Source organism: Citrobacter sp. UYEF32 (assembly GCF_040546205.1).
In the GTDB taxonomy this organism is placed as follows: Bacteria; Pseudomonadota; Gammaproteobacteria; order Enterobacterales; family Enterobacteriaceae; genus Phytobacter; species Phytobacter diazotrophicus.
This window is the reverse complement of the sequence record NZ_JBEPNI010000005.1, coordinates 284,165-622,209: the sequence shown is the minus strand read 5'-3', so window position 1 is coordinate 622,209 and position 338,045 is coordinate 284,165. Positions and strand designations below refer to the sequence as shown.

At 53.2% G+C, this 338,045-nt stretch carries 306 protein-coding genes, 2 tRNA genes, 3 other RNA genes, 5 pseudogenes and 1 other annotated feature; of the genes and pseudogenes, 174 read left to right on the top strand and 142 right to left on the bottom strand.

What is annotated here, in order from left to right; genetic code table 11:
• On the top strand, window positions 1–192 hold a 192-nt coding region (locus ABIB59_RS17490), incomplete at its 5' end, for a hypothetical protein (RefSeq protein ID WP_354036333.1).
• Here the strand turns inward: ABIB59_RS17490 and ABIB59_RS17485 are convergent.
• Genes ABIB59_RS17485 through ABIB59_RS17475 form a run of 3 tightly spaced genes read right to left on the bottom strand, consistent with a single transcriptional unit; the run spans window position 189 to window position 2,749 of the window.
• Window positions 189–953, bottom strand: coding sequence for an inositol monophosphatase family protein (locus ABIB59_RS17485; RefSeq protein WP_354036331.1), 765 nt, complete (start codon window positions 951–953; stop codon window positions 189–191). The genes ABIB59_RS17490 and ABIB59_RS17485 overlap by 4 nt on opposite strands.
• Window positions 954–962: 9 nt before the next feature.
• Window positions 963–1,982, bottom strand: coding sequence for a LacI family DNA-binding transcriptional regulator (locus tag ABIB59_RS17480; RefSeq protein WP_222555903.1), 1,020 nt, complete (start codon window positions 1,980–1,982; stop codon window positions 963–965).
• Window positions 1,979–2,749 carry an MBL fold metallo-hydrolase gene (locus tag ABIB59_RS17475; protein WP_354036329.1) on the bottom strand — a complete coding sequence of 257 codons (771 nt, stop codon included), beginning with the start codon at window positions 2,747–2,749 and terminating at the stop codon, window positions 1,979–1,981. Before ABIB59_RS17475 ends, ABIB59_RS17480 begins: the two co-directional genes overlap by 4 nt.
• 217 nt (window positions 2,750–2,966) lie before the next feature.
• Here ABIB59_RS17475 and ABIB59_RS17470 point away from each other — a divergent pair, with 217 nt between their 5' ends.
• The 11 genes from ABIB59_RS17470 to pgaD all read left to right on the top strand — a co-directional run bounded on the left by ABIB59_RS17470 (window position 2,967) and on the right by pgaD (window position 17,650).
• Window positions 2,967–4,016, top strand: a complete 1,050-nt coding sequence (locus tag ABIB59_RS17470) for an ABC transporter ATP-binding protein (protein ID WP_354036327.1) — start codon at window positions 2,967–2,969, stop codon at window positions 4,014–4,016.
• Between the two features lie 29 nt (window positions 4,017–4,045).
• A complete protein-coding gene (locus ABIB59_RS17465) occupies window positions 4,046–5,185 on the top strand; it encodes an ABC transporter substrate-binding protein (RefSeq protein ID WP_039079275.1) in 1,140 nt (379 codons plus the stop codon).
• Between the two features lie 191 nt (window positions 5,186–5,376).
• Window positions 5,377–6,207: an ABC transporter permease gene (locus ABIB59_RS17460; RefSeq protein ID WP_071194900.1), complete on the top strand. Its 831-nt coding sequence runs from the start codon at window positions 5,377–5,379 to the stop codon at window positions 6,205–6,207.
• Window positions 6,207–7,067 (top strand): ABC transporter permease, encoded by an 861-nt coding sequence (locus tag ABIB59_RS17455; RefSeq protein ID WP_354036373.1) that lies wholly within the window; start codon window positions 6,207–6,209, stop codon window positions 7,065–7,067. The genes ABIB59_RS17460 and ABIB59_RS17455 overlap by 1 nt, the downstream gene beginning before the upstream one ends.
• A gap of 98 nt (window positions 7,068–7,165) precedes the next feature.
• Complete coding sequence (locus tag ABIB59_RS17450) at window positions 7,166–8,074, top strand: LysR family transcriptional regulator (RefSeq protein WP_071194901.1); 909 nt, start codon at window positions 7,166–7,168, stop codon at window positions 8,072–8,074.
• A gap of 351 nt (window positions 8,075–8,425) precedes the next feature.
• Window positions 8,426–9,172, top strand: a complete 747-nt coding sequence (locus ABIB59_RS17445) for a Slam-dependent surface lipoprotein (protein WP_079496586.1) — start codon at window positions 8,426–8,428, stop codon at window positions 9,170–9,172.
• A gap of 53 nt (window positions 9,173–9,225) precedes the next feature.
• Window positions 9,226–10,641: a surface lipoprotein assembly modifier gene (locus ABIB59_RS17440; protein WP_335202132.1), complete on the top strand. Its 1,416-nt coding sequence runs from the start codon at window positions 9,226–9,228 to the stop codon at window positions 10,639–10,641.
• A gap of 766 nt (window positions 10,642–11,407) precedes the next feature.
• Window positions 11,408–13,870: a poly-beta-1,6 N-acetyl-D-glucosamine export porin PgaA gene (gene pgaA, locus ABIB59_RS17435; protein WP_079496822.1), complete on the top strand. Its 2,463-nt coding sequence runs from the start codon at window positions 11,408–11,410 to the stop codon at window positions 13,868–13,870.
• A gap of 8 nt (window positions 13,871–13,878) precedes the next feature.
• Complete coding sequence (gene pgaB, locus ABIB59_RS17430; RefSeq protein WP_335202133.1) at window positions 13,879–15,894, top strand: poly-beta-1,6-N-acetyl-D-glucosamine N-deacetylase PgaB; 2,016 nt, start codon at window positions 13,879–13,881, stop codon at window positions 15,892–15,894.
• The gene (gene pgaC / locus ABIB59_RS17425; protein ID WP_354036322.1) at window positions 15,891–17,225 is read left to right on the top strand and encodes a poly-beta-1,6-N-acetyl-D-glucosamine synthase; all 1,335 of its coding nucleotides are present in this window, start codon (window positions 15,891–15,893) and stop codon (window positions 17,223–17,225) included. Before pgaB ends, pgaC begins: the two co-directional genes overlap by 4 nt.
• Window positions 17,222–17,650, top strand: a complete 429-nt coding sequence (gene pgaD, locus ABIB59_RS17420) for a poly-beta-1,6-N-acetyl-D-glucosamine biosynthesis protein PgaD (RefSeq protein ID WP_110294899.1) — start codon at window positions 17,222–17,224, stop codon at window positions 17,648–17,650. Before pgaC ends, pgaD begins: the two co-directional genes overlap by 4 nt.
• An 85-nt stretch (window positions 17,651–17,735) precedes the next feature.
• On the opposite strand, the gene ABIB59_RS17415 is transcribed toward pgaD, so the two are convergent.
• Entirely contained in the window at window positions 17,736–18,902 is a 1,167-nt protein-coding gene (locus ABIB59_RS17415; protein ID WP_039079269.1) for an iron-containing alcohol dehydrogenase, read from the bottom strand.
• A 759-nt stretch (window positions 18,903–19,661) separates the two neighbouring features.
• Between ABIB59_RS17415 and ABIB59_RS17410 the strand changes: the two genes are divergently transcribed.
• Complete coding sequence (locus tag ABIB59_RS17410) at window positions 19,662–21,713, top strand: putative bifunctional diguanylate cyclase/phosphodiesterase (protein ID WP_335202137.1); 2,052 nt, start codon at window positions 19,662–19,664, stop codon at window positions 21,711–21,713.
• A gap of 221 nt (window positions 21,714–21,934) precedes the next feature.
• On the opposite strand, the gene ABIB59_RS17405 is transcribed toward ABIB59_RS17410, so the two are convergent.
• The 4 genes from ABIB59_RS17405 to ABIB59_RS17390 form a co-directional block, all read right to left on the bottom strand.
• The gene (locus ABIB59_RS17405; protein WP_165158749.1) at window positions 21,935–23,185 is read right to left on the bottom strand and encodes a flavin-containing monooxygenase; all 1,251 of its coding nucleotides are present in this window, start codon (window positions 23,183–23,185) and stop codon (window positions 21,935–21,937) included.
• Between the two features lie 130 nt (window positions 23,186–23,315).
• Window positions 23,316–24,134, bottom strand: a complete 819-nt coding sequence (locus ABIB59_RS17400; protein WP_103245651.1) for an ABC transporter permease — start codon at window positions 24,132–24,134, stop codon at window positions 23,316–23,318.
• 1 nt (window position 24,135) lies between these two features.
• Entirely contained in the window at window positions 24,136–24,990 is an 855-nt protein-coding gene (locus ABIB59_RS17395; protein ID WP_039079265.1) for an ABC transporter permease, read from the bottom strand.
• Window positions 24,991–25,053: 63 nt separating this feature from the next.
• Window positions 25,054–26,085 (bottom strand): ABC transporter substrate-binding protein, encoded by a 1,032-nt coding sequence (locus tag ABIB59_RS17390; protein WP_079496581.1) that lies wholly within the window; start codon window positions 26,083–26,085, stop codon window positions 25,054–25,056.
• Window positions 26,086–26,427: 342 nt separating this feature from the next.
• Between ABIB59_RS17390 and ABIB59_RS17385 the strand changes: the two genes are divergently transcribed.
• Window positions 26,428–27,390 (top strand): LysR family transcriptional regulator, encoded by a 963-nt coding sequence (locus tag ABIB59_RS17385; RefSeq protein WP_039079263.1) that lies wholly within the window; start codon window positions 26,428–26,430, stop codon window positions 27,388–27,390.
• 19 nt (window positions 27,391–27,409) lie between these two features.
• Here the strand turns inward: ABIB59_RS17385 and ABIB59_RS17380 are convergent, their stop codons facing one another.
• The 9 genes from ABIB59_RS17380 to ABIB59_RS17340 all read right to left on the bottom strand — a co-directional run bounded on the left by ABIB59_RS17380 (window position 27,410) and on the right by ABIB59_RS17340 (window position 35,434).
• Window positions 27,410–28,339 (bottom strand): 2-hydroxyacid dehydrogenase, encoded by a 930-nt coding sequence (locus ABIB59_RS17380; protein WP_071194907.1) that lies wholly within the window; start codon window positions 28,337–28,339, stop codon window positions 27,410–27,412.
• Window positions 28,336–28,785 (bottom strand): type II 3-dehydroquinate dehydratase, encoded by a 450-nt coding sequence (locus tag ABIB59_RS17375; protein WP_039079261.1) that lies wholly within the window; start codon window positions 28,783–28,785, stop codon window positions 28,336–28,338. The genes ABIB59_RS17380 and ABIB59_RS17375 overlap by 4 nt, the downstream gene beginning before the upstream one ends.
• A 12-nt stretch (window positions 28,786–28,797) precedes the next feature.
• The gene (locus ABIB59_RS17370) at window positions 28,798–29,412 is read right to left on the bottom strand and encodes a glutathione S-transferase (protein WP_354036317.1); all 615 of its coding nucleotides are present in this window, start codon (window positions 29,410–29,412) and stop codon (window positions 28,798–28,800) included.
• Window positions 29,409–30,392 carry an NAD(P)H-quinone oxidoreductase gene (locus ABIB59_RS17365; RefSeq protein WP_354036315.1) on the bottom strand — a complete coding sequence of 328 codons (984 nt, stop codon included), beginning with the start codon at window positions 30,390–30,392 and terminating at the stop codon, window positions 29,409–29,411. The genes ABIB59_RS17370 and ABIB59_RS17365 overlap by 4 nt, the downstream gene beginning before the upstream one ends.
• An 8-nt stretch (window positions 30,393–30,400) precedes the next feature.
• Window positions 30,401–31,558: an ABC transporter ATP-binding protein gene (locus ABIB59_RS17360; protein WP_354036313.1), complete on the bottom strand. Its 1,158-nt coding sequence runs from the start codon at window positions 31,556–31,558 to the stop codon at window positions 30,401–30,403.
• Window positions 31,559–31,752: 194 nt separating this feature from the next.
• Window positions 31,753–32,910: an acetylornithine deacetylase gene (gene argE / locus ABIB59_RS17355; RefSeq protein WP_354036311.1), complete on the bottom strand. Its 1,158-nt coding sequence runs from the start codon at window positions 32,908–32,910 to the stop codon at window positions 31,753–31,755.
• Between the two features lie 15 nt (window positions 32,911–32,925).
• Complete coding sequence (locus tag ABIB59_RS17350; protein ID WP_039079256.1) at window positions 32,926–33,600, bottom strand: DUF1028 domain-containing protein; 675 nt, start codon at window positions 33,598–33,600, stop codon at window positions 32,926–32,928.
• 4 nt (window positions 33,601–33,604) lie between these two features.
• Window positions 33,605–34,039, bottom strand: coding sequence for a RidA family protein (locus tag ABIB59_RS17345; RefSeq protein WP_039079255.1), 435 nt, complete (start codon window positions 34,037–34,039; stop codon window positions 33,605–33,607).
• A gap of 147 nt (window positions 34,040–34,186) precedes the next feature.
• Window positions 34,187–35,434 carry an MFS transporter gene (locus tag ABIB59_RS17340; protein ID WP_335255155.1) on the bottom strand — a complete coding sequence of 416 codons (1,248 nt, stop codon included), beginning with the start codon at window positions 35,432–35,434 and terminating at the stop codon, window positions 34,187–34,189.
• A gap of 588 nt (window positions 35,435–36,022) precedes the next feature.
• Between ABIB59_RS17340 and ABIB59_RS17335 the strand changes: the two genes are divergently transcribed.
• Window positions 36,023–37,525 carry a sensor domain-containing diguanylate cyclase gene (locus ABIB59_RS17335; RefSeq protein WP_354036308.1) on the top strand — a complete coding sequence of 501 codons (1,503 nt, stop codon included), beginning with the start codon at window positions 36,023–36,025 and terminating at the stop codon, window positions 37,523–37,525.
• A 75-nt stretch (window positions 37,526–37,600) separates the two neighbouring features.
• Here ABIB59_RS17335 and ABIB59_RS17330 read toward each other — a convergent pair whose 3' ends face one another.
• The 5 genes from ABIB59_RS17330 to cfa all read right to left on the bottom strand — a co-directional run bounded on the left by ABIB59_RS17330 (window position 37,601) and on the right by cfa (window position 42,223).
• Window positions 37,601–37,999: a helix-turn-helix transcriptional regulator gene (locus ABIB59_RS17330; protein ID WP_354036306.1), complete on the bottom strand. Its 399-nt coding sequence runs from the start codon at window positions 37,997–37,999 to the stop codon at window positions 37,601–37,603.
• Window positions 38,000–38,123: 124 nt separating this feature from the next.
• Complete coding sequence (locus ABIB59_RS17325) at window positions 38,124–38,819, bottom strand: LutC/YkgG family protein (RefSeq protein WP_125124787.1); 696 nt, start codon at window positions 38,817–38,819, stop codon at window positions 38,124–38,126.
• A complete protein-coding gene (locus tag ABIB59_RS17320) occupies window positions 38,819–40,252 on the bottom strand; it encodes a LutB/LldF family L-lactate oxidation iron-sulfur protein (RefSeq protein WP_354036304.1) in 1,434 nt (477 codons plus the stop codon). Before ABIB59_RS17320 ends, ABIB59_RS17325 begins: the two co-directional genes overlap by 1 nt.
• A gap of 9 nt (window positions 40,253–40,261) precedes the next feature.
• Window positions 40,262–40,981: a (Fe-S)-binding protein gene (locus ABIB59_RS17315; RefSeq protein WP_071193999.1), complete on the bottom strand. Its 720-nt coding sequence runs from the start codon at window positions 40,979–40,981 to the stop codon at window positions 40,262–40,264.
• Window positions 40,982–41,074: 93 nt separating this feature from the next.
• Window positions 41,075–42,223 (bottom strand): cyclopropane fatty acyl phospholipid synthase, encoded by a 1,149-nt coding sequence (gene cfa, locus ABIB59_RS17310; RefSeq protein WP_354036371.1) that lies wholly within the window; start codon window positions 42,221–42,223, stop codon window positions 41,075–41,077.
• Window positions 42,224–42,433: 210 nt separating this feature from the next.
• Between cfa and ABIB59_RS17305 the strand changes: the two genes are divergently transcribed.
• Entirely contained in the window at window positions 42,434–43,231 is a 798-nt protein-coding gene (locus tag ABIB59_RS17305; RefSeq protein WP_039079249.1) for a helix-turn-helix domain-containing protein, read from the top strand.
• Window positions 43,232–43,319: 88 nt separating this feature from the next.
• Here ABIB59_RS17305 and ABIB59_RS17300 read toward each other — a convergent pair whose 3' ends face one another.
• Window positions 43,320–44,201 carry a LysR substrate-binding domain-containing protein gene (locus ABIB59_RS17300; protein ID WP_039079248.1) on the bottom strand — a complete coding sequence of 294 codons (882 nt, stop codon included), beginning with the start codon at window positions 44,199–44,201 and terminating at the stop codon, window positions 43,320–43,322.
• A 104-nt stretch (window positions 44,202–44,305) separates the two neighbouring features.
• Between ABIB59_RS17300 and budA the strand changes: the two genes are divergently transcribed.
• The 3 genes from budA to ABIB59_RS17285 are packed head-to-tail and all read left to right on the top strand — an operon-like array spanning window position 44,306 to window position 47,569.
• Window positions 44,306–45,085 carry an acetolactate decarboxylase gene (gene budA, locus ABIB59_RS17295; RefSeq protein WP_071194003.1) on the top strand — a complete coding sequence of 260 codons (780 nt, stop codon included), beginning with the start codon at window positions 44,306–44,308 and terminating at the stop codon, window positions 45,083–45,085.
• Between the two features lie 13 nt (window positions 45,086–45,098).
• Window positions 45,099–46,778 carry an acetolactate synthase AlsS gene (alsS, locus tag ABIB59_RS17290; protein WP_039079246.1) on the top strand — a complete coding sequence of 560 codons (1,680 nt, stop codon included), beginning with the start codon at window positions 45,099–45,101 and terminating at the stop codon, window positions 46,776–46,778.
• A gap of 20 nt (window positions 46,779–46,798) precedes the next feature.
• Entirely contained in the window at window positions 46,799–47,569 is a 771-nt protein-coding gene (locus tag ABIB59_RS17285) for a (S)-acetoin forming diacetyl reductase (RefSeq protein WP_039079245.1), read from the top strand.
• Between the two features lie 380 nt (window positions 47,570–47,949).
• On the opposite strand, the gene ABIB59_RS17280 is transcribed toward ABIB59_RS17285, so the two are convergent.
• A complete protein-coding gene (locus ABIB59_RS17280; protein ID WP_335255161.1) occupies window positions 47,950–48,588 on the bottom strand; it encodes a TetR/AcrR family transcriptional regulator in 639 nt (212 codons plus the stop codon).
• Between the two features lie 302 nt (window positions 48,589–48,890).
• Between ABIB59_RS17280 and ABIB59_RS17275 the strand changes: the two genes are divergently transcribed.
• The gene (locus ABIB59_RS17275) at window positions 48,891–49,904 is read left to right on the top strand and encodes an HlyD family secretion protein (protein WP_354036302.1); all 1,014 of its coding nucleotides are present in this window, start codon (window positions 48,891–48,893) and stop codon (window positions 49,902–49,904) included.
• Window positions 49,897–51,429 carry a DHA2 family efflux MFS transporter permease subunit gene (locus tag ABIB59_RS17270; RefSeq protein WP_354036300.1) on the top strand — a complete coding sequence of 511 codons (1,533 nt, stop codon included), beginning with the start codon at window positions 49,897–49,899 and terminating at the stop codon, window positions 51,427–51,429. The genes ABIB59_RS17275 and ABIB59_RS17270 overlap by 8 nt, the downstream gene beginning before the upstream one ends.
• A 232-nt stretch (window positions 51,430–51,661) precedes the next feature.
• Here the strand turns inward: ABIB59_RS17270 and ABIB59_RS17265 are convergent, their stop codons facing one another.
• Complete coding sequence (locus ABIB59_RS17265; protein WP_317078178.1) at window positions 51,662–52,105, bottom strand: MarR family winged helix-turn-helix transcriptional regulator; 444 nt, start codon at window positions 52,103–52,105, stop codon at window positions 51,662–51,664.
• 230 nt (window positions 52,106–52,335) lie between these two features.
• On the opposite strand from ABIB59_RS17265, the gene ABIB59_RS17260 reads away from it, so the two are divergent.
• Window positions 52,336–53,481, top strand: a complete 1,146-nt coding sequence (locus tag ABIB59_RS17260; protein WP_354036297.1) for an FAD-dependent oxidoreductase — start codon at window positions 52,336–52,338, stop codon at window positions 53,479–53,481.
• A gap of 401 nt (window positions 53,482–53,882) precedes the next feature.
• Window positions 53,883–54,659, top strand: a complete 777-nt coding sequence (locus ABIB59_RS17255; RefSeq protein WP_335256186.1) for a BPL-N domain-containing protein — start codon at window positions 53,883–53,885, stop codon at window positions 54,657–54,659.
• A 26-nt stretch (window positions 54,660–54,685) separates the two neighbouring features.
• Here the strand turns inward: ABIB59_RS17255 and ABIB59_RS17250 are convergent, their stop codons facing one another.
• Together ABIB59_RS17250 and ABIB59_RS17245 are read right to left on the bottom strand one after the other, a co-directional pair.
• Window positions 54,686–55,273, bottom strand: coding sequence for a TetR/AcrR family transcriptional regulator (locus ABIB59_RS17250; protein ID WP_071194008.1), 588 nt, complete (start codon window positions 55,271–55,273; stop codon window positions 54,686–54,688).
• Window positions 55,274–55,441: 168 nt separating this feature from the next.
• Window positions 55,442–56,134 (bottom strand): helix-turn-helix transcriptional regulator, encoded by a 693-nt coding sequence (locus tag ABIB59_RS17245; RefSeq protein WP_079496563.1) that lies wholly within the window; start codon window positions 56,132–56,134, stop codon window positions 55,442–55,444.
• Between the two features lie 89 nt (window positions 56,135–56,223).
• Here ABIB59_RS17245 and ABIB59_RS17240 point away from each other — a divergent pair, with 89 nt between their 5' ends.
• Window positions 56,224–56,622 (top strand): VOC family protein, encoded by a 399-nt coding sequence (locus ABIB59_RS17240; RefSeq protein WP_110294919.1) that lies wholly within the window; start codon window positions 56,224–56,226, stop codon window positions 56,620–56,622.
• A 264-nt stretch (window positions 56,623–56,886) separates the two neighbouring features.
• Window positions 56,887–57,198 (top strand): annotated as a pseudogene (locus ABIB59_RS17235) (ABC transporter ATP-binding protein); the annotation flags it as partial.
• Between the two features lie 274 nt (window positions 57,199–57,472).
• On the opposite strand, the gene ABIB59_RS17225 reads toward ABIB59_RS17235, so the two are convergent.
• From ABIB59_RS17225 to pth, 7 genes are all read right to left on the bottom strand, one after another.
• Entirely contained in the window at window positions 57,473–58,450 is a 978-nt protein-coding gene (locus ABIB59_RS17225) for an ABC transporter ATP-binding protein (RefSeq protein WP_193795951.1), read from the bottom strand.
• Entirely contained in the window at window positions 58,447–59,427 is a 981-nt protein-coding gene (locus ABIB59_RS17220; RefSeq protein ID WP_354036294.1) for an ABC transporter ATP-binding protein, read from the bottom strand. The genes ABIB59_RS17225 and ABIB59_RS17220 overlap by 4 nt, the downstream gene beginning before the upstream one ends.
• The gene (gene opp4C / locus ABIB59_RS17215; RefSeq protein ID WP_354036292.1) at window positions 59,424–60,371 is read right to left on the bottom strand and encodes an oligopeptide ABC transporter permease; all 948 of its coding nucleotides are present in this window, start codon (window positions 60,369–60,371) and stop codon (window positions 59,424–59,426) included. The genes ABIB59_RS17220 and opp4C overlap by 4 nt, the downstream gene beginning before the upstream one ends.
• Window positions 60,371–61,330 (bottom strand): ABC transporter permease, encoded by a 960-nt coding sequence (locus ABIB59_RS17210; RefSeq protein WP_071194014.1) that lies wholly within the window; start codon window positions 61,328–61,330, stop codon window positions 60,371–60,373. Before ABIB59_RS17210 ends, opp4C begins: the two co-directional genes overlap by 1 nt.
• A gap of 45 nt (window positions 61,331–61,375) precedes the next feature.
• Window positions 61,376–63,079 (bottom strand): ABC transporter substrate-binding protein, encoded by a 1,704-nt coding sequence (locus ABIB59_RS17205; RefSeq protein WP_071194015.1) that lies wholly within the window; start codon window positions 63,077–63,079, stop codon window positions 61,376–61,378.
• Window positions 63,080–63,385: 306 nt separating this feature from the next.
• Window positions 63,386–64,480: a redox-regulated ATPase YchF gene (gene ychF / locus ABIB59_RS17200; RefSeq protein WP_039079207.1), complete on the bottom strand. Its 1,095-nt coding sequence runs from the start codon at window positions 64,478–64,480 to the stop codon at window positions 63,386–63,388.
• Between the two features lie 126 nt (window positions 64,481–64,606).
• Window positions 64,607–65,191 (bottom strand): aminoacyl-tRNA hydrolase, encoded by a 585-nt coding sequence (gene pth, locus ABIB59_RS17195; RefSeq protein ID WP_039079206.1) that lies wholly within the window; start codon window positions 65,189–65,191, stop codon window positions 64,607–64,609.
• Between the two features lie 273 nt (window positions 65,192–65,464).
• Between pth and ychH the strand changes: the two genes are divergently transcribed.
• Together ychH and ABIB59_RS17185 are read left to right on the top strand one after the other, a co-directional pair.
• Window positions 65,465–65,740 (top strand): stress-induced protein YchH, encoded by a 276-nt coding sequence (ychH, locus tag ABIB59_RS17190; RefSeq protein ID WP_039079205.1) that lies wholly within the window; start codon window positions 65,465–65,467, stop codon window positions 65,738–65,740.
• Between the two features lie 117 nt (window positions 65,741–65,857).
• Window positions 65,858–66,907, top strand: coding sequence for a MerR family transcriptional regulator (locus tag ABIB59_RS17185; protein WP_079496558.1), 1,050 nt, complete (start codon window positions 65,858–65,860; stop codon window positions 66,905–66,907).
• Here the strand turns inward: ABIB59_RS17185 and dauA are convergent.
• The 4 genes from dauA to lolB form a co-directional block, all read right to left on the bottom strand.
• Window positions 66,902–68,581, bottom strand: a complete 1,680-nt coding sequence (dauA, locus tag ABIB59_RS17180; protein ID WP_317078794.1) for a C4-dicarboxylic acid transporter DauA — start codon at window positions 68,579–68,581, stop codon at window positions 66,902–66,904. The genes ABIB59_RS17185 and dauA overlap by 6 nt on opposite strands.
• A 122-nt stretch (window positions 68,582–68,703) precedes the next feature.
• A complete protein-coding gene (gene prs, locus ABIB59_RS17175) occupies window positions 68,704–69,651 on the bottom strand; it encodes a ribose-phosphate diphosphokinase (protein ID WP_090085106.1) in 948 nt (315 codons plus the stop codon).
• A gap of 124 nt (window positions 69,652–69,775) precedes the next feature.
• Window positions 69,776–70,642, bottom strand: a complete 867-nt coding sequence (gene ispE / locus ABIB59_RS17170) for a 4-(cytidine 5'-diphospho)-2-C-methyl-D-erythritol kinase (RefSeq protein WP_354036369.1) — start codon at window positions 70,640–70,642, stop codon at window positions 69,776–69,778.
• Window positions 70,642–71,265: a lipoprotein insertase outer membrane protein LolB gene (gene lolB, locus ABIB59_RS17165; RefSeq protein ID WP_354036287.1), complete on the bottom strand. Its 624-nt coding sequence runs from the start codon at window positions 71,263–71,265 to the stop codon at window positions 70,642–70,644. The genes ispE and lolB overlap by 1 nt, the downstream gene beginning before the upstream one ends.
• A 201-nt stretch (window positions 71,266–71,466) precedes the next feature.
• On the opposite strand from lolB, the gene hemA reads away from it, so the two are divergent.
• From hemA to ABIB59_RS17115, 10 genes are all read left to right on the top strand, one after another.
• Window positions 71,467–72,723, top strand: a complete 1,257-nt coding sequence (gene hemA / locus ABIB59_RS17160) for a glutamyl-tRNA reductase (RefSeq protein WP_039079200.1) — start codon at window positions 71,467–71,469, stop codon at window positions 72,721–72,723.
• Between the two features lie 36 nt (window positions 72,724–72,759).
• Complete coding sequence (gene prfA, locus ABIB59_RS17155; RefSeq protein WP_039079199.1) at window positions 72,760–73,842, top strand: peptide chain release factor 1; 1,083 nt, start codon at window positions 72,760–72,762, stop codon at window positions 73,840–73,842.
• A complete protein-coding gene (gene prmC, locus ABIB59_RS17150; protein ID WP_071194052.1) occupies window positions 73,842–74,681 on the top strand; it encodes a peptide chain release factor N(5)-glutamine methyltransferase in 840 nt (279 codons plus the stop codon). The genes prfA and prmC overlap by 1 nt, the downstream gene beginning before the upstream one ends.
• A 6-nt stretch (window positions 74,682–74,687) precedes the next feature.
• Window positions 74,688–75,080, top strand: a complete 393-nt coding sequence (gene sirB2, locus ABIB59_RS17145; protein ID WP_039079197.1) for an invasion regulator SirB2 — start codon at window positions 74,688–74,690, stop codon at window positions 75,078–75,080.
• Between the two features lie 3 nt (window positions 75,081–75,083).
• Window positions 75,084–75,893, top strand: coding sequence for an invasion regulator SirB1 (gene sirB1, locus ABIB59_RS17140; RefSeq protein WP_039079196.1), 810 nt, complete (start codon window positions 75,084–75,086; stop codon window positions 75,891–75,893).
• A gap of 37 nt (window positions 75,894–75,930) precedes the next feature.
• Entirely contained in the window at window positions 75,931–76,785 is an 855-nt protein-coding gene (kdsA, locus tag ABIB59_RS17135) for a 3-deoxy-8-phosphooctulonate synthase (protein WP_039079195.1), read from the top strand.
• A 470-nt stretch (window positions 76,786–77,255) separates the two neighbouring features.
• Complete coding sequence (locus tag ABIB59_RS17130; protein ID WP_354036283.1) at window positions 77,256–79,805, top strand: type VI secretion system Vgr family protein; 2,550 nt, start codon at window positions 77,256–77,258, stop codon at window positions 79,803–79,805.
• Window positions 79,802–80,758, top strand: a complete 957-nt coding sequence (locus ABIB59_RS17125) for a CHAP domain-containing protein (protein ID WP_165158733.1) — start codon at window positions 79,802–79,804, stop codon at window positions 80,756–80,758. The genes ABIB59_RS17130 and ABIB59_RS17125 overlap by 4 nt, the downstream gene beginning before the upstream one ends.
• Window positions 80,755–81,372 carry a hypothetical protein gene (locus tag ABIB59_RS17120; protein WP_143348987.1) on the top strand — a complete coding sequence of 206 codons (618 nt, stop codon included), beginning with the start codon at window positions 80,755–80,757 and terminating at the stop codon, window positions 81,370–81,372. Before ABIB59_RS17125 ends, ABIB59_RS17120 begins: the two co-directional genes overlap by 4 nt.
• 818 nt (window positions 81,373–82,190) lie before the next feature.
• Window positions 82,191–82,559 (top strand): hypothetical protein, encoded by a 369-nt coding sequence (locus ABIB59_RS17115; protein WP_354036281.1) that lies wholly within the window; start codon window positions 82,191–82,193, stop codon window positions 82,557–82,559.
• A 128-nt stretch (window positions 82,560–82,687) separates the two neighbouring features.
• On the opposite strand, the gene chaA is transcribed toward ABIB59_RS17115, so the two are convergent.
• The gene (gene chaA, locus ABIB59_RS17110; protein WP_039079191.1) at window positions 82,688–83,788 is read right to left on the bottom strand and encodes a sodium-potassium/proton antiporter ChaA; all 1,101 of its coding nucleotides are present in this window, start codon (window positions 83,786–83,788) and stop codon (window positions 82,688–82,690) included.
• Between the two features lie 269 nt (window positions 83,789–84,057).
• Between chaA and chaB the strand changes: the two genes are divergently transcribed.
• A complete protein-coding gene (chaB, locus tag ABIB59_RS17105; protein ID WP_079498829.1) occupies window positions 84,058–84,288 on the top strand; it encodes a putative cation transport regulator ChaB in 231 nt (76 codons plus the stop codon).
• Window positions 84,289–84,466: 178 nt separating this feature from the next.
• Window positions 84,467–85,162, top strand: a complete 696-nt coding sequence (locus ABIB59_RS17100; RefSeq protein ID WP_039079189.1) for a gamma-glutamylcyclotransferase — start codon at window positions 84,467–84,469, stop codon at window positions 85,160–85,162.
• A gap of 13 nt (window positions 85,163–85,175) precedes the next feature.
• On the opposite strand, the gene ABIB59_RS17095 is transcribed toward ABIB59_RS17100, so the two are convergent.
• The 3 genes from ABIB59_RS17095 to ychN form a co-directional block, all read right to left on the bottom strand.
• On the bottom strand, window positions 85,176–85,418 hold the full coding sequence (locus ABIB59_RS17095) for a DUF1883 domain-containing protein (RefSeq protein ID WP_039079188.1): 243 nt from the start codon (window positions 85,416–85,418) through the stop codon (window positions 85,176–85,178).
• A gap of 215 nt (window positions 85,419–85,633) precedes the next feature.
• The gene (locus tag ABIB59_RS17090) at window positions 85,634–87,418 is read right to left on the bottom strand and encodes a methyl-accepting chemotaxis protein (protein ID WP_071194059.1); all 1,785 of its coding nucleotides are present in this window, start codon (window positions 87,416–87,418) and stop codon (window positions 85,634–85,636) included.
• A gap of 108 nt (window positions 87,419–87,526) precedes the next feature.
• Window positions 87,527–87,880 (bottom strand): DsrE/F sulfur relay family protein YchN, encoded by a 354-nt coding sequence (gene ychN / locus ABIB59_RS17085; protein WP_071194060.1) that lies wholly within the window; start codon window positions 87,878–87,880, stop codon window positions 87,527–87,529.
• A 67-nt stretch (window positions 87,881–87,947) separates the two neighbouring features.
• Here ychN and nasR point away from each other — a divergent pair, with 67 nt between their 5' ends.
• From nasR to ABIB59_RS17055, 6 genes are all read left to right on the top strand, one after another.
• Window positions 87,948–89,141, top strand: coding sequence for a nitrate regulatory protein NasR (nasR, locus tag ABIB59_RS17080; RefSeq protein WP_071194061.1), 1,194 nt, complete (start codon window positions 87,948–87,950; stop codon window positions 89,139–89,141).
• A 232-nt stretch (window positions 89,142–89,373) separates the two neighbouring features.
• Window positions 89,374–90,633, top strand: a complete 1,260-nt coding sequence (locus ABIB59_RS17075) for a CmpA/NrtA family ABC transporter substrate-binding protein (RefSeq protein WP_354036277.1) — start codon at window positions 89,374–89,376, stop codon at window positions 90,631–90,633.
• 1 nt (window position 90,634) lies between these two features.
• Complete coding sequence (ntrB, locus tag ABIB59_RS17070; protein ID WP_107224666.1) at window positions 90,635–91,516, top strand: nitrate ABC transporter permease; 882 nt, start codon at window positions 90,635–90,637, stop codon at window positions 91,514–91,516.
• Between the two features lies 1 nt (window position 91,517).
• A complete protein-coding gene (locus ABIB59_RS17065) occupies window positions 91,518–92,312 on the top strand; it encodes an ABC transporter ATP-binding protein (protein ID WP_039079182.1) in 795 nt (264 codons plus the stop codon).
• A 10-nt stretch (window positions 92,313–92,322) separates the two neighbouring features.
• Window positions 92,323–96,390 (top strand): nitrite reductase large subunit NirB, encoded by a 4,068-nt coding sequence (nirB, locus tag ABIB59_RS17060; protein ID WP_354036266.1) that lies wholly within the window; start codon window positions 92,323–92,325, stop codon window positions 96,388–96,390.
• Complete coding sequence (locus ABIB59_RS17055; RefSeq protein WP_502910517.1) at window positions 96,387–98,963, top strand: nitrate reductase; 2,577 nt, start codon at window positions 96,387–96,389, stop codon at window positions 98,961–98,963. Before nirB ends, ABIB59_RS17055 begins: the two co-directional genes overlap by 4 nt.
• Here ABIB59_RS17055 and ABIB59_RS17050 read toward each other — a convergent pair.
• The gene (locus tag ABIB59_RS17050; protein WP_354036265.1) at window positions 98,940–99,491 is read right to left on the bottom strand and encodes a YbhB/YbcL family Raf kinase inhibitor-like protein; all 552 of its coding nucleotides are present in this window, start codon (window positions 99,489–99,491) and stop codon (window positions 98,940–98,942) included. The two genes, ABIB59_RS17055 and ABIB59_RS17050, sit on opposite strands and share 24 nt — an antisense overlap.
• A 164-nt stretch (window positions 99,492–99,655) precedes the next feature.
• Between ABIB59_RS17050 and ABIB59_RS17045 the strand changes: the two genes are divergently transcribed.
• Window positions 99,656–101,077 carry a YchO/YchP family invasin gene (locus ABIB59_RS17045; RefSeq protein WP_169039437.1) on the top strand — a complete coding sequence of 474 codons (1,422 nt, stop codon included), beginning with the start codon at window positions 99,656–99,658 and terminating at the stop codon, window positions 101,075–101,077.
• On the opposite strand, the gene narL is transcribed toward ABIB59_RS17045, so the two are convergent.
• Together narL and narX are read right to left on the bottom strand one after the other, a co-directional pair.
• Window positions 101,074–101,724, bottom strand: a complete 651-nt coding sequence (gene narL, locus ABIB59_RS17040; protein ID WP_039079179.1) for a two-component system response regulator NarL — start codon at window positions 101,722–101,724, stop codon at window positions 101,074–101,076. The two genes, ABIB59_RS17045 and narL, sit on opposite strands and share 4 nt — an antisense overlap.
• Window positions 101,717–103,516, bottom strand: coding sequence for a nitrate/nitrite two-component system sensor histidine kinase NarX (gene narX / locus ABIB59_RS17035; RefSeq protein ID WP_039079430.1), 1,800 nt, complete (start codon window positions 103,514–103,516; stop codon window positions 101,717–101,719). Before narX ends, narL begins: the two co-directional genes overlap by 8 nt.
• A gap of 306 nt (window positions 103,517–103,822) precedes the next feature.
• Between narX and ABIB59_RS17030 the strand changes: the two genes are divergently transcribed.
• The 5 genes from ABIB59_RS17030 to narI all read left to right on the top strand — a co-directional run bounded on the left by ABIB59_RS17030 (window position 103,823) and on the right by narI (window position 112,272).
• Window positions 103,823–105,217, top strand: coding sequence for a NarK family nitrate/nitrite MFS transporter (locus ABIB59_RS17030; RefSeq protein ID WP_039079178.1), 1,395 nt, complete (start codon window positions 103,823–103,825; stop codon window positions 105,215–105,217).
• Window positions 105,218–105,609: 392 nt separating this feature from the next.
• Entirely contained in the window at window positions 105,610–109,353 is a 3,744-nt protein-coding gene (locus ABIB59_RS17025; protein WP_071194066.1) for a nitrate reductase subunit alpha, read from the top strand.
• The gene (narH, locus tag ABIB59_RS17020; protein ID WP_354036261.1) at window positions 109,350–110,888 is read left to right on the top strand and encodes a nitrate reductase subunit beta; all 1,539 of its coding nucleotides are present in this window, start codon (window positions 109,350–109,352) and stop codon (window positions 110,886–110,888) included. The genes ABIB59_RS17025 and narH overlap by 4 nt, the downstream gene beginning before the upstream one ends.
• Entirely contained in the window at window positions 110,885–111,595 is a 711-nt protein-coding gene (gene narJ, locus ABIB59_RS17015) for a nitrate reductase molybdenum cofactor assembly chaperone (protein WP_354036259.1), read from the top strand. Before narH ends, narJ begins: the two co-directional genes overlap by 4 nt.
• Complete coding sequence (gene narI, locus ABIB59_RS17010) at window positions 111,595–112,272, top strand: respiratory nitrate reductase subunit gamma (RefSeq protein ID WP_071194067.1); 678 nt, start codon at window positions 111,595–111,597, stop codon at window positions 112,270–112,272. The genes narJ and narI overlap by 1 nt, the downstream gene beginning before the upstream one ends.
• On the opposite strand, the gene ABIB59_RS17005 is transcribed toward narI, so the two are convergent.
• Complete coding sequence (locus ABIB59_RS17005; RefSeq protein ID WP_354036257.1) at window positions 112,269–113,168, bottom strand: DMT family transporter; 900 nt, start codon at window positions 113,166–113,168, stop codon at window positions 112,269–112,271. The two genes, narI and ABIB59_RS17005, sit on opposite strands and share 4 nt — an antisense overlap.
• A 108-nt stretch (window positions 113,169–113,276) precedes the next feature.
• Here ABIB59_RS17005 and ABIB59_RS17000 point away from each other — a divergent pair, with 108 nt between their 5' ends.
• Window positions 113,277–113,720: an Lrp/AsnC family transcriptional regulator gene (locus ABIB59_RS17000; RefSeq protein WP_165158727.1), complete on the top strand. Its 444-nt coding sequence runs from the start codon at window positions 113,277–113,279 to the stop codon at window positions 113,718–113,720.
• 158 nt (window positions 113,721–113,878) lie between these two features.
• On the opposite strand, the gene ABIB59_RS16995 is transcribed toward ABIB59_RS17000, so the two are convergent.
• From ABIB59_RS16995 to ABIB59_RS16965, 7 genes are all read right to left on the bottom strand, one after another.
• A non-coding RNA gene (locus ABIB59_RS16995) (RtT sRNA) lies at window positions 113,879–114,010 on the bottom strand.
• Between the two features lie 45 nt (window positions 114,011–114,055).
• A non-coding RNA gene (locus ABIB59_RS16990) (RtT sRNA) lies at window positions 114,056–114,187 on the bottom strand.
• 45 nt (window positions 114,188–114,232) lie between these two features.
• Window positions 114,233–114,317 (bottom strand) — tRNA-Tyr (locus ABIB59_RS16985).
• A 36-nt stretch (window positions 114,318–114,353) separates the two neighbouring features.
• A non-coding RNA gene (locus tag ABIB59_RS16980) (RtT sRNA) lies at window positions 114,354–114,485 on the bottom strand.
• 43 nt (window positions 114,486–114,528) lie between these two features.
• A tRNA-Tyr gene (locus ABIB59_RS16975) sits at window positions 114,529–114,613 on the bottom strand.
• Window positions 114,614–114,771: 158 nt separating this feature from the next.
• Window positions 114,772–115,614: a formyltetrahydrofolate deformylase gene (purU, locus tag ABIB59_RS16970; protein WP_039079171.1), complete on the bottom strand. Its 843-nt coding sequence runs from the start codon at window positions 115,612–115,614 to the stop codon at window positions 114,772–114,774.
• 36 nt (window positions 115,615–115,650) lie between these two features.
• A complete protein-coding gene (locus tag ABIB59_RS16965; protein WP_072039740.1) occupies window positions 115,651–116,121 on the bottom strand; it encodes a YchJ family protein in 471 nt (156 codons plus the stop codon).
• 111 nt (window positions 116,122–116,232) lie between these two features.
• Here ABIB59_RS16965 and rssA point away from each other — a divergent pair, with 111 nt between their 5' ends.
• From rssA to galU, 3 genes are all read left to right on the top strand, one after another.
• Entirely contained in the window at window positions 116,233–117,144 is a 912-nt protein-coding gene (gene rssA / locus ABIB59_RS16960) for a patatin-like phospholipase RssA (RefSeq protein ID WP_039079169.1), read from the top strand.
• Between the two features lie 93 nt (window positions 117,145–117,237).
• Complete coding sequence (gene rssB, locus ABIB59_RS16955; protein WP_039079168.1) at window positions 117,238–118,251, top strand: two-component system response regulator RssB; 1,014 nt, start codon at window positions 117,238–117,240, stop codon at window positions 118,249–118,251.
• Between the two features lie 197 nt (window positions 118,252–118,448).
• Entirely contained in the window at window positions 118,449–119,360 is a 912-nt protein-coding gene (gene galU / locus ABIB59_RS16950) for a UTP--glucose-1-phosphate uridylyltransferase GalU (RefSeq protein ID WP_039079167.1), read from the top strand.
• Between the two features lie 267 nt (window positions 119,361–119,627).
• Here galU and hns read toward each other — a convergent pair whose 3' ends face one another.
• Window positions 119,628–120,041 carry a histone-like nucleoid-structuring protein H-NS gene (hns, locus tag ABIB59_RS16945; protein WP_039079166.1) on the bottom strand — a complete coding sequence of 138 codons (414 nt, stop codon included), beginning with the start codon at window positions 120,039–120,041 and terminating at the stop codon, window positions 119,628–119,630.
• A gap of 551 nt (window positions 120,042–120,592) precedes the next feature.
• Between hns and tdk the strand changes: the two genes are divergently transcribed.
• Entirely contained in the window at window positions 120,593–121,207 is a 615-nt protein-coding gene (tdk, locus tag ABIB59_RS16940) for a thymidine kinase (protein ID WP_039079165.1), read from the top strand.
• 524 nt (window positions 121,208–121,731) lie between these two features.
• Here tdk and adhE read toward each other — a convergent pair.
• Window positions 121,732–124,413: a bifunctional acetaldehyde-CoA/alcohol dehydrogenase gene (gene adhE, locus ABIB59_RS16935; protein ID WP_039079164.1), complete on the bottom strand. Its 2,682-nt coding sequence runs from the start codon at window positions 124,411–124,413 to the stop codon at window positions 121,732–121,734.
• 473 nt (window positions 124,414–124,886) lie between these two features.
• Between adhE and ABIB59_RS16930 the strand changes: the two genes are divergently transcribed.
• The 6 genes from ABIB59_RS16930 to oppF all read left to right on the top strand — a co-directional run bounded on the left by ABIB59_RS16930 (window position 124,887) and on the right by oppF (window position 131,901).
• Window positions 124,887–125,534: a YchE family NAAT transporter gene (locus tag ABIB59_RS16930; protein WP_039079163.1), complete on the top strand. Its 648-nt coding sequence runs from the start codon at window positions 124,887–124,889 to the stop codon at window positions 125,532–125,534.
• A 781-nt stretch (window positions 125,535–126,315) separates the two neighbouring features.
• Window positions 126,316–127,947 carry an oligopeptide ABC transporter substrate-binding protein OppA gene (oppA, locus tag ABIB59_RS16925; RefSeq protein ID WP_039079162.1) on the top strand — a complete coding sequence of 544 codons (1,632 nt, stop codon included), beginning with the start codon at window positions 126,316–126,318 and terminating at the stop codon, window positions 127,945–127,947.
• 84 nt (window positions 127,948–128,031) lie between these two features.
• Window positions 128,032–128,952: an oligopeptide ABC transporter permease OppB gene (gene oppB, locus ABIB59_RS16920; protein ID WP_039079161.1), complete on the top strand. Its 921-nt coding sequence runs from the start codon at window positions 128,032–128,034 to the stop codon at window positions 128,950–128,952.
• Window positions 128,953–128,966: 14 nt separating this feature from the next.
• Complete coding sequence (gene oppC / locus ABIB59_RS16915) at window positions 128,967–129,875, top strand: oligopeptide ABC transporter permease OppC (protein WP_039079160.1); 909 nt, start codon at window positions 128,967–128,969, stop codon at window positions 129,873–129,875.
• Between the two features lie 11 nt (window positions 129,876–129,886).
• Window positions 129,887–130,900 carry an ABC transporter ATP-binding protein gene (locus ABIB59_RS16910; RefSeq protein WP_039079159.1) on the top strand — a complete coding sequence of 338 codons (1,014 nt, stop codon included), beginning with the start codon at window positions 129,887–129,889 and terminating at the stop codon, window positions 130,898–130,900.
• Complete coding sequence (gene oppF / locus ABIB59_RS16905; RefSeq protein ID WP_039079158.1) at window positions 130,897–131,901, top strand: murein tripeptide/oligopeptide ABC transporter ATP-binding protein OppF; 1,005 nt, start codon at window positions 130,897–130,899, stop codon at window positions 131,899–131,901. Before ABIB59_RS16910 ends, oppF begins: the two co-directional genes overlap by 4 nt.
• A 37-nt stretch (window positions 131,902–131,938) precedes the next feature.
• Here the strand turns inward: oppF and ABIB59_RS16900 are convergent, their stop codons facing one another.
• A complete protein-coding gene (locus ABIB59_RS16900) occupies window positions 131,939–132,268 on the bottom strand; it encodes an HI1450 family dsDNA-mimic protein (protein ID WP_039076909.1) in 330 nt (109 codons plus the stop codon).
• A gap of 34 nt (window positions 132,269–132,302) precedes the next feature.
• Entirely contained in the window at window positions 132,303–133,763 is a 1,461-nt protein-coding gene (gene cls / locus ABIB59_RS16895; RefSeq protein ID WP_039076985.1) for a cardiolipin synthase, read from the bottom strand.
• Between the two features lie 144 nt (window positions 133,764–133,907).
• Between cls and ABIB59_RS16890 the strand changes: the two genes are divergently transcribed.
• The 6 genes and pseudogenes from ABIB59_RS16890 to ABIB59_RS16870 all read left to right on the top strand — a co-directional run bounded on the left by ABIB59_RS16890 (window position 133,908) and on the right by ABIB59_RS16870 (window position 136,307).
• Entirely contained in the window at window positions 133,908–134,081 is a 174-nt protein-coding gene (locus ABIB59_RS16890) for a YciY family protein (protein WP_125124753.1), read from the top strand.
• Between the two features lie 65 nt (window positions 134,082–134,146).
• The gene (locus tag ABIB59_RS16885; RefSeq protein WP_039076986.1) at window positions 134,147–134,764 is read left to right on the top strand and encodes a LysE family translocator; all 618 of its coding nucleotides are present in this window, start codon (window positions 134,147–134,149) and stop codon (window positions 134,762–134,764) included.
• Window positions 134,765–134,781: 17 nt separating this feature from the next.
• Entirely contained in the window at window positions 134,782–135,120 is a 339-nt protein-coding gene (locus tag ABIB59_RS16880; RefSeq protein WP_039076910.1) for a DMT family transporter, read from the top strand.
• A gap of 257 nt (window positions 135,121–135,377) precedes the next feature.
• A pseudogene (locus ABIB59_RS26425) lies at window positions 135,378–135,479 on the top strand (Arm DNA-binding domain-containing protein); the annotation flags it as partial.
• Window positions 135,480–135,531: 52 nt separating this feature from the next.
• Window positions 135,532–135,804, top strand: a pseudogene (locus tag ABIB59_RS16875) (IS3 family transposase); the annotation flags it as partial.
• Between the two features lie 173 nt (window positions 135,805–135,977).
• On the top strand, window positions 135,978–136,307 hold the full coding sequence (locus ABIB59_RS16870; RefSeq protein ID WP_110294964.1) for a hypothetical protein: 330 nt from the start codon (window positions 135,978–135,980) through the stop codon (window positions 136,305–136,307).
• 208 nt (window positions 136,308–136,515) lie between these two features.
• On the opposite strand, the gene ABIB59_RS16865 is transcribed toward ABIB59_RS16870, so the two are convergent.
• Entirely contained in the window at window positions 136,516–136,959 is a 444-nt protein-coding gene (locus ABIB59_RS16865) for a lysozyme inhibitor LprI family protein (protein ID WP_354036249.1), read from the bottom strand.
• Complete coding sequence (locus tag ABIB59_RS16860; protein ID WP_354036247.1) at window positions 136,959–137,975, bottom strand: DUF8812 domain-containing protein; 1,017 nt, start codon at window positions 137,973–137,975, stop codon at window positions 136,959–136,961. The genes ABIB59_RS16865 and ABIB59_RS16860 overlap by 1 nt, the downstream gene beginning before the upstream one ends.
• Before the next feature lie 93 nt (window positions 137,976–138,068).
• Between ABIB59_RS16860 and ABIB59_RS16855 the strand changes: the two are divergent.
• Window positions 138,069–138,383, top strand: a pseudogene (locus tag ABIB59_RS16855) (hypothetical protein); the annotation flags it as partial.
• 220 nt (window positions 138,384–138,603) lie between these two features.
• Here ABIB59_RS16855 and ABIB59_RS16850 read toward each other — a convergent pair.
• Window positions 138,604–138,900: a YciI family protein gene (locus tag ABIB59_RS16850; RefSeq protein WP_039076911.1), complete on the bottom strand. Its 297-nt coding sequence runs from the start codon at window positions 138,898–138,900 to the stop codon at window positions 138,604–138,606.
• 219 nt (window positions 138,901–139,119) lie between these two features.
• Between ABIB59_RS16850 and tonB the strand changes: the two genes are divergently transcribed.
• On the top strand, window positions 139,120–139,842 hold the full coding sequence (gene tonB / locus ABIB59_RS16845; RefSeq protein ID WP_082027048.1) for a TonB system transport protein TonB: 723 nt from the start codon (window positions 139,120–139,122) through the stop codon (window positions 139,840–139,842).
• Window positions 139,843–139,871: 29 nt separating this feature from the next.
• On the opposite strand, the gene yciA is transcribed toward tonB, so the two are convergent.
• The 4 genes from yciA to ABIB59_RS16825 all read right to left on the bottom strand — a co-directional run bounded on the left by yciA (window position 139,872) and on the right by ABIB59_RS16825 (window position 142,153).
• Window positions 139,872–140,273, bottom strand: a complete 402-nt coding sequence (gene yciA, locus ABIB59_RS16840) for an acyl-CoA thioester hydrolase YciA (protein WP_079497530.1) — start codon at window positions 140,271–140,273, stop codon at window positions 139,872–139,874.
• Between the two features lie 126 nt (window positions 140,274–140,399).
• Window positions 140,400–140,939, bottom strand: a complete 540-nt coding sequence (locus tag ABIB59_RS16835; protein ID WP_039076913.1) for a septation protein A — start codon at window positions 140,937–140,939, stop codon at window positions 140,400–140,402.
• Window positions 140,940–140,980: 41 nt separating this feature from the next.
• On the bottom strand, window positions 140,981–141,724 hold the full coding sequence (locus ABIB59_RS16830) for a YciC family protein (RefSeq protein ID WP_039076914.1): 744 nt from the start codon (window positions 141,722–141,724) through the stop codon (window positions 140,981–140,983).
• A gap of 33 nt (window positions 141,725–141,757) precedes the next feature.
• A complete protein-coding gene (locus tag ABIB59_RS16825) occupies window positions 141,758–142,153 on the bottom strand; it encodes a YkgJ family cysteine cluster protein (RefSeq protein WP_039076915.1) in 396 nt (131 codons plus the stop codon).
• A 281-nt stretch (window positions 142,154–142,434) separates the two neighbouring features.
• Here ABIB59_RS16825 and ompW point away from each other — a divergent pair, with 281 nt between their 5' ends.
• Entirely contained in the window at window positions 142,435–143,070 is a 636-nt protein-coding gene (gene ompW, locus ABIB59_RS16820; protein ID WP_039076916.1) for an outer membrane protein OmpW, read from the top strand.
• A gap of 56 nt (window positions 143,071–143,126) precedes the next feature.
• Here ompW and ABIB59_RS16815 read toward each other — a convergent pair whose 3' ends face one another.
• The 6 genes from ABIB59_RS16815 to ABIB59_RS16790 form a co-directional block, all read right to left on the bottom strand.
• Window positions 143,127–143,312: a hypothetical protein gene (locus tag ABIB59_RS16815; protein WP_071194076.1), complete on the bottom strand. Its 186-nt coding sequence runs from the start codon at window positions 143,310–143,312 to the stop codon at window positions 143,127–143,129.
• Window positions 143,313–143,660: 348 nt separating this feature from the next.
• Complete coding sequence (trpA, locus tag ABIB59_RS16810) at window positions 143,661–144,467, bottom strand: tryptophan synthase subunit alpha (protein WP_354036242.1); 807 nt, start codon at window positions 144,465–144,467, stop codon at window positions 143,661–143,663.
• Entirely contained in the window at window positions 144,467–145,660 is a 1,194-nt protein-coding gene (gene trpB, locus ABIB59_RS16805) for a tryptophan synthase subunit beta (RefSeq protein WP_079497527.1), read from the bottom strand. The genes trpA and trpB overlap by 1 nt, the downstream gene beginning before the upstream one ends.
• Before the next feature lie 11 nt (window positions 145,661–145,671).
• Window positions 145,672–147,030: a bifunctional indole-3-glycerol-phosphate synthase TrpC/phosphoribosylanthranilate isomerase TrpF gene (trpCF, locus tag ABIB59_RS16800; RefSeq protein ID WP_354036240.1), complete on the bottom strand. Its 1,359-nt coding sequence runs from the start codon at window positions 147,028–147,030 to the stop codon at window positions 145,672–145,674.
• 3 nt (window positions 147,031–147,033) lie between these two features.
• Window positions 147,034–148,629 (bottom strand): bifunctional anthranilate synthase glutamate amidotransferase component TrpG/anthranilate phosphoribosyltransferase TrpD, encoded by a 1,596-nt coding sequence (gene trpD, locus ABIB59_RS16795; RefSeq protein ID WP_079497526.1) that lies wholly within the window; start codon window positions 148,627–148,629, stop codon window positions 147,034–147,036.
• Entirely contained in the window at window positions 148,629–150,191 is a 1,563-nt protein-coding gene (locus tag ABIB59_RS16790; protein WP_107224632.1) for an anthranilate synthase component 1, read from the bottom strand. The genes trpD and ABIB59_RS16790 overlap by 1 nt, the downstream gene beginning before the upstream one ends.
• Before the next feature lie 22 nt (window positions 150,192–150,213).
• Window positions 150,214–150,308, bottom strand: a sequence feature (Trp leader region).
• Window positions 150,309–150,466: 158 nt separating this feature from the next.
• Between ABIB59_RS16790 and rnm the strand changes: the two genes are divergently transcribed.
• The 3 genes from rnm to rluB all read left to right on the top strand — a co-directional run bounded on the left by rnm (window position 150,467) and on the right by rluB (window position 152,956).
• On the top strand, window positions 150,467–151,348 hold the full coding sequence (gene rnm, locus ABIB59_RS16785; RefSeq protein WP_039076923.1) for an RNase RNM: 882 nt from the start codon (window positions 150,467–150,469) through the stop codon (window positions 151,346–151,348).
• Window positions 151,345–151,965, top strand: a complete 621-nt coding sequence (locus ABIB59_RS16780) for an L-threonylcarbamoyladenylate synthase (protein WP_039076924.1) — start codon at window positions 151,345–151,347, stop codon at window positions 151,963–151,965. Before rnm ends, ABIB59_RS16780 begins: the two co-directional genes overlap by 4 nt.
• 97 nt (window positions 151,966–152,062) lie before the next feature.
• A complete protein-coding gene (gene rluB, locus ABIB59_RS16775) occupies window positions 152,063–152,956 on the top strand; it encodes a 23S rRNA pseudouridine(2605) synthase RluB (RefSeq protein WP_039076925.1) in 894 nt (297 codons plus the stop codon).
• A gap of 177 nt (window positions 152,957–153,133) precedes the next feature.
• Here rluB and cobO read toward each other — a convergent pair whose 3' ends face one another.
• Window positions 153,134–153,724 (bottom strand): cob(I)yrinic acid a,c-diamide adenosyltransferase, encoded by a 591-nt coding sequence (gene cobO / locus ABIB59_RS16770; protein ID WP_071194082.1) that lies wholly within the window; start codon window positions 153,722–153,724, stop codon window positions 153,134–153,136.
• Window positions 153,721–154,479 (bottom strand): YciK family oxidoreductase, encoded by a 759-nt coding sequence (locus ABIB59_RS16765; RefSeq protein ID WP_039076927.1) that lies wholly within the window; start codon window positions 154,477–154,479, stop codon window positions 153,721–153,723. The genes cobO and ABIB59_RS16765 overlap by 4 nt, the downstream gene beginning before the upstream one ends.
• 229 nt (window positions 154,480–154,708) lie before the next feature.
• On the opposite strand from ABIB59_RS16765, the gene sohB reads away from it, so the two are divergent.
• A complete protein-coding gene (gene sohB, locus ABIB59_RS16760; RefSeq protein ID WP_039076928.1) occupies window positions 154,709–155,755 on the top strand; it encodes a protease SohB in 1,047 nt (348 codons plus the stop codon).
• A gap of 45 nt (window positions 155,756–155,800) precedes the next feature.
• On the opposite strand, the gene ABIB59_RS16755 is transcribed toward sohB, so the two are convergent.
• On the bottom strand, window positions 155,801–156,052 hold the full coding sequence (locus ABIB59_RS16755; protein WP_039076929.1) for a YciN family protein: 252 nt from the start codon (window positions 156,050–156,052) through the stop codon (window positions 155,801–155,803).
• 398 nt (window positions 156,053–156,450) lie between these two features.
• Between ABIB59_RS16755 and topA the strand changes: the two genes are divergently transcribed.
• The 6 genes from topA to acnA all read left to right on the top strand — a co-directional run bounded on the left by topA (window position 156,451) and on the right by acnA (window position 163,952).
• Window positions 156,451–159,048 (top strand): type I DNA topoisomerase, encoded by a 2,598-nt coding sequence (gene topA / locus ABIB59_RS16750; RefSeq protein ID WP_039076930.1) that lies wholly within the window; start codon window positions 156,451–156,453, stop codon window positions 159,046–159,048.
• A gap of 186 nt (window positions 159,049–159,234) precedes the next feature.
• Window positions 159,235–160,209, top strand: a complete 975-nt coding sequence (gene cysB / locus ABIB59_RS16745; protein ID WP_039076931.1) for an HTH-type transcriptional regulator CysB — start codon at window positions 159,235–159,237, stop codon at window positions 160,207–160,209.
• Between the two features lie 316 nt (window positions 160,210–160,525).
• Complete coding sequence (locus ABIB59_RS16740; RefSeq protein WP_075203587.1) at window positions 160,526–160,687, top strand: YmiA family putative membrane protein; 162 nt, start codon at window positions 160,526–160,528, stop codon at window positions 160,685–160,687.
• A 1-nt stretch (window position 160,688) separates the two neighbouring features.
• Window positions 160,689–160,859: a YciX family protein gene (locus ABIB59_RS16735; protein WP_165158723.1), complete on the top strand. Its 171-nt coding sequence runs from the start codon at window positions 160,689–160,691 to the stop codon at window positions 160,857–160,859.
• 138 nt (window positions 160,860–160,997) lie between these two features.
• Window positions 160,998–161,096, top strand: a complete 99-nt coding sequence (ymiC, locus tag ABIB59_RS16730) for a small membrane protein YmiC (protein WP_334312449.1) — start codon at window positions 160,998–161,000, stop codon at window positions 161,094–161,096.
• Window positions 161,097–161,276: 180 nt separating this feature from the next.
• On the top strand, window positions 161,277–163,952 hold the full coding sequence (gene acnA / locus ABIB59_RS16725) for an aconitate hydratase AcnA (protein ID WP_354036235.1): 2,676 nt from the start codon (window positions 161,277–161,279) through the stop codon (window positions 163,950–163,952).
• Between the two features lie 50 nt (window positions 163,953–164,002).
• Here the strand turns inward: acnA and ribA are convergent, their stop codons facing one another.
• Window positions 164,003–164,593, bottom strand: a complete 591-nt coding sequence (gene ribA / locus ABIB59_RS16720; protein WP_039076933.1) for a GTP cyclohydrolase II — start codon at window positions 164,591–164,593, stop codon at window positions 164,003–164,005.
• A gap of 187 nt (window positions 164,594–164,780) precedes the next feature.
• On the opposite strand from ribA, the gene pgpB reads away from it, so the two are divergent.
• The 5 genes from pgpB to yciH all read left to right on the top strand — a co-directional run bounded on the left by pgpB (window position 164,781) and on the right by yciH (window position 168,422).
• Window positions 164,781–165,545 (top strand): phosphatidylglycerophosphatase B, encoded by a 765-nt coding sequence (gene pgpB / locus ABIB59_RS16715; RefSeq protein ID WP_334748552.1) that lies wholly within the window; start codon window positions 164,781–164,783, stop codon window positions 165,543–165,545.
• A gap of 141 nt (window positions 165,546–165,686) precedes the next feature.
• Entirely contained in the window at window positions 165,687–165,995 is a 309-nt protein-coding gene (locus ABIB59_RS16710; protein ID WP_039076935.1) for a LapA family protein, read from the top strand.
• A 6-nt stretch (window positions 165,996–166,001) separates the two neighbouring features.
• On the top strand, window positions 166,002–167,171 hold the full coding sequence (gene lapB, locus ABIB59_RS16705; protein ID WP_354036232.1) for a lipopolysaccharide assembly protein LapB: 1,170 nt from the start codon (window positions 166,002–166,004) through the stop codon (window positions 167,169–167,171).
• Window positions 167,172–167,358: 187 nt separating this feature from the next.
• Complete coding sequence (gene pyrF, locus ABIB59_RS16700) at window positions 167,359–168,096, top strand: orotidine-5'-phosphate decarboxylase (protein WP_317077632.1); 738 nt, start codon at window positions 167,359–167,361, stop codon at window positions 168,094–168,096.
• Window positions 168,096–168,422 (top strand): stress response translation initiation inhibitor YciH, encoded by a 327-nt coding sequence (yciH, locus tag ABIB59_RS16695; protein WP_071194088.1) that lies wholly within the window; start codon window positions 168,096–168,098, stop codon window positions 168,420–168,422. The genes pyrF and yciH overlap by 1 nt, the downstream gene beginning before the upstream one ends.
• A 112-nt stretch (window positions 168,423–168,534) precedes the next feature.
• Here yciH and osmB read toward each other — a convergent pair whose 3' ends face one another.
• The 3 genes from osmB to yciZ all read right to left on the bottom strand — a co-directional run bounded on the left by osmB (window position 168,535) and on the right by yciZ (window position 170,042).
• Window positions 168,535–168,753, bottom strand: a complete 219-nt coding sequence (gene osmB / locus ABIB59_RS16690) for an osmotically-inducible lipoprotein OsmB (protein ID WP_039076988.1) — start codon at window positions 168,751–168,753, stop codon at window positions 168,535–168,537.
• Window positions 168,754–169,011: 258 nt separating this feature from the next.
• On the bottom strand, window positions 169,012–169,770 hold the full coding sequence (gene yciT, locus ABIB59_RS16685) for a DNA-binding transcriptional regulator YciT (RefSeq protein ID WP_039076939.1): 759 nt from the start codon (window positions 169,768–169,770) through the stop codon (window positions 169,012–169,014).
• 89 nt (window positions 169,771–169,859) lie between these two features.
• A complete protein-coding gene (gene yciZ, locus ABIB59_RS16680) occupies window positions 169,860–170,042 on the bottom strand; it encodes a protein YciZ/DeoL (RefSeq protein WP_039076940.1) in 183 nt (60 codons plus the stop codon).
• A gap of 194 nt (window positions 170,043–170,236) precedes the next feature.
• On the opposite strand from yciZ, the gene ABIB59_RS16675 reads away from it, so the two are divergent.
• On the top strand, window positions 170,237–171,106 hold the full coding sequence (locus ABIB59_RS16675) for a crotonase/enoyl-CoA hydratase family protein (protein WP_354036229.1): 870 nt from the start codon (window positions 170,237–170,239) through the stop codon (window positions 171,104–171,106).
• On the opposite strand, the gene pdeR is transcribed toward ABIB59_RS16675, so the two are convergent.
• From pdeR to pspF, 10 genes are all read right to left on the bottom strand, one after another.
• A complete protein-coding gene (gene pdeR, locus ABIB59_RS16670) occupies window positions 171,103–173,094 on the bottom strand; it encodes a cyclic di-GMP phosphodiesterase (protein WP_039076942.1) in 1,992 nt (663 codons plus the stop codon). The two genes, ABIB59_RS16675 and pdeR, sit on opposite strands and share 4 nt — an antisense overlap.
• A 310-nt stretch (window positions 173,095–173,404) precedes the next feature.
• Window positions 173,405–175,339: an exoribonuclease II gene (locus ABIB59_RS16665; RefSeq protein ID WP_108701375.1), complete on the bottom strand. Its 1,935-nt coding sequence runs from the start codon at window positions 175,337–175,339 to the stop codon at window positions 173,405–173,407.
• Between the two features lie 139 nt (window positions 175,340–175,478).
• Window positions 175,479–176,636, bottom strand: a complete 1,158-nt coding sequence (locus ABIB59_RS16660; protein ID WP_107223051.1) for a carboxymuconolactone decarboxylase family protein — start codon at window positions 176,634–176,636, stop codon at window positions 175,479–175,481.
• Window positions 176,637–176,878: 242 nt separating this feature from the next.
• Window positions 176,879–177,667: an enoyl-ACP reductase FabI gene (gene fabI / locus ABIB59_RS16655; protein ID WP_039076945.1), complete on the bottom strand. Its 789-nt coding sequence runs from the start codon at window positions 177,665–177,667 to the stop codon at window positions 176,879–176,881.
• Between the two features lie 658 nt (window positions 177,668–178,325).
• The gene (gene sapF, locus ABIB59_RS16650) at window positions 178,326–179,132 is read right to left on the bottom strand and encodes a putrescine export ABC transporter ATP-binding protein SapF (protein ID WP_039076947.1); all 807 of its coding nucleotides are present in this window, start codon (window positions 179,130–179,132) and stop codon (window positions 178,326–178,328) included.
• Window position 179,133: 1 nt separating this feature from the next.
• On the bottom strand, window positions 179,134–180,126 hold the full coding sequence (gene sapD, locus ABIB59_RS16645) for a putrescine export ABC transporter ATP-binding protein SapD (protein ID WP_039076948.1): 993 nt from the start codon (window positions 180,124–180,126) through the stop codon (window positions 179,134–179,136).
• Window positions 180,126–181,016 carry a putrescine export ABC transporter permease SapC gene (gene sapC, locus ABIB59_RS16640; protein ID WP_039076949.1) on the bottom strand — a complete coding sequence of 297 codons (891 nt, stop codon included), beginning with the start codon at window positions 181,014–181,016 and terminating at the stop codon, window positions 180,126–180,128. The genes sapD and sapC overlap by 1 nt, the downstream gene beginning before the upstream one ends.
• A complete protein-coding gene (gene sapB, locus ABIB59_RS16635; protein WP_071194092.1) occupies window positions 181,003–181,968 on the bottom strand; it encodes a putrescine export ABC transporter permease SapB in 966 nt (321 codons plus the stop codon). Before sapB ends, sapC begins: the two co-directional genes overlap by 14 nt.
• Window positions 181,965–183,608, bottom strand: a complete 1,644-nt coding sequence (sapA, locus tag ABIB59_RS16630; protein ID WP_039076951.1) for an ABC transporter substrate-binding protein SapA — start codon at window positions 183,606–183,608, stop codon at window positions 181,965–181,967. The genes sapB and sapA overlap by 4 nt, the downstream gene beginning before the upstream one ends.
• Window positions 183,609–183,706: 98 nt before the next feature.
• Window positions 183,707–184,687, bottom strand: coding sequence for a phage shock protein operon transcriptional activator (gene pspF, locus ABIB59_RS16625; protein ID WP_039076952.1), 981 nt, complete (start codon window positions 184,685–184,687; stop codon window positions 183,707–183,709).
• Between the two features lie 166 nt (window positions 184,688–184,853).
• Here pspF and pspA point away from each other — a divergent pair, with 166 nt between their 5' ends.
• The 10 genes and pseudogenes from pspA to tyrR all read left to right on the top strand — a co-directional run bounded on the left by pspA (window position 184,854) and on the right by tyrR (window position 191,831).
• On the top strand, window positions 184,854–185,522 hold the full coding sequence (gene pspA, locus ABIB59_RS16620; RefSeq protein WP_039076953.1) for a phage shock protein PspA: 669 nt from the start codon (window positions 184,854–184,856) through the stop codon (window positions 185,520–185,522).
• Between the two features lie 67 nt (window positions 185,523–185,589).
• Complete coding sequence (gene pspB / locus ABIB59_RS16615) at window positions 185,590–185,814, top strand: envelope stress response membrane protein PspB (protein WP_039076954.1); 225 nt, start codon at window positions 185,590–185,592, stop codon at window positions 185,812–185,814.
• Window positions 185,814–186,173, top strand: a complete 360-nt coding sequence (pspC, locus tag ABIB59_RS16610) for an envelope stress response membrane protein PspC (RefSeq protein ID WP_071194094.1) — start codon at window positions 185,814–185,816, stop codon at window positions 186,171–186,173. Before pspB ends, pspC begins: the two co-directional genes overlap by 1 nt.
• Window positions 186,174–186,190: 17 nt before the next feature.
• A complete protein-coding gene (pspD, locus tag ABIB59_RS16605) occupies window positions 186,191–186,409 on the top strand; it encodes a phage shock protein PspD (RefSeq protein WP_039076956.1) in 219 nt (72 codons plus the stop codon).
• A 91-nt stretch (window positions 186,410–186,500) separates the two neighbouring features.
• Complete coding sequence (gene pspE / locus ABIB59_RS16600) at window positions 186,501–186,815, top strand: thiosulfate sulfurtransferase PspE (RefSeq protein ID WP_079497516.1); 315 nt, start codon at window positions 186,501–186,503, stop codon at window positions 186,813–186,815.
• Window positions 186,816–186,927: 112 nt separating this feature from the next.
• A complete protein-coding gene (locus ABIB59_RS16595) occupies window positions 186,928–188,325 on the top strand; it encodes a YcjX family GTP-binding protein (protein WP_354036363.1) in 1,398 nt (465 codons plus the stop codon).
• Window positions 188,322–189,383 (top strand): YcjF family protein, encoded by a 1,062-nt coding sequence (locus ABIB59_RS16590; protein ID WP_222556112.1) that lies wholly within the window; start codon window positions 188,322–188,324, stop codon window positions 189,381–189,383. Before ABIB59_RS16595 ends, ABIB59_RS16590 begins: the two co-directional genes overlap by 4 nt.
• A 96-nt stretch (window positions 189,384–189,479) precedes the next feature.
• Window positions 189,480–189,783, top strand: a pseudogene (locus ABIB59_RS16585) (type II toxin-antitoxin system HigB family toxin).
• A gap of 5 nt (window positions 189,784–189,788) precedes the next feature.
• Complete coding sequence (locus ABIB59_RS16580) at window positions 189,789–190,148, top strand: helix-turn-helix domain-containing protein (protein WP_079497513.1); 360 nt, start codon at window positions 189,789–189,791, stop codon at window positions 190,146–190,148.
• A gap of 141 nt (window positions 190,149–190,289) precedes the next feature.
• Window positions 190,290–191,831 carry a transcriptional regulator TyrR gene (gene tyrR / locus ABIB59_RS16575; protein WP_039076990.1) on the top strand — a complete coding sequence of 514 codons (1,542 nt, stop codon included), beginning with the start codon at window positions 190,290–190,292 and terminating at the stop codon, window positions 191,829–191,831.
• Window positions 191,832–191,873: 42 nt separating this feature from the next.
• Here tyrR and tpx read toward each other — a convergent pair whose 3' ends face one another.
• Window positions 191,874–192,380 (bottom strand): thiol peroxidase, encoded by a 507-nt coding sequence (tpx, locus tag ABIB59_RS16570; RefSeq protein WP_039076959.1) that lies wholly within the window; start codon window positions 192,378–192,380, stop codon window positions 191,874–191,876.
• A 117-nt stretch (window positions 192,381–192,497) separates the two neighbouring features.
• On the opposite strand from tpx, the gene ycjG reads away from it, so the two are divergent.
• A complete protein-coding gene (gene ycjG, locus ABIB59_RS16565; RefSeq protein ID WP_107223057.1) occupies window positions 192,498–193,472 on the top strand; it encodes an L-Ala-D/L-Glu epimerase in 975 nt (324 codons plus the stop codon).
• On the opposite strand, the gene mpaA is transcribed toward ycjG, so the two are convergent.
• Window positions 193,454–194,167 (bottom strand): murein tripeptide amidase MpaA, encoded by a 714-nt coding sequence (gene mpaA, locus ABIB59_RS16560; RefSeq protein WP_039076961.1) that lies wholly within the window; start codon window positions 194,165–194,167, stop codon window positions 193,454–193,456. The genes ycjG and mpaA overlap by 19 nt on opposite strands.
• A 187-nt stretch (window positions 194,168–194,354) precedes the next feature.
• On the opposite strand from mpaA, the gene ABIB59_RS16555 reads away from it, so the two are divergent.
• Window positions 194,355–195,971 (top strand): peptide ABC transporter substrate-binding protein, encoded by a 1,617-nt coding sequence (locus ABIB59_RS16555; protein ID WP_039076962.1) that lies wholly within the window; start codon window positions 194,355–194,357, stop codon window positions 195,969–195,971.
• 204 nt (window positions 195,972–196,175) lie between these two features.
• Window positions 196,176–196,364, top strand: a complete 189-nt coding sequence (locus ABIB59_RS16550; protein WP_071194313.1) for a YdiH family protein — start codon at window positions 196,176–196,178, stop codon at window positions 196,362–196,364.
• A 55-nt stretch (window positions 196,365–196,419) separates the two neighbouring features.
• Here the strand turns inward: ABIB59_RS16550 and ABIB59_RS16545 are convergent, their stop codons facing one another.
• The gene (locus ABIB59_RS16545) at window positions 196,420–197,640 is read right to left on the bottom strand and encodes a GGDEF domain-containing protein (protein WP_354036221.1); all 1,221 of its coding nucleotides are present in this window, start codon (window positions 197,638–197,640) and stop codon (window positions 196,420–196,422) included.
• Between the two features lie 143 nt (window positions 197,641–197,783).
• Window positions 197,784–199,151 (bottom strand): MHYT domain-containing protein, encoded by a 1,368-nt coding sequence (locus tag ABIB59_RS16540; protein ID WP_354036219.1) that lies wholly within the window; start codon window positions 199,149–199,151, stop codon window positions 197,784–197,786.
• A gap of 457 nt (window positions 199,152–199,608) precedes the next feature.
• On the opposite strand from ABIB59_RS16540, the gene ABIB59_RS16535 reads away from it, so the two are divergent.
• The 3 genes from ABIB59_RS16535 (at window position 199,609) to ynaL (ending at window position 202,350) form a co-directional block, all read left to right on the top strand.
• Window positions 199,609–200,805 (top strand): methyl-accepting chemotaxis protein, encoded by a 1,197-nt coding sequence (locus ABIB59_RS16535; protein ID WP_039076964.1) that lies wholly within the window; start codon window positions 199,609–199,611, stop codon window positions 200,803–200,805.
• Between the two features lie 134 nt (window positions 200,806–200,939).
• Window positions 200,940–201,923 (top strand): zinc transporter ZntB, encoded by a 984-nt coding sequence (gene zntB, locus ABIB59_RS16530; RefSeq protein WP_039076965.1) that lies wholly within the window; start codon window positions 200,940–200,942, stop codon window positions 201,921–201,923.
• 277 nt (window positions 201,924–202,200) lie between these two features.
• Window positions 202,201–202,350, top strand: a complete 150-nt coding sequence (ynaL, locus tag ABIB59_RS26420) for a proline-rich small protein YnaL (protein ID WP_463366365.1) — start codon at window positions 202,201–202,203, stop codon at window positions 202,348–202,350.
• Between the two features lie 32 nt (window positions 202,351–202,382).
• On the opposite strand, the gene ttcA is transcribed toward ynaL, so the two are convergent.
• The 4 genes from ttcA to nifJ all read right to left on the bottom strand — a co-directional run bounded on the left by ttcA (window position 202,383) and on the right by nifJ (window position 207,901).
• Window positions 202,383–203,318, bottom strand: coding sequence for a tRNA 2-thiocytidine(32) synthetase TtcA (gene ttcA / locus ABIB59_RS16525; protein WP_039076966.1), 936 nt, complete (start codon window positions 203,316–203,318; stop codon window positions 202,383–202,385).
• 144 nt (window positions 203,319–203,462) lie between these two features.
• Entirely contained in the window at window positions 203,463–203,558 is a 96-nt protein-coding gene (locus tag ABIB59_RS16520; RefSeq protein ID WP_139153700.1) for a YoaK family small membrane protein, read from the bottom strand.
• 482 nt (window positions 203,559–204,040) lie between these two features.
• Complete coding sequence (locus ABIB59_RS16515; RefSeq protein WP_039076967.1) at window positions 204,041–204,253, bottom strand: KTSC domain-containing protein; 213 nt, start codon at window positions 204,251–204,253, stop codon at window positions 204,041–204,043.
• A gap of 123 nt (window positions 204,254–204,376) precedes the next feature.
• The gene (nifJ, locus tag ABIB59_RS16510) at window positions 204,377–207,901 is read right to left on the bottom strand and encodes a pyruvate:ferredoxin (flavodoxin) oxidoreductase (RefSeq protein WP_354036216.1); all 3,525 of its coding nucleotides are present in this window, start codon (window positions 207,899–207,901) and stop codon (window positions 204,377–204,379) included.
• A gap of 558 nt (window positions 207,902–208,459) precedes the next feature.
• On the opposite strand from nifJ, the gene ABIB59_RS16505 reads away from it, so the two are divergent.
• The 3 genes from ABIB59_RS16505 to ABIB59_RS16495 all read left to right on the top strand — a co-directional run bounded on the left by ABIB59_RS16505 (window position 208,460) and on the right by ABIB59_RS16495 (window position 209,922).
• Window positions 208,460–208,930, top strand: a complete 471-nt coding sequence (locus tag ABIB59_RS16505) for an Hsp20 family protein (protein WP_039076969.1) — start codon at window positions 208,460–208,462, stop codon at window positions 208,928–208,930.
• A 224-nt stretch (window positions 208,931–209,154) separates the two neighbouring features.
• Entirely contained in the window at window positions 209,155–209,361 is a 207-nt protein-coding gene (locus ABIB59_RS16500; protein ID WP_039076970.1) for a hypothetical protein, read from the top strand.
• A gap of 294 nt (window positions 209,362–209,655) precedes the next feature.
• A complete protein-coding gene (locus ABIB59_RS16495) occupies window positions 209,656–209,922 on the top strand; it encodes a putative hemolysin (protein ID WP_072039689.1) in 267 nt (88 codons plus the stop codon).
• On the opposite strand, the gene hslJ is transcribed toward ABIB59_RS16495, so the two are convergent.
• Window positions 209,916–210,344, bottom strand: a complete 429-nt coding sequence (gene hslJ, locus ABIB59_RS16490; RefSeq protein WP_169039306.1) for a heat shock protein HslJ — start codon at window positions 210,342–210,344, stop codon at window positions 209,916–209,918. The two genes, ABIB59_RS16495 and hslJ, sit on opposite strands and share 7 nt — an antisense overlap.
• Window positions 210,345–210,456: 112 nt before the next feature.
• Entirely contained in the window at window positions 210,457–211,446 is a 990-nt protein-coding gene (locus ABIB59_RS16485) for a 2-hydroxyacid dehydrogenase (protein WP_079497506.1), read from the bottom strand.
• Between the two features lie 208 nt (window positions 211,447–211,654).
• On the opposite strand from ABIB59_RS16485, the gene ABIB59_RS16480 reads away from it, so the two are divergent.
• Together ABIB59_RS16480 and ABIB59_RS16475 are read left to right on the top strand one after the other, a co-directional pair.
• Window positions 211,655–214,297, top strand: a complete 2,643-nt coding sequence (locus ABIB59_RS16480) for a YdbH family protein (protein ID WP_354036213.1) — start codon at window positions 211,655–211,657, stop codon at window positions 214,295–214,297.
• Complete coding sequence (locus ABIB59_RS16475; protein WP_039076974.1) at window positions 214,294–214,488, top strand: YnbE family lipoprotein; 195 nt, start codon at window positions 214,294–214,296, stop codon at window positions 214,486–214,488. Before ABIB59_RS16480 ends, ABIB59_RS16475 begins: the two co-directional genes overlap by 4 nt.
• Before the next feature lie 6 nt (window positions 214,489–214,494).
• Here the strand turns inward: ABIB59_RS16475 and azoR are convergent, their stop codons facing one another.
• Entirely contained in the window at window positions 214,495–215,100 is a 606-nt protein-coding gene (gene azoR, locus ABIB59_RS16470) for an FMN-dependent NADH-azoreductase (protein ID WP_039076975.1), read from the bottom strand.
• Window positions 215,101–215,302: 202 nt separating this feature from the next.
• Between azoR and hrpA the strand changes: the two genes are divergently transcribed.
• The gene (gene hrpA, locus ABIB59_RS16465; RefSeq protein WP_354036211.1) at window positions 215,303–219,205 is read left to right on the top strand and encodes an ATP-dependent RNA helicase HrpA; all 3,903 of its coding nucleotides are present in this window, start codon (window positions 215,303–215,305) and stop codon (window positions 219,203–219,205) included.
• A gap of 155 nt (window positions 219,206–219,360) precedes the next feature.
• Here hrpA and ABIB59_RS16460 read toward each other — a convergent pair whose 3' ends face one another.
• Genes ABIB59_RS16460 through ABIB59_RS16440 form a run of 5 tightly spaced genes read right to left on the bottom strand, consistent with a single transcriptional unit; the run spans window position 219,361 to window position 224,615 of the window.
• Complete coding sequence (locus ABIB59_RS16460; protein WP_039076977.1) at window positions 219,361–220,020, bottom strand: O-methyltransferase; 660 nt, start codon at window positions 220,018–220,020, stop codon at window positions 219,361–219,363.
• A gap of 15 nt (window positions 220,021–220,035) precedes the next feature.
• On the bottom strand, window positions 220,036–221,424 hold the full coding sequence (locus ABIB59_RS16455; protein ID WP_354036209.1) for an efflux transporter outer membrane subunit: 1,389 nt from the start codon (window positions 221,422–221,424) through the stop codon (window positions 220,036–220,038).
• A complete protein-coding gene (locus tag ABIB59_RS16450) occupies window positions 221,421–222,503 on the bottom strand; it encodes an HlyD family secretion protein (protein WP_039076979.1) in 1,083 nt (360 codons plus the stop codon). The genes ABIB59_RS16455 and ABIB59_RS16450 overlap by 4 nt, the downstream gene beginning before the upstream one ends.
• Before the next feature lie 25 nt (window positions 222,504–222,528).
• Complete coding sequence (locus ABIB59_RS16445; protein ID WP_039076980.1) at window positions 222,529–224,184, bottom strand: MFS transporter; 1,656 nt, start codon at window positions 224,182–224,184, stop codon at window positions 222,529–222,531.
• Window positions 224,184–224,615 carry a MarR family winged helix-turn-helix transcriptional regulator gene (locus ABIB59_RS16440; protein ID WP_039076981.1) on the bottom strand — a complete coding sequence of 144 codons (432 nt, stop codon included), beginning with the start codon at window positions 224,613–224,615 and terminating at the stop codon, window positions 224,184–224,186. Before ABIB59_RS16440 ends, ABIB59_RS16445 begins: the two co-directional genes overlap by 1 nt.
• Window positions 224,616–224,830: 215 nt before the next feature.
• Between ABIB59_RS16440 and ABIB59_RS16435 the strand changes: the two genes are divergently transcribed.
• Window positions 224,831–225,628 carry a YdcF family protein gene (locus ABIB59_RS16435; protein WP_317085646.1) on the top strand — a complete coding sequence of 266 codons (798 nt, stop codon included), beginning with the start codon at window positions 224,831–224,833 and terminating at the stop codon, window positions 225,626–225,628.
• Window positions 225,629–225,826: 198 nt separating this feature from the next.
• Window positions 225,827–227,266, top strand: coding sequence for an aldehyde dehydrogenase (gene aldA, locus ABIB59_RS16430; protein ID WP_039076983.1), 1,440 nt, complete (start codon window positions 225,827–225,829; stop codon window positions 227,264–227,266).
• A 135-nt stretch (window positions 227,267–227,401) separates the two neighbouring features.
• On the opposite strand, the gene ABIB59_RS16425 is transcribed toward aldA, so the two are convergent.
• Entirely contained in the window at window positions 227,402–228,292 is an 891-nt protein-coding gene (locus tag ABIB59_RS16425) for an alpha/beta hydrolase (protein WP_502910518.1), read from the bottom strand.
• A gap of 139 nt (window positions 228,293–228,431) precedes the next feature.
• Window positions 228,432–229,433: a type I glyceraldehyde-3-phosphate dehydrogenase gene (gene gap / locus ABIB59_RS16420; protein ID WP_039079140.1), complete on the bottom strand. Its 1,002-nt coding sequence runs from the start codon at window positions 229,431–229,433 to the stop codon at window positions 228,432–228,434.
• A 182-nt stretch (window positions 229,434–229,615) separates the two neighbouring features.
• Here gap and cybB point away from each other — a divergent pair, with 182 nt between their 5' ends.
• From cybB to ABIB59_RS16405, 3 genes are all read left to right on the top strand, one after another.
• Window positions 229,616–230,146, top strand: a complete 531-nt coding sequence (gene cybB / locus ABIB59_RS16415; RefSeq protein ID WP_354036203.1) for a cytochrome b561 — start codon at window positions 229,616–229,618, stop codon at window positions 230,144–230,146.
• A 216-nt stretch (window positions 230,147–230,362) separates the two neighbouring features.
• Window positions 230,363–231,688 (top strand): MFS transporter, encoded by a 1,326-nt coding sequence (locus tag ABIB59_RS16410; RefSeq protein WP_039079138.1) that lies wholly within the window; start codon window positions 230,363–230,365, stop codon window positions 231,686–231,688.
• Between the two features lie 365 nt (window positions 231,689–232,053).
• Window positions 232,054–232,290: a DUF1272 domain-containing protein gene (locus ABIB59_RS16405; protein ID WP_039079137.1), complete on the top strand. Its 237-nt coding sequence runs from the start codon at window positions 232,054–232,056 to the stop codon at window positions 232,288–232,290.
• A 4-nt stretch (window positions 232,291–232,294) separates the two neighbouring features.
• On the opposite strand, the gene ABIB59_RS16400 is transcribed toward ABIB59_RS16405, so the two are convergent.
• Window positions 232,295–232,774, bottom strand: coding sequence for a tetratricopeptide repeat protein (locus ABIB59_RS16400; protein ID WP_354036201.1), 480 nt, complete (start codon window positions 232,772–232,774; stop codon window positions 232,295–232,297).
• A gap of 180 nt (window positions 232,775–232,954) precedes the next feature.
• Between ABIB59_RS16400 and ABIB59_RS16395 the strand changes: the two genes are divergently transcribed.
• Window positions 232,955–233,611 carry an MgtC/SapB family protein gene (locus ABIB59_RS16395; protein WP_039079135.1) on the top strand — a complete coding sequence of 219 codons (657 nt, stop codon included), beginning with the start codon at window positions 232,955–232,957 and terminating at the stop codon, window positions 233,609–233,611.
• 61 nt (window positions 233,612–233,672) lie between these two features.
• Here the strand turns inward: ABIB59_RS16395 and ABIB59_RS16390 are convergent, their stop codons facing one another.
• The gene (locus ABIB59_RS16390; protein ID WP_039079134.1) at window positions 233,673–235,223 is read right to left on the bottom strand and encodes a methyl-accepting chemotaxis protein; all 1,551 of its coding nucleotides are present in this window, start codon (window positions 235,221–235,223) and stop codon (window positions 233,673–233,675) included.
• Window positions 235,224–235,848: 625 nt separating this feature from the next.
• Between ABIB59_RS16390 and ABIB59_RS16385 the strand changes: the two genes are divergently transcribed.
• From ABIB59_RS16385 to ABIB59_RS16365, 5 genes are all read left to right on the top strand, one after another.
• On the top strand, window positions 235,849–236,124 hold the full coding sequence (locus ABIB59_RS16385; protein WP_039079133.1) for a metal/formaldehyde-sensitive transcriptional repressor: 276 nt from the start codon (window positions 235,849–235,851) through the stop codon (window positions 236,122–236,124).
• A gap of 32 nt (window positions 236,125–236,156) precedes the next feature.
• Window positions 236,157–237,275 carry an S-(hydroxymethyl)glutathione dehydrogenase/class III alcohol dehydrogenase gene (locus tag ABIB59_RS16380; RefSeq protein WP_354036198.1) on the top strand — a complete coding sequence of 373 codons (1,119 nt, stop codon included), beginning with the start codon at window positions 236,157–236,159 and terminating at the stop codon, window positions 237,273–237,275.
• 154 nt (window positions 237,276–237,429) lie between these two features.
• Entirely contained in the window at window positions 237,430–239,127 is a 1,698-nt protein-coding gene (locus ABIB59_RS16375) for a methyl-accepting chemotaxis protein (protein ID WP_039079131.1), read from the top strand.
• Between the two features lie 154 nt (window positions 239,128–239,281).
• The gene (locus ABIB59_RS16370) at window positions 239,282–239,464 is read left to right on the top strand and encodes a type II toxin-antitoxin system HicA family toxin (protein WP_039079130.1); all 183 of its coding nucleotides are present in this window, start codon (window positions 239,282–239,284) and stop codon (window positions 239,462–239,464) included.
• A gap of 11 nt (window positions 239,465–239,475) precedes the next feature.
• Window positions 239,476–239,904 (top strand): type II toxin-antitoxin system HicB family antitoxin, encoded by a 429-nt coding sequence (locus tag ABIB59_RS16365; RefSeq protein WP_039079129.1) that lies wholly within the window; start codon window positions 239,476–239,478, stop codon window positions 239,902–239,904.
• A 40-nt stretch (window positions 239,905–239,944) separates the two neighbouring features.
• Here the strand turns inward: ABIB59_RS16365 and ABIB59_RS16360 are convergent, their stop codons facing one another.
• From ABIB59_RS16360 to ABIB59_RS16350, 3 genes are all read right to left on the bottom strand, one after another.
• Window positions 239,945–242,326 (bottom strand): glucose/quinate/shikimate family membrane-bound PQQ-dependent dehydrogenase, encoded by a 2,382-nt coding sequence (locus ABIB59_RS16360; protein ID WP_039079128.1) that lies wholly within the window; start codon window positions 242,324–242,326, stop codon window positions 239,945–239,947.
• Window positions 242,327–242,583: 257 nt separating this feature from the next.
• Complete coding sequence (locus ABIB59_RS16355; RefSeq protein ID WP_079497492.1) at window positions 242,584–244,881, bottom strand: FdhF/YdeP family oxidoreductase; 2,298 nt, start codon at window positions 244,879–244,881, stop codon at window positions 242,584–242,586.
• Between the two features lie 141 nt (window positions 244,882–245,022).
• Window positions 245,023–245,946 (bottom strand): LysR substrate-binding domain-containing protein, encoded by a 924-nt coding sequence (locus ABIB59_RS16350; RefSeq protein ID WP_039079126.1) that lies wholly within the window; start codon window positions 245,944–245,946, stop codon window positions 245,023–245,025.
• Window positions 245,947–246,238: 292 nt separating this feature from the next.
• Here ABIB59_RS16350 and hglS point away from each other — a divergent pair, with 292 nt between their 5' ends.
• Window positions 246,239–247,582, top strand: a complete 1,344-nt coding sequence (hglS, locus tag ABIB59_RS16345; RefSeq protein WP_354036195.1) for a 2-oxoadipate dioxygenase/decarboxylase HglS — start codon at window positions 246,239–246,241, stop codon at window positions 247,580–247,582.
• Window positions 247,583–247,624: 42 nt separating this feature from the next.
• Window positions 247,625–249,133: a carboxylesterase/lipase family protein gene (locus tag ABIB59_RS16340; RefSeq protein ID WP_317078709.1), complete on the top strand. Its 1,509-nt coding sequence runs from the start codon at window positions 247,625–247,627 to the stop codon at window positions 249,131–249,133.
• On the opposite strand, the gene ABIB59_RS16335 is transcribed toward ABIB59_RS16340, so the two are convergent.
• Complete coding sequence (locus ABIB59_RS16335; protein WP_071194126.1) at window positions 249,130–249,972, bottom strand: LysR family transcriptional regulator; 843 nt, start codon at window positions 249,970–249,972, stop codon at window positions 249,130–249,132. The two genes, ABIB59_RS16340 and ABIB59_RS16335, sit on opposite strands and share 4 nt — an antisense overlap.
• Before the next feature lie 111 nt (window positions 249,973–250,083).
• Between ABIB59_RS16335 and ABIB59_RS16330 the strand changes: the two genes are divergently transcribed.
• From ABIB59_RS16330 to rimL, 4 genes are all read left to right on the top strand, one after another.
• Entirely contained in the window at window positions 250,084–251,253 is a 1,170-nt protein-coding gene (locus ABIB59_RS16330) for a pyridoxal phosphate-dependent aminotransferase (RefSeq protein ID WP_039079122.1), read from the top strand.
• 12 nt (window positions 251,254–251,265) lie between these two features.
• A complete protein-coding gene (locus tag ABIB59_RS16325; protein WP_039079121.1) occupies window positions 251,266–252,045 on the top strand; it encodes a transporter substrate-binding domain-containing protein in 780 nt (259 codons plus the stop codon).
• 401 nt (window positions 252,046–252,446) lie between these two features.
• Window positions 252,447–254,102: a glucan biosynthesis protein D gene (locus tag ABIB59_RS16320; protein ID WP_039079120.1), complete on the top strand. Its 1,656-nt coding sequence runs from the start codon at window positions 252,447–252,449 to the stop codon at window positions 254,100–254,102.
• A 47-nt stretch (window positions 254,103–254,149) separates the two neighbouring features.
• Window positions 254,150–254,701, top strand: a complete 552-nt coding sequence (rimL, locus tag ABIB59_RS16315) for a 50S ribosomal protein L7/L12-serine acetyltransferase (protein ID WP_039079119.1) — start codon at window positions 254,150–254,152, stop codon at window positions 254,699–254,701.
• Here rimL and ydcK read toward each other — a convergent pair.
• The gene (gene ydcK, locus ABIB59_RS16310; RefSeq protein WP_335255390.1) at window positions 254,696–255,676 is read right to left on the bottom strand and encodes a YdcK family protein; all 981 of its coding nucleotides are present in this window, start codon (window positions 255,674–255,676) and stop codon (window positions 254,696–254,698) included. The genes rimL and ydcK overlap by 6 nt on opposite strands.
• Window positions 255,677–255,813: 137 nt before the next feature.
• Here ydcK and tehB point away from each other — a divergent pair, with 137 nt between their 5' ends.
• On the top strand, window positions 255,814–256,407 hold the full coding sequence (tehB, locus tag ABIB59_RS16305) for a tellurite resistance methyltransferase TehB (RefSeq protein ID WP_107223070.1): 594 nt from the start codon (window positions 255,814–255,816) through the stop codon (window positions 256,405–256,407).
• Here tehB and pepT read toward each other — a convergent pair.
• Window positions 256,404–257,633, bottom strand: a complete 1,230-nt coding sequence (pepT, locus tag ABIB59_RS16300; protein ID WP_354036191.1) for a peptidase T — start codon at window positions 257,631–257,633, stop codon at window positions 256,404–256,406. The two genes, tehB and pepT, sit on opposite strands and share 4 nt — an antisense overlap.
• Window positions 257,634–257,750: 117 nt before the next feature.
• Between pepT and ABIB59_RS16295 the strand changes: the two genes are divergently transcribed.
• Together ABIB59_RS16295 and ABIB59_RS16290 are read left to right on the top strand one after the other, a co-directional pair.
• Window positions 257,751–259,346 (top strand): ABC transporter substrate-binding protein, encoded by a 1,596-nt coding sequence (locus tag ABIB59_RS16295; RefSeq protein WP_354036190.1) that lies wholly within the window; start codon window positions 257,751–257,753, stop codon window positions 259,344–259,346.
• Between the two features lie 160 nt (window positions 259,347–259,506).
• A complete protein-coding gene (locus ABIB59_RS16290) occupies window positions 259,507–260,169 on the top strand; it encodes a DUF3313 domain-containing protein (RefSeq protein ID WP_039079114.1) in 663 nt (220 codons plus the stop codon).
• 36 nt (window positions 260,170–260,205) lie between these two features.
• Here the strand turns inward: ABIB59_RS16290 and ABIB59_RS16285 are convergent, their stop codons facing one another.
• Together ABIB59_RS16285 and ABIB59_RS16280 are read right to left on the bottom strand one after the other, a co-directional pair.
• Window positions 260,206–261,102: a DMT family transporter gene (locus ABIB59_RS16285; RefSeq protein ID WP_039079113.1), complete on the bottom strand. Its 897-nt coding sequence runs from the start codon at window positions 261,100–261,102 to the stop codon at window positions 260,206–260,208.
• 11 nt (window positions 261,103–261,113) lie between these two features.
• On the bottom strand, window positions 261,114–261,275 hold the full coding sequence (locus ABIB59_RS16280; protein ID WP_158276520.1) for a hypothetical protein: 162 nt from the start codon (window positions 261,273–261,275) through the stop codon (window positions 261,114–261,116).
• Between ABIB59_RS16280 and ABIB59_RS16275 the strand changes: the two genes are divergently transcribed.
• Entirely contained in the window at window positions 261,274–262,143 is an 870-nt protein-coding gene (locus ABIB59_RS16275; RefSeq protein WP_296416893.1) for an AraC family transcriptional regulator, read from the top strand. The two genes, ABIB59_RS16280 and ABIB59_RS16275, sit on opposite strands and share 2 nt — an antisense overlap.
• Here ABIB59_RS16275 and ABIB59_RS16270 read toward each other — a convergent pair.
• Entirely contained in the window at window positions 262,123–263,289 is a 1,167-nt protein-coding gene (locus ABIB59_RS16270; protein ID WP_354036188.1) for a benzoate/H(+) symporter BenE family transporter, read from the bottom strand. The genes ABIB59_RS16275 and ABIB59_RS16270 overlap by 21 nt on opposite strands.
• 90 nt (window positions 263,290–263,379) lie before the next feature.
• Between ABIB59_RS16270 and ABIB59_RS16265 the strand changes: the two genes are divergently transcribed.
• Window positions 263,380–263,952: a helix-turn-helix domain-containing protein gene (locus ABIB59_RS16265; RefSeq protein ID WP_079497484.1), complete on the top strand. Its 573-nt coding sequence runs from the start codon at window positions 263,380–263,382 to the stop codon at window positions 263,950–263,952.
• A 308-nt stretch (window positions 263,953–264,260) separates the two neighbouring features.
• Complete coding sequence (locus ABIB59_RS16260; RefSeq protein ID WP_354036361.1) at window positions 264,261–266,225, top strand: peptidase U32 family protein; 1,965 nt, start codon at window positions 264,261–264,263, stop codon at window positions 266,223–266,225.
• Between the two features lie 55 nt (window positions 266,226–266,280).
• Here ABIB59_RS16260 and ABIB59_RS16255 read toward each other — a convergent pair whose 3' ends face one another.
• Complete coding sequence (locus ABIB59_RS16255; RefSeq protein ID WP_110296424.1) at window positions 266,281–266,574, bottom strand: hypothetical protein; 294 nt, start codon at window positions 266,572–266,574, stop codon at window positions 266,281–266,283.
• A gap of 457 nt (window positions 266,575–267,031) precedes the next feature.
• On the opposite strand from ABIB59_RS16255, the gene ABIB59_RS16250 reads away from it, so the two are divergent.
• A complete protein-coding gene (locus ABIB59_RS16250; RefSeq protein ID WP_071194132.1) occupies window positions 267,032–268,999 on the top strand; it encodes a methyl-accepting chemotaxis protein in 1,968 nt (655 codons plus the stop codon).
• Window positions 269,000–269,069: 70 nt separating this feature from the next.
• Here the strand turns inward: ABIB59_RS16250 and ABIB59_RS16245 are convergent, their stop codons facing one another.
• The 3 genes from ABIB59_RS16245 to ABIB59_RS16235 are packed head-to-tail and all read right to left on the bottom strand — an operon-like array spanning window position 269,070 to window position 271,614.
• On the bottom strand, window positions 269,070–269,198 hold the full coding sequence (locus tag ABIB59_RS16245) for a DUF2474 domain-containing protein (protein WP_071194133.1): 129 nt from the start codon (window positions 269,196–269,198) through the stop codon (window positions 269,070–269,072).
• Window positions 269,198–270,208, bottom strand: coding sequence for a cytochrome d ubiquinol oxidase subunit II (gene cydB / locus ABIB59_RS16240; protein ID WP_354036185.1), 1,011 nt, complete (start codon window positions 270,206–270,208; stop codon window positions 269,198–269,200). Before cydB ends, ABIB59_RS16245 begins: the two co-directional genes overlap by 1 nt.
• Window positions 270,208–271,614: a cytochrome ubiquinol oxidase subunit I gene (locus ABIB59_RS16235; protein ID WP_354036183.1), complete on the bottom strand. Its 1,407-nt coding sequence runs from the start codon at window positions 271,612–271,614 to the stop codon at window positions 270,208–270,210. Before ABIB59_RS16235 ends, cydB begins: the two co-directional genes overlap by 1 nt.
• 152 nt (window positions 271,615–271,766) lie before the next feature.
• Here ABIB59_RS16235 and ABIB59_RS16230 point away from each other — a divergent pair, with 152 nt between their 5' ends.
• From ABIB59_RS16230 to ABIB59_RS16200, 7 genes are all read left to right on the top strand, one after another.
• Window positions 271,767–273,176, top strand: a complete 1,410-nt coding sequence (locus tag ABIB59_RS16230) for an aminotransferase-like domain-containing protein (protein ID WP_039079105.1) — start codon at window positions 271,767–271,769, stop codon at window positions 273,174–273,176.
• A 347-nt stretch (window positions 273,177–273,523) separates the two neighbouring features.
• Window positions 273,524–274,666, top strand: a complete 1,143-nt coding sequence (gene ydcS / locus ABIB59_RS16225) for a putative ABC transporter substrate-binding protein YdcS (protein ID WP_071194136.1) — start codon at window positions 273,524–273,526, stop codon at window positions 274,664–274,666.
• Between the two features lie 17 nt (window positions 274,667–274,683).
• Window positions 274,684–275,697 carry an ABC transporter ATP-binding protein gene (locus ABIB59_RS16220; protein ID WP_079497480.1) on the top strand — a complete coding sequence of 338 codons (1,014 nt, stop codon included), beginning with the start codon at window positions 274,684–274,686 and terminating at the stop codon, window positions 275,695–275,697.
• Window positions 275,697–276,638, top strand: a complete 942-nt coding sequence (locus ABIB59_RS16215) for an ABC transporter permease (RefSeq protein ID WP_039079102.1) — start codon at window positions 275,697–275,699, stop codon at window positions 276,636–276,638. Before ABIB59_RS16220 ends, ABIB59_RS16215 begins: the two co-directional genes overlap by 1 nt.
• Window positions 276,628–277,434 carry an ABC transporter permease gene (locus tag ABIB59_RS16210; RefSeq protein ID WP_039079101.1) on the top strand — a complete coding sequence of 269 codons (807 nt, stop codon included), beginning with the start codon at window positions 276,628–276,630 and terminating at the stop codon, window positions 277,432–277,434. The genes ABIB59_RS16215 and ABIB59_RS16210 overlap by 11 nt, the downstream gene beginning before the upstream one ends.
• Before the next feature lie 25 nt (window positions 277,435–277,459).
• Window positions 277,460–278,884 (top strand): aminobutyraldehyde dehydrogenase, encoded by a 1,425-nt coding sequence (gene patD, locus ABIB59_RS16205; RefSeq protein WP_071194138.1) that lies wholly within the window; start codon window positions 277,460–277,462, stop codon window positions 278,882–278,884.
• A 309-nt stretch (window positions 278,885–279,193) separates the two neighbouring features.
• Window positions 279,194–279,421 (top strand): hypothetical protein, encoded by a 228-nt coding sequence (locus ABIB59_RS16200; protein ID WP_052249252.1) that lies wholly within the window; start codon window positions 279,194–279,196, stop codon window positions 279,419–279,421.
• Between the two features lie 196 nt (window positions 279,422–279,617).
• Here ABIB59_RS16200 and ABIB59_RS16195 read toward each other — a convergent pair whose 3' ends face one another.
• Window positions 279,618–280,058 (bottom strand): ECs1072 family phage-associated protein, encoded by a 441-nt coding sequence (locus ABIB59_RS16195; protein WP_039079099.1) that lies wholly within the window; start codon window positions 280,056–280,058, stop codon window positions 279,618–279,620.
• Between the two features lie 307 nt (window positions 280,059–280,365).
• Here ABIB59_RS16195 and ABIB59_RS16190 point away from each other — a divergent pair, with 307 nt between their 5' ends.
• The 5 genes from ABIB59_RS16190 (at window position 280,366) to ABIB59_RS16170 (ending at window position 282,098) form a co-directional block, all read left to right on the top strand.
• Window positions 280,366–280,662 carry a hypothetical protein gene (locus ABIB59_RS16190; protein ID WP_354036179.1) on the top strand — a complete coding sequence of 99 codons (297 nt, stop codon included), beginning with the start codon at window positions 280,366–280,368 and terminating at the stop codon, window positions 280,660–280,662.
• Between the two features lie 130 nt (window positions 280,663–280,792).
• Complete coding sequence (locus ABIB59_RS16185) at window positions 280,793–281,047, top strand: hypothetical protein (protein ID WP_132439302.1); 255 nt, start codon at window positions 280,793–280,795, stop codon at window positions 281,045–281,047.
• A gap of 148 nt (window positions 281,048–281,195) precedes the next feature.
• Window positions 281,196–281,396 (top strand): hypothetical protein, encoded by a 201-nt coding sequence (locus ABIB59_RS16180; RefSeq protein WP_165158686.1) that lies wholly within the window; start codon window positions 281,196–281,198, stop codon window positions 281,394–281,396.
• A gap of 250 nt (window positions 281,397–281,646) precedes the next feature.
• Window positions 281,647–281,820 carry a GhoT/OrtT family toxin gene (locus tag ABIB59_RS16175; protein WP_064572403.1) on the top strand — a complete coding sequence of 58 codons (174 nt, stop codon included), beginning with the start codon at window positions 281,647–281,649 and terminating at the stop codon, window positions 281,818–281,820.
• A gap of 104 nt (window positions 281,821–281,924) precedes the next feature.
• The gene (locus tag ABIB59_RS16170) at window positions 281,925–282,098 is read left to right on the top strand and encodes a GhoT/OrtT family toxin (RefSeq protein WP_064572402.1); all 174 of its coding nucleotides are present in this window, start codon (window positions 281,925–281,927) and stop codon (window positions 282,096–282,098) included.
• 61 nt (window positions 282,099–282,159) lie between these two features.
• Here the strand turns inward: ABIB59_RS16170 and ABIB59_RS16165 are convergent, their stop codons facing one another.
• From ABIB59_RS16165 to ABIB59_RS16155, 3 genes are read right to left on the bottom strand one after another with little or no spacing between them, the layout of a single operon-like run.
• On the bottom strand, window positions 282,160–284,331 hold the full coding sequence (locus ABIB59_RS16165) for a virulence factor SrfC family protein (protein WP_335256900.1): 2,172 nt from the start codon (window positions 284,329–284,331) through the stop codon (window positions 282,160–282,162).
• Window positions 284,328–287,309, bottom strand: a complete 2,982-nt coding sequence (locus tag ABIB59_RS16160) for a virulence factor SrfB (RefSeq protein WP_354036175.1) — start codon at window positions 287,307–287,309, stop codon at window positions 284,328–284,330. The genes ABIB59_RS16165 and ABIB59_RS16160 overlap by 4 nt, the downstream gene beginning before the upstream one ends.
• Before the next feature lie 4 nt (window positions 287,310–287,313).
• A complete protein-coding gene (locus tag ABIB59_RS16155) occupies window positions 287,314–288,690 on the bottom strand; it encodes an SrfA family protein (RefSeq protein WP_354036173.1) in 1,377 nt (458 codons plus the stop codon).
• Window positions 288,691–288,970: 280 nt separating this feature from the next.
• Between ABIB59_RS16155 and ABIB59_RS16150 the strand changes: the two genes are divergently transcribed.
• The gene (locus ABIB59_RS16150; RefSeq protein WP_317085668.1) at window positions 288,971–290,569 is read left to right on the top strand and encodes an ABC transporter substrate-binding protein; all 1,599 of its coding nucleotides are present in this window, start codon (window positions 288,971–288,973) and stop codon (window positions 290,567–290,569) included.
• Window positions 290,570–290,580: 11 nt separating this feature from the next.
• Window positions 290,581–290,814, top strand: a complete 234-nt coding sequence (locus ABIB59_RS16145; RefSeq protein ID WP_039079091.1) for a DUF2526 family protein — start codon at window positions 290,581–290,583, stop codon at window positions 290,812–290,814.
• A gap of 1 nt (window position 290,815) precedes the next feature.
• Here ABIB59_RS16145 and ABIB59_RS16140 read toward each other — a convergent pair whose 3' ends face one another.
• Both ABIB59_RS16140 and ABIB59_RS16135 read right to left on the bottom strand, forming a co-directional pair.
• The gene (locus ABIB59_RS16140) at window positions 290,816–291,265 is read right to left on the bottom strand and encodes a DMT family transporter (RefSeq protein WP_107223082.1); all 450 of its coding nucleotides are present in this window, start codon (window positions 291,263–291,265) and stop codon (window positions 290,816–290,818) included.
• Window positions 291,265–291,780 carry a GNAT family N-acetyltransferase gene (locus tag ABIB59_RS16135; RefSeq protein ID WP_354036171.1) on the bottom strand — a complete coding sequence of 172 codons (516 nt, stop codon included), beginning with the start codon at window positions 291,778–291,780 and terminating at the stop codon, window positions 291,265–291,267. The genes ABIB59_RS16140 and ABIB59_RS16135 overlap by 1 nt, the downstream gene beginning before the upstream one ends.
• A 38-nt stretch (window positions 291,781–291,818) precedes the next feature.
• Here ABIB59_RS16135 and ABIB59_RS16130 point away from each other — a divergent pair, with 38 nt between their 5' ends.
• The 4 genes from ABIB59_RS16130 to ABIB59_RS16115 all read left to right on the top strand — a co-directional run bounded on the left by ABIB59_RS16130 (window position 291,819) and on the right by ABIB59_RS16115 (window position 296,545).
• Window positions 291,819–292,391 (top strand): helix-turn-helix domain-containing protein, encoded by a 573-nt coding sequence (locus ABIB59_RS16130; protein ID WP_354036169.1) that lies wholly within the window; start codon window positions 291,819–291,821, stop codon window positions 292,389–292,391.
• 70 nt (window positions 292,392–292,461) lie between these two features.
• On the top strand, window positions 292,462–293,499 hold the full coding sequence (curA, locus tag ABIB59_RS16125; RefSeq protein ID WP_039079087.1) for an NADPH-dependent curcumin/dihydrocurcumin reductase: 1,038 nt from the start codon (window positions 292,462–292,464) through the stop codon (window positions 293,497–293,499).
• 259 nt (window positions 293,500–293,758) lie between these two features.
• On the top strand, window positions 293,759–294,415 hold the full coding sequence (locus tag ABIB59_RS16120) for a GntR family transcriptional regulator (RefSeq protein WP_039079086.1): 657 nt from the start codon (window positions 293,759–293,761) through the stop codon (window positions 294,413–294,415).
• A gap of 198 nt (window positions 294,416–294,613) precedes the next feature.
• Window positions 294,614–296,545: a methyl-accepting chemotaxis protein gene (locus ABIB59_RS16115; RefSeq protein WP_354036167.1), complete on the top strand. Its 1,932-nt coding sequence runs from the start codon at window positions 294,614–294,616 to the stop codon at window positions 296,543–296,545.
• A 52-nt stretch (window positions 296,546–296,597) separates the two neighbouring features.
• On the opposite strand, the gene pqqU is transcribed toward ABIB59_RS16115, so the two are convergent.
• The gene (gene pqqU / locus ABIB59_RS16110) at window positions 296,598–298,712 is read right to left on the bottom strand and encodes a TonB-dependent receptor PqqU (RefSeq protein WP_165158682.1); all 2,115 of its coding nucleotides are present in this window, start codon (window positions 298,710–298,712) and stop codon (window positions 296,598–296,600) included.
• Between the two features lie 258 nt (window positions 298,713–298,970).
• Here pqqU and yncE point away from each other — a divergent pair, with 258 nt between their 5' ends.
• On the top strand, window positions 298,971–300,032 hold the full coding sequence (gene yncE, locus ABIB59_RS16105; protein WP_354036164.1) for a 7-bladed beta-propeller protein YncE: 1,062 nt from the start codon (window positions 298,971–298,973) through the stop codon (window positions 300,030–300,032).
• Between the two features lie 61 nt (window positions 300,033–300,093).
• Here the strand turns inward: yncE and ansP are convergent, their stop codons facing one another.
• Window positions 300,094–301,590 carry an L-asparagine permease gene (gene ansP, locus ABIB59_RS16100; RefSeq protein WP_039079082.1) on the bottom strand — a complete coding sequence of 499 codons (1,497 nt, stop codon included), beginning with the start codon at window positions 301,588–301,590 and terminating at the stop codon, window positions 300,094–300,096.
• 477 nt (window positions 301,591–302,067) lie between these two features.
• Here ansP and ABIB59_RS16095 point away from each other — a divergent pair, with 477 nt between their 5' ends.
• The 7 genes from ABIB59_RS16095 to ABIB59_RS16070 all read left to right on the top strand — a co-directional run bounded on the left by ABIB59_RS16095 (window position 302,068) and on the right by ABIB59_RS16070 (window position 308,740).
• On the top strand, window positions 302,068–303,087 hold the full coding sequence (locus ABIB59_RS16095) for an LLM class flavin-dependent oxidoreductase (RefSeq protein WP_222556078.1): 1,020 nt from the start codon (window positions 302,068–302,070) through the stop codon (window positions 303,085–303,087).
• The gene (locus ABIB59_RS16090) at window positions 303,084–304,205 is read left to right on the top strand and encodes an amidohydrolase (RefSeq protein WP_107223088.1); all 1,122 of its coding nucleotides are present in this window, start codon (window positions 303,084–303,086) and stop codon (window positions 304,203–304,205) included. Before ABIB59_RS16095 ends, ABIB59_RS16090 begins: the two co-directional genes overlap by 4 nt.
• A 63-nt stretch (window positions 304,206–304,268) precedes the next feature.
• Window positions 304,269–305,585 carry an LLM class flavin-dependent oxidoreductase gene (locus ABIB59_RS26415; RefSeq protein WP_502910516.1) on the top strand — a complete coding sequence of 439 codons (1,317 nt, stop codon included), beginning with the start codon at window positions 304,269–304,271 and terminating at the stop codon, window positions 305,583–305,585.
• Window positions 305,586–305,597: 12 nt separating this feature from the next.
• On the top strand, window positions 305,598–306,530 hold the full coding sequence (locus tag ABIB59_RS26410; protein WP_039079078.1) for an ABC transporter substrate-binding protein: 933 nt from the start codon (window positions 305,598–305,600) through the stop codon (window positions 306,528–306,530).
• A gap of 10 nt (window positions 306,531–306,540) precedes the next feature.
• A complete protein-coding gene (locus ABIB59_RS16080) occupies window positions 306,541–307,050 on the top strand; it encodes a GNAT family N-acetyltransferase (protein ID WP_039079077.1) in 510 nt (169 codons plus the stop codon).
• Between the two features lie 9 nt (window positions 307,051–307,059).
• Window positions 307,060–307,983, top strand: coding sequence for an amino acid ABC transporter permease (locus ABIB59_RS16075; protein ID WP_132439292.1), 924 nt, complete (start codon window positions 307,060–307,062; stop codon window positions 307,981–307,983).
• Window positions 307,967–308,740, top strand: coding sequence for an amino acid ABC transporter ATP-binding protein (locus tag ABIB59_RS16070; RefSeq protein WP_079497463.1), 774 nt, complete (start codon window positions 307,967–307,969; stop codon window positions 308,738–308,740). Before ABIB59_RS16075 ends, ABIB59_RS16070 begins: the two co-directional genes overlap by 17 nt.
• Window positions 308,741–308,788: 48 nt before the next feature.
• Here ABIB59_RS16070 and ABIB59_RS16065 read toward each other — a convergent pair whose 3' ends face one another.
• From ABIB59_RS16065 to ABIB59_RS16055, 3 genes are all read right to left on the bottom strand, one after another.
• A complete protein-coding gene (locus ABIB59_RS16065; RefSeq protein ID WP_071194157.1) occupies window positions 308,789–310,099 on the bottom strand; it encodes an MFS transporter in 1,311 nt (436 codons plus the stop codon).
• A 64-nt stretch (window positions 310,100–310,163) separates the two neighbouring features.
• The gene (locus ABIB59_RS16060; protein WP_267918412.1) at window positions 310,164–310,286 is read right to left on the bottom strand and encodes a hypothetical protein; all 123 of its coding nucleotides are present in this window, start codon (window positions 310,284–310,286) and stop codon (window positions 310,164–310,166) included.
• A 396-nt stretch (window positions 310,287–310,682) separates the two neighbouring features.
• Complete coding sequence (locus ABIB59_RS16055; protein WP_039079073.1) at window positions 310,683–311,879, bottom strand: L-talarate/galactarate dehydratase; 1,197 nt, start codon at window positions 311,877–311,879, stop codon at window positions 310,683–310,685.
• A gap of 316 nt (window positions 311,880–312,195) precedes the next feature.
• On the opposite strand from ABIB59_RS16055, the gene ABIB59_RS16050 reads away from it, so the two are divergent.
• The 4 genes from ABIB59_RS16050 to pptA are packed head-to-tail and all read left to right on the top strand — an operon-like array spanning window position 312,196 to window position 314,680.
• Window positions 312,196–313,209, top strand: a complete 1,014-nt coding sequence (locus ABIB59_RS16050; protein ID WP_039079072.1) for a LacI family DNA-binding transcriptional regulator — start codon at window positions 312,196–312,198, stop codon at window positions 313,207–313,209.
• Window positions 313,210–313,213: 4 nt separating this feature from the next.
• A complete protein-coding gene (locus ABIB59_RS16045; RefSeq protein WP_039079071.1) occupies window positions 313,214–313,744 on the top strand; it encodes an AAA family ATPase in 531 nt (176 codons plus the stop codon).
• A 32-nt stretch (window positions 313,745–313,776) separates the two neighbouring features.
• Window positions 313,777–314,394 (top strand): glutathione S-transferase family protein, encoded by a 618-nt coding sequence (locus ABIB59_RS16040; protein WP_071194158.1) that lies wholly within the window; start codon window positions 313,777–313,779, stop codon window positions 314,392–314,394.
• Window positions 314,395–314,449: 55 nt separating this feature from the next.
• Window positions 314,450–314,680, top strand: coding sequence for a tautomerase PptA (gene pptA / locus ABIB59_RS16035; protein ID WP_039079069.1), 231 nt, complete (start codon window positions 314,450–314,452; stop codon window positions 314,678–314,680).
• Window positions 314,681–314,831: 151 nt separating this feature from the next.
• Here pptA and ABIB59_RS16030 read toward each other — a convergent pair whose 3' ends face one another.
• On the bottom strand, window positions 314,832–315,404 hold the full coding sequence (locus ABIB59_RS16030; protein WP_039079068.1) for a flavin reductase family protein: 573 nt from the start codon (window positions 315,402–315,404) through the stop codon (window positions 314,832–314,834).
• A gap of 194 nt (window positions 315,405–315,598) precedes the next feature.
• Here ABIB59_RS16030 and ABIB59_RS16025 point away from each other — a divergent pair, with 194 nt between their 5' ends.
• Window positions 315,599–316,693, top strand: coding sequence for a malate/lactate/ureidoglycolate dehydrogenase (locus tag ABIB59_RS16025; protein WP_335255335.1), 1,095 nt, complete (start codon window positions 315,599–315,601; stop codon window positions 316,691–316,693).
• A gap of 36 nt (window positions 316,694–316,729) precedes the next feature.
• Here ABIB59_RS16025 and ABIB59_RS16020 read toward each other — a convergent pair whose 3' ends face one another.
• Complete coding sequence (locus tag ABIB59_RS16020; RefSeq protein ID WP_039079066.1) at window positions 316,730–318,529, bottom strand: sensor domain-containing diguanylate cyclase; 1,800 nt, start codon at window positions 318,527–318,529, stop codon at window positions 316,730–316,732.
• 243 nt (window positions 318,530–318,772) lie between these two features.
• Between ABIB59_RS16020 and ABIB59_RS16015 the strand changes: the two genes are divergently transcribed.
• From ABIB59_RS16015 to nhoA, 4 genes are all read left to right on the top strand, one after another.
• Window positions 318,773–319,474 carry an ABC transporter ATP-binding protein gene (locus ABIB59_RS16015; protein WP_071194165.1) on the top strand — a complete coding sequence of 234 codons (702 nt, stop codon included), beginning with the start codon at window positions 318,773–318,775 and terminating at the stop codon, window positions 319,472–319,474.
• Window positions 319,471–320,433, top strand: coding sequence for an ABC transporter substrate-binding protein (locus ABIB59_RS16010; RefSeq protein WP_079497456.1), 963 nt, complete (start codon window positions 319,471–319,473; stop codon window positions 320,431–320,433). The genes ABIB59_RS16015 and ABIB59_RS16010 overlap by 4 nt, the downstream gene beginning before the upstream one ends.
• A gap of 42 nt (window positions 320,434–320,475) precedes the next feature.
• Window positions 320,476–322,131 carry an ABC transporter permease gene (locus tag ABIB59_RS16005; RefSeq protein ID WP_354036158.1) on the top strand — a complete coding sequence of 552 codons (1,656 nt, stop codon included), beginning with the start codon at window positions 320,476–320,478 and terminating at the stop codon, window positions 322,129–322,131.
• 75 nt (window positions 322,132–322,206) lie between these two features.
• Complete coding sequence (nhoA, locus tag ABIB59_RS16000) at window positions 322,207–323,049, top strand: N-hydroxyarylamine O-acetyltransferase (RefSeq protein WP_354036156.1); 843 nt, start codon at window positions 322,207–322,209, stop codon at window positions 323,047–323,049.
• Here the strand turns inward: nhoA and ABIB59_RS15995 are convergent.
• On the bottom strand, window positions 323,031–323,621 hold the full coding sequence (locus tag ABIB59_RS15995; RefSeq protein WP_071194169.1) for a TetR family transcriptional regulator: 591 nt from the start codon (window positions 323,619–323,621) through the stop codon (window positions 323,031–323,033). The genes nhoA and ABIB59_RS15995 overlap by 19 nt on opposite strands.
• 112 nt (window positions 323,622–323,733) lie before the next feature.
• Here ABIB59_RS15995 and ABIB59_RS15990 point away from each other — a divergent pair, with 112 nt between their 5' ends.
• Window positions 323,734–325,236, top strand: a complete 1,503-nt coding sequence (locus ABIB59_RS15990; protein ID WP_108701326.1) for an MFS transporter — start codon at window positions 323,734–323,736, stop codon at window positions 325,234–325,236.
• Here ABIB59_RS15990 and ABIB59_RS15985 read toward each other — a convergent pair.
• From ABIB59_RS15985 to yddG, 3 genes are all read right to left on the bottom strand, one after another.
• Window positions 325,220–325,696 carry an RES family NAD+ phosphorylase gene (locus ABIB59_RS15985; RefSeq protein ID WP_039079059.1) on the bottom strand — a complete coding sequence of 159 codons (477 nt, stop codon included), beginning with the start codon at window positions 325,694–325,696 and terminating at the stop codon, window positions 325,220–325,222. The two genes, ABIB59_RS15990 and ABIB59_RS15985, sit on opposite strands and share 17 nt — an antisense overlap.
• Window positions 325,696–326,142, bottom strand: coding sequence for an Xre family toxin-antitoxin system antitoxin (locus ABIB59_RS15980; RefSeq protein WP_354036153.1), 447 nt, complete (start codon window positions 326,140–326,142; stop codon window positions 325,696–325,698). The genes ABIB59_RS15985 and ABIB59_RS15980 overlap by 1 nt, the downstream gene beginning before the upstream one ends.
• Window positions 326,143–326,207: 65 nt before the next feature.
• Entirely contained in the window at window positions 326,208–327,089 is an 882-nt protein-coding gene (gene yddG, locus ABIB59_RS15975) for an aromatic amino acid DMT transporter YddG (protein WP_354036151.1), read from the bottom strand.
• A 332-nt stretch (window positions 327,090–327,421) separates the two neighbouring features.
• Between yddG and fdnG the strand changes: the two genes are divergently transcribed.
• From fdnG to fdnI, 3 genes are read left to right on the top strand one after another with little or no spacing between them, the layout of a single operon-like run.
• Window positions 327,422–330,469 carry a formate dehydrogenase-N subunit alpha gene (fdnG, locus tag ABIB59_RS15970; protein ID WP_354036149.1) on the top strand — a complete coding sequence of 1,016 codons (3,048 nt, stop codon included), beginning with the start codon at window positions 327,422–327,424 and terminating at the stop codon, window positions 330,467–330,469.
• Between the two features lie 11 nt (window positions 330,470–330,480).
• Window positions 330,481–331,362, top strand: coding sequence for a formate dehydrogenase subunit beta (gene fdxH, locus ABIB59_RS15965; RefSeq protein ID WP_354036147.1), 882 nt, complete (start codon window positions 330,481–330,483; stop codon window positions 331,360–331,362).
• Window positions 331,355–332,011, top strand: coding sequence for a formate dehydrogenase-N subunit gamma (gene fdnI, locus ABIB59_RS15960; protein ID WP_107223105.1), 657 nt, complete (start codon window positions 331,355–331,357; stop codon window positions 332,009–332,011). Before fdxH ends, fdnI begins: the two co-directional genes overlap by 8 nt.
• 83 nt (window positions 332,012–332,094) lie before the next feature.
• Here fdnI and ABIB59_RS15955 read toward each other — a convergent pair whose 3' ends face one another.
• From ABIB59_RS15955 to ppk2, 3 genes are all read right to left on the bottom strand, one after another.
• Window positions 332,095–332,418: a CcdB family protein gene (locus ABIB59_RS15955; RefSeq protein ID WP_071194178.1), complete on the bottom strand. Its 324-nt coding sequence runs from the start codon at window positions 332,416–332,418 to the stop codon at window positions 332,095–332,097.
• A complete protein-coding gene (locus ABIB59_RS15950; protein ID WP_039079051.1) occupies window positions 332,418–332,609 on the bottom strand; it encodes a hypothetical protein in 192 nt (63 codons plus the stop codon). Before ABIB59_RS15950 ends, ABIB59_RS15955 begins: the two co-directional genes overlap by 1 nt.
• Window positions 332,610–332,778: 169 nt before the next feature.
• On the bottom strand, window positions 332,779–333,597 hold the full coding sequence (ppk2, locus tag ABIB59_RS15945) for a polyphosphate kinase 2 (protein ID WP_039079050.1): 819 nt from the start codon (window positions 333,595–333,597) through the stop codon (window positions 332,779–332,781).
• A 245-nt stretch (window positions 333,598–333,842) separates the two neighbouring features.
• On the opposite strand from ppk2, the gene araJ reads away from it, so the two are divergent.
• Window positions 333,843–335,018, top strand: a complete 1,176-nt coding sequence (gene araJ / locus ABIB59_RS15940) for an MFS transporter AraJ (RefSeq protein WP_039079049.1) — start codon at window positions 333,843–333,845, stop codon at window positions 335,016–335,018.
• A gap of 40 nt (window positions 335,019–335,058) precedes the next feature.
• On the opposite strand, the gene ABIB59_RS15935 is transcribed toward araJ, so the two are convergent.
• Window positions 335,059–335,496 (bottom strand): VOC family protein, encoded by a 438-nt coding sequence (locus ABIB59_RS15935; protein ID WP_354036144.1) that lies wholly within the window; start codon window positions 335,494–335,496, stop codon window positions 335,059–335,061.
• 184 nt (window positions 335,497–335,680) lie between these two features.
• On the bottom strand, window positions 335,681–337,396 hold the full coding sequence (locus ABIB59_RS15930; RefSeq protein WP_354036142.1) for an ABC-F family ATP-binding cassette domain-containing protein: 1,716 nt from the start codon (window positions 337,394–337,396) through the stop codon (window positions 335,681–335,683).
• Window positions 337,397–337,719: 323 nt separating this feature from the next.
• Here ABIB59_RS15930 and ABIB59_RS15925 point away from each other — a divergent pair, with 323 nt between their 5' ends.
• Window positions 337,720–338,025 (top strand): type I glutamate--ammonia ligase, encoded by a 306-nt coding sequence (locus tag ABIB59_RS15925; RefSeq protein ID WP_354036140.1) that lies wholly within the window; start codon window positions 337,720–337,722, stop codon window positions 338,023–338,025.
• The last annotated feature ends 20 nt before the right edge of the window (window positions 338,026–338,045 follow it).

Genomic DNA, 338,045 nt, shown 5'->3' with positions numbered 1-338,045 from the left:
CGCCATCCCTGGCGGCCTGACCTTGCCATCGGGTCTTCGTCTCACCGATTTCAGCGGGGACTCAACCCCCTCGCTGCACGCTCTGCGCCAGGGGGTTACAAAGTTGTCGCTGTGGTTGTCATGCGGGAAAACGAGCGAGTAGCCCCGGTAAGCGGCAGCGCCACCGGGGAGTTTCTTGCAGGAAGAGGTTAGTGACCAACCAGCAGAGCGGAAAGACGTGCCTGCACATCGAGGCAACCGGCCAGCACCAGATTGCCATTGATCAGCCCGTTGTCGGCGAGAAACGCATTACTGGTACCGCCTGCTTCAACGATAAGCAACAGTCCCGCCAGCGCATCCCAGCTATTCATATGCTCCTCATAATAGGCGTGCACCTGCCCGGTGGCGACGTGGGCCAGCATCAGCGCCCCGGCGCCAAACCGGCGATACTCCATACCTGCATTGATCACACGGGCAATCGTGCGGGTGTAGTTTTCCACCGGCGCGCGGCTCGAGCGCCCCATCCCAATAATCACCGTATCCGGATCCGGCTCGCGCAACGTCAAACGCTGTTCGTTAAGAAACGCTCCCTTGCCACGGCGGGCAACGAAAAACTCATCACGATCCGGGGCATAGACAATCCCCAGTTCAATCACGTTATGGCGAACATAAGCCAGCGAAATACACCAGTAATCCATCCCCTGAATATAATTGGTGGTCCCGTCGATAGGGTCGAGCACCCAGGTACCTTGCTCACCCCCTTGCAGACCACTCTCTTCTCCGAGGAAACCATCCTGTGGGCAGTGGCTGTTGAGCCAGCTTTTGACCTCCTTTTCGACAAACAGATCCGCATGAGATACAAAATCCTGGCGAGCCTTTTTATCGACCTGTAACCCCGCGTTACGTAATGCCTGCGCCTGTGCGCCCAACTGGCGAATCAATGCACATAATGACTGTTGCTGTTCTTCCGTCATGGCCTGCTCTTATTGAGATAATGGCGACGTGCGCCGATGAATTAATTGCACATCCACCCATGTCGTGCGCGAAGGCTGTTGCGGATCGTCGGCCCGTTCCAGCAGGCGGGTTAAAGCCTGGCGGGAAATTTCCGCAACATCCTGATGCAGGGTGGTCAGTTGATAACTGTATTGCGCCGTTTGTGGCGTATTGTCAAAACCAATGAGCTGAAAATCGTCCGGGGCGTGTCTGCCACGCTGGCGCATCCCGTCAAGAAAACCGCAGGCGAGCTGCGCATTGGCACAGAAGATGCCCTCAAGATTCGCATCTGCGCTTAAAGCCGCCTGAACACCCCCGTCGTACCCCTCCGTAGGGGCGATGAGCGCCTGCAGATCGCGCGTGGTATCCACACCGAGTGCCTGCAACGCCTGATAAAACGCATCGCCACGCATCCGCCCGGCCCAGGTGGAGTGAGACGTATTGAGCCAGCCGAAACGTCGGCAGCCATTGCCGACCAGTTGCCCGGCGGCGAGCGTCGCGCCGCAGACATTGTCGGAACAGACATAATCCACAAACGGGATATCCGGCTGACGGTTGATGCCCACCACCGGGATCTGTTGCGAAACGCACTCGTTGACCAGTGATTCCGGTGGTTGCCCGGAGGTGACGATGACCCCGGAGACGCGAAACTGGGCAAAGCGGCGCAGCGTGCGGGCCAGATCCTGCTCGCTGCGAATTTCACTCACCAGAGCCTGAAAACCGCGACGCTGGATCTCGCCAAGCAGAGCGTCAAGCAAACTACTGCGAAACGGATCGCTGATGCGCGAGACCATGACCCCAATCAGATGACTGCGGCGGCGATTCAGCCCCTGGGCGAGGAAATTGACCTGATAGCCGAGCTCCTCTGCCGCGCGCAATACACGCTCACGGGTGTCGGGAGAGATACTGCCGTTATTGCTGAGCGCGCGGGAGACCACCGCCCGCGAGACGCCCGCCCGGTGGGCGACATCCTGCGCGGTCACGCTCTGTTTGCGAGGCAGGGTGCTCATGCCGGGCGTTCCTCACCGTCACTCTGGGGCGTATCCAGTGGCAACTGGAGGCCGTCGTGACTGACAAACAGGCCATCCCAGGGCTGACAGGCGGTCTTAAGATCATCGAGTATCGCGTCATAGCAGTGGTAGAGCCCAAAAGCCGGGATAGCCAGTTGCCGGAAAAGCGCCAGACAGGAGGGGAAATCGCCGTGTGAGGCATCGTCGCTGAGCGCGGTCAGTGAAGCGCACTCCTGAAAGGCGAGGTCGGCCCCGGCCATTAACGCGATGGACGCCGCCGTCGGGCGACCGTCGCCGCTATAAAACAGCGTCCGCCCGCCAAAGGTAATGCGAATGGCGCGGTTGGTCAGTTCATGCCGGGTTTTGGCGGTGCGAATATGCCAGTCGTGCCAGTGCCATGCGTCGGTGGTGTCGCGCCAGTCGAGATCGAAACTCAGGGTGGTCTGCGGCCAGTTAGCCAGCGCCGCCAGTTGCATCAGTACCGGGCGCTGCTGTGGCTGACAATAGATAACCAGCGGTTTCTGGCGCGAGAAGCTTTTCCAGTAGTTCAGCAGAGCCGTCAGCCCGACGCAGTGATCCGGGTGGACATGGGTGAAATAGATAACGTCGATATCGTTGATATCCCCTCCGCGCTGCCAGAGTGCACGGGGAATCGTGGGGCCGCAGTCAATCAACCATTGCCGGTTCGCCTCGTCAATGACCCGCAGCGCAGAGGTATTTTGTTCACCGGAGAAAGCGCTACCGCAGCCAAGAACATCGATTTTCATTTTTCCCTCACCAAAAATTTTTTAGGCTTCTGAGCACTGCCCTGGGCCAAACGGACAAATAAAATAGCCTGATGACCAGAGTCTTAATTAAATTGTCACAAATACCCGACAAAGTAGGCTCACATAATGTCGAGTCAACATTGCATTTTTTTTACATTCGAATGAACACGTGTTCATCGGCGTGAAAAAATAAGCAGCGATTTTTTGGGTAGCGAATATGAGTTATTTACAGATAAGCGGTCTTAAAATTAGCTATGGCGATAAGGTCGTGCTGCATAATATCGATCTGCAGGTCGAAAAAGGGGAAATGATTGCCCTGCTGGGCCCGTCGGGCTGTGGAAAAACCACACTGTTAAATGCGCTGTGCGGTTTTATTCCGGTACAAAGCGGGGAGATTGCCGTTGCCCATCGCGATATTACCCACAGCGCGCCAGAGCAGCGCAATATCACCATGGTGTTTCAGAGCTACGCATTGTGGCCGCACCTGACGGTGGCGCGCAATATTGGCTACGGGTTAAAGCTGCGCAAATGGCGCCGCGACGACATTGACCGCCGGGTTACGGATCTGCTGAACATTGTCAATCTCACCGGTCTTGCGGATGTGAAGGTGACAGAACTTTCCGGCGGCCAGCGCCAGCGTGTCGCTCTGGCGCGTGCCCTGGCGATCGAACCCGACGTGCTGGTGCTCGATGAACCCCTGTCGAACCTCGATGCCAAAGTCCGCCTCAATGTGCGTCATGAAATTAAGGCGCTGCAAAAACGCCTCGGATTCACCTCATTAATTGTTACTCACGATCAGCAGGAAGCGTTGGTAATGGCCGATCGTATTGCGGTGTTAAATAATGGCCGAATCGAGCAGATAGGCACCCCGGAGGATATTTATCAGCGTCCGGCAACGCCTTTTGTTGCCGATTTTATGGGGGCCGATAATAAAATTCCCGCAAACGAACTCTTTGCCGTGCTGAATATTTCCCTGCGTACCCAGGGGAAATATTCAGCCGACGATTTCCGTGACCGCACTCTTTATTTTCGCAGCGCCGATGCGGCACTCAGTGCATTAAGTACGGGCACCCCAGAAGAGGGGTTAACGCTCAATGGCGTTGTCGAGCAAAGTGCGTTTCTTGGCAATTTATATCGCCACAGCGTGCGCTGCCAGGATCGACTGTTACTGGCGGATTCAACACAGTGCTGGCCCGCGCAGTCAACCGTCCGGCTCCACGTCCCGGCACCCGCGTTACATATTTTTCCATCATCACAAGCAAGTTGACATCATCGTGTTCATTTTGGGGATAGACCATGTTTATTAAAACGAAAGCTGCGGTAGTGACTGCATTGTTTTTGAGCTACGGCGCACAGGCCGACACCATCCTGAACGTTGCCACAGCAGGCGATCAGAATATGGTGGATTACGTAAAAACCTGGCTGGGGCCGAAATTTGAAGCGGCGCATCCTGGCGTCAAAGTCCAGGTGGTGGGCACCGGTCCGGGCGATGCCGGTTCGAACAAAATCATCGAGAAACTGACCGCGCAAAAAGAGAGCGACGCGAAAACCTGGGATATTGATGTGGCGGTCGTTCACCAAAAAGCCGGTGGCGAACTGGTGGAAAAGGGGCTGCTTGCGAAATACCGTCAGCAGATCAGCACCGGCAGCATGGTGAGCGCGGATAACGCGAAAAATGCCCTCGGCGTGAATGTCGACGGTTACGTAATGCCGATGTTTTTAAGCCAGACCGCTATCGCCTGGAACAGTGAAGCGATCAAAACCCCGCCTGCCTCCTACGATGAGCTGGTGAACTGGGCGCAGAAAAACCCGCAGGCCTTTGGCTATAACGGGATCAAGAATGGTATGTCCGGCGTGAGCTTTGTGGTGGGCTGGATGTACGCCTATGGTACGGATGCTCAGCGTCTGTCCGCACTGCCTTACGACAAAGGCGTGGAGAAAAACTGGAGTCAGGCGTTCGAGAAGTTAAAGGCATTCAACAAGAACGTGACCTTCACGCCAGGCAATGCCGGGACGCTCGATATGCTCAGCCGTGGCGAGATCACGATGGGGCCGGTGTGGGTGGATATGTTCTATAGCTGGAAAGATCAGGGCAAACTGCCGCCGTCCATCAAACTGACGCTGCTTTCGCCGGGTATGCCAGGGCAACCGATGTACTACGTCACCCCGGCAAAGGCGGCAAATCCGCAGCTTGCGCGTGAGTTTATCGAGCTGGCAACCAGCCCGGACGTACAGGCGCAAGGCATTGTGAAACAGTTTAACTGGTACCCGGGTATTGATGCCGAACATGTGAAGCCGAAGCTGGATCCGGCGACCTGGCAGAAACTGTTTGCGGAAATTTCGCCGAAAGCGCTGGCGGATTACGGCAAAAGCTTCCCGATTACCCCTTACTTTGACGACATAAAAGAGGGCTATGAAAGCCAGGTCGCCAATTAATCATACCCGTCATACTTCAAGTTGCAGGTGCGTTGGCTACACGCGTTCACCCGAATCACTTACCGACGTAAGCTCATCGGGATTTACTCGTTTGCCGCCTGCCTGCAACTGGAATTATTGAGGGTATACCGTCAATGTTCAGGCGCGACACGACGTCGCCCTGAGCTTTTTTTCTGACACCAGGTTTTGCTATGCGCCGTTCGTTGAAAAATGTGTTACTGGTCGCGCCTGCCGCGCTGATGATCGCCGTACTCTTTTTATATCCGCTGGGGTTCTCGCTGGTTGCCGCGTTTACTGACGATGCCCGAAAGCTAACGCTGGCTCATTTCAGTAAAGTCTACGCGCTCTATTCCAGCGATATTGCCTTTACGCTGGTGATTGTGCTGATTTCAGTCGCGCTGCTGGCGGTGATTTCCATCACCCTCTCGGCGGTGATCACCTTGTCACCCTGTCGGCCCATTGTGCGGATGCTGGGGTTTTTGTACCGCCTGCCGCTGTTTATCCCCTTTATTGTGGCCGCGCAGATGATGCGCACTTTTCTGGCGAAAAACGGCCTGATGAACAATGCACTGGTGGCAACCGATCTCTTTACGCCGCTGGAGACCGTCTCCTGGCTGGGCTGGAAAGGGATCATCATCACCTTTGTCTGGAAACAACTGGCGTTCGCCACGCTGCTTATCTGCGGCGCGATGGCGGCGCTGGAGCAGTCACAGATACTGGCCGCCCGAAATCTTGGGGCCTCGCGTCCACGTATTCTGTTCGACATCATCCTGCCGCAGGTATTACCCGCCATCGGCGTGGCGCTGGTGCTCTCCACCGTGACCATGATGTCGGTGCTGTCCGTGCCGCTGATGATCGGTGTGGGGACGCCAACGATGATGACCGTGGATATGGCGTTTCGCGTTAACTCCTACGGTGACTATGCCGTGGCAAACGCGCTTGGCGTGGTGTCGCTACTGATTTGTGGCGCGCTGTCATGGTTCTATCTGCGCCACAGTCTGCAACAGAAGGGAGGCGAATGATGAAAGAGGCAATAATGACATTACCGGGAACATGGCTTACGAAAGGGCGCAGGAAACTGAGCGCCAGCCTGCCTCTGCAAACGCTGCTGTTACTTTTTATGCTGCTGGCGATGTTTGGCCCGTTATTGAATTTACTTATCTGGACGGTGGCGGAGAGTTGGTTTTTCCCTCATGCGCTGCCCGGTCAGTGGGGGCTGAAATACTGGTATCAGGTGTTCAGCCCCTATAGTGATGTCTCCGGCTCGCTGCTCACCAGCGTGTTTATCGCCGTGTTGTCGGTGGCCGTCTGCCTGCTGATTTCGGTTCCGGCGGGGTATGCGCTCTCACGACGCGGGATGCCGCTGCGGGTGCTGTTTATGCTGCTGTTTTTGATTCCGCAGGCGTTCCCGAACCTGACGGTATATATGAATATCGCCCGGCTGTTCTATCAGTGGGGTCTCAATGGCACGGTAGCCGGCGTGGTGCTGGTGCACAGCGTACACGGCCTGATGTACTCGGTATGGATTTGCGTGGCGGCATTTTCCGCCGTGGATCCGCTGCTGGCGAGGGCGTCACGGAATCTCGGGGCCGGGCCAGTCTACACCTTCTGGCATATCGTGCTGCCGCAGGCCTCGCCGGGCATTATCGCCGCCAGTATTTTTGTCTTCCTCGAATCGCTCGATGAGTTTACCGGCACCTTTTTCGTTGGTGCGCCGGACATCACCACCTTACCGCTGCTGCTGTATAACGCCAGTATGTCGGGGAACTATCAGGTGTCGTCCATTACCGCCCTGATTTTGCTGGTGCCGTCGCTGCTGTTTATGCTGGTCATTCATAAATTTATGCGCCCGGAGATGTTGTCAAAACTGGGGAAAGGGTAAGCCCGAAATGGCAGGGCGGGAAACGGCCCGTGCCATTGCGCCTTCATCAAATAAATCACTACAATGCAAAATTATTATCGACGACAAATTGAGAATTTATGGAGCGCATCAGTGACATTTCGCTTTTCCTGCGGGTGGTGGATTTAGGCTCCATCAGCGCCGCCGCACGCAGTGAAAATCTCTCTCTGGCGGTGGCCAGCAAGCGAATACAACGCCTGGAGGAGAGCCTGGGGGCCAGGCTCCTCAACCGTACAACCCGGCGTCTTTATCCCACCCCGGAAGGGGAATTGCTGGCATCACAGGGGCGGCCGTTGATCGAGGCGTTAAATGCCCTTGGCGAGAGTTTGCATACCAGCCGCTCCGAAGTGACCGGGACTATCAGAGTCACGATGTCAGCGTCCTTCGGGCGTTTATACATTTCGCCGCTGCTGGCGGAATTTCAGTCGTTACATCCGGACGTCAATTTTGTGGCGCACCTCAGTGATGAAGTGGTCGATCTGGTAAAAGGGGGGTACGACCTCGCTATCCGCATTGGCAATCTTAAAGACTCAAGCCTGGTCGCGCGACGGATCGCGCCAAACCGGCGCGTGCTGGTGGCGTCGCCGTCCTATCTGGCGCGACGCGGTGTGCCGCAGCATCCTGCCGAACTCGAAGCGCATGACGGATTACTGATGACGGACGCCGACGGCAAGCGGGATATCTGGACATTGCTCGCCCCTGGCGAGGGAACCTTTCGGGTAAAAATAAACAGTAAGATCGAGAGCAACTTCGGTGAATTGTTACGTGACGCGGCGGTATATGGACGGGGGATCTCACTCCAGTCTGTCTGGCATGTTGCCGATGATCTCAAGGCCGGGCGCTTGCAGATTGTCCTGCCTGATTATCCGGTGCAGGAGAGTTTTATTCACGCCGTCACACCCACACGCCTGATGCAGACGCCGCGCATTAAGGCCTTTATTGATTTTCTGCTGGAGAAGTTTGCCGAGCCTGCCCCCTGGGAGCGATAAGTCGGGAACAGAAACAGAGCCAGGCTGATTTCGGGTAATAACGCGCTAAATTGCCACGTTTGTCTATTTCTCTTTCTGGATAGGGCAGTCATGACCCGTCCAGACACCTTATTATTTTTGTCACCATAAAACCGATAAAAATAAACTGCCGCTCAACATCCCCTTAAGTCAAATTAAAAAACAATGGCGTTAAAACCTACCAAAAATAAGTAAGTCGTTGTTAAGATTAATCTTAGAGTTAATCGTGAAGCGAATCTCTGTTAGAGATGCCATTATTTTTGACGTAAATTTATTCATAAAGATTATGTTACAAATTCTACGAATTTCTTCACAACAAAGGATGTTTGGCTCATGAAGAGTATAAAACCTGGCGTATTACTGACAGCCTTATTTCTGACCGCATGTGGTGGCGGTGGCGGCGGCGGTGGGGGCGATGACAGAGCGCCTGCGCAAACCACGACACCGGTTCAAACCGATAACGGCAATACCAATACCGGCAGTACACCTGAAACCCCTTCCCAGGCTCCCGCGAGTCTTGCAACCGGCGGGACCCTTTCTGGTTATACCTACACCACGCCGCAAGGGTTTGCCTATACCATGCGTGGTACGGGGATCTCCGCAGGCTATGTGCAAACCCAGAGACTTGTACGCACGGACGGTACGCCCGTTTCGGCAACATCCTGGTGCTGTGGTCGTATGAGCTACACTACATTCGGTACCTGGACAAGTTTCGAAACTGGTCAACATGATGTTTTCTACACTGGTGATGCGACCGCGGTCGCCAATGTACCGACACAAGGCACGGCAACGTACGTTGGTAACGGCCTGCGTGAGAGCAATCGTAGCGATGCCACCTTCAATATTGATTTTGGCGCCAAAACCATCAACGGAAACATTGCCGCCAGCGATACCTTCGGCAGTGCAGTGACGATGCAGGGCAACATTGCTAACGGTGGTTTCTCCGGCAATGCGCAATCAGGCGGGCAGAACGGGACGTTTGTTGGTCATTTCAACGGCCCGGCAGCACAGGAATTGGGTGGTCTTGCCCAGTTCGCCGACAGCAGCAAAAACGCCTCCTTTGGTGCAACACGCCAGTAAATATGTTTCCGGCCAGCCCGCCTGGCCGGTGATTTTCTGATGGTAAGTAATTTATGAATGTCTTGCGTATTGGGGCACTGAGTGTGCTTTGCCCATTTGGTGCCGCCTTTGCCGCACCGCCAGAAACGAACGCTATTCCCGCCGCTCCCCATTTTGAACGTCTGACGACACCGGATACCTCCACACCATCCCGTGGAAAGACGCGGCATGTGACAAACGTTCAACTGGCTGAACAGCCCGCGCTGGCGATGGCGTTGCTCGATCAGGCCGTGCGGGACGGGCAATGGCAGGTAGTCAGCGCGATTTTGCCGGTTTACGAGGCGTCGCCAAACCCGGATAACACGCTGATTCACTTCGCAAAAGCGGGGCTTGCCCGCAGTCAGGGCAATTATGCTCAGGCCATTGACCATTACCGTGCCATTCTCAGCCTGCACCCTGAATTTGCCGCGGTGCGGCTCGATCTGGCACGCGCGATGTTTGAAAATCATCAGTATGATGCGGCGGAATATCAATTTCGTCGGGTACTGCAAAGCAGCCCACCGGATAATATTCAACGTGTTATTGCGCAATATCTTGAACGCATTCAGAAAGGCAACGCGCTAACGGGGACGTTGAGTGTCAGCTATCTCAACGACAGTAACGTGAACAATGCGTCTTCAGGCAAAACGATCCGCGTTGGCGACCGTCTGTTTATCCGTAATAAAGACAGCTTCCCGCAACGGGGAGAGGGGCTGTGGTTTAGCGGTGCGATGCAAAAGGATGTGCAGCTTTATGATCAACACGGGCTGCGCTTTCTGGCTACCGTGAACGGGAAAAGCTACTGGAATAACCACAAGTTTGATGACATCACCAGCCGTCTCTATGCCGGATATCAGTGGCGCGATTTCCGCCAGCAGTTTGCGCTGCTGCCCTTTTATGAAAAACGCTGGTACGGCACCGAGAATTACTCCTCTGGTCCGGGCGTGCGTGCAGAGTACAGCTATCTGTTGTCGCCCACCTGGCAGGTGAGTCAGGCGCTTGAGTATCAGAAATTGTCTTACGATGATGATGCTTACCGTTTTCTTCGCGGCTATAACCGTTACACATCAACGACGTTATCCCATGCATTAAGTAGCCGGGTTTCCACCTATGCGGGCATCGATTTTCTCGATCAGCAAACTTTTGTTAAAAGCGAGTCCAGTCACCGGGTGGCCATACGTGGAGGAATACAGGTGGATTTACCCTGGCAGATCTCGTTTTCTGCCGGTTCAGCGTTTGCGCGCCGGGACTACCAGGCCGACAGCGAAATCTTTGCTACCCGCCGTAAAGATAGCGAACAGATCTATAACCTCTCGGTCTGGCATCGCGATCTCTATTTCTTTGGGGTGATGCCGAAACTGAATTTCAGCTATAAGCATGTGGACAGTAATATCGACTTTTATGACTATCGCCAGCGAAATATGACGTTGTCACTTGATAAAAATTTCTGAATATCTGCACGTTAAACGGTAATAGCGGCCACATCATCGATTGCACCGATGTCGCCACAGGTTCTGCAATCGGCTTAATAGGTACATTGTTCTCTCCCCGGTAAGCGCCGGGGAACCGGCCCCGTGTTTTTCACCGTCACGGTGAGAAGGTGAGTGTTACAATACCTGGCCGGTAAAAAATAATGTCGCGCCCATACTGGCAATAACAGCATGCTTTTTATTAGCGATTGGCTAATCCCATAATCTCGAAATTTTGTGATGTATGTCGGTAATACAGAAAATGATTTCCTCCCTATAAAATGATTGCCCCCTGATATGTCGCAACATTCCTATTTCAGTAAAGCGTTAGCAAAGAAGCCCACGATTTCAGGTGCTGAAACGTGTAATTCATGAGTCCCGGAATGAATAATCCTCTGGAGTGCATAGCCACCGGTAATGCCATCATCACCATGACCTGTACAGACTGACTGCATCCCCGGCCTGTCTGGGGTTTGAGGCGGTTGGCGTTATTTCTATTGTGGCGTAATAATATTTTTTTATTTTCTTATGGCAAAATTAAAATAGTGAGGCTAACGTTTGTAAGCATTTTTATTTATTTTATTGCTTGCCATAGTTTGCATTTTAATAAATAAAAATAGGAGAAAAGTATGATATTTTTTTATTTCGTCATGCATTTGTAGGTCTGGTGTATTTATTAATTTTTCGTCATATTGCGGCAATAAATTAATGAAATGCTCACTTTCGATATAAAGGTGCAGGGATGGTTATGGTTACTCTTCATCGGCGTGTTAATTCAGTGAAACGGTTTAAATCAGGAACCTGCTTATTTGCGGTGAGCATGATGTTGCCATTTTTCGCCTATGGCGCGAACCCTGCCTACGATGAGCTGATTATTCAGGCACGAAAAGGGGATCGCCAGCCGCTGCTGACGTATCTCACTGCCCGCGAGCAAACTGCGCCGCTGACGCCAGAGCAAGTTGCCGACTGGCTACAGGTATCCGCTTGGGCAGATAACGATGCACAGACGCTGGAAGTATGGGGCCGCTATCAGGACAAAATGGTCATTCCGGTCCGCGGACAAATCGCCGTGGCACGCGCCCTGCGCAATCTGAAAAAGTGGGATGAATCACTGAATGTCTGGGAGCGCGTTTTACGTGAGGAGCCCGACAACAATGACGCGCGAACCGGATGGATAATGACCCTCGCCGATGCCCGGCGTAACGAAGAGGCCATTACCGCCGCACAGCAGTGGGCAGAGCAGTCTCCTGGGCCGGAACGCGATGCGCTGCTGGCTTATGTTTACAAGGCGCAGGGTAAAAACTGGGATGCGTTACTCGCCGCGACCCGCGTTGATGCGGATTCACCGGCAAGCAAAAATGTGGTGCCGACACTGTTGTCTGCCATGACGGCTAACCGGATAGCCGGCCCCGCGCTGTCGCTTTACGAGCGCAACCCGCAGTCCGATGCGATCACCCGCCAGCTTGAACTCGATGCCGCCGCCCAGACAGTACGCGCGGCGTTTACGCCCGCCCGCAACGAAGAAGAACGTTATCTGGTGGCCGATCAGGCGCTTGCCCGCTATGACGCCTTCATCGCTGCCTGGAAAGATAACCCCGAGGCGCAAAAGGATGTGCGGCGCGCCAGAATCGACAGACTGGGTGCCCTGGTGATTCGCAAACGCAGTGCTGAGGTCATTGCCGAATATGAAGCGCTGGAGGCCGATGGACAACACGTCCCCAATTATGCCCGGCGCTGGGTTGCCTCTGCCTGGCTTGCCGAGCGACAGCCTGATAAAGCGGAATCAATGCTGGAAGCGGTTTTCTACCCGCATGGCCCTGTCGCGGTGATGCCGCTCACCATGGATGACCAGCAAGACCTTTTCTATGCACGTCTCGACAATAATCACTTCGATAAAGCAAAGCAGCAACTGGACACCTACATCAGTAAAAGCCCTTACTTCATCTATTTCGAGGGTTCACCCACACCGCAACCTAACGATAACTGGCTGCTCGGTCAGTCATTGCTTATCGACTATTTCACGGCAACCAATGACTTAGCTGCCGCACAAAAACAAGCGCAAACGCTGGTGAGCAAGGCTGCGGGTAATCAGGATCTGCGTATTGCTTTAGCGTCGGTCTTGCTGGCGCGGGGCCTCCCGCACGCGGCAGAACGCGAACTTAAGCTTGCTGAGGTCATTGAACCCACCAACCTGGCGCTGGAGAGACAGCAGGCCTCGACGGCGCTGGAATTGCAGGAGTGGCGGCAGGCCAATGAACTGACCAGTGATGTGGTCGCACGCAGTCCCGATGATTTCGCCACCCGTCAGCTCGAACGCCTGCTGGCGGTACACAATAAAGCGGAGCTGCGTATCAGCGGCACGCAGGGGATTTCGTCGGACAGCCCCATTAGCGGCAAACATGATTTCACCCTGAACACCACCCTGTACAGCCCGCCCATAAACGATAACTGGCGACTCTTTGCGGGCTATAACTTTGCCAGCGGTGAGTTTGAAGAAGGCAAGGGGATTAACCGCGATATTGGCGCCGGTGCGGAGTGGACCTCACGGGATAACTGGGCCGAACTGGAAGTGTCCGGGCATAACTACGGCGACGGGCAGAAAGTCGGTGGACGCCTGTCTGCCTGGCACGATTTTAATGACAACTGGCGGGTGGGTGGTTCGGCGGAGCGGTTATCGCGTAATACGCCGCTGCGTGCGTTACGCAATGGCGTAAGTTCCAACGGCGGCGACCTTTGGCTGCGTTGGTATCACAATGAACGTCGCGAATACCATTTTTCACTGGCGGGCGCCCATTTTACGGACGGCAATGATCGCCTGGAGTACGGCATCAGCGGCAAAGAGCGGCTGTGGACCCGGCCGCGTTTTACGCTGGATTTCATCCCCGCCATCAACGGTAGCCACAACAGCAAAGACAATGCGCCTTATTACAACCCCAAACGTGACGTTTCAGCCGTTGCGGGCCTGCGCGCGGAGCACGTGATGTATCACCATTACGATACCGTCTGGAAACAGCAGTTTATCGTAGGCGCGGGGGGCTACTGGCAACAAGGACACAATAGCGGTGCCATTACTCAGCTTGGCTACGGGCAGCGCATTCAATGGAATAACGTAGTGGATGCCGGGGTGACGCTCTCCTGGGACAAACGTCCTTACGATGGCAAGCGTGAGCGAAATATCGCCCTCGCTTTTGATCTGAATATCAGATTTTAAGGACACGCATGTTTAAACACTGGCTACGCATCGTCATTGTGATCGCAGGGTGGATACTGGCAAACGTGTGTGCCAGCGCGCCAGCGCCACGCTACCTTTCCCCCTCAGCGCGGGCGCCACTCTACGCGGAACAGCCCTGGCCAAAAAACAGCTTCCTGGTGCTGGCGTACCACGACGTGGAGGATAACGCCGCGGATCAGCGCTATCTTTCTGTGCGCACCAGTGCGCTTAACGATCAGTTTGCCTGGCTGCATGTTAATGGCTACCACCCGATAAGCGTGCAGCAGGTGCTCGATGCTCACGCCGGCAAGAGTGTCCTGCCGCCGAAAGCAGTACTGCTGACCTTTGATGACGGTTACAGCAGCTTTATCAAACGTGTTTTACCGCTGCTCAAATCCTATAAATGGCATGCCTTATGGGCACCTGTCGGCATTTGGGTAGATGCGCCAGCCAATGTTCCGATTGATTTTGGCGGGCTAAAGACGCCACGCGATAAATTTGCGACCTGGCAAATGGTACGCGAAGCCAGCCAGTCGTCGCTGGTGGAGATTGGCGCACACACCTGGGCTTCGCACTATGGGCAACAAGCGAATCCGCAGGGCAGCCGCGAGCCTGCCGCGGCAAATCGCGGATTCAATGACGCCACCGGGCAGTACGAAACGGATAGCCAGTTTGAGCAACGCATGAGCGCTGACCTTGTGCATATCAGCCGGAAAATTACCGAGGTGACGGGACATTCACCGCGCGCGTGGGTCTGGCCGTATGGTGCGGCGAGTGGCACCACGTTGAGGCTGGCGAAGCAGCAGGGTTATCAGATGGCTTTTACCCTCAATCAGGGCCTGGCCAATGCGGCAAAACTGGACGACATACCCCGTATGCTTATCACTGGTAATCCGTCGCTTCGTGAGTTTGCCGACCAGGTCGCGCAGGTCAGAGAGCCTGAGTCTATGAGGGTTATGCACATCGACCTGGATTATGTGTATGACAAAAACCCCGCGCAGCAGCGTAAAAATATCGATGCGCTCATTCAGCGCGTCTTTGATATGCATATCACGCACGTATTTTTGCAGGCCTATGCCGACCCGAAAGGGGATGGCAATGTGCAGGCGCTCTATTTCCCGAACCGCTGGCTGCCGATGCGCGCCGATTTATTCAACTTTGTCGCATGGCAACTCCAGACCCGCGCGGCTGTGAGTGTCTATGCCTGGATGCCGGTGCTGGCTTTCAATCTTGATGCCTCTGTTCCACGTGTGATGGCATGGTCGCCGGGCGCCGGGCGTACAGCGCCTGACAGCAGGCACTATGCGCGGCTTTCACCCTGGAGCCCCGTGGCCCGTAAGCGGATCAACGATATCTACGAAGATTTGGCTCGCCATGCCAGCTTTCAGGGCATTTTGTTCCACGATGATGCGTTTCTGACGGACTATGAAGATGCCTCTCCGGCAGCGCTGGACGCGTATCGCGCAGCCGGGTTTCCTCACGACATTGCGCAAATTCGTGCCAATCCCCAGCTACTTGAGCGCTGGACGCGCTTTAAAAGCCGGGCGCTGATTGATTTCACCGAACAACTCACGCAAACCGTTCGATCCATACGCGGCCCGCAGGTGAAAACGGCGCGCAATATCTACGCGATGCCGGTGCTGGAGCCAAAGAGCGAAACCTGGTTTGCCCAAAATTTGAATGATTTCCTTGGCACCTATGACTGGACGGCACCGATGGCGATGCCGTTGATGGAAGATATTTCGCCGAAAGACGCGAACGACTGGCTGGACAGGCTGGTCGGGCGCGTGGCCCGTTACCCTGGCGCAATGGAGAAAACGGTCTTTGAGTTGCAGGCGCGTAACTGGCGCAAAGGGGCAGGGCAGGACGGCATCAGTGATGAAATGCTTATCGGGTGGATGCAACAACTTCGGTTGAGCGGCGCCAAAAACTACGGCTATTACCCGGATGACTTCATCAACGATCAACCCCGGATGGCGGAGATACGCCCCGCTTTCTCATCATACTGGTATCCACAAAAATGACCGATCGCATCATCGCATTCCTGATCCTTTGCCTGATGTTCAGTTTTCCGCTCGGTGTGGCGGTGGTCTTTACGGGTGAAGTGATTCTGGATTTCGTCTTTTTCTGGCCGCTGTTTATGTCTGCGCTTTGGATGAGCGGTGGCCTCTATTTCTGGTTTCATCGTGAGCGTTACTGGCCATGGGGGGAAGGGTCACCTGCGCCAACGCTTGCGGGAAATCCGCTGATTTCCATCCTTATACCGTGCTTTAACGAAGGGCTGAATGCGCGGGAAACCATCGAAGCCGCCCTGGCCCAGCGTTACGACAATATCGAAGTCATTGCCATTAACGATGGTTCGAAAGACAACACGGGGGCTGTGCTGGATCAATTGGCCGAAGAGTATTCACGGCTGCGGGTCATCCATCTGGCGGAAAACCAGGGCAAAGCGGTAGCGCTTGCGGCCGGAGCCGCCGCAGCACGCAGTGATTTTCTGGTCTGCATTGATGGCGACGCCTTGCTGGATAAAGATGCGGCGGCATATATGGTCGCGCCGTTGTTAAATCATCCGCGCGTGGGGGCGGTGACCGGTAACCCGCGTATTCGCACGCGATCAACGCTTATCGGGCGGGTGCAGGTCGGTGAGTTTTCATCAATCATCGGGTTGATCAAGCGAACCCAACGTGTCTATGGGCAGGTTTTTACTGTTTCCGGCGTCATTGCCGCGTTTCGTCGTCGGGCGCTGGCTGAGGTGGGCTACTGGAGCCCGGATATGATCACCGAAGACATTGATATCAGTTGGAAGTTGCAACTGCGCCACTGGTCCATCTTTTTTGAACCCCGTGCGCTGTGTTGGATCCTGATGCCTGAGACGTTAAAAGGGCTCTGGAAGCAGCGTCTGCGCTGGGCACAGGGCGGTGCCGAAGTCTTTATTGTCAATATGCGTCGCCTGTGGGGCTGGGAATATCGACGCATGTGGCCGTTGTTTATTGAGTTTTGTATGTCCAGCGTGTGGGCATTTGCCTATGCGATGACGATTGTGCTGTTTCTCATCGGGCTTGTCATCCCTATGCCTGATTCACTGCATGTTCAGCATCTCTTTCCACCCGCATTTACTGGCCTGATGCTTGGCGTCGTTTGCCTGCTGCAATTCGCGGTCAGCCTGTTTATTGAACGGCGCTATGAAAAAGGCATTGCGGCGTCGTTGTTCTGGGTTATCTGGTTTCCGGTGGTGTACTGGATGTTGAGCCTGTTCACAACCCTGGTGGCTTTCCCGAAAGTGATGCTGCGGCGCAAACGCAGCAGAGCGCGTTGGGTCAGCCCCGACCGCGGTATCGGGAGAATTAAACCATGATCGAACCGTTAATTTTTACTGAACAGCGTCTGTTTCCGCGCATGCTTGATGTGTTTTTAACGCTTGTTGCCTGGCTGGGATTTTGCTGGCTGATCTATAGCGGGCTGGTGGTGGCGATAAAACACGATCCCTTTATGGGCGTCCGGCCGTTTTATACCACGCTCAGCACCCTGAGCGTCTATCTGCTGGTGGCCTGTATGATCGGTCTGACACTTATCGGCTGGGCTAAATATAACCAGCTACGTTTTCGCGTTGAGCGTCGTCGGCGTCGCCCCGGCCTTGAAGAGCATGAAGTGGCGGCAAGCTTTAATATCACACCTGAACTCGCGCAGGCGATGAGTCGGGCTCAGGTATTTACCCTTGCCCATTATGACACCGGTGCGATTGACCGTGTATGGATGGCAAAAATGCTGGCAGAAAACTAGGGCAGTCTTGTCGGGAGAATAGATCCACGCCGAAGCGTGGATCTTTCTCAGTGGCCGGTGCCGTTATACGCTAAACGGCGCTAAGTCAGAGCGCGCCTTCGCCTTCGTAAGCCTGACGATAAAGCTCGATGACCTGCTCTTTCGTCGCTTTTCGTGGGTTGGTTAACTGGCAAACATCTTTTTTGGCGTTCTCCGCCATAATGGCGAAGTCTTCCGGTTTAACCCCCAGGCTTTTCAGATCGGCAGGAATACCGACCTGTTTGCTCAGGCGACGAATGGCGGCAATCGCCCTCACGGCGGCTTCATCGGTCGACAGACCGGCGACTTTCTCACCCATAGCTTCGGCGATATCACGGAAGCGATTAAGGTTGCCGATAAGGTTAAATGATTCAACATAGGGCAGAAGAATCGCGTTACACACGCCGTGAGGAAGGTTATAGAAGCCGCCTAACTGGTGCGCCATCGCATGAACATAGCCCAGTGACGCGTTGTTAAATGCAATCCCGGCGAGGTACTGGGCATAGGCCATATTGTCCCTTGCCTTCATATATTCACCGTTGGCTACCGCTTTGGGCAGGTATTGCGTGATCATTTTAATGGCTTGCAATGCGGCGGCATCGGTTAACGGATTCGCCATTGTCGACACATAGGCTTCGATAGCATGCGTCAGCGCATCCATACCGGTTGCAGCGGTGAGGGAAGGGGGCATGCCAACCATTAATTCCGGGTCGTTGATGGAAATTTGCGGGGTGACGCGCCAGTCGACAATCGCCATTTTCACCTTGCGTTCCGTATCCGTAATAATACAGAAGCGGGTAATTTCAGAGGCGGTACCAGCCGTGGTATTAATCGCCATCAGCGGGATCATATCGTTGCTGGATTTATCCACCCCTTCGTAATCGCGAATATTCCCGCCGTTTGCCGCAACCAGGCCAATACCTTTGGCGCAGTCATGGGAGGAGCCGCCACCGAGTGAAACAATCCCATTACAGCCATGTTCACGATAGCATTCGATGCCGGCCGCGACGTTTTTATCCGTGGGGTTTGGCTCTGCGCCGCCAAAAATATGTACATCGATACCGGCTTCTTGATAAATCTTCGCAACATTATCAGCCATGCCGCTTTTTGCCAGAAATGCATCCGTGACGATAAGGATTTTTTTCACATTTAACGTTTTTGCCAACGTACCGGCTTCCTGAACACTACCTTCACCAAATACATTGCGTGTTGGTAGAAAATAATATGTCGACATTGATCATCCCCTGTTCATAAATGTGATTGTTAGAGTGTCCATGACTGCTTTTAAACTCCTGGCAACGTATTCCTGCCGCAGAATAACGATACTCTGCTGATGCGAATAAAAGCGCTGACTGAACATGCGCAGGCAATGTTAAGGAAAAGCTGACAGGGAACAGTGAACAACCTCACAAAACACAGGGGTTTTTAACAATAAACATCAAATTTATTTACAGGGAGGGTTTCTAATTATCACTTTATGTTATTAACTTGTTGTAAAAGAACGGGTGAAAATGGCGGGTAGTGGGGCATTTTCTCTTTGTGATCAGAAAGCTTGCAGCTTTTGTTTAACATTGCAGAGAAAAGTTAAACGGGGCGACAAGGCGGTCGGTGTGTCGGGGTGGTGATGCGAAGGTGAGCGTTACACACGCTTCGCTGGCTGCTTTAGTCTGCTGAGCGGATCTTTCGGGTGCTGAATAAAGTGCGCATGGTTGCGTTTAAGCCAGCGTGAAGACGTTTGTTTTAATCGCAAAGCAGTGAAAGGCGCTAATTAAAGCAAATGGCCGCTCTGAAAGAGGAAAGGCATTTCCAAAAAACGCCAAAGAATACATGATGTATACATTGAACGAGATAAATCGATTCTGTTATTTTTCTGCGTTATAAACCTGTTCGCTACCGATTTCCATATTGAGCTTGCTTATTATGGCGTGGGGTTGAAACAGTGATTACGCACTGAGGGAAAATCACCGTTTTTATTGATCGTGGCGGGGGTAATATGAATAAAACTCACTGGGATGAAAGTGGCTTATTTCAGGCAATCCTCGACAAATGTCCCGTCGGAATAGCGGTAATTGATTATGACGGACATTATCTGACTGTTAATCCCGCTTATTGCGATATCTATGGCTATACGCAGCAAGAGATGTTGCATCACTCCTTCACCATGATTTTTCCAGCCGCAGATAAACAGGCTGTTCTGCAACGTCATTATCAATTTATCAAAGAAGGCACCCGCCTTGGCGGAGAGTGGCCTGTCCTGCATCATGATGGTTCGCAAATGACGGTCTTTTCGGAGTCCGTGACCTTTTATCCAGCCCAGGGACTACCGGCCAGGCTGGTCTACGTTCAGAACATCACCGAACGCAAAAAGGCGCAGGAGCAAATGAAAATTGCGGCAGCCGTGTTTGATGCGAGCCAGGAAGCCATTGTCGTGACTGACTGCGACAATAATATTATTAGTATTAACCCGGCTTTCACCATCCTGACGGGATGGTCTTTGGAGGAGGTGAAGGGGCACAATCCTCGGGAATTTAAGTCGGGCCGCCATCCACGTTCTTTTTATACCGAGATGTGGCAGGCATTAAACGACAGCGGACAGTGGATGGGGGAGGTCTGGGACCGGCATAAAGACGGCACTGAATTTCTCAAAGAGCTGAGCATTTCGGTGATAAAAGATCCTGCGGGCAATGTGATTAATTACGTTGGCATGTTTTCCGACATTACCCTACGTAAAAAACAGGAAGAACTCATCTGGCAACAAGCAAATTATGATGCGGTCACCGGTTTGCCCAACCGTCATTTGTTTCAAAGCAAGCTTGAACAGGCGGCCCGCCACGCCTCGCGCACCCACCGTATCATGGCGCTGATGCTCATCGACCTCGATCAATTTAAATCGGTTAATGACAGTATGGGGCACCGGGCGGGTGATGAATTATTAGGCCGCGTGGCTATGCGCTTACTTGAATGTGCCAGTAACGCCGAATGTATCGCGCGCCTGGGTGGCGACGAATTTGCTATCATTATCCCGGACATTAACGATCCGGCTGAATGTACGGATATTGCCCGCAAGATTCTCCGTAAACTGGAAATTCCATTTACGATTAACGGCGAGACCATGTTTGTCTCGGCCAGTATTGGCATTTCTCTTTATCCCACTGATACCGAAAACCTCGAAGATTTATTCAAGAACGCCGACCAGGCGATGTATGCGGTTAAAAACGCGGGGCGAAAGAATTTCCGCTACTACTCCCGCGCCCTGCATGATGCGATTCATGCGCGTCTGCGGATGATGAGAAATTTAAGAAAGGCGCTCGAAGAGAGCCAGTTTGTGGTCTATTACCAGCCGATTGTCTCGCTCACCACGGGGCAGATTACCCGAATGGAAGCACTGGTTCGTTGGCTCCACCCGGTACAGGGGATTATTAGCCCGGATACCTTTATTCCGCTGGCCGAAGATACCGGTCTTATCGTCCCCATGGGCAACTGGATCGCAAAACAGGCTATTACACAACTGGCTTACTGGCGGCAAAAATATGACCCTCAACTCAAAATGGCTATTAATCTGTCACCAATACAGTTACGCAGCCAGGAGTTTGAAGATATCCCCTGGATTCGGGATCTACAAAATCATAACCTTATGGGTGATGCGGTCACCATTGAAATCACCGAAGGGTTGCTGCTTAATTCGGAAACACGCGTCAACCACAATTTAAAAATGATGCATCAGATTGGTATTCAGATTGCCATCGACGATTTCGGCACCGGCTATTCATCACTGGCCTATCTGAGAAAATTTAATATTGATTTTCTCAAAATTGATCGCTCCTTCGTGGAAGATTTACAAGGGGTGGGGTTTGAACTTTGTACGGCCATTATTGCGATGGCGCACAGTCTGGGGCTCGGCGTGATTGCGGAAGGCGTTGAAACAGAGGAGCAGAAAAAATTGCTGATGGAACTGGGGTGCGACGCTATGCAGGGGTATCTGTGTTCGAAACCCTTGCCCGCCGATGAGATCGAAAAGCTACTGGCGCCGTCTAATGTCCGATAACGCTTCTGTTTCATAAGGGGCCGCATTACGCTCACCACCCGCAATGTGAGGAACCCCCACAAAAATGCGAGCACGAACGGTCCCCTCTTCCTTGAGGAAGAGGGCCAGGGTGAGGGGAAAAATGCGGCTCTGATGGTCATTCCGTTCACCTTATGTTCCTTGCTTTTCTGTCGCAAAAGTCTATGTATCACGGCTGATGAACAGCCGCGATACCCTGATCATTATGATTTAACGTAGTCGCTGTAGGCGTTTTGCAAAACAATATGATCGGCAATATATTTCGCGTCATGCCAGACGCCGTAAATAAACGAAGAGGCGCGGTTGACCAGATTCGGCAGGCCAAGGAAATAAATGCCACGTTCTGCTGAAATACCGCGTTTATGGAACGGAAGGCCTTTTTCATCGAAGGCATCCACCTGTAGCCAGCCGAAATCAAATTTAAATCCCGTCGCCCAGATAATGGTGGTAATACCGGCAGCGGCAATATCTAATTGCGCCAGCGGGTTGAGCAGGCATTCCGGGTCCGGCAGTAAGGTCCACGCCTGCGGCTCCGGTGGCAGATCCAGCCCGTTGCGTTCGATATAAGCGTCCGCATCGCGCAGTACATCAAAATAGGCGTTATCGCCCGCAGCGATATTCTCCGCCAGCCCCTCGGCAAAGCGCAGCACACCGTTATCCCAGCTTTGGGTGATGCCCACCAGCGTAATACCGGTATGCGCCAGGCGTCGGAAATCGACGGTTTTGCCCCCTTCATAACCGCTCACGGCAAAGGCAACATGCTCTTTCTTCGGCTTTATTTTCACTTCATCCCACAGACCCAGCGCGCCCAGCCACCAGCAGTAATCACGGTCGCGATAACTGCGCGGTGGACGATAATGTTCACCGACTGACAGATAAACGTCACGCCCTGACTGGCGCAGCTCTTCGGCAATTTGCGTACCGGACGCGCCTGCTCCAACAACCAGTACGCCGCCTGCGGGCAGTTGCTGCGGATTTTTGTAAACCGAGGAGTGGATCTGATGCACCCCGGCGCTTTGCGGGACGATCTGCGGAAACGACGGTTTTTGAAACGGGCCGGTGGCGGCGACCACATTGGCGGCTTCAAATTCTCCGGCAGAGGTCACCACGTTGAATCCGCTGCGTCCTGCCAGGCGAGTCACCTGATGCACGTCAACGCCCGTGCGCACCGGGGCATTAATCATCCTCGCATAGTCTTCAAAATACTGTGCCATGCGCTCTTTGGGTGGGAAAGCTTCCTGGGAGATATTGTCGAATTGCAGCGACGGAAAGCGGTCGTGCCACGCAGGCCCGTTCGCCACCAGCGAATCCCAGCGTTCAGAGCGCCAGCGCTCAGCAATACGGCTGCGCTCCAGCACGACATGGGGCACGCCCATTAATGTCAGATGCTCGCTCATGGCAATACCGGCCTGACCTGCACCGACAATCACAGTATTGATTTTTTCTGTTGGCATAGTGAATCCCTAAATATAAGCGACCCTCGATATTTTTATCGCTACGCGGCATCGGGGCGGTATGAATGATAATCAGGCATTTTTAAATGCAGCGCGGCGCAATAGCCCGCGTGCATTTCTTCACGGTTTATTAATGTCTGGCTTCAACATTTAATATTTTCCCCAGACCTAAAAACCTATTGGCGATAATTAACATCGTGGCGGTGACGGCAATATAGATAACCGACAGGGCAGCGAGTGTTGGATCGGCAAATTCACGCACATAGTTGTACATCGCCACCGGAAGGGTCTGCGTTGCCTGGGTCGTAATAAACAACGATGCGGTAAATTCGTTAAAGGAGAGGATCGCAGCAAACAGCCAGCCGCCAAACAGTCCCGGTAAAATCAGCGGTACGGTGATGGTCCATACCACGCGCAGCGGCGACGCCCCCAAACTTGCCGCCGCCAGTTCAATGCGCTGCTCCAGGTTTTTTAACGACACATACACACTGCGCAACACAAACGGCAGTACCAGGACGATGTGGCAGAAAATCACCAGTGGGTAACCGCGCCCGAGGTTGAGTTGCGACACCAGCATCAACAGCCCCAGGCCAATGGTGAAGTGGGGGATAAAGAGCGGTGACAGCAAAATGCCTTCCAGCACCTGCTTGCACGCAAAGGAATAGCGTTCAATGGCAATCGCCAGCGTGGCGCCGATGATCACCGCCAGCGACGATGCCCATGCGGTGACTATCAGCCCGGAGTAAAAACCGTGGCGGAAATCGTCATAACTCACCGCCCGCTCGAACCAGCGCAGCGACCAGCCTTTTGGCGGGAAAAACAACACGGCAGTGCTGCTGAACGAGGAGATAAACACCACGATGGTCGGCAGCATGACAAAAACCAGAATAGCGGCGACCAGCAGGCGGCCTGCCAGCACTGTCAGTTTGTCGTTAAGTGAACGGGTCATATCAGTGTTCTCCCATCGCGTGCAGGAACCGGGTCATGCGTTTTAGCGCCATCAGCAACAGGATGGTCAGGATTAGACCGGCGATGCTCAGCGCGGCAGCAAACGGAAAGTTCATCGAGGAGAACCCCAGTTGATAGACCATTGTGGCGACGGTGCTGACGCGTCCCCCGCCAATCAGTTGCGGTGTGGCAAAGGCGCTAAACGTCCAGGCAAACGCGGTAGTCAGGCTGGCGACGATGCCGGGGATGGACAGGGGGATCGTTACGGTCAGCAGGGCGCGGATTGGCCCCGCGCCAAGGCTGGTGGCGGCTTTCTCATAATCAGGATTGATGTGCGATAGCGCGGTTGCCAGCATCAGCACCATGATCGGCATGGTGACGTGCACCAACGCCAGAACCACGCCCGTTTGCGTAAACATAAACTGAATGGGTGTGGAGATAACACCCAGTGCCAGCAGCAGGCTATTGAGGAAGCCGCTGTTACCCAGGACGATAATCCATGAGTAGGTGCGCACCACTTCGCCGAGAAACAACGGCGTGATCGCAATAATCAGAATCGTGGATTTGACCCAGATTGTGCGGGTGCGCACCAGGGCAAACGCCAGCGGATAACTCATCAACAGGCCAAAAAAAGCGGTTTTGGCGCTCAGCATAACCGTGTTGATAAACGCATCGGCATAGACGCTTTTGAACAGACCGCTAAAGTTTGCCAGCGTAAATCCGCCCACGTCGAGCGAACCGGGGATATAAGCGCGCACGCTGAACTGCATCACCGCCAACATCGCGATAACCAGCCCGACGGCGGTCAGCGTCGCGGGAATAATGAACCAGGGTAAAAATGTCGGTTTTCTCGTCATAACGTGCTGCCTGAGTAATGTGCTGCCGGTAGAACCTGGGCGACGTGTTCGTCGCCCGGCAAATCAATGAGACATGATGTTTTCAGAGAACCACTGACGCCACTGCGCGGTTTTCTCCGCACGCAGTTGCGGATCGGTATTGATGGTGGCATTCCACTGGGCGGGGGTGGTCAGCATACCCGGCAGTTTTGCCAGTTCAGGATCGATATGGGCGTTGGTTACCGTTGGGCTACCGTGATAAATCTTCGCCACCTGCTCCTGTATTTCGGGCTGTAAGGCAATATTGATAAACTTATAAGCGAGTTCGCTGTGTCGGGTGCCTTTGTTGATCCCGATAGTATCAACGCCCAAAATCGCACCTTCTTTTGGCATTGCCAGTTTGACGTCCACCCCTTCGGCCATCATGTTGTAGGCGTTCATCGAGAGCATCACCTGTACCGGTGTTTCGCCAGTGGAGATCAACTGCTGACTGTTGGCATCATCGGTATAGAAGGATTTGATATTCGGGATCAACGCCTTGAGCTTCGCCTGGCCTTGTTCCCAGTGCGCTGCGTCGCTGCCGGAGAGTTTGGCGGCCACTGCAATGATGTGGCTCGGATCCCAGTCAGGCAGCGCCAGCGTGCCCTTGAGCTCAGGTTTCCACAGATCGTTCCAGCTCTCGAAGGTTTCGCCTTTGGGGACTAAATCCGGACGGTAGCCGATGGTGTAAACGTAACCCCAGACGCCGAGGTGATAGGGGCTGACTTTGGCCTGTTGGACAAGGTTCGCAGCGTTGGGGATTTTGCTCATATCGAGTTTTTCAAACAGGCCGGAATTGGCATACAGATAGCCCACGTGCGCAGTCGTAAAGGTCACGTCAGTTTCCGGTGACCCGCCGGCCAGTTTGGCTTTATTAAGGCGATCGATGGTGCCGCCGGTAACAAACTGCACTTCCACGCCGGTCTCTTTGGTAAAGGCTTTCGCGATGGTTTCATCGATCAAATCTTTGAAGCCGCCGCCCCAGGTGCTGACAATCAGTTTGTCCGCGGCCATCGCATTTCCTGCGCTTAGCACACATGTGGTCAACAACGTTAAGGCACGAATTTTACGCAACATATTCTTATCCCCATCTATGAAATGGCTGTTGTGGCAGTCTGAAACCCGGCGCGCCAGAACGGTGCAAACGGGGTTCCCTAGTGTGAAGGCGATAATGACGTGGTGAACGGATGGCGTAAAACAGCCTTTTCCTCGCCGTTGCATCGGAATTTCTGAGGCTAAAAAACGGGCTGCTTTGCAACGGATTTTCTTAACCAGTGATAAGGATGAAGAGAGGGAAGCCACAACAAAACCAGGGGATTATGCTGTTATTTTTCATTTGGCATGATAACTGCATAAAAATTAGCACTATTAGAATGACTGGCGCGACATGATCGCGTCGGCGATCTCAGGAGAACCTGCATGCTCAGTCGCATTACCCAGCGTCAGTTGGAATATTTTGTCGCCTCCGGGGAGGCGGGCAGCATCATTGGCGCCTCAGAACGTATCCACGTTTCATCACCGTCGATCTCTGCTGCCATCACCCATATCGAATCTGAACTGGGCGTACAGCTCTTTGTGCGCCATCATGCGCAGGGCGTTTCGCTGACTGCCATCGGTCATCAGGTTCTGAAAGAGGCAAAGCTCATTCTGGAGCAGATGATGAATCTTTATACTATCGCCTCGGAGTCCATGAACAATGTGCGCGGCCCGCTGCGGGTAGGCTGCCTGGATACGCTGGCACCGATGCTGACGCCTGAACTGGTATTCGGCTTTGGACGCGCCTTTCCCGGCGTGCGCATTACGCTTGTCGAAGGCAACCATGAACAGTTGCTCAAACAGTTGCGCACCGCCGATATCGACATCGCGCTGACTTACGATTTAGTCCCCGCCAGCGATATTGACTTCACCGCACTGGCCCAATTGCCGCCCTATGTGATGGTGGGGGAACATCATCCGTTTGCGACCCACTCAGCGGTGACCATTGAGGATCTGGCGACCATGCCGATGGTCTTGCTGGATATGCCGTGGAGCCGCGAATATTTCCTGGGGCTGTTCAGCGAAGCGGGCGTTACGCCCAACGTGGTGATGCGCTCCAGCAATATGGAAGTGGTGCGCTCGATGGTGGCAAATGGCGTGGGATTTGGTATCGCCAACGTGCGGCCAAAAGCGCATTTATCCCAGGATGGCAAACGTCTGATTCGCGTGCGACTGGCAGGGGCGAACAGGCCGATGCAACTGGGTTACGCGACCGCAGCCCACACCCAGCACTCAATGGTGGTTAACGCTTTTGCTGAGCGCTGCCGCATTTTTATCTCCGATCAGTATATTCCCGGCATGGCGGCGCCGAGCTATTTCGATCCGCAGGTGGTACGGGTGGCGTGACACCGGGCGTGGCGACAACTTAGTAGCCACGCGCCGGGAAGACCTGGCCGGTCACCGGCTCGCCGCGTGCGGCGCGCTGGATGTTGTCCGCCACCTGTTGTGCGGCGCTGGCCGGTATGGCTACCGAGGCCAGATGGGGCGTGATGAGCACGTTGTCCATGCGCCATAACGGATCGCCCGGCGGCAGCGGCTCACGCTCAAACACATCCAGCGTGGCCTGTGCAATCTGTCCTGAGCGCAATGCCGCTGTCAGTGCTGCCTGGTCGACAATCGCACCGCGCGACACATTGATAAAGGCGGCGCCACAGGGGAGGCGAGAGAGCCGGTCTGCGCTGAGCAGGCCCGCCGTCTGTGGCGTAAGAGGCAGCATCACCACCAGAATGTCGCTCTGGCTGAGAAAATCATTCAGCGAGGCCAGTCCGCTGCGACAGTGAATACCGTCGATGGCTTTAGGTGTCCGCGACCAGCCGCGCACGTCGAACCCCTGGCGTGCCAGTTCCCGTGCCGTATACGCGCCCAGTTCCCCCAATCCCAACACCCCAACGCGAATACCAGAAGGGCTACGCGGGTGGAGGTAATGCCAGCGCTGTTCACGCTGCGCGCGCTCGAATGCCGGGATATCACGCGCGTAACGCAATACCGCAAAAAGCACGTAGCCTGCCATCATGCGCGCCATATCAGGATCGGAGAGACGAACAATCGGAACCGGCGGCAGATCGTCGCGCCCCACCAGTGAATCGACCCCCGCGCCGAGATTGACCAGTAACTTAAGATGGCGGTAGGGCGCAAAGAACCCGTGTGGCGGCTTCCATGCCAGCGCATAGTGCACCTCATCGGGGTTTTGCACTGTTTCGGCGCGGCAAATCGTCACGCCGGGCAAACGTGGCGCAAGAAGGGCCGACCATTCTTCGAAACTATCGAATTCGCTGTAAAACACTAAGGTGCTCATGCGCTGTGTGTCCCCATCAGATTGACCACCGCATCAATGGCCAGCTCGTAGCCCACCGCGCCCAGTCCGGCAATCACACCGGTTGCCGCTTTGGAGACCAGCGAGTGATGGCGAAATGGCTCACGCTTCCAGATGTTGCTCATGTGCGTTTCAATGATCGGGCCATCAAACATCAGCAATGCATCCAGAATGGGGACGGAACTGTAGGTCAACCCCGCGGCGTTGATAATTAACCCTGCGGCGTGCTGACGTGCCTCCTGGATCCAGTCAACCAGCACGCCTTCGTGGTTGCTCTGGCGAAAATGCAAAACCACGCCGTGTGTCCCGGCGCGGCGCTGGCAGCGTTCGCCAAGACTGGCAAAGCTTTCGCTGCCATACGTGCCGTTTTTATCCAGGCCATATAAGTTGGCGTTCGGCCCATTAAGAAAATAGATCTGCTGTGACATGCACACTCCTGATTAAACGTGCGGATGGGTAGCGGTCATCGCCGGATGCGCATCAAAGAGGGCGAACCATGCGGCGGTAAGCGGGTGGCTGGCACGCCAGTTGAGTTCGGCAAAGCGAAAGTCGAGATAACCGAGCGCACAGCCGATGGCAATAAGGCCGATATCGTCGGGTTGATCGCGAAAACTGCTGACCTGGTGTTCAATCTCTGCCAGTGCGGCGGTGACTTTTTTCAATTGGGCGTCGGCCCAGCCCTGCCACTGCTTTTCAGGCGGGCGCGCGGTGAACTCGTAGCGCGCCAGTAATGCGGCATCGATAATGCCGTCGCCCAGCGCCTGGCGTGCCAGACTTTTCCAGCGTGCCTCGGCGTTTTCCGGGTATAAATGGCCCTGCGCACGCGCGTTGAGGTATTCACAAATGACCCGGCTGTCATAGAGACAGAGCCCGTCTTCGGTACGCAGCGCCGGGACTTTTGCCAGGGGGTTAAAGAGGGCGATACGTTCGTCGCGCACCACAGGGTGCGCGGCGGAATCCAGCCGTTCTATCTCCTCAGCAAGCCCCAGTACGGTTGCACATACCATCACTTTGCGAACATAGGCGGAGGTGGTGGCAAAAAAGAGTTGCATCATGACGCCACCTGCAGCAGCACTTTACCAATGTTGGCGTTGGCTTCCAGAATGCGATGGGCCTCTGCGGCCTGGGCTAAAGGCAGGGTTTGATAAATGCGCGGCGCGATTTTCCCGGCGGCGATCAGTGGCAGCAGATGTTTACTGATGCCCTGCGCCAGGCGTGTTTTCTCGGCCAGGCTTTTGGGGCGCAGGGTGGAAGAGGTGAGGCTCAGCCCTTTGCGCATCACCTGTTGCAGGTCCAGTTCAATCTTTGCCCCCTGCATAAATGAGAGACTGACGTGGCGCCCGCCTGGCGCTAACACGCTGAGATTGCGTGCCACGTACTCACCCCCCACGTTATCCAGCACCACATCCACACCACGCTCCCCGGTTGCCGCCAGAATGACGCCGACGAAATCCTCGCCGTGGCGGTCAATGGCGCGCCATACTCCGAGTTGTTGCAGTGCGGCAATTTTTTCCGCGCCGCCTGCGGTTGCTACCACGCGTGCGCCGCACGCCTGTGCACACTGAATAGCAAATGTTCCTACGCCGCTGGCTGCCCCGTGAATCAGCACGGTTTCCCCCGGCTGCAAGCGGCCCAGTTCAAACAGGTTATGCCACACGGTAAAGGCCGCTTCCGGCACGCCTGCTGCCTGCGGGAGAGGCAGATTTTCGGGAACGGATAAACAGAGTTCGGCACGTGCCACACAATAATCCGCATACCCGCCGCCGTTGAGCAAGGCCATGACCGGGGTGCCTGGCGCGGGGGCGTCAACGCCTGCACCCAGCGCGACGACGGTGCCTGAAACCTCCAGCCCCAGCACATCGGTGACACCCGGCGGCAGCGGCAGGCCGTTGCGTTGCAGAATATCGGGGCGATTGACCCCGGCACTGGCAACGCGAATCAGCACTTCTCCAGCGCCCGGTTGCGGCACCGGGCGCTGCACCTGTTCTAAGACCTCCGGACCACCTGGTCGGCCCGCAATTATGGCATTCATCATTTCAGGTATCATGCGCGTTTATCCTGGCCTGCCGCGCTAAATGCGCAGACACCTTCATCATCAACGTTAATACCCACCAGGCTACCGACGGGCCAGCGTGTCAGCGCATGAAGACCGGACTGGCGTGCAAAGAGCGTGGCGCTACCCAGCGCAGGCACATCGAGATGCACATCGACATGATCGCCCTGAAAGACATGGGCAATCACCGTGGCGCTGAGCAGTGACTGCGGGCCCAGGGCGGCCAGTTGAATATTTTCCGGGCGAACAAAGACATCCAGGCGTTCGCCAATCGTGGCATGTACGCGATCCGCTGGCAGGCGAAGCACACTGCCGCCCAGTTCCAGCATCGCCGCGCCATCGCGACCGGTGTAGCGACCCGGCAGAATGTTCACATCACCCACAAACCCTGCAACAAAGGGATCCTGCGGACGACGATAGATCTCATCCGGCGTGCCTATCTGGCGAACATGCCCCGCCGACATCACCACCACGCGATCGCTCATGCTCAGCGCTTCGCCCTGATCGTGCGTCACGAAGACCGTGGTGACGCCAAGCTTGCGCTGAATGGCTTTCAACTCAACCTGCATCGACAGGCGCAGGTTTTTATCCAGCGCGGAGAAAGGTTCATCAAGCAACAGGACTTTGGGGCGGATCACCAGCGCACGCGCCAGCGCCACACGCTGCTGCTGTCCACCCGAAAGCTCGCGTGGTTTGCGATGGCCGTAACCGGCAAGTTTTACCAGCGCCAGTGCCTGTTCAACACGTTCAGCGATTTCGGCTTTGGGCACACCGCGCATGCGCAGACCATAACCCACGTTCTTTTCGACCGTCATATGCGGGAACAGGGCGTAGTTCTGAAACACAATGCCGATTTCACGCTGCCAGGGCGGGGTATCTGTAACCAGATCACCATCAATGAAAATTTCGCCGCCATCCGCCCCGGCGAAACCCGCCATCAGATTCAGCAGCGTGGTTTTGCCGCAGCCGGACGGGCCAAGCAGCGTGATAAATTCCCCTTCTTCAATCATCAGGGAAATTTTGTGTAAGGCGATGGCGTCGCCAAAGCGTTTGAGTACGCCATCGAGCCGTACGGCAACGTGCCTGTTGCTCATGTCGGGTTGCAGCGTTGCATGCTGCGGGAACGGGGTGACTTCTGCACTGACCATGTAATCTCCAGAAAGGGGCTATCAAATGCCTGAAACCAGCATACGGCTTAAACGCTGAAGACGCGGTTAGTGGTTCCCGAAGCTGGTGTTTGGAAAAGGTAAAGCAGAGATAACGCGAAGCAGAGGGAGGCAGGGCGAGCCGGCGCACGCCCTGCAATCAAGGGAACCTCAGAGGGGATGATGCCGCGACAGTATCAGCTTTTTTGACACATCCAGGTCGCAAGACGGCGTAGCAGGGCGTCACAGGCGTTTAGCTGTTCGATGGTGATGAACTCATCCGGCTTATGGCCCTGCGCCATACTGCCTGGCCCGCATATCACGCTGGGAATACCGGACTGATGGAACAACCCGCCTTCGGTCCCGAAGGCGACGGTGCTGAATTTTTCCGATCCGGTGAGATGGGCGACCAGCCGTGCGGCGGCGCTTTGCGCGGCGGTGTACAAACCGGGGTAACTACTGATGGGATAAAAGCGGATCGCGGCGTCACGATTTACCGCGCGCATTGTGGGCAGGAGTTCGCGCTGTGCGTAACTTTCCAGCTCACGGGCCACCTCCTGCGCATCATCCTGCGGCAATGTTCGCACCTCAAAGTCAAAGGCACAGTCGGCGGGCACGATATTCAGCGCCCGGCCACCCTGGATAAGACCCGTTTGCACCGTGGTAAAAGGAGGATCAAAACGCCCATCATGATGCTCCGGCGCGGCCAGCCGCTGGCCGATTAGCGTCAGATGATGGATAAGTTTTGCGGCATATTCGATGGCATTGACACCCTGCGGTGCATAAGCCGAGTGGCAGGCGGCGCCCTGGACTTCACAGCGCACGCCGAGTTTGCCTTTGTGACCAAGAACCGGTTGCAGTTCAGTGGGTTCGCCAATCAGGCAGATAGCGGGCTTGTCCGCACGATGGGAGAGCGCATCCAGCAATGTTCGCACCCCGAGGCACCCGACTTCCTCATCATACGAAATCGCCAGATGCAGCGGTTGCGCCAGCGGCTGCGCAAGAAAGTGGGGGATGGCGGCGAGAATGCAGGCAATAAAGCCTTTCATGTCCGCGGTGCCACGGCCATACAGTTTGCCATCGCGCTCCGTCAGGGCGAAGGGGGGGACGCTCCAGTTCTGCCCGTCAACGGGCACCACATCGCTGTGGCCCGATAGCATAACGCCACCGTGACCCGGTGGGCCAAGCCGCGCATAAAGATTGGCTTTGCTGCCTTCGGCGTTGTGAATCAATTCGTAATCAACGCCGAGCCCGGTTAAATAGCGCCCGACAAATTCGATCAGCGCCAGATTCGATTCGCGGCTGGTGGTGTTAAACGCCACCAGTTGTTCCAGCATTTCACGGCTGGTCATCATCAGATCTCCTTGCCGTTACTCATCGCCGGGTACGCCGTAACCCGGCGCGCTACGGGGATCGAGCGCCCGCGTTAAATAGTCCTGCATCTGGGGTTGATAAGCCTGCCAGAGTTTGCCGAGTTCATCGATGGGAGCGGCGTCAGCCCAGTCGACGCGTAAATCCACTATCGGCCAGACGTGAGAATCCACGATCGACAGCGCCGCCGAATGCAGCGGACCGGCTTCCCCGCCTGCGCGCAGGCCCGCGTGCATGGCGGCAATGAGCCTGTCAGCAAGATGGCCGGATTGCTGTTCGAACGCGTTTATCATCGCGACAATGACATTGGGATCCGCGAGCATATTGCCCGCCGCCACGCAGTTCTCGCCGCTCAGGGCGTTGTTGACCCCCAGGGTTTTTTCGCCGCTGTAGAAGGCGCTTTCACCCCCGGCGGTCAGCACGGTCACCTGCCGGTACAGAGAATAGTCATCCGTGTCCAGGCCGCTTTTCAGCGCGGTTTCGGCACTCTCGCCCTGTTGTAATCTGTCAAGAATACGCGGCCCCAGCGCTGGTAAGGTGATGTTTTGGGTTGAGACCGCGCCAACCTTGCTGCGCAGCCAGGGGCAGCGTGCGCCCACCGCGATACTGGATGAGCTGATGGCAATGCCCAACTGGCCGGTTTGCGCGCAGCGACCAATAATCGATATCGTCATGATCTTATTCTCCCCCAGGGGTTTGCCATTCGTCCGGAATCACCGCGATAACATCGATTTCCATCAGCCACTGCGGCTGACCCAGCGCGGAAATAACCAGCCCGGTTGAGATGGGATAGACCCCCTTTAGCCATTTGCCGACAACCTGGTAAACCGGCTCGCGATAGCGGGGGTCGATGATATAGGTGGTTGTTTTGACGATGTGCGACAGATCGCTGCCCGCCTCTTCCAGTAGCTGTTTTACGTTCTTCATTGCCTGCTCAGCCTGGGCTGCCGGGTCGCCAAGCCCCACCAGATTGCCGTCGAAATCGGTGCCAATCTGGCCGCGCACGTACACGGTATTGCCTGCACGAACGGCCTGGCAAAGATCGTTATCCAGTGACTGATTGGGGTAGGTGTCTTTGGTATTAAATTTGCGAATGCGGGTATGTGTGCTCATCGGTGCCTGCCAGTAAGTGGGTTCCCCGCAAGGTATACCCGCTCAGGCAAAACAAACAAAACAGCATAATCCGAGGCTTTAGTTTAGAAAATGCGAACACCCGTCCAGGCCTTACGTGACGGGTGTCACGAAGACTGTTTTCGTCACTTACTGCCCGCTATACCTGGTTGCGCTTCTGATGGGAATGAGCAAAGGCAGGATGCAAAGCACCAGTAGCGCGACAAGAATTAAGGTTTGTTGTACCCCCATCACATCGCCTGCCATACCGTAGATGACGGGCATCAGGGCGCCACACCCCAGTGACGCGGTATAGAAAATCGCAAACGCGCGGGTTTGCTGTTGCGGGCGGGATAGCTCGGCAACACTGCCATAGAGAATCGAGGAGGTGCCGTTCAGCGCCACACCCAGAGGAATCAACAATAACCAGATAACGTGCAGCGGGGCATATGCCATCCCCAGCACGATAGCGGAGGTGATTATCTCACTGGCCGCGACGCTTTTGATGATTCCAAGCCGGGTCGACAATATTCCGCAAACCAGCTTACCAAATGCTCCGCCAATAAAGATTAAGGTCAGCGCAAAGCCAATTTGCGTCGCCGATGCCCCGCGTGCGGCCATCAAAAAAGGCAGAAACGTCAGCGTGCCCGTGCGCGTTGCGTTATCAATACTGCCGATCACGCATAACGCGGCGAAAGCCCTTCGACGCAAGGGTTCGGGAAGATTTAGCGCCTGTTGATGAGGCTGGCTGTGTGTCTCTTTGGCGGCGAGCGGCTTTGCCTGCGCGGCCTTGCTGCCAACCGGCAATAACAGGTACAGGCCAAGGGTGACGAGGAAGCCAAAGAGGGCAATCCACTGCAGGGCGCTTCCCCAGGAGATGACGAGCAGGCAGGCCGAAAGCGTGCTGGGAATCACCCCTTTGCCGACATCGCCAAAGAAGTTATATGTGCTAAGCGCAATACGGGCCTGCTTCGCGGAATAATATTGCGTAATAAAACTGGACGATAAGGGATGCTGAACGCTGGCGCCCAGCCCACCGATGACAATCAGTACCATGAGCTGTATCAGCGTTGATGAGGTGCCGTAGAGGAGCAGCGCGACGGTCAAAAGCAGGGTGCCAGCCATTAAGACTTTGCGTTCGCCGTACTTTCGACCTAATTCCCCTGCGGGGATCTGAAAGGCTGACATCGCGCCGGAGAACAGCATTTTAAGCAGGCCTATCTGAGCCATGGAAAGCCCGAATTGCTGCTGCCAGATAGCAAAAAGGACGTAGTGCAGGTCGGTGGCGCCGTCATGGAAAAGGTGAGCAAGACTGGTTGCCCCCAGGACTTTGCGGCTTTGTGACTTTTCGACGCTAACCGGATGCGTGTTATCGGGGGAACCGGACGTCAGGCTCATGCATTTGCTCCACGGTACAAAAGAGTATCTTTACATTAAATTTCCCCTGGCGAGAATAATGTTTGAAAGTTTATATGCATAAGCATTCAGGGTTCTGCTCTGTTAGGGTGGTTTTTTATTTTATTGCCGTGTAGTCCGACTCTTTTTTGCAGACATCACAAGGGTTAAGATTCAGAACGGCTAAACAGGTTTGTATTCTGGCTTATTCACTATTTTAAATAGGGTTACTATATCAATTTAAATATTAACCAGTGTGTTACTTGAATTTTCTCGCGATAAGTTAACAGCCGCGATTCACTTATCGCATTTGAAATGTTGCTCACGCAAACTTATTGCACATTCACCGTTTGTTGCGCAACTTGCAAGCGAGATGATTTGCCTGCTTTTTTGATGAAATTGAGAATCGATACAGTATGCGGGTACTTAACCAGGGGCATCAGGCGCCGGTTTCACAGCGCACTCTTGATATTGTTACGATGCATGTTCCTATTTTATTTTGCCTTTTCTGATGACATACTATGCGCAAATGTGATTGGACAGATTTCTGCATGCTCTGGTGTTTTTTAGTTGCAGGTATGGGTAAGCAACATGAAGAAAAAGAAATTATTTATATCACTGGTGGTCACGGTTGCTTTCCTTATCGCTTCAGTTTTATTGACATTCCAGATGTTCTCAGCGCGTACTCAGACTATAAATGAGCTTAATATAAATGTCATAAACTTAAGTCGCACGCTTGATACTTATTCGGAAGGCATTATTCGTCAAGGTGAGATGCTTATTAAAACCATTTCCAGCATGACAGAAATCTATGGGCTAAATCATCAGAATATCTCACGCATTCGAACACTCTTGTCGGAACAAACAATATTTCTTGAACAACTGAATAATATCGTCATTTACGATGAAAATGGAGGAGAGATCCTTGCCATGCGTGATATCCCGAAGGGAAGCAGAAATGGCGCAGACAGGTCCTTCTTTATCTATCATCGTAATAATCCCTCTAAAAATATCTTTATTGGTCCTCCTGTTGTCAGCAGAACAACGGGTAAGTGGGTTATTACCATCAGTAGAAGGCTGGAGGATGCTAATGCCCTGTTCAGAGGTGTGGTCGTTTTAACGCTGAACGTTGAAAATTTTCTGGAAACATATGGCAAATTAGATATTGGAAAAAATGGTTCTATCTCGCTGATTAGCGATTCAGGTACGCTTATGGTCCGCTTTCCGTTCAGTGAGGAATATATTGGAAAGGCGTTCTCTGATTCGCTTCTGTTCACCCATTATCTGAAAGAGAGCGACTCAGGAACGGCAACCGTGATCTCTCGTGTTGACCATATTGAACGTATTTTCGCTTTTCAGAAAAATAAGCGCTATGGGTTAGTCACAACGGTTGCGGTAAGTACAGATGAAGCCTTAAATTCATGGCGGCATCACGCTGAGATTCTGAGTGCGACCATTATATTCCTTGTTGGATGTGCTTGTTTTTCAGGCGGTTATGTTTTTAAAGAAATGAGCAGACGTGTGCAGCTTAATAAAGAACTTACAAATGCAAAAGAGTCATTGATGTCTGCTAATGCACAATTAAAAGAGATGGCTTCGGTTGACAGTTTAACAGGCCTGGCTAATCGCCGGGAGTTTGATGATATTTTCCCTCACACAATTTCGGAATGTGCGAAAAATAAAAAATCGATATCGCTTTTGCTGATCGATGTTGATTTTTTTAAAAATTACAATGATAAGTATGGCCATGTGGCCGGAGACGACTGTTTACGCAGTGTGGCGGCAATAATAAAAGCGAGTTTAACAGAGTTTAATGCTGTGACAGCCCGGTATGGCGGCGAAGAGTTTGTAGTTATCTTACCCGAAGCAGAGCCAGAATTAGCAAAGAGAATTGCCGGGGCGATTACGCGTAATATCATCAGCGAAAGAATAACCCATGAAGCCAGCCCCTTTGGGGTGGTGAGTGTCAGCATAGGTGTCTCACATGCACGCGCGACCGATCTGGACGATGACGGAACGTCACTCATTGAAAGTGCCGATACGGCACTTTATCGTGCGAAGTTTTCTGGCCGCAACCAGATTAGCATGATCTGACAGCTTCTTACTGAACCAGCTCGCTTTCCTGGCTTGTTTTTAAAACCGTTGAATAAATGCTATCGAGCAAAGAGATTAACGGTTCGTGGTCATCACAGGGTTAACCTGACTTCCCCTGTAATGCTTTTCCTTCACCCAAAGACGATACTGCCCGGGCGTGCGATGATAATGTTCGCGAAACGCGCGACAGAATGTTGACTGCTGTCGGTAACCCAGATGCATGGCAATATCGGTGATTGAGTGACGGGTATCGTGGAGTAAATCGCGGGCAATAACCATTTTTCGATAACGTATATATACGCCAGGAGTCATACCCGTTATTTTTTTAAATCCCCGCTGGAAATGCCAGGCAGAATAACCCGATTTTTGCGCCAGCACCTTGAGTGGCAAAGGCGTTGCAATATTGCACTCTATCCAGTCGATAATGTCCTTTATCGTTAATCTCATCAGGCATAATGCGCTTTCCTTTGTCATTTCAATACCCTTTTATTGGCAGCATCAGGGGAACCACCGTCATATAGCAGCGTCCCCCGACAGAAATAATAATCGCTTTCTCCGGGCCGGCTTAGGGTAAATCTTCGCGTGCCCGTTTATTGCATCAGCAGTCTTCGATAATCAAATAGACTGCGTTCAGCGGCCCGTGAACGCCAACGACTTTAATCAGTTCAATATCCGCCGTTGAACTTGGCCCGGCGATGAGATTGATACAGGAGGGCAGTGTTTCGCCTGACTGCACCCGCTGGCGAAGGATCTCCGCCAGTTGCGTGACGCCAGCCAGTAACCGGCTCTTGTAGATAACAAACAATGTCGTCGGAGGAAGCAGGCTGATGGCACGCCCCTGCAAAGGAGAGGAAAAGAGCACGACGCCGCCTGTTTCACAAAGACCGTATTCGGCAAAGACCACACCGATATTTGCCGCAGCGGCGTTACGTAAGTTGTCTTCTCTTCCCGGCGAGGCCCAGCAGTGTGTCGGGAACGTCTTCTGCAAGTGCGCCGTAATGCCCGCGTTTACCAGCCGGGCATCGCCGCTTATCAGTACCGGACCGCCGCCATAATGTTTACAGAGACGTTCGGCAACCTGTGGCAGGGTGGTAAGGGAGGCCCGTTCGCAATGAGCCTGCATGACCTGTGCGGCAAAGGCCATAAAACTGTCGCAAGGTTGCTGTGCTATCTTTTCCGCATAGCGGCTTCTTAGCGGCGCTGCATGCGTCGTGGGCAATGGCTGAGGGATGCGGCGCGGTTCACGGCCAAGCTGTCGGGCAATGTTTAGCATGAAGGCATCACGGTTTTCCATTATGCGTCCTCCCCATTTTTACGTTGCTTTTGATGCGTTTTGAACCAGCTTCGGAAACTTTCTCCATCAGCCTGTGGCAGATCCCGAGCTTCCGTCCATTTGCGGATAGCGGCAATGCTAAAAGGCATCTTCCCGTTGCGAATCATCAGTTGCGCGGCGCGTGCGCCCGCCACCATACCGACCTTCCACAGAGCGTGATGACGGTTAGCGTAATTGAACAGATGGACGGTCTGGCGTTCCATCGCGGGGGTCATTCCGTTTTCAGCCAGCGTCCGGCGGTGCTCAAGAATTAATGAAGACAAGGGGATACGAACCGGACAGACGTCATCGCAGGCCGTACATAACGAGCAGGCATAGGGCAGGTTTTTGAAATCCTTATAGCCACCGAGCAGCGGCGAGAGTACCGCGCCAACAGGGCCAGGATAAATGGAACCGTAGCCATGTCCACCAATATGGCGGTAGGCAGGGCAGGTGTTCATGCAGGCGCCGCAGCGTATACAGCGCAAGATATCCTGAAAAGGCGAGCCCAGTACCTGCGAACGACCATTGTCGACAATCACCAGATGGAACGCCTCAGGCCCGTCGCTTTCTGCGTGACCACCGGGGCCCGTAAGCCAGGTGTTGTAGCCGGTCAGGCGGGCGCCCACGGCGCTGCGAGCCAGCATGGTCAGCATAATGTCCAGTTCTGCAAATGAGGGCACCACGCGCTCCATCCCCATCACGGCAATATGCGTTCGCGGTACGGTGGTGCAGAGCCGGGCATTACCTTCGTTGCTCACCAGGCTCAGCGTCCCGGTTTCCGCGACCGCAAAATTGCATCCGGTAATGCCGATATCGGCGGTGAGGAAATCTTCGCGGATCTTCTGGCGAATAAAGCGTGTCATCGCTTCCGGGGTTTCGGCACCCTCGTAACCCAGTTTCTCCCGCAAGACGCGCTGAATTTGATGGCGGTCTTTATGTATGGCAGGAACAACCACATGGGAGGGGGCGTCGTTGGCCAGTTGCAGGATATACTCGCCCAGGTCGGTTTCGACGACCTCAATGCCTGCCGCTTCCAGCGCGGCATTCATGCCGATCTCTTCGGTCACCATCGACTTCGATTTCACGATTTTGCGGGCCTGTTTCTGCTGCGCAACCTGCAAAATGTAGCGGGTGGCATCCTCGCGCGTATTAGCAAAGAAAACGGTGCCGCCATTCGCGGTGACTTTTTCACTGAGCTGATAGAGATACGCATCCAGATTTTCGAGAACATGGGCGCGAATATCCGCAGCGCGGGAACGCCAGTCGGGCCAGTTCTCAAGTTCGTCGATCATTTTCTGGCGATTAATGCCAATGCGATCCTGCGCGTTCGCGACCGCATGACGCATCACCGGATCGTCGATTTGCTGCTGTACCCGAGCATAAAAGGGCAGGTTACTGGTTTTAAGAAACATAGGGATTCCTTAGCGGCTCATCAGCACATCGGCGATGTGCAGTACACGAACGTTGTGGCCTTCGCGCTGCAAGCGCCCGCCAATATTAATCAGGCAACTGGCATCTGCGCCGATCACATAATCCGGCCTGGCTTCCATAAGATGCGCCACCTTTTCCTTCACCATCTCCCCGGAGATTTCGGCCATCTTGACCGAGAAGGTGCCGCCGAAACCGCAACAGGTTTCCTGAGCGGCAAAAGGGATGATTTCCAGTTCGCGAACGCTACGTAACAGGGCCAGAGGTTCATCGCGTACGCCAAGCTTGCGAAACAGACTGCACGAAGGATGATAGACAGCCCGCCCCGGCAGGCGCGCACCAACGTCCGTGACGCCAAGCTGGTTTACGATAAACGAGGTCAGATCAACCATTCGACTGGCAACTTTCGCCGCACGCATTGCCCAGTCTGGTTCATCCCTCAGCCAGTCCTGATAGTGGCGAATCGCGTTCATACACGACCCGGCGGGTGAAATAATGGGATCGTCGTTGATCTCAAGGGCGGTAATCTGCGCTTTCATACCTGGCAACGCATCGGTAATGTAGCCGCTATTGATAGCCGGTTGACCGCAACATCCCTGATGTTCAGGAAACTGGACACGACAGCCCAGTTGCTCAAGCAACAGAACACTGTTTCGGGCCATCCGTGATTTAAGCGCGTCGCCAATGCAGGTGACAAAGAAATTAACGTTCATATTATTTTGCTTCCGAAAAATGAAATGACTCGCGTCTTTTTTCAATAAGACAGTCAGTGATGGTGTTGTTAGTCACCTTATTAAATTATGTATTTAGCGAGCCACGCGCAGCCCACCAGAGACGCCACGGCTTAGTACCAGTTGCCAGAGTTGAATATTTCTGGCGCGAAATGCGCCCGCACAAGCGGTGAGGTAATAGTTGAACATACGCTGAAATTTCAGGGAGTAGTTTCCTGACAATTGCGGCCAGGCCTTATTGAAGCGACTATGCCATGCCATCAGGGTCTTATCATAATCAGCGCCGAAATTATGTAAGTCTTCTATGACGAAATAAGGTTCACAGGCTTGCGCGACCTGTTTTACGGAGGGCAGACAACCATTAGGGAAGATATATTTATTGATCCAGGCATCAACGTTATATTGGGTTTTATTCGAACCGATGGAATGCAGTAAAAAAAGACCATCGGGTTTCAGGCAACGATCTACCGCCTTAAAATAGGTGGCGTAATTTTTCGGCCCTACGTGCTCGAACATGCCGACAGAAACGATACGATCGTACTGTTTATCCAGATCGCGGTAATCCTGGAGCAGGATGCGCACATCCTTTCCGGCACTGAGGCTCTCGGCGTAGGCTTTTTGCTCTGCGGAAATCGTAATGCCTTCCACACGCACGCCATAGTGGCGCGCCGCATACTCTGCTAAACCGCCCCAGCCGCAGCCAATATCCAGCATTGTCATGCCGGGTTTAAGCTGTAATTTTTCGCAAATCAGCGCCAGCTTGTTTTCCTGGGCGACAAATAACTCATCGGCCTCTTTCCAGTAGCCGCAGGAGTATTGCATGTGGGGATCGAGCATGCGGCTAAAGAGATCATTGCCCAGGTCGTAATGCACTTCGCCGACTTGCCAGGCGCGTTTGCGTGACTGTGGGTTAGCAAGGCGGGCAAACGCGATGCGCAGAAGATCGGATAAACGGGCGGGGCGTTGTTCGTCCAGGTGGGCGCGCAGCAATTTATAAAAAAAGATATCAAGCCGTTTGCAGTCCCACCAGCCTTCCATATAACTTTCGCCAAGACCGAGCGAACCCTGCTGTAAAACGCGTTTAAAAAAACGGGTATCGTGCACCCGGATATCCCAGGGTTCAGCGCCATTAATTTCAATTCCCGCCTGTGATAGCAGTTCTTGCACAATGCGCAGCCAGTGGTTTGGTTTGCTGATCACATCGACGGTACATTCATTAGCCATCATCTCTCCTTTAACGTAGCGTGCAGCCAGCCAGAAAATATCCCTGTCACGCCAGTCAATGTTTGCGAAAAGGCTTATCCCTCAGGCAGATGGCTGGTAAATTATTCATGACGGGTGAACCAGATTTATGACCGCTTCATTATTCAGTAAACCCGCCTTGTCTGCGCTGTGCTATCAAGACAAACTTCATCGAATAGAGGCCAGGTGCTTATGTGCTCTACGTTAGTGTTACCGCCGAGTCAGCCGGTGAACGGCCAGCCCGCCCCGGTGCTGATGGCATTGCCGCGCGCGGTTTACTTTCGCAGCTACCCCCTGATGGGCGATACGGGCGTGGACATGCATGAGCACCCCTTCGCTGAATTCCTCTATGCGCGCAACGGCAGTATGCGTGTGGAAATTGAAGGCAAGACGCTGGTGGTTCCCGTTCTCTATGGCGTGTGGATCCCGGCTCATGTGCCGCATCGTATTCTTGCTACGAGCGACGTGCTGCTTGAAAGTCTCTACGTTGAAGCCGATTTCGCCACCATCGCTTTCAGTGGCAGCAAAGTGGTGGTGGTCAGCGATTTCGTGCGTGAGTTTATTCACTACGCGACACAAAATGTGCCGGAGTTGTATGACGATAAAGGGGAGGATGGGCAACTTGTGCAAGTGCTGATTTCGTTACTCAGACGGTTGCCGGATGCCGGTCTGGCCATATCATGGCCGGGCTCACCTTTACTGATGAAGGTCTGCCGCCAGATCCAAAAAACACCGGGTGACGCGCACAGCATTGAGAAGTGGGCCTGCGATAGCGGCATGTCGGTGCGCACTTTTTCACGTCGCTTCAAAAAAGAGACCGGCGTGGCGTTCAGTGAATGGAAAAAACGCGTGCGCTTGCTGGAATCCGTTGTGATGCTCAAAAACAAGCGTAGCGTTACACAGGTTGCCCTTGATCTGGGCTATTCAAGCCCGGCCGCATTCACCTTTGCTTTTCGCGCCATGTTCGGCGTGCCGCCGACACGGTATTAGGTTGTTTCCTGGGTAAACCGTCTTCATTCAGATTGCCGTTGCCCTTGTGTTTAAGTCCCTCAGAGAGCAGGGCATAACCGCGCAGCGTTTACTTCTCACTCAGCATCGACAAAAAACGTTTCACCGTTCGCGAGCGTTCGAAACGTCGCCAGCACAGCGCGATCTCGGTATAGAGCGTCGGTGAGATAAGCGGATGATGAGTAACATTCGGCGGAGAAATGACCACCATTGACTGCGGCACCAGGGCAAAACCGCTGCCTGCGGACACCATGCTGATGGACGACGAAAGCTGTGAGCACTGTAGCGCGTTTTGCATATCAATCCCGCAACGTGCGCAGCAGGAGTAAACGCGATCATATAAGCACGGGGCAATCTCCTGTGGGAACAAAACCACTGGCGTATCCCGGAGCTGCTCAAGCGACAGCGAACCGCTTGCTGCGAGAGGGTGATCGCGATGCAGTACCACCACCATTGGTTCCCGGTCCAGTATCTTTACTTCGAACGCTTTACTGCTCTCACAAGGCAGCCGGACGAATGCAATGTCCAGTTCCCCCTCCGCCAGCATCGTTGTAAGAGAGGACATGTTGGCTTCCAGTTGATGAATCTTCACCGCCATGTTCTGCAACTGAAAATGGCGAATAAGCGTGAAGATCATCGGATGAAAAGCGTCTGAACTGGTAATCCCGATCGACAGATTACCGTTGAGCCCGCGAGCAATACCCCGAACTTTTTCGACTGCTATGTCGCTCAACGCCAGGATCTCACACGCGTCTTCATAGAAGGCTTTTCCCGCTTCGGTCAGCTCCACGCCACGCGTCAGGCGTCTGAACAGCGGTGTACCCACTTCCTCCTCAAGCCGCTTGATTTGCTGGCTCAGGGGAGGCTGCGAAATTCCCAGCGCTTTAGCCGCCTTAGTGAAATGTCTCTCGTGTGCAACCGTGACGAAATACCGCAGATAACGAAGTTCCATATCTAAAACGTCTCAAACCAGCATGGTTTCTATATTGGAACTCCCGGCTGAATCGGGTCAACATTTATTTAACCTTTCTAAAAAAGTTGAAGAGGACGAGCATAATGATGCATTCATCGGCATGCGACTGTGAGGCCAGCCTGAGCGAGACCGTACGTGGGTTCTCTGCCCGGCACCCTGACAGCGTGATCTATCAAACATCGCTAATGAGCGCCCTGTTAAGCGGCGTATATGAGGGAAACACCACCATCGCCGATTTGCTGGCACAAGGTGATTTTGGTTTGGGCACCTTTAACGAACTGGACGGCGAACTGATTGCCTTTAGCAGCCAGGTGTACCAGTTGCGCGCCGACGGTAGCGCCCGCGCCGCGAAACCAGAGCAGAAAACGCCGTTCGCCGTGATGACCTGGTTCCAGCCGCAGTATCGCAAAACCTTCGATACGCCGGTCAGCCGTCAGCAGATCCACGACGCGATCGACCAGCAGATCCCTTCCGATAACCTGTTCTGCGCGTTGCGTATTGATGGCAACTTCCGCCACGCCCACACTCGCACGGTCCCGCGCCAGAAGCCGCCTTACCGGGCGATGACCGACGTCCTGGACGACCAGCCGGTGTTTCGCTTTAACCAGCGTGAAGGGGTGCTGGTCGGATTTCGCACGCCGCAACATATGCAGGGTATTAACGTGGCCGGTTATCACGAACATTTCATCACCGATGACCGCCAGGGTGGGGGCCACCTGCTCGACTACCAGTTGGAGAATGGCGTGCTCACCTTCGGTGAAATTCACAAACTGATGATTGACCTGCCCGCCGACAGCGCTTTTTTACAGGCCAACCTTCACCCAGGCAATCTGGATGCGGCTATCCGTTCCGTTGAAAACTAACAGGAGAACCATCGTGAACAGTGATAAACAGGTTCGCCAGTGGGCGCACGGCGCCGATATGGTTGTCGGCCAACTGGAAGCGCAGGGCGTTAAACAGGTTTTTGGTATTCCGGGTGCGAAAATCGACAAAGTCTTTGATTCCCTGCTGGACTCCTCCATTGAGATCATCCCCGTACGCCATGAGGCGAACGCGGCGTTTATGGCGGCAGCGGTAGGACGGTTGACGGGCAAAGCCGGGGTAGCGCTGGTCACCTCCGGGCCGGGTTGTTCAAACCTGATCACCGGCATTGCTACCGCCAACAGCGAAGGCGACCCGGTTGTGGCGCTGGGCGGGGCGGTGAAGCGGGCGGATAAAGCGAAACTGGTGCATCAGAGCATGGATACCGTCGCGATGTTCAGCCCGGTCAGCAAATATGCCGTCGAGGTCAGTTCCCCGGACTCGATTGCCGAGGTTATCTCAAACGCGTTTCGTGCCGCCGAGCACGGCAGACCGGGGAGCGCGTTTGTCAGCCTGCCGCAGGATATTGTCGACCAGCCCGCCACTGGCGCCATTTTGCCTGCCAGCGGCCCGGCGATGATGGGCCCGGCACCCGAATCGGTGATTAACGATGTGGTGAAGCTCATCGACAATGCCAAAAATCCGGTCATTCTGCTGGGTCTGATGGCGAGTCAGCCTGCCAATAGCACGGCGCTGCGTAAGCTGTTGGAGAAAAGCCGTATTCCGGTGACCAGCACCTACCAGGCCGCCGGGGCGGTAAACCAGGAACACTTCACCCGCTTCGCCGGGCGCGTCGGCCTCTTTAATAACCAGGCGGGCGACCGGCTACTGCATCTGGCGGATCTGATTATCTGTATTGGCTACAGCCCGGTTGAGTATGAGCCGTCCATGTGGAACAGCGGGGATGCCACGCTGGTGCACATTGATGTGCTGCCCGCGTATGAAGAGCGTAATTATGTGCCCGACATCGAACTGGTGGGGGATATCGCCGCCACGCTGAACCAGCTTGCCAGTCGGATTGACCACAAACTGGAGCTCAGCCAGCGCGCGTCAGAAATTCTGGTCGACCGCCAGCATCAGCGGGATCTGCTCGATCGCCGCGGCGCCTCGCTCAACCAGTTTGCCTTGCATCCGCTGCGTATCGTAAGAGCCATGCAGGACATCGTAAATAACGACGTGACGCTCACCGTGGACATGGGCAGCTTCCACATCTGGATCGCCCGTTATCTCTACAGCTTCCGGGCGCGTCAGTTGATGATCTCCAACGGTCAGCAGACCATGGGCGTCGCGCTGCCATGGGCGATTGGCGCCTGGCTGGTGAATCCGGGGCGCAAGGTGGTTTCCGTCTCCGGTGACGGCGGCTTCCTGCAATCAAGTATGGAGCTGGAAACCGCAGTGCGTCTTAACGCCAACGTGCTGCATATCATCTGGGTGGATAACGCCTACAACATGGTGGCCATTCAGGAAGAGAAAAAATACCAGCGACTTTCGGGCGTGGCGTTCGGCCCGGTGGATTTCAAAGTCTATGCCGACGCTTTTGGCGCCAAAGGCTTTGCCGTGGAGAGCGCCGATGCGCTTGAGCCCACACTTCGTGCGGCGATGGATGTCGATGGCCCGGCCGTGGTGGCCATTCCCGTTGACTATAGCGATAACCCGCTGCTGATGGGTCAGCTCCATCTCAGCCAGATTTTATGACTCACTATAAGGACAGAAAAATGAAAAAAGTTGCTCTTGTAACCGGCGCAGGCCAGGGGATTGGTAAAGCGATAGCGCTTCGTCTGGTAAAAGACGGCTTTGCTGTTGCCATTGCCGACTATAACGATGAGACGGCGAGCGCCGTTGCCGATGAAATCAACCGTAACGGCGGCAGCGCCATCGCCGTGAAGGTGGATGTCTCTGACCGCGATCAGGTGTTCGCGGCGGTCGAGAAAGCCCGCACAGCGCTGGGCGGTTTCCACGTTATCGTCAATAACGCCGGGGTTGCGCCTTCCACGCCCATCGAATCCATCACATCGGAGATTATTGATAAGGTTTATAACATCAACGTGAAAGGGGTGATCTGGGGGATTCAGGCGGCGATTGAGGCGTTTCGCAAAGAGGAGCACGGCGGCAAGATCATTAACGCCTGCTCTCAGGCGGGGCACACCGGTAATCCGGATCTGGCCGTCTACAGTTCCAGTAAGTTCGCGGTTCGCGGTTTAACCCAGACTGCCGCACGGGATCTTGCTCCGCTTGGGATCACCGTTAACGCTTACTGCCCGGGCATCGTTAAAACGCCGATGTGGGCGGAGATTGACCGCCAGGTGTCTGAGGCTGCGGGCAAACCGCTCGGCTACGGTACCGAAACCTTTGCCAAACGCATTACGCTTGGCCGCTTGTCCGAACCGGAAGATGTTGCCGCCTGCGTCTCGTACCTTGCCGGGCCGGATTCCGATTATATGACCGGCCAGTCTCTGCTCATCGATGGTGGGATGGTGTTCAATTAAATTCGACGATACCCGTCATGCTTCACGTTGCCTGTGCGCTCGGCTGGTCACGTACTTACCTACGTTATTCAGACTCGCGGCGTTCATGTAACACGAATTATTAAGATATAAGCTCTGACATGAGTTTTCCCCTGCATCCGTGCAGGGGCTTTTTTTGCAATAAAATAAGGGGGACTGACACAGTGCAGGCGTGGCGTGCATGGTTATTGCGACTAAACCCGCAGCTTTGTCGCCATTAAACGAGGCGCTGTATGCCATATGTGAAATGCAGCACGAGTATGAGGCAGATAATCACCTTCATTCGAATAGCTGGCACGCCCGTGAATGATAAAGTCGTGCTTACGGGCCGCTTTCCAGGCTTTTAAACAGAGCGTAATGGTTTAGAGATATTGGGTCCCCTTCGCTGCGGCTTCCGCAGCACAAAATCCGCGAGCTGTAATGTCAAAAAGAAACTCAATATCCGTTTGCTCAATATTCATCTTTTGACGGAACAACGCCTCAGTGTATGCGACACGCCATGTATTCATAATAATGGTGGCGAGCAGATGCGCCGTAGGGTCCGTCTCTGGTTGCCCGGCATCTGACGCCAACATTTTTCCAAGTTGTTTGCAAATAATATCAAATTGCATAATGCCAAAGGTGCTGAGCGTTGTGCTGTCCGCAACAACCTGCCAAAATTTAACGACATTCTGGTTAATCATAAAAACTTTATGTTTTTGCTCAAGTAATTCCGCCGTCAGCCCCTTTAATTTGGCGAGCGGGGACCGCTCGTTACGGTTCTTAAGGCTTTCCTCCAGTAATTCCGTTATCTCGCCCATGCGGTCAAACAACAGTTCTTCCTTACGCACAAAATAGTTAGACACTGTCATCTTCGATACATTTGCCGCCTGCGCAATATCACTAATGGTTACGTTATCAAAACCATAGCGGATAAAAAGCTGAGTGGCTTCATTGGAAATGTGTTGCCGGGTAAGTCTCTTCTTCTGTTCTCTCAGTCCTTCCGGTTTGTTTGCCTTCATTGTTTTCCTCTCTCACCGATCAGCGGACAAATCCCCCTTGATCTTTTATTTGTTATAAATTTATACTCGATAAAAGTTTATATCAAGTACAAATAATGGTCGAAATCAATTATGGGCACCATCATAAACCCAATTTTTATTGTTAACTCACTGTTTTCTTTCACATCCATTTATCTGGAAAGCCGGGTCGATACACATCGGAGACTACCATGCTATTGATAACATCAGCGATAACGCCTGCCTCTCTAGCCCAGGGGGACGCCAGCACAGGCGGTGTGGGCCGAAAACGGGGCATTCTACGTATGGCCTTTCTTGCCTTTATTGTTTTTGCTGGCATTTGTGCCTGGTGGATAGTCAACGGTTGGTACATCGAAGAAACCGATGACGCTTTTATCAAAGCGGACAGTATCTCCATTTCATCAAAAATCAGCGGATATGTTGAGGAAGTCCTGGTGACGGATAATCAAGGGGTACGAAAAGGGGAGCCACTGCTTCGTCTTGATAGCCGCCATAGCCACGCAGCGATCGATAAAAAAGTAGCTGATATCGCCAGGTTTGAAGCGGACAAAGCACAAGTGCAGGCGCAAATCGCACAACTGGAGGCGCAACTCATCCAGGCCGATGTGCAGCAACAAGCCGCTCGCCTGGCCGCGCAACATGCAGAAAATGAATGGGCCCGCTATCAACCACTGGTAAAGACAGGGGCGACCACACCACAGCAACTTGCCGACAGGGATAACGCCCGTCAACAAGCCTGGGCGCAATTACATGCCCTGGAAGCCGGAGTAAAAGCCGCCCGGGCAAAAATTGTCGAGTGTCACGCCGAAGAACAAGGATACGAGGCCCAGTTGCAGGGCGCCAAAGCCGACCTGCAAAGTAGCAACCTGGATTTAGAAGATACCGTTTTGCAAAGTATGCAGGATGGAACGGTGGGAGATGTGGGGGTCAGAGCAGGCCAGTACATCCAGGCGGGTTCACGTTTAATGTCGATAGTGCCAACCAAAAGCATTTACGTTATTGCCAACTTTAAAGAGACCCAGGTTGGTCGCATGCAGCCCAATCAACCCGTACGTTTACATATAGATGCTTTCCCCGGAAAAACTTTTGCAGGCCATATTGAAAGTCTTGCGCCTGCAACCGGATCGGAATTCGCATTATTGCCACCGGAAAATGCGACCGGCAATTTCACGAAAGTCGTGCAACGGGTTCCGGTTCGAATTCGTTTCGATAATCAAGACATGCCGTCAACGGTGATTGCAGGCCTGTCAGTAAGAGTTGAAGTTGATACACGCCAGGAACCTCAACATCATGGCTGAGCAAATCAAACCCAAAAATAACGCAACACTGACGGACTGGATCGCTGTTGCAGCAGGCGCGGCCGGTGCCCTTATGGCGACACTCGATGTCTCGATTACTAACTCGGCCTTACCGCAAATTCAGGGCGCAGTAGGTGCTACGGGAACAGAAGGAACCTGGATTACCACCGGCTATATGATGTCCGAAATTGTGATGATACCGCTGGTGGCATGGCTGACAAAATGGCTTGGGCTACGTAACTTGCTGGTTATGAATGCAACACTGTTTATTGTTTTCTCTTTTTTGTGTGGCTTTTCATCCAGTTTGCCGTTTTTGATTGCGGCCCGCGTAGGGCAGGGGTTCTGTGGCGGTGCCATGATCCCTACCGCGCAATCGATCGTCCGAACGCGTTTACCGTTACATCAACTTCCGGTCGGGATGACTGCATTTGGCCTGACAGTCATTATGGGGCCCTTGTTAGGGCCCGTTGTCGGGGGCTGGCTTACTGAAAATGCAAACTGGTCATGGTGTTTTTTTATTAATGGGCCAATCTGTCTCGTCATGTTAGTCATGCTACTTTGCGGATTACCTGCAGAGAAAATTAAATCGCATGAGTTTGTTAAAGCGGATTGGTTAGGAATCGCGGGTCTGGCGCTTGGCCTCAGTACATTGATAGCGATTCTGGAAGAAGGACAGCGAGAAAACTGGTTTGAATCAACAATGATTTGCAGGCTCAGCGTGATGTCGGTGACAGGCTTGTTGATGATTATTATGTCGCAAATATATGTTGAAAAACCCGTGTTAAACCTCAGGCTATTTAGAAATAAAAGTTTCTCCTCTGTCATCATCATTATATTCGTTACCGGGATTGTGCTTTATGGCATTGCCTACCTGGTGCCGCAATTCCTTTCACATATCGCAGGGTATAATGCTGAGCAATCCGGTGGCGTATTGTTGCTTGCCGGGATACCCGCATTGTTATTAATGTATATTCTGCCCCGTCTGGTGACGAAGGTGGATATCAGGCTGATCGTTATTCCTGGCCTGGTGCTATTTGCAATAAGTTGTTTTATGGATACGTCACTTAGCATACAAAGTTCAGGGGATAGTTTTGTCATTTCACAACTGGTTCGCGGCACCGCGCAAATGCTCTGTATGATGCCACTAAACCAGGCGGCAATGGCGGCGGTGACAAAAGAAGAGTCGGGTGATGCCGCTGGTTTATATAATATGGCGCGTAACTTAGGTGGGGCGATAGGACTTGCGCTAATAGGGACATTTTTAGACAGAAGAGAAGCATTCCATAATACTGTTCTCAGAGAGTCAGTACATGCCAGTTCTCCGGTGGCTCAGTCTAAGTTCGAGGCGCTTGCAGGATCCTCCGTGGGCGGGGATAGCCATATCATATCGGCGGCTCAACTGGTAAAAATGATCGCGCAGCAGTCGTCTGTATTGGCCTATAATGAAACATACTTAGTGTTGATGGTATCGATTCTGTTGTGCATACCGATGGCGTTTTTGTTAAAACGGCCGCAGAAAAAGTAATCGCCACTCTATTCTCATTATTATCTTATTTTATCGCTTAAGTATGTTTGAGACTATCCTGGCACAAATATTATGTCTGATGTCGTCGGTTGAAACTATAAATTTAACGCCAGGTCTGTGTTTTTTTATTATCCGCGCGCACTATTTCCATGGAAGGAGATAGTTTTCTTTTTTTTGCCAGATAAACCAGCAACCATCAGCCCCGGTAGAGAGTGAGAGTATTTAACTTTTATTATTTCGACGAATTACGCAGAATGTCCGTTATCCGTATCATTGCTTCAAGGTCTTCTTCGCTTAGCCATTTTGCAAAATGTTCATAAATCCCGTTTTGATGCACGGGCTGGGCTACGGAGAGCTGAAGACGACCTTTATCTGTCATGCTGATAAATGAACTATTCCCGGCCTCGCTTTTTTTCTCGATTAATCCTCGCGTTTCCATGCGGGACAATTGATGAGACAAACGCGTCTTATCCCATTCAAGGAAAGTTTGTATATCGCACTGGCGCTGATGGTTACCGCCATTCATGCTGAGTTGCATCAGGATCGTAAAATCAGCGGATGATAATCCCGTTTTTTGTGTTATTTCGCGGCCTATACGAGAGGCAATCACTTCGCCCATTCGGCGAAACCCCCGCCACGCATTCATTTCACTTTGGGTCAGATCTTCTTTTTTCATAGGGTAGCCATCGTTAAGCAAAGTTGACATATCAACTCTGCCACTGTAAAGGTTGATATGTCAACTTAAACCATCACGAAGATGTACCCGGTCACCATAACGTCGAAGGATTTATGGTTCGACCATGCTCACTTTGCCTTGAGTAACGGGAGATCTTGCGTCCGTACAGGACCTTACTCTCGTAATCATTGACTATTTGTCTGATTTTAATGAATAAAGAGGAACACAGTATGACCGAATCGCATGAAATCGCCATTGTCGGTGGGGGCATTGGTGGACTGACACTGGCTCGCATCCTTCAACAAAACGGCTTAGACGCAGTGGTCTTTGAACGGGATACATCACGCTATGCACGTGACCAGGGAGGGACACTGGATATACACGCTGATTCCGGGCAGGTTGCGATAAAAGCGGCGGGTTTAGAAGAAAAGTTTCAAGTCTTTGCAAGGCCGGAAGGGCAGCAAATGCGCATTGTGGATAAAACGGGTCACTGTTTTTGGGAGGAGTCGGTTGCGGAAGATAATTTTGATCGTCCGGAAATAGACCGTAAGCAACTGCGGGATCTGTTGATTGATTCTCTGGAGCCAGACCGCATACGCTGGGATCATCGTCTTGTCAGTACGCAACCTGCGGCAAAGGGTAGCCATTCGCTCTTTTTTGAAAATGGTACGCAGGCCCAGGCAAATATTCTTGTTGGCGCGGATGGCGCAGGTTCGCGGATCCGCCCGTTATTGACCTCTGAGGAGCCTTTTTATTCAGGTGTAAGTTTTATCGAAACAGAAATACTGAATCCAGACAGTGCATTCCCGGTTATTTCTGCAATGGTGGGTAAGGGGAGTTTTATGGCGCTTTCTGACAATAAAGGGCTAATTGCGCAGCGTAATGGCGATAATAAAATCCGTCTGTATATCGCTTTACGATTACCTGAAAATAGCGATCAAAGAAATGTCCAGTCACTCTGCCCGACAGAAACACGTGAGGCGCTGGAGACCCTCTTCGCTGACTGGGCCCCTGCGCTGAGACATTTCATTCAGGCGAGTGAAGGGGCATTTTTACTGCGCCCCATTAATATGCTTCCTGTAGGGATCCAATGGGAAAATAATGCCACTATTACTCTGCTGGGGGATGCTGCACATCTTATGTCACCCTTTGCGGGGGCTGGCGCCAATCTGGCTATGCTCGATGCGTCAGAACTGGCCTGCGAGTTAGTGTCGGGTAACAAGCCTGCTGATGCTATCAAGCGCTATGAGGCAAGAATGTTCGTGCGTGCACGATCCGCAGCACAAGAAAGCGCACGTAATCTTCAACTTAGCATTGCGATGAACGGCGCGGAAAATATGGCAAAATTGATGACTTCATATTTACCCGGTTGCTGAGACACGCCTGGTTTTCTGTGTAGCGGCTTGTTAATCAAATTTATTGTACCGATGAATAACTTATTGCTGCCTCAGGAGACTTATATCCAAAGAGAGGGGCAGCGTCTGTGCTTTTAGGAATGCATCCTGCCGCGATGCCCTGGTGAGACGCAGACCGGCCAACCGCACGCTATCTCTTTTCGCTGGTATATCTATATCTCTTTAAAAAATATAAACAAAATAATTTAGGTTACATTTTTATGGCGAAAGACTTTTTCAATTGATCCCGAAAGCTGTTGACAAACTCAACGGTAAAGATAAATTTGAGCAAATGCTCTAATTTGCCGTAATCCTTTGAGGTAGCGTAAAAGTCATTCTCAGGGATTAATAAAAAACACGCCATGACCAGGGGAGATACCGCTATGTCACATTTTTTCCAGACAACGAAGTTAAAGAAAACAAATAGGTTAATCGTGGCGTTTGCTTTCGCTATTCTCACCGCACCGACCTTAGCAAATGCTGCTACGTCAAAGAGTTATAATGTCGCCGTTTATCGGGGCCAGGCTGGATGTCCGGGGTGTTCCGAAATGGTTGTTAAATCTCTTATCGGCACTGGTTTGCCACTGCATATTTCTTATGTGGGTGAAAAAGAAAAGCTAAAACTCAATGAGCAAACGCTAAAGAAATTTGATATCTATATTCAGCCTGGTGGCGGTCAGGATATTCCTGGTTCTTATGAGGTTATTGGCGATGAAGGTGCTGAGGCTATTCGTCAATTTGTGAAAAATGGCAAAGATTTTATTGGTATTTGCATGGGGGCCTACCTTGCCGATAAAGACTGGATAGGGCTCATTGACGCCCCCCTTGAGTCAGAAGTGGGAAGACCTGATTCACGTGCCAGGGATGAGGGAGATTACACCTTGCAAATCAAATGGAATAATAAGCAAGAAGCTTTTTACTTCCAGGATGGCCCCTATCTCAACAATACCACCTCAGGCAATGGGTTCCAGGCGATCGCGTATTACGAGAATGGAGATATAGCCATCGCCAGTTATAAATATGGCAAAGGAAACGTCATATTATCAGGGCCGCATCCCGAAGCCGATGAGACCTGGATAGACACTGCCGCTGCAGGTAATACCACAGCGGGAAGTAAGATGCAGCGAATTCTTGGCTATTTTGGTATAAAAAAGAACTAATTTCTACAGCACGTTTTCATACGTGCTCAGGAGAATTTTCCAAGGATTTTAAAAGAAAGCTCAGATATTTCATCAAGAAAATTACTTCTCTTGTTCTCTGAATAGTCGAGGATCAGCATACTGGAATATCCATCTATTAATGCGTTTATTTGTCTGGCTGATACAGAGGCGTTTACTGAAAGGAATTCGCCTTCATCAAGGCCATAGCCGATGATGTCTTCAAGAATATTGATCCATTGAAGAGATTGATTATGCACCAGGGTAGCATAATCAGCATCACGCGCAGCCATCGGCCAGAGTTCAAGGTAGAGCAGCCAGTGTGCAGAGGGGGCATCAGGTAATAGCGTACTGATATAGAGCTTAACTCTGTCGGTAGCGCTCATCCCTGGCGAGGCTTTCAGGGTTTCCTTGCACTCTTGTATATCACCGTCAAACATATATTCAACAGTCGCTTTTTTTAACGTTTCCCAGTCGCGGTAATAGTGATAAATGTGGCTTCTGGAAATATTAAGTTTTTGTGTTAAATCACGCGTGGAAACATTGCTGAATCCCTTTTCTCTGAAAAGCTGTAGAGCGGCTATCTTTATCAATTCGGAAAAATTTGCCGTTTTCAAGATTTAACCTTTTTTAACGCATAAAATGAAATTATAACATAAGTGCTATAATCCTGCACGCTTTCAAGCGCTTAACGGCTACGTGCCGCAGCCGGAAGCTGAAATATATTTTATTTGATTGCAATAACGTTTTCTGAAAAACAGCATACATATTATGTAAGGTTAATTTTAAATATCGTAGCCCTGGGAGCTACGCCATTTTTCCCATTTCATCCTGAGGCTTTTTTTATCGATGCCAATTTTTTCGTTGAGCACAACAATATTCAACATGCGGTCAGCACGGAAATGGCGGAAGTCCAGTTTTTCCTCACACCATGCGATGAGCAAGCAATGCGTCAGGTCATATCCTAATATGATCGGCCAAATAATCCTTTTCGATATCGTTCCATCTGCGGCACGGTACTCCAGAAACATTTTCCGGCTATCGCGTATCGCCGCCCGGATCAGGCGAGTGTCTACTTTCTCTATGCCAGAGTTTTCGGGTTTAACGGCAACGGCTGCGTCATTTAAAAAACACATCAACTTGTCAGGAATCACCGAAGCTATTTTAGACAGGACATCATTTGCATTGTTAGCAAGGGTGGCATCCGGCAGGTGTTTTACTAATTCAACCCCCAAAAAGACCGCCTCTAGTTCTTCTGCGGTAAACATTAAAGGGGGCATATCGTAATCTGAGCTCAGTATGTATCCTGTTCCCGCTTCTCCCTCTACAGGAACCCGTTGCCCGGCCAGGTCGGCAATATCCCGATAAATCGTGCGCTTAGACACCTCAAGTTCTTCTGCCAGCCTTGCTGCAGTAACCGGAAGCTTTTTCCTGCGAAGTATTTGGATTATCTGGAAAAGCCTGTCCGCACGTCTCATTTATTTTTTCCTGTTGCCACCACGGTGTCAGTAGATATGAATGATGATACCTCCTGATGCTGTTCCTGCCGCAACCTGGAGAATATTGTATGAAATTAGTTTCTACCCGACTCATTGTGCAAGACATCAATACAGTTGTTGAGTTTTATGAATTCGTTACAGGTTTTAGCGCTGACTGGCTTGCCCCGGTTTTTGCCGAAATTGTAACCCCGGGGGCCGTAATAGCCATTGGAAGCGAAGAAACGGTGGCATTGTTTAAGGAAGGGTGCGCAAAACCAGCCGCGAACCAATCCGCAATCCTTGAGTTTCTGGTAGAAGATGTAGACCATCAATTTAACAGATTAAAAGAATACGGTGTGGCGTTTGTCCATGAGCCAAAGGATATGCCCTGGGGGAACAGGACACTACAATTCCGCGACCCGGAGGGCACTCTCGTGTCATTATTCACACCTGTAACGGATAGCGCCAGACAGCGATTTAGTCGGTAATTGTGCCCATAATCCCCTTAAGGCGCGACAAAAAGAAAATCCACGCGATGGCGTGGATTTTGTTAGAGGATAGTTGGGCCAGGTATGAAGCGGATTTACCCCTTGTTTCGGTGACAGTCGGGCCAGCATAAGGATTAAGTGATGGGTCACCGCAGTCCCTGATTTTCTAAAACTATTAATCATATTGTTATGTTTTTAAATGCTTTTGTTTGTGTTGTTTAATCCATTAGTTTAGAGACTTGTCTCCGAATTAATGAATAACTGGTGGCGATTGCCCGTGGGCTTGCCGCTAAACCAGAGATATTGCTGCTGGATGAACCTTTCGGTGCACTGGACGCCTTAAAACGTCAGCAATTGCAGGACATGCTGGTGACGATTCGCCAGCAAACTTCGTTGAGTATTCTGCTGGTGACCCACGATGTAGAGGAGGCTATTTACCTTGCAGATCGTGTAGTCGTCATGTCGCCGCATCCAGGACGAATTCGTACCACACTGCCCATTACCTTGTCGTGGCCACGCAGCCGCACCGATAGCGCACTGCAACGACAGCGCCAACAGTTATGCGATTTACTGTAACGGGAAGAGCAGGAAACATCTCGCACTGCACATTTAGCGGCGTTGTTACGAGAATAAAGGGGACTCCAGCGATGATACAAGAACACATAAAGCACCCGCTTGAAGAGGATAAAATAGGTAAGCAGTTATCTATCCCTTATCCGGGATGCGCGTTTACGGGTCATAAGGAACGAAGTTTAATGCGAATGTCAGATCGTATGCGCCTGTTAGGGCGCGGCTGGTAACAAAGCCTTATAGGCGCATCTGAAAAACCTCCGCCTATGCCAGAGCATATTTATTGCGCCGACTCCACCCAGTGGCACGCCACCTGATGACCAGGGCGCACTTCGCGCAGTTCCGGAATTTCAATGCGGCAGCGTTCCGTTGCCTGCGGGCAGCGTGAAGAGAAACGGCAACCGGAGGGCGGGCGTGACGGATCGGGTATTTCTCCCTGCACCACCGCCACGGGTTCGCTTTCCGGGTCGAGCGTCGGCACCGCCGCCAGCAGCGCCTGGGTGTAAGGGTGCAGCGGTTGGCTGAACAGCGCATCGCGGCTGGCGGTTTCCACCAGTTTCCCCAGATACATCACCGCCACGTCATCACACAAATGTTCCACGACACCAAGATCGTGAGAGATAAACAGAAAGGTGACGCCGTGCTCATCGCGCAGATCGGAGAACAGATTAATGATTTGCGCCTGGATGGAGACATCCAGAGCCGAGATGGGTTCGTCGGCGATAATAAAATCCGGGTTGAGGATCAGCGCACGGGCAATGCCAATACGCTGGCGCTGGCCGCCGGAGAACTCATGGGGAAAGCGGTTGTAATGCTGCGGCGCCAGGCCACAGATTTTCATCACCTCCAGCACTTTGTCGCGCAGTTCCGCTTTGCTGCACAGCTTGTGTTCCAGCATCGCTTCGCCGATCGCATCGCCAATGCGAATGCGCGGGTTCAGCGAGCTGTAAGGATCCTGAAACACCAGTTGGATTTTCGGGCGCAGCGCACGCATCTGTTTCGGCGTCAAATCCTGCAACTCTTGCCCGCGATACTTCACGCTACCCGCCGTTTTGTCATACAGCCCCAGCAGCGTGCGTCCGACGGTGGTTTTACCGCTGCCGGATTCGCCCACCAGGCCAAAAATGGTGCCGGGTCGAATGTTAAAACTGACGCCATCCACGGCGCGTAGCTGTCCGGTTTCCTGACCAAACAGCCCGTCGCGCAGCGGGAAGTGCTTTTTCAGACCATCTACTTCAATGACATATTGCTGGCTCATGCAACCGGCTCCGCTAACTCAGTGTGAATACATGCGGCTTGCCGCGTTTGCCCGATCAGCGGCGGAATGCCCGCGCGGCACTGCGGCGTAGCGCGTTCGCAGCGATCGTAGAACGCGCAGTACGGCGGCAGTTCGGCCAGATCCGGCACCTGGCCGGGAATCGAATAGAGGCGGCGTCGGCGCTCGCCCGGAACAGGGCGCGACGCGATCAGCCCTTTGGTATAAGGGTGCAGCGGGTTGCGCAGCACGTCGGCGGTCGGACCTTGCTCAACGATGCGCCCGGCGTACATCACTACGACGTGTTCCGCCATCTGCGCGATAACGCCCAAATCATGGGTGATCAGCATCAGCGCCATCTGCTGCGCCCGCGCCTGGTCACGCAGTAAGCGCAGGATTTGCGCCTGCACGGTGACATCCAGCGCCGTGGTTGGTTCGTCGGCAATCAGCAGTTTTGGCTGGCAGCTTAGCGCCATGGCAATCATGATGCGCTGCAACATGCCGCCGGAAAGCTGGTGCGGATAGCTGCTCATCAGGCTCTCCGCCCGCGCCAGCCCGACATCGGCGATCAGTTGCGTGGCATGCGCCCAGGCCGCTTTGGGTGTTTCACCGCGATGGCGAATCAGCGGTTCGCAGAGCTGCTCGCCGATGGTCAGCACCGGGTTGAGCGCCGTCATCGGTTCCTGAAAAATCATCGCTAACTGATTACCACGCAGATCGGCCATTTTCGATGGCTTCAGACGCAGCAGATCGGTGCCCTGAAAGCGGATTTCTCCACCGTCGATACGCGCAACCTGCGGCGGTAACAGCCCCATCAGCGACATGGCGGTAACGCTTTTGCCGCAGCCGGATTCACCCACCACGCCAATGGTTTGCCCGGCCTGAATGGCAAATGAGAAATTCTGCACAGCGCGCACGCGCCCCTGCTCGCTGGCGAAGGAGATGGATAAGTTGTTAAAGGTAATTAGCGGCTCGCTCATTTCAGGCTCCGTTTCATCTTCGGATCCAGCGCATCGCGCAGGCCATCGCCCAGCACGTTAATGGCGATGACGGTCAGAAAAATGGCGATACCCGGCGGCATCCACAGCCACGGGCGACGCTGAAAATCGATCAGGCTGTTGGCCGCATCCATCATATTACCCCACGACGGTGTTGGCGGTACGACGCCAAGGCCGAGATAGCTGAGCGCAGATTCCATCAGAATGGCATTTGCCACCGCCATCGTCGCCATCACCACCAGAATGGGAATGGTGTTCGGTAACAGATGGCCGAACAGGCGGCGGCGCGAAGAGAGGCCCAGTACCTGCGTCGCCAACATAAAATCGCGTTCGCGCAGCGAGAGGATTTGTCCGCGCACCAGCCGCGCCAGCTTTGGCCACTCCAGCAGGCTGAGCATCACCACCACCATGTAGATGCGCGAATCGGGCGAGAAATCGAGCTCTGACAACATCGCCCCGGCGACAATCAGCAGCGGCAGGCTGGGGATCGTCATCACCAGATCCGCAAGGCGCATAATCAGTTTGTCCGTCCAGCCGCCGACATAACCGGAGATCGCGCCCAGCAGGTAGCCCAGCGCCACCGAAAGCAGCATGGTCAACAGGCCAATAATCAGCGAGATACGCCCGGCAAGCAGCAGGCGGGTATAAATATCGCGGCCAAGAAAATCGGTGCCCAGCCAGTGCGCTGCGCCAGGCGGTTTATTAATCATCAGCGCGTCAGTGGCGTCATCTTTCCACGGCGACCACACCGGCCCCAACACGCACCAGATGGTCATGACCACCAGCAGAACCAGACACAACATCGCCAGATGATTGTGGCGCAGCGCTTTCCACGCCTGACGCCACGGAGAGGGCGTGGCCAGCGCCAGCGCCGGAATTTCCGCCTTGCGCAGGCGGCGATTCGTTGAGAAAAGGGAACCGAACATCACGACCTCACGCGAATGCGCGGGTCGGCCCACGCGTACAGCACATCGGCAATCAAGTTACCAACAATGGTTAATACCGCCAGAAACAGGGTGAATCCCATCAGCACCGGGTAATCGCGGGCGGCCAGCGAATCAATATGGATATGCCCCGCGCCCGGCCAGTTAAACACCTTTTCGGTGATGATCGCGCCGGAAAATAGCCCCGGCAGCTCAAAACCGAGCAGGGTGATGATCGGCAGTAGCGCATTGCGCAGCGCGTGTTTGAGGATCACCGTACGTTCGCGCAGCCCTTTGGCGCGCGCGGTGCGGATAAAATCCATCTTCACCACGTCCAGCATGCTGGCGCGGAAGTAGCGCGTCAGGCTGCCCGCCTGCAACATGACCAGCGCCATAACCGGCAACGCCAGATGCGCCGCAACCTGCATCACCCACGCCCAGCCGCTGTCGTCGCTGCCAGTGTTGGTCATGCCGCCCACCGGCAACCAGTGCAGATCGACTGCGAACCACTTAATCAGCAACAGGCAGAGGAAAAAGGTCGGGAATGACATGGCGGCGAACACCACCACGCTCACCAGATGATCGAACAGCGAATTGGGTTTCAGCGCCGAGGCAATGCCCACCGCCAGCCCGATGCCCCAGTAAAACACCAGCGCAACGCTTGCCAGCAGGAACGAGTTCCAGATGTACTGGTTAAGTAGCTGGCTCACCGGGATTTGGTATTGCAGCGAGAACCCCAAATTGCCGCGCAGCAACTGGCCGAGCCAGTGCAGATAACGGCTGAAGAGTGGTTGATCGAGGCCATAAATGGCTTTCAGTTCGGCGGCGCGGGCGGCGGTGAGGGTAATGTTACCGTCGATAAAGTCGCCCGGCGTTTTTGCGAACAGCATAAAAATAATCAGGGATGCGAGCAGCAGCATTGGCAGGGTTTGCAGCAGTCGCCTGAGGATAAAATTTCGCATAGCTTTCTCATGACAACTGCCGGAGATCCCCGGCAGTTGTTAGTATTACTTGACGATTTTCACATCCGGCAGGCTACCGGTCAGTCCGTTGTAGATATCCGGCTTAAAGCCGGTGACGCGGGCGCTGCTGGCCGACAGAATCTCGCGGTTACCCAGCAGAATCGCCGGTGGATCGTCCGCCAGCACTTTATAGAGCTGGTGATAGATCGGTTTGCGTTTTTCCACGTCCAGCACCGCATTGCCTTCATTGATCAGCTTATCAACCTGCGGATTGTTATAGCCGGACTCTTTCGCTTCCGTGCTGTAGTAATCCCACACACCATCATGCGGATCGTTGAGCGTGCTGGTGCTGAACGAGGCCAGGTCATAATTGCCCGCTTTGCGTTGCGCCATCAGAGCGTTGAAATCCACCACCTGCGGTTTCAGCAGTACGCCAATCTGCTGCCAGTTCTCTTTGGCGATGGGGATCAGCGCATCGTTCAGTACTTTCTTGCTGACCAGCAGCGTCAGCTCCAGACGTTTACCGTCCTTCACGCGGATGCCGTCCGGCCCCGGTTTCCAGCCCGCTTCATCTAGCAGTTTCTTCGCCTGCGACGGGTCGAATTTGTACGGGTTCACGCCGTCGGTGTTATACGCCCATGAAATCGGGGCGATAGGTTCAATCGCCACTTTGCCGTAGCCCTGATAAACCACATCAATCAGCTTCTGGCGGTCGAGGCCGTAAATCAGCGCCTGGCGCACTTTCACGTCCTGTAACGCCGGGCGACGCACGTTAAATTCCACTTTGCTGTAGTCACTGGAGCCGAACAGGTTGATATTGGCGAAGCCCAGCATTTTCAGTTGTTCGATATCATCCGGGCGCGAAGTGAACGCGTCATAATCGGTTTCGCCGGTCTGGAACAACTGGAAGTTGGTGGACGGGTTGGTCACGCGGTAGATAAAGCGCGGCGTCGGCGGTGTGCCACGGTAGAAATGGGTGTTGGCGTGGAAACGAATCTCCTGACCCGGAATATATTTTTCATAGACATACGGCCCGTTGCCCAGCGGTTTGCCGTGCAGTGTACGCAGATAATCGAGGTTGCCGCGCTGATACCCTTTACCGTAATACGCTTTTGACAGCACCGGGCCGCCGATTTTCGCAAGCGTTGTCGCGCCTGGCTGCGTGGTGGTGACCTGTAAGGTCAGCGGGTCGATCACTTTCAGGCCGCTGACGCTATCGGCTTTCCCGGCTTTATACTCCGCGCCGCCCGCAATATTGGCGAGGGTGATATCGGTATCGCCATCGTATTTCGGGTCATACAGCACGGTCAGGGTAAACGCCACGTCTTCAGCGGTCAGCGGCGAGCCGTCGCTGAAAGTCAGGTTCGGGCGCAGCTTAATGGTATAGACCTTGTTGTCCGGGCTGACGCTCCAGCTTTCCGCCAGGCCTGGCACCAGATTACCGTGGCTGTCCCAGTCGATCAGGCGTGAGAAAATCACATTGGTGACGTTTTCGTCCCAGCCGTTGACAAAGAAATAGGGGTTAAAAATACCCTGCGGTTCAGAAATGCCTGCCACCACAGTGTCTTTACGCAGCTTTGCCGCCGCCGGGATCTGGCTAGCGTCCGTCGCTGGTGTAATCCCTTCTTTTAAGGCTTCATCGGCAAACGATGCAGAAGAGAAAGCCACCACGCTGCTGAGCAGGGCAATTTTGAGGGCAAGGGTAAAGTGCGTGGGTTTTGTTTTTAAGCGGGTCAGTAAGGTGGACAAAATTGCTCCCTCATCAAGTAATTGCGTAAAATTTACAAATCATGACGAAGATAAGAGCCGTAGTTCCCCCTGTCTAACAATGAAAATGCATGGCTTATAACAAATCATCCTTAGCAAATTAATGTTAAATCAAAGCTTAATTTCAGCTAAAGAAGGTGAGACATCTATGTACTCATTTTAGACTGCGCTTCCATGAGATCACATGAGACAATATGGAATAAAAAAATCCACGCAAGTGCGTGGATTTTAGAGGGTTTTGTGAGCTTCAAGAGATGTTCTGACACCTCATGAGACAACAAAACTTATTTAGACGTTGAACAGGAAGTTCATCACGTCGCCATCTTTCACGATGTAATCTTTACCTTCTGCGCGCATTTTGCCCGCTTCCTTCGCGCCTTGTTCACCTTTGTAGGTGATAAAGTCTTCATACGCGATGGTCTGCGCACGGATAAAGCCTTTTTCGAAGTCTGTATGAATTTTACCTGCCGCCTGCGGGGCAGTTGCGCCAACCGGGATCGTCCATGCGCGCACTTCTTTCACGCCCGCTGTGAAGTAGGTTTGCAGGTTCAGCAACTGATAACCGGCGCGAATAACGCGGTTCAGACCCGGCTCTTCAATGCCCAGTTCGGCCATAAATTCTTCGCGGTCTGCATCGTCGAGTTCAGCGATATCGGACTCAACCGCCGCACACACGGCAACGACAACAGAACCTTCGGCATCGGCGATTTCGCGCACTTTATCGAGGTAGGGGTTATTTTCAAAACCGTCTTCGTTAACGTTCGCGATGTACATGGTCGGCTTGAGCGTCAGGAAGCTCAGGTATTTGATCGCGGCTTTGTCTTCTTCGGTCAGGTTTTTCAGCGCACGCAGCATGCCTGCGTTTTCCAGTTGAGGCAGACATTTTTCCAGCGCCGCCAGCTCTGCTTTCGCGTCTTTATCGCCGCCTTTGGCTTTTTTCTGTACGCGATGAATAGCGCGCTCACAGGTGTCGAGATCAGACAGCGCCAGCTCGGTATTAATAACCTCGATATCATCCGCCGGATCCACTTTATTATTCACGTGAATGATATTGTCGTTCTCAAAGCAGCGTACCACATGACCAATGGCTTCGGTTTCGCGAATGTTGGTCAGGAACTGGTTACCCAGGCCTTCACCTTTGGATGCGCCTTTAACCAGACCGGCGATATCCACAAACTCCATCGTGGTTGGCAGAATACGCTGCGGCTTGACGATCTCCGCCAGCTTGTCCAGACGCGGATCGGGCATCGGTACGACACCGGTGTTCGGCTCAATAGTACAGAAGGGGAAGTTTGCCGCTTCAATACCTGCTTTGGTGAGCGCGTTGAACAGGGTGGATTTACCTACGTTGGGCAGGCCAACGATACCGCATTTGAATCCCATGATGTGATTACCTTAATTTCTGAATAATCAATCCGTTATATAAAACAGATTGCATAAAAGTTAATAACTTTGCCTATTATACACGTAACCGTTGTATCGCGCGGCAAAAATGCCAGAGGGCACGTGTTACTGGGCCTTAAAGGCGTGCAGACGGTTGGTCGCTTTTGTCAGGCCGTCTTTCAGCCAGATTTCCGTGCAACGTGCCGCTTCATCTACCGCTTCGTCAATCAATTTCTGTTCAGAAACAGGCGGTTTACCCAGCACAAAACCGACAACTTTGTTTTTATCGCCCGGATGACCAATTCCCACGCGCAAACGGTGGAAATTGGGGTTATTGCCCAGTTTACTGATAATGTCTTTCAACCCGTTGTGGCCGCCATGACCGCCGCCCAGTTTAAACTTCGCCACGCCCGGCGGTAAGTCCAGTTCATCGTGGGCAACCAGGATTTCGTCCGGGTTGATGCGATAAAAGGTTGCCATTGCGGCAACGGCCTTGCCGCTGAGATTCATAAAAGTCGTGGGGACCAGCAGACGCACATCTTCGCCCGCCAGATTAATCCGTGAGGAATAGCCAAAAAACTTCGGTTCTTCACGTAGCGGGGCGCGGCAACGTTCAGCCAGCAGATCGACGTACCAGGCGCCTGCATTATGGCGTGTCGCGGCATATTCCGCGCCGGGATTTGCCAGCCCGACAATCAGTTTAATCGTCACTTTTTCTTCCTGACCAGGTCAATATCTGGCGCGTAGTTTACGTCGTGCGGCGCGTGATGACAAAGTTCTCAGGACGAAACGGGGAAAAGGGCAATGATTACCTATTTGAACCATTAGAAATACAACTAGTTCAGAGGGTTATTTGTAAATATATGTGGTCTTAATATGTGTAATTGTGATCCTGGGCGCAATCGCCATAACCCCCCCTGTCTATACTTTACCCACAAGCATTGGGGTTATTCCCTTTCAACCCATCGTTCCGGAGGTGACACCATGAAACGCAAAAACGCTTCGTTACTCGGTAATGTGCTTATGGGCCTGGGGTTAGTCGTGATGGTAGTCGGCGTGGGTTACTCTGTTCTGAATCAGTTGCCGCAGCTTAATCTGCCGCAGTTCTTCGCCCACGGCGCCATTCTCAGCATTTTTGTCGGCGCAGTACTCTGGCTTGCAGGCGCGCGTATTGGTGGCCATGAGCAGGTCTGTGATAAGTACTGGTGGGTACGCCATTACGACAAACGCTGCCGCCGTGACGGACACGGTCATAGCTAACGTATAGCAACACAAACAAGCGGTTTCCTCAGGAAGCCGTTTTTTTTGGCTTTTTTCTTGACCCTTACGTAACGTTAGGCCCGAGAGTGGCAGTCAAGGGGAAGAAAAGGAGCCGTTATGTTAATTCAAGCTGGTGAACTGGCACGTCGTGCCGGGATCACTGTCCGTACACTGCACCACTACGAACATATCGGTCTACTTACGCCTTCATCCCGAAGTGCTGCCGGTTACCGTTTATACAATCTCGCTGACGTCAAACGCCTGCATATGATTCAGGTACTGGCGAAGGCGGGTATGGCGCTGGCAGCTATCAAGGATTACCTGGCGCGGGAGACGCGTCCGCTTCACGTTCTGCTCAATGAACAAATCAGCTTGCTTGATGTGCAAATGCGCACGATCCAGACGTTGCGCCAGCAACTGCTGATGTTAAAGCGTGGAATGGAAAGCGGGGCTGAACCTGACCTGGAGTCCTGGCTACTGACACTGGAGTTAACGAATATGTATAACCGTTGGTTTAGTGCTGAGGAATTGCGCGAGCTACCGTTTGCCGCGCATGACGAAGAGCGCAGCCTTGTATGGGCGAACATGGTGGCGGAAGCTAAAGCGCTGATGGCGCAGGGGTGCCCGGTTGATGATGAAAAGGCGATGGATCTGGCAACGCGCTGGATGACGCGCCTGGAGGAGGATACTGCCCGCAGGCCGGAGTTTTTGACCCGGCTCAATGAGATGCACCTGGTTGAGCCGCAAATGCGTGAACAGACCGGAATTGATGATGCGACAATTAATTTCATCACCCGCAGTTTCGGCGAAAGCAAACTGGCTATCTGGCAGCGCTATCTGACGCCAGAAGAGATGGCATTTACCCGCGCGCATTATTTTGACCGGATGATGGAGTGGCCGCCGTTAGTCAGTCGCGTTCGCCAGGCGGCACTCGAGGGGCTTGACCCGCAGTCAGAAGAGGCGCAGGCGCTGGCAAACGCCTGGCTGGAGCTGTTCCAGTCCTATGCCGGAACCGATCCGCAAACCCAACAGAAGTTTCGCCTGTCGATGCAGCAGGAGCCGCATCTCATGAAAGGAACCTGGGTGACGCCAGACCTGCTGCAATGGCTGCAGCAGGCGGTAGATGCCCTGATGCGCAAGCGCTACGGGGCATCGGGTTCATCATAAATCCGCTAACGCGGCGTCACGGTTTGGCCAGAACGACAACCGGCCCGCAATGGGTTTGATACCCGCTCGCGCCATGGTGCGCAGCGGCTGAAACTCCAGATTGCTGACGCGCAACTCGGTGCCTTCCGGCAGGCGATTGACAAAACGCTGGAAGGCATCGAGCCCACCCGCATCAAGCAGCGGTACCGCATCCCACTTGAGTATCACGACCCGTTTGCCTGCAATCCGCGATTCCAGTTCGGTGAACAGACCGTCGGCGGCGGCGAAAAACAGCGGGCCAATCACACGCAACACCAGAATATCGTCCGCCACGTCTACATTGACAGGCGACAGACGGGTCATGCGCGCGATACGGCGCATAAACAGTAGTGATGCCAGAACGATACCCACGCTAATGGCGATAACCATATCGAACAACACGGTCAGCGACATACAAATCAGCATGACGATAATGTCGTCTGTCGGCGCGCGGCGCAGCAGGTTTACCACTTTATGCGCTTCACTCATGTTCCAGGCCACCATCAGCAGCAGCGCGGCCATGGCGGAAAGCGGCAGCCAGGAGAGCAGGGGAGCGAGCACCAGCAGGGCAAGGATCACCAGAACCGCGTGAATAATGGCGGAGACCGGGGACGATGCTCCGGCGCGGACGTTGGCCGCTGAACGGGCAATCGCCGCCGTAGCGGTGATGCCGCCAAAGAAAGGCGCGACAATATTCCCAAGCCCCTGACCTATCAACTCGCTATTGGCTTTATGGCGTGTTCCGGTCATGCCATCAAGCACAACCGCGCAGAGCAGAGACTCAATGGCCCCCAGTAACGCCATCGAGAACGCGGCGGGCAGCAGCGCCTGCAGAGAGGCCCAGCTCAGGGTGAAGCTCGAACCCGGCAAATCCCAGGGCAACACGAGCTGTGGCAGCAATTGTGGAATACCGTTGCCCTGTGAACCGTCTGCCAGTACGTAGTGAAATTGAGAGCCAATGGTGGCGACATGACCACCCATCAGATTAACCACCGCCATCACGGCACAACCGGCAAGCAGTGCCGGTAAATGCCCCGGCAGGCGAATGCGCAGACGAGGCCACAAAATCAGGGTGCCGAGGGTAACGACACCGATGGCCGCATCACCGAGGTTAATACTCGGCAGTGCCATTGCCAGCGCGCCGACTTTTTGCAGGTAATGTTCCGGCATATGGGCAACCTGCAAACCGAGGAAATCTTTTATCTGCATGGTACCGATGGTAATCCCGATACCTGATGTAAAGCCCAGCGTGACGGAAACGGGAATATATTCGATCAGGCGCCCAAAGCGGGCGAGGCCAAACAGAATCAAAAAGACGCCTGACATCAGCGTCGCTACCAGCAGCCCACCGAGACCAAATTGCTGCGATACGGGATAGAGAATGACGACGAAAGCGGCGGTAGGGCCGGAAACACTATAGCGAGAGCCCCCGGTCAGTGCGATGACGATACCGGCGACAGCGGCGGTATAAAGCCCGTACTGCGGCGCAACGCCGCTACCAATGGCCAGGGCCATGGCCAGCGGAATGGCGATGATGCCAACTGTTACCCCGGCAATCAGGTCGCGCGTGAAACGCGCCAGGCTATATTTTTCCTTCCAGCAGGCCTCAATAATGGCGCTGAATGGCATGACGTGTGGAGAAAAGAGTCTTTTCACAGAAGAGTAATCCCTGGTCAAATATCACCAATACAAATTTGTATGCGCGATGTTTATTAGTCATACAAATAAAACACAGGAATAAAAAAACCCGCCGTAGCGGGTCTTTTTGCCGATTCCAATCAATGTTCGAACATTGCGGAAATGGATTCTTCGTTGCTGATGCGACGAATCGCTTCGGCCAGCATGCCAGACAGAGTCAAGGTACGCACGTTTGGCAGCGATTTGATTTCATCCGTCAGCGGGATGGTGTCACAAACGACCACTTCATCGATAACGGAGTTGCGCAGGTTGTTTGCCGCATTGCCAGAGAAGATCGGGTGAGTCGCGTAAGCAAACACGCGTTTAGCACCGCGCTCTTTCAGCGCTTCTGCTGCTTTACACAGCGTACCGCCGGTGTCGATCATGTCGTCAACCAGCACGCAGTCACGGCCTGCGACGTCACCGATGATATGCATAACCTGAGAAACGTTCGCACGCGGGCGACGTTTATCAATAATAGCCATATCGGTATCGTTAAGCAGTTTTGCGATAGCGCGAGCGCGAACAACGCCGCCGATATCCGGAGAAACCACAATCGGGTTATCCAGATTAAGTTGCAGCATGTCTTCCAGCAGAATAGGACTACCGAATACGTTATCAACCGGCACATCAAAGAAGCCCTGGATCTGCTCAGCGTGCAGGTCGACGGTGAGGACGCGGTCAACGCCTACGCTGGAGAGAAAATCCGCGACAACTTTTGCGGTGATAGGTACACGTGCGGAGCGCACGCGGCGGTCCTGACGGGCATAACCAAAATAAGGAATAACGGCGGTGATACGGCCTGCAGAAGCACGGCGCAGGGCATCAACCATAACAACCAATTCCATCAGGTTGTCGTTCGTTGGAGCACAAGTGGACTGGATGATGAAAATATCACCACCGCGTACATTTTCATTAATTTGTACGCTGACTTCGCCGTCGCTAAAGCGACCTACGGCGGCGTCGCCGAGAGAAGTGTACAGGCGGTTGGCAATACGTTGTGCTAGTTCCGGGGTGGCGTTACCAGCAAAAAGCTTCATATCAGGCACGAGAAGAACCTCAGGCATGCGTCCATTGGTGGATAGAATAAGCCATAAATGTGCGGTTCAGACATAATTCTATCCATGCGGTGTATTAAAGAGCGCGATGCAACGTCTGGAACAAGTGACGTTGTCACCGGGACTCAGCTTGCCCGGCGAGGGCGCTGGCGAGAGGCGAGAGGTTTACACCTCGTGCGACAAAACCGCGCAGCCATGCCGGGGCTTGCTCTAACACCTGAAGAGCAGCAGACTCTGTGTCAAATTCAGCAAAAACACAGGCCCCTGTGCCAGTCAGGCGCGACGGCGCGTATTCTAGCAGCCAGGTAAGCGCCTCATCAACCTTACGAAAACGTTTTCTTGCGATAACCTCGCAATCGTTGCTGAATTCACATTTTAGTAACGTTTCTATTGACCGCTTTGGTGTATTTCTCGGCAATTCCGGATCGCGGAAAATGGTCGGGGTGGGGATGCTGACGCCAGGATGGGCGACCAGATACCATTTCTCTTCGGGTTCCACGGGGGTAAGTATCTCGCCGACACCTTCGGCAAACGCCGCGTGGCCCCGGACAAATACTGGTACATCCGCTCCCAGTGCTAATCCCAGTTCTGCCAGTTCATCAACCGATAAACCGCAATGCCACAGATGATTGAGCGCCACCAGCACCGTGGCCGCGTTTGAGGAGCCACCGCCCAGACCGCCGCCCATCGGCAGGCGTTTGTCTATCTGGATATCCGCGCCGCTGCCAGCAGGCAGGCGACCCGTTTTATGCGCCTGCTGCATCAACAAACGGGCTGCGCGCACGATCAGGTTTTCTTCCTCCGGCACCCCTTCAATAGGCGTTAGCAACCGAATAACGCCATCTGTTCGCGGTTCAAAGCTTAAGGTGTCACCGTAATCAAGAAACTGAAACAGGGTTTGCAGCGTGTGATAACCATCAGCCCGTTGCCCGGTGATATACAAAAACAGGTTGAGTTTCGCCGGTGCGGGAAAGCGCGTCATCATTTCGCAATCCAGTTATCCATTTTGAGCTTAATACGCTGTCCGCCATCGCTTAGCTCAAGACTGGAGGGCAGGGCCGGCTTCGTATTGCTGTCATAACCGCCGTACACCACTTTCCAGTTTTTGCCCCCCTGGCTGTAGTTAAGCTCGCTGAGGCGATACTGGTCGTCAAGCTTGTAGCCGGTCGCGTCGCCGGGCAAGCCCAGAATCCACTGACGCAGGCTGTTCAGAGGAATCGGCATACCGGTCAGTTTGCCAATCATCTCTTCCGCATCGGTGGAGGTATAGTGCTTGCCTTTGTTGTCGACCAGCTCTACTGCGCCAGGCTGGGCGTTGAGTTCCAGCTCCGTGCTGCCCAACGGGTTTGTCAGCAGCAGGCGATAGCGATCCTGCCCGGTCTGTTGCCAGAAAAAGCGGGCATAGACTTTCTGCTCATCGGAGATAAAGGCGAAAGCGCCACGTGTCTGAAACTGGTTCAATTTGCTGACGTCTTGCTGATGTTGACGCCACTGAGGGGCATCCGGACTCTGGCCCGGCCCTTTAGGCGCATTGAGGGTACAAGCAGTCAGTACGAGGCTAGCCAGCGGCAGCAAACGAATAAGGCGAAAGTCCGGCAAAGTCATAATGATGACGAATCCTTGAGGTGCGTTGCAGTAAATATTCTTAATGCTAGCGCCGGGCAGTGATAGCGTCTACGTTCAAGTTGTCTTAAATCATTAAATTACCGATTACTCCAAAAGGGGGCGCTCTCTTTTATTGACCTCGCGCATCCTGTATGATGCGCACAGTCTAACCTTATCAACGTTGGTACTATTCCCACTCACATGACTCTTCTGGCGCTCGGCATCAACCACAAAACGGCCCCCGTTTCGTTGCGAGAACGTATTACGTTTTCGCCGGATACGCTTGACCAGGCGTTAGACAGCCTGCTGGCGCAGCCGATGGTGCAGGGTGGTGTGGTGTTGTCAACATGTAACCGTACCGAGCTTTATTTAAGCGTTGAAGAGCAGGAAAACCTCCATGAATCGCTGGTTCGCTGGCTGTGTGATTACCATCAGATCAGCGAAGAAGAGTTGCGTAACAGCCTTTACTGGCACCACGATAACGACGCCGTCAGCCATTTAATGCGTGTGGCGAGCGGGCTGGACTCGCTGGTACTGGGCGAACCGCAGATCCTCGGCCAGGTGAAAAAAGCGTTTGCGGATTCCAACCGCGGTCATCTGAAAGCCAGCGAACTCGAACGCATGTTCCAGAAGTCGTTCTCCGTCGCCAAACGCGTGCGCACGGAAACCGATATCGGCGCGAGCGCGGTTTCTGTCGCCTTTGCTGCCTGTACCCTGGCGCGCCAAATCTTTGAATCACTCTCGTCGGTCAGCGTCATGCTTGTCGGTGCGGGGGAAACTATCGAACTGGTGGCACGTCATTTGCGCGAGCATAAAGTGCAGAAGATGATCATCGCCAACCGTACTCGTGAACGTGCGCAGGTTCTGGCAGATGAAGTAGGGGCGGAAGTGATTTCCCTGAGCGATATCGATTCGCGCCTGAAAGATGCCGATATTGTTATCAGTTCTACCGCCAGCCCATTGCCGATCATTGGTAAAGGCATGGTTGAGCGGGCAATGAAGGCGCGCCGCAACCAGCCAATGCTGCTGGTGGATATTGCCGTTCCGCGCGATGTCGAGCCGGAAGTGGGTAAACTGGCGAACGCCTATCTCTACAGCGTTGACGATCTACAAAGCATTATTCAGCACAACCTCGCGCAGCGTAAAGCGGCGGCGGTGCAGGCTGAAACTATCGTTGAGCAGGAAACGAGCGAATTTATGGCCTGGCTGCGCGCGCAAAGCGCCAGCGAGACAATTCGTGATTACCGCAGCCAATCTGAGCAGATTCGTGATGAATTGACTGCCAAAGCGCTGGCCGCCCTTGAACAGGGTGGCGACGCACAAGCCATTATGCAGGATCTGGCCTGGAAACTGACCAATCGCCTGATCCACGCACCAACCAAATCTCTTCAGCAGGCCGCCCGTGACGGGGATGATGAGCGCCTGCATATTCTGCGCAACAGCCTCGGGCTGGAGTAGCACAACAATCTCTAATAACAGGGTGCATTTACGCCTATGAAGCCTTCTATCGTTGCCAAACTGGAAGCCCTACACGAGCGTCATGAAGAAGTTCAGGCGCTGTTGGGTGACGCGCAAACCATCGCCGATCAGGAGCGATTCCGCGCCTTATCCAGGGAGTATGCGCAACTAAGCGACGTATCGCGCTGTTTTACTGACTGGCAACAGATTCAGGAAGATATCGAAACCGCACAAATGATGCTCGATGACCCGGAAATGCGCGATATGGCGCAGGAAGAGTTACGCGATGCAAAAGAAAAAAGCGAACAACTGGAACAGCACCTGCAAATTCTTTTGCTGCCTAAAGATCCTGACGATGAGCGCAGCGCCTTCCTGGAAGTGCGTGCCGGGACCGGCGGCGATGAAGCGGCGTTATTCGCAGGCGATCTGTTCCGCATGTATACCCGTTATGCCGAGTCGCGTCGCTGGCGTGTAGAGATCATGAGCGCCAATGAGGGCGAGCATGGCGGCTATAAAGAGATCATCGCGAAAGTGAGCGGCGAAGGCGTTTACGGACGTCTGAAATTTGAGTCCGGCGGCCATCGCGTACAGCGTGTTCCGGCAACCGAATCTCAGGGACGTATCCATACCTCTGCCTGTACCGTTGCGGTAATGCCAGAATTGCCGGAAGCCGAACTGCCGGACATCAACCCGGGCGATCTGCGCATTGATACCTTCCGTTCATCCGGCGCGGGTGGGCAGCACGTTAACACCACCGACTCCGCGATTCGTATTACCCACTTGCCGACAGGCATCGTAGTGGAGTGTCAGGACGAACGTTCTCAGCATAAAAACAAAGCCAAAGCACTGGCCGTTCTGGGTTCGCGTATTCGCGCGGCGGAAATTGCCAAACGCCAGCAGGCGGAAGCCTCAACGCGTCGAAATCTGCTGGGTAGCGGCGATCGCAGCGATCGTAACCGCACCTATAACTTCCCGCAGGGGCGTGTGACCGACCACCGTATCAACCTGACAGTCTACCGTCTGGACGAGGTGATGGAAGGCAAGCTGGATATGCTGATTGAGCCGATTGTGCAGGAATATCAGGCCGACCAACTGGCAGCGCTCGCCGGACAGGATTGATGGACTATCAACACTGGTTGCGTCACGCGATAAATCGACTTTCGCACAGCGAAAGCCCGCGACGGGATGCGGAGATTTTGCTGGGCTTTGTGACCGGAAAAGCGCGCACCTTTATTCTTGCCTTCGGCGAAACTGCGCTTTCGGACACTGAGCTCGCGCGGCTTGATGATCTGCTGGCCCGTCGTGAACAGGGTGAGCCGGTCGCGCATCTTGTGGGGGTGCGCGAGTTCTGGTCGTTGCCGCTGTTTGTCTCGCCTGCGACGTTGATTCCGCGCCCGGATACCGAATGTCTGGTTGAGCAGGCGCTGAACCGTCTGCCGGAACAGCCGTGCCGGATCCTCGATCTGGGCACCGGCACCGGCGCTATCGCGCTGGCGCTGGCCAGTGAACGTCCGGATTGCCAGATTACGGCGGTCGACGTCATGCCTGATGCCGTCGCCCTGGCTCTGCGTAACGCGGAACATTTAGGAATAACGAACGTTTCGGTGCTGACCAGCCACTGGTTTAGCGCCCTTGAAGGGCAGCCGTTCGACCTGATTGTCAGCAATCCGCCTTATATTGATGAGCAGGACCCTCATCTTGCCATGGGGGATGTGCGTTTCGAGCCGCGTTCTGCACTGGTTGCGGCACAAGAAGGACTTGCGGATCTGGCGTGGATAATCGCACAATCAAAGCGTTTTTTGCGCCCTGGTGGCTGGCTGCTGCTGGAACACGGCTGGCAGCAGGGTGAAGCGGTACGTGCGCTGTTTGGCGAACAAGGATATGTGCAGGTGGAAACCTGCCGGGATTATGGTGATAACGAGCGTCTGACGCTCGGGCGCCTGCCGCAACAGGAGTAACAGGGAATGAGTGCGTTCACGTTTCTGATAAGCCTGCATTTGACCACGGTGGTTCTGACCATTAGCCTGTTTGTGCTGCGATACTGGTGGCGCTTTACGGGTGATCCTCGCGCACAGGCGCGCTGGGTGCGGGTTGTGCCCCATGCAGTGGACACGCTGTTATTGCTCAGCGGCCTCGGGCTTATCGTTGTAACGCGCTATATCCCATTTACTGCTAATGGCGCATGGCTGACGGAAAAGCTGTTTGGCGTTATCATCTACATCGTTTTGGGTTTCATTGCGCTGGGGCGACATCGTCCGCGCAGCCAGCAAACGGGGTTTATTGCGTTTTTGCTGGGGCTGGTGGTGCTGTACATCATCATTAAACTCGCCGCCACAAAGATACCGATACTGGGGTAAGACATGCGGTCGTTAGCCGATTTCGAATTTAACAAAGCACCATTGTGCGATGGAATGATCCTGATATCTGAATTGATTCGTGATGATTTTCCCTCGCAGTTCGTGCACGACGAACTTGAGCGTCTGATCCGTCTGGCGCGTGAAGAAATAAGTGAGGCTCAACCGCAGGACTTGCAACTGGAGAAACTCCTTGAGCTGTTTTACGGCGAATGGGGTTTTAAAGACACCCGCGGTGTGTACCGTCTGTCGGATGCGTTGTGGCTGGATAAAGTCCTGCAAAACCGTCAGGGTAGCGCGGTGTCACTGGGCGCCATTCTGTTATGGGTTGCCGGGCATCTGGATATTCCGCTGATGCCGGTGATTTTCCCGACGCAGCTCATTCTGCGCGCTGAGTGGCTGGATGGGGAAATGTGGCTGATCAACCCCTTTAATGGCGACACGCTGGACGAGCATACGCTGGACGTCTGGCTTAAGGGTAACATCAGCCCTGTGGCTGAGCTGTTTAATGAGGATCTCGACGAGGCAGATAACGCGGAAGTCATCCGTAAGCTGCTCGATACTTTGAAATCGGCGTTGATGGAAGAGCAACAAATGGAACTGGCTTTGCGTGCCAGTGAAGCTTTGTTGCAGTTTAACCCGGAAGACCCGTATGAGATCCGCGATCGTGGCTTAATTTATGCGCAACTCGAGTGCGATCATGTTGCGCTGCACGATCTGAATTACTTCGTAGAGCAGTGTCCTGAGGATCCCATCAGCGAGATGATCCGTGCGCAAATTAACACCATTTCGCACAAGCAAATTACACTGCACTAAACTGAATTAATAGACTGAATCTTGATAAGGGAATTATATGACACAAAAAGTGGTTAGCATTGGCGATATCAATGTCGCGAACGATCTGCCGTTTGTTCTGTTTGGCGGTATGAACGTGCTGGAGTCCCGCGACCTCGCGATGCGTATTTGTGAGCACTACGTAACTGTTACCCAGAAACTGGGTATTCCGTATGTGTTCAAAGCCTCTTTTGACAAAGCCAACCGTTCCTCCATCAAGTCTTACCGTGGGCCGGGCCTGGAAGAAGGGATGAAAATTTTCCAGGAGCTGAAACAGACGTTCGGCGTGAAAGTGATCACCGATGTTCACGAAGCCAGCCAGGCTCAGCCCGTTGCTGACGTGGTTGACGTGATTCAGTTACCGGCATTTCTGGCGCGTCAGACCGACCTGGTCGAAGCGATGGCGAAAACCGGCGCCGTCATTAACGTGAAAAAACCGCAGTTCGTAAGCCCTGGCCAGATGGGTAATATCGTGGATAAATTCCATGAAGGCGGTAACGACAAAGTTATCCTGTGCGACCGTGGCAGCAACTTCGGTTACGACAACCTGGTTGTCGATATGCTCGGCTTTAGCGTGATGAAAAACGTCTCTGGCAACTCGCCGGTCATTTTCGATGTGACGCACGCATTGCAGTGCCGCGACCCGTTTGGCGCCGCGTCTGGTGGCCGTCGTGCCCAGGTTGCTGAGCTGGCGCGCGCGGGTATGGCGACAGGCCTGGCCGGTCTGTTTATTGAGGCGCACCCGGATCCAGCCAACGCGAAATGCGATGGCCCGTCCGCACTGCCGCTGGATAAACTGGAGCCGTTCCTGAAACAGATCAAAGCGATTGATGATCTGGTGAAAAGCTTCGATGAGCTTGATACCAGCAAGTAATTAATCGAGCCTTGCAAAACACCGTTCACCGTTGTGTGAACGGTGTTTTCACTTTCTGACGCCTTTCCAATGCCTCTTCTGTTTCCTTTCTTTTTACAAAATAACTCTCCGCTGTTTTAAATAATAATTTTCAACGTTTATTAACGTATGCATTTTTAGCGTGAATATCTGAAAATCATGGTGTTTTTCCTAAAAATATAATTAAGTGAGTAGGCTTCCATATTCAGTCGCTTTTGCGCTAAGTGACTTTATTAATGAGGTATTTTTGTCTATATGGAATCGCATTGTTAATTATGTCGTATCCAGGAGCGTGGATTTTCTCTGGCGGTAGCTATGCTTTTTTGCGTGACGCTATTGGGATGGCATAAATAAACCAGCCTGGAAAATGGGAATTCACAGATTGTTGTGCTTGCCCGTCAGCAATAAAGGCAAGAATACATTGCATATTGCAAGGATGCAGGAGACACCGCATGAATGCGCTCAGTTTTGACCACTCCCACCACAAATTAAAAATCCGTGGCCTGAGCAGCCCGCCTGGTGTGCTCTCCTTTGAAGGCCACGAGCATCTGAGCCAGCCGTTCTGTTACGACATTCAGTTCACCAGCCGTGATAAAACCCTGGAGCCGGAAGCGGTGCTGATGCAGGACGGCGCGCTCAGCCTCTGCGCCCCGCCGGTTCAGGGAATGCCGGTACAGGTGCCGCTGCGCACCCTGTATGGCGTCATCACTGGCTTTAAACAGCTTTCCACCTCGCGCGATGAAACACGCTATGAAGTGCGCCTTGAGCCCCGGCTGGCGCTGCTCGCCCGCAGCCATCAGAACGCCATCTACCAGAACCAGAGCGTGCCGCAGATTGTCGAGAAAATCCTGCGTGAGCGCCACGGGATGCTCGGCCAGGACTTCGTATTCACCCTGACGGGGGAATATCCGTCGCGCGAACAGGTGATGCAGTTCGGCGAGGACGACCTGACGTTTATCTCCCGGCTGCTGTCGGAGGTGGGGATCTGGTTCCGGTTCAGTACCGACGTGCGGCTGAAAATCGAAGTCATTGAGTTTTATGACGACCAGAGCGGCTATGAACGCGGCCTGATGCTGCCACTGCGCCACCCTTCTGGGCTGAGCGACAGCGGCACGGAATCTGTCTGGGGACTGAACACGGCATATCATGTGGTGGAAAAAAGCGTCACCACGCGGGACTACAACTACCGTGACGCGACCGCCGATATGACGTCGGCGTTTGATGCGACGGGCGGGGACAGCACCACCTGTGGCGAAGCCTGTCATTACGCGGACAACTTCCTGACGGCAGGCGACCCGGACACACCGGAAAGTGGGGCGTTTTACGCGCGTATCCGCCACGAACGTTACCTTAATGGCCGGGCCATTCTGCAGGGGCTGAGCACCAGCGCCCTGCTGATGCCGGGGCTGGAGATAAAGGTACCGGATGAAGACGCCCCGGCGGTATTCCGCAGGGGCGCATTGATAACCGGGCTGACCGCCGTCGCGGCGCGAGACCGCAGTTATGAACTGACGTTTACCGCCATCCCGTATTCGGAACGTTACAGCTTTCGCCCGTCGCGCATCGCGAAGCCGGTGATGGCCGGAACGCTGCCCGCGCGGGTGACCAGCACAACGGCAAACGATATCTATGCCCATATCGATAAAGACGGGCGCTACCGGGTGAACCTCGATTTTGACCGCGAGACCTGGAAACCGGGTTACGAGAGCCTGTGGGTACGGCAGTCCCGCCCTTATGCGGGAGACACGTACGGCCTGCACCTGCCGCTGCTGGCGGGCACGGAGGTCAGCATCGCGTTTGAGGGAGGCAACCCGGACCGGCCCTATATCGCCGGGGTGAAGCATGATTCCGCCCACCCCGACCACGTGACGATTCAGAACTACAAGCGCAACGTGCTGCGTACCCCGGCAAACAACAAGCTGCGCCTCGATGACGAGCGCGGCAAAGAGCATATCAAAATCAGTACGGAGTACGGCGGCAAGAGCCAGCTCAATCTCGGCCATCTGGTGGATGCGGGAAAACAGCAGCGCGGGGAAGGTTTTGAGCTGCGCACGGACATGTGGGGTGCCATCCGGGCGAAAAAGGGGATATTCATCAGCGCCGACGGTCAGGAGCGGGCGCAGGGGCAGGTGCGGGAGATGGCGGCGGCGATGGGGATACTGAGCGGTGCACAGTCGCAAATGGCGTCTCTGTCGGCGGATGCGGAAACGGCGAATGCTGACCCGGCAGACCTTGCGTCGCAGGTGACGTTGCTGGAGGAGCGTGTAAAAGAACTGACGCAGGCGGTGGTGCTGTTAAGCGGTCCGAAAGGTGTGACCCTGGCCAGCGGTGAACATATGCAACTGGCGGCGGCCAGGAGTCTCGAAATGAACGCTGGCAATAATGCCGATATTGGGGTGATGAAAAACCTGTTTATCGGTGTGGGGCAGGCCCTGAGTGTATTTGTACGCAAAGCGGGGATTAAGCTGTTTGCCAATAAAGGTGCGATCTCACTACAGGCGCAGAACGACCTGATGGAATTACTGGCGAAAAAATCGATAGAGATCACCAGTACGGAAGATGAGATCATTATTACCGCGAAGAAGAAAATCACGATCAACGGTGGCGGAAGTTATATCCGTCTGGATCCCTGCGGAATAGAAGCCGGTACGCAAGGTGAATATAACGTCAAGGCAGGATATTACGGGCGTAAGCCAGGAGCGAAAATTACGCCTGAGGTGATGGCATTTCCGATGATAAAAGAAACATGGGATGGTATACGGATAATTACAACGCGGCAGCGGAATGGTGATTCGTCACCTGTTGGCTTAGATTTTAAAATTAAGAGTGATAATGATTTGACATTATTCAGAGCGAAAACTTCTAATATTGATGGTAAGAGTTGCGTTTTTTCTGATGAGAAATTTGAAAAAATGGATAGTTTATTAATTGGTAAGGAGAGTGATGAGTGGGTGTCTTATTCTTTTGAAGAGGATTTGCAGGGGAATGAAGAGTACTTATGAAATCCAGACTTGTTATTTCATTTAAAAATTCATTAATGGGGCCCTCTTCGGGTTTGAATTATAGGGTGACTGTTAACAATGTTAGTATTGATCAATCTACTGTGAAAGATACGAATTCTCCATTGGTATATGAGTTTGAAGAAATTAGTAGTGGTCGTGTTGTAATATTCAATAGCGAAGGTGTAAATGTCGAGATAAACAGAGGGAATTCATATCAGATTAAAATTGGTGTAATTGATATAAATAGCAATATCGAAAAAGAAGTTGGGGTTGAAACCTTGAATACAGGTAAGCAGCTAACAATGGTTATTGTGTCGCCATGGACAAAAATATCAATTCAGAACATTGGGAGGGACGATTTTTCTGGAGGGTTTTATAATGTTGAATATAAAATAAATAAAACGGGTGAGATCAGGGAGCTAAAAATAGCAATAAAAGATATTCCCAGGAAAATTATAACAACTGCCCTTAAATACCGAGGGGATATTAAATGGGCTGGTACAACCAGTGTTGCATCAAGGCATCCGGAGCTGGGCGATGAGGTAACATTTGGATCAGGTACAAATAAGTGTAATATCTTCGTTAATGATGTTTTGACAGAATCGGGTGTTAAAGTCGCCTGGATTGAGCATGGTAAGTCAACAAATATTCCATTTTATAAACGATTAAGCCCTCCAACAGCAGGGGAATGGGCTAATAGTTCAAAGTTGCTTAATAGCTGGAGCGTGGAAAATACGCCAGAGCCGGGAGATGTTGGTGCCTACTCTTATAATTATAGTGATGCGTCAGGACATGTTGGAATTATTATTGCGGATGGTGTGACTATTTCAGCAGGCTGGAATAAGATCGAATTAAATGATTGTGGGTTTAGAGTTAAGTATAATACTGCCAGTGAACCATCTCAAGAGCATGATTTTACGATTTTTAGACGTTATAAAGGAATGTTAAGGTGATGAAAAAAAATACTAAATTTATACTCGGAGTTGTTCTTTTTTTGTTTGTGTATGGGTGTTTTTTTTATTTAAATGGAGAGGTGTGCTCTGAGAGTATGTATAGGATTTCAGAAAACAAAGAGTATTATAATCTAATCGGTCGGTACGCGGAAAAAAGAACTATAGTAGACAAGTATGGGGGGCGTGTTCTTCATGTTGTATCATGGAAAGATGCAACGAATGTTTATGATATATACTATGATGGTATCGCTCGGGAAATTAATGAGCGTCCAGAGTATTACCTTTATGATGTCTTGAAGGTTTTGTCTGGTGCTAATTATGATCAAAGTCAAAAGCTATACTCCATTCTTTTGATGCAACATCTTTCGATTGGTGATTATATTTGTTTGATGAGTGTTGCTAATGAGTCCTTTGAAAGTGGATATATTGATAAGGAAGTCATGCGGTTTGCTCTTTTCCCTGACCAAAATATAAAGAATGGGACGTCTGTTTATTACTGGTGGCTACCCGCCTGGAGGAGGCAATTTATCAAAAATGCATATAAGGTGGCAGATAAAGAATCTGTTGACGCTGTTTTAAATGGAAGTTGGTCATTTAATCTCATAATGCAGTAAGAGAGAATATCAATATGTTCATTTTGATTGTTGTGAAGTACAGTGCGGTGGTTTGTTCTGGTTAAATATTTTTATAAAAACCCGCTATATAACTTAATAAATTGAAAGTGAAATAAAGATATATGGTTGTTCCGTATGTAAATAACAAATCATTTTATATCGGTAAGAAATTGTATAACAGGATATATAGAATTTTGCGCGGGTGGCTGATTTGTTCAAAATATGCTAATGATATGGCTGTGAACAGTTGAGGTATATGAAACTGGAGGTAGCGAAAATACTGAATGAAAATTTTCCTGTACTGCACTGGCAACTGATAAACAGATTTGAGTGCTCCTCAATTGGGGCCGCCGTCTGGAATGGTACCCGTACTGATAGTGCTGTGGAATATTGGTCAGGTTATCGGGGCAGGCTGCGTACGGCAGGATGTCAAAGGCAAGCTTTACGGCGATGGAATCAAAACTGATGGGCGCCTTTAAAAATCATGTTCAGCAGGAGGCCAAACGATGATGGCATCATTAGATACCGGGGGCGCAGTACGGGCGCAATCAACGATACCGTCGAAGGGCGTTCTGTTACTGACTGGATGGCTGACTATAAATCTGAGGTAAACCAGTACTGGCGGGGGCGACTTACTCCAATATCTATGGCACGGATGCCGCAGAGACGCCGCCTTTGATTTCTATCTTGATATCTATTTTATCTGGCTGGCAAAGCAATATTAACTCTACTGCACCGAGCTTAATCACCTGGGTGAGAAACTGTCGTGAGCGCGTCGTGAAAAGATAAGCGAGTATGGTCCGCTTGCAGGAACAGGGGTGAACCCGAATCGAAAATCTGAAGAGATAAAGGCGCAGATTGCTGAACTTAAATCACTCTGGGGATGGCTGGATGATGTCAAGCGTGTCGCCACCGGATTATCAAATGATTTTAATTACGGGCGACAAATGGATACTCGCATGGACAACCATAAAGAGATTTATTTTCCTGCATCGAGACGGGCTGAGCTGTTCCTCGATTTTTATCATAAGGCATGGAATGGCGAAAAACTCCCCGACATCACATGGCCAGGAATAAATACACTTCATGCTTATTTTGCTCATGATTTGCATACGGTAGAGACAGGGGTTTCTATCAACGAAAGTTTCTTTCTGCGCCGTATGGCTGAATGTCCAAAACCACAATAAAAGAATAATAATAAAAGAATAACAATAAAAGAATATAAGTCACTTGCTATCGCTGACCTGAAAAACCAGGCCAGCATAGCGTGCTAACAAGATCGGCTCATTACTGACTACAGACGCCCTTATTTGCATCAGGCAAAAATCGTCATCAAATAGGCCGCAAACAGTGCCAGATGTGCGGCGCCGTTAAGGACATTGGTGCGACCCGTTGAAAACGAAATATGGCACAGCATCAATGACGCCAGCATCACCACCAGCTCCGGTTTGCCCAGGCCAAACATCAAATCATTCCCGGTCACCCAGGCAATCAGCGTGACAACCGGTACGGTCAACGAAATGGTCGCCAGAACTGAGCCGAAGAACAGATTCATTGCGCGCTGCACCTGATTATTTAATACCGCTTTCAGGGCGCCCAAGCCTTCGGGAGAGAGAATCAACAGTGCAACCAGGAAGCCGGTAAAGGCAACAGGCGCATTCATTTCCGTCAGCAGATTTTCCAGCGGATTGGCATTCATCTTGGTGACCGCAATAACGGCAATCAGATGGACCAGCAGCCAGACGGTGTGCCAGCCGCTGCTATGTGCCGACGGTTTGCCGTGGTGCGGGTCATCATCGTCGCCGTCATCTTCGTGCTCATAAACGAACAGACTCTGATGCGTTTTCGTTTGAATCAGCAGGAATACGCCATACATAGCGGCAGAAATAAGGGCCACCAGTAATGATTGTCCGGTCGTGAAATTGCCGCCTTCTAAGGCCACCGGGAAGACCAGAACAATAATGGCCAGCGGAAAGAGGGCAATCATATATTGCTTGATGCCGAACAGGTTCACATATTGCGTGGCAAATTTCCGCCCACCGAGCAATAACGAGAAGCCAACCAGACCACCGCTAACGATCATAATGATGGAATAAAGTGTGTCGCGCATGAGCGTTGGCGCAGCATCGCCGGTTGCCATTAACGCAGAAATCAGACTCACTTCAAGAATAACGACAGAAAGGCTTAAAATTAATGAGCCATAGGGTTCACCGAGACGGTGAGCAAGAACATCGGCGTGGCGTACGACGCTAAATGCGCTGGCAAGAATCCCCACCAGGGCCAGAGCATTCATTCCGATTATCACTGGCAGCGACTGACTGTTTCCCCAATAAAGCAGGGCTGCCAGTGCCAGAACCGGGAAAATGAGCGAAGTCTCCTTGTGGCGGGTTTTAACCGCCTCGTGCGTTGTTGTCATTGTTGATCTCCAACCAGCAGGTATTTGTAATTATAGAAAGAAATTCAGGGCGCATAAAATAACAAACATTCGCCTTTCATTATCCCTTTTTTACGCTTTTTTACGTCATGCGAATTTTCTGCTTTGAGGTGAATATTTATAAACATTTAATGGAAAATATAGTTAATTAACAATGTAATGCCATTGGGGTTTTGTCGTAAATCAAAATCGGTTGGATAAGACGGGAAGAATAAACCAGACTTAAGTTTTTGCTTAAGGAGGTATATACGATGCCCTATAAAACGAAATCAGACTTACCCGACAGCGTGCAACATGTCCTGCCTGCCCACGCCCAGGAAATCTATAAAGAAGCCTTTAATAGTGCCTGGGAGCAATATAAAGATAGAGACGACCGCCGCGGTGATGCCAGCCGCGAAGAGACCGCGCATCGCGTAGCCTGGGCGGCGGTAAAAAATGATTATGAAAAGGGTGACGATGATAAATGGCATAAAAAGCGATAACCCTCTGAAATAGTGAGCCACATTTTTATATTGTCAACATGATGAATCGCCCTTCGCCTTATGCCCTATAGAGTTCACTTGAAAACGGCCTGTGAATTGCATATCGTCATTGAAAAGCGCCAGGAAGGCAGCAGTAAAGTCGTCGCAAGGAAGCAGGCAGTGGCGGAGGTAGAAAGAGATGTTGACGCGTGATTTCTTGATGAAGGCAGATTGTAAAACGGCGTTTGGAGACATTGAGGAATCGCTGTTATGGTCGGCGGAGCAACGAGCAGCATCGCTTGCAGCGACGCTGGCTTGCCGCCCGGATGACGGCCCGGTATGGATTTTTGGTTACGGTTCGCTGATGTGGAACCCGGCTCTGGAATATGACGAGTCCTGTACCGGTACTCTTCCCGGCTGGCACCGCGCATTTTGTTTACGTCTGACGGCGGGACGCGGCAGCGCATGCCAGCCCGGACGTATGCTTGCACTAAAAGAGGGCGGGCGCACCACCGGCGTGGCCTATCGCCTGGCAGAATCCACCCTACACGAAGAGCTTTCCCTGTTGTGGAAACGCGAGATGATCACCGGCTGCTATTTGCCGAGCTGGCGCAAGCTGGAGCTTGATGACGGGCGTACGGTAAATGCGCTGGTATTCATCATGGACCCGCGTCATCCGCTTTATGAGTCCGATACCCGCGCGCAGACCATTGCGCCGCTTATTGCCTCAGCGAGTGGCCCGCTGGGTACCAACGCGCAATATCTGTTCTCGCTGGAACAAGAGCTGATCAAACTGGGTATGCAGGATGATTGCCTCAACGAACTGGTGGGAAGGGTGCGTCTGCTGCTGGAGGGAGAAAAACCAGGTCCGGAGATGCAACCTGGTTTCGCCTGAGTGTGATGCTAACTTATGCTGGAACGTAACTGATGGAATGTTCCAGCGACTGGCTGTGGCTATCGATCAGCACATTCCAGATGCCGCTGTAAGGAACCGCCAGATACGCACTGGCACGATCCTGAACGCTTAACACATCAGTCTGACTTGCGGCCTGACTCTTTTCGCTCATCAGATGGATATGGCAGCTCTCAGAACAACGTACTACCACTGTATCCCCACCAAATAACTTCAAACTTGTTTTTACCAACGCCATTGTTTTAAACCCCGTATATATCGACAACGCACTCCCTGCGGGAAAATCCCGTGCGTGATTTTGTTCACAATTCACTCATTGCATAACACCAAAGGGAAGGGGTTCAGATGCTGACTTTGATCAAAAAATGGCGTAACGATTAAACAATAATGACAAAATTCGGCGGGGGATTATGTCGGCGCGTTAAATTCGGGGAAAAACGCGCCGACAGAAGATTAAATGCGGAAATGCCCCGCAGTTTCAGCAAGCTCGCCCGCTTGTTCCTGCAACGCGCCTGCGGCGGCGGCTGACTGGATCACCAGTTCGGCGTTTTGCTGCACCATTCGGTCAAGATCGATGACCGCATGGTTAATTTCCTGGATACCTTTCATCTGCTCGTTCGTGGCGACGGTGATTTCACGCATAATGACCGAGACGCTGTCAATGCTGGAGACAATTTCCCCCATACTTTCCCCGGCCAGGCGCACGTAGCGGGAACCCGTTGCCACGCTGTCTGTTGTCGAATCAATCAACGATTTAATCTCTTTCGCCGCCTGCGCGCTGCGACTGGCAAGGTTGCGCACCTCGCCGGCAACAACCGCGAAACCACGCCCTTGCTCGCCTGCACGTGCTGCTTCGACCGAGGCGTTCAGCGCCAGGATATTGGTCTGGAAAGCGATCCCGTCAATCACGCTGGTAATATCACCGATTTTGGCCGACGCCACTTCGATTGTCTGCATGGTTGAAATGGCCTGCGATACCACTTTGCCGCCGCGTGACGCCGCCTCAGAGGCGCTGTGCGCCTGTTCGTTAGCCTGAGCGGCGGAATCGGTTGATTGGGCGACGGAGGCGGTAATCTGCTCGACGGCACTGGCGGTCTCGCGCAGGCTGGAGGCGGCCTGTTCGGTACGCCCTGACAGATCCTGGTTGCCTGTCGCAATCTCTTGTGCCGCCTGCTGAACAGAGTGGCTGGAATCGCGCAGTTTAACCATCACTACGGCGAGTTTATCGCTAAAGGCGTTAAATGCATGGGCGATTTGCGCCACTTCATCGTTACCTTGTTCCGGCAAGCGCTGCGACAGGTCATCTGTGCCGCTGCTAATTGCGTTCATCGCGTCACGAATGGTGATCAGGCGCTTGAGCATAGTGGCGACAATCCAGTGCATCAGGGCACCCGCCAGCACGACCAGTACAATCAGCGAAACGGCTGAGGCTTTTAATTGCGCACGCAGGCCCGCCGTGGCGTCTGCGCTGTCCAGAGCGACAACCAGCAACCAGTTGGTGCCGTTCACTTTGGTGGCAAGAAACGCTTTTTCCGCACCGGCAAAGAGGCCCGTGAGCGGTTTACCCGCTTGCAGATCGGCAAATTTTACTTCCCCGATGGCCTCGCCAAACGGTTTCAGCGTCAGTTTGCCATCGTTGGCGGCAATCACGCTGCCATCACTGTTAAGTAACAGTCCGCTGCTGTTTGGGGTGGGTTTAATACCCTGGACGTTGGCCACCACGCTGTCCATTGACACATCACCTGCGACCACCGCTTTAAGCGTACCGTTTTCTTTGACTGGTACTGCGAAGGTGACCACAAGTTTCCCGCTGCCTGCATCGACATAAGGTGCGGTGACTATCGGAGCATCCGCTTTGGCGGCCTGCTGATACCAGGGACGAATGGTCGGATCATAATCCGCAGGCACGCCGTCCGGGTTTGAGAATTTGGCCGTTTTACTGGCGTACCCCACATAGACGTTGATAAAGCCGGCGGCCTGAGCAATCTGGGTGAACACCGGAACGGGGTCGTCGGTTAGGGCGACTTTCTGGAGAGAGGAGATGGCGGTCGTTTTACTGCTGACCCAGTCGCTGATAGCGAGGCTATGGCTGGAGCTGGTGCTGGTGAGGATGTCTTGCTGAGCGTCCTGATTATGCTGGCTGGTTACCTGGTAGTTAATAACGGTGTTAAGAAGAAGAGCAATAGCGAGACAGCCCGCCGTCGCCGCAATGATACGAGCGCGAATTGACCTGAACATATTTATGAGTACCTGCTGTGTTGTCTTTAATGCCTATCGGCAGCACAGCAGGCAAACTTGATGCCAGAGAGGCACCCATAAGAAAAAAGTATTAAAGAATGATGAATATTAGAAGGTCAGCACTTTATCTGCCGACAGCGTCCACTGCGCCAGTTCGACCAGGGTGCCAATCGCCACGCCATCCACTAAGGGCAACGTCGTGATACCGCGCCCGTCGGTGCAGGTCTTACACAATTTCACCGGTACATTTTGCGCAGTAAGGATTTCCAGCATTTGCTGAATATTGTACCCCTCGGCGGGTTTTTGCCCACGCAGCCCGGCGGTCACCGCATCGGACATTAAAAACAGGCGTAAATCGAGGTCGGCTTCTTGCTCGCGCAGGGCGATGGCCAGACGCAGACTGTTAAATAAGGATTCACTACCGTACGCCGCGCCGTTGGCGACAATCACGATCTTTTGCATCTTCACTCCTTCGATAGGGCATGGTTATTGCTTATTACTCTCCAGCAGACAGCCACGGAGAGTAAGCATGAATAATTATACTGATGCGACACCCGACGCCACCGACTGGTTTCGCTATGCGCGTCAGGTCCAGAAACAACAGCTTTACCAGCTCACCCAGCTTGGCGTGCTGGCGGGAAAAATCAGCCATCTGACCCATATGTTGCAGTGCGAACGCGGCGCATCGAATATCTGGCTGTGTTCAAAAGGGCAGCTTTACGCGCTGGAATGTCGTGCCAGCAGCGCCCTTGCCGATGAGAACATCACCCCGTTTTTACCGTTACTCGCCACGCTCAGGCCACTTGCCAGTAGCGCATTATGCCACCGTATTGCCGCCGCTGTTGGGTGTCTGGAACAACTTCCACAGTTACGCGAACAAATAAAAACCCAGCGTATTACGGCAGAACAGGCGATGGCGCAGTTCAGCCGTACCATTAGCCATCTGCTGAGCATTATTCCGCAGCTTAACGACAGCGTTGATGATCCCAGAATCGTTAAACATCTGGTGGCCCTCTACAGTTTTATGCAGGGAAAAGAGCTGGTAGGGCAAGAGCGCGCGCTGGGGGCGATTGGGTTTACCCAGGCGGCATTTAGCGATGCATTGCGCCAGTCGCTGGTGGACCGCATTGATGGTCAGCAACCCTGTTTTGAGGCCTTCCTGTCGCTTGCGGCGCCTGATGTCAGTGCGATATTTGCCCGCGAATGTACCGCCGGGCTGGAGATTGAACAGCTCCGTCGCCAGGCCTGCACCCGCGTGCCCCCCGCAGACGGCGGCGAAGGGGCGCTACGCTGGTTCGCACTGCAAACCCAGAGGCTGGAACATCTGCGTGCGCTGGAAGAATTGCTGATCAATGAACTGATGCACACGACAGCGACCATGCTGGAGGAAGACGACGACGTTAATGTCAGTAGCTGGATTGAGGAAACGACGAGCGACCGCCTTTCCGCGCGGCTCGACAAACAGCTCTTACCCCTGGTGCGCCAGCAAGCCCGTGAACTGGAGCAGCTTAGTGCGCAACTGGCCTCATTACAGGATTCCATGGAGGAACGCACGCTGATTGATAAAGCGAAAAATATCCTGATGAATCACCAGAACATGAGCGAAGAGCAGGCCTGGCAATGTCTGCGCAAAATGGCTATGGACAAGAATCAGCGCATGGTTGAAATCGCCCGCGCGCTGCTCACTGTACGGGCATTATGGCCTCTAACACCTAAGGAGTAGTTGCACATTCTGCGGGCATTCCCTGCACATGTGCAGTGCGAAAACATCCTGAAAACAGGTGAAAAGCACGAAAAACAGCGGCTTGTAACCTGGCATAGTGGTTGCATTGTTAAGTGTGTAAATGAATACATTTGTGGCGGGGAACCAACGGCGGTTCACTGACCATACGGATAAAGGCGTCCATTGGTGCGAAAGCATCGACGGGCGCTTTTTTTTTGCTTCGGGAGTGGGTATGGGCGATTCATCGGTTTCACTAACGCGCAGGCGTTTTCTACAGGCAGGAGCAGCACTGGGCGGTGCGATGCTGATGCCCGGCCTGATGCAGTCCGCGTGGGCGGCAGGTTCCGACAAACCGGAACTGACTACTGTTCGTGTCGGGTTTATTCCGCTGACCGATTGCGCGCCGCTGGTCATTGCTGCCCTGAAAGGGTTCGATAAAAAGTACGGCATCACCCTGGTGCCAACCAAAGAGGCCAGTTGGGCGGCGGTGCGCGACAAACTGGTCTCCGGCGAACTGGACGCCGCGCACGTGCTTTATGGCTTGCTGTACGGGCTGGAACTCGGGATCGCCGGGAAAACCCAGTCGATGGCCAACCTGATGACCCTTAACCAGAACGGTCAGGGGATAACCCTTTCCAGCGACCTGCTGGATAAAGGCGTCACCGATGGCGAGAGCCTGAAAAAACTGATTGGGCAGAGCGCCCCCGGAACATACACCTTTGCCCATACCTTCCCGACCGGCACTCACGCCATGTGGCTCTATTACTGGCTGGCGAGCGCGGGCATCAACCCCTTTACCGACATTCGCACGGTGGTCGTGCCGCCGCCGCAAATGGTGATGAACATGCGGATCGGCAACATGGTTGGTTTTTGCGTGGGTGAACCGTGGAACGCCCGCGCCATTAATGACCGCATCGGATTTACCGCTGCGACCAGCCAGTCCGTGTGGCCGGATCATCCGGAAAAAATTCTCGGCACGCGCAGCGCCTGGGTCGAACAAAACCCACACACCGCCCGTGCGCTGGTCTGTGCGGTGATGGAGGCATCCCGCTGGATTGATGCTTCCGATGATAACCGCCGGGAAACCGCCCGCATCCTCGCGCGTCGGGCGTGGCTTAACACCAAAGAGCAGTATCTGACCGGGCGCATGCTCGGTGAATACGACAACGGTGCGGGCAAGCGCTGGCAGGACGCGCACGCTATCCGCTTTTTCAATGACGGCCAGGTGAGCTACCCATGGCACTCCGACGGCATGTGGTTTTTAACCCAGTTCCGCCGCTGGGGGCTGCTGAAAAGCGAACCGGATTATGCCGCCATCGCCGGGCGCATTAACCGTATCGATATCTGGAAAGATGCCGCCACGGCTATCGGGGGCATTACGCCGCCTGCGCAGACCATGCGAACCAGCGCACTGATGGATGGCACGCGCTGGGACGGTACCGACCCGGAGCAATACGCCAGACGCTTCGACATTCAACGAACAGGGGCCTGATATGAAACATCAACAGAACACACAGCGCGTTACGCCGCCGTCCATAGCTGGCGAAGTGATTACGCTGCCTCCGGTAAAAGTCCGCACCCGTAAGCCGGCCTTGTCGCGTAAAACTCGCGCGGTAGCCGAACGTGTTGTTCCCGCGCTGCTGGGACTTGGGCTGTTGCTTATCGCCTGGGAACTGGCGGCAATCAACAGCAAAGGCTTTCCCACCCCGCTCAGCACGCTGGATTCGGCAATGACGCTATTTGCCGACCCGTTCTATCGGGATGGGCCGAATGACATGGGGATCGGCTGGAACGTACTGGCTTCATTGCAGCGCGTCGCCATCGGTTTTGGTCTGGCGGCGCTGGTGGGGATCCCGCTGGGTTTTATGATTGGCCGCTTTATCTTTCTGGCGCGGATGTTCAACCCGCTGATTGCACTGCTGCGCCCGGTCAGCCCACTGGCATGGTTACCGATTGGCCTGCTGCTTTTCCAGAAAGCGGAACCGGCATCAAGCTGGACCATTTTCATCTGTTCTATCTGGCCGATGGTGATTAATACCGCCGAAGGGGTGCGCCGCATTCCGCAAGATTACCTCAACGTGGCCCGCGTTCTGCAGTTGTCCGAATGGACGGTCATGCGCCGCATTTTGTTCCCGGCGGTGTTGCCCGCCGTGCTCACCGGCGTCCGCTTGTCGATCGGCATCGCCTGGCTGGTGATTGTCGCCGCGGAAATGCTCACCGGCGGCCTGGGGATCGGTTTTTGGATCTGGAACGAATGGAACAACCTCAATGTGGAAAACATTTTAATCGCCATTGTCATCATCGGTGTGGTCGGTCTGCTGCTGGAGCAGGGGCTGATGCTGGTGGCACGTCGCTTTAGCTGGCAGGAGAAATAAGATGAGCAAAAAACCGATTATCCAGGTGCAGGCGGTGAGCCAGCGCTTTTCGACCGCGGGCGGTGAGTTTGTGGCGTTGCAAAATGTCTCATTCGATATTCATGAAGGGGAAACGGTCAGCCTGATTGGTCATTCGGGCTGTGGAAAATCGACTTTACTGAATTTGATTGCCGGTATCACGCTCCCAACCGAAGGCGGTTTGCTGTGCGATAACCGGGAGATAGCGGGGCCTGGCCCCGAGCGCGCGGTCGTGTTCCAGAACCACTCTTTATTGCCGTGGCTGACCTGTTTTGACAACGTGGCGCTGGCGGTGGATCAGGTGTTCCGTCGCACCATGCACAAAGCGGAGCGCCGCGAGTGGATTGAGCACAATCTGGAGCGGGTACAAATGGGCCACGCGCTGCACAAACGTCCGGGGGAGATCTCAGGCGGGATGAAGCAACGTGTCGGCATTGCCCGTGCTCTTGCCATGAAACCCAAAGTGCTGCTGATGGATGAACCTTTTGGCGCGCTCGATGCGTTAACCCGCGCCCACCTGCAGGATGCGGTCATGCAGATCCAGCAGTCGCTGAACACCACCATCGTGCTGATCACCCATGATGTGGACGAGGCGGTGCTGCTTTCTGACCGGGTACTGATGATGACCAACGGCCCGGCGGCAACCGTCGGTGAAATCCTTGACGTCAATCTGCCGCGTCCGCGTAACCGGGTGCAACTGGCTGATGACAGCCGTTATCACCACCTGCGCCAGCAGATCCTCCATTTCCTCTATGAAAAACAGCCGAAAGCGGCCTGAGGTGAGTGAGATGACCCTGCGACTGTTAATCATTGGCAACGGCATGGCGGCCACCCGCCTTGTCGAAAAACTCAGCGAATCGGCTGCCGACCGCTATGCCATCACGATGATTGGCGACGAGCCGGGCCATGCCTATAACCGCATCCAGTTATCACCGGTGCTGGGTGCAGAAAAAGCGTTCAGCGACACCGTCCTGCATGACGCGCAGTGGTACAAAGCGCGCGGCATCAGAGTACTGACGGGGGAGACGGTCACCCAGGTTGATGTGTCGGCGCGTCGGGTCATTACCACCCAACGCGAGTTGACCTGGGATGAACTGGTATTTGCCACCGGATCGACGCCCTTTACCCCGCCCGTACCGGGCCACGACTTACCGCATGTCCATGGCTTTCGCCGTATCAGCGATGTGCAGGCCATTCTGGCAGGCAGTGGGCCGGTGGTTGTCCTCGGCGGTGGCGTACTGGGGGTTGAAGCGGCTGCGGCGCTGCGCCGTCACGGTGACAACGTCACGTTGGTGAACCGCGGCGAATGGCTTATGGAGCAGCAGCTTGACGCACAGGCCGGGGGGCTGCTGGCAGCGTATCTGCGTGAGCGCGGCATTGACTGCGAACTCTCTGCCAGCATCCGCTGTATTACACCCGATAGCGTCACGCTGACCAACGGCCGCGTTTTGTCGGCAGGCCGCGTGGTAATGACCACCGGCGTGCGCCCGGCGATAACCCTTGCCCAGGCCAGTGGTATTCCCTGTGCCCGTGGCATCGTGGTAGACGGGCAGTTGCGCAGTGCGGTCGCCGGGGTGAGCGCCCTCGGTGAATGCTGTGAAATTGCCGGACAAACCTGGGGGCTGGTGGCCCCTTGTTTGCAGCAGGCGGAGATTCTCGCTGCGCGTCTGCTCGGCACGCCTGAGGCAGACTTTCACTGGCAGGCGGGCGGGCTGCGACTGAAAGTGACCGGCATCGACCTGTTCAGTGCCGGGGACGTGCAGGCGCGTGATGGCGATGACATCTGGACCAGCCTCGATCCCCTCAGCGGCCATTACCGTCGCCTGCTGGTGCGGGAAAACAGACTGTGCGGCGTACTGCTGCTGGGTGATTGTGCCAGTGCGGCTGCACTCACCGAACGATTAAATACGCCGGAACCGCCGCAGGCGGGCTGGCTTTTTGACAGCTTTACAGCGCAGCCAGCGGCTGCCGGGATCCCAAAGATGACAAAACCTACTCTGGTTGTGGTTGGACACGGTATGGTCGGCCACCATTTTTTAGAACAGTGCGTGAGCCGCAACTTGCATCAGGCCTATCACATTGTGGTATTCGGCGCGGAGCGTTATGCCGCCTACGATCGCGTGCATTTATCCGAGTACTTTGCCGGACGCAGCGCGCAGTCGCTCTCCATGGTCGAGGGGGATTTTTTCGACCAGCACGGCATTGAGCTGCGTCTCAACCAGACCATTACCGATATCGACCGCGCGTTACAGGTGGTGCGGGATGGCCAGGGGCATGAAACGCGCTGGGATAAACTGGTGCTGGCGACCGGTTCATACCCGTTTGTGCCGCCGGTTCCGGGGCATGATGCCCGTGGCTGTTTTGTCTATCGCACCCTGGATGACCTGGATGAGATTGCCGCGCGTGCGAAAAACGCCACCCGTGGCGTCGTGATTGGCGGCGGGCTGCTGGGGCTGGAAGCGGCGAATGCGTTAAAACAACTGGGGCTGGAAACCCACGTGGTGGAGTTCGCCCCGGCGCTGATGGCCGTTCAGTTGGATGAACAGGGCGGCGCTATGCTGCGCAAGAAAATTACCGCGCTGGGGGTGCAGGTTCATACCAGCAAGGCGACCCGGGAAATCGTGGCGAATGGCGACACGCTCACCCTCAACTTTGCCGATGGTGAGAGCCTGACGACCGACATGGTGGTGTTCTCCGCCGGCATTCGCCCACAGGATGCGCTTGCCCGCAGCGGGGCGTTGGACCTGGGGGAACGCGGCGGGATCACCATTAATGAACAGTGCCAGACCTCGGATGAAAACATCTTCGCCATTGGCGAATGTGCGGTGTGGGAGGGCAAAGTCTATGGTCTGGTGGCGCCAGGATATCAGATGGCGCGTGTAGTGGCGGCTCATCTCAGCGGCGAAGCGGCGGCGTTTACCGGTGCGGATATGAGCACAAAGCTGAAATTGCTTGGCGTTGATGTGGCGTCGTTCGGCGATGCCCACGGGCGCACACCCGGCAGCCTGAGTTATCAGTGGACCGACGGCCCGGCGCAAATCTATAAAAAAATCGTGGTCAGTGAAGATGGCAAACAACTGCTCGGTGGCGTACTGGTGGGGGAAGCCAGCGACTATGCGACGCTGCTGCAAACCATGCTCAACGGGCTGGCGCTGCCAGCACAACCGGAAAGCCTGATCCTGCCTGCGCTTGCTGGTAGTGCGCCAAAAGCGCTCGGCGTGGCGGCCTTGCCGGACAGCGCGCAGATTTGCTCCTGTCATAACGTCAGCAAAGGCGATATTTGCCATGCGGTCAGCGCGGGCGCCAGCGACATGGGAGCCATCAAAAGTTGTACCAAAGCGGCCACCGGTTGCGGCGGTTGCAGCGCGCTGGTCAAACAGGTCATGGAACACCAACTGGCGTCGCAGGGCGTGGAAGTGAAAAAAGACATCTGCGAACACTTCCCGTACTCGCGCCAGGAGATCCACCATCTGGTGCGCGTCAACCATATCCGTACTTTCGCACAGTTAATCAGCCGTTATGGTCACGGGCAGGGCTGCGAGGTGTGTAAGCCGCTGGTCGGGTCGATTCTGGCCTCCTGCTGGAATGAGTATCTGCTCAAACCGGTGCACCTGCCGCTGCAGGATACCAATGACCGTTATTTCGCCAACATCCAGAAAGACGGGACCTATTCCATTGTGCCGCGGATGCCTGCCGGAGAGGTCACGCCGGATGGTCTGATTGCCATCGGGCAGATCGCCAAACGCTATCAGCTTTATAGCAAAGTCACCGGCGGCCAGCGTATCGATCTCTTTGGCGCCCGTCTGGAGCAGCTTCCGGCCATCTGGCAGGAGCTGGTCGATGCCGGGTTTGAAACCGGGCACGCCTACGGCAAGTCATTGCGCACGGTGAAATCCTGCGTTGGTTCGACCTGGTGCCGCTATGGTGTGCAGGACTCCACCGGGCTGGCGGTCACCCTGGAGCATCGATACAAAGGGCTGCGTGCGCCGCATAAGATAAAAATGGCGGTGTCCGGCTGTACCCGCGAGTGTGCGGAAGCGCAGGGGAAAGATGTGGGGGTGATCGCCACGGAGAAAGGCTGGAATCTCTATGTGTGCGGTAACGGCGGCATGAAGCCACGTCATGCGGATCTGTTTGCCAGCGATTTGGATGAGGCCACGCTAATCCGCACCGTTGACCGTTTTCTGATGTTTTACATCCGCACGGCTGACCGCCTGCAACGCACCAGCACCTGGCTGGATAACCTGGAGGGCGGCATCGACTATTTGCGCGATGTTATCCTGAACGACAGCCTTGAGATTGCCACTGAGCTGGAAGAAGAGATGGCGCGGGTAGTGGACAGCTATCAGTGCGAGTGGCAGACCACGCTTAACGATCCTGACCGTCTGGCGCTGTTCCGCTCGTTTGTTAACAGCGACGTGCCGGACGAAACCGTTCACCGCGAGGTTGTCCGTGACCAGCCGCAACTGGCGGCGGCACCAGAACAGTCAGAAGGGCAACTGCCGTGGCGGCCATGGCAGGTTATCTGCGACATCGCCGCGATACCTGAACAGGCGGGGATTGGCGCACGACTGGGCGAGCGGCAAATTGCGCTGTTCCGCTTTGGCGAAACCATCTATGCGCTCGATAACCACGAACCGGGTAGCCACGCCCAGGTTCTGTCGCGCGGGATCTTAGGCGACACGAACGGTGAACCGCTGGTGATTTCGCCGCTCTACAAGCAGCGTATTCGTCTGCGTGACGGCTGCTATGCGGAAAGTGGTGAACCGGCGGTCCGCGCCTGGCCGGTCAAAATTGAAGGTGGCAAAGTGTGGGTCGGCAACCAGGTCCTGTTAATGCGCGCGGAGGCATCATGAGTACCCGCACCACCTGCCCGTATTGCGGTGTGGGCTGCGGCGTGGTTGCGACCATTACTGACGATGGGGTGAGCGTGGCGGGTGACCGCGCGCACCCGGCAAACGCCGGTCGGCTGTGCGTGAAAGGGGCGGCGCTGGGGGAAACCACCGGGTTAGCGGGGCGGCTTCTGGCTCCGCAGGTGGATGAGCAGACGGTAAGCTGGCAGGCGGCGCTGGATGCCGCCGGAGAACGCCTGAACGCCATCATCAGCGAATTTGGTCCGCAGGCGGTGGCGTTTTATGCCTCCGGGCAGTTGCTCACCGAAGATTACTATGCCGCCAACAAGCTGATGAAAGGTTTTATCGGCGCGGCAAATATCGACACCAATTCACGGTTGTGCATGTCATCTGCCGTTACAGGCTACAAGCGGGCCTTTGGTGCAGATGTTGTGCCGTGCAGCTATGACGATATCGAAAAGAGCGATCTGCTGGTGCTGGTGGGGTCGAATGCCGCCTGGACCCATCCGGTGCTCTACCAGCGCATTGTGCAGGCAAAGCATGATAACCCGGCGCTAAAAGTGGTGGTCGTTGACCCGCGCGTCACCGCCACCTGTGATATTGCCGACCTCCATCTGCCGCTAGCGCCAGGGAGCGACGCCGGGCTGTTTGTCGGCCTGCTGAATATGATTGCGAAGGAAAATCAAACGCTTGTCGATTTTGATGAGGGCGAGGCCGCACTGGCTGCCGCGCGTACGTGGACACCAGAGGTGGTCGCGTCATTCTGTAATTTGTCGCGTGACGTTGTCACAATGTTTTATGACTGGTTTATTACCGCGCCACGGGCGATGACGCTGTTCACCATGGGAATTAACCAGTCATCGAGCGGCAGCGATAAGTGTAATGCCATCATGAATGTGCATCTGGCCAGCGGCAAATTTGCCCGTCCGGGATGCGGCCCGTTTTCGCTGACCGGACAACCGAATGCCATGGGCGGGCGCGAAGTGGGCGGTCTGGCGACACAACTGGCGGCACACATGAATTTTGAAGCGGCGGACCTTGCCCGGCTGGCACGTTTCTGGGGGACGGAGCGGCTGGCGCAAACGCCGGGACTGATGGCAGTGGATCTGTTTGAGGCCATCGGGCGTGGCGAGGTGAAAGCGGTGTGGATAATGGGCACCAATCCGGCGGTTTCGCTGCCGGACAGCCATGCGGTGTGCCACGCACTGGCGGCCTGTCCGCTGGTGATTGTCTCTGAGGTGGTGGCGCAGACTGACACCAGCCGCTACGCTCATATCCGTTTTCCGGCGCTGGCCTGGGGGGAGAAAAATGGCACAGTGACCAATTCCGAACGACGCATCTCACGCCAGCGGCCCTTTTTACCCCCGCCGGGTGAGGCAAAAGCTGACTGGTGGATAATCTCACAGGTCGCGCAGCACCTCGGCTTTGGCTCTGCGTTTGCCTGGCAGCATCCTCATGAGGTGTTTTCTGAACATGCGGCGCTCTCCGGCTTCGAAAACAACGGTACGCGGGCGTTTGATATCAGTGAACTGGCCGGGTTAACGCGCGAACAGTGGGATAGGCTGGAACCCTACCAGTGGAGCGTTACCCCGGCGGCATTACAACGCGGCTGGCGGCCTTCCGGGCGTTTACGCACCGTACCTGTATCGCCCGCACGCGCAGTGGCGCAACCGACGGCGCGCTATCCACTTTTACTTAACACCGGGCGGATCCGCGATCAGTGGCATACGATGACCCGCACTGGCACCGTTGCGCGGTTGATGCAGCACATTGCCGAACCCGTGGTGGATATTTCCCCGGCGGATGCTGCCCGTTTTGCACTCAGTGAGGGAGACCTCGCACATATAAGCTCTCCTCGCGGCGTTATGGTGGCTCGAGCGCGTATTCAGCACGGTCAGCGGGAAGGTGAACTGTTTACGCCGATGCACTGGAACCACGCCTTTGCGCGTCAGGGGAAGGTTAACGCACTGGTGGCTCCGGTGTGCGACCCGCATTCCGGGCAGCCGGAGAGCAAACAAACGGCGGTGCGCATCGCCGCCTGGCAGCCAGACTGGCAGGGCGAATTCTATGCGCGTGAAATGCCGCCGCTCCCCGCCAATCTCTACTGGGTGCGCAAAGCGACGGATAGCGCCTTGCATTTCACCCTGGCGGGCAATGGCGATGCGTCGGCATGGCTGACGGCATGGTGTCAGACGCAAGATTGGCAGATACAGACTCTTCGTGCCGGTACGGTGAAAAATCTGCTGGCCTGGCATCACGGGCAATTGATGCTGGGGTGGTGGAGTGATACGCGGCTTCCGGTTATTGCACATGATGTCATTGTGCAGGCATTTATCACCGCGCCGGCAACGGCGCAGGCGCGGCATAGCCTGTTAGCCGGGCAGTCACCGTCCAGCTTACCCGTGCCGGGGCGCACGGTCTGTAGCTGTTACAGCGTGGGGGAAAACGCGATTCGCGCCGCGATTGCCACAGGGTGCGACAGCACCGCAGCGCTGGGGAATGTCCTTCGCTGCGGCACAAACTGTGGCTCCTGTCTGCCGGAATTAAAAGCGCTACTGTCCGAAGCGGCCAATTAAACCTGCCGCGCCCAGGGTGTGGCCTTTGAGTTTGGCAAACAGCTCGTCCCGGGTTAATCCTTTGGGGAGATCCGGGGCGATGCTGGTGGCAATCAGGGTAAAGGTGTAGTGGTGTGCGCCGCTACCCGGTGGAGGGCAAGGACCATACCACTGCACGGTGCCGGGGGTATTTTTACCGCCGGTATAGCCTTTGCCGTCACGCAGATCATTTTCGGCAAAACCGGTGCCGGAAGGGGGAATGTTGTAGGCTACCAGATGGGTAACGCCAAGGCCCATCGCCCCTTCAGGGTCATGTACGACCAGGGCGAAACTTTGCGTTTTTGCAGGCGGATTGTTCCACACCAGTGCCGGGGAAATATTCTCTCCCGTGCAGTTAGGATTGCTGGTGGCGTTGCCCGCGAATCTTTTCTCCATCAGCGCGTTATCGCCAAAAGCAGGGGATTGCAGTTGGAAAATGTCGGTGGCGCTGGCCGACACGGCATACAACAAAATGGAACTGCACATGGCCCATCGTAGTGTCTGAGTCATTCGGTTTTTCTCAGTTATCAGCATTCAGTTAACTGTAGTCTGGCGAAACGGGAAGGATTAAGGATTTTCCTGAAATTTGCGCAAAAGCTGAAATTGTCGGGCAAAGCCGCTAACCTGAACGACTGGCGATCATTTCCAGCCCGGAGCGACCCCCTACAAACGTGATGCACTGGTTTTCCTCTTCCCCAATACTGCTTTTATTCTTGCCGCTGGCGGGAAGCGCGGTCAGTGGCGTACAGACCGCCCCGCAATCCTGGTATGTTCAGCAGGCTCAACATCCGTTTGATAATGATGGTGATTCTCTGCCCGATCTCGGAATGACGCCCGACAAAGGCAGCAGTGAAAAACATCTGGCCGAAATGGCGAAAGCCTTTGGTGAAGCCAGCATGACAGACAACGGGCTGGATGCCGGAGCACAGGCGCGCCAGTTCGCCTTTGGTCAGTTGCGCGATGTGGTGAGCGATGAGGTAAACCAGCAGGTAGAGTCCTGGCTGTCGCCCTGGGGCAAAGCGACCATCGATGTCAAAGTTGATGACAAAGGGGGCTTTAACGGCAGCCACGGCGACTGGTTTGTCCCTTTGCAGGATACGTCCCGCTATCTCAGTTGGAGCCAGCTTGGTCTGACCCAGCAGGATGAGGGGCTGGTCGGTAACGTGGGTATCGGGCAGCGCTGGATTTCCGGTGACTGGCTGCTGGGGTATAACACCTTCTACGACAACCTGCTCGATGAAAACCTGGCCCGTACCGGACTGGGGGCTGAGGTGTGGGGACAGTCGCTGCGTTTTTCCGCCAATTACTATCAACCGCTCACCGACTGGACGTATCGTTCGGCAACGCTCCAGCAGCGCATGGCGCGCGGCTATGACATTACCGCTCAGGCGCGTTTACCTTTCTGGCAGCAACTCGATACCAGCGTCAGTCTGGAACAATACTTTGGTGAGAGCGTGGATTTATTCGACTCCGGGACAGGGTATCGTAATCCGCTGGCGGTAAAAGTGGGGCTGGATTACACCCCCGTACCGCTGGTAACGCTCTCGGCGCACCATAAACAGGGAGAGAACGGCGAAAGTCAGAACGATTTAGGCCTGAAACTGAATTATCGGTTTGGTGTTCCTCTCTGGAAACAGCTTTCCGCCAGCCAACTGGGAGAGGAGGCCTCTTTGCGCGGCAGCCGTTACGATAATCCGGTGCGCGATACGGTGCCGGTATACGAATATCGCCAGCGCAAGACACTCTCAGTATTTCTCGCCACACCGCCCTGGGATTTACAGCCTGGCGAAACGGTGGCACTTAAACTGGATATCCGCAGCACGCACGGGATACGCGAGTTACGCTGGCAGGGTGATACCCAGCAGCTTAGCCTGACGCCGCCTGCTCACCCCAGCAGTACGGAAGGCTGGTCGATCATTATGCCGAAGTGGGATAACAGTGAAGGGGCGACCAACGAGTGGCATCTGGCGGTGATTGCCGAAGATGAAAAAGGTCAGCGCGTCTCATCCAATGAGATTGTGCTGACGCTGACGCCACCGCTGGTTGACACCTCTGACGCGACGCCGCGCTGGGAGCTGATGGCGCCTGACAATTAGAAAATGCGTTCCTGATGAACCCAGACCGCTGCTTCCACGCGGGATTTCAGGCGCATTTTTTTCAGCATATGTTTCACGTGCACTTTTACCGTACTCTCGGTGATGTCGAGGCGACGGGCAATCATCTTATTCGGCAGACCCTGCGCGATAAGCTTAAGAATGTCGCGTTCGCGCGGCGTTAACTGGCTGATATCGCGATCCGAGGTTGCACGGTTGGCGCGCAGGCTGGCAGCCAGCACGGGGGTTAGCGCATCGCTCAGAACCATCTCACCCGCTGCGGCCTGCTGGAGGGCTTTGAGTAAATCTTCTGGCTCCATATCTTTAAGCAGATAGCCATCGGCGCCGCGTTTAAGGGCAGTGACAACATCCTCTTCGTGATTCGATACGCTAAAGACCACCACGCGACCCGACAGCGTTTTTTCACGCAGTTTATCGAGCGTTTCAAGGCCGTTCATCCCCGGCATATTCAGATCTAACAGAATCAGGTCCGGGTCCAGATCCTCTGCCAGTTCGATGCCTTGTTCGCCATTGCTGGCCTCGCCGACGACGGTGATTTCAGGCGACATGCTGATAAGTTGCTTGACGCCGGTACGCAACATCGGGTGATCATCGATGAGCAAAATGGTAGCCGGTTCCTGGTTAGTCATAGTTATCTCCTTGCACTGATGAGAGAAGATTTTCGGGAATAAACGTCACGGTCACATCGGTACCGCCGGACTCACGCCGTCGAACCTGGCAATCGCCACGTAAACTTTGCGCACGGTCGCGCATGATAATCAAGCCATAATGGTTTGTTCGCGCTGCGTTTTCCGGCACGCCACAGCCGTTGTCGCGAACTTGCAATATTACCCGTTTTTCCTGCTGGACGACCGAGACGATAACCTCAGTCGCGCCGGAATGTTTCAGCGAATTGCTTAAGGCTTCGCGGGCAATCTGCAATAAATGGATTGCCTGATGTGAGGGCACGAGACGCGCGGGGAGCTGGTAATCCAGCCTGACCTGAAAACCGAAGCGCGCGCTGTATTCCTGACAACTGGACTCCAGGGCCGGGCGCAGTCCAGGCTCTGTTAATTGTAAGCGGAATGTCGTCAACAGCTCACGCAACTGCGCCCATGAGGTATTGAGCTCGTTTCGTATTTGCCCCAGCAACTGCTGGCTACTCTCAGGCAGGTCGCCGCCCTGCATCTGCAAACAACTGACCTGCATCTTCATACAGGAGAGAGACTGGGCGATGGAGTCATGCAGTTCCCGGGCGATGGTGGCACGCTCTTCCATCACCATCATCTGCTGCAGATGTTCCTGATGACGGTCCAGCGCCAGCGTCGCGGTTAACTGCTCGACAAGCGTATCCACCAGTTGTTGCTGATCGTGGCTAAGATGCCTGCCGTGGGGGAGCTGCGCGAGTAGCAAACCATATTGTGTATGGTTGTCCGCCAGACGCCATTTCAGGGTGGAACTGCCGCCAGCGGGAGCAGGCAGGATGCCGCGCGGACATAAATGGCACCCCCGATCATCACAGGTAATATCCGAATGGCAGGTGAATTCTTGGTGGTTTTTCTCATCTTCCATGTCGTAAACGCGCAGCTCAATATCATGCAGCAGCGTCAGGTTTTGCAGCCCGTGAAGCACCGGTGACAAACGTTCGCACAAAGGAATACGCGAATGCAGACGATGGTTGGCCTGCCACAGGAAAGAGAGAATCTGGTTTTTTTGTTCAAGTCCGGCGGTTTTTTCCTGAACGCGCTGTTCAAGGACGGCATAACTTTCCGCCAGCTCTTCCGACATATTATTCAGGGCGGTACCGAGGGTCGCCATCTCATTGCGTCCGCTGATTTGTGCCCGCCGGGTAAAGTTACGCTGGCTGACCGCCTGGGCCATTTTCAGTAACTGTTCCCACGGCTGGAGCAGGCGGGCGCGAAGCCAGACAACGGTAAAGAGCAGCAGTAAGCCCAGCAAGATGGCCATCACCCGATGCAGGATCACCACGCGCGCCATGCGCTGTTCGGTGCTGTGATCGAAGGCGGTAACCAGCGTGTCGATTCGATTTACGTAGGTGGCTATTTTATCGGTGACAGCCTGAGGCTCCTGGGCCTGCTTAAGGGCTGGCGCGACCTCATTGCGCCAGAAATGTTGCAGCGCCTCTAACTGCTCTTGCTGCCCGTCACGTTCGGCGACATCGGCCAGTTCAGAACTGAACGCCGTTTGCTCCATCTCTTTGAGTAATACGTCGTCTGCCGGGCGCAGTGGCACGCTTGCCAGCAACCGATAACTTTGCATACGCAGCGAGCCCGCTTTGTTGATGGCGTGGGCACTGCCCTGAACGCCAAGCACCAGCCAGCCGGAAACCGCCATACCCGCCACACCGATAACCGTCGACAGCAGCATGGTCAGCGCGACCTGGTTAACCAGGGAGAGCGGTGTAAAGAGGCGTTTAAGCATAGAGGGCAAGGCTCCGGCGCACGGAAATAAAGAGTGGTCGATATTGTCCGCCATACCCTGAGGTATACCCATACCTACAAAGAAGTACTCCTTTATCGTTGCCGGTATCCATAAAAGGAGTGGGTCTTTTTCATCGGGCGACAGGGTTGTGAAAAACCACACTTTTTTAAGAAAAACGATCTACTCACTAATGAGCATGGCTATTTTTTGCTCGTCGTTACGCACACTTTTCCTTTGATTTATATCAACTTACCTTGCGCTGTAAAAACTAATGTGGCCTCGTCAAATCAATAACCAGAGGTGTCTATGAGTCACTCTTCTACCCCCCAAAGGGCGTCAGGCCGAATTATTAGCGACTGGCGTCCGGACGATCCGCTTTTCTGGCAACGACAGGGGCACGGCATCGCCAGCCGTAACCTGTGGATTTCGGTTCCGTGTCTGTTGCTGGCGTTCTGTGTGTGGATGTTGTTTAGCGCCGTTGCCGTAAACCTGAATAAAGTTGGCTTTCAATTTTCGACTGATCAACTCTTTATGCTGACTGCTTTACCGTCCGTGTCGGGCGCACTGCTGCGCGTACCGTACTCTTTTATGGTCCCGGTATTCGGTGGCCGCCGCTGGACCGCGTTCAGTACCGGCATTCTGATCATTCCTTGCGTCTGGCTGGGCCTGGCGGTTGAAGATACCTCCACCCCATTTAGCACGTTCATCATCATTGCGCTGTTGTGTGGTTTTGCCGGAGCGAACTTTGCCTCCAGTATGGCGAACATCAGCTTTTTCTTTCCAAAAGAGAAGCAGGGGAGCGCGCTGGGGATTAACGGCGGTTTCGGTAACCTGGGTGTGAGCGTGATGCAGCTTCTGGCACCGCTGGCTATTTCGTTTTCGATGTTTGCTGTGTTTGGCGCAACGGGTGTGGCGCAGCCTGATGGCAGTATGATCTTCCTGGCGAATGCCGCATGGGTATGGGTGCCGTTGCTGGCCGTCTTTACTCTCGCCGCCTGGTTTGGCATGAACGAACTGACCGCCTCGAAAGCGTCACTGAAAGCGCAGTTGCCGGTGTTAAAGCGTAAGCATATGTGGATCATGAGCTTTCTCTATCTGGCAACCTTTGGTTCGTTTATCGGCTTCTCTGCCGGTTTCGCCATGCTGTCGAAGACCCAATTTCCGGACGTGGTCATCATGCATTACGCCTTTTTTGGCCCACTCATCGGCGCGCTCGCCCGTTCTGCGGGTGGGGCGCTGTCGGACCGCCTGGGGGGGACGCGTGTTACCCTGGTGAACTTCATCCTGATGGCTATTTTTAGTGCCTTACTGTTCCTGACGCTGCCAACCAATGGCGTGGGCGGGAATTTTACCGCCTTCTTTGGCGTCTTCCTGATGCTGTTCCTGACGGCCGGGCTGGGCAGTGGCTCTACCTTCCAGATGATTTCAGTCAATTTCCGCAAGATGACGCTGGAACGGGTGAAAAACGCTGGCGGCAGTGAAGCCACGGCGCTGCGTGAGGCGGCAACCGAAACCGCTGCTGCACTGGGCTTTATTTCAGCTATTGGGGCGATTGGCGGCTTCTTTATCCCGAAAGCCTTCGGCACCTCGCTGGCGCTCACCGGTTCCCCGGCGGGCGCAATGAAAGTGTTCCTGGTGTTTTATATCGCCTGTGTGGTGATCACCTGGGCTATCTACGGACGGAATTCTAATAAAAAGTAAGTAAATGTTGATTATCCTTGCGCGGGCCTGGCTCGCGCTTTTTTTTGATCTGACTTAGTTACAACATACTTTAAGAGGGAGTTACCCACGACAGAGAAAAACCCTCGTCTTCAGGGGGCTATACCCCTTAATACCTGCTTAGCGCATTTTTTCTCGCTTGCTGTCATTTTGGTTATTTATTTTCTTTATATATCAATAAATTAAATTTAAAACCATTCTACCCTTTTGGAGGTAGATAGTGATTTCCCTGCCTTTATGAAGCCCTTACAGCTTGATCGCCATCAATTCTTCTCGCCTTTCAGAGCGTTACTTTCGCCGCAAATGCTGTAACCCCTAATTTGTGCAATGTCGATTTATCAGAGAGCCGTCAGGCTCCATACAGGAGAAACCCGATGAGTAAATTCCTGGACCGATTTCGCTACTTCAAGCAGAAGGGCGAAACGTTTGCCGATGGGCACGGCCAGCTTCTCGAAACAAACCGGGACTGGGAGGATGGATACCGCCAACGCTGGCAGCACGATAAAGTCGTGCGTTCTACTCACGGTGTAAACTGCACCGGGTCTTGCAGCTGGAAGATTTACGTCAAAAACGGTCTCGTTACCTGGGAAACCCAGCAGACCGACTACCCACGTACCCGCCCTGATATGCCAAATCATGAGCCACGCGGCTGCCCTCGCGGCGCCAGCTACTCCTGGTATCTTTACAGTGCGAACCGTCTGAAATACCCGCTGATGCGCAAACGCCTGATGAAAATGTGGCGTGAAGCGAAAGTGGCACACCCTGATCCGGTGAACGCCTGGGCCTCGATCATTGAAGATGCTGATAAAGCGAAAAGCTTTAAACAGGCACGTGGACGCGGTGGTTTTGTTCGCTCCTCCTGGCAGGAAGTGAATGAGCTGATTGCGGCCTCTAACGTCTACACCGTGAAAACCTACGGTCCTGACCGCGTGGCAGGCTTCTCGCCGATCCCGGCGATGTCGATGGTCTCCTATGCTTCCGGCGCACGCTACTTGTCGCTGTTAGGCGGTACCTGCCTGAGCTTCTACGACTGGTATTGCGACCTGCCGCCAGCCTCGCCGCAGACCTGGGGTGAGCAGACCGACGTTCCGGAGTCCGCCGACTGGTATAACTCCAGTTATATCATTGCCTGGGGTTCCAACGTACCGCAGACCCGTACCCCGGATGCCCACTTCTTTACCGAAGTCCGCTACAAAGGCACCAAGACCGTTGCCGTAACCCCGGACTATGCCGAAATCGCCAAGCTGTGCGACCTGTGGCTGGCACCGAAGCAGGGCACCGATGCGGCAATGGCGCTGGCGATGGGCCACGTCATGTTGCGTGAATTCCACCTCGATAACCCGAGCCAGTACTTTACCGATTATGTGCGTCGCTATACCGACATGCCGATGCTGGTGATGCTGGAACCGCGTGAAGGATACTACGCCGCGGGCCGTATGCTGCGCGCATCGGATCTTGTGGATGCGCTGGGCCAGGAGAATAACCCGCAGTGGAAAACCGTTGCGCTCGCTGATAACGGCGAAATGGTGGCGCCGAACGGTTCCATCGGTTTCCGCTGGGGCGAGAAGGGCAAATGGAACCTTGAACAGCGTGATGGCACGACCGGCGTTGAGACAGAGCTGCAACTGAGCCTGTTGGGTCGTCAGGATGAGATCGCGGACGTTGGCTTCCCGTACTTTGGCGGCGACAGCACCGCGCACTTTAGTAAGGTTGAACTGGAAAACGTTCTGCTGCATAAACTGCCGGTTAAACGCCTGCAACTGGCCGATGGCAGCAGCGTGCTGGTGACCACCGTTTACGACCTGACCCTGGCGAACTATGGCCTGGAGCGCGGTCTTAATGATGAAAACTGCGCCACAAGCTACGACGATATCAAAGCCTATACGCCGGCCTGGGCTGAAAAAATTACCGGCGTTTCCCGCGCCAATATTATCCGCACCGCCCGTGAATTTGCGGATAACGCCAACAAAACGCATGGCCGCTCGATGATCATCATCGGGGCCGGGATGAACCACTGGTATCACCTCGATATGAACTACCGTGGGATCATCAATATGCTGATCTTCTGCGGCTGTATCGGTCAAAGCGGCGGCGGTTGGGCACACTATGTAGGCCAGGAAAAATTGCGCCCGCAAACGGGCTGGCAACCGCTGGCGTTTGCCCTGGACTGGAACCGTCCGGCGCGCCATATGAATAGCACCTCCTACTTCTATAACCACTCCAGCCAGTGGCGCTATGAAACCGTCACCGCGCAGGAGCTCTTGTCGCCGCTGGCGGATAAATCACGCTACACCGGCAGCCTTATCGATTTCAACGTGCGCGCCGAGCGTATGGGGTGGTTGCCATCTGCACCGCAACTGGGTACCAACCCGTTGCGTATTGCCGAAGCGGCGAAAAAAGCAGGTATGTCGGCGGTGGATTACACCGTGAAATCCCTGAAAGAGGGCACCATGCATTTTGCGGCGGAGCAGCCAGAAAACGGCAAAAACCACCCGCGTAACCTCTTTATCTGGCGTTCAAATCTGCTGGGCTCCTCCGGTAAAGGCCACGAGTACATGCTCAAGTACCTGTTGGGTACGGAAAACGGTATTCAGGGCAAAGATCTCGGCAAGCAGGGCGGCGTGAAGCCGGAAGAGGTGGAGTGGAAAGATAACGGGCTCGACGGCAAGCTGGATCTGGTGGTGACGCTGGACTTCCGTCTGTCGAGCACCTGCCTGTACTCCGACATCGTACTACCGACGGCAACCTGGTATGAGAAAGACGATATGAATACGTCGGATATGCATCCGTTTATTCATCCGCTGTCTGCTGCCGTTGATCCGGCCTGGGAGTCTAAAAGCGACTGGGAGATTTATAAAGCGATTGCCAAAAAATTCTCTGAAGTCTGCGTGGGCCACCTCGGTAAAGAGACCGATCTGGTGACTCTGCCGATTCAGCATGACTCTGCCGCTGAACTGGCGCAGCCGCTGGATGTGAAAGACTGGAAAAAAGGCGAATGCGATCTGATCCCAGGTAAAACCGCACCGCATCTGATTGTGGTTGAGCGTGATTATCCGGCGACTTACGAACGCTTTACCTCCATCGGCCCGTTGATGGAGAAAATCGGTAATGGCGGTAAAGGTATTGCCTGGAACACCCAGAGCGAAATGGACCTGCTGCGTAAGCTCAATTACACCAAAGCGGACGGCCCGGCGAAAGGCCAGCCGATGCTTAACACAGCGATTGATGCCGCAGAAATGATCCTGACGCTGGCGCCGGAAACCAACGGCCACGTGGCGGTCAAAGCCTGGGCAGCGCTCAGCGAATTTACCGGTCGCGACCACACGCATCTGGCAACCAACAAAGAAGAGGAAAAAATCCGCTTCCGCGATATCCAGGCCCAACCGCGCAAAATTATCTCCAGCCCGACCTGGTCCGGCCTTGAAGATGAGCATGTCTCTTATAACGCAGGCTATACCAACGTTCATGAGCTCATTCCATGGCGCACCCTCTCCGGTCGTCAGCAGTTGTATCAGGACCATCAGTGGATGCGTGACTTCGGTGAAAGCCTGCTGGTCTATCGTCCGCCCATCGACACCCACTCAGTGAAAGAGGTGATGGGCGAGAAGTCCAACGGTAACCCGGAAAAAGCGCTCAACTTCCTGACGCCGCACCAGAAATGGGGGATTCACTCCACCTACAGCGACAACCTGTTGATGCTGACCTTAGGCCGCGGTGGTCCGATTGTCTGGATGAGTGAGACGGATGCTAAAGACTTGGGTATCGAAGATAACGACTGGATTGAAGTCTTTAACAGCAACGGTGCCCTGACTGCCCGTGCGGTTGTCAGCCAGCGCGTGCCAGCCGGGATGACCATGATGTACCACGCTCAGGAACGTATCGTGAACATTCCCGGGTCAGAAATCACCGGTCAGCGCGGGGGTATCCATAACTCGGTAACCCGAATTACGCCAAAACCGACCCATATGATCGGCGGCTATGCCCAACTGGCCTATGGCTTTAACTACTACGGAACGGTTGGCTCCAACCGCGATGAGTTTGTGGTGGTACGTAAGATGAAGAACATTAACTGGCTGGATGGCGAAGGTAATGACCAGGTACAGGAGAGCGTAAAATGAAAATTCGTTCACAAGTTGGCATGGTGCTGAACCTCGATAAGTGCATCGGTTGTCATACCTGTTCCGTCACCTGTAAAAACGTCTGGACCAGCCGTGAAGGGATGGAGTACGCGTGGTTTAACAACGTGGAAAGTAAGCCCGGTGTCGGTTTCCCTAATAACTGGGAAGACCAGGAAAAATGGAAGGGCGGCTGGATCCGTAAAGTGAATGGCAAATTGCAGCCGCGGATGGGTAACCGTCCGATGCTGCTGGGTAAAATTTTCGCCAACCCGCATCTGCCGGGCATCGACGATTACTACGAGCCATTTGATTATGACTACCAGACGCTGCACACCGCGCCGGCTGACAGCAAACACCAGCCAATCGCCCTTCCGCGCTCGCTGATCACCGGCCAGCGGATGGATAAAATCACCCGTGGGCCAAACTGGGAAGATGACCTGGGCGGCGAGTTTGAGAAGCTGTCGAAAGACAAAAACTTCGAGAACATGCAGAAGGCGATGTACGGCCAGTTTGAAAACACCTTCATGATGTATTTGCCGCGTCTGTGCGAACACTGTCTTAACCCGGCGTGCGTGGCGACCTGCCCGAGCGGCGCGATCTACAAACGTGAAGAAGATGGCATTGTGCTGATTGATCAGGATAAATGCCGCGGCTGGCGTATGTGCATCACCGGTTGCCCGTACAAGAAAATCTACTTCAACTGGAAGAGCGGTAAATCCGAGAAGTGCATCTTCTGTTATCCGCGTATCGAAGCCGGTCAGCCAACGGTCTGTTCCGAAACCTGCGTGGGCCGTATCCGCTACCTCGGCGTGCTGCTGTATGACGCGGATGCCATTGAGCAGGCGGCAAGTACAGAAAACGAGAAAGATCTCTATCAGCGCCAACTGGATGTGTTCCTTGACCCGAACGACCCGAAGGTTATCGAGCAGGCAATTAAAGACGGCATTCCGCTGAGTGTGATCGACGCCGCCCAGCAGTCGCCTGTGTATAAAATGGCGATGGACTGGAAGCTGGCGCTGCCGCTGCACCCGGAATATCGCACGTTGCCAATGGTCTGGTACGTGCCGCCTTTGTCACCGATTCAGTCTGCAGCGGATGCAGGTGAGTTGAGCAGCAACGGTATTCTGCCGGATGTGGACAGTTTGCGTATCCCGGTACAGTACCTGGCAAACCTGCTGACCGCAGGGGATACCGGGCCGGTACTGCTGGCGCTGAAACGTATGCTGGCAATGCGTCACTACAAACGTGCGGAAACCGTGGACGGCAAAATCGATACCCGTGCGCTGGAAGAAGTGGGTCTGACCGAAGCACAGGCGCAGGAGATGTACCGTTACCTGGCCATCGCCAATTACGAAGATCGTTTTGTGGTCCCGAGCAGCCATCGCGAGCTGGCGCGCGAAGCGTTTCCTGAGAAGAGCGGTTGTGGCTTTACCTTTGGTGATGGCTGCCACGGTTCGGACAGTAAATTCAATCTGTTCAACAGCCGCCGCATCGATGCCATTGATGTTTCAGTGAAAACGGAGCCACACCCATGATTGAGCTGGTCGTTATTTCCCGTCTGCTGGAATACCCGGATGCTGCTCTGTGGCAGCATCAGCAGGAGTTGATCGAGGCGCTGCAATCGTCAACGCACTTCACGGCGTCTCAGTCACAAGGTGTTATCGATTTTTTGCAGCAGTTGACCTCGCAGGATCTGCTGGATGCCCAGGCAAACTACAGCGAACTGTTTGATCGGGGGCGCGCCACCTCATTGCTCCTCTTCGAGCATGTTCATGGCGAGTCCCGCGACCGTGGACAGGCGATGGTCGATCTGCTGGCGCAATACGCCCGGCAAGGTCTGGAGCTGGACAGCCGCGAGTTGCCGGATCACCTGCCGCTCTATCTGGAGTATCTGGCGCAACTGCCGCCGGCGGAAGCGTTGGGCGGATTGCAGGACATTGCGCCGATCCTGGCGCTGCTAAGCGCTCGTCTGCAACAGCGCGACAGTAACTACGCGATGCTGTTTACGCCGCTGATCGAACTGGCGAATACCGCTATCGATCAACAAAAAGTGGCTGAAAAAATCGCTGATGAAGCGCGTGATGATACCCCGCAGGCGCTGGATGCCGTCTGGGAAGAAGAGCAGGTGAAATTCTTTGCCGAACAGGGGTGTGGCGAATCTGACATTACTGCGCATCAACGTCGCTTCGCTGGCGCTGTCGCACCGCAGTACCTGAATATCACAACCGGAGGACAGCAATAATGCACTTCCTGAATATGTTCTTCTTTGATATGTACCCGTACATTGCCGGGACGGTGTTTCTGGTGGGGAGCTGGCTGCGTTATGACTACGGCCAGTACAGTTGGCGTGCCGGTTCCAGCCAGATGCTGGACCGTAAAGGAATGGTGATTTGGTCAAACTTGTTCCATCTGGGGATCCTCGGCATCTTCGCCGGGCACTTCCTGGGGATGCTGACGCCGCACTGGATGTACGAATCCTTCCTGCCCATCGAAGTGAAACAAAAAATGGCGATGATTGGCGGTGGGGCCAGCGGCGTGATGTGCCTGGTGGGCGGTATCATGCTGCTGAAACGCCGACTGTTCAATCCGCGGATCCGCGCGACATCCACGGCGGCCGATATTCTGATCATGACTTTGCTGATGGTGCAGTGTGCGTTGGGGCTGTTAACAATTCCTTTCTCCGCACAGCATATGGATGGCAGCGAAATGATGAAGCTGGTGGGCTGGGCCCAGGCCGTGGTGACGTTCCACGGCGGGGCTTCCGAGCATCTTGACGGGGTAGCGTTTATCTATCGTATGCATCTGGTGCTGGGGATGACGCTGTTTGTGCTGTTCCCGTTCTCGCGGCTGGTGCATATCTGGAGCGCGCCCGTTGAATATCTGACGCGCAAATATCAGATTGTCCGCGCCCGCCGCTAACTGGACCGTGTTTTGATTCCAACCCCGCATTCGCGGGGTTTTTTTTCACCCCAACCCAGGTTATTACCAGCGGCAGCAAACAGTATCAATACGCCGCCCATCAGTTGTGTGGCGTTGAGCGAATGACCAAAGACCAGTTTATCGACCACAATCGCAATCACGGGATAAATAAAGGAGAGCGATCCTGTGATGGGGGTTGGCAGCTTCTGGATCGCGCTATAGAGCAACTGGTACATCACGCCGGTGTGTACGATCCCAAGAGTAAGTAAGATCAGCCACGGATACTCGGCGGAAAACACAGGCCTGCCGGTCAGTGGCAACAAGAGAACGACCCCGGTTAACACCTGGATAAAGGCAATATGCTGCGGCGCTATCCCGCTGAGTTTGCGGGTGATGATTGCAGTCAGCGCATAAAAAAAAGCGGCGCTCAGGGCCAGCACAATACCAGAAAACCACTGTGCGGAGTGGCCGGACGTGAGCTCGCCGGAGAGCAGTATCACCACCCCTGCGAAGGCGAGAAAAAGCCATCCCCATTTGACCAGGCTGACCCGCTCGCCCAGCGCCATCCCCATTAAGACCAGCATGAACGGCTGCGTATTGTAGACCACTGTCGACAGGCCAATTGAGATACGGCTATAGGCGGCGAACAGCAATAACCAGTTGACGACCAGGGCGATACCGCCCGCAATGGCTAATGCCAGCGTGACTTTAGTCAGCGGACTAAAGGGCTGTTTACTGGCGCGGATAAAGATAAACAGTGTGAGTGCGCCGATCAGGCATCGCCAGAAAACCACTTCCGTGACCGGTAATCCCGACAGCAAAACGAATGCGCCAATGGAACCGGAAATCAACATCGCCAGGCTCATCGGCCAGACGCCTTTTTGCCTGTTATTCATAAACCACCTCCTGAATGATGGCCCTTATTGTCGAAAATGGCAGGCCACTTTTACAGAGATGATGTAAGGTGGAATTTGCGTATGACGTTTATTAATTAGGTAAAATCAATGGAAAACCTTATCGATGAGATCGACCGACAAATTCTGGCGTGTCTGGTGGAAGATGCGCGGATGTCGTTAAAAGTATTAAGTGGTCGCGTCGGGCTGTCGTCACCCAGCACGGCAGAAAGGCTCAAACGCCTGGAAGAAAAGGGGGTGATTGAGGGGTACGCGGCGCGGGTGAATCTGACGGCGTTAGGGTATACCTTGCAGGCGCTGGTACGTGTTCGGCCATTGCCGGGGTTATTACAGAAGGTGGATAAGTACATTCAGGCGATGCCCGAATGTATCGAGAGCGATAAGGTCACCGGGGAGGATTGTTTTGTTATCCGGCTGGTGGTGCGCTCCATTGAACAACTGGATACATTGCTGGATGGTTTAGCGGAATACGCACAGTGCAACACCTCGATTGTGAAAAGCTCGCCAGTCAAACGCCGTTTGCCACCCGTGTAATGATTTTGGCATCCCGATGCGCTGCGTTTATTCGACCTGCGGGCGGCTAGCCCTGGTAAGCACAGCGCATCAGGGGAAATGTTGCTTCTCATCCTTCCCGGCATGGGGAGGATATGTGGCATTAAAGATTTGATTTGGCAATGTGCTACATGAAGTGATGGTGGTGGGGGAAGGATTACTCGTCGCTTCGCTCCTCGCCCTTCGGGCCGTTGCCTTCGGCAACGTTGTCTCGCTTTCGCTCGACTCGAACCTTAGTCGAAGGTTCTCACCCTTCCCGGCATGGGGAGGATATGTGGGATTGAGGATGTGGTTTGACGTTGTGCTACATGAAGTGATGGTGGTGGGGGAAGGATTACTCGTCGCGCTGCTCCTCGCCCTTCGGGCCGTTGCCTTCGGCAACGTTGTCTCGCTTTCGCTCGACTCGAACCTTAGTCGAAGGTTCTCACCCTTCCCGGCACGGGGAGGATATATGGCATTAAAGATTTGATTTGGCAGTGTGCTACATGAAGTGATGGTGGTGGGGGAAGGATTCGAACCTTCGAAGTCGATGACGGCAGATTTACAGTCTGCTCCCTTTGGCCGCTCGGGAACCCCACCAGGGGTAATTCATATTGTCGGGAACTGCTTTGAAGATGGTGGTGGGGGAAGGATTATTCGTCGCTTCGCTCCTCACCCTTCGGGCCGTTGCCTGCGGCAACGTTGTCTCGCTTTCGCTCGACTCGAACCTTAATCGAAGGTTCTCACCCTTCCCGATAAGTGCAAACTTCGCAAACTCTCACCGGTGTTACCACATTGCAGTGGTCAATAATGGTGGTGGGGGAAGGATTCGAACCTTCGAAGTCGATGACGGCAGATTTACAGTCTGCTCCCTTTGGCCGCTCGGGAACCCCACCACGGGGTAATGCTCATACTGGCCTGCCTCCGTTTCAGGAAGCGGGGCGCATCATACCAAATGACGCGCCGCTGTAAAGCTTTCCTTCAACGAAACTGAACCGTTTGCGTACTTTTCATCCGTAACGGATTAAAGCTAATCAATTCATTCCGTTAGCGATTAAAGAATAATCGTTCTGTTACCGTAAACGAAGACACGTTGCGCCAGCACCTGATACAGCGCACGGCTCAGGACATTCTTTTCAACATCGCGGCCCGCACGCATCATATCTTCGGCAGTGTAAGTGTGATCGACGTGAATGACGTCCTGCATAATGATTGGACCTTCGTCCAGATTATCGTTTACGTAGTGTGCCGTTGCGCCGATGATTTTTACCCCGCGCTCATAAGCCTGGTGGTAAGGACGCGCGCCGATAAATGCCGGCAGGAACGAATGGTGAATATTGATTATCTTATTCGGAAAACGGGAGACAAAACCCGGCGTCAGTACACGCATGTACTTCGCTAACACCACATAATCCGGTTGATGTGCTTCAATGGCTTGCGCCATCCGCTCATCGTGCTCTTCGCGGGTTAACCCTTCATGGCTGACCAGTTCAAACGGAATATCAAAGCGCTCAACCAGCGAACGCAGCGTTTCATGGTTGCCGATGACCGCTGCAATATCAATATCCAGCCCGCCGTAGTTGGCTTTCATTAATAAGTCGCCAAGACAATGTGCTTCTTTGGTCACCAGAATAACCACGCGACGCTGTCCCGCAGGGTTCAGTTCGCGGACAGAACCTTCCGGCAGCGCGCTGTCCAGGTCGGCCAGCAGGGTAGAGTCGTTAAAAATACCTTCCAGCTCGGTACGCATAAAAAAGCGACCGGTGCGGTGGTCAACAAACTCATTGTTTTGCACGATATTGAGTTCGTGTTTGTAACAAATGTTAGTAATCCGCGCGATGAGACCTTTTTGGTCAGGGCAAATGGTGCGTAATACTTTACGTTGTAATGAATGCATTGCCGGGTAAATCCTGTTGATGGTGTTTGCTATGAGTTATCGCTGGGCGTATTGCCCGCAGCACTTTTTGAATTTCTTACCGGACCCGCATGGGCACGGATCGTTACGGCCAAATTGCGGACGTGTGCCGTCAATATAATACCACCGGCCGTTCTCCTTTAAGAATCTGGAACGTTCAATAATTGCTCCCGCTTTGCCATCCTCATTGAAACGGGCAATAAAACTGACGTAACCTTCTGTGTCGTTTTTCCCGCTGGCATGTTCGAACACCGTCAAACCCAGCCACTGGGTACGGTTGAAACCGGCTTCAATGTCCGGACGAAACGTGGCGGCATGGCAAGTTGGGTGCCAGGTGCTGACCAAATAGTCGGCGTCTTTCATCACAAATGCGCTATAACGGGAGCGCATAAGATGTGATGGATCTGGCGCAACCTGTGAGCCAGACAGATAAGGCTGGCAACATAGGCTATACTCGACTGCGCTACCGCAGGGACAGAGTTGAGACAAAATCGGCTTCCTGTACAAAAATAACGGCACTATAAGCCAGAGTAGCGTTATGTTAACTGAGCTGTAGCTTCGTGGCTACGCCAGTCGTTCCGGGGGACAAAAATCCAGGTAATGAGAACGGTTAAAATTGGGTTGGCGCTGGGATCAGGGGCCGCCAGAGGCTGGTCACACATTGGTGTGATAAACGCATTGCAACACGCAGGGATCAAGATTGACGTCGTGGCGGGGTGCTCTATTGGTTCCCTTGTGGGCGCCGCGTATGCCTGCAATAAACTCCCCAGACTGGAAACGTGGGTACGCTCTTTCAGTTACTGGGACGTCCTCAAACTTATGGATCCGTCGTGGCGACGCGGTGGATTATTACGCGGCGAACGTGTTTTTAACCACTATCGGCAAGTCCTGCCCGAAACGCTGTTCACTGATTGTCAGTTGAAATTCGGTGCTGTAGCAACCAACCTCAGCACCGGGCGAGAGCTATGGTTTACCGAAGGCGATCTTCATCTGGCGGTGCGCGCATCGTGCAGTATGCCGGGTCTTATGTCACCCGTTGCCCATAATGGCTATTGGCTGGTTGATGGCGCGGTGGTGAATCCCGTTCCTGTCTCCCTGACGCGCGCGCTGGGGGCGGATATCGTTATTGCCGTCGACTTGCAGCATGACGCGCATTTGATGCAGCAGGATTTAGTGTCGACGACGTTGATGGAAGAGGCGCAAGAAGGTGTTGAGAGTGATGAGTTGCGCTGGCATGAACGTCTTCGGGACAGGCTAAGTAAAATGAAGGCCCGGCGCACTGTTGTTGCACCTACGGCAATGGAAATCATGACCACTTCCATTCAGGTGCTTGAGAATCGACTTAAGCGCAACCGAATGGCTGGCGATCCCCCCGATATTTTAATACAGCCACTTTGCCCGCAAATTTCGACACTTGATTTTCATCGGGCAGAGGCGGCAATCGCAGCGGGGCAACTTGCCGTTGAAAAGAAAATCGATGAACTACTACCGTTGGTAAGGACAATAGTCTAAGTATGTTTTTTTTATTCGAGTTCAGCAAATTCTGACAGGCGATTATTGATAGATCATGCCACTATTTATTTATCGTCAGGCAGGGGAGATAAGATGACGCAGCCGTTAGCAGGAAAACAGATACTGATCGTTGAAGACGAACCCGTCTTCCGCTCGCTGCTGGATTCCTGGCTCTCCTCTCTGGGAGCGGAAACACTGGTCGCAGATGACGGTGTCTCAGCGCTCGAACAGTTGGACAATGCTTCCCCTGATCTCATGATTTGCGACATTGCCATGCCGAGAATGAATGGCCTTAAGCTTGTCGAACATTTGCGCAATAAAGGCGACCAAATGCCGGTGCTCGTCATTTCTGCAACCGATAACATGGCAGATATTGCGAAGGCGCTGCGTTTAGGGGTACAAGACGTTTTACTTAAGCCGGTTAAAGATCTTAATCGTCTAAAAGAGACCGTATTCGCCTGTCTCTATCCCAATATGTTTAATTCGCGTGTCGAAGAAGAAGAACGTTTGTTCCAGGATTGGGATGCACTGGTTGAAAATCCCCAGGCTGCCGCCAAACTTTTACAGGAATTACAGCCGCCGGTTCAGCAGAAGATGTCGGGTTGCCGGGTTAATTACCGCCAGCTCGTGTCTGCCGATCAACCCGGTCTGGTGCTTGATATTGCGCCAATATCGTCACACGATCTGGCTTTTTATTGCCTTGATGTGACACGCGCAGGCAATAATGGTGTTCTGGCAGCATTATTACTGCGTGCATTGTTCAACGGCTTACTTCAGGAACAATTGTCACACCAGCACCAAAAACTCCCCGAAATGGGCAGCTTGCTTAAGCAGGTAAACCAGTTACTGCGCCAGGCAAATTTGCCCGGACAGTTTCCTCTGCTGGTTGGGTATTATCACAGCGAATTAAAGAACCTTATTTTAGTGTCGGCAGGCCTTAATGCGACATTAAATACTGGCGAACATCAAATTCAAATCAGTAACGGCGTACCGTTGGGTACTTTAGGAAATACGTATCTGAACCAATTGAGTCAACGGTGCGATGCCTGGCAATGTCAGGTTTGGGGGGCCGGTGGCCGTCTGCGTTTAATGTTGTCTGCGGAATGAGCAATCGCAACGTATTACGCAGATAGCTTTACCTCCTTTTTAAAGCGAGTGGTACTATCGCCACAGTTTTGCGTATTAATCCTAATTAAACGTTATAGCGTCCTTTTCAGACCAGGTCATTACGATGGTACTGATATACTCAGATGCGAATTAATTCATGAACATGCTCAAAGCGTGAACAGACCAGGAGATTTTCAATGGCTGCCATAAATTCGAGAGTGACTAAAGCAGTTATCCCGGTTGCGGGATTGGGAACCAGGATGCTGCCTGCGACAAAGGCGATTCCTAAAGAAATGTTACCGTTGGTTGATAAGCCATTAATTCAGTATGTCGTGAATGAGTGTATCGCTGCGGGTATTACCGAAATTGTTCTGGTTACGCATTCGTCGAAAAATTCTATCGAAAACCATTTCGATACCAGCTTTGAGCTTGAGGCCATGCTGGAAAAACGCGTGAAACGTCAGTTGCTGGAAGAAGTTCAGGCTATTTGCCCGCCGCACGTTACCATTATGCAGGTCCGTCAGGGGCTGGCTAAGGGGCTTGGACACGCGGTGCTGTGCGCGCATCCGGTTGTAGGAAATGAACCGGTGGCGGTTATTCTTCCTGACGTTATCCTGGACGAATTCGAATCCGATCTTTCCCAGGATAACCTTGCGGAAATGATCAAGCGTTTCGACGAAACCGGAGCCAGCCAGATTATGGTTGAGCCGGTTGCCGATGTGACTGCATATGGTGTTGTTGACTGCAAAGGCGCTGAACTCAAACCGGGTGACAGCGTACCGATGGTCGGTGTGGTTGAAAAACCGAAAGCGAATGTCGCGCCGTCTAATCTCGCTGTTGTGGGCCGTTACGTTCTCAGCGAAGAGATTTGGCCGCTGCTGGCGAAAACGCCTCCGGGAGCAGGCGATGAGATTCAGCTGACCGACGCTATCGATATGCTTATCGAGAAAGAGACCGTTGAAGCTTATCACATGAAAGGCAAAAGCCATGACTGCGGTAATAAGCTGGGTTATATGCAGGCTTTCGTAGAATATGGTATTCGCCATAACGTACTTGGTGAAGAATTTAAAGCCTGGCTGGAAGACGTTGTCGGTGTCGCTAAAGCGTAACCTGATTTAGTCCCAGGGAATAAAGCCGGATTGATGATTATCACTCCGGCTTTTTTATTGCCTGTAGACACCTTTGGCGTGCCAGACCAGGCGCCAGGAGAAATCTTTGTCCAAAGTGGGAATATCGATAGGGGAACGTTGGTGAGCAAATAGTATCAGCAATGCACGTTTATCTTCATCGTTACAGAATATTGCTCAGCAACAATGGCTAAAAAAATGGTCAAAAAAAATCCCGCCATCGGCGGGATTCTTCATAAAGGCTTAGGATTATTCCTGGATCAGGAAATCTTCCAGTTGTTTACCTTGTTCGTCCATCGCTTTTTTGATTACTGCTGGGGTACGGCCCTGGCCAGTCCAGGTTTTAGTTTCACCGTTTTCGTCAACGTAGCTATATTTAGCCGGACGTGCAGCGCGTTTAGCTTTAGTTCCGGTTTTAGCTGCGACCATGCTGTTCAGCAGTTCATTCGGATCAATACCATCAGCAATCAGCATTTCACGATATTGTTGTAGTTTACGAGTACGTTCTTCGATTTCAGCAGCTGCAGCGCTTTCTTCTTCACGACGCTCGTTAACTACCACTTCTAATTTTTCCAGCATTTCTTCGAGCGTTTCCAGAGTGCATTCTCTTGCCTGCGCACGAAGAGTACGGATGTTGTTCAGAATTTTAAGTGCTTCGCTCATTGTAGTAATCTCAAACTTATATTGGGGTGGTTTGTTGAGCTAATAATAGAGCGTTAATTTGAGTAGTGCAATAGGTGAGAATGTAAGGAATTCAAATTTCCTCTTTATTTACCACATTTTTAAAAACCGCTAACTTAAATTTTTCTTGAAGAACCGCACAAAAAAGCCATATAGAAAGCATTATCACCCGAACGGCTCAGGTGTTTAATCAGCGCTTTTAACTGATTAATCTCATACGAATTATAGTTTCGATGGATAAATATCAACCTTTTTTATTAGGGTTCACAACAGCGTCGTTTTGCATAAAACATTAATAATTTCTTGAGCCTGGCGCTGAAACTTCTTGTTTTTTATACCCAGAAAAGGCGCGGTGCGCTTATTGTCTGTTTCTTTGTCAGCAACAGCTTACGAGAGAAAAATAGCGTGAAGTATATCGCTGAAATCATGTCCGCAATGTAAGTAAAGTGTACGCCCGGCATTCCAGGTGGCATGTTAAAATATGATACAATCCTGCCGAGGAATATCACACTTTGATTGGGGTCTTGCGGGCAATGGCGCAACTTTATTTCTACTACTCAGCGATGAATGCCGGAAAATCCACGGCTTTACTGCAGTCTTCCTACAATTATCAGGAACGTGGCATGCGCACGCTGGTCTATACCGCGGAAATTGATGACCGCTTTGGGGCAGGGAAGGTAAGTTCACGTATTGGCTTATCGTCGCCGGCGCGTCTTTTTAACCAAAATACATCCCTTAAAGATGAAATTAATGCTGAGCACCAGCGCGAACCTATCCACTGCGTTTTAGTTGATGAAAGTCAATTTCTAACCCGCCAGCAAGTATATCAGTTGTCTGACGTTGTCGATGAACTTGATATTCCCGTGCTCTGTTATGGATTAAGAACCGATTTCCGTGGCGAGTTGTTTATCGGTAGCCAATATCTTCTGGCGTGGTCAGATAAACTGGTTGAACTAAAAACGATCTGTTTCTGCGGACGTAAAGCCAGCATGGTGCTACGCCTTGATCAGGCGGGTCGGCCATATAATGAGGGTGAGCAAGTCGTTATTGGCGGTAATGAGCGCTATGTATCCGTTTGCCGTAAACATTATAAAGAGGCCCTCACAGAAGGCTCTCTGTCCGCTATTCAGGCGCGCGTAAGAGGATAGTTCAACTGTAGCTACGTGCGCTGCTGATTGATTACGGGCTCAAAAACAACGCTTAAAAGCCTGAGGATTTGCGCCCGGGACAATAAGAGCGTCGTGTAGGGCATATCACCTTTATGCGGCGCTAACTGCTTCTACAGCGATATCAGGGCACACGGTCTGGTGGTTGGATACTCAGTGTGCCTCTCCGCATTCCCTTCGTTTATCCCCGCCACCTGTCTGCTCAGACGTATCTGTGCGTATGAAAATACTCGCATAGCCAATATCAGCCAGCCAGTGATGTCTGTGGGATGTTTACGCTTACGGCTGTGGACTTAAGTCGATTCGACAGAAATAGTCTGCTGGTAGCAGAAGAATGAGGCGGATTCAGCGCGGTTAGAGATTACATCAAGGTATGTTGAAAATATAAAAAAGCCCCATCAAAGAATTGATAGGGCCTTTGTCGTTTACCTGCCGGAAAGTTCAACCGGTCATCTTGCTTAACTGACAGGTGTTACCCATCAGGCAGGTTATCGTAGCCAGGACAATTAAGCGGTTTTCTTCGCTTTTTTGTCTGCTTTATCCGCTTTTACTGCTTCGGCTTTCACTTCTGCTGGCGCGCCTTCTTTGAACTCACGTCCGTAGTAGGTATCCAGCAGGATTTGTTTCAGCTCAGAGATCAGCGGGTAACGTGGGTTAGCACCGGTACACTGGTCATCGAACGCATCTTCGGACAGTTTGTCAACGTGAGCAAGGAAGTCAGCTTCCTGAACGCCTGCTTCACGGATTGACTTAGGAATGCCCAGTTCAGCTTTGATGGTTTCCAGCCATGCCAGCAGTTTCTCAATTTTCGCAGCAGTACGGTCACCAACAGAAGTCAGACCCAGATGGTCAGCGATTTCTGCGTAACGACGACGAGCCTGCGGACGGTCGTACTGGCTGAATGCAGTCTGTTTAGTCGGGTTGTCATTCGCGTTATAGCGGATAACGTTGGAGATCAACAGAGCGTTCGCCAGACCGTGCGGAATATGGAACTGTGAACCCAGTTTATGCGCCATGGAGTGACACACACCCAGGAAGGCGTTCGCAAACGCGATACCCGCGATGGTAGCAGCACTGTGTACGCGCTCACGTGCAATCGGGTTTTTAGAACCTTCATGGTAAGACGCTGGCAGGTTTTCTTTCAGCAGTTTCAGAGCCTGCAGAGCCTGACCATCGGAGAACTCAGACGCCAGTACAGAAACGTAAGCTTCCAGTGCGTGGGTTACTGCATCCAGACCACCGAATGCACACAGTGATTTCGGCATGTCCATGACCAGGTTTGCGTCAACAACTGCCATATCCGGGGTCAGAGCATAGTCTGCCAGCGGATATTTCTGACCAGTGGCATCGTCAGTTACAACTGCGAACGGCGTCACTTCTGAACCGGTACCGGAAGTGGTGGTGATAGCAACCATTTTCGCTTTCACACCCATTTTCGGGAACTTGTAGATACGTTTACGGATATCCATAAAGCGCAGCGCCAGTTCTTCGAAGTGAGTTTCCGGATGTTCGTACATGACCCACATGATTTTCGCCGCATCCATCGGGGAACCACCACCCAGCGCGATGATCACGTCAGGTTTGAAGGAGTTCGCCAGCTCTGCGCCTTTACGTACGATAGTCAGCGTCGGGTCAGCTTCAACTTCGAAGAAGACTTCTGTTTCTACGCCAGCCGCTTTCAGCACAGAGGTGATCTGGTCTGCATAACCGTTGTTGAACAGGAAGCGGTCAGTCACGATCAGCGCGCGTTTGTGACCATCAGTAATCACTTCATCCAGCGCGATTGGCAGAGAGCCACGGCGGAAGTAGATAGATTTCGGAAGTTTATGCCACAACATGTTTTCAGCTCGCTTAGCAACGGTTTTCTTGTTGATCAGGTGTTTCGGACCAACGTTTTCAGAGATGGAGTTACCACCCCAGGAACCACAACCCAGAGTCAGGGAAGGTGCGAGTTTGAAGTTATAAAGGTCACCGATACCACCCTGAGAAGCCGGGGTGTTGATCAGGATACGTGCGGTTTTCATTTCCGCGCCGAATTTCTGCACGCGAGCCGGCTGGTTATCCTGGTCAGTGTACAGGCAAGAGGTGTGACCGATACCGCCCATGGCAACCAGTTTCTCTGCTTTTACTACCGCATCGTCGAAATCTTTCGCACGGTACATTGCCAGAGTCGGAGACAGTTTTTCGTGAGCGAACGGCTCGCTTTCGTCAACAACAGTCACTTCACCGATCAAAATTTTGGTCGTTGCAGGAACCGTGAAGCCTGCCAGTTCAGCAATTTTGTATGCCGGTTGGCCAACGATGGCGGCATTCAGCGCGCCATTTTTCAGGATAATGTCCTGAACGGCTTTCAACTCTTTACCCTGCAGCAGGTAGCCGCCGTGGGTAGCAAAACGTTCGCGAACAGCATCGTAAACAGAATCAACAACCACTACTGACTGTTCGGAAGCACAGATAACACCGTTGTCGAAGGTTTTAGACATCAGCACAGAAGCGACAGCACGTTTGATATCAGCGGTTTCGTCGATAACAACAGGTGTGTTGCCTGCGCCTACGCCGATAGCCGGTTTACCGGAGCTGTATGCTGCTTTCACCATGCCCGGGCCGCCAGTTGCGAGGATCAGGTTGATGTCAGGGTGATGCATTAATGCGTTAGACAGTTCAACAGAAGGTTGGTCAATCCAGCCAATCAGATCTTTTGGCGCGCCGGCAGCGATAGCCGCCTGCAGAACGATATCAGCCGCTTTGTTTGTTGCATCTTTAGCGCGCGGATGTGGAGAGAAAATGATTGCGTTACGAGTCTTCAGGCTGATCAGCGACTTGAAGATTGCCGTAGAAGTTGGGTTAGTTGTTGGAACGATACCGCAGATGATACCGATAGGTTCAGCGATGGTGATGGTACCAAAAGTGTCATCTTCCTCAAGGACACCGCAGGTCTTCTCATCTTTATAAGCGTTGTAGATATATTCAGAAGCAAAGTGGTTTTTGATCACTTTATCTTCGACGATACCCATGCCGGATTCGGCAACGGCCATTTTAGCGAGAGGGATACGGGCATCAGCGGCAGCCAGGGCGGCGGCGCGGAAGATCTTGTCAACTTGCTCTTGAGTAAAGTTGGCATATTCACGCTGGGCTTTCTTCACGCGTTCAACGAGTGCGTTAAGTTCAGCGACATTAGTAACAGCCATAATGCTCTCCTGATAATGTTAAACTCTTTTAGTAAACCAGCTGTCCGAAACGACAGTATAGACAGACCGGGTGCAGGTTGCGTAAATTACAGAAAAACAAGTAGTTAACGCCTTGCCCAACCTAACTGATTTACTGAAAGAGCCTCAACGAAACATCATTCAAACTGATGGTTCTACTCCCTGACGACGTCTCCAAGAGTACTCACTTCTGAGTACCGATTACGTGATCTAAATCAAGTTACAGCAAAGCTGACACCTTTCAGCAGGCTGTTTTTGGGCATTTGTATCAAATGTTAATGATAAAAGGGCGGCGCCAACTAACATTATCATAATTAGTACAAATGCATAACATGCCGGGATGTAAGGAAGATGACAGGATTTATGGTGAGTTGTGCTGCAAATAATCGTATATTTAGCAGGGTCTTATTGTTTCTATACTTTCTTCTTTGCCTTGCAATGCTGCGGAGCACTCTGTGACTCAAACACTGTTTGACTTTCCTACCTGGTCTAAGTTTTTTATCGGCCTGTTCGCGCTGGTCAATCCTATTGGAATTATTCCTGTCTTTATTAGTATGACCAGCTATCAAACGGCTGGGGCGAGGAACAAAACTAATCTCACCGCGAACCTTTCCGTTGCCATTATTCTCTGGACGTCGCTTTTTCTGGGGGACGGGATTCTTCAGTTATTTGGTATTTCGATTGACTCGTTTCGTATAGCCGGGGGGATCCTGGTAGTCACCATAGCGATGTCGATGATCAGCGGCAAACTGGGTGAGGACAAACAAAACAAGCAAGAGAAATCAGAAACGGCGATCAGAGAGAGTATCGGCGTTGTGCCGCTGGCTTTACCTTTAATGGCAGGGCCCGGTGCTATCAGCTCGACTATTGTCTGGGGCACGCGCTACCACAGCGTGGAGTACCTCGCGGGATTTTCAGTGGCAATAGCTCTTTTTGCTTTTTGTTCCTGGGGCGTGTTCCGCATCGCTCCCTGGCTGGTGCGCCTGCTTGGGCAAACCGGGATTAACGTGATTACCCGTATCATGGGTTTATTGCTGATGGCACTCGGTATTGAATTCATCGTTGCAGGCGTTAAAGGGATATTCCCGGGTTTACTACACTGATTGCTGCCTGGTGAAATAATGCTGCGCAGGGCGTTCGAAACGCAGCATTATCAGCAAATCATATAACTAAAGTCAGAAAAAACCATAAATATAATAAATCAACATGATTTAAATAAGTGCTTTTATTTCAGTGCATTACATTTCATTACATTGCCAGATGGCGAGAAATTAATCCAACGACACTGTTATTTCCCTCACACGATACTCTGGGGCTTGCTGTCAGATAATTGAAATGATATTAGTAATTTCGTCGCTCAGACAGACAAATGTGCTAGATAATAATCGAATGTTGATTTTTCGTGCAAAAAACGCGCAATCGTATTGCGAATGTAACAACACCGATGAATTGCTGTCTATCTGTATGATTTAAAATACTAATTTTTTATTTAAGCATGGTTGCGCGTTCTTGCGACACGGTTGAAAAGCCGAATAAAAGAGAATTAGTTAACAAATTTGCAAATTGTATTGGCGACGTAATGGGCCATTTGGTACTTTCCGGCCCTGTATTTATCTTAAGAATCTACGCAGATGAGAATTATTTTCAAATACAAATCTCATCCTGCAAATGCAAGAGAAACAGGCGTCTCGACAGGGGAGACGTGTAACAAAATCGACGTAAGGGCGCCATCCGAGCGGCTCGTAAGAAATAAAGTCGGTGATAGCAAGCAGTAAAACGATGCCTGACAGCAGCCAAAAGCTCCTGCGCTGTACAGGCCCCCTTTAGGGGACAAAACAGGCTGGCATTAATGTCAGTAATTATAATGAGTGGAGTATCAACACAATGTCCATCATCACAAAAAAAAGTCTCGTAGCGGCGGGCGTTCTCTCCGCGCTAATTGCAGGTAACGTAGCCATGGCGGCGGATGTTCCTGCTGGCGTTCAACTGGCAGAGAAGCAAACGCTGGTTCGTAATAACGGTTCGGAAGTACAGTCTCTTGATCCGCATAAAATTGAAGGCGTGCCGGAATCAAACATCAGCCGCGATCTGTTTGAAGGCCTGTTAGTCACAGATGTTGAAGGCCATCCGAGTGCCGGCGTCGCTGAAAAGTGGGAAAACAAAGATTTCAAAGTCTGGACCTTCCATCTGCGTAAAGACGCGAAATGGTCCGACGGCTCGCCGGTTACGGCACACGACTTCGTTTATAGCTGGCAGCGTCTGGCAGATCCAAAAACTGCATCCCCTTACGCCAGCTACCTGCAATATGGTCACATTGCGAATATCGATGACATCATTGCCGGTAAAAAACCGACCTCAGACCTGGGCGTAAAAGCGCTTGATGACAATACCTTCGAAGTCACGCTGAGCGAACCGGTTCCTTATTTCTACAAACTACTGGTACACGCCTCTGTGTCGCCCGTTCCTAAAGCCGTTGTCGAGAAATTCGGTGATAAATGGACGCAGCCCGCGAATATCGTGACTAACGGTGCGTACAAACTGAAAGATTGGGTTGTCAACGAACGTATCGTGCTTGAGCGTAATACCAATTACTGGGATAACGCGAAAACGGTAATTAACCAGGTAACTTACCTGCCTATTTCCTCAGAAGTGACTGACGTTAACCGCTACCGCAGCGGTGAAATCGACATGACCTATAACAACATGCCGATTGAACTGTTCCAGAAACTGAAACAAGAAATTCCAAAAGAAGTCCACGTCGACCCGTACCTGTGTACTTATTATTACGAAATCAATAACCAGAAAGCGCCGTTTACTGACGTTCGTGTTCGTACCGCGCTGAAACTGGCTCTGGATCGTGACATCATCGTCAATAAAGTGAAGAACCAGGGCGATTTGCCAGCCTACAGCTACACCCCGCCATACACTGACGGTGCGAAACTGGTTGAGCCGGAATGGTTCAAATGGTCACAAGACAAACGTAACGCAGAAGCGAAAAAACTGCTGGCTGAAGCAGGCTACACGGCTGACAAACCGCTGACGTTCAACCTGCTGTACAACACCTCTGACCTGCATAAAAAACTGGCTATCGCGGTTGCTTCTATCTGGAAGAAAAACCTGGGCGTAGACGTCAAGCTGGAGAACCAGGAGTGGAAAACCTTCCTCGACAGCCGCCATCAGGGCACCTTTGACGTGGCGCGTGCAGGCTGGTGTGCGGACTATAACGAACCGACATCCTTCCTGAATACCATGCTGTCTGACAGCTCCAACAACACCGCGCACTATAAGAGCCCGGCCTTTGATAAGCTGATTACCGACACGCTGCAAGTCACCGACGAAGCGCAACGTACGGAGCTTTACACCAAGGCTGAACAGCAGCTCGATAAAGACTCTGCGATTGTCCCGGTGTATTACTACGTGAACGCCCGTCTGGTGAAACCGTGGGTGGGTGGTTATACCGGTAAAGACCCGATGGATAATATCTACGTTAAAAACTTGTATATTATCAAGCATTAATGGCAATGAGTGGGGCAGGGTAATCCTGCCCCACAGTGTCTTATTTCATCGCACTACAAAGGCACAGGCCAGAAGGTACGGGCAATGTTAAAATTTATCCTACGTCGCTGTCTGGAAGCGATTCCGACGCTATTTATTCTTATTACTATCTCATTCTTTATGATGCGTCTTGCGCCGGGTAGTCCTTTTACCGGTGAGCGTACGCTGCCGCCAGAAGTCATGGCGAATATCGAAGCGAAATATCATCTGAACGATCCGATTCTGACCCAGTACGCCAGCTATCTGAAACAGCTCGCGCACGGTGATTTTGGGCCGTCATTTAAATACAAAGATTACACGGTGAATGATCTGGTCGCGGCCAGCTTCCCTGTTTCTGCGAAATTAGGCGCTGCGGCGTTTTTACTGGCGGTGATTTTTGGCGTGAGTGCGGGCGTCATTGCCGCGCTGAAACAAAATACCAGATGGGACTATTCCGTGATGGGGCTGGCGATGACCGGGGTTGTGATACCGAGCTTCGTTGTCGCTCCGCTGCTGGTGATGATTTTCGCCATCACGCTTAAATGGTTACCCGCCGGGGGATGGAATGGCGGCGCGCCAAAATTCATGATCCTGCCGATGGTCGCATTATCTCTGGCCTATATCGCCAGTATTGCGCGTATAACGCGTGGCTCGATGATTGAAGTGCTACATTCAAACTTTATTCGTACCGCACGTGCGAAAGGCTTACCGATGCGCCGCATTATTTTCCGCCATGCGCTGAAACCCGCGTTGTTGCCCGTGCTCTCCTATATGGGGCCCGCCTTCGTCGGTATTATCACCGGCTCAATGGTTATCGAAACGATTTACGGTTTACCCGGTATTGGCCAGTTGTTTGTGAATGGCGCATTGAACCGTGATTACTCGCTGGTATTAAGTTTGACCATACTGGTAGGGACGTTGACTATTGTATTTAACGCGATTGTCGATGTGCTGTATGCCGTTATCGATCCGAAAATTCGTTATTAACACTGGAGTACGCCATGATGTTAAGTAAAAAAAACAGCGAGGCGCTGGAAAACTTCAGTGAAAAACTGGAAGTAGAAGGTCGCAGTCTGTGGCAGGATGCACGACGTCGCTTTATGCACAACCGTGCAGCGGTCGCCAGCCTTGTCGTCTTGTTCTTTATCGCGCTTTTCGTGGCCCTGGCGCCGATGCTATCGCAGTTTAGCTATTTCGATACGGACTGGGGCATGATGTCCAGTGCGCCTGATACAACCTCCGGGCACTATTTCGGGACGGATTCATCCGGCCGTGATCTCCTGGTGCGCGTAGCCATTGGTGGGCGCATTTCGCTTATGGTCGGTATTGCTGCCGCGCTGGTTGCGGTTATCCTGGGAACGCTTTACGGATCACTGTCCGGTTACCTCGGCGGTAAAGTGGACTCTGTGATGATGCGTCTGCTTGAGATCCTCAACTCATTCCCGTTTATGTTCTTCGTTATCCTGCTGGTGACCTTCTTCGGGCAAAACATCCTGCTCATTTTTGTCGCTATCGGTATGGTTTCCTGGCTGGATATGGCGCGTATCGTCCGTGGTCAAACGCTGAGTCTGAAACGCAAAGAGTTTATTGAAGCGGCTCAGGTCGGTGGGGTATCGACGGGCAATATTGTCATTCGTCATATCGTTCCCAACGTGCTGGGTGTCGTAGTGGTGTATGCCTCGCTGTTGGTGCCGAGCATGATTCTGTTCGAATCGTTCCTGAGTTTCCTTGGCTTGGGAACGCAAGAGCCGCTAAGCAGTTGGGGCGCGTTGCTCAGCGATGGCGCGAACTCGATGGAAGTTTCCCCGTGGCTGCTGCTGTTTCCGGCAGGCTTCCTGGTGGTGACGTTATTCTGTTTCAACTTTATCGGCGATGGGCTGCGTGATGCTCTCGACCCGAAAGATCGTTAAGGAGTGCTGTTATGAGCAAGCATGAAACCTCATTGGCGCCACAGGCGCAGCAGCATTCGGGCATTCTTCTGGATGTTAACGATCTGCGTGTGACGTTTAAAACCCCGGACGGTGACGTTACGGCGGTAAACGACCTGAACTTTAGCCTGCGTGCCGGTGAGACTCTCGGCATTGTGGGTGAATCGGGTTCGGGTAAATCTCAGACCGCATTTGCACTGATGGGCCTGCTGGCATCGAACGGGCATATTGGTGGTTCGGCGAAATTCAATGGCAAAGAGATTCTGAACTTGCCTGAGCATGCGCTGAACAAATTGCGTGCCGAGCAGATTTCCATGATCTTCCAGGACCCGATGACCTCACTGAATCCGTATATGCGGGTCGGTGAGCAGTTAATGGAAGTGCTGATGCTACATAAAGGCATGGGTAAGGCTGAAGCATTTGAAGAGTCGGTCAAAATGCTCGACGCCGTGAAAATGCCGGAAGCGCGTAAGCGTATGCGCATGTACCCGCATGAGTTTTCCGGCGGGATGCGCCAGCGCGTAATGATTGCTATGGCATTAATGTGCCGGCCAAAACTGCTCATTGCCGACGAACCGACTACCGCACTGGACGTGACCGTACAGGCGCAGATCATGACGTTGCTCAATGAGCTTAAACGTGAATTCAACACTGCCATTATCATGATCACCCACGATCTCGGCGTGGTAGCGGGCATCTGTGACAAAGTGCTGGTGATGTACGCCGGGCGTACTATGGAATACGGCGTGGCGCGCGATGTGTTCTACCATCCGGCACATCCCTATTCGATCGGTCTGCTCAATGCGGTACCGCGCCTCGACGCCGAAGGTGAAGAGTTGCTGACCATCCCTGGTAACCCGCCGAACCTGCTGCGGTTGCCCAAAGGGTGTCCATTCCAGCCGCGTTGCCCGCATGCGATGGAAATCTGTAACAGTGCTCCGCCGCTGGAGGAGTTTGCCCCAGGACGTTTGCGCGCCTGCTTTAAGCCGGTGGAGGAACTGGTATGAATGCCGTCACAGAAGAAAGAAAAGTACTCCTGGAAATTGCTGACCTGAAAGTCCATTTCGACATAAAAGACGGTAAGCAATGGTTCTGGCAGCCATCCAAAACACTGAAAGCGGTAGACGGCGTTACGCTGCGTCTGTATGAAGGGGAAACCCTCGGCGTGGTGGGCGAATCCGGTTGCGGGAAGTCGACCTTTGCCCGAGCGATTATTGGGCTTGTCAAAGCAACTGACGGCAAAGTGGCCTGGCTGGGCAAAGACTTGCTCGGGATGAAGCCTGATGAATGGCGCGACGTGCGCAGTGACATTCAGATGATTTTCCAGGACCCGCTGGCATCGCTGAACCCGCGTATGACGATTGGTGAAATCATCGCGGAACCGCTGCGTACTTATCATCCGAAAATGCCGCGTCAGGAAGTGCGTGACCGCGTCAAAGCCATGATGATGAAAGTGGGCCTGCTGCCAAACCTGATTAACCGCTACCCGCATGAGTTTTCCGGCGGCCAGTGTCAGCGTATCGGTATTGCCCGTGCGCTGATCCTCGAACCGAAGCTGATTATCTGTGACGAACCGGTTTCTGCACTGGACGTGTCAATCCAGGCGCAGGTGGTCAACTTGCTGCAAAAACTGCAGCGGGAAATGGGGTTGTCGCTGATCTTTATCGCCCACGATCTCGCGGTGGTGAAGCACATCTCCGATCGCGTGCTGGTCATGTATTTGGGACACGCGGTGGAGTTGGGCACCTATGACGAGGTGTACCACAATCCGCAGCACCCTTATACCAAAGCGCTGATGTCTGCTGTGCCAATCCCGGACCCGGATCTGGAAAAGAACAAGCAGATTCAGTTGCTGGAAGGGGATTTGCCTTCACCAATCAACCCGCCGTCGGGCTGCGTGTTCCGTACGCGTTGCCCGATTGCCGGACCCGAATGCGCGCAGACGCGCCCGGTGCTGGAAGGTAGCTTCCGCCATGCGGTCTCGTGCCTGAAGGTTGACCCGCTCTAAATGAAAAAGGCTGACGAAAGTCAGCCTTTTCTTTTTACTACTCGCGCCAGAGAATGTGGCACAACTTATGATCTTTCTCACGACAGAGCAGTACACGGGCAAAGACATCGTTGATTTCGCCACCGTCGCTATCCGCGAGGCCAATCACCACCTCGGCGAAAAAGTCCGGGTTCAGATCGTAATCAACATGCTCTTGCCAGTCTTCGCTGGGATCAAACAATTCCGCACCGCCACGCTCTTCAAACTGAAGATTGAACAGAATGATATCTGCCGGGTCGAGATTATCCGCCGCAAGTTCGAGAAAAATATCGTAAGCCTGCTCCAGCGTTTCGTCTTCGCTCAGGCGGTTGTTCAGATCCATTTCCATAATGACTACCTGTTTAATATCATTTGGGCACGTTTTACAGCAATGGGCTAAAGAAGTAAAACAGTCGTTCTGCAATCCGGTGCCAGAACGGACGTTTAACCCACAGACGTGCGTCCAGCAAGCGAGACCGCGAAATATAATCATCCTGCACGGCCGCCAGATCGCTGCCAAAGCCGGTATCGTCGATAACCAGTGTAATCTCAAAATTAAGCCACAGACTGCGCATATCAAGGTTCACTGTTCCCACCAGGCTTAACTCGCCATCGACCAGCACGCTTTTCGTATGCAGAAGTCCGCCCTCAAACTGATAAATTTTTACCCCCGCAGCCAGCAGTTCGGTGAAAAAGGCCCGGCTGGCCCAGCCAACCAGCACCGAGTCATTCTTACGCGGCAGGATAATGCTGACGTCAACGCCTCGTTGCGCGGCGGTACAAATGGCATGCAGAAGGTCATCGCTGGGGACGAAATAGGGAGTCGTCATAATCAGGTATTCGCGCGAGGCATAAACCGCGGTCAATAATGCCTGGTGAATAAGGTCTTCCGGGAATCCCGGACCAGAGGCGATGGTGTGGATTGTGTGCCCGCTGGCCTGCTCAAACGGCATGATATTGGCATCCGGTGGCGGTGGGAGGATGCGTTTCCCGGTTTCTATCTCCCAGTCGCAGGAGTAGACGATCCCCATCGCGGTAGACACCGGGCCTTCCATCCTTGCCATTAAATCGACCCATTGACCGACGCCCGCATCCTGTTTGAAGAAGCGAGGGTCCACCATGTTCATACTGCCGGTATAGGCGATGTAATTATCGATAAGGATCATCTTGCGGTGCTGGCGCAGGTCCATCCGACGCAGAAACACACGCATCAGATTAACTTTTAACGATTCGACCACTTCTATACCTGAATTGCGCAGCATGCCGGCCCACGGACTGCGGAAAAACGCCACGCTGCCTGCTGAATCAAGCATTAAACGGCAATGCACGCCGCGGCGGGCCGCCGCCATCAAGGATTCGGCAACCTGATCGGCCATTCCTCCTGGCTGCCAGATATAAAACACCATCTCGATGTTATGGCGGGCTAGCTGAATGTCGCGGATCAATGCCTGCATCACGTCATCTGAGGAGGTGAGCAACTGGAGCTGATTACCTTTCACCCCCGCAATGCCCTGACGCCGTTCGCAGAGTTTGAACAGAGAAGTGGCGACACTGCTGTTTTCAGTCGCGAAAATATGGTGATACGTCTTAAGGTCTTTTAACCACTTGGCAGTGGATGGCCACATCGCACGAGCGCGCTCGGCGCGGCGCTTACCAAGATGTAGTTCCCCAACGGACAGATAAGCGATAATCCCCACCAGAGGGAGAATATAAATAATCAGCAGCCATGCCATGGCAGAAGGGACCGCACGGCGCTTCATTAGAATACGCAGCGTCACACCAGCGATGAGCAGCCAGTAGCCCAAAAAGATCAGCCAACTCACAACCGTGTAGAAGGTTGTCATAACAAAAAAATCCTTTTGAAAATCTGATATAAGGAGTTTACGCATAAGGACTCATCTGGCAAACAAAAACGGCGCTGAAAAGGACTGGTCTGGTGACGTCCAGGGTTTATAATGGGGGTTCTTTGTTAGGAAAGAGTCGTAGAAATGAAGCGTAGTAGAACGGAAGTGGGGCGCTGGCGTATGTCCCGGCAGGCCAGTCGTCGCAAGGCGCGCTGGTTGGAAGGGCAGTCTCGTCGCAATATGCGTATCCACGCGATAAGAAAGTGTATTCTTAATCGGCATCGCAACGCGTTAGTTTTTGATTTTTACGGGTTCTGATGGTTCTGGGCACCTTTATGGTGCCCATTGTTTTTTATCTCTTACTCAAAAAGGGTGAATGCTGCATGACTGTTATTGATAGTTTGATTGCTTTTACCCTTGCGGCGACACTGCTGACGCTCACTCCGGGTCTCGATACCGCACTAATTTTACGTACTGCCGCGGTGGAGGGACGGAGTCAGGCATTTAAAGCAGCCTTCGGCATTAACACCGGTTGTCTCATCTGGGGGGCTGCCGTTGCCTTCGGCCTTGGGGCATTAGTTGCGGTGTCGGAACTGGCATACTCTATTCTCAAATATTGTGGCGCTGCCTATTTATGCTGGCTGGGCGTGAATATGCTCATTCGCCCGCGTACCGCTGTTTTCTCTGTTGCGGGTGAAGATAAAAAGCAGAACTGGTTTATTCGTGGCATGTTAGGCAATGTACTGAATCCGAAAATGGGTATTTTCTACGTCTCTTTTTTGCCACAGTTTATTCCGCATGGGCAGCCGCTTATTATTTGGACATTTGGCCTTGTGATGATTCATGTGGTGCTGGGAACCATATGGTCAACAACGTTAATCGCGGCGACGCGCCCACTGTCATCATTTTTACGTAAAGAAGCCGTTATACGCTGGATGGATCGCACAACCGGCGTTGTGTTTTTGCTTTTCGCAACCCGCCTTGCGCTAAGTAAACGTTAATTCGCCTTTGGATAACCATGAATAAAGAAGCCATTATTTTTCTCGCCCTGGCGATTGTCAGTGAAGTCATTGCGACCACTGCGCTTAAAAGTTCCGATAGTTTTACCCGCCTGGTGCCCAGCATCATCAGTATTGTTGGCTATTGTATTGCATTCTGGTGTCTGACCATCCCAATGCGCACTATACCTACCGGAGTGATTTACGCCGTCTGGTCCGGGGTAGGGATTGTATTGATTGGTACAGTGGGCTGGATTATTCACGGACAGAAACTGGATTTTCCGGCGATGCTGGGGATGGGGTTAATTATTGCCGGCGTGGTTATTATTAATTTGTTCTCAAAAACGATTACCCATTAAAAACGGATAATACAAAGGGGTATTATGACGCTTACCCCTTTGTTATTTCTGACAGTCAGAACACTTTCTTAAATTGTCATTCCGCCCGAGTTGATTGGTTTCACCCTAAAACGAACCGTTACCCCGCACCCCCGATTTAACAGTCCTTCCGACTGAAAAACCTAACTTTTTGCTTATCATCGTTACATTGTATGTATCTTTGAGCAACGTATATTGTGTACACTTTTGAGTACCAGAAAATGCCAGGTACACACAGGATGCTTACCGACACCAGACTAAAAAAAAAATTACTCGGGAAAAGAAGGGAAGCGGTAGAGATAGAATCAGATTCTCATGGCCTGAATGCCCGAATCAGCCTGAATTGTCACAGGCTTAACAGACACCTCAGAGTCATTTAAGATGACTTAAGTTAGTCAGTACACAAGCTATGAATGGTAGTCGTTCCTGAAATCGCACGGACTGGAGGCCAGTATGAGTCTTCGCGGTAACCATCATGACAACGCGGTTGCAGAAAGCTTTTTTCTGCTACTGAAGCGTGAACGGATAAAGAAGAAGATTTACGGAACGAGAGACGAAGCCAGACGCGATATTTTTGATTACATCGAAATGTCTTATAACAGTGAGCGTCAGCATGGTTCGAGCGAGCAGATGCCACCGGCTGAATATGAAAACCTATATTATTAACGGCTCAGAAGTGTCCAGATCATCCGTGTCGATTCAAGAAGCTGTTTCAGGGTATCTCCAAAGGAATACCAAGAACTGTGTTGATGCAGATATTTAATGACTATGGTGTAGCAAGTGAGAGGCCCTGGTTATATTGAGATGGTGGAATCCAATAAAAAATAAGGATGTATAGTATGCGGCTGATTATTGTCTTGTTAGTGACGTTATCGCTGGTAGGATGCGCGAAGAGTGAAATGCCCGTTCAGTGTAAAGGTTATGCCACTTTCCAACCTGTACCCAACGATGAGAATGTGAAACCAAAAACTGCAAGCATTAAATTGGATAAGTTACGTCAAAATGCAAACGGTACCTGGGATTTTCATCGAATTAACGGAAAAGGAATGACATCACAATCGGCGTGGATGAAGCCTACGGAATATGATCGCATTGAATGTACTCAGGGACCAGTTGAGCAACTCATGAGTTTAAAAACCCGCAAAGGGCAACCAGTGACAATGCTTTAATTTAATTGCTTTGATTTTCTAAAATCACCTGCTCATAATACCAGTGACAGCCTGAACAACTGACAGCCTGCGCGTCATCATAAGGACCTTATGGCGCAGCTAAACTGATGAGGCTTTCGTTAAGGGGATTCCCCGGCTTAAGTTAATGGCACCTATAAAATCGGACCGGGGAAGGGGAAATTATTGTGGTAACAACGAACTAATTAACTTACTCCAGGCTTGTCATTTTAATCATCTTTATTTCACTAATACGGCGGTTATTCATGTTTATATTGCACCCCGTAGAAGCTGCTCCCAGGAAGTGTGTTCCTTGTGCATCGGTTGTTGCTACATTGCAGTAATTGTCACGGTATTTTAACCATTCGCTCTGGCTCTTCTTGAAAGTATCGATCATACGCTTTTTGCGATCTTCATCGCCCATCCACCATTTGGTGTAATCAAAACCTTCCATTTCTTTAAGCTTTGCGGTGTAAGCTTTGTTAAGTGAATAGTCTGCTTTATCGCTGATTTCTTCCAGACATTCGCTGTTGTTTTCACCGTATTTTTGGATGCAGGCATCTACATCTTTATTCGACGTAATACTATCATCAGCAGAAGCCAGCGAAGCATTAGATGCCAGTAACAGGGAAACTAAAACAAGGAGCTTTTTCATTACTGTAGGTTCCTTACTCTTATGTTTGTTCTTCTAACATCGCTGCTAAGATTACTGTCGTTGCGCAGATAATCGATGATTTTCTGTCTGCTACCACCTTCGGCCATGATTTTAACCATTTGTTGCGCCGTAGCGTTACCCTGATATAGCGTGTCAATAAAGGTATCTCTGATGGCTTGATCTAAGCTGTTCCAATTAAGAGCATTGGTAATGCCCAAGCGCCGCACCTGACGGTTGTAAACACCTTTTCCATATTCAATTTTTTCACGGTATGCTATTTCGAATAATCGTATTTGCTGCTGGTGTGTAATTTCACCTACGAACGGACCATACACTTTTACGAATTGATCTGCTTCTCGGTTCTTAAGCCCGGCAGCTTTTGCACACAGTTGGGCTTTATATTCCTCAATACCCGCCAGCCTGAGCGTCGCCAGAATTTCCCCCGCACTGCGATTACCCATATCGTATCCTCTGCCCAGAGTTACACCTGACCCGCCAACTGGTGGCCAGTGCAGTATTCTGGAAAAATATGGATATGGATTCTGCCTGAATGGTATCACTGCGGTGATATAATCTGTGCCTTCAGCATCAAACGTTGTCTGCCCGATGCTTACCCGAAGAGGGCCACTGATATTTTTGGGCCGCCAGTGGGGTGTGGTTGCTTCTTCCAGTGCCTGCATAAACCAGTTATCAGTAGCATTTATCAGTCCTGATGGTGATAAATTCAGCAATCGTTGATACCAGCGTATTGCTTCGACGGTATCAAGGTTACAACGCCCATCAGGTTGAATATGTCTTCCTGTCGCTACAGAATATCCGGCATCGACAAGCTTCTGCTGGACAATTTTAACTTCTTTCGGATCGTTCGTTCCACAATCGCCTACTGAGGAAGTCAGCCTGAATACCCTGGGGGCATGTTGCTGGCTATGTCTCATTTGACTCTCCTTTTTCACGACATAATTCTGATTTATGCATAATACTTTTTTTGCACATTGCATTGTAACTGGCTTATTCATTGAAATCCCGCAATAGAAATTTTGAATATTAGGTATGTGCTGATTGCATAATGTTTCCCGTTTTGCTTTTCCGTACGCAACGCCACTGCATCAGAAAGTCTTACCGGCACTGACGTTATGGCTGGACTTGGCCTGTCCGGGGCGAAATGCGGATTCGGCTTTGATCTTTATCTGGCGAAAATTGGCATTAGCAGCCTCGAGCGGGCAATGGAGTATCTTTATGAGTCATCCGTCGAAATATCAAGACTCTATAAAGCCATTTCAGAGCTCAATGAAGGTGTGCGCAGGAGAGTTCTAGAAATCATGTGTACTTTCATCTGCAAGGTAAGCCAGGCATTCTTCACGCGTTTGGACCAGGGTAAATCGTACACACATGAACACCTCCGATTGGTCAGGTTTAAAGTATAGGAGATGGAAGAATGCCGAAAGGGCTAAAGCAGGATCGGGATGGTGCGAATTACTTTGGAGGCGCGAAGTGGATTGTTAACCGTGCGGATGAGGACGGTACCCCATTTTGTGAGTAATAAAAAGGACACAAAGAATAATGCGTACTCCAATGTGTCCTTATTTTCCATTCTAAGATTTATAAAAAGTATAATCAATTGATTTATATGGATTAAAAACCAACTTAAAAAACCTTCTTAAACGGCTTAACGATGACGTGCTGATAAACACCCGCCGCGACGTACGGGTCCGCGTCGGCCCAGGACTGCGCCGCTTCCAGAGATTCAAATTCTGCGATAACGGTTGAGCCGGTAAAACCCGCCGCACCCGGATCGTTACTGTCTACGGCTGGCATAGGGCCTGCCGTTAATAAACGACCTTCGTCATGCAGCAATTGCAGACGTGCCAGATGAGCCGGGCGCACGGAAAGGCGTTTTTCGAGGGAATCAGCAACGTCCTGTGAGAAAATTACATAAAGCACGGGTAGGGCTCCTTCATGATGAGAAAACAACTACGTTATGTGAATCCATAAGTGCCTGCAACGCAAAGATGATGACGCGTGAATATCCTCTTTCAGAGTGCGCTTTTTTTAACCGTATGCGCGCAAAATCTGGGTCAGACGCGATGGCTGGTTGAATATGATTGCTATTTGCATTTAGAATCTAGCTTTGCTTTTTCAACTGAAACGATTATGACTTCAATGGCCCTTGATTTACCCCGCCGCTTTCCCTGGCCGACACTGTTGTCCGTCGGTATGCATGGCGCTGTCGTGGCGGCCATCTTGTATGCCTCGGTACATCAGGTTATTGAATTACCGGCACCCGCTGCGCCGATTACGGTGACCATGGTGACACCGGCAGAGCTGGAGCCGCCGCAGGCGGTGCAGCCACCACCAGAACCCGTTGTGGAGCCGGAACCCGAGCCGGAACCCGTTCCCGAGCCGCCAAAAGAAGCGCCGGTGGTGATCCACAAACCTGAACCGAAGCCAAAACCTAAACCGAAGCCGAAACCGGAGAAAAAAGTCGAGCAGCCTAAGCGTGAAGCAAAACCGGCAGAACCCCGCCCGGCGGCACCGGTAGAAAGTAACGCTCCGCCGCGCCCGGCGATGAATAACGCGCCAGCCATCGCCACCAAACCTGTGCCGTCGGTCCCGGCAGGCCCGCGCGTATTAAGCCGCACCCAGCCTCAATATCCGCCGCGTGCACAAGCCTTGCGTATTGAAGGACGTGTTCGCGTGAAATTTGACGTACTACAGGATGGCCGTATCGACAACGTGGAAATTCTTTCAGCACAGCCGGCGAACATGTTTGAGCGTGAGGTGAAAACGGCCATGCGTAAATGGCGTTATGAACCGGGTAAACCGGGCACCGGCATCACGGTTAATATTATCTTCCGTATGGACGGTGGCGCGACAATGGATTAAGCAAGGAAGCCTCCTGATGGAGGCTTTTTTTATGCCTGCACGGGCAGTGGTCGCGGTTTACCTTCGTTATCCACGGCAACATATATAAACAGTGCCTCCGTGGCTTTATAACGTTGACCAATAGGTTCTGAGGCGACCTTTTTAATCCAGACTTCGACGTTGATGGTAACCGACGTATTACCGCGTTTCACACAGCGCGCATAACAACACACCACATCGCCCACGGCGACAGGGCGCAAGAAACTCATGCCATCGACGCGGACAGTGACGACGCGTCCGTGGGCGATCTCTTTAGCAAGGATCGCACCGCCCATATCCATCTGCGACATCAGCCAGCCGCCAAAAATATCACCGTTCGCATTGGTATCTGCCGGCATTGCCAGTGTGCGCAGAACAAGTTCACCCTGCGGTGCATCCTGAGTGTTAGACATGGTTATCTCATCAATAAAGAAGGGGGGATTCTGGCGGGATGCTACTATGGATTTATGGCTGAAAACAATTAGATAAGCTGATATGTAGAAAAAAAACCGGGCCGTGCCCGGTTTTTTATGTGCCACTCAGGGTTTATCGTCCTGCGGCATGTGACGATAGATATAAACACCGCTTAATACGGTAAAGATAAGAGTCAGCGCCGTTAAGCCAAACACTTTGAAATTCACCCAGATATTTTGTGGCAGCCAGAAGGCGATATAAATATTGGCCAGACCACAAAGGATGAAAAACAGCGCCCAGGCAAGGTTGAGGCGCTCCCATACTACCGGTGGCAGGGTGAGCTCTTTACCCAGCATGCGCTGGATAAGTGGTTTTTTCATTACCCACTGGCTAAACAGCAAGGCACCGGCAAACAGGGCGTAGATAACCGTGACTTTCCATTTAATGAATTCGTCATTGTGGAAGAAAATCGTCAGTCCACCGAAAACGGCCACCAGTACAAAAGTAATCAGCGCCATTTTTTCGACTTTACGGTAACGCACCCAGCTATAAATCAGGACAACAGCCGTAGCGATGATCAAAGCTGTTGTTGCTGCATAAATGTCATACAGCTTGTAAAAAGCGAAAAACACCACCAGTGGGAGAAAATCAAGAAACTGCTTCATTCTACGGTTCCGTTAAATTGCCTGCTATCGCAGGCGAAAAATCACTGACGTATCAGCATATACAGGCGAAACAGATAAATGAGCAAAGCGACAGATATCATGTTGCTCACCGTGTTTGCGACCACCGCACCGACTTCCGGCGTAAGAAACGCTAAATTATGTGCAAACATCAGCAGTGCGATTTTTGCCAGCAACCAGCCGATGACCGCAGGCGCGACCAGACGCATATTGTTCCAGCCCAGACGCATACTGCCGCGCATCGCCGAGAAGACGCCCGCGCGATCCTGAACCATCATCACCGGTGCGAACGCCAGCAAAATAGCCAGTAATACGCCGGGTACGAAGATGAACATCATGCCGATTTGCACCATAAAGGTTGTCAACATGAACAGGATAAACAGCGCGGGCAAAACCGGCGCACTGGCACCGATAGCACGAAGCGCGCTAACGCGTTGCCCTGCAGAGATCATCCGGATCATCATCAACGTGCTGCCCGCCAGGATGGCATTCCCAATCAAACCGGAGAAGGTGGCTGCCGCTGATAAGCGTAGCAATACCTGCTGCTGTTCCTGCGTCATATTGCGCACCAGGTCAAACAACCCGGTGCTTTCCGCCAGATAATCACCTTCACCCAGGATCGAAAGCTGGGCGTCACTGGGCGAAAAGACGCGCCCTAACAGCACTGTAATAAATGCACATAGAAGTGCAATCAGTAAAATGGTAACAAACTGATTACGAAAAAAATTCCCCGTGTCACGGTAAACGGATTCTGCCGTGATAGACATGCACTCTCCTTGAGTTCTGCAATGTTAAATTCATCACAATTGTACCCTGAAAGCGTCATCGGTGGCAGCCTCCGTGGATGTATGGAAAAGCATATCTTTGTAAAGCGGTGGTAATCCGTAATACGCACGGGCGCGATCGCAGGCCTCATTGGCCTCGTCATTCTCGCCCGACATCATAAATTCGCGGCAAGGAGATGGTCGTTGCTCATAAATACGGCAACGCGCTGACTCACCCGGAATGCCTTCCAGCGCGACACAATGGCTTCGCTTCTGATTGGTTCCGCGCATACAGCGTAAAAAAGGGGTGACAGGCTCAGTCAGTTGAGCCGGTACGGAACCGCCAGCGTCATCCGCCTCGGCCCAGTAGAAAGAGACACGAAAATAAGCACAACAGGCTCCGCACGACATGCACGGGTTGAGATCACTCATGGCACACCTGCAATAACTACGCATCAATTCAAATTGTGAGTTCATTAAAGTAGACCCACGAACACGCGTCGGCAAGAGGGGGCGATGACGATTTTTTTAGCAAGTTTAAACGGCAAAATTGATGTGAATACAAAAACTAAAAGTGTGAACTGACAGTCAAAATTAACTCAGATCAATAAATGTTAAATTAACGAATGTAATGTGATCCAGATTGGATCACGATGTACTTATTTATAGGTATATTCACGGCGCCTATGAAAAACCACATACATGGAGTGGATATGAATAAATTAGCCGTGGCAGCATTGATCCTCAGCAGTCTTTCCGCAGGTGCGTATGCGCATGAAGCGGGGGAATTTTTCATGCGTGCCGGTTCCGCGACTGTGAGGCCGACGGAGGGATCGGATAATGTGTTAGGGAGTCTGGGAAGTTTTAACGTCGATAATAATACCCAGCTCGGACTGACCATGACGTATATGGCAACGGACAACGTTGGCGTGGAATTGCTGGCAGCGACCCCGTTTCGTCATAAAGTAGGGACCGGCCCAACCGGTAATATCGCAACCGTTCACCACTTGCCCCCAACGCTCATGGCACAGTGGTATTTTGGTGATGCCGCAAGTAAAGTCCGCCCGTATATTGGTGCGGGTATCAACTACACCATGTTCTTTGATGAAAAATTCAACGATACGGGTAAATCGGCTGGACTTTCTGATTTAAGCCTGAAAAATTCCTGGGGCGCGGCAGGACAGGTAGGGGTGGATTATTTAATTAACCGTAACTGGCTGATTAATGCCTCGGTCTGGTACATGGATATTGATACGGACGTTCGTTTTAAAGCGGGAGGCGCTCAGCAAAGCGTGAGTACGCGGCTCGATCCGTGGGTATTTATGTTCGCTGCTGGTTATCGCTTCTGACAGGCACTATAAAAAACTGGCCGCATAAGGGTGGCCAGTTTTTATCAACGAGAAATTCAGGTGAGTTTTTTCAGCACACCGTATGATCCCCAATTGATGACTATTGCGGCAATAACCCCTATAAGCCATGGAATACGTGAACCGGCAAAATAGTAATGGCCAATATAACTGCCAAGGGTGAAACAGGTGAAAATCGTCGCAATTGTAAACCAGCCTCTTATCAATGCGGCTTTATTAAACATATGGACATCCTTCCCATTAAAGACATCAGCGTCTGACGGATGATGAATACGCTACGTTGTTTACTGTCATCCGTGTCCCACATATCCGCGACATTATTAAGCCTTAGCGTTATGCAGGCAACGCAGAATTGACCCGCTATAGCCGTCGCGAGTCAGGATTGTGTTGTAGTTAACAGTCAGCCACCGGGTGAAGAAACGGGAAACGACAGGCCGCTGAAAAACGAATAATAAGACAGATGCATCAGCAAAGAATGAGTGCTATTGGTGAAATGGGGCTGTGCATGGGGGCAGACGCTGTTTCAGTGAGCGGAAAAAAACGCCCGGCGGTGGGCCGGGCGTCAGGAGGCATTACTGACGAGTGCCGGCTTTCATCGCCCGGACAAATGCGCCAAGTTCTTCGAGCATCACGGCAGGTTTATCAAGGTTCTTCTCAATAATTTTGACGATAGCGGAACCTGATATTGCCCCGGCAGCGCCCGCATCAATGGCTGCGGTCACCTGGTCAGGCGCAGAGATACCAAACCCTTGCAATGGCGGTGCAGCATGATACTCGGTCAGTTTTTCGACCAGGTGGTGGAGCGGCAACGCGGCACGGTTTTCCGCCCCGGTAACCCCGGCACGGGAGAGCAGATAGGTATAACCGCGACCGTGCGAGGCGATTTGACGCAGCAACTCGTCATCGGCGTTTGGCGGGCAGATGAAGATCGGCGCGACATTATGCCGCAGCGCGGCCTGACGGAACGGCGCAGACTCCTCCACTGGCACATCGGCGACCAGCACTGAGTCGACACCCGCTTTCTCGCACTGGGCATAGAACTCATCTATACCGCGGCTAAAGACGAGGTTGGCGTACATCAGCAGGCCAATCGGGATCGTCGGATGTTTCTGGCGAATCGCGGCCAGCATTTCAAAACACTGGCTCGGCGTGACGCCTGCGGCAAAGGCGCGCAGCGTGGCGTTTTGAATGGTCGGGCCATCTGCCAGAGGGTCTGAAAACGGGATCCCTAATTCCAGTGCATCGGCGCCAGCTTCAATCAGCGTATCGATGATTTTCAGTGATTGCTCAGGTGAGGGATCGCCCAGCGTGACAAAGGGAACAAATGCACCTTCCTTGCGTTTCTTCAATTGTTTAAAAAGTGTCTCGTAGCGTTCCATCAGATTTCCCCTCGCGCTTTCAAAATATCGTGTACGGTGAAGATATCTTTATCTCCACGGCCAGACAGGTTAACCACCAGCAGTTGCTCTTTTTCCGGGTTCTCACGCATCATTTTCAGCGCATGGGCCAGGGCGTGGGAGGATTCGAGTGCCGGAATAATCCCTTCGTGGCGGCACAGCGTCTTAAAGGCTTCGAGTGCTTCGTCATCGGTAATAGAGACATAATCCGCACGACCGGTGCTGTTCAGATAAGCGTGCTGTGGCCCCACGGACGGGAAATCCAGCCCCGCAGAGATAGAGTACGACTCCTCGATCTGGCCTTCATCGGTCTGCATCATTGGGGATTTCATTCCGAAATAGATCCCCACGCGGCCATGCTTAAGCGGCGCGCCGTGTTCACCGGTTTCGATACCGTGTCCGGCAGGTTCGACCCCAATAAGGCCAACACTGGTCTCTTCAATGAAATCGGCAAACATGCCGATCGCATTGGAGCCGCCGCCCACGCAGGCGATGACGGCATCCGGCAGGCGGCCTTCTTTTTCGAGGATCTGCACTTTGGTCTCTTCACCGATCATCCGCTGGAATTCACGCACAATGGTCGGGAAGGGGTGCGGGCCTGCGGCGGTACCGAGCATGTAGTGCGCGGTATCGTAGCTGCCAGACCAGTCGCGCAGCGCTTCATTACAGGCATCTTTCAGGGTGGCGGAGCCGCTGTGTACCGGGATCACCTCTGCGCCCATTAAGCGCATACGGAAGACGTTTGGCGACTGACGCTCCACATCTTTCGCGCCCATGTAGATGCGGCATTTCAGGCCGAGCAGAGCGCTGGCGAGCGCCGATGCCACACCGTGCTGCCCGGCACCGGTTTCGGCGATGATTTCCGTTTTACCCATCCGTTTGGCCAGCAGCGCCTGTCCTAATACCTGGTTGGTTTTGTGTGCGCCGCCGTGCAGTAAATCCTCACGCTTCAGGTACAGGGTGGTATTGGTCCCTGCGGTAATGTTCTGGCATTTAGTCAGCGCGGTCGGGCGACCGGCGTAGTTTTTCAGTAAATCGGTGAATTGCGCCTGAAATTCAGGATCTTTTTGCGCGCTGACAAAGGCTTCTTCCAGCTGACGCAGTGCAGGCATCAGGATTTGCGGCACATACATGCCACCAAACTCACCAAAATACGGGTTTAATAATGTCGTCATGGTTTTCTTCCTTAATAAGCGCGTAAAGTTCGGAATACCGAGGCCACTTTATCGGCGTCTTTTTTCCCGGGTTCAGACTCTACGCCTGAATTGAAATCGAGTCCGGCACAGCCGGTTTTGGCCGCCTCCACGCAGTTATCTGCGCCAAGTCCGCCTGCCAGCAGTACGTTGTCCAGCGTTTGCCCTGACAGCAGGCTCCAGTCAAAACGCTTACCGCTACCGCCCTGGCCGTTATCAAACACATACTTATCGACATGGTTCAGGTCGCGGGCCGGCAGGGTGTCGCCCACGCTCAGCGCCTTCCAGATTTTTACGCTATCCGGCAACTGCTTACGCAGTGTGTCGATATAGTGCTGGTCTTCACTGCCGTGTAACTGTACGGCGACTAACCCCAGTTGCTCCACGTTGGCCGACACGGTTTCGACCGGCGCATTACGGAACACACCAACATACTGGAGCGGTGCGCCCGCCATAACCGTGCGGGCCTGGGCGACGTTGACGGCACGGGGGGAAGAGGCAACGAAAATCAGACCGCCATAAATCGCTCCCGCTTCATAAGCGACCAGCGCATCTTGCGGACGCGTCAGGCCGCAGACTTTATTTTCGCCAAGCAAAACGCGTTTAACGGCAGCGTCCAGATCGTCATGAGACATCAGCGCGGAGCCAATCAGGAAACCATTGGCGAAATGGCTCAGTTCACGCACCTGGGCGTAAGTATTAATCCCTGATTCGCTGATAACCGTTACCCCTGCGCCCAAGCGCGGAGCCAACTGACGTGTACGATTCAGATCGATGGACAGATCGCGCAGGTCGCGGTTATTGATGCCGACCACTTTTGCCCCAAGCGCGATAGCGCGCTCCAGCTCTTCTTCATTGCTGACTTCGGTCAGTACACCCATGCTCAGGCTGTGGGCGACGGCAGAGAGCTGGCGGTATTGCTCATCATCCAGTACCGAGAGCATCAGCAGGCAGGCATCGGCCTGGTAAAAGCGCGCCAGATAAATCTGGTAAGGGTCGATAATGAAGTCCTTACACAGAATCGGCTGATGCGCGATCTGGCTGACAACAGGCAGGAAATCAAAACTGCCCTGGAAATATTTCTCGTCGGTCAGTACGGAGATGGCCGACGCATGGTGTTTGTAAACCCCGGCGATTCGCGCCGGGTCGAAATCATCGCGAATCACCCCTTTTGACGGGGATGCTTTTTTGCATTCCAGGATAAACGCGGTGCGCGTACCCTGCAGGGCGTCGTAGAAGCGACGAGTGCTCGGCACCACGTCATTCTGAAAACTGGCCAGCGGCTGCTGCTCCTTGCGGGCGGCTACCCAAATCGCCTTATCCGCGACGATTTTTGCTAATACGGTTTGCATTCTTTACCCTCTTGCCGCAAGTGCGGTGACTTTGTCATAGGCGGCGCCGCTGTGCAGCACCTGCAAAACTTTTTGCGCGTTAGCTTGCAAATCCTCTTCACCATGTAAACGCATCAACATGGCGACATTTGCAGCGACGGCGGCCTCATGGGCGGCTTCACCTTTACCTTGTAGTAAGCGTGTCAGAATGTCACGGTTTTCTTCCGGTGTGCCGCCTGCCAGTTGCTCCTGGTGATAGGGCGTCAGACCGAAATCAGCAGCGGTAAGCTGGTAGCTTTTGATCTCGCCGTCACGCAATTCAGCCACTACCGTCGGAGCATGCAGTGACACCTCATCCATCCCACCGCTGTGCACAACGGCCGCACGTTGATAGCCCAGAACACGCAGAGTTTCGGCAATGGGTAACACCAGTTCCGGGCTGTAAACACCGATCAACGCCAGCGGCGGGTGCGCCGGGTTAATCAATGGCCCCAGGACGTTAAACAAGGTGCGCGTTTTAAGCTGCTGGCGCACCGGCATCGCGTGGCGGAACCCGGTGTGATACTTCGGTGCAAATAAGAAACAGACCCCCAGTTCATCCAGCGCAGTGCGGGATTTATCCGCATTCATATCCAGATTAATGCCGAAAGCTGCCAGTAAATCGGATGAGCCGGAACGGCTGGAAACGCTGCGGTTACCGTGTTTGGCAACCTTAAGCCCACAGGCCGCCGCCACAAAAGCGCTGGCGGTGGAAATATTGATACTGTTGCTGCCGTCGCCACCGGTGCCCACGATATCGGCAAACGGATAGTCCGGGCGTGGGAACGGCGCGGCATTTTCCAGTAACGCGGTGGCCGCCCCGGCGATTTCATTGGGGTGCTCACCACGCACTTTCATACTGACCAGCGCTGCGGCCAGTTGTTCAGGCTTCAGCTCGCCGCGCACCACGGCAGAGAAAAGCTGGTGGCTTTCCTGTTGGCTCAGGGTTTGCGCCTGATACAGTTTTTCCAGTACTGGTTGCAGGGTATTGGTCTGCTCCAGTTTCTGCAGCGCCCAGGCCAGGGTTTGTTCCAACAAGCGGGCGCCTTGCGAAGTCAGAATGGATTCCGGATGGAACTGGAAGCCACACACGCGATCCGCATCGTGACGCACGGCCATCACCATGCCATTAAAATGCGCGTTGATGGTTAACCCTGCCGGAATGTTGCTGCCCACCAGTGAATGGTAGCGCGCCACCGGCAGCGGGTTCGCAAGCCCGGCAAACATGGCCTGACCGTCATGTTCAATGCTTGAGGCTTTACCGTGCAGGATTTCGCCTGCCTGACCGACATAGCCGCCATAGGCTTCTACAATTGCCTGATGTCCCAGACAGATGCCGATAATCGGCAGTTTGCCGCGCATGCGGGTCAGCAACTCAGGCATGCAGCCTGCTTCTGACGGCGCCCCTGGCCCTGGCGAGAGCATCAGCACCGGGTTTTTCATGGTCGCCAGGCGGTCAATCAGGGTTTGTGCCGGTACATGGTTACGGTAAATCACCACGTTATGCCCGCTGGCGCGCAACTGATCCGCCAGGTTATAGGTAAATGAGTCGATATTATCGAGCAGCAGAATGTCAGCCATCAGAAGGTCTCCTGAGCGTTATGCGCTTTAGCAATGGCGCGCAGAACCGCGCGGGCTTTATTACGTGTTTCATCGGCTTCTGATTGCGGCACTGAATCCAGTACCACGCCAGCGCCTGCCTGAACGGTGGCGACACCGTCTTCGACCCAGGCAGAACGAATCACGATGCAGGTATCCAGGTCACCGTGGGCGGTGAAATAGCCCACCGCGCCGCCGTAACTGCCACGGCGGGAGCCTTCTGCATCGGCAATAAGCTGCATGGCGCGTACTTTTGGGGCCCCACTGAGCGTGCCCATGTTCATACAAGCGCGATAGGCGTGGAGCACGTCCAGGTCCTGTCGCAGTTCACCGACCACACGCGAAACCAGATGCATTACGAAGGAGTAGCGGTCGACTTTGGTCAGATCTGCCACATAGCGACTGCCTGGAGTACAAATGCGCGCCAGATCGTTACGCGCGAGGTCAACCAGCATCAGATGCTCGGAAAGCTCTTTATGGTCGGTACGCATTTCGAGTTCAATACGGCTGTCCAGGTCACGATCCAGGGAACCGTCGGCGCGACGTCCGCGTGGGCGAGTTCCGGCGATCGGGTAGATTTCAATCTGGCGTGAGGTGGCATCATATTTGAGAGAACTTTCCGGCGAGGCGCCAAACAGGGCGAAGTCATTGTCCTGCATAAAGAACATGTACGGGCTTGGGTTGCTCTTTTTCAGTACTTCATAGGCGGCCAGCGGTGACGGGCACGGCAGGGTGAAACGACGAGACGGCACGACCTGAAAAATCTCACCGGCACGAATCGCTTTTTGCATCTGACGCACAACCGCACCGTACTCTTCATCGCTCTGGTTGCATTCGCAGCGCATATCGCTGACAGATTCAACCGGCAATGGCCCTGGCGGCACATTTAATTGTTCATGCAGGGTTTCAATTCGTTGAGTCAGTCGCGCTTTTTCGTCAGCATCGGCGGAAAACAGGCTCACCTGAATGCGGGTGTGACGCTTCTGATGGTCGATCACCAGTAAGGTTTCTGCCAGATAAAAGCAGTAGTCCGGGCAGCGACGGTCATGGCGCAGCGCGGGTAAATCTTCGAATCCGGCCACCAGGTCGTAGGCAAAGAGGCCGCCGAAGAACATGGCTTCGCGCTCATCGGCAGGGACTTCGACCAGCCCCTGTAACAGACGGAAGGCATCGAAAACAGAGAGTGAACACAGGCGTGCGTCTTCGTCGAGCAGGGTGCTGACGGGCGGAAAACGTAATACGCGAGCATCTGCCCGGACGGTGTTTTCTACACCAGCCGGAAGCGCGGCATCCAGCAGCGGTAACAGAGACGCGCCGTTTTGCGTTAACGCCTCAATAGTGACAGTGTCACCCAGTGCGGTAATGCGCAGCGCGCTATCCACCAGCAGCAGGCTTTTTAAATCGTTTTTGCTGTCGATATCGGCGGATTCCAGCAACAAGGTTGCCGGGCGTGCACCACACAGTTGATGGAATAACGCGGTCGGGTTCTCCCGGTACAGCGCGTTGCTGGTGAGCAATTCGAGTGTCGGTTTTTGCGTTTGCATAGTTGCTCTCATAAATGTGTTCAAAAAAAAGCCCGCTCAGTTGGCGGGCCGGGTATCGGTGTGCTGAATACGCACGTGAAACACTGCCCAATGTCAGGGAGTGCGCCACCAGCGGTTAACGGAAATATGCATATTCATCAGTGATACCTCGTGGAGTGAACTTGCGTACTAGTTAACTGGTTCGAGCGAGGAAAGTCAACCCTCGATTTCAGAAAATCGCCGCAGAACGTTATGATAGGGCACAGTTATTGTTTTATCGGCCACGGGAGCCGCTTTTGAGCGACACGAATTACGCAGTGATTTATGACCTGCACAGCCACACTATTGCCTCCGATGGCGTCCTGACACCACAAGAACTGGTCCACCGTGCGGTTGCAATGCGCGTAGGGACCCTGGCGATTACCGATCACGACACTACCGCCGCCATTCCCGCTGCGCGTGAAGAAATTGAACGTGCCGGGCTGGCACTCAAACTCATTAGCGGTGTGGAGATTTCCACCGTCTGGGAAAACCACGAGATCCACATCGTGGGGCTGAATATGGATATCGAAAACCCGACGCTGTGTACATTTTTACAAGATCAGCATGAACGACGCCAGCAGCGCGGCAGACTGATTGCCGAGCGGCTGGAAAAGGCGCATATTCCGGGCGCATGGGAGGGCGCGCAGCGACTGGCGCAAGGGGCTGCCGTCACGCGTGGCCATTTTGCCCGCTTCCTGGTGGAGTGCGGCAAAGCCACCAATATGGCCGATGTATTCAAAAGGTATCTTGCGCGCGGGAAAACCGGATATGTTCCACCGCAGTGGTGTACAATAGAACAAGCTATTGAAGTGATTCATCATTCTGGCGGAACGGCGGTCCTGGCCCATCCGGGTCGATATGATCTCTCCGCTAAATGGTTGAAAAGACTGCTGGCGCATTTTGCCCAAAGCGGCGGAGAGGCGATGGAAGTTGCCCAATGCCAGCAGGCTCCCAATGAGCGTAAACAACTCGCCGAGTATGCCCGCCAGTTTGGTTTACTGGCCTCGCAGGGATCGGATTTCCATCAGCCATGTCCATGGATTGAGTTGGGGCGCAAGCTTTGGCTACCGGCTGATGTTGAGGGCGTCTGGTGCAAATGGGAGCAGCCGCAAAACAGTGAAGAGAGGGAAGTATGAGTCAGTTTTTTTATATTCATCCGGAAAATCCTCAACCGCGTCTGATTACCCAGGCCGTTGAGATTGTCCGTAAAGGCGGGGTGATTGTTTACCCTACCGATTCCGGCTATGCGTTAGGCTGTAAAATTGAAGACAAAGGGGCGATGGAGCGTATTTGCCGTATCCGTCAATTGCCGGATGGCCACAACTTTACCCTGATGTGCCGCGATTTGTCTGAGCTATCGACCTATGCGTTCGTCGATAATGTGGCTTTTCGTCTGATCAAAAATAACACCCCAGGTAACTACACCTTTATCCTGAAAGGAACGAAAGAGGTGCCGCGTCGCCTGTTACAGGAAAAACGTAAAACCATCGGTCTGCGTGTCCCGGCGAATCCAATTGCGCTGGCGTTACTCGATACCCTTGGCGAGCCGATGCTCTCTACCTCGCTGATGCTACCTGGCAGCGAATTTACCGAGTCCGATCCGGATGAAATTAAAGACCGTCTGGAAAAGCTGGTCGATTTGATTATCCATGGCGGGTATCTGGGGCAACAACCGACAACGGTGGTCGATCTTACCGACGATGCCCCGGTTGTTATTCGTGAAGGCGTCGGCGACGTTAAACCTTTCCTATAATGAAGCAAGCCGCTATACTACGCGGCCATTTCACAGGCGCCGCAGTGGCCTGATGACCTTATTCGACGCCTGTGAAGGCGACACCCGAGGAAGCTCTATGAGCGAAAAGTTACAGAAAGTGCTGGCGCGAGCTGGCCACGGCTCCCGCCGTGAAATCGAAACCATCATCGAAGCAGGCCGCGTCAGCGTAGACGGCAAGATTGCCACGCTGGGCGATCGCGTTGAAGTGACCCAGGCGCTGAAAATTCGCATCGACGGTCATCTTATCTCGATAAAAGAGTCCGCTGAACAAATCTGCCGCGTGCTGGCGTATTACAAACCAGAAGGTGAGCTGTGCACGCGTAACGATCCGGAAGGCCGTCCGACCGTTTTTGATCGTCTGCCAAAACTGCGCGGCGCCCGTTGGATTGCGGTTGGACGTCTTGACGTCAACACCTGTGGTCTGCTGCTGTTCACCACCGACGGTGAACTGGCGAATCGCCTGATGCACCCAAGCCGTGAAGTGGAACGTGAATACGCGGTGCGTGTATTCGGCCAGATTGAAGAGGCCAAGGTGCGTGAACTGTCACGTGGCGTTCAACTGGAAGATGGTCCGGCAGCATTCAAAACCATTAAATTTAGCGGTGGTGAAGGGATCAACCAGTGGTATAACGTGACCCTGACCGAAGGGCGTAACCGCGAGGTGCGTCGCCTGTGGGAAGCGGTTGGCGTGCAGGTTAGCCGTCTTATTCGTGTGCGCTACGGCGACATTCCACTGCCGAAAGGATTGCCGCGCGGTGGTTATACCGAACTGGATCTGGCCCAAACCAACTACCTGCGCGAGCTGGTAGGGTTGCCGCCGGAAACTGCATCAAAAGTGGCGGTCGAAAAAGATCGTCGCCGCATGAAAGCCAATCAGATTCGTCGTGCGGTAAAACGCCACAGTCAGGTGTCAGGCAATCGTCAGGCACCGGGTAGCCGTCGTTCCGGTGGGCGTAACAGCAACGGCTAATTCCCTGACGTTTCCGGTTACCTTGGCGGAAACGTCCTCTCGTTCCCGCATATTATAATTTCCGCCATATTGCGCTGGAAAAGCGTGACACTGTCACATGTGTGGGCGAGTGTGATGGTTGAACAAATAATTGGCATGGCAGCAGTGCCGCATTGCTACGCTGCTGCCAGCGGTGTCTTAATAGTCGATACCAATCTGTGCCTTGACGCCCGCTTCGAAAGCATGTTTTACCGGGCGCAGTTCACTGACCGTATCGGCAATCTCCAGGATATCGCGGTGACAGCCGCGACCGGTGATGATCACCGTCTGGTTTGCCGGGCGCTTTTCCAGCGCATCAAGAACGGTTTCCAGCGGCAGGTAATCGTAAGCCACCATATAGGTCAACTCGTCGAGCACCACCATATCCAGCGATTCGTCCGCCAGCATACGTTGCGCATGTGTCCATACCTCAAGGCAGGCGGCAGTGTCGCTCTCGCGGTTTTGCGTGTCCCAGGTGAACCCGGTTGCCATCACCTGAAATTCGACCCCGTGCGGTTCCAGTAAATTACGTTCACCATTAGGCCAGGTGCCTTTAATAAACTGGATGGCACCGACCTTCTTTCCGTGGCCGACGGCACGTGCGGCGGTGCCAAATGCAGCGGTGGTTTTGCCTTTACCATTGCCGGTAAAAACGATAATGATGCCGCGCTCTTCCTGCGCTGCCGCCACGCGGGCTTCGACCTTGTCTTTCACCCGCTGCTGGCGTTGCTGGTAACGTTCTTCACTCATTGTGATATCCCCGGTTTTCGTCCTGGCTGAGCATCAAAACTCATGCCTGTTTTGCGACGGCTGTCATCGCCCATCAGCCATAGATAGAGCGGCATAATATCGGCTGGCGTTTTTAATTTCTGCGGATCTTCGCTCGGGAAGGCGCTGGCGCGCATCTGCGTCCGGGTACCGCCCGGGTTGATGCAATTGACCCGTAAACGGTTTTGGTACTCCTCAGCCAGCACTTGCATCATGCCTTCGGTGGCAAATTTAGAGGCGGCATAGGCCCCCCAATTTGCACGGCCCTGGCGGCCAACGCTTGACGATGTGAAGACCAGCGAGCCGCTTTCCGCTTTGAGTAATAAAGGAAGGAGCGCCTGGGTCAAATAGAAGGTGGCGTTGACGTTAACCTGCATTACGTTATCCCAGACGGCTGGCTGCTGTTCGCTCATTGGGCAAACATCACCCAGCACGCCAGCGTTATGTAGCACACCGTCCAGTCTCGGGTAGTGTTGCGTTATCTCGTTAGCGAGGCGCTGGCAATCATCGGGTGTACAGGTTGCCATGTCCAGTGTGTAGAGGCTGGCGGCCTGGCCGCCTTCGGACGCTATTTGCCCGGCAACGGCCCGGAGTTTGTCTTCGTTACGCCCCAGTAAGATGACGCGCGCGCCGTAGCGGGCATAAGTCAGCGCCGCCTCTTTGCCGATGCCGTCACTGGCGCCGGTGACCAGAATAATGTGGTTTCGCAACAGGTCGCGTTGTGGCTGGTAATGCACGCTAACTCCTTGGTCTCAACCCGTTTTTAAATCGTGTTGGCTTTATGCCTGAAACAGAAAGCGATTTCAATCAGTCTGGCAGAGAGTCTCCCGTGCGTTGGGATAATGTATAGCGGAATGTGCTGAAACTGGTCGACTGAATATCCGAAAGGGTGGCAATGCGAGACTCGCCAGAAAGGCTCATGTACACTGAATGCGATTGTTAAGTGGCTGAACCAAGGTGGAATGCGTGGAATTACTGTCTGAATATGGTTTGTTTTTAGCCAAAATTGCGACTGTTGTGGTTGCGATTGCGGTGGTCGCAATTCTTATTGTTAATCTGACACAGCGCAAACGTCAGCGGGGGGAATTACGTATTACCCGCATGAGCGAAGACTATAAGGAAATGCAGGAAGAGATGGCTGTGGCGTTGCTGGACAGCCAGCAGCAAAAGCTGTGGCATAAAGCCCAAAAGAAAAAAGCCAAACAGGATGCAAAAGCGGCAAAGGCCAAAGCAAAATCTGGCGACATGGCCTCAGCGGGCAAACCACGCGCCTGGGTGCTGGACTTTAAAGGCAGCATGGATGCCCATGAAGTGGGCGCGCTGCGCGAAGAGGTAACCGCAGTGTTGACGCTGGTGAAGCCAGAAGATCAGGTGGTTCTCCGTCTGGAAAGCCCCGGTGGCGTTGTTCATGGTTACGGGCTGGCTGCGTCGCAGTTGCAGCGTCTGCGCGATAAGCAGGTTCCGCTCACCGTCGCGGTTGATAAAGTCGCCGCCAGCGGCGGTTATATGATGGCCTGCGTGGCGGATAAAATTGTTGCGGCGCCGTTTTCTATTATTGGATCGATTGGCGTTGTGGCGCAGATCCCCAACTTCAACCGCTTCCTGAAAGGTAAAGAGATTGATATCGAACTGCATACCGCCGGGCAGTTCAAACGCACGCTGACTCTGTTGGGTGAAAACACCGAAGAGGGAAGGCAGAAATTCCGCGAGAGCCTCAATGAAACGCATGACCTGTTCAAAGGCTTTGTGCATCAGATGCGCCCGCAATTGGATATAGAACAGGTAGCGACCGGCGAGCACTGGTATGGTTCTCAGGCACTGGAAAAAGGGCTGGTCGATGCGGTCGGTACCAGTGACGAGCTGCTGCTGGGGCTGTTTGAGAGCCATGAGGTCATTGGCTTGCGCTATCAGCAGCGCAAAAAGCTCATCGACCGCTTTACCGGAAGTGCTGCAGAAAGCGCAGACCGGTTGTTGATGCGCTGGTGGCAGCGCGGACAGAAACCGCTGATGTAAGGCGAGTACAAACAAAAACGCGAGGCCATGGCCTCGCGTTTTTGTTTAATCGATCAGATGGTATTTTTCAGACAGTTCATGCGCCAGATATTTGAACATATTGAACACCGCAGTGCTTTTCCCGGTCGGCAGCCCCTGTTCATCCAGAAAATACTCGCCGCTGAACACCAGCACCCCGTTGCGCTGGCTTACGCCGGTTGCTTCAATGCCGGACAGTGTGTCTTCATGATCGCGGATAAGTTGGTTTGCCAGCTCAAGCAGAGACTGACGATCGATAGGTTGCTTAGTCGGCTCCATTTCGCCCCTCCTTAAAAATTTAACAAGTTTACGCCCCACGCGGCCCAGGGGCAAATTTTCCCTGCGCAGGCAAGGGGTTTCCCGTTACGGTAGTGCTGGCGTGATTCGAATTTGCATGCTAATAAAGTTGCGTAACAAATTTTATCAGGTACAGTGTGACCCTTTCGTCAATCTGGCAACAGATTTGCTTGACATTCGACCGTAAAATCGTCGTGCTGTATCGTAGACTAGCGAAAAAGCCTGTTAACTCAATCATCTGCTAGCGATTACTTTCGCTTATGGTCAAGAAAAGGGTTGATATCCATTGTCGCCACCGCAATATCATTGGCTCGTCGCCAGCGGAAGGTGAATCAATGTGCGACGTATTCCTGGAAGAATTTTATTAGGTAAAGGTGAATATGGGTAAAGCTCTCGTCATCGTTGAGTCCCCGGCAAAAGCCAAAACGATCAATAAGTATCTGGGTAATGACTACGTGGTGAAATCCAGCGTAGGTCATATCCGCGATTTGCCGACCAGTGGCTCAGCACCTAAAAAGAGCGCTGACTCTGCCTCCACCAAAACGGCTAAGAAGCCTAAAAAGGATGAACGCGGCGCTCTCGTCAATCGCATGGGCATTGACCCATGGCACAACTGGGATGCGCACTATGAAGTGCTGCCCGGAAAAGAGAAGGTGGTTTCTGAGCTGAAATCGCTCGCTGAAAAAGCCGACCATATCTATCTCGCAACCGACCTTGACCGCGAAGGGGAAGCCATTGCCTGGCACCTGCGGGAAGTGATCGGTGGCGATGAAACGCGCTATAGCCGCGTGGTGTTTAACGAAATCACCAAAAATGCGATTCGCCAGGCGTTCGAAAAGCCGGGCGAGCTGAACATTGATCGTGTGAATGCCCAGCAGGCGCGGCGCTTTATGGACCGCGTAGTGGGTTACATGGTTTCTCCACTGTTGTGGAAGAAGATTGCCCGTGGCCTGTCCGCTGGCCGAGTACAGTCGGTTGCTGTGCGTCTGGTAGTTGAGCGTGAACGCGAAATTAAAGCCTTCGTTCCGGAAGAGTACTGGGAAGTTGACGCTAATGCCGCAACGCCAGGTGGCGATTCTCTGCCACTCCAGGTGACGCACGAAGGGGATAAACCTTTCCGTCCGGTTAACCGCGAACAAACGATGGCGGCAGTTAGCCTGCTCGAAAAAGCCCGTTATACGGTGCTTGAGCGCGAAGACAAGCCGACCAGCAGCAAGCCGGGCGCACCGTTTATTACTTCCACACTGCAGCAGGCGGCAAGTACCCGTCTTGGCTTCGGCGTGAAGAAAACCATGATGATGGCCCAGCGTCTGTACGAAGCGGGTTACATCACTTATATGCGTACTGACTCCACCAACCTGAGTCAGGATGCGGTCAGCATGGTGCGTACCTTTATTGGTGATAAGTACGGCAAAAAATATCTGCCGGAAAATGCCAACCAGTACGCCAGCAAAGAGAACTCCCAGGAAGCGCACGAAGCGATTCGTCCCTCCGATGTTGGGGTTGAGGCTGACGCCCTAAAAGATATGGAAACTGATGCGCAGAAACTGTATCAACTGATCTGGCGCCAGTTTGTCGCCTGTCAGATGACGCCGGCGCAATACGACTCCACCACTATTACCGTGGGCGCGGGTGATTATCGCCTGAAAGCACGCGGTCGCATTTTGCGTTTCGATGGCTGGACGAAGGTGATGCCAGCGCTGCGTAAAGGCGATGAAGACCGTACGCTGCCAGCGGTAAACACGGGTGATGTCCTGTCGCTGATTGATCTGACGCCGGCTCAGCACTTCACCAAACCGCCTGCGCGCTTTAGTGAAGCGTCACTGGTTAAAGAGCTGGAAAAACGTGGTATTGGCCGTCCGTCAACGTATGCGTCGATCATTTCGACCATTCAGGACCGTGGCTATGTGCGCGTGGAAAACCGTCGCTTCTATGCGGAAAAAATGGGTGAAATTGTTACCGACCGTCTGGAAGAAAACTTCCGTGAGTTAATGAATTACGATTTCACCGCGCAGATGGAAGACCGTCTCGACCAGGTGGCAAACCACGAAGCGGAATGGAAGAAGGTGCTGGACAGTTTCTTCGGTGATTTCTCCCGTCAACTTGACCAGGCGGAAAGAGATCCGGATGAAGGCGGCATGCGCCCGAATCAGATGGTGCTTACCAGCATTGATTGCCCGACTTGCGGTCGTAAGATGGGGATCCGTACTGCCAGTACCGGGGTGTTCCTCGGTTGCTCCGGTTATGCACTTTCACCAAAAGAGCGCTGCAAAACCACCATTAACCTGGTGCCGGAAAACGAAGTATTGAACGTGCTGGAAGGCGACGACGCGGAAACCAATGCGTTGCGCGCCAAACGCCGTTGTACAAAGTGCGGTACGGCGATGGACAGCTACCTGATCGATCCGAAACGTAAACTACATGTTTGCGGTAATAACCCGACCTGTGACGGTTATGAAATCGAAGAGGGCGAGTTCCGCATCAAAGGTTATGACGGTCCGGTGGTTGAGTGTGAAAAATGTGGCTCTGAAATGCACCTGAAAATGGGACGTTTCGGTAAGTACATGGCCTGTACCAACGACGACTGCAAAAACACGCGTAAGATCCTGCGTAATGGCGAAGTCGCGCCACCGAAAGAAGATCCGGTTCCGTTGCCGGAACTGCCGTGCGAAAAATCGGACGCGTATTTCGTTCTGCGTGACGGCGCAGCCGGGGTTTTCCTTGCGGCTAACACCTTCCCGAAATCGCGCGAAACGCGTGCACCGTTAGTGGAAGAGTTATATCGCTTCCGCGACCGTTTGCCGGAAAAACTGCGTTATCTGGCGGATGCGCCGCAACAGGATCCGGAAGGGAATAAGACCATTGTCCGTTTTAGTCGTAAAACGAAACAGCAGTATGTTGCGTCGGAAAAAGACGGCAAAGCGACAAACTGGTCGGCGTTTTACGTTGATGGGAAATGGGCGGAAGCCAAAAAATAACGCTGTAAGATTAATAGCTTAAATTGAGGGCCGGTTATCCGGCCCTTTTTTTATAACATGGTTATTATTTTTTGTTCGAATCTATACATAGAAGATATAAATGATATAGTGGTTATAGTTAAATCCTTTTTTATTATGAAATCGTCTTAAGCGATTGCCCGTTTGCGCGAATTTGGATGGTCTTTCATGAAATTACAGCAGCTTCGCTATATCGTTGAAGTGGTGAACCATAATCTCAACGTCTCCTCAACGGCAGAAGGTCTTTATACCTCTCAGCCAGGCATCAGTAAGCAAGTTCGTATGCTTGAAGATGAACTGGGGATACAGATCTTTGCCCGCAGCGGTAAACACCTTACGCAGGTAACGCCAGCCGGACAGGAAATTATCCGTATTGCCCGCGAAGTTCTCTCTAAAGTTGACGCCATTAAATCGGTGGCGGGGGAACATACCTGGCCGGATAAAGGCTCGCTCTATGTTGCGACCACCCATACGCAGGCGCGTTATGCGTTACCGAACGTGATTAAGGGATTTATCGAACGTTATCCCCGGGTCTCGTTACATATGCATCAGGGGTCGCCAACGCAAATTGCGGAAGCTGTCTCCAAAGGTAATGCGGATTTTGCTATCGCTACCGAAGCACTGCATCTCTATGACGACCTGGTGATGCTTCCGTGCTACCACTGGAATCGCTCGATTGTGGTGACCCCGGATCATCCTCTGGCAGGTAAGCCATCGGTGTCGATTGAGGAGCTGGCGCAATATCCGCTGGTGACATACACCTTTGGTTTTACCGGGCGTTCTGAGCTGGATACCGCCTTCAACCGGGCAGGGCTGTCGCCGCGTATTGTCTTTACGGCGACCGATGCGGACGTTATCAAAACCTATGTGCGTCTGGGGCTTGGTGTAGGGGTGATTGCCAGTATGGCCGTCGACCCGATTTCCGACCCGGATCTGGTAAAACTGGATGCGCAGGAAATTTTCAGCCACAGTACGACCAAGATCGGTTTTCGTCGCAGCACGTTCTTGCGCAGCTACATGTATGATTTCATTCAGCGCTTTGCGCCACACCTGACGCGTGATGTGGTTGACGCCGCCGTGGCGTTACGTTCGAACGAAGATATTGAGGCGATGTTTAAGGACATTAAACTTCCGGAAAAATAATGTTAGCGGGGTAGCCTTTTATAGCAAAAGGAGCCCCTTAACCTTCCCTAAGTCGAATTATTGTTATCATCCTCTTATTTCCATCTGATACTTTTGCCTGATTGATTTTCCCTCCTGTTACATAATCTGTCATAAATTTGCGACAAACATAGAAACTAAATTGCCCCTTCGCAAATTTTTCACTTCAATAATTTATTTGCGGTCAAAAGATTAAATATTCTTTGAACAGGATGCGTAAATTCACTAGCTTTTCGACTAAAGTTTCTTTAGGATTTATCTCATCCATGATTAATTGTACCGATTGTTGGTGCCTAAAATGATAAGTGATGTCGATTGTACGAGGTTAGCAATGCCATCAGGAAGCGAAGAACCGCAAAGGGACCCGCAGCTCAAGCGTAAAGCGTGGCTGGCGGTATTTCTGGGTTCTGCCGTCTTTTGGGTCGTGGTAGCGTTAATTATCTGGAAATTCTGGGGTTAAAATGGCTGTGACAGGTCGCTCTGAGCCAGTGAAGCAAGTGTGTCATCCGCATGACAAACCGAAAGCAGCGAAACCGCAAGCTTCAACTACTGTTCCGGCGTCCTGGAAATTGACGCCACAGCAGCAAGCGTTTATTGACATCTTCGCGGAAGACGAAGTGCCAAAACAATAATTGTTATCATTAGAATTAGCGAGGTAATTAACTCATGATTCTGATGTGTACTTGTGTACTGTTAAATAAATACACCACAGCAATAATAAATTGCGTCTCAACGCAGCTTCAATGAATACATTCTTTGGTGTGTATATGATGAATAATCGCCGTTCTGTAAAATACTGGTCATGGATGAGCGCGTTTTCTTTTTCCCTGTTGTTTTGGGGAGAGCTCATCAGGATATGGTTATCCTAATCAATTGAAAAACCTCGCTCAGGCGAGGTTTTTTGCTTTAATCTCCAGCACTTGCCCACCTGACCTCAAGATTTAGCCTTTTGAGTTGTTATGAAAACGTTACGACATGTTTGTGTTATCTTTAATACAGACCCTGATAAGCATCAGGGTTTCGCTATCCCTGTTATTAAGGAGGAGCTTATGTCGTCTACCCTACGCGAAGCCAGTAAGGACACGTTGCAGGCAGAGAATAAAACGTATCACTACTACAGCTTGCCGCTGGCCGCAAAGGAACTTGGGGATATTGCGCGTCTACCCAAGTCGCTAAAAGTATTACTCGAAAATCTCCTGCGCTGGCAGGATGACGATTCTGTCACAGAAGAAGATATCCGTGCCCTTGCGGGATGGCTGAAAACAGCCCATGCCGACCGTGAAATTGCTTACCGTCCCGCCCGCGTTTTGATGCAAGACTTTACCGGCGTCCCGGCGGTGGTCGACCTTGCCGCCATGCGTGAGGCGGTTAAACGTCTCGGTGGCGATACCGCTAAAGTGAATCCGCTTTCCCCCGTAGATCTCGTTATCGACCACTCCGTCACTGTCGATCATTTTGGTGATGACGACGCTTTCGAAGAGAACGTCCGCCTTGAAATGGAACGTAATCACGAGCGCTATGTTTTCCTGCGCTGGGGACAGCAGGCGTTCAGCCGTTTTAGCGTCGTGCCGCCGGGAACCGGAATTTGCCACCAGGTCAATCTGGAATATCTGGGCAAAGCGGTATGGAGCGAATTACAGGACAAAGAGTGGGTGGCGTATCCGGACACCCTGGTGGGAACCGACTCGCATACCACGATGATCAACGGTCTCGGCGTGCTGGGGTGGGGTGTCGGGGGGATTGAAGCGGAAGCGGCTATGCTGGGCCAACCCGTCTCCATGCTGATCCCTGATGTGGTCGGATTCAAACTGAGCGGCAAATTACGCGAAGGGATCACCGCCACAGACCTCGTTTTGACCGTAACCCAGATGCTGCGCAAGCATGGTGTAGTGGGCAAATTCGTTGAGTTTTACGGTGATGGCCTGGACTCGCTTCCTCTGGCTGACCGGGCGACTATCGCCAATATGGCGCCGGAGTATGGCGCGACCTGCGGCTTTTTCCCGATTGATGGCGTAACGCTTGAGTACATGCGTCTTAGCGGACGTAGCGAAGAGCAGGTTAGCCTCGTTGAGGCTTATGCCAAAGCGCAGGGGATGTGGCGTAACCCAGGCGACGAGCCCATCTTTACCAGCACGCTTGAACTGAACATGAATGATGTTGAAGCCAGCCTGGCCGGGCCGAAACGTCCCCAGGACCGTGTGGCCCTGGGAGATGTGCCTAAAGCTTTTGCTGCCAGTACTGAACTGGAACTCAATACCGCCCAGAAGGATCGTAAGCCAGTAGAGTACGTGTTCAAAGGTGAAAAACATGAGCTTCCTGACGGCGCGGTAGTGATCTCTGCGATTACCTCTTGCACTAACACGTCGAATCCAAGTGTCCTGATGGCTGCGGGGTTGCTGGCAAAAAACGCGGTCAAGGCCGGGTTAAAACGTCAGCCATGGGTGAAAGCCTCACTGGCGCCGGGCTCGAAAGTGGTTTCCGATTACCTCGCTCAGGCGAAACTAACGCCGTATCTCGATGAGTTGGGATTCAACCTCGTCGGGTACGGTTGTACTACCTGTATCGGTAACTCGGGGCCGCTGCCAGAACCTATCGAGCAGGCCATCAAGCAGGGGGATCTCACGGTTGGCGCGGTGCTCTCGGGCAACCGCAACTTCGAAGGGCGCATCCATCCTCTGGTGAAAACCAACTGGCTGGCATCACCGCCGCTGGTGGTCGCTTATGCGCTGGCGGGTAATATGAACATCAATCTGGCCACGGATCCGCTGGGTCACGATCGTAAAGGCGATCCGGTCTATCTGAAAGATATCTGGCCATCCAGCCAGGATATCGCCCGCGCGGTCGAGCAAGTCTCCACCGATATGTTCCGTAAAGAATATGCAGAAGTTTTCGAAGGGACAGCGGAATGGAAGGCGATTCAAGTGGAAAGCTCGGACACCTACGACTGGCAGGGTGATTCAACTTATATTCGGCTGTCTCCGTTCTTTGAGGATATGGAAGCGAGTCCGAAACCGGTTGAGGATATTCACGGTGCGCGCATCCTGGCGATGCTCGGCGACTCCGTCACCACCGACCATATCTCACCGGCGGGTAGCATCAAAGCCGATAGCCCCGCAGGTCGTTACCTACAAAGCCACGGCGTCGAGCGGCGGGATTTCAACTCGTATGGCTCGCGTCGCGGTAACCATGAAGTCATGATGCGCGGCACATTTGCTAATATTCGCATTCGTAACGAAATGGTCCCCGGTGTGGAAGGGGGAATGACCCGTTATTTACCGGGTGAAGAAGTGGTTGCTATCTATGATGCCGCGATGCGTTACCAGCAGCAGGGTACGCCGCTTGCGGTTATTGCCGGTAAAGAGTACGGTTCCGGCTCCAGCCGTGACTGGGCGGCGAAAGGGCCGCGCCTGTTGGGCGTGCGGGTGGTGATTGCGGAGTCTTTCGAACGTATCCACCGCTCAAACCTGATTGGGATGGGCATCTTACCGCTGGAGTTCCCGCAGGGCGCAACGCGTAAAACGCTGGGGCTGACCGGGGAAGAGAAACTGGATATCGTCGGGCTGAATCAGCTTACACCCGGTGCGACCATTCCGGTGACGTTAACCCGCCCTGACGGTACGCAAGAGGCGGTGAATTGTCGCTGCCGTATCGATACGTCCACAGAGCTGACCTACTACCAGAATGACGGCATTCTGCATTATGTGATCCGCAATATGCTGCATTAAACGTCCGCTATGCCGGGTGGCTGCGTGACAGTTACCCGGCATATTCAGTGTTATTCGCTTAGCAGATGACCCATCTTCGCGGCTTTGGTATCGAGATAGTGCGCATTTTTCGGGTTACGCCCGACAATCAGCGGCACGCGTTCAACGATATTGATTCCGGCCTCGGTGAGGATCTCGACTTTGAGTGGGTTATTGGTCAACAGACGTACTTCATCCACACCCAGCAGTTTGAACATATCGGCGCACAGGGTGAAGTCGCGTTCGTCGGCGGCAAATCCTAACTGATGGTTTGCTTCCACGGTGTCGTAACCCTGATCCTGCAGCGCATAGGCGCGAATCTTGTTGAGCAGGCCAATATTACGACCTTCCTGGCGGTGGTACAGCAACACGCCCCGGCCTTCCTCGGCAATGTGCGTTAATGCCGCTTCGAGCTGGAAACCGCAATCGCAACGCAAGCTGAACAGCGCGTCGCCCGTCAGGCATTCCGAATGGACTCGTGCCAGAACCGGTAACTGCCCGGAAATATCCCCAAAGACAAGTGCAACATGATCCTGCCCGGTTGCCAGTTCTTCAAAACCCACCATCAGGAAATCGCCCCATGGGGTTGGCAGTTTGGCTTCTGCCACGCGTTTAAGCTGCATGTGATTCTCCAGATTTATGCTGGCCGTCAGACGATTGGCCTTTTGTATAACGTCATTTTGCCACAATGCGCTTTACATCACTAACCACCTCCTGACGCATTGCTGTTAAAACGCACAAATCTGGCACTTTTCCCGAAAATGTTATTTATCAGTTATGATTGTGAAGTTACAGATCAAAGGAGAAGAGATGTTTTCTATTGCAAAGCGCACGACAGTCGGTGCGGGAATACTGTTAATTATGCCGGTTGTTGTATGGATATCAGGCTGGCGCTGGCAGCCTGAGGAAAGCAGTGGATGGCTGCGCGCAATGTACTGGATGACGGAGACCGTGACCCAACCCTGGGGCATTATCACCCATGTAATTCTCTGCGGCTGGTTTTTGTGGTGCCTGCGTTTTCGATTAAAAGCGGCACTCATGCTGTTTGCTATCCTGGGCTGTGCGATCCTTGCGGGCCAGGGGGTGAAATCGTGGGTGAAAGAGCGGGTACAGGAACCCAGGCCATTTGTGGTCTGGCTTGAAAAAACACATAATATTCAATCCGATGAGTTTTACAGCCTGAAACGTAAAGCGCGAAGCCAACTCGTGGAAACACAGTTGATCAACCAGGCGGCTATTCCTGAGTTTTTACGCAAACACTGGCAAAACGAAACGGGGTTTGCCTTCCCCTCAGGCCATACCATGTTTGCTGCAAGTTGGGCGCTCCTTGGTGTCGGTTTGCTTTGGCCTCGTCGTCGTACCTGGACCCTTGTCGTGTTACTGCTGTGGGCTACAAGTGTCATGGGAAGCCGATTACTGCTGGGCATGCACTGGCCTCGCGATCTGGTTGTCGCGACACTCATCTCCTGGATGCTGGTGACAATCGCCACCTGGCTTGCGCAACGCCTGTGTGGACCGTTGACGCCACCCGTCGAAGAGAAGCAGGAAATCGCCGAAAGGGAGCAGGAAAGTTGAAATTCTGCATTTAGACCCTAAATCAGTATGAGGTGTCACGCATTTCCGTTTCCCGCCAGACGCTAAAATGGTAGTTTATAAGGCTGGATGCAGTCAGTTGAACATAACTTATTCGCTCATAACCACATAACGGGAAGTAATGTGAAATATTTACTCATTTTCTTATTGGTGCTGGCGATTTTTGTCGTTTCGGTCACGCTTGGTGCACAAAACGATCAGCAGGTGACCTTCAATTATCTGCTCGCCCAGGGCGAATATCGCATCTCGACATTACTGGCCGTTCTTTTTGCTGCTGGTTTTGTCATTGGTTGGCTGATTTGTGGTCTGTTCTGGCTGCGCGTACGTGTTTCTCTGGCGCGTGCGGAGCGGAAAATTAAACGACTTGAGCATCAACTCGCGCCTGCTACCACGGCTGCTGTGAATCCCGGTACGCCGGTAGTAAAGGAATAATCGTATATGTTGGAGTTGTTGTTTCTGCTGTTACCTGTTGCGGCTGCATACGGCTGGTACATGGGGCGCAGAAATGCTCAACAAACTAAGCAGGACGAAGCAAACCGGCTATCGCGTGATTACGTAGCCGGTATGAACCTGCTTCTGAGCAACCAACAAGATAAGGCGGTGGACCTGTTCCTCGACATGCTCAAAGAGGATACCGGCACTGTCGAAGCCCATCTTACCCTCGGAAACCTGTTCCGCTCGCGCGGCGAAGTCGATCGCGCTATCCGCATTCACCAGACCCTGATGGAAAGCGCGTCGCTCTCTTATGACCAGCGATTGCTTGCCGTTCAGCAACTGGGCCGTGACTACATGGCCGCAGGGATGTATGACCGTGCGGAAGATATGTTCAATCAACTTGTTGATGAGACAGATTTTCGTATCAGCGCGCTCCAGCAGCTCTTGCAAATTTATCAGGCGACCAGCGACTGGCAGAAAGCCATTGATGTTGCGGAGCGGCTGGTTAAGCTTGGTAAAGATAAGCAGCGAGGCGAAATTGCCCATTTTTACTGTGAACTGGCGTTACAGCAAATGGGGAATGACGATATGGATAAGGCGATGGCCTTGCTGAAAAAAGGAGCGGCCGCCGACCGCGATAGCCCGCGCGTGTCGATCATGATGGGACGCGTGTTTATGGCAAAAGGGGAATACGCTAAAGCGGTAGAGAGCCTTCTGCGTGTCATCGACCAGGATAAAGAACTGGTCAGCGAAACGCTGGAAATGCTGCAGGTGTGTTATCAGCATCTGGGCAAACAGGACGAGTGGGCCGCGTTCCTCCAGCGCTGTGTCGAAGAGAACACCGGCGCAACAGCGGAATTGATGCTGGCGGAAATTGTGGAAAACCGCGAAGGGCAGGATCCTGCGCAGATGTACGTCACGCGTCAATTGCAGCGCCACCCAACGATGCGTGTTTTCCATAAATTGATGGATTACCATCTGAACGAAGCGGAAGAAGGGCGCGCAAAAGAGAGTCTGATGGTACTGCGCGACATGGTAGGCGAACAAATTCGCAGCAAACCGCGCTATCGCTGCCATAAATGTGGTTTTACCGCCTTTACGATGTACTGGCATTGCCCGTCCTGCCGTGCCTGGTCGACCGTTAAGCCTATTCGCGGTCTCGACGGGCAGTAGTATTAAAAAAAAGCGTACTTTAGTTACAACATACTAATGGTTTTTTTCACCCGTCAGGTTTAGCACCGCAGTCTCATTGCCTGGCAGTAGGTGAATGGAGCCTGTCAATTCCGCTTTAGCACAGGTAGAATGCTCGCCGTTTATTATTCGCGCCTGAGCGGGTGCCCTCATCAAAGAAGGTCTCATCATGACGTCCACTGCTTCATCTATTTCCCGCGCGTTAACGTCTTCTCCGGTCGTGGTCGCGCTTGACTACGATAACCGTGATAAGGCTCTGGCCTTTGTTGACCGCATCGATCCCCGTGACTGCAGGCTGAAAGTCGGCAAAGAGATGTTCACGCTGTTTGGCCCGCAACTGGTTCGCGACCTGCAACGACGCGGTTTTGACGTGTTTCTGGACTTAAAATTTCATGACATTCCAAACACGGCAGCGCACGCGGTAAAAGCAGCGGCAGATTTAGGTGTGTGGATGGTGAACGTACATGCTTCTGGCGGTGCACGAATGATGACCGCCGCCAAAGAGGCGCTTCTCCCTTTCGGTAACGATGCGCCACTTCTTATTGCAGTAACGGTACTCACCAGTATGGAAGCCAGCGATCTGCAAGGATTAGGTATTACCGCTACCCCTGCTGAATACGCAGAACGTCTGGCGGGCCTGACGCAGCAATGCGGTCTGGACGGTGTCGTCTGCTCAGCGCAAGAAGCGGTGCGCTTTAAAGCGGCTTTTGGTCAACAATTCAAACTGGTGACGCCGGGTATTCGTCCGCAGGGCAGTGAGGTGGGTGATCAGCGTCGCATTATGACCCCGGAGCAGGCGCTGGCAGCCGGTGTAGATTATATGGTGATTGGTCGCCCGGTCACGCAGTCTGCTGATCCTGCTCAGACTCTGCGCGATATTAACGCATCTCTTGGCCTGGAGGCGTAATGAGCGATAACAATAGTCGTCTGGTCTATTCCACCGAAACCGGGCGAATTAATGAAGAAAAAGCGCCCGTTGAGCGCCCGAAAGGCGATGGCGTTGTGCGTATACAGCGTCAGACCAGTGGCCGTAAAGGGAAGGGGGTATGCCTGATCACCGGTGTTGAAGGTGATGACGCCGCGCTTACAACCTTAGCCGCTGAGCTCAAAAAGAAATGTGGCTGCGGCGGCTCAGTAAAAGATGGCGTTATTGAAATTCAGGGCGATAAACGTGATTTGCTTAAATCGTTACTGGAAGCGAAAGGGATGAAAGTTAAACTGGCAGGCGGGTAAGATTTCTGCCTAAGAGAAAGGCCGCGATTTTCATCGCGGCCTTTTTAATACTGCTTATTCAGACCTGAAAGAAAGTATCTTTATTCTGTTTTAAGTGCCGTGATGAAGCGAATTATTTACCAACCTGGTGACCGATAATACCACCAACCGCCGCGCCACCCAGTGTACCCAGCGTGCTACCATCGGTTAAGACAGCACCACCTAAAGCACCCGCGCCGGCACCGATTGCGGTATTACGATCGCGTTTAGACCAGTGACCGCATGCACTCAGAGACATTGCCAGGGTTACAGCCAGCAGAGCGGCTGCCATTTTTTTGCTTGTTAACATCATCATACTTTCTCCTGAATAGTTGATTCACGGAAAGTGTTCTCTTTAAGTATAGTGCCTTTAGCCTGTACTAAAGACTTTCCGTAAAACCTTATGGCGCAGGTGTTACTAAATTCACGCGTGTGATAGTTACGTCCTGTTATATCGCTGAATATAATTTTACGTCTGAACATTTTTACCGGCAGGGTAAATAGTCTTAATTGGCGGGTCAGAATAGTCTCAGATATGAAGGAGATAGCCCGACTGAGCGGGCTGTTTCTATTAAAGCGAAGCGGCTGTATTGACGATATCGACCAGAAGACCAGATTCCTGCAACTGGCGCTGAGCATCTGCGGGGATACCCGCATCGGTGATTACACGATTAAAGCAGTTGCCCACGCCCAACGTGTATGGATGCACCGCGCCAAATTTTGAGCTGTCGGTCAGGACAATGGCTTCGTTGCCTTTTTCCAGCACCGCGTTAACCACGTCAGAGCGCATCATATCTCTGCCGGTAAAACCGGTATCAGGCAACCAGCCATCAATGCCAATAAATGCCTTGCTGAAATGCACTTGCTGAACGTATTGCCGGGTAAGGGGGCCGACGACGCTTTCACTCTTCTTCTGATAAATACCGCCCAGCAGAATAACGTCACACAGGGCATCTTTAAGGAGATGTGCGATATAGCTGCTAACGGTAATGATAGTGATGCCACGTTGCTCACCAAGACGACGGGCCAGCAGCGCGTTGCAGCTACCGTTTTCGATAAATACCGTTTCGCCGTCACTTACCAGCGATGCGGCGTAGTCAGCAAGCTCACGTTTTACGGTGTAGTTATTCATCATGCGCGTTTCGACGTCGTCGCTATCCAGCGGAACGGCAAAACCGTGCGTACGACGCAGGTAACTCTGTTTTTCAAGGGTATTGAGGTCCTGTCGGATGGTCACTTCGGAAACCCCTGTCATTTTTGACAGATCCGAAACGCTCATTCGCCCCTTATCGATTACCGTCTGCAGTATTAATTGTTGTCGGGAATTCATGTCCACTACTTTCAGAGTCGTTACGTCTATTAATAAAAAGCTATAACGGCGCCACCTTCCTGTGGTCCGCTAACGCGAGAGGGTATCAGTCAGACTTCCCAGGGTGTTTTAGGGGTGCCTGCAGGTGCGGATTTATCCGCGTTATCAAGGTGCTGTAATTCAGCCTTCAGAATTTCCAGGTTACGAATGGCGGATTGGTAATCGCCCGCAACCAGAATGTCCAGCACGGTATCGAGCCGTCCGGTCAGTTGCTTTACATCAATGTCGGCCATGTCTTCACCTTTATGTTTGAAAATTAACAAAATGAATGATGCAGAAAACAGTGTAAAAAGAGAAGGGGAAAAGCGAAATCTCAAAATATTATAAGTACTAATTATATATTCATTAAGTTACATACAGCTAAGGTTGCTGCTGGATTAGTCTTGCTCTGCGCACACTGCGCTTTTATTTCCGGAGGAGTAAGTCTATGACAGTTATCAACCAGGCTACGTGTAAACTTTTTACGGATAATGAACGTTTTACGCAACTTTCGGGCTACTACGAAGAAGAACGCCGCACTGTATGGATGATGTTGCGCGCTCAGCCTCGGCCCTGTTTTAACCATGTATTAATCGAAGAGATCATGAACATCTCCTGGCTTGTCCGACAAGCGGGATTTGCCGTCGATTTCTGGGTAACGGGCTCGCTGGTACCCGGCATGTACAACGTGGGGGGCGATCTGAACTTCTTTGTTGAGTGCATCCAAAATGGCCGCCGGGAAGCACTGCGTGCCTATGCCCGTGCTTGCGTCGATTGCGTACATGCGGCGTCTCGCGGGTTCGATACTGGAGCGATTTCGCTGGCCATGGTCGAAGGCAGTGCATTAGGCGGCGGCTTTGAAGCGGCGCTGGCGCACCATTTTGTCCTGGCGCAACGCGATGCTCGCCTCGGATTTCCGGAAATTGCCTTTAACTTGTTCCCGGGCATGGGCGGTTATTCGCTGGTGGCCCGTCGCTCAGGGATGAAACTGGCGGAGGAATTGATCTACAAAGGCGAGTCTCATACAGCGGAGTGGTATGCGCAACAGGGTCTGGTGGATGAGCTTTTTGAGCCCGGACAAAGCTATCTGGCTGTACGTACGTTTATTGATACGCTGCAACCCCGGCTCAATGGTATCCGCGCGATGTTGCGCGCGCGTCAGCGCGTAATGCAGCTTCCTCGCAGTGAGCTCATGGACATTACCGAAGACTGGGTTGATGCCGCCTTCTGCCTGCAACCGAAAGACGTGGCGTATATGGAACGTCTGGTGCAGTTGCAGAACCGGCATTCATCCACCAGTTTAAGTAAAGTGAGCTAGCCCTTTTTCCGCGCCTGATAGCGCTTATACCATCGCTCGAATACGGCAGCGGGCATGGGTTTAGCAAATAAAAATCCCTGCCGTTCGTTGACGCCGTTCTTGGTAAGGAAGGCGTCTTCTTTCGCATTTTCAACCCCTTCGGCTATCACCTGTAAATTCAGCGCCTGTGCGACCGCAACAATCGCCCGCACCAGTGACTGCGAAACAGACTGCTTATGGATATCCTTAACGAAGGATTGATCGAGTTTTATCGCATCTATAGGAAAACGCGCCAGTTGTGAAAGGGAAGAGTAACCGGTACCAAAGTCGTCGAGATGTACCTGAGAGCCCAAATCACTGAACTGCTGAATCACTGACAGCGCAAGATCCGCATTTTCAATCAGACAACTTTCTGTCAGTTCAACGTCTATCGGGCAATATTCAAAATTCAGGTCATGCAAAGCCTGTTTTAAATCGCTGAATATCGACTGGTCTGCTAACTGTCGTGCTGAGACGTTTACCGCCACACGCAAATTGATGCCCTTATCGCGCCACTTCGCAACCTGACGCACGACATCGAGCATAACCCAGCGCCCCAGGGGCACAATCAGCCCTGATTCTTCTGCATAGGCAATAAAATCCTGCGGCGGAATTAACCCACGTTCCGGCGACTGCCAGCGCACCAGGGCTTCCAGGCTGCGCACTTCACCACGCCAGGTGACTTTGGGCTGATAGTGAATCACCAGTTGGTCATTATCGAGTGCTTTACGCAGGTTAGTATCAAGCCATAAATACTCGAAAACCCGCTGATTCATCTCGGGAGTGAAAACACAGAATTTCCCACGTCCGTTTTCTTTTGCGATATACATCGCGGTATCGGCGTTGCGAATAATGCTTTCGCGATCGTTACCATGCTGTGGGGCAAGGGAAATCCCCAACGAACAACCGGTGTAAATCTCGATGAGGCCAATCCGGAAGGGCTGGCGCAGACGGGTGATAATACGCGAAGCCATCGCCTCCAGCGCGCTTTGCGACGAATCTGTCGCCAGGACAATAAACTCATCACCTCCCAGGCGCGCCAGAGTCTGGCCTTCGTCCAGACAGCTTAAAATTGCCAGGGCCACGGCCTGTAAAAGTTGGTCGCCGAACATATGGCCATAGGCATCGTTTACTTTTTTGAAATTATCCAGGTCCAGGTAAACAATACCAATTTGCGTGTCGCCACGATTATCAATCGCGTTGCTGATTAACTCATGAATAGCATTACGATTGGGCAACCCGGTAATGGTGTCGGTATTCGCTAAAACCCGTAAGCGCTCTTGTGCCCGACGTTCTTCGGTAATATCGGTGCCGGAACAAATAAGGAAGATTTCGTTTTTTCCGCTGCCGCTGTGTACGAATTTATTGCGAAATAAGAACAGACGTTGCCCCTTTCGCGTTTTAATCCAGCGTTCGACTTCGTAAGAAGCGCCGTTACGGAAAAATTCAGAGATATTGCGTTTAGAGGCTTCGGCTTCGTTATGGCTCATAAAGAGTTTAAAAACGTTTTGCCCTATAACCTCTTGCTCTTTTAAACCCGTATATTCTTCACAAAGTCGATTAAAGCGCTGGATATTGCCATGGCGATCGAGGATGACGATTACGGAATTGGCTTCGGAAACAACCTGTTCGGCAAAGGAGAGCCCTTGAACCAGATCCCGTGCCACGGATGACGTGTCATTCCACGCTGACGCGGTTCCGGCCCACTCGGTTTTATTGATTTTGCGGCCAACTAAATGAACGGGAACATTATCGCCAAATAAAGATATATGCATAGTCAGGCTGGAAGTAATAACGGTCATTTGTCGTAGCTGTGTTGCCTGCTCATCATTAAGTGTCACAACCTGACTTGACTCAGAGTCTTCATCAGGGGCGAAATGTAATGCGTTGCTGTCAGCGGTCAATCGCCAGAATGGGCTGCTGGAACCCAGGTAACGAAACAGTAGATTCTGTTCCTGATCGTCTCTCATGCTGTCTCCCAACCCACCAAAAAGCGCAACGGTTACTCATCTAATGACGGATTAACCCCCTTTTATTAAGGGGTAATCAGGGATGAAGGTATTGTTTTTATTTACAATCTTATAATAAAACGAGTTCCGTACAAAAGAACATCAGATGCGAAAAAATGGATAGAACGCCGTAAAAATGTGCAAAGTTATTTTATTGTGGTCGCTTTTAATGCTTTTTGTGAGGATTTGAAAAAAAATGAGGGTGGTATCGCTTTCACAAAGAAATTTTTGCTCCCTCTGAATGAAAGAGGGAGCAAAACAACGTGGTTTATCAGGCGGCTGGGCGCGCGATAATACTACGGGTTTCCATACGAACTTCCGCAATGGTGACATCAATAACGTCAGTCACTTTATAAACGGTTTCGCCTTTAATTTGCACGGTCCCGGTTTCCTGGCTGCATACTAATTCATCGCGTACTGCATGCAGGAACGGTGCCGGGATAAACGCAATGGCGCCGTTATCCACAAGACGAACACGCATGCCGCCACGGCTGATATCGATAATCTCGGCACTAAATCGGGTTTCGGTACCGGCTTTATTCTGCAAGAAACGGGCATACAGCCAGTCACCAACATCGCGTTCCGCCATGCGATTAAGACGACGACGCTCAGCCATCTGCACGGTAGCTTCGGCCTGTGGGCGTTCTGCGGTTTCACCTTTGATTACCGCTTTCAGCAGGCGATGGTTGATCATATCGCCATACTTACGAATAGGGGATGTCCAGGTGGCGTAAGCTTCGAGACCCAGACCAAAATGTGGACCTGGATCGATGCTGATTTCCGCAAAGGACTGGAAGCGGCGAATGCGACTGTCGAGGAAACCGGACGGCTGTGCGTCCAGCTCGCGACGCAGCTTACAGAAGCCATCCAGCGTCAGCACTTCTTCCGCATCCACGTGCATTCCGTGGCCTTTCAGTAGCGTGGCAAGCTGTTCACTGTTCGCCGGGTCAAAGCCCAAATGCACGTTATAAATGCCAAAGCCGAGCTTGTCTCGCAGTACGCGAGCCGCGCAGATATTGGCGGCAATCATTGACTCTTCCACAATACGGTTTGCGATTCGACGCGGCTCGGCAACGATATCTAGCACTTCGCCTTTTTCGCCAAGAATAAAGCGATAGTCTGGGCGGTCTTTAAACACCAGCGCATGGGTCTGGCGCCACTGAGAACGAGCCTGACATACGCGCTGCAGCAGACGAATTTGAGTAGCGATAGCCTCGTTTTGTGGCTGCCAGCTACCGCTGTTTTCCAGCCAGTCAGAGACCTCGTCATAAACCAGTTTGGCTTTTGACGTAATCGTCGCGGCGAAGAATTCGATATTGTCTTCGATAGCGCCTTGCGCATCCAGCGTCATGCGGCAGGCCAGTACCGGGCGAACTTCATTAGCGCGCAGTGAACACAAGTCATCAGACAGTTCACGCGGCAGCATCGGAATGTTGAAGCCTGGCAGGTAGTTGGTAAAGGCACGCACTTTGGCGATGTTGTCCAGCTTGCTACCTTCTGCGATCCACGCGGTTGGGTCGGCAATCGCAACGGTCAGTTGCAGTTTGCCTTCGGCGGTCTCTTCAACATACAGCGCATCGTCCATATCTTCGGTGCTGGCACTGTCGATGGTAACAAAATCCAGCGAGGTCAGATCGATACGCTCAAGGCCTTCATCCAACATGGCGGTCGCAACACCATTTGGTGCTTCTTTTTCAAGATTATGACGTGCCAGGGTGACCCACCATGGCACAAAATGGTCGTCACCGAAGGTGATGAATTGCGTCAGCTCAGCATAAAAGCTGCGATCGCCTTTGAGCGGATGACGGCGCATTTCAGCAACCGCCCAGTCACCATCTTTGAAATCGTGCGTCACGCCACGTTCAGCGCGGCAGGGGATAACATCTTTAATTAACGGATGGTCAGGAACAATAGAAAGACGGTCATCTTTCTTCTGCACCCGGCCAACAAAACGGCTCAGGAACGGCTCAACCAGCTCTTCAGGTTCAGCGGATTCGCGTTCCTTTTCGGTGTGGATCACAGCGATAATTCGATCGCCGTGCATCACTTTTTTCATCTGCGGCGGCGGAATAAAGTAGCTTTTTTGCGCATCGACTTCGAGGAAACCAAAGCCTTTTTCCGTGGCTTTAACGACACCTTCCGCACGGGGTGTTTGGGAATGAAGTTGCTGTTTTAGCTGCGCGAGCAGCGGGTTGTCCTGAAACATAATTTTGTATTTTCGTGGCTGAAAGAGCGGCTGACAGTTTTACGCGAATCTGCCTGTTGCAGCAAGCGCTGTTTCAGCAAAATGCCCGTCCCTGACTTAGCAGAAAGCCACATGCCGGGTAAGGGCGCTTGTACCAGAATCAGGCGATGTCACCGAAGGCAATTTTCAGACGGTTTAACCAGCCGCATAACGCGCACCAGATAAGCAATCCAATGGCTGATGCTTCGTTAATGCCATTCTCTTTCAACTGAGCAAAATGCGCCGGGCTAAAACGGTCGGGCGCGCAGGTCAACATCTGAACAGCTTGCACAATGGCACCTTCTTTCTCGCGAGTTTGTCCGAGGCATTTCAGTACCCGATCACCACTCCGCACCGCTTCGGCAAGGTCATCATCACCGTGCCAGCGTTGCCAGGCTTCGCTAAAGCAATTTACGCTGCCATTAATTCGCGCAGTGTAGAGAGTGACCAGTTGTGTAATGTTGTCGTCCACCAGCGCCGGGAGCGCGCCGCTATAAATTTCACCCAGCGCATCCAGTGAGGGGTACTCATGCGCCAGTACGGGCGCGAGAAGCTGAAAAGCAGGCAACGGTTGCCAGTTGGCAAGTGACTCCATCTGACGTGCGCTGGCGGTGCGTAAATCCACCGGCGCAATGCCTGGCGTCCACTGTGCTTGCGTTGCATCAAACAAGGCATGTTCGGCCTCTTGCTGCATTTCCATGCCGGGGATCCAGCGCACAGGCTGTCCCTGTAGCGCCTGAAAAGTGGCGATGGCGCGCGCCTGAAAACCAATAAAACCGATAACCTGGCCCATCAAAATAATGTCGTATTCTGTTAATCCCACGTCATCAAGCTGCTGGCGGGCACGGGCGTCAATAACGCCAGGTGACAGCGCGAGCTGGCGGGCATATTGCGTAATTTGCGCCAGACGTCGATTGCTCTCCCGCGAAGAGTCCGGGCCGGGAAGGGGGGCCAGACGTGCGGCATAGTGATTACACAGGCGCTGCACGCCATATACCTGAGCGACAGTCAGTGCGGTACTCAGGCGGTCGTAGGCGCTGAATGTATGCAGGCGATTGACCGTTACGCGCTGGGGAAACAGGAATTTGTACAGTGTTCGTGCTGGCGTCAGCCAACTGTTGCACGCCTGAATTAATGCATCGGGCAGGGTGAGGTTTAACAGAAACGGGTCGTCAACAGTGGCTGCTTCGGGAACTAAGGGTAGCGCCTGAGCCTGACGGGCGCTCGACTGGGTTTCATGATACCAGTGGCTTTTGCCGGAAACACGGCGTTGTTCCATGGTCGTTCCTTGGTCTAAAAGTGGCGATCCGGACTCGTCGTTATGCTGGTACGCGGATCTTTTTCGCTGTTTTATCCTGGCGTAAGCGGTGGAAGGGATGAAAGAATGTTACGTGATAATAAATATCAGAAAGATATATATAACGTTAAAACACACAGACTGCAGGATGTGGGGGACAAGCGGGAATGCAAAGGGGAAAAGGGGTAATGAAATGCGCCCCCTGTGGCAGGGGGCGAGGGCGATTATTTCAGTTCCAGCTCATTCATTGCAGCGATGTTGAAACCGCCATCAACGTGAACAACTTCACCGGAAATACCTGCGGACAGGTCAGAACACAGGAACGCAGCGGTGTTACCCACATCTTCAATGGTAACGGTGCGGCGAATCGGGGTAACTGCTTCGCAGTGGGAGAGCATTTTACGGAAATCTTTGATGCCAGATGCCGCGAGGGTGCGGATCGGGCCAGCAGAGATACCGTTAACACGAACACCTTCCGGGCCCATCGCGTTCGCCATGTAACGAACGTTCGCTTCCAGAGAGGCTTTTGCCAGACCCATAACGTTGTAGTTAGGAATAGCACGTTCTGCGCCCAGGTAGGACAGAGTCAGCAGTGCGGAGCCTGGGTTCAGCATTTCGCGGCAGGACTTAGCCAGTGCCACAAAGCTGTAGGAGCTGATGTCATGTGCGATTTTGAAGCCATCGCGGGTTACGGCATTTACGTAGTCACCGTCCAACTGGTCGCCCGGCGCAAAACCGATGGAGTGAACGAAACCGTCAAATTTCGGCCATACTTTAACCAGTTCACTGAACAGGGCTTCGATGCTGGCATCTTCCGCAACGTCACACGGCAGTACGATGCTGGAACCCAGTTGAGCGGCAAACTCTTCCACACGGCCTTTCAGTTTGTCGTTCTGATAAGTGAACGCCAGTTCAGCGCCTTCGCGGTGCATAGCTTGCGCGATACCGTAGGCGATGGAAAGTTTGCTGGCAACACCCGTTACCAGAATGCGCTTACCGGTAAGAAAACCCATAGCTTTAATCCTTATAGTCATTGCTTTTATTTACTTTAACAATCAACAGCTTATGATTGCCATTTCAACATAAATCAAAACGAAATCGAATTATCCCAGCAGCCGCCGTCGGTGTCACGTTTTTTCCGTGATGGCAGGATACGCCCAAGGATATGTATAAGACTGACTCATTAACAGTTCGATACCGCAAAAGTATATCACCAGAGTACCATTCCGGGTCATCCAACCAGCGGGAAGTGGGATATGGCGTACAGTTAATCAAACGATGCATTACCAGTCTTAGCATGACCTAATCTTAAGGAAAGGATCATAATTGCGCTCAGGAATAAGTACTGTTGATTGAGAAGAGCTAATATCTTTTCTTGATGAATTATTGTCGTATGTTAATCGCTACAAGGATTAGCTAAGGAGAGCATTATGTGGCGGTTTTTATTTTTAATCATTATATTTAACTCAGTGCAAGCGATAGCGTCCACTGTAAGTTGTGCTATAACGATAAACACTAATAATAAATACAATTTTACGCTACCTACTATTTCAACAGATAAGTTCACGTCCGGATTGTCGGCCAATAATAGTCAGTACAGAAAGCTATATACCTGGGATTATTTTATGGGGATGAGCACAAAAAAGCCGCAGAATTCTGCGGCTTTTTTACTCAGCGATCCTGCCGCCAGGCATCGGCGGTCAGCGCCTCGCCAAAATGTCCGGCAATCAAGCGCTTAGTCAGATCGTGAAGCGGCGAAGCCAGCACGCTCGCGGTACTCCCGCGTTCAACCACTTCACCCTGATGCATCACCAGAACCTGATCGCTGATATGTTTCATCATACCGATATGCTGGGTCACATAAATATACGAAATACCCTGTTTTTCCTGTAATTCCAGCATCAGATTAATCAGTTGCGAGCGCATTGACATATCCAGCGACGCCAGCGCTTCGTCGGCAATAATCACCTTCGGGCGCAATATTAAGGCGCGAGCCAGCCCCAGACGCTGTTTTTGCCCCGGCGCGAACATGTAAGGATAGTAACTGGCGTGATCGGGCAGTAGGCCAACCATGCGCAACGTTTCATAGATGCGTTTTTGCCGCGCCTCCGGCTCCAGGTCTGTGTTCAGACGTAGCGGGAAATCGAGGATCTGCGAGATGCGCTGACGCGGGTTTAGCGAGGTCGACGGGTCCTGGAAAATCATGCGGATACGTTGACTACGAAATGAATAGTCGCCGTAATGCAGAGGATGATCGTCAATCAATAACTCACCGGTGGACGGTTCCACCATGCCTGCCAGCATCTTTGCCAGGGTCGATTTGCCAGAGCCATTCTCGCCGATAATGGCCAGCGTTTGCTTCTCACGCAGGGTAAAACTGAGCGATTTAACCGCTTCCACGGTTTGTGGACGAAACCACCCGGTACGATAGCGGAACGTCTTACTTAGATTGCGCACTTCGAGCAGCGTTTCAACCATCTCACTCTCTCTCCATATTCAACGGGAAATGACAGGCATACAGATGGTTTTTCGCACCACTCAGACGCGGTCTTTCTACACATTTACGCTGGGCATAAGGACAGCGCGGCCCAAGGCGACAGCCGATCGGCAGATGTTCGAGCAACGGAATGGCACCCGGCATGGTGTTCAGGCGGCTTTTATGCGGCATGGCACTGCCAAAATCAGGAATGGCGCGAATCAACGCCTGGGTATAAGGATGATGCGGTGTCGTCACCAGTTCTTCGCTTGGTGCGGTCTCCACGGTTTGCCCACAGTACATGACATTAATGCGGTCGGCCCATTTACTCAGCATCTGTAAGTCATGACTGATCAACAAAATGGTGGTGTTGTTGTTCTGGTTTAGTCGAGTTAACAGACGGAAGATTTGCGCCTGCGTTGTCGGCTCCATGGCGTTTGTCGGTTCATCGGCAATCAGCAGGCGTGGTTGGTTGGCCAGTGCGATAGCGATCATCACTTTCTGGCATTCCCCTTCGGTCAGCTCATAGGGGAAGCTGCGCATCGCGTCTTTATGATCTTTAATGCCCACCCGGTGCAGCAGCTCAATAGCGCGCTGTTTGCGCCAGCCAAAACGACGGAAGAAGCCGCCTTTCCACGTCCAGCCGGGGATATTTTGCATCAACTGTTTGCCAATTCGTTCAGACGGGTCGAGACACGACTGCGGCTCCTGAAAAATCATGGAGACGTTATGGCCAAGCAGCTTGCGCCGCTCGCGCGCGGAAAGCCGCATCAGATCGATATCATCAAAACGCATACGGTCGGCGGTCACCCGCCAGTTCTCTTTCGTCACCCCGCAAATGGCTTTGGCGATAAGGCTCTTACCTGAACCGGATTCACCCACCAGACCGCGGATTTCCCCTTCGGCCAGCGTCAGACTGACCCGGTCAACGGCCTTAACCCAATCGTCACCGGTCTTCACTTCAATGGTCAGATTGCGAATATCCAGCAGTGGCATTATTCCACCCCCGCATTAATCGCGCGGCGAATACCATCGCCCAGCAGATTGACTAACAAAACGCTCAACATAATTGCAGCACCCGGTAGCATTACTGTCCAGGGGGCAACATAAATGAGTTCCAGTGCATCACCGAGCATGGCGCCCCATTCCGGGGAAGGGAGCTGTGCGCCTAAATCGAGGAAGCCCAGCGCCGCGATATCCAGAATGGCCATCGACAGCGAACGGGTAATTTCGGTGACCAGCCCGGCGGTCATGTTTGGCAGCACGGCAAACCACAGAATATTCAGCGTGGATGCGCCATCAAGACGGGCGGCAATAACATACTCCTTTTCCAGTTCATCATGCACCAGGCTGTAAACCGACCTCACCATGCGCGGCAGGAGCGCCAGCCATACGGCAAACATGGCATGAGAAAGGTGCGGCCCGGCGAAGGCCACCACAATGATGGCCAACAGCAGCGACGGAATAGAGAGCAGGGTGTCGAGAATATGGTTTAGTACCGCTGAGCGCAGACCATGGGTCGCCCCGGCGAAGACGCCCAACACCAGCCCAACGAGCGTGGCGGCGAGCGTCACCACAAACGCGCCCCCGACAGTGGGGGCCGCGCCGCTCAGTAAACGGCTTAACACATCGCGCCCCAGGTCATCGGTGCCGAGAAAGAAAGAGACCTCGCCATAGCGTGACCAGGACGGCGGCAACAATTGGTAGCCCAAAAATTGCTGATCAATGCCGTAGGGCGCAAACCAGCCACCGAACACGCATAACACCGCCAGCGCCGCACAGCCGTACAGGCCGATCATTGCCGGCGTGTCGCCATAGAATTTTCGCCACGCGGTGAGCAGGGTGCTGGGCGGGCGCTTTTCGCTATAGACGCTATCGTAAGGCATACCATTCCTTATGTTTCAACGGGTTCGCCAGTGCGCCCAGAATGTCAGAAAGCACGTTCACGATGATAACCAGTGAGCCTATCACCATTACCCCGGCAGAAATTGCCGCATAATCTTGCTGGCGGATTGCGTTGATGACCCAGCGCCCCAGGCCTGGCCAACTGAAGACCATTTCGGTAATCATCGCCAGCGTCAGCATGGTCGAAAACTGCAATCCCAGGCGTGGGATGACCGGCGGCAGGGCATTATGCAGAACGTGGCGGCGCAAAATAGTCAGGCGTGACATACCACGCGTGGCGGCGGCCTTAATATAATTTTTGTCGAAAACGTCAATGGTGCTGATACGCATTAAACGAATGACTTCGGTGGTTGGAGCAACCGCGAGTGTCAGAACCGGCAACACCATATGACGGATGGCGCTGATAATCATCTCGTCACGCCACGGCGAATCAGAAAGCCATGCATCGAGGATAGCGAACCCGGTAACAGACTTCACTTCGTAGAGCAGATCGAAGCGGCCAGAAACCGGCAGCCAGCCCAGAGTCAGCGAGAAGAACAGTGTTAAGAGCAGCGCCAGCCAGAATACAGGAATGGAGAAGCCGAGCAGGGCGATGGCGCTTATCAATTTATCCTGCCACTTATTGCGCATAATGCCTGCCATCATGCCTATGGGAATACCCACCAGCAAGGCAAAGCCAAAGGCGAGGATGCACAGTTCCATGGTTGCCGGGAAAACCTCTTTCAGTTGTTCAGAAATCAACTGACCATTGATGCTCGACACGCCAAAATCCCAGTGCAGTAGCCCGTTAAACCAAAAAACCCAGGCGTTCCACAGCGAGGCGCCCTGCAATGGCGCATGGGGGGTGAAATAGCTCAAACTAAAGCCGATAAAAGTCAGCAGAAAGAGCGTCACCAGCAGGAGCAACAGGCGGCGTAAGGTAAAAATGATCATGGTTTTTTCACCTCTTCTTCTTTTTCCCGCGTCACCCCGGCAAACGAGGCGCTGCCAAACGGGCTCAGCACCAGCCCTTTAATATCGTAGCGATAGGCCTGCAGACGAAGCGATGAGGCGAGCGGCAGTACCGGCAGTTCCTGCGCCAGAATGTTTTGCGCCTCATCGTAGGCATCAATGCGCGAGGCAAGCTGCTGCGACGCCAGCGCTTTTTGCAGGACGCTGTCAAATTCGCGGTTACACCAGTGGGCGAAATTGGTTTGGGAATCGATAGCCGCGCAGCTCAATAACGGACGAAAGAAACTGTCCGGATCATTACTGTCGGTTGCCCAGCCAGAGAGGGTGAGGTCATGGTTCATGTCCATCAGACGCGCCTCCTGGAAACGGCCTTCAACGGGAACAATCACCACCTTCACGCCAACCTGCGCCATATCGGCCTGAATCAGTTCTGCTGTTTTGAGCGGACTGGGGTTCCAGGCCTGCGACGTGGTCGGCACCCATAAATGCAGCGTCAGGTTTTCCAGCCCCAGCTCTTTAAGACGTTTTCGCGCTTTCTCCGGATCGTATTCGGTAACCCTGGCTTCACCGTCATAAGCCCAGGACGCGCGTGGTAAAATCGATGCCGCCGTTTCGGCCGTGCCGTAATAGATGGACTGCATCAGGCGCTGGTTGTTAATCGATAAGGCCAGCGCATGGCGAACTTCCGGGTTATTGAGCGGCGCTTTATCAGTATTAAACGCCAGATAGGCGATATTCATGCCCGGACGCAGGGTCAGGCGCAGGCGCGGGTCGTCACGCAAAATGGTTAACTGACTCGCGGCAGGCCAGGCCAGCACATCGCACTCACCGGTCAATAATTTCGAGAGTCGGCCTGTACCACCGGAACCCAGATCCACCACCACTTGTGGCATCAGCGGTGTGCCACGCCAAAAATGGGCGTGACGTTGTAACCTGACATACTGCCCGGCGCGGTACTCTGCTAACTGGAACGGTCCGGTGCCGACGGGCTGGCGATCAAGAAGTTCCTGACGGTCGGATTTTGCCAGCATTGCCGCATACTCCGCAGACATCACCGAGGCGTAGTGAGTCGCCAGATGCCATAAGAAGGAGGCGTCTGGTTGGCGCAGACGAAACTCGACGGTGTGGCTATCGAGCTTACGCACGCTTTGCACAGAATCAGCGAATTGCAGACTGTCGAAATATGGGAAGTTGGTGCCGTTAACGTTATGCCAGGGGTTGTCGCGATCAAAAATGCGCTGAAAGGTAAAAACGACGTCGTCTGCGTTGAAATTACGTTTGGGCTTGAACCACTGCGTCGTCTGGAAAGCAACGCCATCACGCAGGTGGAAGCGGTAGGTCGCACCGTTATCCATCACTTCCCAGCTTTCCGCCAGTTCGGGCACCAGGCGGTAGGTATAGGGGTCAACGTCCAGCAGGCGGTCATAAAGTTGCGCTGCCAGCGTATCGACAATCAGGCCGCTGCCCGCTTTCTGTGGATTAAATGTGCTCACTTGCCCGTTGACGCAATAAACGAAGCCACTGTCGCGAATATCGGCAGTCGCCGCCTGCGGTGAAGCAGAGTGCGCAATACCGGCCCACAGGCTCGCGGTGATTAGCAGGAAAGGGGAAAGCAGACGCATGTTTTATTCAACGATTTTAGGTTCATGTGCAAAGTGTATCGCACTTGCCATAGCTTCGTACAAATGTCTGATAACGACTGCTGTTATTGTCAGCGATTTCAGCTTATCTGGTGCTTTTTCAGCAGTGCCCGCAACTGGTGATAGGTCAACCCCAACAGCTCCGCCGCCCGTTTCTGATTAAATTTTGCCTGCTGCAAGCTGTTTACCAGTAACTCGCGTTCCTGCTGATGCTGGAACTGGCGGAGGTCGACAGGCAGCGTCGGTAAACCGCCCGACTCAGGCAAAACCGCTTCAACGATTGGCGTCTCGTTGTTAAAGGGGTCAATGATGATCTCATCAAGTGGCGTTTCGCTTGTCCCGTGCCGGTAAACCGAGCGTTCAACGACGTTTTTAAGCTCGCGAATATTCCCCGGCCAGTTATAACGCATCAATGTTTCGCGCGCGCGCTCTGTAAATCCGGCAAACAGCGGCAATTTAAGTTCGCGGCACATTTGGATGGCAAAGTGATCGGCCATCAGCATGATATCGCTCTGGCGCTGGCGTAACGGGGGAAGTTGCACCACATCAAAGGCCAGACGGTCCAGTAAGTCGGCGCGGAAAGTGCCTTTATAAACCATCTCCGGCAGGTTGGCGTTGGTGGCGCACACCAGGCGTACATTCACCTGCAGAGGCTGGCTGCCGCCGACGCGCTCCAGTTCACCGTATTCAATTACGCGCAGCAGTTTTTCCTGAACCAGCATCGGGGCGGTGGCAAGCTCATCAAGAAACAGGGTGCCGCCGTCGGCGCGCTCAAATCGACCTGGATGACGTTTTTGCGCACCGGTGAAGGCGCCCGCTTCATGACCAAACAGCTCGGTATCAAGCAGATTTTCATTAAGGGCAGCGCAATTGAGGGAGATAAACGGCCCTTGCCAGCGGCTCGACAGATAGTGCAGACGGTTGGCGATTAACTCTTTCCCTGTGCCGCGTTCACCGATGATAAGTACCGGTTTATCGAGCGGCGCCAGACGCGAAACCTGTTCCAGCACCTCAATAAAGCTGTTGGACTCGCCCAGCAGATTGTCTCTTTGTTCAGCCATGATGAATTTCGCCACTTGTTAGCGTTATTCACCACTCTAAACTAAAAATGCGCAACGGTAAAATAGAGTGTTTCTTTTAAAATCAATAAATTAAAAAATTGGCACGAAGATTGTAATACTTGATAGCAGGGCAAGGCCCGATTACAGAAATTAAGAGGAACAGATTATGGGTATTTTTTCTCGTTTTGCCGACATCGTGAACGCCAACATCAACTCGCTGCTGGAGCGCGCTGAGGATCCGCAAAAGCTGGTGCGTCTGATGATTCAGGAAATGGAAGACACGCTGGTCGAAGTACGTTCAACCTCAGCCCGTGCGCTGGCAGAGAAAAAACAGCTCGTACGCCGCGTTGAGCAGGCGACCGCGCAACAGGTTGAATGGCAGGAAAAAGCCGAGCTGGCTCTGCGCAAAGATAAAGACGATCTGGCGCGTGCGGCGCTGATCGAGAAGCAGAAAGTGACGGCGCTTATCGATACGCTGGAGCAGGAAGTGGTGCAGGTTGATGAAACTCTCGCCCGGATGAAAAAAGAGATTGGCGAGCTGGAGAGCAAACTCAGCGAAACGCGCGCACGCCAGCAGGCGCTCTCTTTACGCCACCAGGCGGCGAGCTCGTCCCGCGATGTGCGTCGCCAGCTTGATAGCGGCAAGATTGATGAAGCGATGGCCCGTTTTGAGTCTTTCGAACGTCGTATTGACCAGATGGAAGCCGAAGCGGAAAGTCATGGTTTTGGTAAACACAAAACGCTGGATCAGCAGTTCTCTGAACTGAAAGCGGATGACGAAATCAGCGAACAACTGGCGCAACTGAAAGCAAAAATGAAACAAGATAATCAATAACATTTTTGCAAGACATTGCAGGCGGCATCGGGAGATGTCGCCCCATTATCACCTGTAAGGAGTACACATGAGCGCGCTTTTTCTGGCCATTCCCCTGACGTTATTCGTTCTGTTTATTTTGCCGGTCTGGTTATGGCTCCATTACAACAACCGTACCTCACGCGGTGAACTACCGCAAAGTGAGCAGCAACGGCTGGTGCAACTGACCGACGATGCACGGCGAATGCGTGAACGTATTCAGGCGCTGGAAGACATTCTTGATGCAGAGCATCCGAACTGGAGAGATCGCTGATGGCAGGTTTAAACAGCAATAAAAAATTATGGCGTATCCCACAGGAAGGCATGGTGAAAGGGGTGTGCGCCGGCGTTGCGCATTACCTGGATGTACCAGTGAAGTTGATCCGTTTGATAACAGTGCTGGCCATGCTGTTCGGGCTATTTTTCCCGGTTGTGGTGGTCTATATCGTTATGACCTTCGTTCTGGACCCGATGCCGGAGAGCGCAGTGGATGCCGAAAATACACCAACCAGCAGCCAGCTTCTGGATGCCGTGGACGCGGAACTGGAAGCCGGTGAGCGTCGTCTGCGCCAGATGGAGCGTTATGTCACCTCCGACACGTTCTCTCTGCGCAGTCGTTTCCGACAGCTTTAATGAAGAGGTATCAGGCAATGGCAACCTGGCGACAGGCCACACAGAAAGTTAAACCGGGGATGAAAATCGCCGGGAAAGTTGTCCTGCTGGCCGCGTTGCGCTATGGCCCGGCAGGAGTTGCAGGCTGGGCGGTGAAATCGGTGGCGCGCCGCCCGGTAAAAATGTTGTTGGCTTTTGCGCTTGAACCGTTGCTCAATCGCGCGGCGAGCCGATTCTCGAAACGCTTTATGAAGTAACCCGTGCGCAAAATGCGATAACAGCGCTACAACCGGGTTGTGGCCGGGCGTATAGTTGGCGAAGGAATTAACAAAACCAAAGGAAGGAAAGATGTTAAAACAAACGGTTATCGCCGCTGCGCTCGCTGCCAGCACACCCACTTTTGCCGCGGAGCACTGGATCGACGTACGGATCCCGGAGCAGTATCAGCACGAACATATTCAGGGCGCACTGAACATACCGCTCAGTGATATTCAGGCCGGAACCTTCTCGCCACTGGCAAAAGAGGACACCCTGTACCTGTACTGCAATTCCGGGCGTCAGGCGACGCTGGCCCAGGAGGCATTACAGCAAATGGGTTACCAGCATGTCATCAATATGGGCGGTATAGCCGGTCTGAATAAGCCTGTCGTTACCTCCAAATAAACCTTCTGGCGGCGGGGCATTCGCCTCGCTACCGTTGATATCTGCCGAAGTGCACCTCATCTCATATATCCTATGAATAAATTTTCTGATTTCATGGCGGCACGGAATGACGATTGAACGCTGGAAAAATGAACTTAATGCCCTGGTAAACCGGGGAATGGATCGCCATCTGCGGTTAGCCGTTACGGGGCTTAGTCGCAGCGGAAAGACGGCGTTTATCACCGCAATGGTGAATCAATTACTTAACGTTCACGCAGGCGCGCGGCTTCCCTTGTTTAGCGCGGTACGTGAAGAGCGGCTGCTTGGTGTTAAACGCGTTCCTCAACGTGATTTTGGTATTCCGCGTTTTACCTATGACGAAGGGCTTGCGCAGCTTTATGGTACGCCACCCGTCTGGCCAACCCCGACACGCGGTGTCAGCGAGATTCGACTCGCGCTGCGCTTCCGGTCGCAGGAGTCGCTGCTGCGCCATTTTAAAGAGACCTCCACGCTGTATCTGGAAATTGTCGATTATCCAGGGGAATGGCTGCTGGATTTGCCGATGCTGGCTCAGGATTATCTAAGCTGGTCACGACAGATGCGCGGCCTGTTACAGGGACAACGTGGCGAATGGTCGCAGAAGTGGCAGGCCTTGTGTGAAGGGCTGGATCCTTTAGCGCCTGCCGATGAAAACCGTCTGGCAGACATTGCCGCTGCCTGGACAGATTATTTGCATCAGTGCAAACGCGAAGGGCTGCATTTTATTCAGCCGGGGCGTTTTGTTCTGCCCGGTGATATGGCCGGCGCACCTGCATTGCAATTTTTCCCATGGCCCAATGTGGACGAAACGGGGGAAGCCAGACTGGCGCAGGCGGGCAAACACACTAACGCGGGCATGCTGCGCGAGCGGTTTAACTACTATTGCGAACATGTGGTGAAGGATTTTTATAAAAATTACTTCCTGCGTTTTGACCGCCAGATTGTGCTGGTGGATTGCCTGCAACCGCTCAACAGCGGGCCACAAGCCTTTAATGATATGCGTCTGGCGCTGACGCAACTGATGCAAAGCTTTCACTACGGTCAGCGGACGCTGTTTCGCCGTCTGTTCTCGCCGGTTATCGATAAGCTGCTATTTGCCGCCACAAAGGCGGATCATGTCACGCTCGACCAGCATGCCAATATGGTGTCGTTGCTCCAGCAACTGATTCAGGATGCGTGGCAAAACGCCGCGTTTGAAGGGATCAGCATGGACTGCGTTGGTCTGGCCTCTGTCCAGGCGACACAGAGTGGCTTGATTGATGTTAATGGCGAGAAAATTCCCGCCTTACGTGGCCACCGGCTGAGCGATGATTCTCCCCTGACATTTTACCCCGGTGAGGTGCCGGCGCGTCTGCCAGGCCAGGCATTCTGGGAAAAACAAGGGTTTCAGTTTGAGTCCTTCCGCCCTCAGGCGCTGGATGTGGATAAGCCATTGCCGCATATCCGTCTGGACGCTGCGCTGGAATTTTTATTGGGAGATAAATTGCGATGAGTGAACCCCTCAAACCGCGTATCGATTTTGCCGGGCCGCTGGAAGCGGAGACCGTCATGCAGGTCAAGGCCGCGCAAACATTCAGCGACGATCTGGCTGATAACTTCGCGCCAGTCAATCCCGACGAGATCCGCGAAGAAGGCCCGGCAGAAGCCGCAGTAGAAGCGGCGCTGCACCCGAAACGCAGCCTGTGGCGCAAAATGGTGCTCACCGGGATGGCGCTGTTTGGCGCAAGCGTTGTCGGTCAGGGCGTGCAATGGGCGATGAATGCCTGGCAAACTCAGGACTGGGTCGCCATGGGCGGGTGTGCCGCTGGTGCATTGATTGTCGGTGCGGGCGTTGGGTCTGTGGCGACGGAGTGGCGTCGGCTATGGCGATTGCGGCAGCGAGCCCAGGCACGAGACGAGGCGCGGGAACTGCTTCACAGCCACGGTACAGGGAAAGGGCGCGCATTTTGTGAAAATCTGGCGCGCCAGGCCGGGCTAGACCATGCGCATCCTGCACTCCAGCGCTGGTATGCTGCGATTCATGAGACACAAAATGACAGGGAAGTGGTCTCGCTGTATGCCCATATCGTCCAGCCTGTATTGGATAACCAGGCGCGGCGTGAAATCAGTCGCTCCGCGGCTGAGTCAACATTAATGATTGCCGTCAGTCCGCTTGCGCTGGTGGATATGGCGTTTATCGCCTGGCGCAATCTGCGTCTGATTAACCGCATTGCCACGCTTTATGGTATTGAGCTGGGGTATTACAGTCGACTGCGTCTGTTTCGCCTGGTGCTGCTCAATATTGCCTTTGCCGGCGCCAGTGAAATGGTGCGTGAAGTGGGCATGGACTGGATGTCGCAAGACCTTGCCGCACGTCTTTCCGCCCGTGCCGCGCAGGGGATTGGCGCTGGCCTGTTGACTGCCCGATTAGGCATCAAAGCCATGGAACTGTGCCGCCCGTTACCGTGGCTTGGCGATGACAAACCGCGTCTTGGCGATTTTCGTCGTCAGTTGGTGGTGCAGCTCAAAGAGACGGTGCAAAAAGGCAAAGCGTCGAAGCGAGATGGATAGTTCTCTCTTGCCGTTAAGTTTACTGTGGTTGTTTTTACAGAAGTCCCATTTTGGGATAAAATGGATAGGGTCCCACGATGGGACAGGGATAATTCAATGAAGATCATATCCATCAAAGCGCTCAGAGATTTTTGGACGACACATCCGGATGCGGAACAGTCCTTAAAAGCATGGCACGATGAGGTTCAGCAGGCTGAATGGAAAACGCCTGCAGACATTAAATCTCAATACCGTAGTGCAAGCATCCTCAAAAACCGGAGGGTCGTGTTCAACATTAAAGGTAACGACTACCGTTTTAATTGTCTCGATTGCGTATCAACGAGGCTGGGTGTTTGTGAAATTTATAGGCACACATCATGAATATGATGTTGTCGATGCAGACAACGTTGAACGAGGGTAATCTGTATGCAAATCAAGTTAATCAAAACGGAACAGGATTACGAAGCCGCGTTAAAAGCGGTTGCCCCTATGTTCGACAATGAACCTCAAATGAACACACCTGAGGGTGATTACTTTGAGGTGATGTGTTTGCTTATCGAAGAGTATGAAAAAAAACATTATCCAATCGATCCTCCTGATCCGATTGAAGCCATAAAATTCAGGATGGAGCAGCAAGGATTGACCGTCAGCGATCTGGAGTCTGCAATTGGCAAATCGAACCGGGTATACGAAATTCTGAACGGTAAGCGCAATCTGACGTTACCGATGATTCGAAAACTCCACTGTCAGTTTGGCATTCCCCTGGAAAGCCTTGTTGGACTATAAATTGCGCGCTGCGCGTTTAACTTTACGGCACAGCGCCCACTTTTCCGCCATGCTGTCAATATTTCTTGACAGACATCTTCCTGCCAGAGAGGAACTGACATATTATCCCGGCATTCGTTGATTATCTGGGGTGATATTTCCATGCGTCTTGAAGTCTTTTGTGAAGACCGACTCGGTCTGACACGCGAACTGCTGGATTTACTGGTGTTACGCGGCATTGATTTACGCGGAATCGAGATAGACCCTGTCGGGCGCATCTACCTGAATTTTGCTGCTCTGGAGTTCAATACATTCAGCAGCCTGATGGCAGAGATCCGCCGTATCCCTGGCGTAACCGACGTGCGCACCGTGCTGTGGATGCCTTCCGAGCGTGAGCATCGTGCGCTGAGCGCGGTGCTGGAGGCGCTGCCGGAACCCGTTTTATCGCTGGATATGAAAGGGAAGATTGAACTGGCGAACCCGGCGAGTTGCCAGCTATTTGCGCTGGACCAGAGCAAACTGCGCAATCACAACGCGGTACAGCTCATTTCCGGTTTCAATTTCACGCGCTGGCTGGAAAGCAACCCGCACAACTCTCATAGCGAACATGTTGCCATTAATGGGCAAAATTTCCTGATGGAAATCACCCCGGTCCATCTGGAAGGCGAATCCGGCGAACCGGTTCTGACCGGCGCGGTGGTGATGCTGCGTTCCACCGTCCGAATGGGACGTCAGTTACAAAACCTTTCGCAACAGGATCTGGGCGCTTTCAGCCAGATTGTCGCCGTCAGTCCGAAGATGCGCCAGGTGATGGAGCAGGCCCGGAAGCTGGCAACACTTACGGCACCGCTACTGATTACCGGTGACACGGGGACGGGTAAAGATTTGCTGGCCCGAGCCTGTCATATGGCCAGTCCGCGTGCGGCGAAACCCTACCTGGCGCTGAACTGCGCGTCGATTCCGGAAGATGCCGTCGAAAGTGAACTGTTTGGCCATGCCCCGGAAGGGAAAAAGGGTTTTTTTGAACAGGCGAATGGCGGTTCTGTGTTGTTGGATGAAATCGGCGAAATGTCGGCGCGAATGCAGGTTAAACTGCTGCGTTTTCTCAATGACGGGACTTTCCGCCGGGTTGGGGAAGACCATGAGGTACACGTCGATGTGCGGGTGATTTGCGCCACCCAGCGCAACCTGGTGGAGCTGGTGCAAAAGGGGATGTTCCGCGAAGATCTCTATTATCGCCTGAATGTTCTGACGCTGAATCTACCGCCGTTGCGGGAGCGTCCGCAGGATATCATGCCGCTGACCGAACTCTTTGTTGCCCGTTTTGCCGATGAGCAGGGCGTTCCCCGGCCTAAATTGTCGGCCGATCTGGGTAATGTTCTGACCCGTTATGGCTGGCCGGGCAACGTTCGTCAGTTGAAAAACGCGATTTACCGTGCGCTTACCCAACTGGAAGGCTACGAGCTACGCTCACAGGATATTCTGCTGCCGGACTTTGATGCCGCTACCCTGCCTGTCGGCGAAGATGCGATGGAAGGGTCGCTTGATGAGATCACCAGCCGCTTTGAGCGCTCGGTACTGACACAGCTTTATCGCAGTTTCCCCAGCACGCGTAAGCTGGCAAAGCGCCTTGGCGTCTCGCATACGGCGATCGCGAATAAACTACGGGAATATGGTTTGAGCCAGAAGAAGGGTGACGAGTAATACGAATTGCCCGGTAAAAAGCGCGTTACCGGGCAGACTTTATTAGCCTTTCAGCACTTCAAGTGCGGCAGCATAGTCAGGCTCGTTGGTGATTTCATTCACCAGTTGGCTGAAAATGACATTGTCGTTTTCGTCAATGACCACCACAGCTCGTGCCGCCAGACCTTTCAGCGCGCCTTCGGAAATGCCCACACCGTAGTTTTCCAGAAACTCAGCGTTACGCAGCGTGGAGAGGGTGATCACATTGCTCAGACCTTCCGCACCGCAGAAGCGAGACTGGGCGAATGGCAGGTCAGCGGAAATGCACAGAACGACAGTGTCGTTTACGCCTGTTGCCAATTCGTTAAATTTACGCACAGATGCGGCGCATACGCCGGTATCAATGCTCGGGAAAATGTTCAGAACTTTACGTTTTCCTGCAAACTGGCTTAATGCAACGTCAGACAGGTCTTTCGCCACGAGAGAGAACGGTGCGGCTTTGGAACCGACCTGCGGAATCTTACCGGCAACGGAAACTGGATTACCCTGGAAATGGACAAGCTGTGACATATATATCTTCCTGTTTACATATAGTTAACTTCGTCGCTAGTGTATTCTGAAAGCAAGGACCACGGCAAACCTAATTTCACATCTATAATCGTGGAAAAGGCGGCAGAGGAGAAAGGGATGAGAAGCGTTAAGGTTTATGATGAAACCTGGCCGTTACACACGCCATTTGTCATTGCTCGAGGTGCGCGCAGCGAGGCTCGGGTAGTGGTTGTTGAACTGGAAGAAGACGGCGTCAAAGCCGTAGGTGAATGCACGCCATATCCCCGTTATGGCGAGAGCGAGGCTTCGGTGATTGCGCAGATTATGACGATCCTGCCGCAACTGGAAAATCGTTTGACCCGTGAAGAACTCCAGACACTGCTTCCTGCAGGTGCGGCGCGTAACGCCGTCGACTGTGCGCTTTGGGATCTGGAAGCCCGGCGACAGGGAATGACGCTCGGGCAGTATGTGGGAGTGACATTGCCCGCCACAGTCACTACTGCGCAAACCGTGGTCATCGGTACGCCTGAGCAAATGGCCGCCAGTGCCTCGGCGCTGTGGGAGACGGGGGCAAGGTTGCTTAAGGTGAAGCTTGACGATCATTTGATCAGCGAAAGGCTGGTGGCAATACGTGCCGCTGCACCGGAAGCCACGTTGATCGTTGATGCCAATGAGGCCTGGCAAAGTGAAGGTCTTGCTGCCCGTTGCCAGCTTCTGGCCGATCTTGGCGTGGCAATGCTCGAACAGCCTCTTCCGGCAGGCGATGATGCCGCGCTGGATAACTTTATCCATCCTTTGCCCATCTGTGCCGATGAAAGTTGCCACACGCAACGGGATCTCGCCGCGCTGGCGGGGCGCTATGAGATGGTTAATATCAAGCTCGATAAAACCGGCGGGTTGACAGAAGCGCTGGCGTTAGCCCGTGCGGCGCACGAGCAGGGTTTTGGCCTGATGTTGGGCTGCATGATCTGTACTTCACGCGCCATTGCCGCGGCACTACCTTTGGTGGGTGAGGTTCGCTTTGCCGATCTCGACGGCCCTACCTGGCTTGCGGTAGATGTCGAACCGTCGCTGCAATTCACCCCTGGTCAGCTTCATCTCTCCACATCATGACGCAGTAGCGCTGTCATCGCGCTGAGGTATTTCTCGCTGGCTTCATCGGCTGAAACTGGCGGGAATTCCAGTGTGATGCAGTGCAAATTCATATCTGCGCACCAACTACCGAAAGAGCCGGGTGTTTCGTAGCCGACACTGGTGACCAGCGGTAAATTAAACGCCTGCGCCAGCCACTGACCAAAGGCGCTGTTGCGTGGATCTTCCACACAGGCCAGCGGATCGTGAAACGACACCACCCAGGCGGGGCGGACCTGGTGAATCAACTGGCACAATGCTTTAGTTTCGGGTTCGGAGCCGGGGGCATCACCTGTCGATAACACCACATCACGCGCTTCGGCGGCGCTGTTCCAGCGATAAACCGTTTCGCCGGGTTTCCAGTTTGCGGCCGGAAAATTACGATTCAAATCCACGCCGCTGGCATTCGCACGCAGGCCAAGCTGGCAACCATCCGGATTGACGGCCAGCACAACATGGTGTCGACGAAGTTCTGGTTTCAATGTCCGCAAGGCGCAGGAAAGCGTCACAATAGAAGAGTTTTCATCACCATGGGTTCCCGCAATGATAAGCCCGCTGGCATGTGAAGCTTCGGTTGCCGGAAACCAAATGAGCGGGGCACCTAACAGAGAGTGTCCGTAATATTCGCTACCGGAAGGAAAGGCGCCCCGTTCCGGGCGTGGGCGTGAAGCAGGCATAGTCATCCTTATTCTGGTTGGCTTATTGCAAGTGTTGGGCATATTTCTCGCCTGGGCAAATTATTGCTGTATTCAGGCAAAAAGGAATAGCCGTCAACTTTCCATCGACGAAAATTTGCATTCGCTCTTTCTAAAACAAATAATTACCTCATCTTTCGTTTTGCTTCAAAACATAAAAGGGGATCTCATGAAGCATCCTGTCTCGTTGCTCAGTTGTGCGCTTTTACTCTGTGGTTTTTCCTCATCGCCCTGGGCTGCGGATGTTCCGCAGGGCACAGTGCTGGCTCAGAAACAGGAGTTGGTTCGCCATATTAAAGACGAACCCGCATCGCTTGACCCGGCGAAGGCGGTAGGGCTGCCGGAGATTCAGGTCATTCGCGATCTGTACGAAGGCCTGGTCAATCAGAATGAGAAAGGCGACATCATCCCTGGCGTGGCCACCAAATGGCAGACCAGCGATAACCGCGTCTGGACATTCTCCCTGCGTAATGATGCAAAATGGTCCGACGGCACGCCGGTCACCGCACAAGATTTTGTTTATAGCTGGCAGCGCCTGGTCGATCCGAAAACAACGTCACCTTTTGCCTGGTTTGCGGCGCTTGCAGGAATCACCCACGCGCAGGATATCGTTGATGGCAAGGCGACGCCGGATAAACTTGGCGTGACGGCGGTCGATGCCCATACGTTGCGGGTGCAACTCGATAAGCCGTTGCCATGGTTTGCGAACCTTGCTGCGAATTTTGCGTTTTACCCGGTGCAGAAAGCCAATGTTGAAAGCGGCGCTGACTGGACGCGTCCAGGCAACCTGGTCGGCAATGGCGCTTATGTGCTGGAAAACCGGGTGGTGAATGAGAAAATTGAACTCAAACCGAATACCCATTACTGGGATAACCGTAAAACCGTCATTCAGAAAGTGACATTTGTACCGATCAATCAGGAAACGGCGGCGACAAATCGCTATCTTGCCGGGGGAATTGATATCACGGAGTCCTTCCCGAAAAATCAGTACCAGAAATTGCTCAAGGAGATTCCCGGCCAGGTTTATACCCCGCCGCAGCTCGGCACCTATTACTATGCCCTTAATACGCAAAAAGGACCGACAGCCGATCCGCGCGTACGTCTGGCGCTGAGTATGACCGTAGACCGCCGCGTGATGGCTGAGAAGGTGCTGGGAACCGGGGAAAAACCGGCCTGGCGATTCACACCGGACGTTACCGCAGGCTTTAAACCACAGCCTTCGGCGCTGGAAAAGATGAGCCAGGCGGAGCTCAATGCCCAGGCGAAAACCCTGCTCCAGGCCGCGGGCTATGGCCCACAACGTCCGCTGGAATTGACGTTATTGTATAACACCTCCGAAACGCATCAGAAAATCGCGATTGCGGTGGCATCGATGTGGAAAAAGAATCTGGGCATTGATGTCAAACTGCAAAACCAGGAGTGGAAAACGTATATCGATAGCCGTAATACCGGCAACTTTGATGTTATCCGCGCCTCATGGGTGGGGGATTACAATGAACCGTCTACCTTTCTGTCGCTGTTAACATCTACCCATAGTGGCAACATCGCGCGTTTTAACGATCCGGCATATGACAAGGTCATGAATCAGGCTGCGCAGGAGACACAGGCTGAAGCCCGTAATGCGGATTACAATACGGCTGAGAAGATCATCGCGGAAAAAGCACCCATCATTCCTATCTATCAATACACCAATGGTCGCCTGATTAAGCCATGGCTTAAAGGCTATCCCATCACTAACCCGGAAGATGTGGCGTATACACGCACAATGTATTTGATTAAGCACTGAGTTTTCTGACGGGTATAACGTCTTTCGACATCTCCGCTGGCGCTTATGCAGCGCCAGCGCCGCATTTTCCCCGTTTACCCATAGGCCGATGCCTGCCATCGAAGGAATGTGAAGCGTGGAGACGAACGCGCATACGACTTTGGTCAAAAAATGGTCGAAATAATGTGTTATAGTGATTATGTTTTAACCACACATGAGGATTATATGCACACCGAATTAGACCCCACTCAGTTGGCAATTGAATATCTCCGTCGCGATAAAAGCGGATTGACGCCTGCGCAATACCTTAAGAAATTAAAACAACTCAGGCTGGAATTCGCGGATTTGCTGACGCTCTCGCATAGCGAGCTAAAAGAAGAGATCGATTTTGCCTGGCGGATGGGCATCCACTAAATAACGCCCATCGTTGAAAAGCGCCCTCGCAAGGGCGCATTTTTTTGTCACGAATTCAGGCTGCCAGCACTTTATTACGCCCACTGTTTTTTGCACGGTACAGCGCTTCATCCACACGCTTAAACAGATCGTCCAGCGATTCTCCCGCCAGATGGCGAGCCACGCCAATACTTACAGTGCATCCCGGAAGTTGGGGAATATTGATACTGGCGACGGCCTGACGTAACTGTTCAGCGATGCCAACAGCGGTTTCCTCTGTCGTATGGGGCAACAGCAACAGAAACTCTTCGCCGCCCCAGCGGAAAACATAATCTCCGTGACGGCAATGTTGCTCAAGCGTGCGGGAAAGTTGTATCAGGACTTCATCACCTTTCTGATGCCCGTATTGATCATTGATGCGTTTAAAGTGGTCGGTATCGACCAGCAACAGGTTGAAATCGAACGCGGTCGGCATAATCTGTTCAGTCAGATGGTAGAACTGTCGGCGATTGAGTAAACCGGTGAGTAAATCGCGGTGCGCGGCATATTCCAGTTCCTGCTCAAGGCGTTTCTGCTCAGTGATATCGTGAATAATGCATAGCATCAGTCGGTCATTATAGATTTCAACCGGGCCAGCATAGGTCTGAACATGGCGGGTTGAGCCATCAGCCAGCTTATGTACAAAATTGAGCGGCTTATGGCCGCCAGGCAGATGGGCGATTTCAGCCATCACTGGCAAAATACCACGTCCGAGGGTGTTGATCTCCCAGGTGTGTTTTTGGCACATCTCATCGTACGAGTAGCCGTAAAAACGCAGTGCAGCGAGATTGGCATCAACGATCAGGCCATCTCTGGCGGGGTCGATAAGCAGGATAGGTGCGGAGTTGGTATAGAAAAAACGGGCATAAAAGCCCTGTTTGCGATGGCGGTATGTTGTTGAGCGGCTGGCTTTAACTCTGGCGGATGTTCCCGAGGATAATCCTTCAAAAAATATCACTTCACCTATGCCACTGATTTCGCGCAGGGAGGCTTTACAACTTAAACTCACCTCTTCGCCATCCATGTGAACAGTCCAGACTTCGATAATATTGTGTTGATTCCTGAGACCTGGCAGGTACATGGCCAGGCTGTGATGTGCATATGCCGAATATGTACCGGTTCGCAATTCCCGTACTGAACGCTCAGCGGTCAATTTCTTCGCCACTGCGTTGGTGAAGAGCAATTCTTCTGTTTCAGGTGAAATCACCCAAACGGGTGTTGTCAACAGGTTTAGCGCATCCAGGCGATCTGTAAGCATGGATTTATCCCCTTATCGTGCGCGTCGCTTTAGTCTTTGTAACTTATCGAATAATAGCGTTTTCGGCAGTTTTATTATCAGGCTTGAGGAAAATCTAACGCAAAAAAATGTGAATTGATATGTATCGTTGCAATAAGCAAATTTTACTTTTGATTGATTGATATATCAGAGAGGAAAAAAGGAGTGTTTGCCGCATTGTGAGTTATTGCCGGATGCCAGACTTCCCAGCCATTACGCCCATTTTGTTTGACACGATACATCGCGGCGTCCGCTTTAAATTTCAGATCCTGAACGGTGTCACCGTGCAGGGGATAAAAACTGATGCCCACACTTAATGACACGTTTATGACATGCCCTTGTTCGTAAAATGGAAAATGAATAGTGTCTACCAGTCTTTTTGCCAGTATGGTGATTTCCTCATCTATACAATCAGGTACCAGCAAAATAAACTCATCGCCCCCAAGGCGCGCCAGCGTCATTTTTGCATTGACGCAGGTCGAAAGTCTTACGGCGACGGACTTCAATAATAAATCGCCAATGTGGTGTCCAAAGGCATCATTGACCTGCTTAAAACGGTCAAGATCCATAAACAATACGGCAAATCGCTGCCGCTGGGCTGCTGCGCTGGCAAGGCAAGCATCCAGTAAAATATCGAATTGGATCCGATTTGCCAGGTTGGTCAGGGGGTCGAAATGGGCCTGCATCTCCAGTTGATGGTTTAACTGACGCAGGCTCTCTGTGAGTCGCGAGGTGCGGATCTGGGAGTCAATGAGTGAAATAAACAGCATTATTCCCAGTACAATCAGCGTGGAGGTCGAGACCCAAATTGAAAGACCGGCTTCGCTCACGCTGGTATGCGTAGAGTAATAGGCAGTACTGCGAACAATAATTCCAGCGCTGTCTTTACCATTGCTAAACTCAACGGCGCTCATCGCCACATAATGCATGGCGCATATCGTGATACCGAGAACGAGACCAGCGAAAACCCGATAGATAAATGCGCCGTGATGGTTGACCTGGCGAACAAAGGCAAGCCATAGCGAAAAACCGGAGGAAAAAAAAGCAATGGTTACAGAGAGGATGAGACGCGGCGTGTTCCAGTAGAGAGTGACGTAATCGGTGAGGGCGGCCATACCGAGAGCATGCATTCCCACTATGCCCAGACACAATAAACAGGTCGCCAGGATAAGACGTTTAAAGGGCAGTATCTCTTCGCTGACAACAACGTTGATGGCCAGTGTTGCGGCAATTAAGGCAACAACGAATGAAGCAATGGTTAACACCAGGTCGTAATGCATCACGATAGGCATGCGCATCGCCAGCATACCAACAAAATGCATTGACCAGATTCCCATGCCTAGTGTCGCACCGCCACAGAGTCGCCAGAACAGCGCGCCGCGAACGGTGGATGAAAAAATTTTGCTGGCGCTATCCAACGCCACAAATGAGGCAATGAACGCCACAACAAAAGAAATACCGATAAGTATGGGATCCCACGATACATAAAGCATTATGCATTTCACGCCCGCTGAAAAGGAAAGAGTTAATTCTAATTTTTATTCTAGCAGCTAACCTGGCGAATTTATGTTGTTGGAAGTATTTATTATTTATACTGCTATTTAAGTTGAATTAAAAGTAAATTATTATTATCGGCATTCACATAAACAACTTTAGGGTTATGAATCATTTTAGCACGGCTTAAATATAATTTAAGTGGCGTGATGGATTAAATTATAGAGATGTAAAGCTGCTTTTTGTATGGCGGATTACCTCCTGATATGACAAGTTATTTAGATATCTTAACTTTAAAATTTGCTGTATCTCTGGGTTTTTGGATTTTAATGTCGCCCTTAAGTTAAATTTAAGTGAAGGTAAGCTAAACATGTCTTACGATCAAATTCGGGGTGAAAAAGTTATTTTCGAATGCTATAAGAATATTATCCCTCGCGAAGTATTGTTGGTGCCCCCATGCTTAAAAATATTAGTGTAAGAAGCTTTATATTATCATTCCTGATTGTCTCTTTTTTCATCATCGACCTTTTAGTAATCGCCATCTCAAAAAACATGGCCTTATTTACAGCAATTAGCGTGGTTTCGGTAGCAACATTGAGTTTGCTTTGGCTGTATATGACGTATTATTTAGTCACGCCAATTAATACGGTGAAGAAAAGTATCGAAGAGGTGACCGCTGGCAACCTGTCGATTACGATTCCCGAATTTGGCAACAATTGTGCCGGGCGCTTAATTCCAGGCATTAATAGCCTTTCTGCAAGTATCGCAACGCTGGTTAATGAAATTCGTCTCTCTTCACAGAACGCAATGGATCTCTCCGATCAACTGGCATCTCGAAGCGGCGAGCTGTCGGTTAAAACTGAAGAGCAATCTGCGGCACTGGTGCAGACAGCGGCCAGTATGGAACAGATAGCCAGTAGTACCCAAAATAATGCCGAAAACACGCGGCTTGCCAGTACCCGGGCGAACGATGCCAGTGCGAATGCGCGAAAAGGCGGCGACTTGATGGGGCAGGTGGCGAAAAATATGCAGTCCATTACTGACTGTGCGGGCCAAATGGCAGATATCATCTCCCTTATTGATGGCATTGCTTTTCAGACAAATATTCTCGCGCTGAACGCTGCTGTGGAAGCGGCAAGAGCGGGGGATCACGGTAAAGGCTTCTCTGTGGTAGCAGGAGAAGTCAGAGGCCTGGCGCACCGCAGCGCCGAAGCGGCCAAAAATATTAAGTCGCTGATTGCCGTCACCACGGAAAACGTCACGCAAGGGGCGACAGTCGTCAACCAGGCCGAACAAAATATGCATGAAATTGTCTCCGGTGCGAGTGTGGTCAGCAAGTTAATGGGTGAAATTGCTGTATCGACCCTGGAGCAAGAAAAAGGCATTTCGCAGATTACACTGGCACTGTCTGAGCTGGAAAAAGTGACGCAGAGTAATGTCACTATGGTAGAAGAACTGGCGGGTTCTTCTGACATTCTGAAAAACCGGGTTATCGAACTGCAGGCTCGTACCTCTAAGTTCCGTCTGGCGGACAACCAGGTAACAGACACTGGTCCCGTTACGACACCCTCAAGCGTTCCTTCCGAAAATCGTAGAAATCGTCAGGCAAGCCCTGCTATCGGTAACCAGGAAAATTACTGGCATTCGTTCTAATTTTCAGGTCATCCCGCCTCTGGCCCGCTCATGCGGGCTTTTTTTTAATATTTATAACGAATTCAGCATGATGGTTGCTTAACGGGCGCAGAGAGCTAGACTGACAACAGCACTTATGTTGATTGGGAGGCGCTGTGGAAGCGATCAAAGGAACGGATGTTGATATTCCGGATGCGGTTTTCGCCTGGCGTCTGGATGGAAAGGGCGGAGTCAAACCGCTGGAACCGGATGATGTGATTGATGCACAGCATCCTTGCTGGCTGCACCTGAATTATACCAATCAGGAGAGCGCGCAATGGCTCGCATCAACGCCGCAGTTACCTAATAGCGTGCGTAACGCGCTTGCCGGTGAAAGCCTGCGTCCACGTGTCAGTCGCGTAGGGGAAGGTACGCTTATCACGCTGCGCTGCATTAACGGCAGCACAGACGAGCGCCCGGACCAGTTAGTGGCCGTGCGTGTTTATATGGATGAACGGATGATTATCTCAACGCGTCAGCGTAAGGTGCTGGCGCTGGATGATGTCGTGAGCGACCTGGAGGAAGGGACCGGGCCGACGGACTGCGGCGGCTGGCTGGTGGATGTTTGTGATGCATTGACCGACCATGCCAGCGAGTTTATTGAAGAGCTACACGATAAGATTATCGACCTTGAAGACAATTTGCTTGATCAGGAGATTCCCCCCAGAGGTTTCCTTGCATTACTGCGTAAACAGTTGATCGTGATGCGTCGCTATATGGCGCCACAGCGCGATGTTTTTGCCCGTCTGGCCAGCGAGCGGCTGCCGTGGATGACCGACGATCAGCGTCGTCGTATGCAAGATATTGCAGACCGACTGGGGCGGGGACTTGATGAGATTGATGCCTGTATCGCGCGCACGGCAGTGATGACGGATGAAATCACGCAGGTGATGCAGGAGTCGTTAGCGCGCAGAACTTACACCATGTCGTTGATGGCAATGGTCTTCCTGCCCAGCACCTTTTTGACCGGGTTGTTCGGTGTCAATTTAGGCGGAATACCCGGCGGTGGCTGGCGATTTGGCTTCGCACTTTTCTGCATTATGTTGGTCATCCTGATAGGGGGTGTTACCTGGTGGTTGCATCGTAGTAAATGGCTGTAAAATTTCACTTTTTTAACAAAAATTGAACATAAAAACGCCGTTTACTTTGAGCGATATCAATAAATGCTCTACGCAACCAGTGCAATATTGCACTCGCAGGTGAATGCAACGTCAAGCGATGGGCGTTGCGCTCCATATTGTCTTACTTCCTTTTTTGAATTACTGCATAGCACAATTGATTCGTACGACGCCGACTTAAAAGAGTCGGCTTTTTTTTTGCCTCTCAGTTTGTCCGGTCTACCCTTAAAGGATGGCAACGCGAAAGAAGGAGGCGAAAATGCGTATATTAACCCCACAGCAGATGAGCGACCCACTTCCAACAGATCCGGTTCCAGTGCCTGACCCTATACCAAAACCGCAGCCTATTCCCGACCCGCCGTTCGACCCGGACCCTCGGCCGATTGTCGATCCACCACCGCATAGATAGAAAAAAGCCCTCTGTGAAAGAGGGCTGATGGCTTACTTGATTTCAAGTATATCGAGGCGACTGGCAGCGAAATCGCCGTCGTCTTCATCAGGCTGCCAGCCTGCTGGCCGTAAAGGGATCTCTTCGCGGTCAAAGGCGAGGTCGCCACCGTCCACTACCGCAGAACCGTGATGAATAGATTTGAAATCAAACAGGGTGGTATCGCTCAGATGTGAAGGCACGACGTTTTGCATCGCACTGAACATCGTCTCAATACGCCCAGGATAACGTTTATCCCAGTCGCGCAACATATCGGCAATAACCTGACGTTGCAGGTTCGGCTGTGAACCGCACAGGTTGCAGGGAATGATAGGGAATGCTTTTGCTTCGGCAAAACGCTCGATATCTTTCTCGCGGCAGTAAGCGAGCGGGCGAATCACGATATGTTTGCCATCATCGCTCATCAGCTTGGGCGGCATGCCTTTCATTTTGCCGCCATAGAACATGTTCAGGAACAGCGTTTGCAAAATGTCGTCACGGTGATGGCCCAGCGCGATCTTAGTGGCACCCAGCTCAGTGGCCGTACGGTACAAAATGCCGCGACGCAGGCGTGAGCAGAGCGAACAGGTGGTTTTCCCTTCCGGAATTTTCTCTTTTACGATCCCGTAGGTGTTCTCTTCGACGATCTTATATTCGACACCCTGCTGGTCCAGGTAAGCTGGCAGAATGTGTTCCGGAAAGCCCGGCTGTTTCTGATCGAGGTTGACCGCCACAAGGCTGAAATTGATCGGCGCGCTTTGTTGCAGATTGCGCAGAATTTCCAGCATGGTATAGCTGTCTTTACCGCCGGAGAGACAGACCATGATGCGGTCGCCTTCTTCAATCATATTGAAGTCGGCAATCGCTTCGCCCACATTACGGCGCAGACGTTTTTGCAGCTTGTTCAGATTGTATTGTTCTTTTTTGGTAATTTCTTGATTTTGCGACATGAAAAAAAGGCTCAATTCAGGTGTTCAACGTCAATCAGGCATGCCTGACCAACAGATATGGGCGCTAAAGCGAGATTGTAGCAATGCTTGACGGCGAATACAGGATTTTTATCGCGGAGACGATGGCAGGAATGAATGCCGCTATTAGCCCGGCGTAGCGTAGCCACCGATAATAAACCAACTGAGAAATGCGACAGCGACGATAAATACGATGATGGGGAAAGCAATACCCAGTCTCATAACTGTTCTCTAATGCCAGAGGTGAAAAAGCAGAAGAGCACATTACCCAAACCGGATCGGCTCTGCAAATGTTATAACGCGAAAAATGACTATTGCTTAACGGCTCTCACCAGAATGACCGTTGTGAGTACTTATTGAGGCGTTCAGCGGTAAGAGGAAAGGGCATTGCCGTTACGTTGAGGGAACATAACGGCGGACAAAGACAGGTATTCAGGATCTGCGGTTAGTCAGCACAAGGCTGAACTTCTTCCATTGGTTTTCGCGTTGACGCTGCAGGCTCCAGTGAATCTGCATCGTGCGGCGAGTTCTGCTTAATTTCATTCAATCGTTCTCAATGGCTAAGGAGTCGTCAGACCAATGTTCAGGTCTGAACATGAGTATGGCGCACTTATTTGACAGTTTTATATCAGCGGCGTCTGTTTGGCAGGATTTTCAGACAATGCGCCACTTTTTTACGCGTATTGTGAGGTTTTGCCTGTCTTTCAGGCCACTTTCTTTTCCGGAAATTTGCCTTTCACTACGCCATCGTAATAGCGGCCTTTCGATACAACCGTCAGAAATACTGTGAAAATTCTTTCCGGCACGCCGTGGTACTGCCAGGTGCTTTTATCGTGAAAACGGACTTCCAGCGTGTTTGTGCATTCATCATAGCCAATGGATGCAATACGGGAGGATTTTACGGGATGGTGTCGCATGCTGGGTGTCCTTTACAACTCGGCGCGGGGAAGGTTTATCATCCACCAGATGCGCCGTCTGTTGCAAGACGCAAAGAAATAAAAAGCCTGCAAACATGCAGGCTTTTTGTTCAACTTATCTTGTTATTCCGTCGAGCTTTTTTCCGATTTTCCTGCCATTTGGGCGAGGAAGTCATAGCGTTTTTGCAGATCGGCGGCGGCATCTTTCCAGAGCTGTTCTGCCACTTCCGGTTGCTGGGCGTTAAGCCGCCTAAAGCGTTGCTCGTTGAGCAGCGTTTCGGCCAGCGCATCAGACGGTGGACGGGAATCGAGCGCCAGCGGCAATTTGCCTTCATCCGCACGGCGCGGGTCGAAGCGATACAGTGGCCAGAAGCCGGTTGCCGTAAGTTGACGCATCTGATCATGGCTTAACGCCAGATCATAGCCATGCTCCTCACAGGGACTATAAGCAATGATCAACGACGGTCCAGGGTAGGTTTCCGCTTCCTGAATCGCTTTTACCGTCTGGTTGAGCTGCGCGCCAAGTGAAATCTGCGCGACATAAACATGGCCGTACATCATCATACTGACACCAAGATCCTTACGTGCCTTACGCTTGCCATGTTCACCAAACTTGGTGACCGCACCAAGCGGCGTGGCTTTGGATGCCTGACCGCCGGTGTTGGAATAACATTGCGTATCGAGCACCAGGATATTGACGTTCTCGGTGAGGCTGAGCACATGATCAAGTCCGCCGAAACCAATGTCATAGGCCCAGCCGTCGCCGCCAATCAGCCAGATCGATTTCTCGACCAGCGCATCAGCATCGGTTAACAGCTCTTTGGCTTCCTCGACACCGGCCAGTGCCTGACGCAGCGAGGCAACCTGTTCACGACGCTCTTCCGGTGTCGCATCGGCATGCAGCGCATCGTTGAGTTCGCCTGGAATATGCGCGGCGAACTGTTCCAGCAGGCGCATCACGCGTTTGCGGTGCTGATCGACCGTCAGGCGGAAGCCCAGACCAAACTCGGCGTTATCCTCAAACAGGGAGTTCGCCCATGCCGGGCCACGTCCTGCCGCATCAGTGGTATACGGTGTGGACGGTAAGTTACCGCCATAAATCGACGAACACCCGGTGGCGTTAGCTATCAGCATGCGATCGCCATACAGTTGGGTTAACAGTTTGATGTACGGCGTTTCGCCGCAGCCGGAACAGGCGCCGGAGTATTCAAACAGCGGGCTGATAAGCTGCGAGGTGCGAATATCGATACGTTCCAGTTTGCTGCGGTCAATTTCCGGCAGATTGAGGAAGTAGTCGAAATTCACTTTCTCTTCTTCAACGTGCTCCAGACGCGACATCATATTGATGGCTTTGATTTCCGGGTTCTGACGATCTTTGGCCGGGCAGACTTCCACGCACAGGTTACACCCGGTGCAATCCTCTGGCGCCACCTGCAGCACGTACTTCTGTCCACGCATATCACGGGATTTCACATCCAGTGAATGCAGACTTGCCGGAGCCTGTTCCATCGCTTCGGGTGAAACCACTTTGGCGCGAATGGCTGAATGTGGGCAGGCCGCAACGCAGTGGTTACATTGCGTACAGAGTTCCTCTTTCCAGACAGGGATCTCTTCGGCGATGTTGCGTTTCTCCCAGCGAGTGGTGCCCATCGGCCATGTACCGTCTGGCGGCAGCGCAGAGACGGGCAGGGCGTCACCCAGGCCTGCCAGCATGGCGGCCGTAACGGTTTTAACGAAATCGGGAGCGGCATCGGAAACTACGGGTGGGCGGGGCGCGCTGGTCGGATTGACCTGTTGTAGCGGAACCTCGAACAGCGATTCGCGCGCCATTGCCAGAGCCTGCCAGTTGCGCTCAACCAGTTCCTGGCCTTTGTTGCTGTAGCTTTTGGCAATGGCCCCTTGCAACTCCGCCAGCGCACTGTCGCCTGGCAGGATGCGGGTCAGATGGAAGAAGGCCATCTGCATTACCGTGTTGATTCGTGCGGCCAGGCCACATTCGCGGGCGATTTTCGCAGCGTTAATGACGTAGAAATGGGCTTGCTTCTGGTTCAGCACGGCCTGAACTTCCTGCGGCAGTCGATCCCACACTTCGTCGGCACTGTACGGGGTGTTGAGCAGGAAAATGCCGCCAGGTTTCAGGCGCTCCGCCATCTGATATTTATCAATAAACTGCAATTGATGGCAGCCAACGAAATCCGCCTGCGAGACCAGATAGGCTGAGCGAATCGGGTGCTCACTGACGCGCAGGTGCGAAACTGTCAGGCCGCCCGCTTTTTTGGAGTCGTAAACAAAATACCCCTGTGCATACCACGGCGTTGAATTACCAATAATCTTGATGTTGTTCTTGGTGGCTGAAACACTCCCGTCACTGCCAAGTCCATAAAACAGGGCTTCCAGCCGGGATTTTGATGGCAACGTGTTTTCCGGCAATGGCAGCGACAGGTTTGTCACGTCATCATAAATGCCGACGGTAAAACGCGGTTTAGGTTTGCTGGCGCGCAGTTCATTGAAGACGGCCAGAACGCAATCCGGGCCAAACTCTTTGGATGATAATCCGTAGCGTCCACCGATAACCCGGGGCAGGGTTTCGCGTTCACCGCCATTAAAGGCTTCTGCGAGCGCGGTCATCACGTCCAGATAGAGAGGTTCAGCCAGCGCCCCTGGCTCTTTTGTGCGATCGAGTACAGCTATAGTTTTTGCCGATTCCGGCAAGACGGCAAGCAGATGCTGCGCGCTGAACGGACGGAACAGGCGCACTTTCAGTACACCGACTTTCTCACCGCGGGTGAGCAGTTCGTCGACGACTTCTTCACAGGTACCAATTGCCGAACCCATCAGGATAATGACGCGCTCAGCCTGAGGATGACCGTAATACTCAAACGGCTTGTACTGGCGTCCGGTGGCGGCGGCAAACGCATCCATAGCCTGCTCAACGTGGTCATAGACGGCGTTGTACCAGGGGTTAGTCGCTTCACGTGACTGGAAATAGGTATCCGGGTTGGCGGAGGTACCGCGAATGACGGGGTGTTCAGGATTGAGCGCACGGGAACGGTGGGCATCAATCTCGTCCTGTGGCATCAGGGTGCGGATCGTATCGTCAGAGAGCGGTACAATCTTGTTAATTTCGTGCGAGGTACGAAAGCCATCAAAGAAATGAATAAACGGCACACGGCTTTTGAGCGTCGCGATATGCGAAATCAGCGCAAAGTCCTGCGCCTCCTGCACACTCCCCGCACAGAGCATCGCGCAGCCAGTCTGACGGACAGCCATCACATCGGAATGATCGCCGAATATAGAGAGCGCATGGGTAGCAACCGTACGGGCCGCCACGTGCAACACGAACGGCGTGAGCTGACCGGCGAGTTTATACAGCGTCGGGATCATCAGTAACAGACCCTGCGACGAGGTAAAGGAGGTAGAAAGCGCGCCCGTTTGCAATGCACCGTGTACCGCAGCAATGGCCCCGGCTTCGGATTGCATCTCCACAACGCGTGGCGTATCACCCCAAACGTTATTTAGCCCATTCCCGGCCCAGGCATCTGCCTGCTCAGCCATGGTTGAACTGGGGGTAATAGGATAGATGGCGATAACTTCACTGGTACGGAACGCCACCGAAGCGACCGCGCCATTACCGTCAATAGTGATCATATGGAAACTCTCATTGCTTAAATGTCAGTTTTAAAGCGGCTTTATGCTTGCATCGCGACTCTCTGGTGCACCAGCAGGGCAGTTACAAGCATTTTTTTATTAAATAGATTTATCACGTTCGTTCTGGTGTATGTTCGCTTCGCTTTCAGGGTTATGGCTCATAGTCCGTTTTTCTTTCATACCTGCAGCCGCCCCTCATCATGCTTTCAGTCAGTATAGACAGCCAGGAAGCAAAGGTTTTTGATCTCATGGGCTTTAGCGAAAGTTATAAGCCTGAGGAATATATTGCATTCCGTCGTTCGGGCGCTGGTCGTAACCTGTTGAGCATGTCGCGTCATGTCCACTCCCGGAAAATAGCGCAATTTTGTGATCGCCATTTTCCCTTGAGTAGCACTAATTCGTTTTGCGAGGAGGGTAGGCGAACGTCTGTAACGGGCCGCAGAAAAAAATTATTCTTCAGGGCTTGAAAAACCGTTTTCGGCGCTTATTTTTATCAGCGGACAAGCCACGCTTGCCTTTAACTTGAACTTTTGAATCCAACATTCAGGAGGTTAATTTATGGCACTCAGAACCTTGTCAGCACTTCCGGGCTTTTCTGATTCTGTCTTTGCTGACCGATTCAACCGTATCGACAAACTTTTTAGTCAGTTAACCGGGGATTCGCCTGTTTCGGCGTTACCGGCCTATGACCTCAAAAAAGTCGACGAAAATAACTACCTTCTAAACGTAAGCGTTCCAGGCTGGAAAGAAGACGAGCTGGAAATCGAAACCGTAGGCGGCACGCTGCATATCTCTGGTAAACGTGCGGTAAATGACTCTCAGGATGAACAAGGGTGGATTTACAGAGGCATACGCCGTTCTGATTTTCGGTTAAGTTTCTCGCTGCCAGAGCATGCTAAGGTCAGCAATGCGAAACTGGAAAGCGGCCTTTTAGAGGTGAATATCTACCAGGATATTCCTGAACATGAAAAACCCAGGAAAATTGCCATTGAGAACAGTCAAAAAGTGATTGAGCATCACGCCGGATAATTTCTGTTAATAGTTTGCCTGTCTTAGGCCCGCTCTGGCGGGCCTTTTTTGTATACGCAATCTGCCTTTTATCAGGGGATCCGCAGGGGCCTTTTGGCGCGCAATGTCTTTTCTGCCAATGCAGTTGCTCACAGCTTCCTGGATACGTTTAAACATCGCATACAGCTTTTTACTTTTGCTCCCGCAATATAGCCGCTGCAAGTTATCAACTTACAGGGTCATTGATGATGGGTAAGACGTTAAGAACGGCGTGGTTTTTACTGATTTTATCATTGGGCTCGGCGGCAGCTTACACAGAACAGCCTCCGGTTCTTCTGCAAGGGCATAATAATATTGTCCGACATTCCTCAGGAGAGGGTGATCTTGCCGAAAATCCGGATGAACATGTCCGGGAATCGATGGAGCAGTTCTTCCGTAAGGCACAACGCTAAAAAGGTGTGCGAGTAAACGTCTTCGAAGCCTGTCCATCTGACAGGTTTTTTTATTTCCAGCCTGCACAATGGCGCACGATTATCTCGTTATACATCAATTTTGACTGCGTCTTATCTCTAAATCCGTTTCAGGCATAACGTCAATTACTCTATTGCGATGTGCTATTTTGCGTTTGCGCAAAAAAATAGCATCAAAATGTTTCCAGAGCGCATAAAGGTGCAGTTTCGGTCTCGACGTAACGGACTGTGCTGCCTATGATGCTTAGGTTTTGCTAAATCATTGGGGGATGAGAAATGCGTTCAGCGTTTTGGGTAGGGTGTGCTGTTTTATTACTCTCTGCATGCAGCAGTGAACCCGTTCAGCAGGCAACGGCCGCACATGTGGCGCCGGGGTTACGTGCGTCAATGTCCAGCAGCGGTGAGGCGAATTGCGCAATGGTCGGTGGGTCATTGTCTGTCGCACGCCAACTGGATGGATCTGCAATCGGGATGTGCGCACTCCCTAACGGCAAACGTTGTAGCGAACAGTCGCTTGCCGCCGGAAGTTGTGGCGCTTACTGAGCCTGATCGGCCTGGGTATAAATTAACGTTTGATCGGCAGTTGTCAGCGTAAGCTGACCATCGGTCAGATCGACCTGGGCACCTTCACTGAGCATTTTACCGATGATGTTGTCCAGTGCGTTGCGCTGGGCATCAGCACACATCATGCGCGTCATGGCCATCTTTTTCACCGTCAGCGTGCCTTCGGACAATTTCCCCTGACCCGTAAAGCGATTGCACATACTGCCAGAGACAACCATTTTATTGTCAAAATGGATGTCTGCCGGATGCTCGCCTTTCTCGACAGCTTGTCCGTTGACCGTATTGAGCACGAAGCGATGCTGTGCAAGCTGCGTTTCGTTTACTGAATTCTTGCTCACACCATGGCTTACACAGCCGGATAGCAGCACGCCAAAGGCTAACAGGGTAATGATCCTTTTCATTGGGTCCTCAAAGAAAATCAACGTAACGGCAGGATAGTAACAGACTGCGGTAATTGAGTGTTGGCAGGAATTGTCTTAAAGGGTTCCCTTCGGATGAAGGGAACCGCAGTGTTTACACCAGTGCGTTCGGGCAGGTTTCGCCGTTCTCAAGCTGGCGCAGATTATTCAGTGTGGTTTCTGAAATGCTGATCAGCGCTTCTGCCGTCAAAAATGCCTGATGGCCGGTAAAGAGCACGTTATGGCAGGCTGACAGTCGACGGAAAATGTCGTCCTGAATGACGTCATTAGATTTGTCTTCAAAGAAGAGATCGCGTTCGTTCTCGTACACATCCATCCCAAGCGAACCGATTTTCTGGTTTTTCAGCGCTTCAATCGCTGCCTGCGAATCAATCAGACCGCCACGACTGGTGTTAACGATCATGACGCCATCCTTCATTTGATCGAAGGCCGCGTGGTTAAGCAGGTGATAGTTTTCCGGCGTCAGCGGGCAGTGCAGGGAGATAACATCGGACTCGGAAAAAAGCGTCGTAAGGTCGACATATTCTACGCCTAACTCGAGTGCGGCAGCGCTCGGGTACGGATCAAACGCCAGCAGTCGCATGCCAAAACCTTTCAGGATCCGCAGCGCGGCAACGCCAATTTTCCCGGTACCAATAACCCCCGCCGTTTTACCATACATGGTAAAGCCCGTCAGCCCTTCGAGTGAGAAGTTGGCGTCGCGGGTACGCTGATACGCGCGGTGAATACGACGGTTCAATGCCATCATCATCCCGATAGCGTGTTCTGCCACGGCTTCCGGGGAATATGCCGGGACACGTACCACGTGGAGTCCCAGCTCTTTTGCCGCATCCAGATCGACATTGTTGAAGCCGGCACAACGCAGTGCGATGAATTTAACGCCATGCTTTTTCAGCTCTTCCAGAACCGGGCGACTGCCGTCATCGTTAACGAAAATACAGACGCCTTCGCAGCCATTAGCCGTTTTTGCCGTTTTCTCTGTGAGTAGAAAGTCAAAAAATTCAATCTCGTAGCCGAACTGCTCGTTTACGTGCTGCAAATACTTTTTATCGTATTGCTTTGTGCTGTATACCGCGAGTTTCATAAGACTTTCTCCATTAGGTTTGTCACCACATTAACATGGTTAAAATAATTGTGTAAATACTAAAAAATAATTGATAAACAGAGACATATAAAACAGTTTAAAACATCTACGCTTAAAAGGGGCAGCGACTTCACCTGTCAGGCTAAACATGCCACAATAATGGCCAGAATCGGCTTAATTATACGCAAAATCAGGATATTAACTGCCCATGAAGGGTAAATACAAAGCCGCAATCGCATTGCTACTACTGTTTATTCTGCTGCCGTTGACGCTGCTGCTGACGCTCGCGTATTGGGTGCCGACGCTTGCAGGCATCTGGCTGCCCGCAGGCACACGTATAGTCTTCGAAGAAAGCCCACGTTTTACCCGTCACTCGCTGCAAATCCCGGACCTGCATTACCTGATTGAAGATTGTCCTGTGGCGCTGGTCAAAAATGCGCAACTGACGCACCCGAGCCGCTGGAAACTGGATATAGGGTCGCTGGACATCAACACCACCTGTTTAGCGAAACTTCCCGAGACAGAACCGTCGCCTGGTGCGCCGACAACGCTGGCCGAATGGCAATCCATGTTGCCGAAAACGTGGGTTAACATTGACCGTTTCACCGTCTCGCCCTGGCAAGAGTGGCAAGGAAAAATCTCGCTGGCGTTATCCAAAGAGAATCAGGATCTCCACTATGACGGCGACCAGGTCTCCTTTAAGGCCAGGCTGCGCGGGCAGATGCTCACCCTGACACAAATGCAGTTACGTCTGATCGAGGGCGAACCGCCTGTCACGCTGGGCGGCGAGTTTGTCCTGCCAAATGTACCGAACGGCATACCGGTTAATGGTCATGCCCAGACCACGCTCACGCTGCCAACGGAACCGTCGCTGGTCGATGCCGATCTGGAGTGGCGCAATAATGAAGGGCAACTCATTATTACCGCACGCGACAATCCGGAACCTATTTTGGATCTGCCCTGGCAGGCGACACGTGAACGGTTAACCATCAGCGATGGCCGCTGGAACTGGCCTTATCAGGGGTTCCCCCTAAGCGGACGCGTCGGATTACGTATCGATGGCTGGCAGGAGGGGTTGCAAAAAGCAGAAATCAGCGGTCGTCTGAACGTTCTGACGCAGGGCGATGCCGGAAAAGGGAATGCGGTACTCACCATAGGGCCGGGGCGTCTCAATATGGTGAACAGCGATATGCCACTGCAACTGACGGGTGAAGCTAAACAGGGAGAGATGATCTTCTACGCCGTGCTGCCTGCGCATCTTACGGGCGGGCTTAGCGACCCGACACTGGCATTTACGCCCGGCGCGCTGTTGCGCTCAAGCGGACGCGTGATCGACGCGCTCAATATTGATGATATTCGCTGGCCACTGGCGGGCGTCAAAGTTACCCAGAAGGGCGTGGACGGGCGCTTGCAGGCCATTTTGCGTGCCCATGAAAATGCGATGGGGGATTTTGTTTTACATCTTGACGGCCAGGCGCGTGATTTTCTACCAGATGATGGTTTGTGGCAATGGCGTTACTGGGGGACGGGTAACTTTACCCCAATGAACGCCCGCTGGGATGTCAACGGGCGCGGCGAATGGCGTGATAAAACCATTTTGCTCAGCGATTTATCTACCGGTTTCGACCAGTTGCAGTACGGCACGATGCATGTAAGCTCGCCACGTCTGGTATTGAATGAGCCTGTGCGTTGGTTGCGCGATGAGGATCACCCCTTTTTTAGTGGCGCGTTAACCCTGGATGCCGGAAAGACTACCTTCACTGGTGGGAGCGTGCTGCCACCTTCAACGTTAACGTTTAGCGTAGAAGGGAGCGAACCCACCATCTTCCAGTTCAAAGGCGATTTACGCGCTGAAAAAATTGGCCCGGTACGGGTAAACGGGCGCTGGGATGGTGAGCGCCTGCGCGGACAAGCCTGGTGGCCGCGCCAGTCGCTGACGGTGTTCCAGCCGTTGGTACCGCCAGACTGGAAGATGAATTTATTGGACGGTTCTTTGTATGCCCAGGTGGCCTTTTCTGCCGCCGCCGGGCAGGGTTTTGAGGCGGGTGGGCACGGAGTGTTGCGTGGCGGCAGCGCCTGGATGCCGGATAACCAACTTTCCGGTGTCGATTTTGTTCTACCTTTCCGTTACCGCGAAGGTAACTGGCAACTGGGTACACGCAGGCCGGTTTCGTTGCGTATTGGCGAAGTGGTGAATCAGGTGACGGCACGCAATATTGCCGCCGATTTACAGGGCAGTTATCCCTGGAGTGAAGAAAATCCCTTACAGTTGAGTAACGTCAGTATTGATGTACTGGGCGGCAAGGTCACGATGAGTCAGTTACGTTTACCGCAACACGATCCGGCTCTGCTCCGCTTGCGCAATATCTCATCAAGCGAGTTAATCAGCGCCATTAACCCTAAACAGTTTGCGATGTCCGGTCCTTTTGACGGCGCGCTACCGTTATGGCTCGATAACAACGGCACATGGATTATCAAAGACGGCTGGCTGCATAACCCCGGCCCCATGACTTTGCGCGTGGATAAAGACACGGCAGACGCGCTGGTGAAAGACAACATAGCAGCCGGTGCGGCTATCAACTGGCTGCGCTATATGGAGATTTCACGCTCCTGGACGACGCTCAATTTGGACCGTCAGGGCGTGCTAAAAATGAAGGCGGCCATTAAAGGCACCAGTTTTGTGGAAGGGAAAAGTAATACAGTGAACCTGAACTATACCCACGAAGAGAATGTCTTTGCGTTGTGGCGCAGTTTGCGCTTCGGCGACAATCTTCAGTCGCTGCTAAAACAAAAGGCAAAGCTGCCTGCGGTCCCCTGTGCCAACGGAAAAGAGTGTGAGGATAAACAATGAAAACCCTGCCAGTGATAATGATGACGATGATGCTGGCTGCCTGTACGCCGAGGATTGAAGTGGCTGCGCCGAAAGAGCCGATCACCATCAATATGAATGTGAAGATCGAGCACGACATCAATATTAAAGCGGATAAGGAAGTGGAGACATTGCTGGAGAAACAGAACCCTCCTGCGAGCGCAGGAGGGTAATAACACTTAGGCTGCGACCAGGCTGTCGATCGCCGCTTTTGCGTCGGTCTGCGCTTTGGTGGCAACTTCCGGACCGTAAGCAATACCTTCTGCAAACACGAAGTTCACGTCGGTAATACCGATAAAGCCCAGGAACAGTTTCAGGTACGGTGCAACCAGATCGCTTGGGGTATCTTTGTGAATACCGCCGCGGCTGGAAACAACAACAACGCGTTTACCGGTTACAAGACCTTCCGGGCCTTTCTCGGTATAACGGAAGGTGACGCCAGCACGAGCCACCAGGTCAAAATAGTTTTTTAGCTGTGTCGGGATGTTGAAGTTGTACATCGGGGCATTAATGACGATCACATCATGCGCTTGCAGTTCAGCAATCAGTTCGTCAGAAAGGGCCAGCGCTTCCTGCTGACGCGGTGTCAGCGGGGCGTCGGAAGGACGCAGCGCGCCAACCAGTTCGCCATCCAGTACCGGAATAGGGTTTGCCGCCAGATCGCGAACGGTGATCTCATCAGCGGCGTGTTTTGCTTTCCACTGATCAACGAAATAGTCAGCCAACTGACCAGACTGAGAGTACCCTGCCAGAATACTGGATTTAAGAACTAATACTTTGCTCATGGGTGTATCCTTGTTATTTGATATGGGGGCGCGTGCCCCGTTACTGAATGACACTCTATTCACAAAATTGCTGCATGAATAGCGCAATATATCGAATTCTCTATTCAAATTTCTTGAACAAGAAATGATTTATTACGATGTGGTATCCTACAAGTATTAAGCCAAAGAGATTTTTCCCGTCAGTGCGCTGACCGATAACACTATGACAGAACAAAAGAAATTGACCTTATCCGATCTTCATCAGCAGTTAGACTCGCTGATGCTACGCGATCGGTTGCGTTTTGCCCGCCGCCTGCAGGGGGCAAAGAAAGTTAAAAATCCTGAAGCACAGCAGGGCATTTTTCAGGCGATGGCTCAGGAGATGAACGAAGCCGCAGGGAAGGTTATGCTGCGTGAAGCCTCACGTCCCGCCATTACCTATCCCGATAACCTGCCGGTAAGTCAGAAGAAACAGGCGATCCTTGAGGCTGTACGTGACAATCAGGTCGTGATCGTTGCGGGCGAAACCGGCTCCGGGAAAACCACCCAGTTACCAAAAATTTGTATGGAACTGGGGCGTGGGGTGAAAGGGCTGATTGGTCATACCCAGCCGCGCCGCCTGGCGGCACGCACCGTCGCAAACCGCATTGCCGAAGAGCTACAAACCGAGCCGGGCGCTTGTATCGGCTATAAAGTCCGTTTTAGCGATCATGTCAGCGACAACACCCTGGTGAAGTTGATGACTGACGGCATCCTGCTGGCAGAAATCCAGCAGGATCGCCTGTTGATGCAGTACGACACCATTATTATCGATGAAGCGCACGAACGCAGTCTGAACATTGATTTCCTGCTCGGCTACCTGAAAGAGCTGCTACCCCGGCGTCCGGATCTGAAAATTATCATTACGTCGGCGACCATCGATCCGGAACGTTTCTCGCGCCACTTTAATAATGCGCCGATCATTGAGGTATCCGGTCGTACTTATCCAGTGGAAGTGCGCTACCGGCCTATTGTTGAAGAAGCGGACGATACCGAGCGCGATCAGCTACAGGCCATTTTCGATGCAGTGGATGAACTAAGCCAGGAAGCGCCGGGCGATATCCTGATTTTTATGAGCGGTGAGCGTGAAATCCGCGATACCGCCGATGCGCTGAACAAGCGCGATCTGCGTCATACGGAAGTGTTGCCACTCTACGCGCGGCTCTCTAACAGTGAGCAGAACCGCGTTTTCCAGTCACACAGCGGGCGACGCATTGTACTGGCGACTAACGTTGCGGAAACGTCGCTGACGGTGCCGGGCATTAAATATGTGATTGACCCCGGTACTGCGCGTATCAGCCGCTACAGTTACCGTACCAAAGTACAACGCCTGCCGATTGAGCCGGTTTCCCAGGCTTCTGCTAACCAGCGTAAAGGGCGCTGCGGGCGTGTTTCCGAAGGGATCTGTATTCGTCTCTATTCAGAGGACGATTTCCTCTCCCGTCCGGAATTTACCGACCCGGAAATCCTGCGTACTAATCTGGCGTCCGTTATTCTGCAAATGACCGCGCTGGGGCTGGGCGATATTGCCGCGTTTCCTTTTGTTGAAGCGCCGGATAAACGCAATATTCAGGATGGTGTGCGTCTGCTGGAAGAGCTCGGTGCTATCACCACTGACGAACAGGCCACTGCTTACAAGTTAACCCCGATGGGGCGTCAACTCAGTCAGTTGCCGGTAGACCCGCGTCTGGCTCGCATGGTGTTGGAAGCGCAAAAACACGGCTGTGTACGCGAGGCGATGATCATCACCTCGGCGTTGTCTATTCAGGATCCGCGTGAACGTCCGATGGACAAGCAGCAGGCGTCCGATGAAAAGCACCGCCGCTTCCACGATAAAGAGTCTGATTTCCTTGCGTTCGCGAATCTGTGGAACTACCTTGGCGAGCAACAGAAAGCCCTCTCGTCAAATCAGTTCCGCCGCCAGTGCAAGCTGGACTACCTCAACTACCTGCGCGTGCGCGAGTGGCAGGATATCTATACCCAACTGCGCCAGGTGGTGAAAGAGTTGGGGATCCCGGTGAACAGTGAACCGGCAGAGTACCGCGAAATCCATATCGCATTGCTGACCGGGCTACTGTCGCATATCGGGATGAAAGATGCCGATAAACAGGAGTTCACTGGTGCCCGCAATGCGCGTTTCTCTATTTTCCCTGGTTCCGGTTTATTCAAAAAGCCGCCAAAATGGGCCATTGTGGCTGAACTGGTGGAAACCAGCCGCCTGTGGGGGCGCATCGCGGCGCGCATCGATCCAGAATGGGTAGAGCCTGTCGCCCAGCATCTGATCAAGCGTTCTTACAGTGAACCGCACTGGGAACGTTCGCAGGGCGCGGTGATGGCGACGGAGAAGGTGACGGTTTACGGTTTGCCGATCGTGGCTGCCCGTAGCGTGAACTACAGCCAGATTGATCCGGCCCTGTGCCGCGAGTTGTTCATTCGCCACGCGCTGGTGGAAGGCGACTGGCAGACGCGCCATGCGTTTTTCCGCGACAACCTCAAACTGCGCGCCGAAATCGAAGAGCTTGAACATAAATCCCGTCGCCGCGACATTCTGGTCGATGACGATACGCTGTTTGAGTTCTATGACCAGCGCATCAGCCATGATGTGATTTCTGCCCGCCACTTTGATAGCTGGTGGAAGAAGGCGAGCCGTGAAACCCCGGATCTGCTCAACTTTGAAAAGAGTATGCTGATCAAAGAAGGGGCGGAGAAGGTCAGCAAGCTGGACTACCCGAACTTCTGGCATCAGGGCAACCTGAAACTGCGTCTTACCTATCAGTTTGAACCGGGTGCGGATGCCGACGGCGTGACGGTGCATATTCCGCTGCCGTTGCTCAATCAGGTTGAAGAAAGCGGCTTTGAATGGCAAATACCGGGGCTGCGTCGTGAGCTGGTCATTGCCCTGATTAAATCGTTACCCAAACCGGTACGACGCAACTTTGTGCCAGCGCCAAACTATGCGGAAGCGTTTTTAGGCCGCGTAACGCCGCTTGAACTGCCGCTATTAGATGCGCTGGAGCGTGAGCTTCGGCGTATGACGGGGCACACGATTGATCGCGATGACTGGCACTGGGATCAGGTTCCCGAGCATCTGAAAATCACCTTCAGGGTGGTAGATGAGAAGAACAAGAAACTGTCAGAAGGGCCGTCATTAAGTGCACTGAAAGCGTCGCTGAAAGGAAAAGTGCAGGAGACTCTGTCTGCGGTGGCAGACGACGGTATCGAACAAAGTGGGCTGCATATCTGGAGCTTCGGCCAGCTTCCGGAAAGTTACGAGCAGAAACGCGGCAACTATAAGGTGAAGGCCTGGCCCGCGCTGGTGGATGAGCGCGACAGCGTAGCCATCAAGCTGTTTGATAATCCGCTTGATCAGCAACAGGCTATGTGGAGCGGCTTACGCCGTCTGCTGTTGTTGAATATTCCTTCGCCCATCAAATATTTACATGAGAAGTTGCCGAACAAAGCCAAGCTCGGGCTGTACTTTAACCCGTATGGCAAAGTGCTGGATCTGATTGATGATTGTATCTCCTGCGGCGTTGATAAGTTGATTGACGAGGCGGGGGGGCCAGTCTGGACGGAAGAGGGCTTTACGGCGCTGCATGAGAAAGTCCGTGCTGACTTGAATGAAACGGTGGTTGAGATAGCCAAACAGGTCGAGCAGATCCTCACGGCGGTGTTCAATATTAACAAGCGTCTGAAAGGGCGTGTGGATATGACCATGGCGCTGGGGTTGTCGGATATTAAGGCGCAAATGAGCGGGCTGGTCTACCGTGGTTTTGTTACTGGCAATGGTTTCCGCCGTCTGGGTGATACGCTGCGCTATCTGCAGGCCATTGAGAAGCGTCTGGAGAAGCTGGCGGTTGATCCGCACCGCGACCGGGCACAAATGCTGAAAGTCGAGCAGGTTCAGCAGGCGTGGCAGCAGTGGCTGAACAAGCTACCGCCAGCGCGTCGTGAAGATGAAGAGGTCAAAGCGGTTCGCTGGATGATTGAAGAGCTTCGCGTCAGTTATTTTGCGCAGCAACTCGGCACACCGTATCCGGTTTCCGATAAGCGCGTGTTGCAGGCGATGGAGCAGGTGAGCGCGTAGTTTTTTCTTGCATCCCGAATGCGGCGCAGATTTTCTCCCTCTCCTGTGGGAGAGGGATCCCCACAAAAAATGCGAGCACTAATGGTCCCCTCTCACTGAGGGAGAGGGCCTGGGTGAGGGCATCAGGCCGCACGATGCCCTCCGGGAACTAACGCTTACGCATTCACCCACGCCAGGGTAAATCCATCCCACCCTTTAACGCCTACGGTCTGTATCGCGGTCGCGGTCAGCCGTGGGTCTTCGCCCAGCATCTCAATAAAGGTTCTGACGCCCTGAACCCTTGCGTCATCACTCTGTGGGTTGGTCACTTCACCGTCGCGAACCACATTATCACCAATGATTAACGTACCGGGGCGGGAATAGCGCAGCGCCCAGCGCAGGTAATCCGGGTTGCTCGGTTTGTCGGCATCAATGAAAATCAGATCAAACGGCGGATGTTCGCCCAGTTGTTCAAGGGAATTGAGTGCAGGGCCTTCAATAAGTTTTACTCGCTCAGCCACTCCTGCCAGTTGCAAATTCTGCCGGGCAATACTGGCGTGATGCGCGTCGGCTTCCAGCGTCAACAATTCCCCGTCGGTTGGTAATTCGCGCGCCATCCAGATGGTGCTGTAGCCACCGAGAGTCCCTATCTCAAGGATACGTTTAGCCCCCGTCATGCGCACAAAAAGGGCCAGTAACTGACCCTGGTTGGCCGCCACATCAAAGGCGGGAAGCCCTGCCTGCTGGTTATTCACCAACACCTGCTCAAGGATGTCATCTTTTGGGATGAGTTTTTCAATCAGATAGTTATCAACATTGGACCACTGTTTCTGCATAACATAACTCCCTGGTTAATCGCGCACTGCGGGCGTGGACCATCCACCGCCGAGTGCGCGATATAAATCGATTTGTGCCAGTAACAGGTTACTTTTGGCCTGAACGACGCTGAGCTGCGCGGAGAAGAGCGTGCGTTGGGCATCAAGCTCATCAATATAGGACGAGTAACCATTGCGATAGCGGTTTTGCGCAATGCGTAATGCCTCCTGCGCGACCAGCGTCTGCGCCTGCAATTCCGCCAGTTGTTCCTGCAAATGCGTTATCGCATCCAGACTGTCGTTGACCTCTTTAAAGGCATTTCTTACCGTCTTTTCATAGCTATACAGCGCCTGGTTTCGTTGTGACGCTGTCACGTCTACCTGCGCATTCAGCGCCTGACGATTAAGCAACGGAGCCAGAATACTGCCGCCAACACTCCATAGCTGGAGCGGGTTATCCAACAAGCCGGGGAGGGTTCTGTCCTGAATGCTGCCCGTGGCGGTGAGATTGATGGATGGCAGCAAACTGGCGCGCGCGGAAGCCAGCGTGGCATCGGCGGCGATCAACTGTTGCTCCGCCTGGGCAATATCCGGGCGACGATTAAGCAGTGACGATGGTAGGTTTGACGGGATGCTCAGCGGCGTGAGTTGATCGAGCTCATTTTGCCGGGCGATGCTACCAGGGTTGGCGCCAATGAGCAGACTAAGCGCATTTTCCTGCTGGGCGATTTGGTGGCGTAAACCGGGAATTTGTGCCCGCGTCGCGCGCATCTCAGAATCTGACTGCATCAGTTCCAACCGTGAGCTGTATCCCGTTTCATACTGACGCTGCGCCAGCCTGAACGCTTCTTCCCGGGCTTTTAAGGTCGATTCTGTTACCCGTAATTGATTATCAAGCGAAAGCAGATTGACATAGCCGGAGGCAACCGAGGCGGCGACGGTTAAATCAGCCGCTGCGGCTGCGGCTTTTTGTGCCGCCAGCGAGGCTTGTGCGGCATCGCTGGTAGTGCGATGAACGCCCCAGATATCCACATCGTAACTGGCCGTGAGCGTGCCTTTATACAAGGTGCTGTAGATAGGCAGGCCGGTAGCCGCAGACTGGCTCCGGGCGCGCGTGCCGCTCACACCGGCACTGAGCGAAGGAAAAAGACTGCCCTCTGTGCCGTAAACCCGTGCCTGGTACTCATTGACCCGCTCACGGGCAATCAGCACGTCACTGTTATAGCGTAGCGCCTGGTCTACATAACCGTTGAGCGCATTATCGTGAAAATTGCGCCACCAGACCTTTTCGACCGGGCTCGACGGACCAACGGCACTCCGCCAGGCCGCCGGGATCTGTAACGTGGGTTTCGCCGGTTTTACGTCAACGGACTGACACGCCGTCAGCAGCAGGCAGGTGAGTGCCACGAGAGGACGCACAGTCATTGCTTCGCCTCCCGGGTATCAATATGGACCTGTACCGACATGCCGGGGCGCAGGCGGGCGACGTCTTCTTCTTTGCCATTCACTTCAATGCGCACCGGGATACGCTGGGCGATTTTCACAAAGTTGCCCGTGGCGTTGTCCGGTGAGATGGCGCTAAATTCCACTCCAGTCGCCGGAGAGATACTCTCCACACGGCCTTCAAACGCTTTACCGTCGAGCGCATCGACGGTGAATCGTACCGGCTGACCAGGATGAACATTCGCCAGTTGCGTCTCTTTAAGATTGGCGATAACCCAGTGTTGGGCGGGGACCAGCGACGTCAGGTGCGTACCGGCGGTGACATATGCCCCCAGTCTGACGCTAATTTGTCCAAGCTGGCCGTCGCGCGGGGCGACAATGCGGGTGTTTTGCAGGTCGATATCTGCCAGTTCTAGCGCCGCTTTGGCATTTTCCACATCCGCTTCCAGGGAACCGCGATTAACGATAGTGGTTTGCAGATCCTGACGGGAGACGTCAAGGGTGGCCTGTGCCTGCGCAATACTGGCATTGCCCTGCGCCGCGCTGGCGAGAGCCGCGTCGCGCTCACGAACAGAGAGCGAACCGTCTTCACTCAGGGCTTTTACGCGTTTAAGGTTCGCCTGCGACTGGATATTCTGCGCTTTCGCACTGGCCAGCGCTGCCTCGTTACGCTGAATCACCGCCTCGGCACTTTTCCGTTGCTGAATATTGTTATTCAGCGCGGCGATTTTCATTGCCAGTTGCGCCTGTGCCTGATGGACGCGCTGACGATAAATACGATCGTCAATCTGCATCAGCAGGTCGCCTTTTTTCACCCTGGCAAAATCCTGAACATTCACCTGCGTAATATAGCCGTTAACCTGCGGGCTGATGAAGGTCGTCAGACCGCGCACGTAGGCGTTATCGGTAAACTGGGTTTGCCGGGTAAAAGGGGGCAACTGCCAGGCATAAAGAATCACCAGTACGCCAACAATGCCAATAGCGGCAGCGGCGAAAATTGATACAACACGCAGGTTACTGCGGGTATTTGCCCGCTCTTTGGCGGCATCCTGCTGGCTCATAGATACTCCAGTAAAGTTAACACTCTTATTTTTTGGTTCCGGTTGCCTGTCTTAATACGATACGCGCGGTGATACGCAGGCGTAGCAGTCGCCAGAATATCCACACCAGGGTGGCTGCCGCGACGGAGGCGGTTAACAGATAAGTATCGTTATAAGCGAGAATATTCGCTTCCAGCGTCGAGACGTTTTGCAGTTGGGTGGCGGCCTGTACGCTCAGTAACGTACTGTCACCGATCATGCTCTGGTACATCTGGCTGTAGAGTTGCAGCCGTTCGTTGACCAGTGGGTTAAGCGTGGTGAGCTGGTCGGCAAGCAGGCTGGAGTGGTATTTCTCACGCCAGGTCTGGAATGTCCCCAGAATGGCCGAACCTAGTAGGCCGCCAATATTCTGGCTCATCCCAAACAGTACCGAAAAGCTAACCAGATTACGCGGATCGGCTACCACGCCGCCGATCCCGGCCAGCATGGCGGGCGCGAGGAAGAAGGCGCTGCCAAAACCGAGCAAAAACTGGCTTATCATCAGTTGATCCGGGCGCGTCAGGCTGGTTGACTGGCTGTCCATCAGCGAGGCAATGATCATCAATACCAGCGAGGTAACGATGGGCCAGGAGAGGCGTTGGGGCTTGATCGTCAGACAACTGGCGATAATGCCGCAGATAATCCCGGCAAGAATAGACCACGCAAGGTTGGTCATCTGTTCGTTCTGCAAACCGACATACTGCAACCAGCCAAATACACCGGTGTTTTGCTCTGCCAGCACGATACGGATTAACAGCATGATTAAACCAAGCCGCACAATGCTGCCGCTGGAGAGCCAGCGCGTATTTAAGAGCGGGTTGCTGCGGTTATGCTCGAACACAATAGCGCTCACAATCAACACCACAGCCAGCGCCAGTGACCAGCCAATCCACGGCGCTTCAAACCACCAGTCGAGACGACCCAGCGACAGTACGGCGCAAATCAGCGCCATACCGGGTGCCAGCAAAAAGAAGGTAATAAAATCCTTCTTTTCAAAGACTTTCTTGCGATCGCCCGGCGGAAGCTTGAGCATCATCACGCAGGCGAGGGAGATCAGCGCCAGACCCAGTTCGAAAAAGTACAGGCCACGCCATTCATCAAGTTGCAGGAGTTCGGTGGAAAACAGCCTCGCGATGGGAATGGCCAGCGACGAACCGGTTATGCCGATCGTCAGGGCTTTCAGTCGATGACGGGCAGGCCAGGCCTGAATTTGATAATAGATCCCAAGCGAACTGAGCGCGGCAGCGACCATGCCGTGGGCCGCGCGCACCAGTAAGGCTGAACTGAGATCGTTAACGAAGAGGTGAAAGAAGGTCACCAGCACGTACAGTACCAAAAATCCTTCGGTAAAGGCGCGCAGCCCAAACTGCTGGCGGAACTTGACCAGCAGCAGGTTAATAGACACATTCGTCATTACGTAGACGGCGGGCAGCCAGGCAATTTCCGTCGACCAGGCGGCAAAGGTACCTTGCAGGTTTTGCAGATTAGCGGTGACCATGGCATTACCCAGCGCCCCGGTCATACAGACCAGCAGGCCGACGATGCCATAGGCGATGCGTTTCGGCGTGCTGTGAAACGGGGTCGAGGGTGATCCCAGCAGCATCGGCTTTTCGTGGGGCGCCCATTCTCGTGGCGCATACGGATCGCTTTTCGGCAGGCGCATTACTTCTTCTCAACCTCAGTGAGCAGTTTTTCCAGCACCCGGCGGGTTTGTGCCTGCTCCTCAGGGCTGATGACCGATAAAATTTCTTCGCGCAGGCTATCTGCCACGGTCTTTACCTGATGGTAAAGCGCCATGCCTTGCTCTGTTGCGACCAGCAGGCGTTTGCGCTTGTCCTGATCGGTCAGTACGCGCTCTACCAGTTGCTGTTCCACCAGGCGATTAATCAGCGGCACCAGCGTGGCGTTCTCAATGCCCAACTCCTGTGCGAGTTCACTCTGCGACAGCGGGGTTTCATTGCGCGCGATAGCGGCGACCGCAACCCAACTGGCCTGGCTCATGCCCAACCCTCGCAGGCGACGGTCAACCGCCAGGCGCCAGTGATGGGCCGTGAGATAGAGCAGGTGAGAGAAAGTGAGGTCGCGGTTATCCATATCGTTTTCTGATGATTAGTTAGATATCTAACGAGTTTATCGTTCACGGCGTGAATATTTCAAGTGTATTAGAAAGCTCAGGTTTTGTTGGAAAGCGCTTAAAGATAACAATGCCCAGGGAAGGGTCGGCATAATGGACGGGATCGTAGGGTGCTTTACGCTGTAGTTACGCTTCACTAAGCTGTACTGAGGCTTAAAAATGGAGGGCTCTTTCCATGATGAATTTTCCCCGCCTGGCTGAACAGACGCTTGCGGCTGCCAATACGCTGGGTCAGTGGCTGGCGCAAAATGATTTTGTTAGCAAGCCGACCCCCGTGCGTGCCGATGCGGTCATCATTCCTGGCCATTCGGTGATTCCAGTGATTGATGCCGCCTGTGCTATAGCTTCGGCTCAGCATATTCCGCTGATCATTAGCGGCGGCATTGGGCACTCCACGCCATTCCTTTACGCCGCGGTTTCCCGGCACTCTGCCTACAATTTAATCCCTACCACGGGGCGCAAAGAGGCGGAAATCATTGCGGATATCGCAGAGAAATTCTGGAAGATTAAGCGCAAAACGATTTTTGTCGAAAAACAGTCGACGAATTGTGGCGAAAATGCCCGGTTCTCGATAGATATGATGTTGTCGCACGGCATGAACGTCAAAACCGTATTGATTGTGCAAGATCCCGCGCTGCAGCGCAGAACGATGGCGACATTTACCCGGGCAAGCCAGGGCTGCGCCAGTGCCCCCCACTGGCTGAGTTACTCAGGGATTACCCCTGAGTTGATGAATACCGCTGATGGTCTGGCTTTTGTATCCCCGAAAGAAGGGCTATGGCCAGTTGATCGGTATTTATCACTGATTCTGGGCGAAGTGCCGCGCTTAAGAGATGACGCGCAGGGCTATGGCCCGGCAGGACGCGATTTTATTGTTCACGTTGATTTTCCCCCGGCGGTTGAGGAAGCGTGGCAGGTTCTTCAGTCCGATGCGCTGCTTTACGAAACGCTGCGCCGGCGTTCGCTGGTTTAAACGATGCCCGTTTGCGTCGACGCTGGCGCAAACGGTCAATCAATGTTGGTTTGATGTTATTCCATTGTTGCGTTTATGCTTTTCTTTTATGAGTTGACTCACAAAACTCGCTCTCCACCCTGGGAAACAGGCCGTGCACTTGTAGATTTTTAACAATGAGTTCACTTGTTAAAAACAATGTCATTACAGGAGCAGGTCATGACAGCACCCGTACAGCACCCTATGTATATCGATGGTCAATTTGTTACCTGGCAGGGCGATGCCTGGATTGATGTCACCAACCCGGCAACGGAAGCGTTGCTCTCGCGTATCCCGGACGGGACCGCGGAAGATGCGCGCAAAGCGATTGATGCCGCTGATAAAGCGCAGCCTGCGTGGGAAGCATTGCCTGCCATAGAACGTGCCGGGTGGTTACGCAAAATTGCCGCGGGTATTCGTGCCAGAGCGAGCGAAATCAGTGCGCTGATTGTTGCCGAAGGCGGCAAAATCCAGCAACTGGCGGAGGTGGAAGTCAATTTCACCGCCGACTATATCGATTATATGTCGGAGTGGGCGCGTCGCTATGAAGGTGAAATTCTCCAAAGCGACCGTCCCGGCGAAAATATCTTTGTCTTTAAGCGTCCGCTGGGCGTTACTACCGGGATCCTGCCATGGAACTTCCCGTTCTTCCTGATTGCCCGCAAACTGGCGCCAGCTCTGATTACCGGCAACACCATTGTCATCAAACCGAGTGAATTTACCCCTAATAACGCCATCGCTTTTGCGCAGATAGTGCATGAAGTGGGATTACCCAAAGGGGTCTTTAACCTGGTGCTGGGCCGGGGTGAAACCGTGGGCCAGGAGCTGGCGGGCAACCCAAAAGTGGCGATGGTCAGCATGACGGGCAGCGTGGTCGCGGGTGAAAAAATTATGGCCGCGGCGGCGAAAAATATCACCAAAGTCTGCCTCGAACTGGGCGGCAAAGCCCCGGCTATCGTTCTTGACGATGCCGATCTGGAATTAGCGGTGAAAGCCATTGTCGATTCCCGCGTGATCAACACCGGACAGGTCTGTAACTGCGCCGAACGTGTTTATGTGCAGAAAGGCATTTACGACCGTTTTGTTAATCGCCTGGGCGAGGCGATGAAAGCGGTGCAATTTGGTGATCCGGGCCAGCGCAATGACATCGCAATGGGGCCGTTAATTAACGCCGCCGCCCTTGAGCGCGTAGAATCCAAAGTCGCCCGCGCGGTGTCGGAAGGGGCGCGTGTGGTGCTGGGCGGTAAAGCGGTAGAAGGTAAAGGCTATTTCTACCCGCCAACGCTGCTGCTGGATGTGCGTCAGGAGATGTCCATTATGCATGAAGAGACATTTGGTCCGGTGCTGCCGGTTGTGGCATTCGATACGCTGGAAGAGGCGCTGGCCATGGCCAATGACAGCGATTACGGCCTGACGTCCTCTGTCTATACGCAAAACCTGAATACCGCGATGAAAGCCATTAAAGGGCTTAAGTTCGGCGAAACCTACATTAACCGTGAGAATTTTGAAGCGATGCAGGGCTTCCATGCCGGCTGGCGTAAGTCGGGGATTGGCGGCGCGGATGGTCGTCATGGGTTGGAAGAATATCTGCAAACCCAGATGGTCTATCTGCAGGCATAACGGAGGATCCCCGGTGGCGCTTCGCTTACCGGGGCTACTCAGGGATACGCAACCACACCGCACACATTTCGCGAGTGGCGCGATCGCGTAGCCAGGATAAGGCGGTTCACCGCCGCATCCGGGACATCACACAACTCACACCTTCGTTTCAATCCAGTTCATCATCAGATCCGGCCATACCGCGGCAGGTAACCCCTGCGCATCGCGGATACCAAAACCATGTGCACCCTGCTCGAAAAGGTGCATCTCAACCGGCACGCCAAGACGACGCAGCGCGCTAAACATCACCACACTGTTTTCTACCTTTACCGCCGGGTCATCCACCGCGTGGAGTAAAAAGGTCGGCGGCGTATTACTGTCCGCGCGTTCTTCTAACGAATAATGATGAATCTGCTGCTCCGCAGGCGTATCGCCAATAAGTTCATGGCGAGAGCCGGGATGGTCAATCTCCGCCCGCATGGTGATAACCGGATAAACCAGCGCCATAAACGCCGGACGGGCACTCAATCCATCAATGTCATCCAGAACCGGAGAGACCTTTTCGGCGTAGCGTGTCCCAAGGCTGGCGGCGGCATGGCCCCCTGCGGAAAACCCCATTACGCCAAGGCGCTCCGGGTCAAGCTGCCATTCCTGCGCCCGCGCCCGCAGGGTTCGCATCGCGCGCTGAACATCGGCAAGCGGGGCATTGGCACCTTCGATATGACCGTCACCCGGAAGGCGATAGGTCATCACAAAGAGTGTGTAACCCCGGGCGTTGAAGAAGGGCGCCAGGGCGCTGCCTTCTTTATCGAGTACCACGCGGCGATACGAACCGCCCGGCGTCACGAGGATACCAACCCCATTGGGTTTTTCCGGCGCGTAAACGGTAATTTGTGGCGCACGAACGCCGGTGACAGAACGGTCAAACGCTGACGGGCCAGTATGATTTTCTTCCAGTTGAAAAACCGTCGGGCTGGCAATGGCGCCGGGCGCTTCGCCCTGCGGCCAGACCGGAAATGTCGCGCAACGATCTACCGCGTCTTGCATAAGGGCAACTAACTCTTGCGTACTGATGTGCTTCACGCCGTATCTCCACAAATTGAAACGGTGGTTTATATCACAGGCATCAGCCAGAAAATGTGGGCGAGGTGGGAAAAGCGGGTGGCAAAACCACCCGCTTCATAACTTAGAGTTGGCGGTATTTTTCCAGAACGCGAACCAGTTGGGTGACGAAGCCATATTCGTTATCGTACCAGGAGACCGTTTTGACTAATTGCAGGTCGCCCACCTCGGTGATTTCGGTCTGCGTGGCGTCAAACACCGAACCGAAATGGCTGCCAATCACGTCAGAAGAGACAATCTCTTCGTCGGTATAGCCGAAGGATTCGTTATTCTCGGTGGCTTTCTTGAGCGCCTGATTAACGTCGTCCGCAGTGACTTTTTTGCCGAGAACGGAGACCAGCTCTGTGACGGAACCGGTTTTCACCGGTACGCGTTGAGCATGACCTTTCAGCTTACCGCTCAGGTCCGGAATGACCAGACCAATCGCTTTAGCTGCCCCTGTGGTATGCGGAATAATGTTTTCCGCAGCGGCACGGGAGGCACGAAGATCCTTCCCGCGAGGTCCATCTACCAGTGCCTGGGTGCCAGTATAGGCATGGATAGTGGTCATCGTACCCACCTTAATGCCAAAGCTGTCGTGCAGTGCTTTTGCCATCGGGGCAAGGCAGTTAGTGGTGCAGGAGGCAACGGAAATAATGGTGTCCTGGGGGGTGATCGTGTCGTCATTGACGTTAAAAACGATGGTTTTCATCTCGCCGGCCGGGGCAGAGATCAACACTTTTTTCGCCCCTGCTTCCAGATGCGCCTGTGATTTTTCGCTGGAGGTATAGAAACCGGTACACTCCACGATGATCTCAGCGCCTGCACTGCGCCAGGGAATGTGTTTTGCCTCTTTTTCTGCATAAACGGTGATTTTTTTACCGTCGACGATCAACGAATCTTCTGTAAAGTCCACGCTCCAGCGGAACGGGCCGTAGTTTGAGTCGTGCTTTAACAGATAAGCCAGCACTTTCGGGGAGGTCAGATCGTTGATAGCAACAACTTGTGCATCGCTGCCCACTTCGAGCAAACGGCGCAATACCAGACGACCAATACGCCCGAAACCATTAATGCCAATTTTACTCATCACTCTTCTCCATCGGGTTCAAAAAAATCACTTCACCAGGCATAGCCTGGGTTACACACAACGGCAAATGACAGCTTCTCATCCAGACGTAAGCGATTGATAATTGATAAAGAAAAGTTAATGAATTTTTAAGAAAAGCCCGGTATGTTGGCTTTTCTTCTGTTTCGTTTCAGGATTTTCATATGCGCAGCAACTATTCCGGGCTTCAAATTGCTATACACTGGCTGGTGTTTCTTCTGGTCATTGTCACGTATTGCGCCATGGAGTTTCGTGGTTTTGCGCCGCGCGACTGGCGTCCCTATTTCAATATTGTCCATGTCTCCTGTGGCATCACTATTTTGGTATTGATGATCGCACGCCTGTTGGTTCGCCTGAAAAGCACGACACCGCCCATCGTGCCGAAACCGTCACCGATGCTGACCGGGCTGGCGCATCTTGGCCACCTGATCATTTACCTGCTGTTTATCGCTCTGCCGATTCTGGGCCTGTTAATGATGTATAACCGCGGCGGTAACTGGATTGCTTTTGGTTTGTCGATGCCACACGCAGCCGAAGCCAATTTCGATCTGGTTGATATGCTTAAGGAATACCATGTGACGCTGGCGATGTTTGGTTATTATGTCATCGCCCTGCATGCTTTGGCCGCGCTTGCACACCATTATTTCTTCAAAGACAACACGTTATTGCGCATGATGCCGAAGAAACGTGTATAAATATAAATGCGATAGCGGTGTCATCATGCCGTTATTTTTAAGCCTCGCCTGGTTGCGGGGCTTATTTTTTGCTTAAAAGAAATGTGATCGTCTTTGGTTTTTCACCGAGAAAGCAGGGCGGCTATCACACTTTGGGCGTTAGTTGCTGTGCGAAATTCGAACTGTCAGTGTAGATAGTATATCTATTATAGAAACACTGTCATAAATGGAGGGGCTATGACACAGCCTGCACAGCAATCTCTCGAACGGACGGTTTTGTCGGAGGATGCCACTACGTCACGCAAATTACGTAAAGTTCTGCTGGCCACGGGCGTCGGCCATTTCGTCGAATGGTTCGATTTTGGTCTCTACGGAACACTCGCGGCCATCATCGGTTTACAATTCTTCCACGCGGAAAATCCCAGCGTGGCGCTGTTGTCATCGTTCGCCGTCTTTGGCGCGGGCTTTGTCATGCGCCCACTCGGTGGTCTGTTTTTTGGTTCTCTTGGCGATCGGAAAGGGCGGCAAAAAGTCCTTGCTACCGTCATTCTTCTGACCTCGGGCGCGACCTTTGTAATGGGGTTGTTGCCGACCTATCAGCAGATTGGTATTACGGCCACCGTGTTGCTGGTAATAACCCGACTCGTGCAGGGCTTTGCCGCCGGTGGTGAAAGTTCCGGTGCAACAACCTACCTGGCAGAATACGCGCCCGTTAACAAACGCGGCTACTTTACTTGCTGGATAGATAACTTTGGCTTTATGGCATTTGTGGCAGGCTCCGGGCTGGTCTTTCTGTTGACGGCATTTCTGGGCGAAAGCGCCATGAATGACTGGGGCTGGCGAATCCCATTCCTTATCGCCGGGCCATTAGGCTGGGTTGGTCTTTATCTGCGAACGCATCTGGAAGATTCACCCGAGTTCCTGGAAGCGAAAAAACAGGGGCAAACGGACGCCACACCGCTGCGCTCTGCGGTGACTCATGCCTGGGCGGCGCTGCTTTTCTGCGTGGGATTTGTGGTCATCAAAGCGGTCGGCCACTGGACGCTGCAAACCTTTATGCCCGGTTACCTTTCGACAGAGCTGCACTATTCGAAGCTGGATTCGTATGCCATCACCACGATAGGCCTGTTTTCGGTCGCGGTACTGGTACCCTTTATGGGCTATTTATCCGATAAATTTGGCCGTAAGCCGTTGATGCTGACGGGATGTGCCGGTTTTATTCTGCTGAGTTACCCGGCGATGATGCTCATGGCCAACGGTGATATGTTCTCAGCGGTGCTGGCAATGGTGATGCTCGGCGCGTTTATCGCGGCCTTTGACGGTGCCTGCAGCGCGGCGATGGCGGAGCTCTTTCCCACCAGTGTACGTTATGGCGGGTTGTCCATTGCCTACAATTTCGCTGTCGCCTTCTTTGGTGGTATTACGCCGTGGTTCTCTATCTGGCTGATAACCTCGACGGGGGACAAATTCTCTCCGGCGTATTATGTGATGGCCGCTGCGTTGATTACCTTCCTGACAGTCCTGCGCGCCCGCGAAACGGCTGGCTTGCCCCTTAAACGTTAATCGGTCGCCCGGTAGCCATGTTGCTACCGGGTGTTTATCTCTTGTGCTAAAGGTGATCAAAAAGTGATCATTCGATCGGTTTTGTCGATCAATGATATATTTTTATTTGATTAATCCTTTCAATGGCATAGACTCAATTCTGTTCTGCCTGTTAGGCCAACACCAGAAAAGGCAGAACATGTTGCCCTGGCAAGACCTACGCGGTCTTTCAGCTAGCTCAAGGATGGCGTAATAGTTCTTGCCAGGGTGACACCCTTAAATGCAGCCATGATATTTTACCGTGGTCGTGCTTTATTTATGTCGGTATGTTATTGAATGAGATTGAACAGACCCGACGTTGATAACGCACCTTAAAGGAATACGTTATGCTGGAATTGAGACCTGGCTGCGAATGCTGCAATACCGATCTTCCCCCCGATTCCACCCAAGCGCGCATTTGCTCGTTTGAATGCACATTTTGTGAGGATTGCGCGCAGAAGATGGCAATGCGCTGCCCGAACTGCGGCGGTGAACTGGTCAGCCGACCCCGCAGGCCGGCGGCAAAACTGGTGAATAACCCGCCATCAACAACCCGCATTTTTAAACCGCAGGGGTGCGCTTAATTATTTACGCACCGGTAAGATTCCGGGCGTAATAATGCAGCGCTTTTTGATAGCGTTTAATATTCTCTGTCGGTGGATGTTGTGCAAGGAGTTCCAGCATCGTCGACATCGCCTTATCGTGTTCGCCAAGGTTATGCAGGCACAGGGCATAAAAGGGGATAATTTCCGTTGCCTCAGGCCAGGTCGCCAGTGTTTCGGCAAAACGGGCTTTGGCTAAAGTGTATTTCCCCAGACACCGGTAAGTGCAGGCGAGGCCAAATAGCGCTTCAAACTTGTCTTCTCCTTCAAGGCCTGCCTCTAAAGCGGCTTGATAATATATTTCCGCTCTATCCTCAATGCCCTGGTTGTCCCAGGACCAGGCAATATTGAGCAGCGCGCGTGCCTTTAATTCCTCAATATTAATCAGGCTTTCAAGTAATTCACGGCTTTTTTCATATTCGCCCCCTTTACGCAGAGCAATGGCGGTGTGCAGGTTCTTTTCCATGGGTTCTGTTTCAAAGCCTCATCCAGATTTACGTCATCCCCGACAGTAAAATGAATAACAGGAAAGAGAAAGAGGATTTTCCTCGATACACGGCGTCATTGATGCTGACCTTGCGTTCGCGCTGAGATGTGCTTTGGTTGAATAAAGTGACAGTCGTGAGGATAAATAAGGAAGCGAAAAATGGTGACTGATTTATTGCTACGCGTGGCACTGGCGGGGTTACTTGGCGGGCTTATTGGTCTTGAACGTCAGTTGCGCGCGAAAGATGCTGGATTAAGAACGCATGTTCTTGTCGGGATTGGTAGCGCGCTGTTTATGATTGTCTCCAAATATGGTTTTGAGGATATTTTGCAGGAAAATCATGTGGCCCTGGATCCCAGCAGGGTGGCGGCACAGGTGGTCAGTGGCGTGGGTTTTCTGGGGGCCGGGACCATTATTATTCAAAAGCAGATCGTCAAGGGGCTGACCACAGCCGCAGGGATGTGGGTCACATCAGCCATTGGGCTGGTTATTGGCAGCGGAATGTATGCCATTGGCATCTATGGCGCATTTATGACGCTTTTCGTGCTCGAAGTCTTCCGGCAGTTAAGTCATCATTTTTTGAGCAAGCATTATGGCGTGCAGATAAAACTGAAACCGGAAAGTGTACCCATCGTTTTGGTCGCGTTGCAGGAGAGGAACGTTAAATTTGCCTTTCGCTCCCTGAAAAATAGCCAGGCGGGAGATAAAACAAGTGAATTATTTCTCGTGTTAACGCTACGCCCCGGTACGCCAATAAGCGATATTGGCGCGGATTTATCCCGCATTGAAGGCGTGAAATCGCTGGCGGTTAAATGAAAACCGGCTTATGGCGAAAACGCCTGTGCGCCAGGATCGCGATCCTGGCGCACAATAAGACTTAAACCACGCGGAACGTTCCTACCGTTTGTGTCAAAGTTGACGCCTGTTCCTCCAGAGAGGCTGCAGCCGCTGCGGCTTGTTCAACTAACGCGGCGTTTTGCTGCGTCACGTCATCCATCTGGTTCACCGCCACTCTGATATGTTCAATGCCGGAAGATTGTTCTCCGGATGCTGATGAGATTTCGGTCATCAATGAAGAGACTTCATGAATAGAGGCCATGATTTCATCCATTGTGGAGCCGGCCTGACCGACCAGCATCGAGCCTTCAGATACTTTGGCACTGGACGCTTCTATCAACTCTTTTATTTCCTTAGCAGCGGTCGCGCTTCGCTGCGCAAGTCCCCGGACTTCACTGGCGACGACAGCAAAACCACGGCCTTGTTCTCCCGCTCTTGCCGCTTCAACTGCCGCATTTAATGCCAGAATATTCGTCTGGAAAGCGATCCCCTCGATGGTCGCGATGATCTCAACGATTTTTTGCGAACTGTCGGAAATAGAACTCATTGTATTAATGACATTGTGCACTACCTTGCCACCACGCTCCGCGACAGATGAGGCAGTGGCTGCCAGCGTACTGGCATGCTGCGCGTTAGATGTGTTTTGGCGCACCGTTGCCGTTAGTTGTTCCATGCTGGCCGAGGTCTCAATAAGTGATGCGGCTTGCTCCTCAGTCCGGCTCGATAAATTCGTATTCCCGATCGCCACTTCTCTGGCGGCCTCGTCAATTGACGCCGCTGAATCCTGAATTTTTTCGACAAGTGAACGTAACTGCATCTGCATGGCATCGAGCGCGCTAAGAAGTTGCCCGGTTTCATCACGGGAGTGTCCTTTAATCGAAGACGTTAAATCACCTTGCGCAATGGACTCTGCGGTTTTTACGGCAATCTGCAACGGTGCAGTAATGATACGCGCAACAATAATGCACAGTGCCACAGCAATAATCACGCTCAGGAGGGCGCCAAAAAGAAGAATAGAGCGGGTTTGCGTCTCAGTAGACTTCACGGTGTCTTGCCTGACGAGTAGTAATGCGCTTTCCGCATTAATCATCTCATCAATTATGCCCCGCATAGTGTCCATCTGACTTTTGCCTGTATTCGCTTCGAAACTGGCATTAAAGTCATCAATACTCATCTTTTGGTTCACGACTTCCCGGCGCTGGTTAATAATTTTCTCGGCGACGTCGTGTAACCATAGCGAATACTGTTCAGAAAGGTGTTTTAGGCGCTCTTGCTGAGCGGGATTGTCGGCGGTAAATTCTTTAAGTGCGTCCCAGTGGCTGGAAAATGATTTCATGCCGATGTTGTAAGGTTCCAGCATCTCCTCTTTACCCGTGAGCGCAAAACCGCGTAAGCCGGTTTCCATATTTACCAGGCTTAATGTCAGTGCTCTGTTCTCATCAATGACTTGATAAGTATGCACATTCCAGTTGTTTGCGTTAACCAGAGTGGAAAAATTATAATAAAATACGCCACTTAGCACCAATAAGACCAAAATAATCAAGCTAAAAGCCGATGTTAACTTCCGACGGATGTTCATATTCTTAACCATATCTTCCTGCTCCAGCGTGAAACCAAAAATAATGCGACTGTATAAGTTTTCAATAAAAGTATTATCGTCATGGTGTTTTAATAATTTATATTTCGTGAGAAATAAATGAGTCTGGCGTTACACATAGCTATATATCAATAAGTTGAAGGCGACGGAATCTTTTAAAAATGAGGGTTATTAACATTGCTGCTTGTTATTATTTAGTGAAGCTGAATTAATGCAAAGCATGGCTAAACTTCTTCCGATAATATATTTATTTTATTCTTCACTCACACATCTTGCCGTTTCGCAAGATATATTCCTGTGCGTATGTAGGACGCAACAAAATTGCACATGCATTGCTTAAAAATATATCGGTTATAGATGACGCTATACCAGGGCGTTTATCCTGGGTCGGGATAATTATCTGGCCAGCGGGAAAAAGCAGGGGGAATGGGTTCACTTTTGGCCTTTCCGATGGTGCTGACGATGCAGGCCAATCCCCATACAATTCAACCAGTGAGTCATTAAGACGCGAAGGGTAGCTTGTGTGCTGGTTTTTTTATTTGTTAACGCAACACATTAATTTTACAGCAAGACATCGAATCATGTACCATACCCCCCTATAGTATAAAAAGGAGTGGCTATGCCGCATTCACCTGAAGATAAAAAACGTATCCTCACACGGGTTCGTCGTATCCGTGGGCAGGTCGACGCACTGGAGCGCGCGCTGGAAAACGGCGATCCCTGCATTGCTATCCTGCAACAGATCGCTGCCGTACGCGGTGCAGCTAACGGTCTGATGGGGGAAATGGTGGAGATACACCTGAAAGATGAACTGGTCAGTGGTGATACTACGCCCGATCAGCGCGCCGCCCGTATGGCGGAAGTCGGTCATCTTTTACGCTCTTATCTAAAATAAATTCTAACGTACACCTAAAAAGGAAGTGTCTGATGAAATCACGTGCTGCTGTTGCGTTTGGGCCGGGTCAACCGCTCAAAATTGTTGAGATTGATGTCGCGCCGCCGAAAAAAGGCGAAGTTCTGGTACGCATCACCCACACCGGCGTTTGCCATACCGATGCCTTTACCCTTTCAGGTGATGATCCGGAAGGCGTATTCCCGGCGGTCCTGGGCCACGAAGGCGGCGGTATTGTTGTGGAGGTCGGTGAAGGGGTGACCAGCCTGAAACCCGGCGATCATGTTATTCCGCTGTACACGGCAGAATGTGGCGAGTGTAAGTTCTGTAAATCCGGTAAAACTAACCTTTGTCAGGCCGTTCGCGCCACACAGGGTAAAGGCCTGATGCCAGATGGCACCACCCGTTTCTCCTACAATGGTGAACCGATTTACCACTACATGGGCACCAGTACGTTTAGTGAGTACACGGTGGTTGCAGAAATCTCCCTGGCAAAAGTCAACCCGCAGGCGCCGCTGGACAAAGTCTGCCTGCTCGGCTGCGGTGTGACCACCGGTATTGGTGCAGTACACAACACGGCGAAAGTGAAAGAGGGCGACACCGTTGCGGTGTTCGGCCTGGGCGGGATTGGTCTGGCGGTTATTCAGGGTGCGGTTCAGGCCAAAGCCGGTCGTATTATTGCCGTGGATACCAACCCGGATAAATTCACCCTGGCGAAAGAGATGGGGGCCACCGATTTCGTCAATCCTAAGGATTACGAAAAACCGATTCAGGAGGTGATTGTTGAACTGACTGACGGCGGTGTTGATTTTAGCTTTGAATGCATCGGCAATGTGGATGTGATGCGCGCGGCGCTCGAGTGCTGCCATAAAGGCTGGGGCGAAAGCGTCATTATCGGTGTGGCCGGTGCAGGCCAGGAAATCAAAACCCGTCCGTTCCAGTTGGTAACCGGTCGCGTCTGGCGTGGTTCAGCATTTGGTGGCGTAAAAGGGCGTACTCAATTACCGGGAATGGTGGAGGATGCGATGGCAGGCAAGATTCGTCTCGACCCGTTTATTACCCATCGACTCCCGTTAGATAAGATCAACGACGCCTTCGATCTCATGCATCAAGGCAAATCCATTCGTACCGTCATTCATTTCGGCGACAAATAAGTACACGACTGGCCAGCGGTTACGCCGCTGGCATTTTCAATGTCTAAATCTGTGACCCGCCTGACATTTTTCCCCTTAACATAAATCCCACAATTGCCGATACCTTTCTTACAGGCGTGTTTTACGCATCTTATATAAAAGAGAGTCGATAGCCATGGATAACACAGCAGCGATGCACAGACAGCAAAGCATTGGATTTATGCACAATATTCGATTGGTTCCCTTATTTTCCGCTATCCTGAGTGGCATTTTGCTGTTATTTGCGCTGAGTTCCGGGTTAGCAGGGTATTTCTTGATGCAGGCTGACCGAGACCAGCAGGATGTTACGCAAGAAATCCAGGTTCGTATGGGGTTATCTAACAGTTCCAATAACTTACGTATAGCGCGTATCAGCCTGATCCATGCCGGGGCGGCCAGCCGCATTGCGGAAATGGATGATATGAGAAAGAACATTGCGGATGCGGAAAAACGTATCAAGCAAGCGCAAGATGGCTTTAATACCTATATGGCCCGTGCGGTGAAAACGCCGGAAGATTTAGCGCTTGATGGCGAGTTGACCACGCGCTTTAACGCCTATTTCGACGGTATGCAGCCGATGCTGAAATATGCCAAAAACGGCATGTTTGAAGCGATCATCAACCATGAAAATGAGCAGGCGCGCGTTTTAGACAGCGCATTTAATGAATACCTGCTTAAAGCGATTCAGATTCGTAGCGATCGCGCTGCTCGCCTCGGTGAACTGGCTCACCAACGCACTCAGCTTGGGCTGATCTTTATGGCAGGGGCTTTTGCTATCGCGCTGTTCTTAACGGTCATAACCTTTACCGTATTACGTCGTGTGGTCATTAATCCGCTGCAGCGCGCTGCCAAACGTATTGAACATATCGCGGCCGGAGACCTTACCGTCGCGGAAGAGGTCACCGGACGCAGTGAGATTGGTCGTTTGACCCACGATTTGCAGTTGATGCAGCACTCCCTGGTCAAAACCGTTACCACTGTGCGTGATGGCGCGGAAGAAATTTATCGCGGGACCAGCGAGATCTCTGCCGGGAACACCGATCTTTCTTCACGTACTGAACAGCAGGCTGCAGCGATTGAGCAGACCGCAGCCAGTATGGAAGAGCTTACGGCGACCGTGAAACAGAATGCGGACAATGCGCATCATGCCAGCAGCCTGGCGCGTGATGCCTCCGGTAAAGCGACGAAAGGCGGTGAGATTGTTGATGGCGTGGTACAGACCATGGGCAATATCACCTCCAGCTCGAAGAAAATCTCTGAAATTACTGCGGTCATTAACAGTATCGCCTTCCAGACAAATATTCTCGCGTTGAACGCCGCGGTTGAAGCTGCGCGTGCCGGTGAGCAAGGCCGCGGTTTTGCAGTGGTGGCCAGCGAAGTCCGTACACTGGCAAGCCGCAGTGCGCAGGCAGCGAAAGAGATTGAAGCACTGATCAGCGAGTCAGTGAGTTTGATTGATAAAGGCTCAAGTGAAGTCGTGGCCGCAGGTGAAACGATGGATGAGATCGTGACGGCGGTGAAACGCGTTACCGATATCATGCTGGAAATTGCCGCTGCGTCGGATGAGCAGAGTAAAGGGATTACTCAGGTAAGCCAGGCTATCACCGAGATGGATAATGTCACCCAGCAGAACGCCTCACTGGTAGAAGAGGCAACGGCGGCGGCAACGTCTCTGGAAGAGCAGGCTGCGCGTCTTACCGAAGCGGTTGGCGCGTTTCGCGTGCATGCCGGTGGCACAAGTCGTCCGGTGAAATCTTCATCAACCCCGACGAAACCCGTCAATACTCAGCGCCCTGCGATGGCACATGGCAGCGAGAACTGGGAAACGTTCTAATGGTATGAGGGCCGCTAATGCGGCCCTTTTTATAACTTCCCTTCAAGAAAACTCTCCACTGTATTTATCGAGATTCCTCGCAAAAACATATCATTAATGTTGCTTTTATATGCATATTTGATAGCGTTACCATGGGTTCAACGGAGGGAACCGGATGAAATACAGTGAGTTCAGACGGTGGTTGTTAGAGCAGGGAGCTATATTGCAGAAACATCGCCGCGGCAGCAGCCATTTCAAAGTCTATTTAGACGACAGACAGTCCATTTTTCCAGACCATGGCGCAAAGGAGATGCCGGAAGGCACAAGAAAAAAGATAATCAAAGATCTTGGGCTTTAAAGGGTGAAAATATGTTCAATTATGCCGTGAAGTTAACTCAGGATGCAGAAACGCGAGTTTATGAGGTGTCCTGTCGCGATTTACCGCTGATGCACTCGGTAGGAGATACGCCGGAAGAAGCGCTCCTTGAGGCCGAAGATGGGATCGTTACCGCTATTTCACTTGAAATGGATATGCGCCGTCCGATTCCGGTGGCGACTCCCGCCAGAGAGGATGAGCGTGTTGTTATCATTCCGGTTCTGGTTGCAATGAAGGCTGCGCTTTATAACGCGATGATTGAAACGGGAACCCGTAAAGCCGATCTCGCTCGTCGATTGGGCGTGAACGCACCGCAGGTTGATCGTCTATTAGATGTAGAACATTCGTCAAAAGTTGAGAAAGTTGAATTTGCTCTTGCGCAATTAGGCCGAAAAATTCAGGTTGAAATACAGATAGCATAGAACCCGCCATTGCGGCGGGTTTGTTGATAATGCGGCCAGTTTACGGCTTATCCGGCAACGCGTAAGCAATAATATAATCACCGCGATCCGGGGACTGACGTGCGCCACCCGCATTGATAATGATGTACTGTTTGCCCGTTTTTGGCGAAACATAGGTCATCGGGCCAGACTGGCTGCCGACCGGCAGACGCGCCTTCCAGATTTCTTTCCCCGTTGCGGTATCAAACGCCCGCAGATAGAAATCCTGGGTGCCTGCGAAGAACAGCAACCCGGACTGGGTAGACAGCGATGCGCCCAGCGTCGGCATCCCGACCGGGATCGGCATATGCATGCGGATACCCAGCGGACCGGTATCCTGAACGGTACCCACGGGAACCTGCCACACTATTTTCCCGGAGGTCAGGTCGATAGCGGACATTGTCCCGAACGGCGGTTTCTGGCACGGAATACCCAGTGGTGACAGGAAACGTTCGCGCATTGCGCCAAACGGTGTGCCGTCCATCGGTACAATACCCATCTCAATCCCACTGGCGTTTTTCGCTACGTTTTCACGCGGCACCATATAGTTTGCCAGGCCCAGACGCATATCGTTCACAAACATCAGGTTGTTAGTCGGATCGACCGAAACGCTGCCCCAGTTCATGCCGCCCAGCGACCCCGGATATTGCAATGCGCGATCCAGCCCCGGCGGAGTGAAGACACCCTGATGACGCATCCCTTTAAAGGCGATACGGCACATCAGCAGATCAACAGGCGTTGCTCCCCACATGTCGGACTCTTTCAGGGTTTCATTACCGATCATCGGCATGCCCACCGAGTACGGCTGAGTAGGGGAATAACGTTCGCCTTTCACATTACCAGCCGGAACCGGGCGTTCCTCAACCTTCGCCACCGGCTCACCGGTTTCGCGGTTGAGCATAAAGATCATGCCCTGTTTACTGGTCTGTACCAGTACCGGCATGGTCCCGCCTTTGCCATCCGGTAAGTCATAGAGCAGAGGCTGTGAGGGTAAATCAAAATCCCACAGATCGTGGTGGGTGGTCTGAAAATGCCAACGTACATCGCCGGTTGTCGCATCAACCGCCACAATCGACGAGCTGTATTTATCATCCAGCGCGGTACGTTCACCCGCCCAGAAATCTGGCGTGGCGTTGCCGGTCGGCAGATAGATCAGGTTCAATTTGGCGTCGTAAGACATCGCCGACCAGACGTTTGGCGTACCGCGTGTCCAGGTTTTCCCCTCAGGCGGCAAGCCTTTCAGGTCCGGGTTACCCGGATCCCACGCCCATGCCAGTTTGCCTGTATGGACATCATAGGCGCGAACCACGCCCGGCGGTTCGCCGGTGGAGAAGTTATCCGCCACGCGGCCACCGATCACAACAATATTGCCGGCCACCAGCGGCGTGGACGTTTGCTGATAATAACCCGGTTTGATGTCGCCCATGCCGATGCTCAGATCAACGGTGCCGTTATCACCAAAGTCTGCGCAGGGTTGCCCGTTATCGGCATTCAGTGCCACCAGACGTGCATCGGTGGTGGGCAGAAACAGCCGACGTTCGCACGTAGCAGGCTGAGCCTGTACCGTTGGAGAGGCGGCAGTGTGCGGCTCTTCGTAATACCCTAAGCCACGACAGCGCTGCCAGTTTGGCGCCGTCGCTTTTGCGTCGTAGCGCCATTTCTCTTTACCGGAATCCACATCCAGCGCCAGCACTTTGCTGTATGGGGTACAGACATATAACGTGTCACCAATTTGCAGCGGCGTGTTCTGATCTTCCGCGCCGGAGCCATTGCTCTGCGGAATATCCCCGGTATGTGCTATCCAGGCGACTTGCAGCTTGTCGACATTCTGTTTGTTGATCTGGTCAAGCGCCGCAAATCGATCGCCATGGGTGGTATTGCCCCAGTGCTTCCAGTCGTGCTGTTCACTGCCAGGCTGAACCGGTTTAACGGTAATCGACTCGGTTGGGGAGATCACATTCCACGTTTTAAACATTCCGCCAATACTGACCAGAAGTAAAACGGCGAGGATCGCCGCGACGCTAAACGCAGATTTGTTAACCGGTTTTACCGTCTGCCGGGCGCGCATAAATGGCCACAGCAGTGCCGCCAGAAATGCCAGCACGGCAAAGGTAAACAAGCGTGAGAACAGGGGCCAGAATGCCCAGCCGGCATCGTAAATTGCCCAGATGATGGAAACGATAAAGCCCAGCGCATACAGAATGAGGCCGCCGGGACGATTTCGCAGGATAAGTATTGCGGCAATCAGCATCACGACACCCATCGCGGTAAACCAGACGCTGCCGCCTAATGTGATGAGTTTAATGCCAGGAATGCCGATGGCCAGACCGATGACGAGCATCAGAATGGCGAGGAGCCAGCGCAGAAGGGTAACCAGCCTGCGTGGGGTGCTGCCAGGTGCCATATCCATCTCCTTAAACACACCGTTTATCCGGTACGCAATGATAAATCCTGTACCAAATGGATAACGGTTTTAGAGGGTTATCGTTTTATTGCAGATGTTATCGAGGGAATCCGCGTGAAAAACTCACTGTTTGCATGGTAAACGAACCATTTGGTGAATTTGCAAATATGATAAATCTGTTAAATTGCTTGATGCAATTGTTAATAAATTAGATCGCATTATTTGAGAATTGGCCCGCACAGGGCGGGCCTTGCTGTTCAGGCGATACGCAGCGTATCGGCGCTTTGCGACGGGGTAATCGTGACAGGGATGGATTTAGAGGTTGGTGTGCCGGTACCGTCACCGTAGCGGGTCAGGGGAACCAGTGGGTTCGTTTCCGGGTAATAGGCTGCGAGATTACCGCGAGGGATAGCGTACGCAACGAGACGGAAACCGGTAACCTGACGCGTAATGCCGTCGGTCGACAGGGTGGTGATATCGACGCGGTCGCCATCGCTCAGCCCCAGGGCCAGAATATCATCCGGATGCATAAACAGGACGTCGCGCTGACCATAAACGCCGCGATAGCGGTCATCCAGACCATAAATCGTGGTGTTGTACTGATCGTGAGAGCGTAGTGTTTGTAACACAAAGGGCGCGCTGATCTCCGGGCAGACGGCATCCGGCAGCGGCGCACTGCTGAATTCCGCTTTCCCGGATGGTGTGGCAAAGGTGAGGGATGCCGCCGCGTTCCCCAGCCAGAATCCACCGGGTTCTTCGCAGCGGGCGTTGAAATGAGTGAAGCCGGGGATGGTAGCGGCAATATGATCGCGAATCAGGTTGTAATCATCGGCTAAGGCCAGCCAGTCCAGCTTGCTGTTGCCCAGTACCGCATGGGCGATACCGGCCACAATCGCGGTTTCTGATTTTTGCGTGTCTGCCAGTGGCTTACCGATGCCTTCTGAGGCGTGCACCATGCTAAATGAGTCTTCGACGGTCACGAACTGACGGCCCGTCGCCTGCATGTCTTCTTCGGTTCGTCCCAGGGTCGGTAAAATGAGCGACTGCGCACCCGGCATCAGATGGGTACGGTTGAGTTTAGTACTGATGTGCACAGTTAAACCGCAACGTTTCAGCGCCTCGCAGGTCAACGTGGTATCCGGCGCGGCGGCAGCCAGATTGCCGCCCAGCGTGATAAGCACTTTCACTTCATCACGCAACATAGCCTGAATCGCGGCCACGGTGTGATGTCCCGGAGCGCGTGGGGGTTCGAAACCAAAGTGACGCGCCAGGCTGTCGAGCAGGGCGGCAGACGGTTTTTCATCAATTCCCATTGTCCGGTTGCCCTGCACATTACTGTGTCCGCGCACCGGGCACAGTCCCGCGCCCGGTTTGCCCAGATGGCCGCCGAGCAACTGCAAATTGACGATTTCACGTACCGTGTCCAGCGAGTGTTTATGCTGGGTAATGCCCATCGCCCAGGTGCAAATAACACGCCTGGCGCTCTGCCAGACGGCGGCGGCGTCACGTAATTGCTGCTCACTCAAACCGGATTGCGCTTCAAGGGACTGCCAGGACGTGGCATCGATTTGTGCAAACCAGGCCTCAATGCCGTTAGTGTGTTGCGCGATAAAGGCATCATCAAAGATACCGGCTTCGCCGTTCGCCAGGCGTTGACGATGGGTTTCCAGTAAGGCTTTTGCCATCCCGCGTACGGCGGCCATATCGCCACCCAGATTTGGCTGGTAATAGGCAGAACTGATCGCGCCCGCCATCGAGGTGACCACTTCCAGCGGTTTTTGCGGGTCAGCAAAACGTTCCAGACCACGTTCACGCAGGGTATTAAAGGTGACGATACGCGCGCCGCGATCGGCAGCATGACGCAGGCTGTGCAGCATACGCGGATGGTTGGTGCCGGGATTCTGCCCAAAAACGAAAATGGCATCGGCCTGTTCAAAATCGGTGAGATGAATGGTGCCTTTACCGACGCCAATGCTGCGTTTTAGCCCGGCGCCGCTGGCCTCGTGGCACATGTTTGAACAGTCGGGGAAATTATTCGTGCCGACCATCCGGCCAAAGAGCTGGTAAAGGTACGACGCTTCATTACTGGCGCGACCCGAGGTGTAGAGTTCCATCTGGTTCGGGTGGTCCATCTCACGGATATGGCGACCAATCAGGGCAAAGGCATCATCCCAGCTCACCGGTTCGTAGTGATCGGTTTGGGGATTATAGCGCAGCGGTTCGGTGAGTCGGCCCTGATATTCCAGAAAATAGTCGCTCTGGCGGTTGAGAGCGCTGACGCTGTGTTGCGCAAAAAAGCTGGCGTCAATCCTGCGGCGTGTTGCCTCCCAGGTCACCGCTTTCGCGCCGTTTTCGCAGAAACTGAAAGTACTTTTATTGTCATCACCCCAGGCACAACCGGGGCAGTCGAAACCACGGGCTTTATTCATGCGCAGCAGGTTGCGCAAGTTTTTAAGGGCATTTTTGCTGTCGATAACGAAGCGGGTGGTTGCTTCAAGAGAACCTAATCCACCGGCAGCGGCGCGATAGGGTTTTATGGCAGTTTTGAATTTCATGTGTTCTTCCGGACAGCGGATTGCGCTTACGCAAATACTACGCTGCGTAACAGCAATCCTTAATCAACAACTATCTTTTATCACACAATTAACAATAAGTTTACCATTTGCGCAACTGCCCGTGCCTGCCGCGCGTGCAGATTAATCCGGCACGGTTTTACGAATAGCGGCGATCAGCGTTTGCACGCCGATGGAGAGGGGGGCATCCACGCGGGTAAGAATGCCAATAGGATCGCCCATACCCGGCGGAACAATGGGGAGCGCGGTGAGTGAACCTTCGCGTAAATCGTTTTTAACTGCGCCGGAAGGGACAAACCAGACATAATCAAAATTGACAGTCAGTTGTCGCGATAGCGACGCAGACAGCGTTTCAATACAGCCGGTCGGCAGTTTGCAGCCCTGACTTTGCAGCAAATCCTCCGTGTTCTGGCGTGGCACCGTACCAGTAGGCAGCACAACGACAGGCCATTCCAGCACCCGGCTCAGTGTTATCGTGGTTTGCAACAGCGGATGGTTGGGGCGTACCACCAATTTGAGCGACTCAAGGAACAGCATCTCATAGGTCAATCCGCTCATCAGTTCCGGGTCTGACATACGGCCAATGCCGACATCCAGCTCACCCGATTTCAGCCCGGCCAATAACATCGGATTGTTAGTGGTGGCCACCTGAATGGTGATATCGGGTTGCTGCTTATGGACCTGGCCAATTACCGACGGCAGAATGCCCAGAGCCGCAGTAGGTAACGCGCCAACACGGATCACCGCATTGTTCTGCTCGGGTTTGTAGTTGAGCGACTGCCCTGCGGTATTGAGCGCATCAAGTACCCGGACTGCATGTGTTAAAAACTGCTCGCCCACCAGGGTAAGTTGCGCCCCCAGACGACCACGTTCAAACAGACGTGTGCCGGTGAGTTGTTCCAGTTCATTGAGCGTCTTGGACAGTGCTGGTTGACTAAGGTTAAGGGTCTCTGCCGCACGCCCCAGGGTTCCCTGCTGAGCGACGGCGACGAATGTATGCAGATGGCGCAAGCGTATGCGCTGATTGAACAAACCGTTTTTTTCCATAAGATGATGTAAAAACGAAGCGATGTCCGTGGCAAGTAAAGTTGCTTAATTATGTTAACTTGGTAGCAAAACATTCTTAACATTTAATCTCGTTGAGTTACAAACAAATTTTCCCGGCAGTGTGATGTCAACCGCATGTCTGTGGGGGTTTAAGCATAATTTTTGGTTATGCAAATAGCCGGAAATACGGCATTTTTGGTTTTATGCCGCGATCACACTTCGTAAATTATCTCTCACAGGCCAGCAAGGGCTTCTCTACACTCCAGGTAATACACACTGGAGACATGACAACATGGCGAACACCATCACGGCTGATGAAATTCGGGAACAATTTTCGCAAGCAATGTCAGCGATGTACCAGCAGGAAGTTCCGCAGTACGGCACCTTGCTGGAGCTGGTTGCGGACGTCAATCTGGCAGTCCTTGAGAATAATCCCCGCTTGCATGAACAACTGGTTAACGCAGACGAACTGGCGCGGCTGAACGTCGAACGTCATGGGGCGATTCGCGTTGGACGCCCGGATGAGTTGGCGACGCTACGACGGATGTTCGCGATTATGGGTATGTTTCCGGTGAGCTATTACGACCTGTCGCAGGCGGGTGTTCCGGTACACTCCACCGCCTTTCGCCCCATTGATGATGCGGCTCTGGCGCGTAATCCCTTTCGCATCTTTACGTCGTTATTGCGCCTTGAACTGATTGAGGATGTGCAGCTTCGCGATAAAGCCGCCGCCATTTTACAACGCAGGGATATTTTCACCCCGCGTTGCCATGAACTCATTGCCCTGCATGAACAAACCGGCGAGTTCACTGCCTCTCAGGCGAGTGAGTTTGTGAAAGAAGCGCTGGAGACCTTTCGCTGGCATCGTCATGCCACCGTTGACGCCCTGACATACCATGCGCTGCACAATGAGCACCGCCTGATCGCTGATGTGGTCTGCTTCCCTGGTTGCCATATCAATCATCTGACACCACGCACCTTGGATATTGATCAGGTACAGGCGCTGATGCCGAAATATGGAATCGAGCCCAAAATCCTGATTGAAGGTCCGCCACGCCGTGAAGTGCCGATTTTATTGCGCCAGACCAGCTTCAAAGCGCTTGATGAACCGGTATTGTTCGCCGGAGAGCAGCAGGGGACACATACTGCCCGTTTTGGTGAAATCGAACAACGTGGCGTGGCCCTGACGCCAAAAGGGCGGGCGCTGTATGATCGGCTACTTAACGAAGCGGGAACCGGAAAAGACAATCTGACCCATCAGTTACACTTACAGGAGATGTTTCACACTTTCCCCGACAGCGAAATGCTACTGCGCCGCCAGCAACTGGCCTACTTCCGTTATCGCCTGACGCCCTCCGGCGAGGCTCACCGGAAGGCGATTCGTCCGGGCGACGATCCGCAGCCGCTTATTGAGCGCGGTTGGGTTGTTGCGCAACCTATCATCTATGAAGATTTTCTCCCCGTCAGCGCGGCCGGAATCTTTCAGTCAAACCTTGACAATGAAACGCAACAGCGTAGCCACGGTAACGCCAGCAAACTGCGTTTCGAAGAGGCGCTTGGCTGCGAAGTGCTTGATGAGTTCACCCTCTACGCGCAAGCGGAAGAGCGCAGCAAACGACGTTGCGGTCTGTTGTAAAAAAGGTACTCTGCTACGGATGTGAATAAACAGGATGTTGTCATGGAAAATCCCTCCGCCCCGATAGCAGAAACCCGCCACGGCACGCTTTTGGGCACACTGGATGATGATTGCCTTAGCTGGCGCGGTATCCCTTACGCGGCGCCGCCCGTTGGTCCACTACGCTGGCGGGCGCCACAGCCGCCAGCGCCCTGGCAGGGGATCCGCGTTGCTGATACATTTTCTGCCGCCAGTTGGCAAAACAGTGAAACCTGCACGCAGATCGCCGGTGGCGATCCGGGAAGGCTTTCCGAAGATTGCCTTTATCTGAATATCTGCGCGCCTGCCGCGCGTAGTGGGTCACTCCCGGTGATGGTCTGGCTGCACGGCGGCGGTTTTACGATGGGTGCGGGCGATCTGCCGCCCTATGATGGCAAAGCACTTGCCCGGCGCGGCGTGGTGCTGGTTACGCTCAATTATCGCCTTGGCCATCTCGGCTTTTTTGCCCATCCGGCCCTGCAAGCAGAAGAGGAGGAAACCCTCTGTAATTTCGGCCTGCTCGATCAAATTGCGGCGCTGCATTGGGTTAAAGAGAATATCCACGCTTTTGGCGGTGATGCCCGCAATATTACGCTGTTTGGCGAATCCGCCGGGGGGCGTAGCGTGATGTCGCTGATGGCCTCGCCGAAGGCAAAAGGGCTGTTCCATAAAGCCATTATCCAGAGTAGCTATACCTTGCCGGATACCCCGCTTGAGCGTGCACTGGAAAAAGGGGTTGCCGTTGCAGAGCATCTCGGCGTGCCTGACGCCACGGCAGAGACGCTGCGTGCGATCCCGGCTGAGGCATTCTGGCCGCTCGCTTCCCCGTTAAAAATTGCCCCCGCGCCGATTGCCGGAGACAGCGTCTTACCCGTGCCAGCGCTGGACGTTTTTTTCAACGCAACGCAGCATCCGATGCCGGTTATTGTGGGGTCGAACAGCGATGAAGCCAGCGTAATGGCCGAGTTTGGCGTCGACCTTGCCGGGCAAATTGATAAGTTACGGCGCGAGCAGCGTTTTGGGTTGGGGATCATTAAGCTGCTTTACCCTGGGGTAAAAGGGGATGCGGAACTGGGGCGTCAGGTCTGCCGGGACATGGCTTTCACATCGCTCGGGCTGGTGGTGATGCAGGCGCAACAGCGCATCGGGCAGCCGTGCTGGCGTTACTGGTTTGACTACGTTGCAGAGGCCGAGCATGACACCTACGCCAACGGCGCCTGGCATGGAAACGAAGTGCCGTATGTGTTTGATAACCTCATGCTGACGGAACCGGCGTGCCATTACGTCAATGAGCGAGACCTGGCGTTTGCGGCAAAGGTTGCCGATTACTGGGTGAGTTTTGCCCGCGACGCCAGCGTCACCTGCAATGTGCTGCAGGGGCCTGTACGCTGGCAGTCCTGCGGCAAAGGGCGCGACAGATTGCTACGCATGGGATTGAATAAACATGCGGGCTTTCGCATGACCAATCGCTTTATGCGCGCACGCCTGATGCTGTTTAAACGGGTCATGAGGCATCACGTCAAACTTGATTAATTATTCAGTAAACTCGTACGAAATGCCGCCAGCCCGGCGGCATTATTCTGTGAATCTCTCAGTACCAGACGATAGCTCGCACCCGTCTTAACGCTTTGCGCATAGGGGCGCATCAGCCGTCCGGCACGAATATCCTCCGCGACCAGGGTTTCATCGGCAATCGCCACCCCCAGCCCCTGGATGGCCGCCGTGATCGCCAGATCCATGGTGTCGAAGTGTTGATTTTTTTTCATAACCCACGCTGCGTTGTCCTGTTTCGCCAGCCACAGTGACCAGTCCGTTTTATCTCTGGTCGGATGCAGAAAGGTCACATTACTGAGCCTTTCATCGGCCGTTAATTGCGTGCTCATTACCGGCGTCAGCGCTTCATCAAACAGCAGATCGCCCGCGCTGAAATGGGTACCAAAAACTATTGCCGCATCATACGGCTCGGTTTTGAAGTTAACGCCATGGTCAGTGGTGGTGGTCAGTGCTACCTGCACGTCCGGGCAGGTCTGCTCAAGCTGGATAAGCCGTGGAACCAGCCAGCGCATCGCACAGGTTGGCGCTTTCAGACGAACGACCGTTTGTTGCGCGCGCGCCTGTGCGGCAAGCGTTTGCAGGTGTTCAAAAGCCGAGCGCAATTCCGGCAGCAGGGCGCTACCCTGAGGCGATAACCGTAAACCACGCGCATGACGTTCAAACAGCGGGAAACCAAACCACGCTTCCAGCGAAGCAATCTTACGGCTTACCGCGCCCTGCGTCAGACATAACTCTTTTGCCGCATGGGTAAGGTTTAAATGGCGGGCTGTGACCAGAAAAGCGTCAATAGCGTTTAGTGGCAACGTTCGGTTCGGCATGATGACTCCAGCTATGCAATTTACTCATGGCTATTATGACAACAAATCGATTGTGGACTCAACGCGCTTTTATTTGAATGGTTATGCACTTTTAATGAGAAAGGATTAAGAATGACTCTGCGTACACCGGTGAAAACCCGCTCTAAATTACCCGACGTGGGTACGACCATTTTTACCGTTATTGGCCAGCTTTCCGCACAGCATAATGCGATTAACCTTTCTCAGGGCGCGCCCAATTTTTCCTGCGACCCGCAACTGATCTCCGGCGTGACCAGGGCGATGCAGGCCGATCATAACCAGTACGCCCCGATGACGGGTTTACGCCCGCTGAAAGCACGCATTGCGCAGAAAATTCACGACCTGTACGGCACGCAGTATGACGTGGACAGCGAAATACTGATTACCGCCAGCGCCAGTGAAGGTCTCTATTCGGCCATCAGTGGTCTGGTTCATCCGGGCGATGAAGTTATCTATTTCGAGCCGTCGTTTGACAGCTATGCGCCGATTGTCCGTCTGCAAGGGGCAACCCCCATCGCCATTAAACTGACGGTCCCTGATTTTGCGGTGAACTGGGATGAAGTTCGCGCGGCCATCACACCCCGCACGCGCATGATCATCATTAACACGCCGCATAACCCGAGTGGCCAGGTCTTTTCCGCTGATGATCTGCAACAACTGGCGGCGTTAACGCGTAACACGGATATCGTGATTCTGTCTGACGAAGTGTACGAGCACGTGGTCTTTGATGATCAGCCGCACCACGGTATGGCGACCCATCCGCAACTTGCGGAGCGCAGCGTGATTATCTCGTCCTTCGGTAAGACCTATCATGTGACGGGCTGGCGCGTGGGTTATTGCGTCGCGCCCTCTGAGTTGATGGATGAGATTGTGAAAGTCCATCAGTTTTTAATGTTTTCCGCCGATACGCCAATGCAGTACGCTTTTGCCGAGCATATGACCGATCCCCAGACCTGGCTGTCGCTGTCGGCGTTCTACCAGCGCAAACGCGACTTGTTGCAAACCCTGCTGGCAGAATCGCCATTTCGCTTATTACCGAGCGCGGGCTCGTTCTTCCTGTTGGCGGATTACAGCCATTTCAGTGACGAGAGCGACAGCGAGATGGTCAAAAGGTTAATTACCGATTACGGCGTTGCCACCATTCCGTTATCGGCGTTTTACACTGATGGCACTGATAACAAATTGATTCGCCTCTCTTTTGCCAAAGATGAGGCCACACTCAGAGCAGGCGCGCAGGCCCTGTGTCGTGTTAAGCCACGCTAAGGAGCGTTAATCGTGAAATTGAAAGCACTCTTTCTGGGCATGGGCATGCTTTGCTCATTATCTTCTTTCGCGGCCACCCAGTTACGCTACGGCCTGGAAGCGGAATATCCGCCATTCGAAAGCCGCAATGCGTCCGGCGAACTGGAAGGCTTTGATATTGAGCTGGGCAATGCCATCTGTAAAGCCGCAGAACTGAAATGTACCTGGGTTGAAACCTCATTTGATGCGCTGATCCCAGGCCTTGTGGCGAAAAAATTTGACGCTATCAATTCAGCGATGAATATCACCGAGCAGCGTCGTCAGAGCATTGATTTCACTCAGCCTATCTATCGCATTCCCTCTCAGTTAGTGGGCAAATCGGGTGATGGGATGGAAGCGACAGCCGAAGGTCTGAAAGGCAAAACCATCGGTGTATTGCAGGGTTCCATTCAGGAAACTTATGCAAAAGAGCACTGGGAAAAGCACGGTGTCACCGTGGTGTCTTATAAAGATCAGAATATGGCATGGGGTGATTTGCTAAATGGCCGCATTGACGCCTCGCTGGTCATGTCGGCGGCCGGGCAGGCAGGTTTCCTGAGCAAACCGCAGGGTAAAGGTTTTGGCTTTATTGGCAAACCGGTATCAGACGATACGATCCTCGGCAGTGGCATCGGCTTTGGGTTACGTAAAGGTGACGAGGCCACCAAAAAGCAACTTGACGCCGCAATTGATAAAGTCCGCGCCGACGGCACCATCAAAACCCTGGCGGAGAAATATTTCCCGGGTATTGATGTTAGCGTCAGCGCTAAATAACAAGCCCACCTTTTCTGACCCCAGCCGTCGATGTCCGGAAGGGGTCTTTTTATATCCGAAATCATCTCGTGTTCCGATCCAATACGCCATGGGGTGCTTCATGCGGCAATGGCGTATGCGCCGTTACGTTTGCGCTATGACCAGGCGCGAAAAAGAGTGGCGATACATTTAGCAACGTAATGGGATATTTTCCGCTCCGCAAAAATTATACCTTTCTTTACACCGTTTTCAGGTCGATCCCATCGACAAAAATATTTCAAGCTTTGCGCAGAATATCACCCGTCAACAATTGGATTCTCAATCAATTTTGTCTAGAGTGTGCGGTCATAACCGTTAGCTTTTGCCGTGGTTTTGTTTTGTACAAAACCGCTTCTCACGACCATAAGGACGTATTATCAGGCATGAACCGCAGACGTTTCATTAAGGCATCTATGGCGCTGGCCGCAGCGTGCGGGACTTCCGGCTTTGCTTCTCTGTTCTCCCGTGCGGCGTTTGCTGCTGATTCCGATATCGCCGATGGTCAGAGTCGTCGTTTCGATTTTTCCGTATTGCAGTCCATGGCACATGACCTGGCGCAACAGCCGTGGGGCGGTGCGCCGCGTCCACTGCCGGATACGCTCGCAAACATGACGCCACAGGCCTACAACGCCATTCAGTACGATGCGCAACATTCATTGTGGAACAATGTTGAGGGTCGTCAGCTTGATGTGCAGTTTTTCCATATGGGGATGGGTTTCCGTCGCCGCGTGCGCATGTTCTCGCTTGATCCCGCAACCCAACAGGCGCGTGAGATTCATTTCCGTCCTGAATTGTTTAACTACCATGATGCAGGCGTCGATACGAAGCAGCTTGAAGGGCAGAGCGATCTGGGGTTTGCCGGTTTCCGCGCCTTTAAAGCGCCTGAACTGGCTCGTCGCGATATTGTCTCTTTCCTGGGCGCCAGCTATTTCCGTGCGGTAGACAGTACTTACCAGTACGGGCTTTCTGCACGTGGTGCGGCAATCGACACCTTTACAGACACACCGGAAGAGTTCCCGGATTTTACCGCCTTCTGGTTTGAAACGGCGAAAGCCTCTGATACCTCTTTTACGGTCTATACGTTGCTCGACAGCCCGAGTCTGACCGGGGCCTACAAATTCGTGATCCACTGTGAACAGAGCCAGGTGATCATGGAGGTGGATAACCACCTGTATGCGCGTAAAGACATCAAACAACTGGGTATCGCGCCGATGACCAGTATGTTTAGCTGCGGTAACAATGAACGTCGCGTGTGCGACACCATTCATCCGCAGATCCATGACTCCGACCGTCTGGCCATGTGGCGTGGGAACGGGGAGTGGGTTTGCCGCCCTCTGAACAATCCGCAGAAACTGCAATTCAACGCCTTTTTGGACAACAACCCGAAAGGCTTTGGTTTACTGCAACTTGACCGCGACTTCTCTCACTATCAGGACGTAATGGGCTGGTATAACAAACGCCCAAGCCTGTGGGTCGAACCGCGTAACCAATGGGGTAAGGGCAGCGTTGGATTAATGGAAATCCCGACCACGGGTGAAACCCTGGATAACGTGGTCTGTTTCTGGCAGCCGGAGAAGCCGGTTCGTGCGGGTGATGAGCTGGCATTCCAGTATCGTCTGTACTGGAGCGCAATGCCGCCGGTACGCTCGCCGCTGGCGCGTGTCTATGCCACCCGCACCGGTATGGGCGGCTTCCCGGAAGGGTGGGCGCCTGGCGAGCATTACCCGGAAAAATGGGCGCGCCGTTTCGCCATTGATTTTGTCGGTGGTGACCTGAAAGCCGCTGCGCCGAAGGGGATTGAACCGGTTATCACCTTGTCTAACGGGGAAGCCAAACAGGTTGAAATCCTGTATGTTGAGCCTTTCGACGGCTACCGTATTCTGTTCGACTGGTACCCAACGTCCAACTCCACCGACCCGGTTGAAATGCGCCTCTTCCTGCGCTGTCAGGGGGATGCGATCAGCGAGACCTGGTTGTATCAATATTTTCCGCCTGCGCCGGACAAGCGCAACTATGTGGATGATCGCATCATGCGCTAAATCGGTAACCTCCCTCGGGGAGGGAGGTTCTGATACGAGGAGATGTCATGGATTCCACCGACAGCCTGATCGTCGTCAACGACCATCTGGCACTGCATGCCATTGATGAGCGTTTTGTTCACGATCTGCACCAACTGATCGTTAAAAACCGCGAATGGCTACAGCATTTTCTGGACTGGCCGCAGTATGTGCGCTCGGTTGACCAGACCCGGCAAACCGCGCAAAGCAATATTATTCTGCATCAGCGCGGCTACGCCAAAATGTTCCTGATCCTCGAAGATAACGTGCTGGTGGGGGTGCTCTCCTTTAACTCCATCGAGCCGACCAACAAAACCGGCTATATCGGTTACTGGCTCGATAAAGACAAAGAGGGAAAGGGGATTGTCTCCACCTGCCTGCAGGCGTTTATGGCATTTTACGCTCGTCGGGGTGATGTCCGCCGTTTCGTCATTAAATGCCGGGTTGCGAACGAGGCAAGCAACCGTGTCGCGTTGCGTAACGGCTTTATCCTCGAAGGGTGTCTGCGGCAGGCGGAGTTCCTGAACGGCAGCTTTCATGACCAGAATATCTACGGGCAGATTATCGATCGCTCATCATAGCAGCCCGGCCAATGGCGTGCGGGTAATATACTGTGCGCCATTAATCACCTTCTGACCACGCAGCAAAATACTTTCGCCATCCGGTGCCTCAACCACCGCGTCATCGGTGATTTCAATATGATTCTCGATCAGCACATTGCCTTTGATACGCGCATTTCCCTGGATAACAACTTTTTCATCCAGCAAAATCGGTCCGCCGATTAAATGCGCATTGCCACCGACAAGAACGTGGTGTTTGAGCACACAGTTGCCTTCGATGGTGGCATTTTCCGCAACCTGAGCACTGTAGCGCAACGTAGGAATGGCATCTTCATCACTTCCGGCCACAACGCGCGCTTTGCCGTAAACTTTGGCACAGTCGCACACCCAGACATCATTTTGCTCATTGCCTTCCAGCAGGGCGAAATCAAACACCTCGGCGCGATGTTCTATAAACGCGAACTTAACGATGGCATCGCCATAAATTTGCGCCTGGTGGACCACGCGCGAATGGGTAACCGTGGCGCGGTCATAAATTTGCAGTATTTGTTGATTATCCGGCGTAAGGCCCTGCGCGGCGATTATTTCACAGCCGTGTAAAATACGCGCGTTACCGAACAGGTGGCAGGCACCACGCACAGTGGATGTCTGCACAGTGACGTTGTCACTTAATACGACACCATGACTTAGCTCTGCCGCATCAACCCAACTGTTACCGCCAATTTCAACGTCATGGCAAACAAGACAGGGTTGCGTCAGACGGGCGTCATCACGCACATGACTGTTGGCAAACACCATGCTGTTCACATCATAAATCCAGCAATCTCCTTCTTGTGACAGGGTGGTTTCATCTTCCACCCAGCCACCAACGGTGCCGGCCGTTACATCACCAAAATCACGCAACGCAATAATCTGGCGCAGCGAGACCTTCTGTTTTTCGCCGTTAATCTGATAACTGAACGCACGGCGCTCATCACTGAGTCGATATTTAGTCATTGTTTGCTTCCATTAATTCCCCACGATAAACGTAGCAAACTTTGCGATACTGGCTATTCAGAATGAAAAAACATAAAATGCATTTAAAATACATCTTATAAGTTTGCGCTTATATAGGGAAAAAATAAGGAACAACCATGACCACGTTTGACGACAGCTATTTTACTGAAAAATATGGACTGACCCGCACCCACTCAGAGGTACTGCATGCCATGCAGTTTGTGAAACCGGGCAAAACACTGGACCTGGGCTGCGGCAACGGGCGTAACAGCCTCTATCTGGCGGCCAATGGGTTTGATGTGACGGCATGGGATAAAAACGCCGCGAGCATCAATAATATCGACACCATTCGTCAGGCCGAAGGGCTCAACACGCTGCAAACCGCGATTGTGGATTTGAACGCACTCAGCTTTGAGGGTGAATACGATTTTATTCTCTCGACCGTGGTGATGATGTTTCTTGAGCCGCAAACCATTCCGGGGCTTATCGCCAATATGCAGCGTTGCACCAAAGCGGGAGGTTACAACTTGATTGTGGCGGCGATGGACACGGCCGATTTCCCCTGCACCGTTGGTTTCCCGTTTGCCTTTAAAGAGAATGAATTGCGTGATTACTACGCAGGGTGGGAACTGGAAAAATACAATGAAGACGTCGGTGAGTTGCACCGCACCGACGCCAATGGCAACCGTATCAAACTGCGCTTTGCGACCTTACTGGCGCGTAAAGCTTAACGCGCCGCCAGCAGGCATAACTGTAACGCGACCTGGTATGAGGCCTCGAACGATTTCACCGGCAGAAATTCAAATTGCGAATGAAAATTGTGCGCGCCGGCAAAGAAATTCGGGGTTAATAACCCTTTTGCAGACAGCGCCGCGCCGTCTGTGCCGCCGCGCATGGGGGTGGGTTTGGGAGTGATGCCAAGCGTGGTCATCGCCTCGAACAGTAAATCAATTGCGCGTTTGTCTTCGCCGATGGCGTTACTGATATTGCTGTAAATATCGCTGATGCTGTACTCCACTTTCGCGGTGGGGTACTGTGCGGCGATTTTTTTTGCGACATCGGCAATCTGCTGTTTCCTGCGCTCAAAGCTCGCTTTGTCGAAGTCACGGATGCTGGCGCTAAGATGCGCGTGTCCCTGAACAGCTTCCATCCCATTGAACCACACATAGCCTTCGCGGCCTTCGGTATGTTCCGGCGTTTGCTGACGGTCAAAGTGGCTGATGTAATCCATGGCCATCAGCAGTGGGTTAACCAGCACACCTTTTGCCGACATCGGATGCGCGGTGACGCCTGTAAAATGGATAGACGCCGAGGCGGCATTGAAGTTTTCAAAAACAATCTCGCCTTTTTCGCAGCAGTCGATAGTCCAGGCGAAATCGACATCAAAGCGTTTTAAATCCAGTGCCTTCGCCCCACGCAGGCCGACTTCTTCATCCGGAACAAACGCCACGACAATATCGCCATGTTGCTGTTCTGCCGTCAGGTTTTCCAGCAACGTCATCACAACCGTGACAGCGGCTTTGTTATCTGCCCCCAGTACGCTGGTGCCATCGCTAAAGATGATCTCTTCATCAAGGTAGGCGTTAATTTCCGGGTGTTCCTCCACACGCAGCCAGATATCTTTGCTGGCGTTCAGACAGAGATCTTCTCCCTTGAAACGCAGAATTTGCGGATGAATATCCGGCGACAAACCCACGTCTACGGTGTCGATATGGGTGATAAAACCAATACGCGGCGCGCCCGGCACCGTGCCTTTTTTCACAGCAGTGACCGTGGCGTGTTCATCCAGCACAATCTCATCCAGGCCCAGCGTTTGCAGCTCTTGCGCCAGTGCGCGCGCCATGTCTAATTGCCCGGGCGTGGTCGGTAATGTCGTGGCGGCAGCGTCACTTTGGCTGGTGATAGCAAGATAGCGAAAGAAGCGTTGCGTTAATTGACTGGCGAGGGGCGATGTCATAGTGATTCCTTCTTTATTTGACTTATCAGGTGCTTGCAATATTACTTTAATGTTATTTATGGAAGCGCAAACAACAAGCACTATTTGGCTCATGGAAAGAAAACGACAGGAAAATCTATGACTAGAAAACAGACAACAGTTGCGCTGGCCTTGCTGGCCCTGGCAGTGAGTTCCTCTGTGGCGGCAAAAACCCTGGTCTACTGTTCAGAAGGATCGCCAGAGAATTTCAACCCGCAACTCTATACCTCAGGCACCAGCGTCGACGCCAGCGCGGTTCCGGTTTATAACCGGCTCGTCGATTTTAAAGCCGGGACGACCGAACTCCAGCCAGGGCTGGCCGAGAGTTGGGAGGTCAGCGAAGACGGCAAGGTGTATACCTTCCATCTGCGTAAAGGGGTGAAGTTTCAGAGCAATAAATTCTTTACGCCGACGCGCGATTTTAATGCCGACGACGTCATTTTCTCTTTCATGCGGCAAAAAGACCCGCAGCATCCTTACCATAACGTCTCTAACGGCAACTACTCCAATTTCGAAAGTCTGGAATTTGGCAAGCTGATTACCGCTATCGATAAAGTGGACGACAACACCGTGCGCTTTACGCTGGCACATCCCGAAGCGCCCTTTGTGCCTGACCTGGCCTGGTATTTCGCCTCTATCTTATCTGCTGAATTCGCCGATGCGATGCTAAAAGCCGGGACGCCGGAAAAAGTGGATATGGAGCCAATTGGTACCGGCCCGTTCAAACTGGCTCAGTACCAGAAAGATTCCCGCATTCTGTTTACCGCCTTCCCGGAATACTGGCAGGGCAAAGCAAAGATCGACCGTCTGGTGTTCAGCATTACGCCAGATGCCTCAGTACGTCTCGCCAAGCTTGAGAAAAATGAATGTCAGGTGATGCCATTCCCTAACCCGGCGGATTTGCCGCGTCTGAAAGAGAACAAAGACATTACGCTGATGAGCAAATCGGGGTTGAATACCGGTTTCCTTGCCTTTAACACGCAAAAAGCGCCGCTTGATAACGTTAAAGTGCGCCAGGCGCTGGCGATGGCTATCAATAAACCGGCCATTATCAATGCGGTTTTCCAGGGCACCGGAACCGCCGCGAAAAATCTTCTGCCCCCTGGCGTCTGGAGTGCGGACAGCGAATTGCAGGATTACGCTTACGATCCGCAAAAAGCCAAAGCTTTATTGAAAGAAGCCGGGTTGCCAGAGGGCACCACCATTGATTTGTGGGCGATGCCGGTTCAGCGGCCTTACAACCCGAATGCCAAACGGATGGCCGAGATGATTCAGGCCGACTGGGCGAAAGTCGGGGTCAACGCGAAAATTGTCACATATGAGTGGGGGGAATATTTAAAACGGGTGAAAGGGGGCGAGCATCAGGCGGCGCTGATGGGGTGGACAACGGCGACCGGCGACCCGGATAACTTCTTCGGCCCGCTATTTACCTGTCAGTCTGCCAATGGCGGTTCTAACTCGTCGAAATGGTGCTACCAGCCGTTTGATAAAATCATCGCCGAAGCGAAAACCATTACCGATCACGACAAGCGCGTGGCGCTGTATAAAGAAGCCCAGCAGATGATGCACGATCAAATGCCTGCGGTGATGATTGCCCATTCCACTATTTTTGAACCGGTACGAAATAACGTGAAAGGCTATGAAGTCGATCCGTTCGGTAAACATATTTTCTACCAGGTCGATATCAATAAATAATCAGACGCGCCGGTGCCTTGCGCCGGCGCAAGTGTCCTTTATTAGAACAGTGAGTATTATATTTTTCTGAAATTTGAGCGTGACAGCTTTTTTCCGCCATCGCTGTAGCCAGTTGTTTGCTATAACTTTTAGTGCATATACAAACTCAAAGGGACCTTCCATGCGTACTGTATTTAAAGTTGCCGTGCTTGCCGGCCTGCTTGCGTTATCAGGCTGTGCGTCAAAAGTGACTCAACCTGAACAATATTCCGGCTTCTTAAAAGACTATTCCAACTTACAACAAACAACGTCCGCAAGCGGTAAGCCCGTATTGCGTTGGGTTGATCCTTCATTTGATCTGAGTAAATACGACAGTATTGTCTACCATCCGGTAACCTATTACCCGGTAGCAAAACCGACCAGCCAGGTGAGCCAGCAAACGCTCGACGGGCTGTTGACCTACACGAACACCAAATTGAAAGCTGCCGCCGCACAGCGTAAACCGCTGGTGACCTCTCCGGGTGCGCATAGCCTGATTTTCCGTGGCGCCATTACCGGCGTGGACAGCAGCAAGCAAGGCCTGCAATTCTACGAAGTGATTCCGGTTGCTATGGTGATTGCCGGTACGCAGGCCGCTACAGGTCACCGGACTATGGACACCCATCTCTATTTCGAAGGTGAATTGATTGATGCACAGACCAATAAGCCGGTGATTAAAGTGGTGCGTCAGGGCGAGGGTAAAAGTCTGAGCAATGCCAATGCGCCGATGACGGTAGATACGCTGAAACAGGTCATTGATAACATGGCGACCGATGCCACCATGTTTGATGTTTCCAAAAAATAAAAACAGGCGCGCCATCCCAGAGGATGGCGCTTTTTTTCAGGCTAACTTCCGTATAAACGACAGCGTTCCCGGTCGCGAAAACATCACTAAATTTCCCGTCAGAATCAGCAGCAGGCCGACAACCCCGTTCATATGCCAGACATAACCTTCATAGACCGTTGAAATACTCAGCGCGACCAGCGGAAACAGCAGAGTACTGTAGGCTGCATTGCTGGCACCGATACGGCCCACCAGGGTGAAATAGGCACCAAAGGCAATGACCGATCCAAAGAGGGCGAGATAGACCAGCGCACCCAGATAGCTGAAGGTCCACTCAGGGGTAAAATCATCGCCGCGAAACAGGGCTATTGCGCCCATAATGATTGTCCCGTAAAGCATCGCCCAGGCGTTGGTGGTCATGGTTTCCAGCCCGTTGCGTTGATGGCGCATACTGATCATATTGCCAAGGGAAAAGCCAAATGTACCCAGCATCGAAAGTCCAATACCCAGTAACAGCGTGCTGTTCAGACCGCTGGCCAGCAAATCATCCCAGAATAGCGTCACAATGCCCGTCAGCCCAAGAAAAGCCGCGGGATAGAAGCGCGAAGGGGGCTTCTGACCGAAGAACAGGAAACTGTTAACCGCATTAAACAAGACGGCCATTGAGAAAATGACCGACTCAAGCCCGGTGTTAATCCACGCGGCGGCGTTGTAAAAACAGAGGAAGTTGAAGCCAAACACACAGCATCCTTGCAGGATGCAAAAAAGATGATCCCGCAGGACAAGTTTGCGCAGCCGCCGCAGGGCAATCAACACCACCATGATGGTGAGTGATGCGAGCGCAAAGCGCCAAAAAATAGAGACCGGCGCCGCGACCGGACCCTGTTGCAGAAAAATGGCAATCCATGTCGTGCCCCATATCACCACCACCAGACAATATAAAAAAATGTTCATTGCGATCCCCGTTACGCCAACAGGTTTCCAGTCTTGCCAAAAAATGTCTCTCCGGCTTGCATAAACCCGCCGGTCACTTGCAAATTCTTGCGTTTTTTTGGCGAAACACTGGTATCGGGCAGGCGCAATTCATAGACTGAGATTCTGGTGACATTTTTGTTAATTGCGTCCATGACTGTTTATAAAGCCTTCGAAAATTTGCAACATCACAATGCCGTTCTGCATGACTCGGTTGCGCTGCATTCTGGTATTCAACTTGCGGCATGGTCTAATAAGCGCGATAACATCACCCAGTATTGTGATCACCACACCCTGAGCCTGTACATTGCCGATGGTTACGAGAGCTACCATAAAACGTCGCAGGGCTGGAAAAATGGCGGAGGGCCGGACAGGTTTTGCCTGATGCCAAAAGAGAGCGAATCCAGTTGGGATATCCGTGATGATTTGTCGTTTGTGCATCTTTATTGCACTGACGAACATCTGCGGGACATTGGGGAGAAGGTGTGGGATCGCAGTCCGGCGTCGTTTACCCTTGATGAGAAAACCTTCGCCCAGGATGAGCGCATTACCGCGCTCTACCGCCAGTTCTTACTTGGCAGCGACTGGCATCAGCAGGCGAATCAGCTCACGCTCAGTACGGCTTCTACGCTGCTTCTCACCCATCTTGTCCAGCATTACAGCAATGTGCAGTGGCGTTTGCCCACCGTTAAAGGCGGTCTTGCGCCGGTGGTACTGCGTCAGGTGCTGGACTGGATAGAGGCGAATCTCGCCCAGCCGCTGTTGCTGAGCGATCTGGCGGCGCAGGCAGCGTTAAGTGAATACCATTTCGCGCGGATGTTCCGCCAGTCGATGGGGGTTGCGCCGCATCAGTATGTGATGCATCGCCGGATGGTGCAGGCGAAAGCGCAACTGTTAAATACCGGGCTGCCGCTGACGACAATCGCGATGGCCTGCGGTTTCAGTTCTGCCAGCCATTTCAGTAACCGCTTCCGCGCCGTTTTTGGCATGACGCCGTCGCAATTACGCGCGGCGCGCCAGTGACAGTGCGGCATAGCAGACGCCCCCTGCAACCAGCCCCCAGAAAGCTGACCCCACACCCAGTAGCGTGACGCCGCTGGCGGTAACCAGAAACGTCACGATGCCGGCATCACGCTCTTTTTCCTGGGACAGCGCCTGGAACAGGCTGCCGCCTATCGTACCGAGTAAGGCAAGCCCTGCCAGCGTCTGGATCCAGCTCAGCGGTAAGGCTGCCAGCAATGCGGTGATCGAGCCGCCAAATACGCCCGCTAGCAAATAGAATACACCCGCCGCCACCGCAGCCTTCCAGCGCTGTGCGGCGTCGGGGTGCGCATCCGGGCTCTGACAAATTGCCGCCGTAATGGCGGCGATGCAGATAGAGAAAACCCCAAACGGCGAGAAAAGCAGCGCCAGCCCTCCGGTAAAAATGGTCAGCGGCGACACTGCCGCACGATAGCCCGCCGCCTGCATTGTCGCGAAGCCTGGCGCATTTTGTGACGCCATCGTGGCGAGAAAAAAGGGTATGCCGATACTGATAAACGAGGTCCAGTTGAAGACCGGACGGGTAAATTCCGGTACCACAAAGGCAACGTCCAGTTTCGCAGTGACAATATCGCCGCTAAGCCAGGCGACCAGTGCGCCAATAATCAGTGTCGCCACAATGGCATAGCGTGGGGCGAGGACTTTACAGACCAGCCAGGCCAGTAGCATACTGCCGCACAGCACAAAATGGCCCTCAACGTTGTGAAACGCCTGCAAGCCGAAACGCAACAGGATCCCGGCGAGCATGGCTGCCGCGAGGGTATGCGGAATAATTTTCATCAGCCGGGCGAACAGTCCGGTCACGCCGCAAAGCACAATCAGCGCATTAGCAAAAATAAACACGCCGATGGCTTCGGCAAGCGTCAATCCTTGCAAGCTCGTCGCCAGCAATGCGGCACCGGGCGTGGACCAGGCGGTCAGTATTGGCATGCGATACCACAGCGACAGCGCGATGGTGCTGACACCCATGCCTAAACCGAGCGCCGTCATCCAGCCGGCAATTTGTGTGGCGCTGGCCCCCGCTGCGGCAGCAGCCTGCCAGATAATAGCGGCAGAGCTGGCATAGCCGACCAGTACGGCCACAAAACCCGCCAGAAGCGTGGTAAAAGGAAACACGTGAGTGCGCATGATCTTTCCTCGTGCGTTATAGCGTCCAACGAATGTACCATTGTGCGTTATAGCGTACAAGCATGCGCAGCGAGACTGACAGGAGGAAAAATGGATCTAACACATTATCTGGCGAGCACCTTAAAGAATCTCCGTCAGGCACGCGGCTGGAGCCTCTCGCGTCTGGCTGACGAGACGGGCGTGTCAAAAGCGATGCTCGGGCAAATTGAACGTAATGAATCCAGCCCCACGGTGGCAACGCTGTGGAAAATCGCCACCGGTCTCAATGTGCCGTTTTCGTCCTTTATTGCGCCGTCGGAAAGCGAAACACCCCATTCCTTCGATCCGCAGCAGCAGGCTATGGTGGTCACTCCGCTGTTCCCCTGGGATGAAGCGCTGCATTTTGATCTCTTCTCGATAATCCTGGCGCCGGGCGCCCTGAGCGAATCAACGCCGCATGAGCAGGGGGTCATTGAACATGTGGTGGTGATTGGCGGGGTGCTGGAGATGTGTATTGAAGGGCAGTGGCGAACCCTGACGGCGGGTAGCGGGATTCGTTTCGCTGGCGACCGTCCCCATGCCTATCGTAATAGCTCAGCACAGAGCGCGCATTTCCACTCGCTTATCCACTACCCAAAAGAAAAAACCGCAAGCAAGCTTGCGGCAAAGAACGACGACGAGTAAACAACAACGTACAACGTGACGAGGAATGTCCGATTACGCGTCCTCTTCCAAATGGCCTCTTTGGGCTGCCCCGGCCACTCAGTCACTTACTTATGTAAGCTCCAGAGGTTGCCGCTTGCCGCCGCGACGCCATTTGAACGCTTTCGCGTAATAGTGGTTACCTTAACCTGCGCCGTTACGGCTGGAAAATAGCAATTTCATCAATGCTTTGCCGCCTGGCGGAAATTGGCCTTCGCCACAGGTGGTGAAAAGCCGGGGATGTGACTACAATAGCCGCCATTTTGCACATAATGGATAACGACGATTGTATGCGCCTGCAACCCCATCATCTTGAACTCTTAAGCCCTGCCCGTGACACCGCGATCGCTCGCGAAGCCATTTTGCACGGTGCGGACGCGGTCTATATCGGCGGCCCGGGGTTCGGTGCCCGCCATAACGCCAGCAACAGCTTGCAGGATATTGCCAGCCTGGTGCCGTTTGCCCATCGCTATGGCGCGAAAGTGTTTATCACACTGAACACCATTCTGCATGATGATGAGCTGGAGCCTGCTCAGCGCCTGATTACCGATCTGTACGAAACCGGGGTGGATGCCCTGATTGTGCAGGATATGGGGATCATGCAACTCGACATTCCGCCGATTGAGCTGCATGCCAGTACCCAGTGCGACATCCGCAGCGTAGAAAAGGCGAAGTTCCTCTCCGATGCCGGTTTTAGCCAGATTGTATTGGCGCGTGAGTTGAACCTGCAGCAGATCCGCGATATTCACGCCTGTACTGACGCGACCATCGAGTTCTTTATTCATGGCGCGCTGTGCGTGGCCTATTCCGGGCAGTGTTATATTTCCCACGCCCAGACGGGGCGCAGTGCCAACCGTGGGGACTGCTCGCAGGCCTGCCGCCTGCCGTACACCCTGAAAGACGATCAGGGGCGCGTCGTGGCCTATGAAAAACATCTGCTGTCAATGAAAGATAATGACCAGACCGCTAATCTTGGTGCGCTAATTGATGCCGGCGTACGCTCCTTCAAGATTGAAGGGCGCTACAAAGACATGAGCTATGTAAAAAACATTACCGCGCATTATCGCCAGATGCTGGATGTGATTATTGAAGACCGCGGCGACCTGGCGCGGGCATCGGCGGGGCGCACAGAGCACTTCTTTATTCCGTCCACCGATAAAACCTTCCATCGCGGTAGTACTGATTATTTTGTGAATGCGCGTAAAGGCGATATCGGTGCGTTTGATTCGCCGAAATTTATCGGTCTGCCGGTCGGTGAAGTGCTGAAAGTAACCAAAGAGTACCTGGACGTAGAAGCCAGCGAGCCGTTGGCAAACGGGGATGGTCTGAACGTACTCATCAAGCGTGACGTTGTCGGTTTTCGCGCCAACACGGTAGAAAAAACGGGCGAAGGTCGTTACCGCGTCTGGCCGAATGAAATGCCCGCGGAGATGTATAAAGTGCGCCCGCACCATCCGCTGAACCGTAACCTGGACCATAACTGGCAACAGGCACTGACCAAAACCTCCAGTGAACGTCGCATCGCCGTGGATATTGAAGTGAGCGGCTGGCAGGAACAACTGGTGCTGACCCTGACCAGTGAAGATGGGGTCAGCGTTACCCATACTCTCGACGGGCAATTCGATGAGGCGAACAACGCGGAAAAAGCGATCAATAGCCTGAAAGAGGGCGTGGCAAAACTGGGGCAAACCATCTACTACGCCCGTCATATCGCTATCAACTTGCCGGGTGCGTTGTTTGTGCCGAACAGTATGTTAAATGCGTTTCGTCGCGACACCGTTGAAATGCTTGATGAGGCGCGTCTGGCGAGTTACCAGCGCGGCAGCCGTAAAGCTGTCTCCGATCCGGCACCGGTCTATCCTGATACCCATCTGACTTTCCTGGCGAACGTTTACAACCATAAAGCGCGTGAGTTCTACCAGCGTTTCGGTGTGCAACTGATTGATGGCGCATATGAAATGCATGAAGAGAAGGGCGATGTGCCGGTGATGATCACCAAACACTGCCTGCGCTTTGCCTTTAACCTGTGCCCGAAACAGGCCAAAGGGAATATCAAAAGCTGGAAGGCAACCCCAATGCAACTGGTGCATGGCGATGAAGTGCTTACGCTGAAATTCGATTGCCGGCCATGTGAAATGCATGTGGTTGGGAAAATCAAAAATCACATTCTGAAGATGCCGCTCGCCGGGAGTGTTGTGGCATCGGTCAGCCCTGAAGATCTGTTGAAAACGCTGCCTAAGCGCAAAGGCGTTTAAGACAGCACATCCCGCACAGTCGCGGCAGGGTATGTGCCGCGACTGTATTTACATCTTAGCGTTTATCATCCGGCAACGGCGGTTTTTTACCGTCTTTGGGCGGCTGTTTGCCGTCATGCTTTGGCGGCTGGCCGTCGCGGTGATGCGCGCTGTCATCATGCTTCCACGCTTTCCCGTCATTATTCCTGTGCTCCCGCGCATGTTGCGGGTTTTTGTCGTCATGACGCGGCGGCTGACCGTCGTGCGTTAGCGGATATTTTTGCGGTGGGACAGGCGCGTTGTCTGCGGCAAACACATAAGACGACAAACTCATGGCCACAATGGCAGACAGTGTCACGATCTTTTTCATACTCACTCCTTCTCTCATTTATCTGAGTGACACGGATTTCAACAACAAATCGTGGAGAGAGTATGAAGACATCTTTAATTAAGAATATTCCTTCCATAGTAACTGTAAAAAATAAACGAATATGTTACCTGACAGACAGTAATTATATTATTTGCTGCAATTTATGCGTTGCATCACACTATTAACATAATTTTCACAGGTCAAATATTGATACTCGCATCTCATTTTATTAATCTTTGATTTTTATAGTTTTAATTTCATTATGCCCGGGTGGACTTTATTGGGTTTCGTTAAAGATTTCACTTAGTTTGACGATAATTACACTGTGATCAAAATATATTCGTGGAATTTCCCGGCACTGTAAAAATCATAGACTTGATGTATAGCCTGCTAAGTTCCATAAATTCACCAGACGCTCCACCCTATAAATGATCTCATAATACATAAAAGGTGAAATATGTTATCTATGGCGAAAAGGTTTTTAACCGCACCCTTAGGTCGCAGCCGCTCACAGCCTGCGAATGGTACCTATGATTGCCAGAATATGCCTCAGTCATTATCAGCAGCGGGTTTAAGCAATAAAGCCAGCGGTATCCTCATGACATTCGTCCCCCCTGGTGCCGACTATTCAAGCGTGAGCCAGGCGTGGCAACGGTTTTCTTCTCCAGCCTTAACGGTTATTACGCTTTCTTCCAGTGGCGCATTGAGCAGTAGCTGTCGTGAGACGACCTATTGTGATGCGGCGGGGCAACAGGGTAGCTGGTTAATGCTGCCCAAAACACTCATTGCCGGGCACGAAACCCATATTATTGATTTACATGTTAAAGATACCCGAACAGCAACAGATCGCATCATTGCAATTCAGAACGAGCTGGAGCGGTTACAGGTACGCATGCCGCTCTCCTCAGATCATACTTTTGCCATGGTGTATTGTGACGGGCTCTCTGCCTCCGAAGGCTTTCTGATGCAGGCCTGGTATAATTGTGGGCGTTTTCCCTGCCTGGCTATCGGCGGTTCAGCAGGCGGCAAACTCACCTTTGACGGCACCTGGATAAGCGTGAATGGCAAAGTGCTGCAGGGCAAAGCGGTGATTATCTTTTGCAAAATGGCACCAGGAAAATCCTTCGCACCCTTCAAAAGCCAAAACTTCAAACCACGCAATAAAAGCTGGCTGATTGCTCAGGCGGATCCGGTCGCCCGAACGGTGACGTCAGTCTTTAATGAACAGGGTGAACAGAAGCCTTTCACTGCTGTTCTGGCCGAACTCCTGCAATGTGGTGAGCAGCAGGTGGCCGAAAAACTAAAAGGGCTCACTTTCGGGGTTAAAGTCGGAGATGAATATTTCATTCGCTCTGTCGCAAAAATTGATGCTGAAGGGGTTCATTTTTTCTGTGATCTGGAATTTGGCGATCGCTTGCATTTACTGGAAGAAACCGACTTTAAGCAAGCGACACTGCATGACTGGAAAAACTTTATTACCGGACGAGGTAAACCGGCGGCCATTCTGATGAATGACTGTATTTTGCGCCGTCTTGGCAGCGAATCACACTTACACAATGCCCATTTCTTTAAAGGCTTGCCCGCTGCCGGTTTTTCCAGCTTTGGGGAGATCCTCGGCGTTCCCATTAATCAGACGCTCTCCGCGCTGGTCTTTTTCAATCATGACGTGAAAGCCATGGCGCATTTCCCGGTGGAATATGCACGATATGCCGGGCATTACGCCCAGCGTGCGCTGCGCCGTTGGGAGGCACTGAATGATTTTCAAAGCGGTGTGATTAATCGTGTCGTGGCATATCAACAAAAATTGGGTCCCCTGATGACGGCATTACCGATGCTGGAAGCCGCGACGCAGACACAAAACGACACCTTAGGAATGGCAGAAAATAGCATCCGTTCGATCAGCGATATTGCGCTCAAGAGCCAACAGGCGCAAAACCGGCTGGTGGAAGGGCTGGACGACCTGGAGAAAATCTCAGCGGGGATTAATGAGATAACCAGCGGGATCAGTAACATTGCTTTTCAGACAAACATTCTCGCGCTCAATGCGGCGGTGGAAGCTGCGCGGGCGGGTGAAGCCGGGCGCGGATTTGCCGTGGTGGCAAGCGAAGTCCGGCGGCTGGCGCACTCGTCCAAAGAGCAGGCAGACGCTACGGCCGCCAATATCAACCAGGCGGTAAATACGATTTCCCGCATCCGTACCGTTGCCAATAATACCGTGGAGACCGCCAGCAATATGGCTCAGCACTCCATTTCCGCGGCTGACACCATCGCGGCCATGAGCAGTAAAACCAATAACGAACGGGATAATATTGTGAAGCATCTCAGTAGCCTGCACGCCCTGACATCCGGCATGGATGCGATGCAGGAAGCGGTGGCGCAACTGACGGTGTTGCAAAAACTCTCCACCCGCCACGGCCAGCACTAAAAAAGCTGCCCTGATGTTCAGCATCAGGGCAGCTTTGCAAGCCGGTTGTATACGTCGCCGGGTCATAAAACTAGTGCGACTTAAACCCCGCGGCGGTCATCAGTACGCGGAAAAACAGGCCGACCAGCGCAAGGGCCAGCACACTGCCGCCCCATAAAACGACCAGCCACATCAGGCGTTTCCATAAGGGTTGTTGCATCAGTGATATCCCTCCCCATGCTGAACTTTGCCGCGAAATACGTAGTAGCTCCAGAAGGTATAGACAAGAATAATCGGGATAATCAGCAGCGCGCCAACCAACATAAAGCCCTGGCTTTGTGCGGGGGCTGCCGCCTGCCACAGGGTGATGGACGGCGGAATAATATGCGGCCAGATACTGATGCCAAGCCCGCTGAATCCGAGGAAGATCAGCCCGAGCGTCAGCACAAACGGTAATTTTTCGCTCTGTGGATGATTCAGGCTGCGCCATTGCCACAGGCTCAGCAATACGACTAATACAGGGACGGGCAGCAGGAAAACCAGATTTGGCAACGTAAACCAGCGGTTGGCAATGGCCGGGTGGGCAAGCGGTGTCCAGAGACTGATTACCGCAATCACCAGCAGCAGGGCCAGTAAGAGCCGCTTTGCGAGCTGGCGCATCCGCGTCTGCAAGCTGTTTTCGCTCTTCATCACCAGCCACGTCGCCCCCAGCAAGGCATAGGCGACCACCAGCCCGAGGCCACAAAACAGAGTGAACGGGCTCAACCAGTCGAAGGGCCCCCCGGCGAAGGTGCGCCCGCTAACCGGAAAACCGTTAATCACCGCCCCAACAACGACCCCCTGTGTGAAGGTTGCCAGAATCGAGCCGCCTAAGAACGCTTTATCCCAGAAAGGACGGTGCGCGGGTGTCGCTTTGAAGCGAAACTCAAAGGCTACACCGCGAAAAATTAACCCCACCAGCATCAGCGTGAGCGGGATGGTCAGCGCATCGATAATCACCGCATACGCCAGCGGGAAGGCGCCAAACAGCGCCGCACCGCCGAGCACCAGCCAGGTTTCGTTGCCGTCCCATACCGGGGCGACGCTATTCACCATCACATCGCGGTCTTCGGCGTTTTGCGTCGCGGGAAAGAGAATGCCAATCCCCAGATCAAAACCGTCCATCACGATATACATCAGGGTGGCAAAGACGATAATCACAAACCAGATAAGCGAAAGATCGATACCCATTACGGTTTCTCCTGCAGACTGTCGTGAGTATTCACCGCCGAAAGCGGCCGGGCGGGGCGTCCATCCTGTTCACTGGCAAAGGATTCATTCGCCTGAGGCCCTTTTTTAATCAACCGCACCATGTAGCTGTACCCCACGCCAAACACCGAACTGTAAACGAGGATAAAACCCAGCAGGCTGATGCTCATATGCAGCGTGCCATGGGCGGAAACGGCATCGGCGGTACGCTGCAAGCCATAGACCACCCACGGCTGGCGGCCCACCTCTGTGGTTACCCAACCGGCAAGAATCGCCAGCAAACCCGATGGCCCCATCAATAATGCGAACCACAGAAACGGGCGCGAGTGATAGAGGCGCTGCTTGCGGCGCAGCCACACGGCGAGAACACCCAGCAATATCATCAACAGACCAAGCCCCACCATCAGGCGAAACGACCAGAACACCACGGTCGAATTAGGCCGGTCCTCTTTGGCGAACGATTTCAGCGCGGGAACCTGTTTGTCCAGGCTGTGGGTGAGGATCAGGCTACCCAGCGCCGGAATCGCCAGCCCATAGCGGGTGCGCTCTTGTTCCATATCCGGCCAGCCAAACAGCAACAAAGGCGTCGGCTCGCCGGGTGGGTTTTCCCAATGGCCTTCTATCGCCGCAATTTTGGCGGGCTGATGCTCCAGCGTGTTCAGCCCGTGCATATCGCCGATCAGCGCCTGGATAGGGGCCACAATGAGCGTCATCCATAGCGCCATGGAAAACATGGCGCGAATGGCCGGTGAATGATTGCCCTTAAGCAAGTGCCAGGCGGCCGACGCGCCAACAAACAGCGCGCTGCTAAGGAACGCGGCAACGGACATATGCAACAGGCGATACGGGAAGGAAGGGTTAAACACCACCGCAAACCAGTCGACAGGTACCACCTGGCCATTCACAATTTCATAGCCCTGCGGCGTTTGCATCCAACTATTGGAGGCGAGGATCCAGAAGGTGGAAATGATCGTCCCCAGCGCCACCATGCAGGTGGCGAAGAAGTGCAGCCCTGGGCCAACCTTGTTCCAGCCAAACAGCATCACCCCTAAGAACCCGGCTTCGAGGAAGAACGCGGTCAGCACTTCATAGGTCAGTAACGGGCCGGTGATGCTACCGGCAAACTGGGAAAATCCGCTCCAGTTGGTGCCAAATTGATAGGCCATCACCAGACCGGAGACCACGCCCATGCCAAAATTGACGGCGAAGATTTTCGACCAGAAGTGGTAGAGCGAACGCCACACCGGATTGCCGGTTTTCAACCACAGCCCCTCCAGCACCGCAAGGTAGCTGGCAAGACCGATGGTGATCGCCGGAAAAATAATATGGAAGGAAACCGTAAAGGCAAACTGGATCCTTGCCAGATGAAACGCATCTAAACCCAACATACTTAACCTCTGAAAAATGGCTCTCCCGCAAATGGTAAAGAGCGGCGGAGAGGATTATCAGAGGCAGAAAAGCCAAATTTATCTATAACAGTTGGTAAAAATGTGCTTTTTAAGCGTGCTGATATAGAATGACTGCAGGGAAGGAGAGAGCGATGAAAAAATACCAGCGCCTGGCGCAGCAAATCATTTCGCAAATTGAACTGGGCGTCTGGCGACCCGGCGACAGGCTGCCCTCGTTGCGTGAACAGGTGACCAGCAGCGGGATGAGTTTTATGACCGTCGGCCACGCTTATCAGTTGCTCGAAAATCAGGGCTATATTACCGCCCGGCCTCAATCGGGCTATTATGTGGCGCCGCGCTCTCATCGTCCGCAAACCTTACCGCCCGCCACCTTAAAGCAAGACGAAGCGGTGGATATCAATACCTATATTTTTGATATTTTGCAGGCCAGCCGCGATGCCTCGATCTTGCCCTTCGGTTCGGCGTTTCCGGATCCGCGGCTGTTTCCTCTGCAACAGCTTAATCGCTCATTAGCCAATGTCAGTAAAAGTGCGACTGCGGTCAGCATCATTGAAAACCTGCCGCCGGGAAATTCCGGGTTGCGTCATGCCATCGCCCGTCGCTACGCCCAGCAGGGGATGACCATTTCACCAGATGAAATCGTCATTACCGCCGGGGCGCTGGAAGCGTTAAACCTGAGTTTGCAGGCTGTAACAGAGCCAGGTGACTGGGTGATTGTCGAAAATCCCTGCTTTTATGGTGCGCTACAGGCGCTGGAGCGTCTGCGCTTAAAAGCGCTGTCGGTGCCGACGGATATTAATGAAGGCATTGATTTGCAGGCGCTGGAACAGGCGCTCAAATCCTACCCCGTTAAAGCCTGCTGGTTAATGCCTAATAGCCAGAACCCGCTTGGTTTTACCCTGAGTGCAGAGAAGAAAGCGCAACTGGTGGCGTTGCTGATGCAGCACAACGTGACCTTGATCGAAGACGATGTCTATAGCGAGCTCTATTACGGGCGGGAAAAACCGCTACCTGCAAAAGCCTGGGATACCCAGGACATGACGCTACACTGCTCATCGTTTTCCAAGTGTCTGGTTGCCGGGTTTCGTATCGGGTGGGTCGCTGCCGGGAAACATGCCCGTCGGATCCAGCAGTTGCAGTTGATGAGCACCTTATCCACCAGTTCGCCCATGCAAATGGCGCTGGTCGATTACCTTGGCACGCAACGCTATGACGCGCATCTGCGGCGTCTGCGGCGCGCCCTGGCTGAACGCAAGCATCAGGCATGGCAGGCTCTGGTGCGTCATCTGCCTGCGGAGGTGAAAATTCACCGCAGCGACAGCGGTTATTTTTTATGGCTGGAGTTGCCGCCAGAGCTGGATGCCGGAGAATTAAGTCAGCGTGCCCTGGCCCATCAGGTCAGCATCGCGCCGGGCAAAATGTTCTCCACCTCCAGAGAACCGACGCCGTTCTTTCGCTTTAATGCATCCTGGCAATGGGGCGAGCGGGAAGAACGCGGCGTTATTCTGCTTGGCAAAATTATTCGCGAAATGATGAAATAAAAACGCAGGCGGTTGTTCTTATTTTCTGAATAATATTTTCTCAAATTAAAAATATCTCTGCGGAAATTTAAGCCGCAGAGGTCATTATTTTCTGTACTTGCCCATCAGGCATTCATACGAAATGTGAATGGCAACATAAATTAACCTTTCTCTGCTAACTCCTTGTCTATACTCCAGAAGATGCACCGCCAGCATTTTCGTAATAAATGTAATGCGCTGTATGTCACAACCTGGCGAAATTTCTCATTGACGGGATTCAGCCTTTCGGCGCTCCGTCTACCTTTAAATCAGGAGATATTTTTACGGCAAGGCGGCCGCTCATTTTCATTACGACAGGAGTAAAACATATGAGCAAGAAATTTGCCCCGAGCTGCCTGTGTGCGCTGGGCATGACCCTCATGACAGCACACGCCGCCGAGCCGACGGAAGTAGGGAAAGGAGAAGGGCGTCTGGATATTATCGCCTGGCCGGGTTACATCGAACGCGGTCAGACGGACAAGCAATATGACTGGGTTAGCCAGTTTGAAAAAGAGACGGGCTGCGAGGTCAACGTAAAAACGGCAGCGACCTCCGATGAGATGGTCAGCCTGATGGCTAAAGGCGGTTATGATCTGGTGACCGCATCCGGCGATGCCTCGCTGCGTCTGATCATGGGCAAACGCGTACAGCCCATTAATACCGCGCTCATCCCGAACTGGAAAACCCTCGATCCGCGCATTGAGAAAGGCGAATGGTTTAACGTCGGCGGTAAAGTGTACGGCACGCCCTATCAGTGGGGGCCAAACCTGCTGATGTATAACACCAAAACATTCCCGACGCCGCCAGATAGCTGGTCGGTCGTCTTCGTGCAGCAAAATCTGCCGGATGGCAAAACCAACAAAGGCCGCGTGCAGGCCTATGACGGGCCGATTTATATCGCCGACGCCGCGCTGTTTGTCAAAGCCACTCAACCGCAGCTTAGCATTGAAGACCCCTACCAGCTAACCGAAGCGCAGTATCAGGCGGTGCTGAAAGTGCTGCGCGATCAGCACGCCTTAATCCACCGTTACTGGCATGACACCACTGTTCAGATGAGCGACTTCAAAAACGAAGGCGTCGTGGCGTCCAGCGCCTGGCCGTATCAGGCCAACGCCCTGAAAGGGGAAAACCAGCCCATCGCCACCGTGTTCCCGAAAGAGGGGGTAACGGGATGGGCAGATACCACCATGTTGCACGCGCAGGCGAAACACCCCAATTGCGCCTACAAATGGATGAACTGGTCGCTGACTCCGAAAGTACAGGGTGACGTCGCCGCCTGGTTTGGCTCACTGCCGGTGGTGCCGCAAGGCTGTAAAGCCAGTGATTTGCTGGGTGAAAAAGGTTGTGAGACCAATGGCTACAGCTTCTTTGACAAGATTGCGTTCTGGAAAACGCCTGTTGCGGAGGGTGGCAAATATGTCCCTTATAGCCGCTGGACGCAGGATTACATCGCCATTATGGGTGGACGTTAATCGGTCAGGAGTGATGTATGACCTATGCTGTTGAATTTGAAAATGTCTCGCGGCTGTATGGTGATGTTCGCGCCGTCGACGGTGTCAGTCTGGCGGTAAATGACGGGGAGTTCTTCTCAATGCTGGGGCCATCTGGCTCCGGCAAAACCACCTGCCTGCGTCTTATCGCCGGTTTTGAGCAACTGAGCGGCGGGGCTATTCGTATTTTTGGCCGTGAGGCCAGCGAACTGCCCCCCTGGGAGCGCGACGTCAATACCGTTTTCCAGGATTACGCGTTATTCCCCCATATGTCGATCCTCGATAACGTGGCGTATGGCCTGATGGTTAAAGGCGTGGACAAGAAAACACGCCATGCCAGCGCGCGCCAGGCGCTGGAAAAGGTGGCGCTGGATTTTGTTCACGCCCGTAAGCCATCGCAACTTTCCGGCGGCCAGCGCCAGCGTGTGGCTATCGCCCGGGCACTGGTTAATCAGCCTCGCGTTTTACTCCTTGATGAACCGCTGGGGGCACTGGATTTAAAATTACGCGAGCAGATGCAATTTGAGCTGAAAAAGCTCCAGCAGGATCTGGGGATCACTTTTATTTTTGTCACCCACGACCAGGGTGAAGCGCTGTCGATGTCCGACCGGGTGGCGGTGTTCAACAATGGCAAGATTGAGCAGATTGATACGCCGCGTGAACTCTATCTGCGCCCACGCACGCCTTTTGTGGCGGGTTTTGTCGGCACGTCTAATGTTTTTGACGACAGGCGCGCGGGCGCGTTGTGTGCGATGAACGGCGTTTACTCTCTGCGACCCGAGCATATTCGCCTTAATCAGCCGGGGGAAATTCAGGTCCAGGGGGTGGTACAAGCGGTACAGTATCAGGGGGCGGCTACCCGTTTCGAACTGAAACTTACCGACGGCGAAAAACTGCTGGTCAGCCAGGCGAACATGTCCGATGCGCTGTTGCCTGACACCTTAGCACCGGGGCAAACGGTGCTGGCGTCGTGGTCGCGAGAGGCGATGGTGCCGTTACAGGGAGCGGGGTGATGGAGATGAGCCTTTCCCGTTCACCCCAGCGTAAACCGGGCAGCCGCCTGAGTGGCCTGTTCTGGCGCAAACCGGCGCTGGGGTTGTTCCTGTTGTTGCTGGGGCCACTGATGTGGTTCGGCATTGTGTATCTGGGGTCGTTGCTGACGTTGCTATGGCAAGGCTTCTACACCTTTGATGATTTCACCATGTCGGTAACGCCGGATTTCACCCTGGCAAACCTGCAGGCGCTGTTCAATCCCGCCAATTACGACATCATCTTACGTACCTTCACCATGGCGGTCGCCGTGACGCTGGCAAGCGCTATTCTGGCCTTCCCGATGGCATGGTATATGGCGAAATACACCAGCGGAAAATGGAAAGCCTTTTTCTATATTGCGGTGATGCTGCCCATGTGGGCGAGCTATATCGTGAAAGCTTACGCCTGGACGCTGCTACTGGCGAAAGACGGTGTTGCCCAATGGTTTCTCGGTCATATGGGGCTGGAACCTGTACTCGGCGCGTTGCTAACGCTGCCTGGCATCGGCGGCAATACGTTGTCGACCTCTGGTCTGGGGCGTTTTCTGGTCTTCGTCTACATCTGGCTGCCGTTTATGATCCTGCCGATTCAGGCGGCGCTCGAACGGTTGCCGCCGTCGTTATTGCAGGCGTCAGCGGATCTTGGCGCCCATCCCCGGCAAACCTTTCGCCATGTGGTTTTGCCGCTGGCAATTCCGGGTGTGGCCGCTGGCTCTATCTTTACCTTCTCCCTGACGCTGGGTGATTTCATTGTGCCGCAACTGGTGGGGCCGCCGGGGTTCTTTATCGGCAACATGGTCTATTCGCAACAAGGGGCAGTTGGCAATATGCCAATGGCGGCAGCCTTTACGCTGGTCCCCATTGTATTGATTGCCCTTTATCTGGCGTTCGTGAAACGTTTGGGAGCGTTCGATGCACTCTGACCGCGCACCGTTATTTCTCAAAATTGCCGCCTGGGGTGGGGTTATCTTTCTCCATTTCCCGTTATTGATAATCGCCATCTATGCTTTTAATACCGAGGATGCCGCGTTCAGCTTTCCCCCGCAGGGCTTTACGCTGCGCTGGTTTAGCGTGGCGGCGGCGCGGGGCGATATCCTGGATGCCGTGACACTGTCACTGCAAATTGCGGCGCTGGCGACCCTTATTGCCTTAATCCTTGGCACGCTTGCTGCAATGGCTCTCTGGCGCAGTGAGTTTTTTGGCCGGAACGCCATCTCACTGTTGCTGCTGCTGCCGATCGCCTTGCCCGGCATTATTACCGGGCTGGCGCTGTTAACGGCATTTAAAACGGTGGATCTGGAACCCGGTTTTTTCACCATCGTTGTTGGTCATGCCACGTTTTGCGTGGTGGTGGTTTTCAACAACGTGATAGCCCGATTTCGTCGCACGTCGTGGAGTCTGGTTGAAGCCTCAATGGATTTGGGTGCCACCTCATGGCAGACGTTTCGTTATGTGGTGTTGCCCAATCTCGGTTCGGCGCTGCTGGCCGGGGGAATGCTGGCGTTTGCCTTGTCGTTTGACGAAATCATCGTCACGACCTTTACCGCAGGGCATGAACGCACCTTGCCGCTCTGGTTGTTAAATCAACTGGGGCGCCCGCGCGATGTACCAGTAACCAATGTGGTGGCGCTGCTGGTGATGCTGGTAACGACCATCCCGATTTTGGGCGCCTGGTGGCTGACCCGTGACGGTGAAACCGTAGCCGGAAGCGGCAAATAACTGACAACTCTGAAAGGATAGCGCTATGCAACATCAATTATTTATCAATGGAGCACTGGTCGACGGCGAAGGCGAGAAACAGGCCGTGTTTAACCCGGCCACCGGCGAGGTGTTGCTGGAGATTGCCGAAGCCTCGCCTGCGCAGGTAGACGCGGCGGTGAAGGCGGCCGATGAGGCCTTCAAAACATGGGGACAGACGACGCCAAAAGCGCGCGCCGAGTGCCTGCTGCAACTGGCGCAGGTGATTGAAGACAATGCCGAAACCTTTGCAATGCTTGAGTCACTGAACTGTGGCAAACCCTTGCATTGTGTGCTGAGCGATGAAATTCCGGCGGTCGCGGATGTCTTTCGCTTCTTCGCAGGCGCCGCGCGTTGCCTGAACGGACTGGCCGCTGGGGAGTATCTGGAAGGGCATACCTCGATGATTCGCCGCGATCCGGTTGGCGTTGTGGCCTCTATCGCCCCGTGGAACTACCCGCTGATGATGGCCGCATGGAAGCTGGGGCCAGCGCTCGCGGCAGGTAACTGTGTGGTCATTAAGCCGTCAGAAATCACGCCGCTGACGGCGCTCAAACTTGGCGAGCTGGCGCAGGATATTTTCCCGCCGGGAGTACTGAATGTGCTGTTCGGTCGGGGGAAAACCGTTGGCGATCCGCTGACCGGGCACGAAAAAGTGCGCATGGTCTCGCTGACCGGCTCGATTGCCACCGGTGAGCACATCATCGGTCATACCGCCTCTTCGATTAAACGTACCCATATGGAGCTGGGCGGTAAAGCGCCGGTTATTGTGTTTGATGACGCCGATCTGGATGCGGTTGTCGAAGGCGTTCGTACCTTTGGTTTCTACAATGCCGGGCAGGACTGTACCGCCGCTTGTCGCATTTATGCCCAAAAAGGGGTTTACGATGCGCTGGTTGAAAAACTGGGTGCCGCGGTGGCGAGTCTGAAAATGGGCCCGCCGGATGATGAAACCACCGAGCTGGGCCCCCTGAGTTCCGAAGCCCATTTGGCGCGCGTCAGCAAAGCGGTGGACGAGGCGAAAGCATTAAGTCATATCCGTGTGGTGACCGGCGGCAGCAAGCGTGAGGGGGCGGGGTTCTACTTCCAGCCCACATTGCTGGCCGGGGCAAAGCAAGACGATGCGATAGTGCAACGCGAAGTCTTTGGGCCGGTCGTCAGCGTGACGGTATTTGATGATGAAGAGCAGGTGCTGGACTGGGCCAATGATTCGCAATATGGCCTGGCATCGTCCGTGTGGACCAAAGATGTTGGCCGCGCGCACCGCCTCAGTGCGCGTCTGCAATATGGCTGCACCTGGGTCAATACCCACTTTATGCTGGTCAGTGAGATGCCCCACGGTGGACAAAAACTTTCGGGGTACGGCAAAGATATGTCGATGTACGGGCTGGAAGATTACACCGTGGTTCGCCACGTGATGATCAAACACTGAGCTTTTAACCCGGCTTAGCGTGAGCGTGGGAGTTACCGTTTCTGTAGCTGTTTATTCACAGGTACAGAATAATTGAGGTAACTCTCACGCTTTATAATTTCTTGTGTGTCAAAAAACGTAAAGATGGTATATTCCTGACAATGCTTAACGCGCCTTACCCGCGTAGCGTGACCAACATTAAAATAAAACCTACAAATGTAATACTGCATATCACGGCTGGGATTGTCACATTAATTTAATTCGTGCGACAAATTATCATCACATCCCGCCATTGATAATGTTGCTTTTTTAGTCTCTGGGGGAAACAAAATGAGTAAAGTCGTTGTGGTACTGCTGCCTGGCGGTATCCCTGAGTATTTGACGGTTAATGATAGCGACACCACCGTAACCTGGTCCGTAAACCAGACAGCAGAAGGCGCGTCCGGTCTGACGTTGCCTATAGAAACTTATTTCTGTGAAGGCGAGGAGCTTCATTTTGCCCGCTATGAACCTGCGTTAAGTAGCGCAATGACCGGGCAGTATTTTTTAAATGCCTGAAAACCATGCCGGTTAATTGTGCAATTGACAGGTAATCGCGTTTCATAAACGTTTTAAATAAACTTAGCAGGCTATGTGAAATAGAGCATGACCGGTGATGCGACGGCAAGGATGCACGGCGTAAAGCGTATTGCATATTAAACGCGTGAAAATAAAAAAGGGCGCAGCGGCCCTTAATATTCAAATGATTCGCAGGCTAGCGTTTCAGGATGTTTTCATTATCCCGTGGAGCCCAGTCTTTTTCTGAGAAATCATATATAGAATAAGACTGATCGCGTAACCCATTGGCGCGTAACATTCCCCGGACATCCGCTGGCAAATTCTCATCACGAAAAAGCTCAGCTATCACAAACATTGCGTCGCTAAAGGAGAGCTGTTTAATTTCAAAGGGTTTCCAGCCAGTACGCTTGAAAATAAGATGCCACAGAGCTTCTTCCCCGGCCAGTGCCACATAAGGGCTGGCATACTTCTCCCGATGACGAGACAGCAGGACTTCCAGAGTAAAAATATGTGCGACGCGTTGCTTCGCAGCAGATCCCCTGGCCGTCGTTTCGTTCGTCAGTTCCTCGTGCGTTATGTCATTGTTTTCACACACTCTGGTCTCGATGGCTTGCCATAGATCGTCAAACTTTTGCATTACTGTTACCCTGTAAGAATTAGTTACGGCATTGAGACAATACCAGAGAAATCAGCCATCCGCCAAAGCAAGCATCCGGTGAATTTATGACAAAAATGAAGGCATCCCGTTCTCTTTTTTTATGTCAATTTCACGCCAGGCTTAATCTTATGATTTATAAAAAACTTAACGTAAATCAAAAAAGAAAAATATATAACTCACGGACTGAGTGGTCTGAGAAAACAACCGGATGTTGCTTGCGATCAATATTGTCGTGGGGGTAGCGTCCTACATTGAAAGCTCATCTCCTCCTTAATGAGACGCCTCAATGAGAATCACACCGTGGGTGTTGATCGTGCTGGCTGTAACCAGTGTGCTGAGTATTGAAAACAGTCTGGCTAAAACACAGATATTGAGTGATGCACAGGTTAAACAAAAGGTGATTGAGGAGTCCATTGCAGCTTACCCGGGGCCATGTGCCTGCCCGTTTAATCAGGCCAGAAATGGCAGTGGCTGCGGTAAACGTAGCGCATGGAGCAAACCGGGTGGCTATGATCCTGTCTGCTATGCCAGTGAGGTGACACCGCAGATGATCAAAGACTGGCGTGAAGAACATAAACAATAGATGGCTCATGCAGTAGTGTCAGTTTTTGTGACCGAGCGTTTAAGCCCGCCATCCTGATGTTCAGCACGTTTTAATGCCGTTTACTCTCGCTGTTATATAGTGGCGCCAGTGAGATATTCAGGACGTTAAAATGTTCGAATTTGCATGCGATAAATGCGGAAAAACCGTGATTATCGAAGATTTGGCAGCCATCGCCAAAGATAAGGCGAGGGGAATAACCTATTGTCCCCATTGCCACGCCAGCATTGCAGACGAAAAAATTGTGGCTCATGCAAAAATCAGGGCGACTGAAATGATTCACGCCGCTCTCGATTCCCTTCAGGCGAGACGTAAGGCCTCCGGCACCGGGGCGACTACCACCAGAGAACTTCAAACGCATTCTTAAACGCCTTTTTCTTTCGTTGAATTATCAGAGTCAGCCTGTCATGTCCTTTGAAGGTAGACTGAGATGCCACAGTGTATGTTTAAGGGTTGAACAAGGGAGGTTTACATGATCAGGCGTGCTTTCGTGAGTTTTTTCCTGCTTTGCGTATTTGCCGCAACCGCTGCTGATGGTGGGAATGGGGGTGACGGGGGAAACGGTTCTGATGGCGGCAACGGATCGGATGGTGCGGCTGGCGTCAGCGCTGCGGGCCGCGCGGGTTGTCCGGGTGGCACAGATCCAGATCGGTCGGGAAAATTTTATCTTCCGGGTACAAAAGAGCAATGCAATCCTGGCAAGCAGGATGCAATGAAAAGCGCCAGTCAATAGTGTTGAAGCGGGCTGATTTGCATCCAGTGATGGCCCGGCTTCGCAACGCGGGCATTACGAATACGGGTAAAGGGCAGTAACGAGAAGCGACGGTCACGCGTTGCCAGTCCGTAAAATCAGAGTCACGTCAATTTCCCCCTCGTGATAAAGCGCACGATTAGTGAAAAAACTTGATAAATGTCAATAAAAGCGGCATATTGCGCCCGTTTTGTTATCACAGGGTTAGTGTGGCTATGTCGCTTTATCAAAAAATGCTGGTTTTTTACGCAATTATGGCGCTGCTTTGCGCAATTATTACCTGGTTTTTATCCAGCGACCGTAAACGGATCCGTTTTCTGAGCGCGTTTCTGGTGGGCTCAACGTGGCCGATGAGCTTCCCGGTGGCCTTACTGGTCTCACTGTTTTGATCTTTTGATAAAGAGTGACGCAAGGCGTGACCGGTTAGACAAAAATAACCTTAAAAAATGTGCAACATAGTCTGCGTATGTTTTCCATGGAAAGGAGGCGGACGATGGACTTGTTCATTAAGATGTTAATGTTTTATGCCGTGATGGCATTACTGACGGGCGTAGCGACCTGGTTTTTATCCAAAGAGACTCGCCGGATCAAAACGCTCAGCGCGTGCTTAGTCGGCGCAACATGGCCGATCAGTTTCCCGGTTGCCCTGGTGTTCTCATTTTTTTAGCATACTGAGCGCGTGTAAAGCGATAAGGCCCGACCCACCGGTTATGGTGGCCGGGTCTTTTTTATGGCAGCAGCGTTTTGAGTTTCTTGCGCGCGGTGGGAGAAATATCATGCGGATGGCTATAACCCATGTTTTCCACTGACCGGGTATAGAGAGCGACCAGCCAGTCGTAAACATAGCGCGTTGCAGCGTGAACAGGTTGTTCGCCTAAACGCGTTAACCGTTCCGTCGAGCCAGAACTCGCGGAGGCGAACACAGCGCTGCCTTTCTGCACGCGGCTGGCAGGGCGCTGCGCTTCCGGAACATCGGCATAACCCAGCCAGGCGACAAAATTACCAATGGCGGCGTACAACTGCGCCGCAGAAGCGGTATCGCGCTGCATAATCTTCTGCAACTGCTCCGGCATATTCAGTCGGTAGCTACTAATGATGAGAATTTCCGCCATCTGCCGCACCGTGGCGGACGAGAGGCCAAGCCGGGCGGCGTTTTCATCATTACGACTCCACTGACGCAAGTGGTTGATCCACATCGCGTGCGCCTGTTGGCCCGCATCACGCGCCACTTGAGGCTGTTCGCTGCTCTCTGCCGCCTCGCCAAACAGGTCGATGGCATCGTTAAACAAGCCGCTGACCTGTTCTTCGCGCGGTTGCTGAACTTTCCACAGAGAGTCAAATTGCTGCATATCCGGCAGCAGGCCTTCCAGCAACTCGCCATGACGCGCCGCATGGGTCTGCAACTCACGCACGACCGCTTCTGCGCGGGTACGCTGAGCGGCATTCTCTTTTGCGGGGGCGATAAGCCAGGCCTGCATCAGATCGCGCAGCGCCAGTTGATGACGTTCACGCAGGGATTTGAAGCGATGCTGACGCAGCGCCGGGGCGGTTGCCTGGGCGAGCCACTCAAGAACCCGTTGTAAACTGCTGGCATCCAGCGCCTGCAGCGTACCCCAGTGCTGGCCCGGTTTCCCGACCAGTTGTTGCACCACTTCATCAAGATTCTGTCCGCTGGTAAAACGGGCATCGTGCGGGGTGATGGTCCAGACCAGGCCAGGCAGTGCGGTCTCGTGGCCCGATTGCGTCTCCTTCACCCAGTTCAGTAACGCTTTCGCCGTTGCCGTCGTGGTTGAGCGATGCGCCGTGGCATTGCAAATCAGTAAGACATCCGGCTGTAATTGCTGACGATAACTCTCCAGCAGCCAGCGGCATTTACTGTTCCACAGCGGATGTCCCTCCTGCGGCGCCGGGGTGGGGATATCCAGAATATCCACACCGTTCAGTTCACTGTTTTCGACCGGAAGCACCAGCTCTTTGGTTAACAGCGCCAGCGTCGAAACAGGAATACTGACCGCATTCTGTAATTGATCGTCCGACCACGGATGCACCACCACCTCACCGGCAATGGCTTCATTGTCCTGTTCCGTAGGGGTGAGAAAACCTTCGGTCGGCAGGGCGAAGTTATCGACTAACAGGCTCAACGGCGCCGCCAGTTCCCGGGCGTTTCCGGTCTGGTGCAGCGTATGCGCCAGCGATAGCCACTGTTGTGTTAACTCCTGTTGCTCACCCCACAGCAGTGCCCAGGCACTGGCGCGAGCGCTCAAGTCGAGCGATGGGAGAAGGCAGGCGAACTGATACCACAGCGCGTCGTCCATATGCTGTTGTGATGACGGCACCACCGAGCGCCAGAAACGGGCAATTCCCCCGACATCTTCCGCGCTAATGCCCGGTACCGGGTTTGGCTGGCGCAGTGCGCGCCATTTTGCCAGACGGCTTTCAATAACCGTCTTGTCGACGACACGCACTTCCGGCATGGCCTGCGCATGCGCGATGAAGACCTGCACCAGTTCCGCCTCGCTAATCAGACGTAAGCGCAGGGGGAAATTATCATCAACACGCGGATTCTCGCGGCTGAAACGCAGCGCCATACTTGTCAACATATGGCCGGGGTTGAGATGGCTGAAATAATCCAGCGTCTTCTCGCCCAGCAAGACATGTAAACGTCCGTTGCCGCTGTCACACAGCGCGGCAAGTAAATGGGCTTTGGCTGCCTGAGCATGCCCGTACAGCCCAACGGTGCAGGGCATTTTCGCGGCGCTTTCCAGCGCGGATTCCTGCGCCGTTAGCGCCGTTAAGCGCGCCAGTAGCGCGTCCGCGTCATCATCCAGCAACGGTGAAATCTGACGGTTTTCATTGATCCATGCACTGATCGCCTGGGTCGTGCTCATACTTGCACTCATTTCAGATACACACTCCCGCTGTCGATCCAGTAATGGCTGCCACTGTGGCGGCGATCGGCCAGCGTATTCAATTTGAAGGTTAACGCATCGGCGGGAACCGGCGTACCATCCTGCAGCCAGGCTTCGCTCAGAATAAACGATTCCGGCCCCTGGTGTTTGTTGCCGCCGCTAAATTGCAGCCGCACATTCAACACCCCGTCGCCTGCGATGGTTTTGGCCAGGTCAGAAGAGTTAATGCTCAGCGTGTAGAGCGGGGTGGCAGGCCAGCGGGCATTTGCCAGTTGACGAAAACCGAGCGTGACATTACCACGCAGCGGGAAATGCAGACGGGCATCCAGCTTCGCGCCCGGTTTATCCAGATCGATATCGTGATACCAGATATTCTCATCGCGCAGGGTGTTGACCACGTTATCCAGCACGCCGAGATAGCGCACGGTCGAGTAGGCGCCGATGTCAGCGGCTTTAAAGTTAAAGCGCGGCAGGCGCAGATCCAGCGCCAGGCTGCACAGCATTGCCCCTACCGCCGCGGTCGATTTCGGGTTGCCGATTTTGCCTTGCTGGCTGAACGGATACCACTCATGTACGCGGTACTTATCAAGCCAGATCATGCGGTTAACCGGCACCGGCTGCAAATGGCGAATTAACGCCTGTACCCCTGGCAGACAGCCAGGACGTCCGGTAATCAACAGGACATCACAACAGTAATGACTGATGGCTTCGCAGACCGCGTGCAGCGGCGAGGCAAGAGTAAATTGCCCGGCTAGCATCGCGTCCTGTAATTCGCGGAAGTTGACCTGAATCGGCACGCTCAGCACATCAAACTCCGGCGAGCCGGCAGGGAGCGCATGGTCGATCGCCTGTTTCAGGTAGTTCATCACGTTGCGCGTTGGCAACTGGCTCAACAGTTCGCCGAACGTGGCATACAGCCCGGCAAGCGGATCGTTAACATCACTCTCTTCCCACGCCGCCAGAATGGCATGGCCAATGGGCATGAACAGTTGCAGGGTGGTTTGTTGGCGCAACACCGCCTGCGTATCAATACGCCCGGAGTCGCCAAACAGGGTTGCCAGCAACGAGGCGGCATCCGTAATCCCGGCTTTTTGCAATTGGGTTTGCATCGCAGGCAGCACGCAGCGCTGAATCACATCCAGCAGCACATCGTCACCCGCCACTTTAAACCCTTCACGGAACAGCAATTGCGGGGTGATTTTAACGTTGCTGCCGGTACCATCATCAAGCTGGTAATGGGTGATCGCCATATCGGTTGTGCCGCCGCCGATATCCACCGAGGCAACGCGCAGGGAGCGTCCCGGCCGCGCGCCTGGGGCTTCGGCCCGATCGGGACGGGCGAGGGAGGCAAAAAAAGTTTCGGTTTGCCCGGCGTAGCGGGAAATCGCCTCGTTATACAGCCAGACGAGTTGACCGCAACTGGCTTCGTCCCACTCCATCTGGATATGCGGAACCGGCACCACGCTTTTTTCCTGCTGCTTGCGATGCGCAAAGTCATCATCTTGTGGATGCCAGCCCATGGCTTTCCAGACCAGCGCAATGGCTTCGAACATCCGGCGGCGGAAAATTTCACGTTCCTGCTTCGGCATCGCCGACGGCAGGGTCAGAATAATGGTGCGCAACTGACGCGGCGAGGCGGGAAAGCCCAGACGCAAACGGGTGGCGACGCTATTAATCTGCCCGAGCGCCTGTGCCAGCAGCTCGCACAGCATATGTGTCATCAAGGTGCTGCGACTGTATTGTGGCGAAAAGACGGGCAGGCGCTCATCGACGGGTAGGGTATACAGCGGCTGACCTTCATCGTTCATCAGGTTCATCAGCGGAAACGCGGTTGCCAGAGGTTCGCGCTGCGTTTTGCTGTTCATCTGGCTAAAACGCCAGTCCTGCAATACCGGGGTTTCATCCCAAAGGTAACGGCGCGGGCTGGAAATTCCGCTGTTGCCTTCGGTTCCCAGACGCTGCATCGCCAGTTTGCGGGCCTCGTCGCCGACACGCACAATAGAAGGCCAGATAAACGCGTCTTCGCGTCCGCTTTCTACCGAGAAATGCTGTTTGCCAAAGCGTGCTTCGGAGAACTCCAGGCGGCTGGTGAACAGGGGTTCATTAAGGAATTGCGGTTCGCTTAAGGAACGCACCTGCAGCTCGGCGGTCTGGCGCAGGCCATCGTTGGCATCGCCATGATCTTCAATAATGACGCCACAAGTGTGGGTGTTGCCAACATCGAGAATTAAATCCACCGGGATCGCCGGGGTGCTCAGCGTGTGGGTGACAATTTTCACCTCAGGCACCAGAAGCTGCGTTCCCAGCAGGGTAAGCAGGTTCAGCCAGTGCGCCTGATATTCAAAGCTGCGCAACGCCTGGGTAATTTCACGCTCACTGCGTTGTTCATCCTGATTGATGTGCTGAAGAAACGCTTCCCGTAACCAGCCATCTACCCAGGTTTGATCGAGAAAATCCGCCACTTCGTCATCACGCCAGGCCAGCGCGAAGCGTGTGCCGTTAAGAATATCGTTCTCTTGCGGTGCCAGCGCTGACGGGGAGTTGCCGTTGATCTGGCTGTCGAGGGCCAGGGTTACGCGGTGGGTATTCCCGGCGCCATCCGGTTCACTCAGTTTACGAATCTGTATCCGCGCCCAGTTTTCTGGCCCTTCGACGAAGGTACGCGGCGGGTTGAAGCGTAAGAACGGTATGGGCAGCCACACGCCATCGAGCACCGCCAGCGACGCGTGCAGCGACTGGGTGCTTTCCGGTTTGACCACCTCGGGCATGCCGCCATTGTGCGCCGGTAGGGTATAGCGTTCATTGACCAGATCGTAATCCAGGCGCAACAGTGGACCGTTCGCCGTCTTACGTACAAAGCGACCGCTTTGTGCCGACTCCTGTGGCGTCAGGCCAAAATCAAGAAACTGGACGCCACTGTTGGCGATAAGTGTGACGCTCTGTTTGTAATCACAAAGATTAACCAGCATAAAATCAGGCACCTGTTTTTCTGAAGGTCACCGCAACGGGCGTGGTATTCGCTTCAAAGCGCGCACTGCATTCCGCGATATCATTGGTTCCGGCTTTGCAGGAAATCTCCGGCATTGGGTAGCGGGAACCGTCGGTGCAACGTGCCGTGCTGCGACTCTTGATCATTAAAACCCCGGTTTCGTGCAGGCCGGAGTACAGGTCGGCGCGACAGCTCAAATTATTGCCCTGAATAACGCGCGCCGTGCCTTTATTGTTCTGAATCTGAAAACGCATAGTGACATCTTTGCCGGTGGCCTGGTCTTTCACGTCCATCACGACGCGCCAGTTACCATTGAGGAAACGGGTCGAGCCCGTTTTTACTTCCAGCGCGTCCATGACCAGCGCATCTTTCGGGATAGCGGTGATCACCAACGGTTTTTTCTCATGTACCACGGGTTCTGGTGTTTCCACTTTGGGCGCAATCACCTCGGCCTGATGGAGCGGCAGATTTGCATTCAGCGTTGGGGTGTGACGCACAACGGCGACCGGCGCAGGTTCGGGGCTGGCCACCACAGGCGCAGACTGTACGGTTTTCGGGGCGGGGGCTTCATGTTGCTGATTTAACCATAATGGCACCGCAACCGCCGCAGCCACGGCGGCCGCAATCGGCAAAACCCACAGGCCGTAGCGGCGACGTTTTACCGCGACAGGGGCTGGCGTCGGTTCCGGCTCGGGAATGGGCTCAGGTTCAGCAACCGGCGAGGCCATTTGCATTACCGGTTCGTCTTTCGCTACGGCTGTGCTGATTCCCGGCACAGGCGCGAGCAGCGGTTCGTCGGCGTGGCTTATCGTGACCGTGGCAACAGGCTCTTCGGCAGGTTCCGGTTCTGGCTCGATAACGGCAAGCGGCTCCGGAATATCTTCTCTGCGCAGGCATTCCAGCACATCTTCTCTGGCACTCTCATTGAGATTAACAAAGCCCCAGAAGGTGATGACCGGCTTACCGTCGACAAGAAAAACGTGGTTTTCACCGGGAAACTGCAACGCTTTTTCCAGCAGTGAACCAAACAGTTGCTGTGCCGTTTTTGGCGACTGCATGCATTTGCGGCTGAGGGTCGCGGCGCTGTCCAGGGTGCTTTCCAGGTAACGTAAGGCACGAAAGCGCGCATCTTCATCGGCGGCTTTCCAGGCCTGGGCGCGGCCTTCGACAGGGGAGTACCAGTCAACGCGGTCGCCTTCATCATTCACCTGCGGTATGGCAAGGCAGTCAACCAGCGCCTGCTGCTTACGCAGACGCAGGGCTTCACGAATTTGTAACGCCGAATCAAATACGGCCTGACCGCCGCCGCCCACGGCTTGAAAATCATCAAGATCGCCGCTGCGCAAGAGTGTTTTTGCCACGTTTTCATCCCATAGACTTTTTCACGCGTCTACTGTACGCAATGTCATCACAAACAAACGGCAGAAGAGAGCGCAAAACCATTGAATTCTCGACGCATTGAGACCATCTCATAAACCTTGACGGCAAGAAGTTCGTTTAAGTTGAATGATAAATTTAATTTTGCTGGAAAATTCAGCAAAAACAACTGGATTAGAATAACCTGATAGTGATTCGTTATTTGCCAGTTAACTTCTGCTGTGCTGAGATTAATACTCCAAATAATAAATAAGGCCCGAATCTATGTTCGCAAGGAAATCCCTGCTCGCGCTGGCGCTGAGCACGCTGTTACCTGCAGGCGCCGTGTGGGCGGCAAACAATGACACCCTTGTCTATTGCTCCGAAGCCTCGCCGGAATCGTTCAACCCGCAAATCGCCAGCTCTGGCCCATCGTTTGTCGCCAGTTCACAGGTGCTGTATAACCGACTGGTGAACTTCGATCCGGTGAAAAACACCCCGATTCCATCACTGGCCACCGCCTGGACAATCTCGCCGGACGGGAAAACATACACCTTTACGCTGCGCCAGGGCGTTAAATTTAACAGCAATAAATACTTTAAACCGACCCGCGATTTTAATGCGGATGACGTTATTTTCTCCGTCATGCGTCAGAAAGACCCTAAGCATCCTTATCATAATGTTTCGAAAGGAAATTACGAATATTTCAGCGATGTTGGGCTGGATAAACTGATTCAGGATGTCAAAAAGGTTGATGACTATCACGTTCAGTTTGTTTTGAGCGAGCCTAACGCCGCGTTTCTTGCCGACTGGGGAATGGACTTCGCCTCCATCCTCTCGGCGGAATATGCCGACGCCATGCTGAAAAAAGGGACGCCGGAGAATGTCGATAACTGGCCGATCGGTACGGGCCCGTATGTCTTACAGCAATACAAAACCGACGCGCAAATCCGCTATCTCGCAAACCCCAACTATTGGGACGGCGAGGTGCCGACAAAACACCTGATTTTTGCCATCACCCCGGATGTCCAGACGCGTCTGGCGAAACTGCAAACCAACGAGTGTCAGATTATCCCGGCGCCTGCGCCGGTTCAGTTTGAGCAGATTAAAGCCAATAAAGATCTGACCCTGCACACTATCGATGCGCTGAACGTCGGCTATCTGGCGTTTAACACCGAGAAAAAACCGTTTGATAATGTCCTGGTGCGTCAGGCGTTGAATTACGCTACTGACAAAAAAGCGATTGTCGATGCGGTCTTCCTGGAGTCGGGTACCGTGGCGAAATCACCGCTGCCGCCGAACATGCTGGGCTACAAAAAAGATCTGAAAGATTACGGCTACGATCCGGAAAAAGCCAAAGCACTGCTGAAACAGGCCGGGCTGGAGAAGGGCTTTGAAACGACCCTCTGGTCCATGCCGGTACAGCGTCCGTACAACCCGAACTCACGTCGCATTGCGGAGATGATCCAGAGCGACTGGGCGAAAGTGGGCGTGAAAGCGAAAATTGTCTCTTATGAGTGGGGCGAATACCTGGCCGGGATGCGTCGCGGTGAGCATGATACCGCGCTGTTTGGCTGGATGTCGGATAATGGCGACCCGGATAACTTTGCCGACACCCTGTTAAGCTGCGCCAGTGTGAAAAGCGGTTCGAATGCCGCACGCTGGTGCGATAAAGCGTATGATGGCCCGGTACTGCAGGCTAAACTGACCAGCGATCCGGCAAAACGCGCCGGGCTTTATGGTCAGGCGCAAGAGGTCTTCTATCAGCAGGCGCCGTGGATTGCGCTGGCGAACGGTAAAACCTTCTATGCCACACGCAGTAACGTCACGGGCTATAGCGTGAGCTTAATGGGCAGTGATTTTTCGAAAGCAAAACTGAATTAACAGAGGTAGGCATGTCGCATCTGGATGAGGTAATCGCCCGCGTGGACGAAACCATTGCACAAAGCGTGATTGCAAATATGAACGAGCTGCTGATTGCACTGAGCGACGATAGCGCGCTGAGCCGGGAAGAGCGTTACACCCAGCAACAGCGCCTGCGTCACGCCATCTCGCAGCATGGTCGTCAGCATAAAGAGGATATGGAAGCGCGACGCGAGCAGCTCACCAAAGGTGGCAGTATCCTGTAAATCAGAACTGGCGTCTGGCAACCAGCCAGGCGCCAATCACCAGCAGAACCGCACCGCATACCGGGCCAATCAGGGCTTTGAGTGCCACTCCCTGACTTCTGACCACATCCATCACCAGCCCTCCAATCAACTGACTGGCTACCAACACGGCAATGGTAGTGGCGGCCCCCACGTACTGATAGCCGCTGATACTGGCGAAGACAAAAAACGAACCGAGCAGACCGGGGATCAACGTCCACCAGCGGACGGTTGCCACCAGTTCGCTAAAGCCGGACAGGCCGTGTTTTACCAACAAGATACTGACAAACAGAACGATCCCCACCAGCGAGTTCAGCAACATCGCGATCAATATAGTGGATGACGACTGGGTGATGCGCACCATCAGGGTGTTTTGCACCACCAGGCCAATGCCGGCGGCAACCAGAAAGCAGAGGGTAAGGGTCTGATTCATCAGATGGCGTCCGGGTCCTGGCGCTGATCCAGTTGCAACTGCATAAACGTCAAATCCAGCCAGCGGCCAAATTTGGTGCCCACCTGCGGCATCTGCGCAGTGACGGTGAAACCCAGTTTCTCATGCAGATGGATAGAGGCATGGTTCTGCGACTCGATGCCAGCAACCATCACATGTTTGCCAACGCGTTTAGCCTCGTCAATCAGTCGCGCCATCAGCGCCTGACCGATTTTCTTACCCTGGTGATCCGGATGGACGTAGACAGAATGCTCGACCGTGTGACGGAAACCGTCGAACGCGCGCCAGTCGCCAAACGACGCATAGCCAGTGACAACGTCACCTTCTTCGCTTACCAGTACGGGATAACCCAGTAGCGCGCGTGCTTCGAACCAGGCAATCCGGTTATCCACGTCAACAGTTTTGTCATTCCAGATGGCCGCAGTGTGCACGACGGCGTGATTGTAGATCTCTGCAATTGCCGCGCAATCGTCTTTACTGGCGTAACGAATATCCATGGTTGAACCTCAGTGATTGTTCACTATAGTATTACGATATGAATACTATTACAGACAACATAAATCAACGGATCAGTGCGCGAATTCGCGTTGAACGGGAATCCCGAGGCTGGTCGCTTAGCGAACTGGCCGAGCGCGCTGGCGTCTCGCGCGCCATGATCCATAAGATTGAACGCGGGGAAAGTAGCCCTACGGCGACACTGCTTGCCCGCTTATCCGGGGCGTTTGGCATTAGCATGTCTACCCTGATTGCGCGCGCTGAGATGCAAGAGGGTAAGCTGTTGCGCTTTGCCGACCAGCCCGTCTGGCGCGACCCACAGACGCATTATTTACGCCGTCATATCTCGCCGCGCAGCGATCTGCCCATCGACCTGGTACAAATCGATTTACCCCCTGGCAGCAATATCCCGATGCCAGCCTCTTCTTACGCACTTGCCAGGCAATTGATCTGGCTGCAGGAGGGGGGGCTGGTCTTTATGGAGGGTGATACGCGCCATGAAATGAAAGCGGGGGATTGCCTGGAGCTCGGCCCGCCTAACGACTGTCGCTTCATTAATGAAACCGACACATCCTGTCGCTACCTGGTAGTGCGCCTTAATCCAGGTAGTTAACAATGGATGTGCATCTCCTGTTTTCCACGACTAGTATCAATAGAACTTTTCATGGGAACAGGAGAGCAACATGAAACAACAGCATGACCGCAACCGCCGTTGGGTTCTGGCCTCAAGGCCAAAGGGCGCACCGACAGTCGACAATTTTCGGCTTGAAGAAGATACCATTGCCACCCCAGGCGAAGGCCAGGTGCTGCTGCGAACCGTCTACCTTTCACTTGACCCCTATATGCGCGGCAGGATGAGCGATGCGCCATCTTACAGTCCGCCGGTGCCGGTTGATGGCGTCATGTGCGGCGCTACCATCAGTCGCGTCGTACAGTCACAGCATAACGATTTCCACGAAGGCGACTGGGTGCTGGGCTACAGCGGCTGGCAGGATTACGAGATTTCCGGCGGTGAAGGGCTCGTCAAACTCGGCGAAAATCCTGAACATCCATCGTGGTCGCTCGGCGTGCTCGGGATGCCGGGTTTCACTGCCTATATGGGGTTACTGGATATCGGGCAGCCGAAAGCGGGAGAGACGCTGGTCGTCGCTGCGGCTACAGGGCCGGTAGGGGCGACGGTCGGCCAGATAGGTAAAATCAAGGGGTGCCGGGTTGTGGGCGTTGCTGGCGGCAGTGAAAAATGTCGCCATGCGGTGGATACACTTGGTTTTGATGCCTGTCTCGATCACCATGCCAGCGATTTTGCCGAACAACTGGCGAAAGCCTGTCCACAAGGCATCGATATTTATTTCGAAAATGTCGGCGGCAAGGTATTTGATGCGGTATTGCCATTATTGAATACCGCAGCACGAATTCCGTTGTGCGGGCTGATTAGTGGTTATAATGCGACCTCTTTGCCGGATGGTCCGGATCGTGTCCCGTTATTAATGGGGACGCTCCTGAAAAAAAGAATTCGCTTGCAGGGGTTTATTATTAGCCAGGATTATGGTCACCGCATCAACGAATTTCAGCGTGACATGTCGCAGTGGGTTAAAGAGGGGAAAATCCATTATCGCGAGCAAATCACTGACGAACTTGAAAGCGCGCCAGAGACCTTTATTGGCTTACTTGCCGGGAAAAACTTCGGTAAAGTTGTGATTCGCGTCGGCGAGGATGACTAAAAATGGTGGTGACGGTGAAAACCGTCATCATAATACGTGCAAAATTTTTAAAAACGTCTTTAATTATACAAGCATAAGGAATCGACGACCTTATCGGTAACGGTTCCTGGTAGTTGTGCATAAAAAATAACATTTTGTTCTAACTTTACGCGTCAATCCAATACCAGGCATGCTTATACATAATATATCTTCATAAATTATGTTCACCGACACGCTACCAGGCTGAAAATAAATAAGAATTTGGACGGGACACAATCACATGCTTGATTTGGAAAAAGCGCAGCGGACGAGCCTTACTATGCAGGTAGAAGCCAGTCTAAAGAGTGCGCTTATTATTGGTGCGCTTAAACCTGGCGCCCGGCTCATCACGAAAGAAATTGCAGATCAATTAGGAACCAGTATTACGCCTGTCAGGGAAGCATTGTTGCGTCTTGTTTCCGCAGGGGCACTTCATGCTACTCCTGCGCAAGCATTCCTTGTTCCGGACGTGGGTAAGGCGCGATTCATAGAAATTAGTGATATCCGCAAAAAACTTGAAGGCATGGCTGTACGCGCTGCCTGCAAAAATATGACAGCAGGTAAAGTTCATGAATTGCGTATTCTTGCCGAGGCTTTTAGTGAGGCGGCAAAAACAGGAAATACTGAATTGACTTTACAGTCGAATCGCGTATTTCGTTTTGCCGTATATCATTATGCGGAAATGCCCACGCTTGCCGCAATAATTGAACAATTATGGGTTCGGATTGGCCCATGCTTTAATTATCTTTATCCTTCATCACCTGAGTTATCGCGTGGATATGATTATGGCGATTTATTATCCGCATTCGAGAAAGGCGACGAAAACGGTTGCGAAAAAGCAATATACCGCACCATTGATGATGGCGCAGGCATACTGTTAAAGCAGTTCAATAGCTGAGTGATAGTTTAGTCTTGAAATCATTCAGTGCAATTTGATGATTTTTAAATGCTCCCCACCAAAAATTTGGCAAAGGGGAGCATCATCATCACGTTTTTTGTCTTCAGCGATTTTCCTTCTTAACTCCCTGGGCTGCCTGCCGATAATCGATGAGTGCTAAGTTGAGCGCTAACATTGATGTGACGCAAGGAGTTTGGGATGTCTTTTAGCCAGGGGTTGAAAAATATAACTATCAGTAAAAAGCTGTCAGTCGGGTTTGGGATTGTGCTTTTTCTGGTTGCCATTGCTACCGTTCTGAGCGTATTGCGGTTTAAAGAGATCCGCGACGTCTACGCAAAAACCAACCTGATTTATAGCGTTAACATTGAGGTCTTTCAGGCCAAGATTAACCGCCTGAAGTATCTTTATGGTGATGAGAAAGCCGGTCCGATCATGTCCGACTACGTAAAACATGCGTCGCAGCTCACCGCCAGTGCGAGTGAAATGTCATGGAATGATGACGAGAGCGCGCTGTTGCATACGCTGTCAGGTCATCTGGCGAACTTTGAAGCAGGGTCTGCGGAAATGCAGCAGGCGACGAAAGCCATGAAATCCGTTCGCGAGACCCTGGACCAGCTCGGAGCAGACGATAAGCGTGCACGCTTTAGTACACTCATCTCCACACCTGTGGCTGATAACGCATTAAGCGCCCGGATTTTTGATCAACTGATTGCCATCGGTGGGGTGCGCGATGCCGCGTTAATGGTGCGTTTTAGCCCGACGAAAGAGACGCGCAATATTCTCGATGATCGCTTCAACAAAGCGCAGGCTGGGGTACAAATGCTTTCAGGCGAGCTTCCGGCTGAGCTGCTTTCTCCGATGCAGGCATTGTGGGATGAAACCGCCCGTTATCGCGACCTGAGCATCAACTATTTTACTGCGGTTCAGGCGATCAAAACGGCTGAGGATAAAGTTAAAGTCGCTGGCGATGACAGCAGCGCTGACATCAAGAAACTGATTGCACGGGTGAAAACCTATAACGATGCGCTGGCGGATAACTCCAGTACCACAGCGGCTATTATCGGCATTATTGCCATTCTGATTGGCGTAATTGTCTCGTGGTGGATTATTCGTCAGATCACCCGTCCTGTTGTCCATAACCTGGCGCTGGCCGAGCGTATCGCCAGTGGCGATCTCAGTTCGCAGATCACCGCGCAAAGCGACGACGAACTGGGCAAACTCACCGCTGCAATGGGGCGCATGAATAGCCGTCTTCGCGAGATGATTTTTGACGTTCGTAATAGCGTGGCGCAGGTTTCCCATGCGGCAACGGAGATTGCCGAAGGCAATACCGATCTCTCTTCTCGTACAGAGCAACAGGCCGCCGCCGTCGTGCAAACGGCGGCCAGTATGGAAGAGTTAACCGCGACGGTGAAAAACAACGCGGATAACGCGCGTAATGCCAGCAGGCTTGCGGCGCAGGCTTCGAACACGGCCAGTGAAGGTGGCAACGTGATGCGTGATGTGGTGAAAACGATGAGTGATATCCACAATAGCTCAAACAAAATTGCCGACATTACCGCGGTCATCAACAGTATTGCCTTCCAGACCAACATTCTTGCACTTAACGCGGCGGTAGAAGCAGCCCGTGCGGGAGAGCAGGGACGCGGCTTTGCGGTGGTCGCCAGTGAAGTGCGTAGCCTGTCTCAGCGCAGTTCCCAGGCGGCGAAAGATATCGAGCAACTGATTACCGAGTCGGTGTCACGCATCAATACCGGCAGTGAACTGGTGGCTAAGGCCGGGGAAACGATGGGGCAAGTGGTGCAGTCGGTCACCCGTGTTAATGACATCATGGGTGAAATTTCTTCTGCCTCTGAGGAGCAAAGCCGCGGGATTGAACAAATTGCCCGCGCGGTGGGTGAACTGGACAGTACCACGCAGCAAAACGCCGCCCTGGTGAGCGAGTCGTCAAGCGCAGCAGGTTCTCTTGAAGAGCAGGCGTTACGCCTGGAGCAACTGGTTGCGACATTCCGTCTTGAGTCGGGCGCGACGCCGGTAAAATCATCGACGCCTGCCAGGCCGCAGCCGCCAGTCTCAACGCCGCGTAAACCGGCTGAGGTGACCAGCGACGACGGCTGGACGACCTTCTGATACGACAGAGGCCCGCTTTGCAAAAAGAGGGCCTCTGGTTATTCAACCGCCATCACTCAAAGCGATAGGCAACCGACAAACCTACGCCATAATTGCGCCCCGGCGCCGGTTCGTAGTAACGGTTATTGGATTCGTTAACAATCACCGATCCCACATATTCACGATCAAACAGATTATCCACGCGCCCGAACACATCCATCATCCAGTTACCGTAGTTAAATTTGTAGCCGGTGTTCAGGCCGACCACCGTCCAGGACGGTGCGGTTGCCGTGTTTTCGTCATTAGCGGCGATATCACTCATATAGTGCACATCCGCACCCGCATACCAGCCTTGTTCGGGGACATAGCCCAGTGATGCAAAGCCCATATTGCGCGCGATACCGGGGATCCGGTTGCCGTTGCAATTACTGTCGCCGCAGACGTCGCTGCGGTAGGTCGCATCCAGATACGTCCACGCCAGTTTTGCCCGCCAGTTTCCGGCGAACTGCTGATCGAGCGCCAGTTCCGCACCCTGACGGCGCGTTTTGCCGGCGTTTTTATAAGTGGTGCGTCCGCCGCTACTGGTATCGGTGACAATTTCGTTATCGGTATCGGTGCGAAAGAGTGCTGCACTGAGTAAGCCATAACCCACGCGAGTTTTGCTGCCGATTTCGACGGTATCGTTTGTCGATGGCTTAAGGGCAAAATTGAGTCCACTTTGCCCGCCAGAACGGTAAGAAAGCTCGTTAATGGTAGGCGTTTCAAAACCACGCCCCGCCGCAGCATAGATATTCCAGCTATCGGTCAGCGCATATTTCAGCGACCCGGCAGGCAGCCATTTGTGATAGCTGGCATCACCACTGTCATCGCCGTTGCTCGCCGTAATATAGTGATCGTTTGAGTCAAACCAGACCGAGCTATAACGCAGACCCGCATCCAGCGACAGCTTATCGGTCAACTGCCAACGGGTTTGCACATAAGGATCGACGTTCCACATCAGGTTGCGTTCGTTACGACGCAAATTCCCCTCACGACCATAATCCGGCGCGCCATTGACCATCACAAAGTTTTCATAGCCTTTGCGCTGTTCGCTCATGGTTTCGTAATTCAACCCGCTGGTGATAGTCACCGGTACCAACAGTTCGCCGCGATGGGTCCAGCGAGTATCGATCCCCTGGTAATGGCGGGTCAGGTCGATTACGCCCCCGGCGTGCTGTGGGTTCAACTGGGGGCCGCGAGGAATTGACTGGTACTGGGTGGTTTCACGCTCCCCGGCGTACATCATGACACTCACATCGTCCTGCGCGCTGAGCTGGCGCTCATAACGCAACCCGGCCTGTGTCTGTTTAACCGTTTTGCGCGTGTCGTACTGCACGGCACGCGGTGACTGGCGCGGGTTATCGTGCCACTCCTCTTTTGTGAGACCGCCCGGATCGTTCGCCTTGATGTCCACGCTATTGAAAATCAGCGTCAGCTTACTGGCCTCGTCGATACGCACACCCAGTTTGGCGTTGGCGAGATTTTTACGCGCACCGCTGCGATCGCGATAACCGTGGGTGACAAAACGGGTCGAGGAGACCGTGTAATCTACATCGCCCGGCTGTGTGCCATCGCCCACCGCACCGCTGGCTTTAGTGCCATAGCGCCAGCTTCCGTAACTGCCGTAATAACTGCTGGCTTCAAGTTCCGTTGGCTGATGGCCCGTCTGGGTGGTCACATTCACCACACCGCCAGATGCATTGCCGTACAGAGCAGAGAAGGGGCCGCGCAGGACGTCGATACTCTCGACACTGGTGAGATCGATATTCGAGGTTTGTCCCTGTCCGTCCGGCATGGTGGCAGGAATACCGTCGACATACATGCGGATACCGCGCACGCCGTAGGTCGAGCGGGAACCAAAACCGCGAATGGAGAGCTGTAAATCCTGCGCATAGTTCTGGCGATTTTGCACCTGTAAGCCAGGCACGCCGCCCAACGATTCCGAGAGGTTTATTTGAGGCGTGGCCTGACGAATATCGTCGCCGTTCACGACACTGATAGCCGCCGGGGTGTCGAGTTCTGAAACTGTGCGGGGTGTCGCGCTGACGATCATCGTTTGTTCATTGTCGGCCGCCAGCACGGCAGGCGCGTAGATGACCGGAAGTAACAGCGCTGGAAACGCTGTTCTTGAAAGGGCAAAAATATTCATAAATTGACCAGAATAAGAAACGAACCAAATGGGAACATGGCGTAATGTTAATATCTTTAACAATTCATGAAAACTTTAAGGGCACATTACGTTAACAAAAAGTGTAGACGTTACCGCCGATGACAGTAAAAACAGATTTACTGCTCCACATTGCACGCAATAATGATTACTATTCTCAATTAATAAGGCAGGGCTATGACCCTGGCGTCATGGAAGCATGTGAAGCAAAACTATATTTGTTTATCAAAGGGAGTCGTCATGTCTTTACGTCATTTATCTGCGCCACGTCTGCGTCGTTCACTGTTGTTAGGTTCACTGCTGCTCGCCGGGACATTTCACGCCCAGGCCAGCGAAGAGATGCTGCGTAAACCGGTCGGTAAAGGTGCCTACGAAATGGCCTGGAGCCAACAGGACAACGCGCTATGGGTGGCTACCTCACAGAGCCGTAAAACCGATAAAGGCGGCGTGGTCTACCGTCTGGATCCACTTTCACTGGACGTGACGCTGGCTGTCCATAACGATCTCAAGCCGTTCGGTGCCGCCATTAACTCCCGGACGCAAACCCTGTGGGTGGGTAATACCACTAATGGCGCCGTCACTGCCATTGACGCGAAAACGGGCGATGTGAAAGGGCGCCTGGTGCTTGATGACCGTAAGCGCAGTGAAACTGTGCGTCCGCTGCAGCCGCGTGAACTGGTGGTGGATGAAACGACTAATACCGTTTACATCAGCGGTATCGGCAATGAGAGCGTGATTTGGGCGGTAAATGGCGAAACCATGACGCTCAAATACACCATTACGGGGACCGGTAAATTCAGTACGGGTCTGGCCATCGATGCGGCGGCAAAACGCCTGTATACCACCAACGGTGACGGGGAATTGCTGACTATCGACACCGCCAGCCACAAAATTGTGACGCGTAAGAAATTGCAGGATGACGGTAAAGAGCACTTCTATCTGAACCTGAGCCTGGACACCGCAGGCCATCGCGCCTTTATTACCGACTCCAAAGCGCCTGAGGTTCTGGTCGTTGATCTGCGTAATGGGGCTGTACTGCAAAAGATCGCCGCGCCGGAATCGCTGGCGGTGCTGTTTAACCCGACGCGTAACGAAGCGTATGTCACTCATCGTCAGGCGGGCAAAGTCAGCGTGATTGATGGCAAAACCTATAAGGTGGTGAAAACCTTCGATACGCCAACGCATCCGAACAGCCTGGCGCTCTCCGCCGATGGTCAGACGCTCTATGTCAGCGTGAAACAGGCGGCCAGCAAAGAGAAAGAGGCCACTGAGCCTGACGACATCATCCGTATTGCGCTCTAAGCACGCATAAAAAAAGCCAGCCGGTGGAATACCTGGCTGGCTTTTATTTTTACACGTGAGATTATTTCGCGGTTTCTTCTACAAGCTCAGTGGGAGCAGCGGTAGCGTCAGCCACGACCGGCGCGGTGCTGTGAATTTCCGCTACGCGTTTACGCACACCGAACCAGCCAATCACCAGCAGCACAATCAGCAGTGGGAGACAACCGATGGTCAGGGTGCCGTTCGGGTAGTCAAACGCCATCAGAACCAGCACAGAGAAGAGGAACATCAGCGTTAACCAGGAGGTGAACGGTGCCCCAGGCATTTTAAAGCTGACTTCCGCCGCTTTGCCTTGTTTGATGGCTTTGCGCAGACGCATCTGGCAGAGCACGATAAAGCCCCACGACGCGATAATGCCCACAGACGCCTGGTTAAGAACGATTTCAAACACCTGTGCCGGAACCAGATAGTTCAGGAACACGCCCACAACGTAGACCGCCAGGGTCGCGAGGATCCCCGCGTACGGTACGTGCTGTTTGTTCATTTTGGACATGAACTTAGGCGCGGAACCCCCCATCGACATGGAACGCAGGATACGCCCCGTGCAGTACAAGCCGGAGTTCAGGCTCGACAGCGCAGCGGTCAGGACCACGATATTCATCACGTCGCCCATGTACGGTACGCCCAGTTTGGAGAAGAAGGTCACAAACGGACTCTGCCCCGGTTGATACGCCATCCACGGCAGCAACAGAACCAGCAGCACCACGGAACCAACGTAGAACAGGCCGATACGCCAGATAACGCTATTGATCGCTTTCGGTACGGTTTTTTCCGGGTCTTTACATTCACCGGCTGCGGTACCGACAAACTCGATAGAAGCAAAGGCGAAGACCACACCCTGGATCAGAACCAGCGCAGGGAGCAGACCGTGGGGGAAGAAGCCGCCATTATCGGTGATCAGATGGAAACCCGTCGCGTTGCCGTCCAGCGGTTTACCGGATCCCAGGACGATAGTCCCGACAACCAGGAAAGCGACAATGGCCAGTACTTTGACCAGCGCGAACCAGAATTCCATTTCAGCGAACCACTTCACGCCGATCATATTCATGGTCCCGACGATGGCGAGCGCACCAAGGGCAAATACCCACTGCGGTACATCGCCAAACGCACCCCAATAATGCATATATAACGCAACGGCGGTGATATCCACGATACCGGTCATCGCCCAGTTTACGAAATACATCCAACCGGCGACGTAGGCCGCTTTTTCACCCATAAATTCACGGGCATACGAGACAAAACTGCCGCTGGAAGGGCGGTGTAATACCAGCTCACCCAGTGCACGTAAGATGAAGAAAGAGAAAAGACCACAAACCAGATAAACGATCGCCAGTGATGGCCCCGCCATCTGCAGACGCGCTCCGGCGCCTAAGAATAACCCCGTTCCGATTGCGCCGCCGATAGCGATCATCTGTACGTGGCGGTTGCCCATCGCTTTGTTATAACCCTCTTCGTGAGAGTTTAACCAGCGTCGTTTCGCGGCCTGATGCTCCGCCGCGTTGTTGTTGGTTGTTTTCATTGCGTTACCCGTTGACCTGTCTGAATCTTTTGGAACTTCCTCGACCCCACAGAGCAGCAAGACAATCGTTTGCTCTGTTGGGAAAGCGTTCTGTCTTTTCAATCATTCTACGTATGAATAAGACACAACATGGCGCAGCATCCTACCTGCATTTTTTTGGCGACGCAAAACATACCAGACGAAAAAACGATGGGTATGAGTTGAATTTGTGACGTAAGTGTTACTTGACAGTTTAACTGATTCAATATGGCGAAAAAGACGGCAGAAATGACTAAGCATGCAAAAGGAAAGACGATGTCGGCGAGGTTGCACGGCACAGGGGAATGCGGCCTTATTCATAAGCGCAAATAATGACTACCGTCCCTCTGCGGGGGCTACTTTGCAAATTTTTTGCTTATTTAATGTAAATTAATTGTTTCACAAGGCCGTAAGCCCATTCCAATAATGCAGACATGTTACCCAATAAGAGCGTGCTGCATGTCTTATCGTCTGAGTTTGCTGGATAAAAGCCCGATTGCGGAAAATGAAACCGCACAGGATGCGCTGAACCGTACGTTACAACTGGCGCAACAGGCAGAAAGAGGCGGCTTTCACCGCTTCTGGATTGCGGAACATCACAATACGTCCCAACTCGCCAGCCCATCCCCTGAACTGCTTATCGCCTGGATTGCCGGACAAACGCAGCGGATCCGCATCGGCTCCGGCGGCGTCATGTTGCAACACTACAGCCCTTATAAAGTCGCGGAAAACTTCAACGTGCTGGCTTCTCTGGCTCCTGGCCGTATCGATATCGGTATCGGTAAAGCGCCAGGCGGACTGCCTCTGTCCACACGCGCATTACAGCGAGGATTGCATCCGGAAGATAAGGGGAGCTTTGCCGACCAACTCGGTGAGCTGGATAACTGGCTTAACGCGAAGCAGGCTACTACTGCCGATGCGGAATCTCTGGCCGCCACGCCGCTTCCCACAGAACGTGCGCAGGGGTTTCTGCTCGGCGCGAGCCTTGAGAGCGCACAACTGGCGGCGAAACTCGACTGGAATTTCGTTTTTGCGGCCCATCTTAATGGTGACAGAATATTGCTTCGTGACGTTGTCACGCAGTGGCGAGCGCTGAGTCAGCGCGACCTGATAGTCGCCGTGCAGGTGATTGTGGCCGACACGCAAAACGATGCCGAACGGCTGGCGCAGCAGGTGGAGATTTGGGGTGTTGAACTGGAAAACGGTCAACGGGTCAGCGTTGCCAGCGAAGCCCAGGCTCAGGCCTTCGCACGTCAGGCAGGAAGCCCGGCGGTACGAATTTTCCGCCGGGAACCGTCGCTGATTAAAGGCACCGCAGAAACTGTGCTGGCCGGACTGGATGCGCTGGCAGCGGAATTTGGCGTGGATGAGTTCATTCTTGATAACCCGTTGGTTGACCCCAATGCGCGTATTGCTTCATTGCGCCTGCTGAGTGAATCCTGGCGGCAGAGCACGGTTATCCAGGAGGTGGTGCAATGAGTTTTGCTCAACAATTGATTGACTGGCGGCGTGAGTTGCATCAGTACCCGGAACTGTCTTTACAGGAGTTTGAAACCAGCCGCCGGGTAAGCCACTGGCTGGAAAATGCCGGGCTGCGCTTAGTACCCACCACCTTGCCTACGGGCGTGGTCGCGGAGGTGGGCAGTGGCGACAAGGTGATTGCTCTGCGCGCGGATATTGATGCCTTACCGATTGAAGAGGCGGTCGACGTGCCTTATGCCTCGCGCAATAAAGGGGTGATGCATGCCTGCGGCCACGACATCCATACCAGTGTCATGCTCGGCGCGGCACTGTTGCTAAAAGAGAAAGAATCCGCTTTACCGGGACGCGTGCGGCTGATCTTCCAGCCTGCGGAAGAGAATTTCGGCGGCGCAAAGCGGCTCATTCAGGCAGGGTTGCTAAACGGTGTCAGCGCTATTTTTGGCATGCACAATGAGCCTGGCCTGCCCGTGGGCACGTTCGCCACGCGCGGCGGCCCGTTTTATGCCAACGTTGACCGCTTTGTCGTGCAGGTTGGCGGTAAAGGGGCGCACGCCGCGCGTCCCCATGAAGGTAATGACGCCATCCTGCTCGCCAGCCAGCTTGTGGTCGCGCTACAAACTATCGCCAGCCGGAATGTGGATACCCTGGATTCGGTGGTACTGAGTGTTACCCGGATGCAGGGCGGTAATACCTGGAATGTGCTGCCGGAGCAGGTCGAACTGGAAGGCACGCTGCGTACCCACCGCAGTGAGGTGCGTGAAAAAGTGAAGGTGCGCGTCAATGATATCGCTGCCGGACTTTCCCGCGCCTTTGATGCAGAGATCACCGTGCGCTGGTTCGAAGGCCCATCGGCGCTGGTTAACGATGAACGCTGGGCCGCCTTTACCCGCGACGTTGCGGACTGGCACGGCTATGACACGCAGGTCGCACAGTTGCATATGGGCGGGGAAGATTTTGCCGTCTATCTCGAACATATTCCCGGTGCGTTTGTCAGTATTGGCAGCGCCAGTGAATATGGTTTGCACCATCCGTCGTTTAATCCTGACGAAGCATTAATTGAAGACGCCGCGCGCTATTTCGCGTTGCTGGCTGAAAAAGCCTTACTCCAGCCATAACGGAATAAAACAACCTGGGGCGACAGCTCCGGGGAACCTGTTGCCTGAAAATGAGGATGGATTATGTCACAAGCTCGTCAACTGCGCCTTGGCACCATATTGCATGGCGCATCCGGAAATATGTCCGCGTGGCGACATCCGGCAGCCAAAGCCGACGCCAGTATTAATTTTGCTTTTGTTCAGGAAACGGCATTAAAAGCCGAAGAGGGAAAACTCGATTTTTTATTTGTCGCCGATGGCTTATATATTAATGAAAAATCCATTCCTCATTTTCTAAACCGTTTTGAACCCATCACCGTATTATCGGCACTGGCGAGCGTCACCCGCCATTTAGGGCTGGTTGGCACGTTATCGACCTCCTATAGCGAACCTTTTACCGTGGCGCGTCAGTTTGCCAGCCTCGACCATTTAAGCTACGGGCGCGCGGGCTGGAACGTCGTCACCTCGCCGCTGGAGGGCTCGGCAAAAAACTTTTCTCGCCAGCAGCACCCGGAACATGCGCTGCGTTATCGCATCGCCGATGAATATCTGGACGTGGTGAAAGGACTTTGGGACTCCTGGGAAGAGGATGCCTTTGTTCGCGATAAAGCGACAGGGCAATTCTTTGACCCGCAAAAACTGCATACGCTTAATCATCGTGGCGATTTTTTTCAGGTCGCCGGGCCACTGAATATTGGCCGCACGCCACAAGGACGGCCAATTATATTTCAGGCGGGCGCATCTGATGATGGCAAGAAATTAGCGGCACGACACGCTGATGCGATTTTCACCCACCACGAGACGATCGACGAGGCCAAACATTTTTATCGCGATGTCAAAGCGCAACTGATTAATAATGGCCGTCGCGAAGATGAATTACATATCTTCCAGGGCGTCAGCGTGATTGTTGGTGATAATGCGCAGGACGTCGAGCAGCAATATCAGACCACCGCAGCGCTGGTCTCCATTCAGGATGCGCTCAATTACCTTGGCCGTTATTTCGAACACCATGATTTTAGTCAGTACCCGCTGGATGAACCTTTCCCGGACATTGGCACTCTGGGGCAAAACAGTTTTCGCAGTACCACCGATGAAATCAAACGTCATGCCCGTGAGCGCCACTTAACGCTGCGTCAGGTGGCGCTGGAGGCGGCCTCACCGCGCCCGCGTTTTTCCGGCACCCCGGAGCAGGTGGCAGACGGCCTGCAACAGTGGTTCGACGAGCGGGCAGCCGACGGTTTTATCATCCAGGGCGGTACGCCGGATACTTTCCCACGCTTTGTCGACACCGTGGTGCCGATTTTGCAGGCTCGCGGTCTGTTCCGTAAGGCCTATCCCGGCACGACCCTGCGCGAAAGTCTTGGTTTACAACAACCTGCGAATCAATTCACAAAACAATAAAGAGAATACGCTATGCAGAAATCATCGCTCCTCCTCGCAGTGACACTGGCGTTCGCGCCGCTGGTCTGGGCCAATGACGTCACGATTAACGGCACCGGCGTTAGCCTTGAAGCTAACAAAACGCCCATTAACACGCCGCGCAATGCCGACGCGGTGGCCCGCTTGCCGAAAGATTATCATCTGGCGGTACCGGGAAAATTTACGGTGGCGGTGGCCGCCCTTAACTCGCCGCCGCTGACGGTCTTTTCTGATGACAACAAAACCCTGCTCGGCAGTGAGGTAGATATCGCCCGTCTGGTTGCCGACAGCCTCGGTCTGGAACTGAACGTGGTGCCGACCTCCTGGGAGGACTGGCCGCTCGGGGTCACCTCCGGCAAATATGATGCGGCAATCAGCAATATCACCGTCACCAAAGCGCGCAAAGAGAAGTTTGATTTCGCCACCTACCGCAAAGATTCCCTCGGCTTTTACGTGAAATCCAGTAGCCCGATCAAAGCCATTGAGAAGGCAGAGGACATCGCCGGGCTGCGTATTATCGTCGGCTCCGGCACCAATCAGGAGGCCATTCTGCTGGCGTGGAATGCGGAAAACGAAAAGAAAGGGCTTAAACCGTTCACCCCGGTCTACACCAAAGATGATGCCGCCCAGACGCTGGCACTGCAGTCCGGTCGTGCGGATGCCTTCTTTGGCCCGAATGTGATTGGCGCCTGGAAAGCCGCGCTGACCAATAAAACCCGTCTGGTAGGCAGCGTGGACGGCGGCTGGCCGAAAGCGGCACATATCGCGGTAACGCTGAAAAAAGGCAGCGGCCTGGTGGAGCCGGTACAGATTGCGCTTAATGGCGTCATTAAAAATGGCGATTACGAAAAAGTGCTCAATCGCTGGGGTGAGGGCGTTGAGAAGATCCCGACCTCAGAAATCAACCCCGCCGGATTGGGCGACTAAGGAGGCGCAGATGAGCGAACGTTTCCGTGATATCTCCCCCGACGCCCCGGAATTGCAGCCCGTGATAGCCGGTCTGTTTGGCGAATATGCCGCCCGTTATGGCGATTATTTTTCTAAAGATGCCGAGGTGGAACTGACGGAGTGGTATCTGCCGCCGCAGGGGCTATTCATTGTGCTGGAGCGTGACGGGGCGATTATCGCCACCGGCGCGTACAAACCGAAAGATGCCCACACGGCGGAAATCAAACGCATCTGGACACAACACACCCTGCGCAAGCAGGGGCTGGCCAGTAGAGTGGTGGCCGAACTGGAACGGCGCGCGGTGCTGGCGGGTTACAGCCGCATCTTTCTGACCACCGGCTTTCGTCAGCCGGAAGCGGTGCAGCTCTATCTTCGCCAGGGGTATGACGCGCAGTTCGATCTGACGCGCGACCCGGAGGAGTACAGCCAGCCACCGTTCGATGGCCGCCTGCGGTTTACCAAGACCTTAGCGGTCGACACGCTCAGTAAAACTGCCTGAGGGATAAACATGAAAACGACAGAGTCTATCAAAGTTGTCCCGGCACGCTACCCAATGCGGATCGTCGGGGCTGTTATCGCGTTGATCGTACTGGCGATTGTAGTCCAGTCCGTCGCCTTTAACCCACGCTGGGAGTGGCGCGTTTTTGCCCGCTGGTTCTTTGATCCCGTGATCCTGGACGGTCTGGGTCAGACGCTGTTATTAACGCTACTCGGTACGGCATTAAGCGTTATCTTTGGCGGCGTGCTGGCGCTGGCGCGGTTGTCCAGCTCCTGGCTATTGAGCAGCCTGGCGTGGAGCTATATCTGGCTGTTTCGTTCACTGCCGCTGATTGTGGTACTGATTATTCTCTACAACTTCTCTTATCTCTATGACACGCTGACGATTGGCATTCCGTTTACGCAACTGAGCTGGGCGCACTACGAAACGGTGAATGTGCTGGGGCAATTTTCCACGGCGGTGGTTGGCCTGACGCTGGTGCAAAGCGCCTATACGGCGGAAATCATTCGTGGTGGTTTTTTAGGGGTCGATCACGGGCAGTATGAGGCCGCCGCCGCATTAGGGCTTCCTGCCTGGCGACGCACCCTACGCATTATTCTGCCGCAGGCGCTGCGGACCATTTTGCCGTCCGGTTTTAATGAAATTATCAGCCTCGCTAAGGGAACGGCGATGGTATATGTGCTGGCGATGCCGGAGCTGTTCTACACCATTCAGATGATCTACAACCGCACCCAGGAGGTGATCCCGTTACTGATGGTGGGTGCCGTGTGGTATCTGGTGATCACCAGCGTGCTGTCGGTGATTCAGCATCTGGTTGAACGCTGGCTGGCGCGCAGCGAACGTCGCTCCGCCGTCAATTCCCGCCGGGTGCGGGCTACGACACCTGCCCGTGTCGCGCAACCACAGGAGCCGATTCATGCCAGCCTCTCTTAATGGTCATATTTCGATTACCGGGGTCAGCAAATATTTTGGTCGCCATAAGGCGCTGGATGATGTGTCGCTTGAGATCCCGCCAGGCACCGTGACCGTGATTCTCGGACCTTCCGGCTCCGGCAAATCGACGCTTTTGCGCACCATTAATCATCTGGAGCGTGTCGATGAAGGCTTTATTCAGATTGATGGCGACTATATTGGCTATCGCCGCAAAGGGGATAAGCTCTATGAACTGAAAGAGCGCGAGATCCTGCGCCAGCGGGTAAACGTGGGCTATGTGTTTCAGAACTTCAATCTGTTCCCGCACCTCACGGTACTGGAAAACCTGATTGAAGCGCCGATAGCCCATCAGCGGCTCAGTCGCAAAGAGGCCATTGAGCAGGCGTATCAGTTGCTCGATGTGGTAGGGCTGCGCAATAAAGCGGATGCCTGGTCACGCCATCTTTCCGGTGGGCAGCAGCAGCGTATTGCCATTGCCCGCGCGCTGGCGCTGCGCCCACGGGTAATGCTGTTCGATGAACCCACCTCTGCGCTGGATCCGGAACTGGTTGGCGAAGTGCTGGATGTCATCAAAAAGCTGGCCCGTTCCGGTACAACCCTGGTGGTGGTTACGCACGAAATCGGTTTTGCCCGCGAAGTCGCGGATCAGGTGGTGTTTATGGTAGATGGCAAAATTGTGGAGCAGGGCGACAGCGACACGGTGCTCAACCATCCTCAGCATCCAAGGACAAGGCAGTTTTTATCGAAGGTGTTGTGAGAGACGAAAATGCTGCTTCGCCGGATGCGAAGCAGCGTACGTTCATTTTCAGGCGGCGGAAGGCGTAAGTTGAATACGCTCCAGCGAACCGACAATAAACAGATAAGAGAACAGGCCAATTAAGCCCATCGATCCCACATACAAAATGGCGTAATCAAACGACTGGGTACTGGAGAGAATCACCCCAATCACCAGAGGCGTAATAATACTGGCCAGGTTGCCGCACATATTAAAGACGCCACCCGCAATGCCCAGCACTTCTTTCGGCGAGGTATCGCTCAGTACGCACCAGCCTAAATTACCGAAGCCTTTGGCGAAGAAGGCCAGGCTCATGGCGGCAATGACCACCACTTCTGACTGGGTGTAGTTTGCCACCACAATTACGCAGGAGAGCAACATGCCGCAGATAACCGGGAATTTGCGCGCAGTGGTCAGGCTGTAACCGCGTTTTAATAACCAGTCAGAAAACACACCGCCCATCAGGCCGCCAATAAACCCGGCGATCGCCGGAATACTGGCAATAAACCCGACCTTGAGAATCGACATCCCTTTTGCCTGATATAAATAGGTCGGAAACCAGGTCAGGAAGAACCAGGTGATAGACGTTACGCAGAACTGACCGATATACACGCCGATCATCATGCGATTCACACAGACGCTTTTGATCTGGGCAAGGGAAATCTTTTCCGATTTCTTCGCATTACCCAGCTCCGGTTCGCCGCCGCCTTCGCGGATATAATCCAGCTCCTGCTGGTTGATTTTCTTGTGCTGTAGCGGGTCGCGAATCTTCGCCAGCCAGACAATTCCCAGCACCACGCCGATAGCGCCGATGTAATAGAACACGTAGTGCCAGCTCATGTTATGCAGGATAAGCGTCATCAGAGGCGTGACAATCCCGAGCGAGATGTACTGTGCGGCCTGATAAACCGCTGTCACGAAACCGCGCTCTTTATTGGGGAACCACTGTACGCTCAGGCGGCTGTTCGCAGGAAAGGCCGGTGCTTCAATCGCCCCCATTAGCAGGCGCAAAATAACCAATACAATTAACGGACTGGCAAAAAGATAAATTGTTCCCTGAAACATGGTGACGATTGACCAGCCAATTAACGCGCAGCCATAAACAAGGCGCGAACCATATTTATCCAGTAGCCATCCGCCGGGGATTTGCATAATGACATACGAAATGCCGAATGCCGAAAAGGCCAGTCCGAGTGCTTCTGGATCAAAGCCTAATTCTTTACTCATGATAGGGGCGACCACTGAAAGGGTCGCGCGGTCAGCATAGTTAAATACCGTAGCCAGAAATAAGAAAATAAGAATACCGTGGCGCACGCTGGTGCGCTTAATAACATTACTCATAATCGATTCCTCGACGAGGTTTCCCCCGACGTGTGTATTAAACGGGAATGGCTCCGTCGGTTATTTACTTCGTGGCGTTGACCGAACGGACAAGCAGGCCTGCCAGCGGCAGCATACGGTTGCTATGGCAGAGTGGGTACGTTGTCTCTCGGCATAAGATAGCGCCAGTACAGGCACTCAAGGTCATGGATAGCTCCTTTTCTTTATGTATGTTTGCGCTAACATTTATATAAAAATACCCAGAACGGATCCATAATAAATGTATAAATGTGCCCTCACGATCACATATATTCTGCAATTGCATTATTTATGGGGGGAAATTAAAAGATCTTAATCGGCTGCTGTTTTTTTTAAAGGTAAATGGATAAGCGTAATAAATATATTTTAAAGTGACGAGCAGGGATAATGCCAGGATGTTGACGCAACCTGTGACTGTAACGGGTTATTTATATTGCGTGCGCGAGAAATAAAAAACGCTGCTCCGTCGGGAGTACAATAATATGGCGAAACAGCGGGGCATAACTATGCCAGTCTTCATGCTGCAATAAATAAAGACGGGAATATTTCCCGTCTTTATGACCTGTTACGGACGTTTGCCAAATTCACAGCTTAGCTGAGTCCAGGCGCGCGCTTGTTCACTCAGCGTGAAGCCCAGTCCATGACGGTCGGAGACGTACATGCGGCCATCGCGCAGTTCAAGCTGCTCATTAAACAGCGGGTTCAGCCATTCGAAGTGCTCCAGCCACGGCTCAAGCGGGTAGGCGGCAGAGAGGTGCAGGTGCACTTCCATGGCAAAGTGCGGGGCCAGTTTACGGCCATGCTTCGCGGCCAGATCCATGATTTTCAGGAACGGAGAGATACCGCCAACGCGTGGGGCATCCGGCTGAACGAAGTCGCTGGCGTTGCCCAGAATAAGCTGTTCGTGTTCGCGGAAACTGGTCAGCATTTCGCCGGTCGCGATGGGCGTATCCAGTGCGGCGGCCAGTTGGGCGTGGCCTTCCACGTCGTAGGCGTCCAGCGGCTCTTCAATCCAGATCAGATTGAACTGCTCCATTTTACGCCCCATGCGAATGGCGGTCTCGCGGTCCCATTGCTGGTTCGCGTCAACCATCAGCGGGAAATCATCGCCCAGCGCTTCACGCACGGCGGTCAGACGACGGATATCCTCTTTGGTGTCCGGCTGACCAACTTTCAGTTTGATACCCCCGATGCCATTTTCACGGGAGATCACCACGTTTTTCAGAACCTGATCCAACGGTGTGTGCAGGAAGCCGCCTGAGGTGTTGTAGCACTGTACGGAATCACGGTGCGCACCGAGCAGTTTTGCCAGCGGCAGACCGGCACGTTTTGCTTTCATATCCCAAAGCGCGATGTCGATAGGGGAGATGGCCTGTACGGCCATACCGCTACGGCCTACGGATGCGCCAGCCCACAGCAGTTTGCTGTAAATTTTGTCGATATCGTTCGGGTCTTCGCCCAGTAAATTATCGGCAATTTCTTTGGCGTGAGCATAGATACCCTGGCCGCCTGCACGTTTCGAGTAGCTGAAACCGACGCCTTCGAAACCGTCACGGCTGCGAATTTCCGCGATGATAATGGCAACTTCGGTCAGCGGTTTCTGACGACCGGTCAGCACTTTCGCATCACTTACGGGGGTAGCCAGCGGCAGGAACGCGAGGGAGAGTTTTACCCACTCGATACGGTCGCCGGTTTCGGCGGCAGTTTTAACACCCTGCGCTTTGGCATAGGTTACAGCAGCGGAATTCGCACTTACGGTCATGATTGACTCCTGTGAACGGTAATAATGTTTGCGCTAACATTTTTAATTCAGTTGAGAATAGACCACCAGCATTTTGCCGTCAATATGTACAATTGATCACAATAAGAGACGCTAAAGAGGGATTTTATTCGTGCTGGTTCACACTTCAAAACAGTTTGTGAAATTGCCTAACCTTAAATGATATCGCTAACATTATGGTGTGATTCTGTTTTTAATCTACTGATTTTAAAGCTGATTAAAATAATGAGAGAGAAGCGAATTAAGCTAACAAATCGCTTATAATCCCTGTCACAAAAAGAAGCCGTTGTGAGTTTACATGTCGAAAACCTCTCGTCCTGTGCCCCCCAGGGCCCCCACATTAGAAGATGTCGCCCGTGCGGCGGGGTTGTCATCAATGACCGTCAGCCGGGCACTGAACACCCCGCAACTGGTGCGTCCTAAAACCGTGGAAAAAGTGCTCGCGGCGGTCAAGGCCACCGGCTACATCCCCAACGCGCTGGCGGGGGGGCTGGCGTCCCGGCGCAGCAAACTGATTGCTGTTGTGGTCCCGCAAATCAATAACAGCATGTTTGTCGATACCATTCAGTCGATAAGCGATGAGCTGGCGGTACGCGGTTATCATATGCTGCTGTGTGTGGCGGGTTACGCCCAGCAAACGGAAGCAGAGCTGGTGGCTACGCTCTTATCACGTCGTCCGGACGGTATTGTCCTCACAGGGATCCACCACTCAACGGAATTAAAGCGTGTGATCCTCAATGCCAGCGTACCGGTGGTAGAAATCTGGGATCTCACTCCCACACCATTGGATATGCTGGTGGGCTTTTCCCATGAAAAAGTGGGGGAGGCGACGGCGGATTATTTGCTGCGTAAAGGCTATAAACGCCCCGGCTTGCTGTGGACGGTAGATAATCGTGCGGCGCTGCGTAAAAGCGGACTGTGCGAGGCGCTGGCGCGTAATGATATTCGCGAGCCCGCTTTTGTGGATGTCTCGCTCCCGGCGCGTTTTGCCTCGGGGCGGCAGGGGCTTCGCGATTTGCTGAAAAAGGGCAGCTTCGATGTGATTGTTTGCAGTTCGGATACCCTTGCTCAGGGGGCGATTGTTGAAGCACAGGCCAGCGGATTACGGGTGCCACAGGATCTGGCGGTGATTGGCTTTGGCGATCTGGATTTTGCCGCCGATACCCATCCCTCCATCACAACGGTCAGCGTCGACAGGCAGGTTATCGGTCAACGTGCCGCTACGCTGCTGGCGGATCGCATCGAAGGGCTGCCTCAGCAAGAAACCATTGTGGATATTGGATTTCATTTTGTAGAAAGAGATTCGGCATAACGCTATGAAAATTAATGTGATCGGCACTAGCGGTAGCGGTAAAAGCACGCTTTCGCGGCGGCTGGCCGCGCAACTTAATGTGCCGTATATCGAAATGGACAGGCTTTACTGGCTGCCGGAGTGGCAAGGGCGCAGTGATGAGGACTTCTACGCATTGTTAGAAGAGACGCTGAATGCCACGCCAGGCTGGGTACTGGACGGCAATTACAACCGATCGCGGCCGATCAAATGGCGGGATGTCGATCTGGTTATCTGGCTGGATTACGGTTTCTGGCGTACCCTGCGCCAGGCGGTGCTTCGGGTGATTCGCCGGGCATGGCAGGGAAAAGAGTTGTGGCCTGGCACCGGCAATACGGAAAGTTTCCGCCGCGCATTCTTAAGCCGCGAGTCAATCCTCATCTGGACATTAAAAACCTGGCGCCATAACCGGGTACGTTACGCGGCCGATATGGCCAACCCGCAGTATCAACACATCCGCTTTGTGCGTCTTACCAGCCCACAGCAGGTCGACACCTTTCTTGCCAGTTTGACGTAGACTTACTGTTCACTCGCAAGAAAGGAGGTCATATGATCACCGTTTATGGCGCACCCGGCTGGGGTTCAGCCATCAGTGAGCTGATGCTGACGCTGGCGGATATCCCTTATCAGTTTGAGAATGTTGAAGGGTTCGATTCGCCGGGGCATAACCAGGAAAAATTGCTGAAACTCAACCCGCTTTGCCAGGTGCCTACGCTGCAACTTGACGATGGCAGCATCATGACGGAATCGGCTGCCATTACGTTAATGATCCTCGATGAACACCCGCACCTGGCGCCGCCGACGGGCACGCCTGAACGTAATCAGTTCTGGCGGCTGTTGGTCTGGCTGGTGGCAAATGTTTACCCGACATTCACCTATGCCGACTATCCCGAACGCTTCGTTCCCGGTGCGGCGCAAGAACTGCGCGACCACTGTATCGCGTATCGTAAATCACTCTATATCTGGCTGGAACAGCAATTACACGCCACGCCGTACGCGTTTGGCGAACAGCTAACGTTGTTGGATATCTATATCTGTGTAATCAGAACCTGGGGGCCACGGCATGACTGGTTTAAGGAAAACACGCCGAAAATCAGCGCGATTGCCGATGCGGTTTGCGCGCAACCCAGGCTGCAGTCCGTTTTGCGCCGTAACGACATTATTTGATAACTGACGTTTTTTCAGTGTGGTAGGTTGGTTGTCCCACTATAAGGAGCACACCATGCCACATGTTGATATCAAATGTTTTCCCCGTGACCTGAACGATGAGCAAAAAACCGCGCTGGCGGCCGATATCGCCGATGTGATCACCCGTCATTTAAGCAGCAAAGACAGTTCCATCAGCGTCGCGTTAACCGAAATCGACCCGGATGCGTGGAAAAGCGAAGTATGGGATACGGAAATCGGGCCGCAGATGGACACACTCATTAAGAAGCCCGGTTATCAGATGTAATGGCTTGCGGGGAAATGTCTGAGCACGCTTTTCCCCTCACCCCAACCCTCTCCCCAAAAGGGGCGAGGGGGGACGTAGCCCTGATAAGGCGTTTACGCCGCATTCGGGGATTGTCCCCGGTGGCGCTGCGCTTACCGGGGCGAGTTTCAGGTTAACCCGGAACTTTTATCGACTTGCCGCTGGTGACGAAATTGCCGCCACCCAGATGGTGAATGGTGTTCAACTGATCATCATCAAACTGCCAGTGGCCGTTGCTAAAGGCGCGTTCATCCGCAGCGGCCGAGACAACCTCACCAAACAAGGTGTCATACTTTTCCATTGCGGCAGTAGGCGGCAACAGGCGGCATTCCATCCACGCCAGACATTTTTCCTCTACGACCGGCAGCCCCAGTACCGGGCCAGCGATGGCCGGAATACCGTAACAGTTGAATTTATCCTCTTCGCGACCGCTAATGCTGCCCACCGCCCAGGTCCAGCGGGTGGCCGCCACGCCCGGCACCACAATGCCGAACATACCGCTGCGTTCAATCAGTTCACGCGACCAGGCGCTTTTGTCCACCACGATCGCGATGCGGGCGGGGGAAAATTCAACAGGCATTGACCAGGCCGCCGCCATAACATTGCGACGGTCGATACTCTCATCACGACTGGTAATCAGTATGGTCGGGCCGTGATTCAGCAAGCGGCTGGCGTGATCCAGCGCCACCGGACGGAAAAAACTCATAAGCCACTCCTTCGTTCTGTCGTGCAGGAATTAAAGCATAGATGTCCGGTACTCACACCGTGCATTGCATGTTTATCCCGCACAGAAACAATCTTCAGGTCATTATTCTCTGTGCCCGTACAGTTATTGACCTCAGGCAAGCTCACATGCAGCATGGAAATGCAGACAACAACATAATAAATGGAGAATTATCAATGGATACAGGGCTTCGTCTTCATCCCCAGCGCTTACACCATTTTATCGAGAAAATCCTGCACTATGCGGGCAGCGAACCACAGGAAGCTCGCCTGGTTGCGGACCATTTGCTGGCGGCAAATCTTGCCGGACACGATTCTCATGGCGTAGGGATGATCCCGAGCTATGTTCGCTCCCTTGAACAGGGCTACCTGCAACTTAACCGCCATGCCAGCGTGGTGAAAGATATGGGCGCGGTGGTCACCCTGAACGGCAATCAGGCTTTTGGTCAGGTCGCCGCGCATGAGGCTATCTCACTGGGCATTGAAAAGGCCCGACAACATGGCCTTGCCGCCGTTGCGCTTCACAATTCCCATCATATTGGACGTATTGGTTACTGGGCCGAACAGTGTGCCGCAGCCGGTTTTATCTCCATCCATTTTGTCAACGTCGTCGGCGATCCGATGGTGGCCCCGTTTGGCGGAAAAGACAGCCGGTTCGGAACAAATCCTTTTTGCGTGGTTTTCCCCCGGGAAGGGCAATCGCCCCTGTTGCTGGACTACGCAACCAGCGCCATTGCATTTGGAAAAACGCGCGTGGCTTACCACAAAGGCGTGCCGGTGCCCGATGGGTGTCTTATTGACGCGCAGGGGCTTCCCACTAACGACCCGGCGGTTATGCATCGTTCGCCGCTGGGGTCACTGGTGACGTTTGCGCAACATAAAGGCTATGCGCTGGCGGCACTGTGCGAAATTATGGGGGGAGCCTTATCCGGCGGACAGACCACCCATCAGGGCTCTTTGCAGGCCAGCGTCGATGCTATTTTCAACTGTATGACCACCATTATTTTAAACCCGGACATGTTTGCCGCGCCGGATATGCAGCAACAAACGCAGGCTTTCGTTGAATGGGTGAAACAGTCGCCGCATAGTAATGACGAGCCGATTCTGGTGCCAGGCGAGTGGGAAGAGAACAACCGCCGTCTGCGTAAGGCGCAGGGGATTCCGTTGGACCCGGGAAGCTGGCAGGGGATTTGTGCGGCGGCAGTGCGCGCCGGGATGCCGCAGGACGAGGCCGATCGCTTGCAGGCAGACTGTGAGCAAGTGACACTGTAACGAAATGGCTGCGCGCACTGCCGCGCAGCCGACATATCAGGAGGAAAGGTGCGTCTGCGGTGCGTTGGCGTTGCGGGCGACCACAATCTGGCCGCGCCCCTGTTCTTTCGCCATATAAAGCGCAAGGTCCGCTGCCCGGATCAGATTTGCCGCCCGCGCATGTTGCGGCCAGGTAGCCAGACCGATCGAGATTGAAACCTGCCCGATATCATGCGACTCATAAAATATGCGATGGTCCAGAACGCTTTGCAGTAACCGTTCAGCCAGTTTTTTGGCATCGGTCTCGCTGGTATCCGGCAAAATAATCAGAAACTCCTCGCCACCGTAGCGGAAGGCAATCCCGTTATCGCCCACCGTATCCTGTAACAACCGGGCAATGTCGCGCAGCACTTTGTCACCCGCTTCATGTCCGTGGCTATCATTAAGCTTTTTAAAGTAGTCGATATCGATCATCAGGCAACTCAGCGAGGTTCCGTTTGCCATCGACTGATCAACCAGGCTGCGAAGGGTCTCATCCAGATTATGGCGATTACGCAATCCGGTCAGCGAATCATGGGTCGCTTTTTCTGTCAGGGTATCGCGCAATATCTGGTTTGCCAGCGCAAGCGCGATGGTCTCTGCCATCAGTTCCAGATAGGCGTAGGTCGGCTCTTTCTGCTGCTCATTATCGAAGGTGAGCAGGCCAATAATCTTGTTTTGCGCGATTAACGGAACACAGATGGCCCGTGCGGCCACCTCCGGCACAAGATGTTCGCAGGGCATATCTACCGAATCGTGCGACGGACAGTGCAGTTGTCCACGTTTTAATGCCCAACAGGCATCGGGGGTAAAGGGGGCATCCTCGCCGGGGGGCAGGAGCCAGCGGGCCGCGCATTTCATGCGGTTTGTCCGCGAATCCAGAATGTAGAGTCGCCCCCCCATGTCGGGGATGATTTTCGGCGCGAAACGGCCGACGACCCTGACAATGCCCGCATGGGAATCACAGCCCTGTAGACGTTGCGTCATCCTCGCCAGCAGTGTGCGCGAAGCCCACTCGGCATCACGTTCTTGCTCCAGACGCTGTCGGGCCAGACCGTTCTCACGAAAAATATGGATGGCCTGCGCCATATCGCCAATTTCATCTACCTGCGCCAGTACCGGTGTTTCCACCGCATAATCCTGTGTCGCCAGCCGGTTCACCACGTCGCTCAGCGTGACCACCGGGCGCAAGATGCGGTGTTTGATAATAAACCCAAGCACAAACAAGAAAAGCAGGGCGGTTATCGCCACCATCACCTCAGACACCGTGCGTAGCCGTTGCGATAGCGCCGTCGCCTCGGCAATGACGCTCGCAGTGCGTTGATCCGCCAGGCTGCGAAAATGGGCAAAACGGTATTCGGCCTGAGCAAGCTGGTCTTCATACTGCTGACCAAAGATGATATTCATGCCTTCATTAATATTGCCCGCTTCCACAGCGGCTATGGCAGCACGCTGCTCATCTTCAAGTTGATCAAAGACTTTAAGGCCATCCCGGAGGATCAATATTTCTGCTGACGTTGCGCCGTTATCGTGTAAACCCAGCAAATGGTTTTCGAACTGGATATCGGTCTCCAGCATTTGTCGCCAGGCCTTGATGTTCTCCGGCTGCCGCTTCACCACTGCCTCACGCGCAAGGTCACTCAACGCATACGCTTCTCGTTCAAGATCATCGGTCAGCGTATCGAAAAGGCGAATCTGGGCGACAGCTTCCCGTTCGGCCCGGTCCGCACCGGATGCGCTGAACAACGCAAAGCCGGAAGAGAGTGTCAGAACAACGGTTGCGATGTATGCAAAATTTGTGATCGTTGCGATACGCACGTAATCACCTTTTTATATTAGGGAAAATCAGGAGAGATCTTCTAAGAGTTTACTATTCTTCTATATAAATCAAGACGCAACATTACCGTAATTTATACGTCACATTTCCTGCCTATAGTCAGCCGCATCAAATCCCAAAGAGGATAACAATATGTATGCTCCCCTGACGTTCGTGCAGGTGGACGCGGCCCGTTGGATGAAGACCACGGATATCAGATGCTTTCTCATTGTGGGAGAGCGCTAATGGACGCGTTCACAGAAATCCGCCTGGAAGGTGTGTCGTATGCCTTTGGCAGCAACACCGTTCTCAATCAGATCGATCTCCTTATTCCCGCAGGCACTATCGTGGCTTTGCTCGGCCCCTCAGGCTGCGGCAAAAGTACGCTGTTGCGTTTACTTGCCGGATTAACACAACCTGCTGACGGCACCATTACCTTCGGTTCGCGTCTGGTGGCGAAGGCCGGATGGGCGTTGCCGCCGGAGTCCCGTGATATTGGCATGGTTTTTCAGGACTATGCGCTGTGGCCGCATATGACGGTGGAAGAGAATATCGCTTTCCCGTTAAAGATGCGTAATGTCCCGCGCGCTGAACGTGAAAAACGTGTCCTGCAAGCGCTGGCGCGCGTTGGCCTTAGCGAGTTTGCTAAGCGCAAACCCTCCGGGCTCTCGGGTGGCCAGCAGCAGCGAGTGGCGCTGGCACGGGCCATTGTCGCCGAGCCGCGCGTGTTGTTGTTTGATGAACCCCTTTCCAATCTCGACAGTGAGCTGCGCGAATCTTTGTGCCGTGAGATGGCCTCTCTGCTTCGCCAGCTCGGTATAACCGCCGTTTATGTCACCCACGATCGCCGTGAAGCCGAGATCCTCGCTGACCGTATTGTTCATTTGTCTGCCGGTCGTGTAGACGCCATTCGTTCTATTACAACAACCTCAGGGGAAATTGCATGAAAATATCTTTGAAACAAGGAGTTGCTTTAGCCATGGTGTTATCGTCCGCTATGATGTCCAGCGCTCATGCGCTCACCGTTTATACCGCCGGTCCGGGCTCTCTGGCGAAAGGTCTTGCCAGCGGATTTGAGAAAAAAACCGGGGTGAAAGTGGATATCTTCCAGGCCACAACCGGCAAAGTCATGGCGCGCCTTGAAGCTGAGCAGGCCAACCCGCAGGCGGACATTCTGATTTCCGCCTCCTGGGACACCGCAGAAGATCTGCATAACCGTGGCTGGTTGCTGCCTTACCAAAGCGCCAACGCCGAAAAGGTGCCTGAGATGCTCAAAAGTACGGATTATGTCGCCCAGGGCGTTTCCGCGCTGGGTATCGTCTGGAATACCAAAAGCGGTACGCCAGAGCCGAAAGAGTGGAAAGATCTGACGGCGGCTGCGTTTAAAGACAAAGTCACTACCCCGGATCCGGCCCTGTCTGGCGCATCGCTGGACCTGCTGATCGGTCTGCAAAACGGCATGGGCGAAGGTGCCTGGACACTGTTTGATGAACTCAAGAAAAACGGCATGGTGGTTAGCGGTCCGAACGCCCAGGCGGTCACACCGGTGATGCAAGGTGCAAAAGCAGCGGTGTTTGGCGCGGTTGACTATGTTACCTATGGCAACATTGAGCAGGGTGAATCACTGAAAGTCATCTTCCCGGCCAGTGGTACCGTGATTGCGCCACGTCCCATGATGATCCTCAAATCCACCCAACATGAAGCTGACGCTAAAGCGTTTGTGGACTATGTGCTGTCGCCGGAAGGACAGAAACTGGTGGCCGATGCCTGGCTGATGCCAGCGCGTACCGATGTGCAGGCCAAACGTCCTCTCTTTAACGAGTTGAAAATTCTGCCGACCAAAAACGACGGCACCAGCGAGCGCGGCGCCGTGCTCAAGCGCTTCAACACACTTTTCGCTCAGTAATCATCATCTGACGGGGGCAACCCCGTCTTCTGGATACTCGCCGTGAACCAACGATTAATCTCGCTTGTGACCGTGGCCGTGCTGATGGTTCTGGTCGCGTTGCCGTTGCTGTTTATTGTTCTGCAGGCCGTTTTCCCGCAATTTAGCGCAGGTTCTTTGCAGGGCGCGTTTTCCGGGTTACGCCCGCTGTTTTCTGAACCACAACTCCCGGCAATGTTTGCCGGAACGCTGCAAATTGCCGCAGGCGTTGCGCTGCTGAGCGCCTGTATTGGCCTGCCGCTGGGGGTGGCGCGTGGACTGTTCGATTTACCCTGTCCACGGATGTGGGATCTGCTGTTTCTGATCCCGTTTCTGACGCCGCCCTATATTGCGGCGCTCTCCTGGATGCTGGTTTTGCAAACCAATGGTTATCTTGCTCAGTTATTGGGGTTCGATTTCAATGCATTGCTATTCAGCAAAAGCGGGATCGTGCTGGTCATGACACTCAATATTTTTCCGGTCGTTTATTTCGCGGTATCCCGTAACCTGCTTGCCAGCGGGCAGCGTCTGGCGCTGGTTGCCCGCGTGCATGGCGCAACGCCCTGGCGTGCCTTTTGGCATGTCACGCTGCCTATGCTATCGCCTTCGCTGGCGGCAGGCATGCTGCTGGCCTTCACCCTGGCGATTGAAGAGTATGGCGTACCTGCCGCGTTGGGCACCCGTTCCGGCGTGGTGATGCTGACCGTTGGTATTGAAAAAAAACTGGCCGACTGGCCCATCGACTTGCCGGGCGCCTCCATGCTGTCGCTGATTCTGATCGTGATTGCGCTCAGCGCCTGGTGGTTACAGGGCAAGTTGACCGGTGGAAAGGACGTGACCAGCGTGACGGGTAAACCCACGGAAAATCTGGGGGCGAAACTGGGTATCGCGACCGTGCCGGTGGTAGGGGCGATGGCATTTACCGGCTTTCTGGCGGTGCTGGTGCCGGGGCTGTCCATGGCGATCACCGGCGTGATGTCGACCCTATCGGGCGGCTTATCACTGGCAAACGCCACGACTGCCCATTATGCCGCGCTGTTTGCTCAGCAGGGCGATGCCTTAACAGCCCTGGGGACCAGTTTGTCACTGGCTTTTGCGTCGGCATTGATCACCGGTTTTGTCGGGCTGCTTGCCGCCTGGCTTGTTGTGGTTCAGCGCATCAAAGGGCGCAGTGTTATAGACGCCCTGTCGCTGATGCCCGCCGCGCTACCGGGTATTGTGGTGGGGGTGGGGCTGATTCTCTTGTGGAACCGCACGTTCTGGCCCGTCTCACCGTACAACACCTGGGCTATTTTGCTGCTCTCGTACTGTTGCCTGTTGCTGCCCTGGCCGGTGCGCTATGTCGGGAGTGCGCTGCGTCAGTTAGGCGGGAATCTGGAGCCAGCCGCCCGTGTTCATGGCGCCAGCCCCCTGCAGGCATTGCGTTTTATTGTTCTGCCACTGGTCTTTCCGGCCATGCTGGCGGCGATGCTGATGGTTTTTGCTATCGCGTCGCGTGAGCTGGTGACATCGCTGCTGCTGGCCCCGGCAGGAACGCAAACGGTGGCGGTCTTTATCTGGCGGCAGTTTGAACAGGGATCGGTTGGGCAAGGCATGGCGATGGCGACGCTGACGCTCATTACCGGGCTCGCATTGATGCTGACCGCGCTGGCGATTATGCAGCGGAGCACACAACGATAAATCCACGGCACAAAATCCCCTGTGCCCTGAAAAAAATGAGATATAACAGAAGGACATCTATTGCAGGAGCTTCTTATGACCTCGTTTTTGGACGACTATTTCGCCCGTATTGGCTATACCGCTGTCCCCGCTGTGAATCTGGAAACATTGCGTACATTGCATCTGCAGCATAACAGCAGCATTCCGTTTGAAAATATTGAGGTCGTTCTGCCTCGTGAAATCGAACTGAGCGATGAGGCCATCTTTAATAAACTGGTGATTGCCCGTCGTGGCGGCTATTGCTTTGAACAAAATGGCCTGTTTGAGCGCGTATTGCGCGAAATCGGCTTTGAGGTGCGCAGCCTGCTGGGGCGCGTGGTGCTGGCAAATCCGCCGCAGATGCCGCCGCGCACGCACCGTGTCGTGCTGGTGACGTTAGGGGATGAGCAGTGGATTGCGGATGTCGGCTTTGGCGGGCTCACGCTCACTGCGCCTGTACGCCTCAAGGCGGATATTGAGCAGGAGACGCCGCATGGTCTGTACCGCCTGCAACAGGCCGGGCCGGACTGGATTTTGCAGTTTCGCCACCACGATCGCTGGCAGTCTATTTACCAATTTGAGATGGGGCAGCAGTATCAGGCCGATTTTGTGATGGGGAATTTCCACTCGGCGCACTGGCCGCAATCGCACTTTCGCCACCATTTGCTAATGTGCCTGCATCAGCCGGACGGCGGGAAATTGACGCTGACTAACTATCACTTCACCCACTGGCGCAACGGGCATGCGGTGGAGGAGAGGACCTTACCGGATACCCAGGCGTTGTATGACATCATGCAGCAACGATTCGGCCTGGGTACGGATGATCCGCATTATGGGTTCAGCGTTGAAGCGCTCGACACCGTGATGTCGCGTTTCGATCTTCACGGGGAAGGGGCGTAAAACAACTCGCGATGAATCATGGCATCCAGGTGTCGATCAAACGCAGCATCGTCGACATCTGGCATGCCAAGCACATAGATGCCGTCAAGCCCGCAGACCAGGGCAATTAAGCGCCAGGCGATGTTTTCCGTCGAATCATGGCGGATAAACTCACCCGCTTTCACGCCCGCATCAATAATATCGACCACCTTTTCATGCCACATTTCCATCGTCAGCACATAAGCGCCTTTTAACTCGTGCTCTTTGCTTGCCAGCAGTTGGGCTTCCCGCCACAGACGGATATAGGGATCGAAGCCATCTTCATTGCTGCCAAGCATGGCATGCAACCGTTCGCGCCAGCTTGCGGATTCGGGTAACAGATCCACATCCAGCAGTTCGCCCATCACCCGCACAAACGCCTGCGCTTTTAGCTCTGCGCCCGAGCTGAAATGGTGATGTACCTGGCCCGTGGCGACACCGGCTTCGCTGGCTATCCTGCGCACGGTCATCCCGGCAAATCCGTCGCTTAATGCAACGCGTATCGCCGCCTGCAGGATCAATTCCCGGCGCTCGTCCCGACTCAAATAGCCCATATATCCCCCTAAACGTGAAAGAAACGGAGTCTAACAAAAAGCTGGACAGTTGTTCAACTTTCCGTAGGATCGCCACTCTGGACGCGTGTCCAACATAAGTTATGAGGAAATTATGGTTCGTCAGTGGTTAACATTGGTCATTATCGTGCTGGTTTATATTCCGGTCGCTATTGATGCCACCGTCTTGCACGTGGCATCACCGACATTGAGTGCAGAGCTGGCAGCCAGCGGTAATGAGTTATTGTGGATCATCGATATCTATTCTCTGGTGATGGCGGGCATGGTGTTGCCCATGGGGGCGCTGGGAGACCGCATCGGTTTTAAACGCCTGTTGCTGACGGGCAGCGGTCTTTTTGGGCTGGCCTCTTTTCTGGCGGCCATGTCTGCCAGTGCCGAGCAGTTGATTGCCTCGCGCGCCATTCTCGCCATCGGCGCGGCGATGATTGTTCCGGCGACACTTGCCGGTATCCGCAACACATTTTCAAAAACAGAGCATCGCAATATGGCGCTTGGCGTCTGGGCCGCGGTGGGCTCCGGCGGCGCCGCGTTTGGCCCATTGATTGGCGGCTGGTTGCTGGCTCATTTCAACTGGGGGGCCGTGTTTCTGGTCAACGTGCCGATCGTGATGGTAGTGATGGCGTTGACCGCGCGTTATGTGCCTCGCCAGCCGGGGCGGCGTCAGCAACCGCTCAATCTCAGCCAGGCGGTGATGCTGATTGCGGCCATTCTTATGCTGGTATGGAGCGCCAAAACGGCGCTCAAAGGTAGTGTTGCCGCCTGGGGGGTGGTCGCGGTGTTCTTCGTAGGAGCGACACTGCTGGCCGGATTTGTGCGTCGGCAACTGGCGGCGCCTGTCCCGATGATCGATCTGCGCCTGTTCACGCATCGCATCATTCTGAGCGGGGTGTTAATGGCCGTGACAGCCATGGTTGCTCTGGTCGGTTTTGAGCTGCTGATGGCGCAGGAGTTACAGTTTGTTCACGGCTTTACGCCGTTTGCCGCCGGACTGTTTATGCTGCCGGTGATGCTCGCAAGCGGGTTCAGTGGTCCGATAGCCGGTATGCTGGTCTCCCGCCTCGGCTTACGCCAGGTGGCATCCGGCGGCATGGCGCTGAGTGCCTTTAGCTTTTTGGGACTGTCGGTAACGAACTTTTCCACCCAACAAACCCAGGCCTGGATCCTGATGGCGCTGCTGGGGTTTAGCGCGGCCAGTGCGTTACTTTCTTCTACAGCGGCCATCATGGCTGCAGCCCCGAAAGAGAAAGCGGCCGCCGCAGGGGCTATTGAAACCATGGCATATGAACTGGGGGCAGGGCTTGGCATCGCGCTGTTTGGTCTGATTCTCACCCGCAGCTTCTCGTCTTCGATTACGCTACCCGCGGGGTTAAATGACACGCAGGCAGCGCTGGCGTCGTCATCAATTGGTGAGGCATTCCAGTTGGCGAAAGAGGTCTCACCCCCCCAGGCGGAAGGGATTATGCATGCGGCCAGAAGCGCGTTCGTTTCGTCGCATAGCGTGGCATTAAGTACCGCCGGCATCATGCTGATGGTGCTGGCGGTCGGCGTGTGGCTGAGCCTTAAAGGTGTTGACAGACAGGCTAGCAAGGACGGCTAAGACGGGGATCCAGCATAAAGGGTTCGGACTTTACGCTTTTGAGGACTTTCGCCGCCTGTGGGTGTTCGGGGTTAAACAGCGCGTTCCATTCGCCGGTGATGGTACTGGGGACGCGCAGTACCAGCCCGTTTTGCTTTGATGCCAGCCACTCATCGCCGATGTGTTGCGTGGAAACAGGCGGCGGGTCAGCTTTCCAGTCTTCGGGCAGGGCGGTCAAATCCAGCGTCGCGATAAGATTACGCGGTACATCGAGCGTTAAGAAACAGTAGCCCTGGGCGATATCTTCAATCTCAAGATGTACCAGTGTTTCCAGCACGCAGAGAGCTTTTGATTCACCCAGGTAGACGCATTCATGCCCCGGTGAATTCCAGCGTCCGCCAAAGGTTCGCGCGCCGTAACCGTCGAAGGCGGTCAGCGCATAGCGTTCTTTGACCAGACGCCAGAAGGTGACAGTTTCCATTAGCCGATCACACCGTGCTCAAGGCGACCAATCAATGTCAGTACCGCTTCCGCACCGGCGGGTGTCGAGAGAAGCTCTGCGGGTTTTTTACCGCCAAGGCCTTTCGCGGGTTTATTGAGCCAGGTGGCCATACGCTCGCTGTCACCTTCAAATAACTCACGAGCGGCGCTGATCACTCGTGCGAGCGTGTAGACGCGCGCACTCTGTTCTGGTGAAAAGCGTTTTTCCGCGCTGTTAAGCCTGCGGCTATAGGTATTACGATCAATGCCAGCCATTCGGCACAGCGTGATTTCATCAAGAGAGACGGCGCCAGCGATATCACGCAACACACCTGCACTCAGACCGGCATTAATGCTGTCATGAGCGGCAATCGCCGTGGCGGGCAGCCCCAGGATGCTGAGCAGGTCGTGCGGGATCGCGCATACGCCCGGTGTATAGAGTTGCATTTTTCTGCTCCATCTGTTCATTTGATATTAATTTTAGTTCAAATGAACAGGGGGTGCAATGATCACTACTGATGCCGTGTCGCCCACCAACAAAGCAGGGATCCGCCGCACACCATAAACGCGCCCTGCCAGAAGGAAAACGAGAGTGGGGCGCTCAACACGGCGGCTGCCAGCGCCGAGGAGAGTACCGGTGTGAAGTACGACGCGGCAGCGAGTACGGCAACGTGGCCGTGTAAAATGCCGGTATTCCAGGCAGCGTAGCCGAAGCCCAGCGCGACGGCGGTCATTGCCAGTTTGATCACCACAGGAAGTGTAAAATGCATGGCGGGTTGATCGGTCAGGGCAAATTTTATCCATAAGGTTGCCGCCGTCAGCAAAATAAAGAGCGTAATGCCATTCGACCCTTTGGCATATTTACTGGTGACGGTACAGTAAGCTGCCCAGATAAATGCACCGGCAAAAGCAAGAGAATAACTTAACGGGCTTGAGAGAATATTTTGTGTAATATCGTGAAGATTCAATCCCTGTTCGCCGCCCAATACCCAGCTCACCCCTATGACAGCCAGAATGAGTCCCGGAATGACCCACAGAGTAGCTTTTTGTCCATTCAACAGGATCGCAAATAGAATGGTTAAGCTCGGCCATAAATAGTTAACCATGCCGACTTCTATCGCCTGCTGACGTGTTGCGGCAAACCCCAGTGACAGGGCGAGGCAGAGTTCATAGCTGACAAATAAAACGCTGCCCATCAGTAAATAGCCGCGAGGGAAACGGCGAATATCGGGAAAACCGACCGTGAGAATAAGTAAAATGCCGCTCAGGGTATAAATCATCGCCGCACCGCCGACCGGACCTAAGCCTTCGCTAACTGCGCGAATCAGACCCACCATCGTACTCCACAACACGATGGCTAACAGCCCGGTCAGCGTGGCTCTATTCTTATTCATGTAACTCTATTCCCTTAAAAAACAGCAAAGAGGGAATTTATAGCACTTTACTTAGCATGCCTACTAATAAATCACGATGCAATATCACCCCTTTAGGGGTAATTAAATGCGCCAGAAAAGACTATTAAGAAGTTGCTGCGTTGCAATATTGATTTGCCGCAAATTACGCAGGGATATAGCTGTTAGTTTTCCTCGCCAGTACACCCGTCATATTTCAAGTTGCCGATGTGTTGGCTGCGTTCGCTTTTCGTAAGCACCAGGGAATCCGTTCTCTTGCCGCCTTTGCGCAACTCGAATTATTCAGGGGCTCTCTTCATATAACGAGGAACACAATGGACATCAGCCGCAGGCAGTTTTTTAAAATCTGCGCGGGTGGTATGGCCGGGACAACCGTTGCTGCGTTGGGATTTGCCCCCAAAGCGGCACTGGCGCAGGCGCGAAATTATAAGCTCCTGCGTGCGAAAGAGGTTCGAAATACCTGCACATACTGCTCCGTAGGTTGCGGGCTATTAATGTATAGCCTGGGTGATGGGGCGAAAAATGCCCGTGAATCGATTTATCACATTGAAGGTGACCCGGATCATCCGGTTAGCCGCGGCGCGCTGTGCCCGAAAGGGGCGGGCCTGCTCGATTATGTTCACAGTGACAACCGTCTGCGCTACCCGGAATATCGCGCACCAGGGTCTGACAAATGGCAGCGCATCTCCTGGCATGACGCCTTCGAACGTATTGCCAGACTGATGAAAGACGATCGTGACGCCAACTTCGTAGAGAAGAATGCGCAAGGTGTAACGGTCAATCGCTGGCTCTCCACCGGGATGCTGTGCGCCTCGGCGGCCAGCAATGAAACCGGCATGCTGACGCAAAAATTTGTGCGCTCTCTCGGCATGCTGGCGGTAGACAACCAGGCACGCGTCTGACACGGACCAACGGTAGCAAGTCTTGCTCCAACATTTGGTCGCGGTGCGATGACCAACCACTGGGTTGATATCAAAAACGCGAACGTCGTGATGGTGATGGGCGGTAACGCCGCTGAGGCACATCCGGTGGGATTCCGCTGGGCGCTGGAAGCAAAAAACAGTAACGATGCGACGCTGATTGTCGTCGACCCGCGTTTTACGCGTACGGCGTCGGTGGCGGATATCTATGCGCCAATCCGTTCCGGTACCGACATCACTTTCCTGTCGGGCGTACTGCTGTACCTGATCGAAAACAATAAGATCAACGCCGAATACGTCAAACACTACACCAACGCCAGCCTGCTGGTGCGGGACGATTTTGCCTTTGATGACGGCTTGTTCAGCGGCTATGACGCGCAAAAACGCCAGTACGATAAATCCTCCTGGCACTATCAGTTCGATGAAAACGGCTATGCCAGACGGGATGAAACGCTGACCCATCCGCGCTGCGTGTGGAACCTGCTAAAAACGCACGTTTCCCGCTATACGCCGGAGGTGGTGGAAAATATCTGCGGTACGCCAAAAGAAGACTTCCTGAAAGTCTGCGAAGTGCTGGCCTCCACCAGCTCGGCAGACCGGACCACCACCTTCCTGTATGCGCTGGGCTGGACGCAGCACACCGTGGGCGCGCAGAACATCCGCACTATGGCGATGATCCAACTTCTGCTCGGCAATATGGGCATGGCTGGCGGCGGCGTTAACGCGCTGCGCGGTCACTCCAATATTCAGGGCTTAACAGACTTAGGGTTGCTGTCGACCAGTCTGCCGGGCTATTTGACGCTGCCGTCAGAAAAACAGGCTGATCTGCAAACTTATCTCACGGCAAATACACCGAAAGCCATGCTGCCCGATCAGGTGAACTACTGGGGTAACTATCCGAAGTTCTTCGTCAGTCTGATGAAATCCTTCTATGGCGATGCCGCGCAGAAGGAGAACAACTGGGGCTTTGACTGGCTGCCGAAGTGGGACCAGGCCTATGACGTTATCAAGTATTTCAACATGATGGATAAAGGCAATGTCACAGGCTACCTCTGCCAGGGCTTTAACCCGGTGGCGTCTTTCCCGGACAAAAACAAAGTGGTGCGCAGCCTGAGCAAGCTGAAATACATGGTGGTTATCGATCCGCTGGTCACGGAAACCTCTAATTTCTGGCAGAACCACGGCGAAATGAATGATGTGGATCCGACGGCCATCCAGACTGAAGTTTTCCGTCTGCCATCGACCTGTTTTGCCGAAGAGGAGGGTTCAATTGCCAATTCCGGGCGCTGGCTACAGTGGCACTGGAAGGGGCAGGATGCGCCGGGTGAAGCGCGCAATGACGGTGAAATTCTGGCCGGGATTTACCATCGCCTGCGCGAGATGTATCGAAGCGAAGGCGGCAAAGGTATTGAGCCGCTGCTCAAAATGCGCTGGGCGTATAAGCAACCTGAAAGCCCCGAGCCTGAGGAAATAGCAAAAGAGAACAACGGCATTGCGCTGGCGGATATCTACGACCCAGCGGGGGCGTTGATTGCGAAGAAAGGGGAGTTACTGAGCGGTTTTGCGCTGTTGCGAGACGACGGAACCACCGCGTCTTCCTGCTGGATTTATACCGGTAGCTGGACCGGGCAAGGCAACCAGATGGCTAACCGCGATAACGCTGACCCGTCAGGGCTTGGCAATACGCTGGGCTGGTCCTGGGCGTGGCCAATGAACCGCCGTGTGCTTTACAACCGCGCTTCGGCGGATATCAACGGTCAACCCTGGGATCCGAAACGCATGCTGATCCAGTGGAACGGCAGTAAATGGGCGGGTAACGATATCCCGGACTTCAACACTGCACCGCCGGGCAGCGCGACCAATCCGTTCATCATGCAGCCGGAAGGGCTGGGACGCCTGTTTGCGCTTGATAAGCTGGCAGAAGGGCCGTTCCCGGAACACTACGAGCCGATGGAAACGCCGCTCGGCACGAACCCGCTGCACCCAAACGTGATCTCCAGTCCGGTCGTCCGTCTGTACGAAGACGATGCCGCCCGTCTTGGCAAGAAAGACAGGTTTCCGTATGTCGGCACCACTTACCGTCTGACGGAGCATTTCCACACATGGACCAAACATGCGCGCCTGAACGCTATCGCGCAGCCGGAACAGTTTGTCGAGATAAGCGAAGGGCTGGCGAAAGCCAAAGGCATTGCCAACGGCGACCGCGTGAAGGTCAGCAGCAAGCGTGGCTTTATTCGCGCAGTGGCGGTGGTTACGCGTCGTCTGCGCACGCTGCACGTTAACGGCCAGCAGGTGGAAACCATTGGCATTCCGCTGCACTGGGGATTTGAAGGGGTGGCGCAGAAAGGCTACATCGCCAATACCCTGACACCCAACGTCGGCGATGCGAACTCGCAAACGCCGGAGTACAAGGCGTTTCTGGTCAACATCGAGAAAGCGTAAGGAGCGACGATATGGCAATGGAAACACAGGACATTCTCAAGCGCTCCGCGACAAATCCCATCACCCCCGCGCCACGTGCGCGGGATTATAAAGATGAAGTGGCCAAGCTGATTGATGTCTCTTCCTGCGTGGGCTGCAAAGCCTGCCAGGTGGCCTGCTCTGAGTGGAATGATATCCGCGATGAAGTCGGGCACTGCGTCGGGGTGTACGACAACCCGGTGGATCTGAGCGCCAAATCCTGGACGGTGATGCGCTTTAGCGAAACCGAGCAGAACGGCAAGCTGGAGTGGTTGATTCGCAAAGATGGCTGCATGCACTGTGAGGATCCGGGTTGTCTGAAAGCTTGCCCATCCGCCGGGGCGATCATCCAGTACACCAATGGGATTGTTGATTTCCAGCAGGAAAATTGTATCGGCTGCGGCTACTGCATTGCCGGGTGCCCCTTTAACGTCCCGCGCCTCAATAAAGAGGATAACCGGGTCTATAAATGCACCTTGTGTGTGGATCGCGTGAGTGTCGGCCAGGAGCCGGCCTGCGTGAAAACCTGCCCAACCGGAGCCATTCACTTTGGTACCAAAAAGGAGATGCTGGACGTCGCGCAGGCGCGTGTGGAGAAACTCAAAAAACGCGGCTATCCGAATGCGGGGGTCTACAACCCGCAAGGCGTTGGCGGCACACATGTGATGTATGTGCTGCACCATAATGACCAACCGGCGTTGTACCACAACCTGCCGAAGGATCCGGTCATCGACACGTCCATCAGCCTGTGGAAAGGGGCGCTGAAACCGCTGGCTGCCGCCGGCTTTATCGCCTCGTTTGCCGGGTTGATTTACCACTACATTGGCATTGGGCCGAATAAAGAAGTCGATGACGACGAGGAGCATCATGAGTGATTCGAAAATGATTGTGCGCACCCGGTTTATTGATCGCGCCTGTCACTGGACGATGGTTATCCTCTTCTTCCTGGTGTCGCTGTCGGGGATCTCGTTTTTCTTTCCTACGCTACAATGGCTGACGGAGACCTTTGGTACACCGCAGATGGGGCGCATCCTGCACCCGTTCTTTGGCGTTGCGGTCTTTCTGCTGCTGATGGTGATGTTTGTGCGCTTTGTGCATCACAACATCCCGGACAGGCAGGATATTCCCTGGCTGAAAGGGATTGTGGAGGTACTGAAAGGCAACGAGCACAAGGTCGCGAAAGTCGGCAAATATAACGCCGGGCAAAAGATGATGTTCTGGACCATCATGAGTATGATTTTTATCTTACTTGTATCCGGCATCATCATCTGGCGCCCCTGGTTTGCCCCATATTTTCCGATTCAGGTGATCCGCTATAGCCTGCTGATTCACGCAACCTCTGCCATTATCCTTCTTCACGCCATCCTGATTCATATGTATATGGCGTTCTGGGTGAAAGGCTCAATTAAAGGGATGATCGAAGGGAAAGTGAGCCGCCGCTGGGCACGCAAACATCATCCGCGTTGGTACCGTGAGGTCGAAAGACAGGAAGCCAAAGAAGAGAACATGCACGGGCTCAGATAGCGTTCGCCGGGTATGCCAACTGCGTATTTACCCGCTTACCCGGCCTGGCGCGTTCACAGGCGTCAGGCTGGGGAGGGTGATGGTCAGACATTGGTGATCAACGCGTCGATGGCATTGACGACGTCTCGCCTGGCCGACCTGAGGTTACAAATAAAATCTTTATGATGAATCCGCGACGTTTCCAGATTTGTCAGCATCGGTGAATAAAGCGTTAGCGATTCAAACTCGACATTAATTTTGGGTGCGACATTGAGATGCCATAAAGGCAGCTTTGGGTTTCGCATAAGAGGAATGATGACTCGGGTAGAAAAATCATCATAACAATCGTCCTGAACAATCATATAATATGGCAATACTTTATTGGTTTGCGAAGAAGGATTTCGATATACATTAAATTGTCTCAGCATTAAAGCACCCTAAAATATTCGTCATCCGTAATAGTTCCATGTTCTGCAACAAACTCATTCATCGCTCGAATAAATTCCTTTTCATTTTCAGATAGCTTCGTACCATTAGGCTTTCCTTTTGGTTTCGCCTGTGGCGCGTTGCTTCTGGCATGTGAACGAGGCGCCGCACTATGTACGGAATAATTTTTCATCAGTTCATCTCCCTTGTGTTTATGTAAACATTATCAATCCCCCCGCACAAAAAACAATACTGAACCCCCTGGTAATTCCCTTTCTGCGAGAACAATTCCAGAAAAAAAGAAACACGTGAAATAAAGGCAACTGCATCGGCAGCGGTAACCGATGCAGGAAGATACTTATTCAGAACGGTTCGGGAATAATACGGAAAGGATAATGGGTGGGTTTAACTTTACCTATTTTGCGTTTCGGGAACTCCACAGGATCGTCCGGAATATCCTCATAAGGGATCTGCGTTAGCAGGTGGGTAATGATATTCAGCCGTACACGTTTTTTGTCTTCGGAGCGGGCGACAAACCACGGTGCCCATGAGGTATCGGAGGCTTCGAACATCGCGTCTCGCGCAACAGTGTAATCATCCCAGCGGTCGAAGGATTTGATATCCATGGGGGATAGCTTCCAGGTCTTGCGGCCATCGTTCACGCGGTCGCGCAGACGGCGTTCTTGCTCTTCCGGCGTCACCTCAAGCCAGTATTTCAACAAGATAATGCCGGACTCAACCATAGCGCGCTCCATCATTGGGATGCTTTCCAGAAATTTATCTACTTGTTCCATTGTGCAAAAACCCATCACGCGTTCAACCCCGGCGCGGTTGTACCAGCTACGGTCAAAGATAACAATTTCACCTGCCGCCGGCAGATAGGGAACGTAACGCTGCAGATAAAGCTGGCTTTTTTCGCGCTCAGTGGGTGCGGGCAGGGCGACAACGCGGAAAATACGTGGACTGACGCGTTCAGTAATGGCTTTGATGGTGCCGCCTTTGCCCGCGCCATCACGCCCCTCAAAGACGATGCATACTTTGAGCCCTTTGCTGACAACCCAGCGCTGAAGTTTTACCAGTTCAACGTGAAGCCGGCGTAACTCTTTCTCATATTCTTTGTTTTTAAGCGGCGCCGCAGGAGGTGCGTCAGCGATGGTGCTGATGTTTTTCTTCTTTCCCATGACTCTCTTCCTCTTTCAAAAAAATAACGAGACGCCTAAGAAGTGTAATGGTCGGTTCAGGTGCGCGCGAAAATTACTCGTGTCATTGTATTTCAGGGGGTTCCGATATATCGCATAGGTGATGAAAACATTCACAGCCTGAGCTGAATGTATGGATGAATATGCCAGCAGGAGAGTTTGAACTGGTTCACACTTAACGAATGGTCGATAATGCTTGTTGCATTCTATTAACATGTGGTTGTGGTATGAAAAAGACGATTTTTTCGTTAGCACTGGGCACTTTTGGCCTTGGCATGGCGGAATTTGGCATTATGGGTGTGCTGACCGAACTGGCGAAAGATGTAGGGATCTCCATTCCGTCGGCGGGCAATATGATCTCCTTTTATGCTTTTGGCGTGGTGATCGGCGCGCCGATTATCGCCGTGTTCTCCAGCCGTTTTTCCTTGAAAACCATTCTGTTGTTCCTGGTCGCCATGTGCGCTGTGGGGAATACAATTTTTACCTTTTCATCGTCATATACCATGCTGGCCATCGGCAGGCTGGTGTCGGGGTTCCCTCACGGCGCGTTCTTCGGCGTTGGGGCAATTATTCTGTCTAAAATCGCCCCGCCGGGAAAAGTGACACTGGCCGTTGCGGGTATGGTCGCCGGGATGACGGTGGCTAACCTTGCGGGTGTACCGCTGGGAACCTGGCTTGGTCATGCCTTTAGCTGGCGCTACACCTTCATGCTGATTGCGCTGTTTAATTTGCTGGTGCTCGTTTCCATTCTCCTCTGGGTTCCTCAACTTTTTGATAAATCCGAAACCCGTTTTACCGAACAGTTTCGCTTTCTGAAAAAGCCAGAGCCGTGGTTTATCTTCGCCGCCACCATGTTTGGCAACGCGGGCGTCTTCGCCTGGTTCAGCTTTGTGAAGCCATTTATGCTGAACGTTTCCGGCTTTTCGGAAATGTTCATGACAGTCATCATGATGCTGATGGGGCTGGGAATGGTCTTGGGTAATCTGTTAAGCGGCAGATTGTCCGGACGATATAGTCCGCTGCGTATCGCAGCCACCACCGATCTGGTGATTGTATTGTCTTTGCTGCTGCTGTTTGCCTTCGGCGAAAACAAAGTCGCCTCTTTAACGATGGGGTTTATCTGCTGCGCGGGTCTGTTCGCTCTGGCGGCACCGCTACAAATTCTGCTTTTACAGAATGCCAAAGGCGGTGAATTACTGGGTGCGGCAGGGGGGCAAATTGCCTTTAACCTCGGCAGTGCCATCGGCGCTTATTTTGGCGGCCTGATGATCACGCTCGGTCTGAGCTGGGATTACGTCACGCTGCCCGCCGCAATCCTTTCGTTCTCGGCCATGTCAGCGCTGCTTATGTACGGGCGCGTAAAGGCGAAGCGGGTTCGGGCTGACGTTAGCGCACTGGCCTGAAAAAACGCTCTCAAGGGAGCGTTTATCGTCACATCAACAATTAATCGCGCAGCCACGGCGTAATGCTTAAGCCCACCAGAATGCCTTCCGGGCTGAGAAAGCGGGTGATGCTTTGTCCCCAGGGCTCAAGGCGGTTCTCCACGAGCAGGGCGTAGCCTTTTTCGCGCAGCACACGGGTTGCGCTGTCAAGATCGGCGACTTCGAACTCAATCCAGCTTTGCGGCGCGGGAATATCGGCAGGCCATACTTCTGTGCCAAAGCAGGACTGTGCCGCCTGATGCAACGGCCAGAGTGCAAAATGTTTTGCGCCGTTCAGCGCGCCATGTTCGGCTAACAGGTAATCTTCATTGCCCTCCATGGGCTTAATGGGAAGAGCTAACGTCTCCTGGTAAAGTGCTTTACTGTCGCCCACGTTGCGTGGGACTGGGCCAAAACCTGCAATAAACAACACATCCAGGCCACGGGTCGAAATATCCATATCTGTTTCACCTCAGTCGGTATGCGGAAAAATATCAATAAGACAGCGCACGTATAACGGCATGCAAAAAAATATGCGGTTATGCGGGGCCATTTTTAGCGCTTACATTGCTTTTTACAACAGATAACGCCACTCTCGCCATGAGAAAAAACAGGCGCAAAAAGCGCCTGTTCAAGTAGGTGTCTTACATCAGTAACCGGTTGATTCTGGCTATCTCCTCTCGCCACTGCGCCTGAAGCAACGGTTTTTGATGCGCCGGTTTACGCGCCAGATCCTGCTCAAGGCGGGTTTCCAGCGCAATTAACTGCTCCAGTAACGCATCGCTTTCATCAACCAACTCCGTTGATGCCGCTTTTGCTGTCACCGGCGTCTCATCTCCCTGTTGTTGCTGGCGCAGACGTTCGTAGACCACCTCGACGTCGTGCCATTCGCTAAACTGCCCCTGTTCAACCAGCCAGAAACGGTTACAACTCTGACCAATCAGCTCACGATCGTGGCTGACCAGCAGTACACCGCCCGAGAACTGTTGCAGCGTTTGCATCAGTGCCTCTTTACCGCTCATATCCAGATGGTTAGTCGGTTCATCGAGCATCAGCAGGTTGTAGCGTGCCAGCGACAGGCCAACAAATAGCAGCCGGGAGCGCTCGCCGCCGCTGAGCGTTGCCACTTTTTGTCCGTGACGAGCCCAGACAAACCCGGCGCTGATTAACGTCATTTTGCGCAATTCCACCGACGGCGCGAACGGCTCCAGCGCGTCCAGAAGCGTCGCGTCATCGGGCAGTTGCTCCAGCGTCTGATCATAGTACCCGGCATGCAGACGTGGATGAACCGCCATCCCAGGAGCCGCGATATCACCGGTCAGTTGACGCCAGATAAGCCGAAGCAGGGAGGACTTCCCACAGCCGTTTTGCCCGATAATGGCAATTCGGTCGCCGGTTTTCACGCGCGCCAGCGGCACGGAAAAGAGCGCTGGTAAACCCGGTGCGGCGCTGACGGGGAGATGTTCCATCTCCAGCAAACGGTCGGCAATCAGCGGTTCGCCCTGGAGTGTTAAACGCCACAGACTTCCTGCCGTCAGTTGCGTCTGGCTCTCTTTCAGGCGTTCTACCTGCTTTTCCATTTGCTTTGCTTTGCGCGACAGATCTTCATTGTCGTAAACACGCCCCCAGGTCGCCAGCCGTTTGGCGCTGCTGGTAACCCGGTCGATCTCTTTTTGCTCTGCTTTGTGGCGCAATGCATCGCTGGCATCCCGCTCCTGCAGCGCCTGACCCGCGGCAGAGCAGGGAAGTGCGAAGTAATGCAGCCGGTTATCGCGAAGGATCCAGGTGCCATTGGTCACGGCATCCAGTAGCGCCCGGTCGTGAGAAACCAGCACAAAGCTACCAGACCAGCGCTGCAGGAATCGCTCCAGCCAGAGCATGGTTGGCAGATCGAGGTGGTTACTGGGCTCATCCAATAGCAATAAATCAGGATCGGTGATTAACGCGCGGGCCAACAATAGCCGGGTATGTTGCCCGCCACTGAGGGTTGCCGCAGGTAGGGCTATCTCATGTTCACTGAGTCCCATTCCGGCTAACAGCGCTTGCGCACGCCAGCGCTGAACGTCACGTTCGCCCGGCGCAAGTCGGGCCAGCACGGCGTCAAGCAGGGTGAGATCCAGCAGCGTGTCGGGCAGATGTTGCTCAACGCGCGCCATCAGGCAGTGATTCGCCACTGAAACGCTGCCCGCAGATGGCAAAACGGTGCCATCCAGGACTTTCAATAGCGTACTTTTGCCGCAGCCGTTGTCGCCAATGAGACCAAGCCGGTCGCCTTGTTTCAGGGTAAAGGAGATATCAGAAAATAACGGACCAAATGCCGTTTCAACACGTAATGATTGTGCAGACAGTAATGTGCTCATTGCTTACTCAAGAGTTACAGGCATAGACATGCCTCGTCAAACATCGCTGACGATAACCCGGTAAGCCCGAGGAAGGGTGTTAGTTAGCTTCGCTCAAGCCGAAGTTATCGCAGCACGATACCGATAACGCTTGAGCTGGTGCGATCACCAAAGGCATGTGAAACGAGAAAACGTTCACAGTACGACATAATTATCCTCCTTTTATTTATCCGGTTAATGGGTAGCAGCAGTGTAGCGAGGTTTTACCGAGGATGCCAGCATCGGCGTCATGGGCATTTACAGTTTTTTATGCCGGTAAACCTGCGCTCAGGAGCCCAGTCATCATGCATAATGATTACTATCGACTGGCCGGCGCCGATGCTAATCCCTATCTGGTTATGGCGACAGTACTGATCGGTATGCTGTATGGTCTGGAACAGGTTAACGATACTGAGCTGCCGGATATTCTCAATAACGCGCCAGTGCTACCGCTTTTTCAACAGGACGCCCTCACTCTCTTCGCCCAATGCGACTACCTCAAGGCGGCGCTGGGCGCTGAATTTTCCCGTTACTGGATCCATAGCCGATTGATGGAATTAAGCGCTTTCGAAGGCATCGTGACGGCCGAAGAAACGCATTTCCCGTCATGACTCAGAGCATTCTTGTGAAC

Excerpts from the sequence above, each read along its gene's own strand:
- ABIB59_RS17485 (WP_354036331.1), bottom strand. The coding sequence starts at position 953 with ATGACGGAAGAACAGCAACAGTCATTATGTGCATTGATTCGCCAGTTG.
- ABIB59_RS17480 (WP_222555903.1), bottom strand. The coding sequence starts at position 1,982 with ATGAGCACCCTGCCTCGCAAACAGAGCGTGACCGCGCAGGATGTCGCC.
- ABIB59_RS17475 (WP_354036329.1), bottom strand. The coding sequence starts at position 2,749 with ATGAAAATCGATGTTCTTGGCTGCGGTAGCGCTTTCTCCGGTGAACAA.
- ABIB59_RS17470 (WP_354036327.1), top strand. The coding sequence starts at position 2,967 with ATGAGTTATTTACAGATAAGCGGTCTTAAAATTAGCTATGGCGATAAG.
- ABIB59_RS17465 (WP_039079275.1), top strand. The coding sequence starts at position 4,046 with ATGTTTATTAAAACGAAAGCTGCGGTAGTGACTGCATTGTTTTTGAGC.
- ABIB59_RS17460 (WP_071194900.1), top strand. The coding sequence starts at position 5,377 with ATGCGCCGTTCGTTGAAAAATGTGTTACTGGTCGCGCCTGCCGCGCTG.
- ABIB59_RS17455 (WP_354036373.1), top strand. The coding sequence starts at position 6,207 with ATGAAAGAGGCAATAATGACATTACCGGGAACATGGCTTACGAAAGGG.
- ABIB59_RS17450 (WP_071194901.1), top strand. The coding sequence starts at position 7,166 with ATGGAGCGCATCAGTGACATTTCGCTTTTCCTGCGGGTGGTGGATTTA.
- ABIB59_RS17445 (WP_079496586.1), top strand. The coding sequence starts at position 8,426 with ATGAAGAGTATAAAACCTGGCGTATTACTGACAGCCTTATTTCTGACC.
- ABIB59_RS17440 (WP_335202132.1), top strand. The coding sequence starts at position 9,226 with ATGAATGTCTTGCGTATTGGGGCACTGAGTGTGCTTTGCCCATTTGGT.
- pgaA (WP_079496822.1), top strand. The coding sequence starts at position 11,408 with ATGGTTACTCTTCATCGGCGTGTTAATTCAGTGAAACGGTTTAAATCA.
- pgaB (WP_335202133.1), top strand. The coding sequence starts at position 13,879 with ATGTTTAAACACTGGCTACGCATCGTCATTGTGATCGCAGGGTGGATA.
- pgaC (WP_354036322.1), top strand. The coding sequence starts at position 15,891 with ATGACCGATCGCATCATCGCATTCCTGATCCTTTGCCTGATGTTCAGT.
- pgaD (WP_110294899.1), top strand. The coding sequence starts at position 17,222 with ATGATCGAACCGTTAATTTTTACTGAACAGCGTCTGTTTCCGCGCATG.
- ABIB59_RS17415 (WP_039079269.1), bottom strand. The coding sequence starts at position 18,902 with ATGTCGACATATTATTTTCTACCAACACGCAATGTATTTGGTGAAGGT.
- ABIB59_RS17410 (WP_335202137.1), top strand. The coding sequence starts at position 19,662 with ATGAATAAAACTCACTGGGATGAAAGTGGCTTATTTCAGGCAATCCTC.
- ABIB59_RS17405 (WP_165158749.1), bottom strand. The coding sequence starts at position 23,185 with ATGCCAACAGAAAAAATCAATACTGTGATTGTCGGTGCAGGTCAGGCC.
- ABIB59_RS17400 (WP_103245651.1), bottom strand. The coding sequence starts at position 24,134 with ATGACCCGTTCACTTAACGACAAACTGACAGTGCTGGCAGGCCGCCTG.
- ABIB59_RS17395 (WP_039079265.1), bottom strand. The coding sequence starts at position 24,990 with ATGACGAGAAAACCGACATTTTTACCCTGGTTCATTATTCCCGCGACG.
- ABIB59_RS17390 (WP_079496581.1), bottom strand. The coding sequence starts at position 26,085 with ATGTTGCGTAAAATTCGTGCCTTAACGTTGTTGACCACATGTGTGCTA.
- ABIB59_RS17385 (WP_039079263.1), top strand. The coding sequence starts at position 26,428 with ATGCTCAGTCGCATTACCCAGCGTCAGTTGGAATATTTTGTCGCCTCC.
- ABIB59_RS17380 (WP_071194907.1), bottom strand. The coding sequence starts at position 28,339 with ATGAGCACCTTAGTGTTTTACAGCGAATTCGATAGTTTCGAAGAATGG.
- ABIB59_RS17375 (WP_039079261.1), bottom strand. The coding sequence starts at position 28,785 with ATGTCACAGCAGATCTATTTTCTTAATGGGCCGAACGCCAACTTATAT.
- ABIB59_RS17370 (WP_354036317.1), bottom strand. The coding sequence starts at position 29,412 with ATGATGCAACTCTTTTTTGCCACCACCTCCGCCTATGTTCGCAAAGTG.
- ABIB59_RS17365 (WP_354036315.1), bottom strand. The coding sequence starts at position 30,392 with ATGATGAATGCCATAATTGCGGGCCGACCAGGTGGTCCGGAGGTCTTA.
- ABIB59_RS17360 (WP_354036313.1), bottom strand. The coding sequence starts at position 31,558 with ATGGTCAGTGCAGAAGTCACCCCGTTCCCGCAGCATGCAACGCTGCAA.
- argE (WP_354036311.1), bottom strand. The coding sequence starts at position 32,910 with ATGATGACCAGCCGTGAAATGCTGGAACAACTGGTGGCGTTTAACACC.
- ABIB59_RS17350 (WP_039079256.1), bottom strand. The coding sequence starts at position 33,600 with ATGACGATATCGATTATTGGTCGCTGCGCGCAAACCGGCCAGTTGGGC.
- ABIB59_RS17345 (WP_039079255.1), bottom strand. The coding sequence starts at position 34,039 with ATGAGCACACATACCCGCATTCGCAAATTTAATACCAAAGACACCTAC.
- ABIB59_RS17340 (WP_335255155.1), bottom strand. The coding sequence starts at position 35,434 with ATGAGCCTGACGTCCGGTTCCCCCGATAACACGCATCCGGTTAGCGTC.
- ABIB59_RS17335 (WP_354036308.1), top strand. The coding sequence starts at position 36,023 with ATGAAGAAAAAGAAATTATTTATATCACTGGTGGTCACGGTTGCTTTC.
- ABIB59_RS17330 (WP_354036306.1), bottom strand. The coding sequence starts at position 37,999 with ATGACAAAGGAAAGCGCATTATGCCTGATGAGATTAACGATAAAGGAC.
- ABIB59_RS17325 (WP_125124787.1), bottom strand. The coding sequence starts at position 38,819 with ATGGAAAACCGTGATGCCTTCATGCTAAACATTGCCCGACAGCTTGGC.
- ABIB59_RS17320 (WP_354036304.1), bottom strand. The coding sequence starts at position 40,252 with ATGTTTCTTAAAACCAGTAACCTGCCCTTTTATGCTCGGGTACAGCAG.
- ABIB59_RS17315 (WP_071193999.1), bottom strand. The coding sequence starts at position 40,981 with ATGAACGTTAATTTCTTTGTCACCTGCATTGGCGACGCGCTTAAATCA.
- cfa (WP_354036371.1), bottom strand. The coding sequence starts at position 42,223 with ATGGCTAATGAATGTACCGTCGATGTGATCAGCAAACCAAACCACTGG.
- ABIB59_RS17305 (WP_039079249.1), top strand. The coding sequence starts at position 42,434 with ATGTGCTCTACGTTAGTGTTACCGCCGAGTCAGCCGGTGAACGGCCAG.
- ABIB59_RS17300 (WP_039079248.1), bottom strand. The coding sequence starts at position 44,201 with ATGGAACTTCGTTATCTGCGGTATTTCGTCACGGTTGCACACGAGAGA.
- budA (WP_071194003.1), top strand. The coding sequence starts at position 44,306 with ATGATGCATTCATCGGCATGCGACTGTGAGGCCAGCCTGAGCGAGACC.
- ABIB59_RS17285 (WP_039079245.1), top strand. The coding sequence starts at position 46,799 with ATGAAAAAAGTTGCTCTTGTAACCGGCGCAGGCCAGGGGATTGGTAAA.
- ABIB59_RS17280 (WP_335255161.1), bottom strand. The coding sequence starts at position 48,588 with ATGAAGGCAAACAAACCGGAAGGACTGAGAGAACAGAAGAAGAGACTT.
- ABIB59_RS17275 (WP_354036302.1), top strand. The coding sequence starts at position 48,891 with ATGGCCTTTCTTGCCTTTATTGTTTTTGCTGGCATTTGTGCCTGGTGG.
- ABIB59_RS17270 (WP_354036300.1), top strand. The coding sequence starts at position 49,897 with ATGGCTGAGCAAATCAAACCCAAAAATAACGCAACACTGACGGACTGG.
- ABIB59_RS17265 (WP_317078178.1), bottom strand. The coding sequence starts at position 52,105 with ATGAAAAAAGAAGATCTGACCCAAAGTGAAATGAATGCGTGGCGGGGG.
- ABIB59_RS17260 (WP_354036297.1), top strand. The coding sequence starts at position 52,336 with ATGACCGAATCGCATGAAATCGCCATTGTCGGTGGGGGCATTGGTGGA.
- ABIB59_RS17255 (WP_335256186.1), top strand. The coding sequence starts at position 53,883 with ATGTCACATTTTTTCCAGACAACGAAGTTAAAGAAAACAAATAGGTTA.
- ABIB59_RS17245 (WP_079496563.1), bottom strand. The coding sequence starts at position 56,134 with ATGAGACGTGCGGACAGGCTTTTCCAGATAATCCAAATACTTCGCAGG.
- ABIB59_RS17240 (WP_110294919.1), top strand. The coding sequence starts at position 56,224 with ATGAAATTAGTTTCTACCCGACTCATTGTGCAAGACATCAATACAGTT.
- ABIB59_RS17225 (WP_193795951.1), bottom strand. The coding sequence starts at position 58,450 with ATGAGCCAGCAATATGTCATTGAAGTAGATGGTCTGAAAAAGCACTTC.
- ABIB59_RS17220 (WP_354036294.1), bottom strand. The coding sequence starts at position 59,427 with ATGAGCGAGCCGCTAATTACCTTTAACAACTTATCCATCTCCTTCGCC.
- opp4C (WP_354036292.1), bottom strand. The coding sequence starts at position 60,371 with ATGTTCGGTTCCCTTTTCTCAACGAATCGCCGCCTGCGCAAGGCGGAA.
- ABIB59_RS17210 (WP_071194014.1), bottom strand. The coding sequence starts at position 61,330 with ATGCGAAATTTTATCCTCAGGCGACTGCTGCAAACCCTGCCAATGCTG.
- ychF (WP_039079207.1), bottom strand. The coding sequence starts at position 64,480 with ATGGGATTCAAATGCGGTATCGTTGGCCTGCCCAACGTAGGTAAATCC.
- ychH (WP_039079205.1), top strand. The coding sequence starts at position 65,465 with ATGAAACGCAAAAACGCTTCGTTACTCGGTAATGTGCTTATGGGCCTG.
- ABIB59_RS17185 (WP_079496558.1), top strand. The coding sequence starts at position 65,858 with ATGTTAATTCAAGCTGGTGAACTGGCACGTCGTGCCGGGATCACTGTC.
- ispE (WP_354036369.1), bottom strand. The coding sequence starts at position 70,642 with ATGACGCGCTTTCCCGCACCGGCGAAACTCAACCTGTTTTTGTATATC.
- lolB (WP_354036287.1), bottom strand. The coding sequence starts at position 71,265 with ATGACTTTGCCGGACTTTCGCCTTATTCGTTTGCTGCCGCTGGCTAGC.
- hemA (WP_039079200.1), top strand. The coding sequence starts at position 71,467 with ATGACTCTTCTGGCGCTCGGCATCAACCACAAAACGGCCCCCGTTTCG.
- prfA (WP_039079199.1), top strand. The coding sequence starts at position 72,760 with ATGAAGCCTTCTATCGTTGCCAAACTGGAAGCCCTACACGAGCGTCAT.
- prmC (WP_071194052.1), top strand. The coding sequence starts at position 73,842 with ATGGACTATCAACACTGGTTGCGTCACGCGATAAATCGACTTTCGCAC.
- sirB2 (WP_039079197.1), top strand. The coding sequence starts at position 74,688 with ATGAGTGCGTTCACGTTTCTGATAAGCCTGCATTTGACCACGGTGGTT.
- sirB1 (WP_039079196.1), top strand. The coding sequence starts at position 75,084 with ATGCGGTCGTTAGCCGATTTCGAATTTAACAAAGCACCATTGTGCGAT.
- kdsA (WP_039079195.1), top strand. The coding sequence starts at position 75,931 with ATGACACAAAAAGTGGTTAGCATTGGCGATATCAATGTCGCGAACGAT.
- ABIB59_RS17130 (WP_354036283.1), top strand. The coding sequence starts at position 77,256 with ATGAATGCGCTCAGTTTTGACCACTCCCACCACAAATTAAAAATCCGT.
- ABIB59_RS17125 (WP_165158733.1), top strand. The coding sequence starts at position 79,802 with ATGAAATCCAGACTTGTTATTTCATTTAAAAATTCATTAATGGGGCCC.
- chaA (WP_039079191.1), bottom strand. The coding sequence starts at position 83,788 with ATGACAACAACGCACGAGGCGGTTAAAACCCGCCACAAGGAGACTTCG.
- chaB (WP_079498829.1), top strand. The coding sequence starts at position 84,058 with ATGCCCTATAAAACGAAATCAGACTTACCCGACAGCGTGCAACATGTC.
- ABIB59_RS17100 (WP_039079189.1), top strand. The coding sequence starts at position 84,467 with ATGTTGACGCGTGATTTCTTGATGAAGGCAGATTGTAAAACGGCGTTT.
- ABIB59_RS17095 (WP_039079188.1), bottom strand. The coding sequence starts at position 85,418 with ATGGCGTTGGTAAAAACAAGTTTGAAGTTATTTGGTGGGGATACAGTG.
- ABIB59_RS17090 (WP_071194059.1), bottom strand. The coding sequence starts at position 87,418 with ATGTTCAGGTCAATTCGCGCTCGTATCATTGCGGCGACGGCGGGCTGT.
- ychN (WP_071194060.1), bottom strand. The coding sequence starts at position 87,880 with ATGCAAAAGATCGTGATTGTCGCCAACGGCGCGGCGTACGGTAGTGAA.
- nasR (WP_071194061.1), top strand. The coding sequence starts at position 87,948 with ATGAATAATTATACTGATGCGACACCCGACGCCACCGACTGGTTTCGC.
- ABIB59_RS17075 (WP_354036277.1), top strand. The coding sequence starts at position 89,374 with ATGGGCGATTCATCGGTTTCACTAACGCGCAGGCGTTTTCTACAGGCA.
- ntrB (WP_107224666.1), top strand. The coding sequence starts at position 90,635 with ATGAAACATCAACAGAACACACAGCGCGTTACGCCGCCGTCCATAGCT.
- ABIB59_RS17065 (WP_039079182.1), top strand. The coding sequence starts at position 91,518 with ATGAGCAAAAAACCGATTATCCAGGTGCAGGCGGTGAGCCAGCGCTTT.
- nirB (WP_354036266.1), top strand. The coding sequence starts at position 92,323 with ATGACCCTGCGACTGTTAATCATTGGCAACGGCATGGCGGCCACCCGC.
- ABIB59_RS17055 (WP_502910517.1), top strand. The coding sequence starts at position 96,387 with ATGAGTACCCGCACCACCTGCCCGTATTGCGGTGTGGGCTGCGGCGTG.
- ABIB59_RS17050 (WP_354036265.1), bottom strand. The coding sequence starts at position 99,491 with ATGACTCAGACACTACGATGGGCCATGTGCAGTTCCATTTTGTTGTAT.
- ABIB59_RS17045 (WP_169039437.1), top strand. The coding sequence starts at position 99,656 with ATGCACTGGTTTTCCTCTTCCCCAATACTGCTTTTATTCTTGCCGCTG.
- narL (WP_039079179.1), bottom strand. The coding sequence starts at position 101,724 with ATGACTAACCAGGAACCGGCTACCATTTTGCTCATCGATGATCACCCG.
- narX (WP_039079430.1), bottom strand. The coding sequence starts at position 103,516 with ATGCTTAAACGCCTCTTTACACCGCTCTCCCTGGTTAACCAGGTCGCG.
- ABIB59_RS17030 (WP_039079178.1), top strand. The coding sequence starts at position 103,823 with ATGAGTCACTCTTCTACCCCCCAAAGGGCGTCAGGCCGAATTATTAGC.
- ABIB59_RS17025 (WP_071194066.1), top strand. The coding sequence starts at position 105,610 with ATGAGTAAATTCCTGGACCGATTTCGCTACTTCAAGCAGAAGGGCGAA.
- narH (WP_354036261.1), top strand. The coding sequence starts at position 109,350 with ATGAAAATTCGTTCACAAGTTGGCATGGTGCTGAACCTCGATAAGTGC.
- narJ (WP_354036259.1), top strand. The coding sequence starts at position 110,885 with ATGATTGAGCTGGTCGTTATTTCCCGTCTGCTGGAATACCCGGATGCT.
- narI (WP_071194067.1), top strand. The coding sequence starts at position 111,595 with ATGCACTTCCTGAATATGTTCTTCTTTGATATGTACCCGTACATTGCC.
- ABIB59_RS17005 (WP_354036257.1), bottom strand. The coding sequence starts at position 113,168 with ATGAATAACAGGCAAAAAGGCGTCTGGCCGATGAGCCTGGCGATGTTG.
- ABIB59_RS17000 (WP_165158727.1), top strand. The coding sequence starts at position 113,277 with ATGGAAAACCTTATCGATGAGATCGACCGACAAATTCTGGCGTGTCTG.
- purU (WP_039079171.1), bottom strand. The coding sequence starts at position 115,614 with ATGCATTCATTACAACGTAAAGTATTACGCACCATTTGCCCTGACCAA.
- rssA (WP_039079169.1), top strand. The coding sequence starts at position 116,233 with ATGAGAACGGTTAAAATTGGGTTGGCGCTGGGATCAGGGGCCGCCAGA.
- rssB (WP_039079168.1), top strand. The coding sequence starts at position 117,238 with ATGACGCAGCCGTTAGCAGGAAAACAGATACTGATCGTTGAAGACGAA.
- galU (WP_039079167.1), top strand. The coding sequence starts at position 118,449 with ATGGCTGCCATAAATTCGAGAGTGACTAAAGCAGTTATCCCGGTTGCG.
- hns (WP_039079166.1), bottom strand. The coding sequence starts at position 120,041 with ATGAGCGAAGCACTTAAAATTCTGAACAACATCCGTACTCTTCGTGCG.
- tdk (WP_039079165.1), top strand. The coding sequence starts at position 120,593 with ATGGCGCAACTTTATTTCTACTACTCAGCGATGAATGCCGGAAAATCC.
- adhE (WP_039079164.1), bottom strand. The coding sequence starts at position 124,413 with ATGGCTGTTACTAATGTCGCTGAACTTAACGCACTCGTTGAACGCGTG.
- oppA (WP_039079162.1), top strand. The coding sequence starts at position 126,316 with ATGTCCATCATCACAAAAAAAAGTCTCGTAGCGGCGGGCGTTCTCTCC.
- oppB (WP_039079161.1), top strand. The coding sequence starts at position 128,032 with ATGTTAAAATTTATCCTACGTCGCTGTCTGGAAGCGATTCCGACGCTA.
- oppC (WP_039079160.1), top strand. The coding sequence starts at position 128,967 with ATGATGTTAAGTAAAAAAAACAGCGAGGCGCTGGAAAACTTCAGTGAA.
- ABIB59_RS16910 (WP_039079159.1), top strand. The coding sequence starts at position 129,887 with ATGAGCAAGCATGAAACCTCATTGGCGCCACAGGCGCAGCAGCATTCG.
- oppF (WP_039079158.1), top strand. The coding sequence starts at position 130,897 with ATGAATGCCGTCACAGAAGAAAGAAAAGTACTCCTGGAAATTGCTGAC.
- ABIB59_RS16900 (WP_039076909.1), bottom strand. The coding sequence starts at position 132,268 with ATGGAAATGGATCTGAACAACCGCCTGAGCGAAGACGAAACGCTGGAG.
- cls (WP_039076985.1), bottom strand. The coding sequence starts at position 133,763 with ATGACAACCTTCTACACGGTTGTGAGTTGGCTGATCTTTTTGGGCTAC.
- ABIB59_RS16890 (WP_125124753.1), top strand. The coding sequence starts at position 133,908 with ATGAAGCGTAGTAGAACGGAAGTGGGGCGCTGGCGTATGTCCCGGCAG.
- ABIB59_RS16885 (WP_039076986.1), top strand. The coding sequence starts at position 134,147 with ATGACTGTTATTGATAGTTTGATTGCTTTTACCCTTGCGGCGACACTG.
- ABIB59_RS16880 (WP_039076910.1), top strand. The coding sequence starts at position 134,782 with ATGAATAAAGAAGCCATTATTTTTCTCGCCCTGGCGATTGTCAGTGAA.
- ABIB59_RS16870 (WP_110294964.1), top strand. The coding sequence starts at position 135,978 with ATGCGGCTGATTATTGTCTTGTTAGTGACGTTATCGCTGGTAGGATGC.
- ABIB59_RS16865 (WP_354036249.1), bottom strand. The coding sequence starts at position 136,959 with ATGAAAAAGCTCCTTGTTTTAGTTTCCCTGTTACTGGCATCTAATGCT.
- ABIB59_RS16860 (WP_354036247.1), bottom strand. The coding sequence starts at position 137,975 with ATGAATAAGCCAGTTACAATGCAATGTGCAAAAAAAGTATTATGCATA.
- tonB (WP_082027048.1), top strand. The coding sequence starts at position 139,120 with ATGGCCCTTGATTTACCCCGCCGCTTTCCCTGGCCGACACTGTTGTCC.
- yciA (WP_079497530.1), bottom strand. The coding sequence starts at position 140,273 with ATGTCTAACACTCAGGATGCACCGCAGGGTGAACTTGTTCTGCGCACA.
- ABIB59_RS16835 (WP_039076913.1), bottom strand. The coding sequence starts at position 140,939 with ATGAAGCAGTTTCTTGATTTTCTCCCACTGGTGGTGTTTTTCGCTTTT.
- ABIB59_RS16830 (WP_039076914.1), bottom strand. The coding sequence starts at position 141,724 with ATGTCTATCACGGCAGAATCCGTTTACCGTGACACGGGGAATTTTTTT.
- ABIB59_RS16825 (WP_039076915.1), bottom strand. The coding sequence starts at position 142,153 with ATGAGTGATCTCAACCCGTGCATGTCGTGCGGAGCCTGTTGTGCTTAT.
- ompW (WP_039076916.1), top strand. The coding sequence starts at position 142,435 with ATGAATAAATTAGCCGTGGCAGCATTGATCCTCAGCAGTCTTTCCGCA.
- ABIB59_RS16815 (WP_071194076.1), bottom strand. The coding sequence starts at position 143,312 with ATGTTTAATAAAGCCGCATTGATAAGAGGCTGGTTTACAATTGCGACG.
- trpA (WP_354036242.1), bottom strand. The coding sequence starts at position 144,467 with ATGGAACGCTACGAGACACTTTTTAAACAATTGAAGAAACGCAAGGAA.
- trpB (WP_079497527.1), bottom strand. The coding sequence starts at position 145,660 with ATGACGACATTATTAAACCCGTATTTTGGTGAGTTTGGTGGCATGTAT.
- trpCF (WP_354036240.1), bottom strand. The coding sequence starts at position 147,030 with ATGCAAACCGTATTAGCAAAAATCGTCGCGGATAAGGCGATTTGGGTA.
- trpD (WP_079497526.1), bottom strand. The coding sequence starts at position 148,629 with ATGGCTGACATTCTGCTGCTCGATAATATCGACTCATTTACCTATAAC.
- ABIB59_RS16790 (WP_107224632.1), bottom strand. The coding sequence starts at position 150,191 with ATGCAAACGCAAAAACCGACACTCGAATTGCTCACCAGCAACGCGCTG.
- ABIB59_RS16780 (WP_039076924.1), top strand. The coding sequence starts at position 151,345 with ATGAGTCAGTTTTTTTATATTCATCCGGAAAATCCTCAACCGCGTCTG.
- rluB (WP_039076925.1), top strand. The coding sequence starts at position 152,063 with ATGAGCGAAAAGTTACAGAAAGTGCTGGCGCGAGCTGGCCACGGCTCC.
- cobO (WP_071194082.1), bottom strand. The coding sequence starts at position 153,724 with ATGAGTGAAGAACGTTACCAGCAACGCCAGCAGCGGGTGAAAGACAAG.
- ABIB59_RS16755 (WP_039076929.1), bottom strand. The coding sequence starts at position 156,052 with ATGGAGCCGACTAAGCAACCTATCGATCGTCAGTCTCTGCTTGAGCTG.
- topA (WP_039076930.1), top strand. The coding sequence starts at position 156,451 with ATGGGTAAAGCTCTCGTCATCGTTGAGTCCCCGGCAAAAGCCAAAACG.
- cysB (WP_039076931.1), top strand. The coding sequence starts at position 159,235 with ATGAAATTACAGCAGCTTCGCTATATCGTTGAAGTGGTGAACCATAAT.
- ABIB59_RS16740 (WP_075203587.1), top strand. The coding sequence starts at position 160,526 with ATGATAAGTGATGTCGATTGTACGAGGTTAGCAATGCCATCAGGAAGC.
- ABIB59_RS16735 (WP_165158723.1), top strand. The coding sequence starts at position 160,689 with ATGGCTGTGACAGGTCGCTCTGAGCCAGTGAAGCAAGTGTGTCATCCG.
- ymiC (WP_334312449.1), top strand. The coding sequence starts at position 160,998 with ATGAATAATCGCCGTTCTGTAAAATACTGGTCATGGATGAGCGCGTTT.
- acnA (WP_354036235.1), top strand. The coding sequence starts at position 161,277 with ATGTCGTCTACCCTACGCGAAGCCAGTAAGGACACGTTGCAGGCAGAG.
- ribA (WP_039076933.1), bottom strand. The coding sequence starts at position 164,593 with ATGCAGCTTAAACGCGTGGCAGAAGCCAAACTGCCAACCCCATGGGGC.
- pgpB (WP_334748552.1), top strand. The coding sequence starts at position 164,781 with ATGTTTTCTATTGCAAAGCGCACGACAGTCGGTGCGGGAATACTGTTA.
- lapB (WP_354036232.1), top strand. The coding sequence starts at position 166,002 with ATGTTGGAGTTGTTGTTTCTGCTGTTACCTGTTGCGGCTGCATACGGC.
- pyrF (WP_317077632.1), top strand. The coding sequence starts at position 167,359 with ATGACGTCCACTGCTTCATCTATTTCCCGCGCGTTAACGTCTTCTCCG.
- yciH (WP_071194088.1), top strand. The coding sequence starts at position 168,096 with ATGAGCGATAACAATAGTCGTCTGGTCTATTCCACCGAAACCGGGCGA.
- osmB (WP_039076988.1), bottom strand. The coding sequence starts at position 168,753 with ATGATGTTAACAAGCAAAAAAATGGCAGCCGCTCTGCTGGCTGTAACC.
- yciT (WP_039076939.1), bottom strand. The coding sequence starts at position 169,770 with ATGAATTCCCGACAACAATTAATACTGCAGACGGTAATCGATAAGGGG.
- yciZ (WP_039076940.1), bottom strand. The coding sequence starts at position 170,042 with ATGGCCGACATTGATGTAAAGCAACTGACCGGACGGCTCGATACCGTG.
- ABIB59_RS16675 (WP_354036229.1), top strand. The coding sequence starts at position 170,237 with ATGACAGTTATCAACCAGGCTACGTGTAAACTTTTTACGGATAATGAA.
- pdeR (WP_039076942.1), bottom strand. The coding sequence starts at position 173,094 with ATGAGAGACGATCAGGAACAGAATCTACTGTTTCGTTACCTGGGTTCC.
- ABIB59_RS16665 (WP_108701375.1), bottom strand. The coding sequence starts at position 175,339 with ATGTTTCAGGACAACCCGCTGCTCGCGCAGCTAAAACAGCAACTTCAT.
- ABIB59_RS16660 (WP_107223051.1), bottom strand. The coding sequence starts at position 176,636 with ATGGAACAACGCCGTGTTTCCGGCAAAAGCCACTGGTATCATGAAACC.
- fabI (WP_039076945.1), bottom strand. The coding sequence starts at position 177,667 with ATGGGTTTTCTTACCGGTAAGCGCATTCTGGTAACGGGTGTTGCCAGC.
- sapF (WP_039076947.1), bottom strand. The coding sequence starts at position 179,132 with ATGGTTGAAACGCTGCTCGAAGTGCGCAATCTAAGTAAGACGTTCCGC.
- sapD (WP_039076948.1), bottom strand. The coding sequence starts at position 180,126 with ATGCCACTGCTGGATATTCGCAATCTGACCATTGAAGTGAAGACCGGT.
- sapC (WP_039076949.1), bottom strand. The coding sequence starts at position 181,016 with ATGCCTTACGATAGCGTCTATAGCGAAAAGCGCCCGCCCAGCACCCTG.
- sapB (WP_071194092.1), bottom strand. The coding sequence starts at position 181,968 with ATGATCATTTTTACCTTACGCCGCCTGTTGCTCCTGCTGGTGACGCTC.
- sapA (WP_039076951.1), bottom strand. The coding sequence starts at position 183,608 with ATGCGTCTGCTTTCCCCTTTCCTGCTAATCACCGCGAGCCTGTGGGCC.
- pspF (WP_039076952.1), bottom strand. The coding sequence starts at position 184,687 with ATGGCTGAACAAAGAGACAATCTGCTGGGCGAGTCCAACAGCTTTATT.
- pspA (WP_039076953.1), top strand. The coding sequence starts at position 184,854 with ATGGGTATTTTTTCTCGTTTTGCCGACATCGTGAACGCCAACATCAAC.
- pspB (WP_039076954.1), top strand. The coding sequence starts at position 185,590 with ATGAGCGCGCTTTTTCTGGCCATTCCCCTGACGTTATTCGTTCTGTTT.
- pspC (WP_071194094.1), top strand. The coding sequence starts at position 185,814 with ATGGCAGGTTTAAACAGCAATAAAAAATTATGGCGTATCCCACAGGAA.
- pspD (WP_039076956.1), top strand. The coding sequence starts at position 186,191 with ATGGCAACCTGGCGACAGGCCACACAGAAAGTTAAACCGGGGATGAAA.
- pspE (WP_079497516.1), top strand. The coding sequence starts at position 186,501 with ATGTTAAAACAAACGGTTATCGCCGCTGCGCTCGCTGCCAGCACACCC.
- ABIB59_RS16590 (WP_222556112.1), top strand. The coding sequence starts at position 188,322 with ATGAGTGAACCCCTCAAACCGCGTATCGATTTTGCCGGGCCGCTGGAA.
- ABIB59_RS16580 (WP_079497513.1), top strand. The coding sequence starts at position 189,789 with ATGCAAATCAAGTTAATCAAAACGGAACAGGATTACGAAGCCGCGTTA.
- tyrR (WP_039076990.1), top strand. The coding sequence starts at position 190,290 with ATGCGTCTTGAAGTCTTTTGTGAAGACCGACTCGGTCTGACACGCGAA.
- tpx (WP_039076959.1), bottom strand. The coding sequence starts at position 192,380 with ATGTCACAGCTTGTCCATTTCCAGGGTAATCCAGTTTCCGTTGCCGGT.
- ycjG (WP_107223057.1), top strand. The coding sequence starts at position 192,498 with ATGAGAAGCGTTAAGGTTTATGATGAAACCTGGCCGTTACACACGCCA.
- mpaA (WP_039076961.1), bottom strand. The coding sequence starts at position 194,167 with ATGCCTGCTTCACGCCCACGCCCGGAACGGGGCGCCTTTCCTTCCGGT.
- ABIB59_RS16555 (WP_039076962.1), top strand. The coding sequence starts at position 194,355 with ATGAAGCATCCTGTCTCGTTGCTCAGTTGTGCGCTTTTACTCTGTGGT.
- ABIB59_RS16550 (WP_071194313.1), top strand. The coding sequence starts at position 196,176 with ATGCACACCGAATTAGACCCCACTCAGTTGGCAATTGAATATCTCCGT.
- ABIB59_RS16545 (WP_354036221.1), bottom strand. The coding sequence starts at position 197,640 with ATGCTTACAGATCGCCTGGATGCGCTAAACCTGTTGACAACACCCGTT.
- ABIB59_RS16540 (WP_354036219.1), bottom strand. The coding sequence starts at position 199,151 with ATGCTTTATGTATCGTGGGATCCCATACTTATCGGTATTTCTTTTGTT.
- ABIB59_RS16535 (WP_039076964.1), top strand. The coding sequence starts at position 199,609 with ATGCTTAAAAATATTAGTGTAAGAAGCTTTATATTATCATTCCTGATT.
- ynaL (WP_463366365.1), top strand. The coding sequence starts at position 202,201 with ATGCGTATATTAACCCCACAGCAGATGAGCGACCCACTTCCAACAGAT.
- ttcA (WP_039076966.1), bottom strand. The coding sequence starts at position 203,318 with ATGTCGCAAAATCAAGAAATTACCAAAAAAGAACAATACAATCTGAAC.
- ABIB59_RS16520 (WP_139153700.1), bottom strand. The coding sequence starts at position 203,558 with ATGAGACTGGGTATTGCTTTCCCCATCATCGTATTTATCGTCGCTGTC.
- ABIB59_RS16515 (WP_039076967.1), bottom strand. The coding sequence starts at position 204,253 with ATGCGACACCATCCCGTAAAATCCTCCCGTATTGCATCCATTGGCTAT.
- nifJ (WP_354036216.1), bottom strand. The coding sequence starts at position 207,901 with ATGATCACTATTGACGGTAATGGCGCGGTCGCTTCGGTGGCGTTCCGT.
- ABIB59_RS16505 (WP_039076969.1), top strand. The coding sequence starts at position 208,460 with ATGGCACTCAGAACCTTGTCAGCACTTCCGGGCTTTTCTGATTCTGTC.
- ABIB59_RS16500 (WP_039076970.1), top strand. The coding sequence starts at position 209,155 with ATGATGGGTAAGACGTTAAGAACGGCGTGGTTTTTACTGATTTTATCA.
- ABIB59_RS16495 (WP_072039689.1), top strand. The coding sequence starts at position 209,656 with ATGCGTTCAGCGTTTTGGGTAGGGTGTGCTGTTTTATTACTCTCTGCA.
- hslJ (WP_169039306.1), bottom strand. The coding sequence starts at position 210,344 with ATGAAAAGGATCATTACCCTGTTAGCCTTTGGCGTGCTGCTATCCGGC.
- ABIB59_RS16485 (WP_079497506.1), bottom strand. The coding sequence starts at position 211,446 with ATGAAACTCGCGGTATACAGCACAAAGCAATACGATAAAAAGTATTTG.
- ABIB59_RS16480 (WP_354036213.1), top strand. The coding sequence starts at position 211,655 with ATGAAGGGTAAATACAAAGCCGCAATCGCATTGCTACTACTGTTTATT.
- ABIB59_RS16475 (WP_039076974.1), top strand. The coding sequence starts at position 214,294 with ATGAAAACCCTGCCAGTGATAATGATGACGATGATGCTGGCTGCCTGT.
- azoR (WP_039076975.1), bottom strand. The coding sequence starts at position 215,100 with ATGAGCAAAGTATTAGTTCTTAAATCCAGTATTCTGGCAGGGTACTCT.
- hrpA (WP_354036211.1), top strand. The coding sequence starts at position 215,303 with ATGACAGAACAAAAGAAATTGACCTTATCCGATCTTCATCAGCAGTTA.
- ABIB59_RS16460 (WP_039076977.1), bottom strand. The coding sequence starts at position 220,020 with ATGCAGAAACAGTGGTCCAATGTTGATAACTATCTGATTGAAAAACTC.
- ABIB59_RS16455 (WP_354036209.1), bottom strand. The coding sequence starts at position 221,424 with ATGACTGTGCGTCCTCTCGTGGCACTCACCTGCCTGCTGCTGACGGCG.
- ABIB59_RS16450 (WP_039076979.1), bottom strand. The coding sequence starts at position 222,503 with ATGAGCCAGCAGGATGCCGCCAAAGAGCGGGCAAATACCCGCAGTAAC.
- ABIB59_RS16445 (WP_039076980.1), bottom strand. The coding sequence starts at position 224,184 with ATGCGCCTGCCGAAAAGCGATCCGTATGCGCCACGAGAATGGGCGCCC.
- ABIB59_RS16440 (WP_039076981.1), bottom strand. The coding sequence starts at position 224,615 with ATGGATAACCGCGACCTCACTTTCTCTCACCTGCTCTATCTCACGGCC.
- ABIB59_RS16435 (WP_317085646.1), top strand. The coding sequence starts at position 224,831 with ATGATGAATTTTCCCCGCCTGGCTGAACAGACGCTTGCGGCTGCCAAT.
- aldA (WP_039076983.1), top strand. The coding sequence starts at position 225,827 with ATGACAGCACCCGTACAGCACCCTATGTATATCGATGGTCAATTTGTT.
- ABIB59_RS16425 (WP_502910518.1), bottom strand. The coding sequence starts at position 228,292 with ATGCAAGACGCGGTAGATCGTTGCGCGACATTTCCGGTCTGGCCGCAG.
- gap (WP_039079140.1), bottom strand. The coding sequence starts at position 229,433 with ATGAGTAAAATTGGCATTAATGGTTTCGGGCGTATTGGTCGTCTGGTA.
- cybB (WP_354036203.1), top strand. The coding sequence starts at position 229,616 with ATGCGCAGCAACTATTCCGGGCTTCAAATTGCTATACACTGGCTGGTG.
- ABIB59_RS16410 (WP_039079138.1), top strand. The coding sequence starts at position 230,363 with ATGACACAGCCTGCACAGCAATCTCTCGAACGGACGGTTTTGTCGGAG.
- ABIB59_RS16405 (WP_039079137.1), top strand. The coding sequence starts at position 232,054 with ATGCTGGAATTGAGACCTGGCTGCGAATGCTGCAATACCGATCTTCCC.
- ABIB59_RS16400 (WP_354036201.1), bottom strand. The coding sequence starts at position 232,774 with ATGGAAAAGAACCTGCACACCGCCATTGCTCTGCGTAAAGGGGGCGAA.
- ABIB59_RS16395 (WP_039079135.1), top strand. The coding sequence starts at position 232,955 with ATGGTGACTGATTTATTGCTACGCGTGGCACTGGCGGGGTTACTTGGC.
- ABIB59_RS16390 (WP_039079134.1), bottom strand. The coding sequence starts at position 235,223 with ATGGTTAAGAATATGAACATCCGTCGGAAGTTAACATCGGCTTTTAGC.
- ABIB59_RS16385 (WP_039079133.1), top strand. The coding sequence starts at position 235,849 with ATGCCGCATTCACCTGAAGATAAAAAACGTATCCTCACACGGGTTCGT.
- ABIB59_RS16380 (WP_354036198.1), top strand. The coding sequence starts at position 236,157 with ATGAAATCACGTGCTGCTGTTGCGTTTGGGCCGGGTCAACCGCTCAAA.
- ABIB59_RS16375 (WP_039079131.1), top strand. The coding sequence starts at position 237,430 with ATGGATAACACAGCAGCGATGCACAGACAGCAAAGCATTGGATTTATG.
- ABIB59_RS16370 (WP_039079130.1), top strand. The coding sequence starts at position 239,282 with ATGAAATACAGTGAGTTCAGACGGTGGTTGTTAGAGCAGGGAGCTATA.
- ABIB59_RS16365 (WP_039079129.1), top strand. The coding sequence starts at position 239,476 with ATGTTCAATTATGCCGTGAAGTTAACTCAGGATGCAGAAACGCGAGTT.
- ABIB59_RS16360 (WP_039079128.1), bottom strand. The coding sequence starts at position 242,326 with ATGGCACCTGGCAGCACCCCACGCAGGCTGGTTACCCTTCTGCGCTGG.
- ABIB59_RS16355 (WP_079497492.1), bottom strand. The coding sequence starts at position 244,881 with ATGAAATTCAAAACTGCCATAAAACCCTATCGCGCCGCTGCCGGTGGA.
- ABIB59_RS16350 (WP_039079126.1), bottom strand. The coding sequence starts at position 245,946 with ATGGAAAAAAACGGTTTGTTCAATCAGCGCATACGCTTGCGCCATCTG.
- hglS (WP_354036195.1), top strand. The coding sequence starts at position 246,239 with ATGGCGAACACCATCACGGCTGATGAAATTCGGGAACAATTTTCGCAA.
- ABIB59_RS16340 (WP_317078709.1), top strand. The coding sequence starts at position 247,625 with ATGGAAAATCCCTCCGCCCCGATAGCAGAAACCCGCCACGGCACGCTT.
- ABIB59_RS16335 (WP_071194126.1), bottom strand. The coding sequence starts at position 249,972 with ATGCCGAACCGAACGTTGCCACTAAACGCTATTGACGCTTTTCTGGTC.
- ABIB59_RS16330 (WP_039079122.1), top strand. The coding sequence starts at position 250,084 with ATGACTCTGCGTACACCGGTGAAAACCCGCTCTAAATTACCCGACGTG.
- ABIB59_RS16320 (WP_039079120.1), top strand. The coding sequence starts at position 252,447 with ATGAACCGCAGACGTTTCATTAAGGCATCTATGGCGCTGGCCGCAGCG.
- rimL (WP_039079119.1), top strand. The coding sequence starts at position 254,150 with ATGGATTCCACCGACAGCCTGATCGTCGTCAACGACCATCTGGCACTG.
- ydcK (WP_335255390.1), bottom strand. The coding sequence starts at position 255,676 with ATGACTAAATATCGACTCAGTGATGAGCGCCGTGCGTTCAGTTATCAG.
- tehB (WP_107223070.1), top strand. The coding sequence starts at position 255,814 with ATGACCACGTTTGACGACAGCTATTTTACTGAAAAATATGGACTGACC.
- pepT (WP_354036191.1), bottom strand. The coding sequence starts at position 257,633 with ATGACATCGCCCCTCGCCAGTCAATTAACGCAACGCTTCTTTCGCTAT.
- ABIB59_RS16295 (WP_354036190.1), top strand. The coding sequence starts at position 257,751 with ATGACTAGAAAACAGACAACAGTTGCGCTGGCCTTGCTGGCCCTGGCA.
- ABIB59_RS16290 (WP_039079114.1), top strand. The coding sequence starts at position 259,507 with ATGCGTACTGTATTTAAAGTTGCCGTGCTTGCCGGCCTGCTTGCGTTA.
- ABIB59_RS16285 (WP_039079113.1), bottom strand. The coding sequence starts at position 261,102 with ATGAACATTTTTTTATATTGTCTGGTGGTGGTGATATGGGGCACGACA.
- ABIB59_RS16275 (WP_296416893.1), top strand. The coding sequence starts at position 261,274 with ATGACTGTTTATAAAGCCTTCGAAAATTTGCAACATCACAATGCCGTT.
- ABIB59_RS16280 (WP_158276520.1), bottom strand. The coding sequence starts at position 261,275 with ATGGACGCAATTAACAAAAATGTCACCAGAATCTCAGTCTATGAATTG.
- ABIB59_RS16270 (WP_354036188.1), bottom strand. The coding sequence starts at position 263,289 with ATGCGCACTCACGTGTTTCCTTTTACCACGCTTCTGGCGGGTTTTGTG.
- ABIB59_RS16265 (WP_079497484.1), top strand. The coding sequence starts at position 263,380 with ATGGATCTAACACATTATCTGGCGAGCACCTTAAAGAATCTCCGTCAG.
- ABIB59_RS16260 (WP_354036361.1), top strand. The coding sequence starts at position 264,261 with ATGCGCCTGCAACCCCATCATCTTGAACTCTTAAGCCCTGCCCGTGAC.
- ABIB59_RS16255 (WP_110296424.1), bottom strand. The coding sequence starts at position 266,574 with ATGAAAAAGATCGTGACACTGTCTGCCATTGTGGCCATGAGTTTGTCG.
- ABIB59_RS16250 (WP_071194132.1), top strand. The coding sequence starts at position 267,032 with ATGTTATCTATGGCGAAAAGGTTTTTAACCGCACCCTTAGGTCGCAGC.
- ABIB59_RS16245 (WP_071194133.1), bottom strand. The coding sequence starts at position 269,198 with ATGCAACAACCCTTATGGAAACGCCTGATGTGGCTGGTCGTTTTATGG.
- cydB (WP_354036185.1), bottom strand. The coding sequence starts at position 270,208 with ATGGGTATCGATCTTTCGCTTATCTGGTTTGTGATTATCGTCTTTGCC.
- ABIB59_RS16235 (WP_354036183.1), bottom strand. The coding sequence starts at position 271,614 with ATGTTGGGTTTAGATGCGTTTCATCTGGCAAGGATCCAGTTTGCCTTT.
- ABIB59_RS16230 (WP_039079105.1), top strand. The coding sequence starts at position 271,767 with ATGAAAAAATACCAGCGCCTGGCGCAGCAAATCATTTCGCAAATTGAA.
- ydcS (WP_071194136.1), top strand. The coding sequence starts at position 273,524 with ATGAGCAAGAAATTTGCCCCGAGCTGCCTGTGTGCGCTGGGCATGACC.
- ABIB59_RS16220 (WP_079497480.1), top strand. The coding sequence starts at position 274,684 with ATGACCTATGCTGTTGAATTTGAAAATGTCTCGCGGCTGTATGGTGAT.
- ABIB59_RS16215 (WP_039079102.1), top strand. The coding sequence starts at position 275,697 with ATGGAGATGAGCCTTTCCCGTTCACCCCAGCGTAAACCGGGCAGCCGC.
- ABIB59_RS16210 (WP_039079101.1), top strand. The coding sequence starts at position 276,628 with ATGCACTCTGACCGCGCACCGTTATTTCTCAAAATTGCCGCCTGGGGT.
- patD (WP_071194138.1), top strand. The coding sequence starts at position 277,460 with ATGCAACATCAATTATTTATCAATGGAGCACTGGTCGACGGCGAAGGC.
- ABIB59_RS16200 (WP_052249252.1), top strand. The coding sequence starts at position 279,194 with ATGAGTAAAGTCGTTGTGGTACTGCTGCCTGGCGGTATCCCTGAGTAT.
- ABIB59_RS16195 (WP_039079099.1), bottom strand. The coding sequence starts at position 280,058 with ATGCAAAAGTTTGACGATCTATGGCAAGCCATCGAGACCAGAGTGTGT.
- ABIB59_RS16190 (WP_354036179.1), top strand. The coding sequence starts at position 280,366 with ATGAGAATCACACCGTGGGTGTTGATCGTGCTGGCTGTAACCAGTGTG.
- ABIB59_RS16185 (WP_132439302.1), top strand. The coding sequence starts at position 280,793 with ATGTTCGAATTTGCATGCGATAAATGCGGAAAAACCGTGATTATCGAA.
- ABIB59_RS16175 (WP_064572403.1), top strand. The coding sequence starts at position 281,647 with ATGTCGCTTTATCAAAAAATGCTGGTTTTTTACGCAATTATGGCGCTG.
- ABIB59_RS16170 (WP_064572402.1), top strand. The coding sequence starts at position 281,925 with ATGGACTTGTTCATTAAGATGTTAATGTTTTATGCCGTGATGGCATTA.
- ABIB59_RS16165 (WP_335256900.1), bottom strand. The coding sequence starts at position 284,331 with ATGAGTGCAAGTATGAGCACGACCCAGGCGATCAGTGCATGGATCAAT.
- ABIB59_RS16160 (WP_354036175.1), bottom strand. The coding sequence starts at position 287,309 with ATGCTGGTTAATCTTTGTGATTACAAACAGAGCGTCACACTTATCGCC.
- ABIB59_RS16150 (WP_317085668.1), top strand. The coding sequence starts at position 288,971 with ATGTTCGCAAGGAAATCCCTGCTCGCGCTGGCGCTGAGCACGCTGTTA.
- ABIB59_RS16145 (WP_039079091.1), top strand. The coding sequence starts at position 290,581 with ATGTCGCATCTGGATGAGGTAATCGCCCGCGTGGACGAAACCATTGCA.
- ABIB59_RS16140 (WP_107223082.1), bottom strand. The coding sequence starts at position 291,265 with ATGAATCAGACCCTTACCCTCTGCTTTCTGGTTGCCGCCGGCATTGGC.
- ABIB59_RS16135 (WP_354036171.1), bottom strand. The coding sequence starts at position 291,780 with ATGGATATTCGTTACGCCAGTAAAGACGATTGCGCGGCAATTGCAGAG.
- ABIB59_RS16130 (WP_354036169.1), top strand. The coding sequence starts at position 291,819 with ATGAATACTATTACAGACAACATAAATCAACGGATCAGTGCGCGAATT.
- curA (WP_039079087.1), top strand. The coding sequence starts at position 292,462 with ATGAAACAACAGCATGACCGCAACCGCCGTTGGGTTCTGGCCTCAAGG.
- ABIB59_RS16120 (WP_039079086.1), top strand. The coding sequence starts at position 293,759 with ATGCTTGATTTGGAAAAAGCGCAGCGGACGAGCCTTACTATGCAGGTA.
- ABIB59_RS16115 (WP_354036167.1), top strand. The coding sequence starts at position 294,614 with ATGTCTTTTAGCCAGGGGTTGAAAAATATAACTATCAGTAAAAAGCTG.
- pqqU (WP_165158682.1), bottom strand. The coding sequence starts at position 298,712 with ATGAATATTTTTGCCCTTTCAAGAACAGCGTTTCCAGCGCTGTTACTT.
- yncE (WP_354036164.1), top strand. The coding sequence starts at position 298,971 with ATGTCTTTACGTCATTTATCTGCGCCACGTCTGCGTCGTTCACTGTTG.
- ansP (WP_039079082.1), bottom strand. The coding sequence starts at position 301,590 with ATGAAAACAACCAACAACAACGCGGCGGAGCATCAGGCCGCGAAACGA.
- ABIB59_RS16095 (WP_222556078.1), top strand. The coding sequence starts at position 302,068 with ATGTCTTATCGTCTGAGTTTGCTGGATAAAAGCCCGATTGCGGAAAAT.
- ABIB59_RS16090 (WP_107223088.1), top strand. The coding sequence starts at position 303,084 with ATGAGTTTTGCTCAACAATTGATTGACTGGCGGCGTGAGTTGCATCAG.
- ABIB59_RS26415 (WP_502910516.1), top strand. The coding sequence starts at position 304,269 with ATGTCACAAGCTCGTCAACTGCGCCTTGGCACCATATTGCATGGCGCA.
- ABIB59_RS26410 (WP_039079078.1), top strand. The coding sequence starts at position 305,598 with ATGCAGAAATCATCGCTCCTCCTCGCAGTGACACTGGCGTTCGCGCCG.
- ABIB59_RS16080 (WP_039079077.1), top strand. The coding sequence starts at position 306,541 with ATGAGCGAACGTTTCCGTGATATCTCCCCCGACGCCCCGGAATTGCAG.
- ABIB59_RS16075 (WP_132439292.1), top strand. The coding sequence starts at position 307,060 with ATGAAAACGACAGAGTCTATCAAAGTTGTCCCGGCACGCTACCCAATG.
- ABIB59_RS16070 (WP_079497463.1), top strand. The coding sequence starts at position 307,967 with ATGCCAGCCTCTCTTAATGGTCATATTTCGATTACCGGGGTCAGCAAA.
- ABIB59_RS16065 (WP_071194157.1), bottom strand. The coding sequence starts at position 310,099 with ATGAGTAATGTTATTAAGCGCACCAGCGTGCGCCACGGTATTCTTATT.
- ABIB59_RS16060 (WP_267918412.1), bottom strand. The coding sequence starts at position 310,286 with ATGACCTTGAGTGCCTGTACTGGCGCTATCTTATGCCGAGAGACAACG.
- ABIB59_RS16055 (WP_039079073.1), bottom strand. The coding sequence starts at position 311,879 with ATGACCGTAAGTGCGAATTCCGCTGCTGTAACCTATGCCAAAGCGCAG.
- ABIB59_RS16050 (WP_039079072.1), top strand. The coding sequence starts at position 312,196 with ATGTCGAAAACCTCTCGTCCTGTGCCCCCCAGGGCCCCCACATTAGAA.
- ABIB59_RS16045 (WP_039079071.1), top strand. The coding sequence starts at position 313,214 with ATGAAAATTAATGTGATCGGCACTAGCGGTAGCGGTAAAAGCACGCTT.
- ABIB59_RS16040 (WP_071194158.1), top strand. The coding sequence starts at position 313,777 with ATGATCACCGTTTATGGCGCACCCGGCTGGGGTTCAGCCATCAGTGAG.
- pptA (WP_039079069.1), top strand. The coding sequence starts at position 314,450 with ATGCCACATGTTGATATCAAATGTTTTCCCCGTGACCTGAACGATGAG.
- ABIB59_RS16030 (WP_039079068.1), bottom strand. The coding sequence starts at position 315,404 with ATGAGTTTTTTCCGTCCGGTGGCGCTGGATCACGCCAGCCGCTTGCTG.
- ABIB59_RS16025 (WP_335255335.1), top strand. The coding sequence starts at position 315,599 with ATGGATACAGGGCTTCGTCTTCATCCCCAGCGCTTACACCATTTTATC.
- ABIB59_RS16015 (WP_071194165.1), top strand. The coding sequence starts at position 318,773 with ATGGACGCGTTCACAGAAATCCGCCTGGAAGGTGTGTCGTATGCCTTT.
- ABIB59_RS16010 (WP_079497456.1), top strand. The coding sequence starts at position 319,471 with ATGAAAATATCTTTGAAACAAGGAGTTGCTTTAGCCATGGTGTTATCG.
- nhoA (WP_354036156.1), top strand. The coding sequence starts at position 322,207 with ATGACCTCGTTTTTGGACGACTATTTCGCCCGTATTGGCTATACCGCT.
- ABIB59_RS15995 (WP_071194169.1), bottom strand. The coding sequence starts at position 323,621 with ATGGGCTATTTGAGTCGGGACGAGCGCCGGGAATTGATCCTGCAGGCG.
- ABIB59_RS15990 (WP_108701326.1), top strand. The coding sequence starts at position 323,734 with ATGGTTCGTCAGTGGTTAACATTGGTCATTATCGTGCTGGTTTATATT.
- ABIB59_RS15985 (WP_039079059.1), bottom strand. The coding sequence starts at position 325,696 with ATGGAAACTGTCACCTTCTGGCGTCTGGTCAAAGAACGCTATGCGCTG.
- ABIB59_RS15980 (WP_354036153.1), bottom strand. The coding sequence starts at position 326,142 with ATGCAACTCTATACACCGGGCGTATGCGCGATCCCGCACGACCTGCTC.
- yddG (WP_354036151.1), bottom strand. The coding sequence starts at position 327,089 with ATGAATAAGAATAGAGCCACGCTGACCGGGCTGTTAGCCATCGTGTTG.
- fdxH (WP_354036147.1), top strand. The coding sequence starts at position 330,481 with ATGGCAATGGAAACACAGGACATTCTCAAGCGCTCCGCGACAAATCCC.
- fdnI (WP_107223105.1), top strand. The coding sequence starts at position 331,355 with ATGAGTGATTCGAAAATGATTGTGCGCACCCGGTTTATTGATCGCGCC.
- ABIB59_RS15955 (WP_071194178.1), bottom strand. The coding sequence starts at position 332,418 with ATGCTGAGACAATTTAATGTATATCGAAATCCTTCTTCGCAAACCAAT.
- ABIB59_RS15950 (WP_039079051.1), bottom strand. The coding sequence starts at position 332,609 with ATGAAAAATTATTCCGTACATAGTGCGGCGCCTCGTTCACATGCCAGA.
- ppk2 (WP_039079050.1), bottom strand. The coding sequence starts at position 333,597 with ATGGGAAAGAAGAAAAACATCAGCACCATCGCTGACGCACCTCCTGCG.
- araJ (WP_039079049.1), top strand. The coding sequence starts at position 333,843 with ATGAAAAAGACGATTTTTTCGTTAGCACTGGGCACTTTTGGCCTTGGC.
- ABIB59_RS15935 (WP_354036144.1), bottom strand. The coding sequence starts at position 335,496 with ATGGATATTTCGACCCGTGGCCTGGATGTGTTGTTTATTGCAGGTTTT.
- ABIB59_RS15930 (WP_354036142.1), bottom strand. The coding sequence starts at position 337,396 with ATGAGCACATTACTGTCTGCACAATCATTACGTGTTGAAACGGCATTT.
- ABIB59_RS15925 (WP_354036140.1), top strand. The coding sequence starts at position 337,720 with ATGCATAATGATTACTATCGACTGGCCGGCGCCGATGCTAATCCCTAT.